The 461,373-nt window shown below is 62.1% G+C and carries 399 protein-coding genes, 1 tRNA gene and 16 pseudogenes (2 of these 416 cut by a window edge); 239 read left to right on the top strand and 177 right to left on the bottom strand.

Annotated features, from left to right (window positions below):
• From V1280_RS16685 to V1280_RS16660, 6 genes are all read left to right on the top strand, one after another.
• Window positions 1-148, top strand: the 3' end of a protein-coding gene (locus tag V1280_RS16685; RefSeq protein WP_334526000.1) for a basic amino acid/polyamine antiporter. It extends 1,286 nt beyond the left edge of the window; the window shows 148 of its 1,434 coding nt (coding positions 1,287-1,434); its start codon lies off the left edge, out of view; it ends in the stop codon at window positions 146-148.
• A gap of 23 nt (window positions 149-171) precedes the next feature.
• A complete protein-coding gene (gene arcA / locus V1280_RS16680; RefSeq protein ID WP_334525997.1) occupies window positions 172-1,419 on the top strand; it encodes an arginine deiminase in 1,248 nt (415 codons plus the stop codon).
• Between the two features lie 520 nt (window positions 1,420-1,939).
• Window positions 1,940-3,154 carry a sensor histidine kinase gene (locus V1280_RS16675; protein WP_334525995.1) on the top strand — a complete coding sequence of 405 codons (1,215 nt, stop codon included), beginning with the start codon at window positions 1,940-1,942 and terminating at the stop codon, window positions 3,152-3,154.
• Window positions 3,155-3,272: 118 nt separating this feature from the next.
• Window positions 3,273-3,902, top strand: coding sequence for a response regulator transcription factor (locus V1280_RS16670; protein WP_334525993.1), 630 nt, complete (start codon window positions 3,273-3,275; stop codon window positions 3,900-3,902).
• A gap of 156 nt (window positions 3,903-4,058) precedes the next feature.
• On the top strand, window positions 4,059-4,694 hold the full coding sequence (locus V1280_RS16665) for a response regulator transcription factor (protein WP_334525990.1): 636 nt from the start codon (window positions 4,059-4,061) through the stop codon (window positions 4,692-4,694).
• Window positions 4,695-5,060: 366 nt separating this feature from the next.
• Window positions 5,061-5,147, top strand: a tRNA-Lys gene (locus V1280_RS16660).
• Between the two features lie 458 nt (window positions 5,148-5,605).
• Here V1280_RS16660 and V1280_RS16655 read toward each other — a convergent pair.
• Window positions 5,606-6,484: a GNAT family N-acetyltransferase gene (locus tag V1280_RS16655; protein WP_334538328.1), complete on the bottom strand. Its 879-nt coding sequence runs from the start codon at window positions 6,482-6,484 to the stop codon at window positions 5,606-5,608.
• A 257-nt stretch (window positions 6,485-6,741) separates the two neighbouring features.
• Here V1280_RS16655 and V1280_RS16650 point away from each other — a divergent pair, with 257 nt between their 5' ends.
• The 3 genes from V1280_RS16650 (at window position 6,742) to V1280_RS16640 (ending at window position 9,692) form a co-directional block, all read left to right on the top strand.
• The gene (locus tag V1280_RS16650; protein WP_334525987.1) at window positions 6,742-7,662 is read left to right on the top strand and encodes a 2-hydroxyacid dehydrogenase; all 921 of its coding nucleotides are present in this window, start codon (window positions 6,742-6,744) and stop codon (window positions 7,660-7,662) included.
• 8 nt (window positions 7,663-7,670) lie between these two features.
• Window positions 7,671-8,027: a cupin domain-containing protein gene (locus V1280_RS16645; RefSeq protein ID WP_334525985.1), complete on the top strand. Its 357-nt coding sequence runs from the start codon at window positions 7,671-7,673 to the stop codon at window positions 8,025-8,027.
• Between the two features lie 207 nt (window positions 8,028-8,234).
• Entirely contained in the window at window positions 8,235-9,692 is a 1,458-nt protein-coding gene (locus V1280_RS16640; RefSeq protein ID WP_334525982.1) for an NAD-dependent succinate-semialdehyde dehydrogenase, read from the top strand.
• A gap of 86 nt (window positions 9,693-9,778) precedes the next feature.
• Here V1280_RS16640 and V1280_RS16635 read toward each other — a convergent pair whose 3' ends face one another.
• Complete coding sequence (locus V1280_RS16635; protein ID WP_334525979.1) at window positions 9,779-10,468, bottom strand: haloacid dehalogenase type II; 690 nt, start codon at window positions 10,466-10,468, stop codon at window positions 9,779-9,781.
• A 343-nt stretch (window positions 10,469-10,811) separates the two neighbouring features.
• Here V1280_RS16635 and V1280_RS16630 point away from each other — a divergent pair, with 343 nt between their 5' ends.
• Window positions 10,812-12,188 carry an aspartate aminotransferase family protein gene (locus V1280_RS16630; RefSeq protein ID WP_334525976.1) on the top strand — a complete coding sequence of 459 codons (1,377 nt, stop codon included), beginning with the start codon at window positions 10,812-10,814 and terminating at the stop codon, window positions 12,186-12,188.
• 13 nt (window positions 12,189-12,201) lie between these two features.
• Here V1280_RS16630 and V1280_RS16625 read toward each other — a convergent pair whose 3' ends face one another.
• Window positions 12,202-12,678: an Lrp/AsnC family transcriptional regulator gene (locus tag V1280_RS16625; protein ID WP_334525973.1), complete on the bottom strand. Its 477-nt coding sequence runs from the start codon at window positions 12,676-12,678 to the stop codon at window positions 12,202-12,204.
• Between the two features lie 114 nt (window positions 12,679-12,792).
• Window positions 12,793-14,118, bottom strand: coding sequence for an NAD(P)/FAD-dependent oxidoreductase (locus V1280_RS16620; protein WP_334525969.1), 1,326 nt, complete (start codon window positions 14,116-14,118; stop codon window positions 12,793-12,795).
• A gap of 675 nt (window positions 14,119-14,793) precedes the next feature.
• On the opposite strand from V1280_RS16620, the gene V1280_RS16615 reads away from it, so the two are divergent.
• From V1280_RS16615 to V1280_RS16560, 12 genes and pseudogenes are all read left to right on the top strand, one after another.
• Window positions 14,794-16,482, top strand: coding sequence for an ABC transporter ATP-binding protein (locus V1280_RS16615; protein WP_334525967.1), 1,689 nt, complete (start codon window positions 14,794-14,796; stop codon window positions 16,480-16,482).
• Window positions 16,483-16,491: 9 nt separating this feature from the next.
• Window positions 16,492-18,156: a peptide ABC transporter substrate-binding protein gene (locus tag V1280_RS16610; RefSeq protein WP_334525965.1), complete on the top strand. Its 1,665-nt coding sequence runs from the start codon at window positions 16,492-16,494 to the stop codon at window positions 18,154-18,156.
• Between the two features lie 65 nt (window positions 18,157-18,221).
• Window positions 18,222-19,172, top strand: a complete 951-nt coding sequence (locus V1280_RS16605; protein ID WP_334525963.1) for an ABC transporter permease — start codon at window positions 18,222-18,224, stop codon at window positions 19,170-19,172.
• A gap of 38 nt (window positions 19,173-19,210) precedes the next feature.
• Window positions 19,211-20,089, top strand: coding sequence for an ABC transporter permease (locus V1280_RS16600; protein WP_334525960.1), 879 nt, complete (start codon window positions 19,211-19,213; stop codon window positions 20,087-20,089).
• A 54-nt stretch (window positions 20,090-20,143) separates the two neighbouring features.
• Window positions 20,144-21,454, top strand: coding sequence for an NAD(P)/FAD-dependent oxidoreductase (locus V1280_RS16595; RefSeq protein WP_334525957.1), 1,311 nt, complete (start codon window positions 20,144-20,146; stop codon window positions 21,452-21,454).
• Window positions 21,455-21,745: 291 nt separating this feature from the next.
• Window positions 21,746-22,513 carry a GNAT family N-acetyltransferase gene (locus tag V1280_RS16590; RefSeq protein ID WP_334538327.1) on the top strand — a complete coding sequence of 256 codons (768 nt, stop codon included), beginning with the start codon at window positions 21,746-21,748 and terminating at the stop codon, window positions 22,511-22,513.
• 11 nt (window positions 22,514-22,524) lie between these two features.
• The gene (locus tag V1280_RS16585) at window positions 22,525-23,706 is read left to right on the top strand and encodes an alanine racemase (RefSeq protein ID WP_334525954.1); all 1,182 of its coding nucleotides are present in this window, start codon (window positions 22,525-22,527) and stop codon (window positions 23,704-23,706) included.
• Window positions 23,707-23,791: 85 nt separating this feature from the next.
• On the top strand, window positions 23,792-25,255 hold the full coding sequence (locus tag V1280_RS16580; RefSeq protein ID WP_334525951.1) for an aldehyde dehydrogenase family protein: 1,464 nt from the start codon (window positions 23,792-23,794) through the stop codon (window positions 25,253-25,255).
• Between the two features lie 22 nt (window positions 25,256-25,277).
• Complete coding sequence (locus tag V1280_RS16575) at window positions 25,278-26,447, top strand: phosphotransferase enzyme family protein (protein WP_334525948.1); 1,170 nt, start codon at window positions 25,278-25,280, stop codon at window positions 26,445-26,447.
• 78 nt (window positions 26,448-26,525) lie between these two features.
• The gene (locus tag V1280_RS16570) at window positions 26,526-27,854 is read left to right on the top strand and encodes an aspartate aminotransferase family protein (RefSeq protein ID WP_334525945.1); all 1,329 of its coding nucleotides are present in this window, start codon (window positions 26,526-26,528) and stop codon (window positions 27,852-27,854) included.
• A 242-nt stretch (window positions 27,855-28,096) separates the two neighbouring features.
• Entirely contained in the window at window positions 28,097-29,419 is a 1,323-nt protein-coding gene (locus V1280_RS16565; protein ID WP_334525942.1) for an NAD(P)/FAD-dependent oxidoreductase, read from the top strand.
• A gap of 33 nt (window positions 29,420-29,452) precedes the next feature.
• Window positions 29,453-29,596 (top strand): annotated as a pseudogene (locus V1280_RS16560) (alanine dehydrogenase); the annotation flags it as partial.
• Between the two features lie 165 nt (window positions 29,597-29,761).
• On the opposite strand, the gene V1280_RS16555 reads toward V1280_RS16560, so the two are convergent.
• Both V1280_RS16555 and V1280_RS16550 read right to left on the bottom strand, forming a co-directional pair.
• Window positions 29,762-31,201 (bottom strand): FAD-binding oxidoreductase, encoded by a 1,440-nt coding sequence (locus V1280_RS16555; protein WP_334525939.1) that lies wholly within the window; start codon window positions 31,199-31,201, stop codon window positions 29,762-29,764.
• Window positions 31,202-31,443: 242 nt separating this feature from the next.
• Complete coding sequence (locus V1280_RS16550) at window positions 31,444-32,397, bottom strand: LysR family transcriptional regulator (protein ID WP_334525937.1); 954 nt, start codon at window positions 32,395-32,397, stop codon at window positions 31,444-31,446.
• Between the two features lie 102 nt (window positions 32,398-32,499).
• Between V1280_RS16550 and V1280_RS16545 the strand changes: the two genes are divergently transcribed.
• From V1280_RS16545 to V1280_RS16490, 12 genes are read left to right on the top strand one after another with little or no spacing between them, the layout of a single operon-like run.
• Window positions 32,500-33,444 carry a ketopantoate reductase family protein gene (locus V1280_RS16545; RefSeq protein ID WP_334525935.1) on the top strand — a complete coding sequence of 315 codons (945 nt, stop codon included), beginning with the start codon at window positions 32,500-32,502 and terminating at the stop codon, window positions 33,442-33,444.
• 4 nt (window positions 33,445-33,448) lie between these two features.
• Complete coding sequence (locus V1280_RS16540) at window positions 33,449-33,835, top strand: VOC family protein (RefSeq protein ID WP_334525932.1); 387 nt, start codon at window positions 33,449-33,451, stop codon at window positions 33,833-33,835.
• A gap of 12 nt (window positions 33,836-33,847) precedes the next feature.
• Window positions 33,848-34,318 (top strand): MaoC family dehydratase, encoded by a 471-nt coding sequence (locus V1280_RS16535; RefSeq protein ID WP_334525929.1) that lies wholly within the window; start codon window positions 33,848-33,850, stop codon window positions 34,316-34,318.
• Window positions 34,315-35,541: a CaiB/BaiF CoA transferase family protein gene (locus V1280_RS16530; RefSeq protein ID WP_334525926.1), complete on the top strand. Its 1,227-nt coding sequence runs from the start codon at window positions 34,315-34,317 to the stop codon at window positions 35,539-35,541. Before V1280_RS16535 ends, V1280_RS16530 begins: the two co-directional genes overlap by 4 nt.
• 3 nt (window positions 35,542-35,544) lie before the next feature.
• Entirely contained in the window at window positions 35,545-36,372 is an 828-nt protein-coding gene (aroE, locus tag V1280_RS16525; protein ID WP_334525923.1) for a shikimate dehydrogenase, read from the top strand.
• Between the two features lie 15 nt (window positions 36,373-36,387).
• On the top strand, window positions 36,388-37,242 hold the full coding sequence (locus tag V1280_RS16520; RefSeq protein WP_334525920.1) for a shikimate dehydrogenase: 855 nt from the start codon (window positions 36,388-36,390) through the stop codon (window positions 37,240-37,242).
• A gap of 51 nt (window positions 37,243-37,293) precedes the next feature.
• On the top strand, window positions 37,294-37,962 hold the full coding sequence (locus tag V1280_RS16515) for an amino acid ABC transporter permease (protein WP_334525917.1): 669 nt from the start codon (window positions 37,294-37,296) through the stop codon (window positions 37,960-37,962).
• Between the two features lie 9 nt (window positions 37,963-37,971).
• Window positions 37,972-38,628: an amino acid ABC transporter permease gene (locus V1280_RS16510; protein ID WP_334525914.1), complete on the top strand. Its 657-nt coding sequence runs from the start codon at window positions 37,972-37,974 to the stop codon at window positions 38,626-38,628.
• A 51-nt stretch (window positions 38,629-38,679) separates the two neighbouring features.
• Window positions 38,680-39,507, top strand: coding sequence for a transporter substrate-binding domain-containing protein (locus V1280_RS16505; protein WP_334525911.1), 828 nt, complete (start codon window positions 38,680-38,682; stop codon window positions 39,505-39,507).
• Between the two features lie 60 nt (window positions 39,508-39,567).
• Window positions 39,568-40,314 carry an amino acid ABC transporter ATP-binding protein gene (locus V1280_RS16500; RefSeq protein ID WP_334525908.1) on the top strand — a complete coding sequence of 249 codons (747 nt, stop codon included), beginning with the start codon at window positions 39,568-39,570 and terminating at the stop codon, window positions 40,312-40,314.
• A gap of 11 nt (window positions 40,315-40,325) precedes the next feature.
• The gene (gene aroQ / locus V1280_RS16495; protein ID WP_334525906.1) at window positions 40,326-40,775 is read left to right on the top strand and encodes a type II 3-dehydroquinate dehydratase; all 450 of its coding nucleotides are present in this window, start codon (window positions 40,326-40,328) and stop codon (window positions 40,773-40,775) included.
• Window positions 40,776-40,781: 6 nt separating this feature from the next.
• Window positions 40,782-41,021 carry a Gfo/Idh/MocA family oxidoreductase gene (locus V1280_RS16490; RefSeq protein ID WP_334525903.1) on the top strand — a complete coding sequence of 80 codons (240 nt, stop codon included), beginning with the start codon at window positions 40,782-40,784 and terminating at the stop codon, window positions 41,019-41,021.
• Between the two features lie 702 nt (window positions 41,022-41,723).
• Here the strand turns inward: V1280_RS16490 and V1280_RS16485 are convergent.
• On the bottom strand, window positions 41,724-42,134 hold the full coding sequence (locus V1280_RS16485) for a hypothetical protein (RefSeq protein ID WP_334525900.1): 411 nt from the start codon (window positions 42,132-42,134) through the stop codon (window positions 41,724-41,726).
• 179 nt (window positions 42,135-42,313) lie between these two features.
• Here V1280_RS16485 and V1280_RS16480 point away from each other — a divergent pair, with 179 nt between their 5' ends.
• A complete protein-coding gene (locus tag V1280_RS16480) occupies window positions 42,314-42,835 on the top strand; it encodes a site-2 protease family protein (RefSeq protein ID WP_334525897.1) in 522 nt (173 codons plus the stop codon).
• A gap of 424 nt (window positions 42,836-43,259) precedes the next feature.
• Here V1280_RS16480 and V1280_RS16475 read toward each other — a convergent pair whose 3' ends face one another.
• From V1280_RS16475 to V1280_RS16460, 4 genes are read right to left on the bottom strand one after another with little or no spacing between them, the layout of a single operon-like run.
• Entirely contained in the window at window positions 43,260-43,592 is a 333-nt protein-coding gene (locus V1280_RS16475; RefSeq protein ID WP_334525894.1) for a hypothetical protein, read from the bottom strand.
• Window positions 43,593-43,623: 31 nt separating this feature from the next.
• Window positions 43,624-44,853 carry a metal-dependent hydrolase family protein gene (locus V1280_RS16470; protein ID WP_334525891.1) on the bottom strand — a complete coding sequence of 410 codons (1,230 nt, stop codon included), beginning with the start codon at window positions 44,851-44,853 and terminating at the stop codon, window positions 43,624-43,626.
• 13 nt (window positions 44,854-44,866) lie between these two features.
• On the bottom strand, window positions 44,867-45,358 hold the full coding sequence (locus V1280_RS16465; RefSeq protein WP_334525888.1) for a hypothetical protein: 492 nt from the start codon (window positions 45,356-45,358) through the stop codon (window positions 44,867-44,869).
• A complete protein-coding gene (locus V1280_RS16460; protein WP_334525885.1) occupies window positions 45,355-46,755 on the bottom strand; it encodes an MFS transporter in 1,401 nt (466 codons plus the stop codon). Before V1280_RS16460 ends, V1280_RS16465 begins: the two co-directional genes overlap by 4 nt.
• A 187-nt stretch (window positions 46,756-46,942) precedes the next feature.
• Here V1280_RS16460 and V1280_RS16455 point away from each other — a divergent pair, with 187 nt between their 5' ends.
• A complete protein-coding gene (locus V1280_RS16455; RefSeq protein WP_334525882.1) occupies window positions 46,943-47,854 on the top strand; it encodes a MurR/RpiR family transcriptional regulator in 912 nt (303 codons plus the stop codon).
• Here the strand turns inward: V1280_RS16455 and V1280_RS16450 are convergent.
• Genes V1280_RS16450 through V1280_RS16440 form a run of 3 tightly spaced genes read right to left on the bottom strand, consistent with a single transcriptional unit; the run spans window position 47,851 to window position 51,163 of the window.
• Complete coding sequence (locus V1280_RS16450; protein ID WP_334525879.1) at window positions 47,851-48,867, bottom strand: Ldh family oxidoreductase; 1,017 nt, start codon at window positions 48,865-48,867, stop codon at window positions 47,851-47,853. The genes V1280_RS16455 and V1280_RS16450 overlap by 4 nt on opposite strands.
• 28 nt (window positions 48,868-48,895) lie before the next feature.
• Complete coding sequence (locus tag V1280_RS16445; RefSeq protein ID WP_334525876.1) at window positions 48,896-49,897, bottom strand: 4-hydroxyproline epimerase; 1,002 nt, start codon at window positions 49,895-49,897, stop codon at window positions 48,896-48,898.
• A 15-nt stretch (window positions 49,898-49,912) separates the two neighbouring features.
• Entirely contained in the window at window positions 49,913-51,163 is a 1,251-nt protein-coding gene (locus tag V1280_RS16440; protein ID WP_334525873.1) for an NAD(P)/FAD-dependent oxidoreductase, read from the bottom strand.
• A gap of 219 nt (window positions 51,164-51,382) precedes the next feature.
• Here V1280_RS16440 and V1280_RS16435 point away from each other — a divergent pair, with 219 nt between their 5' ends.
• The 4 genes from V1280_RS16435 to V1280_RS16420 are packed head-to-tail and all read left to right on the top strand — an operon-like array spanning window position 51,383 to window position 54,320.
• On the top strand, window positions 51,383-52,216 hold the full coding sequence (locus V1280_RS16435) for an ABC transporter substrate-binding protein (RefSeq protein ID WP_334525871.1): 834 nt from the start codon (window positions 51,383-51,385) through the stop codon (window positions 52,214-52,216).
• A gap of 58 nt (window positions 52,217-52,274) precedes the next feature.
• Window positions 52,275-52,937, top strand: a complete 663-nt coding sequence (locus tag V1280_RS16430) for an amino acid ABC transporter permease (protein WP_334525868.1) — start codon at window positions 52,275-52,277, stop codon at window positions 52,935-52,937.
• A 5-nt stretch (window positions 52,938-52,942) separates the two neighbouring features.
• Window positions 52,943-53,602, top strand: a complete 660-nt coding sequence (locus V1280_RS16425; RefSeq protein ID WP_334525864.1) for an amino acid ABC transporter permease — start codon at window positions 52,943-52,945, stop codon at window positions 53,600-53,602.
• The gene (locus tag V1280_RS16420) at window positions 53,595-54,320 is read left to right on the top strand and encodes an amino acid ABC transporter ATP-binding protein (RefSeq protein ID WP_334525861.1); all 726 of its coding nucleotides are present in this window, start codon (window positions 53,595-53,597) and stop codon (window positions 54,318-54,320) included. Before V1280_RS16425 ends, V1280_RS16420 begins: the two co-directional genes overlap by 8 nt.
• A gap of 79 nt (window positions 54,321-54,399) precedes the next feature.
• Here V1280_RS16420 and V1280_RS16415 read toward each other — a convergent pair whose 3' ends face one another.
• Entirely contained in the window at window positions 54,400-55,110 is a 711-nt protein-coding gene (locus V1280_RS16415) for a GntR family transcriptional regulator (protein WP_334525857.1), read from the bottom strand.
• 134 nt (window positions 55,111-55,244) lie between these two features.
• On the opposite strand from V1280_RS16415, the gene V1280_RS16410 reads away from it, so the two are divergent.
• The 7 genes and pseudogenes from V1280_RS16410 (at window position 55,245) to V1280_RS16380 (ending at window position 64,486) form a co-directional block, all read left to right on the top strand.
• Complete coding sequence (locus tag V1280_RS16410) at window positions 55,245-56,156, top strand: dihydrodipicolinate synthase family protein (protein WP_334525855.1); 912 nt, start codon at window positions 55,245-55,247, stop codon at window positions 56,154-56,156.
• A gap of 220 nt (window positions 56,157-56,376) precedes the next feature.
• A pseudogene (locus V1280_RS16405) lies at window positions 56,377-57,852 on the top strand (aldehyde dehydrogenase (NADP(+))); the annotation flags it as partial.
• Between the two features lie 627 nt (window positions 57,853-58,479).
• Window positions 58,480-58,944 (top strand): annotated as a pseudogene (locus V1280_RS16400) ((2Fe-2S)-binding protein).
• Window positions 58,945-59,405: 461 nt separating this feature from the next.
• Window positions 59,406-61,148 carry a CocE/NonD family hydrolase gene (locus V1280_RS16395; RefSeq protein ID WP_334525853.1) on the top strand — a complete coding sequence of 581 codons (1,743 nt, stop codon included), beginning with the start codon at window positions 59,406-59,408 and terminating at the stop codon, window positions 61,146-61,148.
• Window positions 61,149-61,176: 28 nt separating this feature from the next.
• Window positions 61,177-61,965, top strand: coding sequence for an enoyl-CoA hydratase/isomerase family protein (locus V1280_RS16390; RefSeq protein ID WP_334525851.1), 789 nt, complete (start codon window positions 61,177-61,179; stop codon window positions 61,963-61,965).
• 54 nt (window positions 61,966-62,019) lie between these two features.
• Window positions 62,020-63,696 carry an AMP-binding protein gene (locus tag V1280_RS16385; RefSeq protein ID WP_334525849.1) on the top strand — a complete coding sequence of 559 codons (1,677 nt, stop codon included), beginning with the start codon at window positions 62,020-62,022 and terminating at the stop codon, window positions 63,694-63,696.
• A 97-nt stretch (window positions 63,697-63,793) separates the two neighbouring features.
• Entirely contained in the window at window positions 63,794-64,486 is a 693-nt protein-coding gene (locus V1280_RS16380; protein WP_334525847.1) for a TetR/AcrR family transcriptional regulator, read from the top strand.
• Between the two features lie 1,240 nt (window positions 64,487-65,726).
• Here V1280_RS16380 and V1280_RS16375 read toward each other — a convergent pair.
• Entirely contained in the window at window positions 65,727-66,209 is a 483-nt protein-coding gene (locus tag V1280_RS16375) for a winged helix-turn-helix transcriptional regulator (RefSeq protein WP_334538324.1), read from the bottom strand.
• 206 nt (window positions 66,210-66,415) lie between these two features.
• Between V1280_RS16375 and V1280_RS16370 the strand changes: the two genes are divergently transcribed.
• The 11 genes from V1280_RS16370 (at window position 66,416) to V1280_RS16320 (ending at window position 78,177) form a co-directional block, all read left to right on the top strand.
• Window positions 66,416-67,054, top strand: a complete 639-nt coding sequence (locus V1280_RS16370) for a 2-hydroxychromene-2-carboxylate isomerase (RefSeq protein WP_334525845.1) — start codon at window positions 66,416-66,418, stop codon at window positions 67,052-67,054.
• Between the two features lie 61 nt (window positions 67,055-67,115).
• Entirely contained in the window at window positions 67,116-68,663 is a 1,548-nt protein-coding gene (locus V1280_RS16365) for a class I adenylate-forming enzyme family protein (protein WP_334525843.1), read from the top strand.
• A 45-nt stretch (window positions 68,664-68,708) separates the two neighbouring features.
• The gene (locus V1280_RS16360) at window positions 68,709-69,446 is read left to right on the top strand and encodes an SDR family oxidoreductase (protein ID WP_334525841.1); all 738 of its coding nucleotides are present in this window, start codon (window positions 68,709-68,711) and stop codon (window positions 69,444-69,446) included.
• Between the two features lie 12 nt (window positions 69,447-69,458).
• Entirely contained in the window at window positions 69,459-70,640 is a 1,182-nt protein-coding gene (locus tag V1280_RS16355) for an acyl-CoA dehydrogenase family protein (protein ID WP_334525839.1), read from the top strand.
• A gap of 20 nt (window positions 70,641-70,660) precedes the next feature.
• Window positions 70,661-71,791: an acyl-CoA dehydrogenase family protein gene (locus V1280_RS16350; protein WP_334525836.1), complete on the top strand. Its 1,131-nt coding sequence runs from the start codon at window positions 70,661-70,663 to the stop codon at window positions 71,789-71,791.
• A 17-nt stretch (window positions 71,792-71,808) separates the two neighbouring features.
• Window positions 71,809-72,999: an acetyl-CoA C-acyltransferase gene (locus tag V1280_RS16345; RefSeq protein ID WP_334525833.1), complete on the top strand. Its 1,191-nt coding sequence runs from the start codon at window positions 71,809-71,811 to the stop codon at window positions 72,997-72,999.
• Window positions 73,000-73,021: 22 nt separating this feature from the next.
• Window positions 73,022-74,032, top strand: coding sequence for an NAD(P)H-dependent flavin oxidoreductase (locus tag V1280_RS16340; RefSeq protein WP_334525830.1), 1,011 nt, complete (start codon window positions 73,022-73,024; stop codon window positions 74,030-74,032).
• 102 nt (window positions 74,033-74,134) lie between these two features.
• Window positions 74,135-75,295 (top strand): iron-containing alcohol dehydrogenase, encoded by a 1,161-nt coding sequence (locus V1280_RS16335; RefSeq protein ID WP_334525827.1) that lies wholly within the window; start codon window positions 74,135-74,137, stop codon window positions 75,293-75,295.
• 71 nt (window positions 75,296-75,366) lie between these two features.
• On the top strand, window positions 75,367-76,566 hold the full coding sequence (locus V1280_RS16330; protein WP_334525824.1) for an ABC transporter substrate-binding protein: 1,200 nt from the start codon (window positions 75,367-75,369) through the stop codon (window positions 76,564-76,566).
• The gene (locus V1280_RS16325) at window positions 76,538-77,443 is read left to right on the top strand and encodes a glutathione binding-like protein (protein WP_334525821.1); all 906 of its coding nucleotides are present in this window, start codon (window positions 76,538-76,540) and stop codon (window positions 77,441-77,443) included. The genes V1280_RS16330 and V1280_RS16325 overlap by 29 nt, the downstream gene beginning before the upstream one ends.
• 32 nt (window positions 77,444-77,475) lie before the next feature.
• A complete protein-coding gene (locus V1280_RS16320) occupies window positions 77,476-78,177 on the top strand; it encodes an SDR family NAD(P)-dependent oxidoreductase (RefSeq protein ID WP_334525818.1) in 702 nt (233 codons plus the stop codon).
• Window positions 78,178-78,448: 271 nt separating this feature from the next.
• Here the strand turns inward: V1280_RS16320 and V1280_RS16315 are convergent, their stop codons facing one another.
• Complete coding sequence (locus tag V1280_RS16315) at window positions 78,449-79,102, bottom strand: TetR/AcrR family transcriptional regulator C-terminal domain-containing protein (RefSeq protein WP_334525815.1); 654 nt, start codon at window positions 79,100-79,102, stop codon at window positions 78,449-78,451.
• Window positions 79,103-79,165: 63 nt separating this feature from the next.
• Between V1280_RS16315 and V1280_RS16310 the strand changes: the two genes are divergently transcribed.
• The 4 genes from V1280_RS16310 to V1280_RS16295 all read left to right on the top strand — a co-directional run bounded on the left by V1280_RS16310 (window position 79,166) and on the right by V1280_RS16295 (window position 82,828).
• The gene (locus V1280_RS16310; RefSeq protein WP_334525812.1) at window positions 79,166-80,647 is read left to right on the top strand and encodes an FAD-dependent oxidoreductase; all 1,482 of its coding nucleotides are present in this window, start codon (window positions 79,166-79,168) and stop codon (window positions 80,645-80,647) included.
• A 144-nt stretch (window positions 80,648-80,791) separates the two neighbouring features.
• Window positions 80,792-81,616, top strand: a complete 825-nt coding sequence (locus V1280_RS16305; RefSeq protein WP_334525809.1) for an alpha/beta fold hydrolase — start codon at window positions 80,792-80,794, stop codon at window positions 81,614-81,616.
• Window positions 81,617-81,650: 34 nt separating this feature from the next.
• Window positions 81,651-81,989, top strand: a complete 339-nt coding sequence (locus V1280_RS16300; RefSeq protein WP_334525806.1) for a hypothetical protein — start codon at window positions 81,651-81,653, stop codon at window positions 81,987-81,989.
• Window positions 81,990-82,582: 593 nt separating this feature from the next.
• Window positions 82,583-82,828 (top strand): hypothetical protein, encoded by a 246-nt coding sequence (locus V1280_RS16295; RefSeq protein ID WP_442895132.1) that lies wholly within the window; start codon window positions 82,583-82,585, stop codon window positions 82,826-82,828.
• 302 nt (window positions 82,829-83,130) lie between these two features.
• Here V1280_RS16295 and V1280_RS16290 read toward each other — a convergent pair whose 3' ends face one another.
• Both V1280_RS16290 and V1280_RS16285 read right to left on the bottom strand, forming a co-directional pair.
• Window positions 83,131-83,412, bottom strand: a complete 282-nt coding sequence (locus V1280_RS16290; protein ID WP_334525804.1) for a hypothetical protein — start codon at window positions 83,410-83,412, stop codon at window positions 83,131-83,133.
• Between the two features lie 667 nt (window positions 83,413-84,079).
• On the bottom strand, window positions 84,080-84,253 hold the full coding sequence (locus tag V1280_RS16285; RefSeq protein WP_334525802.1) for a hypothetical protein: 174 nt from the start codon (window positions 84,251-84,253) through the stop codon (window positions 84,080-84,082).
• Between the two features lie 308 nt (window positions 84,254-84,561).
• On the opposite strand from V1280_RS16285, the gene V1280_RS16280 reads away from it, so the two are divergent.
• On the top strand, window positions 84,562-84,789 hold the full coding sequence (locus V1280_RS16280) for a hypothetical protein (RefSeq protein ID WP_334525799.1): 228 nt from the start codon (window positions 84,562-84,564) through the stop codon (window positions 84,787-84,789).
• 186 nt (window positions 84,790-84,975) lie between these two features.
• Here the strand turns inward: V1280_RS16280 and V1280_RS16275 are convergent, their stop codons facing one another.
• The 3 genes and pseudogenes from V1280_RS16275 to V1280_RS16265 form a co-directional block, all read right to left on the bottom strand.
• On the bottom strand, window positions 84,976-85,356 hold the full coding sequence (locus tag V1280_RS16275; RefSeq protein WP_334525796.1) for a hypothetical protein: 381 nt from the start codon (window positions 85,354-85,356) through the stop codon (window positions 84,976-84,978).
• Between the two features lie 231 nt (window positions 85,357-85,587).
• A pseudogene (locus tag V1280_RS16270) lies at window positions 85,588-85,882 on the bottom strand (hypothetical protein); the annotation flags it as partial.
• Between the two features lie 126 nt (window positions 85,883-86,008).
• The gene (locus tag V1280_RS16265; RefSeq protein WP_334525794.1) at window positions 86,009-86,236 is read right to left on the bottom strand and encodes a hypothetical protein; all 228 of its coding nucleotides are present in this window, start codon (window positions 86,234-86,236) and stop codon (window positions 86,009-86,011) included.
• Between the two features lie 601 nt (window positions 86,237-86,837).
• On the opposite strand from V1280_RS16265, the pseudogene V1280_RS16260 reads away from it, so the two are divergent.
• Window positions 86,838-87,115 (top strand): annotated as a pseudogene (locus V1280_RS16260) (IS5/IS1182 family transposase); the annotation flags it as partial.
• Window positions 87,116-87,163: 48 nt separating this feature from the next.
• Here the strand turns inward: V1280_RS16260 and V1280_RS16255 are convergent.
• Window positions 87,164-88,189 carry a hypothetical protein gene (locus V1280_RS16255; protein WP_334525791.1) on the bottom strand — a complete coding sequence of 342 codons (1,026 nt, stop codon included), beginning with the start codon at window positions 88,187-88,189 and terminating at the stop codon, window positions 87,164-87,166.
• A 609-nt stretch (window positions 88,190-88,798) separates the two neighbouring features.
• On the opposite strand from V1280_RS16255, the gene V1280_RS16250 reads away from it, so the two are divergent.
• Window positions 88,799-89,299: a hypothetical protein gene (locus V1280_RS16250; RefSeq protein WP_334525788.1), complete on the top strand. Its 501-nt coding sequence runs from the start codon at window positions 88,799-88,801 to the stop codon at window positions 89,297-89,299.
• A gap of 37 nt (window positions 89,300-89,336) precedes the next feature.
• Here the strand turns inward: V1280_RS16250 and V1280_RS16245 are convergent, their stop codons facing one another.
• Window positions 89,337-90,365, bottom strand: coding sequence for a hypothetical protein (locus V1280_RS16245; RefSeq protein WP_334525785.1), 1,029 nt, complete (start codon window positions 90,363-90,365; stop codon window positions 89,337-89,339).
• Between the two features lie 573 nt (window positions 90,366-90,938).
• Window positions 90,939-92,723, bottom strand: a complete 1,785-nt coding sequence (locus V1280_RS16240) for an SUMF1/EgtB/PvdO family nonheme iron enzyme (RefSeq protein WP_334525782.1) — start codon at window positions 92,721-92,723, stop codon at window positions 90,939-90,941.
• 256 nt (window positions 92,724-92,979) lie between these two features.
• Between V1280_RS16240 and V1280_RS16235 the strand changes: the two genes are divergently transcribed.
• The 3 genes from V1280_RS16235 (at window position 92,980) to V1280_RS16225 (ending at window position 96,699) form a co-directional block, all read left to right on the top strand.
• Complete coding sequence (locus tag V1280_RS16235; RefSeq protein WP_334525779.1) at window positions 92,980-94,425, top strand: caspase family protein; 1,446 nt, start codon at window positions 92,980-92,982, stop codon at window positions 94,423-94,425.
• Between the two features lie 26 nt (window positions 94,426-94,451).
• A complete protein-coding gene (locus V1280_RS16230) occupies window positions 94,452-95,678 on the top strand; it encodes an OmpA family protein (protein ID WP_334525776.1) in 1,227 nt (408 codons plus the stop codon).
• Between the two features lie 121 nt (window positions 95,679-95,799).
• A complete protein-coding gene (locus tag V1280_RS16225) occupies window positions 95,800-96,699 on the top strand; it encodes a DUF4399 domain-containing protein (protein WP_334525773.1) in 900 nt (299 codons plus the stop codon).
• A 78-nt stretch (window positions 96,700-96,777) separates the two neighbouring features.
• Here the strand turns inward: V1280_RS16225 and V1280_RS16220 are convergent, their stop codons facing one another.
• From V1280_RS16220 to V1280_RS16180, 9 genes are all read right to left on the bottom strand, one after another.
• The gene (locus V1280_RS16220; RefSeq protein ID WP_334525770.1) at window positions 96,778-98,364 is read right to left on the bottom strand and encodes a class I SAM-dependent methyltransferase; all 1,587 of its coding nucleotides are present in this window, start codon (window positions 98,362-98,364) and stop codon (window positions 96,778-96,780) included.
• 5 nt (window positions 98,365-98,369) lie between these two features.
• Window positions 98,370-101,009: a type VI secretion system ATPase TssH gene (tssH, locus tag V1280_RS16215; protein WP_334525767.1), complete on the bottom strand. Its 2,640-nt coding sequence runs from the start codon at window positions 101,007-101,009 to the stop codon at window positions 98,370-98,372.
• A 98-nt stretch (window positions 101,010-101,107) separates the two neighbouring features.
• Window positions 101,108-102,172, bottom strand: a complete 1,065-nt coding sequence (gene tssG / locus V1280_RS16210) for a type VI secretion system baseplate subunit TssG (RefSeq protein WP_334525764.1) — start codon at window positions 102,170-102,172, stop codon at window positions 101,108-101,110.
• The gene (gene tssF, locus V1280_RS16205) at window positions 102,136-104,103 is read right to left on the bottom strand and encodes a type VI secretion system baseplate subunit TssF (RefSeq protein ID WP_334525761.1); all 1,968 of its coding nucleotides are present in this window, start codon (window positions 104,101-104,103) and stop codon (window positions 102,136-102,138) included. Before tssF ends, tssG begins: the two co-directional genes overlap by 37 nt.
• 1 nt (window position 104,104) lies before the next feature.
• Complete coding sequence (gene tssE / locus V1280_RS16200; RefSeq protein WP_334525758.1) at window positions 104,105-104,653, bottom strand: type VI secretion system baseplate subunit TssE; 549 nt, start codon at window positions 104,651-104,653, stop codon at window positions 104,105-104,107.
• 181 nt (window positions 104,654-104,834) lie between these two features.
• The gene (locus V1280_RS16195) at window positions 104,835-105,320 is read right to left on the bottom strand and encodes an Hcp family type VI secretion system effector (RefSeq protein WP_334525755.1); all 486 of its coding nucleotides are present in this window, start codon (window positions 105,318-105,320) and stop codon (window positions 104,835-104,837) included.
• 49 nt (window positions 105,321-105,369) lie between these two features.
• Window positions 105,370-106,872: a type VI secretion system contractile sheath large subunit gene (gene tssC / locus V1280_RS16190; RefSeq protein WP_187437324.1), complete on the bottom strand. Its 1,503-nt coding sequence runs from the start codon at window positions 106,870-106,872 to the stop codon at window positions 105,370-105,372.
• A gap of 24 nt (window positions 106,873-106,896) precedes the next feature.
• Complete coding sequence (tssB, locus tag V1280_RS16185; protein ID WP_334525749.1) at window positions 106,897-107,424, bottom strand: type VI secretion system contractile sheath small subunit; 528 nt, start codon at window positions 107,422-107,424, stop codon at window positions 106,897-106,899.
• Between the two features lie 124 nt (window positions 107,425-107,548).
• Window positions 107,549-108,865, bottom strand: a complete 1,317-nt coding sequence (locus V1280_RS16180; protein ID WP_334525746.1) for a type VI secretion system protein TssA — start codon at window positions 108,863-108,865, stop codon at window positions 107,549-107,551.
• 334 nt (window positions 108,866-109,199) lie between these two features.
• Between V1280_RS16180 and V1280_RS16175 the strand changes: the two genes are divergently transcribed.
• Genes V1280_RS16175 through V1280_RS16135 form a run of 9 tightly spaced genes read left to right on the top strand, consistent with a single transcriptional unit; the run spans window position 109,200 to window position 122,792 of the window.
• Window positions 109,200-111,068: a type VI secretion system Vgr family protein gene (locus V1280_RS16175; protein WP_334538321.1), complete on the top strand. Its 1,869-nt coding sequence runs from the start codon at window positions 109,200-109,202 to the stop codon at window positions 111,066-111,068.
• 5 nt (window positions 111,069-111,073) lie between these two features.
• On the top strand, window positions 111,074-111,637 hold the full coding sequence (locus V1280_RS16170) for a DUF6931 family protein (protein WP_334525744.1): 564 nt from the start codon (window positions 111,074-111,076) through the stop codon (window positions 111,635-111,637).
• A 12-nt stretch (window positions 111,638-111,649) separates the two neighbouring features.
• Complete coding sequence (tagH, locus tag V1280_RS16165) at window positions 111,650-113,017, top strand: type VI secretion system-associated FHA domain protein TagH (RefSeq protein WP_334525742.1); 1,368 nt, start codon at window positions 111,650-111,652, stop codon at window positions 113,015-113,017.
• A 47-nt stretch (window positions 113,018-113,064) separates the two neighbouring features.
• Window positions 113,065-114,402, top strand: coding sequence for a type VI secretion system baseplate subunit TssK (tssK, locus tag V1280_RS16160; RefSeq protein ID WP_334525739.1), 1,338 nt, complete (start codon window positions 113,065-113,067; stop codon window positions 114,400-114,402).
• Window positions 114,399-115,922, top strand: coding sequence for a type VI secretion system protein TssL, long form (gene tssL, locus V1280_RS16155; protein WP_334525736.1), 1,524 nt, complete (start codon window positions 114,399-114,401; stop codon window positions 115,920-115,922). Before tssK ends, tssL begins: the two co-directional genes overlap by 4 nt.
• A gap of 41 nt (window positions 115,923-115,963) precedes the next feature.
• Complete coding sequence (gene tssM / locus V1280_RS16150; protein WP_334525733.1) at window positions 115,964-119,509, top strand: type VI secretion system membrane subunit TssM; 3,546 nt, start codon at window positions 115,964-115,966, stop codon at window positions 119,507-119,509.
• The gene (tagF, locus tag V1280_RS16145; RefSeq protein ID WP_334525731.1) at window positions 119,506-120,207 is read left to right on the top strand and encodes a type VI secretion system-associated protein TagF; all 702 of its coding nucleotides are present in this window, start codon (window positions 119,506-119,508) and stop codon (window positions 120,205-120,207) included. Before tssM ends, tagF begins: the two co-directional genes overlap by 4 nt.
• A gap of 6 nt (window positions 120,208-120,213) precedes the next feature.
• Complete coding sequence (locus V1280_RS16140; protein WP_334525728.1) at window positions 120,214-120,990, top strand: PP2C family protein-serine/threonine phosphatase; 777 nt, start codon at window positions 120,214-120,216, stop codon at window positions 120,988-120,990.
• Window positions 120,987-122,792: a serine/threonine-protein kinase gene (locus V1280_RS16135; protein WP_334525725.1), complete on the top strand. Its 1,806-nt coding sequence runs from the start codon at window positions 120,987-120,989 to the stop codon at window positions 122,790-122,792. Before V1280_RS16140 ends, V1280_RS16135 begins: the two co-directional genes overlap by 4 nt.
• 110 nt (window positions 122,793-122,902) lie before the next feature.
• Here V1280_RS16135 and V1280_RS16130 read toward each other — a convergent pair whose 3' ends face one another.
• Together V1280_RS16130 and V1280_RS16125 are read right to left on the bottom strand one after the other, a co-directional pair.
• The gene (locus V1280_RS16130) at window positions 122,903-123,931 is read right to left on the bottom strand and encodes a DUF4424 domain-containing protein (protein ID WP_246208125.1); all 1,029 of its coding nucleotides are present in this window, start codon (window positions 123,929-123,931) and stop codon (window positions 122,903-122,905) included.
• A 51-nt stretch (window positions 123,932-123,982) separates the two neighbouring features.
• Complete coding sequence (locus V1280_RS16125) at window positions 123,983-124,264, bottom strand: hypothetical protein (RefSeq protein ID WP_148776558.1); 282 nt, start codon at window positions 124,262-124,264, stop codon at window positions 123,983-123,985.
• A gap of 158 nt (window positions 124,265-124,422) precedes the next feature.
• On the opposite strand from V1280_RS16125, the gene V1280_RS16120 reads away from it, so the two are divergent.
• The 3 genes from V1280_RS16120 (at window position 124,423) to V1280_RS16110 (ending at window position 128,807) form a co-directional block, all read left to right on the top strand.
• Window positions 124,423-126,189 carry a hypothetical protein gene (locus V1280_RS16120; protein WP_334525722.1) on the top strand — a complete coding sequence of 589 codons (1,767 nt, stop codon included), beginning with the start codon at window positions 124,423-124,425 and terminating at the stop codon, window positions 126,187-126,189.
• A gap of 115 nt (window positions 126,190-126,304) precedes the next feature.
• Complete coding sequence (locus V1280_RS16115; RefSeq protein WP_442895233.1) at window positions 126,305-128,128, top strand: caspase family protein; 1,824 nt, start codon at window positions 126,305-126,307, stop codon at window positions 128,126-128,128.
• 19 nt (window positions 128,129-128,147) lie between these two features.
• Window positions 128,148-128,807: a DUF4384 domain-containing protein gene (locus V1280_RS16110; protein ID WP_148776555.1), complete on the top strand. Its 660-nt coding sequence runs from the start codon at window positions 128,148-128,150 to the stop codon at window positions 128,805-128,807.
• Between the two features lie 19 nt (window positions 128,808-128,826).
• Here V1280_RS16110 and V1280_RS16105 read toward each other — a convergent pair whose 3' ends face one another.
• The 4 genes from V1280_RS16105 to V1280_RS16090 all read right to left on the bottom strand — a co-directional run bounded on the left by V1280_RS16105 (window position 128,827) and on the right by V1280_RS16090 (window position 134,063).
• Window positions 128,827-130,005, bottom strand: coding sequence for a hypothetical protein (locus tag V1280_RS16105; protein WP_334525714.1), 1,179 nt, complete (start codon window positions 130,003-130,005; stop codon window positions 128,827-128,829).
• Window positions 130,006-130,097: 92 nt separating this feature from the next.
• The gene (locus V1280_RS16100) at window positions 130,098-131,126 is read right to left on the bottom strand and encodes a hypothetical protein (protein WP_148776553.1); all 1,029 of its coding nucleotides are present in this window, start codon (window positions 131,124-131,126) and stop codon (window positions 130,098-130,100) included.
• Between the two features lie 38 nt (window positions 131,127-131,164).
• The gene (locus tag V1280_RS16095) at window positions 131,165-133,048 is read right to left on the bottom strand and encodes a caspase family protein (protein WP_334525707.1); all 1,884 of its coding nucleotides are present in this window, start codon (window positions 133,046-133,048) and stop codon (window positions 131,165-131,167) included.
• A gap of 352 nt (window positions 133,049-133,400) precedes the next feature.
• A complete protein-coding gene (locus V1280_RS16090) occupies window positions 133,401-134,063 on the bottom strand; it encodes a methyltransferase family protein (protein ID WP_334525704.1) in 663 nt (220 codons plus the stop codon).
• 292 nt (window positions 134,064-134,355) lie between these two features.
• On the opposite strand from V1280_RS16090, the gene V1280_RS16085 reads away from it, so the two are divergent.
• Together V1280_RS16085 and V1280_RS16080 are read left to right on the top strand one after the other, a co-directional pair.
• Entirely contained in the window at window positions 134,356-136,152 is a 1,797-nt protein-coding gene (locus V1280_RS16085; protein ID WP_334525701.1) for a caspase family protein, read from the top strand.
• Window positions 136,153-136,170: 18 nt separating this feature from the next.
• A complete protein-coding gene (locus tag V1280_RS16080; protein ID WP_334525698.1) occupies window positions 136,171-136,731 on the top strand; it encodes a hypothetical protein in 561 nt (186 codons plus the stop codon).
• 523 nt (window positions 136,732-137,254) lie between these two features.
• Here V1280_RS16080 and V1280_RS16075 read toward each other — a convergent pair.
• From V1280_RS16075 to V1280_RS16065, 3 genes and pseudogenes are all read right to left on the bottom strand, one after another.
• The gene (locus tag V1280_RS16075; RefSeq protein WP_283812865.1) at window positions 137,255-137,389 is read right to left on the bottom strand and encodes a hypothetical protein; all 135 of its coding nucleotides are present in this window, start codon (window positions 137,387-137,389) and stop codon (window positions 137,255-137,257) included.
• 395 nt (window positions 137,390-137,784) lie between these two features.
• Window positions 137,785-138,066 (bottom strand): annotated as a pseudogene (locus tag V1280_RS16070) (YciE/YciF ferroxidase family protein); the annotation flags it as partial.
• Window positions 138,067-138,425: 359 nt separating this feature from the next.
• A complete protein-coding gene (locus tag V1280_RS16065; protein ID WP_334525693.1) occupies window positions 138,426-138,851 on the bottom strand; it encodes a hypothetical protein in 426 nt (141 codons plus the stop codon).
• Window positions 138,852-139,192: 341 nt separating this feature from the next.
• Between V1280_RS16065 and V1280_RS16060 the strand changes: the two genes are divergently transcribed.
• Window positions 139,193-139,612 carry a CopG family transcriptional regulator gene (locus V1280_RS16060; RefSeq protein ID WP_334538320.1) on the top strand — a complete coding sequence of 140 codons (420 nt, stop codon included), beginning with the start codon at window positions 139,193-139,195 and terminating at the stop codon, window positions 139,610-139,612.
• A gap of 5 nt (window positions 139,613-139,617) precedes the next feature.
• On the top strand, window positions 139,618-140,793 hold the full coding sequence (locus tag V1280_RS16055; protein WP_148770546.1) for an extracellular catalytic domain type 1 short-chain-length polyhydroxyalkanoate depolymerase: 1,176 nt from the start codon (window positions 139,618-139,620) through the stop codon (window positions 140,791-140,793).
• A 43-nt stretch (window positions 140,794-140,836) separates the two neighbouring features.
• Here V1280_RS16055 and V1280_RS16050 read toward each other — a convergent pair.
• Window positions 140,837-140,980 (bottom strand): annotated as a pseudogene (locus tag V1280_RS16050) (SOS response-associated peptidase); the annotation flags it as partial.
• A gap of 957 nt (window positions 140,981-141,937) precedes the next feature.
• Between V1280_RS16050 and V1280_RS16045 the strand changes: the two are divergent.
• Complete coding sequence (locus V1280_RS16045; RefSeq protein WP_148770548.1) at window positions 141,938-142,279, top strand: hypothetical protein; 342 nt, start codon at window positions 141,938-141,940, stop codon at window positions 142,277-142,279.
• A 739-nt stretch (window positions 142,280-143,018) separates the two neighbouring features.
• On the opposite strand, the gene V1280_RS16040 is transcribed toward V1280_RS16045, so the two are convergent.
• From V1280_RS16040 to V1280_RS16030, 3 genes are all read right to left on the bottom strand, one after another.
• Complete coding sequence (locus V1280_RS16040; RefSeq protein ID WP_148770549.1) at window positions 143,019-144,398, bottom strand: OmpA family protein; 1,380 nt, start codon at window positions 144,396-144,398, stop codon at window positions 143,019-143,021.
• 841 nt (window positions 144,399-145,239) lie between these two features.
• Window positions 145,240-145,599: a RidA family protein gene (locus V1280_RS16035; protein WP_334525685.1), complete on the bottom strand. Its 360-nt coding sequence runs from the start codon at window positions 145,597-145,599 to the stop codon at window positions 145,240-145,242.
• Between the two features lie 129 nt (window positions 145,600-145,728).
• Window positions 145,729-146,487 (bottom strand): SDR family NAD(P)-dependent oxidoreductase, encoded by a 759-nt coding sequence (locus tag V1280_RS16030; protein ID WP_334525682.1) that lies wholly within the window; start codon window positions 146,485-146,487, stop codon window positions 145,729-145,731.
• Between the two features lie 164 nt (window positions 146,488-146,651).
• On the opposite strand from V1280_RS16030, the gene V1280_RS16025 reads away from it, so the two are divergent.
• The 6 genes from V1280_RS16025 to V1280_RS16000 are packed head-to-tail and all read left to right on the top strand — an operon-like array spanning window position 146,652 to window position 152,523.
• Window positions 146,652-147,917 carry an extracellular solute-binding protein gene (locus V1280_RS16025; RefSeq protein WP_334525679.1) on the top strand — a complete coding sequence of 422 codons (1,266 nt, stop codon included), beginning with the start codon at window positions 146,652-146,654 and terminating at the stop codon, window positions 147,915-147,917.
• Between the two features lie 2 nt (window positions 147,918-147,919).
• Complete coding sequence (locus V1280_RS16020) at window positions 147,920-148,861, top strand: carbohydrate ABC transporter permease (protein WP_334525676.1); 942 nt, start codon at window positions 147,920-147,922, stop codon at window positions 148,859-148,861.
• The gene (locus tag V1280_RS16015) at window positions 148,854-149,702 is read left to right on the top strand and encodes a carbohydrate ABC transporter permease (RefSeq protein ID WP_334525673.1); all 849 of its coding nucleotides are present in this window, start codon (window positions 148,854-148,856) and stop codon (window positions 149,700-149,702) included. Before V1280_RS16020 ends, V1280_RS16015 begins: the two co-directional genes overlap by 8 nt.
• A 22-nt stretch (window positions 149,703-149,724) precedes the next feature.
• Window positions 149,725-150,822 carry a Gfo/Idh/MocA family protein gene (locus tag V1280_RS16010; RefSeq protein ID WP_334525670.1) on the top strand — a complete coding sequence of 366 codons (1,098 nt, stop codon included), beginning with the start codon at window positions 149,725-149,727 and terminating at the stop codon, window positions 150,820-150,822.
• A 10-nt stretch (window positions 150,823-150,832) separates the two neighbouring features.
• Window positions 150,833-151,477 carry a ThuA domain-containing protein gene (locus V1280_RS16005; protein WP_334525667.1) on the top strand — a complete coding sequence of 215 codons (645 nt, stop codon included), beginning with the start codon at window positions 150,833-150,835 and terminating at the stop codon, window positions 151,475-151,477.
• On the top strand, window positions 151,474-152,523 hold the full coding sequence (locus V1280_RS16000; protein WP_334525664.1) for a LacI family DNA-binding transcriptional regulator: 1,050 nt from the start codon (window positions 151,474-151,476) through the stop codon (window positions 152,521-152,523). The genes V1280_RS16005 and V1280_RS16000 overlap by 4 nt, the downstream gene beginning before the upstream one ends.
• A 16-nt stretch (window positions 152,524-152,539) precedes the next feature.
• On the opposite strand, the gene V1280_RS15995 is transcribed toward V1280_RS16000, so the two are convergent.
• From V1280_RS15995 to V1280_RS15980, 4 genes are read right to left on the bottom strand one after another with little or no spacing between them, the layout of a single operon-like run.
• Window positions 152,540-153,529 (bottom strand): Gfo/Idh/MocA family protein, encoded by a 990-nt coding sequence (locus tag V1280_RS15995; RefSeq protein WP_334525661.1) that lies wholly within the window; start codon window positions 153,527-153,529, stop codon window positions 152,540-152,542.
• Window positions 153,530-153,539: 10 nt separating this feature from the next.
• Complete coding sequence (locus V1280_RS15990) at window positions 153,540-154,589, bottom strand: Gfo/Idh/MocA family protein (RefSeq protein WP_334525658.1); 1,050 nt, start codon at window positions 154,587-154,589, stop codon at window positions 153,540-153,542.
• A 9-nt stretch (window positions 154,590-154,598) separates the two neighbouring features.
• Window positions 154,599-155,747, bottom strand: coding sequence for an N-acetylglucosamine-6-phosphate deacetylase (locus V1280_RS15985; RefSeq protein WP_334525655.1), 1,149 nt, complete (start codon window positions 155,745-155,747; stop codon window positions 154,599-154,601).
• Window positions 155,744-156,469, bottom strand: a complete 726-nt coding sequence (locus V1280_RS15980; RefSeq protein WP_334538319.1) for a glucosamine-6-phosphate deaminase — start codon at window positions 156,467-156,469, stop codon at window positions 155,744-155,746. The genes V1280_RS15985 and V1280_RS15980 overlap by 4 nt, the downstream gene beginning before the upstream one ends.
• A 203-nt stretch (window positions 156,470-156,672) precedes the next feature.
• Here V1280_RS15980 and V1280_RS15975 point away from each other — a divergent pair, with 203 nt between their 5' ends.
• From V1280_RS15975 to bamA, 6 genes are all read left to right on the top strand, one after another.
• The gene (locus V1280_RS15975; RefSeq protein ID WP_334525652.1) at window positions 156,673-157,707 is read left to right on the top strand and encodes a LacI family DNA-binding transcriptional regulator; all 1,035 of its coding nucleotides are present in this window, start codon (window positions 156,673-156,675) and stop codon (window positions 157,705-157,707) included.
• A 105-nt stretch (window positions 157,708-157,812) separates the two neighbouring features.
• Window positions 157,813-159,144 carry an extracellular solute-binding protein gene (locus V1280_RS15970; RefSeq protein ID WP_334525649.1) on the top strand — a complete coding sequence of 444 codons (1,332 nt, stop codon included), beginning with the start codon at window positions 157,813-157,815 and terminating at the stop codon, window positions 159,142-159,144.
• Between the two features lie 66 nt (window positions 159,145-159,210).
• Window positions 159,211-160,098 (top strand): carbohydrate ABC transporter permease, encoded by an 888-nt coding sequence (locus V1280_RS15965; RefSeq protein WP_334525646.1) that lies wholly within the window; start codon window positions 159,211-159,213, stop codon window positions 160,096-160,098.
• Window positions 160,095-160,952 (top strand): carbohydrate ABC transporter permease, encoded by an 858-nt coding sequence (locus V1280_RS15960; protein WP_334525643.1) that lies wholly within the window; start codon window positions 160,095-160,097, stop codon window positions 160,950-160,952. The genes V1280_RS15965 and V1280_RS15960 overlap by 4 nt, the downstream gene beginning before the upstream one ends.
• A 40-nt stretch (window positions 160,953-160,992) precedes the next feature.
• Window positions 160,993-162,561 (top strand): GMC family oxidoreductase, encoded by a 1,569-nt coding sequence (locus V1280_RS15955; protein WP_334525640.1) that lies wholly within the window; start codon window positions 160,993-160,995, stop codon window positions 162,559-162,561.
• A 227-nt stretch (window positions 162,562-162,788) separates the two neighbouring features.
• Window positions 162,789-165,317 carry an outer membrane protein assembly factor BamA gene (bamA, locus tag V1280_RS15950; protein WP_334525637.1) on the top strand — a complete coding sequence of 843 codons (2,529 nt, stop codon included), beginning with the start codon at window positions 162,789-162,791 and terminating at the stop codon, window positions 165,315-165,317.
• Here bamA and V1280_RS15945 read toward each other — a convergent pair.
• From V1280_RS15945 to V1280_RS15920, 6 genes are all read right to left on the bottom strand, one after another.
• Window positions 165,314-166,546 carry a Zn-dependent hydrolase gene (locus V1280_RS15945; protein WP_334525634.1) on the bottom strand — a complete coding sequence of 411 codons (1,233 nt, stop codon included), beginning with the start codon at window positions 166,544-166,546 and terminating at the stop codon, window positions 165,314-165,316. The two genes, bamA and V1280_RS15945, sit on opposite strands and share 4 nt — an antisense overlap.
• A complete protein-coding gene (locus V1280_RS15940) occupies window positions 166,539-167,324 on the bottom strand; it encodes an ABC transporter ATP-binding protein (protein ID WP_334525631.1) in 786 nt (261 codons plus the stop codon). Before V1280_RS15940 ends, V1280_RS15945 begins: the two co-directional genes overlap by 8 nt.
• A complete protein-coding gene (locus V1280_RS15935) occupies window positions 167,321-168,094 on the bottom strand; it encodes an ABC transporter permease (protein WP_334538318.1) in 774 nt (257 codons plus the stop codon). Before V1280_RS15935 ends, V1280_RS15940 begins: the two co-directional genes overlap by 4 nt.
• A gap of 70 nt (window positions 168,095-168,164) precedes the next feature.
• Window positions 168,165-169,109, bottom strand: coding sequence for an ABC transporter substrate-binding protein (locus V1280_RS15930; RefSeq protein ID WP_334525629.1), 945 nt, complete (start codon window positions 169,107-169,109; stop codon window positions 168,165-168,167).
• A gap of 107 nt (window positions 169,110-169,216) precedes the next feature.
• Window positions 169,217-169,945 (bottom strand): histidine utilization repressor, encoded by a 729-nt coding sequence (gene hutC / locus V1280_RS15925; protein ID WP_334525627.1) that lies wholly within the window; start codon window positions 169,943-169,945, stop codon window positions 169,217-169,219.
• Complete coding sequence (locus V1280_RS15920) at window positions 169,942-171,300, bottom strand: formimidoylglutamate deiminase (protein WP_334525624.1); 1,359 nt, start codon at window positions 171,298-171,300, stop codon at window positions 169,942-169,944. The genes hutC and V1280_RS15920 overlap by 4 nt, the downstream gene beginning before the upstream one ends.
• Window positions 171,301-171,385: 85 nt before the next feature.
• On the opposite strand from V1280_RS15920, the gene hutI reads away from it, so the two are divergent.
• Genes hutI through hutU form a run of 3 tightly spaced genes read left to right on the top strand, consistent with a single transcriptional unit; the run spans window position 171,386 to window position 175,852 of the window.
• Window positions 171,386-172,600 (top strand): imidazolonepropionase, encoded by a 1,215-nt coding sequence (gene hutI / locus V1280_RS15915; RefSeq protein WP_334525621.1) that lies wholly within the window; start codon window positions 171,386-171,388, stop codon window positions 172,598-172,600.
• On the top strand, window positions 172,597-174,156 hold the full coding sequence (hutH, locus tag V1280_RS15910; protein WP_334525618.1) for a histidine ammonia-lyase: 1,560 nt from the start codon (window positions 172,597-172,599) through the stop codon (window positions 174,154-174,156). The genes hutI and hutH overlap by 4 nt, the downstream gene beginning before the upstream one ends.
• Before the next feature lie 25 nt (window positions 174,157-174,181).
• Complete coding sequence (gene hutU / locus V1280_RS15905; protein ID WP_334525615.1) at window positions 174,182-175,852, top strand: urocanate hydratase; 1,671 nt, start codon at window positions 174,182-174,184, stop codon at window positions 175,850-175,852.
• A gap of 18 nt (window positions 175,853-175,870) precedes the next feature.
• Here the strand turns inward: hutU and V1280_RS15900 are convergent, their stop codons facing one another.
• From V1280_RS15900 to V1280_RS15890, 3 genes are all read right to left on the bottom strand, one after another.
• Window positions 175,871-177,880 carry a putative bifunctional diguanylate cyclase/phosphodiesterase gene (locus tag V1280_RS15900; RefSeq protein ID WP_334525612.1) on the bottom strand — a complete coding sequence of 670 codons (2,010 nt, stop codon included), beginning with the start codon at window positions 177,878-177,880 and terminating at the stop codon, window positions 175,871-175,873.
• Between the two features lie 308 nt (window positions 177,881-178,188).
• Window positions 178,189-179,079 carry a BJP family subclass B3 metallo-beta-lactamase gene (gene blaBJP / locus V1280_RS15895; protein WP_334525609.1) on the bottom strand — a complete coding sequence of 297 codons (891 nt, stop codon included), beginning with the start codon at window positions 179,077-179,079 and terminating at the stop codon, window positions 178,189-178,191.
• A 70-nt stretch (window positions 179,080-179,149) separates the two neighbouring features.
• Window positions 179,150-179,296 carry a hypothetical protein gene (locus tag V1280_RS15890; protein WP_334525606.1) on the bottom strand — a complete coding sequence of 49 codons (147 nt, stop codon included), beginning with the start codon at window positions 179,294-179,296 and terminating at the stop codon, window positions 179,150-179,152.
• A 49-nt stretch (window positions 179,297-179,345) separates the two neighbouring features.
• Between V1280_RS15890 and V1280_RS15885 the strand changes: the two genes are divergently transcribed.
• A complete protein-coding gene (locus tag V1280_RS15885) occupies window positions 179,346-180,662 on the top strand; it encodes an alpha/beta hydrolase (RefSeq protein WP_334525603.1) in 1,317 nt (438 codons plus the stop codon).
• Window positions 180,663-180,676: 14 nt separating this feature from the next.
• Here the strand turns inward: V1280_RS15885 and V1280_RS15880 are convergent, their stop codons facing one another.
• From V1280_RS15880 to V1280_RS15870, 3 genes are all read right to left on the bottom strand, one after another.
• Window positions 180,677-180,871: a TonB-dependent receptor plug domain-containing protein gene (locus tag V1280_RS15880; RefSeq protein WP_334525600.1), complete on the bottom strand. Its 195-nt coding sequence runs from the start codon at window positions 180,869-180,871 to the stop codon at window positions 180,677-180,679.
• Window positions 180,872-181,024: 153 nt separating this feature from the next.
• On the bottom strand, window positions 181,025-182,110 hold the full coding sequence (locus V1280_RS15875) for a hypothetical protein (RefSeq protein ID WP_334525598.1): 1,086 nt from the start codon (window positions 182,108-182,110) through the stop codon (window positions 181,025-181,027).
• Between the two features lie 144 nt (window positions 182,111-182,254).
• On the bottom strand, window positions 182,255-182,527 hold the full coding sequence (locus V1280_RS15870; RefSeq protein WP_334525596.1) for a hypothetical protein: 273 nt from the start codon (window positions 182,525-182,527) through the stop codon (window positions 182,255-182,257).
• A gap of 727 nt (window positions 182,528-183,254) precedes the next feature.
• Between V1280_RS15870 and V1280_RS15865 the strand changes: the two genes are divergently transcribed.
• The 4 genes from V1280_RS15865 (at window position 183,255) to V1280_RS15850 (ending at window position 187,568) form a co-directional block, all read left to right on the top strand.
• The gene (locus V1280_RS15865) at window positions 183,255-184,205 is read left to right on the top strand and encodes a 3-hydroxybutyryl-CoA dehydrogenase (RefSeq protein WP_334525594.1); all 951 of its coding nucleotides are present in this window, start codon (window positions 183,255-183,257) and stop codon (window positions 184,203-184,205) included.
• A gap of 138 nt (window positions 184,206-184,343) precedes the next feature.
• Window positions 184,344-184,808, top strand: a complete 465-nt coding sequence (locus tag V1280_RS15860; RefSeq protein ID WP_334525592.1) for a group III truncated hemoglobin — start codon at window positions 184,344-184,346, stop codon at window positions 184,806-184,808.
• Window positions 184,809-185,073: 265 nt separating this feature from the next.
• Entirely contained in the window at window positions 185,074-185,727 is a 654-nt protein-coding gene (locus V1280_RS15855) for a Rieske 2Fe-2S domain-containing protein (protein WP_334525589.1), read from the top strand.
• Between the two features lie 113 nt (window positions 185,728-185,840).
• Window positions 185,841-187,568: a methanol/ethanol family PQQ-dependent dehydrogenase gene (locus V1280_RS15850; RefSeq protein ID WP_334525586.1), complete on the top strand. Its 1,728-nt coding sequence runs from the start codon at window positions 185,841-185,843 to the stop codon at window positions 187,566-187,568.
• Between the two features lie 93 nt (window positions 187,569-187,661).
• On the opposite strand, the gene V1280_RS15845 is transcribed toward V1280_RS15850, so the two are convergent.
• The 7 genes from V1280_RS15845 to xoxF5 form a co-directional block, all read right to left on the bottom strand.
• Window positions 187,662-187,946 carry a hypothetical protein gene (locus V1280_RS15845; RefSeq protein WP_334525583.1) on the bottom strand — a complete coding sequence of 95 codons (285 nt, stop codon included), beginning with the start codon at window positions 187,944-187,946 and terminating at the stop codon, window positions 187,662-187,664.
• 52 nt (window positions 187,947-187,998) lie between these two features.
• A complete protein-coding gene (locus V1280_RS15840; RefSeq protein ID WP_334525581.1) occupies window positions 187,999-190,311 on the bottom strand; it encodes a xanthine dehydrogenase family protein molybdopterin-binding subunit in 2,313 nt (770 codons plus the stop codon).
• Between the two features lies 1 nt (window position 190,312).
• Window positions 190,313-190,765, bottom strand: coding sequence for a (2Fe-2S)-binding protein (locus V1280_RS15835; protein ID WP_148771118.1), 453 nt, complete (start codon window positions 190,763-190,765; stop codon window positions 190,313-190,315).
• A 618-nt stretch (window positions 190,766-191,383) separates the two neighbouring features.
• Window positions 191,384-191,944, bottom strand: a complete 561-nt coding sequence (gene gfa, locus V1280_RS15830) for an S-(hydroxymethyl)glutathione synthase (RefSeq protein WP_148771117.1) — start codon at window positions 191,942-191,944, stop codon at window positions 191,384-191,386.
• Window positions 191,945-191,977: 33 nt separating this feature from the next.
• On the bottom strand, window positions 191,978-193,087 hold the full coding sequence (locus tag V1280_RS15825) for an S-(hydroxymethyl)glutathione dehydrogenase/class III alcohol dehydrogenase (RefSeq protein ID WP_334525572.1): 1,110 nt from the start codon (window positions 193,085-193,087) through the stop codon (window positions 191,978-191,980).
• Between the two features lie 60 nt (window positions 193,088-193,147).
• Complete coding sequence (locus tag V1280_RS15820) at window positions 193,148-193,636, bottom strand: c-type cytochrome, methanol metabolism-related (protein ID WP_334538317.1); 489 nt, start codon at window positions 193,634-193,636, stop codon at window positions 193,148-193,150.
• Between the two features lie 111 nt (window positions 193,637-193,747).
• Entirely contained in the window at window positions 193,748-195,553 is a 1,806-nt protein-coding gene (xoxF5, locus tag V1280_RS15815) for a lanthanide-dependent methanol dehydrogenase XoxF5 (RefSeq protein ID WP_334525570.1), read from the bottom strand.
• Between the two features lie 513 nt (window positions 195,554-196,066).
• On the opposite strand from xoxF5, the gene V1280_RS15810 reads away from it, so the two are divergent.
• Window positions 196,067-197,035 (top strand): helix-turn-helix domain-containing protein, encoded by a 969-nt coding sequence (locus V1280_RS15810; protein ID WP_334525568.1) that lies wholly within the window; start codon window positions 196,067-196,069, stop codon window positions 197,033-197,035.
• Between the two features lie 54 nt (window positions 197,036-197,089).
• Here V1280_RS15810 and V1280_RS15805 read toward each other — a convergent pair whose 3' ends face one another.
• The 5 genes from V1280_RS15805 to V1280_RS15785 form a co-directional block, all read right to left on the bottom strand.
• Window positions 197,090-197,515, bottom strand: a complete 426-nt coding sequence (locus tag V1280_RS15805; RefSeq protein ID WP_334525566.1) for a hypothetical protein — start codon at window positions 197,513-197,515, stop codon at window positions 197,090-197,092.
• Between the two features lie 85 nt (window positions 197,516-197,600).
• Window positions 197,601-198,641: an FUSC family protein gene (locus V1280_RS15800; RefSeq protein WP_334525563.1), complete on the bottom strand. Its 1,041-nt coding sequence runs from the start codon at window positions 198,639-198,641 to the stop codon at window positions 197,601-197,603.
• Between the two features lie 246 nt (window positions 198,642-198,887).
• Entirely contained in the window at window positions 198,888-199,814 is a 927-nt protein-coding gene (locus V1280_RS15795) for a substrate-binding periplasmic protein (protein ID WP_334525560.1), read from the bottom strand.
• Window positions 199,811-200,164 (bottom strand): c-type cytochrome, encoded by a 354-nt coding sequence (locus V1280_RS15790; protein ID WP_148771110.1) that lies wholly within the window; start codon window positions 200,162-200,164, stop codon window positions 199,811-199,813. Before V1280_RS15790 ends, V1280_RS15795 begins: the two co-directional genes overlap by 4 nt.
• Before the next feature lie 12 nt (window positions 200,165-200,176).
• Window positions 200,177-201,841, bottom strand: coding sequence for a methanol/ethanol family PQQ-dependent dehydrogenase (locus V1280_RS15785; protein WP_334525556.1), 1,665 nt, complete (start codon window positions 201,839-201,841; stop codon window positions 200,177-200,179).
• A 333-nt stretch (window positions 201,842-202,174) separates the two neighbouring features.
• On the opposite strand from V1280_RS15785, the gene V1280_RS15780 reads away from it, so the two are divergent.
• From V1280_RS15780 to V1280_RS15765, 4 genes are all read left to right on the top strand, one after another.
• Entirely contained in the window at window positions 202,175-202,567 is a 393-nt protein-coding gene (locus tag V1280_RS15780; RefSeq protein WP_334525554.1) for a calcium-binding protein, read from the top strand.
• A 170-nt stretch (window positions 202,568-202,737) separates the two neighbouring features.
• Window positions 202,738-202,818, top strand: a complete 81-nt coding sequence (gene pqqA / locus V1280_RS15775; protein WP_012029362.1) for a pyrroloquinoline quinone precursor peptide PqqA — start codon at window positions 202,738-202,740, stop codon at window positions 202,816-202,818.
• Between the two features lie 25 nt (window positions 202,819-202,843).
• Complete coding sequence (locus V1280_RS15770) at window positions 202,844-203,749, top strand: hypothetical protein (RefSeq protein ID WP_334525552.1); 906 nt, start codon at window positions 202,844-202,846, stop codon at window positions 203,747-203,749.
• 100 nt (window positions 203,750-203,849) lie between these two features.
• Entirely contained in the window at window positions 203,850-204,059 is a 210-nt protein-coding gene (locus tag V1280_RS15765) for a hypothetical protein (RefSeq protein ID WP_334525550.1), read from the top strand.
• Window positions 204,060-204,069: 10 nt separating this feature from the next.
• On the opposite strand, the gene V1280_RS15760 is transcribed toward V1280_RS15765, so the two are convergent.
• The 4 genes from V1280_RS15760 to V1280_RS15745 are packed head-to-tail and all read right to left on the bottom strand — an operon-like array spanning window position 204,070 to window position 206,895.
• Window positions 204,070-204,423, bottom strand: a complete 354-nt coding sequence (locus tag V1280_RS15760) for a hypothetical protein (RefSeq protein ID WP_334525549.1) — start codon at window positions 204,421-204,423, stop codon at window positions 204,070-204,072.
• Between the two features lie 58 nt (window positions 204,424-204,481).
• Complete coding sequence (locus V1280_RS15755) at window positions 204,482-205,192, bottom strand: ABC transporter ATP-binding protein (protein WP_334525546.1); 711 nt, start codon at window positions 205,190-205,192, stop codon at window positions 204,482-204,484.
• A complete protein-coding gene (locus tag V1280_RS15750; protein WP_334525543.1) occupies window positions 205,182-205,919 on the bottom strand; it encodes an ABC transporter permease in 738 nt (245 codons plus the stop codon). The genes V1280_RS15755 and V1280_RS15750 overlap by 11 nt, the downstream gene beginning before the upstream one ends.
• 1 nt (window position 205,920) lies before the next feature.
• Window positions 205,921-206,895: an ABC transporter substrate-binding protein gene (locus V1280_RS15745; protein ID WP_334538316.1), complete on the bottom strand. Its 975-nt coding sequence runs from the start codon at window positions 206,893-206,895 to the stop codon at window positions 205,921-205,923.
• A gap of 87 nt (window positions 206,896-206,982) precedes the next feature.
• Between V1280_RS15745 and V1280_RS15740 the strand changes: the two genes are divergently transcribed.
• Window positions 206,983-207,342 carry a hypothetical protein gene (locus V1280_RS15740; RefSeq protein ID WP_334525540.1) on the top strand — a complete coding sequence of 120 codons (360 nt, stop codon included), beginning with the start codon at window positions 206,983-206,985 and terminating at the stop codon, window positions 207,340-207,342.
• A 183-nt stretch (window positions 207,343-207,525) separates the two neighbouring features.
• On the opposite strand, the gene V1280_RS15735 is transcribed toward V1280_RS15740, so the two are convergent.
• Both V1280_RS15735 and V1280_RS15730 read right to left on the bottom strand, forming a co-directional pair.
• A complete protein-coding gene (locus V1280_RS15735; protein WP_334525537.1) occupies window positions 207,526-208,344 on the bottom strand; it encodes a quinoprotein dehydrogenase-associated SoxYZ-like carrier in 819 nt (272 codons plus the stop codon).
• Between the two features lie 53 nt (window positions 208,345-208,397).
• Window positions 208,398-209,324 (bottom strand): quinoprotein relay system zinc metallohydrolase 2, encoded by a 927-nt coding sequence (locus V1280_RS15730; protein ID WP_334525535.1) that lies wholly within the window; start codon window positions 209,322-209,324, stop codon window positions 208,398-208,400.
• 171 nt (window positions 209,325-209,495) lie between these two features.
• Here V1280_RS15730 and V1280_RS15725 point away from each other — a divergent pair, with 171 nt between their 5' ends.
• Both V1280_RS15725 and V1280_RS15720 read left to right on the top strand, forming a co-directional pair.
• On the top strand, window positions 209,496-210,329 hold the full coding sequence (locus tag V1280_RS15725) for a substrate-binding domain-containing protein (RefSeq protein WP_334538315.1): 834 nt from the start codon (window positions 209,496-209,498) through the stop codon (window positions 210,327-210,329).
• Entirely contained in the window at window positions 210,326-210,883 is a 558-nt protein-coding gene (locus tag V1280_RS15720) for a PQQ-dependent catabolism-associated CXXCW motif protein (protein WP_334525532.1), read from the top strand. The genes V1280_RS15725 and V1280_RS15720 overlap by 4 nt, the downstream gene beginning before the upstream one ends.
• Window positions 210,884-210,998: 115 nt before the next feature.
• Here the strand turns inward: V1280_RS15720 and V1280_RS15715 are convergent, their stop codons facing one another.
• The 6 genes from V1280_RS15715 to V1280_RS15690 form a co-directional block, all read right to left on the bottom strand.
• The gene (locus tag V1280_RS15715) at window positions 210,999-211,298 is read right to left on the bottom strand and encodes a copper-binding protein (RefSeq protein ID WP_334525529.1); all 300 of its coding nucleotides are present in this window, start codon (window positions 211,296-211,298) and stop codon (window positions 210,999-211,001) included.
• Between the two features lie 151 nt (window positions 211,299-211,449).
• Window positions 211,450-212,043 carry a hypothetical protein gene (locus V1280_RS15710; protein WP_334525526.1) on the bottom strand — a complete coding sequence of 198 codons (594 nt, stop codon included), beginning with the start codon at window positions 212,041-212,043 and terminating at the stop codon, window positions 211,450-211,452.
• 29 nt (window positions 212,044-212,072) lie between these two features.
• Complete coding sequence (locus V1280_RS15705) at window positions 212,073-212,921, bottom strand: ABC transporter permease (protein WP_334525523.1); 849 nt, start codon at window positions 212,919-212,921, stop codon at window positions 212,073-212,075.
• Complete coding sequence (locus tag V1280_RS15700) at window positions 212,918-213,724, bottom strand: ABC transporter ATP-binding protein (protein WP_334525521.1); 807 nt, start codon at window positions 213,722-213,724, stop codon at window positions 212,918-212,920. Before V1280_RS15700 ends, V1280_RS15705 begins: the two co-directional genes overlap by 4 nt.
• Window positions 213,721-214,689 (bottom strand): YVTN family beta-propeller repeat protein, encoded by a 969-nt coding sequence (locus tag V1280_RS15695; protein WP_334525518.1) that lies wholly within the window; start codon window positions 214,687-214,689, stop codon window positions 213,721-213,723. Before V1280_RS15695 ends, V1280_RS15700 begins: the two co-directional genes overlap by 4 nt.
• A 193-nt stretch (window positions 214,690-214,882) precedes the next feature.
• Entirely contained in the window at window positions 214,883-216,064 is a 1,182-nt protein-coding gene (locus V1280_RS15690; protein ID WP_334525515.1) for an ABC transporter substrate-binding protein, read from the bottom strand.
• A gap of 127 nt (window positions 216,065-216,191) precedes the next feature.
• Here V1280_RS15690 and V1280_RS15685 point away from each other — a divergent pair, with 127 nt between their 5' ends.
• Window positions 216,192-216,695: a DUF3280 domain-containing protein gene (locus tag V1280_RS15685; RefSeq protein ID WP_334525512.1), complete on the top strand. Its 504-nt coding sequence runs from the start codon at window positions 216,192-216,194 to the stop codon at window positions 216,693-216,695.
• A gap of 9 nt (window positions 216,696-216,704) precedes the next feature.
• Here V1280_RS15685 and fghA read toward each other — a convergent pair whose 3' ends face one another.
• Window positions 216,705-217,550 carry an S-formylglutathione hydrolase gene (gene fghA / locus V1280_RS15680; protein WP_334525508.1) on the bottom strand — a complete coding sequence of 282 codons (846 nt, stop codon included), beginning with the start codon at window positions 217,548-217,550 and terminating at the stop codon, window positions 216,705-216,707.
• A gap of 71 nt (window positions 217,551-217,621) precedes the next feature.
• A complete protein-coding gene (locus V1280_RS15675) occupies window positions 217,622-218,242 on the bottom strand; it encodes a response regulator (RefSeq protein WP_027534106.1) in 621 nt (206 codons plus the stop codon).
• Between the two features lie 208 nt (window positions 218,243-218,450).
• Here V1280_RS15675 and V1280_RS15670 point away from each other — a divergent pair, with 208 nt between their 5' ends.
• The 3 genes from V1280_RS15670 (at window position 218,451) to V1280_RS15660 (ending at window position 223,011) form a co-directional block, all read left to right on the top strand.
• Window positions 218,451-219,809 (top strand): histidine kinase, encoded by a 1,359-nt coding sequence (locus V1280_RS15670; protein ID WP_334525503.1) that lies wholly within the window; start codon window positions 218,451-218,453, stop codon window positions 219,807-219,809.
• A gap of 180 nt (window positions 219,810-219,989) precedes the next feature.
• Window positions 219,990-222,449 carry a TonB-dependent receptor gene (locus V1280_RS15665; protein ID WP_442895131.1) on the top strand — a complete coding sequence of 820 codons (2,460 nt, stop codon included), beginning with the start codon at window positions 219,990-219,992 and terminating at the stop codon, window positions 222,447-222,449.
• Window positions 222,450-222,591: 142 nt separating this feature from the next.
• Window positions 222,592-223,011, top strand: coding sequence for a hypothetical protein (locus V1280_RS15660; RefSeq protein WP_334525497.1), 420 nt, complete (start codon window positions 222,592-222,594; stop codon window positions 223,009-223,011).
• 186 nt (window positions 223,012-223,197) lie between these two features.
• On the opposite strand, the gene V1280_RS15655 is transcribed toward V1280_RS15660, so the two are convergent.
• The 4 genes from V1280_RS15655 to V1280_RS15640 form a co-directional block, all read right to left on the bottom strand.
• Window positions 223,198-224,973 (bottom strand): S8 family serine peptidase, encoded by a 1,776-nt coding sequence (locus V1280_RS15655; protein ID WP_334525495.1) that lies wholly within the window; start codon window positions 224,971-224,973, stop codon window positions 223,198-223,200.
• Between the two features lie 19 nt (window positions 224,974-224,992).
• Window positions 224,993-225,445, bottom strand: a complete 453-nt coding sequence (locus V1280_RS15650; protein ID WP_334525493.1) for a hypothetical protein — start codon at window positions 225,443-225,445, stop codon at window positions 224,993-224,995.
• A 78-nt stretch (window positions 225,446-225,523) separates the two neighbouring features.
• A complete protein-coding gene (locus V1280_RS15645) occupies window positions 225,524-226,288 on the bottom strand; it encodes a hypothetical protein (protein ID WP_334525490.1) in 765 nt (254 codons plus the stop codon).
• Between the two features lie 650 nt (window positions 226,289-226,938).
• Complete coding sequence (locus V1280_RS15640) at window positions 226,939-227,706, bottom strand: M48 family metalloprotease (RefSeq protein ID WP_334525487.1); 768 nt, start codon at window positions 227,704-227,706, stop codon at window positions 226,939-226,941.
• Window positions 227,707-228,326: 620 nt separating this feature from the next.
• Here V1280_RS15640 and V1280_RS15635 point away from each other — a divergent pair.
• Together V1280_RS15635 and V1280_RS15630 are read left to right on the top strand one after the other, a co-directional pair.
• Window positions 228,327-229,790 (top strand): GH1 family beta-glucosidase, encoded by a 1,464-nt coding sequence (locus V1280_RS15635; protein WP_334525484.1) that lies wholly within the window; start codon window positions 228,327-228,329, stop codon window positions 229,788-229,790.
• Window positions 229,791-230,553: 763 nt separating this feature from the next.
• On the top strand, window positions 230,554-231,657 hold the full coding sequence (locus tag V1280_RS15630) for an ISAs1 family transposase (protein WP_334525483.1): 1,104 nt from the start codon (window positions 230,554-230,556) through the stop codon (window positions 231,655-231,657).
• Between the two features lie 70 nt (window positions 231,658-231,727).
• On the opposite strand, the gene V1280_RS15625 is transcribed toward V1280_RS15630, so the two are convergent.
• Both V1280_RS15625 and V1280_RS15620 read right to left on the bottom strand, forming a co-directional pair.
• Window positions 231,728-233,905: an alkaline phosphatase family protein gene (locus V1280_RS15625; RefSeq protein WP_334525481.1), complete on the bottom strand. Its 2,178-nt coding sequence runs from the start codon at window positions 233,903-233,905 to the stop codon at window positions 231,728-231,730.
• Entirely contained in the window at window positions 233,902-235,710 is a 1,809-nt protein-coding gene (locus V1280_RS15620) for a multicopper oxidase family protein (RefSeq protein WP_334525480.1), read from the bottom strand. Before V1280_RS15620 ends, V1280_RS15625 begins: the two co-directional genes overlap by 4 nt.
• A 517-nt stretch (window positions 235,711-236,227) precedes the next feature.
• Here V1280_RS15620 and V1280_RS15615 point away from each other — a divergent pair.
• The 3 genes from V1280_RS15615 (at window position 236,228) to V1280_RS15605 (ending at window position 238,901) form a co-directional block, all read left to right on the top strand.
• Window positions 236,228-236,869, top strand: a complete 642-nt coding sequence (locus tag V1280_RS15615) for a hypothetical protein (protein WP_334525477.1) — start codon at window positions 236,228-236,230, stop codon at window positions 236,867-236,869.
• A gap of 215 nt (window positions 236,870-237,084) precedes the next feature.
• Window positions 237,085-238,317, top strand: coding sequence for an acetyl-CoA C-acetyltransferase (locus tag V1280_RS15610; protein WP_334525474.1), 1,233 nt, complete (start codon window positions 237,085-237,087; stop codon window positions 238,315-238,317).
• Between the two features lie 281 nt (window positions 238,318-238,598).
• Window positions 238,599-238,901 carry an HU family DNA-binding protein gene (locus V1280_RS15605; RefSeq protein ID WP_148771079.1) on the top strand — a complete coding sequence of 101 codons (303 nt, stop codon included), beginning with the start codon at window positions 238,599-238,601 and terminating at the stop codon, window positions 238,899-238,901.
• A 71-nt stretch (window positions 238,902-238,972) separates the two neighbouring features.
• On the opposite strand, the gene V1280_RS15600 is transcribed toward V1280_RS15605, so the two are convergent.
• From V1280_RS15600 to V1280_RS15585, 4 genes are all read right to left on the bottom strand, one after another.
• On the bottom strand, window positions 238,973-239,128 hold the full coding sequence (locus tag V1280_RS15600) for a hypothetical protein (RefSeq protein ID WP_334525470.1): 156 nt from the start codon (window positions 239,126-239,128) through the stop codon (window positions 238,973-238,975).
• 5 nt (window positions 239,129-239,133) lie between these two features.
• On the bottom strand, window positions 239,134-241,527 hold the full coding sequence (gene lon, locus V1280_RS15595; protein WP_334525468.1) for an endopeptidase La: 2,394 nt from the start codon (window positions 241,525-241,527) through the stop codon (window positions 239,134-239,136).
• An 8-nt stretch (window positions 241,528-241,535) separates the two neighbouring features.
• Complete coding sequence (locus V1280_RS15590) at window positions 241,536-241,919, bottom strand: Hsp20/alpha crystallin family protein (RefSeq protein ID WP_334525466.1); 384 nt, start codon at window positions 241,917-241,919, stop codon at window positions 241,536-241,538.
• Window positions 241,920-242,105: 186 nt separating this feature from the next.
• Window positions 242,106-242,675, bottom strand: coding sequence for a YciE/YciF ferroxidase family protein (locus tag V1280_RS15585; RefSeq protein ID WP_334525463.1), 570 nt, complete (start codon window positions 242,673-242,675; stop codon window positions 242,106-242,108).
• Between the two features lie 144 nt (window positions 242,676-242,819).
• Here V1280_RS15585 and V1280_RS15580 point away from each other — a divergent pair, with 144 nt between their 5' ends.
• From V1280_RS15580 to V1280_RS15560, 5 genes are all read left to right on the top strand, one after another.
• A complete protein-coding gene (locus V1280_RS15580; protein WP_334525460.1) occupies window positions 242,820-243,446 on the top strand; it encodes a MarC family protein in 627 nt (208 codons plus the stop codon).
• Window positions 243,447-243,627: 181 nt separating this feature from the next.
• Entirely contained in the window at window positions 243,628-244,281 is a 654-nt protein-coding gene (locus V1280_RS15575) for a class II aldolase/adducin family protein (protein ID WP_334525457.1), read from the top strand.
• Window positions 244,282-244,293: 12 nt separating this feature from the next.
• Window positions 244,294-246,081, top strand: a complete 1,788-nt coding sequence (locus V1280_RS15570; RefSeq protein WP_334525454.1) for a chloride channel protein — start codon at window positions 244,294-244,296, stop codon at window positions 246,079-246,081.
• Between the two features lie 124 nt (window positions 246,082-246,205).
• On the top strand, window positions 246,206-247,525 hold the full coding sequence (locus V1280_RS15565) for an alpha/beta hydrolase (RefSeq protein WP_334525451.1): 1,320 nt from the start codon (window positions 246,206-246,208) through the stop codon (window positions 247,523-247,525).
• A 113-nt stretch (window positions 247,526-247,638) separates the two neighbouring features.
• Complete coding sequence (locus V1280_RS15560; RefSeq protein WP_334525448.1) at window positions 247,639-248,028, top strand: hypothetical protein; 390 nt, start codon at window positions 247,639-247,641, stop codon at window positions 248,026-248,028.
• Between the two features lie 771 nt (window positions 248,029-248,799).
• Here the strand turns inward: V1280_RS15560 and V1280_RS15555 are convergent.
• Window positions 248,800-249,018 carry a hypothetical protein gene (locus V1280_RS15555; protein WP_334525445.1) on the bottom strand — a complete coding sequence of 73 codons (219 nt, stop codon included), beginning with the start codon at window positions 249,016-249,018 and terminating at the stop codon, window positions 248,800-248,802.
• A 244-nt stretch (window positions 249,019-249,262) separates the two neighbouring features.
• Between V1280_RS15555 and V1280_RS15550 the strand changes: the two genes are divergently transcribed.
• From V1280_RS15550 to uraD, 4 genes are all read left to right on the top strand, one after another.
• Window positions 249,263-249,547, top strand: coding sequence for a hypothetical protein (locus V1280_RS15550; protein WP_334538314.1), 285 nt, complete (start codon window positions 249,263-249,265; stop codon window positions 249,545-249,547).
• Between the two features lie 101 nt (window positions 249,548-249,648).
• Entirely contained in the window at window positions 249,649-250,062 is a 414-nt protein-coding gene (locus tag V1280_RS15545) for a DUF3830 family protein (RefSeq protein WP_027531871.1), read from the top strand.
• On the top strand, window positions 250,063-250,992 hold the full coding sequence (puuE, locus tag V1280_RS15540) for an allantoinase PuuE (RefSeq protein ID WP_334525440.1): 930 nt from the start codon (window positions 250,063-250,065) through the stop codon (window positions 250,990-250,992).
• Window positions 250,993-250,999: 7 nt separating this feature from the next.
• The gene (gene uraD, locus V1280_RS15535) at window positions 251,000-251,887 is read left to right on the top strand and encodes a 2-oxo-4-hydroxy-4-carboxy-5-ureidoimidazoline decarboxylase (RefSeq protein WP_334525436.1); all 888 of its coding nucleotides are present in this window, start codon (window positions 251,000-251,002) and stop codon (window positions 251,885-251,887) included.
• Here uraD and V1280_RS15530 read toward each other — a convergent pair.
• On the bottom strand, window positions 251,884-254,610 hold the full coding sequence (locus V1280_RS15530) for a molybdopterin-dependent oxidoreductase (RefSeq protein WP_334525434.1): 2,727 nt from the start codon (window positions 254,608-254,610) through the stop codon (window positions 251,884-251,886). The two genes, uraD and V1280_RS15530, sit on opposite strands and share 4 nt — an antisense overlap.
• Complete coding sequence (locus V1280_RS15525; RefSeq protein ID WP_334525431.1) at window positions 254,607-255,434, bottom strand: FAD binding domain-containing protein; 828 nt, start codon at window positions 255,432-255,434, stop codon at window positions 254,607-254,609. Before V1280_RS15525 ends, V1280_RS15530 begins: the two co-directional genes overlap by 4 nt.
• 152 nt (window positions 255,435-255,586) lie before the next feature.
• Between V1280_RS15525 and V1280_RS15520 the strand changes: the two genes are divergently transcribed.
• Window positions 255,587-256,936 carry an 8-oxoguanine deaminase gene (locus V1280_RS15520; RefSeq protein ID WP_334525428.1) on the top strand — a complete coding sequence of 450 codons (1,350 nt, stop codon included), beginning with the start codon at window positions 255,587-255,589 and terminating at the stop codon, window positions 256,934-256,936.
• 100 nt (window positions 256,937-257,036) lie between these two features.
• Here V1280_RS15520 and V1280_RS15515 read toward each other — a convergent pair whose 3' ends face one another.
• The 4 genes from V1280_RS15515 to V1280_RS15500 all read right to left on the bottom strand — a co-directional run bounded on the left by V1280_RS15515 (window position 257,037) and on the right by V1280_RS15500 (window position 261,742).
• Window positions 257,037-258,113, bottom strand: a complete 1,077-nt coding sequence (locus V1280_RS15515; protein ID WP_334525425.1) for a BMP family ABC transporter substrate-binding protein — start codon at window positions 258,111-258,113, stop codon at window positions 257,037-257,039.
• Between the two features lie 78 nt (window positions 258,114-258,191).
• Window positions 258,192-259,109, bottom strand: coding sequence for an ABC transporter permease (locus tag V1280_RS15510; protein ID WP_334525422.1), 918 nt, complete (start codon window positions 259,107-259,109; stop codon window positions 258,192-258,194).
• Complete coding sequence (locus tag V1280_RS15505; RefSeq protein ID WP_334525419.1) at window positions 259,096-260,187, bottom strand: ABC transporter permease; 1,092 nt, start codon at window positions 260,185-260,187, stop codon at window positions 259,096-259,098. Before V1280_RS15505 ends, V1280_RS15510 begins: the two co-directional genes overlap by 14 nt.
• A complete protein-coding gene (locus V1280_RS15500; RefSeq protein WP_334525416.1) occupies window positions 260,171-261,742 on the bottom strand; it encodes an ABC transporter ATP-binding protein in 1,572 nt (523 codons plus the stop codon). The genes V1280_RS15505 and V1280_RS15500 overlap by 17 nt, the downstream gene beginning before the upstream one ends.
• Before the next feature lie 572 nt (window positions 261,743-262,314).
• On the opposite strand from V1280_RS15500, the gene V1280_RS15495 reads away from it, so the two are divergent.
• On the top strand, window positions 262,315-263,445 hold the full coding sequence (locus V1280_RS15495) for a hypothetical protein (protein WP_334525413.1): 1,131 nt from the start codon (window positions 262,315-262,317) through the stop codon (window positions 263,443-263,445).
• Between the two features lie 198 nt (window positions 263,446-263,643).
• Here V1280_RS15495 and V1280_RS15490 read toward each other — a convergent pair whose 3' ends face one another.
• The 6 genes from V1280_RS15490 to V1280_RS15465 are packed head-to-tail and all read right to left on the bottom strand — an operon-like array spanning window position 263,644 to window position 269,508.
• On the bottom strand, window positions 263,644-264,123 hold the full coding sequence (locus tag V1280_RS15490; RefSeq protein ID WP_334525410.1) for a nucleoside deaminase: 480 nt from the start codon (window positions 264,121-264,123) through the stop codon (window positions 263,644-263,646).
• Window positions 264,124-264,136: 13 nt separating this feature from the next.
• Window positions 264,137-265,669: an ABC transporter ATP-binding protein gene (locus V1280_RS15485; protein WP_334525407.1), complete on the bottom strand. Its 1,533-nt coding sequence runs from the start codon at window positions 265,667-265,669 to the stop codon at window positions 264,137-264,139.
• A complete protein-coding gene (biuH, locus tag V1280_RS15480; protein WP_334525404.1) occupies window positions 265,666-266,349 on the bottom strand; it encodes a biuret amidohydrolase in 684 nt (227 codons plus the stop codon). The genes V1280_RS15485 and biuH overlap by 4 nt, the downstream gene beginning before the upstream one ends.
• An 11-nt stretch (window positions 266,350-266,360) precedes the next feature.
• Entirely contained in the window at window positions 266,361-267,287 is a 927-nt protein-coding gene (locus V1280_RS15475) for an ABC transporter permease (protein ID WP_188096507.1), read from the bottom strand.
• Window positions 267,287-268,399: an ABC transporter permease gene (locus tag V1280_RS15470; RefSeq protein ID WP_334525393.1), complete on the bottom strand. Its 1,113-nt coding sequence runs from the start codon at window positions 268,397-268,399 to the stop codon at window positions 267,287-267,289. The genes V1280_RS15475 and V1280_RS15470 overlap by 1 nt, the downstream gene beginning before the upstream one ends.
• Window positions 268,396-269,508, bottom strand: a complete 1,113-nt coding sequence (locus V1280_RS15465) for a BMP family ABC transporter substrate-binding protein (RefSeq protein WP_334525390.1) — start codon at window positions 269,506-269,508, stop codon at window positions 268,396-268,398. Before V1280_RS15465 ends, V1280_RS15470 begins: the two co-directional genes overlap by 4 nt.
• Before the next feature lie 418 nt (window positions 269,509-269,926).
• Between V1280_RS15465 and V1280_RS15460 the strand changes: the two genes are divergently transcribed.
• The 5 genes from V1280_RS15460 to V1280_RS15440 all read left to right on the top strand — a co-directional run bounded on the left by V1280_RS15460 (window position 269,927) and on the right by V1280_RS15440 (window position 277,038).
• Window positions 269,927-271,186: an allantoate amidohydrolase gene (locus tag V1280_RS15460; RefSeq protein ID WP_334538313.1), complete on the top strand. Its 1,260-nt coding sequence runs from the start codon at window positions 269,927-269,929 to the stop codon at window positions 271,184-271,186.
• A 93-nt stretch (window positions 271,187-271,279) separates the two neighbouring features.
• Window positions 271,280-272,653 (top strand): hypothetical protein, encoded by a 1,374-nt coding sequence (locus V1280_RS15455; RefSeq protein WP_334525387.1) that lies wholly within the window; start codon window positions 271,280-271,282, stop codon window positions 272,651-272,653.
• 233 nt (window positions 272,654-272,886) lie between these two features.
• Window positions 272,887-274,959: an alkaline phosphatase family protein gene (locus V1280_RS15450; RefSeq protein ID WP_334525384.1), complete on the top strand. Its 2,073-nt coding sequence runs from the start codon at window positions 272,887-272,889 to the stop codon at window positions 274,957-274,959.
• Between the two features lie 328 nt (window positions 274,960-275,287).
• The gene (locus V1280_RS15445; protein WP_334525381.1) at window positions 275,288-276,610 is read left to right on the top strand and encodes a tetratricopeptide repeat-containing sulfotransferase family protein; all 1,323 of its coding nucleotides are present in this window, start codon (window positions 275,288-275,290) and stop codon (window positions 276,608-276,610) included.
• Window positions 276,607-277,038, top strand: a complete 432-nt coding sequence (locus V1280_RS15440) for a hypothetical protein (protein ID WP_334525378.1) — start codon at window positions 276,607-276,609, stop codon at window positions 277,036-277,038. The genes V1280_RS15445 and V1280_RS15440 overlap by 4 nt, the downstream gene beginning before the upstream one ends.
• A gap of 18 nt (window positions 277,039-277,056) precedes the next feature.
• Here the strand turns inward: V1280_RS15440 and V1280_RS15435 are convergent, their stop codons facing one another.
• Window positions 277,057-278,376 (bottom strand): dicarboxylate/amino acid:cation symporter, encoded by a 1,320-nt coding sequence (locus tag V1280_RS15435; protein WP_334525374.1) that lies wholly within the window; start codon window positions 278,374-278,376, stop codon window positions 277,057-277,059.
• Between the two features lie 153 nt (window positions 278,377-278,529).
• On the bottom strand, window positions 278,530-279,543 hold the full coding sequence (locus V1280_RS15430) for a formamidase (protein ID WP_334525371.1): 1,014 nt from the start codon (window positions 279,541-279,543) through the stop codon (window positions 278,530-278,532).
• A gap of 233 nt (window positions 279,544-279,776) precedes the next feature.
• On the opposite strand from V1280_RS15430, the gene V1280_RS15425 reads away from it, so the two are divergent.
• Genes V1280_RS15425 through V1280_RS15415 form a run of 3 tightly spaced genes read left to right on the top strand, consistent with a single transcriptional unit; the run spans window position 279,777 to window position 283,723 of the window.
• Complete coding sequence (locus tag V1280_RS15425) at window positions 279,777-280,445, top strand: TetR/AcrR family transcriptional regulator (RefSeq protein WP_334525367.1); 669 nt, start codon at window positions 279,777-279,779, stop codon at window positions 280,443-280,445.
• An 8-nt stretch (window positions 280,446-280,453) separates the two neighbouring features.
• The gene (locus V1280_RS15420) at window positions 280,454-282,319 is read left to right on the top strand and encodes an adenine deaminase (RefSeq protein WP_334525364.1); all 1,866 of its coding nucleotides are present in this window, start codon (window positions 280,454-280,456) and stop codon (window positions 282,317-282,319) included.
• Window positions 282,320-282,331: 12 nt separating this feature from the next.
• The gene (locus V1280_RS15415) at window positions 282,332-283,723 is read left to right on the top strand and encodes an NCS2 family permease (protein ID WP_334525361.1); all 1,392 of its coding nucleotides are present in this window, start codon (window positions 282,332-282,334) and stop codon (window positions 283,721-283,723) included.
• 8 nt (window positions 283,724-283,731) lie between these two features.
• On the opposite strand, the gene V1280_RS15410 is transcribed toward V1280_RS15415, so the two are convergent.
• A complete protein-coding gene (locus tag V1280_RS15410; RefSeq protein WP_334525358.1) occupies window positions 283,732-283,953 on the bottom strand; it encodes a hypothetical protein in 222 nt (73 codons plus the stop codon).
• Window positions 283,954-284,305: 352 nt separating this feature from the next.
• Here V1280_RS15410 and V1280_RS15405 point away from each other — a divergent pair, with 352 nt between their 5' ends.
• Window positions 284,306-284,488 carry a hypothetical protein gene (locus V1280_RS15405; RefSeq protein WP_334525356.1) on the top strand — a complete coding sequence of 61 codons (183 nt, stop codon included), beginning with the start codon at window positions 284,306-284,308 and terminating at the stop codon, window positions 284,486-284,488.
• Window positions 284,489-284,509: 21 nt separating this feature from the next.
• Here the strand turns inward: V1280_RS15405 and V1280_RS15400 are convergent, their stop codons facing one another.
• The 3 genes from V1280_RS15400 to V1280_RS15390 form a co-directional block, all read right to left on the bottom strand.
• Complete coding sequence (locus tag V1280_RS15400; RefSeq protein ID WP_334525353.1) at window positions 284,510-285,889, bottom strand: vWA domain-containing protein; 1,380 nt, start codon at window positions 285,887-285,889, stop codon at window positions 284,510-284,512.
• A 6-nt stretch (window positions 285,890-285,895) separates the two neighbouring features.
• Window positions 285,896-286,843: an AAA family ATPase gene (locus V1280_RS15395; protein WP_334525350.1), complete on the bottom strand. Its 948-nt coding sequence runs from the start codon at window positions 286,841-286,843 to the stop codon at window positions 285,896-285,898.
• Window positions 286,844-286,990: 147 nt separating this feature from the next.
• Window positions 286,991-287,191, bottom strand: coding sequence for a hypothetical protein (locus V1280_RS15390; protein ID WP_334525347.1), 201 nt, complete (start codon window positions 287,189-287,191; stop codon window positions 286,991-286,993).
• A gap of 226 nt (window positions 287,192-287,417) precedes the next feature.
• Here V1280_RS15390 and V1280_RS15385 point away from each other — a divergent pair, with 226 nt between their 5' ends.
• Window positions 287,418-288,392 (top strand): quinone oxidoreductase family protein, encoded by a 975-nt coding sequence (locus V1280_RS15385; RefSeq protein WP_334525344.1) that lies wholly within the window; start codon window positions 287,418-287,420, stop codon window positions 288,390-288,392.
• Window positions 288,393-288,431: 39 nt separating this feature from the next.
• Here the strand turns inward: V1280_RS15385 and V1280_RS15380 are convergent, their stop codons facing one another.
• Window positions 288,432-288,707 (bottom strand): hypothetical protein, encoded by a 276-nt coding sequence (locus V1280_RS15380; RefSeq protein ID WP_334525341.1) that lies wholly within the window; start codon window positions 288,705-288,707, stop codon window positions 288,432-288,434.
• Between the two features lie 100 nt (window positions 288,708-288,807).
• On the bottom strand, window positions 288,808-289,416 hold the full coding sequence (locus V1280_RS15375) for a S24 family peptidase (RefSeq protein ID WP_148776743.1): 609 nt from the start codon (window positions 289,414-289,416) through the stop codon (window positions 288,808-288,810).
• A 162-nt stretch (window positions 289,417-289,578) separates the two neighbouring features.
• Between V1280_RS15375 and V1280_RS15370 the strand changes: the two genes are divergently transcribed.
• The gene (locus tag V1280_RS15370; protein ID WP_334525335.1) at window positions 289,579-290,112 is read left to right on the top strand and encodes a GcrA family cell cycle regulator; all 534 of its coding nucleotides are present in this window, start codon (window positions 289,579-289,581) and stop codon (window positions 290,110-290,112) included.
• A 38-nt stretch (window positions 290,113-290,150) separates the two neighbouring features.
• Window positions 290,151-290,714, top strand: coding sequence for a hypothetical protein (locus V1280_RS15365; RefSeq protein WP_334525332.1), 564 nt, complete (start codon window positions 290,151-290,153; stop codon window positions 290,712-290,714).
• A gap of 46 nt (window positions 290,715-290,760) precedes the next feature.
• Here V1280_RS15365 and V1280_RS15360 read toward each other — a convergent pair whose 3' ends face one another.
• Window positions 290,761-291,117, bottom strand: coding sequence for a hypothetical protein (locus tag V1280_RS15360; protein WP_334525329.1), 357 nt, complete (start codon window positions 291,115-291,117; stop codon window positions 290,761-290,763).
• A gap of 695 nt (window positions 291,118-291,812) precedes the next feature.
• Here V1280_RS15360 and V1280_RS15355 point away from each other — a divergent pair.
• Both V1280_RS15355 and V1280_RS15350 read left to right on the top strand, forming a co-directional pair.
• Entirely contained in the window at window positions 291,813-291,998 is a 186-nt protein-coding gene (locus V1280_RS15355) for a hypothetical protein (RefSeq protein ID WP_027531907.1), read from the top strand.
• Window positions 291,999-292,144: 146 nt separating this feature from the next.
• Window positions 292,145-292,486, top strand: coding sequence for a phasin (locus V1280_RS15350; protein ID WP_057749686.1), 342 nt, complete (start codon window positions 292,145-292,147; stop codon window positions 292,484-292,486).
• 225 nt (window positions 292,487-292,711) lie between these two features.
• Here V1280_RS15350 and V1280_RS15345 read toward each other — a convergent pair.
• Together V1280_RS15345 and V1280_RS15340 are read right to left on the bottom strand one after the other, a co-directional pair.
• Window positions 292,712-293,543, bottom strand: a pseudogene (locus V1280_RS15345) (alpha/beta fold hydrolase).
• A 147-nt stretch (window positions 293,544-293,690) separates the two neighbouring features.
• Complete coding sequence (locus V1280_RS15340) at window positions 293,691-295,487, bottom strand: ShlB/FhaC/HecB family hemolysin secretion/activation protein (protein ID WP_334525317.1); 1,797 nt, start codon at window positions 295,485-295,487, stop codon at window positions 293,691-293,693.
• A gap of 131 nt (window positions 295,488-295,618) precedes the next feature.
• Here V1280_RS15340 and V1280_RS15335 point away from each other — a divergent pair, with 131 nt between their 5' ends.
• Together V1280_RS15335 and V1280_RS15330 are read left to right on the top strand one after the other, a co-directional pair.
• Complete coding sequence (locus V1280_RS15335; RefSeq protein WP_334525315.1) at window positions 295,619-296,866, top strand: FecR family protein; 1,248 nt, start codon at window positions 295,619-295,621, stop codon at window positions 296,864-296,866.
• A 55-nt stretch (window positions 296,867-296,921) separates the two neighbouring features.
• Window positions 296,922-299,666 carry an EAL domain-containing protein gene (locus V1280_RS15330; RefSeq protein ID WP_334525313.1) on the top strand — a complete coding sequence of 915 codons (2,745 nt, stop codon included), beginning with the start codon at window positions 296,922-296,924 and terminating at the stop codon, window positions 299,664-299,666.
• A 14-nt stretch (window positions 299,667-299,680) separates the two neighbouring features.
• On the opposite strand, the gene V1280_RS15325 is transcribed toward V1280_RS15330, so the two are convergent.
• The gene (locus V1280_RS15325) at window positions 299,681-299,941 is read right to left on the bottom strand and encodes a hypothetical protein (protein WP_334525309.1); all 261 of its coding nucleotides are present in this window, start codon (window positions 299,939-299,941) and stop codon (window positions 299,681-299,683) included.
• Between the two features lie 245 nt (window positions 299,942-300,186).
• Between V1280_RS15325 and rocF the strand changes: the two genes are divergently transcribed.
• The 4 genes from rocF to V1280_RS15305 all read left to right on the top strand — a co-directional run bounded on the left by rocF (window position 300,187) and on the right by V1280_RS15305 (window position 303,521).
• Window positions 300,187-301,164 (top strand): arginase, encoded by a 978-nt coding sequence (gene rocF, locus V1280_RS15320; RefSeq protein ID WP_334525306.1) that lies wholly within the window; start codon window positions 300,187-300,189, stop codon window positions 301,162-301,164.
• A gap of 160 nt (window positions 301,165-301,324) precedes the next feature.
• Window positions 301,325-302,596, top strand: a complete 1,272-nt coding sequence (gene soxC, locus V1280_RS15315; RefSeq protein WP_334525303.1) for a sulfite dehydrogenase — start codon at window positions 301,325-301,327, stop codon at window positions 302,594-302,596.
• Entirely contained in the window at window positions 302,583-303,122 is a 540-nt protein-coding gene (locus V1280_RS15310) for a c-type cytochrome (protein ID WP_334525299.1), read from the top strand. Before soxC ends, V1280_RS15310 begins: the two co-directional genes overlap by 14 nt.
• 102 nt (window positions 303,123-303,224) lie before the next feature.
• Window positions 303,225-303,521 (top strand): hypothetical protein, encoded by a 297-nt coding sequence (locus tag V1280_RS15305; protein ID WP_187437347.1) that lies wholly within the window; start codon window positions 303,225-303,227, stop codon window positions 303,519-303,521.
• A gap of 2 nt (window positions 303,522-303,523) precedes the next feature.
• Here V1280_RS15305 and V1280_RS15300 read toward each other — a convergent pair whose 3' ends face one another.
• Entirely contained in the window at window positions 303,524-304,738 is a 1,215-nt protein-coding gene (locus V1280_RS15300; RefSeq protein WP_334525296.1) for a mandelate racemase/muconate lactonizing enzyme family protein, read from the bottom strand.
• Between the two features lie 494 nt (window positions 304,739-305,232).
• Window positions 305,233-306,480 (bottom strand): NRAMP family divalent metal transporter, encoded by a 1,248-nt coding sequence (locus tag V1280_RS15295; RefSeq protein WP_334525293.1) that lies wholly within the window; start codon window positions 306,478-306,480, stop codon window positions 305,233-305,235.
• Between the two features lie 325 nt (window positions 306,481-306,805).
• Between V1280_RS15295 and V1280_RS15290 the strand changes: the two genes are divergently transcribed.
• Both V1280_RS15290 and V1280_RS15285 read left to right on the top strand, forming a co-directional pair.
• Window positions 306,806-307,504: a phytanoyl-CoA dioxygenase family protein gene (locus tag V1280_RS15290; RefSeq protein ID WP_334525290.1), complete on the top strand. Its 699-nt coding sequence runs from the start codon at window positions 306,806-306,808 to the stop codon at window positions 307,502-307,504.
• Window positions 307,505-307,628: 124 nt separating this feature from the next.
• Window positions 307,629-307,802 carry a DUF3606 domain-containing protein gene (locus V1280_RS15285; protein ID WP_334525287.1) on the top strand — a complete coding sequence of 58 codons (174 nt, stop codon included), beginning with the start codon at window positions 307,629-307,631 and terminating at the stop codon, window positions 307,800-307,802.
• Between the two features lie 75 nt (window positions 307,803-307,877).
• Here V1280_RS15285 and V1280_RS15280 read toward each other — a convergent pair whose 3' ends face one another.
• Window positions 307,878-308,063, bottom strand: coding sequence for a hypothetical protein (locus tag V1280_RS15280; protein WP_334525284.1), 186 nt, complete (start codon window positions 308,061-308,063; stop codon window positions 307,878-307,880).
• A 257-nt stretch (window positions 308,064-308,320) separates the two neighbouring features.
• Here V1280_RS15280 and V1280_RS15275 point away from each other — a divergent pair, with 257 nt between their 5' ends.
• On the top strand, window positions 308,321-308,581 hold the full coding sequence (locus V1280_RS15275) for a hypothetical protein (RefSeq protein WP_334525281.1): 261 nt from the start codon (window positions 308,321-308,323) through the stop codon (window positions 308,579-308,581).
• A gap of 32 nt (window positions 308,582-308,613) precedes the next feature.
• Here V1280_RS15275 and V1280_RS15270 read toward each other — a convergent pair whose 3' ends face one another.
• Window positions 308,614-308,808, bottom strand: coding sequence for a hypothetical protein (locus V1280_RS15270; RefSeq protein ID WP_334525278.1), 195 nt, complete (start codon window positions 308,806-308,808; stop codon window positions 308,614-308,616).
• Window positions 308,809-309,197: 389 nt separating this feature from the next.
• On the opposite strand from V1280_RS15270, the gene V1280_RS15265 reads away from it, so the two are divergent.
• The 3 genes from V1280_RS15265 to V1280_RS15255 all read left to right on the top strand — a co-directional run bounded on the left by V1280_RS15265 (window position 309,198) and on the right by V1280_RS15255 (window position 310,414).
• Window positions 309,198-309,446, top strand: a complete 249-nt coding sequence (locus V1280_RS15265; RefSeq protein WP_334525275.1) for a hypothetical protein — start codon at window positions 309,198-309,200, stop codon at window positions 309,444-309,446.
• Between the two features lie 104 nt (window positions 309,447-309,550).
• Window positions 309,551-309,799 (top strand): hypothetical protein, encoded by a 249-nt coding sequence (locus tag V1280_RS15260; RefSeq protein ID WP_148776722.1) that lies wholly within the window; start codon window positions 309,551-309,553, stop codon window positions 309,797-309,799.
• Between the two features lie 402 nt (window positions 309,800-310,201).
• Window positions 310,202-310,414 carry a VOC family protein gene (locus V1280_RS15255; protein ID WP_334525268.1) on the top strand — a complete coding sequence of 71 codons (213 nt, stop codon included), beginning with the start codon at window positions 310,202-310,204 and terminating at the stop codon, window positions 310,412-310,414.
• Window positions 310,415-310,743: 329 nt separating this feature from the next.
• Here the strand turns inward: V1280_RS15255 and V1280_RS15250 are convergent, their stop codons facing one another.
• Window positions 310,744-310,998, bottom strand: a complete 255-nt coding sequence (locus tag V1280_RS15250) for a DUF3551 domain-containing protein (protein WP_334525265.1) — start codon at window positions 310,996-310,998, stop codon at window positions 310,744-310,746.
• Window positions 310,999-311,197: 199 nt separating this feature from the next.
• On the opposite strand from V1280_RS15250, the gene V1280_RS15245 reads away from it, so the two are divergent.
• The 5 genes and pseudogenes from V1280_RS15245 to V1280_RS15225 all read left to right on the top strand — a co-directional run bounded on the left by V1280_RS15245 (window position 311,198) and on the right by V1280_RS15225 (window position 315,135).
• The gene (locus V1280_RS15245; RefSeq protein WP_334525263.1) at window positions 311,198-311,389 is read left to right on the top strand and encodes a hypothetical protein; all 192 of its coding nucleotides are present in this window, start codon (window positions 311,198-311,200) and stop codon (window positions 311,387-311,389) included.
• Between the two features lie 195 nt (window positions 311,390-311,584).
• Window positions 311,585-311,764: pseudogene (locus tag V1280_RS15240) on the top strand (GNAT family N-acetyltransferase); the annotation flags it as partial.
• A 235-nt stretch (window positions 311,765-311,999) separates the two neighbouring features.
• Window positions 312,000-313,268: a CaiB/BaiF CoA transferase family protein gene (locus tag V1280_RS15235; protein ID WP_334525261.1), complete on the top strand. Its 1,269-nt coding sequence runs from the start codon at window positions 312,000-312,002 to the stop codon at window positions 313,266-313,268.
• Between the two features lie 64 nt (window positions 313,269-313,332).
• Window positions 313,333-314,562 carry an acyl-CoA dehydrogenase family protein gene (locus V1280_RS15230; protein ID WP_334525258.1) on the top strand — a complete coding sequence of 410 codons (1,230 nt, stop codon included), beginning with the start codon at window positions 313,333-313,335 and terminating at the stop codon, window positions 314,560-314,562.
• Between the two features lie 9 nt (window positions 314,563-314,571).
• On the top strand, window positions 314,572-315,135 hold the full coding sequence (locus tag V1280_RS15225; protein ID WP_334525254.1) for a flavin reductase family protein: 564 nt from the start codon (window positions 314,572-314,574) through the stop codon (window positions 315,133-315,135).
• 24 nt (window positions 315,136-315,159) lie between these two features.
• On the opposite strand, the gene V1280_RS15220 is transcribed toward V1280_RS15225, so the two are convergent.
• On the bottom strand, window positions 315,160-316,068 hold the full coding sequence (locus V1280_RS15220) for an NAD(P)-dependent oxidoreductase (protein WP_334525251.1): 909 nt from the start codon (window positions 316,066-316,068) through the stop codon (window positions 315,160-315,162).
• A 176-nt stretch (window positions 316,069-316,244) separates the two neighbouring features.
• On the opposite strand from V1280_RS15220, the gene V1280_RS15215 reads away from it, so the two are divergent.
• From V1280_RS15215 to V1280_RS15190, 6 genes are all read left to right on the top strand, one after another.
• Window positions 316,245-317,228, top strand: a complete 984-nt coding sequence (locus V1280_RS15215) for an ABC transporter substrate-binding protein (RefSeq protein WP_334525248.1) — start codon at window positions 316,245-316,247, stop codon at window positions 317,226-317,228.
• Window positions 317,229-317,306: 78 nt separating this feature from the next.
• The gene (gene ilvD / locus V1280_RS15210) at window positions 317,307-319,001 is read left to right on the top strand and encodes a dihydroxy-acid dehydratase (protein ID WP_334525246.1); all 1,695 of its coding nucleotides are present in this window, start codon (window positions 317,307-317,309) and stop codon (window positions 318,999-319,001) included.
• A 125-nt stretch (window positions 319,002-319,126) separates the two neighbouring features.
• Window positions 319,127-319,972 (top strand): ABC transporter ATP-binding protein, encoded by an 846-nt coding sequence (locus tag V1280_RS15205; protein ID WP_334525243.1) that lies wholly within the window; start codon window positions 319,127-319,129, stop codon window positions 319,970-319,972.
• Window positions 319,969-320,754, top strand: a complete 786-nt coding sequence (locus tag V1280_RS15200; protein WP_334525240.1) for an ABC transporter permease — start codon at window positions 319,969-319,971, stop codon at window positions 320,752-320,754. The genes V1280_RS15205 and V1280_RS15200 overlap by 4 nt, the downstream gene beginning before the upstream one ends.
• Window positions 320,754-321,518, top strand: a complete 765-nt coding sequence (locus V1280_RS15195; RefSeq protein WP_334525237.1) for an ABC transporter permease — start codon at window positions 320,754-320,756, stop codon at window positions 321,516-321,518. The genes V1280_RS15200 and V1280_RS15195 overlap by 1 nt, the downstream gene beginning before the upstream one ends.
• Window positions 321,519-321,555: 37 nt before the next feature.
• Window positions 321,556-322,602, top strand: a complete 1,047-nt coding sequence (locus tag V1280_RS15190) for a peptidase M29 (protein ID WP_334525234.1) — start codon at window positions 321,556-321,558, stop codon at window positions 322,600-322,602.
• Here V1280_RS15190 and V1280_RS15185 read toward each other — a convergent pair.
• Genes V1280_RS15185 through V1280_RS15165 form a run of 5 tightly spaced genes read right to left on the bottom strand, consistent with a single transcriptional unit; the run spans window position 322,599 to window position 328,324 of the window.
• Entirely contained in the window at window positions 322,599-323,591 is a 993-nt protein-coding gene (locus V1280_RS15185) for a 3-hydroxybutyryl-CoA dehydrogenase (RefSeq protein ID WP_334525231.1), read from the bottom strand. The genes V1280_RS15190 and V1280_RS15185 overlap by 4 nt on opposite strands.
• Before the next feature lie 3 nt (window positions 323,592-323,594).
• Window positions 323,595-324,683, bottom strand: a complete 1,089-nt coding sequence (locus V1280_RS15180; RefSeq protein WP_334525228.1) for an NAD/NADP-dependent octopine/nopaline dehydrogenase family protein — start codon at window positions 324,681-324,683, stop codon at window positions 323,595-323,597.
• Window positions 324,680-326,206, bottom strand: coding sequence for a class I adenylate-forming enzyme family protein (locus tag V1280_RS15175; protein WP_334525225.1), 1,527 nt, complete (start codon window positions 326,204-326,206; stop codon window positions 324,680-324,682). Before V1280_RS15175 ends, V1280_RS15180 begins: the two co-directional genes overlap by 4 nt.
• 2 nt (window positions 326,207-326,208) lie before the next feature.
• Window positions 326,209-327,498: an acyl-CoA dehydrogenase family protein gene (locus tag V1280_RS15170; RefSeq protein WP_334525224.1), complete on the bottom strand. Its 1,290-nt coding sequence runs from the start codon at window positions 327,496-327,498 to the stop codon at window positions 326,209-326,211.
• A 7-nt stretch (window positions 327,499-327,505) separates the two neighbouring features.
• Complete coding sequence (locus V1280_RS15165; protein ID WP_442895130.1) at window positions 327,506-328,324, bottom strand: alpha/beta fold hydrolase; 819 nt, start codon at window positions 328,322-328,324, stop codon at window positions 327,506-327,508.
• A gap of 197 nt (window positions 328,325-328,521) precedes the next feature.
• On the opposite strand from V1280_RS15165, the gene V1280_RS15160 reads away from it, so the two are divergent.
• The 4 genes from V1280_RS15160 to V1280_RS15145 all read left to right on the top strand — a co-directional run bounded on the left by V1280_RS15160 (window position 328,522) and on the right by V1280_RS15145 (window position 333,899).
• Window positions 328,522-329,283, top strand: coding sequence for an SDR family NAD(P)-dependent oxidoreductase (locus tag V1280_RS15160; protein ID WP_334525219.1), 762 nt, complete (start codon window positions 328,522-328,524; stop codon window positions 329,281-329,283).
• 26 nt (window positions 329,284-329,309) lie between these two features.
• A complete protein-coding gene (locus V1280_RS15155) occupies window positions 329,310-330,146 on the top strand; it encodes an enoyl-CoA hydratase family protein (RefSeq protein WP_334525217.1) in 837 nt (278 codons plus the stop codon).
• A 97-nt stretch (window positions 330,147-330,243) separates the two neighbouring features.
• Window positions 330,244-332,595 carry a bifunctional salicylyl-CoA 5-hydroxylase/oxidoreductase gene (locus tag V1280_RS15150; RefSeq protein ID WP_334525214.1) on the top strand — a complete coding sequence of 784 codons (2,352 nt, stop codon included), beginning with the start codon at window positions 330,244-330,246 and terminating at the stop codon, window positions 332,593-332,595.
• Window positions 332,596-332,648: 53 nt separating this feature from the next.
• Window positions 332,649-333,899, top strand: a complete 1,251-nt coding sequence (locus V1280_RS15145; protein ID WP_334525212.1) for a flavin-dependent oxidoreductase — start codon at window positions 332,649-332,651, stop codon at window positions 333,897-333,899.
• Window positions 333,900-333,908: 9 nt separating this feature from the next.
• On the opposite strand, the gene V1280_RS15140 is transcribed toward V1280_RS15145, so the two are convergent.
• Both V1280_RS15140 and V1280_RS15135 read right to left on the bottom strand, forming a co-directional pair.
• Window positions 333,909-334,367 carry a cupin domain-containing protein gene (locus V1280_RS15140; protein WP_148752669.1) on the bottom strand — a complete coding sequence of 153 codons (459 nt, stop codon included), beginning with the start codon at window positions 334,365-334,367 and terminating at the stop codon, window positions 333,909-333,911.
• 30 nt (window positions 334,368-334,397) lie between these two features.
• Entirely contained in the window at window positions 334,398-335,573 is a 1,176-nt protein-coding gene (locus V1280_RS15135) for an ABC transporter substrate-binding protein (RefSeq protein ID WP_334525205.1), read from the bottom strand.
• 251 nt (window positions 335,574-335,824) lie between these two features.
• On the opposite strand from V1280_RS15135, the gene V1280_RS15130 reads away from it, so the two are divergent.
• The 3 genes from V1280_RS15130 (at window position 335,825) to V1280_RS15120 (ending at window position 338,661) form a co-directional block, all read left to right on the top strand.
• Window positions 335,825-336,343 (top strand): MarR family winged helix-turn-helix transcriptional regulator, encoded by a 519-nt coding sequence (locus V1280_RS15130; protein WP_334525202.1) that lies wholly within the window; start codon window positions 335,825-335,827, stop codon window positions 336,341-336,343.
• 146 nt (window positions 336,344-336,489) lie between these two features.
• Window positions 336,490-338,181: a benzoate-CoA ligase family protein gene (locus V1280_RS15125; protein WP_334525198.1), complete on the top strand. Its 1,692-nt coding sequence runs from the start codon at window positions 336,490-336,492 to the stop codon at window positions 338,179-338,181.
• A gap of 21 nt (window positions 338,182-338,202) precedes the next feature.
• Window positions 338,203-338,661 carry a RidA family protein gene (locus V1280_RS15120; RefSeq protein ID WP_334525196.1) on the top strand — a complete coding sequence of 153 codons (459 nt, stop codon included), beginning with the start codon at window positions 338,203-338,205 and terminating at the stop codon, window positions 338,659-338,661.
• 96 nt (window positions 338,662-338,757) lie between these two features.
• On the opposite strand, the gene V1280_RS15115 is transcribed toward V1280_RS15120, so the two are convergent.
• Together V1280_RS15115 and V1280_RS15110 are read right to left on the bottom strand one after the other, a co-directional pair.
• Window positions 338,758-339,732, bottom strand: a complete 975-nt coding sequence (locus V1280_RS15115; protein WP_334525193.1) for a CHAD domain-containing protein — start codon at window positions 339,730-339,732, stop codon at window positions 338,758-338,760.
• A 25-nt stretch (window positions 339,733-339,757) separates the two neighbouring features.
• Window positions 339,758-341,281, bottom strand: coding sequence for a bifunctional aminoglycoside phosphotransferase/ATP-binding protein (locus V1280_RS15110; protein ID WP_334525190.1), 1,524 nt, complete (start codon window positions 341,279-341,281; stop codon window positions 339,758-339,760).
• A 193-nt stretch (window positions 341,282-341,474) separates the two neighbouring features.
• Here V1280_RS15110 and V1280_RS15105 point away from each other — a divergent pair, with 193 nt between their 5' ends.
• The 5 genes from V1280_RS15105 to V1280_RS15085 all read left to right on the top strand — a co-directional run bounded on the left by V1280_RS15105 (window position 341,475) and on the right by V1280_RS15085 (window position 352,502).
• Window positions 341,475-342,314 carry a universal stress protein gene (locus V1280_RS15105; RefSeq protein WP_334525187.1) on the top strand — a complete coding sequence of 280 codons (840 nt, stop codon included), beginning with the start codon at window positions 341,475-341,477 and terminating at the stop codon, window positions 342,312-342,314.
• Window positions 342,315-343,670: 1,356 nt separating this feature from the next.
• On the top strand, window positions 343,671-347,543 hold the full coding sequence (locus tag V1280_RS15100) for an Ig-like domain-containing protein (protein WP_334525184.1): 3,873 nt from the start codon (window positions 343,671-343,673) through the stop codon (window positions 347,541-347,543).
• A gap of 984 nt (window positions 347,544-348,527) precedes the next feature.
• Window positions 348,528-351,218, top strand: coding sequence for a bifunctional acetate--CoA ligase family protein/GNAT family N-acetyltransferase (locus V1280_RS15095; RefSeq protein WP_334525181.1), 2,691 nt, complete (start codon window positions 348,528-348,530; stop codon window positions 351,216-351,218).
• Between the two features lie 174 nt (window positions 351,219-351,392).
• A complete protein-coding gene (locus tag V1280_RS15090) occupies window positions 351,393-351,527 on the top strand; it encodes a hypothetical protein (RefSeq protein WP_334525178.1) in 135 nt (44 codons plus the stop codon).
• 246 nt (window positions 351,528-351,773) lie between these two features.
• Window positions 351,774-352,502 (top strand): Crp/Fnr family transcriptional regulator, encoded by a 729-nt coding sequence (locus tag V1280_RS15085; protein ID WP_334525175.1) that lies wholly within the window; start codon window positions 351,774-351,776, stop codon window positions 352,500-352,502.
• Window positions 352,503-352,512: 10 nt separating this feature from the next.
• On the opposite strand, the pseudogene V1280_RS15080 reads toward V1280_RS15085, so the two are convergent.
• A pseudogene (locus V1280_RS15080) lies at window positions 352,513-352,839 on the bottom strand (cyclase family protein); the annotation flags it as partial.
• A 538-nt stretch (window positions 352,840-353,377) separates the two neighbouring features.
• Between V1280_RS15080 and V1280_RS15075 the strand changes: the two are divergent.
• From V1280_RS15075 to V1280_RS15060, 4 genes are all read left to right on the top strand, one after another.
• Entirely contained in the window at window positions 353,378-354,349 is a 972-nt protein-coding gene (locus V1280_RS15075; protein ID WP_334525173.1) for a TRAP transporter substrate-binding protein, read from the top strand.
• A gap of 64 nt (window positions 354,350-354,413) precedes the next feature.
• Window positions 354,414-354,962, top strand: a complete 549-nt coding sequence (locus tag V1280_RS15070; RefSeq protein ID WP_334525170.1) for a TRAP transporter small permease — start codon at window positions 354,414-354,416, stop codon at window positions 354,960-354,962.
• Entirely contained in the window at window positions 354,953-356,245 is a 1,293-nt protein-coding gene (locus V1280_RS15065) for a TRAP transporter large permease (protein ID WP_334525167.1), read from the top strand. Before V1280_RS15070 ends, V1280_RS15065 begins: the two co-directional genes overlap by 10 nt.
• A gap of 73 nt (window positions 356,246-356,318) precedes the next feature.
• Entirely contained in the window at window positions 356,319-357,125 is an 807-nt protein-coding gene (locus tag V1280_RS15060; RefSeq protein WP_334525164.1) for an SDR family NAD(P)-dependent oxidoreductase, read from the top strand.
• Window positions 357,126-357,134: 9 nt separating this feature from the next.
• Here the strand turns inward: V1280_RS15060 and V1280_RS15055 are convergent, their stop codons facing one another.
• Genes V1280_RS15055 through V1280_RS15040 form a run of 4 tightly spaced genes read right to left on the bottom strand, consistent with a single transcriptional unit; the run spans window position 357,135 to window position 361,396 of the window.
• A complete protein-coding gene (locus V1280_RS15055; RefSeq protein WP_334525161.1) occupies window positions 357,135-357,833 on the bottom strand; it encodes a molybdate ABC transporter substrate-binding protein in 699 nt (232 codons plus the stop codon).
• The gene (locus tag V1280_RS15050; protein WP_334525158.1) at window positions 357,830-359,959 is read right to left on the bottom strand and encodes a xanthine dehydrogenase family protein molybdopterin-binding subunit; all 2,130 of its coding nucleotides are present in this window, start codon (window positions 359,957-359,959) and stop codon (window positions 357,830-357,832) included. Before V1280_RS15050 ends, V1280_RS15055 begins: the two co-directional genes overlap by 4 nt.
• The gene (locus V1280_RS15045; RefSeq protein WP_334525156.1) at window positions 359,956-360,426 is read right to left on the bottom strand and encodes a (2Fe-2S)-binding protein; all 471 of its coding nucleotides are present in this window, start codon (window positions 360,424-360,426) and stop codon (window positions 359,956-359,958) included. The genes V1280_RS15050 and V1280_RS15045 overlap by 4 nt, the downstream gene beginning before the upstream one ends.
• A 13-nt stretch (window positions 360,427-360,439) precedes the next feature.
• A complete protein-coding gene (locus V1280_RS15040) occupies window positions 360,440-361,396 on the bottom strand; it encodes a tripartite tricarboxylate transporter substrate binding protein (RefSeq protein ID WP_334538311.1) in 957 nt (318 codons plus the stop codon).
• A gap of 252 nt (window positions 361,397-361,648) precedes the next feature.
• Here V1280_RS15040 and V1280_RS15035 point away from each other — a divergent pair, with 252 nt between their 5' ends.
• The gene (locus V1280_RS15035) at window positions 361,649-363,739 is read left to right on the top strand and encodes a molybdopterin oxidoreductase family protein (protein ID WP_334525153.1); all 2,091 of its coding nucleotides are present in this window, start codon (window positions 361,649-361,651) and stop codon (window positions 363,737-363,739) included.
• 132 nt (window positions 363,740-363,871) lie between these two features.
• Complete coding sequence (locus tag V1280_RS15030) at window positions 363,872-364,654, top strand: enoyl-CoA hydratase/isomerase family protein (protein ID WP_334525150.1); 783 nt, start codon at window positions 363,872-363,874, stop codon at window positions 364,652-364,654.
• 20 nt (window positions 364,655-364,674) lie between these two features.
• On the opposite strand, the gene V1280_RS15025 is transcribed toward V1280_RS15030, so the two are convergent.
• The gene (locus V1280_RS15025) at window positions 364,675-365,736 is read right to left on the bottom strand and encodes a hypothetical protein (protein WP_334525147.1); all 1,062 of its coding nucleotides are present in this window, start codon (window positions 365,734-365,736) and stop codon (window positions 364,675-364,677) included.
• A gap of 1,434 nt (window positions 365,737-367,170) precedes the next feature.
• On the opposite strand from V1280_RS15025, the gene V1280_RS15020 reads away from it, so the two are divergent.
• From V1280_RS15020 to V1280_RS15010, 3 genes and pseudogenes are all read left to right on the top strand, one after another.
• Window positions 367,171-367,404: a hypothetical protein gene (locus tag V1280_RS15020; RefSeq protein ID WP_334525145.1), complete on the top strand. Its 234-nt coding sequence runs from the start codon at window positions 367,171-367,173 to the stop codon at window positions 367,402-367,404.
• A 420-nt stretch (window positions 367,405-367,824) separates the two neighbouring features.
• Window positions 367,825-368,262, top strand: a pseudogene (locus V1280_RS15015) (TrbI/VirB10 family protein); the annotation flags it as partial.
• 3 nt (window positions 368,263-368,265) lie between these two features.
• Complete coding sequence (locus tag V1280_RS15010; RefSeq protein WP_334525143.1) at window positions 368,266-368,505, top strand: DUF2274 domain-containing protein; 240 nt, start codon at window positions 368,266-368,268, stop codon at window positions 368,503-368,505.
• Here V1280_RS15010 and V1280_RS15005 read toward each other — a convergent pair.
• Window positions 368,478-369,422, bottom strand: a complete 945-nt coding sequence (locus V1280_RS15005) for a LysR family transcriptional regulator (protein ID WP_334525140.1) — start codon at window positions 369,420-369,422, stop codon at window positions 368,478-368,480. The two genes, V1280_RS15010 and V1280_RS15005, sit on opposite strands and share 28 nt — an antisense overlap.
• A 168-nt stretch (window positions 369,423-369,590) precedes the next feature.
• On the opposite strand from V1280_RS15005, the gene V1280_RS15000 reads away from it, so the two are divergent.
• Complete coding sequence (locus V1280_RS15000; RefSeq protein WP_334525138.1) at window positions 369,591-370,019, top strand: hypothetical protein; 429 nt, start codon at window positions 369,591-369,593, stop codon at window positions 370,017-370,019.
• Between the two features lie 575 nt (window positions 370,020-370,594).
• On the opposite strand, the gene V1280_RS14995 is transcribed toward V1280_RS15000, so the two are convergent.
• A complete protein-coding gene (locus V1280_RS14995; protein ID WP_334525135.1) occupies window positions 370,595-372,751 on the bottom strand; it encodes an exonuclease domain-containing protein in 2,157 nt (718 codons plus the stop codon).
• 542 nt (window positions 372,752-373,293) lie between these two features.
• Entirely contained in the window at window positions 373,294-373,482 is a 189-nt protein-coding gene (locus V1280_RS14990) for a hypothetical protein (protein WP_334525132.1), read from the bottom strand.
• 409 nt (window positions 373,483-373,891) lie between these two features.
• Between V1280_RS14990 and V1280_RS14985 the strand changes: the two are divergent.
• A pseudogene (locus V1280_RS14985) lies at window positions 373,892-374,394 on the top strand (methyltransferase family protein).
• 350 nt (window positions 374,395-374,744) lie between these two features.
• On the opposite strand, the gene V1280_RS14980 reads toward V1280_RS14985, so the two are convergent.
• Together V1280_RS14980 and V1280_RS14975 are read right to left on the bottom strand one after the other, a co-directional pair.
• Window positions 374,745-375,308 (bottom strand): GNAT family N-acetyltransferase, encoded by a 564-nt coding sequence (locus V1280_RS14980; RefSeq protein WP_334525129.1) that lies wholly within the window; start codon window positions 375,306-375,308, stop codon window positions 374,745-374,747.
• Window positions 375,309-376,185: 877 nt separating this feature from the next.
• A complete protein-coding gene (locus V1280_RS14975) occupies window positions 376,186-376,473 on the bottom strand; it encodes a hypothetical protein (protein WP_334525126.1) in 288 nt (95 codons plus the stop codon).
• A 343-nt stretch (window positions 376,474-376,816) separates the two neighbouring features.
• Between V1280_RS14975 and V1280_RS14970 the strand changes: the two genes are divergently transcribed.
• The 3 genes and pseudogenes from V1280_RS14970 to V1280_RS14960 form a co-directional block, all read left to right on the top strand.
• Window positions 376,817-377,038, top strand: coding sequence for a hypothetical protein (locus V1280_RS14970; RefSeq protein ID WP_334525123.1), 222 nt, complete (start codon window positions 376,817-376,819; stop codon window positions 377,036-377,038).
• 6 nt (window positions 377,039-377,044) lie between these two features.
• Window positions 377,045-377,287, top strand: coding sequence for a PilZ domain-containing protein (locus V1280_RS14965; RefSeq protein ID WP_334525120.1), 243 nt, complete (start codon window positions 377,045-377,047; stop codon window positions 377,285-377,287).
• A 606-nt stretch (window positions 377,288-377,893) separates the two neighbouring features.
• Window positions 377,894-378,895, top strand: a pseudogene (locus tag V1280_RS14960) (CHAT domain-containing protein); the annotation flags it as partial.
• 449 nt (window positions 378,896-379,344) lie between these two features.
• On the opposite strand, the gene V1280_RS14955 reads toward V1280_RS14960, so the two are convergent.
• On the bottom strand, window positions 379,345-379,563 hold the full coding sequence (locus V1280_RS14955; RefSeq protein ID WP_334525117.1) for a hypothetical protein: 219 nt from the start codon (window positions 379,561-379,563) through the stop codon (window positions 379,345-379,347).
• 157 nt (window positions 379,564-379,720) lie between these two features.
• On the opposite strand from V1280_RS14955, the gene V1280_RS14950 reads away from it, so the two are divergent.
• The 3 genes from V1280_RS14950 to V1280_RS14940 all read left to right on the top strand — a co-directional run bounded on the left by V1280_RS14950 (window position 379,721) and on the right by V1280_RS14940 (window position 381,253).
• Complete coding sequence (locus V1280_RS14950; RefSeq protein WP_334525114.1) at window positions 379,721-380,173, top strand: hypothetical protein; 453 nt, start codon at window positions 379,721-379,723, stop codon at window positions 380,171-380,173.
• A 277-nt stretch (window positions 380,174-380,450) separates the two neighbouring features.
• Window positions 380,451-380,732 carry a hypothetical protein gene (locus V1280_RS14945; protein WP_334525110.1) on the top strand — a complete coding sequence of 94 codons (282 nt, stop codon included), beginning with the start codon at window positions 380,451-380,453 and terminating at the stop codon, window positions 380,730-380,732.
• A gap of 146 nt (window positions 380,733-380,878) precedes the next feature.
• A complete protein-coding gene (locus V1280_RS14940) occupies window positions 380,879-381,253 on the top strand; it encodes a hypothetical protein (RefSeq protein WP_334538644.1) in 375 nt (124 codons plus the stop codon).
• A 34-nt stretch (window positions 381,254-381,287) separates the two neighbouring features.
• Here the strand turns inward: V1280_RS14940 and V1280_RS14935 are convergent.
• Window positions 381,288-381,695, bottom strand: a pseudogene (locus V1280_RS14935) (hypothetical protein); the annotation flags it as partial.
• A 536-nt stretch (window positions 381,696-382,231) separates the two neighbouring features.
• On the bottom strand, window positions 382,232-382,555 hold the full coding sequence (locus tag V1280_RS14930) for a hypothetical protein (protein ID WP_334525107.1): 324 nt from the start codon (window positions 382,553-382,555) through the stop codon (window positions 382,232-382,234).
• 85 nt (window positions 382,556-382,640) lie between these two features.
• Here V1280_RS14930 and rfbD point away from each other — a divergent pair, with 85 nt between their 5' ends.
• Entirely contained in the window at window positions 382,641-383,294 is a 654-nt protein-coding gene (rfbD, locus tag V1280_RS14925; protein ID WP_334538309.1) for a dTDP-4-dehydrorhamnose reductase, read from the top strand.
• Window positions 383,295-383,366: 72 nt separating this feature from the next.
• The gene (locus tag V1280_RS14920; RefSeq protein WP_234681973.1) at window positions 383,367-383,789 is read left to right on the top strand and encodes a hypothetical protein; all 423 of its coding nucleotides are present in this window, start codon (window positions 383,367-383,369) and stop codon (window positions 383,787-383,789) included.
• Between the two features lie 112 nt (window positions 383,790-383,901).
• Here V1280_RS14920 and V1280_RS14915 read toward each other — a convergent pair whose 3' ends face one another.
• From V1280_RS14915 to V1280_RS14905, 3 genes are all read right to left on the bottom strand, one after another.
• The gene (locus V1280_RS14915; RefSeq protein ID WP_334525098.1) at window positions 383,902-384,330 is read right to left on the bottom strand and encodes a GlcG/HbpS family heme-binding protein; all 429 of its coding nucleotides are present in this window, start codon (window positions 384,328-384,330) and stop codon (window positions 383,902-383,904) included.
• Complete coding sequence (locus V1280_RS14910; protein WP_334525095.1) at window positions 384,323-387,298, bottom strand: FAD-binding and (Fe-S)-binding domain-containing protein; 2,976 nt, start codon at window positions 387,296-387,298, stop codon at window positions 384,323-384,325. The genes V1280_RS14915 and V1280_RS14910 overlap by 8 nt, the downstream gene beginning before the upstream one ends.
• 106 nt (window positions 387,299-387,404) lie before the next feature.
• Window positions 387,405-388,154, bottom strand: a complete 750-nt coding sequence (locus V1280_RS14905) for a GntR family transcriptional regulator (protein WP_334525093.1) — start codon at window positions 388,152-388,154, stop codon at window positions 387,405-387,407.
• 132 nt (window positions 388,155-388,286) lie between these two features.
• On the opposite strand from V1280_RS14905, the gene V1280_RS14900 reads away from it, so the two are divergent.
• The 10 genes from V1280_RS14900 to V1280_RS14855 all read left to right on the top strand — a co-directional run bounded on the left by V1280_RS14900 (window position 388,287) and on the right by V1280_RS14855 (window position 403,160).
• Window positions 388,287-389,489: a pyridoxal-phosphate-dependent aminotransferase family protein gene (locus V1280_RS14900; protein ID WP_334525090.1), complete on the top strand. Its 1,203-nt coding sequence runs from the start codon at window positions 388,287-388,289 to the stop codon at window positions 389,487-389,489.
• A 54-nt stretch (window positions 389,490-389,543) separates the two neighbouring features.
• Complete coding sequence (locus V1280_RS14895) at window positions 389,544-390,827, top strand: MFS transporter (RefSeq protein ID WP_334525088.1); 1,284 nt, start codon at window positions 389,544-389,546, stop codon at window positions 390,825-390,827.
• A gap of 116 nt (window positions 390,828-390,943) precedes the next feature.
• Window positions 390,944-392,143 carry a pyridoxal-phosphate-dependent aminotransferase family protein gene (locus tag V1280_RS14890; RefSeq protein ID WP_334525086.1) on the top strand — a complete coding sequence of 400 codons (1,200 nt, stop codon included), beginning with the start codon at window positions 390,944-390,946 and terminating at the stop codon, window positions 392,141-392,143.
• Between the two features lie 24 nt (window positions 392,144-392,167).
• Window positions 392,168-392,965: an enoyl-CoA hydratase/isomerase family protein gene (locus V1280_RS14885; protein WP_334525083.1), complete on the top strand. Its 798-nt coding sequence runs from the start codon at window positions 392,168-392,170 to the stop codon at window positions 392,963-392,965.
• Between the two features lie 528 nt (window positions 392,966-393,493).
• Entirely contained in the window at window positions 393,494-397,417 is a 3,924-nt protein-coding gene (locus V1280_RS14880; RefSeq protein ID WP_334525080.1) for a beta strand repeat-containing protein, read from the top strand.
• Between the two features lie 241 nt (window positions 397,418-397,658).
• Window positions 397,659-398,633, top strand: a complete 975-nt coding sequence (locus tag V1280_RS14875; protein WP_334525078.1) for a Bug family tripartite tricarboxylate transporter substrate binding protein — start codon at window positions 397,659-397,661, stop codon at window positions 398,631-398,633.
• Between the two features lie 136 nt (window positions 398,634-398,769).
• The gene (locus tag V1280_RS14870) at window positions 398,770-399,312 is read left to right on the top strand and encodes a tripartite tricarboxylate transporter TctB family protein (protein ID WP_334525076.1); all 543 of its coding nucleotides are present in this window, start codon (window positions 398,770-398,772) and stop codon (window positions 399,310-399,312) included.
• An 11-nt stretch (window positions 399,313-399,323) separates the two neighbouring features.
• Window positions 399,324-400,835, top strand: a complete 1,512-nt coding sequence (locus V1280_RS14865) for a tripartite tricarboxylate transporter permease (protein WP_334525074.1) — start codon at window positions 399,324-399,326, stop codon at window positions 400,833-400,835.
• A gap of 88 nt (window positions 400,836-400,923) precedes the next feature.
• Entirely contained in the window at window positions 400,924-402,276 is a 1,353-nt protein-coding gene (locus tag V1280_RS14860; RefSeq protein WP_334525071.1) for an FAD/NAD(P)-binding protein, read from the top strand.
• An 83-nt stretch (window positions 402,277-402,359) separates the two neighbouring features.
• Entirely contained in the window at window positions 402,360-403,160 is an 801-nt protein-coding gene (locus V1280_RS14855; protein WP_334525068.1) for a YdcF family protein, read from the top strand.
• Between the two features lie 26 nt (window positions 403,161-403,186).
• Here V1280_RS14855 and cysN read toward each other — a convergent pair whose 3' ends face one another.
• From cysN to V1280_RS14835, 4 genes and pseudogenes are all read right to left on the bottom strand, one after another.
• On the bottom strand, window positions 403,187-405,058 hold the full coding sequence (gene cysN / locus V1280_RS14850; protein WP_334525066.1) for a sulfate adenylyltransferase subunit CysN: 1,872 nt from the start codon (window positions 405,056-405,058) through the stop codon (window positions 403,187-403,189).
• A pseudogene (cysD, locus tag V1280_RS14845) lies at window positions 405,058-405,958 on the bottom strand (sulfate adenylyltransferase subunit CysD). The gene cysN and the pseudogene cysD overlap by 1 nt, the downstream one beginning before the upstream one ends.
• On the bottom strand, window positions 405,924-406,790 hold the full coding sequence (gene cysQ, locus V1280_RS14840; protein WP_334525063.1) for a 3'(2'),5'-bisphosphate nucleotidase CysQ: 867 nt from the start codon (window positions 406,788-406,790) through the stop codon (window positions 405,924-405,926). The pseudogene cysD and the gene cysQ overlap by 35 nt, the downstream one beginning before the upstream one ends.
• Window positions 406,791-407,258: 468 nt before the next feature.
• Complete coding sequence (locus V1280_RS14835) at window positions 407,259-408,452, bottom strand: CaiB/BaiF CoA transferase family protein (RefSeq protein ID WP_334525060.1); 1,194 nt, start codon at window positions 408,450-408,452, stop codon at window positions 407,259-407,261.
• 315 nt (window positions 408,453-408,767) lie between these two features.
• Between V1280_RS14835 and V1280_RS14830 the strand changes: the two genes are divergently transcribed.
• The 3 genes from V1280_RS14830 to V1280_RS14820 all read left to right on the top strand — a co-directional run bounded on the left by V1280_RS14830 (window position 408,768) and on the right by V1280_RS14820 (window position 412,893).
• Window positions 408,768-411,161 carry an NF038122 family metalloprotease gene (locus V1280_RS14830; protein WP_334525057.1) on the top strand — a complete coding sequence of 798 codons (2,394 nt, stop codon included), beginning with the start codon at window positions 408,768-408,770 and terminating at the stop codon, window positions 411,159-411,161.
• Between the two features lie 137 nt (window positions 411,162-411,298).
• Window positions 411,299-411,967, top strand: coding sequence for an acetyltransferase (locus V1280_RS14825; RefSeq protein ID WP_334525054.1), 669 nt, complete (start codon window positions 411,299-411,301; stop codon window positions 411,965-411,967).
• Window positions 411,968-412,134: 167 nt separating this feature from the next.
• Window positions 412,135-412,893: a hypothetical protein gene (locus V1280_RS14820; protein WP_334525051.1), complete on the top strand. Its 759-nt coding sequence runs from the start codon at window positions 412,135-412,137 to the stop codon at window positions 412,891-412,893.
• A gap of 66 nt (window positions 412,894-412,959) precedes the next feature.
• On the opposite strand, the gene V1280_RS14815 is transcribed toward V1280_RS14820, so the two are convergent.
• The 4 genes from V1280_RS14815 to V1280_RS14800 form a co-directional block, all read right to left on the bottom strand.
• On the bottom strand, window positions 412,960-413,739 hold the full coding sequence (locus V1280_RS14815) for a class I SAM-dependent methyltransferase (RefSeq protein ID WP_334525048.1): 780 nt from the start codon (window positions 413,737-413,739) through the stop codon (window positions 412,960-412,962).
• Between the two features lie 87 nt (window positions 413,740-413,826).
• On the bottom strand, window positions 413,827-414,756 hold the full coding sequence (locus V1280_RS14810) for a phytanoyl-CoA dioxygenase family protein (RefSeq protein ID WP_334525045.1): 930 nt from the start codon (window positions 414,754-414,756) through the stop codon (window positions 413,827-413,829).
• A 59-nt stretch (window positions 414,757-414,815) separates the two neighbouring features.
• Window positions 414,816-415,460, bottom strand: coding sequence for a class I SAM-dependent methyltransferase (locus V1280_RS14805; RefSeq protein ID WP_334525041.1), 645 nt, complete (start codon window positions 415,458-415,460; stop codon window positions 414,816-414,818).
• Window positions 415,457-416,419: a glycosyltransferase family 2 protein gene (locus tag V1280_RS14800; protein ID WP_334525038.1), complete on the bottom strand. Its 963-nt coding sequence runs from the start codon at window positions 416,417-416,419 to the stop codon at window positions 415,457-415,459. The genes V1280_RS14805 and V1280_RS14800 overlap by 4 nt, the downstream gene beginning before the upstream one ends.
• Window positions 416,420-416,910: 491 nt before the next feature.
• Between V1280_RS14800 and V1280_RS14795 the strand changes: the two genes are divergently transcribed.
• On the top strand, window positions 416,911-417,819 hold the full coding sequence (locus tag V1280_RS14795) for a right-handed parallel beta-helix repeat-containing protein (RefSeq protein ID WP_334525035.1): 909 nt from the start codon (window positions 416,911-416,913) through the stop codon (window positions 417,817-417,819).
• Between the two features lie 109 nt (window positions 417,820-417,928).
• Here the strand turns inward: V1280_RS14795 and V1280_RS14790 are convergent, their stop codons facing one another.
• The gene (locus tag V1280_RS14790) at window positions 417,929-418,645 is read right to left on the bottom strand and encodes a WbqC family protein (RefSeq protein ID WP_334525032.1); all 717 of its coding nucleotides are present in this window, start codon (window positions 418,643-418,645) and stop codon (window positions 417,929-417,931) included.
• A 238-nt stretch (window positions 418,646-418,883) separates the two neighbouring features.
• Between V1280_RS14790 and V1280_RS14785 the strand changes: the two genes are divergently transcribed.
• From V1280_RS14785 to V1280_RS14775, 3 genes are all read left to right on the top strand, one after another.
• Window positions 418,884-419,756 carry an acyltransferase family protein gene (locus tag V1280_RS14785; RefSeq protein ID WP_334538307.1) on the top strand — a complete coding sequence of 291 codons (873 nt, stop codon included), beginning with the start codon at window positions 418,884-418,886 and terminating at the stop codon, window positions 419,754-419,756.
• Entirely contained in the window at window positions 419,753-420,697 is a 945-nt protein-coding gene (locus V1280_RS14780; RefSeq protein WP_334525030.1) for an SGNH hydrolase domain-containing protein, read from the top strand. Before V1280_RS14785 ends, V1280_RS14780 begins: the two co-directional genes overlap by 4 nt.
• Before the next feature lie 172 nt (window positions 420,698-420,869).
• Complete coding sequence (locus tag V1280_RS14775) at window positions 420,870-421,337, top strand: tetratricopeptide repeat protein (protein ID WP_334525028.1); 468 nt, start codon at window positions 420,870-420,872, stop codon at window positions 421,335-421,337.
• Window positions 421,338-421,471: 134 nt separating this feature from the next.
• Here V1280_RS14775 and V1280_RS14770 read toward each other — a convergent pair whose 3' ends face one another.
• Both V1280_RS14770 and gspD read right to left on the bottom strand, forming a co-directional pair.
• A complete protein-coding gene (locus tag V1280_RS14770; RefSeq protein WP_334525025.1) occupies window positions 421,472-422,068 on the bottom strand; it encodes an A24 family peptidase in 597 nt (198 codons plus the stop codon).
• Window positions 422,069-422,072: 4 nt separating this feature from the next.
• Window positions 422,073-424,451: a type II secretion system secretin GspD gene (gspD, locus tag V1280_RS14765; protein ID WP_334525022.1), complete on the bottom strand. Its 2,379-nt coding sequence runs from the start codon at window positions 424,449-424,451 to the stop codon at window positions 422,073-422,075.
• Window positions 424,452-424,589: 138 nt separating this feature from the next.
• On the opposite strand from gspD, the gene V1280_RS14760 reads away from it, so the two are divergent.
• From V1280_RS14760 to gspM, 9 genes are all read left to right on the top strand, one after another.
• On the top strand, window positions 424,590-426,275 hold the full coding sequence (locus tag V1280_RS14760) for a GspE/PulE family protein (protein WP_442895129.1): 1,686 nt from the start codon (window positions 424,590-424,592) through the stop codon (window positions 426,273-426,275).
• Between the two features lie 216 nt (window positions 426,276-426,491).
• A complete protein-coding gene (locus tag V1280_RS14755) occupies window positions 426,492-427,703 on the top strand; it encodes a type II secretion system F family protein (protein ID WP_334525016.1) in 1,212 nt (403 codons plus the stop codon).
• 25 nt (window positions 427,704-427,728) lie between these two features.
• Window positions 427,729-428,184 (top strand): type II secretion system major pseudopilin GspG, encoded by a 456-nt coding sequence (gene gspG, locus V1280_RS14750; protein ID WP_148775326.1) that lies wholly within the window; start codon window positions 427,729-427,731, stop codon window positions 428,182-428,184.
• The gene (locus V1280_RS14745) at window positions 428,147-428,662 is read left to right on the top strand and encodes a prepilin-type N-terminal cleavage/methylation domain-containing protein (protein ID WP_148775325.1); all 516 of its coding nucleotides are present in this window, start codon (window positions 428,147-428,149) and stop codon (window positions 428,660-428,662) included. The genes gspG and V1280_RS14745 overlap by 38 nt, the downstream gene beginning before the upstream one ends.
• Window positions 428,640-429,038, top strand: coding sequence for a type IV pilus modification PilV family protein (locus V1280_RS14740; RefSeq protein WP_148775324.1), 399 nt, complete (start codon window positions 428,640-428,642; stop codon window positions 429,036-429,038). The genes V1280_RS14745 and V1280_RS14740 overlap by 23 nt, the downstream gene beginning before the upstream one ends.
• Before the next feature lie 32 nt (window positions 429,039-429,070).
• The gene (locus V1280_RS14735) at window positions 429,071-429,775 is read left to right on the top strand and encodes a hypothetical protein (RefSeq protein ID WP_334525006.1); all 705 of its coding nucleotides are present in this window, start codon (window positions 429,071-429,073) and stop codon (window positions 429,773-429,775) included.
• Complete coding sequence (locus tag V1280_RS14730) at window positions 429,772-430,731, top strand: general secretion pathway protein GspK (RefSeq protein WP_334525004.1); 960 nt, start codon at window positions 429,772-429,774, stop codon at window positions 430,729-430,731. The genes V1280_RS14735 and V1280_RS14730 overlap by 4 nt, the downstream gene beginning before the upstream one ends.
• Before the next feature lies 1 nt (window position 430,732).
• Window positions 430,733-431,770: a PilN domain-containing protein gene (locus V1280_RS14725; RefSeq protein WP_334525002.1), complete on the top strand. Its 1,038-nt coding sequence runs from the start codon at window positions 430,733-430,735 to the stop codon at window positions 431,768-431,770.
• Window positions 431,767-432,360, top strand: coding sequence for a type II secretion system protein GspM (gspM, locus tag V1280_RS14720; protein WP_334524994.1), 594 nt, complete (start codon window positions 431,767-431,769; stop codon window positions 432,358-432,360). Before V1280_RS14725 ends, gspM begins: the two co-directional genes overlap by 4 nt.
• Before the next feature lie 10 nt (window positions 432,361-432,370).
• Here the strand turns inward: gspM and V1280_RS14715 are convergent, their stop codons facing one another.
• A complete protein-coding gene (locus tag V1280_RS14715) occupies window positions 432,371-435,994 on the bottom strand; it encodes an autotransporter domain-containing protein (protein WP_334524991.1) in 3,624 nt (1,207 codons plus the stop codon).
• Window positions 435,995-436,306: 312 nt separating this feature from the next.
• Between V1280_RS14715 and V1280_RS14710 the strand changes: the two genes are divergently transcribed.
• Together V1280_RS14710 and V1280_RS14705 are read left to right on the top strand one after the other, a co-directional pair.
• Window positions 436,307-437,008 carry a hypothetical protein gene (locus tag V1280_RS14710; RefSeq protein ID WP_334524989.1) on the top strand — a complete coding sequence of 234 codons (702 nt, stop codon included), beginning with the start codon at window positions 436,307-436,309 and terminating at the stop codon, window positions 437,006-437,008.
• 20 nt (window positions 437,009-437,028) lie between these two features.
• Entirely contained in the window at window positions 437,029-438,609 is a 1,581-nt protein-coding gene (locus tag V1280_RS14705) for a hypothetical protein (protein ID WP_334524987.1), read from the top strand.
• A gap of 9 nt (window positions 438,610-438,618) precedes the next feature.
• On the opposite strand, the gene V1280_RS14700 is transcribed toward V1280_RS14705, so the two are convergent.
• The 7 genes from V1280_RS14700 to V1280_RS14670 form a co-directional block, all read right to left on the bottom strand.
• Window positions 438,619-439,827 (bottom strand): glycosyltransferase, encoded by a 1,209-nt coding sequence (locus V1280_RS14700; protein ID WP_334524984.1) that lies wholly within the window; start codon window positions 439,825-439,827, stop codon window positions 438,619-438,621.
• A complete protein-coding gene (locus V1280_RS14695; protein WP_334524982.1) occupies window positions 439,824-440,591 on the bottom strand; it encodes a class I SAM-dependent DNA methyltransferase in 768 nt (255 codons plus the stop codon). Before V1280_RS14695 ends, V1280_RS14700 begins: the two co-directional genes overlap by 4 nt.
• Window positions 440,588-441,721 carry a DegT/DnrJ/EryC1/StrS family aminotransferase gene (locus tag V1280_RS14690; protein WP_334524979.1) on the bottom strand — a complete coding sequence of 378 codons (1,134 nt, stop codon included), beginning with the start codon at window positions 441,719-441,721 and terminating at the stop codon, window positions 440,588-440,590. The genes V1280_RS14695 and V1280_RS14690 overlap by 4 nt, the downstream gene beginning before the upstream one ends.
• Window positions 441,718-442,164, bottom strand: coding sequence for a hypothetical protein (locus V1280_RS14685; protein WP_334524976.1), 447 nt, complete (start codon window positions 442,162-442,164; stop codon window positions 441,718-441,720). The genes V1280_RS14690 and V1280_RS14685 overlap by 4 nt, the downstream gene beginning before the upstream one ends.
• A 100-nt stretch (window positions 442,165-442,264) precedes the next feature.
• Window positions 442,265-443,449: a CgeB family protein gene (locus tag V1280_RS14680; protein ID WP_334524973.1), complete on the bottom strand. Its 1,185-nt coding sequence runs from the start codon at window positions 443,447-443,449 to the stop codon at window positions 442,265-442,267.
• 152 nt (window positions 443,450-443,601) lie between these two features.
• Window positions 443,602-443,838 carry a glycosyltransferase gene (locus V1280_RS14675; protein ID WP_334524970.1) on the bottom strand — a complete coding sequence of 79 codons (237 nt, stop codon included), beginning with the start codon at window positions 443,836-443,838 and terminating at the stop codon, window positions 443,602-443,604.
• A gap of 257 nt (window positions 443,839-444,095) precedes the next feature.
• Complete coding sequence (locus V1280_RS14670; protein WP_334524967.1) at window positions 444,096-445,481, bottom strand: hypothetical protein; 1,386 nt, start codon at window positions 445,479-445,481, stop codon at window positions 444,096-444,098.
• A gap of 166 nt (window positions 445,482-445,647) precedes the next feature.
• Between V1280_RS14670 and V1280_RS14665 the strand changes: the two genes are divergently transcribed.
• Window positions 445,648-446,637 carry a glycosyltransferase family 2 protein gene (locus V1280_RS14665; RefSeq protein ID WP_334524964.1) on the top strand — a complete coding sequence of 330 codons (990 nt, stop codon included), beginning with the start codon at window positions 445,648-445,650 and terminating at the stop codon, window positions 446,635-446,637.
• Here V1280_RS14665 and V1280_RS14660 read toward each other — a convergent pair.
• Both V1280_RS14660 and V1280_RS14655 read right to left on the bottom strand, forming a co-directional pair.
• Window positions 446,607-447,659, bottom strand: coding sequence for a hypothetical protein (locus V1280_RS14660; RefSeq protein WP_334524961.1), 1,053 nt, complete (start codon window positions 447,657-447,659; stop codon window positions 446,607-446,609). The two genes, V1280_RS14665 and V1280_RS14660, sit on opposite strands and share 31 nt — an antisense overlap.
• A 240-nt stretch (window positions 447,660-447,899) precedes the next feature.
• Window positions 447,900-448,142, bottom strand: a complete 243-nt coding sequence (locus V1280_RS14655) for a hypothetical protein (protein WP_334538642.1) — start codon at window positions 448,140-448,142, stop codon at window positions 447,900-447,902.
• On the opposite strand from V1280_RS14655, the pseudogene rfbC (V1280_RS14650) reads away from it, so the two are divergent.
• The 9 genes and pseudogenes from rfbC (V1280_RS14650) to V1280_RS14610 all read left to right on the top strand — a co-directional run.
• Window positions 448,032-448,558 (top strand): annotated as a pseudogene (gene rfbC / locus V1280_RS14650) (dTDP-4-dehydrorhamnose 3,5-epimerase). The gene V1280_RS14655 and the pseudogene rfbC (V1280_RS14650) sit on opposite strands and share 111 nt — an antisense overlap.
• Before the next feature lie 565 nt (window positions 448,559-449,123).
• The gene (locus V1280_RS14645) at window positions 449,124-449,942 is read left to right on the top strand and encodes an ABC transporter permease (protein WP_334538305.1); all 819 of its coding nucleotides are present in this window, start codon (window positions 449,124-449,126) and stop codon (window positions 449,940-449,942) included.
• A complete protein-coding gene (locus V1280_RS14640) occupies window positions 449,932-451,281 on the top strand; it encodes an ABC transporter ATP-binding protein (protein WP_334524958.1) in 1,350 nt (449 codons plus the stop codon). The genes V1280_RS14645 and V1280_RS14640 overlap by 11 nt, the downstream gene beginning before the upstream one ends.
• On the top strand, window positions 451,274-456,874 hold the full coding sequence (locus V1280_RS14635) for a rhamnosyltransferase WsaF family glycosyltransferase (RefSeq protein WP_334524955.1): 5,601 nt from the start codon (window positions 451,274-451,276) through the stop codon (window positions 456,872-456,874). The genes V1280_RS14640 and V1280_RS14635 overlap by 8 nt, the downstream gene beginning before the upstream one ends.
• Window positions 456,875-457,073: 199 nt before the next feature.
• Entirely contained in the window at window positions 457,074-457,841 is a 768-nt protein-coding gene (gene rfbF / locus V1280_RS14630; protein ID WP_334524953.1) for a glucose-1-phosphate cytidylyltransferase, read from the top strand.
• 1 nt (window position 457,842) lies between these two features.
• Window positions 457,843-458,925: a CDP-glucose 4,6-dehydratase gene (gene rfbG, locus V1280_RS14625; protein WP_334524951.1), complete on the top strand. Its 1,083-nt coding sequence runs from the start codon at window positions 457,843-457,845 to the stop codon at window positions 458,923-458,925.
• Entirely contained in the window at window positions 458,922-459,473 is a 552-nt protein-coding gene (gene rfbC, locus V1280_RS14620) for a dTDP-4-dehydrorhamnose 3,5-epimerase (protein ID WP_334524948.1), read from the top strand. The genes rfbG and rfbC (V1280_RS14620) overlap by 4 nt, the downstream gene beginning before the upstream one ends.
• Window positions 459,470-460,696 (top strand): class I SAM-dependent methyltransferase, encoded by a 1,227-nt coding sequence (locus V1280_RS14615; protein ID WP_334524945.1) that lies wholly within the window; start codon window positions 459,470-459,472, stop codon window positions 460,694-460,696. The genes rfbC (V1280_RS14620) and V1280_RS14615 overlap by 4 nt, the downstream gene beginning before the upstream one ends.
• A protein-coding gene (locus V1280_RS14610) for an NAD-dependent epimerase/dehydratase family protein (protein ID WP_334524942.1) crosses the window boundary here: on the top strand, window positions 460,693-461,373 show its 5' portion. The gene runs 180 nt beyond the window's last position; the window shows 681 of its 861 coding nt (coding positions 1-681); the start codon lies at window positions 460,693-460,695; its stop codon lies off the right edge, out of view. Before V1280_RS14615 ends, V1280_RS14610 begins: the two co-directional genes overlap by 4 nt.

Below are 461,373 nucleotides of genomic sequence, written 5' to 3'. Positions count from 1 at the left end.
CGCCCCCGGCACGATCCTGTACTACATCACGCGGAAAGAGCAGGGCAAACAGCTCTTCACGCCGGCCGAATGGGTCTTGTTCGCGGTAGCGGTGATCGGATGTGTCGTCGGTATCCATGGCCTCGCTACCGGCTATATCAGCATCTAGCCCAAGTACTAAAGGAGCCATCAATGGCGAATTCCTCAGCCTTCGGCGTTCATTCGGAGGTCGGTCAGCTCCGGAAGGTGATGGTGTGCTCGCCAGGTCGGGCGCATCAGCGGCTCACGCCGTCGAACTGCGATCAGTTGCTGTTCGATGATGTTCTCTGGGTGGAGAACGCCAAGCGTGACCATTTCGACTTCGTCACCAAGATGCGCGACCGGGGCGTCGACGTGGTGGAAATGCACAATCTTCTGGCCGAAACGGTGGCGGTACCGGAGGGTAAAAAGTGGATACTCGACAATCAGGTCGTGCCCAATCAGGTCGGCCTCGGCTTCATCGACGAACTGAGGAGCTACCTTTCCGGCCTGGACAATCGCACGCTTGCTGAAACCTTGATCGGCGGCCTGTCGACCCACGACTTTCCTGAGGAGCATGGCGGCCAGGCGATCAAGATAGTCAAGGAGGCGGCGGGCGCCACCGAGTACCTGCTGCCGCCGCTGCCGAACACGTTGTACACGCGCGACACCACCTGCTGGATCTATGAGGGCGTGACGCTCAACTCGCTTTATTGGCCGGCCAGGCACGAGGAGACGATCCTTACGACCGCCATCTACAAGTTCCATCCTGATTTCGCCGGCAAGATCAATGTCTGGTGGGGCGACCCCACACATGACCATGGGCTGGCCACGCTGGAGGGTGGCGACGTGATGCCGATCGGCAAGGGCGTCGTGCTGATCGGGATGAGCGAACGCACATCCCGTCAGGCGATCAGTCAACTCGCGGCGACGCTGTTTGCGAAGAAGGCGGCGGAACGCGTCATCGTGGCGGCGATGCCCAAGATACGCGCCGCCATGCATCTCGACACTGTGTTCACCTTCGCCGATCGCGACTGCGTGCTGACCGCGCCCGACTTCATCAATCAGACACGTACCTACTCCTATCGCCCGAGCAATGCGCCGAGCGGCGTCGAATTGCACGCGGAAGAGAAACCGTTCGTCGGCGTCGTCGAGGAGGCGCTGGGTCTCAAGCAACTTCGCGTGGTCGAGGCCGGCGGAAGCGACTATCAGCGTGAGCGAACACAGTGGGATAGTGGCGCCAACCTCGTTTGCGCGTCACCAGGCGTCGTGTACGCCTACGATCGCAACACCTATACCAATACGCTGCTGCGCAAGGCAGGCATTGAGGTGATCACCATCGTTGGCGCCGAGCTCGGCCGAGGTCGCGGCGGCGGTCATTGCATGACCTGCCCGATAATCCGGGACGCCGTGGACTACTAAGGAGCAGATAGCGGACGGTTCTGGCTGGCGAGACCCATAAGGCAGCTCTCATGGCTCGGGCGCCGTTATCGCCGGCCGTCGGAACTCGTCGCATGCAAGCGGGTGTTGAGCCAGGCATCCTTCTCCGTCGCGAACGCCTTGTACCGCGCGCGAGCGTCGCTCGACAGGATTTGACGTTGTGAGGATGCGCGGCCTCAGCATATGTCCCCCTTTCCCCGAGGCTTGGCGTGACGTCGGTCGGACCCGGTAAACCGTGGTCACAACCGACGAGTCTGGCCAGTGCTTACCGAAAGTTTTAATCATTATTGTTGGGCTTGAGCGCCGATTGTCGCGATGAACTGGCACAAACTGCACAGTAATATGCGGAAATTCATGTCAGACATGCGCGGTTTTAGACGAGATGGAATGTAGCTCACTGGTTGTAGTGAAAACGCGGGTGTATACTCTGCGTCATTCCCCTAGGGGTTTGCCTGCGGTTCCGTCGTCATTGCCGAGATCGCAGCGCGGGTAGCTCTCGAAATTGGCCGTTGAAGTCGATTTCAGGAACAGCCTGGAAAGTTGGGTGCGTACCGTGAAGCCTCACAGTCTTCTTGCCAGCGCGGCGACGCGACCCAGCTTCACGGAGCAGCTAAGTGTCTCGGACGCGATCGGCGATGGGCTGGACGGGACTGACCACGAAGACCTTCTTTTTGCGGTGCGCCCGTTGCGTGGCGGCTTCGCATATGAGGGGGTCAATCACGCCTTCGAGGCAGTCCTGGGAATGTCATCGCGCGAAGTGTCGGGGCTGGACATCTTCGATTGTATGGGAAGCGAAGATTCCGAGTCAGTCTGTGAAGCCCTCGATGCCTGCCTTGCAGACGCTACTGAGGTGAGAATTCAACACAGCCTGACACTCGGTGGTTTCCGGCGGGACGTCGAGACCATCGTTATTCCGATCTTTGATCCAATGGATGCTGACATCGTCCGATTAATCGGTCGTCACCGCATTCTCCTAAAGGAGTATCCCGGGGACAGAGCCGACGAGACCGCCGACCTTCGCAGAAGTGTCAGCTTGGCTTCCATTCAGGAAGATATCCAGCGACGGATTGCGTCCGAGCTCCATGATTCGACCTGCCAGCATCTGATTGCCGCGAGTCTTGGCGTGATGCGTATCCGCACCTGCCTTGGCTCGGCCGATGGGCTCGATCGCCTTTGCGACGATGTCGATGCATCGATTGACCAGGCCCTGAGGGAGATCCGCTCTCTCACCTATTTGCTACATCCACAGAACCTGATGGCGCAGGGACTGAAGGCGACGATCGAGTGCTATGCCCATGGCTTTGCCGCACGTACGTCGTTGCACGTCGGCATTGATATCGACGCCTCTGTCGATCAGCTCTCTTACGAGAACCAGCGTTCGTTGTTACGCGTCGTCCAGGAAGGGCTCACGAACATATTCCGCCACGCGAAGGCGACAGAGGTCAAAATTGTTGTCGACGCGACTAGCGGGCAGTTGCGGTTGACGATCAGCGACAATGGGCGTGGCTTTCCAGTCAGTCGCGCGACGGACGGAAACAGCGCGATGTCGATGGGGGTCGGTATTCCGGCCATGAGGGCGAGACTTAAGCAGCTTGGCGGCACCCTTGAGATCCGGTCCGATCCGGAAATGCTGCACTCTGGCACAACGTTGTGCGCGGTGTTCCCGCATCGTGTTGAAGCGAAGCGACGCAAGCGGCGATCGCCGCTGCAATCATGAGTGCCGGCGCGGGCACTCGGTAAAAATTAACACGGGTCTCCGGCTGCAAGCGGATTCCGCCGCCGGCCTCCGGCACTCGAAAGCTGAAGCACGGAGTTGATGATCGGGAGGTCCTGCTATGAAGCGAATCCTTATCGCCGACGATCACGAAGCTGTCCGTTCGGGCCTCCGTGCGGTGCTCACGCAACGTGTTGACTGGGAGGTCGTCGCGGAAGCGAGCGACGGCAGCAAGGCAGTCGCCGCGGCGATCGAGAGCCAGCCGCATGTCGCGATCGTCGATTTCTCCATGCCGCGCATGACGGGGGTGGAGGTCGCCCGGCGGATCAAGGAGTACCCGCTCTTGACCGAGGTTCTGATCTTTACCGTTCACAACTCTAGTTTGCTGGCCCAGCAGGCCTATCAGGCCGGCGCCCGGGCATTCCTGGCGAAGTCTGACGCAAACAAGCTGCTGCTGGCGGCTGTCGATTCGCTGCTGGTTCACAGGCCATTCTGCGTCAAGAACGCGTCGAATGAGTTCGATCGCGGACCAGCTGGCGCCGCGAGCGCCCACCAAGGACTTACGCCGCGTGAGCGGCTTGTCGTCAAATTGGTCGCGGAGGGCTATAGCAACAAGGGCATTAGTGCTATCCTGAACCTGAGCGTGAAGACGACGGAGGCTCACCGTGCGGCGGCAATGCGAAAGCTCGACGTGAACTCGACCGCCAGTCTGGTCCGATACGCAGTTCGAGCAAAACTGGTTGATGCGTAATCCAGAGTGCGAACGTCGGTACATTCACCGCGGAACATCAGGGTTTTGTATAATAACTCTCTTGAGGATGGCTGGTAGGATCGGCCCCCACTTGGCTACCGGCCATCTCCGTTGATTGGCCGGCGAATTCTGGGCCGACATTCGGGAAACGACGCCGTGAAACGCATCGTGATTGCCGATGATCATGAGGTTGTACGTTCTGGGCTTCGCGCGATCGTCGACACGCGCTCCGATTGGATCGTCAGTGGAGAGGCAACCAACGGTGAGCAGGCTGTGGCTTTGGCGTTGGAAACGCGTCCAGACATCATAATCGTTGACTACTCGATGCCGCTCATGAACGGAATCGAAGTTAGTCGTCGCCTCAGGTTGATGCATCTGCGTACTGAAGTGCTAATCCTCACGATGCACGAAAGTGAGGAACTCCTGACGGAGGCCATCCTGGCGGGCGTCCGCGGCTTCCTCTTCAAGTCGGATGCCAGGAAACATTTGATTTCGGCGATCGAGGCCTTGCTCGACGGTAGGCCTTACTTCACAAGTGTACTGCTTGAGAAGCTGTTGCATGACTATCAAATCAATAAGCAGAACAAGTCGGACGTGCTGCTCACCTCACGCGAACAGAGCGTTGTTCAGCTCATCGCGGAGGGACATACAAACAGAACGATCAGCGGCATCTTGAAGCTGAGCGTAAAAACTGTTGAGACCCATCGTGCCGCAGCCATGCGCAAGCTTGGGATGTCATCGACCGCGGAGCTTGTTCGCTATGCCATTCGCAAGAAATTGGTCGCGCCCTGAGTTGGCAGATGGTCCGCGCATGAGGCAGCATAGAGCCGTTGAGTTTTGGCACCTCGAAAGGTCCGCTGAGGGTCCATGCGCGGACCTGCCGATCCATCAGAAAATCTAAAGGACGGAGAGCCCGAACGGTTTTGGGCGTCATGGCCTGGCAGCTTGCGGCCCGTCAAGGACGGATCCATTGACGGGGATCCGCTGTAGCTTGCCCGACCGCTATCTTCGTCGGTTTGCTGCGCTATCCGCGAGTTGTTCTGCGCCACCCACGCCTGCGTAAAAGGGCGCGTGGCCGCTGTTCGGGCGGTCGCCAACAGGGCGAGCGACGAAACATCAAGCTTGTGCGACGAATGCCCATTTCAGCCGGACAAACCCGGTGCTGCGACTGGTAAGTCATTGATTGTGCTTAATGCGTGGCTGACTCTTAATCAGCGGGTCCCAGGTTCGAGCCCTGGTGCGCCCACCAAAGGAAAGTCTTTGGTTCCCAATAGCTTCGCCAGATGTCTATTGAGGAATAACGAGTTTCGTGCGACTTTTTTGTAATCGGACGTCGCACGGCTGGATTACCGCGTGACCTTCCTTTGTTTCTGCACTTCTCCTTGCTTATGTATCTTCGCGCCATTCGATACAGAGCGCGGATCCGATGGTACAGGGCAATTACTTGCTGGTCGTAGAATAGGATATTGCGGCGAGCAAAGCGGACATTCTGTTCTGCCTGTTGCCGCAGGGTGCTGGGAGTTACAGAACCAGACCCAGATCGTTTGGGTCGGGGGCCGAGTCGATCCGCTGCTACCAATCCTGCGATTTTGCAAGCTAAACTACGATTTTTCTCGATCCTGCACTCTCGCGGATAGCGCTCCCGGAAGCCTCGAGGATAGCGCCCGTCAGGCGCCTATCTAAATCAAGGTACGTGCACCGCTTCAGCTCAAGGCGTGACCGGCCAATCCGTAGACCCACGGCTCGTTTTCCTTCCGATGCAGGAATTGCCGTCCCTTGGACATAGTCGTGACTGTATCGTTCATCCCGAAGCGGCTCTGTTGAAGAAAGTCCGCAAAGAGACCCGTCTGCTCCCGTGTATCCACGCGGACGAACTGCCCGGCGAGATCCTTGAGATGCACGGCCGTGAGATGGATCGCCTCACAATCATTGCTGGCGACGATCGGGCCGATCACATGACCGCGCCCGAATTCGCGCTTCATGGAGTAACCGACGGTCTCTCCGCCGCGGCGCAAGGCGCAGATTGATGCGCCTTCAGAAAGCAATGCAAGCAGCCTCCGACGGTTGGTTCCGAACGCTCGTTCATCGAGTGCTGCGATCTCTTCGATGTTCTCGGTGGACAGGGAGCTCAATTCGCCGTCGAGGGCCGGCACCCGTGGGGGTGGTGATATGACCTCTCCTTGCCACAGATACACTGTGGCTTCCTTCGTGAAGCCCAGGGAGAGATAAAGATGATAGGCGGCATCGGTCGAGTTGAGGCTCAAATTCCTATCGCCACACCGCTCGAACACCTGCTCCATGAGCCAGCGGCCAGTACCTTGAGCCTGGGTTCGAGGCGACGTGATCACCAAGCCGATCGTCGCGAAGTCGTGGCCATGCGGGAACCACATCGCGCTGCCGAAGACGCGTCCTATGCCATCGACGGCGACGATACCGTGGCCGGCGCGGCGTAGGAAATCCCAATCCTTGGGTCGATGCGGCCAGCCAACCCCGGTCGAGAGCGCATGAAGCAGCTTCACATCAACTTCGTTGATGTCCCTCGCGGCCAGTTCAAAGGACTTGACGCGTACCGTTCGTCCCATTTCAACCTGCCCGTTCTTTCGCGATGCTGGTCTGGCACATCGCACTCTTTGTCGTCCCGCCACAATAAAGCAGCGGTCGTATTTCACCGCAGTATCGCATGGAAGCCCAGCAGGTTTCCCCTGTTTCCGCCGCTTTTTCCAAATCTTCGGCCCGTATTGCAACGCAATTCGGCAGGGAAAGCTTCGGCTTGCAGCTACCCTCTCGATGTTCAATCGCCCTCCCGGCGTCGTGCCGAGCGAGGCAGAGGCGTGCATCGATGGCATTTCTTTTCAATTCTGATGCGGCCAGGGGGGAAGTCTTCCGGGAAGCGTTTGCGTGCGAGCTCCCTGACCTGGAATTTTACCATTGCGGCGAATCGATCGACCCGGGAAAGGTGCGCTTCCTGCTGACTTGGAATGTGCCCAACGATCTCGCGCGTTTTTATAATCTGGAAGTGCTCTTTTCCATCGGTGCGGGGGTTGATCAGTTCAAGCCGGAGGCCATACCCGACCACGTGAAGATCGTGCGCATGGTCGAGGATGGTATCGTGCGCATGATGCAGGAATACGTCGTTCTCGGGGTAATGGCGCTGCATCGTGAGATGCTGGCCTATCGGGAGCAGCAGAGAAGGGGTCTTTGGCAGGCCCTGGCAACGTCCCAGGCAACCGACCGGCGTGTGGGCTTCCTGGGCCTAGGGATGCTGGCACAGGCTGCGATCGACCGCTTGAAGCCGTTTCGATTTCCTCTTGCCGCGTGGAGCCGCAGCAAGAGGGTGGTCGAGGGTGTCACCTGCTTCCATGGCGCGGATCAGCTTGGCAATTTCCTGCAAGGAACGGATATCCTCGTCTGTCTTCTTCCCCTGACGGAGCAAACGAGCGGTATCCTGAACGCAAAGCTCTTCTCGCTTTTGCCGGCGGGAGCGAGGCTGCTGCATGTCGGCCGCGGCCCGCAGCTTGACCAGGGCGCACTCGTCGCGGCGCTCGACAGTGGTCACCTGGCAGCCGCCATGCTTGACGTCACCGATCCCGAACCACTGCCGGAGAGCCATCCACTCTGGTCGCATCCGAAGGTGATCATCACGCCGCATATCGCGTCCGTGACTCAACCGCATACGTCAGCACGATCCGTCATAGAGAACATCCGGCGGCACCGCGCTGGACAAAACCCAATCGGCCTTGTCGATCGAACACTCGGCTAAAAAGCGCCATGTCCCTTCTGGTCACCATCGACATCAATCCGGACTTCGCACCGAAGAATGCCTTGCCTGCTCCGGAACGGCTCATTTCTGGCAATCCATCGTTCAAGACCTGGGCACAGGATGCCTCGAAAGGAGAGAAGGTGCTGACCGGTGTCTGGGAAGCAACGCCGGGCGAGACCCATTCCATCAAGGGCACCACCTTCGAGTTCTGCCACATTCTCTCGGGCCTCGTCGAAATCGAGGAAAAGGGTGGTGAGACCAGAAGGTACCGCGCCGGCGACAGCTTTGTGATGAAGCCCGGCTTTGTTGGGATCTGGCGCACGGTCGAGACAGTGCGAAAGATCTACGTCTGCCATTATGACTGAGACGATGCTGAGGGCAGCACTAGAACGGCCCTCAGAATATTCGACCTTCGAGGCCGCGTCTGACCAGATTCAACACGGCCAGACACTTCATTATCAATGAAAAATGCGGCGTGCGGTCCTGTACTGCTCGCATGAGACGGCTTCGTCTCGCCACTCGCAAATCAGGCGGTGATGGCGGGGTCGGACCCGAGGCAAGGAACAAGCCCCATGATTGCATTGAAGGACAAGGATCTGTTTCGCCAGCAAGCGCTGATCGGCGGCAACTGGCGGGATGCGAGCACGAAAGCCAGCGTTGATGTCATTGATCCTGCCAGCCAGAAAGTGCTTGGCACCATCCCCGATATGGGCCGAGACGAGACCAGGGCAGCAATCGACGCAGCGGCGGCTGCGTTCAAGCATTGGAAGACAAAGGCTCATGCAGAGCGTACTGCGCTGCTGGAGCGCTGGTATGAGCTCATGCGGCATCATGAGCAGGATTTGGCGCTTCTGCTGACGCTGGAACAGGGCAAGCCGCTTGCTGAAGCGCTCGGAGAGATCCGTTACGGGGCATCCTTCGTCAAATGGTTTGCGGAAGAAGCCCGCCGCATCAACGGATCGACAATCCCCGCGCCGGCCGTCGATCGCCGCATTCTGGTTCTGAAAGAGCCGGTCGGCGTCTGCGGGATCATCACACCCTGGAATTTCCCAAATGCGATGATCACGCGGAAGGTGGCACCTGCACTTGCTGCGGGCTGCACTGTCGTTATCAAGCCCTCCGAATTCACGCCTTTTTCGGCTCTCGCCATCGCTGTTCTGGCTGAGAGGGCCGGAATTCCGGCGGGCGTGATCAACATCGTGACGGGCATGCCGGCGGAGATCGGCCAGGAGCTGATGGCCAACGAAACCGTCCGCAAGATCTCGTTCACCGGATCGACGCGCGTCGGCGCTTTGCTGATGAAAGGCGCCGCCGACAACATCAAGAGGCTCAGCCTCGAGCTCGGCGGCAATGCGCCGTTCATCGTCTTTGACGATGCCGATCTCGACCGGGCCGTTGACGGCGCGATTGCGTCGAAATTCCGCAATGGCGGACAGACCTGTGTCTGCTGCAATCGCATTCTCGTGCAATCAGGCATCTATGATGCCTTTGCACAGAAGCTCGCCAGCCAGGTCGCGAAAATGAAGGTCGGCGCCGGCACGGACGAGGGGGTCGCAATCGGGCCTATGATCAATGGCGCAGCGATCGAGAAGATCAAACGGCATGTGGTGGATGCCCTGGATAAGGGCGCAAAGATCATCTCGCAAAGTGAAACAGTGCCGGAAGGTCGGCAATATGCCCGGCCTCTCGTGCTCGGTGGTGCAACAACTGAGATGCTGTTGGCCTCAGAAGAGACCTTCGGGCCGGTCGCACCGCTTTTCCGGTTCGAGACCGAGGACGAGGCGATCGCGATCGCAAACGGTACGCCATTCGGTCTTGCGGCCTATTTCTACACTGAAAGTCTGAAGCGTTCCTGGCGGGTTGCCGAAGCGCTGGAATTCGGCATTGTCGGCCTGAACACAGGCTTGATTTCGACTGAGGTTGCGCCGTTCGGTGGCGTCAAGCAGTCGGGCCTCGGACGCGAGGGATCTCAGCTCGGGATAAAAGAATATCTCGAGACCAAGGCGCTCCATGTCGGCGGACTGGACTGAGCGGCTCCTTGATCAGTTGTGGAAAAAGAAAAGGGGGCGGTCGAACCGCCCCCTTTTCCTTGCGAGAGAAACGGAAAAGCATACGCTCAAGCGCTTTTGCGCAGGGGCTCCAGGCCGACCGCCGCAGCAAGCCCGTCGATACCAGTGACTTCGGTGTATTCATAGAAGGGATTGGCGGGCTCGTGGCCGCGGTTCACCCAGACCTTGCTTTTGATGCCGAGATCGTACGCGGTCATCAGATCGTAGCGGAAGGAAGAGGAAACGTGGGTAATGTCTTCCGGCCCGCAGCCGAGCTTGTCCAACATATATTCGAAGCCCTTCATGTGCGGCTTGTAGGCGCCGGTCTCCTCCGCCGTGATGACCATGTGGAAGGGAGCGCCGAGCCTTTCGACGTTCGACATGATGAGATTCTTCATCGAATTCGACAGGATGACCAGCGGAATCTCCCTGGCAACTTTTGCCAGGCCCGCCGGGACGTCGGCATGCGGACCCCATGTGTGGATCTCTTGATTGATGTGCTGAGCATGCTCCGGCTGAAATACGATGCCGTTGCGCTTGCACGCGCGTTCCAGCGCATTGTGCACGACCTCGAAGTACGGCTTCCAGGCGCCGAGGACCTCGTCCAGGCGGTAGGCTGAAAAATCCTTGATTAGCTTTGCCATGGCGGTCGAGGTGAGCTCGGAGCCATAGACTCTTCTTGCCGCGCCGGCCATGTCGAAATTGGTCAGCGTGCCGTAACAGTCGAAGGTGATGTATTTCGGTCTAAACGTTGCCATGGCTCGATCCTTTTCGGTCCTCGCGCACCGCGTTTCGGTACGGCAGGGATCATAGCGGGCAGACGACCGGATAAAGCACCGCTGTCGCGGTGACCGGGAGCAGATTCTGTCGTATCGGATCGGAGCCATGGCAGAGAGTTGTGCGAAAAGGCGCCTCCAGGTTGAGCGCCAATGCCGTGCACAGTCCGATCCGGCATAAGATGCGGCGCCGATCGTCAATCAAAGTCAAAACGCCCTTCGTCGCCGTCCTGCCTGGGAGCAACTGCTGCCGTGGTCATCTTACGTTACGCCTGAAGACATCGGGGTGGCCCGCACAAGCATTGCGGTTGAACTGGAGGACGATATGTTGAGCAACTCGCTGGTTGAACTCGACCGCGCGCATCTGATTCACCCGGTCGCATCCTATCGCAGCCATGAGGCGACGGGCGTCCGCGTGCTGAAGTCAGCGAAGGGCGCGACGCTGACCGATGTTTCGGGACGGCAATTGCTCGACGGCTTCGCCGGCCTGTGGTGTGTCAATGCGGGCTACGGACAGGACAGTATCGTTGAAGCGGCGACGAGGCAGCTCCGCGAACTGCCTTATGTGACGGGTTATTTCGGGTTGGGCTCCGACCCAGCCATCCGATTGGCCGCAAGGCTGGCTGAATTGGCGCCTGGTGATCTGAACCATGTCTACTTCACCTTGGGTGGCTCCGATGCCGTCGACAGCACGATCCGCTTCATTCGGTACTACTATCACGCCAAGGGGACGCCGCAGAAGGACCAGTTCATTTCCGTCGAGTATGGCTACCATGGATCGTCAACAGCGGGCTCCGGCTTGACCGCGCTACCGGCTTTTCATGCGGGCTTCGGAGTGCCGTACAATTGGCAGCACAAGATTCCATCGCATTATGCCTATCGCAATCCGGTCGGCTCCCATCCCCAGGCTATCATTGCTGCCTCGGTCGCAGCGCTGCAGGCCAAGATCGCCGAACTGGGCGCCGATCGCGTTGCCGCCTTCTATGTCGAGCCGATACAAGGCTCGGGAGGCGTCCTCGTTCCGCCGCCGTCCTGGCTGAAGGCTATGCACGCTGTTTGTAAGGAGCACGACATTCTGTTCGTTGCCGACGAGGTCATCACCGGCTTTGGCCGTGTTGGTCCATTCTTCGCCTGTGAAGGGGACGACGTCGTGCCGGATCTCATGACCACGGCAAAGGGACTGACCTCGGGATATGTGCCGATGGGGGCCGTTCTAATGTCGGACCGCGTCTACGACACCATTGCCGATGGTGCCGGCAAGGCGGCCGTGGGGCACGGTTACACCTATTCCGCCCATCCCGTCAGCGCAGCCGTCGGGCTCGCGTGCCTTGACCTTTACGAAAACGGTTTGCTCGAAAATGGCCGAAAGGCCGCGCATCGCCTGATGCAGGGACTTCGCGCGCTGGCGGATCATCCGCTTGTCGGCGATATCAGAGGTCGCGGTATGCTGGCCGCAATCGAGCTTGTCACCGACAAGGAACGCAAGACGCCCCTGCCGGCGGAAGCCGACGCGGCGCGCCGTATTTTCGACCGCGCATGGGACAACGGCCTCGTCATCCGCGCCTTTGCACAAGGCGTGCTGGGCTATGCGCCGCCGCTCTGTTGCACGGATGCGGACATCGACGGCATCATCGAGCGGACCAGGACGACGCTCGACCAGACGCTCGAAGACAAGGACGTCCGCGCGGCCATGAAAGGTTGATCGCTGCGCCTGCTCAGCTATTGAAGATGCTTTCGAGCGGCAAATGGGACTTCACGATTGGCGATTTCAGCACGACGAAACTGAAATATTTGTCGATGCCGATATCCATCTCGACTAGGCGTTCCATGACTGCCTGGTATTCACTGATCCCTGCCGTGATGAACTTGACGAGATAGTCGTACCCGCCCGAAACGAGATGGCACTCGACGACGGAATCGATCTTTTCGATCGTCGCGAGAAAGCGAGCGAAATCGATCTGCCGATGATTCTTCAGGGTGATTTCGGCGAAGACGGTCAGGGTTTGCCCGAGCTTGGCAACGTCGATCTGGGCGGAATAGCCGGTGATGAAGCCCTCCGTCTGGAGCCTCTTGACTCGCATCAGGCACGGGCTCGGGGAAAGGTTTATCAGCTCTGCGAGCTCGACGTTGGAAATCCGCCCGTTCTTCTGTAGTTCGCATAAAATCCTGATGTCGATCTTATCAAGCTTCATAGCAATGCCATGAGATGTGGCCGATAACTGCGTCGAGGCTTTGAGGCTTCAGCGTCATATGCATTGTCATAGCATCAACCAGCATCTTTTCCCACCGGGGGCGGAAACTGCATTCTAGAACTCGCTCACCTTGCCCCAGGCGCTCATTTTCAGCCGCTCCGGCCTATAGGGGCGCGGGTCGACGATTGGCGCACTGCCCGCAATGATGTCTGCGATCATATGCCCCGCGCCCGGGCCGATTCCGAAGCCGTGGCCGCTGAACCCCGCCGCCAGGATGAAACCTGGAATCGACTCAACTTCACCGATTGCGGGGATGCCGTCTGGCGTGCTGTCGATGTAGCCGGCCCAGACATTTGAGATTGCGACGTGCCCAAGTTCCGGCAGGAGCTTGCAGGCTCGTCGATGCGTCGCCCGAATCTGCTTCATGTCGGGGCGAGGATCGAGCGTCCGGTTCAGCTCCATCGGGGTCACCTCATCCAGACTCCATTTAGCCAGGGATTCATGGCCCTGCCGCAGCCCCTCGAAAGCCCCAGGGCTAAGACTTCGCCACCGGCGGGCGAACATGGGCAGGAATTCGCGGCCGAACCTGAATTGCTGCGGCGTGGGGTCAACTCGCGCGCGCCCGCTGATAGCGAGCGTGTATCCGCCATTACCACGTCGGGTGAGCGAGACGAGCCCAGTGTAAAGGGCATCAGGCAGGCCGGCGGCGCCAGGAGCCAAAGCGAGAATGGACTGGCGTACGGACGCCTGCGGGAAGCGAATTCCCAGCTGGTTGCAGAACGACGATGCCCACGCACCTCCTGCCATAACCACTGTCTTGGTCCGGATCGTGCCGGCTTCGGTCACCACTCTGCTGACGCGGCCGCCACTGAGCTCCAAGCCGCGCGCCGCGCATTGCTGATGCACCGTGCCGCCCGCCGCCATGATCGCACGCGCGGCGATGGGCACCGCCTTTGAGGTATCTGCCGTCCCGTCGGTTGGAGAGAAGACACCGCCTTTCCATTTGCGGCCTGTCGCCTTGCCTCGCTCGCTCGCTTCTTCCGCACTCAACATGTGCGTCGTAACGCCGACGGTCCTGGCGAAGTCTCGCCACTTTGCCCAGCTCGCCAGCTCATTTTCGTCGTTCGACAGATACAAGAGGCCGCAGCGGCGGAAGCCCGTATCTTCACCAGTCTCTTGGGCAACTTTCTCCCAGAGATCGAGGCTCTTGGTTGCGATTGGCAACTCGCGAGCATCGCGGTTCTGTTGGCGGCACCATCCCCAGTTGCGGCTGGACTGTTCGGCGGCGACACGGCCCTTTTCCAGCAAGGCGACCTTAAGGCCGCGACGGGCGAGATAATAGCTCGTGAACACGCCAACCACTCCGCCGCCGATGACGACGACGTCGGCCTCCCGAGGCAGTGTCGGACTGGTATCGATATGCATGAGCGGCGCGCTCATTGGGCGGGTCTCTCCGGTGAGGGCTGTATCGTATCCGAGGAGGTACGGCAGACACGCCGCGGACTTTCAGGGTCCGGCGGAATATCCTGCGGTTTGCTGCTTTTGGCACAAGCAATTATTGCGGGATACTTCGCTTGCACGGCAAATCGTAGGTGAGGAAATCGACGGACAGTCCGGCCCTTCGTCGTCAGCAGGTATGCCCCCAACCCGGTGCCCGCGTCGGCAGCCCTGGCGGCGCAGACCGAAATGCCAAATCGAGCTTCGTTTTTAGAACTTCATGCTGCCTATCCGTCGCGTTTCGGCGACTCCGGGATGATTGAAGCAGTCAGAGTTGTGAATACCGGATCAATGTCGATCAACGGGCAGAAATGCAAAAGGTGACGCGCGATGGGCCTTGTCAGGGAGGAGACCTTTGCCGAAGCGATCGAGCTGGGCGTCAATGGCAGCCTCTCGGACCTCGATTCATTGTTCGAGCGGTCCACTCGACCGATCGCCCGCGCTCAGCGACGCCTTTGCCTATAGAGCCTCCTCTGAATCATGTCGTATTCACCGCGCGGAGAATGGCAGAATGAGCGACGAGTTGTTGACCTGTCCGAGCGTAGCGGCGGTAAAAGAGGCCGAAGAGCCGATCCGCAACGGGATCATGGGACGCGCTTGAAAGGGGAGAATGTTCAGATGACCTCTGCCCCGCAACCTTTAGCCTCAGAAGATGTGGCACTCGCGGTCCGTGACCTGACCGTGAGCTTGCCGGCGGGCATGGAGCGCGCGAACGCGGTCGAGAACGTCTCCTTTGAACTGAAGCGCGGTCAGATCCTCTGCATCATAGGAGAATCCGGTTCTGGCAAGTCTGTCACGGCCAATGCGATCATGGGGCTCTTGCCCAAGTCGATCCGCGTGTCCTCGGGAGCAATCCGTCTCGAAGGGATGGATTTGGTAGGACTCTCGTCGGACAAACTGCGCGACCTTCGTGGCCGTGTCGTCTCGATGATCTTCCAAGACCCGCTCTCCGCACTTAATCCGTTGATGACAGTGGGCGTGCAAATCGAGGAGGTGATGGCGGCGCACGGCGTGGGAACGCCGAAATCCCGTCGTAGCCGCGCCATGGAATTGCTGACCGAGGTGGGCCTGCCGGATCCGCCGCTCATGTATCATCAGTATCCGTTCCGGCTCTCGGGCGGGCAGCGACAGCGGGTGATGATCGCCATGGCTCTGGCTCTCGAGCCTGCGATCCTGATCGCGGACGAGCCGACCACCGCCCTCGACGTGACGACCCAGGCACAGATTCTGCAACTGATCCGCGACATTCAACGCCGCAAGGGAATGAGCGTGATGTTCATTACCCATGACTTCGGAGTTGTGGCGGAGATTGCCGATTCCGTCGTGGTGATGGAGAAGGGTCATTGCGTGGAGCAGGGGAACGCCGAGCAGGTGTTGAGGTCCCCGAGCCATCTCTACACGCGCCGCCTGATCGCGGCGGTGCCGCATCTGACGGGCAAGGACCGGGTCTCGGCGGAAGCTGCGGCCACGTCCTCCATTCTGAAGGTCGAATGTCTGGTCAAGACCTACCGCAGCGGCAGTGCGCTGTTCGGTAGGCAGCGGATTGTATCCGCGGTCAATGGCGTGTCGTTCGACCTTTCGCCGGGACGCACGCTGGGCGTGGTTGGAGAAAGCGGTTCAGGCAAATCATCCCTCGGGCGATTGTTGATCAAGCTCCTCGACAGCGACAGCGGCTCTATCCTGTTCGAGGGGCGCGATATTGCCCGGCTTTCCGACGCCGAGTTTCGGCCGCTTCGGCCAAAGATCCAGATGATTTTCCAGGATCCATTTGCCTCGCTCAATCCCCGATCAACGGTCGGGCAAATACTGACGGTTGGTCCGATCGCGCATGGAGTGCCTCGCAAGGAGGCATGTGAGCAGGCACGAGAGCTCCTGGCCCATGTCGGCCTGGACGCGGGAACGTTCGATCGTTATCCCCACGAGTTCTCGGGTGGCCAGCGCCAACGCATCGGAATCGCTCGGGCGCTGATGTTCAAGCCGAAGCTTCTGATCGCTGACGAGGCCGTTTCCGCACTCGACGTGTCGATCCAGGCGCAGATCTTGAAGCTGCTGGACCAGATTCAGCGGGAGACCGAGGTGTCGATGATCTTCATCACGCACGATCTGCGCGTGGCCAGCCAGATCTGTGACGAAATCGCAGTCATGCATCGAGGGGAGGTCGTCGAGCACGGACCCCCATCGCAGATCTTTCTGAATCCGAAATCCGCCTATACGCGAGAACTGGTCGCTGCCATCCCCGGCGAGCAGCAGAGCAGCACCCCCGCCGTTGGAATCCAATCGACATTGGCCGGACATAGCCACAAATGAGGAGGGGTCATGACTGAAGCAAAGACTGCATCGATCTATTCGCGGCGTAGCGCACTCCAGTTGATGATCGCCGGGGCGGCCGGCCTCGCTGGATCAAATCTGTTGGGCAAACCTGTCCTCGCGCGCACCTCTCCGGCGAAACCAACCGGCCGCGTCATCGTTGGGCTTGGACAAGAGCCGACGGTCTTCAATCCGCTGATGGTACATATTGAAGTCGATGACGGGGTGCATTTCTCAGTTTTCGACGCGCTGTTCCGCATCGATCCTCAAGGCGTCATTCAGCCCAATCTGGCGGTCGAAGTGCCGGACCAGAAGAACGGCGGCATTTCGGAAGACGGCCTCAAATGGCGAATTCGCTTGCGTGACGATGCCCGTTGGCATGACGGCAAGCCATTCACGGCCGAGGACGTGAAGTTCACTCTCGAACTGATCATGAACCCCAACTTCCGCAGTTGGCGCACCGCCGGCCATGCTCTCGTGCGCGACATTACGGTGATCTCGCCGACGGAGATCTCGTGGCGAATGGAAGAGGCCTTTGCGCCGTATTTGTCCTTCCTGACCGAAACCTTCATCGTCCCCAAGCACATCCTCGAGAAAGAGGCCAATCCGAACAACGCCGCCTTCAATCAGGCGCCGGTCGGCACCGGTCCGTTTAAGTGGAGCCAGCGGGTCGCCGGCGATCATCTCGAACTCGTGGCAAACACCGACTATTTCGGTGAAGGCCCTCACATCGAGAAGCTGGTCTTCAAGTACATTCCCGATCTCACCGTCCTCTACACACAGTTCAAGAGCGGCGACATAGATCTCGTCGGCCAGCCCTACATCACGCCTGACCACTATGGGGAAGCCAAGACGCTGCCGAATCGCGTGGTGACGCTCGTTCCAAGGACCGCATTCGAGTCCTTCTACCTGAACCTCGAGCGACCGCAATTCAAGGAGCTTGCGGTTCGGGAGGCGCTCTATGCGGCGATCGACAAGGAGGCGATCATCCAGGGCCTCTACTACGGGGTGCCAACCCCGACGGAGACTTTCATGCCGCGGCAGTCCTTCTTCTTCAACGCCAATCTGCCCCTGCACCAATTTGACGTGAATCGCGCGGGCAAGATTCTCGATCAGGCCGGCTGGGCAAGGGGCGGGGACGGCATTCGTGCCAAGAACGGCGTAAGCCTGTCCTTTACCAATTCGACCACGTCGGGCGATCCCCTTCGTGAACAGGTGCAGCAGTTCCTGCAGCAGACCTTTGCGCAGCTCGGCGTCGAAATGAAGATATCGAACCTGCCTGCCGCCGTGATGTGGGGCGAGTTCTGGATGCAATCGCAGTTCGATTCCGTGATCGTCGGCAGTTCGTATCTGATTGGCGCTGACCCGGATGTTACCAATCGCTTGCACTCGCGTTCGATCGGAGCGAAGGGCGGGCGCGGCTCGAACAATGCGCAGTATTCAAATCCAGAGGTCGATGCCTTACTCGACAAAGGGGCTCGCACCTTCGATCCGGAAGCTCGGCGCGCAATCTATCAGCGGGTACAGGAGCTTGTCCGTCGCGACCTGCCCTTCCTGCCGCTCTACCAGAACAGTGCGGTCGAAGGTCTCAAGAAAGGCATCAACGGATTCGTGCCGAACGGCAATACCCGCACGGAATCGTGGAACGCGCTGGCCTGGTATTGGGCGAGCTGATGTCCTGCGGTCCGGGCCGGTACGGACCAAAGCGAACGGCATTGTCACGCTAATGGAGGACTCGAATGTCCGCCTTCCTGCTCAACCGTCTCTCGCAGAGCGTCGTGCTGCTGATGATCGTCTCGATCATCGGCTTCATGGTTCTCAACCTCATGCCGGGTGGTCCCCTCGCGCAATTCGGGCTCGATCCCGGCATGTCCCAGCAGGACGTGCAGCGACTGACAGCGCAGCTGGGGCTGGACCGGCCGCTGTGGATTCAATATCTCGACTGGGCCTGGCGGCTGGTGCGGGGCGACTGGGGGCACTCTTTCCGTGACGGCTCTTCGGTGCTGGCGGTGATTGGCCGACATCTCCTGGCGACGCTGCTGTTGATGGGCACGTCCACCGCCTTGGCAATCGCGGTCGGCACCTGGATCGGAATCCGCGGTGCCACCCATCGTTATTCCCTGTTTGACTACTGTGCGACGATCTGTGCCATGGTCGCATTGTCGGTCCCGACGTTCTGGTTCGGCCTCATCGGCATCTACATCTTCACGCTGAAGCTCGGCTGGGTGCCTGCAGGCAACATGTACACGATCGGCGACGAGTCGGTGCTGGACTATCTGCATCACCTGATCTTGCCGAGCTTGGTGCTGTCGCTGGTTCATGTCGCGATCTGGAGCCGCTACATGCGTACGGCGACGCTCGATGCGCTGAGCCAGGATTTCGTCAAGACGGCGCGAGCCAAGGGCGTGAGCGAGCGCCGCATCCTGCTGAAGCATGTCGTCGGCAATGCGCTGTTGCCGATGATCACGCTGGCGGGAATGCAGCTCCCCAGCATTCTGACCGGCGCATTGGTCACCGAGACCGTGTTCACGTGGCCGGGAATGGGCCGGCTGTTTCTCGACAGCCTTGGGTACAGCGACTATCCGGTGGTGATGGGGCTTTTGATCTTCTCGGCCATTCTGGTCGTGTTGGGCAACCTGATCGCAGACATCGTCATCGCAACCGTCGATCCGCGCATTCGCCTGGGCTGAGGCCAGGCGTTCTCGTCTGTCAAAAGGAGGCAACAGATATGACCGCCATTGTAGCAGACGCAGCTCCGACCCGCTGGTGGCACAGCCGTGCGGTATATCGCTTCATGCGGCATCATCTGGCGCTGATCGGGATCGCGATGATCACCCTGCTCGTGCTGGCGTGCGCCATTGGGCCCTATGCCCTGCCCTACGACTCGCTCCACATCGATCTGCGTGCCCGCTTTGCTCCGCCGCTCACCGGTCACCATTACTTCGGCACGGATCCGTTGGGGCGTGATCTAGCTGTGCGGCTGTTGATGGCCGGGCGGGTTTCGCTGCTGGTGGGATTCTCGGCGATGTTATTGTCAACGCTCATCGGAACGCTCGTCGGCGTGACGGCCGGCTATCGCGGCGGCTGGGTCGGGGCAGCGCTGATGCGCATGGTGGACGGTTTCCTCTCTTATCCCTCGATCTTTCTCGTGCTGGCGCTGGCCGCAACGCTGCGGCCGAGCCCGGTGATGATTACCGTGATCATTGCCGTCACGAGCTGGATGGAGACTGCGCGCATCGTCGAGGCCGAGGTCCGTTCGCTGCGCGAGCGCGAATTTGTCCAGGCTGCGCGCATGGTGGGGTTGAGCCGCCGTCACATCATGTTCCGCGAGGTCCTGCCCAATGCGATGGGCCCGATCATCGTCGCCGCAAGCCTGGCGGTCGCCCGCGCGATTCTTCTTGAAGCCTATATCAGCTTCCTCGGCTACGGCATCCAGCCGCCGCTGCCCAGTTGGGGCAATATGCTCAATGGCGCCCAGCAATATCTGGCGAGCGCTCCGTGGCTCGCCATCATTCCCGGTGCCGCGATCACGATTGCAGTGACGAGCTTCAACTTCATCGGCGATGGCTTGCGGGATGCCCTCGACGTTCGAAACGACAATTTTTGATCCATGTGAGCCAAGCCGCGGCCGAACATAGAAGTCATAAGAGAAGCACACGCTATGCACGCGCCCATAATTGCCGAGAAGGCGACGCCCTATTGGTGGGAAGCTGCCCCGCTGAGACCGCTCTCTCAGCAGCCATTGCCGAAAAAGATTGACGTAGTGATCGTGGGCGCGGGCTATGCCGGACTTTCAGCCGGTCTGGTATTGGCGCGCGAGGGACGCTCAGTTGCAGCGTTCGATGCAATGCAACCTGGAGAAGGGGCTTCCACGCGTAATGGTGGGATCACCAGCGGAAGCATTCGTCCGGATTACGCGACACTCACGCGGTGGTTTGGTGAAGGGAAGGCGCTGGCGATAGAAGCAGAAGGCAAGGCCGCACGCGAGTTCCTGTACGAGTTCATCAAGACGGAAGGGATCGCGTGCGACTTCCAGCCGGTGGGACAGTTCAAAGGCGCCTTCGGATATGAACAATACGAGGCCATGGCGCGTACCGCGGAGAGGCTCGCGACGAGGCTGGGAATCGAGGCGTACGCGGTTCCTTATGCCGAGCAGCGCAAATATATCGGCACCGACGTCTATCGCGGCGGCACGGTTCGAATGGACATCGGCGGACTTCATCCGGCGAAATTCCACGCCGAACTGCTGCGCGTCGCGCTCGCTTCTGGCGTGACAGTCCACGCGCGGACGCCGGTCGTCTCAATAGAACGAGATGGCGCCGGATTCCACGTCGTCACCGCGGCCGGCCCGGTGAAGGCACGTCAGGTGCTGGTGTGCACCAATGGCTACACGGATAGCGCCGTCCCTTTTCTGCGTCGCAGGTTGGTTCCGGTGCGCAGCCGAATCATTGCGACCGAGGAGCTAGCGCCCGAGGTTATGACGCGACTGATGCCGAAACGGATGATGATTACCGAGAATCGAGAGGTCGGCTTCTATTACCGTCCGTCGCCCGATGGCAAACGCGTTCTGCTCGGTGGACGTGATAGCTCCCGCGTCGGCGATCCCGTCGCTCCGAAGCTGCTTCTGCGCGGCGGCCTGGTGAAGCTGTTCCCTGAGCTGGAGTCCGTTCGCCTGTCACACAGCTGGTTCGGCAATGTGGCAATGAACCGCGACATGGTTCCCCGCATCTTCCAGACGAACGGCATCGTCTATGCGACCGGCTTCTGCGGTTCGGGCGTCGTCTGGGCGCCATGGATCGGCATGCATGCGGCCCACAAGCTCATGGGACACGACGAGCAGGCGCGTACGGCCTTTGACTTCCGGCCGCCGGCCTTCATCCCGTTCTATCGCGGCAATCCCTGGTTCATGCCTGCCTTCATCCAAACCTATCGCATGCGTGATCGGATCGCGCGGTGGCGTGCCAGCCGCTGATGGCATATTGGCCGCGATGCTGCATCTTCTACGAAATACTATGCCGAACTTTGCGCCAGGTTGGTTGCGTAATGCTGTCGAGCTCAAGATACGCTGCAGACGATCAGAGGATCAACAAATAGCCCTCGTCACCGTCGGCCACTGGCGATTAGTCGGGCAACTCCGAGCAAGAGACATCGACGCATCATGACAAGCGCAGCGTACGAGGCCGGAGATCGTGCCGGAGAGAACGTGGTCCTGGTTCCCTTCGCCAAAGCGCATCTGGAAGGTGCCCTAAAGCTCTCGCAAGAGATGTCCTGGCCCTATCGGCTCGAGGATTGGGATGTCGCGCTGCAGTTGGGCCATGGCTTTGTTTTGCAGCGCGCGGGGGCGGTGATCGGTACCGCGGCGTGGTGGCCATATGGGGAGACCCATGCTTCCGCCGGAATGATCATCGTCGCGAAGGATGCTCAGGGCCGCGGCTATGGGGCTCGGCTCATGGATGCCTTGCTGACATCCGCTCGCGCACGGAGCATTGCGCTGAATTCGACGGCCGAAGGCATCATGCTTTACCAGCGCCGCGGCTTCGTCCCCATCGGGATCATCCACCAGCATCACGGAATTCTCGACGAGCGCTATGAGCCGCCGCGGTCGGGCCTCGTCAGGTCAATGGCTGCATCGGATTTCGGGGCGATCACGCGCCTCGATCGCGAGGCTACAGGCTTGGAGAGGCGACGGATGCTCGACAAGCTCCTCCAGAGCGGTGATGGCTATGTCCTGGAGCGTGACGGCATGGCACGTGGCTACGCCATCTCCCGGCTTTTCGGCCGCGGGCATGTCATTGGGCCTGTCATTGCCGAAACTCCAGCCGATGCACGCGCACTGATCGAGGCCGCGCTCGCAGATCTCGGACGTCGTTTCGTTCGGATCGACACCTCTGCCACATCGCAGCTTGGGGAGTGGCTCGAAAGCATCGGCCTGCAGCGGGTCAGTGATGCAACCACCATGATCCTGGGAGTGCAATCGCCAGCAGCCGGACCGGCGCGCACCTTCGCGGTCGCCAATCAATCGTTCGGCTAGGAGAGATCGAAATGCCACAGCCGGAGACGCGCGCAGCGGACATCCAGAACAGCGAGGCCGCGACAGTCGGCGCGCTGGCGACCCCAGCCCTCTTGCTCGACCAGGACCGGCTCGATCGCAATTTCGCCCGTCTGTCCTCGCGCATGGCCGCGCAAGGCGTCGTGCTGCGTCCCCATATGAAGACCGCCAAATCCATTGATATCGCCCGACGCGCTCATCCTTCGGGGGCGGGACCAATCACTGTCTCCACTTTGGCGGAGGCGGAGTACTTCGCGCAGCATGGCTTCCGGGACATCACCTATGCCGTGGGACTTGCGCCTCACACCGCCGCGAGGGCGATGCACTTGCGGAAAGCAGGCATCGATATCAAGGTGCTGCTGGATTCGTCTGAGCAGGCCGCCATGCTTGGCGCGGCCGGTCGTGCCGCTGGTGTGATACCGTCCGCCTTCATCGAGATCGACTGCGACGGTCATCGTGGCGGGCTGACCGGGACCGGTCCCAAGCTCCTGGTCGTCGCGACAGCCCTGGCCGAGGCCAGCGTCAAGCTTGCCGGCGTTCTCACCCATGCCGGCGAATCCTACAGCCTCAGCATGCCGGCGGCCCTTGTCGCAGCTGCGGAGAACGAACGCACCTTGGCCGTCGCCGCCGCAACGACCTTGCGCGCGGCCGGCCATGAATGTCCTGTCGTCAGCGTCGGCTCGACGCCGACCGCCCATTTTGCCGAAGACCTGACCGGCGTCACGGAAATGCGCGCAGGCGTCTACATGTTCTTCGATCTGGTCATGCACGGCGTCGGCGTCTGCACGACCGATGACATCGCCATCTCGGTGCTCGCCACCGTGATCGGCACGAAAGCCGAGAGGGGCTGGATTTTGGTCGATGCGGGGTGGATGGCCCTGTCGCGCGACCGCGGCACCGCGGCGCAGCGGGTCGACCAGGGATATGGTCTGGTCTGCGACGTGGCCGGCAAAATCTATCCCGACCTGATCGTTTCGCAAGCAAGCCAGGAGCACGGGATCCTCACCATCAGGCCCGGGTCGGCGCATTCTTTGCCCCATCTTCCGATCGGCGCGAAGGTCAGGATTCTCCCCAATCACGCCTGTGCGACGGCGTCGCAACACGAGTTGTACAACGTCGTCTCCGCCGGCAGCGACGCGGTTCACGCCCGATGGCCCCGGATGCGCGGCTGGTAGGGCTGGCCGGCCATTCCCGGCCACCTCGGCTGCCCTGGTTCCTGCCGCTGATCGGCGCCTATTACTGGATCAAGGATCGCTTCCAATGACCTCGGCCCTTCGACACCTGACGGAAGCCGGCTTCCTCGGAAAATTCTACATCGACGGAGAATGGCGGAAGCCGATCGGATCAATCACGGCAGCAGCAACTGTCGTGAATCCGGCGACGGAGCAGCCGATCGCTGACGTCGCGCTCGGCGATGACGATGACGTGGACTGCGCCATCGCCGCCGCCAGACGAGCCTTCGCCGGTTGGTCCCTGACACCGCCTGCTGAGAGAGCGGCGCTGCTCGACCGGATTCATGGTTTGCTCCTCCAGCGGCTGGAGCTGTTCGCGCAGGCGCTTACGTGCGAGATGGGAGCTGCGATAACCTACGCGCGCCGCGCTCAGGTGCCGTTGGCCGCCGAACATATCCGTGTCGCCCGCGATAATCTCGCGACCTATCCGTTCATCACCCCGCGCGGCGCCACCGCGATCATGCGCGAAGCGATCGGTGTCTGCGGTCTCATCACGCCCTGGAATTGGCCTCTCTACCAGATCACCGCCAAGGTCGGTCCGGCGCTCGCCGCCGGTTGCACGGTGGTGTTGAAGCCGAGCGAATTGTCGCCATTGAGCGCCTTGCTGTTCGCCGAGGTGATGGACAATGCCGATTGTCCGCCCGGCGTCTTCAACCTCGTCAATGGAACGGGTCCGATTGTGGGCGCCGCTCTGGCGTCGCATCCACAGGTTGACATGATTTCGATCACCGGTTCGACGCGGGCCGGCGTTCTCGTTGCGCAAGCGGCGGCGCCCACCGTCAAGCGCGTTGCCCAGGAGCTCGGCGGCAAGTCGCCGAATATCATCCTGCCGGACGCCGATCTCAGCCGTGCTGTTCCGCTCGGCGTCGGCGCCGCCTTCCGTAATCTCGGCCAATCCTGCAGCGCGCCGACGCGGATGCTCGTGCACCGTCCGCAGACGGAAGAAGTCGAGAGCCTGGCAGCTGCGGCCGCTTCGGAACTGGTGGTCGGCGATCCCCTTGCGGAAAACACGACTCACGGTCCGATTGCGAACCGGCCACAGTTCGAGCGTGTGCAGACCATGATCGGTGTCGGCCTGGAGGAAGGCGCCAAGCTCGTCATCGGCGGGCGAGGTCGGCCGGACCACCTGCGGATCGGCCTCTATGCGCGCCCGACGATCTTCTCGAACGTCCATCGCGACATGAGGATCGCACGGGAGGAGATCTTCGGCCCGGTGCTGTCGATCATTCCCTACGACACCGTGGACGAGGCGATCACGATCGCCAACGACACCGTCTACGGTCTCGGCGCTCATGTGCAAGGCACTGATATGGAGACGGTGCGCGCAGTCGCCCGTCAGATCCAGTCTGGTCAAGTGCATCTCAATTATCCTGACTGGGACCCCAACGCACCTTTCGGCGGCTACAAGCGTTCCGGCAACGGCCGGGAATATGGCATCGAGGGCATGGAGGAGTATCTCGAGACCAAAGCAGTTCTCGGATTTTATCGATGAACGCTGCCGCTCGGTGCTCAGCATGAAGAACACGATCTTTAGCAGGCCGGGACTTCTCTCATTGGATGCTCATGGTGATCTGGTGCCCGATGGTGAACCTGGTCCGCACATTGGACCGGTGGTTGCGAGAGCAGGCCAACTTTCTTGCGCGTCAGCGGCAACCGAAACCTATTTTCGTGCGGCCGCCGCGGTCCTGGCCATGCGGTCCGACTCCTCCGGACCGGACATGTCGGCGGCACTGCTGAAGCGTCACTACGGAGTGACCGGATCAATCGCGACGTTGTCGTCCGAGGTCGAGCGCACTGTTGAAGTCGACCTCCCGGATGGCCGCCGGTGCATCCTGAAGACGTCGACCAGACCGGAGGCGGCTGACAGCTTTCGTTTCCAGACCTCGGCCATGGCAGGCTTGGAGGGGGCTGCGGGCGTCGTTGCGCCCGCAGTGCTGCGCACGAGCAGCGGCGCATTGATGTTTGAGGAAGAGCGAATATGCGGATACCTGCAGACCCGGATCGAGGGCATTCCGCTGCACCAGGTGGTGCCCACTCCCGACCTGCTTTTTCGGGCTGGCTGTGCCCTCGCTCGGCTTGATTTAGCGCTTGCGCAAGTCAAGGTGCTTGCAGCCGATCGGCCCGTTCTTTGGCATGTCGGGTGCTGGTCGCGGTTGATGGAACTGGAGCCGTACCTACCGAGCGGGAGCGTTGCCGATAGGGTTCGCGCCGCTATGGCGGATTATCTGGAGTTTGTTGAACCACAAATCCCGAACGTCGTCTGGCAGGTCACTCATAACGATCCCAGTCCGTTCAACATGATTGTGACTGGCCAGAGATTGGGCTTCATCGATTTCGGTGATGGCTGCTGGAGCCCCAGGATCCAGGAGCTGGCGATAGCAGCAAGCCACCTCGTATCAGATTCGGCTCTTCCTCTGGGTGGTGCTGAACATCTCATTGCCGGCTATGCCTCTGTCATTGCGCTTTCAAGGTTGGAAACAAGACTCCTCGTCGGACTGATGCGGGCGCGACAAAGCGCATTGATCCTGGTCAATTACTGGCGCGCCCACCTTTTCCCGGCCGACGCCCAGTACATCAAAAAGAACGTCGCGCGTGCCGAGCACGGCCTTTCTATCCTGGCGCCTCTTGATGTCGCACTGGGCGAGGCGGCAGTCTTGTCGGCAGTATCGTCGTCCTTGCCGTGATGGCGCTTAGGTTCGCTCGAGCGACAGGGTCGTAAAATGCGAAGTGGCCACGGTACTCTTTCAAATAGGCAGCAGCACATGTCCACAGATCTCATGCCCAATCGTTACCGACCTGGCGAATCAAACCTTCCCAGGCGAGAATCGGAGCTCATTGCTCGTCGTGACAAAGTTCTAGGCTCTTCTTATCGGCTCCAGTACCGCAGGCCCATGCACTTCGTTCGCGGCGAAGGTATGTGGCTGTACGATCCGGACGGGCGGCCCTATCTCGACTTCTACAATAACGTGCCGTGTCTCGGCCATTGCCACCCGGAAGTAAACGACGCAATGGCGGAGCAGGCGGGCCGAATAAGCGCCAACACGCGCTATCTCGAGCCAAAGCTTGTTGACTATGCCGAGCGGCTCGTCGGTACTTTCCCAAACGAGCTCGACCGCGTGGTGTTTACTTGCACGGGGAGTGAATCCAACGATCTGGCCCTGCGTATAGCAAAGTGCGCAAGCGGCAACGAAGGCGTGATCGTATCCAGCTATGCGTATCACGGAACGAGTGCAGCGACAGCCGCGGTTTCCCCAAATCTGGGTGACGCAGTCAAGCTCAGCCCGTTCGTGCGCATGGTATCCCTGCCCGGGCCGGCGTGCGTTCCGGCGGCCCAGGCTGCGGACTTTTTCGAGACACAGATTCGTTCAGCCATGATGGATCTGAACCGTCGTGGCATGGGGGTTGCGGCCCTGCTCATCGACAGTATTTTTTCCAGCGACGGCGTATGGGTAGATCCTCCTGGCTTCATCGCGAACGGAGCTGCGAAGGTGCAGCAGGCAGGTGGTCTCGTCATTGCCGACGAAGTTCAACCGGGCTTCGGACGAACTGGCGGTCATATGTGGGGCTTCGAGCGCCACGGGATCGTTCCGGATCTTGTTACCCTGGGCAAGCCGATGGGCAACGGATTTCCGATTGGCGCTGTCGTTGGTCGCAGAGCATGGATGGACCAATTTGGTGCCACCTCTCGCTACTCGAACACATTCGCTGGAAACACAGTCGGAATAGCAACAGCGGACGCCGTGTTAACGATCCTGCAGCGCGACCAAATCCCGCAAAAAGTGCTTGCGATGAGCCAGCGCCTCCGCGCCGGACTGGAGAAGCTCGCAAAGCAACGTTATGAGGTCCGCGCCATCCGAAACGCCGGTCTTTTCTTTGGCGTCGACATAGGATCTGAGGGAACTCCGGCCCCAGGCCGTCGTGCGATGGCTTTGGACCTGGTCAACACAATGCGGGATGACGGCGTGCTTATCAGCACGACCGGGGCCAATGAAGATACGCTTAAAGTGCGCCCTCCGCTCGTTTGCGAAGCCGAGCATGTTGACCTCTTCCTAGCAACCATGGAGCGCGCGCTCATCAACGTGGCGGGCTAGATCGCAGGCCTCATCGGGGCAGCACCCGTTCCGGGTGCGTGTCGCGGCAGGGCTATCAAACCCTGATGTCACGAACCGGGACCAGGTCGGGCTTGAGCAGCATCGTTCAATCAAGCGGCCAAAAACCCGAGCATCTTTCGAAGTCCTAGATGATTTCAGCACATTCTATCGAGCGTCCGATGCGATGAAGGGTTGATCGGAACTTTGCTTCCGGATTCTTGGCAGCCGAGGTTCGTTGGAACATGTCGCCCCGCGTCGAGCGCATTCACAGCGATGAGCGTCTCCCAGCCGAGGCCGACGTCGTCATCGTCGGCGGCGGCATCCTCGGCTCTACGGCCGCCTATTACCTGGCGAAGCGCGGCCTCTCTGTGGCGCTCCTCGAGAAGGGCCACGTCGGCTGTGAACAATCGAGCCGAAACTGGGGTTGGTGCCGCCAGCAGAACCGCGACCGGCGCGAACTGCCGCTCTCGGTGCTCTCCATGCGGCTGTGGGACGAGCTCACGCGCGACATCAATCGGGACCTCGGATTTCGACGCTGCGGTCTCGTCTATGCGACCCACGACGAAGCTGTGCTCGCCGGCTGGGAAAGGTGGCGCGAGGTCGCCAGGGAGTACGACGTCGACACCCGCGTGCTGAGCCGGGCGGAGGTGGCCGAGCGCGTCCCGGAAGCGCGCGACAAATGGGTTGGCGGGACCTATTCGGAGCGGGACGGCAAGGCCGAACCTGCGCTCGCTGCGCCGGCTATCGCCGAGGGGGCTAGAGTGCTGGGCGCCACGATCCACCAGGAATGCGCCGCGCGGGCGCTCGACTTGGCCAATGGCAGGATTGCGGGCGTGCACACGGAGAAGGGCTATATCAGAACCAGCGCGGTGCTGTGCGCCGCCGGTGCCTGGTCCTCGCGCTTCCTTCGGCCGCTCGGGATCAGTTTCCCCCAGGCGAGCATCCGTCAGACCGCGCTGCGTTCCACCCCGACAATCAACATAGGCGAGGCGGTCTCCACACCCTACTGCACGATCACGCGCCGACTGGACGGCAGCTATACGCTTGCGATCAGCGGCAAGGCGAACCTCGAAATCACGCCCCAGGCTATCCGGTATAGCCGGGAATTCATGCCGCAGTTCTTGCGTCGCCTGAAAAACGTCAGGCTCGGCGTCGGCCAATCGTTCGTTTCGGGGCCGGATTCAATGTCGGCGCTGCTGACCAACGACGATCGGATCTTCGAGCAGAATCGCGTGCTGGATCCTCCGCCCTTGAAATGGCTGGTGAGCCAAGTGGTGGAGAGTGTCCGGAAAACCTTCCCCCAACTTGGCGAAATAGAGATCGATAGCGCCTGGGGCGGCTTCGTCGATTGCACGCCGGACGCAGTGCCTGTGGTGTCGCAGGTGGACGGGGTGGAAGGCCTGGTGCTCGCGGCGGGCTGCTCGGGTCACGGCTTCGGTTTGGGCCCGGGGCTCGGCTATCTGGCCGCGGAGCTTGTCGTCAACGACACGCCTTGTGTCGATCCCACACCGTTCCGGCTGTCGCGTCTGGTCGATGGCTCCAAGCTGGACATCGCCGCCATCTGAAGATCGAGCCGGAAGTCAGGCCTGACGGGCACCCTGGCGAGCAAAGGATTCGGAGCTGTGCTCGAAGATCGCCATCTGCGTGCGGGACCTAATGTCCATCGCGGACGGCTAACTTCAAGGTCCGTCGCCGAGAGTCTCGGCCTGCCATTCTCACCAATCGAACAGGTCGCGGCCTGATCGCGATTTAGCCGTCCCTGAGGGGCGTTTCCTCTGCAACTTCAGCCACTCCTTCGGAGTGGCTCTTTCTTTATGGACAAGACGATTTGGCTGATCGAGGTGCCTCAGCCGAAGACCCACGGTTTGGGCCTGGACGAAAGCATCGCCAGCTCGCCGACCGATGGTTCAACAGGCAGACTTCTCTCCCAATGGGCGAACGATCGCGCCGGCGTTCATGATGTCCGCCGGATCAAAGGCGGTCTTGATCCGGCGCATCGCCGCGATGCGTCCGAGATCGCCGTACCGCTCCAAAAGGTGCTTCTTGAATCGACCGACGCCGTGCTCCGCGCTGAACGTGCCGCCGAGCGCCGCGGCCGTGTCGTAGAGTTGCAGCGACAGGCTGCCTTCGACCCGCTTGGTGAACTCCAACCGATCGACGCCGGCAGGAACGAGCACGTTGTAGTGCAGATTGCCGTCGCCGACATGGCCGTAGACGGACAGCTCAAGCTCGGCGTCATACGATCGCACCTGTGAGCCGGCCAGGTCCAGGAAGCGCTGAATGGAGGAAAGCGGTACCGAGATGTCGTGCTTGACCGATCCGTTTCGGCGCTTCTCGCCGTCGGGGATGGTCTCGCGGAGTCGCCACATCGCGGCCCGCTGCGATCCGCTCTGCGCTAGGAACGCGTCCTCGACCCATCCGGCCTCGATCACCTCGGCCAGAACGGCTTCCATCAGTTCGTCGAGATTGAGATGGCGTGAGGAAGAGGCGAACTCGACGAGGACGGCGCCTTCCGGGCCTGCTCGAAGGGAGGGCGGGTCGGTCATTGCATCGATCGCGAGCGCGATCGATCGGACGGTCATGAATTCGAATGCGGTCAGCAGGTCCGCGGATTCACGACGGATCAGGGCGAGAAGCTCGGCGAGCGGCGCGCCCGTCGCGAGCTTGAGCCAGGCAGTCGCGCGGTGGGTCGGCAACGGCGCCAGACGCAGCACTGCGCCCGTGACGATGCCGAGAGTTCCCTCGCTTCCGACGAAGCACTGTTTGACGTCGTAGCCGGTATTGTTCTTCCGCAGCTTGCGCATGTCCGAGACTACCGTGCCGTCCGACAGCACCGCCTCGATTCCGAGCAGCAGATCGCGCGTCATCCCGTACCTGACGACCGACAGCCCGCCGGCGTTGGTGCCGATGTTGCCGCCGATCCGGCAACTGCCTTCCGCGCCGAGGCTGAGCGGCAACAGTAGTCCGGCAGCCGCTGCGGCGTCCTGTACGTTCTTCAGGATGACGCCGGCGTCGACAGAGATGCTCATGGAGAGGGGATCGATTTCGCGGATCTTGTCCATCCGCTCGAGGCTGACGATGATCTGACGACCTGAGGCGTCCGGCGTCGCGCCGCCGCAGTAGCTGGTGTTGCCGCCCTGCGGAACGATGCCGATGCCGTGGTGCCCCGCGAGCCGCACGATGTCGGCGACCTGCTTCGTCGTCGTCGGCTTCAGCACGGCAAATGTCGACCCCGTGAAGAGCTGGCGTTGGTCCGTTGTGTAGGCCGCGATCTGCCCCGGCTCGTCAACGACGCCCCGATCGTCCAGAAGGTCGCGAAAGGCTCGAACCTGTATTGAGTGGGACATGCTTCAGCTCCGATTGGCATCGGATCATCTTTGCGCGTTTGTACGGCATTGCTTGCCGTTCGAGGGCGATTGAGAAGGAAGCAATGCTGAAATGCTGCGATTGTCGGCAGTTTGCGTCGATCCGGCTCGTATTGAACGCCTTCATCACGCGCCTCCTCGGGCTTCAGAGGGAGCCAGTCGGCGACTTACCAGACAGCCGATCGCATCAAGTTTCGAAATGGTGTGCCGCGATCGGCCTTCGTTTATTTTGGCCGACCGGAACGATGTAGGCCCCGCACGTCCCGCTGTTGAAAAAGTTCACAGCATAGGTCACGCAGCCATTGGCTTGCCGGATCGTGATGGAAGCGGGCATGCCAATATTGCTTCACGGTAAAGCCGGCGATCGCGAGCGGACAGTCGAGCACGCGCAGTCCGTAATAGTGAGCCAACGTTTCGCCGATGTGCCTTGGAAGCGTGGCGATCAGGTCAGTCGTCCCGACGATTGCGGGTAAGCCCAAAAAGCCTGGCAGCTCAAGAGCAACGTCAAGCACCATTCGCTGCTCCCGTAGCGCGTCCGCGAGCAACTGGTGTCCAGTGCCGGAGCGAATGAGGACGTGCGCCTCACGCCTGAAATCCTTGGTGGTGATGCGATCGCGGATTCGGGCGTGTTTTGCGTTCGCCAGGCAGACCCAATCCTGCGGAAAGAGTGCCTGTTGGAAGTGTCCAGCGTCGAGATCGGAGATATAGCCGAGCGCCAGATCGGCCTCGCCGGACTGCAGCATTCGTGGGGTATCGCCGCCGATCTGCGCCGCCTCGATGCGGATGCCCGGCGCAAGGCGGCGAACGTGGGCGAGGATGGCGGGAAGGAGCGTGATGTGGCTCGCATCCGTCATGCTGATGACGAAGCGGCGCTTTGCAGTCGCCGGATCAAAGTCAGGGCGAAGCTCCGCTAGACGACGCAGCATCTCCAACGCTTGTCTGGCTGTGCCGATGAGAGCCTCGGCGCGCGGAGTCGGCAGCATTCCCCCAGCCGACCGGATGAAGAGCGGATCGTCCAATTCCTTTCGCAGGCGCGCCAGCCAGATCGAAATGGTCGGCTGGCTTTGACCGAGCTTCTCGGCTGCCTTGGTGACGCTGCCCGTGGAGAACAATGCGTCGAACAACCTAAGCAGGCGCGGGTCCAACAGGTTCGTCTCGGAGGGGTCCCCGCGCTTCATTGCGATCCACAATAATGGTTATAAGGTTCATAGCATATCCAAATACCGGGCAGCCTGCTAGCACGCTTCCAACGCCAAAATCGGCGAGGGAGAAGCGTTCGGATGAGGATCTGCTTTATCGGAGCGGGAGCCTTGGGCTCGACCATCGGCGGCACGCTGGCGCGCGGTGGTGCCGAGGTCTGGTTGATCGATCCGTTTCAGGCTCATGTCGACGCGATCAATGCGGGCGGCCTACGGATGCTCGAAGGTGACGCCGAGACCGTTGTGAAGGTCTCCGCCTGCACCTCCGCGACGGAGGTCGGCATCGTGGCGGATCTCGTCATCGTCCTCGTCAAGTCCTACCACACGCGGGATGCGATCCGAGCGGCTGCTCCGATTATCGGCCCGCAGACGGTTGTGATGTCGCTTCAAAACGGGCTTGGTCATGAGGACATCCTCTCGGAGGAAGTTGGTCGTGACCGGGTGATGGCAGGCAAGACCTACGTTGGCGGTGTGCTGCTCGGCCCCGGTCACGTTCGCTCCGGGGTCATCGGCAAGGAAACCATCATCGGCGAACTTGATGGACGCTTGACGGAACGCGCGCGGCGAATTTCCGAGACGTTCAATCGCGCCGGCATTCTCACGCTGCTCAGCGACAACATCCTGGGCACGATGTGGGACAAGTTGTTCATCAATGTCGCCGGCGGGGGAATCACCGCCGTGACCGGGCTGACCTATGGCGGCCTCTATTCACTGCCGATCCTGGAAGATTGCGCGCTGGCCGCAATCTCGGAGAGCATCGCGGTCGCGCAGGCGGCTGGCGTGAAGATCTCGATCGCCGACCCGCGCCGGGCCTGGACGATGGCGTCTGCCGGACTGCCGCCCGAGTTCAAGACGTCGATGTTGCAGAGCTTGCAGTCCGGCAATCTGACCGAGGTCGATTACATTCACGGCTCCGTCGTGCGTTGGGGCGCCAAGCTCAACGTGCCGACGCCCGTCAACTCGACCCTCGTCGCATTGGTCAAAGGGCTCGAATATGCCCGCAACGACTATCCAGGAAAGGCCTGAGACGATGTCGTTGTCTCGCGCTTATGTCGAACACGTCGCGATCCGTGTGCCGGATGTTGATCGTCACGTCGACTTCTTTCATGACGTGCTTGGTCTTGCCATTCGCGACGAACAACCCGCCGATGGCGCGCGCCCGCGTCAGGTGTGGGTGCTCGGAAGCGTGCAACTCATCGAAGATCCCAATTTCGTCGGTCCGGAAGGGCGTCTCGCCCATCTCGGCATCATGGTCGACGATTATGAAGGCGTGCTCGCCCGTGCCGCCGCCTGGGGCGCCAAGGCATTGCCCGCCGGAGCGAACTGGCTCGAGCTGCCGGGCGGCCTGAACATCGAGATCTTGCAAGCCAGTGCGGGTGCCGTGGAAGCGGCGCTGGCGATCAATCCACGGGCCTAAGGAACACGCGACATGACCGATGAGCGCTACTGGGACGATGCCAAGGTCGGTGATGAATGCATCACGCCGTCGGTGACCGTCACCGAAGCGATGGTGAATGCCTATGCCGAACTGACGGGTGATTTCACGCCTGTTCATGTCGACGAGGAATACGCCAAAACGACACCATTCGGCACGCGCGTCGCGCACGGGCTATTTGGTCTGTCGCTGGCCGATGGTTTGAAGACCCGTGCCGACTACCGCTTCCTTCCGGGAATGTCGCTGGGCTGGACATGGGATTTCAAGCTGCCGATCAAGCTCGGCGACACCGTGCATGTGAGGTTCCGCGTTGGTTCGATGCGCGCCACGAAGCGGGAAGGGTGGGGCATCGTGGTGCTGCCATCGGAGCTGATCAATCAGCGCGGCGAAGTGGTGCAGCTCGGTGAGCATCGGCTGATGATTCCGATGCGCCCGAAGACAAGCGTCGCGGGAGAGCAAGTATGACCGCACAAGATCTGCCGCTGAGAGGCATTCGCGTCATCGACTACAGCCATTTTTTGGCGGGCCCGTTCATGGGCCGCTGCCTCGCCGCGATGGGCGCGGACGTCATCAAGGTGGAGCGTCCGAGGGTTGGCGATGCGGGCCGTGCCCACGGCTATTTCAAGGACGGACAATCCGGCTACTTCCTTCAGCAGAACATGGGAAAGCAGGGCCTGTGCATCGATCTGCGCGACAGGCGTGGCCTCGACATGATGATGAAGTTGGTCGAGACGGCCGATGTCTTCATCGAGAACTATCGTCCCGGCGCACTCGAACGCCTCGGGCTCGGTTACAAGACGCTCTCGGCGCGCAATCCCAGGCTGATCTACTGCTCGGTCTCCGCCTATGGGCACACCGGCCCCTATGCCGACCGACCGGGCTTCGGCCTGATCGCAGAGGCGATGTCGGGCGCGCTGGCGCAGCTGGGCTCTCCGGGCGAAGCGCCGCCGCTGCTGCGGATGCCATTGGCCGACATGTACACCGGCATTCACGGTGTAGCCGCCATCAATGCGGCGCTGGTCGGCCGCGCGTCGTCCGGCCGCGGCCAGCATATCGATCTGGCGTTGTACGATTGCATGGTCTCGATGCACGACTATGCGGTTCAGCGTTACTTCCTCTCCGGCGGCACCGACCTGCCGAAGCAGACCGGCAGCGGACAGCCGGACTCGACCGTCTACGGCGTCTTTCCGGCCAGAGACGGCAATCTCGTCATCGCCGCGCAAGTCGACGATGCGTGGCGGCGTTTGGCCACGCTGATCGGGGGGAACGCGTTGGCATCCGACGAACGCTTCTCCACGCCCGCCGCGCGCAACGCCCATTATGCCGAAGCCATGGAGATCGTGCGCAGCTGGACGCTGTCGCAGCCGTCGCGGGATGCCTGCCTCGCCGCACTCGATGAGGCCGGCGTGCCGTCCGCTCCCGTGCAGACCATCGAAGAGGTTGTGAAGGATCCGCAGATTCACGCGCGTGGCATGCTGGTCGAGCAGGAGCATCCGGTGCTCGGCAAGGTAACGCTGCCGAATCTGCCCTTCCGCTTCTCCGACTGCGACACCACGGTACGCACTCCGGCTCCACTGCTCGGCCAGGACAATCGCCGCATTGCACAGTCGCTGGGACTGTCAGCCGAACTCGTCGAGGCGATGGTACGGGACGGCGTCCTCTACAACGAAGTCGCAGTGCAGGAGTGAGCGATGAGCGACCGTTATGCGGTGATTGGCAATCCAATCGGCTTCAGCAAATCACCTCTCATCCACGGCACTTTCGCCAGAATGACGGGACAGGACCTGGTCTATGAGGCGATCGAGGCGCCACTCAATGGCTTCAACGAACGGGTTGATCAATTCCGGACAGAGGGCGCCAAGGGGCTGAACATCACCGCCCCGTTCAAGCTCGATGCCTTCGCCTATGCAAACGAGCTTTCAGAGAGTGCCAGACGAGCAGGCGCCGCAAACTGCCTGAAGTTCGAGGGCGACCGGATCAGCGCCGAGAATTTCGACGGGATTGGCCTCGTGCGTGACATTACCGCCAATCTCGGCGTCAAGATGGCCGGCCGGCGCGTCCTGATGCTCGGCGCTGGAGGAGCCGCGCGTGGCGCGCTGCTGCCGTTCCTGCGAGAGGAGCCGTCCGAGCTGGTTCTAGTCAACCGAACGCTATCGAAAGCGGTCGCGCTGGCCGAAGAGTTTGCCGGTTGTGGTCCCCTGATCGTCAGCGGTTATGCCGAGCTGGCCGATCTAACCGAGGGCTACGACGTCGTGGTCAATGCGACGTCGGCCAGCCTGCGCGGTGAAATGCCGCCGCTTCCAGGCAATGTCTTCCGCGGTGCGGAGCTGGCCTACGAACTCGCCTACGGCAAAGGGCTGACTCCCTTTCTGCGAGCGGCTCGTGCCGAAGGCGTAGCCAAGTTGGCCGACGGCGTCGGCATGCTGGTCGAGCAGGCGGCCGAAGCCTTTGCCTGGTGGCGCGGCGTTCGACCGGGCACGGCTCGGGTCATCGCCGAGCTGACCGTCCCCCTGAGCTGACGGGCGATGCCGAACATGCATCCGAAGCCCAGCTTTCTCGTCGGCCTGATCGGCAGCGGCATCGCTGCGTCCCGCACCCCGCCCATGCACGAAGCGGCCGCTGACGCTGCTGGCATCCGCTATCTCTACAAGAAGATCGATCTGACCGAGTTAAAACTTGGTGCCGAAGCGCTGCCGGAATTGCTGACGGCCGCAAAGCGGATGGGCTTTGATGGGTTGAACGTGACCCATCCCTGCAAGCAGGCGATCCTTCCGTTGTTGGACGAGCTTTCGCCCGACGCGGAGGCGCTCGGTGCCGTGAACACCGTAATCATCAGGAGCGGTCGAATGACCGGCCACAACACCGACTGGTTCGGCTTCGCCGAGAATTTTCGGCGCAACATGCAGGACGCGTCGCTCGGTCGCGTCATCCAGTTCGGCGCGGGCGGCGCAGGCGCGGCGGTCGCCTTCGCCCTCATGAGACTGGGCGTGCAGGAACTGACCATCATCGACGTCGACCTGGCCAAGGCGCAGAGCTTGGTGGATAGCCTGTCGCCTCGGTTCGCAGAACGGCGCTTGAGAGCCGGCCAGGATGTCGTGGCGGCCGTCGCCGCCGCCGACGGCATCGTCAACGCGACGCCGATCGGCATGGACAAATATCCGGGCACGCCGCTGCCGGCGGCCTTGCTGCGGCCCGATCTGTGGGTCGCCGAGATCGTCTACTTCCCGTTGGAGACTGCGCTGCTGCGCGCGGCGCGTGCCCTCGGCTGCCGCACGGTCGATGGCGGTGGCATGGCGATCTTCCAGGGCACCGAAGCATTTCGCCTGTTCACGGGTATTTCGCCTGATCCCGACGTCTTCTTCGCCACTTTTGCATCCCTGGGAGGGTGACACCCGGCCGATGGGCGAGCGGCACGCACAACGCTCGAGAGGAAACGCAAGATGGGCTACACGCTCGATTTCTCGGTGGTTTGGCATGCGATGCCCGCGCTGCTGTGGGGCTGCGTGGGCACGTTGGGCCTGGCGCTTGCCGGCATGACGCTCGCGATGCTGATCGGCGTCGCCGGCGTCGCGGCTCGCGATTCGAATGCGGCCTGGTTGCGGGCCATCGTGATCGGCTTCGTCGAGATCGTGCGCAATACACCTTTCCTGGTTCAGATCTTTTTTCTGTTCTTCGCCCTGCCGCTCATCGGATTGAAGCTCAATCCGACAGCCACCGCCATTATCGCACTCGGTGTCAATGGCGGCGCCTACGCTATCGAGATCATCCGCGGCGGCGTGCAGTCGGTTCACAAAGGGCAGGTGGAAGCCGGCTACGCGCTTGGACTGCACAAAGGGCAGGTATTCCGTTTCATCGTGCTCAAGCCCGCGCTTCGTGCGATCTACCCCTCGCTCACAGGGCAGTTCATCATGCTGACGCTGACATCGTCGATCTGCTCGGCGGTGTCCGCTTACGAACTGACATCGGTTGCGCAACGCATCGAAAGCGACACATTCCGCAGCTTCGAGGTCTATTTCTCCGTCACCTTCCTCTATCTCGCGATCTCCTGGCTGCTGATGCTGGGCTTTGCGGTCATCTCTCACCGTTTCTTCTCTTATCCGACACGCTGAGGAGAGATCATGACACCGCATTTTGGCCTTCCGGAGTTCGGCTTCCTGCTACGTGGTCTGCAATGGACCGTGCTGCTTACGCTGGTCGCATTCGTAGGCGGCTGCACGGCGGGGCTCGCTATCGCATTGCTGCGCACCTGTGGTCACAAGGGCGTGGAATGGATCACCCGCATCTACATCGGGATATTCCAGGGCACTCCGCTGCTGCTGCAGCTTTTCGTCGTGTATTACGGACTGGCGCTAACCGGGCTGAAGCTCGATGCCTTCGTCGCGGTAGCGATTGGTTTCACCGTGAACGCCTCCGCCTTCCTTGGCGAGATCTGGCGCGGCGCGATACAGGCCGTGCCGCGAGGCCAGACTGAGGCCGCGATGGCGCTTGGACTGCACTATTCGTCCCGCATGCGCGATATCGTGCTGCCACAGGCGATCCGCATTTCGCTGCCGGCGACAATCGGCTATCTCGTGCAGCTCATCAAGGGCACGTCGCTCGCCGCCATCGTCGGCTTCATCGAGCTCGCCCGTGCCGGTCAAATCGTATCGAACCAGACCTTCCAGCCCCTGCTTGTCTTCGGCGTGGTCGGCGCGATGTATTTCATCCTCTGCTGGCCACTGTCGTGGTGGGGCAGCCGGATGGAGGCCAGGCTCGCCCTCGCCAACCAAAGGTAGGAACGGCGCACCTGCCCAATTACAAACAGCCATCACCAGGAGGAGATACTCATGTTGTTTTCACCCAATCGTCGCCAACTCGGGGTCGCGCTATTGGCATTGGCAGCTATCGCCATCGCAGGCGAATCGCAGGCGGGCACTCTGGAAGACGTGAAGAAGAAGGGGGTCGTCGTCATAGGAATTCAGGGCGACAATCCTCCTTGGGGTTATGTCGATAGCTCGGGAAAGCAGGATGGCATCGATGCCGACATGGGGCGCGCATTCGCTGAATATCTCGGCGTGAAGGCCGAGTTCGTCCCGCTGGCGGTGGCCAATCGTATTCCGGCGCTGACCACGGGCCGCGTCGACATTCTGTTCGCAACCATGGCCATGCTGCCCGAGCGCGCGAAGGCGGTGCAGTATTCCAAGCCGTATGTCGCCAACGAGATCACGCTTGTCGCGGCCCAGGCGACGCCGATCAATAGCAATGCCGACATGGGCAAGTACGTCATTGGCGTTCCGAGGTCCTCCACGCAGGACACCCAGGTCACCAATAGCGCTCCAGCAGGCACCGAAATCCGCAGGTTTGATGATGATGCGGCCACGATCCAGGCACTGCTCTCAGGCCAAGTGCAGGCCGTCGGCGCAAACAGCTTCTATCCTCAGCGTCTGAACGCTGCAAAGCCAGAACTTGGGTTCGAGCCCAAGCTTCACTTCACCGCTCTGCACAACGGGGCCTGCACGCGCCTGGGAGAGAAGGAGTGGAACGAGACGGCCAACAAGTTCATCGACCAGATCAAGTCTAACGGCAAGTTGGCCGCCTTCTACGCCAAATGGATGAAGGCCCCCGTGCCGATCTTCCCGGACTCGGTCCCCGGCGTTCCCTTCACAGTTCAGTAGCCACTGCGGGCGGCCGGCGCACGATCCGCGCTGGCCGCCGTCCGATAGCGGAGTGAATCCATGCAGGACCTGATCCTGATCGAAATGAAAGCCGTGCAGAAGTGGTACGGCGGGTACCAAGCTCTCCGCAACGTCGATCTCGCCGTGCGCAAGAGCGAGAAGATCGTGCTCTGCGGTCCGTCCGGTTCGGGCAAGTCGACGCTGATCCGTTGTATCAACCGCCTCGAGGCGATCCAGCAGGGCAGCATCGTTGTGAACGGTCATAGGCTGGACGGCAGCATAAAGGCCATCGATGTCGTACGTCAGGACGTCGGCATGGTCTTTCAGAGCTTCAATCTTTTTCCGCATATGACGGTGTTGCAGAACTGCATGCTCGCCCCCATTCGCGCGCGCCGCATCAGCAAGGCCGAGGCGGAGGCGACTGCGCGAAAATATCTCGAACGGGTCCGCATCGGTGATCAGGCCGACAAATATCCCGCCCAACTCTCGGGCGGTCAGCAGCAGCGTGTCGCAATCGCGCGTGCGCTCTGCATGCAGCCCAAGGTGATGCTGTTTGACGAACCGACCTCGGCTCTCGACCCTGAGATGGTCAAGGAGGTGCTCGATACGATGATAGGCCTCGCCAACGACGGCATGACCATGATCTGCGTCACCCACGAGATGGGCTTTGCCCGCCAGGTTGCCGATCGCGTCATCTTCATGGCTGAAGGACAGATCATCGAAGAAGGCGCGCCCGACGCTTTCTTCCGCAATCCACAGCAGGCCCGCACCAGGCAGTTCCTGGGCGAGATCCTCGCCCATCACTGAACGGAGTTTTCATGAGTCGTCTTGTCTACGTCCTGAACGGGCCAAATCTCAATCTGCTTGGCAAGCGCCAGCCCCACATCTATGGCAACGAGACGCTTGCGGATGTCGAGCGGGATTGTCGGGCACTGGCCAAGGAGCTCGGCCTGGACATTCGCTTCCATCAATCGAACGGAGAATACGAGCTGATCGACTGGATCCACGAGGCGCGCGAAACGGCGTCTGGTATCGTGATGAATCCCGCGGCTTTCACCCACACGTCGGTCGCCATCCTGGATGCTCTGAACACGTTCGAGGGGACAGTGATCGAGGTGCACATTTCCAACGTGCACAAGCGCGAGGAATTCCGCCACCACTCGTTCGTGTCCAAACGGGCTGACGGTGTCATCGCAGGCTTCGGCACGCAGGGTTATCTGCTCGGCTTGCGTCGTGTGGCCAAGCTGCTTGACGAGAAGAAGGGGTAGCGTCGGATGAGTGCACCCGTCCGCCTGTCGGTGATGGGAGCGGGTCTCATCGGCAAGCGACACATCGAGCACATTCTCGCCCGGCCGGAGGCGGTACTGTCGTCGATCATCGATCCGACGCCGGCGGCCCGAGAGTTGGCGGTGTCGCTGAACGTGGACTGGTTTCCGTCCTTTCAGGATATGCTCTGCGAAAATCGGCCGGAGGGGGTCGATAGTCCATCAATCACAATGACGCCAATAGAATGAGAAAGTCCTGAAGAAGTGGCTCGCTTTTTAAGACCAAAGCCGATCGGGATGTATCGCTATGGCTCCGATGGCTCGATACGACGGTTTTGCTCGACGCGGTGATCCGCGAGAAGACGACCGCGACCTGGACCCAGCTCCGTCCCGACAGAGGCAGATGGCGTCCTGATCCGGGCCAGTCCTTCGCCTTCGACAAATCCCGCTTGGGAACACCTGCATGTGGGTCGATCCAAACATGCCGACGGAGGGCGCCCTGATTACTGAAGCGCTCGATGACGCGTTGAAGGACGCGCAAATCGAGTCTTTTCATGAATGGACCTACTCCGAAGAGATCTGAATGCGCCTTCATCGGTCGATCGAGCTCTCCTACTGCTTCGATGCGCGACCGTGTCACGATCTAATGGGCCGGTGAGAAGTCCCGTGGGATACGCAGAAGCCGAGGCCGATTGGTTTCGAAATCCCTAAGCAAGGTATCCCATGGAAGAGAGCGTGTATCACGCATACTGAATTGCTGGTTGGGCGGATACTGATCTATTTTTGATCGGCGCGTCGGCTTGGCAAAATGACGTCGCTTTCGATCGTTTCGTTTTGGGATGGCTGAATGGGCGCGTTGATCAAGTTTCCAATATCGCGTCGGTCCGGTCGATCGGACAACCGAAACGATCAACTCAGAAGTACGTGCCCGGCTCACCTGGGTCAAACCATTCACGGTCTGGAGCGTATCTTGGATCGATTGGATGTATCGCTGGCAGAGCTTCCGGATAACTGTAGCAGGCGCCAATTGTTGCACCAGATCAACTGCATTAGAGACAAGTTGCCGCTTGCAAAGAATCTCTTGTCGCGGCTTTGATTAGAGTAATGCGCCTTGGCGAGTCGCCAGCCACTGCTTCGCCCGTCGGTATGACGCCGTGTTGACAACCTGCAGCCGGTCACCCGTCCAGAAATTTGCGAGGAGGCCCAGGAAATCTGGGCGAAGGCTGCACTGGCAGCACGGCAATCACCATCGCCTCGTTGTGACGGCTTTTCCTTGAGACGAGCCAGTTCGGGGGAGGAGGCAGAGACCCGCTCGGTGAGTTCCTCGTCTCCGATCTTGAAGACAACCTGATAGGCAACCATCGATTTTCACTGATCTCTCGTCGAGCGCGTTGTTCACGGTGCAGTATCGATGCTCGTCGGGCAACGGAGTTGCCGTAGAACATCCCTGCGCGCGTGTGTCACCTTGATGGTGCGGGACATCGCAAGCCCCGCATAGCGGGGCGCGGTTTGACTGGACGCGTGGTGCGCTCGCGTGGAACATGAATCCAGTGAAGCGCATCAGGATCGGCGTCGGTCCCACCGTCTGCGTATTGTCCGATCAAAGCGGCACGCACTGCAGTGTGGGGCTGTTTCCGATAGCGGCTTACCTGGAGTTGCGAGGTGATGAGGACGGCGTCTTGTCTTCGGCCAAACCAGGTGCTCTGGCGGTCGTGCACGCCGCGGGGCCTGCAGCAAATCTGGCTTTCTCGCTGGCGATTTGCGGACTTTCGTTGGCGTTGGTCGGCGAGGGCGGATTGGTGCCGTCCCTCGATTTTCACCTTCCCGCGCTGGCCGCATCCTTCGTCAGCGCGCTGTCGATCGCGATTGGTCTCTACAACCTCGTTCCCATTCCACCGTTGGATGGAGGTCATCTGCTCCTCGCGACACTGCGCGCGGTGGGAGGAATCAGGAGCCTCCCGAACAACGAGTCATGGATCATCCGACTGGGCTTGGTGGTGAATATCGCTGCCAGCGTGCTGTTCCTGTCTCTCGTTGCCGTGGATCTGCTGTCACGGGGTTGAGCGGAGGACGGCGACGAAAGAGCCGTTCGCCGGGCAAATGACCCGGCGTGTACCGCGAGCGATTTCGCCGTGTCACGCTGACGCCTTTGGGTGTGCCACACAACGCAACCGGCCCTTAATTCAAAGTGTCTATCTCTGTTCCATCCGGCCATCATGCGTTGCGCAACTGCGCCGGAGGAAAACGCCGGTGATTCGCAAGGTGGATTCCCGACATCAATAGTGTCCCGTCAAGAGACCGTTGCGGATGCTGTCATCGCGCACGAGGGATACACCAAATTTTGGAGAACGTCGTGGCCTGGCTCGATAAGCAGCAGAGTGAGGGGGGAGCCGGGGTCGCAAGGACGGCCCCGGCGCCATCAAATTCCGGCCGCGCACCTGACGGCGCACGGCCGGTTCGGTCGAAGCAAAGTGGCGATCACCCGCGCTAGCTCCTCTTCAAATGTGGGCCATGATCCAATCGATCCGCGCCGTTTGCCGCATCGGGAGGATGTCTCGCGCCTTCTTTTTGCAGGGACAAAGCGATCAGATTCGGGGCTTTGATCGTGTCCGGAGCCACGTCGCGGCAGCGCAATCGGGCGATTAATTCTGGTCGGCGCCATCGTTTGCTGATGCGAAATTGCCGGCGGGTTGCTTGGTTTGTCCAGTGCATCGTCCTTGCGTTTGATGCGCAGACGTCGGCATTTCTCTGATAGATCGGCCGCGTTCCGATGCTGGGCTGGGCGTTAGCGGCCATGGTCATCGCCGTCAGTTCGGTCATGGGCTCGCGTATGATGCAAACAAGCCTGGATCTAGAATCCACGTTCGATCACAACACCGCCGTTTTGAACAACCATCCTTATGTTGTGTAGGGGAGCAGCGAGGAGGTCGATGTTGCGCAAAGGGTTTCCTCGGACGACAAGAAGGTCTGCGGTTGCTCCCTCGCGGATAACACCGAGCCTTTCTCCAGCACCGATCAACGCGGCAGCTGTCGTTGTCGCACTGGCAAGCACCTCAGTTGATGACAGAACCTCTGACCGGTATCTAAACTCCTCGTTTTGGTATTCGTGCGTCTCGCCGAGCAGATCCGTGCCATAGGCCATCTTGACGCCTGCATTGCGCAAGATCTCGATGCTCTTGAAGCCCGCAGACCGGACCATGTCGAGCTTGGGTCTGTTTTCCTTCGGTAAGCCTATCTTCTCTCCCTCGCGGGCCTGAGCCTCGAAAATGGTCAACGTCGGGACCGCAACTGCACCTGCAGCGGCGGCAAGCGCGGCCGTTTCATCATCGATGAGGTTGCAATGTTCCAGAGAACGGACGCCACACTCGACGGCTCTCTTAATTCCCGCTGCAGTATACAGGTGAGCTGACACGTAGGTGTGCGCATCACGGGCCTCGCTAACAGCGGCTCGCAGCTCATCCTCGGAATAGCCGAACCAATCGATCGGGTCGGTCGGACTTCCGACGCCGCCGTTGGCCATCACCTTTATGAAGCGCGCGCCTTGTCGGAGCTCTTCTCTACAGGCGTGACGTACTTCCTCTGGACCGTCTGCGATGCGGCCGAGCGATCCAAACCGATGATCGTTGCGATGCGGTTCGCGCACATCGTATTTTTGTCGGAAGTCGGTGTGTCCACCCGTCTTGGACAATGCCTTGCCGCAGACGATGAGCTTCGGGCCGGCAATTAGGCCTTGCACTTGCGCATCTGCGAGTGCGACAGGGGCGCCGCCAACATCGCGTACGGTAGTAAAACCTCTCTCCAGCATGCCGCGCATGATCGGCACAGAGCGAAGCACGGCAAGAGGATCTGGCAGAGCCGCGTTTTGGGCTAGGTTCATCATGCTTGCTACGACGTGAACATGGCAATCGATCAGCCCAGGCATCAGGCTCTTGCCTTTCAAGTCGAAAACCCGGCAATTTTCGGGAACGCGGCCGGAGAATGCAGTATCTCTGATCTGACCATTCTCAACGTAGACGGCACCATCCCGCGCACCGAACTCGGTCGCGTCTACGACAAGTGCATTCTTGAACAAGATCGGCATCGGGTTTCTCAGATCAAAGGAAGACTTGTGTCAGGCATTGGCCGTAAAGGCTGGCCAATGGGCACATGTCTTCCGTGTAGTGATTTTCAATGTCCAAGATGTTTATCGAGCCGATAACCTGTCCTCGCGATAGAATCGGCGTGTTGAGCACACTTTCGCAACCAAGGTTGAATAGCGCCTCATGTTCGGCGAATACGCTCTTGAGATCGGAGCGGTTTCGGCCGACGTAGTGGAGACCTTCGACCAGAACGCGTTGAGTCCAGTTGCCTGCCTCAATCGGCTTGGTGCCCCCGACAGGGTTGATCTTGGTATTGCTCGAGTAGAGCCGGCGCATGAGGCTGGCATCGCGGTCGACCTTCAGGAGCGTGAAGAGCTTGTATCCGAACTCTCGCTGAAAAGCCGCTTCCCCCAGCGTCATCATAGCGCTGGGGTCGGTCGCACGCGTAACGGCCGCATTGAATGCTGCCAAGCGATGGAATTGCGTTTCCGTCAGACCCTGGGTCACGCGCGGGACTCCTCGACACCCTTGACAGGGAGAAGGGCAGCCTGAAATTCTGTGCTCTCGATTTCTTCGAGCGAACGCCCTTTTGTCGGAATTCCAAGTGTGATGACAGAGAGTGCGCCTGCGAGCAGGACGGCCGTAGTCATCCCAAACACACCCGCAAAGCCGGCGATTGGATAGATGTAGCCCACAAGAATCGGGGAACTGATTGCGCCAATGCGGCCGATTGCCGATGCAGTCCCAACTCCTGTTGCCCGGACACGAGTTGGGAAAACTTCCGGCGTGTAGGCATACTCACCTGCATTGACGCCGTTGATAAAGAACGACAGCAGGATGCTCATAGCTAACACCTGCTGATCGGTCTGGACTGTGGCCAAGGCAAGAGCCGAAAGTGCCGCGCCAGCCATGTAAGACACGATGGTGTACTGACGGCCGATCCGCTCACAGGCCCATGCTGCGGAAAAATATCCCGGGATTTGAGCGAGATAGATCAGGATTGAGAAGGAGAAGCTCTTGGTAATCGTCATGCCGCGTTCGACCAGCAGACCGGGAATCCAGGTAAAAAACAGATAGGAACAGAAGGTCACAGAGAGCCAAAGCAGCCAGGTCATGATCGTGATGCGCCGCAGCTTTGGCGACCACAAAACCTTGAAAGTCTCGCCGAGGCTCGCTGCAGGAGTTGTAACGATCGCCCCGGATGCAGGAACCGGCGGAAGTTTGATGCCACGTTGCTCGAAATCCGTTTCGATGCCCGCAACGATAGCTTCGGCTTCTGCGTGCCTGCCGCGGCTTTCCAACCAGCGTGGTGACTCGTGGACCGACCGGCGCCACCAAAGAACGAGAACGACAGGGAGAGCAGTTGCCACGATTGCGTACCGCCAACCGTTGTCACCGAGCGGGACGATGAAATATCCGATGAGAGCAGCCGTTACGAACCCAAAAGAGAAGAATCCTGCGAGCGATGCCGTAAAGCTACCTCGCCTGTTGGCGCTTACGAATTCCGATAAGAATGGGGCGATGATGGCGGCCTCCGCGCCCATCCCAATTCCTCCAATCACCCTAAGTGCGAAGAAGTGGTGCCAGTTGTTGACGAACGCGCTTACGAAAGCGGAGACACAGAACAGCACGAGCGCCCACATCATGATGTTGCGGCGTCCAAAGCGGTCACCGAGTGCGCCGGCGGTCAGCGCGCCGACGAGGAAACCGAAAAAAGTGCTGCTTGCGAGGACACCGGTCTCGACGCTGGTTAGACCCCAGAGCGGTCGCAACACCGGCAAGAGGAATGCAATGATGGCGGCGTCGACCGCCTCGAACATGTATCCTAATCCTCCCATCAGGAGGAGCTTGTAGTGAAAACGACCGAAAGGCAGCCGCTCAAGGCGTTGAGCAATCTGAGACATACATCACACTCCCCTTGGGCGCTACGCCGGCGACAATCGATTGGATCCAATTCTGCTCAGAGTTTTGGCCCCTCGACCTGCCGCTTCGTCGATTCTGCAAAGTTCTTTGCAAGAAAGGGGGCGCCGGTATTTATTTTCGGCTGGGGTAGTATGCCATCTGCAAGAATAATTGCAATATGACTCACGGATGACAAAAGATACAAAAATCGTTGCAAGACCGGAGCTGCATGGGCGGCCGGTTGAGGATTGGCTTCGCGCGCTCGCTGCCAACAAGGTTCCGTCGAAAGCCGTTCATCACGTTTTGGACGCAGTCATTACCAATCCAGAGCTTGCATCCTATGCCTCCACCTCTGAGATGGCGGGGGCTTCGGGCGTCAATGTCGCCACCGTTACGCGAAGTGCTCAATCTTTCGGATTCTCGGGCTGGCCGGAATGGCGTCAGGAGATCCGCGCTCGTTATCTCGGCCTATTGAGCGCACCCGAGCTTGCGGTTGTTCACGATGCTTCATCAACACAGGCGCCCTTTGACGCGACGATCGGAAAGCATATTGAGCACCTGACTGCAATGAAGCGGGCGATCGATCGATCGATCATCTTGGATTTTGCAAAAGTCATCTCTTCAGCGAAGCGGCGCCTTATTGTTGCGTCGGGAAGCTTTGCCGCAGTCGGAAGAACGTTAGCTCACCATGCAGGAGTGGCTGGCTATCGATGCGAGGTTTTGGACGATACAGTCGTCCTGACCAACGCACTCGCTGACCTAACAGACAGAGATGTCCTCATTCCGATAACGTTTTGGCGATTGTACAACTCATCCATCGCTGCTGCACGCGAAGCAAAGCGTCGAGGTGCGCCGGTTTATCTGATCTCGGACCAATTGGTATCGCCGATCGCTGAATTCGCGGACCGGATCTTGGTGGTCCCATCTGAAGGTGCCTCGTTCTTTCCTTCGATCGTTCCCAGCCTATCGATCGTCGAGAGTGTGTGCGCTCAACTTGTGAAGCTGGACGCAGAGAGAAGCGCGAAAGCAATCGCTGCTGCAGAGAAGCAGTGGCAGGAGTTTGATCTCCTGCACTTCAATTCCCCGAAGTTTCAACCCTAGAGCAAGGCAACGAGATCTTGGTGGAGCGAGCGCGGGATTAACACGCCGTCAGTAATGCTTCGCTCCCGGTTTTCGTATCGTCGTTGTGAGGACAGGCGCGCTCCCTGTGTCGTGATAGCCTCGAACAGAGACTCCGCTCTGCGAATATGGTGGTTGGTCGAAACGCCTAGGAATCCGACTGGATCGATGGCGACGATCAGCTCCCCTCCGAGCGGAGACGACTTCCGCCCCGCGTCGGCCGCCAACGATTCCGCGCTCGTCATGTCGCCGATCAGCGGCCCTGCCAGCAACTCAACCATGACAGCCAGTGCGGAGCCTTTGTGTCCGCCGAAGGCGAGCATGGCGCCGGCCAGCGCGTCACCGGCGTTCGTTGTCGGGCGTCCATGGGTGTCGAGGCCCCAGCCGATCGGAATGGGTTTCCCGGCACGATGGTGCAGTTCGATCTCACCACGCGCGACCGCGCTCGTAGCGAAATCGAAAACGAAAGGCGGACCGTCTGGACGGGGCCAGGCGAAGGCAATTGGATTGGTTCCAAAGACGGGCTTCGTGCCCCCGGCTGGCGCGACCCATGCGTGGCTTGGCGTGCAGGCGAGGGCGACGAGACCTAGATCTGCCAGGCGCTCGACTTCCGGCCACAGCGCTGCGAAATGAACACAGTTATTGATCGCCAGCGCGGCGATACCTGTTTGCTTTGCATTCTCGACGAGCGTGGGAAGCCCCATTTCGAAGGCAAGCTGGGCGTATCCGCCCTTAGCGTCGACCCGTGTCATCGACCGCGCGGTGTTCGAGACCTCCGGAACGGCTTCCCGGATCACATTCCCGCTGGCGAGCGTCCGCGCGCAGACGATCAGACGGTACACTCCGTGTGAGGTGCAGCCGTCGCGTTCGCTCGCCACGATCGTCTCGGCGACGGCAGCTACATGGTCGGACGCGAGGCCGTAATGCGACAGGATGCGCCTGGCAAGGTCGCGAACCTCGTCAAGCGACATGCGAATGGCGTCGGTTTGGCTCATGGTGCTTTCGATCAACTGAAGATGCTGTTCAGGCCAACTGGAAGCCATGCGCGAGCGGGTCACGATCGTCTACGTAGATTGTATTGTGGCCAATCACGCGGGCCCAACCTGCAACGCTTGGCAGGATTGCCGGCTTTGTGCCGACTGTGGTCTCGCCTTCGACGCGACAGTTGAACATGGTGCCGATGATACTTTCATGGACAAAACGGTCACCAACGGCCAATCGCCGACGCGCCACGAGTTGGGCCATGCGAGCCGATGAGCCCGTTCCACATGGCGATCTGTCAATAGCGTTGTCTCCGTAGAAGACGGCGTTGCGCGCGTCTGCTTTTGGCGATTTTGGCTTGTCGCACCACATGACGTGGCTGACGCTGCGGATGCGCTCGTCCTCCGGGTGTACGGGCGCCAGAGCACGCTCCGCGGCGGCGCGCACCAACGGACTCAAGCGCTTGATTTCGTCAGCCGACATTCCATCAAGGCCCGACCAGTTGGCTTGAGGTTCAATGATCACGTAGAAGTTTCCGCCGTAGGATAGGTCAACGACTATTGAACCCAGGCCGGGTACGTTCAGGGTGACGTCTTGTGCGTGAAGGTAACTGGGCACATTGAAGAGCCTGACCTCCTCGACGTACTGTCCGTTCTTGAGGTATTCGATCGCCACGCGGCCGGCTGGCGCTTCGATCGCCAGGCGTCCTTCTTCCTTCGGAACGACGAGGCCTTCTTCGATCGCTGCGGTTATCGTTCCGATCGTGCCATGGCCACACATCGGCAGACAGCCGCTGACTTCGATGAAGAGCACGCCAATGTCGCAATCATCGCGAGACGAGGGATACAGGATCGTTCCGGACATGACATCGTGTCCGCGCGGTTCAAACATGAGCGCGCGCCGGATCCAATCATAGTCCCTGACAAAGATCTGACGCTTCTCGGCCATCGAAACCGCGGGCAGGAGCGGACCGCCGCCCGCGACGACACGAACCGGGTTTCCGCAGGCGTGAGCGTCGATGCAGAAGAACGTATGGCGCGTCATGGCGTAACTCTTGGCTCAGTTGAAGCGAGATATGGAATAAGCAGAGAGATCGATCGAATCAGGGCGCCCTTTGATCAAATCTGCGACGATTCGACCCGTTGTGGCGGCTTGAGTTAGGCCGAGGTGCCCGTGGCCAAACGCATAGATCACGTTTGGACAATGCGGAGCTCGGCCGATCACCGGCAGGCTGTCCGGGGTCGCTGGTCGATGGCCCGCCCAGGCGGTCCCACCGCGCGGGTTGAGCTTGGGAAAGTAGCGCGAGGCCAATGAAACCAAAGCTTCGGCACGCTTGTAATTCGCGGCTGCATCGAGGCCACCGAACTCGGCCGCACCTCCGATGCGCAAGCCGATGCTGAGAGGCGTTGCAACGAACTTGCGCTCGGCGAAGATGATCTCACGGGAGATCTCTACGCCTGGCTCGGGCAAGGTCGTATTATAACCTCTCTCACTCTCGAGGAGCACACGGTCGCCAAGCGTCTGGGCGAGGATGCCCGACCAGGCACCAGCGGCGACCACGACAAAGTCGCCCGAGAATTCTCTTCCTTCTCCGCAGCGCACCGCCACTCTTTGTGAATCCTGGGCGACAAGGCTTCGGACCTCGCCCGTTAGGATCTGAACCCCTCTTTCGCGCATCAGCCACGAGCGCAACCCGTCAACGAGTGCCTTCGGGTCGTTGACATGCGACCATTGCGGCGTGAGGGTCGCGTTGGTTATGACCGGGCTGAGCGCTGGCTCGAGTTCGCGTGCTTCATCCCCCGATAGTGCTCGTACCTCTATGCCGTGACGGCGTTTGAAGCTCCACTCCTCGGCGTCGTTCCTGAAAGCCTTCTCGCTCTCGTAAACGGTGAGTGCGCCGCGGCGCTGTAGTTCTCCAGAAAGCCCGCACGCGTCCAGCATCGGTTCGAGATCATCGTAGACTCGGCTGTTCAAGGCTGAGAGCGCCGCCCCAATGCGCTCAACTTCTTCCCGGCGACCGGCGCGCGAAAAGGCCCAAAGCCAAGGTAGAAGTTTGAGAACGTGCACAGGGCGGACGGCTAGGGGGCCGAGCGGATCGAGCAGCCATCCTGGAATCTTGAGGGCGAGGCCGGGCACCGAAGCGGGGACGACCTCTGTCACTGCAATCCCGGCGGCATTTCCAAACGATGCCTTATCCCCGAGAGGGTCGCGATCCACCACGGTAACAGCCAGACCTTCGGCGGCGAGATGAAACGCCGTGGATAGCCCGACGATTCCGGCTCCGATCACGATTGCAGATTGCGCTGACACGGCCTCTCCTAATCCAATATTGTAGATTGGATCCATATAGGACGTCAAGATTATTCAAAGGCCGAGAATCTCTTAGCTTCAGGGGGGCAAAATGCCCCAAAGCTCCACGCCGGTCGTTCCTTGCTGCTTTCCACCTACTTGACAATTGTAGATTGGATCCATATCGTCATTATTGCCGGATTTGCCAATAGTTGTCTGCTTTTTCAGAGGGAGAGCCTGATGTCGCGTCAGAATTGGGGTCGAGGTGCGCTGGTATCTTTAATGCTCGCGGCATTTGCGGGTGGCTCCGCCGCCCATGCGCAGTCCGCGCTGGACAAGATCGTTCAATCGAAGACGCTGCGATGCGGGGTGCAACTCGATTATCCGCCCGCGGGCTTCCGCAACCAAAAGAATGAGCCTGACGGCTATGACGTCGCTTACTGCAAGGACATGGCCAAGGCCCTTGGCGCAACCGCGCAGATTATCGAGACGCCTTCCTCGGAGCGTATTCCTGCTCTGGTCTCGAACCGAATCGACGTCTTGATTGCATCTGCGTCGATCACCACCCAACGAGCGCTGACTGTGGCTTTTTCTCAACCTTATGTCAGCTACACGAATGTGGTCCTGACCCGCAACGACGCTGGTGTCGAAAAATTCGACGATATGAAGGGGCGGGCGATCGGCGGAGTAACGGGCACGACGACAGAACAGGAGCTCAAGTCTCTCTACAGTGCCTGGAAAGACGCGAAGGGCTCGTACACCGGTTACGGCTCCGAAGCGGAAAGCTATCTCGCGCTAACGCAGGGGAAGATCGACGGGATTATTCTTGGCAACGCTTCGGCGGGTGCTCTCGTCCGGAGCGGCCAGTTTCCCACCTTGGTGATCAAGGGCGAAGCGCCGACGCCGGCAGATCTTTGCGGCATCGCTGTCCGAAAAGACGACCGGGACCTTTTGAGCTGGGTGCGGGTGTTCGTCTGGTCACAGGTAAGGACGGGGCGCTACAAAGAACTCTATTTCCAATACTTTGGTGGCAGCGAATCTCCGTCGCTGAGCGTGCCGGGCGTGGACTTCTGATCGTAGTGGGGTGGATCGCTTCTCGAGCGCCACCTCATAGGTTTTTGGAGTCGGCGCGATGTTCAATTACACATTCTACTGGTCGATCGTCTGGGAGAAGTTTCCTGAGTTGCTTCAGGGAGCGCGGATCACGCTTGAGGTCACCATTCTTTCGATGATCTTCGGTACTGCGCTCGCTTTGCCGCTTTCGCTCTGGCGGCGTGCAAAGGAGGGCGTCGGGCACGCCTTTGCGACTGGCTGGGTCGAGCTGGCGCGAAACACGCCGGCGCTATTCCAAGTGTACATGGTCTATTTCGGCCTTGGATCTCTACACATACATCTGCCGAGCTATTTTGCGATGGTGGCGGCACTGACGTTCAACAACGCCGGTTATCTGGCAGAAACGTTTCGAGGTGGCTTGAATTCGGTGCCGCCACAGCAACTGTCGGCCGCGCGCTCCTTAGGTATGAGTGCATTTGCGGCATACGCGTATGTCGTCTTCCCTCAAGTCTTTCAAGTCGTTTTCTTTCCATACGTGAATCAACTGAACTGGGCGCTGTTGAACAGTTCGCTTGGAATGATCATCGGTCTACGCGAACTGACTGGAGCAACGCAGGCGGCGCAGTCGGAGTCATTCCGAACATTCGAATTCTTCATCGTCGCGGCCTGTATCTACTATGTCATGGCCAAAGCGATTGAAACGCTCGCCCAATTGGCGTCGTGGCGTCTGTTTGGGAGGTGAACGCGATGCAATTCCAGCTGCCGTATTCAGGACTCCAATGGTCGGATCTACCGTATGTCCTCTTGGGCGTCTGGAATACCCTCATCCTCACACTTGCCGCCGCTACGTTCGGTACCTTGATTGGCGTCGTGATCGGCTGGCTGAGGCAAGACGTGCCGGTCGCGCGGATTGTTCTTGCACCCTACGTTGACGTAACCCGCAGCGTTCCGTTAATAATCCAGTTCATTCTAGTCAACAGTTCCTTCGCGCTGGCTGGCATTCCGCTGGAGCCACTGTGGGTTGGGGTCATTGTCCTCAGTCTCTACATGGGTGTCCTGACCTCCGAACTGGTCAGAGCCGGGCTTGGCGCTGTGCGGTTTCAGTTGAAGTGGGCGAGTAGATCGCTCGGCATGAGCTATTGGCAGGAGCTTCGCTATGTCTCCGCTCCACTCGCTCTTCGAACTTTCTTCCCTGGTTGGATTGGGACTGTCATAGCGCTGACGAAGGATACGGCTCTGGTCAGTGTCGTCGGGTACGTCGAGCTTCTGCGCGCATCGCAAGTCTTGATCAATCGTACGAACGAAGCACTTCTCGTGCTCGCCGGTACCGGGCTGTTCTACTTCGCCATTTGCTACCCTATCTCACTTTACAGCCGCAGGCTCGAAAGGACCTTCCAGCATGATTGAGATTGAGAATGTTCGTAAATCGTTCGGTACGCTGGAGGTGCTCAAGGGTATCAATCTGTCGATCGAAAAAGGCGAAGTGCTGTGTCTCATCGGCGGCAGCGGGTCTGGAAAGTCGACGCTGCTGCAGTGTATCAACGGTCTTCAATCGATCCAGGGTGGTAACATCATCGTCGACGGAACCAACGTGCACGCCCGAGATACAAATCTGAACACCCTCAGGCAGAAGCTTGGGATTGTTTTCCAACAGTACAATGCTTTTCCTCATCTCACGGCTCTTGAGAACGTCGCGTTGGCGCCGCGCGTCGTCAAGAAGCAGTCACGCCGCGATGCGCGCGATTTGGCTCGCGAGCATCTGGACTATGTCGGGCTGGGCAGCAAAGCGGATATGAAACCGTCCGGGCTTTCGGGCGGGCAGCAACAACGGTTGGCCATTGCGCGAGCCTTGGCGATGAAGCCTGCTTACATGCTGTTCGACGAGGTAACATCGGCGCTGGATCCAGAACTCGTGGGCGAAGTCCTGGATACTCTACGCAAGCTCAAAGAGAGCGGGATGACCATGATCGTCGTCACCCACGACGTGGCCTTTGCTCGTGAATCCGGTGACCGCGTCGCGTTCTTCGACCAGGGGGTGATTTGCGAGTTAGGACCTGCGCGCCAGGTGATCAATGATCCGAAGGAAGAGCGGACCCGCCAGTTCCTGCAGCGCGTGCTACATTAAACCAAAGCCGATGGACTAAGATGCGCCCCGACGTGGGCTGGTCGCGTGAAGCAACCAGGCGTGGTGCCGAACGCCTTATTCAGGCTGATATCGAAGACGGCAACTTAGCGGCATCCAAGATATGTTTTCGGAGGTAGTCGACGGCGGTCGGATTTCGTTCTGTGCACAGGCTCAGAAGGTCGCGGTGCTCTCGTTCGGCTGCGGCGATCGCGCCGGTCATCACGAGTTGAACCCGAATGAAACGCTCTACTTGAATATTGATCCCTTCGAGAACTGACAGCGTCTCTGGCCTGTTCGCGGGCAAATACAGGCTCCTATGAAACTGCCAGTTCAACTTACCCCATTCGGCCGTGTCCCGGCGATGATATGCGCCCTCGAGCTGGTTGAGGAAATCCTGAGCCGCGGCAGCATCTGAAGGACCGAAGTGCGGTAGTGCGCGTGCAAGAATGTCGCATTCGAGCAGAGCACGCAGATCGAAGAGCTCGCTGACTTTTTCCTTCTTCATGGAGGTCACGATCGCGCCCTTGTGGGTCTTAAGCGCGACTAAGCCCTGCCCCTCCAGTTGCCGAAGCGCTTCGCGCACGGGCATGCGGCTCACTTCGTATTCCTCCGCAATGGCCTCTTGAACGATCGGGTCGCCGTCCTTGAACTCGCCGTTGAGAATTCTCTCGCGCAGCTCAACGGCGATCGCATCGGGCAAACTCTGTCGAGCGATAGGATTCACCGATCGCGCTTCGCGGGTAGTCACTTTCATTACCTTCCGTTCTGAGCCCTCGCTGGCTGAATCCATAAAACAGGATCCATGGCCGCTTTCGGAATCACTGCCTCGAAACCTTAGCCTACCTCGTCGTTGGAAGGAAGTAGACATGTAATATAAACTACTGTAGATTGGATCCAGTCTACTTGTTACAGGAGATGGATCTCATGACGAAGAAATGGACCGGCGTTTTTCCGGCGGTCACCACCAAAATGACCCAAGATGGCAACGTGGATCTAACGGCTACTCAGTCGAGCATCGACAGACTGATCAAGGCTGGGGTTTCAGGCGTGATCGTTCTGCCAATGCTTGGCGAAAATGCATCGCTCACGCTCGCCGAACGTGAGTCCGTCATCCACGCGGCCTCCGAAGTGACGAAAGGCAAAGTGCCACTGCTGTCTGGTCTGGCTGAAACGAATCTGAGCGCCGCCAAGGCCAATGCAAAGTTGTATGAGACGGTCGGCGCGCAGGGGCTGATGGTCTTCCCAAGCCTCGGCTACAAAACGGACGATCGCGAGACGGCGGAGTGGTACAAGGGCATCGCCAGCGCCTCGTCGTTGCCCATCATGATCTACAACAACCCGATCACCTACGGGGTTGATGTAACGCCGGCCGTATTGAAACAGCTCGTCGATACGCCTGAGATCGTATGCGTGAAGGAAGAGACCGGCGACATCCGTCGCGTCACTGATACGTACATCGAACTCGGCGATCGATTCAGCGTTTTCTGCGGCGTCGATGATCTCATTGTCGAAAGTTCTTCGCTTGGCGTAACGGGCTGGGTATCCGGCATGACGAACGTCTGGCCGGCCGAATGTGTCGAGATCTTTAACCTGTGCGCTCAGGAGAAATTCGCAGAAGCGCGGAAGCTCTACCACATTCTGACGCCGTCCTTCCATCTCGATACTCACGTGAAGCTGGTCCAGTACATCAAGCTCGCCGAGAACCTTGTCTACGGCGCTCCCGAATGGACGCGCGCCCCTCGGATGCCGCTTGTTGGCCCCGAACGTGAACACGTTGTGACCACCGTGAATGCAGCGATCACTGCTCTGGATCGCCGCGACCGGAAGGCCGCTTGATCCTTTTAGCGTCTGATTATTCTCAGGCTCCGGCAGCAATTTGTCGGGGCCTGCGTGCGATCGGTGAGTTGGTAGATTTGGGAGAGGCAAGCTGGCGCAGCGGCCGCCGCCTCAATCAAACAATCCTCCCGGAACTGATCGAGTCAGTCGTCCAGCTCGTTGATGTCAGCGACTGTGGACGGGCCCTCCGCAGACATTTTGTACTGGAGCGTTTGTTTACATTATGATCTCTGGAAATCTCTTGATCGGCGGCAGCGTAAGGCGCGGCATTAACGGAGCGTTCTTTGGTTTGGACGCAGCTACCGGCGAGCCGCTGGAGGGATCGTTTGGCGGCGCGACGATTGCGGACCTGGAAGACGCCGCGGCTCTGGCTTGGCAGGCTTTCGGAATCTATCGGCAAACCTCGCTTCACTTGAGAAGCCGCTTTCTTTCGAAAATGGCAGACGAGATCGCGGAGCTCGGCGAAGACTTGATCTCGCGTTGCATGGCGGAAACCGCGCTGCCCCGGGCGAGAGTCGAAAGTGAAAGGGCACGAACGGTTGGCCAACTCCGGCTCTTTGCGGCGGTCGTTCGTGACGGGTCATTTCTAGAGGCGCGTATCGATCCGGGCCTGCCTGACCGCAAACCGTCGCCGCGGCCGGACTTAAGGCTCATGAAGGCGCCACTCGGACCCGTAGCGGTCTTTGGAGCATCCAATTTCCCGCTCGCATTTTCAGTGGCGGGAGGTGATACGTCATCGGCCCTGGCGGCCGGCTGCCCCGTGATCGTCAAAGCACATTCGGCTCATCCCGGCACCTCTGAACTGGTTGGCCTGGCGGTGCAGCGCGCGGTCCGAGCCTGCGATCTTCCTGAAGGCGTCTTTTCCCTCATATACGATAGCGGCAACGACATCAGTCAGGCGCTCGTCGCCCATTCCAAAATTCGTGCCGTCGGTTTTACCGGATCGCGTAGCGGCGGGACGACTTTCATGAAGATCGCAGCCGCTCGCAATCAGCCCATTCCGGTTTATGCCGAGATGAGTTCGATCAATCCCGTGATCCTTTTCCCCGTAGCCTTGGCCCGACGAGGGGCCGCAATCGGGCGCGCCTTCGCAAGTTCGCTCACTCTTGGGGCCGGCCAATTCTGCACGGGTCCGGGACTGATCTTGGCCGAACAAGGCAACGGACTTGAAGAGTTTATCCGCGGCGCTACAGACGCATTGTCCGGCATGCCTGCTGCGACGATGCTCACCGATAGAATCCGCAAGAGCTACGGCTGGGCTGTCGAGCGGCGCACTGCTCGCCTTGATGTCGAACTGCTCGCACAAGGATTGCCTGCATCAGGACGGGCGGCTCAGTCGGTCGTGTTTTCCACTGACGCGAAAACGTTCTTGGCAAGCGTCGATCTACAGGACGAAATATTTGGAGCGGCATCGCTCGTCGTTCGCTGTACCGATCAAGGCGAGCTTGCAAAGGTCGTTCATAGCCTTGAGGGGCAATTGACGATCGCGATTCATATCGATCCCGAGGACCACGATTCTGCACGTAAGATGCTCCCGGCGCTTGAAGGGCTGGCAGGCCGAATACTCGTGAACGGGTTCGGCACCGGGGTCGAGGTTGCTCACGCCATGGTCCACGGGGGACCTTATCCCGCCACGTCGGACGGACGCTCTACCTCTGTTGGTTCACTCGCGATCGAGCGCTTCCTTCGATCGATCTGATACCAAGACACCCCGGACGATCTGCTGCCTCAAGTGTTGAGGGATCAGAATCCTGAATCCATCCGTCGAATGGAAAGCGGCATATTTGTTTGAGATCAGATTGAATCCCATCGTTTAACTTAGGAGAGGCATCATGTCTTGGTCAGCGCGTGGCGCGCTCGCTGCGGTTATACTGCCTGCTCCATCAGCGGCGTTCGCCTCGAACAAGCGACGCGCGCGATCTTACCTTTCATCGGCGTCCTATTGTTTGACCTGGCGCTGGTCTCGATCTTTCCCGAGATCGCGCTCATGCTCCCGAACCGGATGCACTAAAGGGCACAATCGGCTTCGTCGCCAAATTCACACGACAATTATGTGCCGTGCTTCGCCCGACTCGCCTCAGATGGGCGTCGTTTCGACAAGCTGAGGATTCAGCTTGTCGAAATGTCTCATTCAGCATTCCGTGACCGCCGCAGACCACCTGATTCGGTCAAACGTCTAGATCGGTCTGAGCGTAGTTAAGGAAATATGCAGTGAAGACCGTCGCCCCCAAGATATGCAAACGCGTTGGCCAGTTGCTCATCGCTCCAGCCGGACGCTCCAGTAAATCCTGCGTCCGGCCCGGCGCAGGTCGGCAGGTAGAAGATGTCATACCGAATTACCGTCAACGACGAGCCCCATGCGGTGACCACCGCTCCAGAGACTCCGCTGTTGTACGTGTTGCGAAACGATCTCGGGCTAAATGGTCCCAAGTTCGGTTGTGGCTTGGGGCAATGTGGTGCCTGAGCCGCTATGGTCGGCGGAAAGCTCGTAAGGACCTGCTCGATTGCCCTACAGGATGTCGGAGACGACCACGTCGTCACGCTCGAGGGCTTGGGAACAGTTCAAAAGCCGCACCCTTTACAGAAGGCGTTCATCGAGGAGCAAGCCGCTCAGTGCGGTTACTGTTCAAACGGCATGATCAAGGCGGCAAAAGCCCTGCTGGATCGAAATCCAAATCCGAGTGACGGCGAAATCAAGGATGCCCTCGCGGACCAGCTTTGCCGCTGCGGCACCCACAACCGGATCGTGCGCGCTGTTCGCCGTGCTGCAGCGGACTCGGCGCGATGAGCAGCGCGAGGTTATCTCGCAGGTATTTTGGCAGTCGCGTGGTGTCGTGCTCTCGACCTCTGTGCTGCCATCCCCGCCGTTATTCGGGCAGGCGCCCGCCGTCGATCATCTTGATGGACCGGAACGAACCGTCCTTGGGCGCCGGTGAAGGTTCTCTTCCTCCGACGTCAGCGGCATTGGCCAATGCTTTCGCCCGTGCAACTGGACGCCGCATACGCGAGCAGCCCATGACGCCCGAACGCGTGAAGGCCTCGCTCGCCTGATCGGCGGAGCGACTATCGAAAGCCAATTCCATTTCACATGCTGGCCAGCGCATCGTCAGGAGCGGCTCGAAAATTATACTTTACATACGTAAAGTATTGTGAGATAACCCGACCAGTCGAGGTGATCGGCTGAATTGCCTCACGCTCGACCACTGCTGAACATCGACGGCCAACGCCACAAAAACGGGGAGTGAAGCGATGATCGAGGAGCGTGACATCATTGTTGCCATGCGCGACGGCGTGCGGCTCGCCGTTGACGTCTATCGTCCCGACACGCCGGGCCGGTACCCGGTGCTGTACGCGTCCGCGTTGCACAACAAGGACATCCAGGGCCCGGACATCGCGGATATCCTGCCGCCGCAGCCGGCTCATGCGCCGCTCTGGTTCGGTCCGATCGAGGCGGGCGATACGCGTCGCTTCATCGCTAATGGCTATGTTCATGTGATCGCGCAGCCGAGAGGCTCGGCAAAATCGGAAGGGCACTACGGCCACGAGAACACGGACCATTACGACCTGATCGAATGGATCACGCAGCAGCCCTGGTCAAACGGCAAGGTCGGAATGGTCGGCATCTCCGGTTATGCCGGCGAGCAATGGCGCGCGGCCGCGCAGGGGCATCCGGCGCTGAAGGCCATCTTTCCCTATGATGCGTGCAGCGCCTATGGCGGCATGTTCGGATTCCGCGATTTCAATCCCGGCGGGGTCCTGCACAGCTTTCCGTATTTGCTCGACGTCTTCAGCACGGTCCACGAATCGCGTGACCGCCCCGCGGAACTTCCCGCCGCCGAAGAGCAGCTCTGGCGCCGGGCCATGCAGAACCCGGACTACAAGCAGTACATCAACCTCTACAACATCCTCACGCAGAAGGGGCAGCGCACGTTCATCATGTACCTCATGATGACGCAACCCTGGGAGATGGACGGAACGGTCGAGCGCTCGGAAGAGCTGTTCAGGAAAATCAAGATACCGTTCTACACGGGCTCGGGCGCCTATGCCTACACGTACAAGCTCCATTGGCTGGGCGCGCAGCACTATTTCCAGAACGTCGACGCGCCAAAGAGACTGCTCTTCACCGGCCCGGCCCATCTCGAGCGGCCATTCCATCAATATCACGACGAAATCATCCGCTGGTACGACCATTGGCTGAAGGGCGAGGACACCGGCATCATGAACGAGCCGCCGGTGCGCTATTGGCTCATGGGCGCCAACGAGTGGCGAACCGGAACGGATTGGCCGCTGCCGGAGACCCAATGGACGAAGTACCATCTGTCCCACTGGGAGACCTTGTCGACAGAGCCGCCGCGACCTGCCTCGCAACTCGGCGCTGCGGCGCGCGAGCCCGACGTCTTCACGCAGATGCCGGTGACGCGGACGACGAATGTCGAACGTCTGCGCTACATGACGGATCCCTTGCCGCACGACGTCACCGTCGCAGGCCCGATCACGCTGACGCTGTATGCGTCGATCGACCAGGACGACACCAACTGGATCGTCGTGCTCAAGGACGTGGGCCCGGACGTCTCGGTTCGAACCGCGCGCGAGGGCGAACGCGATGTTCCTTCATTGCCCGAGCGCGAGCTCACGCGAGGTTGGCTGAAGGCGTCCTACCGGGCGCTCGACGAGAAGCGTTCGAAGCCCTGGGAGCCGTTCCACATGCTCACGCGGGATGCGATCAAGCCCGTGACGCCGGGAGAGGTCGTCGAGTACCAGATCCAGATCCTCGCGACCGCAAACCAGTTCAAGGCAGGTCACCGCATCTGCCTCGACATCACTTCCATGGACGTCCCGACCGGCACGGGAGCCATGACCAACGTCGAATACATTCCGTACCACGTTTGCAGCAGCAAGACCGTCACCCACAGAATTTATCGGGATGCGGAGCGGCCGTCACACCTGCTGCTGCCGATCGTTCCTGAGCCCGCCGGCGGGCGTTTGGCCTGATGTCCGGCACATGAAAGGAATCTCGACCATGAAGACGATCCGATTTGAACGAGATGGCGCCGTCGGAAACATTGTTCTGGCCAATCCGCCTTTCAATCGACTCGATCTGCGTTTCGCGGAAAACCTGCGAGCAGCAGTGCGTGAGGCTAGCCAAAGCGACATTCGCGTGCTCGTTGTCCGTTCGGAGGGGCCGCACTTCAGCTTCGGCGGCGAGGTGCGCGAATGGCCGGGGAAGGACATCAACTGGTTCAGAACGTTCGTCGCGGACGTGAACGTCGCTTATCGGGCGATCGAAATGTTGAAAGTTCCGACCGTCGCCGTGGTGCAGGGAATCGCGTTCGGCGGTGGCTTCGAGCTTGCCCTGGCGTGCGATTTTATCGTTGTGGCCGACAACGCGGTCCTGCGGTGCGTGGAGGTGACGACGGCGATGCTGCCGATCGCAGGCGCGCTGCAGCGGATTGCCGAACGCGCCGGCCGCGCGCGCGCATCGCGTTTTGCGATGCTCGGCGAGCCGATATCGGGGCGTGATGCCGGAACGCTCGGAATCGCCACCCACGTGGTACCTGAAAGCGAACTTTCAGCTACCGCGGCTGACCTGACGCGACAGCTCGCGACCGGGCCGACCCGATCCTACGCCGCGACACGTACACTGCTCAAGGCGTGGTCGAGTGGAGGAGTGGCGGCAGCCGACCTCGTGATGCTCGACGTGGCCATGGAGCTCTATGACGGTGTGGATGCGCAACGCGGATTTGCCAACACGGCGGAAGCGTTTGACAAGGACATCGAGCCGCCCACACTGGTGTTCGAGGGGAAGTGAGCAGGCCCGCACGCAGAGCATACAGGCCGAACATTCGAGGCAGAGGAGGTCGTCGTGCAGCACGAAAGTTATGTGCATGGCAACAGCGGCGCGCCGTTGATCGGGACGACGATCGGCGCGCTTCTGGACGAGGTGGCCGCGATCGACGGATCCAGGGAGGCGCTGGTTGTGGCGCACCAGAAAATCCGATGGACCTATTCGGAGCTCAAGGCGCGCTCCGACGCGCTCGCAGCCGGGCTCCTGACTCTTGGCCTGGAGCCGGGAGACCGGGTCGGCATCTGGTCCCCGAACTGCGCCGAGTGGACCGTCGCGCAGTTCGCGACGGCGAAAGCCGGCCTGATCCTGGTCAACGTCAATCCCGCCTATCGCCTGAGCGAGCTGGAACACGCCCTGGGTGTCGTTGGGTGTCGTGCACTGATCACCGCCGCCCGTTTCAAGACGAGCGACTATATCGCAATGATCGGCGAGCTGGTCCCGGAATTGAAGAACGGAAACGGTGAGCTGAAGAGTGCGCGGCTGCCGGAGCTGCGTCACGTCATTTCGATTTCGGGCCAGCACGATGGCTGCCTCGCATTTGACTGGATCCTGGAGAGAGGCAAGCTGGTCGGCAACAGGCGGCTGGATTCGGTGTCGGCGACGGTGCAGATGGACGATGCCGTCAATATCCAGTTCACGAGCGGCACCACGGGCTTGCCGAAAGGCGCGACGCTTTCGCATCACAATCTCATCAACAATGCCTTCTTCGTGGGAGAGACGACCGGGATCGAGCCTGGTTCTCGCGTGTGCATCCCGGTGCCGCTGTATCACTGTTTCGGCATGGTGATGGGCAATCTCGGCTGCGTGACCCATGCAGCAACAATGGTCTATCCATCCGAGTCTTTCGATCCGCTGCGGACACTGGAGACCGTCGAGGCGGAACGCTGCGACGTGCTCTACGGGGTCCCCACGATGTTCATCGCGCAGCTCAATCACCCCGAATTCTCTCGTTTCGACTTGAGCTCCCTTCGTCGTGGCATCATGGCGGGAGCGCCGTGCCCGATCGAGGTCATGAAGGAAGTGGCTTCGGCGATGCATATGAGCGAAATAACCATCGCTTACGGTATGACCGAAACCAGTCCCGTCAGCTTCCAGAGCAGCCGGGAGGATCCGCTCGAACTGCGCGTCTCCACGGTCGGCAGGATACAGCCGCACCTTGAAGTCAAAATTGTCGATCGAAGCGGCCAGCTCGTTCCGCGCGGCGAGGCGGGGGAGCTCTGCACGAGAGGCTACTCGGTCATGCTCGGCTACTGGAACGATGAGGCGAGGACGAAGGATGCCATCGACCCGGCCGGCTGGATGCATACGGGCGACCTGGCGACGATCGACAACGATGGATATTGCCGCATCGTCGGACGGATCAAGGACATGGTCATTCGCGGCGGCGAGAACATCTATCCGCGTGAAGTCGAGGAATATCTGTATCAGCATCCGGATATCCAGGACGTCCAGGTATTCGGCGTTCCCGATACGAAATACGGTGAAGAGCTCTGTGCGTGGATCATTGCAAAGGCCGGTGCCACCACCGATGAGGAGGGGGTCCGCAAGTTTTGTCAGGACCGTATCTCGCACTACAAGATCCCCCGCTACATCCGGTTCGTCGAGAGCTTCCCGTCCACGGTGACCGGCAAGGTCCAGAAGTTTGCGATGCGCGAGGCGATGATCGAGGAGTTCGCACGCCCAACCAAAAGCTGACAGGGAATCTGCTGAGAGGCAGGCTCAGTTGAGTTGACAAGAGCCGATCAATGCGCTGCGTGACGTTCGGTTAGGAATCATGTTAATCGAAGGCCAAATGGCGAAGAAAGCTGTCCGGCGAGCGCGCCCGCGCAAAAGGGCCGAACAACAGCGCGCGATCGAGACGCGAGCCTCGATCCTGGATGCTGCCATTACTGAATTCGCTGAGCGCGGGTTTGAAGGGGCGAGCATTCGTGCGATTGCAGACCGCCTCGGTCTGCAGCATCCGCTCATCACATACCACTATCGCAACAAGGATATCCTCTGGCGGGCCGCGGCCGAGCATGCGTTCGCGCAAATCAGGGCAGGGTGGGATAGTTCGATCCCGGAAAATTCCGGTCTGCCGCCGCTTGCCCGACTGCGGGAGGAATACGCCACGCTGTTTCGCTACACCGTCGCATTTCCCGAGTTTCATCGGTTCATGCGTCAGGAATCGCTTTCGAACAATCCGCGACTGAAGTGGGTTGCGGAAACGGTGCTGACGCCCCTTCTGGGACGGTTGATTCCGCAGATCGTCGCAGCGCAGAAACAGGGGCTGCTTCCCGCGGTCGATCCCATTCTTTTTCATTATATGATGGTCGGCCTCACCGCCACGCTTTCAGGGTTCGGGCCGGAAATGCAGGTTACGAGCGGACTGTCCGCCAAGGACACGAAGGTCGCGGAAGCGTATTGGGGCCTGGTGGACGAAATGATCTTTGAAGCACAAACGCGCGGGAAATCCGTTCGGGGTGGGGAAGCGGGGAACCGCTGAATACGGGCAGGGTCAATTCCGCAGTTGTGCCGCTAGTGCACGACCGGGCCGTCGAAGTGATTCCTCTATACCCGATGATATCCCGTGCGAGTACCGAAGACGGTAATAGACGGAAGCATCAGTTCGCGGCCGATATGTGTGGATTGCGGGGGGGAGGAGCGGCGCACGATACGCCCCAAGCGGGCAGCGGATCGGGTGCAAACGCCAAGTGGCTATCCCCATTCTGACCAGGAGAAATTCCGTAACGATCTCAATGGGCCAAACATGCTGGAAGTGTCAGAACGGCCCTTGGAAACACTGCAAGATTTCTCGACTTCCAAGCTGAATGCACTCCGGCTGCTATTTCAAACGGTTACCACCAGCGAGTGTCGGTATCGGTGGGTTGCGAGTCCCCGGTTTAAACCTACCGTGCGACTAGCTTCTGAGTTTAGGCGGACGATCGGAGGAAATATCGCAGATTTGCGTCGTGTGGGGAAAGGCGGTAGCGGTCTCCTGACTCGAACCCCCGACGATTCACGATCCGCCTTTCCGCTCTCGTCAATCGAGACCGGTCATTCCGACAAGGAGAAAAACCTGTTGCGCTTTCAATGTAGGTTTGGCGGTTCGGCTGTCGGAATAGGCATTGATTTTCCTGGCAGATCATTCGCCACTTAATCAGCGGGTCCCAGGTTCGAGCCCTGGTGCGCCCACCATATAAATCAAGATCTTAGCGAGAGAAACCGTTTGAGAGGGCCGAACGAAAGCGGCTTTTCAAACGGTCTTTTCCGGCCGGACAACCCTAAATCGCTCGCGATAACTTGAAGTCTGCACGAGACCGGGCGGTCCGTTTCGATCGGATCGGTAGCGGAGGCGGCTACACTCATTTCGCCCGGAATCCGGCGACGAGTTCTCCTGGGTCGCCGGGCTGACCTACAACTTCAAGAACCGCGACACGCCGAAACGGGGCGGACTTTCATGTCGGTTGGGGTGCGTCGCATTTCTTCGACAACAAGCTCCAACTCGGGGCTCGACGTACGCCGCATACCGCGATGGCGCGACCAACAGCGTTAACTTCTCGGTCTCGCACCGGATGAGCGTGGCCAAGCGCGCTTCATGCACCGCGCAGCCTCCATCGCGATTGACGTGGCGCGCGGCCCAATAGCCGATGCAAGGAGTAGATAGGGTCGACATTCGCCGACTGTGCGTGCTCTCAGCCGATCACCCTTGGCTACCCCACATCAGCGATGAATGACAATTGCGATTATCGAACGCTTCCGCCAGCACGCGAGGGCTTCCGCGCGCCGGGGCCCGGATGAACATGGACTGCCTTTGCCGTCAGCGGTTCACCGCATTCGGAACAGACCATGACGGGGTCAAACATCTTGTGGCAGTTCTTGTGTTCGTGCAGGAGCGGTCGTCCGCGCGAGTCGATCATGTGGACGTTGCCCCAGTGCACGATCGACATGATGATCGGATAGAGGTCGAGACCCTTCTGCGTCAGGATATATTCGTAGCGCTTAGGGGCATCCTGATAGGGAATTTTGCGAAGCACCCCGAAGCGGACGAGTTTCTTCAGCCGGTCGGCTAGCAGGTGCCGGGTCAAGCCGAGCGACGACTGAAATTCGTCGAATCTGCGGATCCGAAGAAAACATTCGCGCAGGATGAGCAGGCTCCAGCGGTCACCGATCACCGCCACCGTGCGGGCCAGCGAGCACGGCTCCTCCTCAAGAGCATCCCATTTCATCAACGTCTCCAGTCGATCTGCAGCATCTAAGAAGATAAATTCTAAATCAGAACTAACTACATTTCAATAGGATGCCTCATTCTAAGCCGAAACGGCAGCATTGAATGATGATTATCATATTGACAGTTCTAAAATAGAACTTTAAGACTCGCGCCACGATCAATCAGGTGGCGAACGATTGCCGCCATCGAAGGGAAGGGCGTTCCATGGCAGCTCCGCTCAAGGTCGAGTTTCACTTCGATTTCGGCAGTCCCAACGCCTACCTCGCCGAGCTTGCGCTGCCCGCCATTGAGCAGCGAACTGGGGTCAAGTTCGACTACCTGCCGGTGCTGCTCGGCGGCGTCTACAAGGCGACCGGCAACATGTCGCCCGCGGAGTCGCTACGCGGCATCAAGAATAAGCCGGAATACAATGCGCTCGAGACCGAGCGTTTCCTGCGCCGTCACGGCATCACGAAGTTCAGGATGAACCAGTTCTTCCCGGTCAACACGCTTGCGCTGATGCGCGGTGTTGTTGCGGCGAAGTTCGAGGGAGTGTTCGAGCCTTACTTCCGCGCTGCGTATCACCACATGTGGGTCGAGCCAAAGAAGATGGACGATCCGCAGGTCTTCCGCGAAGCGTTCCTGTCATCCGGGTTGGACATCGACCGCATCACCGCCCGCGCCCAGCAGGACGACGTCAAGAAGAAGCTGATCGAGAATACAAGCGCTGCCGTGGCGCGCGGTACGTTCGGCTCTCCGACGTTCTTCGTCGGCAGCCAGCTTTACTTCGGCAAGGACAGTCTGCGCGATGTCGAGGACGAAATCCTCGCGCAATCGACCGCGCAGCAGCGCAAGAGCGCCTGACCGCGCGGGACGCATCCAGAACGAGCCGAGCCCGCAAAGGGCCTTTCAACGGGAGGTGTCATTGTCGAACTGGCAGCAGGCTGCGGCCGAAATAACGAACGCATTGCCGCATCGCATCCATGAGGTAGTGGACCACTATGTTGACGCCACACCTGACCGAACGGCTCTGATCGAAGACAATGCCACTCTGACCTATCGCGAACTCGACCGGGCGGTTGGTGCCACAGCGGACGCGCTCCGCGCGCTCGGTATCCGCGCTGGCGATCGCATGATGATCGTCAGTGAGAACTCGATCGCGCTCGCCTGCCTCCTGTTCGCTGCAAGCCGCCTCGATGCCTGGGCGATCGTCGCCAATCCTCGGCTGTCGCCGCGTGAACTGGATCAGATCAGGGATCACAGCGGCGCCCGGCGCATGTTATTCACGGCCAAGGTTTCCGAAGAGGCGGTCGCGCACGCGATGCGTTACGACGCTCGGGTGCAGGACGTCGGGCCGCTCCGCGACATCGGCGTTTCTGCCCTAAACCAGGAGGCGCAGGCCGAGCCGGTCGAGGCCGACGGCGCGCGGCAAGTGGCGGTCCTCATCTACACGTCCGGTACGACCGGAACGCCGAAGGGCGTCATGCTCACGCATCGGAACCTGCTGTTCTCGGCAAGGACCACAGCGAACTTGCGCAGCATGACGGCAGACGACGTGCAGTATTGCGTGCTCCCGATCTCGCACATTGTTGGCATATCGCTGTTGACGATGACGCTGATGGTTGGGGGCGTGACCCGGCTGGTCACGAAATACAATCCCGCTGCACTGGCCAAGGCGCTGGCCGAGGAAGGCATCACGCTTCTGAACGGCGTGCCCGCCACCTACCAGCGGCTGCTGGAATACAAGCAGATGGCGGGGTTGCAGAGGCTGGAGCGCGGTGCGCTGCGTCTGATGAGCGTCGCTGGTGCACCGCTCGATCTCGAGCTCAAGGCGAGGGTCGAGAAGGAGCTTGGTCTACCGCTCGGCAACGCCTTTGGCATCACCGAATGCTCGCCCGGCATTTCCGGTGTGCGGCCCGAGGCGCCGCGTAGCGACAATTCGGTTGGCGTCCTCGTGCCGGGTATCGAAGCCAGGATCGTGGCGCGGGACGGCGCTATCGTGACGAACGGCGAGATCGGCGAGCTGCATGTCCGCGGACCGAACGTGATGCGCGGCTACTACCGCGCGCCCGACCTCACGGCGAAAGCGATCGACCCGGACGGGTGGTTCAACACGGGCGACCTCGCGCGCTTCGAGGGCGATGCGATGTTCATCGTTGGCCGCACCAAGGAGATGATCATCCGTTCTGGCTTCAACGTCTATCCGGCCGAGATCGAGGCGGTGCTCAGCACCCATCCCGACGTGGTGCAATGCGCCGTGGTCGGGCGGCCGGTCGTGGGCAACGAAGAGATCGTGGCCTTCGTCCAGCTTCTCAAAGGCTCGTCGGCCACCGCGCAGGACGTGATGGCGCATGTTGCGCCGGAGCTCACTTCCTACAAGCGGCCGTCAGAGATCATCCTCATGGACGCGCTGCCGGCCACTTCGACTGGCAAGCTCCTGAAGCACAAGCTGGCGGAATCGCTGCGCAACTGAAGCGGGCGAGATCGCCTCAATAACTCACACGGCTGGAGAAGTCCCTTGCAGAAGAGAAACAGGACGGTTGCGGTGATCGGCGCCGGCGACTTCATCGGCGGCGAGATTGCCAAGAAGTTCGCCTCGGAAGGCTTCACGGTCTTCGCTGGTCGGCGCAACGGCGACAAGCTGGCGCCCCTGGTTGCGGACATCGAGGCCGCCGGCGGCGAGATCCACGCCCGCTCGCTCGATGCGCGCAGGGAGGAGGAGATCATCTCCTTCCTCAATGACGCCGACAAGCACGCGCCGCTCGAGGTCTGCATCTTTAACATCGGCGCCAATGTCAACTTCCCGATCCTCGAGACCACCGAGCGGGTGTTTCGCAAGGTCTGGGAAATGGCCTGTTATTCCGGCTTCCTTGCGGGGCGCGAGGCAGCGCGGTTGATGCTGCCGCGCGGAGGCGGCAACATCTTCTTCACCGGCGCGACTGCGTCCTTGCGCGGCGGTTCCGGCTATGCCGCCTTCGCCAGCGCCAAGTTCGGCCTGCGGGCCGTCGCGCAGGCGATGGCGCGCGAACTCGGACCGAAGAACATCCATGTAGCGCACCTGATCATCGACTCCGGCGTCGATACCGAATGGGTGCGGCAGCGCCGGCTCGAAGCGCTCGGCCCCGATGCGCTCGACAATCCGGACCTGTTGATGCCGCCCGCGTCGGTGGCCGCGTCCTATTGGCAGCTCTACCAGCAGCCCAAGAGCGCCTGGACGTTCGAGCTCGAGATCCGTCCCTTCGGCGAGAAGTGGTAAGGAGCGCAGCCCATGGAGCTCGCGCTATCCCCTGAAGACGCGGCGTTTCGCGGCGAAGTCCGCGCCTTCATCAAGGACAATTATCCGGCCGAGATGCGCGTTCCCAATCCGGAGACCGACCTCTCCAAGGAGCAGATGCTGCTGTGGCATCGCATCCTGCACAAGAAGGGCTGGATCGCGCCGCTCTGGCCCAAGGAATATGGCGGGCCCGGTTGGTCGATCACCCGCCGTTTCCTGTTCGAGCAGGAGACCAGCCGTGCCGGCACGCTGCCGCCTCTGGCGTTCAGCGTCACCATGGTCGGCCCGGTGATCTACACCTTCGGCAATGAGGGGCAGAAAAAGAAGTTCCTGCCGCGCATCTTGTCGGGCGAGGACTGGTGGTGCCAGGGCTATTCCGAGCCGGGCTCGGGCTCGGATCTCGCCACCGTCCGCACCAAGGCGGTGCGCGACGGCGACCACTACATCGTGAACGGCCACAAGACCTGGACCACGCTGGCCCAGCATGCGGACTGGATCTTCTGCCTGGTTCGCACAGATCCGACGGCCAAGCCCCAGTCAGGTATCTCGTTCATTTTGATCGACATGAAGTCGCCCGGCGTCACGGTGCGGCCGATTATCACTATCGACGACTCCCATGAGGTCAATGACGTCTTTCTGGAAAACGTCCGCGTTCCCATCGAGAACCTGATCGGCGAGGAGAACAAGGGCTGGACTTACGCCAAATTCCTGCTCGGCAATGAGCGCACCAGCATGGCCGGGATCGGTCGTTCGACGCGCTATGTCGAACGATTGAAGCGGATCGTGAAGGCCGAGATCCCGGAAGATGATCCGGCGCATCTCGAATACATCAGGGATATCGCCCGCATCGAGCTCGATGTACTGGCGCTGGAAGCGACCGAGCTTCGCGTCGTGGCGCAGATGGCGCGCGGCATCGATCCGGGGCCGGCCGCCTCGCTGTTCAAGATCCGCGGCACCGAGATCTTCCAGAACATCACCGAGCTGACCCATCGCGCGATAGGCACCTTTGGACTCGCGATCCGCGAGCATCCGGTCAGCGCCAACCATTTCATGCCGGGACCGGACTACGGCCACACGGCGTCCGAGAAATATCTCAATTCGCGCAAGCTCTCGATCTACGGCGGATCGAATGAGATCCAGCGCAACATCATCGCCAAAGCAGTGCTCGGTCTCTAGCGACGCCACGAGAGGATCGGATGGATATCCAGTTCACGGAAGAGCAGGAATTGTTGCGATCCAGCGTCCAGCGGCTGCTGCGCGATCAGTATGGCTTCGACGCGCGCCGCAAGGTCGTTGTGAGTGAGGACGGCTTCAGCCGCAAGCACTGGGCGGAATTCGCCGAGCTCGGGCTGCTCACGGCGCCATTCTCGGAGGCGGTCGGCGGGCTCGGCGGCGGGCCGCTGTCGACCATGATCATCATGCAGGAGTTCGGCCGGCATCTTGTGGTCGAGCCGTTCCTCGAGACGGTCGTGGTGGCCGGCGGCCTGATCGAGCAGGCGGGGTCGGACGCGCAGAAGCAGTCCTTCATCGCCGATATCATGGCGGGAACAAAGCTCTGGACGCTGGCCTGGACCGAGAAGGGCTCGCGCTTCGATCTCGCGACCGTCACCACCACGGCGCGCCGGGACGGTGACGACTACGTCCTCACCGGCGAGAAGGCGGCGGTGATGGCTGCGCCCTGGGCGGATCATCTGATCGTCTCCGCCCGAACCTCTGGCCATCGTCACGACCGCGGCGGCGTCAGTCTGTTCGTGGTCGATCGCCGCGCCGCCAATCTCGATCTCCAGAGTTTCAGGACCATCGACGGCCGCAGGGCGGCGGAGATCAGTCTGCGCGGCGTGCGTGGGGAGCTATTGGGTAAGGAAGGCGAGGGCGTTACAGCGCTTGAAGCATGCCGCGACCGGGCGATCGGTGCGCTCTGTGCCGAAGCGGTCGGTGCGATCGGCGAATTGAACGCGGCGACGCTGGATTATTCCAAGACACGAAAGCAGTTCGGCGTCACGATCGGCAGCTTCCAGGTGCTGCAGCACCGGATGGTGGACATGTTCATCGCACATCAGGAGGCGCTATCCCTGATGCAGCATCTCAGCCTGAGTCTCAATAATGGCGAGGCCGGCATCTCCCGGCTGGCGTCCGGTGCAAAATCCAAGATCGGCTATTCAGCCAAGTTTGTGGCGGACCAAGCCGTGCAGCTCCATGGCGGCATGGGCATGACCGACGAGCTCAATGTCGGCCACTATTTCAAGCGAATCTCTTCCATCAACATCCAGTTCGGCGATCCCGCCTACCACGTGCTGCGCTATGCGCAGCTTGACGCGGTCGCCTGAGACAGAGAGGCAAGCATATGTCATCACCCGAAGCAGTCATCGTCTCCACCGCGCGCACCGGCGTTGGCAAGGCCTACCGGGGCGCGCTCAACAACACGGACGGTCCAACGCTCGCCGGCCATGTCATGGCCGAGGCGGTGAAGCGCGCCGGCATCGCGCCCGGTGAGGTCGAAGATGTGGTCATGGGCTGCGCGATGCAGCAGGGCACCATGGTGATGAACGTTGCGCGCAAGGGCGCGATCCGCGCCGGGCTTCCGGTGACCGTTGCCGGCACGACGATCGACCGCCAATGTGCCTCCGGTCTGCAGGCGATCGCGGTGGCCGCGCGCTCGGTGATGCTCGACGGCGTCGAGATCGCGATCGGCGGCGGCATCGAGTCGATCAGCCTGGTGCAGAACGATCACATGAACAGGTTCCACGCCGTCGATGAGGAATTGATGGCGATGAAGCCGGAGATGTACATGTCGATGCTGGAGACCGCCGAGGTCGTCGCTGAGCGCTACAAGATCGGTCGCGACAAGCAGGACGAATACAGCCTCGAGTGTCAACGCCGCGTCGGCGCCGCGCTGCAGGGCGGCCGCTTCAGCGACGAGATCGTGCCGATCACGACGAAGATGGCGGTGGTCGACAAGGACACCAAGGAGGCCAGCTATCAGCAGGTGACGCTGGCCAGGGACGAGGGGCCGCGGCCGGATACCACGGCGGAAGGCCTCGCCAAGATCAAGCCGGTATTCGAAGGCAAGACCATCAGCGCCGGCAATGCCAGCCAGCTCTCGGATGGCGCCTCGGCCTGCGTGGTCATGAGCGACAGGATCGCCGCGCAAAAGGGACTCAAGCCGCTCGGCATCTTCCGCGGCTTCGTCGCCGCCGGGGTCGAGCCCGACGAGATGGGTGTCGGCCCGGTCGCTGCGATCCCGCGGCTCCTCAAGCGCCACAATCTGAAGATCGACGACATCGATCTCTGGGAGCTCAACGAGGCGTACGCTGTCCAGGTGATCTATTGCCGCGACAAGCTCGGCATCGATCCCGACAAGCTGAACGTCAACGGCGGCTCGATCGCGATCGGCCATCCCTATGGCATGACCGGGTCGCGGCTGACGGGCCACCTCCTGATCGAGGGTCGGCGGCGCAAGGCGAAGTACGGCGTCGTGACCATGTGCATCGGCGGCGGCATGGGCGCGGCCGGTCTGTTCGAAATCATCCACTGATCGGGAAAAGCGGGAGATCATCGTGAAGACAGCGATCACTGAACTGTTCGGCATCCAGCACCCGATCATCCAGGGCGGCATGCATTATGTCGGCTTTGCCGAGATGGCGGCCGCGGTGTCCAACGCCGGAGGCCTCGGCATCATCACCGGCCTGACGCAGCGGACGCCTGAGCTATTGGCAAAGGAAATCGCGCGCTGCCGCGACATGACCGACGAGCCGATCGGCGTGAACCTGACGTTCCTGCCGAGCTTTACGGCGCCGCCCTATCCGGAATACATCGCGGCGATCAGGGAAGGTGGCGTGAAGGCCGTGGAGACCGCCGGCCGCAGCCCCGAGCAGTACATGCCGGCGCTGAAGGCCGCCGGCATCAAGGTGATCCACAAATGCACCTCGGTGCGGCATTCGCTAAAGGCCGAGAAGATCGGCTGCGATGCCGTGAGCGTGGACGGCTTCGAGTGCGGCGGCCATCCCGGCGAGGACGACATTCCGAACATGATCCTGCTGCCGCGCGCGGCCGACGAGCTCAAGATTCCGTTCGTGGCCTCCGGCGGCATGGCCGATGCGCGCAGCCTGGTCGCGGCGCTGTCGATGGGCGCTGCCGGCATGAACATGGGTACGCGCTTCATCGCCACCAAGGAGGCGCCGGTCCATCCCAATGTGAAGCAGGCGCTGCTTGACGCCACCGAGCTCGATACGCGCCTCGTGATGCGCTCACTGCGCAACACCGAGCGGGTGCTGAAGAACAAGGGCGTCGACGAACTGCTCGAGATCGAGCGCGAGAAGGGCGCCACGCTGAAGATCGACGACATCCACGAGCAGGTCGCGGGCGTCTATCCGAAGGTGATGATCGACGGCGAGATGGATGCCGGAGCCTGGAGCTGCGGCATGGTGGTCGGCTTGATCAACGACATTCCGACGGTGAAGGAGCTAATCGACCGCATCATGGCAGAGGCCGAGGCGATCATCCGCCAGCGGCTGACTGGATTCCTTGACGGGACGATCGAGCCTGCACGGACCCGCGCGGTCGCCTGACGAGGCGCGACATACGAGCACGTCAAGACCGGGATAGCTGACGGCGTCACGAGGCTGATACCGCAGCACCCGGAGAAAAAAAGAGCGCCAGGGAGGAAGAGCATGCCAGTCGCCGGTAGCCATCAATACCCCACCATGGAATCCGTGATTTACGGCAAGCCGGCGGCGGAGGCGCTGCGGGAGGAGGCCGAACGGCTGGGCGCCAAGCGCGTCTATTTGATCGCCAGCCGCACGCTCAACACCATCACCGACGAGATCGAGAAGATCCGGGCGGCGCTCGGTGCGCGCCATGCCGCGACCTTCGATGGCGTGCCGCAGCACACCACCCGGGACGTGGTGACGCAGATTGCGCGACAGGCCAAGGATGCTCAAGCCGATCTGGTCGTCGCGATCGGCGGCGGTTCGGTGGTCGACGCGGCCAAGATCGTGCTGATGTGCATGGAGCACGAGATCTTCGAACCGATGGGGCTGGACGGATTCGAGACCACGCCGGACCGCCGCTTCGGGGCATTTCGCGCGCCGAAGGTGCGGATGATCGCGATCCCCAGTACGCTCTCGGGCGGTGAGTACAATTCCGGCGCGCTCGTCACCGATACCAGCCGCAAGCTGAAGCAGATCTTCAATCATCCGAAGATGATGCCGCGCAGCATCATCCTCGACCCCGCGATCACGAAATACACGCCCGAGAAGCTCTGGCTGGGGTCTGGCACGCGGGCGATGGATCACGGCATCGAGGCGATCTGCTCAAGCCGTCCTAATGTGCTCGTCGATGTCGTGTGCCAGCAGGGGCTGCGTTATCTGCACGATGGGCTCCTGCGCACCAAGGACAACCCAAACGACGAAGCGGCACGGCTGAGCTGCCAGTTGGGGTCCTGGATGTCAGCCTTCGGGTTGCAGGCGCGGGTGCCGATGGGCGCGAGCCATGCCATCGGCCATGTTCTTGGCGGGACCTGTGACGTGCCGCATTATTTCTGCACGGCCGTGATGATGCCGAGCGTGCTGCGATATAATCTACCGGCCACGCAGATCGCTCAAGAAGCGGTCGCGACCGCACTCGGTGCGCCGGGGCGCGATGCCGGCGAGACTTTTGCAGCTTTCATCGCGGAGCTCGGCCTGCCGCGGCGGCTTGCCGACGTCGGCGTGGCCGAGGACCGTTTTGAGCTGATCGGCAAGAACGCAATGCTGTCGATCTTCACGCGGGCGAACCCCCAGCCGATCCGTGAGCCCGGCGACATCGTCAAGATACTTAAGCTGGCCGCCTGAAGCGGCCACTCAATCTCCGTCGCGCCTGCTGCATGAAGGGCGCGCGCAAAACAACAATGGAGGAACGCGCGATGTCCTGGGGCACACGACTGGCCTGCGCACTCGTGATTGCGATGTCCACACCTTGCTGGGCGGGTGACGCACCGGGTGTCACGCCGACGAAGATCAAGATCGGTGGTATTTTCCCGCTGAGCGGACCAGCTTCTTCGATCGGCCAGGTCGGGCAGGGCGTGCAGGCCTATGTGCAATCGATCAACGATCGCGGCGGCATCCACGGGCGCAAGATCGACTATGTCATGATGGACGATGCGTACAGTCCGCCCAAGGCGTTCGAGCATGTGCGAAAGCTGGTGGAGAGCGACGAGGTCGCCTTTATGTTCAGCCAGCTTGGCACAGCGGGTAACTCCGCCGTGGCAAAATATCTTGCCGCAAAACGTGTGCCGACGATCGCGATCGTCACGGGAGCGAGCAAGTTCACCAGCGTCAAGGACTATCCGCTGACGACCACCGGCCTCGTCAGCTATGACACCGAAGGCAAGATCTACGCAAAATATCTGATGCGTGCGCTGCCCGCGGCAAAATACGCAATCCTCTACCAGAATGATGATCTCGGCCGCGACTACGTCAGCGCTTTCAAGGCGGTCCTGGGCGCCAATTTCGACAAGCGCGTGGTTATCGCCAGTTACGAGGTGACGGAACCGACCGTGGACTCGCAAGTGGTCTCGCTGAAGAGCTCGGGCGCGCAAGCGCTGTTTGTCGCGGGCACGCCGAAGTTTGCAGCGCAGGCGATCCGTCGCGCAGCGGAGACTGGATGGAAGGCGACGATCCTGATCAACTTCCCTTCGTCCTCGGTGGCTGGCACACTGAGACCGGCGGGCCTGGAAAACTCCATCGGTGTCATCGTCGGGACCCCGAACAAGGATCCGAATGACCAGAAATGGACCGACGACGAGGCGATCAAAGGTTATCGAGCCTTCTTCGATCGGTACCTGGCCGGCTCCGATATCACCAACACCAGCTATCTGACGGGGTACCAGCAGGGCTTGGTGCTGGAGCAGATCCTCAAGCAATGCGGCGACGATCTTTCGCGCGACAACGTCATCAAGCAGGCGAAATCGCTGAAGGACATTGCGCTGCCGACCGCGCTGCCCGGCATCCGGATCAACACCAGCGAAAGCAACAACATGATATGGACGCAGTTGCAGCTCCAACGATGGACCGGCACACGCTGGGAGCAGTTCGGTGAAATTCTCGACGCGAGCTCGGAGTAGGGCATCCGGCTCTGGTGGTCGCGGGCCCCGTCGTCCTGTGGGTACAAAGAGTCGCCGGGAGCAAACCATGATGGCTGAATTGCGCATATTCTCGTACCTGCCCAATCCGCGCGTCTGGAAGGCGACCATTGCCGCCCGGTTCTGCGGCGTCGAAGTCGAGGTCAGGGGTGCGTCAGGCAAGGAGTTGCGGGACTGGCTGTGGGATTATGACGCGCGTCCCCTCACGCAGGGCGAACGGGAATCCCTTTCGTCCTTTGCACGAACCGGGCGGGTCGGGTTGACCGGCGCGCAACTCTTCAAGACTGACGCTTTTCTGGAAACACAGCCGTTCGGCAACGTGCCCGCCGCGTTCGGGCCTGACGGAAGCACCGGAATATTCGAGTCGAACAGCATCATGCGGGCGGTCGCGCGGCTGGGCGAGGCGAGGTTTCCGCTTTACGGGCGTGACGCCTATGAAGCATCCAGGATTGACAGCTTTCTGGATGTCAGCCTGGTCTTCGCCAGGGATTCACAAATCTATCTCCTTGCACTGTCGGATTGCACGGTTGATGCGGCCGTTCACGCGCGTGCCCAAGCGGCATTCGCGATCTATGCCTCGGGGCTCGAACAGGCGCTGTCGCCAAGGCGCGATACGCTGGTGGGAGACGGCATCACGCTAGCCGACATCTGCTTTGCAGCCGAGCTTGCGCTATTCATGAACGAGCACGTGCGGGTCGAGCAGTTGAGCGCGCGCGGGTTGGACAGGATCTTGCACGCTGGAGTTCGGGACGAGTACCCGCGCGTGTTCGCCCACCTTGATCGGCTGGTCGACCACACGAATTTCAGGCCGGACCTCAAACCGTACGTTGAAAAGTTGCTTTCAAAAGCGGCCGACTGAGGCTGCCAGCTCGAGCGAGGAGGATTGATCGCATGACCGCACCTGTCTGCCTTATTTCCGGCGTCGGACCCGGCACGGGGTCGGCACTCGCCAGGAGATTTACTGAGGGCGGCTATCGCGTCGCCCTGCTCGCCAGGAGCGAGGCGCGTCTAGCCGCACTCGAGAAGGAACTGCCGGGCGCGAAGGCATATCGCTGCGATGTGTCGGATCCCGCGCAGATCGAAGCGGTGGCGTCCACCGTGGAGCGCGAGTTCGGCCATCCCGGCGTCGTCGTCCACAACGCCGTCGGCGGGGCGTTCGGCACCTTCCGCGAGATCGATCCGCAAATTCTTAACCGCAACTTCCAGGTCAACGCAATGGGGTTGTTGTACCTCGCGAGGCGGTTTGCTGCGGCGATGATCGACTCCGGCAAGGGCGCGATCATTGCCACGGGCAATACCTCGGCATTGCGGGGCAAGCCAGGTTTTGCCGGTTTCGCGCCGACCAAGGCGGCACAGCGGATTCTCGCCGAGTCGATCGCGCGCGATCTGGGTCCAAAAGGCGTACACGTCGCCTACGTCGTCGTCGACGCTGTGATCGACCTGGAGTGGACGAGGAAGCGCTGGCCAGACCGGCCGGACGACTTCTTCATCAAGCCCGCGGCGATCGCCGACGAGATCTGGCATGTCGCACACCAGCATCGCAGCGCGTGGTCGTTCAATGTCGAACTGCGGCCTTTTGGCGAGAGCTGGTAGCCGGCAAAGACAACGTCGAACAACACCCCTGGCCATAATAGCCAGCATCGAGTGTTGGGCGCTTCTGTAGAGACTCGCCGAATGAATGATTATGGAATGGCCACTTGTCGCGGCGCAAAGCAGCCATCCGTAGGATGGGCGCTGTCGCCAGGCTGCAGCGCAAACCCAATCGTGATAGCCGCACGGGTGCATTGTCGTCATTCAGTGCAAGAAGGCACCCGGTTAAAATACGGGGTGCACAGCTATGGCCAGTCGATCCGCGAGAATGGAATTACGATCGGGTATCGATCCGGGCCTTTAGCCCGCTGATAAGCAGATCGAGTCCTGCTTCGAAGCGATCGTCAAGATCGTCGTCGAACATACGGTGCAAAGCCGTGTGGATGCTTGGGTACTTCATTGCCGCAAGGTTCGCGAATTCCGCTTGTCGGTTCGCGAGATCGAGCGGGCCGCCTGTTCGCGGATCCAGTCCTTGTTCCTCCATCGTGAAACCCAGCACGTAATAGACGAGACTGAAGGCTGCGTCGGACGAAAGCTTTGGCGAAGCGCCAGCTTCCTGCATTAGAGCCATCATGGCTTCGACGACTCGAAGTACGTTGTCGGTAGGAACATACGTACCGGCGAAGACACGAGCACCGTCCCGGTGAGCGAGAAAAGCCCTCCGGATGGCGCGGAAAACAGCCTTCAGCCGCACATCCCAGATCTGGCCTTTGCGATTCCGCGGCAGCGACACGGCGCCAAAAATGGCATCCGCCATGCCGTCCAGCAATGCCTGCTTGTTGGGAAAATGCCAATACAGCGAAGGCGCCTGAATCTTCAAGGCGGTGGCGAGCCGCCGCATCGTGAGGCCCTCCAGCCCAACCTCATCAAGCAAGGTCAGCGCAGCCCGTACGATCACCTCTTGTTGAATGCCCACACCGGCTGCCAACGCTTGATCTCCCTAACATCGTTAGATCATATCTTACATCGTAAGATACGTGGTGAGATGATCATGAGCAATGAATTTGACGTCGTCGTCATTGGCGGCGGACCGGTGGGACTGTGGCTCGCCTGTGAACTGGCGCTGGCAAAAGTGAAAGTCCTCGTGCTGGAACGGCGCACCGAACGCGTCACCCAATCCCGCGCATTGACGATCCACGGTCGAACCCTGGAGGTGTTCGCCCTGCGTGGGATCGCGGAGCGCTTCCTCTCACAAGGTCGGCCGAACCCCGGGTTTTTCTTCGGAGGGCTGGATACGCTGCTTGACTTCTCGACATCGGAATCGCGCTTTCCTTTCACGCTGTTCCTGCCACAGGCGACGACCGAAAGGCTCATCGAGGAGCGTGCACTGGAGCTGGGCGTGGACATCAGGCGTGGCCACCTTGTGGAAGCGGTTGAGCAGAATGCCGACAGCGTCATCATACGGGGTCGGAACGGCGAGGTGCCGGTCGGCTTTGCCGCTCGCTACGCCGCTGGGGCGGATGGCGCTCGCAGTATCGTAAGGCAAGCCTTAGCCATCGATTTTGTCGGTCATCCGGCACGTCATACAATGACATTGGCAGACGTTGCGCTCGACGCACCACCAGAGAAACCGGTCCTCACTCTGGTCAACGAGGCTGGTGGTATGGTTCTCGCCCCACGTGGCGATGGTGTTCATCACAGAATTGGCGTCATCGATGCATCGTCACCCTATTTAGCACCCTCTGAGCCGGTATCGCTCGCCGAGGTCGCGGCTTGCGCGGCCCGCATTTTCGGCAGGGATCTCCGTCCGCGCGATCCTGTTTGGATATCGCGCTTCACAGATGAATCGCGCCTCGCTGAGCGCTATCGGAAAGGGCGGATTTTCCTGGCTGGCGATGCCGCTCACATTAATCCGCCGATGGGCGGTCAGGGCATGAACGTCGGCATCCAGGACGCCATGAATCTGGGCTGGAAACTGGCGAGTGTCATACGCGGTACCGCGTCTGACGAGATGCTCGATAGCTATCAGTCAGAACGGAGGCCGATCGGCGAAGCGCTCCAGGATGACACGCTTGCGCAATTCGCGCTGTTCTCCGCATTTGATCCTCCGGCCTTGGCTTTGCGGCGCATGCTCAGCGGCTTTCTTCGCGTGCCGGAGGTCAACCGCCAGCTCGCGGACCAGCTCTCCGGCTTTGGTGTTGCCTATCCAGAACCGCTGTTTCAGGCGGAGCGCAATTGGGAGCATCGGAAAGGTGTAAGTGGGCATCGTCTTTCCGACGGGGATCTTGTGTTGAGGGACGGCTCGCGCACGACCCTCTACTCCTATCTCCAAGAAGGCCGCTGGGTCCTGTTGCAAGTCGCTGAGGAGGGCAACGCAACGCCCGTCAGGGACGCAATCAACATCGTCAGCCTGGCACCCGGCGCCAACGACGGTCTGCTCGGAAAATTCGCTTCAATGCTTGTCCGTCCGGACGGCTACGTCGCGCACGTGCGCTCAATAGACGACGCAGGCAGCATCGAGTTCGCCGCCTGATTGCCCGCGCGGGCAGGTGTTCAGGACGACAACGGTCACACCTCTGCCCGAGTCGCCTCACGACGCTTTGACTTGCCATTAAGCACGTCATGTAACACCTCAATGAGATGACGGTCGTCATTTACAAACGGAAAGGGTAAATTTGTGTCAGCAACAGGCGTCGTAAATGTCGACGATGCGCGCGTCGCATATCGATTGCACGGGCGTGGTCCTGCCGTTGTGCTCGTAAACGGCACCGGGGGCGGAGACGGGCATTGGGGCGATCTCATCGAACGGCTGGCCCGAAGCCGCACAGTGGTGACGCTGGACTATTCCGGTGCGGGTGAGACCACTGACAATGGCGCCCCGCTCGACTTGCCGACGCTGGCCCGGCAGGTGGCCGCGGTATCCGAGGCGGTCGCCGCACCGCACGTCGACCTCGTGGGCCATTCGCTCGGCGCCGCCATAGCAACCGTTCTAGCAGCAGAGCGACCTGAACTGGTCCGCACGCTCACCTTGGTAGCCGGTTTTTTGACCGCCGCCGAGCCACGTCTGAAGCTGACCTTCGAGCTGTGGCGCCGTCTTATCGCCGTGGATCGTGAGGGTTTCATCCAGATCCTCGCGCTGACAACCTTATCGGACAAGTTCTTCGCCAGTCCGCTTGCGGCACATCTCGACGCGCTGGCCCAGGGCATTCTTACAGGCACGAACTGGGAGGGTTTGGCGAGGCAGGTAGAGCTTGATCTGCGCGTCGACATCCACGCAGAAGCCAGCCGGGTCCGGTGCCCGACGCTCGTTGTCGGATGCGCCCACGATCAGATCGTCACCCGCGCTCGCGATCTCTGTGACCGGATTCCAGATGCGACGTTCAGCGAGATCGACGCCGGACATCAGGCCTATTTCGAGGCCTCCGAGGAGTTTGCCGCCAAGTTCCTGACCTTCGCGGACGGACTGTACTCGCCAAGGCGTCTTTCGTCCTCGGTTTCCTGATCAGTAACGAGTTCGACAGGTCAGTGAGGAGACCATGAACGACGAAAAGATTCCGCCTAACGCGCGCGACTGCGATGACCAGCAGAAACGATGCGAAGCTATGGCGATCATAGAAGCAGAAAACTCGCTTCAGACAATTTTGAAAGACCTCCGCCGTCAAGAAAAGCACAGCGTGGTATTCAATCAGTATCACCGCCAATTTCTCAATTTCCTGCGCGATGCCGATTGGATTGCCTGCATGAAGCTGCCCGACACTCCCAGAACAACGCTTACCCTTCTGCGAAATGGATGGATCGAGCGACGCGCAACGAAAGATGGCATCGAATACCGCATAACTGAAGCTGGCCTGACCGAATTGAGCCGGCCACGATAACCGCCAGGCCGCGGATTGGGGAACGACGGACGTGTCGACCGCCATGCAACTGATCGTCGCTGGCTACGTGAGGGTGCGAGATCGGCGCGCCCTCGCTGATCTACTTGCGCATCGACGCAAGGTGCTGGGCGAACTACATTCTGTCTCCGGCATCAACCCAGCGAACGCTGTTCAGGCCATCCAAGACGAGGTAGCGATCATCGAAGCCGGTCTTGAGGAACTAAAGCCGGTTCGCTGCCTGAGAACGAGTGGAGCTAGCGATGCGCGTCAACAAGATCAACTGGGACAAAATCGGCCGGGCAACCGAGCCGGGTCGATATCAGTGCTTTTTCGGATATCTCAACGTCACTTCAGAGTTTAGACACGCTACCCCGACGCGACGTTCACCTTGATCGCGCGGCCGACGACTGAGCAATCGGTGGGGGAAGATTACCGCCTGGGCGCGTTCGACATCGGCGATCGTCAACAGTAGGCCCGCTCGGCGACGCGGCCTAAGGACTGAAGCATTGCAGCCCCCATAGGAACTTTGCCACGCAGGTTCGGTTGGTTAGGGTGTGTCGTTCGGCGGCCCTTTGCCAACTCAGGAGATGAAGGTGGCAAAAGCTTTAATTTCAAAGGCGGACCTCGAACGCATTGCGCTTCAGGACATTCGTAGTTTCCCCGGCTCCGAACATGTCGTCTCAGTAGAAGTCGAATACGAGGCCCATCAACCACAGGGCATCAACTGGCAATTGTGTGTCATAGCGAACGACGGAGGCGATCTCGACCGCATTCAATATGCCGCCAAGGTCACAAGCGATCGGTTGAAGCGCCGATACGATCTTCGGCTGGCCTTCTAGGCAGCACGATCAGCCGTGGCGTCCAGTTAGAACTCGGATTGCGAAAGAAGCGCCCCCGCAACAGTTGCGATGATTGAAGTCAATGGCGCGCTAATGCCGGAGGTCCCTCGGCGCACCTTCCACTTCTTCGATGATCCCCTCGACGTCGGGCAGGTCGGCCCGATCGGCCATATTGCACTTGCAAGGCATGCCGGCGCCGCGCTGGCATGCTCCGCGCGACAGCAGCCCTTGTTCCAGATTTAACTTTCCGCGGCGACATCAAGCTTAATCCGCGTCTTCGGTTGCACCTGGGCTGCAGGGCGTTAGCCTCTCTTGCACCGGACATTGCCCCGTTCGGGTTCACCATGGCGCAGCCGTCGCGCCAAGATATTCGGCGCGGCGGCTTCGTTTCCTTTATCCGACACAATCTTCATTTGGCGAATATGCCCGACGATGACCGGCTCGACCTCGTTGAGATGCGACGACAGATCACGAACTTGCGCTCGCAACATTCTGACAACCTTCTCGTCACATCGCGATTGAACCGCTTCCTCGTGAAGATTGCTTTTCTTTCGGAGCCAAAAGATGCGGCGCACGCTCGGCATCTTCAGTCCGAATTCGCTCGTACGCTGCGACTTGTTGAGGAAATGGTCTCAAGGAACCGGTCCACGAAGCGGACCGGCGTCGTTAAGCGACCCAAGTAATACAAACGCAAGAAGGTCCTTGCACCCGCCGGCGCGGTGCCGCTGCTGGATGCAGTCGCGAGGTCGTCCTCGTTTCGCGTATCGACGCCTTCGCGGCGAGGGGGGCGCCGTCCCCCTTGGTCGGCGACCCCCGCCATGTGATGCTGCTAACGTCCCGAGGCAAAGTGTCTATTGAATGGACGGGTGTTGAGCGGCGACGCGTCACACGCAAGGCGGTCGACCAGACAGCTATGCTATCGCTCTCAGGCGGTGCGACGGTCACGCCCTGCGCAATGCAAAACCTCTCGGTTCTCGGCGCCGGCATCCTGCTGATGGTTTGCTGATCATGGGCCATGGCCGGCGGCAGATCCTGTGGTTTGGGGTGACCGCGCACCCGACGGCCGAATGGATCGCCAATCAGCTCACGGAAGTCTGCGGCTGGGAGCAAATCCCTCGTTACTTAATCAGGGACCGCGATCAAGCCTATGGCGCGATCTTTGTCCGCCGGGTTCGGTCGATCGGCATTCGAGACCGCCCGACGTCTTTCTGCTCACCATGACAAAGCGCCTACGCAGAACGGTTGATCGGTTCAATCCGGAGGGAATGCATTGATCATGTCGTAGTCTTCGGCGAACGCCATCTGCGCCACGTTCTGCTGTCGTACCAGGCACAGGGCAGAAACCGACCACCGGTTGACCACCGAACCCCCGTGAACAAACAGCGACAGAGGTAGCCAATCCCACGCAGAGTTCGTTGTTTTCATTGATTTTTTCACTTGCTTACTTACGTTCGCAGGTGAGCAAAAGCGCCGGCTCGCGGTTTACAACTCATCCGTAAGCCATTGATCTATGTTGCCCTGTTTGGGCCGTCTTTTACATCTAAGTGCCTGCGATTATTTATGAAGCATCAGACTCTTACTCAGCGGGTCCCAGGTTCGAGCCCTGGTGCGCCCACCATATAAATCAAGATCTTAGCGAGAGAAACCGTTTGAGACCGACGGACTAAAACGGTTTTTCAAACGGTGTTTTTGACGGCCGGGTGGCGAGTCCTCTCTCGGCATTGTGATGTGCCATGCTCGTCACGGCGGAGGCCAAAGGCGTCTCGAAGGCCGCCCGACAGAACCGCTTCCTCACTGTTGTATCTGGGTCAGAGCCGCCCGACATGGCCGGCTTCTTCCCACTTCTGTTCAATGTCATCGGCGACGCATCTGGGCAGCTGCGCACGTCGAGGTTTTGCTGCGGGACCGACGCGCAATCCTCGCGGCCGAGCATTTTCGCCCAGGCGATCAGAGTGCCGTAGGCGGCTCGGTCTGGTAGCAGGCTTTCATTTGACAGCTGCCGCACAAAAATTGCGGAGAGACTTTATTAGAGACGAGCTTGGTGCGCGTGATTGCATGATGTAACCAAGCGCACGACCGCGAACAGGCGGTCGAAAGTCCTCGCCGACGATAAGCGGGATGCAGGATCGTTTAAGTCATAGTATCGGTCAGTCATCCCCTGTGCTGGAGCTGGAGATTATCCTAGCACGCCATCGCTCTTCAAAAGTGTCAGAGCCATCTTTGAGTGCCAACGCTCGTGCATCTAAGGGATTGCCGGGCTTGCTAGCTATGACAATGCCTGTGGCTTCTCCGCGAGAACCGAGTTCGGGCGCCCGCTCTGTAGGCCATTCCAGCAATGCTTTCGACAGCATGGGCTTGCCGGCGTACCAGCATTTTCGTCCGTTGATGAGACGATAGGACCACCATTGCTTCTGATTTGGCGGCATTGCGGCGCTGCATTGTTGCTTAGCATGCACGCTAGTCATTTCGAGCGATGAGAGCGCAGCAATGCAAACGGTTAAAGCAAACGATTGAAGCGGTTTGCTCATGGCTCAATTGCCCTGTCGCTGCAATCGACTCACAGCAACGATCAACGCAGGCCTTTCGAGAACTTCCACCAACTTTTCAAGGATACGCGCACTATCCGTGGGACACGGCTGAAGGTATTCTTCCAATATGAGTTGCGCGTCGCTAATCGCTTCCAAGGCTAATTGCTGATCAGTCATCACTGCTTACTCATCAATTAGTGGCGCTGGAAGTCAGCGAAGGGAGAAATCAAGTCAGCTTTGAGGAATATCCCCGCTCTTCTTTTCACTTTTTATTTCAAATCCCCCACCGTGGGTCGCGGTATCGTCTCGGTCAATGTGCGTAAATAGTCCCGCGAAGGCGGGTCGCGAGCGAAGCGGTGACGGCGACCAAGTAGGCCACTGCTCGCTCTTCCCTCTCCACCCGCCATCGCGAAGGGCATCATCCGGCAATGGCGGCTGCAATGCCTTCGCCTCGTTCCACGGCGCGCGAATACACGTCCCGCTCTTCGTCGGTCGTCAGGAGCACTGGCATTGCCTTGGGATGGACTAGATTCGGCGCCGGTCGTCAGTAGCTACGCTTCGTGTTTGCGCAGTGGTTTGACCAGGAGCCGTCTCGCTGCGAATAGTAAAGCCGCTGCGGTCTCAACCCGGCGGTTTCTACGTTTCTGAGCGATCAGACTTTGGCGACGGCTGTTACGGCCTCGATCATTCGCTCCTTGGTAACCCGCAAGCTACGGACGTAATAGCCTTGTCTCTGGACGGCCGACCTGATCTCGGCGCTGACTTTGAAAACTCTTTTTCTGCTCTTGCGCCACTTATTCCGAGAGCCGAGCACGGGTATCGCAGAGCCTTTGCTTAGGACGAGCAAATCGCGCTTATCATTGTGATAGACATCAAACATCTTTCACCCACTGATCATGCTGAAGTAAACAATGAAATATTGTTCGGTCTCACCGAGCAGCTTAATCTCTCGGATGTCTACGCGGGCTGTAAATGTGCAACGCTCGCCACTTTCTGCTTCGAACATCAACCCCGCCGGCCGCGTGGCAAGGAAGCCGAGTGACCCGGATGCGCCGATCACACCGCCTATGACGGGATCGCCTCGGAAGCGCAACGCGATGGACGCAACTGACCGCGACGCACTTAAGCGCGCCGTCGAGATCGCGCGGCATTGCCAGAGCGATGCGCTCGACCTGATGCCGTGGCAGAGTGCGCCGATGTGATTTGCCAATCACCTCGGCACCGTGCTGCGCGAGCCGTTCGGCGATCCCTCCGGCCGTCGCGAAGCCGGCAAATGAAACTTTTGAGCGCGAAATGCACCAAAGCTTGCTACTCTCCAACGTAACCCGCTGAAATCACAGCAAATGAGAGCGCCCTCCGGACGCGCCATAAACCCAAGCGGCGATACGTCGTCGCAATAAGCTTCAGACTGGGTAAGTCTCCAGCTCCGGGAGTTCTTTGCTACCACAACGCTTGAGACGCACCCCGCTGATGTGTCTGAGGTGACGGACAGCGGCTCAGATCGGGCACAACTTGCCAACATGGCCAGGCAGGCGAAGGCTGTTCTGAAGACCGAGACGCTCGAGGCCCTTGTCGATCGTGGCTACTTCAGCAGCCCGGAGATCCTCGCCTGCCACGAGGTCGGCATCACGGCAACTCTGCCCAAGCCGATGACTTCGGGCGCCAAGTAGACGGACGCTTCGGTAAGCAGGACTTTGTCTATTTGCCGGAGGAAGACGCCTATCGTTGTCCGGCAGGAGAGCGATTGCCGTATCGCTATAAATTCTCTGCGCCAACGGAGAGGCTTTGGCGCGTCTCGTCCGAGCCTTTAAAGCGGTCCAATCCACTGGGAAGCATTCGAGACGTACATAGTTCCGTACGTCCGGAAAGCAGACAATTCAAGTCCCACACCTAAAAGCGGCAAGTCAAGCACAATGACGCCCGAGCCCTTGGCTGCCTCGAGTCCTCCGTACAGCGTGTGGAGTGCATTTCTTACGTTCTGAAGTAAGCCAATAGCCGTAAAGGTGTTTCGCGCATTTAGCGCGGGCGCCACGTATTTACCGTTTTTGAAGCCATCGATGAAGTACTTGCTGTTATGGATCGATTGTAGCGCTGATTTCGATATTAGCTTTTCGGTAAGTGCGACATTGACGCCCCAGTCCCTTACGGATCTACGATGCAACTCTTCTGGAACACTGAAGCCAAAGCCGATAACAGCAACGACCCCTCCGCTGCCTCCAAGGCCCACTCCCAAGCGCCTGCTAATGATCTCGAGATCGAAGGTCTCCAAATCTCCTAAGTTCACGACGTACGCGGTAGTGCTCTCGACGCCGCCGAATATCAACTGTCCGCCAGACTTGACGCCGAAGCCCAGCCAACGCTTGAAGAATTTGCGTTCCTCCGGATCTGATTGAGGTCTCGATTCAGGCGGCGGTGGTGGCGGCGGCGGCGGCGGTGGTGGCTCCGGTTTATTCCAAACTGAGATGATGACACCGCGCCAGCTTTCGTTTTCCACCCCATCCATTTCACCTGCATACATGGCCGCGCGCTCCCCTTTCGCCACCTCAAGCGCAATTTTGAAGTCGTTGCTCACTTGCTTGCGAAGCAAATCAATTACGGCCTGCAGCCTATTTTGCGACAATTGCATGTTGAAACTGTCGCTGCCGGTACGACTCGCAAGTCCTATAATTGTAAGGCTTCCTCCGGCCTTCAATTTCGGAGCGACGACACTATTCAGCCAGTTGGAATGTTCCGACTTTATGGCGAACTTGCCGACTTCAAAGTTGAATAACTTCGCCGCAATCGTATCTGGTCCCCGCGACCCGTACTCCTGGATTTTCCCGGGTGATACCATGTTGATTATCTCCCAACGGAGAGGCCGATGCGGAAGGGGTAAAACTCAGATCGAAAGATCCTGTCGATGGGTCGCTCTGAAAGTTATGTCGGTTCATCCTCGCCCTCAGATTTTCCGTCAGCTACTTGAAGGTGCGATCGATGCCGTCGAAGTTGGTGAAAGCGAAGCCATAAGACATTCCGTGGTTTTCAGCGAATGAGCGTAGGCGGCGTTGATTTTATCGCATGTCGCGGCGAAGCCATTCGATATTGCCTATATCGCGCAAGGAACCCTGCCGAATAAACCGCAGCATGTCGCTTCTGACCCATCGGAGAAGTGGGGCGCTTCTCCACTAGCTCCCCTCACCGAGGTATGGCGGCCCCGATTTGCTCACTAAGCTTTTCGCATTTTGGCCGGCGCATCGCCACGGAATGACTTTTGCCCGCACCTCGCCTTTGAACTTCCCCGACCGCTCACGTCACTACTAGTCATAGCCGTGGTGGGAGCCGACGCTCCGTCCAGTCCTCGGCGGGGCAGGCCACACCAGCGACGGGAGAAATTGCCAAGGGACGCGCGCCGCAGCCACTGCCGCAATACACGCCGCCGGGCCCGGTGGAGCAGATGCCGAATATGGCGGCGCCGCAACTGCAGTGCTCGTCGCTTGCCAAGGTTTACAGCGCCGCCGTCTTTTCCTACCTGGCCAATGAAGTCGCGACGTCCCGCACCGAGGTCGGCCATCTCGGTGTGGACGTCAGTCTGGTTCCGCCGGCCGGCATCTGCCAATATCTCATCATCTGGGATTTCGGCGTCGACTGGCGGCATCTTAAGAACATCGCCAAGCGAGATCCGCTGTTGGCAGCGCAGCTCATCCGATTCGAGACCGACAAGTCGTTGCAGTTCCAGATCGTCGGATACAGCGACAGCACCGGCGGCGAACGGAACAACATCTTCCTGCGCACGGGCCGGGCCAAGAACGTCTTTCACCTATTCGGCCCAAGCGCCCGCTCGCGCGTCTTCGCCGTCAAGCCCGCTTCACACTACGAGTATCTGCAGGACAACACGACCGCGATGAACAGGGCCGCCAATCGAGCCGTTGTCGTCGAAATCTTCGCCGGCGGCGGGACGATCTAGCCATCTTCCACTATGCGAACGGAGGGGCGGGTGGCTCCTAGTTGGGGAAGTCGCGGAACTCCTTGACGAGATTGAACGGAATTTTCCACCCGGCGCCTCCCCCGCGCATCAGCATCTTGATGTCTTCTGTCCTGTTTTCTTTTCCGGTTTTCGGATCGGTCTCCAGCGTGTGGCCTTGGCTGTCCCAAGGTTTGCTCGCGCTCTTCGAGTAGTAGCCGAGGAAATGCCCAGCTTCGTGGGCAGACGTGTTAGGTCCGCGTGACGAACTGATGAAGGCAAGGTCCAGCGATCGAGCAAACGAGCCGTTGGCAGGGCCGCCGTTGGACCAAACCTTGTCGACGCAGAACATGGTTAGATGAGCGCCCTGGACTTTGTGTTTGACGAAGAAGCCCTTCAGCTTTTCGACGTCGATCACATCGGGAAAGATCGCGAGGCTCGCATCCTTCATGCCAGTCGCATTGGCGAGCTCCTGTTTGACGGCAGCCTGCGAGTCGTCGATGACCAGCCAGTCGCTTGGCACCCGCTCAAAGCGGATGTTGGCCTGCGGCCTCCATATGTTGTTCATCGTCAGCAATTCATCTTGCTCGTTGAAGGGCTTCTTGGCGTGAAACGCCGAAGCGCCGCCACTCCCCGGAACCATGACGTTGCGGAACGCCACCTTGATCGTGATTTCTGGCAGCACGACGACATGGAGCTTGGCTTCGATCTTCCGGCCGGCCGACCGGGCCACCACCTCGAGGCCGGGAAAGCCAATCGGCTTAATCCGGCCATTGATTTCGAAAAACCGTGCATCGCCATTGAAGGTGGCGGGAAGCGACGCCGCCCTGAGCTGCGGATCGATATCGGGTTCGGAGAAGGTGTCTCTGGCTTGCATTACGCGTCTAAGGGTATCGGCGCCATCGATCTCCTTTATCCCAAGGGCATGGGCGTTAGGGTCGACTTTGAGCTTTCTTCCGGGATCGATCAGCGCCACGATGTTGGAGCCGCCGAACGGCACCACCATGCCTGGCGGGCTGCGGCGCTCATCGATGCCGGAGCGGCGGAAAACCTCTTGAAAAGCGGCCATGTCTGGTTCTCCTGTCCTAGTTCGGTCCGTCAACGCGAAATTCGCGTATGGTGTCGGGTCCCGTCTGGGTCGTCAGGCCCGACAGGACGATCGGCAAGAGGAATTCCGCCTTGCGAGGTCCCCGCCGGTAACGTTGAGTCCATAGCACCTAGATCGCGCTTCACGCCTTTCAGCATGCTACGAATCTCATTCGTATCGACTGTATTGGCCCAGATCCGAAGCTTGTCTGCCTATGCAGTACAGGTCGCATATGTAGCTGGCGGCCCGTTCAGCAAAATGTCTTGGACTGCTTCGCGCCGAACAGGTCGTGCGTCCTGTTGATGCTCACCGTTCCCAAACACTCGAGGCCGCCGAAAAATCCCGCGGAGCGGTGATCTGGCGGTGGAGGTGGTTCCGCCTCGTCAGCCTCGCGCCTCGGCGTGGATTGGTCGCGTCCGAACTGGGACGGGTTCAAATGCCGGAATGTTCAACGAAGTTGCCGGCGGTCCAGCTCAATTCTGGTCAGAGTCACACGTTAACGGTGCCTGGGCTGAAGCGGTTTGAACCTGCCGACCGGAAAATCCGATCACCGTCCTAGTCGCCGTCCTTCTCGCGAACGACTCGAAATCCATTCGCCTGATAGCGAACATTGAAATCGTATCTAAAGCGTGCTGCTGAGCGCAGATATTTTGGGTCATTGTTAAACGAGCCGCCCCGAAGCACCCGCTCGGGACAACCCGGTTTAACCGAAGCCGATCCATCAGTGGGCGCCCCTCGATAACCCTCAGTCCAGCAATCCTCGACCCACTCTGCGGCATTACCGGCCATGTCATAAAGACCGAACGCGTTTGGCTTGAATGACCCGACCTGAATGGTGACTTTGTGCGGTTCGCTGGTGCAGCCTGCACAATTTGCTCGGTCCTTATCCACCGAACGGCCCCAAGAGTAGGTTGAGCTGGTGGCGCCTCGGGCGGCGTACTCCCATTCACTTTCCGTTGGCAGTCGGTAGGTCTTCCCGGTTTTTTGCGACAGCCATGCTGCATAGAGTTTTGCATCGTTCCAATCGACATCGGTGACGGGACGGCGGCCGCGTCCAGCTCCAGCGTCGTCCGGCCGATAGGTGCAGCCCCTGTCCATGACACAGGCGTCCCACTCATCGTATGTGACTTCGTACTTTCCGATGTAGAACGGCTTGCGGATCGACACCTGATGCACAGGGCCCTCAAAAGGGAAGACCTCAGTCGAACCCATGTTGAAATTGCCTGAAGGTATCAGCACCACTTCCGGGCATTGTGAACAGTCACGAATTGTAGACGTCGGCGGCGAAACCGGCGGCGCGGGCGTGTTGGTCACAGTCGGTGTTTGCGGCTTTGCCGGGCTGGCCAGTGCGCCCAGGCGTTGCAGGCCTGACCGCGCCTCGGAGGAATATGGACCGTTCGGATAGGCATCGAGATAGGCCTGAAAATCGGCCGCGTTGTTGCTGCTCTTGATCGTATCCCAGAAACCTTGTTCCATCGTATCCGGCGGGCTGCCTAATCTCGAGACCGCGCGCGACGCCATGTCTGTTGGTTCGTTGTGGCCTGTAACGACAAAATCAGCGGTATCGAGCGACGCTTCCCAGGGGAGTTGTTTGTTGCGGCTTTCCCTCGCGACCGCAGCCCGGGTTTGGCCAAATGCTTCCTTGAAGGTTCGACCAGGGGGCTTGGCTGCCTTCACGAACTCGTCAGCAAACAGGCTGAGCGTTCCCTTTTGATCCTCCACGACCTGCCCGGGGAGTGCGGGGTAAGCTTGAGTGATGCCCTGGATGGGACTGACGTTGGCGAGCCCAATTGCCTTGACCGATGTCTTTTGCTGCCACGGATTTCTCCTCGCCGCATCAAGGATGACGGCTGAACCTCTGGGCCGGGCAACGATCAGCGGATCGAGAATGAGATCTCCATCCACCGCGTTGGAGTGGATGTCGAGATCCGATGCAATAGTACCATCGATCGGGATGAGGAAATTGCGGCCTTCATACTGGATGGCATGACCGGCGAAGTAGACGACGGCGGTCGCACCGCGTTCCAACTTTTGGCTGAATTGTTGGATTGCCGCATCCATATCGGCATGTCGCGCATCCTGCGCATAAACCACGTCAAAACCGCCAGCCCTCAAAAGCTCAGCGATCCCTTTCGCATCTGCAACCGCCGTACGGACAGGCGACTGCTGATAAGATCCATTTCCGATAACGAGAGCAACCCTCTTGCCGGCCTGCGCAGCACTCGTATTCTGGCCCCGTGCGGCCGAGAGAAAAAAGAGTTGTGGGATGAACGCGCCAGCCACAAAGGCGCACAAAGCAACGAGCACCTTTAAAGTGCGGCCCATGCCTGACAGTTTCATACCTTCATCAGCCCTAGACCTGGATCAACGCAAATGCCCCAGACTTGGATCAGCGCAAAACTCCGGTTCATATGCACCGGCTCCTTCACCGGCGCGGTCTGCTCAGGCTGAAGCAAACGAACGGGCGCAGTGTGCAAATATGCTCGCGAGGCTAACACGCTGGCTGAGTGGAAACAAGAAGTTGCGAGATTCGGCAATTGCTCCTAGTGTCAAATCACCGGTGCCGCTCGTCAAGCCATTTGGCGGAACTCCGTCCGTGAAATTCGTTTGCACACTTTGCCTGATTGCTAGTTCCATCTGCCTGTCTCTGCTTCTTTCGTCAGAGGCTCGCGCTGACGGGCGTGTCGCGCTAGTCATAGGCAATGCGGCATATGCCAATGCCACGTTGCTTCGCAACAGCCGCAATGATGCCGACGACATCTCCGATCAATTGCGTCGCCTTGGGTTCGAGGTCATCGACGGCCGCGATCTCGATGGCCGTGGCATGCGCGCGGCATTGGCGCGCTTTGCGCAGAAACTGCGGGGTACTGATGCTGCGTTGTTCTATTATTCGGGCCATGGGCTTCAGATTGAAGGTCAGAACTACCTTGTCCCCGTCGATGCCCAAGTCGATCCCGATTCAATCGTGACATTCGACCTGGTAAAGCTTGAAGACGTTATCGAAGCGCTCGGATATACCTCGGGAACGCGACTTATGGTTCTGGATGCCTGCCGGACCAATCCGTTTGCGAAGGCTATAGCCCAACGCAGCGGCAATCGCGGCGGGGAAATCACCCGAGGGCTTGCCCGGATCGACCGAACCCAGGGCATGCTGATCGCCTATGCGACCCAGGCCAACGCGGTGGCGGCTGATGGCACCGGCCGCAACAGTCCGTTTACAAACGCTCTGGTTCGCGAGATGCAGGAACCAGGAATCGAAGTCGGCGCGCTATTCCGGCATGTCGCCGTCAGTGTCAACCGTGAGACGCGCGGACAACAAACGCCAGAGCTCTCGGTCTCCCTGCTGGGGGATTTCTATTTGAATCCCCAGGAGAGCGATCTGGACGCATGGAAGAAGATGGGACCGCTGTCTTCCGCGAGCGTTGCGACGTTGAAGGCATTTATCGCGAAGTTTCCGTCGAGCAGCCTTGTCGACGCGGCCCGCGCCCGGATCGACACCGTTGAGAATGCCAACGAGCGCGACCGACTGGTCAACGAATACAACGAGAAGGAGCGACAGCTTCGGGGTGACCTGGAACAGGCCGAAGCCGGCTTCCGAAAAGCCAGCGAGGAATTGGCGCAATTGCGTAAGCGCGACGAGGTCAGGCGGGCCGACGAGGAAAAGCGATTGAATTCGAGCGCTCCCGTGCAACCGTCCAGGCCTTCGCCTCCCGAACCTGGCGCCGCGGAGAAAGCTCGGCGCGATCAGCTCGCGAATGAAGTGGCGGCACTCGAAGCAAACAAGGCCAGATTGGCCGAGCAACGCGCCACTCTAGAGCGTGCGATGCAGGAGAAACTGTCGAAGGCGCAATCCGATCGCGAGCGCGCCGAGCAACGCCTTGCGATCGAGACTGCCCGGCTGCCACCGGTTGCAGGTGACACGCGGGCAGCCCCTGCACCGACTCGGCAGAAATCGACGTTCAGTTGCCAGGAGATTAATGCACGTGCGCAACTGGGTGACATATCGGAATCTGATCGCATTGCCCTTCGGCAATGTCGTTAGTTCATTTGAATCAAGGTTGAGCAGACATGATTGATCGCGGTCCAATCGTCACCTGCTTCGCGATCGGCTTCCTGATGACGTCCATCCAGGCGTGCTATGCGCAGGCGACGCCGCCGGCGCCTTCGCCGCCACAAGCTTCTTCGGCTCCGCCGCCACCGCCCACGCCGATCCCTTTCGACGACGCTCTGTTGCGGGCCGCCAACGATCTCTTTTCCAAGGCCACGGTGCCCGCGGGGGCGGACAAGGCCGAACTCGTCATCGATCCGTTGATTGACGCTGCGACCGGCGCGCAATCAGCTGCAACCCGCCTGATGCAGGAGCGCATCAAGGACCTCGTAGCCAAGTCATATCCCCGCTTCGCTGTGTTGCCATTTTCCAGCGAGGCCCTGAGCCGCGCTCCTGTTGTCCTGATCGGGACCTTTACAGCAATAAACAATGCCGGCGCGCCTGACGGTGTTCGAGACGCCTATAGGATATGTCTTGCATTGGCAGACCTTCGCAGCAAGAGCATCGTATCGAAGGGCGTTGCGAGGGCAAAACCCGATGGCGTTAAAGCCGACCCCACGCCGGCATTCGCCGACGCTCCGATCTGGAGCAATGATCCGGCGATTGCCGTCTACATCAAGACCTGCCAGGGGACGAAGCAGGGCGACCCGATCGATCCCCTATATGTCGAGAGGATCGCCACGTCGGCATTTGTGAGCGACGCAATCCTCGAATACGACGACAAACGCTATCGAGAGGCTCTGGCGTTCTACCGGACGGCCCGGCAAATGTCGGGCGGCGACCAGCTTCGTGTTCATTCCGGTATTTATCTTTCCAGCTGGAAGCTCAATCGCCGGACCGATGCCACCGAGGCATTTGGCAGTCTCGTCAAGTATGGCCTGGTGGCCAATAAACTGTCCGTACGGCTTCTGTTCAAGCCGGGCACGACGCAGTTCCTCGATGACCAGAATATCACCGGTCCATATCCGATGTGGCTAAGTCAGATCGCGACGCAGGCGATGCAGAGCGATTCCTGCATCGATGTCGTTGGGCACACATCAAACACCGGACCGGCGCAAGTCAATGAACGCCTGTCGGTGCTGAGGGCGCAGTTCATCAAGGATCTTCTGCAGAGTGCTTCTCCCAGCATGGCTGACCGGCTGAAGGCCGTCGGCGTCGGATCTCGAGAATCGATCGTCGGGACGGGCCGCGATGATGCGAGCGATGCGATCGACCGCCGTGTCGATTTCAACGTACACCGGTGTTGAATGCGCATTGAAGTCTCCGACGCTGCCGCGCACTCTCTGCTTTTGTCTTGTTCCGCCACGTTGGTTTTCCTTCAATCCAGGGCGCACGGTGCTCTAAATTATCGGCCTTAGGGGGTCTCTCATGGTATCGAAAGCCTTGGTCGCAATGACGACGTCCCTCCTGATTGTAGCGGGAGCGTTCGGCTCAGCGCATGCACAGCCAAAGCCCGCCGGCGGTCCTACAACGTCGCCTCCTGGTGCTGCGGTCTATTTCGTGGACATCAAGGACGGGCAGACCGTCCCGACGAAATTTACCGTTCATTTTGGTTTGAAGGGAATGGGCGTAGCGCCGGCCGGATCCGACAAGGAAAACTCCGGTCACCATCATCTTTTAATCGATACCGAGCTGCCGCCGGTGGACAGTCCCATTCCGAGCGACTTCAATCATCTGCATTTCGGTGCAGGTCAGACCGAAGCCGAAGTTACGCTCACGCCTGGAGACCACACGCTACAGCTGCTGTTGGGCGACAGGAACCATGTGCCGACGTCGCCGCCGCTGTTCTCTGATCGTATCCATGTTCATGTCGTCGATCAGGCTGCAGTCCCGTCGGCCCAAGCCACGTCGCATTCGGGACGTCACCCGTCGCCCCCGGGAGCGAAGGTCTATTTTGTCTATCCGGTGGACGGGGCGTACGTCACGCCAACGCCTGTTGTCCGTTTCGGGCTAGTCGGCATGGGCGTCGCTCCCGCCGGCTTCGAAAAAGCGAATACGGGGCACCACCATTTGCTGATCGATACCGGCCTGCCGCCATTTGATCAGCCGATCCCGAATGATTTCAACCATCTCCATTTTGGAGCCGGTCAAACCGAAGCCAAAATCAGTCTGCCGCTGGGGCGTCACACGCTGCAGCTGATCCTGGCCGACGAAAATCACATACCACACGATCCCCCGGTCTTTTCGCAGCCCATCAACGTTGTGGTGACCGCTAACGGTCGCAAGCCGCCGACGCGGAAACGTCACCGAACGTCGCACTATCATTAGACACGAGACGGATGCACGCGAGTGCGCGCAGCCCACGGCAGTGGTCTCGCGCCTCGCTTCGAGTTGGGATCGATCGCGTCAAGCGACCAACAGGCCCAGCTTGCCGACCATTGCAAGCGAGCGTTCAACGCTCTCTCGGGTTGAAAGCAACAGCGGCTCTGCCGGCTTTCCGTCCTTGTCCTTTTGTTCGATCCGGATGGTCGGGCCGAATGCTTCGGTCATGTCGGCCGTGATCTGGTCGATCGTGCGAAGGCCGTCGAGCAATTGCAGGAAATGCCGGGTCCGGTCGTCCTCCAACTGCACTGTTTGGTGGAGCAGGTTGGTGACGTGCGGACTTGTCTGCGACTGCTTGCGAGCCAGCAAGCTCGCTTGCGGGCGGTCGGTAATTTCCTTCAGCAGGAAGGGCGGCGATACCAGGAAGGAGACCTCGCCGCTGCAGGCCAGGATGTACATCGCATCCGTCAGGACCCGTTCATCATCGTCGGAGTGACGGCCATCCAGCAGCGCGCGCGCACCGTGCAGCAACTCGCCGAATGACAAGGCGCGCGGCCAGGCCCGGCCGAGGCACAGATGCGCCGCCTTCAGGAGCGGATTGGTCACCGTAATCCTGCTGCCGTCCTGGATCTCGAATTCCATTGCAGAATCGTCTGTCACACAGGCTTCGGGATCGACGGGGCTGGTCGTGCTCAAGAGGTGATATCGCCTGACGAAATCTGTGTCGATCTGCCGGTCGAGGGAAACATTGTCGTGGCAAAACAAGGTGCGCCGGAAGCCGTTGCCGTCGATGAAGTCCTGATACTGGTCGCGCGCCATGAACTCGCTTTCCGGGAAGCGCTGCAGCGTGGCACGGACCTCCTCGGAATAGCCGGCGAGATAGCGGCGCGAAAAATCGGAATCGCCGAGATACCGCAGGCCATGGCGAGCGGCGTCCTCTGCGACTTCGTGCAACAGGAAGGCGGTCGCGCCATCGTCGAGATCGTCGTGAAACAACAATTCGTCGGGAGACTTGAGAACGCGGTTGTACTGATCCCGCATGATCGCGCCGTGAACCGTGTTGGCCTTCGAGCCTTCGCTGAGGAACTTCAGGATCGCGCGAGCCTGTCCGACCTTCTCCTTCATGGCGGTGAGGCGGCGGGTGTGATACCGCATCATGTCGCGGGCCATGTCGCGGAGGTGCGAGAACGGATGCGCATTGTAACTGACATAGCAGATTCCGCGCGGCGCCAGGTTCTGCTTGAAGATCGTCATCATCTTCTCACGCACGTGCGGTGGTACCCATGAGTACACGCCGTGCGCGATGATGTAATCGAACTGTCCGAAGCTTGGATCGACATTCATGATGTCGCAATGGAGGAGCTTGATGTTGCTCAGGCCCAGTGTCGCGATATTTTTCTGGCCGCGCTCGATCGTCACGCCGCTCAGGTCGACGCCGACGAACTCGCTGTCCGGATATTGAAAGGCCATGGGCAAAAGATTGCCGCCGACGCCGCAGCCGAGTTCCAGTACTCGGCAGCGCTCGACCGGAGCAGGTTGCATGCCGTAGACGGTGGCGATCGTTGCGAGATGGTTGGGGTGGGTGAGCCCGTAGACGTGGCCGGGGTAGTAGACCTCGTCGTACCGTGTGGGGCCGGTCGTTGAAGGGCGATGCTCAGTGTGAACATTCATCGTGCTCAGTTCCACGAATATGCGAACTTGTCGTTCGCGATTGAGACGCGTGTCTGCTTGATCTCTTCCTTGGCAAGCGATTTTCTGAGGAACTCGCGCGACAGCTCCGGCAGCAATGTATTGGTGATGATGTTGTCGATCATGCGCCCGCCGGAATCCGGATCGTTGCAGCTTGACACGATGTGCTCCACGACCGCGTCGTCGTAGCTGAAGGCCGTGTTGTGATTATCGCGTAGCCGACGGCCGATGCGGTCGAGCTGCAGCCGGACGATGCCGCCGAGCATCTCGTCCGAGAGCGGGAAGTAGGGGATTGAGACGATACGCCCGAGCAATGCAGCCGGAAATACTTTCAGCAATTCCGGCCTGAGCATCTTCGCGAGCTCTTCCGGTTCGTTGCGATACTTTGGGTCGCGGGACAGCCCCATGATCAGATCGGTACCGACATTGGTCGTCAGAATGATCAAGGTGTTCTTGAAGTCGATCCGTCGTCCGTTGCCGTCCTCCATGACTCCCTTGTCGAACACCTGGAAGAAGATCTCATGGACGTCGGGATGGGCCTTCTCCACCTCGTCGAGCAGGATGACGCTGTATGGCTTGCGCCGGACCGCCTCGGTGAGGCGGCCGCCTTCTCCATAGCCGACGTAACCGGGAGGTGCTCCCTTCAGGGTCGAGACGGTGTGCGCCTCCTGGAACTCCGACATGTTGATCGTGATCATGTTCTGCTCGCCGCCGTAGAGCGTCTCGGCAAGCGCCAACGCGGTCTCGGTCTTTCCGACGCCGGATGGTCCGGCCAGCATGAAAACGCCGATCGGCTTCGACGGGTTGTCCAGCTTGGCACGGCTGGTCTCGATACGTTTGGCGATCATCGTCAGCCCGTGGGACTGGCCGACGACGCGGCGGTTGAGGATCTCCGGCAGCTTCAGCACGGTTTCGATCTCGTCCCGCATCATCCGGCCAACCGGGATGCCGGTCCAGTCGGACACGACGGACGCTACCGACTGCTGGTCCACATGGGCATAGACCATCCGTTTTTCCGGATTGATCCCCTCCAGCGTCTCGAACTTGCCGCGCAGCTCCGCTCGTTTTGCGTCTGGATCTTGATCTTCCTTGGGCTTGGACAGGATGTCACGAATGCTGCGGATGTCCTTGACGAGCTCCTGCTCCTTGGCCCAGTCGGCCTCAAGCGCGGTTAGCTTTTCTTTCAATGCGGCGATATCGCTGTCGATCGCGGCGACGCGCTCGCCGTCCTCGATGCCCAGATCGCGGTCGCTGACCAGCGCGGATTTCTCAGCTTCGCGAGCCGTGATCGCGACACGCGTGTCCTCGATCAGGGCCGGCGTTGCGCTCTGGCTGATCGCCACGCGGGCCGAAGCGGTATCGAGCAGGCTGACGGCCTTGTCCGGCAGCTGTCGGGAGGGAATGTAGCGGTGCGAGAGGTTGACGGCTGCAATGATTGCGGCATCGGAAATGCGAACGCCGTGGTGCTTTTCCATTGGGCCAAGAAGGCCACGCAGCATCACGCAACAGGTCTCGACATCCGGTTCGTCGATCTGGATCGGCTGGAAGCGTCGCGTGAGCGCCGGATCCTTCTCGATGTACTGGCGATACTCCGCCCAGGTGGTAGCGGCGATGGTGCGCAGCGTGCCACGGGCGAGTGGGGGTTTTAGGAGGTTGGCCGCATCGCCGGTGCCGGCTGCGCCGCCGGCGCCAATCAAGGTATGGGCTTCGTCGATGAACAGGATGATCGGGGTGGGTGAGCTCTGCACCTCGTCGATCACCGAGCGCAGGCGCTGTTCGAACTCGCCCTTCATCGAGGCGCCGGCCTGCATCAGGCCGATGTCGAGGGCACAGAGCCGGACATTGCGCAGCGGCGGTGGCACGTCGCCGGCGGCGATGCGTTGCGCGAATCCTTCGACCACGGCCGTCTTGCCGACGCCGGCTTCGCCGGTGAGAATCGGATTGTTTTGCCGCCGTCGCATCAGAACGTCAATCAACTGGCGGATCTCTTCGTCCCGACCCAGGATCGGGTCCATCTCGCCCGATTTGGCCTTGGCTGTGAGATCCTGCGAGAACCGGTCGAGCGGTGTCGTGCCTTTCGGACTCGCCTGATCCGCGCCGTCCGTGCCAGCGCCCACAAGACCCGAGCCGTCCATGGGCCGCATGGTCTCCTCGTCGGAGCCGGCCCAGATGGCGCGACGCTCGGCTGCCAGTGCTTCGACGTTGACCTTGGCGAATTCCTGGGAGAGGTTGTTCAGCGCGCGACGGATGTCGTTCGACTTCAGCCCAGCCACCAGCAGGTGGCCGGTGCGGATCTGGGTTTCGCCGAAAAAGAGCGTGGCGTAGTGCCAGCCGCGATCGAGGAGATCGATGACCGGATTGGCCACACCCGGCATGTCTGTTTCGTTCTTGCGAAAGCCGTTGATGGCGCCGGCAAGTTCCGACAGCAACCGCCCCCGGTCGAGCCTGTAATGGTCCACCGAGAGGCTGAGGTCTGTGCGGTCCTGCTGCAGGATATGAAACAGCCAGTGCGCAAGCTCGACGTTGCGGTTCCCGGCGCTCTTGGCATGGCGAAGAGCCTGTATGAAGGCGTCGTAGCCGGCGCGGTTCAGTTTGCCCGTTACGGCTTCAATACTGATGTCGGTCACGGCGGCCCCTCCTGCTCAATTGCTCCGCCGATGTTTGACACCTAACGGAAATTGGCGCGAATCCCATGACATTGGGACGATCCGCGCGGTCGATAGGTTCAAATCGCCGAGGCATCGGCTGCGGCGTTCCGGCGGGCTCGCAGGCGCTCCCCGAGCTGAAAGCGGGCATCGCGGCGATATTCTTCAGTGGAGGTCCAGTTCGGGGAGACCCAGGTGGTCCATCCAAGCCGTCCGCTCTGCCCTAGTCTGACGGGGACGACCTCTCCTGCTGGAATCGCGAGCTCGACCTCCCACTCCAGTTCGTCGCCGATGTAGAAGAAAACGGCGTCCGCCAGCGGCTCCGACAAGTTGCGCGCTTCGGTCGGCAGGAACTGCTCGTACTGGACAAAATTCTTGACGAAGACCCGAACCCTGATCTTGTCCTCGACGCTGAACACGCGTGAACCGAGAAGCGCGTCGCGACCGAGGCTTGCATGCGCCTCGCCGAGCCGGCTGCAGTGACTTGGGTCGAACGCAAGCCAGGTGCCGACGAATTCGTCGATCTCGACCTTGACGTCGAACAGTCCCTGCAAGAACCGCGTCAGCCGTGACGCACACTTCGCCCTGGGGGCGATCAGTCCGGCGAAGCTGAGCTTCGCCATGTCGGGTACGGTGTCCCGATTGGTGAAAGCGTTGGAGCCGAGGCCGGCAAAGGAGCCGACATAGGCGATAAAGCGATCCTCCGGGGGGCGGTCGTGCTGCGCGATCGGCCGGGCGTCGGCCCAGGCACGAAAGAAGAGCTGAAGAAACCGCCCGTTGAGCAGGTCAAGAAAGCGCGGGAAGGCGTCGTCCCGCATCAGCCACCAGCTCAGACTCTCATCGGTCGTGGCAAGTGGCAACGCACCCTGCGGACCCAGGAGGCCGAGAAACTTGACGAGTATCCTGAGCCGGCCATTCTGGTCGTCGACCGCGGCAAGATTGGAGGCGGGGAACTCGAGGTAAGGCACTTGGCCGAGATCGACGTACTCCTCGCGGCGGGCGGCGCTGTCACCGATCCGAGGTCGATCCGGATTGGCTCGCTCGAGCTGACGCAGGGTATTGAAGAAATCGAACCGCCAGGGTTCGGCCTTCATCTGGTCGATCAGCGTCACAGCGGTCTCCGCGTGCCCATGCGCGGTGGCCACCGCATGATCTCGCCACGCTCCGGCGTCGAGACGACCGTCTGGGTGAAGGTGTTGAAGCCTGAATAGTCGGCGAAGAAGCGCTCCAGCACAGCTCCGAGCAGGAACACGCCGCTCCCCTCGAACGCCTTCTCGTCAAGCGTGATAGTGATCTCCAGGCCGCGCGCGGCACCGCTGCCGGTGCGCTCCCGCACCCGTCGCACGACGGGCCGGCTTTCGATGCTGCGCACGCCCCGGATCTTGCGTTCGGTGGCGTCGTCGTACTGGTCGGCAAACAGGGACAGCATCTCGCGCAGCGCTCCGGCGTTCTTGCCGCCATTGCGCTCGACGAGGCCGAGATAGTTCAGGCTCAGCATGTTGATCAGCCGCCAACTGACGATCCCGCTGTTGGCGATTTCGCTGCGACTGCGCAACTGGGCGACCACCGGCTCGCGCGGCCGGGTTGGACCAGCAACGCACACCAGGTCGAGGGACGTATCGTCCAGCAGACGGAAGTCGGCGCCGCTCGCGCCGACCGGCAGGTGCTCAGTGAGGTGCCGATTGGAACACAGCGCCCGGACGCTGAGCTCGGCGGCAGAGTCCTGCCCGTTCAATTCGCCGGGCTCGAGCAGCGACAGGAACATGTCCGTCCCGGTGTAATCGGAAGATGAGCCGTACGTCTTCTCTTCCACCGTGCGGCGCCGGGGTAGGCGGCGGACGGTGAAGTAAAGCCCCTGGACCGATCCGCTGGTCTGGTCGACGGCTGCCGAATACAGCGGGCGCACCAGCCGCTTGTCCTTCTCCGCCGGGAAATGCGCGTAGACTTCGAGGACCTGGTGCGGCTCGTATTCGAGATAGCGACTACGATCCGGCACCACGTGATATTCGTGGGTATTCGACTTGACGGGGATTCGATCACTCGTCTTCTCGAACAGGTTGATCGCCGGCGCGGTGTAGAGCCTGAAGGTGTCGGGACGCACCGCGGCGGCGAGCCGCGAATTGTGTTCATCGAAGGCGAATACGATATCGATCGACTTGCTGCGCAGCCGCGGCATCACGCTGCGGAGTCCGGTCAGGTGGATGCCAAGGAACTTGCGCGGAAACATGAAATATTCCCGGAGCAGTTCCGAGCCGCGAAAGACGCGGTTGTCGTTCGGAAACAGCGACTCGGTTTCGTCGAAACCGATCTGCTGCACGCAGTCGTGTGGTGCGCGCGTCACCACCGGATCGCCGAAATCGTCGAGATGTCGGAAGTAGACGCCCTTGCAATTCGATATCAGTTGCTCGTAGAGCGCGATGCCGTCTGATTCCGCACCGACGAGGTAGATCGGGAGCTCGCCTACGCGGCAGCCCGCAAACCACGTTTCCGGCTTGGTCCGAGCCTCTGCATCCGGCAGTTCCTCGTCAAGCCGGGCCGCGGTACGGTGGGTCAACGATAGCCTGAGTCCGGCGATGACGTCGCCGCCGACCGGAATTCCGAGTGCCTGCAGCGCGCCCGCGGTCGAGAAGTATTCGGCGCCGGTGACGTCGAACGGCCAGAGCGTGATATCGCGGCAAAGTCGAAATCGGCAGGCGAGGCTTCGCTCTCTTTCGCGGTAGGTGGCGTCGAAGTAGGCGCCGCGCGCGAGCTTTTTGCCGTCGCGCAGCGCCGGGTCGGCATAGGGCGGTCGTGCTGCGACCAGCATGGCCGACGGGGTAGGGGCAAGATAGTTCGGAACCAGCTGTTCGAGCAGATTTGAGGTAAATTCCGGAAATTCGTGCTTGAGCTTCAACTGCACACGGGCGGCGAGAAACGCGGCGCCTTCCAGTAGCCCGGTGATCATCGGATCCGAGCGGTCCCTGATCAGGCCGCCGAGGCGTTCCGCGATGCCGGGATACTCCTCGGCGAAATCTCCAGCCTGCTCGTACAGCAGGGACAATTCGCGATTGTAGAAGTCCAGGAATTCGCGATTCATGCTAAAGTCGGTTGATCTGGATATCGCCGCTGTCGAGCTCGACGTCGGCGACGAATTCCACGGGAACGTTGAGCGGTTCGGCTTTCAGATCGGCGTGAACGATGAAGCGCAGCTTGAGCTGCTCGGGTCCGATCGAGCCTTCGCGGCGGACGCGGATTGTCTTACGATCGAGCCTTGGTTCATAGGTGAGCAGTGTGGCGCGCAGCGCGTCACTGAGCTCGTCGTCCGTGACTTCGTCGATCGAACGGTTCGCGATGTCGGGAAGGCCATAGTTCAGAATCGACGTTCGTACGCAATCCCGGCCGCTCATGTCCAGCGTCGATTCGAGAGCGATCGTATTGAGAAGCGTTTCAAGGTCATGGGAGACCTCGCGCCGGAGCAATGCCTCCGAGATCGGATGGCGTCCCGTGCTGCGCCGGCCTGCGATAATCCGTTCACCGGACTGATCGCGCAGATCGAGCTTCTTGCGCGCATCACGCGCTTCGTGCGCCGCGCGAAAGGCGAGCATCAGCGGCGGAGAGAGCCGATCCTTTTTTGGCGTAAACGTCATTCCGGTCCCCATGTCGGTCGGCGCGTATGCCGCTTCGAAGGGCGGCAATTGGCGTCCGACTTGACTTATCGTGGCCAGGCATCCGGCCCTAACCCGGGCCATTCGAAGATGTAATCCGGGATCGCGCCGCATGGCGCCGGTGTCCGCTATCGGCAACCGGCGCCAGGCGAGGGGCCGAAGATCAAGCCCATTCCTTGTTGGCAGGAACGTCCCAGCCGAAGGTCGGCGAGGCGCCGGCGGCACCCTTGTCCGTCTGGCTCTTGTAGGTCATCTTGACCTTGGCGAAGTTCAGACTCACGTTTTCGGTGAGGCGGTCTTCGCCGTGCGATCCGCCGGTCGACACGCTGGAGACCAGAACGTGCTTCATCTCGATCTTGAGATACTCCAGCGGGTTCTCGCCGGCCTTGCGGACAGTGAGGATCGCCGAATCGATGTGCTTTCCGTTCGCGCAGACCTTGAACAAATCCGGGGTGGCCTTGTCCACGAAGTGCGTGAAGTGGAGATCCTGGACGCTGACCTTGCCGGCGCCGCCTCCGGATCCGCTGTGGAATGTGCCGGTCTGGCTTTCGCCGAACGACCAGCTCAACACATCAATCTCGTCCTTGTGCTTGTCGTCCAGCGACTCGCCCTTGATGGGATCGAGTTTCAAGAAAATATCGACAGCCATAGCTTAGTCCTCTCAAAAATCTGCAATTGACAGTTGCGACGACGTGACGTCAGGAGCTCGGGCCCGGCAGGCGCGAGACGAGACTGAGGCCGACGTCCATCGCTTCAAGTTGGAAGTGTGGACGGAGAAAGAAGCGTGCGTTGTAGTATCCCGGGTTCTCCTCGTTTGCTATGACCTCGACCTTCGCTGCGGCCAGCGGCTTGCGTGCCTTCTGAGCTTCTGACGACAGGGCTGGGTTGGCATCAACGTACTCGTTGATCCAGGTTTGCAGCCAGACCGTCAGCTCATCCTTCTCCTTCATGGATCCGATCTTGTCGCGAACCATGCACTTCAGATAGTGCGCAAAGCGGGACACCGCGAACATGTAGGGCAGACGTGACGACAGGTTGTCAGACGCGGTTGCATCCACGCCTTTCTCGCCGAAATACTTCTTCGGCTTGTAGAGCGACTGCGCACCGATGAAAGCCGCCTTGTCGGTGTTCTTGCGATGGATCAGCGGGATCAGGCCCGCCTTGGCGAGTTCGTGTTCGCGACGATCGCTGATCGCGATCTCGGTCGGGCATTTCAGGTCCACGCCGCCGTCGTCGGTCGGGAACGTGTGCGTCGGCAGGTTGATGACCTCGCCGCCGGACTGAACACCGCGGATGCGGGTGCACCAGCCGAACTCCTTGAAAGCGCGGTTGATGTTGACGGCCATCGCGTAGGAGGCGTTGATCCAACCGTACTTGTCGCCGGTATGCCCGTCGGTTTCTTCCTCGAAGGCGAATTCTTCCACCGGCTCCGACTTGGCGCCGTAGGGGAGGCGACCCAGTACTCGCGGCATGCAAAGGCCGACATAGCGGGAGTCGTCCTGGTCGCGGAGGCCTTTCCAGGCCGCGTATTCCGGCGTGTCGAACACCTTGCCGATGTCGCGGGGATTGGACAGCTCGGTCCATGAATCCATGCCCATCAACGTGGGCTCGGCTCCGGCGAAGAAGGGGGCGTGCGCGGCGCCGGCGACTTTGCTGAGATCACGCATCAACTGCACGTCGGTCGGCAGATGGCTGAAATAGTAGTCGCCGATCAGGCAGCCGAACGGCTCGCCGCCTAACTGGCCGAATTCGTACTCGTAGACCTGCTTGAACAGCGGGCTCTGGTCCCAGCGGGCGTCCGGATAGAGCCGCAGGTTGCGATAGAGCTCGGTCTTGGAGACATTCATCACGCGAATCTTGAGACTGGCGTCCGTCTCCGAATTGAAGACGAGGTAATGCAGGCCGCGCCAGGCGCTTTCGATCGCCTGGAACTCGGGCGCATGAAGGATCTCGTTCATCTGCGCGGTGAGCTTCTGGTCGATCCGCGCGATCATCTCCTCAATGGTGTCGAGGACATCCGACTTGATGACGCTCGTGTCCTTCAACGCCTCCTGAACGAGCGTGGATACCGCATTCTCGACTTCGGTCGCCGCGCGTTCGGTGCGGGGCTTAAAGCTCTGCTTGAGCAGGTTCGCAAACTCGTCGGCCTCGACGGTTCCGACTTGAGTGACGGTCGCCTTTTGACCAGCTTCTTTTGCCATGGTCCCCAGTCCTTCTCTTTAGTTCTATTTCTCGGCGTCGGGTTCGGTCGGCTGGCTCGCTGCGCGTTCTTTCAGCGCGGCCATCAGCTGCGGATCGCTAAGGAGCTTCTTCAGCTGATCCTCTGCAGCCACCTTGCCGTCCATGTAGCGGAGCAGGTTGGCGAGCTGTTCGCGGGCCTCCAGCAGCTTGGCCGTGGCCGGAACCTGCCGGGCGACCGCCACAGGTGAGAAGTCGGCCATCTTGTTGAAGCGCAGGCTGACGGAAATCTTCTCGTCGGCCGCTTCGCTCAGGCGGTTGGCCACGCGGGTCGTCACCCCGGGCTGGATCGCCGCCATGCGGTTGTCGAAATTGTCCATATCGAACTCAAGGAACTTGCGCTCCTCGACCTTGCCTTTCTCGACGCCGGCGTTGTTGCCGGAAAGGTCGGAGAGGACGCCCATCACGAACGGCAACTCGATCAGCCGCTCGGCGTCGTAGGGATCTTCGTAGGTGATGTGAACGCGCGGTGCGCGGTTACGACGGATGAATTTTTGACCGCTGTCCGTAGCCATGGTTCCCCTCTCTGCGAGATCATTCAGAAGCAGGCTTGCCGCGACGCAGGTTACAAGAGCAGCTCAACTTGCGGTCGGCAGAAACTCCGTATGTCCTGTTAGTGGCGTCGAGCGAAAAGTGGGTTCAATACGATTTGTCGATTGTCTTGAGCGCGCCTTCGGGCAGGACGTCATTCAAAAGGCTGAGAAAGTCTCGCTGTGCCAGATCGCGCGCGCGGTCGACCAAAAACGGAATAGGGCTGGACGGTTCTGCGGTCCGGAAAAATGCGGCCACTTTGGCCAGCAGGCCCAAGGCCTGTGCTCTATTTTCTACAGAAAAAACAGTATCTTGAACTTCGCTCTCGATCCCGGACGAGGGTGAGGTGGCGAGCTCCGCCATCCGTTCGATGGGCAGGTCGAAGAACTTGTCTCGCCCGATATTAATCGCGGCGCTCTCAACGTGGGCGGGCACCAGCATTCGCATCACTTCGATGAAAGATTTACCGACCATCTCCTGCGCCTGACGCACCAGCAACAGGGCGGGATTGGATGGTTCCATTCGGGCGAAATAGTCCGCGGCGGCGGCAAGCGCCGCAGTGGCCTGGCCCGACGACGTCAGCGCACCGGTCGCCTCAAGGGGAGTTTGCGGGTCAGATAGTTCAGCGTCGTCTGACGGCGCAGCCACAACAGCGGTCGGGTCACGCTCCGCGACGAGACCCGCAAGCCAGGCGGCCATGCCATTAACGACGCCGGAGACCCGGTCGAGGCTGATGGGTTGCCCCGAGTTCAACTTTTCGTGCCAGATCGTCTTGATGCCTGCAATTTCGGCCGCGACTGCCGAACAACGTGCGCTTGCCGCCCTCAGAGTGTCGAGATCTGTGTCGTCAATGATGCGCTCGATGATTGCAAGATCGGGACTGTCAGCGTCGGCGTCACCGGCGGGAATTTCTCCCTTGGCAACCTGATAGGCACGGTAGTTGAGGGGGCCTTGTCTGCGATTTTCGATCAGCGGAAGGAATTGGAGGGGATTGATCACAGTCGGAAACACGTCGATCGCTTCGATCGTGACAGCGCGAAGAGCGTAGTCGCCGTCTTCGGCCCTCGGATGTACAGCTTCCCACTGCTCCCTCAGCAACGTGGTCGTCGCCTTCAGGCAATTGAGAAAGCCGTCAAGGTCCCGGTTGAGGATGGAGAACTTGGCCAGCAGCATGTTCAAACGCAGATCTCGGGTGCGCGCCAGAAGAGGTCGCGCGGCGGCAAACTGGCCGGCGATGTCGATGGCCTTCGGATCGAAACGCCCGCGCTCTCCATTGGCGTTGACGACCTCGAAATACGACATCGGCAGCAGCGATTCCGCACCTGCGAAGAAGTTGAGGTACTGAACGTCCCCACTCGCGTCGAGATCCGGTCCGCAGGGATCGTCCGCGGCTACCGGCTGGGTCAAGGAGGCGACGTCGAGCATGATCGTCCATCCACTGGGCCCCCGCCGACCCCCGTGACGTTCAAGGGAGAGCGGAGAGGGGACTATAATCCGATTGTCTTATGGGTCAGATGCTTGGCGGTCCCGGTTCATTCCCGGTGATCATGACAGTTTCGCGTGAACCAGCAAGCTCTTGGAGGCGACTACTTGAAGGCCGGGGTGCTTCTTTGGACGGCTACTGTGGCGTGTCAGGAGGCCAACCCCGGGCGGACTTACCGGCCTGCCAGCTGCGGCCAGGATGTCTGTGGTTCTTGCATGACGCCTGATCTGCTCTTCGGAGCGGATCATGCGGCCGACGAGGGAGTTTAACGCCCACATGGGCCAGCTTACCCAAGATACCCGCCTCTGCGAGCTCAAGACGCCACTCGGCAAGGACGTTCTGGTTTTCGTCGGATACGAGGCTTCGGAAGGTCTCAGCGAGCTCTTTGAGTACCGTATCGAATGTCTCAGTGAGGACGCCGATCTCGACTTCGACCGCGCAATCGGTCAGCAGTGCACGCTGAAGATAAAGCTTCATGAGAACGAGCGCGAGTTCAGCGGCATTCTCACCGAAGCGCAATGGCTTGGGGTGAAGAACGACTATTTCAGCTACAGAATCGTGCTTCGGCCCTGGTTATGGCTGCTGTCGCGAACCACCGATTGCCGGATATTCCAGGACAAGAAGGCGCCCGACATCATCAAGGAGGTCTTCAACGATCGCGGCTTCACCGACTACGAGTCGAAGCTGACCGAGGAAGGTTCCTGTCCGAAGCTCGAATATTGCGTTCAGTACCGCGAGACCGATCTGAATTTCGTTTGCCGACTGATGGAACAGCACGGCATCTACTATTTCTTCAAGCACGAGGGCGGCAAGCACACGCTGGTATTGGCGGACTCAAAATCGTCGCATAGTCCGATCAACGGACTCGCCACGATCCCCTACATCCCGCTGACGGGCGCCGACCGGCGAAGCGAGCAGCACATCTACGAATGGGTCTCGGAGCGCCGGTTTCGGACCGGCAAGGTCGAGCTCAACGACTACAACTACCAGAAGCCCAATGCGCAGATGATCAGCGACGCCAAGGGCAACGAGAATTACACCCGCTCGGAGATGGAATATTACGACTATCCGGGCAAGTTCAAGGAAAAATCCGACGGCGAGCGCTACGCGAAGGTCCAGCTCCAGTCCGAGCAAGCCATGGACCGGCGGCGCCGCGGCAACGGTGATGCAGTCAGCCTGTTCCCCGGCGGACTGACCAAGCTCGAGAAGCATCACAAGGACTCGCAGAACGTCGAATATCTGGTGGTACGGGCCACCCATTCGTTCTCGATCGAATCGTACCGCACAGGTGGTCCCAGCGACGCCGGTCAGCACGTTTATTTCGGCAGCTACGAATTCCTGCCAAGCGACCGCCCGTTCCGGGCGCCGATGCTGACGCCGAAGCCAAGGATCAACGGCGTCCAGACCGCCAAGGTAGTGACCAAGGAGGACAATTCGAGCGAGGAGATCGACGTCGAAAACCTCGGCGAAATCTATGTCCGGTTCTTCTGGGACCGTAAGAAGAAGCGGTCATGCCGGTTGCGCGTCGCCCAGGTCTGGTCCGGCAAGAAATGGGGCGGTCAGATCATTCCACGCGTCGGGCAGGAAGTGGTCGTCGAATTTCTGGAAGGGGATCCCGACCGGCCCCTGATCGTCGGCACCGTCTATAACGATGAGTACAAGCTGCCCTACGACCTGCCGTCCAAGAAGACGATCGCGGGATTGAAATCGGATTCCACCAAGGGAGGCGGCGGCTACAACGAGTGGAACTTCGAGGACAAGAAGGGCTCCGAGAAGATCACGGTGCATGCCGAGAAGGACCATGACGTGACGGTCCGCGACACCGAGACGCGGACCATCGGCGAAGCCGCGATGGGCGGCGACACCCGCAAAACCACCCTCGTCAACGGCAACGACAAGCTCGATATCGAGTTGGGCGGTCAGCATATCACCATGACGATGGATCAGTCCGTCACCGCAGGCCTCACCATCACGCTCATGGCCAACGTCAACATCACGCTGCAGGTAGGCCCCAGCCAGATCATCCTGACGCCTGCGGGCATCGTCATCAACGCGCCGACCATCGCCATGACGGCGCAGGGCGCCATGGCGCTAGCAGCCGGGGGACCGCTGGGTGCCCACGGCCTGCCAACCCTTGTCGGCTGAGTGCTATGAGCCAGGTTCGGTTCGGTACCGTGCAGGATCTCTTCCAGGCCTATCCAATGGCGCGCCACGACGTCGGCAGGGCCGAGGCCGACAAGCCTTCACTCGACTTCCTCCAGGACGCCACCGATGCGCGCAATTGGCACGGGGCCGTCTCCTTCTGCGCTTATCTGCTGCCCCGGCGCGTCGCCGTTGCCTGGGGATGCCGCTCGTTACGACGGATGTTCGACCATTTCGATGCCAACGACGGCAGGTCGCTGAACTACGTGGAAACCTGGGTCAGGCAACCCGACGAGCAGTCCCGGAACAAGGCACTGGCCGTCGGCAACGCCAACGATCCCGACCAGCCGGCGACATGGCTGGCGCTGGCGGCCGGATGGTCTGGCGGAAGCGTGGTCCCGGCGGAATTTGCGCCGGTCGAAGCCAAGCCCGATCAAGCTGCGCGCGCGGTGCGCGCGGCCCTGCTGATCGCCCTTTGCCGGCTCCCCCGCGAGTCTCGGGACCGGATAATGACGGCATGCCTGGAGGATGGTATTCAGTTGGCACGCGGCGAACCGCGCTCTCCGCGCTAACGAGACGAAGAGATGGTGCTTCGCTTCAATATCGAGAACGAACCGAACCTTCCGGACGGTGGCCCTGTGTCATTTACGGTCACCGGCAGGCGCTCGGTCGATATTGGCCGTGACCGTCACCTCGATTGGACGTTGCCGGATCCGGCGCGGATGATCTCCGGAAAGCATTGCGAGGTGCATTTTCGCGAGGGCGGCTATTGGCTGCATGACGTCTCGACCAACGGCACTTTTCTCAATGGCGCCGACCAGCGAATTCGGGGACCGCACCGGCTGCGTGACGGCGACCGGCTCACCATTGGCCACTATATCATCGGGGTTTCACTGGAGGATGAGGCTGGCGGGCATCCGCCGGACCGCGAGGCACAGCAGCACGCTCCTCTCGCACAGCAACATGCCGACTATCAGGAATTGTGGGCGGCCGATCGCGACGTACCGCCGCCCATCGATCCGCAGCAATTGAAGAAACCGCGCGAGGCGGCGCGACCCGTCAATCCGGAGTTTCTGGATTGGGCGGCGAACGTCCCGTCGCCGGGTGTGGATCCCTTTCGACGTCTACCGCCGACGTCCCCGTACCAGCCTTCCGCGCAGGACGACATGAGCTGGGCCGACGGCCCGGTCGCGGCACCGAAAGACCCCATCGAACCGCCGCCCGCGATGCCGACCCCGCGCCGGCCCTCGGTGTGGGCCGATGCTGAAGCGGCGCCCGTCCAACCGCCGCCACCGCCATATGCCGAGCCGCCGCGCCCGGCGCAGGTGATGGACGAAGCGCCGGCGCCCGCCATGCCGGCCGGCGGCGCCGACTTCGCACGGCTCGTGGCACGCGCCGCCGGATTGCCCGACAATTTCTTTGCCAACAAGGCCGATGCCGAACTCGCCGAACAGCTTGGTAGCATCTTGCGCATGACCGTGGACAATCTGATGGCGCTGCTGCAGGCGAGAACTCAGGCCAAGCAGCTGACGCGTAGCACCAGCCAAACCACCGTTCAGGCGATTGAGAACAACCCGCTGAAATTCTCGCCGACCTCGGAAGATGCAATGCGGATTCTGTTCGGGCCGAAGACGCGGAGCTATCTCGACGCGCAACGCGCCTTTGCGCAGGGTTTCAGCGACCTCAAATCACATCAGTTGAAGACGTACATGGCGATGCAGCACGCCGTTCACGAGCTCATCGCCGGCATCGATCCGACCCTCATTGCGCGCGAGCTCGAGCTTCAGCGCGGCGCCAAATCCTGGCTCGGCTCGAACAAGAGCAAATTGTGGGATGAGTTCATGACGCGCTGGAAGGCGCATCTCGGCCGCGACAACAGCGCGCCGATCGATACCTTTATGCTGTATTTCTCCGACTATTACGACCGCTCCGACAAGAGCGGTGCAAAGTGAACTAGCGGCGGCCGTCCGGTCGCCGACATTGCTAAGTGGATGTAGGAATGTCTTGGTACAGCAAGGTTTTCTGGTCGGAAGGTCTGTTTCTGCGGCCGCACCATTTGCAGCAGAATGATCGCTATGTCGAGCACTTGCTGGAAAAGCGCGTTCGCTACACGACGCCTTATCCTTGGGGATTTGCCCAGATCGAGATCGACACGGACCTCACTGAACAGAGCAAATTCGCGGTGCGCAACGCCTCCGGCGTCATGCCGGATGGCACGCCATTCGACATCCCAGCGGACAGCCCGATCCCGGACGCGATCGAGGTGCCGGATTCTGCTGCCGGCCAGATCGTCTGGCTGATGATGCCCATCGCCGCACCGAACACCCGCGAAGTGGACGAGGATCGGACCGACAGCGCCAGCCGTTATGTACGCACTTCGGAGACTTTCATCGACTCGACCTCCACGCTGCGCATCGAGGAAGAGATCGACATCGCTTATCCGCGGTTGTCGTTCGAATTGCGCAAGACCAGCAAGCCAGGATACATGGGCCTCGGCATCGCGCGCATTCTGGAGGTGCGCGACAAGAACGTCCTGTTCGACGACAAGTTCGTGCCGCCGATGCTGGTCTGCGCCGCACATCCGATCATCGACGGCTGGCTCAATCGCATCATCGGCTGGGTCGAGACCAAGCTCGATGAGCTCGCACGCTACGCGGTCGATCCATCGTCCGGTGGCGGGTTGCAGAGCGTGGACTATCTGGTGCTGCAGGTCCTCAACCGCACCATTCCCGTGCTGACCCATTTCCAGCGCTCCGGAAGCGTCCATCCTGAGCGGCTGTACGAGGAGTTGCTGAGGTTCGCCGGTGAGCTTGCGACGTTTGCCACGTCGGAACGCCGTGCACGCAACTATCGGGCGTACGATCATGATGACCTCGAAAACATCTTCACCCCTCTGGTAAGCGACATCCAGGACTTCCTGAGCGCGCGGCTCGGCCGGCGGGCGATCCGCCTCGAGATCATCGAGCGTGCACAGAATGCATTCGTGTCGCCGATCCGCGATCGGGCGCTATTCCGGAATGCGACCTTGGTGCTCGAAGTTGCAGCACGGCGACCGCTCGTGGAAATCCAGAACGATTTCCCGCATTTGTTCAAGGTCGGCCCGAACACCAAGATGAACGAGATTGTGCACGCCAACCTGCCAGGGTTGACGTTGGTGCACTTGCCGACCCCGCCACCGCACATCAGGGCCATCACCGATCACGTCTATTTCTATCTCGATCGCAAGTCGCCGCTGTGGCCCGAGTTCAGCACGGCGGCATCGATCGGGATGCACTTCTCCGGCGACTGGCCGGAGCTTGAGCTGTACCTTTGGGCGATCCTGGAAGACAGGCCATGAGTGACAGGGACAAGCCGGTCAATCCTTTCGGTCGGGGCGAGCGGACGATCATCCGTCCCAATCCCGGCGGGAAGTTGCCACCGGCTCCTGCCGCCCAGCCGCCGGCGGGCGAGGGGCCTGTAGCACGCCCTGCCTATTCGCCGTCGCCTGTGCCGTCTCCCGGCGCGCCCGCGCCGTCGTCATCGTTTTCCCCGGTTCCGCAGGGCCCGAGCTACGCCGCCGCACCAACCAGCCATCCGTCGGAGGAATGGATTTCGAGCCCGGCGCAGTCCTCCGCGCAGCAAGCGATACTGCCGCCCGGACCGCCTTTACGCGTCGACGATCTAGTCGCGCCGAACGCCAATCCAGTGATGCGCGCCGCAGGGCCCTTGCTGCAACTGCTCGGCCGCTTGCGGGTGGCGCTCATGCGCGCATCATTCGCAAGTCTCATGGAACAGGTGGCCGATGCCATAAAATTCTTCGAGAAGGACATCCGTTCGGCGGGCATCTCCGAGCACCAGGCCAATACGGCGAAATATATCCTGTGCGCCACCGCCGACGATATCGTGCAGCATATCCCGACCGAGGAGCGCCACGTCTGGACGCAATACTCGATGTTGAGCCGGTTCTTCGGCGAGCGGGTGGGCGGTGTCCGCTTCTTCGAGATCCTCGACCATTTGAAGGTTGATCCGCTGGTCAATTATCCGGTGCTCGAATTGCAGCATGCCTGCCTCGCGCTCGGCTTCCAGGGCATTCACCGCACATCGACGGGTGGGCTTGCCAACCTCCAGGTGATTCAGCGCAACCTGTATGAAACGCTGCGCCGGGTCCGTCCCAAGACGATGAGCGATCTGTCCCCGAACTGGCGGGGGCAGGCGCTGGCGGCTCGACGGCAGCGCCTCCGTGTTCCGGTTTGGCTGGTAGCGGCCGTGGTTGCCGCGCTGCTGACGGGCTCTTATTTCGTCTTGCGCACACTGCTGGCCGGCCGGTCAGAGAATGCCGCCGAGGTGGCGCTGGCCCTGCATCCCACCGATCCGATCGAGCTCAAACGCAAGGTGATCGCGCCGCCACCACCGCCTCCGCCACCACAGCCGGACCGCATCACCCAGTTGCAGCGCATCCGCAACGCGCTCGCCAAGGAGAATACCGCCTGCGCCATGACCGCGGACCAGACCGCGAGCTTCATCGTGATCAGGGTCTGTGACCTCGCACTGTTCTCGTCGGGCCAGGCCACCATCCTCGACGGCTTCAAGCCGATTGCGGTTCGGGTCGCTGCAACCCTCGACAAGGAGCCGGGACGAATCCGGGTTGTCGGCCATACCGACAGTTCGCCGATCCGCACCGTGCGCTTCCCGTCGAACTTCGAATTGTCGGTCGAGCGCGCCAAGGCGGTCGCCGCGGCGCTGAAACCCGGCCTGACCGACGGTTCGCGTGTCGACGTCGAGGGCAAGGGCGCAGACGCACCGATCGCTCCCAATACGACACCTGAAGGACGCGCCAAGAACCGGCGTGTCGAAATCTTTATTGAACGCAGCGAATAGCTGCCACCACAGCCCACGCTGTTTGCGACAGGTACCGGTCAATGCTCGCCAAGGACATTATCCGCATCATTCTTTACGGAGTTGGGCTCAGCTCGCTCGGCTGCGTGATCTATTTCGCCGGTCCCTTCATCGCATTTGGCGACTGGCACCCGCTCGAGAACCACATTATCCGCCAGATCGCAATTCTGCTGCTCACCACGGCGGCGGCTGGCATCGGTGGCTTCAGCTACTTCAAGCGACGCAAAAACGCCGAGAAGATCGCTGACGGGATCAGCGCGTCCGATCAGCCTGTCAGCGACGAACCCGTGCTCAAAGAGCGCATGAAGGATGCGCTCGCGACGTTGAAGACCGCAAGCGGAAACAAGTCGGGCTACCTCTACGATCTGCCCTGGTACGTCATCATCGGGCCCCCCGGCGCTGGCAAGACCACAGCGCTGGTGAATTCCGGGCTCAAATTTCCGCTCGCGCGCGGGGCAACGCCGGCGGCGATCGCGGGAGTCGGCGGTACCCGCTACTGCGATTGGTGGTTTACCGAAGAGGCCGTGCTGATCGACACCGCCGGTCGCTACACGACCCAGGACTCCAACAGCAAGGCTGACAAGGAAAGCTGGCTGGCTTTTCTCGACATCCTGAAAAAGAGCAGGTCGCGCCAGCCGATCAACGGCGTTCTCGTCGCCATCAGTGTCGAGGATGTGCTGACGCTGCCGAAGCAGGAACTCGCGCTTCACGCCGACGCCGTCAGGATGCGCCTCCTCGAATTGCATCAGAGGCTCAAGGTCAGCTTCCCGGTCTATGCCCTCTTTACCAAGACCGATCTGGTTGCCGGCTTCACCGAATATTTCGCCTATCTCGGCGAGGCCGGTCGCCGTCAGGTCTGGGGCGCCACGTTCCAGACCGCCGACAAGACGCAGAATCTGGTGGGGCAGATTCCGGTCGAGTTTGACCGTCTGCTGGAGCGCCTGAGCGAGGAGACGCTCGATCGTCTGCAGGACGAACCGACGCCGCAACACCGCGTCCAATTGTTTGGCTTCCCCGCGCAGATGGCGCGCCTCAAGCCCCAGATCCACGACTTCCTCAACCAGATATTCGAGCCGACGCGCTATCACGTCAATGCGAACCTGCGCGGGTTCTACTTCACCTCGGGTACCCAGCAGGGAACGCCGATCGACCAGTTGATCGGGTCGCTTGCGCGCACGTTCGGTGCCGAGGAGGTCGGTTCCGGATCCTATTCAGGAACGGGCAAGAGCTACTTCCTTGCCGATCTCATTTCCAAAGTCATCATCGGTGAGGCTGACTGGGTCTCGACTGATCGTGCTGCGGTCCGCCGCGCGCTGATCATCAAGACCGCGGCGCTGTCCTTGATCGGCCTTGTCTCGATCGGGCTAATCGCGGCGTGGCTGACGAGCTACAAGCGCAATTCCGACCTGATCGAGCAGAGCCTGCAGGCGGACAACGAATATGCAGCCGCCGGGGCGCCGCTCATCAAGCAGACGCTGATCGATGACCACGATCTCGACAAAGTGTTGCCGCTGCTCTATCGGCTGCGCAACGCGCCCGCAGGCTACGGATTGCGCAACGAGGCGGTGCCCCTGTCGGCCCGCTACGGCCTCAGCCAGCGTGAACGCCTGCTGTCGCCCTCCAAGGCCGCCTATCACGCCGCGCTCGAACGCATGTTCCGGCCGCGCCTGCTGTATCGCCTGGAGGAGCAGCTCAATGCGCGCATCAACGAGCCCGCGTTCGTTTACGAGGCGCTCAAGGTCTACCTGATGCTCGGCGGCCTGCAGTCGCCGGACCGCGAGCTGATCCGCTCCTGGATGCAGCGCGACTGGCAGGACAACCTCTATCCCGGCGCAACCAACGCGGAGGGACGGCGCCTGCTCGATGAGAATCTCACCGCGATGTTCGACCTCGAGACGGAGCAGCCGCCGCTTGTCCAGCTTGACGGCCGGCTGATCAAGCAGGCGCAGAACTCGCTCGCGCGCCTCAGCGTGTCGCAGCGCGCCTACGAGTTCCTGAAATCCGAGGCGCGGTCATCAACCGCAGGCGACTGGATCGCCGCCCGGCGCGGTGGTCCCGATATGGCCATCGTGTTCGAAACCACGACGGGGCAGCCTCTGGACGCTGTGCGGGTGCCCCAGTTCTTTACGTATAACGGCTTCCAGCAAAACTTCGTCGCGAAACTGCCGGGATTGTCGGAGCGCATGAAGAAGGAGCGTTGGGTGCTGGGCGATGCCGGCCAGCAATCGGCCATCGACCAACAGTACGACAACCTCGCCGGCGACCTCTTGAACATTTATTCCAACGAATTTGTCACGACTTGGCGAACCGCATTGGGCAGCTTGCGTCTGAAGAAACTGCTCGCCGACAAGCCGAAATACGAGGTGCTGAGGGCTCTTTCCGCGCCAACCTCACCGATGCGGCAAATCCTGGAATCGGTGCGCGACGAGACGGTGCTGACCAAGGAGCGGCCGAAGCAGGCGAACGCAGCGGCGCCCGCTGCGGCCACGCCGGCACCGGCTCTTTTCACCAACGCCCAGGATGGACCGCCCGGGGCGACGATCGAAGCACAGTTCAAGCCCTATCATGCGGTGCTGGAAGGCGACAGCACGCACCGGCCGATCGACTCGACCATCGCCAACCTGAACGATATCGCGCAGAACCTGACGCTGATGATCGAGAATCCACAATTGACCGCGCAGGCGACCGCTTCGCTTCAGACCCAGGTCGCTGCCCTGCGCAATAATGCCTCCCGCATGCCGCCGCCGTTCTCCGACATGCTGCGCGCGGCGGCTGCGGAGTTTGAAGGCAACATCGCGGCCTCGACGGCCGGACAGATTCTGCAGACGTTGCGCGATCAGGTCACGCCGGTCTGCCAGCAGACGGTGACCAATCGCTACCCGTTCGTCCGCGGTAGCAATCAGGAAGTTCCGCTCGCCGACTTTGCCAAGGTGTTCAGTCCCAACGGCGTCATGGACAAGTTTTTCACCCAGTACCTCGCGCCTTACGCCGACACCTCGAAATCGGACTGGGCCTGGCGAAAGGAAAGTCCCGTCGGACGATCGTTCTCCCCCGACACGCTGAAGCAGTTCCAGAATGCGGCCTATATCCGTGATGCTTTCTTCCAGACCGGCGGCAGCGTGCCGGCAGTATCGTTCGCGATCCGGCCGCCGGGCGCATCCGGACCCGGCGTGACGGTGAAGACGGAGATCGGCGGTACTACAATCGTGAGTCCGACCACGCCGGGCGCGCCGACCGCGTCGTCGATGTTCGGCGGCGCGCAACCTCCACCGCCGCCACCGCAATCGCAAAGCAACCCACCGACCACCGTGCTCTGGCCGGGGCCATCGCCGCGGACCGCGATTTCGGTGAGCAACGATACCGGAGCGCCATCCATTCTCGAGCGCATCGGCCCCTGGTCGTTGTTCCGGATGCTGGAGGCGGGCTCTTTGGCTGTGAAGGCGGAAAGCGCCAGTGCGACTTTCATCGTTGCCGGGCGGGAGCTCAACTATCAGATTTCGACCGGATCGTTGCGCAATCCCCTGAACCTGTCCGTGCTCCGCGAGTTTCGTTGCCCGATCGGAATATGACCATGCGTTGCGGGCTATTCGGCAAGATCGGCGCCAAACGCGATTTCATCGCGATAGCAACGCCGCGCAGCTTCCTGGAAGCCTGGGAGCCGTGGGTGCAGGCCGGGTTGTCTGCAAGTCGCCATCAGCTTGGCTCGGGCTGGCAGCAGGCCTTCCTCACTGCGCCGGTGTGGCGCTTCTGGCTCGGCGCTGCGATCTGCGGCACCACGGTGACAGGGGCGATCATGCCTTCGCTCGATGGGGTGGGACGATACTATCCGTTGACGCTGCATGCGGTGAGCGACGAGATCGCCTTGTTGCCGCCGCCGGGCATCGACCCGCAGGATGAATGGTTCGCCAAGGCGGAGGCCTTTCTGCTCTCGACCCTGGATCGCGCCGCAACGTTCGAGCAGATCTCGGATTCGCTGGATCGTCTTGCGCTGCCGCGACTACAGCTATCGCCCTCCAATGGATCGGACGTGACCGCATTGGGCGCAACGGGGGTGGGAGCGCTTTCAGACGTCGGCGCGTTCGCCCAGTCGTTCACCGCGCTTGCTGCTGCAAATCCGCAGATCCATGCCGCTGCCAGTTTCTGGTGGACCGCCGGTGGAGAAGGCTTTCCGTCAATGGCGCTGGCTTGTCGCGGATTGCCGGATCCGTTTCACTATTCCGCACTGCTGACCGGCGATCTCGGCCGTACAGCATCCGGGACCGGGTGACACGCGATGGTGCAAGTCGCATCCTTGTTCGATGTTGGCAGCGTCACCCATGCTGGACGGGTGCGGACGCGCAACGAAGATTCCTGCCTGGTCCGGACCGATGTCGGCATGTGGGCGGTCGCAGACGGCATGGGGGGCCACGAGGCCGGCGATCTCGCGAGCCGCATCGTGGTGCAGTCGCTTGATGCAATAGGCATGACGGATTCCGCCGCAGACTTTCTGGCGGAGTGCGAGGAGCGGCTGTTCCGCGCGAACCAGCAGATACTGACGCTCAGCCGGGAACGGCAGGGCGCAACCGTCGGCACCACGGCGGCGGTTCTGCTCGTGCGCGACGGCTATTATGCCTGTATATGGGCAGGCGACAGCAGGGTGTACCTGATCAACCGCGGCGGCATCAACCAGGTGTCTCATGATCACAGCGAGCTGGAGGAACTGATTGCCGGCGGTGCGGTGTCGCGCGAGGACGTCAAGGACTGGCCGAGCAATGCGATCACCCGGGCCGTCGGCGTCGCCGACGATCCGGAGTTCGAGGTCGTGACAGGTCCGGCCGAGCCGGAAGATGTCTTTGTGATCTGCAGCGACGGCCTGACCAGGCATGTGCAGGACGACGAGATCCTGCAGTATGCAGCCACGCAGCGCGCGCAGGCGGCTTGCGATGATATGCTTGCTTTGGCTCTGGACCGAGGAGGGCTCGACAACGTGACGATCGTAGTGGTGCGGCTGCTGACGCCGCGCTCCTCGGAGCCAACGAGAACGCCGCTGGATCGGGAGCCGCAAGCATGAACTCCAACGATCCGTTCCGGTCGAACTACCGCAGTGTGCCACCCGGCACCCGGCTCAACGGTATCTACGAGATCGAAGCGGTGATCGGCGCAGGCGGGATGGGCGAGGTCTACAAGTGCCGTGAGATCCAGACCGGATCGCCGGTTGCGGTGAAGATGCTGTTGCCCGACATGGTCGAAAACGAGGCGGCGCTTGCGCTTTTCCGGCGCGAGGCGGCGGCACTCCACAATCTTCCGCACGATGCGATCGTTCGCTATTTCCTGTTCACGGTAGAGCCTGTCCTGCAGCGGCCATATCTCGCGATGGAGTTCGTGAACGGCCGCTCGCTGTCGAACATGCTGGACGAAGGCCCGTTGACCTTCGAGGCGCTCGTGAAGCTGATGCAGCGCGTCGCGTCCGGGCTGGATGCCGCCCACGAGCATGGCATCATCCATCGCGACGTCTCTCCGGACAACATTATCGTCCCGCTCGATGATGTGAGGCGCGCCAAGATCATCGATTTCGGTATCGCGCGATCGACCCAGATGGGTGACAAGACCATCATCGGCTCCGGCTTTGCCGGCAAGGACAATTACGCATCGCCGGAACAGGTCGGGCTGTACGGCAACGAGGTTACCGCCAAATCCGACGTCTACAGCTTTGGCCTCGTGCTGTTTCATGCGCTGACCGGACAGAAGCTCGACATGGGCGGGAGCCAGTTTCAGCTGGTTGAAAAGCGCCGGCGCGTACCCGATCTCGGTGCGGTAGACATGCGCATCAGGCCTTTGCTGGAGCGGATGCTGCAGCCCGATCCGGCGTTGCGTCCAACCATGGCGGAAGTCGCCAGCTGGACACCGACCGGTTTGGCTCGCACATCCACCGCGCCGTTGTCGGGCTTCGATCCGTTGGCGCGGCCCGAAAGTGCCGCGCAGGTGCGACAGGACAGGGCGCCGTCGAGCGCTCCAAGGCGGCGCGTCCCCTGGCTCGGTATGAGCGTGGCAGTGGTGCTGCTTGTGCTCGGCGGGAGCGGATATGCCTTATTCCAGCTGGTCCGGTCGGCGCCCGGCGTGCCGACTTTGCCGCCGCCGCCGAAGCTGTCGGGAACGATGTCGCCGACGAAGACTGAACCTCCGCCAAAGCCCGAACGTCAGGAGCCGGCGAAGCTGTCGCCACCGCCGACGGGGACACCCACTCAGCCCGGCGATGGGCCGGCTCGAGCCGACCGCATCCGCAAATACGTGGCCCAGTATTCCGGCGGCGACTGCTTCTTCATCTTGCCGGTTGCGGTTAGTCAAACCGCCGCGGTGATCGAAGGCTTCGGTGCTTCGACGGCTCCGTTTGATACGTTCGACAAAGCGTTCAGGCGGGAGCAGGGATTTGAGGCGTCGGTTGGTGTCAGGCAGGTGACCGAGGCGCAGTGCCCTGCCGTCAAGTTCCTCAGCCAGCTCGGGAGCGATCAGACGCGGGTGCCGCGCATCACCCTGTCGGCGACGGAGCTAAAGGGAGGCGAAACCCTCAATGGCACCATCGAGAACTTCGCGAACCGCGTAGTGGAGCTGCTCATGGTTTCGGACCGCGGCGAGGTGCAGAGCTTGTCCTATCTTTTGAAGCCGGGGATCGACTCGCTTTCGTTCACACTCCCGACACCGCGCGCGAACGGTCCGCAACTGCTTTTGGCTGTGGCCACGCCGCAAGTTCTTGACTCGTTGCGCCAGCCGCGACCGACAGCCGCTGATGCATTCTTCCTGCAGGCGTTGAGCGATTCCCAGCGGAACCATGTTGCGATCACCGCGGCGGCACGCTACGTGTTGCTCACGAACTGATCAGCGCGCTCAGAGCATGATCCGGGAAAGTTTGAAGCAGTTTTCCGCTGGGATCATGCTCAATCAATGAGCTAAAGCGCGATGGCAGTTCATCCCAATCTCATCGCGGTTTAGAATTGTCCGACCATCAGGATCTTCAGGTCGGTATCCGGTTTGAAGTCGCTTGCTGTATATTCAGGTGTGCGCCCCGCAGGCGATGCCTTGAGCCGACCCTGACAGAAGCTGACCAGGCGGTCGCTGCCGCCAGCGTCGATGGTCAGCTTGAACGATCGGATCGGACCTGCCCAATTCGCGCCGGTCTTGAGCACGTATGATATGCGCCGCTCCTGCAGCTTCGCGCTATTGGCCTGGCCGTCGCCTGCGCGCTTATCAAGCTCGGCGAGGAATGCATCCGTGACGCAATATTCCTTCCGATAACGCGCGACCTCCAGACCAAGCGCGCTGCTGCGGCGCAGGCTCGCGCGCAGGATAGTGTCTGCGCTAGAGCCGACGCTCGGCCGGTACTGATGTTCAACGACGACGGTGCGCGCGGGCGGGAACACTTGCTGACGAACGGCGGAGGTCCTGGTGACCCAGCCGGGCGCATATTGCTGCCGACCGTTGTCGCTCATGCCGGCAGGCATCAAGAGCCCGTCGTCCACCAGCCGCGTCCGGGTTGTTGCGGGCAGGTCGGCCACCCGGATCTCCCGGCTGCCGATGGGCAGCAGCGGCAGCTTGAACTGGCGGAGTTGAGCGCTGACATCCTTGTCGCCAATCATGGCGCGCTGATCGATAGTCAGTGGCGCCGGGCTGCCGTCGACCTTGGTCTCAAAGTCGACGAAGTTCACCGGGTCGTTCGACGGCAGGGCAATATTGTCGGCTTCCGAGAGGTCGATGTCAGGCAGCGGAAAGGCCACAGTCAGCGTAACCGGCTTGTTGGTGATGTTGGCGAACTGATAGCGAACGCTGACCTTGTCGAGCGCGATACGCAGATCCTCGCTCTCCATAGCCACATCGTTGGTGTGAACGAACTGCAGTCCGCCAATCGACAATTCGGCAGCCGAGTCGTTGGCCTGCGCCGGCCAGGTGGTTGCAACCATGAACGCGGCCATCAGGGCCCGTACCCGGAACGAAGGCCGGGGCGGCGGTTCATTCACCATGCTAGTCTCCATATGGCGTGGCAACATGTGCCGGTTCCGCTCGGCAATGGATCAGTCGAGGGCCCGGTAAAGCTCGCCCCATTCGGACTTCCAGACGCCGTCCGGATCCCACACCACGATCGCGAGCTTTACATCATTGGCGAGCCGGATCGCGCCGCGAAAGGCATCCTGGGCCGGCAACGCGGCACTGACCTGGTCGTTTGACAGTCGCCCGCCGCTCGCAGCGGCCGGCATCACGACCGATCCAGTGGCGCCGTCATTGTCGCGTTTCAGGACTAACGTGATGGCGTCGGGCTGGACTTCGTTGACCTGTTCAAATCTATTCCTTGTCATGAATTTGCACCGCAAGCTGAAGAATTCGGACTATCACCGTCCAGTGATAGAATTGAACGGGATCGAGATTGCTCACCACTAATTGACGCGCCGCATTAACGGCATCTCGGATTAGTCGGTCCGGCGCGACGATCGGTTCGGGGTACACTGAGGCGAATATGTTTCGTCGATTTTGCTGGACTTGGGTCTTGATCGCAGGTGCCGGCATTTTCGCTACCGCGGCGCACGCCGAGGATACTGTCGTGCGCAGCTTCGCCGGCGGTTCGGCACCCTCGATGGTAGGCATCGTTCCCGCCAGCGAGGACGTGGAACTGGGGGGCCCCCAAGCGCTCAGCGCCGACGGGCAGGGCAACCTGTTCGTGCTCGACCAGATCAACGGCCGCATTCTCCAGTTCGATCCCAAACAACCGAACTCCGCCCCGGACGTCCTGAAGATGCCGAAGGATGTCCAGCCGACCGACCTCGTCGTTCACAACGACGACATCATGGTTTGGGACGGCGGCGTGCGCACGTTGAAGGCAGCGGCGGGGCAGTCCACGCGTGGGCTCGGCGACCAGATCCAGCTCGAGGAAGTCTCAAGCCGCGGCGTGGACGATCAGGTCGCCGTCTCCGCCTTCGCCCAGATGGGGTCGCAGCCGCCAGGCAGCGCAACCGACCTACTCGACCAGAACACGCGCGCGGCGGTCATCAGGAAGGGGCGGCAGCCCGATCGGCAATACATCGCGTCCCGCAGCAAGGGCTCGGTGATCGCCGACGTCATCCCGGACAAGGGCAATTCCAGCGTACGGATCGAGATCCAGACCATGGTCACCAACGAGACCATTGGCGCGCTCGGTCTGCGCGTGCGCGACCAGCTCGGCACGGTCGAATTTCTCGAGATTGACAACAGCGACCGCTTCTATGTGCTGGCCGAGGACATCCCGCCGTCGGGGAAGAACGCCTCGACCTTCGTCGCACGCTATGCCGCAAACGGTCGTATCGAGGGAATCTACGAACTGCCACTCGAGAACACCCCGCTGACCAGGCGGTTCGTCACCGTCTCGGGTGATGGCGATGTCTATTTCCTGCGAACCAAGCCGGACGGTGTCGAAGTGGTTGGCGTTGGCTTCAAACCGCTGGGCAACGTGTTGGTCATCGACGTGCGGCCGTCGCGGACCTCAGCGAAGCCGGCCCCGGGCCCCGACGGCCGACCCGACAGCGACGTCAAGTTCAGCGCGACTGCCGCGGTCCGGCCCTCCAATCGTCAGCAGGCGATCGAGACCGCGTTCGCATTCGAAGGCGTGCAGTGGAAGCTGACGCAGGCGAACTATGGCAACGATCCGGATAGCCAGTGCAGCGGCTTCAACCGCATTCGTCGGCCGTGGTACCTAGAGGGCAAGGTGAACCAGGAGGTGCGCGGCGTACCCTATTGCTGGGGCTGCCACGGTTCGCTCGCAAATTTCCGGCAGCGGATCGAGAGCGGGACGCTGGCCGGCAACGTCTGCACCCGCAACGCGCCGCGGCCAGACGTGGCGGGCGTCGACTGTTCGGCGTTCGTCAGCGCCGCGTGGGGACTCTCGGTCCACTACACGACTGCCGCCATCCCGGCGATCGCGGCCCCCGTGTCGAATCCCTGGGACCTCAAGCCCGGCGATGCGCTCAACAAGCCGGGCTCCCATGTGATGTTATTCCTGCGGTTTACGCCCGATCGCAAGGCGGAGGTGATGGAATCCTCGACCGGTGGATGCAATGGACGCGTCTGCCGCAACGTCTATCCGTTGGCGGGCCTGCTAGCACGTGGCTACAATCCGGTCCGGTTCCGTGCCTTCGCGGATGACCAGGCGACAGTTTCGGCGGATGCCTATCAAGAGGACGATGCGCCGACGGGGCGCAAATCGACGGCTGCCAAAGCTGCGACCAACAAGCCAGCGACCAGGAAGCGCTGAACCCCCGGTGTCCTCGGCGCTACAGATGATTATGAACTACTGCCGGCTGGCGTTTCGAACACCCGGACGGCGGACCACCGCCTCGATCCGACAATCTGGTTCCGGGGCGGCCTGCATGACGTCGAGGTGGATCAGGATGCGAAGCTCCAGAGGATTTGAACACAGGTTCGGCCGCTTGTGCGCGGCCATCGCGCTCGCCGCGATGATCGGCCTGCCGCTGCAGCATGCTCGGGCGGCGGAAGCGCTTTCCATAAGCAATCCGGATGGCGGGGCCGTGCGTGCGCTCGTGATCGGCATTGATGATTATCAACATGTCCGCAAGCTGAAGGGGGCGGTCGCCGACGCCGCCGATATCGTGTCCAGTCTGAAGACGATGGGGGTTGGCGACGTCGTCGAGCTGACCAATGCCCAAGCGGACAGGGCGAGCGTGCTGCGAGAAATCAGCGCGATGGTGGAGCGGACAAGGAACAACGATCTCGTCTTTCTGTCGATCGCTGGTCACGGCACGCAGGAGCCGGAGCGCATCAAGGGCTCGGAGCCGGACGGCATGGAAAACGTGTTCCTGCTGCCAGGCTTCGAAACCACGCCGACTGGATCGGTCGAACGTGTTCTGGGGAGCGAGTTCAACCACTTCATCCGGCAGTTCGAACTGCGCGGTGCGAAGGTGATTTTCGTCGCGGACACCTGCCACGGCGGCGGAATGGTGCGCGATATCGATCCGCGGGCTGAGGAGATGAGTTTTCGCCAGGTGCCGCGCTACACGCTGCTGGTCGATGAATTGAAGCCGGTGTCGGACAGCAACGATCCGAAGTCCGAGCTCGATCTCGATCACACCGCGTTCCTGGCCGCCGTTGATCGCAACACCAAGGCCCCGGAAGTGCGAATCCCCGGGGTCGATGGCCTGCGCGGGGCTCTCAGCTACGCGGTGGCGCGGGCTGTAGAGGGCAGCGCGGACATCAATCATGATGGCAAGGTGACACTCAAGGAGCTCTTCGCCAACGTCCGCCAGGTGGTCTATCAGCTTTCAGACCAGCGCCAGAACATTGTGACGATATCGTCGCCTGCGCAGACGCCGGAGACGGACGTCGCCTTCGAACTGACGCGCGGTGTGGTGCTCATTCAGGGGCCGGCCGCGAGAACCGCCACTGCTCAGGCTACGGTTGCCGCTGATGGGAAGGCGCCCTCCGCACCGGTTGCCACGACCAAGACTCCGACGGTACCAACCCTTGTCGCCGCGCCCAATGCAGCTCCCAGCAATCCAGTTCCGACCGACACCGCGCTCGCCGGCACCGCACCGGCGCCCCCCCGTCTTTCAACGCCAATCCGCTTGGCGGCGCTCGACGGCAAGATGAACTATTTTTCGAGCGTGAGCACGAAGGATGTCACCGTACAGGCGGTTCAGCCGACGGATAATCCCGACTTGATCTGGGACCCCGTGTCTCATGACGTAATCGCCTGGGGCGATGTGGTCGCTTACGGGATGGAGGTGGCCAATTTGCCGACGGTCGTGGATCGCACCGCGGCCATCCGCGAGCTCAAGCGAATGGCAACTCGTTCACCCCAGACGATGCGTATTTGGCCGGACGATCGACAGCAGCGCGCCGGCCAGACCATCGAAGTTGAACTGTCCGACGTCGCGGCGAGGGCGCTGTTGCTGTTCAATGTGTCAGGCGATGGAACCATCCAGATGTTGTATCCCGTGGGTACGGATGCGCCGTTGGCCAAATCGCCGAGCTTGCGGCTACCGCTCAGGGTGGGCGAGCCTTTTGGCGCCGAGCAGATTGTCGCGGTGACCTCGCAGCAGCGCATGTCCGACCTTGAGACCGTCCTGATCCAGCTCAATCGGCGTCGTGCGTCGGGGCAACTGATCAAGAGTCTCGAGCGTTACCTGCCGGCGGACGCGCGGATCGCCTCGATCGGCTTCTTCAGTGCTCCCTGACGGTTTGACCGGGGGAGCCATGTCGCCATCGGAGCCGATCCGCCGCGAGCGAATATACCTTGCGTTGCTGCTCCTGCTGACGGGCGGACCCGCGCACTCAGCGCCGTTGCCCCCGGAATCCTCGCATGCAAGCCCAGCGATCGCTTCATCGCTTTGGCGCATCCAGGTCACGCGCGGACAGACCAGTGCGGTGCAGAGCAATTCCGCGAACGTGTCCCTCGAGATCCTGCCGGGTCCGACGGTCGAGGTCGGCGGCAAGGTATCGTTCGGCGTAACTTCCAGGAAAAAGGGCTATCTCATTCTGGTTGATGTGGATGCGGAAGGACGGATGTCCCAGATCTTTCCGACTCCCGAGTTGGTGGAGCAGTCGGACGAACGCGACATCAATCTTGTCAAGCCCGGCGTCCAGTTCGTTGTGCCGACGCCAGCAGCGCGGCAACGTGGCTTCGAGTATGTCGTCGCACCGCCGACCGGCTCGGCTATCATGGTTGCGATCCTCAGTGAGCGGCGTGTGCAATTGCTCGATTTGCCGGATCTCCCGCGCAAGCTGCAGAGCCAGGCCGACGCGTTGAGCTACCTGGCGGCCTGGACCAGCGAGTTGCGTGTGCCGGACAGCGCCAACGGAAGACTGGTGTCGAACAATTGGTCGCTGGACGTCAAATCCTATTCCATCAAGTAAGCCGGGGCCGTCGACTGGCTCAGAACTTGAAACCGAGCGTGAGCGTGCCGGATGTTTCCATCTTGCCGTCAACCGAGCAGCTGCCGTTGAGCGCGATGCTGACACGCCCGAACTTCGCGACGTCGACGCTCACTCCGACGCGAGAGAAATCGGTTGGCGAACTCGGGATCATGAAATTCACGTTGTCGAGCGCCCAGAAGGGCAGCTTGCCCTGCAAGTCGGTTTTCCAGAGCAGTTCGACAAAAATATGCCGCAGCGCGTCCGGGTCGACGATGATGGTACCTTTGCTGTCCCTGACCACAAAGCCCATCTCGTCGATGTGAAAGTTGCAGATCCGCTTCGAGACGGCACAGTGCACCGAGGTGAGATCGGGCAGGTTCTTTGAATCGCCGAACCGAGCCGAAGCCTTGGGATCCATCGCCGGCCCGGTTCGCGGGTCGGTCGTCGCAACCGGTCTTTCTTCCGGAAATGTCTGCCAGATTTGCCGAAAGCCGATGCCCTCGGTTGCCAGGAACGAGGCATTGCCGAAGAAATGACCGCGGCCGGATCGTTCTCCACGGAAAAAAACACTGTTGCCGGCGGGATATTTCAGATTCGTCAGCACATCGAGAAGCCGGTTGTGATCCTTGGCGACGAAATTGATGCCGTCGAGCACGAGCCGTCCTGCCTCCAGGTGCGAACCGATGTGCTCGTCGAGATCGACACCGAGACCCTCCACCCGTCGGTAGATCTTCCTGAACACCTCGGTGTCTCTCGCGGTAACGACCCGGGCCCGTCGCAGCGCGTCGAGACGCCGCTCATCGTCTTTCTCCAGAATGTAGATCCGGCACAGCCCGGGCCGGTCGATCGCAATGTCGAGATGCACGTGCGGAGCTTTGCCGGTCTGCGTGAAGCCGACGCTCTTGACCCCTGCCTTCAGCCACGGGTCATAACTCGGCATGTCGATCTGGTCAGAGCCCAGCCGCGGCGCCTTGCCGGCGGCGTCGAGCAATTGCCGCCAGTTGTCGCACATGAAGTCGAAGCCAAGCGGATTCCAGTACGGCACAAGGTCGTGGATTTTGTAGAAGCCGTAGAGCTGAATGCCGGCTTCGTGCAGCTTCAGCGCGACCTTGTTCATGTCCGCTCGCATCGCGGCGCGGTCCTGGCCCGTGTTGCCGGCCTTTGGTGCGGTGTTCGGGTCGAAGGGGCTGCCCGTCATCTGCGAAGGTCTCCTCGCGTCACCACGGCGGAAGCTAGCAGGTGGCCGGTTGGCCGGCTAGTCCGTGATCGGCCGCAGCCGTTCCCGCAAATCTACAGCTTGTTCAGCCGGCCGTAGAAACCGCCCCGGGCGATCATGTAATGAATGTCTTTCGGAAAAGGAAAAGCGTCGCGAACGTTTGAGATCGCCTTTTTGAGGAATTCACCGTGATGCGAGGCGGGCTTGTGGCCCAGGGGAGCTTGGTCGGCGACCTGCGGAATCATGAAGCGGTCCACGTAAGCTGGATCCAGATCATTGACCCTGACCATCTGCCCGAAGGCTGGAAATGCGTCATAGTGACCCACGCTCACATTGAGGTTCTTGAGGGCAGGGCGCGATGACAGAGCACGATCTCCATCGAGCGTTGCCAGTCCGCGTCCGATCAAATCCAGCTTCACCGATTGCGAAAGCGTCGACGGACCGTAGACGATTTCGAGTGCGCAGGTGCTCTGACCAGACAACCATTGGTACCAGAACGTCGCGTCATCGGGCTGTGCCATCGCGCCATAGAGGCAGTCAAATCCCCAGCAGGCCGACAGGTTCGGCTGATATTTTCCGAGGCTTCCGACCAGATTGCGCATGCCGTTCCCCCCGCCAGAATGGCAGGCGATGATGAGCTTGCCGATCTGGAGCTGGGGTACGGTCTCCGAGCCAGGCTTGGTCCCAAAGCCGGAACCGGTTCCGAGAGCAGGAGCCAGCCACCTGGCAAGAGCCCCGAGTATTTCGTCGAGGTAGCGTTCGCCCCATTTGGCAGAGGCCAGATCCTTGACGCTGTAGTTGCCGGCAAAGCTTTCGCCGACGGCATATTCGTAGCCCAGGAATGGCGCGATAAGCACAACGTCCCTGCCGGAATCCCGGACCTGTTCGCGCAAGCGCGCGGGATCATTGCGGAACAGGTATTCATGATCCCTGACGTAGAATCCATGCAGCCAGAGCACGACATCGAACTTGGTGGCGGTCGTGAGGTGCTTCGGCGGGAGATAGACCGCCGTCGGCCTCATGCCGGGCGCCTGCCGTTTGGTGAAGAGGGTCACACCTGGAAAGGTGCCGATATCCTTCTGCTCCAGTTCGCACGTTGTCACTCGGATCGCTCCGCTTCGGGCACGTCTTCTGCGGCGCGCTAGTTGCAGACCTCGACATTTCCAGCATTGCCGTCGGCGCCGCCGTTGCCGCCACGAGATTCGATGTGACAGCCACGGTTGACCTGACGGCACAGAAGCCGGTCGCAATAGATCTGGCCACTGCTTCCCTTGGCTGTCGCCTGCCGCCGTGGCACGGGAGCCTCCGCAGCCGGAGCGAGCTTTTCGCGGGCCGGCCGATCCGCGCGGGTTGGGCGCTCGTCCGTGCTGCGGCTTGCAACGGGTTTCTTGCCGCGCCGTTTCTCGCATTCATTGTCGTCGTTGAGGAACGAACCTTCGGCGCAAGTAATCTTGCTGCACTGGTCGCCGTCGGCTCGGTAGCCGTGGTCGCAGATCATCGGGCAGATCCGCGACGGCCGGAGCTTGATTGCGTCAAGCGCATCGAGACTAGCAAGCTTGGTGTCGAATTTGGTCCCCGCCTGGCGGTTGAAGAGCGCCAGCGAGCGCTGCGAAGCCGCATTCCATTCGCCATCGACGGCACCCGTGAAGCATCCGACGCGGCTCAACTCGCTCTGTACCGACCTGGCAAGATCGGCTTGAGGGATATCGGCCCTGGCGGGATCGACTTGGTGCGGCCCGTCGTTCAGGGCGGCGATTTTTGCGTTCGTGTCGTTCTGGACGGACTCAGCCGCCGGAGGCGAACCAGCTGCGAGAGAATTCTCGGTCGCGGACCTCGGGGTGAGTGCAGCGATGATCGATGCCTCGGAGGCGGCCCGCTTCCGCTCGGCATCAGTTGCTTGCTGCTGCGCCACCTGCTTTGTCGTTTCGGCGGCAATGCGGGCGTTCTCCGCGGCCTTCAGGTCTGCGGCCGCCTTTTCCTGGTCGGTGCGCTGGGCGCCTTCGGAAGCCAACCGAACGCGCTGCTGTTCGGCCTGCCGCGCCTTCTCAGTTGCGGCAATCCGTGCGTCCTCCGCCTCGATCTGGTTGAGCTGAAGCTTTGCCAGACTAGCGTAATACCCGTCGGGATGCTGGCTCAGGAATACGCCCAGGGCGGCCTTGTTGTTGAGTTGCAACGCCAGTTCGTAGTCACGGCGGACCTCGGACTGGGGATTTGCCGCCGCAGGCGTCGGTTCCTCTGCCTTGGCACTAGGCACGAGAGCAACGTCCTCGCCGCCCAACGAGCCGTAGACGTAGGGCTCCTGCCGGTTTCCTGTGGCTTGCAGGACATCGTCGCGGACAAAGCCGAATACCCTGCGCAGGTCGAGGCCCGGCTTTGCGATGTACTTGACCAGAGCCGCCGCGTACGGGCTGTTCTTGCTGTTGCCGTCGAGCGCCGTCAACCCGGCCTTTGCGGCGAAGGCGATCAGCGTATTGGATACGGTGGGCTCGACCCTAGCGAGCCCGCGACTGATCGATCGTGAGGCAACCGTTCGCTTCATGGTATCGGCAAAAGGATTGTTGCGGCACGCATCGACGATCACGACCCGTAGCTGTCTCGCAGGCTCGATCGCCAGCAGCACACGGTCGAGCGAGAACGCCTCGTCGTAAATGTCCGTATCGCGTTCGAGCCTTGCATCGGTCGGGATCAGATAGTTTGCGCCATCGATCTCGATCCCGTGGCCTGCGTAGTAGACGAGAGCAATGTCGGCATCGCGTACTTGATCAGCGAAATCCCTCAAGGCTCGCTTCATGTCTGTCGCGGAGAGATTGAGCCTCGAGTCGACCACGTCAAATCCTGCCGCTTTCAACGTCGCTGCGATGGCGGCGGCGTCGTTGGCCGGGTTGGGAAGCAGGGGTGCGTTTTGATAGGTGGAATTGCCGATCACCAAAGCCACGCGCTTCGTCGCGGAAGCCGGCTCAGCAGTCAGGACCAGCAAGGCGCCGAGGACAAGGGCGAATAATTTGATTTGCGTATAAAGGCTCATGGCGCAACGTCCAGCATCAGCCGAGAGGGGAGCGTCAACGAAGATGGCCGCGCAGAATGCTTAGAAATGAGCTCTCGGCGGCCGATTGTCTCCGTCCAGGAGCAGTCTCGAGCACGATCCATTCCTAATGTTGTCGCGTATTTCAGTGAATGCGTTCAAAGGCCTGAGACGATTGTCGGGCCGGGCACGTTGGGCATGGTTGGAGCCTAGAAGGGCGTGTTTGTAATGTAACATACTGATATTTATTGATTTTTTGATCGTCTTCGATGGCTTCGTTGAAGCGCAGGAGGGCTAGGCTTGGCTGGGATCGAAGTTCCACTGGCAGCACATCAAGCGGAAGTGAAATCCGGTGTTAGACCTGCGGATCGATAGCTTTGGTCGAAAGCTCTTCGCTGGCTTGATTGGCCGATCGCCGAGGTCGTGCAGGGATCAGAAAAGGAGTTACGGCGGCGTAGGCGGCATATTCCGGAAATGCCTGCCTCAAGATCCGCTCTTCGTTGATCATCCGTCGGTATTGGCTCGTCACGACCATGATGGCGACGAGCACGGCAAGCGGTGAAAGGACCTGGAGTGTCATGCCGACCAGAGCAACCCCCTCGCAAAGATAGAGCGGATGCCGCACAATTCCATAAGGCCCTTCCGTCACCAGGCGCCTGGCCTCTGCCAAGATGCTGAACGATTTACCCAGCCAGCGGAGCACCACGATACTGAGCGAGATACCCACCAGGATCAACGTGGTGGAAACGGCCGACCAGATCGGTCCCAACTCAGCCTTCGGAAGAAACGCGAGCGCGATGCTCAAGAATGTGCCCAGCAAGGCTGAGACCCGCGTCTCAATGCCCTGCGACTTCATGATCGGGACCAGCCGGGTCACGGTTGCCAGTGCGACGAGGCCGAGGAACAGGACGTTGGCAATTCTGGCGGCGACCGTCAGCAGGTCGTGGATATTGTCGGGCGGAAGCAGGCGAGGGACGCTGGCGGCGCCCACGAGCGCGGATCCGCCATAGACGATCACGACGGCTGCTTTGGCGCTCCAGTCCGACCAGGGATTGACGCTGCGCCCGGCGGTCCGTTTCCTGGCTATCCCAGCCTGGTCGAGTTTCGCGTCAATCACAGGAGTGATCCCGCTCGTTCGAAATCTGCATCACTAAACGGCAGGCTTGCCGGGACGTCAATCGACCGGGCAGCCAGCGCAGTCCTGCCGCCCCTTGTGGGTTCCACTTGCTGACCGAGAGGCGGTTTTGAACCGCTTCGGTTGTGGCGACACAAATGATAGAAGAAGACCCATTAAAAACAGTTGTACTGCGATGCATTTGCACGGATCTGTGACATTGCGCCGAATCCTGTTTTTTCTCGCTGTGCTGCTCGTCAGTCAGCCGGCCTGGGCGGCGAACCGTGTTGCGCTCATTATCGGTAACTCCGCCTACAAAAACGCCGCACCGCTTGCCAATCCTGCCAATGACGCTGCGATCGTCGAGGAGACGCTGAAAAAAGCGGGCTTCGACGTCGTGCAGATCCGCACGGATCTCCAGGCGACCGAAATGCGGCGGGCCCTGCGCGATTTTGCCGACGTCGCGCGCGACTCGGATGTTGCCCTTGTCTACTACGCCGGTCACGGCATTGAACTCGAGGGTACGAACTACCTGATCCCGACGGATGCGACGCTCGAGCGCGATACGGATGTGTACGACGAAGCCTTTTCGCTCGAGCGGGTGCTGCTGGCAATCGAGCCTGCACGGCAGCTGCGGCTCGTGATCCTCGACGCTTGCCGCAACAATCCTTTCGCCGACAAGATGAAGCGGACGGTCGGCTCGCGGGCTGTGAGCCGGGGCCTGGCCAGAATCGAGCCGCCGACATCGAATACACTCGTTGCCTTCGCCGCCAAGGCGGGTTCGACGGCGTCGGACGGCGGCAGCAAGAACAGTCCCTATGCCTCCGCGCTGGTGAAATATATCGGCAGTCCGGGCATGGATCTGCGCAGGGTCTTCGGTTTCGTCCGCGACGACGTGATGAAAGCCACCGGCAACAAGCAGGAGCCGTATGTGTACGGTACGCTTGGCGGTGACGATGTGCCGCTCGTACCAGGACCGGCCAAGGAAGCGGTCGCCGCAGCGCCTCAACCGGCCCCGCCGCCGCTGCCCGCAACGTCAGTGCTCTCGGCACGTGCCGAAATTCGGCACGACTATGAACTTGCACTACAGATCGGCAATAAGGATGCGTTGAACTACTTCCTCGCCCAGTATCCGGACGGCTATTACGCAAATCTGGCCAAGCTGCAGCTCGCCAAGATCGATGCGGAAGACAAGCGCGTCGCCGCTGCCGAAAAGGCGCGCCAGGCCGAGCAGGAACAGGCGCGGCTTGTTAGTCAGGGTGCCCAACAGACACAACTGGCCAAAGCGGCCTCTGACCTGAAGGCGGCGCGGGACGCCCGTATCGAGGCGGAGAAGGCCAAAGAGACCGCTCAACAATTGGCAGCGCAAGCCGAGCAGCGGCGTCAGGCTGCTGAAATTGCCGTCGCCGCGAGAATTGGTGCGCCGGCTGCGTCCGACTCGTCGCAAGAGGCCAAGCCGAATCCGGATGCAAAAGTGGCCGCGCTGCCGGCTCCACAGCCGTCCGCGCCGACACCGCCGCCCACTCCACCGTCGAAGGCCGAGCTTGCAAAATCGGTGCAGGCCGAGTTGCGCCGGGTTGGCTGCTTCAGCGGACCGGCCGATGGCGACTGGGATCCCGCCTCACGGCGTTCGCTTGAATTGTTCAACAAGAACGCCGGCACCACGCTCGACGCCAAGGCCGCCAGCACTGAGGCGCTCGACGCAATCAAGCTTAAATCGGCGCGGGTTTGCCCGTTGGTTTGCGGATCCGGCCAGAAGCGCGACGGAGACCAATGCGTCAGGATCACCTGCGCTGCGGGTTACTTCCTGAACAACGACGATGAGTGCGAGAAGCAGAAGGCCCGTCAGGCGCCATCCGCAAGGGTCGAGCGCAGGAGCAGAGAACGTGAAGAGGCTCCGGCAAGGCCCTCGCGGCCTCCGAAGGCGGAGGCCAACTCGGGTGGTAGCGGCGGAGGTGGCGGCCCCGGCTTTATGCCGTTCTTCCTGCCCTGAAATATTTGGCAGCCTCGCATGTCCGTTCCGCTGAGACTTTATATCACGCCGTTCGCCGATAGAGGCGTTCTCGAGCCTGCGCAATGGGATTGCGACACGGCCAAGAAGGCGCTTGATGTCGTCAATACGATCTGGTCGAAGGCCAAGATCGCATTTGTGATCAGTGATTGCGTGATGGAAAGGCCGCTCGACATGGCAAAGAGCCGGCGCAGCAGTGACGAGGTCCTGCTGGGTGTTCTGGCGTCCCGGCATGACCCCGACAATGCGGTCCACATCTACCTCGTCAATTCTATTCCAAATCTGAACGCCGGCGGGGGCTCGTTTCCGAACGGCATTCCCGAGCCGACGAGCTTCGTCCAGTGGTATGGCAATGACCACGCCAGTGGACGCGCCTGGGCACACGAGATTGGGCATCTGATGGAGCTCGATCATGTCGAGATCGACTATTCCAACGAGAAGCAGGCGGCGCAGCGCGTCAAGAACCTCATGGTGCCTGGATTGAGTGCGGGCAGCGATTTGACCAGCCAGCAGATCGGCACGGCCAAGGGGTCAAAGCTGGTCAAGAGATTTGGCGGTTAAGCCGCGTCCGAAGCTCCACGATGCAATTGATCCTCGCAGCGTCGTGGCTGTCTAAATCGGATAAGCGGGCAGCCGCATTCGACGGGAAACGGGCTGGGGGCAATCGCGCTTTTAGGGAGGCATGTACTGACTGATGTGGCCATGCGACGAATCCCCATTTTCAGCCGGTTAAGCGCAGTCGTGGGACCGGCAAGTCATTGATTTTAATCGATCCGCGGCTGACTCTCAATCAGCGGCTTTGTCGGACCATCTCTGACCGATGAGTAGGCGACGATTACATTCACCATCATCATCGTCCGATGGCGACATAAAAATTAGCAAAGTCAGTTTTGGTTTCAAGTGGGGGTGAAGATTTTTTAGAAGGCCAAGTCCGACCGCTCCGTTGGGCTTCAGCCTAATTGCGGTGTCTCGGCATCAAGCGTTCGCCGGAGGCACGCGGTCGATCGATGATGCCAGGGCAGCCTCGATGAATCCGGGGAGGGGTGCCTTGACGCCGATGACATTACGCCTTGATCGCTTGCCGCTAGAGCAAGCGCAGGCTGTACTTCAGCAAACCCCGCGCGGCGTAGCGGTCGACGAGCTCCTGCAAATGCGAGGGGACATCGGTGAGTTGCAGATTGCAGCGGTGCTGGATCTCGCTGGCGATATGCGCAGACATTTACGGCCAATGCTCTGCGGTGTTGGAAGCGATGACCCGGATCGGACGGCGATACTCTCCAGCCCTTCAGGTCCTGGATGACCGTCTCAAGGTCCGCAATCTCCATGTCGGCTTCGCGCCAAGCGCGTCCAGCACCCCCAAATCATCTGTCACCAGGTAGAGCAGGCGGCTCAATGGCAGTCGACAAGCCGACCGGTGACAATGCTCGCAAGGGTGTGGTGAAGAAGCGCTCTCAATCTAAAACGACGATCGGCGGGCCATCGGGCTGGACAAAGCGCGACAGAGAAAAACCCCGGCCGGGGGCGCGGGGTTCTTCAAAGCCAACATCACCGGGGGAAGCGATGTCGGCACCACTGATGGCACTAATCTTTCAGGCGCTCGAGTGTTCCCGGAAATTATGCCGCGGTCGAAGCCTTTTTGTTAACGCCCTTGCGCAGCGCAATCGTGTTTAGCTTGGTGTTTGCCGCCTTCTCCTCGCTCAGATTCGTCGTGAGAAAGCGCACTATATCCTCGTGACCAAGCTCTTCGGCCCAGGCGATCAATGTGCCGTAGCGACACATCTCATAATGCTCGACTGCTTGGGAATTCGCCACGATGGCGGCATCGAGCACAGCCTTATCTTCAATTTCACCGGCCGTTTCGTTCGCCTCTTTGATGATACCGTCAATCGCCGGAGCGGCGCTCCGGCATGGCGCGGTGGAAACAGCTTACGCTTCACTCTCTGGACAAAGGTCACCGCTCGTCACGGGCACGCGGACGGCGCGGAGCGCGGCACCCAACAGTTCAGATTTGCGCGCGTCTAGGTCGCGATATTGTGGACGTGGCGTGACGGTTAGGCCCAGAATGGAAATGTCGATATTCCGAATTTGACTTGCTCCGTCGGGCAAAACAGTGGTTCATAAGGTGCTGGCTCTAACCGTGTTGAGAGGAACCAGCACATGGCGGATGAAGCCCAAGCGTCTTCCGAGCTGTCCAAAATTGCGAAGCTCAATGGGGAGTTCCGGAGAAATTATGGGACGCTGCTTGGCGCGTTCCTCTACCTGCGTTCGATTAGTGCCGCGCGTGGCCGCTCTTGGTTCTGGGCGGGCTTACTTTCGGTCGCTTGCTCAACCGCGCTGGCATGGGTTGGGAAGCACGGCTTGTCCTGGTTAGTCTCCGGGTGAATCGCACGAACGAGAGCATCAGCCGTTTTGAAGCAAGTGATTGCACGGCGCTCGCGCGCTGCCTCCGAGAACCGAATGGTTCGCTTTACCTTGCCATCGGTCGGCAACAACACGTAGTCCAGCACGGCCTTATTGCTGGCCGTCTTTCCTTCGTCATCAGCATTGAGATCACTCCCGCCAGGACGAATCCTTCCGTCCACCTGTTCGTTCCGAGCGGTTAGCACGGGGCAAGGATTCGCGATCGGCATGGCGAAGAGATTGTCCACCTGTTCCAACCGCCCGTGCACAAGCACCTGCAAATCAGCTCTTCATCGGCGGTTAGCCTCGTCAAGCCAATGTTCTTTGCGGATTCGGAGTATCGGGAAAGCACTTCCGAGAGGCTGCTACGGCAGACCCCGTTGAAAGGTATCAAGCGGAAGGAGGTTTGTCGGCCTCCCATGCCGAAACCAGGGCAACCCGCCAAGGCCGGACGCATTTACCCTCCTTTCTGCTCGACCGTCTCGATCGTCGTCGAGAAGGTCTTCGCCGAAGCGGACAAGACGGGCACTTTCTCCAAGAGTTCCATCACGCGCCCCTCTTGCAAAGGGCGAGATGCCATCCATATACCATCCAATTAGATGGTGAAGGGATGGCGAGAAGAATGCCCTCGAATGTTCAAGAGCTGAGGCCGAAGCCTCCGGAAACTGAAAAAATCACTATCAATCTCGGCTTCGTCGACTTGGGCCATGTCGATCTGATGGTGAAGGACGGGTTCTATTCGAACCGCACGGATTTCATCCGGACGGCGATCCGTAATCAGCTCGAGCGTCACGCCGACGTCGTCAAGCAATCTACCGCCCGTAAAAGCCTGGATCTCGGTCTCCGGAATTACACGCGCGCGGATCTCGAGGCGGCGCGGCAAGCCGGCGAGATGCTGCACATCAATGTGCTTGGCCTTTGCAGCATCGCGCCGGATGTCACGGCCGATCTCGCCCGCGCGACCATCGGCTCGGTTTCCGTACTCGGAGCCCTCCATGCAACCCCCGCGGTCAAGGCCGCTCTCGCCGACAGAACAAGGTGAACACGGTGTTGAATCAGGACACGCTGCGCGAAGCAACGCGCTTGACCCGAGCGGGGCAACTGGTCGAAGCCACGGCGCTTCTGCAGCGCATGTTCAAAGGCGAGTATGCGCCCTCTGCTGCATCGCACGTCCCGCAGCTCATCGATCTTCCGGGCGGCGTTCCGCCCAACATCGACCTCAAATCTAACCGCGTCGGCAGGGCAGATCTCAAAGCTCCGGGTACCACTGCACGTCAGCACCGGCTGCTGTTCGATCGTGCCAAGGATGGCACCTGGCTGGGCCTGCGGGGCGTCAAGCACGGGCCTGCTTCGATCGCCGACATCGTGCCGGAAGGAACGAAGTTCATCGACGGCACCTACATCAATGAGGCCGGAAGCCGGACCTACAAGCTGTTCATCCCGAGCGGCTACCAACGAGGTCAGTCGCACCCGCTGGTCGTCATGCTGCATGGCTGCACGCAGTCGCCGGACGATTTTGCGGCCGGCACCAGAATGAACTTCATCGCGGAAGAACAGAACTGCCTGGTGGTCTATCCGGCACAGCCCGGCGGCGCTAATCCGTCAAAGTGCTGGAACTGGTTTCGCGCAGCCGACCAGCGTCGCGACGAAGGCGAGCCCTCGCTGATCGCGGGCATCACTCGCCAAGTCATGTGTGACTACTCGATCGATCCAAGGCGCGTCTTCGTCGCCGGCCTCTCTGCCGGGGGCGCGGCTGCAGCAATCATGGGAGCCACCTATAGCGATCTATACGCTGCGGTCGGGATCCATTCCGGGCTTCCTTACGGAGCCGCCACCGATATGCCCTCGGCGTTCACCGCCATGCGGCAAGGAGGCAAAGGCGCTTGTCCTGCGGCGACCGGTCCGATGATGCCGACCATCGTTTTTCACGGCGATCGCGACACCACCGTGCATCCCGACAATGCCGCCCAGGTCGTCGAACAGGCGATCGGAGCGACCAAGACGCAGAAGAAAGTGCATCGCGGGCAAATTCCGGGAGGGCATGGATATACCCGAACGACCCACGTCGACGGCCAGCGCGAGATTCTGGAGCACTGGAACATCCACGGCGCCAGCCATGCATGGTCTGGAGGGAGCCCCGCCGGATCCTATACGGACGGAGACGGGCCGGATGCCACGAAGGAAATGCTGCGATTCTTTCTGGAGCATCCGCACGCGGGATGAATCCCGAAGCGAGGCCGGAAGATCCCCTCGCGAGATAGCCTCGTCAGATCGTAGACCCGGGAGCGTCTTCCTTCACTCCACGGGCGACGATTCGGAGCGCGCCGTCGGGCAGAGGCCGCTGCAGTATGAGGGCTTCGTCTGACGGTGCGGTCATCCAGGTCTCGACCTCCTCGGGCGTCGTCAAGATCTTGTGCGAGGCCAGGAACGAATACCGGAGGCGGCGAAAAGCCGATGATCGGCTGATTGGGATCGAAATTGGAGAAAGCCTGCGTCGGAGAGGCATTCGAAGAAATCAGATTCAGCTCGTGCTGCACATTGCCGAGGCCGAGATCGGGCCAGGAAAATTGCAAATCGGAAAATGAAAAATCCAGATCGGAAAACGGGAAGCGCGCCGAACCTTTGTAAGGAGTCCTGATAGGAAATTGTACGGAGCGGAGTCAGATCTTAAACTGATAAGGTTTCGAGCAAAAGCTTATCAGTCGGGGTCCGGGTAGCTCGCGACTGGGTCATTTCTCAAACTCAGAAATCGCTGTGCGGCACGCTCTCGTCGTCATGCCGCGCAGTTGCACCATCAGTTATCGGCGGTGGCCCAGCCCTATCCCAACGTGCAACGCTTTCTGGCGAAGGGCCCCAACCGAGCGCCTCGTAAGCTTTGCTATTTTGACTACTGGCGTTCTTGCCTTTGAATGAGCCTTCAGCTCTTTAAGATCGGCTTTCGTCCATTCGCGGCGCTTACCCGTCCGTTTGGCCACCTTAGCTTTCTTCAAGTTAGTTGCTCCTATTGATGATGAGGGTCGGTTGCTATCACGGAAGATCGGGCCGCGTGCTGTCGCGGGACACGCCGCTTGTTTTCACATACGGAAGCGCGGCCCTTTCGAACAAGACATCTATCCACTCCTCCTTACCGTTGGCCGCAAGATCCTGTGAAGGCACCACTTCTTGAGGGATCAATGCAACGGCGCGAAAATAGCTACGGTCGTTAGCTACGAAGCTGGAGCTCTGACGTTTTGCGATTACGAACTTTTGGGCCTGACTTCCAATAACTCCGATTATCGAAAGTCAGTCCAGCGGGCAGCTTTTCCACCCAGCGGCCGACTCTCACGGCACGGGCGCCAAATCCCGTGCGGCGACGTATCGGAGCGGCTTGCCCTCGCTGGCAATCAGCGACCAGCTGTTCTTGCTCTCAAGCACCGTGACGCCGGTCCTGGCCGACAAGCGTGGGATCAGCATGAGCAACGTGATCGAGCTGGTGCCCGACCGCTCCGAGGTCAACATCGACGAGCGTCACGCGCAGACCTTCCGAGATCTGGAAACCAACCTTCGGGATTGCGTGAGGAGGACCGGCATAGCCGCCGAGTTGATGTTGAACGCGAGCATCGAAAACGACCATTTACGGTTCGCCGTGTTTCATTCGGCCGAGATGCTGGTAGCGCTAGAAAAGGAGTACGACGCGCGCGGGAATAGCGAGCTGCGGGGCCCGGCATGAAGCGCCGGCGCAGACAGCACCGGAAGCGAGACCGCCAGCGGCTGATGACGCACCGCCGGCGGCTGAGGCGGTGACAGCAAAAGGCCCGCCGGTCACTTGGCGGGCCTAGCACTCCCAGCGCTCTGATCCGCAATTGGACCGGCAGCCGGGAGCTTTGGGGGCTGGAAGAGCGAGCCGTGCCATGCTGGCTATTTGGCCACAATACGTAGGAAAACGGATTCCGGTAGTTATACCGACTCCATTTTCGGAAAGGGGTGTTCTACTGTGAGAACACCGGCGAGATTTAAGTACTCATCAATTTTCAGTTGTCCGGGATGGCCGCAGTGGGGGCTGGAACCACCCTGCGGCCTTTCCCTTCAGGAACAAACTTCTGCGAGCGTCGACGCTTTTCGTCTGACAACATTTTTGCGCAGCGGTCTGGATCCCGAATTCATTTTTGGAGCGGCGATGTCTCATCTCGTGGCATGCGTATTTTGTGCCCCCGTTGCGACTGCGATGATCTGGGCAGGAATTGTCCTCTACCTGAACATGGTTCTTCCCGAGGAACAGGACTAAGTCGCGAGGCGCGTAATGGGCAAGATCGGATTTGCTATCATCCTTGCTGCCGTTGCGGCTGACCTGCTCCCCTGAAATGCCCCCGGTTTTGAGTTAGGGTTCTGTTCTCCACCGAGGAGAGGGAGGGACTCCTCTCCACGATTTCGAACTCCGATCTACGATTAACAGTCCGCGCATCAGCGCGTCAGCTGTTCACGATGTGAAGCTCGACCCGCCGGTTCTTGGCTCGGCCCGGCTCATCCGTGTTCGGCGAAAGGGGCTGGGTCTTGCCGAAACCCTGCGTCCGGATCTTGGCGCGCTCGAGATATTTGCGCGTGACGAACCAATCGGCGGCCGCCTTGGCGCGCGCTTCCGACAGGCGCTGGTTGTAGTCTGCCGAGCCTGTCGCGTCGGTGTGCCCGTTGATGAGGACATATCTCAAGCGCGGGCCGATTCTCGCCTTGATGTCCGCTGCGGCCTTCTCCAGCGCCGCGTTGGCCTCCGGCTTGATGTTCGATTTGTCGGTATCGAACAAGACGTCGCCGCTGATCCTGATCAGCGAGTCATCATTGGCGGTGACTCGCACGGGGCCGGGATCCGACGTGATGATGTCCAAGCCGTTATCGATCCAGCGGCCGGGCCCTGGATCTGTCATGACCACCCGCCACTTGGCCTTTTCTGTGATCGGCTCGGGCTTGTCGAGCAGCTTGTCCAGCAGCGTGTACAGGGCCCACAGCCAGGGCCTCGCGTTCTCGCTCGAGAATGCCTGGCCGGCGCCCATGATGTTGCCCGCGAGTGCCGCGTTCGTTGAGCCATAGCAGACCAGCGCGTTCGTGCCGCCCGCGAGCGGGCTTCCCGCGGGCAGATAGCGGTCGACATTTGCCGTGTTGAGATTCGCCGCGAGCTGGCAGATCGGCGCCTTCGTCAGCACACCGATGTGGTCGAGCCCGATGGCATGGCCGATCTCGTGAGCAATCACGGGGTGGCTTGCCGGCATGCCGGGGGCGTGGCCGAGAGGGAACGCCCATGGGGTCGCGTCGAACGAGTCGTAAAGAAACGCGTGGGAGCGAAATACCCCGGGATCGGGCACCCTGCCGGTTGCGGTGATAAAGGCGGCGTTGAGGTTGGTGACCTCGATGGTCCTGTGGGCACCGCTTGCGGGCGAGAAGTCGACCTCTAGTGCACACAGCAGGTTCGGCCGAAAGATCTTGTTCGGAAACTTGTTGAAGAACGGATCCTTTTGGTAGACCTCGTCGAGCCCCGAAAAGGCGGGCGGCGGAACGAGCCAGAACCTGTTATTCCATAGGTTGGCCTGCGCCGACGCGCTGTTGACGAACGCAGACCACTGGGCGTCGGTCCACGGCGTCGTGAGGAACGGCTTGTTGTCGGCGTCCAGCCGGACCGGCAGAAATCCCCTCGCCTGTTTGAGGCTGATCTTGAGCTTGATCGTGAGCTTGACGTGTTTGAAGCCGCCAGTCGGCTGGTAGAGGAAGGTGTCGAACGCGGCCGGAACGCTGCCGCCGGTCCTGGAATTTGAGCTGAATGCCGCGCCGACGAGCGGGACAGGTTTGTAGGACGGTGCCATGGGCTCCTCCAACAGAGGTTTCGACCGCAGGATGCGCCTCTTGGTCGCGGCGAAGCGCGGCGGCGTTCAATGGACCCGGCGCGGATCTGCAGGCTTCGCGGCTGCGGTCGCGATGCGATTCGGCGCTCCGGCGAATGCGCAATCCGCGGCCGAACGACAAAAGTCGAAAACAACCCCATGCACAGTAGACGGCGGCTGCGGGTGCGAGGTGCGCTGCAGCCGGAGAACTATCTGAAGCGACGGGTGAAATTTCGAGAGCGGGTTACGCTGGGTGGGGGTGGCTCAGACTCGACACCGGAGCGCGTTGCGCGGCGACACCGCCGCCCGGTTCCGGTCACACTTTCGGAGGTCGGCAGAGATAGGTGGTCACCGCAGCGTCGGATAACCGCCGAATCGTGCCGGAGGCTGACCACCGATTGACCACCGAAACGCCGTGAACAGACGGCGATAAAGGTGGTCAATCATGAACGAACTTGATTGTTTTTGCTGGATTTTTCGATTGCTACTTACGTTCGGGACGCAGGGGCCGCGGGTCGGCATCGCCCGACGCATCGGCAGCGAGTGCAATCTTCGCTTCATTTAGAAATCGTCTCGTAAGTTATTGATATTGCTTCTAAGGATTCTCGCATTTTTAGAAACTAACCTATTGATTTCTTTGTAAATCAGAGAGGTCTCTTAATCAGCGGGTCCCAGGTTCGAGCCCTGGTGCGCCCACCATTTATCCCAGACGCTTGGACGGGTTGCGCGGCAGGCCTGACTGCGGCGCTGGCAGCAACACTATCTGACAGAGTAGTCCGACCAGCGGCGCGCTGTTCGTTCGCCTCGGATCAGATACGTGCCTTCAGCTCGAAGCTCGACGAGCCGCAATTGCAGTCATCTCGAGCCTGACGCCGGGGCCGAGGTCGGCGACTCCGATGACCGCGCGCGCCGGTAGAGAAGCCTCCGTGAAGCATGTTTTCCAGGCCGTATTGAATGCGGCTTTCTCGCTGAGCTTCGTAACGAAGATTGTCACCTGGAGGACATGCGACCGGTCGGATCCGAGGGTTTCCAGCAAGCGCGACAGCTGGCCAAGTACATCATTTGCCTGGCCGGCCATGTCGAGGCTTGTGTCCTCGGGGACAATTCCGCCGATGTAGAGCACGCCGTTATGCTCGACAACTTCGTGGAGCAATCCCTCATACGGTAGGACGCGCTTGATCATGGTGGCCACCTCTAACGTTGCCGGGACGGCGAAAGTTGTACGGCGTATTGTCGTCCTTCCGACAAGTCAACACGCCTCATCATCAACGCGTTCCGGCCAGGGGCCGGTGCGCCCGCCATCCCTGGAGCGTCACACCCAGCCACCATCGATGATGTAGTGCTGAGCGGTGCAGGCGGAGGCCTCGTCGGAGGCGAGGAAGACGGTGAATTTCGCGACCTCGTCCGGCACCAGCCTGCGCTTCAGGCACTGTCGCTGCTGCAATTCGACCTCGCCCGCCGGCGTCATCCATTTCTCGAGCTGGCGCTCGGTCATGATCCAGCCCGGCGCGATCGCGTTCACGCGGATATTGTAGGGGCCGTAGTCGCGCGCCAGCGAGCGCGTCAGGCCGATCACGCCCGATTTGCTCGCGGTGTAGGCGGCCATGCCGCCTTGTCCGGCGATCCACGACACCGAGCCGAAATTGATGATGGCCCCGGCATTCGCGGCCTTCATGTCCGGCAGCACGGCTTGCGACGCAAAAAACTGGTGTTTCAGATTCACCGCGATGCGGTCGTCCCAATATTCCGGCGTCATCTCCTCGGTCTTGTGCCGTTCGTCATGCGCGGCGTTGTTGATCAGGATGTTGATCCCGCCGTGCGCCTTGCGGGCCTGCTCCACGCCGGCGCGCAACGCGGGGATGTCGGTCAGGTCGACGTGCTGGAAATGCGCAGCCAGTCCCCGATCGGTTAGCTCGCGCGCCAGTTGTTGGCCCTCGTCGACCTTGATGTCGAAGAACACCACCTTCGATTTCTGTTCCGCGAAGCGCCGCACGATCGCAGCACCAATTCCCGCCGCACCGCCGGTGACGAGCACGACCTTGCCGGCGAGGTCGGAATAGATGGCAGCCATGGGCACCTCCCAGTTTGTTGTGGGCGGCGCGATAGGCGGCCCCGACTCTTTTGCAGACCTTAAACCTTCCGCTATGAGGTCCATAGGTCAGAATTTTAGTTGCGTACCTCAAAAACTGAAGGCAGGATTGCAGTCAAAGAATAAGACTCGATCGGGAGGATGTGATGAGGCTGCTCGCCAAGCTGAGACTCGCTGCTGCTGCATGCTTGCTTTGGGCAAATTCCGCGTCGGCCGACACGATCGTCAAATGGCTGCATATCGAGGTCAATCCGGCCCAGGTGAAGATCTGGGAGGAGGTTGCGCGTGCCTATGAGGCGTCGCATCCGGGTGTAAAGGTCGAGATGCAGTTCCTTGAGAACGAGGCCTACAAGGCCAAGCTGCCGACCATCCTGCAATCCAAGGACCGGCCGCACATCATCTATAGCTGGGCCGGCGGGGTGCTAAAGGCGCAGATCGACGCGGGCGTGCTGGAAGACATAACCGATTCTGTGAGAAGCGGGGGCTACGGCGACACGATCGCGCCGGCGGCGCTCGCCGCCTTCACCCAGAACGGCCGCGTCTTTGGACTTCCGATCGCGCTGTCGCAGGTCGGCTTCCTCTACAACAAGGATTTGATGGCCAAGGGTAATGTCGATGCAAGTAAGATCAAGACATGGGACGATCTGCTCGGCGCGGTGAAAACGCTGAAGGCCGCGGGTGTTACGCCGATTGTGGTTGGCGGTGCCGACAAATGGCCGCTGCATTTCTACTGGACGCATCTCGCAGTGCGCGTCGGCGGCAAGCCGGCCTTCGATGCAGCGCTGAAGGGTGAAAACGGCGGCTTCGCCGGTGAAACTTTTCAGAAATCCGGCGAGTTGTTCAAACAGCTCGTTGATCTGCAGCCGTTCCAGAACGGCTTCCTCGGCTTCAAGAACCCGCAGGCCGTCGGCTATTTCGGTGACGGCAAGGCCGCGATGATCCTAGCCATCTCGTCCTTCTATCACACCCAGCGCGCGCTCGCCGCCGACAAGGTCGGTCTCGGCGACGACAAGCTCGGCTGGTTCGATTTTCCGGTCGTACCTGGCGGCAAGGGTGAGCCGTCAGACACGCTCGGCGGCATCACCGGCTGGCTGATCACCAAGGGAGCGCCCAAGGAAGCCACCGACTTCCTCAAGTTCTTTATCTCCAAGGACGTGCAGGCGCGGCTCGCCGCCGGCAACTTCATCGTTCCCGTCGTCAAGGGCGGCGAGGCCGGCCTCAACAGCGCCTTCATGAAGCAGATCGCGGCCAATCTGGCGAAGTCCAACTATCATCAGAACTTCTACGACCAGAGCCTCGGCCCCTCGGTCGGTCGCGTCGTCAACGACGTCACCGCGGAGATCGCCGGCGGCAGCATGAGCCCGCAGGACGCAGCCAAAGCGATCCAGGCGGCGTTCAAGCAGGGCAACTGACGGTGGCACGGCGGATCGCGATCGCGTCGCCGATGGGCGTTGCCGGCGAGACGGTGCCGCAGGCCGCGGTTCGCGGCCCGAGCTGGGACGGCCGCTTCACCGTCCTGATCCTGTTTCTGCCGCCGGCGTTGCTGCTGTTCACACTGTTCGTGGTGCTGCCGATCGGCGAGGCGGCCTGGTACTCGGGCTTCAACTGGAACGGTTTTGGCAGGCCGACCAACTGGATCGGCTTCGATAATTACCGCTTCGTGCTGGAGACCCGCGCCTTCTGGCTCGCGCTGCGCAACAACGGGCTGATCATTGCGGTTTCGCTCGCGGTCCAGCTGCCGCTCGCGCTCACGCTCGCCTTGATGCTCGCCGAGCGCTTTCGTGGCGCCGTGGCGCTGCGCATGCTGTTCTTCATGCCCTATATCCTGGCCGAGATCGCGACCGGGTTGATCTTCTCTTTCGTCTATGACGGCGATTACGGTCTGGTCGCCTCGATCTGGCGTACCTTCGGCGCGGAGGCGCCGCATCTGCTGGCGTCGACCGACACGGCGATGCTGGCGGTGCTGATCGTGATCGTCTGGAAGTATTTTGGCTTCCACATGATGCTGTTCATCGCAGCACTCCAGAGCCTCGACAAGAGCCTGATCGAGGCGGCGCGGATCGACGGCGCAACGCGCTCGCAGGCTTTGCGCCATGTGGTTATCCCCTTGCTCTATCCGACGATCCGGCTCTCCGTGTTCTTCGCAATCGTCGGCTCGCTGCAGCTGTTCGATCTCGTCATGCCGTTGACGCGCGGGGGGCCAGCGGATTCCTCCAACACGATGGTGAGCTTCCTCTACAACAACGGCATCTCGCGCATGCGGGTCGGCTATGGCAGCGCCATCGGCGTCATCCTGTTCGTGATCTGCGTGACTTTCGCCTTCACCTACAAGCGATGGTTCATGCGCGATGAGTAGTGCCGAGACCACCCGCGCACCGCTCGATCCCGCCGTGCTGTTCAAGACGGCGTTCCTCGCCGTTGTTGCCATCTTCGTGCTGGTGCCGCTGCTTGCGACCTTGCTCGGCGGCTTCAAATCGCTCGGCGATTTGCGCGTGAATCCGTTCGGCTGGCCCACGCACTGGGAATGGCAGAATTACGCCGACATCCTGTTCTCCGCGCGTTACTGGCAGCTCCTGCGCAACTCGCTGATCATCTCGACGCTGACGGTGATATTGACCCTGATCACAGCCTCGATGGCGGCGTTCACCTTTGCCCATATCAGGTTCTATGGCTCGTCGATGCTGTTGAGCTATCTGACGCTCGGCCTGCTGTTTCCGGCGGCGACCGCCGTGCTGCCGTTGTTCATCAAGGTGCGCGATCTCGGACTGCTCGATACTTATTTCGGCGTCGCACTGCCGCAAGTCGCCTTCAGCCTCGCCATGAGCGTGCTGCTGCTGCGGCGCTTCTTCAAAGACATCCCCCATGAATTGCTCGAAGCGGCCCTGGTCGATGGCTGCAGCTACATCAAGTTCTTCCGCTACGTGACGCTGCCGTTGTCGCGGCCGATCCTGGCGACCGTCGGCACCATCACCTTCGTCAACAGCTGGAACGCCTATCTTCTGCCGCTGGTGATGCTCAACACCGATGCGCTCTATCCCTGGCCGCTCGGCATCATGATTTACCAGGGCGAGTATTCGTCCGAATGGCACCTGATCCTGGCCTTCATCACGCTCACCATCCTGCCGACGATCATTCTGTTCCTGCTGGCACAGAAGCACATCGTCGCCGGCCTCACCGCAGGCGCGGTCAAGGGATGAACGGTACCTCACGGAGATCATAATGAGAAAAGTCGGCGTCGGAATCATCGGCTGCGGTGTCATCAGCACCGCTTACCTCAAGGCAGCGCAGCGCTTCCCGGTCATGGAGGTGAGGGCATTGGCCGACATGCGCAGCGATATCGCGGAGCGGCAGGGCGCCGCCTTCGGGCTCCCGGCAATGCGGGTCGACCAGTTGCTCAAACGCGACGACGTTGAAATCGTCATCAATCTCACCGTGCCGCTCGCCCACACTGACGTCAGCCTCGCGGTGCTGAACGCCGGCAAGCACGTTCACTCCGAAAAGCCGCTCGGCATCAACGTCGCGGAGGCCCGCAAGGTGATGGATCTCGCCGCGCAGAAGAATTTGCGCGTCGGCTGCGCGCCCGACACCTTCCTCGGCGGCGGGCACCAGACCGCGCGGAAGCTGATTGACGACGGCGCGATCGGCACGCCGGTGGCGGGCAGCGCCTTCTTCGGCTGCCCCGGCCACGAGCGCTGGCATCCGGCGCCGGGATTCTATTACCTACGCGGCGGCGGGCCGATGCTCGACATGGGCCCGTACTACATCACCGATCTCGTCCAACTGCTCGGCCCGGTGGCGAGCGTGATGGGCTCGACCGCGCGCCCTAAATCCGAGCGCCTGGTCACCAGCCAGCCGATGAACGGCGCCTTGATCCCGGTCGAGGTTTCGACCCATGTCGCGGGTACGCTCGAATTCGAGAGCGGCGCGGTCGTCTCGATCGCGATGAGCTTCGATGTGCCGAAGCACCGGCACGCGCCGATCGAGATTTATGGCGACAAGGGCAGCATGCTGGTGCCGGATCCGAACCGCTTCGGCGGCGAGGTGCAGGTCGCGAAGACCGGCGGCGAATGGGAGACGGTGCCGTTGACGCACGGTCATGTCGAAGGAGAATTCCGTTCCATCGGTGTCGCCGACATGGCCTCCGCCATCCTGAACAACCGGCCGCACCGTGCCAGCGGCGCGCTCGCCTTCCATGTGCTGGAGGTGATGGAGGCGTTCCAGACCTCCGCCGACGAGGGGCGGCGCGTCAAGATCGAGAACCGCGTCGAGCGGCCGGCGATGCTGCCGGCCGGACGTGAAACCGGACAGATCGACTGAGGGAATGACCATGCGCAAGGCATTGATTGTATGGGGCGGCTGGCCGGGACACGATCCCGATCTCTGTGCCTCGATGATCCGCGGCTGGCTGAAGGCGGAAGGCTTTGAGGTCCGGATCGAAACGACGACAGAGGCATTCGGCGATCCGGCGATCCATGATCTCTCCTTGATCATTCCGATCTACACCATGTCGAAGATCGAGAAAGCGGACGCGCTCAACCTCTGCGCGGCGGTGCGTGGCGGCGTCGGGCTTGCCGGACATCATGGCGGCATGTGCGATGCGTTCCGCGATTCCGTCGACTACCACTTCCTGTGCGGCGGGCAATGGGTCGCGCATCCCGGTAACATCATCGACTACACGGTCGACTTGACGAAGCCGGATGATCCCATCATGAAGGGCCTGAAGAGTTTCGAGCATCGTTCCGAGCAGTATTACATGCATGTCGACCCCGCCATCGAGGTGTTGGCGACGACGACCTTTACCGGCGAGCACGCATCCTGGATCGACGGCGTGGTGATGCCGGTGGTCTGGAAGAAGCGATACGGCGCGGGCAGGGTGTTCTATTCCTCGCTCGGCCACCGCGCCTACGAACTCGACGTCCCGGAGATCCGAACGTTGATGACTCGCGGCATGCTGTGGGCGGCGCGTGAATGACAGCTGGCGCGACGCAGCCGGCGCTACGCGCCACGCTGGAGGACGTCGCGCGTGCGGCGGGCGTTTCGCTCGCCACTGTCGATCGTGTCGTCAACCGGCGCGAGGGCGTGCGCGCCAAGACCGTCGCGCGTGTCGAGGCCGCCGTCGCCAAGCTCGGCTACCGCGCTGACGTGGCGGCCGCACGGCTCGCACGCGGGCAGAGTTTTCGCTTCGCCTTTGTGCTGCCGTCCGGCAGCAACAGCTTCATGACCAACCTGACCGAACAGGTCCAGCGCACCGCGGACTGGCTCGCCGGCCAGCGCGGCTTCATCGATATCCTCCATGTCGACGTGTTCGATCCGGATGTGCTGGCCGGGGCGCTGGAAAACCTGTCGCCGGCCTATCAGGGCGTCGCCGTCATCGCGCTCGACCATCCCAGGGTGCGCGCCGCGATCGACGAGCTCACCGCGCGCGGGGTCGTCGTGGTGACCCTTGTGTCCGATGCGCCGAGCTCGCGCCGCCTGCATTACGTCGGTATCGACAACCCGGCTGCGGGGCGGACCGCATCGACGCTGATGGGACGTTTTCTGGCCGGGCGCGAGGGGACGGTTGCCGTGATCGCTGGATCGTTGTCGTTGCGCGATCACACCGAGCGGCAGTTCGGCTTCCACCAGATCCTGTCCAGCGAGTATCCGAACCTGCGCGCGCTACCGGTTATCGAGGGGCGGGACGACAGCGCGCGCACACGGGAGCTCACCGCGGCGTTGCTCGCACGCCATGCCGATCTCCGCGGCATCTATTGCTGCGGCGCCGGAAACCGTGGCATCGCCGATGCGCTCGAGGCCTCCGGTCGCGCGCGCGAGGTGGTCTGGATCACCCATGAGCTCACTCAATACACGCGGCGTTTCCTGGTCCGCGGCACGCTCGATGCCATCATCAACCAGGATCCCGGCCACGAGGCCCGGTCTGCGGCGCGCGTCCTGCTCGCACATTGTTCCGGCGAGCCGATCAGCCCCGATCAGGAGCGCATCCGCATCGACATTTTTCTGCGGGACAATCTGCCGTAAGTTCGAGCATCGCCTCTCAACCCCACCGTATCGGTTTGCCGCCTTGCTTCGCACTTTCCTGGGCGAGGATCGCGATGCGCGTGGCGCGCAGGGCGTCCTTCGCCGGAATTTGCAGGGCTTGTTCGCGCGCGAGATGATCGAAGACGAAGCCGGCAGGCGAGCCGCCCGGCGGGAGGTCGACCTCACGTCTCGCTCGTGTTGCGGTTTCAACGAGCAGCCGGTTCTCGGCGAAGAGAACGTCCGCACGCCCGCGTGTCCCTGAAATCCGCATCGCATAGTCGCCATGGCGGGGAGAGGCTTCCGGCTGAATCCAGTCCACTTCGATTGAGAATTGCGGGCCGTTGTCGCAGGCGAGGATGGCGCGTCCGAGAGCAGGAAAGCTCGTCGTGCCGGCAGCCGGGGTGGGCGAGATCCAGCCGCTGATCGTGCCGCTGGTGTGTCCCGTCAGCCAAAGTGCCAGATCGATGTCGTGGACCGTCAGGTCGGCGAGAATGCCGCCATAGGTCGAGGGCTCGAACATCCATGCCGGACGACGGCTTGGCACGAGCTTGTGCGGCCCGGTCGAGCTGATCGATACGATGTCTCCCAACTCGCCGCTTTCGAGAACCGAGCGGAGCGCGAGCGTGACCGGATAAAAGCGCTTCTCGAGCAGAAGCGTCAGCAGGTTGCGTCCGGCAAGGGCGTCCTCGATCAAGGCGAGCTGCGGAAGCGTCACCGCCATCGGCTTGTCGATGATCGCAAAAATATTCCGGCGCAACAGTTCGATCACGATCGGAGCCCGGAGACCGAACTCGGTGAAAATAGCCACAGCCTCGACCTTGTGCACGTTCAAAAGCGCGATCGGGTCAGCATAGCCGGGAGCCTGCGTGCGTCTTTCGAGCTCGGCGAGGCGCGCGGCGTCGTGATCGGCGACCGCCGCGATCCTGACGTCGGTTCGAGCCGCGATCTCCGAGAGCACATATTCGACATGCGGATGAGCCGCACCAATGATGGCAATGTCGAGCATGGAAGGAGCATTACCTGGCATCGAGGGCCATCTCCGGCGAGACGTCGTCGGGGGTGACGGCGCGGCCTTCCGCGGCCGAGCGATAGATTGCGGTGACGACGCGCGTAGCCTCGAACCCGTCCCTGAACGGAGTGGATGGTGCCCGTCGCTCCCGGATCGCCTGGACGAAGTCGCGCCATTGCGCGATATGCCCCTCGATGCCGATCGCCTTGGGGTCGTTGGCGGCGCTTCCTGGTCCCGTCGCGCTCGCCGGCTGTGGAACACCGGGAAAATCCCAACGAACGATGCTGTCGTGTGCAAGCTCGCAACTGCCGCGATCGGTGAACAGGCGCAGCATGGCCGGCCGTCCCGGAGGCAGTGCCGTGCTCGTCACGATCACGCCCAAGGTGCCGGATGTGAAGGACAGCAGGGCCGTCGTCGTGTCCTCGATCGCGTGCGCGTGTCCGAGCGTGGCCGTCTGGCCTTGAACACTCGCCACCGGTCCGAACAGCCAAAGCATCAGATCCAGATTGTGGACGCCCTGGTTGAAGAGCGAGCCGCCGCCGTGATCGGCTTCGGCGCGCCATGGCTTCTCCGCATAGTAGGCGTCGGAGCGATACCAATGGATCGCCGCCTCGATCAGGCGCGGTTGTCCGAGGTGGCCCGCGTCGAGCAGCGTCTTGATCGTCTGGTGTTGCGGTTCGAGCCGGCGCTGCGAGACCACACCGCATGTCAGCTGCGAGTTCTCGGCCGCATGGACCAGCGACGCGGCCTCGGCTGGATCGACGCAGAGCGGCTTCTCGACAAGCACGTGTCGTCCGGACCTGATGGCGGCAAGTGCTGCGTCATGATGAGCGCCGCTCGGGGTGCAGATAACGACGGCGTCGATGTCCGCACCGGCCAGCATGGCGTCGGTGGTCGCAAATGTCGGAACGGGTTCGCCATCGATACACGCGGCAATCTGTTCAGGCGTGCCGCCGGCGACAGCGGCCAAAACGGTCGCGTCGAGCGCCCGGATCGCTCGCGCGTGCGTTTCACCGATCGCCCCTGGACCGACCAACCCGATGCGAAGTTGGCTCATCTCAATTCCTCAATGCTTGGCTGGAAACGGCTGACCGGCGACATAGACGGTCTCGGGAATGATGGATCCATCATCGCCGAGACGAAATCGAAGCAGATCCGCTGGCGCGCCGACTGTCAGAGCTGGCAGCTGGAATGGCGTGCGGGGATTGATCGTTGCCAGCCTGAGTGCTTCGGCCAGCGTCAGGCCGGCCATGCGTCTGGCCGTCGCAATCCCGAACGCAAGGCTCGCCGCTGCGCCCGCCAGAAACGGCGTGCCGACGACTTCCAGCCGACCATTCGCTTTCAGTTCGACGCGTCCGCCCACTGGCATGTCGTAGATCGCCGGCGAACAACCCGCGAGCGCGACGGCATCTGAAACCAGCATGGATCGTTCGAGGCCCTTTGCGCGTAGCATGGCCTTGAAGGTCTCGGGCGGAAGGTGATGGCCATCGGCAATAAAGCTCGCCCAGAGCCTGTCCTCCGCCAACTGCGTCCAGATCGGGTTGGGATGCCGCGGCAGCTGGGCCGCGATGCCGTTGCCGAGGTGTGTTGACAACATGGCGCCAGCCTCAATCGCGGCGGAGATCTGATCTGTCGTGGCGTTGGTATGGCCGAGCGCAACATGAACGCCGCGCGCGCGAAGTCCTCGTACATAGTCGGCCGTCTCCTGCCAGTGCGGTGACAGGGTCACGAGGCCGACGAGGTTTCCGCAGGCGGCTTGCCAGGCGTCGAATTCATCGAGATCTGGCGGCCTCACATGCTCGGCCGGGTGCGCGCCGCGGGGACCGTCCTCCGGTGCGATATGGGGCCCTTCAACGTGGACGAAGGGAATTGCGTGCTTGACCAGCGGATCGCTGTCGCGCGCCTGGGCGATCGCCTCCAACGCGTCGATGAGCGCGGCGCGTGATGCCGTGATCAGCGTCGGAGCAAAACGCGAAACGCCGCTGCCATGGACGGCGAGGGCGAGATCGCGAACCGTCTGTGGATCGGTGCCGCCATTGAGGTCATGGCCACCAAAACCGTTCAATTGCAGATCGAACAGTCCGAGCGATAGCCAATGCCCGTCATCGGCACCGCCTGGGGCGATGGCCGAGATACGGCCATCAGAAATGGTGATCGTGTGAGGCTGTCCGGTCTCGGGATCGCGTCCCGAGACATGTGTCGCCCCGTCGCTCATGCGCGTGCCGGCGTTTGCAGCGAAAGCCGGGCTGGTGCGGAATCACGGTCGAGATACAGCGTGCATCGCGGATGCGTACGCAATGCGCTCGCAGGACAGGCCGCGCCAATCGGGCCGTACAGGGATTGCTCGACGGCGGCGCGCTTGGCCGCGCCGGGCACCACGCAAAATAGCTGATGAGCGTCCAGCAATCGGGAGATCGTCAGGGTGATAGCGTGCGTCGGCACGTCGCCCAGAGCCGCAAAGCACTTGTCGTCGACCTGCTGCTGACGGCAGATCGCGTCGAGCTCGACGATCTTGACCTGCTCCGTGTCGTGCAAATTTGCGACGGGCGGATCGTTGAACGCCAGATGCCCGTTGACGCCGATGCCGAGGCACACGATGTCGATCGGGGCCTCGGCCAGAAGACCGGCGTAGCGCGCCGTTTCGCGGTCCGGATCTGATTCCTGTCCGATCAAATGGACGGCGCCCAGGGGGACACGTGAGAAGAAATGGCGGGTCAGCCATACTCCAAAGCGCTCGGGCGCGTGCGCCGGAAGCCCGAGATATTCGTCCATGTGGAAAGCGATCACGCGTCGCCAATCGATATCGCGCTCGCTCGCCAGCGCGTCCAGCATCTCTGCCTGGCTCGGCGCGGCGGCGAACACCATTCTCACACGATCTTGGTGCGCAAGGCGATCGCGCAGCGCGGCAGCGATGTCAGACGCCGCAGCCCGGCCCATCGCATCCCGCGTCTCTGATATCGCGATCCCTGATGTTGCGATTTCTGGAGCGACCGAAGCCATCATGCTCATCCGTGGTTCTTGTCGGGGCCTGTCACTCCGCGCGATCAAGGATGTAATGCAATCGGTTGCATGTCAAGCTTGCGCCCCGCCGACGATCAAGGCATGTGTAGTGCGGAGATCCAGCACAGGAGGCGCCCCCGGTGAAACGCGATTCCGACGACAGGGAGCGGCGCTCAGAGCTCGCGCCGACCATAAGTCAGGTCGCAAAGATCTCCGGCGTCTCGCGCGCGACCGTATCGCGCGCCTTCACGCGACCTGAAATGCTGAGTGAGGAGACGGTCCGGCGCGTCAAGGCGGTCGCCGACAAGTTGGGTTATGTGCCCAACCAGGTCGCGCGCGCGCTTTCGACCGGACGGCACGGCAATGTCGCGCTCATCGTCTCCGACGTTGCGAACCCGTTCTTTCCGCCTCTGATCAGAGCCGCACAGCTTCACGCCGACAGGGCGGGACTATGCGTCTTTCTGGGCAATTCGGACGAGGATCCCGCCCGTGAGGAGTTGCTGCTCGGCCGCTTTATCGGCCAGGTGGAGGGGCTCGTGCTCGCCTCCTCTCGCCTGGACGAAGCGCATATCCGGATCTATGCGGCGCGTCGGCCGCTGGTGCTGATCAATCGCGACATCGAGGGAATTACGCGGGTCCTGATCGACACGGCGCCGGGCGTTGCAGCGGCGATCGCACATCTTGCCGAGCTCGGGCATCGGCACATCGCCTATGTCAGCGGCCCCACGACGTCATGGTCCAACCAGCAGCGGCGCAACGCCGTCCGGAAGGAGGCGGCGAAACGCGAGCTCAAGGTGATCGCCATTCCGGCGCGCCCGCCATCTTACGACACCGGGCGATTGGCCGCCGCCCCGATCGTCGCCAGCGGGGTGACCGCGGCCATCGCGTTCGACGACCTTGTAGCCCAAGGCCTGCTCGCGGGGCTTGCTGCCCTCGACGTTGATGTGCCCAGATCGTTCAGCGTGGTCGGCTGCGATGATGTCCTTGGCGAAACTACTTATCCGCAACTCACGACAGTGTCGGCGCGTTGCGCCGATGCGGGCGATGTCGCGGTTGGGCTCCTGCTCAGCCAGTTGAACGGTGGCGCGTCGGGCGAGATCCGCCACAAGCTGAACTCACATCTCGTCGTTCGAGCGAGCACCGGTCCGGCACCTGCGAAACGAAAAAGCCGCTGACGATTTGGTCAACAGCCTCGGAAAGCGGCAATGGATCGCAATTGACACGCAACCGGTTGCATGACAGCCTTTAGTCGGGATTTATGTAGTTCTGGGAGCGGGGACATGGCCTTCATCGCGACATCGGTCGGCACGTTCGGATATCCAAACTCTCCCGAGAAGAAGCGTCGTTCATGGCTGTCGGCCGCTCGATGGCTGGCGATGGCTGTCGCAATGCCAATGCTGGCGTCGCCGGCGTCGGCGGAGAAGCTGACCATCTGGAGCGGCTGGCCTGACCTCGCCCCATTCTACAAGCGCGTCGGAGACCAGCTGAAGGCGAAGTATCCCGATCTCGACATCAGCGTCGAGGCAATCGCCTTGCGTGAGCATGAGAAGCGGCTGGCACTGTCGCTTCCATCCGGCGCGGCCGGAGACGTCATTGAGATGGAGGTCGAGGCTGCCCGATATCTGGAGGCGGGCCTGATTCCGGAGCCGCCGGCCACGATCGTGGATTTCGTCAAAGCCAATTACGACATGACGCGGGTGAAGACCGCCACGTATGACGGCAAGATCTACGGCGTGCCGTTATTCCAGGGGCAGGGCGCGCTGTTCTACAACACCGAGATGTTCGCCAAGGCCGGCCTTAATTCGCCTCCCAAGACGATGGCGGACTACACGGCCTATGCGCAGAAGCTCGTGCAACGTGACGCATCCGGCGTGCCGACGGTCAGCGGCTGGAGTTTGCGCCTCAGCGGCGGTGGCTCCGGTATCGCGGAGAAGTACTGGACGATTCTCTATAATTTTGGTGGGACCTTGCTGGAGGAGAAGGGCGGGAAGTGGCGCGCGGCCTATGCGAACGAAGCCGGCCGAAACGCACTCAAGCTGTACCTCGATAACGTCGTGACCTATCGGACGGTGTTGCCGGAGATGAAGGCAGACGCTGAAGCCTTCGAACTCGGACAGACCGCGATGTTCATCCGGGAGTCCTGGGTGATCGGCGACGTCGTCAAGAAGGCGCCCACCCTCAAATACGCGACGGCGCCGTTGCCGAAGGGAACGTTGATGGTCCCGGTGGACCTCTACGTTCCCAACAAGGGGCCGAAGAGCCAGATCGCCTGGGACTTCGTTCAGAAGGCGAACGAGCCGGAGAATTTGCTGTGGCTGCTCGAGAACACGGCGTGGGTGCCCAATCGCAAGGGCCTCGACTACTCTGCCGTCCTCGGCAAGATCCCCCAGCTCGGCGCGTTTGTTAACACCCCCGCCGACCACGTCTTCTTCACCGTTCCGGCGATCAGTCCGGCCAGCGAAATCCTCACCCGGCTCGCGGCCCGGCTTGAGAAGGCATTCACCGACAAATCGTTGGCCGGAAACGATGCCGCCATCGACGCTTTTCTGAAATCTGCGGCTGAGGAGAGCGACAAGATCCTTGCCCGGGAAGATCTGCTGGCCAAACCGTAAGCTCGCCCCCAATGGTCGCGACCACACAATTGCAGCGCTAGCCGGCGGCGGCCTCCGGGAGACTCCATGCATTCCAAGCCGAAATGGCTGTTTCCGGTTCTTGCGCTGGTTCCGGTTCTCGGCCTCTATGCTTGCCTGCGCGTATACCCAATCGCCGAGACACTGCGTCTCAGCCTGTTCAAGTGGAACATCATCTCACGGCGCAAGCCATTCATCGGACTCGATAACTTTGTCGAGCTGATGACTGATCCGCTGTTTCTCGAAGCGATTTTCAACACCACAGTTGTCGCCTTCGGCGTCCTGCTGATCACGATTCCCGTCGGGCTCGCGCTCGCCGCGCTGATCAACAGCCGGCAGGGGCTGCGACGCAGCGGCTTCTACGAAACCTCGATTTTCCTGCCGCACGTCGTCTCGCTGGTGCCGGCGGCGATGGCCTGGAAGTGGATTTTCGATGCACGGCTCGGGCCACTCAATGCCCTCATTGGATGGTTCGGAATCCCGGCCCAGGCCTGGTTGTTCGACCCTACCTTATCGTTGGTGTGTCTGATCGTGCTGTGCTCCTGGCAGTCGATCGGCTACGCCGTCCTGATTTTTCTAGTCGGATTGAAGAACGTTCCGGAGGCGCTGTACGAGGCGGCGCGCCTCGACGGTGCATCCTCGTTCCAGGCCTTCCGCTACGTTGCAATCCCTCTGTTGAAGCCGGTGATGCTGTATGTCTCGGTGATCACGCTGATCTCGTCGTACAACATCTATGCGCAGGCCTTCGTCCTGGCCTCGGACGTCCAGGGTGCGCCGGGACATCTCGTTCGCGTCCTCGTCCTCGACATGCTCGAAAACAGCTTTCGAAATTATCGAGTCGGCTATGCCGCTGCCGAAGCCGTGGTCCTTCTCGTGATCGTGCTCGTCCTGACGGGCGCGCAGTTCAGACTGTTTCGGGATCGGAGCCGCGCGTGAGCGATCCAGACCATCCCTCCAGCGATGTTGATCGGAACACGCCTGCTGGTCTCGCGATCGACGTCGTTCTTTTCGCTATCGGCCTGATGATGCTGCTGCCGCTCGTCTTCCTGATCAGCAACGCATTCAAGACGCCGCCGGAATTGCTGGCGTGGCCGCCCACCATCATTCCGGACCGTCCGACGCTGGAGAACATCCTCGGCGTGCTGCACGAAACGCCGCTGCTTCATTGGATCGGCAATACCCTGATCTTTGCAGTGCTTTCGACGGCCAGCATCGTCACCACCTCCGCCATCGCCGGCTACGTGCTCGGCAAGTTCGATCTGCCCTGGTTTCCCGCCGTGTTCGGCATCATCATCGCGACATCGGTCGTTCCCTTTGAAGTGTACATGATCCCGCTCTATCTGAATGTTCAGGCTGCGGGGATGTTGAACACTCTTCCGGGGCTTCTGGTCGGTTATCTCGTGATGAGCTTCGGCATCTTCCTGGTGCGGCAATATGTGACGACGTCGATCCCCGACGAGCTGCTGGAGGCCGCGCGGGTGGATGGGGCAGGCGAGGGCTGGATCTTTCTGCGGATCGTGCTGCCGCTGATGCGGGGGCCGCTGGGGGCGCTGGCTGTGCTGGCGTTCTTTCAGGCCTGGACCGCGTTCGCATGGCCGCTGGTCGTGACGACCAACAAGGATACGTATACGCTCGAAGTCGGGCTGGCGCTGTTTCAGACCGGCTTCACCGTGGATATCGGTCATCTCAGCGCGGCCGCAGCGCTTGCCCTCGTCCCCAGCGCGCTATTCTTCTCGCTGATGCGCCGGAATTTCGTGCGTGGCGTGGCTGGAACCGGTCTGAAGGAATGATCGCCACGTCCCGTTGGGCCGTCGCAGGAGCGCACAGCACGTGATTGAACAGGAATACGATACGATCATCATTGGTGGAGGTTCCGCGGGAGCGACGCTGGCCGCGCGCCTCAGCGAAGATCCATCGCATCGTGTGCTGCTGCTCGAGGCGGGGCAGGATCTCCGCACCGCGACCACGCCGGAGCACATTCGTATCCCCAATCCGATGCGCGCCATCGGTGACGACGACTTCCGCTGGCCAAAGCTGTTGGCGCGACGCACCGAGCGGCAGCAGCCGCTGCTGCTGTGGCGTGGCCGCGCCATGGGCGGCAGCTCGACCATCAATGGCCAGATCGCGATCCGCGCCGTTCCCAACGATATCGACCGCTGGGCGGCCGCGGGCTGCACGGGCTGGTCATGGGACGAGCTTCTGCCCTATTTCTGCAAACTCGAGACGGACAAGAATTTCCCCGACGCGCCCTATCACGGCGATCGAGGTCCAATCCCGGTGTATCGCGCTCCGATCCCGGATTGGGGCAACGTCGACCGCGCGCTGCGCGCGTCGGCCCTCGGCCTCGGCTATGGCTGGTGTGAGGATCACAACGCGCCAACAGGCACCGGCGTCTCGCCCTACGCCATCAATAGCGAGGGCGGCTTACGGATCTCCACCAATGACGGCTATCTGGAGCCAGCGCGCGATCGCGCCAATCTCGATATCGTCGGCCACGCCCTGGTCGACACCATCACCTTCGAAGGCAATCGGCTGCACGCCAACGGCGTCCATGTTCGCGTGAACGGCCGATCCTACGCACCCCGCGCGACGCGCGACGTTATCCTCTGCGCCGGCGCCATCCATTCGCCGGCCATTCTGCAGCGCTCCGGCATTGGGCCCGTCGCCCTGTTGGAGAGGCTCGGCATCCCCATCCGCGCGAACTTGCCGGTGGGCGAGAATTTGCTGGACCATCCGATCGTCAACGCACTGCTGCATTTGCGCGAAGGCAGCCAGGTCAGCACGCTTATGCACCGGCACACCAATTGTTGCCTGCGCTACTCTTCGGGCCTCGCAGACGCAGGCGACAACGACATGATCATGATCGCCGGCAATCTTGCTCGCTCGTCGCAATCGATGGTGGAAGTCACGCTGGGACGCATTGCTGTCTCCGTCTATCAGGCTTTCAGCCAGGGGCACGTCCGCATCGTGACGACCGACCCCGAGGTCGATCCGGCCATCGAGGAGCGCATGCTCTCCGACTCTCGCGATCTCTTGCGCATGCGCGACGGCGTCCGCCGCCTGCGTGATATCTGTCTGCAGCCTGCGGTGACCGATATCGCCGACCGCGTCGACTATGGCGCCAGCGGACGCTCCATGGACGAGCCGTTCAGTGATGCGGAGTTGGATGATTGGCTGTTCGCCGAGTGCAGCGACGCGCAGCACGCCAGCGGCACCTGCAGAATGGGCGCGCCGGACGATGCGCGTTCGGCCGTCGATCACGAATGCCGGGTGATGGGATGCACGGGATTGCGCGTGATCGATGCCTCGGTCATGCCGGAAGTGCCGCGCGCCAACACTCATTTGACCACGGTCGCCATCGCTGAGCGCATGGCCGATCGGTTGAAGGGCGCAACATAAGGCGTGACGGGCGTGAGACATGGTGCCGAACTCGCCCCAGCCGCCCGTAAACAAGCCTTGTTTTGCCCGATGTTGCTGGCTCTTTGCGCAAACGCCGCGCGTACGGCGCTATGTGCGTCGGCGGCTCAATCAAACTCAATCCGCGGAAACAGTACAGCAATCTGAAAGCCACACCGTGGCCACAGCTTTCCCGTTTCAGAGCAAGTCAGCTGCTCTTGAGGTGTGGAATGTCGTTTTTGCGGGCCTGGCTTGTCGCGGCGGTCGTGGGTGGCGTGTCGATTGCAACCTCACTTCCGCTGGTGCTGTTGCCGCAGCCGGCCGCGGCAGCGGCAGCGGCGGCGCAAGCCGCGGATACGATCGTGGTCGAAGGCAATCGCCGCGTCGAGGCCGAGACGGTTCGCTCCTACTTCAAGGCCGGCCCCAACGGGCAGTTCGACCAAGTGGCTCTCGACGACGGCCTCAAGGCATTGATCGAGACCGGCTTGTTTCAGGATGTGAAGGTCAACCGGGCCGGCGGCCATGTCGTGGTGTCGGTGGTGGAAAACGCCGTGATCGGCCGCGTTGCCTTCGAGGGCAACAAGAAGATCAAGGACGAGCAGCTCACCGCCGAGGTCCAGTCCAAGCCGCGTGGGACCTTCTCGCGCGCGATGGTGCAATCCGACACGCTGCGCATCGCAGAGATCTATCGTCGCTCGGGCCGCTACGACGTCCGCGTCACGCCTGAAATCATCGAGCAGCCGAACAACCGCGTCGATCTCGTCTTCACGGTCGAGGAGGGCGTCAAGACCGGCGTCAAGTCGGTCGAGTTCATCGGCAACAGCGCGTTCTCGGCCTACCGCCTCAGGGACGTCATCAAGACGCACGAGTCGAATCTGCTCAGCTTCCTCAGCAGCGGCGACATCTATGATCCGGACCGGGTCGAGGCCGACCGCGACCTGATCCGCCGCTTCTATCTCAAGAACGGCTTTGCGGATGCGCAGGTTGTGGCGGCGCTGACCGAATATGATCCGGACAAGAAGGGCTTCCTCGTCAGCTTCAAGATCGAGGAGGGCCAGCAATATCGTGTCGGCGCGGTCGACTTCCGCTCCAGCATCGCCAATTTCGACGCGAGCTCGCTGCGCGGCTTTTCGCGCGTCAATGTCGGCTCGCTCTACAATGTCGAATCGGTCGAGAAGTCGACCGAGGAGATGCAGATCGAGGCCTCGCGCCGCGGCTATGCGTTCGCTGTTGTGCGGCCGAGCGGCGACCGCAATTTCGAATCACACACCGTCTCGGTCGTGTTCAACATCGACGAAGGGCCGCGCACCTATATCGAGCGCATCAATCTGCGAGGCAATACCCGCACGCGCGACTACGTGATCCGGCGCGAATTCGACATCTCCGAGGGCGACGCCTACAACCGCGCCCTGGTCGACCGCGCCGAGCGCCGGTTGAAGAACCTCGACTATTTCAAGAGCGTCAAGATCACCACGGAGCCCGGCTCCTCCAGCGATCGTGTGATCCTGATCGTTGACATGGAAGAGAAGTCGACCGGCGATTTCTCGGTCTCTGGCGGCTACTCCACGACCGACGGCGCGCTCGCCGAGGTCTCGGTGTCCGAGCGCAATCTGTTCGGCAAGGGCCTCTATGCCAAGGCTTCGGTGACTTACGGCCAGTACGCCCGCGGCGTGTCGCTGTCCTTTGTCGAGCCCTATTTGCTCGACTACCGGATCGCACTCGGACTTGACACCTATTGGCGCGAGAGTTTGTCGAACAGCTATACCAGCTACTCGGTGACGACGCTCGGCTTCTCGCCGCGACTGGGCTTTGCGCTGCGCGAGGACCTGTCGCTCCAGCTCCGCTACTCGCTCTATCAGCAGACTATCACGCTCCCCAGCGCCTATAACAATTGTAACAACAACGCAGCCAATACATCGCTGGCCTTCAACCCGACGCCGGCCTACATCCAGAGCGTGCTGGGCGGAGTGGATCCCACCAACTCGACCAGTTCAGGTTACTACGGCTACGGCTGCTACGCTGACGGCGAATCGAGCCTGCCGATCCGCAAGGAATTGGCGAACGGCCCGACCTTGACGTCGGCCGTGGGTTACACGCTGACCTACAACACGCTCGACAACACCAAGAACCCGAACGACGGCCTGCTCATCGACTTCAAGCAGGATTTTGCCGGGGTGGGCGGCGATGTCACTTATCTGAAGACCGCGCTGGACACCAAATACTACACGCCGCTGGTGTCAGAGATTATCAGTGTGATCCATCTCCAGGGCGGTGTTCTCAACAAGATCGGCAACAACGATCTGCGCATGCTGGATCACTTCCAGATGGGCCCGAACCTCGTGCGCGGCTTCGCGTCCAACGGTATCGGTCCGCGTGACATCACCTATGCAAGCTTCGGCGCCACCGGCGATGCGCTCGGCGGTACGAAATACTGGGGCGCGTCCACGGAATTGCAGATGCCGTTCTGGTTCCTGCCCAAGGAAGTCGGCCTGAAGGGCGCGGTCTACGCCGATGCCGGCTCGCTCTGGGGTTATCAGGGGCCCACCTCATGGGCGGCGACGGGCGAGGTCAATACCAAGGCCTGCCCGACCTGCGGACTGCAATATGACGACAGCAGCGTGGTGCGCTCGTCAGTCGGTGTCGGCCTAATCTGGGCCTCGCCGTTCGGACCACTGCGCTTCGACTACGCCGTGCCGCTCACGAAGGGCAAATACGACATCGTCCAGCAGTTCAGGTTCGGGGGCGGTACGTCATTCTAAACTGCGAGAATCCGCCGGCAGGCGTCGACGAAAACCTGCGCGCCGGTGACGATGTCGGCATCGGCAGTGTTCTCGGTCCAGTGATGGCTGATACCGCCGATCGAGGGCACGAACAGCATGGCTGCCGGCATGATGGTCGCGAGCATCTGTGCGTCGTGGCCGGCGCCGCTCGGCATGCGCAGCGATCGTCCGCCGGCCAGTGCCTTGCTCGCGGTCTCGATCGCATCCTGGAAGCGTGTATCCATCATCGCGGGCGCGCCCACGCGGATCCGCTCCACGGTCACGGTACAGGGGCCCTTGGCATTGGCCTCGTCAGCCATCGTTCGCAGCACCTCCTCCAGCCGCGCGATCACGGCCGGGTTGTCGTCGCGGATCTGGAACAGCATCTCCGCGCCGCCCGGAATGATGCTCGGCGCGCCCGGATCGAGCGTGATGCGGCCGGTGGTCCAGACCGTGCGCGGTCCGCATGCAGCCGGGAAACGCTGGTCGACCGCCACGCAGAATTTGGCCAGCGCGAGGCCGGCATCCTTGCGCACGGCCATGCGCGTGGTACCGGCATGATTCTGCTCGCCAGTGAAGGTGATGCGGTATTGCCAGATGCCGACGATGGAGGTCACGACGCCGATTGCGAGCTTGCCACTCTCGAGCGTGTCGCCCTGCTCGATATGCGCTTCGAGATAGCCGACGTGCCGTCCCAGCTCGGCGGCGAAACGCGGCCGTCCAGCGAGCCCCATATCAGTCAGCGCGTCGCGCATGGTGCGTCCATCAGTGCGGTCGCGTGCGGCGTCGATGTCGGCCTCGGTGACCTGTCCGATATAGGAGCTCGAGCCGAGGAAGCTGCCGAAATGACCTTCCTCATCACACCACGCCGCGACTTCCACCGCGCCTTTCATGGATGGATCTGTGTTGAGCACGCGGGCGGCCTCGAGCGCATAGACGACGCCGAGCGGGCCATCGAGCCAGCCAGCGTAGTTTTGGCTCTCCAGGTGCGATCCGGCGAGCAATTTCGGTCCGGGCTTCGCACTGGTGCCGAGGACATTGCCGATGCCGTCGATCGCGCCCGCAAGGCCGGCCTCGGGCAACTTCCGCACCAGCCAGTCCAGCGATTGCCTGTGCGGCTCGGAGAAGGTCGGCTTGTGCACGCCGGTCTTGTAGGCGCCCAGCGCACGCAGCGCGTTGAGGTCGGCAAGAACGCGCTCGCCGTTGGCGTGGGACTGAGTATCAGGCATGTTCGGCAACCTTCAGGGCCTCGGTGCGGATCTCCTCGACCAACCGTTCCTTCAGCTGGACGAATTCGGGCGTGGTCTTGATCTTGTAGGAGCGCGGATGCGGCAGGTCCACATTGATCTCGGCCTTGATGCGGCCGGGACGGGCGCTCATGACGATGACGCGGCTGCCGAGGAAGATCGCCTCCTCGATGTCATGGGTCACGAACAGAACGGTCTTCTGATCGCGCTCCCAGATGCCCAGCAGCATTTCCTGCATCAAGGCGCGGGTCTGGTTGTCCAGCGCGCCGAAGGGCTCGTCGAGCAGCAGGATCTTTGGATCATTGGCGAGCGCGCGTGCAATCGCGGTGCGCTGCTGCATGCCGCCGGAGAGCTGCTTCGGCCAATGGTTCTCGAAGCCGGACAGGCCGACCTGGCGGATGAAGGCATCCGCAACCTTGTTGCGCTCGCCCTCCGGCACGCCGCGCTCGCGCAGGCCGAAGGCGATGTTCTCGCGCACGGTAAGCCAGGGAAACAGCGTGTAGGACTGGAACACCATGCCGCGATCCGCGCCGGGGCCGGTGACCTCGCGGCCATCGAGCGTGACGCGTCCGCTGGTCGGACGGTCGAGGCCTGCAACGATGCGAAGCAGCGTGGACTTGCCGCAGCCGGAGGGCCCAAGGATCGTGACGAAGTCGTTGTTGCCGATGACGAGATCGGTGGGCTCCAGCGCTCTTGTGGGCGCGTTGCCGTGGCGCGCCGGGAAGGTTCGCGAGACCTGTTCGATCCTCAGCGTGGTCATGCGAGCCTCCACGGAAACAGCCAGGCGTTGAACGCCTTGAACATGAAGTCCGAGAGGAGGCCGATCAGCCCGATGACGATGATGCCGAAGATGATCTGACCGGTATTGAGCAGCGCCTGGCTGTCGGTGATCATGTGGCCGATGCCGGAAGACGAGCCGATCAGCTCGGCGACGATGACGTAGGTCCAGGCCCAGCCTAGCACGAGCCGCAGGATTTCCGCGATTTCGGGTGCGGAGGATGGCAGCAGCACGCGGCGGATGATGCCGCGGTCGCTGGCGCCGAGCGTATAGGCGGCTTCCACCAGATCGCGCCGCGTCGCGCCGACGGTGACTGCGATCATCAGGATGATTTGGAACACCGAGCCGATAAAGATGACCAGCAGCTTCTGCAGCTCGCCGATGCCAGCCCACAGGATCAGGAGTGGAATGAAAGCCGAGGCAGGCAGATAGCGCGCAAAGGAGACGAACGGTTCGAGGAAGGCCTCGACCGGCTTGTAGGCGCCCATCAGCACGCCGAGCGGCACCGCGATAATCGCGGCCAGCGCAAAGCCGCCGACAACGCGCCAAATCGTCATGCCGATGTCGAACAGGAAGCCCTGCTTGGCCAGGAGGTCATAACCTTCCTGCACCATGGTCAGCGGGTTGGCGAGGAAGGTCTTTGACACATGGCCGCCGAAGGTCGCCCACGACCAGAGGGCGACGAATAGCACGAAGAACGCGAGGCCATAGGCCACGCGCTGCTTCGATGTCACGGAATCCAGGGGACGCATCAAGAGTCTATCCGAATGGTCGATCTTCTGCTGGTCCCACCGCGCGGCGGGACCAGCAGCTTATCCAGGCTTACTTGATGAAGCTCGCGTCGAAGAGGTCTTCGACTTTCGGCGCCGCCTTGATGATGCCGATTTCGAGCAGGAGGTCGGCCGCATCCTTGTTGAACGCGAGGAAGTCGCCCGCGAAGAATTTCTGGTTCGCGGCCTTGTCCTGCCAGCGCAGATATTTTGCCGAGTTGCCGAACGCCTCGCCGGTCTGCTTCACGTCGGCGCCCATGATCTCATAGGCCTTGGTCTGGTCCTTGGCGATCATGTCGAGCGACTCGAAATAGCTGTCGGCCAGCGCCTGCGCCGCCTTCGGATTCTCGCCGAGGAATTTTGGCGTGCAGCCGAACGTGTCCATCACGATCGGATAGTCCAGCGTGGTGGCGATGATCTTGCCCTTGTCGGGTGCGGCGCGCACAGTCGACAGATACGGCTCGTAGGTCATCGCGGCATCGTTCTGGCCGGAGACGAAGGCCTGCGCGGCGGCGGCCGGCTCGAGGTTCACGACGGTGACGTCCTTCACCGTGAGGCCGTTCTTCTTCAGCATCCAGGCCAGCGCGAAATAGGGTGAGGTGCCCGGCGCGGAAGCTGCAACCGTCTTGCCCTTCAGCTCCTTGATCGATGTGACGTCGTTGCGCACGGCCATGCCGTCGGCGCCGAAGCTCTTGTCGAGCTGGAAGATCTGCTTGGTCGCGACGCCGTTGGCGTTCCAGGAGATCCAGGTCTCGACCGTGGTCGCGGCGCACTGCACGTCGCCGGAGGCGATGGCGAGGTGGCGGTCCTTTTGCGGGATCTTCTTGATGGTGACGTCGAGGCCGTTCTTCTTGAAGATGCCGGCTTCCTTTGCCAGCGTCAGCGGTGCGAAGCCGGTCCATCCGGAGATGCCGACGCCGACCTTGACGTCGTCGGCGAGCACGGGAGTGGCGGCTGCGAGAGCAATGATTGTCGCAAAAACTGTCGAACTACGCATGATTGTCGTCCTCTTGCCGATCGATGGTTTGACGTCCTGTTGATCTCTGTCGGTCTGTGGGGGACCGTTGCCCGAAGCGTTGCACGATTTGTGCCGACATCGCTCTCTCAGCCTCCCTTGAATCGCGCGACAAGGCGGTGAGAGTCACCGGGATAGAGCAGGCGCACCGCGGTGATCGTGCGCGCGCTGCGCCAGGTATAGCGGTCGATCACGAGGCATGGCGCGCCGACGGCGATGTCGAGCGCTTCCGCCGTGCGATCATCCGCGATAATGGCGCTGATCGTATGCTCGGCCTCTGTCCATGGGACATGATGAAGCAGCCACGAGCCCGGCGGCTCGCGCGAAAAATCCGCGGTCGCGGCGTCAGGCACGGATGACAGATCGATCAGCCGGTCCTCGACGGCGAACGGCACGTTATCGGCGCTGTGACGGCAAGAAATCGCAACCACCTTGCCGGCCTTCTTGACGCCAAGCCGCTCGCGGTCGGCGGCAGTCGCCGCGCGCAGCTTGTGGCCGATCAACTCGTAGCCGTAAGTGCGGCCAAGGGCGGTGATCTCGGCGCGCATGTCGGCGATCTTGAGCACGGCCGACTGATGCTGTGGCCGGCGGACGAACGAGCCGGCGCGGCGCCGGCGCTCGATCAGGTCGGCCTGCGCGAGCTCCGACAACGCCTTGTTCACCGTCATGCGCGAGCAACCGTAGCGCGCGACCAGCTCGTGCTCGAATGGAATGCGATGGCCTGGCGGCCATTCGCCGGTCAGGATGCGCTTTTCGATGTCAGCGCGGATGCGCTTGTAGAGCGTCGGCTTGTCGGTGGCGTCGGTGGCAAGGCTCATGCAACGAGCCTCCGCACCGCCGCGTTGAAGCGCTCGCGCGCGGCCTTGCGCAGTTTGTGTCGGCCGTTCTCGACGACCTTGTTTCCGCCGGACCAGACGCAGTCGATCGCACCACTGCCTGCCGCAAAGATCCAGCCGTCGATCACGGCATCCCGCGCGCGTCCCGCCAGCGACGGATGCGCAGCGTCGAGCGTGACGATGTCGGCACGCGCGCCCCGCGCGAGGCCCGCGATCGGCTGCGCTAGCGCCCGGGCTCCGCCCGCAAGGGCATCGTCGAACAGCGTGCGCCCCGTTGAACGGCCGGCACCGGCTGAGAGCACGTTGCGGGCGCGGTGCTTGAGCCGTTGGCCGTATTCAAGCTGACGCAGCTCGTCGGCGACGCCGACCAGCACGTTAGAATCGGTGCCGACACCGAACAGCCCGCCAGCGTCGAGAAATTCTCGCCCCGGAAAGATGCCGTCGCCAAGGCTCGCTTCCGTGATGGGGCAGAGACCCGCCACCGCGCCGGTCTTCGCGAATGCGCTGACTTCGTCATCGGTCATGTGGGTCGCGTGAATGAGGCACCAGCGTTGATCGACCGGTGCGTGCTCCAACAACCATTGCACCGGGCGTCGTCCCGACCAGGCCAGGCAATCCTCGACTTCCTTCACCTGCTCGGCGGCATGAATATGCATGGGCCCGCCTTCGGCGAGCGGAATGATCGCCGTGAGCTCGTCCGGTGCCACCGCACGCAGGCTGTGCGGCGCGATGCCGATATTGGCGCCAGGCAAGTTTGCGATGGCCTTGCGCGAGGCCGCCATCAGCTTGGCGAACTGATCGACAGAGCAGATGAAGCGGCGTTGGCCGTCATGTGGCGCGGCGCCGCCGAAGGAACCGTGCGCATAAAAACTCGGCAGCAGCGTCAGGCCGATGCTTGAGGCTCCAGCAGCCTGCGCAATGCGCGCGGCCATCTCGGCGACGTCTGCATAGTGCGAGCCGTCGCGATCATGATGCAGATAATGGAACTCGCCGACGCGGGTAAAACCCTGCTCCAGCATCTCGACGTAAAGCAGCGTCGCGACGGCGGCGACATCGTCCGGCGTCATCGCCAGCGCGAAGCGGTACATCGTTTCGCGCCAGGTCCAGAACGTATCGGTCGAGTCACCGCGCAGTTCGGCAAGCCCCGCCATGCCACGCTGGAAGGCGTGGCTGTGCAGGCTCGCCAATCCCGGAAGTGCGATGGCGTGGCGTTCGTCGCCGGCGGCAGGCTGAACGCCCGGCGTCACCTCCGCGATCGCGCCGGCGATGATGACCACCTGCACGTCATTGGCCCAGCCCGAGGGCAGGAGCGCGGAGGCGAAATGCAGTCGGGACATGATGACACGCCGGCTGGACAGAACCGCCTTACGATTATATGTCTAGACATATAAGTCAAGCATCCCACGACCAAGGGACATCCGTATGGCAGAGCGCTTCGACCGGATCTGGCATAACGCCCGGCTCGCCACGATGCGGGCCGACCGTCCCGATCTCGGCGAGATCGAGCATGGCGTGATCGCTACGCACCGCGGCCACATCGTCTATGCGGGCGCGGCGGGTGACTTTCCGGTCGATGCGGACGCTATCAAGCGGATCGATTGCGAAGGACGCTGGATCACGCCCGGCCTCGTCGATTGCCACACCCATCTCGTCTATGGTGGCGACCGCGCGCACGAATTCGAGCTACGCCTGAAAGGCGCGACCTACGAAGAAATCGCGCGCGCCGGCGGCGGTATCGTCTCGACGGTGGCCGCGACGCGCAAGGCGAGCGAAGCCAAACTCGTCGCGAGCGCGCTGCCGCGACTGGACGCACTGATCAGCGAGGGTGCGACGACTATCGAGATCAAGTCCGGCTATGGCCTCGATGCAGAGACCGAGATGCGGCAGCTCGCCGCCGCCCGCAGCCTGGGCCGTCAGCGGCCGGTTGCGATCCGGACCTCCTTTCTCGGCGCGCACGCAGTGCCGCCCGAGGCCGAGGGCGACAAGGACCGCTACATCGATCGTGTCTGCATGGAGATGCTGCCCGCGGTGGCAAAGGCGGGCCTCGCCGATGCCGTTGATGCCTTCATGGAAGGCATCGCGTTCTCGGCGGAGCAGACGGCGCGGGTGTTCGAGGCGGCAAGGGGGCTTGGGCTGCGGGTCAAGCTTCATGCCGACCAATTGTCCAATCTTGGCGGCGCTGCGCTTGCAGCAAAGTTCTCCGCGCTTTCCGCCGATCATTTGGAGCATACCGACGAAGCCGGTGCTGCGGCGATGGCGAAGGCCGGAACGGCAGCCGTGCTGCTGCCCGGCGCCTACTACTTTATCCGCGAGACGCAGAAGCCGCCGGTCGAGGGCTTTCGCAGGCACGGCGTCCCTATGGCGCTCGCGACGGACTGCAATCCGGGCAGCTCGCCGCTGACCTCGCTGCTGCTCGCGATGAACATGGGCGCGACGCTGTTCCGGATGAATGTCGCCGAATGCCTGGCCGGCATCACCCGCGAAGGCGCGCGTGCGCTCGGCGTGCTCGATGAAACCGGTACGCTGGAAGCCGGCAAGTGGTGCGATCTCGCGATCTGGGACATCGAGCGGCCCGCTGAACTGGTCTACCGCATCGGCTTCAATCCGCTGCATCGCCGTGTGTGGAGGGGCCAGTGACCGAGCCGGGCGCAGCGATCGTCGTCAAGCCGGGAACGGTCAGCCTCGACGATCTCGCGCGCGTGCTGGCGGGCGCGCCTGTCGTGCTCGATCCGTCGTTCTGGCCGCGCGTTGCTGCGGCGGCGCAGATCGTCGCAAAGGCCGCCCAAGCTGCGGCGCCTGTCTATGGTATCAATACCGGCTTCGGAAAGCTGGCATCAAAGCGCATTCCGCCGGACCAAACTGCGCTGCTGCAGCGCAATCTTATCGTCTCGCATTGCTGTGGGGTCGGTCCTGCGACTCCCGAGCCGATCGTGCGGCTGATGATGGCGCTGAAAATCGTCTCACTCGGGCGCGGAGCCTCGGGCGTGCGCGGCGCGGTGATCGAGCAATTGCAGACCATGCTGGCGCGGCGCGTTTATCCGCTGGTGCCGCAGCAAGGTTCGGTCGGCGCCTCCGGCGATCTGGCGCCGCTTGCGCACATGACGGCGGTGATGATCGGCGAGGGGGAAGCGATCGTCGACGGCAAGACGGTGTCGGGCCACGAGGCACTCGCTGCTGCCGGCCTTATGCCGTTGACGCTCGGTCCCAAGGAGGGTCTTGCGCTGATCAACGGTACGCAGTTCTCGACCGCTTACGCCATCTCCGGCGTGCTGCGTGCATTTCGTCTCGCTCGCGCCGCGCTCGTCACCGGTGCGCTGTCGGTGGATGCAGCCATGGCATCGACCGCGCCGTTCCGTCCCGAGATCCAGGCGCTGCGCGGTCATCCCGGCCAGATCGCCGCAGCCGCGACGCTGACCGCGCTGCTCGACGGCAGCGACATCCGCCTGTCGCATCTCGAGGGCGACGAGCGCGTGCAGGATCCTTATTGCCTGCGCTGCCAGCCGCAGGTCGCGGGCGCCGCGCTCGATTTGATCACGCAGGCCGCGCGCACGCTGATTACCGAGGCCAATGCTGTCACCGACAATCCGCTGGTGCTGGTCGACACCGGAGAGATCGTCTCCGGCGGCAATTTCCATGCCGAGCCGGTCGCCTTTGCCGCCGATACGATCGCGCTGGCGCTGTCGGAAATCGGCGCGATCAGCGAACGACGCATCGCGACGCTGGTCGATCCCGCGCTCAATTTCGGTCTGCCGCCGTTCCTGACGCCCGATCCCGGCATCAATTCCGGCTTCATGATCGCCGAGGTGACGGCGGCTGCGCTCTACGCCGAGAACAAGCAGCGCGCGGCGGCCTGCTCGATCGACTCGACGCCGACCAGCGCCAACCAGGAAGACCACGTCTCGATGGCCGCGCATGCCGCGCGGCGTCTTTCCGACATGGCCGACAATCTCGCCGCCATCCTCGGCATCGAGCTTCTGGTCGCAGCCCAAGGCATCACGCTGCGCGCACCGCATGCGACCAGCGCGCCGCTCGTCGCCGTCATCGCGGCGCTGCGTGAGCAGGTAGCCGCGCTCGGTGCCGACCGTTACATGGCCGGCGATCTCGCCAAGGCTGCGGCGCTCATCGAAGACGATGCGCTGCCGGCCGTTGCGCTCGCCGCACTTCCAACCGATCCGTTCCCAAGACTTGATTGAACAAGACTCGCCTGAAGAGGTCCGCATGAACCGCCGACTGGACAATGACCGCACCATCCGCGCCCCCCGCGGCAGCGACATCAGCGCCAAGAGCTGGCTGACGGAAGCACCGCTCCGCATGCTCATGAACAATCTCGATCCTGATGTCGCGGAGCGCCCGAGCGAGCTCGTCGTCTATGGCGGCATCGGCCGTGCCGCGCGCGACTGGGAGAGCTTTGACCGGATCACCAACGCCCTGCGCAAGCTCGAGAACGACCAGACGCTGCTGGTTCAGTCCGGCAAGCCGGTCGGTGTGTTCCGCACACATGCCGATGCCCCGCGCGTGCTGATCGCGAACTCCAACATCGTGCCGCACTGGGCGACGCTCGATCATTTCAACGAACTCGATCGCCTGGGCCTGATGATGTATGGCCAGATGACCGCTGGCTCCTGGATCTATATCGGCAGCCAGGGCATCGTGCAGGGCACCTATGAGACCTTCGTCGAGGTCGGCCGTCGCCATTATGGCGGCAGCCTTGCCGGCAAATGGATTCTCACCGCCGGCCTCGGCGGCATGGGCGGCGCGCAACCACTGGCGGCGACCATGGCCGGCGCCTCGATGCTCGCGGTCGAATGCCAGCCGAGCCGCATCGAGATGCGATTGCGTACCGGCTATCTCGATCGTCAGGCCGCAACGCTCGACGAAGCGCTGGCGATCATGGCGGAGGCCGCGAAGACGAAGAAGGCGGTCTCGGTCGGCCTGCTCGGCAATGCCGCGGAGATCTTTCCCGAGCTGGTGCGCCGCGGCGTCAAGCCGGACATCGTTACCGACCAGACCAGCGCGCATGACCCGATCAACGGCTATCTGCCGAAGGGCTGGACGCTCGCTGATTGGGAAACCAGGCGGGCCTCCGATCCGAAGGCCGTCGAGCGCGCCTCGAAGACATCGATGGTCGAGCACGTCCAGGCCATGCTGGATTTCCACGCGCAGGGCATCCCGACGCTCGACTATGGCAACAATATCCGCCAGATGGCGCAGGACATGGGCCTGAAGAACGCCTTCGATTTCCCGGGCTTCGTTCCCGCCTATATCCGTCCGCTGTTCTGTCGCGGCGTCGGGCCGTTCCGATGGGCCGCGCTCTCAGGCGATCCCGAGGACATCTTCAAGACCGACGCCAAGGTCAAGGAGCTGATGCCTGACGACAAGCATCTGCACAATTGGCTCGACATGGCCAGGGAGCGCATCAAGTTCCAGGGCCTGCCCGCGCGGATATGCTGGGTGGGCCTTGGCGATCGCGATCGCCTCGGCCTTGCCTTCAACGAGATGGTGGCGCGCGGCGAGTTGAAGGCGCCGATCGTGATCGGCCGCGATCATCTCGACAGCGGTTCGGTGGCGAGCCCTAACCGCGAGACCGAGGCGATGAAGGACGGATCAGACGCGGTGTCCGACTGGCCCTTGCTCAACGCGTTGCTCAATTGCGCCAGCGGCGCGACCTGGGTCTCGCTGCATCACGGCGGCGGTGTCGGCATCGGCTATTCCCAGCACGCCGGCATGGTGATCGTCGCCGACGGCACGCCGGAGGCCGCAAAACGCATCGAGCGCGTGCTCTGGAACGATCCGGCCTCGGGCGTCATGCGCCATGCGGATGCGGGCTACGAGACCGCAATCGACTGCGCCCGCGACAAGGGGCTCGATCTCCCGAGCCTCGCGAAGTAGTCGGGCGCCAATTCGCCCTCAGGCGACAACCTTGCTGGCTGCGCCGTGGTCCAGGCGCGCGCGCTCCTTTGCGAGATAGTCCTCGATTGCAGCGCCCGGCATGGGCTTTGCGAAATAATAGCCCTGGATGAAGTCGCATCCCAAGCGGCGCAGGGTGTCGAGCTGGGCGCGCGTCTCGACGCCCTCGACCACGCAGGCGATCTCCATATCGTCGCACAGACCCGTCAGCGACTTGATGATCTTGTGACTCACCGGGTTTTCGTTGACGTCGGCGACGAAGCTGCGGTCGATCTTGAGCTTGTCCAGCGGCAGGCGGTGCACATGGCTCAGCGAGGAATAGCCGGTGCCGAAATCGTCCAGCGAAATGCCGCAGCCCATGGCTTTCAAGGTGGCGATCGACTGTTGCGCGCGCGCGAAATCGAAGGTGACGGCCGTCTCGGTGATCTCGAAATCGATCCGGTGCGGCGGCAGGCCGCTCTTCTCGATGATGGAGACCAGCGGCAGGATGCCCTCGGCCGCGCAGACGTCGTGGGCGGAGAGATTGAACGACAGGCGGATATGGCCGGGCCAGCTCTTTGCGGTCGCGAGCGCGCGCGTCAGCAGCACTTGCGTCAGCGGCCGGATCAGGCCGATGCGCTCGGCCGCCGGGATGAAGTCGGCGGGAGAGACCCAGCCGAGGCGAGGGCTGCGCCAGCGCGCCAGGGTCTCGAAGCCCGCGGTGTGCTCGCTCATGGCATCGACGATCGGCTGGAACGCCAGCTCCATCTCGGCGCCGAAATCGGAGGTCCGCAACAGATTCTCGATCACGCCGCGGCTGCGGATCTCCGCCTCGAGCTCGCTCGAGAAGATCACGGTGCGGCCGCGCTGGTGGCGCTTGGCGTGGTAGAGCGAATAGTCGGCGCATTCGTACAGCGCTTCCGACGTCGTCGCGGAGTCCGGATAAAGCGCGAAGCCGATCGAACAGGATAGCCCAGTGTGGGCGGTGTCGAGCTGGTAGGGCAGCTTGACCTGCTCGCCGATGCGTTCGCCGAGCCGCACCAGATCGGCGTCCTCGGGGTCGCCGCACACGACGAGGCCGAATTCGTCGCCGCCGAGGCGCGCGAATTCCACCCGTTGCGGGCCAAAGCCTTCGCAGACTTCGCGGATGCGGCGGCCGGCCTCGATCAGGACGCGGTCGCCGACCGAGTGGCCGTAATTGTCGTTGATCGGCTTGAAGCCGTCGAGGTCGATGATGCCGACCGCGACGCGAACGTGTCTGCGCTCGGCATCGGCGAAGGCGCTCGCCAGCTCGGCGAAGAAGCGGCGGCGGTTCGGCAGCTCGGTGAGCGAATCGAGATTGGCGAGGCGGAAATTCTCGTCCGATAGCGCCTGCGTCGCCGCCTGCTGCATCAGCAGCGATTTGCGGCTGGCGACGAGATCGGCGAAGTCGCGATAGTAGATGAACAGCACCGTCACCATGGCGCCGGAGACCAGCAGATTGTTGACCGCGATCGCCTTCAGCGTCGGCTCGCCGGTGGCCCAGAAGAACAGCACATAGGGGACGTCGACGACCAGCGTCACGATCAGCGCCGCCGAACGCAGATGCATCAGCGAGAAGATGCAGCCGATCACGGTCACGGCCATGTAGAACGCGACTTGGCTCTTGGCGAAGGGATCACCGTAAGGATAGAGCGCGAACGACCAGATGGCGAAGCCGGCGCCGATCGGCAGCGTCATCCAGTTGGTGGCGCGCAGATTGCGCAGGATATCGGCGTCGCTGCGGACGAGGTGACGCTGACGCAACCACCACAGGGTTCGCAAGCCCGCGAGCCCGGTCAGCACGGCGGGCACGATCATCGTCAGCCAGTCCGGCGCGACGTTGACGTAGGTATACGCGACCGCGATCGTGTTGCTGATCAGGATGAAATACAGCAGCGGGATCTGCTTGGAGAAGGCGTCGAATTGCGCGCGCGTCAGATCCGGATCGGTCGGCACGCGGAACAGCCGCATCGCGGCGGCGAGGTGAGCTTTCAAATCGACGGCAGGCATTGCAACACGCGCCCCAAATCCCTTCAAAAACGGGGGCGATCTTGCACGGCGGGGGTAAAGAGCGCGTTAGACGAGTTCGACGAGGATGCGCTAGCGCTGGTTGCACGCTACCGCAGGATTTTGCGCCCGCGTGCATGGTGAGGCGCTGTTAAGGATGTGCGGTGGAAGCAGGCGCTGTCTCGCGCGGCCGATCGTCCGAAATGATCGCGGCTACGGTCTGCTAACCATAGGCGTCCTCGGCCGCGTAGTGCCGCCGATTGTCACGGCGGCGGTCGCTGACGACCGCCGCGCAGAAGTGACGACGGCCTTCATTTTGCAGGTTGAAGCGCGGCCGTCTGCTTGGCGAGCGCCTTGTCGAAATCCTCCGACAGGCCTGTGGCGTAGGTCGCAAGCTCGCCCGGCTTGACGAATGGATTCGGCGTGGCGTTCTTGATCTGCTGCGCCCGCTTGTCCTGCATGCCATAGACCTCGGGGTGGGGCCCGAGTAGCACGTCGACCTTCATCGCCTTGGCCTTGCCGAAGGTCGCGCGGTAGTCGTCGACGATGCCGGGATAGGTCGGCTGTCCCACCAGCCGGTTCAGTGCCACGGTGCCGCTGCAGAAGAACAGCACCTCGCGGTTCTGGCCGCCGTCCTTCACCGTCATCTCCCAGCTGGTGCAGCCCGGCGAGTGGCCCGGCGTCTCATGCGCCGTCAGCGTGGTGTCACCGAGCGTGACCTTGTCGCCTTCCTTCACCGTGCGATCGACCTTCGCTGGAGGAAAGCCGAGGTCCGTGTTCTTCTCGTCGCCCGGATAATAGCCGCCTTCGAGCAGCGCCTTGTCACGTTCGCCGGCGACGAGCTGTGCGCCGGTATCCTTCTTGATCTCGGCGAAACCGCCGGTGTGGTCGAGATGGGCGTGGGTGTTGAGGATGATCTTGATGTCGGCCTCCTTGAGGCCGAGCTTGGCGATGTTGTCCTTGATCATGCCGGTCGACTGCGGCATCGCGGTGTCCATCAGGATCAGGCCCTGGGACGTCTTGATGACGTAGACGGCGATGCCGTCGGTGCCGACATAATAGATGTTGTCGATGAGCTGGAACGGCTCGAACGGCGCGGTCCACTTCACCATGACCGCCGCCAGGAAGTCCCTGATGGTCTGGGCCTGCGCGACAGGTGCGAAAAGCGCCAGCGTACATAGCGCGGCCGCAAGCTTTCTCATGGATTGATCCTCCCAATTTGTTGTTGTCGTTGCGACCGCAGGTGAGACCTGCTGGTCGACCAGCCGTACGCTAGATGTTGCGCGATGCGGCAGCAACGGTTTCACGTTCGAAGAATTCCGCGTCATGCGCGGAATAACGGTCGCTGTCCGGTTTGAGCATGGCGGCGATTGCTGCACTGCGCGCACCGCGTTTGACCGCGTGCGAGCCGGTCGCCATACTTTGCGCCAAGACGAGCCAGCTAGAGCCGTCAACATCGGGAGCTGAAATGACCCATTCATTGTCCGTCCTTGGGGGGACGCTGATTTCCGTCGTCTCCTTCGCTTCGATTGCCCTGGCACAGCCGGCCTGCGTCACCCAGAACATGGCCGTGCCGCCGGGCGCCAACACCACCGACAAGGCAGCGCCGTTCTTCATCGACACCGCCGGTCTCGATTTCAAGACCACGCCGCCGACGCGCGATCCCTCCAATCCCAACTATCCGCGCGCGACCGAGCTGCCCGACGGCACCTTGCCGCCGCCGGGTGCCGAAGGCAATTTCATCATCGGCCCCACCCACAATCCGGCGCCCGAGACCATTGCAAAGGAAGGCGTTCCGCGCGGTACGACGAAATCCTTCACGCTGACGTCGAAGGACAGCACGATCTACAATCCTGGCCTGATCCGCGACGACGTCGCCGGCTGCACCAATTCCTCGATCATGACGACCGTGACCGCGCCGGACGACAAGTCGAACATGATCGTCACCACCAGCCATCCCGGTATCTGGTCGCGCACGATCGACGTCTATGTGCCGGCGCAATACGTACCCGGTACCGAGGCGCCCTTCATCGTGATCGGCGATGGCGGCTCCGCTGCCTACAAGGATCTCCCGACCACGCTCGACAATCTGATCGCGCAGCGCCGCGTGCCGCCAATGATCGCGATCCAGATCGGCAATGGCGGGCAGGATGCGCAGGGCAGCCAGCGCGGCCGTGAATACGACGCGGTGTCGGGTATCTACGCGCAGTTCGTCGAGCGCGAGGTGCTGCCGCTCGTCGAGCAGAACACCGGCGTCAAGCTCACCAGGAACCCTGAGGGACGTGCGACCATGGGGCTGAGCTCGAGCGGCGTCGCAGCTTTCACCATGGCCTGGTTCTATCCCGATTTCTATCACCGCGTGCTGGCGTTCTCGCCGACCATGGTGAACCAGCAATGGCCGCATGATCCGTCACTGCGTGGCGGCGCCTGGGAATATCACAGCGCATGGACGGGACCGGCGACGCCCAATCTCATCTCCAAGGCTGGCGTGCTGACGCCGGCCGAGCCGCCAGGTGTGCCGCTGATCCTGAGTGCACCGACCAAGCCGATCCGTTTCTGGTTCTTCGGCGGCGACCAGGATCTGTTCTATCCCAATCCGACCATTCCCGACGGCATGCACGACTGGACCTTGTCCAACGCGCTGACGGCCAAGGTGCTGGCGGAGAAGGGTTACCACTACCAGTTCCTGTTCGTGCGCAACGCCAAGCACGTCGATCGTCCGACGATCGCACAAACGCTGCCGTCGGCGCTGGAGTGGGTCTGGAAGGGCTATCCGATCCCTTGAGCGCGAGGCGGAGCCTAGCGCCCGATCGTCACCCCGGCGGTCGAGCGCATGACGTCGCGCAGGCTCGTCGCATTCATGTCGTCGAGCATCTGCCGCGTCAGCACGGTGGTCTGGCCGGGCGTGTCGAGGATGGCCTCGCCGCGTGAGGAGGACAGCCGGTTGGCCTTGTAAGGGGCAACCGGATCGGTGGCGGGCGGCGCCGCATGCACGTGGCGCGGGCCGTTTTCCGGACGTGGCGAGAGCGCCTTGCGAAACGCCGAGGGCAGCGATCACGATCAGGCTCTGCAATTTTGTGGACATGCGATCTCCCATATCCAGGGCTTCAGCCTAGCATATGGGCGCCTCATCGCAGAGGAAAAGGATCAGGCGAGGGCGGCCTGGCGTTCCCGCATCGGCTCGCGGGTGCTGCGGTCGGCGCCGCGCGGCTCGGCGAGCCGGGTGAAGCCGCGCTGGCCCGCATGCACGGGTGCCTCGACGATCACGCCTTCGCAGACGATCTGGCCGCCGAGCATCTTGAATTCGAGCTTGTCGTAGCGCGGCATCGTCTCGCCGGGCTCGGGCGGCAGCAGTCCGATGCGCCCCTGGATGTTCAGTGTTGCTTCGCCTGTGCCGTGAAGCCGCGGATTCCACATCCTGATTCCGGTCTCGGCCCAGCGTTGCCGGATCAGCGCGGCGCGATCGGCGGGCTCCACGATCTTTGCACGAGCCTTCGGCGCGCTGGGGTTCTTAGGAGCGGGCGACACGGGCGCCGGCTCGATGTCAGTGGCGGCAGCCGGTGCGTGGGCGGTCGTCTCGTCGGCGACAATGGCCGCGACGGGTGGAAGATCGTTGGCGACGACCGGCTCGATCTCCGTGGCGACGCTGGGAGCGGGCTCGCTATCGATTCTGGCCGTGGCGACGACAGGCGCGGGGACTTCAGCGTCGACCACGATGACGGGCGTCTCATCGATGACAACCGGTTCGAGCTCCACGGAAGCGACGGATGCAGGTTCGTCTTCAGTGATGAGCTCGGAGGGCTCGACCGAAACGGTCTCTGTCTCGACTGGCGCGATGAAGACCAATTCCTCGATGACCGGCTCGACATCCGTCAGGAGTTCCGCAGGCGGATCGCTGTTGATGAGTTCTGGCGCGTCGACCGTCTCGCTCGCAACATCAACCGAAGAGGCCGAAAATTCTTCCTCGATGACAGGCTCGACTTCTGCCGGCGTCTCCACTGATGAATCGTCGCTGACACTGATATCAGCCGGTGTTGCTGACAGGCCTTCAGCGACAACAGGTTCGGCGGCGCTATCGAGAGCCGGAATAGCTTCTGCGATGACGGCAGGCTCTTCATCCGCAGCAATCGGCGCCACGTCGAGACCGCCGCCGTGCGGCAGAGGCCGAAGCCGGTTGAACGCCCATTCCACCGCAGGAATGCGGCTCAGCAACGATATCAGTCTCGAAAGCACTGGGAGTTGTCCAAGAGGTACTCGGGCCGTAAGGGCAATCGCTGATTCGCCAGCAATGTGAAAAACTGCCCCGGCCGTCACACCCCTGTCAATCTGGGCGGGACCAATTGCAGAACATCTGCACAGCCCCACGCGCCACAGCGTTCATTCGAAATGCATCGACGCGAGCGGATCTTCGTCGCGATCGGGCTGGCGCGTTGGCACATGCGGGATGGCCGCGTGCTCGGTCTTGCGGATGTGCGGACGCGCGAGGGCATGCTTGTGGACCAGCGCTATGGTGAGCGCTTCGCATTCCGTGGGTTCACCGCCCCACGCGCAGTCGATGCCCGACGACTGTCCGGGCCAGGCCTGCGCCGGGCCGGCGATCGTAAGCGACAAAATGATCCGCAGGGCGGCGGCGATGCTTGTCTTTGTCATGGGACGCTCCAAACCGTTCTATCGAATAGATCAGGCGAAGCGGTCGATATTCCGCGCCCCCACATGATTGCGCGGCAACTCACGCGGGGTTCAACGGTCGTGAGGTACGCGTGAGGCGTGTGGCAAACGACTGTCTTGGGAACCTGCATGCGACAAAGCACCGCCGCGGCGTTCCGAGCCGTCGCGCTTAGGATACGCGGGCAGCAAGGCGAAATGTTCGCATGTCCGATCCTCCGGAAGACAGGATCGTTCCGATCCGCTCGTTGCAAGGCGCAAGGCTTGACGAGCGCTTTGACGCAACGCTTGGCAAGAGCAGTGGATGAAAGAGCCGGATCTGCAGAGCAACCGCAAGGTCATGCGGTACTGCCCCGGCCGCTAGGGATGATGCCTGTCTGGTCGGACAAAGCACCCTGCCGCCCGAGGTCGTCCTGGATGTCGAGACCAGCGTCCGAAATTATTCTCCTTTACCGAAATTCGGAATTGGCGTATGTTTCGCCGCATCTCACCCGGCACGAGTGATGGATTGCGAGGCGTCCGGTACGTGGGTGAGTTGCGGTGGACGCGGGCGCCAGCCGGCGCCGGGCCTTCCCTGCGCCCTCCGCATTCCCCGGGGGCGAAACGAGCAGCAAATCTCGGGCCAAACCGGCCGCGAGACCGCGAAATCATGCCCTTTGCGAGCGGAAAGGCGACTTTATTCTCGCCACGGATGCTTTAAGGAAGAGCCTGGATGCGGCGCAGCACTCGGGCAGCCGCGGGTCGAAATTCGGGTCAATTCGGGCACGTCGCCGCAGAGGCCGGGCTCGCTCAACGAGAAGGACGTCAGGTCATGATCAATACCGTTGGCATCATCGGAGCAGGGACCATGGGCAACGGCATCGCCCAGATCTGCGCGGCGGCCGGGCTTTCGGTCGTGATGGTCGACATCTCCGATGCGGCGGTGAACCGCGGCATTTCGACCGTCGGCGGCAGCCTCGAGCGCCTGGTCAAGAAGGAGAAGATGTCGGCGGCCGATCGCGAGGCGACGCTCAAGCGCATCACCGGCACGACTGATCGCGCCAAGCTTACCGATTGCGATCTCGTCATCGAGGCCGCGACCGAGAATGAAGAACTCAAGGTCAAGATTCTGAAAGACCTCTGCGCCACGCTGTCGCCGCGCACGCTGCTCGCGACCAACACCTCCTCGATCTCGATCACCAAGCTTGCGGCCGCGACCGATCGTCCCGATCGCTTCATCGGCATGCATTTCTTCAACCCGGTTCCGGTGATGGCGCTGCTGGAGCTGATCCGCGGCTTGCAGACCTCGGACGACACCCACGCCAAGGCGCTCGATTTTGCCCAGCGTGTCGGCAAGGTGGCGATCACGGCCAAGAACAGCCCAGGCTTCGCCGTCAACCGCATCCTGTGCCCGATGATCAACGAGGCGGTCTTCGCGCTTCAGGAAGGCATCGCGACCGCCGAGGAAATCGATGCCGGCATGAAGCTCGGCTGCAACCATCCGATCGGGCCGCTGGCGCTGGCGGACCTCGTCGGTCTCGACACCATGCTGTCGGTGATGGAGGTCTTCTATAAGGGCTTCAACGACCCCAAATACCGTCCGGCGTCCTTGCTCAAGGAAATGGTCGATGCCGGCCATCTCGGCCGCAAGACCGGGCAGGGCTTTTATACCTACGGCGCCTGATCTCCTGGCGCAGGCGGCGGGCGTTTCTACGCCCGTCGTCGTCCCGCAATTTGCGCTGTGTCAAAGACGACGCGCGCAATGGACCCGACAATGTCGAACGGGCGGCTGGCGGGAACAACGAAACGGAAAACGAAGGACATGTCGGATCGACTGAAGGCCGAGCGGGAAGCTGCGGCCGAACGGCGGAACCTGCTGATCCAGGATGCGATCGAGCGCACAGGGATCACCGAGGAGATGATCGAGGAACTTGTCACCCGTTTCTACGGACGCGTCCGCGAGGATGCGCTGCTCGGGCCGGTGTTTGCGATCGTGCAGAATTGGGACGATCACCTTGCCAAGCTCAAAGGCTTCTGGTCGTCGGTGGTGCTGATGAGCGGGCGTTACCATGGCTCGCCGATGCGGGCGCATATGCCGCTCAGCCTGGTCGGCGATCATTTCGACCGCTGGCTTGATCTGTTCGAACAGACCGCGCGCGAAGTCTGCCCGCCGCCGGCAGCCGCACTCTTCATCGACAAGGCGCGTCGCATCGCCGATAGTTTTGAGATGGCGTCGGCCACCATTGCCGGCCGCATCGCGTCGCCGCGTCACGTGTTCAGATCCTGACGACGGCGAAGGCTGCCTGCAAAACGTGCAGTTGAATCGGTTCGAGGTTGCGTCGCGTTGTTTACAGCGCGTTGCACCAATTCCAACATCATCGGTCTGATCTGCAAAATCATCATGCCGATCGCGCGGCATGACGTTGAAATGGCAAAAACGCATTTGAATGCGTGCAATCGCGTTCAATCAAAGCGAGTAAAGACATAATGATGCACTGCGGCGCCAATTCTTCGCCTTCATTTCGGCAGAGTTCCAGCGCCTGCTACTGTGCATGTCACGCGCATCATTCAGTGTCGCTTCATCATCCTCCGACAGCACTGCGGAACCCGTAGCCGATGTGAGCGCGGAGCAAACGCGGCGAACGCTGCTGCTCGGTGCGCTCGCCACCACGGCCTGTCTTGGCTGTTCCGCGCCGGCGCGCGCGGGAGAGGATCCGCCCGGCTCCGACGAGCGTCCGCAGAAGGGCGATTTGCTCGTGTTCTCCGAAGGCGACAGCGAAGGAAAGCTCATCAAAGCGGCTGATCTGACGGCCGGCGGGCCGCCGATACATGCCTGGCCGCAGGACCCCAAGACATCGGTGGTGCGCAGCGCATCGCGGCTCAACGAGATCCTGATTATCAAGCTCGACCCCGCCGAGCTCGACGAGCAAACGCGCGCGCGTGCCATCGACGGCATCATCGCCTATTCGGCGATCTGTTCCCATGCAGGCTGTCCCGTCACCGCCTGGGTCAAGAGCGATGTCGGCGACAGGGAGGTGTTCAAGTGCATGTGCCACAACTCCGAATACGATCCCCGCGCGGGCGCCCAGGTCGTGTTCGGACCGGCGCCGCGGCGGCTCGCCGCGTTGCCGCTGGCGCTCGCTGACGGCTCGCTCAGCGTCGCGGGCGGCTTCATCGGAAAGGTAGGTGGCGTGCAGCAGGGATAACGGTGCGGGGTGTGCCCGCGTCACGAGAGGCCGCATCCGCCGAGGGGCGGACGTCGGGACGAACGACAAGAATTCAAAACAAGAATTCAAACGGATGAAAAAGGGGAACGTCCATGACCAGGAAGCAAATGCTGCTGTCCGGCTTCGTCGCCTTCACGTGCCTTGTCTCGACCGCCGCAATCGCCGGCCCGATCGAGAGCTACGCGCCAGTCACCCAGCAGCGTCTCGAGAATCCGGAACCCGGCAACTGGATGCTCTATCGCCGCACCTATGACGGGCAAGGCTACAGCCCGCTCGACCAGATCAACACCTCCAACGTCAAGGATCTTACGCCGGTCTGGACGTTCGCCACCGGCGTGGTCGAAGGCCATGAGGCGCCGCCGATCGTCAACAATGGCGTGATGTTCGTGGCAACGCCGATGGGGCAGGTGATCGCGCTGAACGCTAAGACCGGCGATGAATACTGGCGCTACAAGCGGCAGCTCCCCGACGATCTGTTCCAGCTGCATCCAACCAGCCGCGGCGTCGGCCTGTGGGAAGACAAGCTCTATCTCGCCACCACCGACGACCACGTCGTCGCGCTCGATGCCAAGACCGGCAAGGTGGTGTGGGACACCAAGGTGCAGGATTACAAGAAGGGTCAGTACATGACCCTGATGCCGCTGATCGTCGACGGCAAGGTCATCGTCGGCGGCTCCGGCGGCGAGCTCGGCGTACGCGGTTACGTCGTTGCCTACGATGCTAAGGACGGCAAGGAACTCTGGCGAACCTTCACCATTCCCGGCGAAGGCGAGCCCGGTCACGACACCTGGCAGGGCGACGACTGGAAGACCGGCGGCGGCTCGGCCTGGATGACCGGCAACTACGACAAGGACACCAAGACGATCTATTGGGGTGTCGGCAATGCCGCGCCGTGGCCCGGCGAAACGCATCCCGGCGACAATCTCTACACCTCGTCGGTGCTTGCGCTCGATCCCAGCAACGGCAAGATCAAGACCTATCACCAGTACCATCAGAACGATTCCTGGGATTGGGACGAGGTCGACGCGCCGATGCTGGTGGATCTACAACGCGATGGCCGCAGCATCAAGAGCCTGATCCATCCCGGCCGCGATGCGATCTTCTGGGTGCTCGAGCGCACCCCGACCAAGATCAACTACGTCGCCGGCTGGCCGTTCGTCGCCACCGACGTCTGGAAGGGCATCGACGCCGAGAGCGGGCGGCCGATCGTCGATCCCGATCACAAGCCGGTCATCGGCAAGCGCGTCGAGTTCTGTCCCTCGCTGTGGGGCGGCAAGGACTGGCCGTCGGCGGCCTATAGCCAGAAGACCGGTCTCGTCTACGTTCCCGCCAACGAGAATTTCTGCGGCGGCTTCACCGGCGAGAAGGTCGCGTTGAAGCCTGGCGAGCTCTGGCTCGGCACCAAGCCGGAGGACATCGGCCTGACAGCGAAGCCCGGCGCCGATCATTTCGGCGAGCTCCAGGCCTGGGATCCCGCCACGGGCAAGAAGGTGTGGCAGCACAACTTCCCGAAGTCGCAGCTATTCGGCTCGGTGACGGCGACCGCAGGCGATCTCATCTTTGCCGGCGGCACCAACGACCGCAACTTCCGCGCCTTCAACGCCAAGAGCGGAGAAGTGTTGTGGGAGCAGAAGACCAACTCCGGCATCATGGGTATGCCGGTGTCCTATGAGATCGACGGCACGCAATATGTCGCAATCCAGTCGGGCTGGGGCGTGGACGCGCAGCGCATTCAGGACGCGCTCGCGACCAACAACATCGGCATCGAGGCCAACGTGCCGCAAGGTGGCGTGATCTGGGTGTTCGCGCTGAAGAAATAAGCTCCGCAGGCGGATCGAAGACGGCGGAGCAGCAGGGGGGTGGCGAGTGCGGCGGACGACAACGTCCGCCGCATATTGCGTGCGCGAAGGCCGCTACTTCCCTTGCCTATCCACCTTGTCCTTTTCCTTCTGGTTCATCTCCCGAACCTTGGGATCGTTGCTGCTCTGCCCAGTGGTCTGGGTGGTCGAGGCGGGCGGGGCGCCGGCGTTGGGAAGCGAATTCTGCTCCGGCGCGGTGGGGCGCGTCGCCGTGGTTGGCGGCGCGGCGGTGCTCTGGGCGAACGCGGCTATATCAGTCAAAAGAAAGGCGGCTATATCAGTCAAAAGAAAGGCGCCCGACAGCAGCGAGACTGCGAGCGCCCTTGGAATGTTGGTCATCGATCTGCTCCTGTCAGATCGAAGAAAACGGCGCGAGCCGTCGAGTGTTCCGTCAAGCCTCCAATTGCTTTCCGATCGGAAGCGCGCGGATGCGCTTGCCGGTCGCCGCGAAGATCGCGTTCATCAGCGCAGGTGCGAACGGCGGCACGCCGGGCTCGCCGACGCCGCTGGGCGGCGTATCTGCTCCGGGCGGGACGATGTAGACATTGGTCACCAGCGGGGCCTCGTCCATCCTGATGACCTGGAAGTCGTCAAAATTCTTCTGCTCCACCTTGCCGTCCTTGAAGGTGACCGCGCCATATTTGGCGAGGCTCAGGCCCATGATTGCCGCGCCCTCGATCTGTGAGGCGATGCGCTCAGGGTTGACATAGGTGCCGCAGTCGATCGCGGTGTCGACCCGTGGCACCGTCAGCTTGCCCTTGTCGTCGACGGCCACCTCGACGATGGTCGCGATGTAGCTGACGAAGCTGCGGTGCACGGCGATGCCGAGGCCGTGGCCCTTCGGAACCTGACGGCCCCATTCGCCCTTCTCGGCGACCAACTCGACCACCTTGCGCAGACGCGCGGTGTCGATTGGGTAGCTGTCATACGGCTCGCCGTAGTTCCAGAGGTCCTTCACGGCGGGCTTGACGATCCGGGGCGTGCCGATCAACGCGAGCAGCGTCTCCTTCTGGTCGCGGCCGGTTGCGTTCGCGATCTCGCCGACCATCGACTGCACCGCGAAGGCACGCGGGATGTTCGAGACCGAGCGGAACCAGCCGATGCGGGTGAATGCGGCTGCCTCCGGGTTCTCGCAGGAGATGTTGGCGATCTCGAACGGCATGTCGACGAGGCCCATGCCAAGCTCGAACGCCGCCGCGTGATTGGCCCCGGCAGCGAAGGTCGAGGCGATGGTCGGTGCCACGCTGCGGTGGCGCCACGCGATCACCTTGCCGTCCTTGTCCAGACCCGCCTCGATCCGCTCCGCCGAGACGGTGTGCAGGAAGTCGTGATGGAGATCGTCCTCACGCGTCCACTGCACCTTGACGGGCGTGCCGAGCTCCTTAGACAGCAGCGCGGCCTCGAGCGCGAAATCGCATTTCGACTTACGGCCGAAACCGCCGCCGAGCAGCGTGACATTGACGGTGACATTGCCCTCGGGAATGCCGAGCGTCTTGGCGACATCCTCGCGCGTGCCGCCCGGGCTCTGCACCGGCGCCCAGATCTCCGCCTTGTCGCCCTTGACGTCGGCGACCGCGACCGGCGGCTCCATGCTGACATGGGCGAGGTGAGGCAGGTAATATTCGCCGATCACGACCTTGTCGGCCGCCTTCAGCGCGGCGTCCGCGTCGCCCTCCTGGCGCACGACGAGGCCCGGCTTGCGCGAGGCCTCCTCGAGCTCCTTGCGATAGGCGACCGAGTCGTATTTGCCGTTGGCGCCGTCGTCCCAGACGAGCTTCAGCGCATCGCGGCCCTTGATCGCAGCGCCGGTGTTGCGGGCGATCACCGCGACGCCGCCGAGCGGCTGGAACTTCGAGGGCCACGGCCAGCCGCGGACCTGCATCACCTTCTCGACGCCGGAGATTTTCATCGCCTCGGCCGGGTCGAACGAGACGAGCTTGCCGCCGGTGACCGGCGGCCGCGCGATCACAGCATACTTCATGCCGGGCAGACGCACGTCGGCGCCGTAACCCGCCTTGCCGGTGGTGATGTCGTGGAGATCGACGATGCTGACCTGGCCCTTGCCGAGATAGCGGAAGTCCTTCGGGTCTTTCAGCTTGAGGCCTTCGATGCTTGGCACCGATTCCTTGGCGGCGTCGGCTGCGAGCTCGCCGAAGCCGAGCTTGCGGCCGCTGGCGCCGTGGACGACCTCGTGATTGACCGCCTTGACCTCGGTCGCCGGCACGTTCCAGCGCTTTGCCGCGGCCTGCTCCAGCATGGTGCGGGCGGAGGCGCCGATCTGGCGCATCGGAATCAGATAATGCCGCGTGCTGCGCGAGCCGTCAGTGTCCTGGTTGCCGAACTTGACCTCGTCACCATGGGCCTGTTGCACCTTGACCTTGGACCAGTCGGCCTCCATCTCCTCGGCCACGATCAGCGGCAGGCTGGTGCGCACGCCGGTGCCCATCTCGGCGCGGTGGGCGAGGATGGTGACGGTGCCGTCAGGCGCGACCGCGACGAACACGCGCGGATCGACCACGACGCCATGCGGCATCTTGCCGGCGCCGGTCTCATAGGCAAAGGCCTGGCGCGACATCACGGGTGCGGCGAGCACGAAGCCGCCGGTGACGCCGAGCCCCTTCAGGATACTGCGGCGCGAGATCTTCTCGACCTTCAGATTCTTTTCGAAGCCACGAAGCTTCCGCGGATTGTCGATGAAATTCATGTCACACTCCCGTCGATGCGAGGTGGACGGCGTTCTCGATGCGCTGGTAGCAGCCGCAGCGGCAGATGTTGCCGGCCATCGCCTCGCGGATCTGGTCATGCGACGGCTTGGGGTTGTCCATCAACAGGGCCGCGGCCTGCATGATCTGGCCGGCCTGGCAGAAGCCGCATTGGGGAACATTGACCTGGCGCCAGGCCTTCTGGACGGGATGATCGCCATCGGGATGCAGCCCCTCGATCGTGGTGACTTCACGCCCCGCGACGTCGTTGATCGAGGTAATGCAGGAGCGGACCGCTTCCTTGTCGACGATGACGGTGCAGGCGCCGCACAGGGCCTGGCCACAACCGAACTTGGTGCCGGTCAACCCGGCTTCGTCGCGCAGGAACCAGAGTAGCGGGAGATCCGGGTCGCCGTCCCAGCTCTGTTCCTGGCCGTTGATCTTGATTTTGATCATGATCGTCCCTCGCTCTTCATAAGCTCGATGATTTCAGGATTTGCCGAAGTCGATCGGCGAAATGGTCCGTACGTCGTGCCGCCGCATCTCCGCCTGTTCTCCTCCGCGGGCAAATCCCGGCAGGAAGCTGGAGTGCGAATCGTCATGTGCGGATGTGCTCGATACCTCCCGTTTTGTTCTTAATTGATTGAATGTCGCGCGGCATCATCACGGCGAAATCGTAGCAGAGATCGCGTCGGGCCGGCGTTCACAGCCAAGTGTTCTTGACGAGCGTTCTCGACGGGAAAAGATTGCAACGAAGGTTGTCAAAAGCAGGGCGCGGCAACATTTCGCGCGTTGCACAATCACAGAATCTGAGGCGCGTTGAAAAAAGCTTCGTCCGCCAGAGGGACTGCGCGGACGAAGCAGTATTCCTCAGTCGAGGGAGGGAGAATCGCAAGGCGCGCTGACTTCAAGCAGGAAGAGGGCGGCACTGCGCAGTCATTCAGAGACCTGGACTGAGGGAGCGGAACGCGCTCGCAAAGTGCACCGGCGGCAAACTCGCCGCAAATCATTCGAGAGTTGTCCGTCCCCTCTCTGGTGAACAGCGAGGGGACGGACAAACTTCTGGCGGCCTTGTCAGGCGGCTTTGGCCTTCGCCACGTGGGTGGCGATTGCATCCATCAGCGCCGGCGACAGGCAGTCATAGGGCTCGAGCCCGATTTCCTTCAGCCGCGACCGGATACCGGCCATCTGCTCCGGCTTGACGCCGGATTCGATGACCGAGGAGACGAAGGCGGCGAATTGCGGCGCCTGCGAGCCCTGCTCCTGGAACAGCTCGGGATGGATGAAGTCGAGACCGTAGAACGGATGGTTCTTGTTCTCGATGCGGCCATACATATGCGTGCCGCAGGCCTTGCAGGCGTGACGCTGGATCACTGCCGAGGCGTCGACGATCTGGAGCTTGTCGCCGTTCTCGAGCACGGTGAGATTCTGGCGCGGCACCACCGCGACCACGGAGAAGTTCGCGCCTTCCGGCTTCCAGCACTTGGTGCAGCCGCAGGCGTGGTTGTGCGCCACGTCGCCCTTGATGCCGACCTTGACCTGATGGTCCTTGCATTTGCAGGCGAGCGTGCCGCCGGCAAAGTGGCCGGTGCCTTGTTTGAGACCGTTGTCGATCGAGGGATGAAGTGCAGTCATGGGTCGATCCTCCTTGGGTGTGACGCTTGCGAGCTAGAACACGACGACTGAACGAATCGATTTACCCTCGTGCATCAGGTCGAAGCCCCTGTTGATGTCTTCGAGCTTGAGCGTGTGGGTGATCATCGGGTCGATCTGGATCTTTCCGTTCATGTACCAGTCGACGATCTTCGGCACGTCGGTGCGACCGCGGGCGCCGCCGAAGGCGGTGCCGCGCCAGTTGCGGCCGGTGACGAGCTGGAACGGACGGGTTGCGATCTCCTTGCCGGCTTCGGCGACGCCGATGATGATCGAGGTGCCCCAGCCGCGATGGCAGGCTTCCAGCGCCTGGCGCATCACCGTGGTGTTGCCGGTGCAGTCGAAGGTGTAGTCGGCACCGCCGTCGGTCAGGGTCACCAGATGCGGGACGATGTCGCCGGTGATCTTCTTCGGGTTGACAAAGTCGGTCATGCCGAACCGGCGGCCCCATTCCTCCTTGGAGTCGTTGACGTCGACGCCGATGATCTTGTCGGCGCCGGCCATCCTGGCGCCCTGGATCACGTTCAATCCGATGCCGCCGAGGCCGAACACGACGACGTTGGAACCCGGCTCGACCTTCGCGGTGTTGACGACGGCGCCGACGCCAGTGGTGACGCCGCAGCCGATATAGCAGCTCTTGTCGAAGGGGGCGTCCTCGCGGATCTTCGCCACCGCGATCTCGGGCAGTACCGTGAAGTTGGAGAAGGTCGAGCAGCCCATATAGTGATAGATCGGCTTGCCCTTGTAGGAGAAGCGGCTGGTGCCGTCAGGCATCACGCCCTTGCCCTGCGTCGCGCGGATCGCGGTGCAGAGATTGGTCTTCTGACTCAGACAGCTTTTGCACTGACGGCATTCCGGCGTGTAGAGCGGAATGACGTGATCGCCCGGCTTCACCGAGGTCACGCCCGCGCCGATCTCGCGGATGATGCCGGCGCCCTCATGGCCGAGGATCGACGGGAAGATTCCTTCGCTGTCGAAACCGTCGAGCGTGTAGGCGTCGGTATGGCAGATGCCCGTTGCCTTGATCTCGACCAGGACTTCGCCGGCCTTCGGCCCTTCCAGATCGACTTCGACGATCTCGAGCGGCTTTTTGGCTTCAAAAGCGACGGCAGCACGTGTCTTCATCGGTAACTCCTCAATTCTCGCAGGGCGCCAAGACTTAAGTCTCAGCCGGGCCCCAAACGTTCACTTCTTGCCCATGCACGAGTCTTCATTCTTGGTATAGGCGTCGTTCTTGTCCTCATGTTTGCCGGGACGGGCGCGGCCCCAAGCCTCGTCGGAGCGGGCGCGCAGATAGACGTAGAGATCGTCCATGTAGCAGGCGACGTTCGGGTTATCTCCGAAGGCCGGCATCACGTTCTCTGCGGCGGTGGAGATGTTCTTGCGGCCCGAGGCGACGACGCCGAGAAAATCGGCATAGCTCATCGTCTTGAGCGAATCCTTCAGTGCGGGCGCATAGGTCGATCCCATGCCGTCCGGGCCATGACACACATGGCAGTCCGAGTGATAGCGGCGGTATCCGGAATAGGTGTACCAGTCGACGGAGTCACCGTTGATCTTGTAGGTCGGGTTACCTTCCTTATCGAGCCATTCGCCAGTTTCGTTCTGCTTGACGGCGGTCGGATCGCCCGAGCCGTCCGCGATAGCAATTCCTCCGGACGCAACGAAGATTATCGCAGCAATGACAGAGCAGATTTTACGCAAGAGGTGTTCCTCGAAGGCATCAGGTGGAGACGAGCCGGCGCGTGGAGTTGATCCACGCGCCGGAGCGATACGAAGCTGACGCTAGTTCGCGGGCAGCGAGAACACGGTCAGCGTGCCGCCGAGTGCCGTGTAGTTGCTGAGCGCGGCGTAGCCACCGACTGCGCCGAGACCTGCGGTCGGATCGGTCAGGCCAGCTGCCAGACCGATGCCGGCCCAGCCGCCCACGCCCGAGAGCACGGCGACATACTGCTTGCCGCTGTTCTCATAGGTGGTGACGTTGCCGATGATGCCGGAGGGAGTCTTGAACTTGTAGAGCTCCTTGCCGGTCTTGGCGTCGACTGCCTTCAGATAGCCTTCGAGCGTGCCGTAGAACACCACGCCGCCGGCGGTTGCGAGCGCACCCGACCAGACCGAGAACTGCTCCTTGTTCGACCAGACGATCTTGCCGGTCTTGCCGTCCCAGGCGATGAAGTTACCCATGTTGGTATCGCCCTGCGGCGGATACATCGAGAGCGTTGCGCCCACATAGGGCTGGCCCGCGGTGTAGCTCACCTTGAACGGCTCGTAGTCCATGCAGACGTGGTTGGTCGGAACATAGAACAGCTGCGTGTCCGGCGAGTAGGCCGCCGGCTGCTCGTCCTTGGTGCCGAGCGCGGCCGGGCAGATGCCCTTCACGTTGTGATCCTCGCCGGCCTTGTCGGTCGAAGCTGTGTCGAGCACCTTCGGACGGCCATAGGTGGCGGAGTTCTTGTCCATGTCGACGCCGGAGGTCCAGTTCACCTTCGGATCGTACTTTTCGGCGACCAGAAGCTCGCCAGTGGCGCGATCGAGCGTATAGCCGAGGCCGTTACGATCGAAATGCGTCAGCAGCTTGCGCGGCTGGCCGTTGATCTGCTGGTCCGAGAGGATCATCTCGTTGACGCCGTCATAGTCCCATTCGTCATGGGGCGTCATCTGGTAGACCCACTTGGCCGCGCCGGTGTCCGGGTTGCGTGCCCAGATCGTCATCGACCATTTGTTGTCGCCGGGACGCTGCTTCGGATTCCAGGTCGAGGGGTTGCCCGATCCGTAATAGACGAGGTTCAGCTCGGGATCGTAGGAGATCCAGCCCCATGTCGCGCCGCCGCCGATCTTCCACTGATCGCCTTGCCAGGTCTTGAGGCTTGAATCCTTGCCGACCGGCTTGCCGAGTGCGGTGGTCTTGTCGTCGACCAGGATCTGGTCATCCGGGCCTTCCGAATAGCCGCGCCAGGCGACCTTGCCGGTCTTGATGTCGTACGCAGTCATGTGGGCCTGAACGCCGAACTCGCCGCCAGAGATGCCGACCAGCACTTTGTCCTTGACGACCATCGGCGCCGAGGTGCCGGTCTCGCCCTTGCTCGGATCGCCGTTCTTGGCGGTCCATGCAACCTGACCGGACTTGGCGTCGAGCGCGACCAGGGTCGTGTCGGCCTGATGCAGGAATATCTTGCCGTCGCCGTATGACAGGCCACGGTTAACCGTATCGCAGCACATCACCGGGATGACGTTCGGATCCTGCTTTGGCTCGTACTTCCAGACGATCTTGTTCTCGTTGGAAAGGTCAATGGCGTAGACCTTGTTCGGGAACGGCGTGTGGACGTACATCATGTTGCCGATCACCAGCGGGCCGCCTTCATGGCCGCGCAGCACGCCGGTCGAGAAGGTCCAGGCGACCTGGAGCTTGCCGACATTTTGTGCGTTGATCTGGTTGAGCTTGGAGTAGCGGGTATTGGCATAGTCGCCTGTCGGCATCACCCAGTCTTTCGGGTTCTGCGACATCTTGTTCAGCTCGTCATTGGCAGAGGCGCCGCCGACGGCGAGAGCCGCCGCGGAGCCAAGAAAGGTCGCCAGTAGCACCTTGCGCATAGTCATTCCTCCGTTGGTCGCGTTTTATTGTTTCCGAAGCATTGCTTAATCACCGGGCTTTTCGTCCGGCGTCTGCTCGTGCAGGGCGGTCACGTTGGGGACCAGAAACGATGCTGTGCTGTGTCCTCCTCAGGATGAGAGCTACAGGTCCGCGTGCAGGAGCGGCCGGTTTTTTTTGTTCCTGTCGTAATTCCTAACGACTTCGCTATCGGGAAACTTGCCCAAGAGAGAAGCCGCTTTGCTCGACAGCGCACGGATACGAAGTTTTTGATTTTGCAGTAGCGAATTCAGCGGCTTCCGCTCACCGTGGTGCAACGCTCGTCGAACAGGTTCCCCTTGACGGCGGTGCAACTAAGGCGGAGGATTAACTTTCAAGGGTGGCAATGGAGCGATGGCGCTCGTTCCAAAAGACCGCCCAAATTCGAGGTAAACGTCACGCAATCACGGCTGAGGGCTCCGGAAGCGCTGGTCGCGATTCGCATCGAATCCCGGAACACGCCAGTGGCTGGATTAATGTCCGACACAATTCACACGCTCTCGACGACGGGACTGACGCCGAAGCGGCAGATCCAGAGCTGGATCGACGGGCTGACGAGTCTGTGCGGACACTTTGATGTCGATCCGCTGGAAGCATCCTCGCTCGAAGGGCGCATCGACTACACCTCCGTCTCGCGCCTGAAGCTCTGCCAGATCGAGGTGAGCCAGCATCGCATCGCGCACACGCTGGCGCGCGCCAAGGCCAACGAACACCCGTACATCAAGATTCACTTCCAGACATATGGCGTGTCCTATTTCGAGCAGGAAGGCCGCCACATCGAGCTGAACCCTGGCGACATCATCGCCTATGACGTCTCATGCCCGCATCTGATCGTCAGTCCCGCCTTCACGCGCCATGACGTGGTGATCGTGCCGAAGGCGCTGCTGCGCGATCGCGGCTTCCCGTCGCAGCGTATGCCGGCCTGCAAACTGTCGGCGAAGACGGGGACGGGACGGATCGCCCATGATTTCGTCCATGCCACGTTCGACGAGGCGGCGAAGCTGTCGGCCAACAGCGCGGTCGGTGTCGCCGATTCGCTGATCGACCTGTTGCTGCTGCCGCTGCGCGAAGCCGACTCGATGTTCGATCGGGTCGGGCCCGAGGCGATGTATGTGCGTGCCCAGTTTTTCATCCGCGAGCACCTGCGCGATCCCGATCTGTGCATCGACCAGATCTCCGCCGAGCTCGGCTGCTCCAAGCGCTATCTGCACATGCTGTTCTCGGAGCGCGGCACCACGGTGAGCGATTACATCTGGCAGGCACGCCTCCAGAACTGCCGCCAGGAGCTCGAGGCTCACGGCGGCAAGACCATCACCGACGTCGCGTTCTCGTGGGGCTTCTCCAGCTCATCGCATTTCAGCCGCGTGTTCCGGAAATATTTCGGCGTGGTGCCGTCCTCGATCCACAAGGGGCAGCAGGGCGCTGTCGCCGTGGACGAGAACTAGGCGCGCCTCACGCAGCGGCCCGTCCTGGAGCCGCTTGCCGGACGCGCGATCCTCTCAGGTCGTTGTCGCAACGTAGGGAATGCTGGCCACGAGAGCGGCGACCAGCACCGCGTTGCACAGCATTGCCTTCCAATGCAAACGACGCAACTGGCGTACCGCGTTCGCATCGCCCGCATCTCTGGCGCTGAGCTGATCATCCATCTGTCGCATGAACCACGGGCGGCCCCAGATCGCGAGGACCGCAATCAGGCCGATGCCGGCCGCGAACAGCGGTCGTCCGGCGAAGATGAAAGCCGCCGTCCCGATGATGCCTGCGACGCTCACCATCCTGAACTGGATGTTGAACATCCCGCGCAAGAGCTGCGCGACGGGCGGGATGTCGAGCTTCACCAGCAGGAAAGCGGGCGACGCCAGCAGGAAATAGCCCATCGGAAAAAGCAGGATGACCAGGGCGGCCACGGCGACGGCATCGGGTCTCATGCGAACGGCCTTTCTCGTTCAGGGGGTAAGGCAAGGGGCTTCCGACGATTGCGCATGATCATAACCGGACAGGGCGCCTGCGACACTAGGCTTTGGTCGGATGCGAAGGGGGCGAACCACCTTTCCGCATCACGCGCTGCCAGACGATGTCGGTCAGGGCCACCGCGATGAGGCCGAACGCGCCACCGATGATCACATTGGCGACGCGCTCCTCCGCAATGCCGCTGGCGCCGCCGGCCAAGGATGCAGCGAGCGCGATGAAGAAGCAGCGCAGGCCGAAGCCGACGATATAGCGGGAGAACGAGATCAGCGTGAGCGTGGCCGCGAGAACCGCAAGTGCATAGCCGATGCGGTTCTGCGGCAGCGCGAGGCCAGCGAGGAAGCCCATGGGCACACCGACGAAGGCGCCGATGGCACGTTGCTTCAGCTTGTCGGTGGAGGCGGAGAGATCTCCGACCACGACGCTTGCGGCCGACCACATCACCCATTGCCCCTGCGCAAGATCCAGAATTTCGACCAGGGCCGCTGCGACAAAGACGGCGATGGCGGTTGCCGCCGCAGGCAGTAGCCATTCGGCCGCAGGCGGTCCGAACGAGGTCGCGATATTGTCTCGCCGCCGCTGATCGTAGATCTGGATGCCGCAGACCAGCGCCAGCGCAACCGGTGAGGAGACAATGATGATGCCGGCATGACGCAGCGCTTCTGACGCGTTCACCCCCTCACGCACCTCGCAGGCAAGATAGACGGCCGGAATGAACACCCAATTGCCGAGCGTCCGGAAGTGCTCGCCATAGCGCGTTGCCGCCACCGCAAGGAAGCCGGCAAGCGCCGTCAGCACAACGAACAGCGGTTTGATCGGAGCGGCGAGGAAGAGAGCCGCAAACGCCACGAGGATCGCGAGGTAGTGCCACGCGATCACTTTGGGCGGAAGGTGCAGCCGCAGTGCCGGTATGAGCAGCGACACCGCGATCAGTCCCAAATTCAACAGCGCCGTCTCGCGCGAGATGAAATAGGCAGCAACGAACGGGCCGACGACGATCAGCGCGCGCAGCAGCTCGCCGCTCTTGATTTCGCGGGCAAGGACATCGCGCAGGCCGGTGGAGGGCGGGATGGTGGAGGATTTCACGGGGCACCGTCGTCAAATGAGACGTATACATAGCACAGGAGCAGCCTCCTGACTTCGGTGTGCGAGCCGACAGTCTTGCCACACTCTCGCTGTCATCGCCCGGCTTGACCGGGCGATCCAGTACGCCGAGACAGCAGAGATTGAATCGAGAAGCCGCGGCGTACTGGATGCCCGCCCCAGTGCGCAATTGCGCACAAGGCGGGGCATGACAGCGGAGAGCGGCGCGGCATGGCGGTCGCGACGACCTCACCTCTGAATGATCTTCGTCCAGACGTCCCCGAGGATCGCAGGCTCGCGCGGCGGCAGATAGGTCAGGCCGGCTTGCTTGCCGAATTCGGCGATCTTGCCCTCGGCCGCAAGATCCGTCAGCGCCTTGTTGACGGCCTCGATCAGCGCAGGATCGCTGCCAAGTCCGACATAGCCGCGATTGGCCCCGATCGGATAATAATAGTCGGAGGCTGATATCGCCGTATCGGGATGCGCGGCGCGGTGGGCGTCGTAGCGCGCGAGATCGATCAGGGTCGCATCATATTCGCCGCGATCGAGCGCGCCCAGCAGGTCGTCGCGTGCGGGCACGAGATGGGTGATGTTGTCGATCAGTCGCCCCTTGTCGAAGGTCATCAGGATGGCGTCGCCGAGCGATCCGCTTTCGATCGCAAGACGAAGACCGGCGAGGTCGCCGATGTCCGCAATCTTGCGGTCGCGTGCCTTCGGCCCGAGCACCACCGTCATCGGCGAATAGACGTAAGGCCGGCTCGGCGCGAGTACGCCGAGCGCAACGCGGCGGCGTCGGTCGTCGCGCGTGGCGCCCGCGAAATCCGGCAAGCGCGCCGTCTTCAGGCCGGGCTTGACGAGGGAATCCGTCGTCAGCGCGTAGCCGCCGACCAGCGAGCAGCGGCCGTCGGACAGCAGCGCATTGGCCTCGAGCTGCGGGCTCGAATCCTCATCCAGCTTGCTCTCGAACCACTGGATCCTGAGCGGGCGTCCCATCCGGTCCGCGATCGCCTGCGCCAGCAGCACGTCGAAGCCCGAGTCCGGCTTGCCGCGGTGATGCGCCGAGAGTGGCGGCCGGTCCTCGTCCAGACAGATGCTCAGCGGATCTGCCGCCCATGCCGCCGTTGCCGAAGCCGCGAGCATCGCGGCGAGACCGAGTACTGCCAGCCGGCCCCTCATGGCTTCCTCCGGCTCGAGATGAAGGCCCAGAGATTTCCGATCTCGTCGTCGTTCAAGATGTCGCCCCAGGGCGGCATCTTGTTGTTCTTGCCGTTCTTCACGGTGGTGACGAAGCGCGTCCTGTCGTCGGGAAAGGCGCGCAGGTCCGGCGTGATGGTGCCGGAATTCATCATGTTGGGGCCGTGGCAGTGCGAGCATTTTTCGGCATAGGTCGACTTGCCGTGGTCGATCTGCGCCTGCAGCGGATTGCCGTTCGAATCATCCGCGGCGCGAACGGTCGCCGCAAGCGCGACCGTCAGCACCGCGACGGTGGCGAGGATCGCCACCGTCTTCTGAGCAATGTCTCTCAACGTGTCTGGCCGTTACTGCTTCACCGCAAAGACCCACAGCGAGCCGCCGGGCGGCACCTTGGCCAGCCGCTCGTCGCCGGAGAACAGCGAGTAGACGCCGCCATAGCCGCTGGTGACGGCGATGTATTGCACGCCGTCCTGTTGCCAGGTCACCGGCTGTCCCTCGATGCCGGAGCCGGTCTGGAACTGCCAGAGCTTCTTGCCGGTGTCGGCGTCGAAGGCCTCGAACTCGCCGGTCAGCGCGCCCGTGAACACGACGCCGCCCGCGGTCGACAGCACGCCGGAGAACCGCGGGATGTCGCTTGCCGCCTCCCACTTCGCCTTGCCGGTCATCGGATCGATCGCCTTCAGATGGCCGCGCGCGCCGTCACCCCATTCCCAGGGATCGGTGAGGTCCATGCCGAGATACCATTCACCCTGCTTGAAGGTGGCCGGTTCCGACTTGTACCTGCCGCCGAAGGCGAGCGTGTTGGCGTAGGCGAGGCCGGTCTGCGGGTTGAACGACATCGGCTCCCAGTTCTTGCCGCCGAGGACTGACGGATAGATGACGACCTTCTTGCCCTCGCGCGCATCCTTGACGACGTCGGTCTCGATCGGGCGGCCGGTCTTCATGTCGATGCCGGTTGCCCAATTCACCTTCACGTAAGGATTGGCCGCGAGCACCTTTCCGTTGGTGCGGTCGAGCACGTAGAAGAAGCCGTTGCGGTTGGCATCCATCAGCACCTTGGTCGGCTTGCCCTCGACGTTCATGTCGGCGAGGACCATCTCGGCCACCGAGTCATAGTCGAACGGATTGTTCGGCGAGAACTGGTAGTGCCACTTGATCTTGCCGGTCTTGGGATCCATCGCCAGCACGGAGCAGGTGTAGAGATTATCGCCGGGGCGCACGGCCGCGTTGAACGGGCCGGGATTGCCGATGCCCCAATAGACCGTGTTCAGCTCGGGATCATAGGAGCCCGTGATCCAGGTCGAACCGCCGCCGAGCTTCCAGGTGTCGCCCTTCCAGGTATCGCCGCCGGGCTCGTCCGGCGAGGGGACCGAATGGGTGCGCCAGAGATGCTTGCCCGTTGCCGGATCCCAGCCGTCGATGAAGCCGCGGGTGCCGAACTCGGCGCCGGAGATGCCGGTGATGACGACGCCGTCGGCGACCAATGGCGCCACCGTCATCGAATAGCCTTCCTTGATGTCGGCCGCCTTCTGCCGCCACAGCTCCTTGCCGTCCTTGGCGTCGATCGCGATCACGTTGGCGTCGAGCGTGGTGCGGAACAGCTTTCCTTCGTAGAGCGCGCCGCCGCGATTGATGATGCCGCAGCAGACGATGCGCGGCGTCTCGGCGGGATATTCGATCTTGGATTTCCAGATCTGCTTGCCGGTCTTGGCATCGACCGCCATGGTCGCGTTGTGGGAGGTCACGTAGATCACGCCCTGGTACACCAGCGGCTGCGATTCCTCGCTGCGATCGTCGTTGAAGGAATAATTCCAGACCGGGACGAGGTTCTTGACGCTGTCCTTGTTGATCTGGTTCAGCGTCGAGAAGCGCTGGAGATTGTAGCCCATCCCGTAGTTCAGAACGTTCGACGTATCGGTTGCGCCCTTGACCAGTTGATCGGTCGTCTGTGCGCTCGCAACCGAGCATGCGGATATGACGAGGCTCGCGGCCATCGCAAAGCGTTTCATCCGTTCCTCCCAATATGCGCGCCTTTTGACGCTGCGATTGCAACACTCCGCCCGAAAGCAAAACCCGTCAATACGAAAGTCGAAAGCGCGCTGCCGATAGTTTGGACGCCAGATGCCAGGCTTGATGCGGTAATCTCCGAAGAATTTTGCTCGTCTTGCGCGAATGCGCTGCACCAATTTCCACGGCGCGAAGATTGGCGCAGCGCGAAAATCTTGGCGCGAACGGGTTCGACGCGGCCGAAGCATTGCAATTCGGCTTGAACCGGGGCGGGCTTGCGGACTTATGTTGTCGCGATCCCCCGCGAATCGGGGTTCATGGTCAGGGAGGACAAAATGATATCGCGTCGCTCAGTTGCGCTTGCGCTCACGTTTGCCGTGCTCTCCGGTCCGGCCTGGTCGGCATCCGCCAGCGCCGTCAAGATGTTCGACACCGACAATGACGGTACGCTCGATCTCGCCGAGGTGAAGAAGGCGGCAGCCGCGCTGTTCGCGAAGCTCGATCCCGACCATGATGGCACGCTCGACGCGCGTGAATTGCGCGGACGGTTAACGGCGAAAGAACTCGCCGCCGCCGACCCCGATCACGACGGGACGCTGACACTCGACGAATATCTTGCCGTGGTGGAGCAGCGCTTCAACGCGGCGAATCCCGACAAGGATGGAACGCTGGATGCGAAGGAGCTGAATTCGCGCGCGGGTCGCGCATTGCTGCGACTGTTGCGTTGAGAACAGCCGCGCTTGACTGGGAGCGAAGGCGGTTTGCCCGAGAGTGAACTGCATGCGTGTGACGCGACAGTTCGCTGTGTTCGCGGTCCGATTCCAGGCTTGCGCAGTTGCTGAGGCAGCCCTAGGTTTTGCCCGGCGCGATGTCGCGCTCAATACTTGGGGAGACCCGAATGGCCTGGAAAGCTCCGAAGATCGTGGAAGTGCCGGTCGGCATGGAAATCAACATGTACGCCTGCGCTGCGCGCAAGTAGGACTGAACGACCTGCCGCGGCTTCGATGGCGGATGCCGTCGAAGCCGTGGTAGTGTTCGTGATGCGCATTGGAGCCCACACAATCTGGACGGCGGTCGCGTGCACGCTCACGCTCGAGCCAATGTGCGCCAGGGCCGAAGAGGGCTTCGACACCGAACACATCTTCGGCTTCATGATCGGCAGCGATGTCGGCAATGTCGGCGAGCGCGAATTTCAGACCCAGACGACGGGACGCTTCGGCAAGAGCGGCGGCACCTATCGCGCCCTCGGCCAGGAGGTCGAGATCGAAGTCGTGCCGCTGCCGAATTTTCGCATCGAGGTCGGCGCCACCGCCACGCTGCACGACATCACCGGCGTCCCTGATATCGACGACCGCCGCCAGTTCAACTTCCAGGGCCTCTCGCTCGACCTGCGTTATCGCCTGCTCGACCGCGAGCGCGCCCCGTTCGGGATGACGATCGCCGCCGAGACCCATGGCGATCGCATCGACGAGGTCAGCGGCGCCAAGGGGCGGATGTACGGCACTGATTTCACCCTCGCCTTCGATCGCGAGCTGATCCCGAATTTTGCGATCGGCGCGCTCAATCTGATCTACCAGCCGGAATGGACACGCTTCGAGGTGAGCGGGCTGTCCGAGAAGAGCTCGACCATCGGCGCCGCTTTCGCCGGCATGGTGCGCGTCAGCCCAAACGTGCTGCTCGGCGGCGAGATGCGCTACTTCCGCCAGTATGAAGGCATCGGCCTCGGCGCGTTCTCAGGGCAAGCCCTGTTCGTCGGACCAACCGCCTACTTCCAGCTCTCCGAGCAATCGCGGCTCACCTTGAGTTGGAGCATGCAGGCCTGGGGCCGTCCGGCCGGAACGGGCGCCAATCTCGACCTCGTCAATTTCGAGCGGCACCAGGCGCGGCTGGTGTTCGGGATTAACTTCTAGCGGAGCGGGTTCCAGCGCATCCCTCCCGCCGGATTGAAACTTCCGGCTCCTCGGGACGTATCCATTTGTGCTAGACTTAATTCCGCGCGAGGATCCCGGCATGAATCCGATCGACCTGGTGGTGACTGTGTGTGCCGTGCTCTCGCCTGCGACCTGCGAGGAGCAGCATATTGTGTTCAACTACGCGGGGTCCCCGACGCAATGTGCGATGGCCGCGCCGCCCTATATCGCGCAATGGGTCGGTGATCACCCGAAGTGGCAGGCCGTGCGCTGGCGCTGCGAGTATCCGCACCCGGACGACAAGGCGTGAGGCGGCCGCGTTACTTCGTACACTCCTTCAGATCCTTGTCGGCGATCGAGAACACCGCGTCGGCCTTGATCTCGATGTCGCGGACGACGCATTGCCGTGAGTTGGGATAGCTGACCTTGGCGTCGTAGCGGCCGGGCTCGACGCCGGTGATGCGCAGCCGCTCGTCGTGGTCGACCTCCTTGTCCTTGTCGTTCAGGCACTGGTTCGGGCCCCAGTCGGTCTTGCCGCTGGGCGCGAGCTGGAAGCCGGAGATCGTCTCGCTGGTCAAATTCCAGAGCCGGATGCCTTTGCCCTTGGTCTGCGCGAGCGCCGCGCCCGGCAACGCAACCAACACGATGCCGATCGCAATCAGCTGACGGCGCATGGTGACCTCCCAAGAAACTTCCCAAGCAATCTGGTTTGATACAGTTGACCACGAGTTCTCATTTCGATTCAAGCGCCAGTGCTGCGAGCTCCGCCCTGATCCTGGCAAGCTCGGCCTCACTGCGCTCGGCGCGCGGAATCGAGATCGGCACCTCCCGCACGATGCGCGCCGGGCGCGGCGACAGGAAGAACAGGCGGTCGCCGAGACGGATGGCGTCGTCGAGGCTGTGGGTAACCAGCAGCGTCATCACCGAGTGGTTCGCGACGAGCATCGCGATCTCGTCGCGCAGGCGGCCGGCGAGCGCATCGTCGAGCGAGGCGAGGGGTTCGTCGAGCACCAGCAGGTCGGGCTCGACCGCAAAGGCGCGAGCGAGCGCGACGCGGCGGGCGAGGCCCAGCGACAGTTCGCCGGGGAAGTGGCTGCGATGCGCCTCCAACTCCAGGATTTTGAACAGCTCCGACAGCTTGGCGTCGGTCACGTCGGGCGCCGCCAACCGCACGTTCTGCTCGACCGAGCGCCACGGCAACAGCCGCGGCTCCTGGAACACCATGCCGATCCGCGCCTCCGGCGCGCGCGTGATATGGCCCTCGAAGTCGCGGTCGAGCCCGAGGATGATGCGCAGCATCGTGCTCTTGCCGCAGCCGGACGGACCGATCAGCACGCCGACCTCTCCGCCTCCGAGCGAGAACTTGATCGGCGCCAGAACGTCCTGCGTCCCGCCCGCCGCGTTCTTGAACGTCTTGCCTGTGATCTCGACCTCAAGCCGCACGGGGCCGCCACCGCGTTGCGCGGGCCTCGAACGGCTGCACCAGCGCCGTCTCGATCACGAGCACGACCGCGGCGAATGTCAGGGAGTAGGCCAGCAGGCGCGGCGTGTCGAACAGCTGGAAGGCAACGCCGATCTCGAAGCCGACGCCGTTCGGCCGCCCCAGCAGCTCGGCGACCAGCACGATCTTCCACACCAGCGATAGGCCGGAGCGGGAGGAGGCCGCGATATAGGGCGCGAGCTGCGGCAGCACGACATGGCGGAAGGCGCGCCAACGCGGCATCGCGAACACGGTCGCCATCTCGTCAAGCGAACGGTCGAGCGCGCGGGTGCCCTCGCGCAAGGTGACGACCGCCGTCGGCAGCTTGTTGATGGCAATCGCTGCGATCGCCGCGGCCTCGGTGAGCCCGGCCCAGATATAGGCCAGCACGATCACCACCAACGCCGGCAGGTTCAGCAGCAAAATGAGCCAGGGATCGCCAAGCCGGTCGGCGAGCTTGACCCGGCCCATCCAATAACCGATCGCGCTGCCGAGCGACATCGCCAGCACGAAGGACAGCGCGACGCGCGCCAACGTCGCACCGAGATGCAGGAACAGCGCGCCACTTGACGCTTCCGCGATAATGACATTGAGCACGGCGGGCGGGGAGGGCAGTTTTGCGCCGCCGACGAACAGCGCGGCTGTCCACCAGATCGCAAGGAGCAGGGCGATCGACAGAAGGCGCAGCACCTCAATCTCCAGGGACTGCGTGATAGAACGTGCCGGGATCGAGCTCGGCCGCCGGTCCGACCAGGTCGCGGCCGCCGATCTCGGCCAGCACGCGATAGAGCACGCGCGCATCCGCTTCCTCATCGTTGATGTTCCGGCGTGGAATGCCGTCACGATAACGCTCGCGGTAGGTCTTGAGCATCGTGAGATCGGTCGCACCGGTGAGCGGGGCGATCCTGTCCCAGGCCGCATCCGAGGTAATCAGCAGCTGCTTGGCCTTGCGGGTCATGGCGATGAAGCGTGCCACGGCATCGCGATGGCTCGCGGCCCAGCTCTCGTCGAAGACATAGCCGACGGCGGAGACCGCGCCCTTGGCGCCGAGTTTCGGCAAAATCTCCTCGATGCCGGCCAGGCGCCGAAAACCCTTGGCCTCGAGCTGGGCGCAGAAATTCCAGAAATTCAGGCTCGCATCCATCTCGCCGTCGAGCGTCTTGGCGGCGATCAGAGGCGGCGCGCCATAGGCGATCGTCGCATCCGATTTGAGGTCGATGCCGTCCTGCTTCATGCGCGCCTGCAGCAGCAGCCAGCTCTTGTCGATGGGGCCGCCGCCGACGCCGAGCTTGCGGCCCCTCAGATCGGCGAGCGTCTTGATCGGCGATGCCGCGGGCACCATCACCGCGCCGAGCGCGCTGGAATAGGGATAGAAGGTGAGCTTGGCGCCGAGCGCGCGCTCGCGCGACACCCACAGCCAGTCCGACAACATGATGTCGGCATTGCCGGCGCGCAGCGCAATCTTGCCGGCTTCAGGGCTCGCAAGCTCGGTGACCTCCAGCGACAGGTCGGCCTCCTTGTCGAGCCCGGCCTCGCGGATCGTCGCCAGTTCCCAGGAGAATGTTCCGGTCTTCTGCACCGCCAGGCGAATGGTATCCGCAGCATGGGCCGGCGTACCCAGCGTCAGCACCATCGCGAGCGCCAATGTTCGTCCCAAAACTCTCATCACCTTGTGAGCCATTTTCTCGAAGCGAGTGCTTTTCAGGACAATAGGCATAGCATAGCTTCCATCGCAACCAGCGGGAGGACGCTCATGAGTTTTGCGGGACAGGTACGACCGATTGTCGCCGCTGTGGTCGTGCTCGCGGCGACGGCTTACGCGGCGCAGGCCGAGGAGGCCAATGATTATCCGACGTCGGCGCGCGCGGAATATGTCTATGGCTGCATGAAGGCCAATGGCGAGACGCGGCAGGCAATCGAGCAATGCTCCTGCTCGATCGACGTGGTCGCCTCGATTGTCAGCTACGAGCGCTATGTCACCGCGGAGACCGCGCTCAGCATGTCCCAGGTCCAAGGCAATCTCGGCACCCAGTTCCGGACATCAGAGCAGGCGAATTCGGCTGTGAACGATTTGCGGCGGGCACAGGCCGAGGCTGAGGTGAGGTGTTTCTAGCGATTGCCGCGCAAGCGGTGCCTTCTTCCTTCTCCCCTTGCGGGAGAAGGTGGCGCGTAGCGCCGGATGAGGGGTTCTATCCGCGAATTCCAACGAGAGCCGTGTGAGCGGAGACATACCCCTCACCCCGATCGCAAGAGCGATCCACCCTCTCCCGAAAGGGGAGAGGGGAAGCAGCTTGCCTTAAGTCCCCGGCTTCTCCACGTCCCACTCGTTCCGGAACACGTGGCCATCCGTGTCCTTGGCCTCCGCGCGGAATCGCTTTGCGCCGTTGGAGACATAGGTGAAGCGCAGGTTGGGATCTTCCGAGATCGAAATGCCGCCTTCCATCGACAGCACGGGGCTGTCGTCCTGCGTCAGCTTCAGCTGGTTGACGAAGAAGGCGGGAATATAGAGCTGCGTGACCTGATCCATCTGCAGGCCGGAATTGTTGGGATGGCCGATCATGATCTGGGCCTCGCGGATGCGGCTCGCCGGCGCCTCCTCGCGCGCGAACTGCCGATAGCGCATCTGGCCGAGGCGGTTCTGGGCCTCTTCCGCGTTCTTCCCCGCCGGGGCCGAGCAGCCGCCTGACGCTTTCACATAGGTCTTGGAGACGTAAAGCTGGCCGTCGCTGAGCTCCGCCACCGCATGAACGTCGGTGTAATTGTTGACGCGCACGCGCGTGGAGATCTCGGTGATATTGGCATCCGCACCGAGCTCGAATTTCGCCGCCATCGGCGCCGGGTTGCGGTCGATCACCAGCGTGATTGAGCGGATGCGGCGGCTATCTGCCGGCGACAGCTTGCTGCGCAGGGTCACCGGCACGATCGCCGCGTCCTCCGCGCGATAGGGCATCTCGATGGCGATGACGTCGTTGCCATCGTTCATCGGACGGTTGCTGAAGATATCCTGCACCAGGCCCGGCCAAGGATCGTAGGAGGCCTCCTCAGCGCTCGCAGGCCACGCAAGCGCGATGCCGAGTGCGGCCATCAGGAGCAGGCGGCGTGTGCATCCCGTCATGGTCAAGGTCCTGCGCGGACGAAGCATTGTTCAGACGTAAGGTAGCGCGTCCGCTACTCCCATTCAATTTCCGAAAATGCTGCGGTTGCGTTGCGGGCGTTGTAGTCGTCGAACAGTTCCCAATGCGGCCGCTCGGTGGCGGCTGCCTTCTCCGCCGCGGTCCGGATCGGCTCGCCCTTCTTGTTCGAGGCACGGACGTCCGACAGCAGCGTCGAGAGGTAACGCCGTTCATCGGCGAGCGCGGCAGGCCAGTCGCTCACAGGGCCGTGACCGGGAACGACGCGGACCGCCGGAACTGTCTCCAGCTCCTTCAGCAAAGCAAGCCAGCCGCGAATGCTGCCATCCACCACCGGAATGTGGCGGAGAAAGACCAGATCGCCTGCGAACAGCGTCCTGGTCGTCTCGTCGAACACCGTCAGGTCATTGTCGCTGTGCGCTGCAGGCCATGCCCGCAAGGTCAGCCGGCGCGATCCGAGATCGAGCGTCATGGTGTCCTTAACCAGCACAGTGGGCGGCACGATCTTCACCGGATCAATCAGTTCGCCGCCCATGATGCGCCGGAAATTATCGAGATAATACGGCCCGCGTGTCGCCAGCGCCTGCGGCAGCTTGCCGTGGCCGACGAAGCTGGTTCCCTCGGCAACAAAAGCCGCATTGCCGAAGACATGGTCGGGATGACCATGGGTGTTGATGACGTAACGGATCGGCTTCTTGGTACGGGCCCGCACCGTGGCCAACAGCGCTTCGCCTTCACGCAGGCTGCCGCCGGTATCGATTACGGCCACCGCATCCTCGCCGACAATGAAGCCGACATTGGCAATGTCGCCTTCATTCTCGCGGGTCATCAGGGCGATGGTCCCGGAGTGCACGAAGATTCCCGGTGCGACTTCGCTCACAGGCAATTCGGCCGCCCCGGCGCGTGCTAGCGTTGCGAGCCCCAGCAGGGACAGGGCTGCGATCTTTGACGTGAGATGCGACACTTTTCCGCCTCAGTTCAGGACTTGCCGCATTGCACTGCAGCACAACAAGCCAACGCAAAGTTTGGCAAAACAGGGTGCGTCCTGCGTTGCATGGATAGCATTCGAATGAAATGAGGAGGAAGCGGGATGGAGGCCGGACGACATCGTCGCTGGTTGTTTTCACTGTGTGTGATGGTGGCGTCTTGTGCGATCGGCGACGTCGCTCGAGCGCAGACGACCGATGGTGGTGACCTTTCGTTCGAGCTGGTCGACCCCAAGGTGCTGCGCGTCTGCGCCGACCCGCGCAATCTGCCGTTCTCCAACGAGAAGGGCGAGGGGATCGAGAACAAGCTCGCCGAGCTGTTCGCGGACAAGCTGCAGAAGAAGCTCGACTACGTCTTCTTCCCGCAGGCCACGGGCTTCGTGCGCATGACGCTGGGCGCGCATCGCTGCGACGTCATCATGGGCTTCCCGCAAGGTGACGACCTCGTGCAAGGCACCAATCCGTATTATCGCACGTCCTACGCGCTGGTTGCGAAAGCGGGCAGCGGGCTGGAGGACGTCGACACGCTCGAAGACCCGAAGTTGAAAGGCAAGCATGTCGGCATCGTCGCCGGCACGCCACCGGCGACCAACATGGCTATTGCAGGTCTGATGGGCGATGCAAAACCCTATCCGTTGATGATCGACACGCGCTACGACAATTCGGCGCAGGCCATGATCGACGACCTCGCTGCCGGCAAGATCGACGCCGGCGTGCTGTGGGGACCGATGGCGGGATACTACGCCAAGAAGGCCGGCTCGCTGCACGTGACGCCGCTGGTGAAGGAAACCACCGGCCCAAAACTGGTCTATCGCATCGGCATGGGCGTGCGCGCCGCCGACCAGAATTGGAAGCGGCAGCTCAACAAGCTGATTCAGGAGAACCAGGGCGAGATCAACAAGATCCTGCTCGACTTCGGTGTGCCGCTGCTGGATGAAAACGATCGGCCGCTCGGTGCGGAGACGGCCAAGAAGGCGCCATGAAGCGACATCTTGCCGCCGCGCTCGTCGCCGCCATGCTGGCGGTGCCGGCTTTGGCGCAGCAGCAGGAGCCGTTCGAGCCCGAGGGCTATCGCACCGACAATTACCGCGCGCCGGTGCCGGCGATGCTGGAAGGCGCGCGCGTGCTGACGACGGCGGAGACCGAGGCGATCTGGCGCGCGAAGAGCGGTTCTTTCATCGACGTGCTGCCGCGCGCCCCGAAGCCGAAGAACCTTCCCGCAGGCACGGTATGGCGAGATGCGCCCCGGAAAAACATTCCCGGCAGTATTTGGCTGCCGGACACCGGCTATGGCGTGTTGCCATCGGCGACGGACAATTATCTTCACCGCGGTCTCATGCAAGCCTCGCACGGCGACAAGGCCGCGCTGCTGGTGATCTATTGCCTCGCCGATTGCTGGATGTCCTGGAACGCCGCCAAGCGCGCGCTCGCCTACGGCTATTCCAACGTCGCCTGGTATCCCGAGGGCACCGACGGCTGGGAGCGCGCGAAGCTGCCAACGGAGGAGGCACAGCCGGAGCCGCGGCCTGAGCAGTGAGCGAGCCGCAACTCTCTCCCCGTCATTGCGAGCGCAGCGAAGCAATCCAGAATCTCTCCGCGGAGGGACTCTGGATTGCTTCGTCGCAAGTGCTCCTCGCAATGACGATGTCGCCCTACTGCTTCTGCAGCTTCGTCAGCGTGCCCGCGCCATCCGCGTCGGTCGCGGAATACGTCACCCGATCGCCGGCATGGACGGCATCCAGCATCGCGGCGTCCTTGGCCTTGTACTGTTGCAGCGCGCCAGCGCCGCCGGCACTGCCGCCGACCGTGCCCTTCTGCGTCTGCTGGATCGAGATCGTGCTGTTGAGCCGATTGATGCTGGTGACCATTCCGGTCATGTCGTCGGCAAAGGCGGGGGATGCGAGCATGGTGATGGCTGCAGCACCTGCGAGGATGAATTTTGCTGTTCCCATCGGGGCCTCCCGGCATTTGGAGATTCACAGGACAAGCCATCTTAGATCGATTTGGTTCCGGCAGATAGCGCGGCAAAACATGAATGATCGCGTTGATATCGCGGGAACTTTTATGAAAGCTGTCAGCAGGACTGACGCTATAAGACTGACGCTATTCCATTTCCTGCTGGATGACGCGGCCGAGCGCGAACAGGCGCTGGTCGATCGTGGTCGGAACCTCGCAGACGAATCGCACCACCTTGCGGCGGTCCTCGAAAATGCGGGTCTCCCAGATCAGCTGGTTGCTCATCGCGTCGACCTTGGTGTCGTCGCGCGGCGTGGCGTCCTGCAGCGCCTGGAGCTGGATGGTCTCCTCGCGGATCTTGTCGGCGGCCTCGCGCTGCTTGCGGCTGACGCGTTCGAGCCCACCCATGACCTGGGAGCGCTGGGCATTCAGCGTGTCGAACAGGCCGGCGAACAGCAGTTTTGCGTTGGCGGTCTTGTCGGCCGCGGCGCCGCTCAAAAATTCCTTCACCGACTGCTCGGCCTCGTCCAGCGACGTCTTGCGCGCCGCCAGCTTCGAGACCAGCGCGCTGACCTTGCTGTCGTCCTTCCACTTGCTCCCGGCGTCGTCGAGCGCAGGACCGGCCCAGACCGCGGCGAGCGAGATCTCCGGAACCTTGGCCTGCGAACAGGGCCAGTCGGGATAGCGCGGATCGGCTGCGCGTGCGGCGGCGGTCGAGACCGCGAACGCAAGGGCTGCCATGGCAAGTGTCCGAGCAAGTGTCCGAACCATCATCCTTCGCCTCCCGCAGACCCGCGCCGTGCCAGCCCGCGCGAGGGATCATAGGCATAGATCGCGGCGATCATGAAGACGATTGTGCACGCTCCGACCACGGCCAGCGAGATCCAGTTGATCTGTCCATAGAGCGCAAAACGTATCAGCTCGACCGCATGGGTGAACGGATTGGCCTGGCAGACATAATAGAGATAGGGGCTGCCCTCCTGCACCCGCCACAGCGGGTAGAGCGCGGAGGAGGCAAAGAACATCGGGAAGATCACGAAGTTCATGACGCCGGCAAAGTTCTCGAGCTGCTTGATGCCGGACGAGATCAGCATGCCGAGCGAGCCCAGCATCAGCCCCGACAGGATCAGCGCCGGCAGCACGGTGAGATAGCCGATCGGCGGAGGGGTGATGTCCCAGAACCAGGCGATGATCAGGAAGGCATAGACCTGGAGCAGCGACACCGCGGTGCCCGCGAGCAGCTTGCAGAACAGCAGGAAGCCGCGCGGCAGCGGGCTCACCAGCAGCGTGCGCATATTGCCCATCTCGCGGTCATAGACCATCGAGAGCGAGGATTGCATGCCGTTGAAAAGCTGGATCATCGCCATCAGCCCCGGCGCGATGAAGACCTCGTAAAGGATATAGGTCTCGTAAGGCGGGATGATGGAGATGCCGAGCACCTGACGGAAGCCGGCGGCAAAGATGAACAGCCACACCAAGGGCCGCACCAGCGCCGAGACGAAACGCTCGCGCTGATGCAGGAAGCGCAGCCCCTCGCGCCAGACAATGCCGGTGAGGCAGGTCAGGTACTCCGTGGCCGAGAAGCCGCGCGGTACTTCGCGCGTGGTGATGCTGCTCATGCGCCGCCTCCCGGCATCACTTGCGCGCCGGTCAGGCGCATGAAGGCGGTGTTGACGTCCTGCGCCCCGGCTTCGGTGATGACGCGGTCCATCGGGCCCTGCGCCAGCACCTTGCCCTGGTGCAGCACCACGAGGTCGTCACTGGGCATGATCTCGTCGAACAGATGCGTGGCCCAGAGCACGCCGATGCCTTGCTCGGTCACGAGCTGACGAACATGGCTGATGATGTCGGCCCGCGCCTTGACGTCGAGCCCGACGGTTGGCTCGTCCAGCAGCAACAGCCGTGGCCGGTGCAAGAGCGCACGGGCGATCTCCAGCCGCCGCATCTGGCCACCGGAGAGGTCGCGTACCTTGCTAGCGGCGCGGTCGGAGAGGCCGATGCGCGCGAGCAGTTCGGCGCTGCGCGCGGCCGCCTCGCGACGGCTGATGCCGTGGAGGGCGGCGTGATAGAGCAGGTTCTGCGTCAGCGACAGATCGAGATCGAGCGTGCGCGGCTGGAACACGACACCGAGCAGCCGTAGCGCCTCGCCGGGCGTGCGGCTGATGTCATGGCCGAAAATGCCGACGCGGCCGGTCTGAATGCCGAACAGCCGCGTGATCAGCGAGAACAGTGTGCTCTTGCCCGCGCCGTTGAGGCCGAGCAGGGCGGTGAAGCTCGCAGGTCTCACGTTGAAGGAAACGTCGATCAGCGCGCGGCGCGGACCGTAGGAATGGCTGACGCCGTCGATCGACAGCGCCGGCACCGCGGCCGGATCGGGCCGTGGCGTCTCGCGTGGTTCGGCGATGGGAGCAGGGCTGGTCATGGCGCGATCGTGATGCCCCAGGGCAGCTCGCCCACCTGAATGGTCTTGATCACTTTTTGCGCGGCGACGTCGATGACGGAGACATCGTTCGACACGCCATTGGTGGTGAGCAGGTATTTTTCGTCCGGCGTGAATGCCAAGTGCCAGACGCGCTGGCCGACCAGCAGATATTTCGTCACCTTGCGCGTGGCGACATCGACCACGGCGACGCGGTTGGCGGGACCGAGCGCGACGAAGGCGGTCTTGTCGTCCTTGGTCATGCCGATGCCGACCGGCTGGATTGCCTCCTTCCTCAAGCCCGGAATCTCGAAATTGACCGTACCGATCACCTCGTGCTTCTGCGGATCGACGATCGACACGGTGCCGCCGATCTCGGAGGACACCCACAGTTCGGAGGCGTCGTGCTTGAATTCGGCAAAGCGCGGCCGCGCGTCGACCAGCACGTTGGCGACGATCTGGCGCGACGATGTGTCGATGAAATGCGCCATGTTGGTCGTCTCGGACGTGTTGATCAGGATCTTCCCGTCCGGGCTGATGGTCATGCCCTCGGGCTCGACACCGACCTGGATGTCGCCGAGGCGTGCGCGCTTCTCCAGATCGATCACGGTGACCGTGTTGTCGTTCTCGTTGGCGACATAGAGTGTCTTGCCCGCGGCATCCTGGGTGAATAATTCCGGGTCAGGCCCGGAGGGCAGGGTGTCGACAACGGCTTGCGTCTTGGCATCGATCACCTGGATGGTGTCGTCGTCGCCGACCGCGACCATCACGAATTTGCCATCGCGGGTGAACTCGATGCCGCGCGGGCGCTGGCCGACCTTGATGGTCTTGGTCACGGTCCAGCTGTCGGTGTCGATCACCGACACCGTGTTGCTCTTTTCGTTCGAGACATAGGCGATGAAGGCATGCGCGGGCGCCGCGACCAGCACCAATCCGGACAGCAATCCCACGCGCCACATGCGCAACATTCCACTGCGTGTTGGTTGTACCTCCCCCGCTTGCGGGGGAGGTCGCATCGCATCGCAAGATGCGATGCGGGTGGCGGCTCTTTCCTCTTGGGGGTTCTCGCGAGTCGAGACACCCTCACCCCGACCCTCTCCCGCAAGCGGGAGAGGGGGCGCAGCGTCGTTGCGGCGGCAGCTCGAACTCATCTCACAATGCTCATTTCAGCTTGCATTTGCTCTCCGGACGATCGTAGCCGAGCGTATCGAGCTCGGAGACCTGGTGCAGAAACCCTTCCTGCGGCGACACCGACACCACCATGCGGCCGTCGACCAGCAGGATCGGTTGGCGGAGCTGGAGATTCCAGTCGCGCAGCGTCAGCTTGGTGCCCTTGAAGGCGGCGACGGAGAAATCCGGTCCCTTGATGAAATCGGTGACCTTCTTGATGTCGCCGGAATTGGTGCGCGAGGTGGCCTCGCCAATCATGCGCACGGCTGTCCAGGCCTGCATGTCGAGCGCGGTCATGCGCCGCGAATTCAACTTCATGAAGCGGTTCTGCATCTGCGTCGCGCCCCATTGGTCCTGCGCGGCGTCCCAGCTGCGCGGCACCAGGCCGGCCGAGCCCGCGACGGGGCGGGGATCCCAGGTGCGGTAGGGCAGATAGGCTGCGAACACCTCGCTCTCGTCGGCAGCGACCAGCACGTCGTAGGCGGGCGCGGCTTGCGTGAACACCGGCATCTGCCGCTGGATCAGCGTCACGCCCGAGTCCGTGCGGCGCGCGCCGCCGGTGTCTTCGAAGGTGCGCTCCTGCACGATCTTGGCGCCGAACCGCGTCGCGGCGCGCCGGAGCGCATCGGCGTAGAGCTTGTCCTCGTCATGCGAGCCGACCACCAGCAGCCAGCGCGGCCATCGCTTCCACACCAGGTACTGGCCGAGCGCATCGGCCAGCATCGATCGCGTCGGTGCGGCATGGATCACATTGGCGCGGCAATCGGCCTCGCGCAGCCGCTCGTCGATGGCCCCGGCGTTGAACAGCAGCGTGCCGCGGTCGCGTAAGGCATCGGCGACCTTCAACAGCGCATCGGCCGGCAGGTCGGTGATGATAAAGCCATTGTGCTCGGCAAGCGCGGTCGCGGCCTGGACCACGTCCTCGGCCTCCTTGATGCGGCGCTCTTCCAGCACAAAACGCTGGTTGAGGAATTTTCCGGTGGTGTTGTTGTCCTCGATCGCGAGCTTCGCGCCGGCGACGCCGTCATTGTCCGCGGGCTGCTCGACCAGCGAGAGCGTCGATCTGGTGCCGGCGATGCCGAGATAGCCGACGCCGATCGTGACCGGGTCGGCCGCGAGCGCTTGCATCGCTGCCAGACACAGGCCGATCGGGCCGAGCAACCATCGGATCATGCTTCCTCCTGACGTTCTCCCCGGCTTGACCATCGGTGAAGAATTGTCTCTCTTGAAGCATGACCGATTTGGCCGGGCTTGCAACCCCGCATTTGGTCCTCACGCAGGCACGCCGGGAATCACGATCATGCGAGCGCTGATATGTTTCGCGGCTTTGCTGCTGATGGGTTCGCAGGCAGCTGCCGATCCGCCAAAGCTCGCCGTGTTCGATTTCGAGTTGATCGACACCAGCCTGCCGGGCGAGTTCTACGGCTCGAAGCCTGAGGAAGCGCGGCTTGCGCATATCAGCGACCAGCTGCGCAAGGAGCTGGCTGAGTCAGGCCGGTTCCAGCTGCTCGATATCGCGCCGGTCAGGGATGCCGCCCGTCACGCCAATCTGCAGGCCTGCGGCGGCTGCGACCTCAAGCTTGCCGGAGAGCTCGGCGCGGACCTCGAGATCACCGGCATGGTGCAGAAGGTCTCGAACCTGATCATCAATCTGAATATCTATCTGCGCGACGTGAAGACCGGCACCATGATCGCGGCGGCAAGCGCCGACATGCGCGGCAACACCGACGAATCCTGGTCGCGCACGATGAGCTATCTGATCCGCAACCGCCTGCTCGCGCCGAATTACGGCAAGCCGGAGTAGAGGGCGTTCTCACCCCCTCAGCCGCTCCGCGTGCCAGTGCAGATGATCGCTCATGAACGTCGAGATGAAATAATAGCTGTGGTCGTAGCCTGGCTGACGTCGAAGCGTCAGCGGGATGTTGGCCTTGTTGCAGGCCGCCTGCAGCAGCTCCGGCTTGAGCTGCTCTTCGAGGAAATTGTCGGCCTCGCCGACGTCGACCAGGAAGCCTGAATATTTCGCGCCGTCCTCGATCAGCGCCACCGTGTCATGGCTGCGCCAGGCATCCTTGTTTGGCCCGAGATAGCCGGTCAGCGCCTTGATGCCCCATGGCACCTGCGACGGCGCCACGATCGGCGCAAAGGCGCTGGCGGTGCGATAGCGGTGCGGGTTGCGCAGCGCCACGGTCAGCGCGCCGTGGCCGCCCATGGAATGGCCCATCACCGATTGCCGCTTGGCATCGACGGGAAAATGTCCCGCCACGAGCTTCGGCAGCTCGTCGGTGACGTAACTCCACATGCGATAATTGCGCGCGAACGGCGCTTCCGTCGCGTCGACATAGAAGCCGGCGCCCAGGCCGAAATCATAGGCATTGTTGGCATCGCCCGGCACGTCGGGCCCGCGCGGTGAGGTGTCGGGGGCAACGAAGATCAGGCCGAGTTCGGCGCAGGCTTTGCGGAATTCGCCCTTCTCGGTGACGTTGGCATGGGTGCAGGTGAGGCCGGAGAGATACCAGACCACGGGCAGCTTGGCGCCGTCGGCATGCGGAGGAACATAGACCGAGAACACCATGTCGGTTCCGGTCGCCTGGCTCGCATGGCGATAGACGCCCTGCACGCCGCCATAGGACGTATTGGTCGAGACAGTCTGGATCGTCATGCCGTTGTGCTCCGTGGCATCTCACCACATCGAGAATGCAATGCTTGTGTGACCGAATTAGTGGCGCGCTTTTAGGCCACGCCGCTGTCGATCGCCAGCCGCACCAGCTCGACCGAGGTCTTCACCCCGAGCTTCTGGCGCATGATCGAGGAGGTGTTGGCGACGGTCTTGTAGGAGGATTGCACCAGCCAGGCGATCTCGGACAGGCTTTTTCCGGCGCTGAGCAGCCGCAAGATCTCCATCTCGCGCGCATTCAGCTTCGACAGCGGGCTTTGCGCCAGTGTCGGCCCTGCGAAGGCGATGCTGCGCGCGATCGCGCTCGGCAGATAGGTGCCGCCGCCGCCGACGGTGCGGATCGCCTCGACGAGATCATCGGGATCGCCGGTCTTGGAAACGTAGCCCTTGGCGCCGCATTCGATCGCGCGCGCGGCAAAGGCCGGGTCGTCGTTCATGCTGAACATGATGATCCGGGCATCAGCCGCACGCTCGAGGATGCGGCGCGCGAGCTCGAAGCCGGAGACGGTCGGCAGGTTGATGTCGATCACGCAGAGGTCGGGGCGCTCGACGATGAAGACGCATTCGCCGTCTTCGGCGTCGGCGGCCTCCAGAATCTCGATCTCGCCTTCGTCGGCCAGCACGGCGCGGCAGCCGGAGGCGACGATGGGATGATCGTCGACGATCAGAATGCGCATAGGCGTTCCCCGTGACAGCGCGCTCCCGTGACAGAACTTGTCTGTTTTGCGCCGCATGATGCCGAACGAGGGGAGACGCGCGCGTCTCATGTCGGGTCATGCAACCCGGCCGGGATTGCTGTACGCTTCCGATTAGATATCGGGCGCTTCGTCTCTGTCAACGCTATCGGACAGCCGCGAGCGATCCTTCGTGGGGCAGGCGAGAGCAATGTGGCAAAATCTATCCTTGCGCGGGCGCATCAACCTCCTGCTGGCGCTGCTGCTTGCGCTCGGGCTCGCCGTCAACATTGCCCGCCAGGTCGCGGAGGCCGGTCCCCGCGTGCAGGCCGAGGACCAGAGCGTGATCCGGCTGGCGCGCGAATTCATCGAGATGATCGTTGCCGATCTCAACGAGGCGCCGGATCCCGATGCCAGGCTGAACCAGATCGCGCGTGACCTCAATCGGCTCCGCCATGTCAGCATTGCGCTTCGGGACGCCGGCGGGAACCCGCTGACGCCGCCTCGCACTGAGGCCGATGACGACACGTCTGGGCCGCCGGCCTGGTTCGTCAGCCTGGTTCATCCCGAGCAGACCGCCGTCAGCGTGCCGGTCTCGGTCCATGGCATGCCCGGCTCGCTGGTGATCACCTCGCATCCCAATGACGAGATCGCCGAGATCTGGGACGCCATCGTGACGCAGCTCGAGGTCGGTTCAGTCATCGCGCTGGTGCTGTTCCTGGTGATGATGAATGTCGTCGGCCGGGCGCTCGCGCCGCTCCAGTCATTGACGCAGACGATGGGCGAGCTCGAGGGCGGCCGTTACGACGCGCGTGCGGTGCCCGGCGGCGCGCCCGAGCTCGCTGCGATCTGCACCAAGCTCAATCATCTCGCGGCGACGCTTGGCGAGGCGGTCGAGGACAAGCGGCGGCTTGCCGAGCGCGCGGTGTCGCTCCAGGACGTCGAGCGCAAGGAGATCGCGCGCGAGCTGCATGACGAATTCGGGCCGTATCTGTTCTCGCTGCGCGCGCATGCGAGCGCTCTCGCAAAGCTCGCCGACGGACGCGAGCCGAGCGCAGATGCCGTGCGAAAACACGGCGGCGCGCTTCTTGAACAGATCAACGCACTGCAGCAGTTCACCCGTCGCGTGCTGGAGCGCTTGAGGCCCGTTGGCCTTGCCGAACTCGGCCTCGGCAAGGCGCTGGAATCGCTGTCGCGGCTGTGGCGGGAATCGCATCCCGAGGTGACGATCGAGACCACGATCTCGCCGGCGCTGGGCGTTACGGGCGAGACTGCCGACCTGACGATCTATCGCGTCGTGCAGGAGGCGCTCACCAACGCGTTCCGCCACGCCGGCGCGACCGCGATCAATGTGGTGATCGAGCCGGCAGAGCAGCCCGGCCGTGACGGCCGCGGTTGCGCGCGGGTGCGGGTCAGCGACAACGGCCACGGCATGGAGCCGGGCCAAAAACTCGGCTTCGGCCTCGTCGGCATGCGCGAGCGCATTCTGGCGCTGGGCGGCACGCTCAATGTGGCGTCAGGCGAGGGCGGTGTCACCGTGGAGGCGCTGGTTCCAACCGTGGCGGCCTGATTGCACCCGGTTAAATCGAGGAAAATTCACGATCGGGAAAAATTCCCGATTTCGTCGGGAAAACGGGTGCGAAGAGTGCCCGACCTTTTGTGGCTGGTCCAAGAGCCGCCGCCGAATACACTCGTCACGACCAAACGGCGAAAACCAAAACAGCCGAAGGTTGCGGGTGGGACAATGGGAATGCGCAAGCCGGGACACACGCGAATTCTGCTGATGGCCTCGGTCTCGACCGGGTTGCTGTCCGGGCTCTGTTTCGGGACCGACGCCCGCGCTGCGCAGGACGAGGAGACCAACGTCCAGAATTTACCCGCAGTCGAGGTGGTGGCACCGCAGCCAACTGCACGGCGTGCACCGTCGCGGCCGGTCGCACGGACTGCTGCGAGTGTCGGCAAGCCCACGGCCCCCCGGATCTACGTCTACCCGACCTCGCCCGGTGCCTCCGGCAGCATTGATGTCGACAAGATCCCGGCGAGCGTCAACGCGGTCGATCCGTCCCAGATCAAGCGCACCGGCTCGCTGAACATCGGCGATGCGCTTCAGCAATATGTCCCGGGCGTCAATCTCAGCGAAGTCACCGGCAATCCGTTCCAGCCCAACATCGAGTTTCGCGGCTATGTCGCCTCGCCGCTGGCCGGGACGCCGCAGGGCCTTGCCGTCTACCAGAACGGCGTGCGCATCAACGAGGCGTTCTCCGACACAGTGAACTGGGACGCGATCCCGACCGCGGCGATCCGCTCGGCCACGATCGTCACCAACAATCCCGCCTTCGGTCTCAACGCGCTCGGCGGCGCCGTCAATCTGCTGATGAAGGACGGCTTCACCTATCAGGGCGCCGAGATCGACGTCATGGGTGGCTCGTTTGGCCGCATCCAGGGCTCGGCGCAGTGGGGCAAGAAGATCGACAACAACTGGGCGGTCTATGGCGCGCTGGAAGGCGCGCATGACAGCGGCTTTCGCAATTTCTCCGCGTCGGAGATTCGCCGCTTCTACGGCGACGTCGGCTACCGCTTCGAGGGCAACGAATTCCACGTCAACATGGGCGTCGCCGACAATCATCTCGCCGGCCCCAGCACCGTGCCGATCGAATTGCTCCAAAATTACTGGGGCGCGACCTACACCACGCCGCAGACCAGCACCAACAAGGTCGGCTACGTCAATCTGACCGGCAAGGTCGAGGCGACGCCGACCTGGACGTTCGAAGGCACCGCGCATGTGCGCGGCTTCAACCAGAAGACCCAGGACGGCAACCCGACCAATGCCCAGCCCTGCGCCGATCCGACAACACTGTGCTTCGGTGACGACTCCACGCCGGCCTTCGGCCTCAACGGCGTCCAGCTCGCCAATCCGTTCGCGGCGGGTGCGGTGCTCGGCGAGATCGATCGCACCACGACGCGTTCGACCTCGTTCGGCATCTCCGGCCAGGCGACCAACAGCGACAGGCTGTTCGGGCACGAGAACCGTCTCGTGTTCGGCGCCAGTTACGATGCCAGCGTGACGCATTTCGACGCGAGCTCCGAACTCGGGACGGTGGGCGAGAACTACGTCGTCACGGGCAGCGGCATCTTTCTGGGACAGTCGGGCAATCCGACCTCGATCGGCCCGGTGTCGCTGCGCACCGTCAACCAGTATCAGGGCCTCTACGCGCTCGACACGTTCAACGTGACGGACGCGTTCGCGATCACCGGCGGCGGCCGCTTCAACGCCGCCCGCGTCACGCTGGAGGACCAGCTTGGCACCGCGCTGAACGGCGACCACACCTACAACCGTTTCAATCCCGTGATCGGCGGCACCTACAAGATCACGCCGGAGCTGACCGCCTATGCCGGCTATTCGGAAGCCAACCGCGTACCGACGCCGCTCGAGCTCGGCTGCGCCGATCCCAACAATCCCTGCCTGATCGCGGCGTTTCTCGTCTCCGATCCCGATCTGAAGCAGGTGGTGTCCAAGACCGTGGAAGCCGGCTTCCGCGGCACCAGGGAATTGGCCATCGGCTCGCTCGGCTGGAAGATCGGCGGTTTTCGCGCGACCAATTACGATGACATCCTGGCGCTGCCGATCGCGGGCCTGCAGGGCTTCGGCTTCTTCCAGAACGTCGGCTCGACGCGCCGGCAGGGCCTGGAAGCCGAGATCAGCCTCAAGTCCAACGAGGTCCAGTTCCACGCGAGCTATGCCTTCGTCGACGCCCGTTTCCTCGATGCACTCGACGTCGCCTCCAACAGCCCGACGGCCGTCGCCAATGGCGGCATCATCTCGATCGTGCCGGGCAACCAGATCCCGGCCATTCCGCGCCATCGCATCAAGGCCGGCATCGAATATGCCGTCACCGATGCCTGGAAAGTCGGCGGCGATGCGCTCTGGGTCTCGAGCCAGTATTATGTCGGTGACGGAGCCAATCTGGAGACCAAGCTGCCGGGCTATGCCGTGTTCAACCTGCACACGTCCTACCAGGTCACCAAGAACCTCCAGATCTATGGCAAGGTCGACAACGTCTTCGACAATCGCTACGCGACCTACGGCACGTTCTTCGACACCACCGCGCTGCCGAACTTCGCCAATGGCGGCAACAATTTCAACGACCCTCGCTCGCTGAGCCCGGCAAGACCGCGTGCGTTTTACGCAGGCGCGCGGGTGACGTTCTGACGCGGGCTGGAGGAGCGGAGGCCCGCCCAAATTCTGTGCCTCGTTCGTTGGAGCCCGGAATGACACGGGCCGCGCGATTAACCGTTCCTTAGCGCTAACCGTGCGGATGATCAGCGCGGAAAGATCAAGGGAGACTGCTCCCATGCTGAAGGACGGGACCTACGCGGCGTGGTACAAGACGCCGCTCGACCAGGGCACCGGCATCGTCCATGTCGCAGACGGCCAGATCTGGGGCCGCGACAGCCTCATGACGTATCACGGTTCGTGCAAGGTCGATGGCGATCGCTTCACCGCGACCGTGTCGACGAAGCGTCATACCGAAGGACGTGTCACCGTCTTCGGCGTCTACGATGAACTGACGCTGGACATCGAGGGCACGTGCCCCGACAAAATCGCGACCTACACGGCGACGGCCGGGCAGGCACGGGGAATAGTCCTCCAGGGGACGCTCATTCTGACGGAACAGCCGGGGGCGGCACCTGAACCAACCGGGCAGGTAACTGGGCAAGTCCCGGCGTTCGATCCCGGCAAGCTTCCAAAGCTGCCGAAACGCCCGCGCTGATAGTATCGCGGCCCGCCGCATCGCCTGCATCGACATGTCGCGCCCCGGCGGCCGCGCAATTCTGCATCCTCAAGCCTCCATCAGGGAGCTCTGCTGAAAGGCCTACCGCTTCTCGGTTGCCTGGCCGCGGGCCCTTATGCAGGCTTGCGCGCGACGTTCTAGGACTGCGGGGTCCCGATCATCCCCCTAAGGTCCTTCCGCTAGACCCGCGAGCGCCATCGCTGCTCTGAGTTCATGCACCGTCGCTGTTTCCGCGCCGGTAGCCTGGAACGCCAGAGGGGCCGGATTCAGCGGAAGCCGCGTCACGTTGGCCGGGCCGCGCGGCGGCTCGAATATCATCGCCTGGCTTGCACTGAATGGAATCCGATCGAGCTGCCGAATGGCGCTGCGCATCTCGCGCAATCCCGCATTCAGAGGCATGGCAAGGGGCCGCTGATCGGACCAGACGCCGAGCGCGCGGGCTGCATCCGGCAACCCGGCTCCGGTCTGCCATGGATGGCCGATGGGCTGGGCCGTATCCTTCAGAATCTGGAACAGCCGTTCGACCCGGAGGGCATCCTTTGCGATGAAGCTGCCCTTGAAGTCGGCGTGGTCGGCGAGGATCAAGGCTGCAAGTGCGGCAACGTGAGCCGCTGCGATCGAGGTGCCGTCGCAGACGGCGTAGCCGTCCGGTGACTGGCAGGTAATGACCGCAACACCGGGCGCGCACAGGTCGAGTTCGGACCCGCGGCCGGAAAACGGCGGTACAAACAACCCGCCCGCCGCGGCGCTGGCGGTTGCGGCCTGCGCCGCCTGCGGACTGTCCTCCGGGAAGCTTCCCATCCGTCCGACTGCACCGACTGCCATGACATGCGGGGAGCAGGCCGGAAACAGTACGCCCTCTCCGGAGTTGCCGACAGCGGCAATGATGCTGACGCCTTGCTGCTTGGCCATGGCGATGTGCTGCTCAACCAGCACGGAGCCGCGCGCGCAACCGACTCCGACGCACGCCACGTCGATGCCGTTTTGCAGGCAATCATCGAGCGCCGCGATCAGGTCGCTGCAACGGGCATCTATTGGAAGCTTGCAAACATGCAGCTCGCTGTCCGGGGCGTAGCCGCGGATGCCGTGATCTGCCTGCGCAGCCGCATTGATGATGCCTGCGCAAGGCGTGCCGTGGCCAGTGACGTCCTTTGACCATGAGCGATCCTCGCCACTTCGGGCATCGATACCGTGCTCGATGCCAGCCAATTGCTTGTGGCTGGTCGCCACGCCGCTGTCGATGAGCGCGATCTTGATGTCAGCTCCACGGCAGTGGTCGGGAATCTGATCGAAGCGCATCGTCTCGCCGCCCCAATCCAGCCGGCCAGGTAGCGGCAACGGTTTCAGGGTGAAGGTGTTCACCGCATCGGCCTCGATATTGGGCCGCTGTTGCCACAAGCCCCAATGGCCGGAGCGTGCGCTGACGAAAATGGCGGCGATTGTTTCCGGCATTTCGTCCCGCAGCGTCAGATCGATGTTGCCATCACGGTCCGTCCGTCCCTGAACTGACGCCTGCTCGCCGACGAGCTGGACGATTGCTTGTTCCACAGGCGCACCTGCTTCGCTGAGAACCCGGATCGTCACCTTCAAGTCCGGCCCGAGTGCGGTCATCGTCGTGGCCGCCGGGATGAAAGAGGAGGCCGGGCGGGCAAAGGATGCAGCTCGCAAATGGCTGTCCGGCTCGATGATCAAGCTGCCGGCCGTGGAGCGGCGCAACGCGGCGGCGGCTTCGTCAGGCATGCGCACGATTGCGATTGGCGGGCCACTGACGCCGCGCTGGTCATGGGTCCACAGGATGTTGCCGAACTGGTTGAGTTGTTCGGCCAGCGTTTGAGCGCTGACGCCAGGGCCCGCCGGCGCGATCATGTATTGAGTGCTGCGCACTGGTTTATGTCGATTGTCGCTCGAGGTCGGTCGCGCATCATCTGGACCGTTTGCCATGGCGTCGCCTCCTTTGATTTCAGTGGATAGAAGATTGCGTGCGATCGATCGAAGCCAGCAGCGGAAGGCGGGGATCGGCTGCGCGGGCGGCTTCGATCGCGCGATAGGCGAAATAGATCAGGTTGAAGGCCTGCGCAAAATCCCGCTCGGTAAACTTGTTGGCTGCCTGGGTGACGATCGAGACGCAGTTTTCGAGGCCCGCATGCTGTGCGGCGTTGGCCTCGAGATAGGCAGAGAGCGAGCGCAGCGATTCTGCGATCATGTCTCCGATCATGTTTTCGGCCGCCTGATGTTCGAGCACCGGGTTCGGCATCGCGAAGTTGCCGGGCGCGGTTCGGAACGGCTGCTCGAACGTTTGCGACTGCAGGCGCAAGAGCAGCGGCATCAAATTGCCAAGCAGGCCCACGAGCTGCTGAATGTCTGGGGAGTGGCGTTGTGTCGCGGATGCGGCGGAGGGATTTGAATCCGACATGAGCGTTCTCCTTCGGAGGAAGCATGCGCAACGGCAGGCGCGACCGCCGCTTTTGGCGGCGGTCGCGCCTTACCGCGGTCAGATCATCCGCTGCTGGCCGTAGGCCTGAAGGTTGCCGATGACCTGGGGTATGATGCCGATCAGCTGGCGGGTGATGTCGGCGACGTCTTGCTGCGTCAGTTGTCGTTGCTGGCCCAAGCCCGTCTGACCGCCGAATGCCGCCTGGAACTGCGGCGCGCCGAACTGCGGACCCCACATCTGCCCAGGCTGAGTCTGCGCGGGACCGAATTGACCGAGGCCTCCGAACTGACCCTGACCGATACCGCCGTGCATGGCCGAATGCTGCATTTGGGGCTGGCTCTGCAGCATTCCCACGATCTGTGGCACGATGGGCAGGATCTGCCGCACGACCTCGCTCACGTCTTGCGGACTTAGCTGCCGCGGCGCCTGGCCGTAAGCCGCATAGCCCATTCCTGCGAACGGAGTCTGAGCTTGCGCAAGAATTTGAGGCAGCGCCGGTACCAATTGCCGCACGACCTCATTCACGTCCTGTGGCGAAAGCTGGCGCTGTTGTCCGCCCCAAGTCTGCTGAGCCGGCTGCTGACCCCAGCCCGTTTGCCCGCCCCAGCCGGGGCCATATCCAGACGCGCCAAAGGTCGGCTGACCGCCGAACTGCCCGTATTGCTGTCCATAGGCAGCCTGGCCCAATCCAAGACCGCCACCTCCATACTGTTGGCCGCCTTGCGAACCGAATGCTCCCGATCCCCATTGTTGTTGCGGACCGAACTGGCCGAATGGCGAACCATGCGCGAGGTTCTGTTGCAGGGTGTCATAGTACGTCATCGCTTGGCCTCCTTGCGATGGTTGGTGCCCTCAGCCCAAAATCCTGACAAGAATCCTGCAAAGGTCGGTCGCATGTGCGACCCCTTCGCTGGCAATAGCGATTGGTCACGCCGGTGCGACGGCGTTGTTGGAGCTTCAAGTTCAAATGCTTGGCACGGAAGTCTCGGCCGCAAGCAATGTCGCCCCGCCTGGGAGGCGCGAGTTGCGTCCCCTCAAGGTGACAAGCCGACGGTGAGATGCTTTAGAGCGGCTAATGATGGCCGCCGAGAGATGTGGGAGCGGATTTTCCTCGCTGGCACGATGGCCAGCCATTTACCGTTTATGTCCTACGTCCGCTCAAACGCTTGGCAATTGCGTTGGTTTCTCCCCAGTTCTGCAATGAGCAGAGACGCGGAAAACGTACTCACGTCGAAATAGTTTCGCGAAAGCGCGGCGATATTTTGGCGGCGATCAAACTCCGCAAAAATTTCAAGCGCACGGATTTTCGTCAGCACTCTTTGCCTGGTCAGCGAGCCTTCCGATGTGCATCCGTGTCAACTTCAGCGAATGCTAGAGCATGATCCGGAAAAGTGAGAAGCGGTTTTCCGAAAAGATCATGCTCAAACAATACTCTAAAGCGCGATGACGATTCATCCCGATCTCATCGCGCTTTAGTAGGCGAGGTTGAGCAATGCGCCGACGCGCTCGGAGGTGGCGGGATGACTGCGAAGCAAGCGCACCGGATCATGCACGAATGCGGACGTGCGGCTTGGTGCAGAGCCGGTGTGATGGCGCTCCAGCTTGTCGAGTGCGGCGATGAGCGCTCGCGAGTCGCCGGTCAGTTCGAGCGCCGTTGCATCTGCATCCAGTTCGCGAACGCGCGACAGAGCAAGTCCGAGGAGCTGGCCGAGCGCTGGTGCTGCGCTCAGCAGCATCGCCAATGGCCGGCTTGATGTCATGCCGCCGTGATGATGGCTGGATCGCAGCAGCGCGAGACCAGCGAGCGAGGTCCAATCGATCGCGTGTCGCAACGCTGTCGCCCAGCCCATCGTCCAGGCGTCGTTGTTGCGGATATGAGCGACTTCATGGGCCAATATCCCGGCAATCTCGTCACGCGCCAGGCCGCGTAGCAGGCCTTCGGTCAACACGATGGCGCTGCGTTCCGGTCCGCCGAGCGCATAGGCATTCATCTCGCGCGGTGCCGGCAGACAATAGAGATCCGGCAATCGCACCAGGCCGGCCCGGCTGCAAACTTTTGTCAGAATGGCGAACAGGTCCGGCACCTCGGCAGGGGACAGCAGGCGGGCGCCGAACCAGCGATACACGCTCTCGCGCGAGATGACCGTCTCGTCGGGACGGGGCGTGCTTCCCGACAGCGCCCGTTGCATGCCCTCGGCTCCGCCGGCGATCCAGCCGCAGACGGCGAGCAGCAATGTCATGGCAAGGATCGCCAGTTGAGATGATTGATGGTTCGCAGCCTGATGGGCGTGCCGTCGATGCCGCAACGGCGACGAGTCTCTCGAGCTCAGCTCGATACGGCATTGCAGGAAGAGGCCTGCCTCTCCCGACGGCCAGTGGATCTCCACGGTGACGGTAGGGCCGCGCCGCAAAACGCGCAGCATCTCTCGCGGCGCATGTCGCACCAGAGCGAACGAAAGGCCTGGCGTGAGGCCGGCAACGACATCTTGGCCGTGCCGATCACCACGCAACGCCATCGGGCTTACGCCAGCGTGAATCACCCTTGTCCCTCGTGCGCGTTCAATGCGAAAAGCTACGGATCTCCCGGTGTCTTGTCATGCGAGTTTCATGCCTTGGACACAGAAAAGTCCCGATATCCACACTGAGGGGAGTTCGATCCACTTCGGCGCAAGCGCATGGATCAGACCTTAGGAACCGGGCTCTGTTCAAGCTAAACCATGGTTTGGTCAGATAATCAGTTAGCAGCGCTCCCGTCGGAGATGGCAGTGTTGCAATCAAGACAACGTGGGAACCTGGCTTCTCAAATCGGCCGAGACTCGCCATTGTGCGGCCCGCAACAAATGTAGCCGGAGCAGTACCAATGTCGGATAAGTTCTCGCGTCGCCAGTTCGCGAAGATCGCGGGGCTTTCCGCAGCAGCGATAACAACTCCACCGGCGGCGGCTGAGGCCAAACCGGCTCTGGCTACGCGCGATGCGCGCGGCTTCCCGCCGGGATTCCTCTGGGGCACCGCCACCTCGTCCTATCAGGTCGAAGGGGCCGTCAACGAGGACGGACGAGGGCCCTCGATCTGGGACAGTTTTACCCGCATCCCCGGCAAGATCGAGGACGGCACCACCGGCGACCGCGCCAACGAGCATTATCACCGCTACAAGGACGATATCGCGCTCATCAGGGAGCTCGGCTGCAAGGCATATCGCTTCTCGGTGGCCTGGCCGCGGGTGTTCCCGGACGGAGACGGCAAGCCGAACCCGAAAGGGCTCGATTTCTACAATCGCCTGATCGATGAGCTCCTGAAGAACGGCATCGAGCCGTGGCTGACGCTCTATCACTGGGACCTGCCGCAATCGCTGCAGGACCGTTTTGGCGGCTGGCGCTCGACCGAGACCTGCAAGATCTTTGGCGACTATGCGGCCTATGTCGCCGAGCACCTGACCGATCGCGTCAGGAACGTCTTCACGCTGAACGAGAGCGGGCGCTTCGTCTATTTCGGCTATGGCACCGGCATCGATGCGCCCGGCCTCACGCTGCCGCAAGCCGAAATCAACCAGATCAGGCACAACAGCGCGCTCGCGCATGGCCTCGCAGTGCAGGCGGTGCGCGCCCATGGCCGCCGCGGCACGCGCGTCGGGCCGGCCGAGAACATCGATGCTTGTAGTCCCGCGATCGATACGCCCGAAAACATCCGCGCCGCCGAGATCGCGTTGCGCGAGATGAATGCCGGCTATCTCAACGTCATCATGACGGGTCGCTACACCGACGCGTTCCTGCAATACGCCGGGGCCGACGCGCCGAAATACACCGATGCCGAGCTGAAGATCATCTCTTCGCCGGTCGACTTCCTCGGCCTCAACATCTACGCGCCGCAGCACTACATCGTCGCCTCCGACCAGGGCGCGGGCTTCATGCCGCTGCCGGTCCCGAAAGACTTCCCGCACATGAATTCGAACTGGCTGCGCATCGGCCCCGAGACGATCTACTGGGTGCCGAAGCTGGCTGCAAATATCTGGAAGACGGATGCGATCTATATCAGCGAGAACGGCACATCCGGCGACGACCAGGTGATGCAGGACGGCAAGATCTACGACACCGACCGCATCATGTATCTGCGCAACTATCTCGCCCAGCTCCAGCGCGCCACCATCGAGGGCGTGCCGGTGCGCGGCTATTTCCTCTGGAGCCTGATGGACAACTTTGAATGGGTGTTCGGGCTCAACAAGCGCTTCGGGCTCTATCACGTCAATTTCGACACCCAGGTGCGTACGGCAAAGCTGAGCGCAAGCTTTTACCGCAACGTGATCGCAAACAACGCGGCGGGGGCGTGATCTTCTCCGTGAAGGTTCGATATTGCCTTCTGGAACCACAACCGCTCCTGCTCCAATGGGACAGAGCATGGTGCTGGGACAATCCGGTTCAGGTGCTGAATGAGTCTTCGAACGCGAGCCCTGCTATTCGCAACCGCCATGTTCCTGGCGGCTGTTGGATTTATGTTCGCGGTCCGCATTGGCGCCCAGTCATTCATATTCAATCGTGTTTGGCGGTCTCGCTTTCGTTCTTCTTATTCCGGGAGGTTTGTGGGTGAGAAGCATCTTTGGATGTCCTGTGTGCGGAACATCCATCTTTGAAAGAGAAGGTTTGTTGACAGTATTCTGGCCTGCACGGACGTGTGCAAAATGTCGTGCCGATTTGAAGAATCGTTAGCTGGTGGCTCGGAATTGCGGTGCATGAAACTAAGCGACCGAAAATTTCCCCGGCCTTGTTGCCGTCAATCGGTTCGTTGATCCCCAAAAAACAACGGCCGCCCGTGAAGGGCGGCCGCCTTCATTCGATATCCGGCTTGACTAAGCGGAATGGGCTTAGGTTGAATCAGGCGGCCGCGGGCTCGGTGCACCTCTCCCGCTTGCGGGAGAGGTCGGCGCAACGCGCCGGGTGAGGGCTCTTTCCTCTTGGGGGTTCTCGATTGCGGAGATACCCTCTCCCCAACCCTCCCCCGCAAGCCAGGGGAATCGCATGTGAATTTGCGCGTGGTGTTGCGCGGGCCGACAATATGGATTCTGAAGAGGGCTCCCGATTCGCAGAGGAGCCCCTATGCGCAAGATCCGCAATATCTTCAGTACGTTGCCCGATCCGCGTGCACCGAACGCGCTGCACGATTTGCTGGACATCATCATCATCGCGCTGGCCACGATCCTGTGTGGGGGACAGAGCGCGACGGACATGGAGGTGTTTGCATCGTCGAAGGGAAAGCTGTTGCGGCAATTCCTTCGGCTGGAGCACGGAGTTCCCAGTCACGACACGTTCAGCCGCGTGCTCAACGCGCTCGACCCGGCGGCTTTCGAGCAAGCCTTCCGATGCTTTATGGCAGCCTTCGCCGAGGCCAACGGGATCAAACTTACCGGTGTTGTGGCCGTCGATGGCAAGGCGGTGCGAGGAGCCTACGAGCGGGGCCGCAGCGCTACGCCGCTGCACATGGTCAATGTCTTCGCCACCGAGGCGCGGATGGCGCTTGCTTCGTGCAAGGCACCGGGTCGCAACGAGGCCCAAGGGGCGCTGGACGTGCTGCAAATGCTCTCGCTCGAAGGCTGCATCGTCACGGCCGACGCCCTGCATTGCAATCGCCCCTTCGCCAACAAGGTGCTCGCACGCGGCGCCAACTACGTGCTGGCTCTCAAGGAGAATCAAAGCAAATTGTTTGCGGACGTCGAACGCTGCTTCACCCGCTCGGGCAAGCGCAACGTGGCGCAGAGTCTCGAGCCGAGCACCCACGATCGATCCGAATCCAGACGCGCCACCATCATGCGCAACAGCAGCCTGGGGGTGGCAAACCGCTTTCCCGGAATGGCCGCCATCGCTCGCGTTACCTCGCGCCGACGGCTGCATGGCAAACCAGCCGGAAAACCGGCCGTGCGATATTACGTGTTGTCCAAGTATATGCCTGCAAGACGATTCTTGCAGGTCGTCCGCAGCCATTGGAGCATCGAGAACCAGTTGCACTGGGTCCTGGACGTCGTCTTTGGCGAGGATGCCTGCCGAACCCGAAAAGACAACGGTCCCGAGAACTTTGCGACCTTGCGGCGGAACGCGGTCAACCTCATTCGCGCTCACCCCGCCCGCATCTCCATGCGCCAAAAGGTCAAGCGCGCTGGCTGGGACGATGCCTTCCTTCTCGAACTCATCAGCCACATGCGATAGCCCTGCCCCGCAAGCGGGGGAGGGAGCGCACCTCGGTCGTTGCAACGATCGAGCCTGATCTCATCCCGATCTAATGTCCCGGGAAGCCGGGGAAACCCGGGAATCCCGGCTCTCCGTGCTCCGCGAACTCGAAGAAGTCGAAGAGATCGCTGATCGCCGGGCTGTTCAGGGGAACATAGGGATTGCGGAACTCGGCGACCGGGTTCGGGAAGTTGTCGCGACTGCGATGCGTGATGGTCGGCAGCTGCCAGTTGCGCTCGATGAATTTGATGATCGAGACGTGATCGGCGTAGTCGTGCGAGATATGGCCCGGTTTCACCAACGGCGAAACCACGATCAGCGGGATGCGGGTGCCGTCGCCGAAGAAGTCGAGCGGCTGCACGTAGCCCGAGTCGTAGTAGCCGCCGCCTTCGTCGAAGGTGATGAAGATGGCGGTGTCCCGCGCGTAGGGCGAAGCCTGGACCTGATCGACGATCTTCTTGGTGAAGCCTTCGAACAGATCGAGCTTGGAGGACGCCGGGTGGCCGTCGACGAAGCCGCTCGGCTTCACGATCGAGACTGCAGGCAGGGTGCGAGCGGAAATATCTGCGTACAGTTTCGTCGAGTCGTGCAGATGCTCGGCAACCTGGTCCGGATGCGACATGATGGACGTGTCGTACTGGAACGGATTGCAGATGTTGCAGTATTCATCCGCGGTCGGGCCCGCCGCGCCCCAATTGAGCTGGTATGGATCGTCGACGTAGTTGTCCCACTGGTCGCCGTAGTACTTCCACGAAATATTCTTGTCGTTGAGGAGGTCGCCAATGCTGCGGGTCGACGACGGCGGGATGGTGAAGGGCGTATTGGACGGATTGTGGTCGATGTAGGCGTTCTTGCCGTTGCCGAACCAGCCCGGATTATAGTTGTTCAGCAGGTAGTAGTGGCCGGGCTCGCAGTGGGGATCAATCGGGCGAGGCAGTGACTGCAGATAGTCCCGGATTGGCTTGACGCCCGGCTGGTTGGGATCGGAGCAGTCGCTATACGATCCGCCGCCGGAGGCGGGCGCGACAGAGAACGGGGGCGGAAAGCCGGAGTTGAAGCTGTTGCCGTACCCATCCTCGGTGTACCAGTTGTTGGTGTCGGACGCCGGATTGGGGTTTTCGATCATATGGACGATACCGGCATCGGGGGTGCCGCCGAAGACCTGCACCCCGTTCGGCGGCGCCGCCGGCTTGCCGTCGGAGTCGCTGAACCAGAGCGCGTCGGCATGGCCGAACATGATGTGGTTGGCGCCGGTGCCGCCGTTGACGGATTGGTGGAAGTTGTCGCTCATAGCGTACTTGTCCGCCAGGCTCGTGAAATAGGGCGCGTCACCCTTTTGTACGTTGTAGAAGCCGAGCGCGGTCGAACCTTCTCCCGTGGTCACTGCGCCTGGCGCATACTGGGTGCTGAAGGTCTCGGGCTGCGCAGCGCCGTTGGCTCCGGCACCGACGGTCACTTCGACCCAGGCGAACAGATTGCCGGTGCAGCCCGAGGGATTGTCCCGGTTGGCGGCGCCCTTGGCGCAATTCAATTGCTGCCACATCTGGTAGAAGCGATGCACCGGGCTCGCTGCGTAGCTCTCATAGAGGAACGTGTTGCCGTTGGTCAGCTGAAACGGGCCGGCCGGCAGGCTGTTGACGGAGGTGATGCGCTGGTCCGGCGTCTTCGAGGTCTGGCCGGTGCCACCGGTCAACAGTGAAGAATAATAGCTCGGGTCCAAGCCGGTTTCCGATTGCTGCGCAAGCGTCAGGCTCGCCTGGCACTGCGAGATCGGCGTGCTGCCGCACTTGTTGGGGATGTAGGAGACCTTGGGCCCGCCGACCAGCGGGGCCGGCAGCTGGTCGTTGGGGAAAGTCTGCTTTGGCGGGCTCAGCAGAAACGCGTCCTTTGAACCGATGTCCTTTGCGGCCAGCTGATGCGCCTGTTCGAAGTTGGGGCCTGGAACCGCATTCTTGTTGGCGTCGAGCTTGATGATGCCACGGGAGAGCAAATTGTCGACGCTGTGACGACGCTCCTTCGGCACGTAAGTCGCGAACACATGGTCGAAGCTGCGGTTCTCGCCGATGATGACGATGACGTGCTTGATCGGCGACCGCGTGTATTGATCGGCGGGGGTCGGCACGCCGCCGGCAAGCACCGGGCTCATGCAGAATTGCCCCATCGCCAGTGCACTCAGCCCGACGCGGCAACCATTCAGCAAACGTGACTTACGCCTGTTTCGGCTCATTCTGCTCTCCTTTGGTAAGGTTGTTGATCTGACGACTGGGTGGAAACGGCGGTGCCGGCTGGGTCGACGCGGATTCGTCCCATCATGCCGTTGTCCTCATGCTCGAGGAGGTGGCAGTGGTAGACGAAGGTGCCGACGATGTTCGGGTCGCGAAAATCCATGCGCAGCCGCACGCTCGGATATTGCAGCATGCGGCCGTTGTAATAGGGGACGTTGACGGTATCGCGCACGAACGGCTCGTCGACCTGCATGCCCGACCATTCGCGCAGCTCGAAGTGAAGCTGGTGGGTGTGGAAGTCGTGCAATTCCGTCGAGCGGTTCTCGATGATCCAGTCCTCGACGTCGCCTTGCTTGACGACGATGTCCGCAATGTCGGCACCCGCATCGAACGGTTTTGGCTTTTCGCCATCCACGGTGATGTAGAACGTCACAGGGCTGTTGGGATCGTCCGGATTGGTCGGTTGCTCGGAGAAGTACAGTTTCCTGACGCGCGCCGGCGCGACGTCTCCGATCCAGGGTCGAACGGCTGATGGCAGCGGCTGCGGATTTGCCGGCAGCCTCGATTGCGGTTCGGGCGCATCGGCCGCGGCCGTGATCGACAGGAGCGCGCGGTTGGGATCGTTTTCGCCGGCCGGCCCGGTATCGACCGTTCGCGTCACCAACAGTGCCGGTACGCTGGGCGGCGGACCTTCGACGATGAATTCGACGCGGGAGCCGGGCGGCACGCCGATGCGATTGACCCACTCGACCGCAGGCGCAGGGCTGCCGTTGAAATGGACCGGCACGCCGTCGATGGCGACGATGCCGAGCGGTTGCGGCGCGCGCCGGAACACGACGGCGAGATTCAGATAGGTGATCGCCGAGGCGTTGAGAACGCGCCACAGCTGTCGCTCGCCCGGCTTCATCTTCAACGATGCCGGCGGATAATCGGGATAAGGCACCGGCACGAAGTTGACGGACAGGTCTTTCGCCGGCCTGCCGAAGCCGGTGCCGTTGTTGGTGGTGTCACCGTCACTGTCGAGCTGATTTTTCGGGACGATCGGCTCGGATTTTGCGGGCGGTGCATCGGGGTTCAAAAGGTCGAGGTCGCGGATCACCAGGACCCGCTCGGGGAGGTCAGCCAATTCCGGCGCAGCCCGCTCGACGCCCTCGATGATCAGCGCGCCCGACGCCCCGCCGAGCACCTGCGCCTTGCTGTAGCCGTGAATATGCGGGTGATACCAATAGACTCCGGGGGGCTCGTCGGCGGGAATGCGCAACCGGTATTCGAAGGGCGGATCGTCCGGCTGGATCGAGGTCTTCAGCACATCGTCCTGATGGCATACCGGCGGCGCCGTCAGCCCGTGAAAGTGCAGATTGGCCGATGTCGCGCGCATGGCGTCGCTGCCGCACGGATCTGAGATCCTCTTCGACACACACAACGGCGCGGGGAACGGCAGCGCTTGTGGCTGATCCGCAGCCGGGCGTGCCGGCGCAAGCTCGGTCAGATCATTCTTGAAGCGCACGATCAGCAGATCGCCCGGCTTCACTCGCAAAGTCGGTGACATCTCCCCATCGGGCGTCAGGTAGCAGTAACGAGTCGAGCCGTCCGGCTGTTTGCTGTTGTGAATGGCCAGATCGACCTGCAGGACCCCGTCGTGGCTGCGAAGGTCCTGCGGTTCCTGTATCGCGCTTCCGGACGTCGGCCGCTGACAGGCTTCGCGCTGCGGTTGTGAGGGCTGAGTAAATCCGCTGGTTCCGAGCAAGGCCACGAAGCTGATCGCTCCGAGCGTCAACATCGCGAACCAGGCCACGACAGCGAACACGCCAAGCGGCCATCGTCGCGTCGATCGATTGCGGCTGATCCGACCAAGCCAACCACATGAGCGCGCTTCGGAATCAACCATAGACAGGTCCGGATCCCGCTTCGCTGAGGGATGACAAGTAAATGACGGTCGCTGCGTCGTATCGACGCGGTAGTTGTGTATCACCCGCTCTCTGACAGGTTGTTTACACGACGATGACACGCACGCTCGGAGTCGATGGAACTCTGACAGGCGACGATCAGTGGTTTGCTGGCGACGAGAAATCGCAAGCAGCGTCCGACGGCGTCGTATGACAACGACGCTTGCTTGCGGTGTCGACTTGGTCGATCTGCTTGATCAGGTTCTGGTCGCATGCAATAACGCCGGCCCGCGATCAATCACCGAATGGCGTTGGGCCGGCTCATCATCGGCTGGAAGCTGATGACGCTCTGGCTTGGGTCACTGTCGTGAGAATTTTGCGAATGGTTCCGGCTCGGTGATATCGGCACGGGCACGCTGGATGACGGGGCGGACAACGATGCCGAAGCTGACATGGATTCTGTTTCTGGTGTCCGCGCTCTGCGTTCTCGGCTCGAATGCGGCTCTGGCTGCTGACAATTTCGATGATGAAGCGGCGCGTGGCGCCGGTGCTTTAGCGATGCCATCGCTCGAGGTTTCCACTACGGCTTCCGTGCGTGTGCCGAGTGCGCCTGCCGAGCAGCCAAGCGGGCCCGCGCGAAGGGGCAATCCGCTATGGGAGATCCCGTTTGAGATCCTCAGCGGTACGCGCGAGCGTCCGGTGTTTTCGTCCTCGCGACGGCCGCCGCCAGTTGCGGTGACTGAGGTCGCGATCGCGAAGCCACCGCCGCCGAAGCCGGCGCAGGAGGAGCGTCCTCCGCAACTTTCGCTGGTCGGCACCGTCAGCGGCGACGGCCGACGCTTCGGCATTTTCGTCGACCAGACCTCCAAGGCTGCGCTGCGTTTGAGAATAGGCGAAGAATATCAGGGCTGGAGATTGCGCGCGGTGCAGGGCCGCGAGGCGACGTTCGCGCGCGACCAGCAGACCATCGTCCTGAATTTTCCGGCGCCCGGCACGGTTGCGCCGGTGGCGCTACGCGTCGAAGTCGCGGCTGTGGCGTCGCCGACCGACGAACCCAGGCCGCCGCATGTCCATCGTTAGCCGATCATAGATTGTTGCTCCTGTTTTGCCCGACGTGTCAATTGCTCTACGAATGGGCGAGGCAGCACCCGGCACCACAATCCCTACTTTGCATGGGGTTGTTTTCGCGTTTTTTGCGGAGAGGGCGGGAAGCGGGCGTGCGGCACGCCGATTGACTCCGTTGTCCCTGTGATTCAAAACCGTCCTCAACAGTCAAGAACAAGAGGACAACGCCCATGACCGACGCGCTGATCATCGATGCCTGCCGCACCCCGCGGGGCGTCGGCAAGGCCGGCAAGGGAGCTCTCTCCGGCATTCATCCGCAGCAGCTTGGCGCCACCGTGCTGAGCGCGCTGGCGAACCGCACCGGCATCAACACGGCCGATGTCGACGACATCGTCTGGGGCTGCAGCGCGCAGGTCGCGACGCAGGGCGGCGATCTCGGACGGATGTCGGCGCTCGATGCCGGCTATGACGTGCGCGCCAGCGCGGTGACGCTCGATCGCTTCTGTGGCTCCGGCATCACCAGCGTCAACATGGCGGCATCCTCGATCATGGCGGGCGCGGAAGATCTCGTCATCGCCGGCGGATGCGAGATGATGTCGATGGAGGGACGTCGCGGCGGCGGTCCGATGATGATGGACAGCGGCAATCTTCGCCTGCGCGCGCTGCACCCGCAGTCGCACCAAGGCGTCTGCGCCGATGCGATCGCGACGCTGGAAGGCATTACGCGGCAGGACGTCGACGCGCTCGGCCTCGAGAGCCAGAAACGTGCAGCGCAGGCGATGGCCGGCGGCCACTTCAAGAAGAGCCTCGTGCCCGTTCACCGCGAGGACGGCAGCCTCGCACTCGACCATGAAGAATATCCGCGGCCGCAGACCACGATGGAAGGGCTCGGCAGCCTGAAGCCTGCGTTTCCCGCGATTGCCGATTATGCGCTGGACGACAAGGGCACGACCTATCGCGGCCTGATCCTGCAAAAATATCCCGATCTCAACATCGACTTCATGCACCACGCCGGCAACTCGTCCGGCGTCGTCGATGGCGCGGCTGCGATCCTGCTGGCGTCACCGTCCTACGCCAAGGCGCATGGTCTCAAGCCGCGCGCCCGCGTGGTGGCGATGGCGAACATGGGGGACTCGCCGACCCTGATGCTGAATGCACCGGTGCCGGCGACGCGCAAGGTGCTGGCGAAGGCCGGGCTCACCATCGACGACATCGACCTGTTCGAGATCAATGAGGCCTTTGCGGTCGTCGCGGAAAAATATATCCGCGATCTCAAGCTCGACCGCGCCAAGGTCAACGTCAATGGCGGCTCGATTGCGCTCGGCCATCCCATCGGCGCGACCGGCTCGATCCTGATCGGCACCGTGCTCGACGAGCTCGAACGGCGCGACCTCAAGCGTGGTCTCGTCACCATGTGCGCGGCTGGCGGCATGGCTCCGGCGGTCATCATCGAGCGCGTCTAGCCTTATTTTTCAGGGTGAATCGCGCTCCTGCTCCGGCAAAGAAGCCGCTCGTCGCTTGTCGAAAGCATCGAATCAGCTTTAGCAAGGGTGCTTGCGGGCCTTTGAAACAAGGCAAAAACCGCTGCTGGAGGTGCCTTCCGCTCAGGAAGCCGCTAAAATGCAGGGTTTTTTGCCTCAGGGGGCCAAAAAAGCCCGTAAAACCGCGACAAAACTGTGCAGAAGGCTATAGGCCTTCGCCGGTTGGTCTAATATGCAACCGGCAACGAATCAGAGGAGACACGATGCCGACCCAACTTTCCAAATCGCAGCTGATCGAAAAGATCGCGACCGCCACCGAGCTTTCCAAGCGCGACGTCAAGAGCGTCATGGAGACGCTCACGGACGTCGGCCACAAGGAGCTCAAGAAGAACGGCCTGTTCCTGGTGCCGGGCTTCGCCAAGTTCGTGGTCATCAAGAAGCCCGCGACCAAGGCGCGCAAGGGCACCAACCCGTTCACGGGTGAAGAGATGATGTTCAAGGCCAAGCCGGCCCGGAAGATCGTCCGCGCCCGCCCGGTCAAGGCCGCCAAGGACGCCGTGGCCTGATAACGCAAAGGCCCCCTCGATAAGAGGGGGCCTTTGGTATCGAGTGACCGCAGGGGCCGATACGGAGGGGTTCAGCCCTTGCGGCGCTTGACCCGGACCGGGATCGGCTGAAGCCGCGGCTCGGGTCCTGCGAGCGCATCGCGCACCCGGTCGATGGCTCGATCGAGCAGCTGGCGCAGTTTCTTCGTCTTCCGCGATCGCTTCGCTTCTTCCAGCAGTTTCTTCATTGCATTTACTCCGCCGCTTCGACCTTGGCGTCGACGTTGGCCTGGGCCGGCTCGAGCGCTGCGGCGATGGCCTCGTCGACGCGCTCCAGCCAGATGAATTCGAGCTTGTCCCGCGCGCTCTTCGGGATGTCGTCGTAGTCCCGCTTGTTGCGCGCCGGCAGCATCACCCGCTTCAGTCCGGCGGCGGCCGCAGCCACCACCTTCTCCTTGATGCCGCCGACCGGCAGCACCAGCCCGCGCAGCGAGATCTCGCCGGTCATCGCCGTGTCGCTCCGCACCGTGCGATTGGTGAGTAGCGACGTCAGCGCCGTGAACATCGCCACACCCGCGCTCGGTCCGTCCTTCGGGGTTGCGCCCGCCGGCACGTGAACGTGGATGTCGCTCTTCTCGAACGCTTGCGGATCGATGCCGAGCTGCGTGGCTTTGCTCTTCACCAGCGTCATCGCCGCCTGCACGCTCTCGCGCATGACGTCGCCGAGCTGGCCGGTCAGGATCATGCCGCCGCGGCCGGGCACGCGCGAGGCCTCGATGAACAGGATGTCGCCGCCGACCGGCGTCCAGGCAAGGCCGGTGGCCACGCCGGGAATGCTGGTGCGCTGCGCAATCTCGCCTTCGAAGCGCGGCTGGCCCAGCACGGAGCCGATGTCGTTCGGCGTCACCACGACCTTCGCAGCCGTACCTTCGGCGACCTGCACCGCGGCATGGCGGAACAGCTTGCCGATCTCGCGCTCGAGGTTACGCACGCCGGCCTCGCGGGTGTAACCCTTGACGACCAGCTTCAGCGCCTCCGGCTCGATCTCGACCTGCTCGGCGGTCAAGCCGTTGGCCTCAAGCTGCCGCCGCACCAGATACCGCTTTGCGATCTCCAGCTTCTCCTCCTCGGTGTAGCCGGCAAGGCTGATCAGCTCCATGCGGTCCAGCAGCGGACCCGGAATCTGGTCGAGCATGTTGGCGGTCGCGATGAACACCACGCGCGACAGGTCGAACGGCACGGCGAGGTAGTTGTCCCGGAACGTCCCGTTCTGCTCGGGGTCGAGCACTTCCAGCATGGCGGCGGAGGGGTCGCCCTGCACGCCGCGGCCCATCTTGTCGATCTCGTCCAGCATCATGACGCAGTTGCGTGCGCCCGCCTTCTTGATGCCCTGGATGATGTTGCCGGGCAGCGCGCCGATATAGGTGCGCCGGTGACCGCGGATCTCGGCCTCGTCATGCACGCCACCCAGGCTGACGCGCACGAAGGGGCGATCCATCGCACGTGCGATGGACTGGCCGAGTGAAGTCTTGCCGACGCCGGGCGGACCGACGAAGCACAGGATGGGCGCCTTGCCTTGCGGCGCCAGCTTGCGCACCGCCAGATATTCGATGATCCGGCTCTTGATCTTTTCCAGGCCGAAATGATCGGCATCCAGGATGCGCCGCGCTTCCTTGATGTCGATCGGCTTCTCCGTGGGCAGCGCCCACGGCAACTCGATCAGCCAGTCCAGATAAGTGCGAACCATGCCGGACTCACCGGCAGCTTCCGGCATGCGCTCGTAGCGCCGCAGCTCCTTCTTGGCGTGCGCATCCGCCTCCGGCGGCATGTTGGCCTTGGCGATGGCAGCCGTCAGCTCGGCGACCTCTGCAGCCTTGCCGTCGCCCTCGCCCAGTTGCCGCTGAATGGTCGCCATCTGCTCGCGCAGGATCGCCTCGCGTTGCCGCTCGTCGAAGCTGGCGCGAGTCTTCTGGCCGATTTCATTGCTGATGCGCAGCACCTCCAGCCGTTCGGCCAGGTGCTTCGACACCTTCTCGACGCGCAGAGCGAGGTCGATGGTCTCCAGCACTTCCTGTTTGTCCTGCGGCCTGATGTCCATGAACGAGGTCGCCAGATCCGCCAGCGCGCCAGGCGCGGTGGTGCTCTGGAACATCGCGACCAGCTCGGGCGGCGCCTGCGGCAGCAGCTCGATCGCCTCGATGGCCTGGCGCTGCAGGTTCAGCGCCCGCGCCTCGATCTCGGGCGAGGACGTGGTCGGCTCGGGGATCTGCTGGATGCGCGCAGCCGGAAACGGCGTCCCCGGCAGGAAGTCGAGGATGCGCGCGCGCTGCACGCCCTGGCAGACGATGTGATGCGTGCCGTCGGGCGCGGTGATGTAGCGCACGATGTTGGCGATGGTCGCGACGCGATAGAGATCGTCCGGACCGGGCTCATCGGTCTCGGGGCTGCGCTGCAGCACGATGCCGATCGGCCGCTGCTCGCGCAGCGCCTGCTGCGCGGCGGCGACGGACTTCGGCCGCGCGATCGCTATCGGCGCGATGGCGCCGGGGAACAGCACCATATCGCGCACGGGGATGATGATCAGCGCGTCTTCGGGGATCTTCACGTCAGAATTGGTCTGTGCGGGATTCATCTGTTCGGTGGCCATGATCGACCTCAGGATTTGGCGAGGCGCAGAGCGACGCAGCCGTCCATCACGAAGCGGCTGATGGCGTAGCGGCCAAGGGGCAATGCAATGCGGCGCTCAAAACGCCCCTGCGGCAGCTCGAGCCGGTGGATGCGGGCGTTGCGAAGCTCCGGCGGCAGTGTGCGCTGGCCGGAGATGATCAGCACGCCGTCCTGGATCACCGTCTCGACATTGTCCGGATTGACCCCGGGAAGCGCGACCAGGATCAGGAGCTCATGCTCGGTTTCGAGCACGTCGATCGGCGGCTCCCAGCAGGCTTCCTGGCGGCCGAACTGCTGGCGCAGCCGTTCGCCGCGGGTCACCTGGTCCAGGGCTTCGGAGAGCATCCAGTCGAAGGGATTTTTGGGTTGCATGGCAAAACTCGGGGAAGGCGCTGCGGTTGGAAAGCGAGGATATGGTGATGGTTCCCGCAAATTCCAGCATCGCGCGCTTGGAGCATGCCTGGCCCTCGAAGGAGAGGAGGCCCTTGCGCCCAGACGCATCGACGCCGCGAAGATGTTCCGCGGCGTCGAAGGCATTAGTGGGGCGCGGTCCGCAGATCAGGCGGCGGCGCGGTATTCTTCTTCCGCTTCGAGGTTGATGACGGAGGTGGCCAGCTCGGATAGCGCGTGGTCGGTCGCCTCCTCCTCGTCCAGCGTCGCCTGAAGCAGCCTCGCCGCGTCTGGCATGCCAAGCTCTTCGGCCCAGGTTCGCAGCGTGCCGTAGCGGGAGATCTCGTAATGCTCGACGGCTTGTGCGGCTGCGAGCAGGCCGGCGTCGAGGGCAGGGGCGTTCTTGAAATCCTTCATGATCTCGGCGCCCTCGTCGGTGATGCCGTTGATCGCCTCGCACGGCTTGCCGCGCGCCGGCTTGCCCAGCATCCTGAAGATCTGCTCGAGCCGTTTGACCTGGCCCTGCGTCTCGCGCAGATGCTTGTTGAAGGCGGCGGCAAGGTCCTTCGAATGCGCGGCCTTGGCCATCTTCGGCAACGTCTTGATGATCTTGTTCTCGGCGTAATAGATGTCCTTCAGCGTCTCCAGGAACAGGTCGCTGAGCATCTTAGGTGCCTGACGCGGGCGGCGCGCCGCGGTGCTTTTCTTGTTCGCACGTTTCTTCGCTTGTTTAGCCATAAATCCTCCTCTTGAGGGGCACGGGAAGGCAATCCCGTCCTCAATCCTCTCGCGACCAAGACGCGGCGAGGGCAAATGTTCCTCGCGAGGGCCGTGTCGAGCCGTTATGGATGGCGGCAGCACCTCGCGTGAGACACCCCTCGCATGCTCGACTTTGCCCTGTCCGCCTTCGTGACGCTGCTGCTGGTGGTCGATCCCGTCGGCCTTGCGCCGGCGTTTCTGGCCGCGACCGGGGGCATGCCCGACAAGATCAAGCGGACGGTCGCGCTGCGCGCCCCTTTCATCGCGGCCTCGATCCTGGTGGTGATCGCGCTGGCCGGAAACTGGCTGCTGCGCCAGCTCGGGATCGGCATCCCTGCGTTCCAGATCGCCGGCGGACTGCTGCTGTTCGGCGTCTCGTATCAGATGATCTTCGGCGACCGGCCGCATCGCGAGGCGCGGGAGGCCGACAAGGCGACCGCAGAGCATGCCTCCGATGTCGCCGTGTTTCCGCTCGCGATCCCCATGATGGCCGGCCCCGGGGCGATTGCGACCACGCTGCTGCTGACAGGCAATGCCGGCTATGGGGCGAGGCTCGCGATCATCATCGCGGTCGTCCTCGCCGTCTGCCTGCTCTGCATGCTCTGTTTCGTCTCGGCGAGCCTGATCGCGCGGACGCTGGGGCGGACCGGAAATGCCGTGCTGTCCCGCGTCCTCGGCATGCTGCTCGCGGCCTATTCGGTGCAGTTCGTGATCAACGGGATTGCGGCCGTCCGGGCCAGCCTGTCTTAGGTTTTCTTGGGGCTGCGGTAATCTGTTAATATGTTGATTTTACAATATAATTCTTGATGTGGCAGGCCCGCCGGCGCGACGGCGCCTGAACAGGTCCGCTTTCGCTTGCACTGCCATATTGCTTTGACGTACTTCGGGTCTAACAGACGCCCATCGCCAAGAAGGTCGAGATGAAATCGGGATGTCGATGACAGCGGACGAGCTCGACAAGAGACAGGCCATCATCGACGCCTGCCGCCGCATGAACGCGCTCGGCATCAACCAGGGCACCTCCGGCAATATCAGCCTGCGAGATGGGAACGGGCTCCTGATCACGCCCACCAGCGTGCCTTATGACGCCATGACGCCGGACCAGATCGTCTTCATGGCGATGGACGGCTCGCATGCCCCCGAGCAGAGGCCATCCAGCGAGTGGCGCTTCCACCTGGACATCCTGAAGGCGCGCGCCGACGTCAACGCTGTCGTGCACGCTCATCCGACCTATTGCACCATCCTGGCGATCATGGGCCTGGATATCCCGCCCGTGCACTACATGATTGCGGCCGCCGGCGGCGACAACATCCGCTGCGCGCCCTATGCCACTTTCGGCACGGCGGAGCTGTCCGAGCATGCGGTGAGCGCGCTGGTCGGCCGGCTCGCCTGCCTGCTCGACCATCACGGCATGATCGCGGTCGGCAAGACGCTCGACAAGGCGATGTGGCTCGCCGTCGAGGTCGAGACGCTGGCGCGGCAATATCACGGCTGTCTCCAGATCGGCAAACCGCCGCTGCTGTCGAGCGCCGAAATCGAACGGGTCCGCCATCGCATGGCCGGCTACGGCATGTCGGAAGGGTAGGACGGGCAGACGGTGTTCGCGCGGATCAGATATTTCGTCGACGGCAAGGGGACGAACCGCACCATGGTCCGGCTGCGCGCACTCCTGCGCAGCAATGAGTTCTACCTGATCCCGTTGTCGCTTGTGATCGGCACGCTGGCCGGCGCGATCGTGACGCTGATGGCCGAGATCGCGCAGATCGCCCATGTCGTGATCTACGGCATTCCGATCGACGTGCGCCTCTCCGCCAACACCTACATCAATCCCTGGGCGGCGCTGATTGCGCCGGCGCTTGGCGGCCTGGTGCTCGGCATCATGGAGTGGTGGCGGCGACGGTGGAAGATCTCCAGCGCGGTCGACCCGATCGAGGCCAATGCGCTGCGCGGCGGCAATCTGTCGATGCGCGACAGCGTGGTGGTGTCGAGCCAGACGCTGATCTCGAACGGCTGCGGTGCCTCCGTCGGCCTCGAGGCCGGCTACACCCAAATCGGCTCGGGCATCGCCTCGCTGTTCGGCAAATTCTTCAATCTCCGGCGTAACGACCTCCGCTTGATCGTCGGCTGCGGCGCGGCGGCGGCGATCGCGGCGGCCTTCGGCGCGCCGATCACCGGCGCGTTCTACGCCTGCGAGCTGATCGTCGGCGTCTATTCGGTCGGCAGCGCCGCGCCGATCCTGGCGGCCTCGCTAGCCGGCGCACTGACCGCGCAATGGCTCGGCGGCGCGCCGTACTCGATCGAAATCCCGAAAGTCAGCGCCGTCGGCGTCGAGCAATATCTGGCGCTGATCGGGCTCGCGCTCGTCACCAGCGGCGTCGGCATTGCGGTGATGCGCTCGTCATCGATGTTCGAGCGGCTGTTCAAATGGCTGCCGGTCTGGCTGCGCCCGGTGATCGGCGGTCTGATCGTCGGCGGCTTCGCGATCGTGACGCCGCAGGTGCTCGCTGCCGGCCACGGCGCCATGGTGCTCGACCTCTTTCACGACATGACTATCGGCCTGATCGCGATCATCATCGCGCTGAAGGTGACGGCCTGCCTGATCTCGCTCGCGTCCGGCTTCCGCGGCGGACTTTTTTTCGCCTCGCTGTTCGTCGGCAGCCTGATCGGGAAGTTCTTCTCGGCGGTGCTGCTGTTGATCAGCCCGAACTTCGTGATCGATCCGCTGGTGGCGATGCTGACCGGCATGGCGACGCTCGGCGTCGCCATCGTCGGCGGTCCGCTGACCATGTCGTTCCTCGTGCTCGAGATGACGCGGAATGTCGACGTCACCGCCGTGGTGCTGGCCGGCTGCATCGTCACCTCGATCTGCGTCCGCTTCATGTTCGGCCACTCCTTCTCGACCTGGCGCCTGCATCTGCGCGGCGAGACCATTCGCAGCGCCAACGACGTCGGCTGGCTGCGCAACCTCACCGTCGAGCGCCTGATGCGCTCCGACGTCGGCAAAGTGCCGTCGACCACCACCATCGCCGCCACCAGGGCGGAATTCGCGCTGGGCTCGCGGCCAGGAATCGTCATCGTCAACAATGCTGACGAATATGTCGGCCTCGTCTTGCTGCCCGACCTTTTCTCCAGCGACCTCGACACCATCGCCGACGAGATCCAGATCATCGAGCTCGCGCGCCTGACCGAGATCGTGCTGATCCCGGAAATGAACGTGAAGAGCGCGATGGCGGTGTTCGACGAGGCCGAGGCCGAAATGCTGGCGGTGGTCGACTCCACCGACAGCCGCAAGGTCGTCGGCTTCCTGACCGAGACCTTCACTCGCCGCCGCTATGTCGAGGAAATCGACAAGGCCACGCGCGGCGTGCTGGGTGCGCTGTCATAAAGAACGCGCCCCGGGCAAGTTGACGCTGGCACGCCCAGCGGACTTGCCAGATCGTTCACAACCTCTAGGCTAAGGTGGGCGGCAGGGCTGGTGCCTGGCCGCATTCAGCGACGAGGGACGTGCGATGTCGGACACGCTTCGCCTGTTGCTTGCCTTGCTCGAACTCGGGCCCCGGTTGAAGGATCTGCTGGGCGACAAATGGCCCCCTTACGGCGAGGAACTGCAGGAGCTCGCCGGGCGCGCCGGCGATGGCGAAGATCCGGACAAGCTTCGCCAGTCGCTCGACCTGCTGGTCGTACGCCTGCTGGCGGAGCCGCCGGCCATGGAACTGGTCGAGCGCTTGATGGCAGACATGGCCGCGCCCGTTGCTGCCAGGGAGACCGTGACCCGCCGCGGCCGGGTTTCGCCGCCCGTCGTCCCGGACACAGTCCGGCCCACCACGGATGAGACGACCGGCGTTGTCACGATCCCCGTCTTCTACGGCACCGACCGCGCCCGGGGTGACGACACGCCGGCGCACTATTTTGGCGGGGCGCGCGGGACGCTGTCCTTCGGCGTCGCAGAGGTCAGCGTGCCCACGCGCGGCCGCGACCTCGGCGAGCTGACCAGCCCGAGCTGGTGGCGTCTCGAATTCTCGGCCAATCCCGAGAAGCACGTGATCCTCAAAACTGTCGCGGCTCTTGCGCGGGACGCCTTCGTCACGAGCCTGAAGGACTCGCTCGCCGCTGCGGGCGAGCATGATGTCCTGATCTTCGTGCACGGCTACAACGTGACGTTCGAGGATGCGGCGCGGCGCGCCGGGCAGCTTGCAGTGGATTTGAAATTCGCAGGCCGAACGCTGCTGTATAGCTGGGCGTCGGCGGCGGACACCAAGAAGTACACCGTGGACGAGAGCACGATCGACTGGTCGCGCGATCATTTCGAGGCGTTCCTCCAACTCGCGCTCAGCGAGGTCGGGGCCGGCAAGGTTCACATCATCGCCCACAGCATGGGCAACCGCGCGGTGATCAACACGCTCGAACGCGTCACGTCCTGGCAACTGCCGGCCGGCGCTGCAAAGCTCGGTCAGATCATCTTTGCCGCGCCCGACATCGACCGCGACCGCTTCGTCCAGCTCGCCGCGAAGTTCAAAGGTTGCGCCGCGCGCGTCACGCTCTATGCCTCGTCCCGCGACGTCGCGTTGCTGGCCTCGAAATTCGTGCACGGCTATCCCCGGGCGGGCGAGGCCGGAGATGCCCTGACGGTCGTCGACGGCATCGATACGATCGATGCGTCGCTGGTCGACACCAGCCTGGTCGGCCTGCACCATTCCTATTTCGGCGAGAAGCGCTCGATCCTGAACGACATGTTCAATTTGATCGCGCAGCAGCTCGCCCCCGACCAGCGCTTCGACCTCCAGGCCGCAGGTGATGCACTCCGGAAGTACTGGAGCTATCGGGCCTAGAGGAAACAATCGTTCGAAGCGTGGCAGATTGCCGCGATCGCGAAACCATTTCAGTGCTTTGCGCGTTATGTGTTGTTTCCATATCTCTCTTGGCGAGAGCGGAGGACGTTCGGATGAGTGGCAGGTCCGTGAATTCGAGAATTGGCCGCAGCGCGACGCTGGCTGCGTTCACCAGTTTGGCCCTGGTCGCGGCGTCTGCATCGCCGTCGGCCGCCGCGTCCCCGACACCGGCCAAGGCAGCGCCCGCGACGGCTCCGGTGGCAGGGCAAGGCTCATCCAATGCGACCGATTTCAGCTCCGCGCGGCGTCGTCACTATTACCGTCGTGGACCGAACGCTGCTGGCCTTGCCTTCATGGGTGTCGCGGCCGGTCTGATCGGAGGCGCGATCGCCGAGAGCCGGCGTCAGGAGTATTACGATAACTACTACTATGGCGGCGGCCCGCGCTATTATGGTCCCGGCTACGGCTATTATGGCGGTCCGCGCTACTACGATCCGTACTGACGGTTGCCGACTGGCAAAACACCTGCATGGGCTGTCAATCCCTTTGTGCAAAAATATTCCACTTTACCGAAATTCGGAAATGGCGTATGTGTCACTCATCCCGGCTCATCCTTGAGGGGCGATCTCGTGTCGTCTTGTTCGCGAGCCGGGGATGCGGTGGACGCGGCAGCGTCGGGCGCGAGAGGTGCGGGCAGGGCGGGTAGTCCCTGTGAGCCCGAAACCGCGTGCCGACGAGCGGCGCTGTCAGGTTCGTCTCGTCTGCATTCTCTGGGCAATGTCGACAATGCCTGGAGATAATGCAGCGAACCAGCGAGCCGTGCGTACGGCAAAACCGTGTGGTCCTGGCCGTCGTCGCTACGGTCAAGCTTTCGCGGAGGTGTGGAGCGCCCAACCGGGTCAACCACATCGTCAATTCGCGGAAGGGAGGGAGGCCAGAAGGAATTCGGCTCCCGGGAGAGCACGGCATAAGCCGTCAACCCACTGCGCAGGGAAGGCCGAGTGATTGGCACCACCTGTATGCTGCTGTGCGGTCTTTTTGCGCTACACATTTCGCGCAGCGGACCGTGGGTGCGAGGTCAGCACCCGGCCTTCCCTGCGCCCTCTCGGACAAGAGGGTGGAGAGACGAAGCAAAGCTCGGGCGATACAAGCCGCGAGAGCGCGCAGGCGCGTCTGCGAATCGAAATGTGATCTGGAAGAGCGAAGCTGCCGTCCCATACTCCGCCATTGCGGCGATGACGATGTTGAAGCAGTCGCGCCCTATGCCTCCAGCATCAACGTCCGGCCGGCGCCGACATTGCGCCGTTCGCGTAACGCGACCAGTCGGGTGCGGTCGGCTGCGATGGCCACATGGCCGCGTTGGAGTCGCGCACCGATTGGGCGATGGGGGCTGGCGGCGCCTTGCGCACGTGATGACGGTTGTTCGCTGCTGCGGTCTGGATCGTGATGGCGGAGATCAGCGTGGCGCCGAGAATGGCAATAGTCTTCTTCATTGGTGTTTCTCCCATGACGACGTCCCGGTTGTCAGAAGTATCATCGTCGTCACCTCCGACATGGCGATGCGGCCTGCCCAATATCAGCAGCGCCGGCTTCACGATCGGTTGCGCCACTTTCACGATGGGGCGAGCAAATTTTTTGGTCCCGGCTAAATATTCGGCAATCGCCCGCCAGGCCCGATGGACTTGACCGGCGCAATCCGGTTGAATGGGGCCAATGAAGGTTTCGGGCGCGACAACGATGTCGAAATATCTGCTGGTCCTGCTGTTGATCGCCTCGCCGGCTGTGGCGCAGGTGAAACCTGCTCCCAAAACCTCGGCGGCGCATCCCGACCCCTGCGCGCCGATCGGGCGCACCGCGGACGGCAAGCTGGTCTACTCCATGAAATGCGAGAACCTGCCGGCGCCTCCGCCGCCCCCGCCGCAGGCGGAACTGAAGGAGGCATCGCCGCCGGCTGCCGCTGCCGAGCCCGAGCCCGAGGTGCGGCGGAGCGGCCTGTTCGGCTGGTCTTACGACCGCAGGTGAGGGGCTCGGCGCCACTTGCGCGAAGCTCGCTGGAATGCTCTTTGCTTGCAAGTTCCCCGTGGGGCCACCTGATCCCTTGGCCCCCGATCCAGAGAGATGAGATGAGCAAACTCGTTATCCGCGCCGGCGATTTCACCTTCGATGCCCGCTTCGAGGAGCAGGCGGCGCCCAAGACGGTCGCGGCGTTCCGCAAGGCGTTGCCGTTCGAGAGCCACATCATCCATGTGCGCTGGAGCGGCGAAGGCGTCTGGATGCCGCTCGGCGATCTCGACTTCGGCGTCGGCTATGAGAACCACACCAGCTATCCCGCGCCCGGCCAGATCATCCTCTATCCCGGTGGCATCAGCGAGACCGAGATCCTGATGGCCTATGGCGGCGTGCATTTCGCCAGCAAGATGGGCCAGCTCGCCGGCAATCACTTCATTACGGTGACCTCGGGCCTGGAGAATCTCGCGACGCTGGGCAAGAGCGTGCTGTGGAAGGGCGCTCTGCCGATCCGCTTCGAGGAAGTCTGAGTGACTGACGCCCGCTATCCGCGCGATCTCCGCGGCTACGGCCGCAATCCGCCGCATCCAGAGTGGCCCGGCAATGCGCGGGTCGCGGTGCAGTTCGTCGTCAATTTCGAGGAGGGCGGCGAGAACAACGTTTTGCACGGTGACCGCGCCTCGGAAGCGTTCCTGTCCGACGTGCTGGGCGCGCAGCCCTGGCCGGGCCAGCGTCACGCCAACATCGAATCCATGTTCGAATATGGCTCGCGCGCCGGCTTCTGGCGGCTGTGGCGGATGTTCAACGAGCGGAAGTGGCCGACCACCGTGTTCGGTGTCGCCACCGCGCTGAAGCGCAATCCGGAAATCGTCGCTGCGATGAAGGAGGCCGGCTGGGACATCGCGAGCCACAGCCTGAAATGGATCGAGCACAAGGACATGACGGAGGCGCAGGAGCGCGCCGAGATTGCCGAGGCGATCCGCGTCCATACCGAGGCGACCGGTTCGCGGCCGCTCGGCTGGTACACCGGGCGTTCCTCGATCAACACCAACCGTCTGCTGATGGAGGAGGGCGGCTTCCTCTATCTCTGCGATTCCTATGCCGACGATCTGCCTTATTGGGTCAAGGGCGGCAACGGCAAGCAGCTCATCATTCCCTATACGCTCGATGCCAACGACATGCGGTTCATCAATCCGCAAGGGTTTGCCGAGGGCGAGCAGTTCTACACCTATCTGAAAGATGCGTTCGATGTGCTCTATGCCGAGGGCGAGATCGCGCCGAAGATGATGTCGGTGGGGCTGCACTGCCGTCTCGCCGGCCGTCCGGGCCGCGCCGCGGGCCTGATCCGCTTTCTCGATTACATCGGCAAGCACGAGCGCGTCTGGGTGCCGACGCGGTTGCAGATCGCGCAGCATTGGCACGACAAGCAGGCGCATCTCGATGCCTTCGAGATCGGGTGAGAGAACGATGTTGCAGATCTCGCTCGCCGACCTGAACGCTGCAAGCAAGGCCGACTTCGTCGCCGTGCTCGCCAATGTCGTCGAATATTCGCCCTGGATCGCCGAGCAGCTTGCGACGCAGCGGCCGTTTGCCGGCATCAACCAGCTGCATGCCGCACTGATGGCGGCGATACAGGCTGCCGAACCCGATGTGCAGCTAACGCTGATCCGGGCGCATCCCGATCTCGCCAACAAGACCCAGCGCGCGGCGGGGCTGACGGCGGAATCGACCGACGAGCAGAACAGCGCCGCCCTCGACCGGCTGTCGGACGCTGAATATTCGGCGTTCGAGCGCGCCAACATCGCCTATCGCGAAAAGTTCGGCATCCCCTACATCGTCTGCGTGCGTCGTCATACCAAGGATTCCGTGCTGCGCGATTTCGAAACGCGCCTGCGCAACATTGCCAAGACCGAGACCCGTCGCGCGATCGAGGAGATCGGCCGCATCTCGGCGCTGCGGCTCGATCAGCTCGTCAGCGCCGACGACAAGCTGAAGGTGCACGGCCGGCTCTCGACCCATGTGCTGGACAATCACGCCGGCAAGCCCGCGCCCGGCATTCCAGTCGAGCTTGTCGAGCTCGCTGCGCTCGGCGAGAGCCGCGTCATCGCGCGCACCGTTACCAATGCGGATGGTCGTACCGACCAGCCGCTGATCGGCGGCCGCCCGCTGCCGATCGGCCGCTACGAGCTTCGCTTCAGCGTCGCCAAATACTACGCGGAGCGCAACGTGCCGCTGTCAGATCCGCCGTTCCTCGACGAGATCCCGCTGCGCTTCGCGATCAGCGAACCGGAGAGCCACTACCACGTGCCGCTGCTGGTGACGCCCTGGAGCTATTCGACGTATCGCGGCAGTTAATCGCCGAACTTGTCGAGTAGCGCCGGAAACAGCCGGTCCGGCTTGAAAGGCGGTGCGGTGAAGCGGATGCCGGTGGCATCGGCAATCGCGTTGCCGAGCGCGGCGGCGACCGGGTTGTACGGGCTCTCGCTCATCGATTTTGCCCCTAATGGTCCGATCGTGTCGGACGTCTCGGCGAACAACACCTCCGTGCGCGGCACGTCCGCGAAGGACGGCAGATGGTAATCGCGGAATTTGGGATTGGTCACGCGGCCATTCGCATCGATCACCATCTCCTCGTAGAGCGCCGCGCCAAGTGCCTGCGCGACGCCGCCTTCGACCTGGCCGCGGCACTGCATGGGATTGGCGACGACGCCCGCATCCGCGGCCTGCACGCTTTTGAGAATCCTGATCTCGCCGGTTCCCTTGTTCACGGCGATGCGAAAGCCCTGCACGTTGAAGCCGACGGACCTCGGCGTTCCCTCGGAATTGCCGTGCGCCACGAGCGGACGGCCCGACTCGCGCGCGAGCTTCGATAGCTCAGTAAAGGACATTCGCCGCACGCCGCTGAGGACGAACTCGCCCTCGAGTGTGCAAGTCGCGACATCGCAAAGCCACGCGTTGGCGGCGGCGGCCTTCAATTCGGTCGCAAGCTGCATGGCGGCTGCCTGCGTCGCCTTGCCGGCAACGAACGTGCCTGTGCTGCCATAGGCGCCAGTGTCGTGGCCGCCATGGGCGGTGTCGGACTGGCGCAGGCGGATCCTGTCGACGGTGGTCGCGAGCACCGTCGCGGCGATCTGCCGGTGCACAGTGCTGGTGCCGTTGCCGAACTCGGCGGTGCCGACGGTGAGATCAAAGCCGCCATCGTCGTTGAGCGCAATCATGGCGTCCGCAATGTGGCCGGCGGGCGGCACGGTGTCGATCATGGTCAGCGCGATGCCATCGCCGGTCAGCCATTCCGGCGAAAGTTCTGGCTGCGGCTGATCGACCTGCATCGCGCGTTCGACGAGGTCGATGCACTGGTCGAGTCCGTAGGAGCCGTAGAGCACGTCGTGATATTCGGACTCGGGCGGCGACAGCATGGGATCGCCGAGTCTGACGATATTGCGTCGGCGCATGTCGTAAGGGCTGATGCCGAGCTGCCTGGCGAGCTCGTCGATGGCAGCCTCCACCGCGATCAATGTCTGCGGCAAGCCATAACCACGAAACGCGCCGGCCGGCACGGTGTTGGTGTAGACGACGAAGCCGTCGACCCGCTTGTTCGGGCAGTTGTAGACGGCGATGGACTCCGACACTGCGTGGAACATCACGGAGCCGCCGTGATTGCCGTAAGCACCCGTATTGGAGAGCACGTCGAGTTGCAGCGCGGTGAGCCTGCCGTCGGCATCGGCGCCGGCCTTGATGTGGACCCGCATGGGGTGCCGCGTTGACGTCGCGATGAACTGTTCTTCGCGGGTGAGTTCGAGCTTGACGGGGCGACCCGTCTTCAGCGCGGCGAGTGCCAGAATGTCCTCGACGAACATCTCCTGCTTGCCGCCAAAGCCGCCGCCGACCCGCTCGCAGAACACGCGGACCTTGTCCATGGGTAGCTGGAAAATGTCGGAGAGCGCGCGACGGGTCAGGAAAGGCACCTGCGTCGAGGTGCGGACATTGAGCACGCCTGCCTCATCGAGCCAGGCGAGGCCGCCATGGGTCTCCAGTGCGGCATGCTGCACGCGATGACTGTGGAAGGTGGCCTCAAATGTGACCGCGGATGTGGCAAGGGCGGAGGCGACGTCGCCGAACTCCCCATGCGTCTCCGCGACGAGATTGCGCCGCGCGTCGGCAACGCGGTTTGCGGTGGTGCGATCGGGATGCACTAGCGGCGCGCCCGGCGCCATCGCCTGCTCGGGATCGATCAGCGCGGGCAAGATCTCATAGTCGACCTTCAGCCGGCGACAGGCCTCCTCGGCCGCGCCTTCACTCTCCGCGACCACCGCCGCTACCTTCTGGCCAATGAAGCGCACGACATCGTCGAGGATGCGGGTGTCCTCGGGGTCCATCCAGTCCTTCTCGTGCTGAGCCGTCGAGAACAACACCGAGGGCGCATCCTCATGCGTCAGGATTGCATGCACGCCCGGGATGGCCATTGCTGCCGATCTGTCGATCGCGACGATTCGTGCGTGCGCATGCGGCGAGCGCAGCAGCTTGATGTGCAGCAGATTGTCGATTTCGGTGTCGAACGTGTAGCGCGCCGTGCCGCGAACGACGTCCGGGCCCGCGGGCGCCGGCAGGCTGCGGCCGAATGCGCCACCCGCCTCGACGCGATCCTCGACATTGGTCTTGCCGTGGATCGCATCCTCGATCGAACGATAGCCGGTGCAGCGGCAGATGTTGCCCTTCAGCGCGGCGTCGAGGTCGGTCCGCTGCGCCTGGTTCAGCGAGGCGCAGGTCAAAATCATCCCCGCGGTGCAGAAACCGCACTGGAATCCCTGCGCGTCGAGGAAGGCCTGCTGCATCGGGTGTGCGCCATGTTCGCCGCCGAGACCTTCGATCGTGGTGATGGCGCGCCCCTCCGCGCGAAACGCGGGGATCAGGCAGCTATGCACAGGCTCGCCGTCGAGCAGCACGGTGCAGGCGCCGCAGTCGCCGGCGTCGCAGCCCTTCTTCACCCCGAAATGGCCGAGCTCCCGCAAAAACGTGCGCAGGCACTGGCCGGCGCGTGGCGTTTGCGGAAAGTTCGCGCCATTGACCTCGAAGCTCATGGCGGCGTTGCACCCAGGAGCTCGGCGCGGATCTCCTCGGCGAGCCGCAGCGTCATGTGCTTGCGCCAGAGCGCCTTGCCATGAATGTCGGTGTGATAGAGATCGTCGGTGATCTCCTCGGAGATCGCCGTGCGAAGCGTGCTCGCATCCGGCGGCTTTGGAAACGAGAATTGGATCGGGCGCACAGTCGATGCGGTCACGGTCAGCTTCAGCGCACCGGCGCTATCGAGGCTTCCGATCAGGAGGGCTGCGGAGCGGCCGACCGGGGCGAGCGAGATCTGGCGAAACGCGGAGCGGCGCTTCAGTGCGGCCAGTGGAATGTCGATCTGCCGCAGCAGGTCGCCCGGCGACAGGCGATTGCGCTGGTTGCCCGTGACGAACTCGGCGACGGGAATCCTCTGCTCGCCACCGCCGGCCTTCCAGATCGTACAGACGCCGTCGAGCGCGGCGGTAAGCGAGATCATCGGTCCTGCAGGCAGCGACATGCAGAGATTGCCGCCCACCGTCGCCGTCTTCCAGATCTTGAAGGAGGCGAGAAAGGCGCGGCAGCATTGGTTGATCAGCGGTGCTGCGAGCCAGTCGGTGGGGCAGGTGAGCGCATCGAGTTGCGAGATCGTGCAGGTGGCAGCGATGCTAAGGTGGCTCTCGGTGATCGCCAGCGCCGGCCATTTCAGATCGGTGAGATCGACAAGTCGCGTGAGGTGGACTTGCGGCTCCGAGAACAGCCACGTGCCGCCCGCGAGCCAAGCATCACCTGGCGTCCAAGCGGGCAATTGCGCGCGTGTTTGCGGATGACTGACGACTGTGATGGTATTCAAGTCCATGGCTGCGACAACGCCTGTGCCGGCTGAATTAGCCTAAGGGAAAGTCTTGCAAGACCAGCGCCAAGTGGCAACAACAAGTCGCAGCAATAACGTCTTCGGGATGGCCTCTGCCTTGCAGGCCATTCGTTAACGAAGGCGGGGAGAAACAGGACATGAGCGACGCAAAGCCGATCTGGATCAGGGATCCCCTGGCCATCCTCGCCGACGGCGCCGGGCGCGGCATCGTCGTCAAGGATGGTCGTATCATTGAACTCGTGCCGGCCGGCGGAACACCGGCGACCGCAGACGTTACGGTGTTCGATGCGAGCGAGCATGTCGTGCTGCCGGGCCTCATCAACACCCATCATCATTTTTATCAGACGTTGACGCGGGCGCTTCCCGCGGCGATGGACCGCGAGCTGTTTCCCTGGCTGCAGGCGCTCTATCCGGTTTGGGCGAAACTGACGCCAGAGCGGCTCGAGCTCGGCGTCACCGTTGCGATGTCCGAACTGCTGCTCTCGGGCTGCACCACCACGACCGATCATCACTATGTATTTCCGGCGGGACTCGAAGAGTCCGTCGATATCGAGGTCGAAGTCGCAAGGCGCCTCGGCGTACGCGTGCTGCTGACGCGCGGCTCGATGAATCTGTCGCAGCGCGACGGCGGCCTGCCGCCGGATAGCGTCGTGCAGGACGAGGACACCATCCTCGCCGACAGCGTGCGCGTCGTGGCAAAACATCACCAGCGCGGTGCGGATGCGATGGTGCAGATTGCGCTCGCGCCGTGCTCGCCGTTCTCGGTGACGACCTCGCTGATGCGTGCCACTGCCGATCTCGCCGACAAGCTCGACGTGCGCCTGCACACCCATCTCGCCGAGACCGAGGATGAGAATAAGTTCTGCCAGCAGATGTATGGCTGCCGCCCGCTCGATTATCTCGAGCAATGCGGCTGGCTCAATTCGCGGACCTGGCTCGCCCACGGCATCTTCTTCAATGCCGAGGAGATGAAGCGCCTCGGCAAGGCAAAGACCACCATCAGTCACTGCGCCTGCAGCAACCAGATCCTGGCGTCCGGCTGCTGCCCGGTGTGCGAGATGGAAGAGGCCGGTGTCGGCATCGGGCTCGGCGTGGACGGCTCGGCCTCCAACGATGGATCGAACCTGATGCAGGAGGTGCGTGCCGCCTTCCTGCTGCAGCGGGCGCGCTACGGCGTGACCAAGGTCAGCCACAAGGATGCGCTGCGCTGGGCTACCAAGGGCTCGGCGGCGTGTGTCGGTCGGCCGGAACTCGGCGAGATCGCGGTCGGCAAGGCCGCCGACCTCGCGCTGTTCAGGCTGGATGAGCTGCGCTTCTCCGGCCATGGCGATCCCCTGGCCGCGCTGGTGCTGTGCGGAGCGCATCGGGCCGATCGGGTGATGGTGGCGGGGAATTGGGCCGTGGTCGACGGCGCGATCCCGGGACTGGACGTCCCGGACCTCATCCGCCGGCATAGTTCCGCGGCGCGGGCGATGCGCGCAGGGTAAAATAGAAGGAGGGGGCGACCACAAGTGCCGGGTGCTTCTGGCCACCCCCTCCGAACCTCCTCCGGGAGGAGCAGGTAATCTAGTCAATGCAAGAAGCGTGCTACTTGCCCGGCAGCTTGTCGTCGATGCCCTTGACGTAGAAATTCATGCCGAGGATCTGGCCGTCGGCGAGATTGGCGCCGCCCTTGCACTCGATCTCTTTGTCGTCCTGCCCAATCACCGGGCATTTGAACGGGTGCAGCTTGCCCGCGGTGATCGCGGCTTGCGCATCCTCGGCGATTTTCTTCACGTCGTCAGGCATGTTGGTATACGGCGCCATCGCGAACATATGGCTGTCGAGACCGCCCCAGCTGTCCTCGGACTTCCAGGTGCCGTCGAGCTCGGACTTGACACGGGCGATGTAGTAGGGCCCCCAGGTGTCCAGGATGGAGGTGAGCTGGGTCTTCGGCCCGAACTTGATCATCTCGGAGTCCTGGCCGAAGGCGAGCTTGCCGCGTTCGCTGGCGATCTGCATCGCCGCCGGCGAGTCCGTGTGCTGCATGATGACGTCGGCGCCCTGGTCGACCAGCGCCTTGGCGGCATCGGCTTCCTTGCCCGGGTCGAACCAGGTGTTGGCCCAGATGATCTTGACCTTGATGTTCGGATTGATGGTCTGTGCCGCGAGAATCGTTGCGTTGATGCCGGAGACGACCTCGGGAATCGGGAACGAACCGATATAGCCGAGTACGCCGGACTTCGACATCTTGGCCGCGATCAGGCCCTGGATGTAGCGGCCCTCATACCACTTGGCCGAGTAGGTCGACATGTTCTTGTCGCGCTTGTAGCCCGAGCAGTGCTCGAAATGCACGTTCGGGTATTTCTTGGCGACCTTCAGTGTCGGATCCATGTAGCCGAACGAGGTCGTGAAGATCAGCTTATTGCCCGCGCGGACGAGCTGCTCGATGGCGCGCTCGGCGTCGGGACCTTCGGGAACGTTCTCGAGAAAAGTCGTCTCGATCTTGTCGCCGAGCTCCTTCACCAGAGCCTGGCGCGCCAGATCGTGCTGGTAGGTCCACCCCAAGTCTCCGATCGGACCCAGATAAATGAAACCGACTTTCAGCTTGTCGGCGGCGGAGGCAGCACTGACGCTCCCGGCAAGCAGAAGGCCGGCAGCCAGCGCAAGAAGTGATTTCCTCATCATCAATCTCCAAACAGTCGGGGAAAGCTACGATCCGCAACGTGCGCGCCCCATCGCGCATGCCGCGGAGATGAAAATTCAGCGGTCAGGCACGAACACGGTGCCGAGCGCGGCCGGTGCGGTCGAGCCGCCGGTGCGCGCGCGGGAGAGCAGGACCAGAACGATGACGGTCGCGAGATAAGGCAACGCCGACATGAACTGCGAGGGAATGCCGACGCCCCAGCCTTGCGCGTGCAGTTGCAGGATCGTCACCGCGCCGAACAGGTAAGCGCCGATGACGAGCCGTCCCGGCCGCCAGGACGCGAACACGACCAGCGCCAGCGCGATCCAGCCGCGGCCCGCGGTCATGCCGGGAATGAAGAACGGCGTGTAGGCGAGCGGCAGATAAGCGCCGGCAAGACCTGCGCAAGCGCCCCCGAACATCACAGCGAGGGTGCGAATGCGCAGCACGGGATAGCCGAGCGCATGCGCGGAAACGTGGTTGTCGCCGCAGGCGCGCAGGATCAGTCCCGCACGCGTGCGATACAGGAACCACCAGACGCCGATGATCAGCGCCAGCGAGAAATAGATGAAGGCGTCCTCGCCGAACAGCACACGGCCGATCAGCGGGATGTCGGTGAGGCCGGGAATGTAGAGATGTGTCGCCGGCGTAATGCGCTCGCCGACGAAGCCGGCACCGATGAGGCCGGAGAGCCCGATGCCCAGGATGGTCAGCGCGAGACCGGTCGCGACCTGATTGACGGCGAGTCCGAGCGCCATCAGCGCGAAGATCAACGACATCAGGGTGCCCGCGATGATGCCGAACAGCGCGCCAATGAAGATCGAGCCGGTCAGCCAGGCGCCGCCAAAGCCGCAGGCTGCACCGACGATCATCATGCCCTCGACGCCGAGGTTGAGCACGCCGGAGCGCTCAGTCACCAACTCGCCGGCCGCCGCGATCAGCAGTGGCGTCGAAGCGGCGAGCACCGCCAGGATGATGGCTTCAACCAGCTCCACGGGCCACCTGACGGTTCGGGAAGACCAGCTTGAAGCGGTAGAGAATGAGGGAATCGCAGGCGAGCACGTAGAATAGCAGGATGCCCTGGAAGACCTTGGTGACGTCCAACGGGATCTTCATTGCGATCTGCGCCTGCTCGCCGCCGATAAAGGTCAGTGCGAGAAAAAGGCCTGCAATTAATATTCCAATCGGGTTCAACCGGCCGAGGAAGGCGACGATGATCGCGGTAAAACCGTAGCCTGGCGAGATGCCGGGCTGGAGGTGGCCGACGGGGCCAGCAACCTCGATGATGCCGGCAAGGCCGGCCAACGCGCCGGACACCGCGAAAGTCAAAATGGTCAGTTGGTTGGCGTTGAAGCCACCGAACCGTGCCGCGCGCGGCGCGGCACCGACCACGCGGATCTCGAAACCCTTGATGGTTCGCCCGAGCAGGATCACCGCCGCCGCAACGACGAGCAGCGCGATGATCGAGCCGAGATGCAGCCGGCCGCCTTCGATCAGTAGCGGCACTGTGGCCACCGGATCGAACTCGGCCGTGGTCGGGAAGTTGAATCCGTTCGGGTCGCGCCAGGGCCCGCGCACGAGGTAATCGAGGAAGAGGTCGGCGACATAGACCAGCATCAGGCTGGTCAGGATTTCACTGGCGCCGAACTTCACCTTGCAGATCGCCGGGATCAGCGCATAGAGCGCGCCCGCGGCTGCGGCCAGCACGAGCATTGCCGGCAGCACCCAGGCGCCGGCGTCGGCGCCTTGCGTCTTCACCGCGATCCAGCTTCCGGCGACGGCGCCGATCAGGAATTGTCCTTCGGCGCCGATGTTCCAGGCGTTGGCCAGATAGCAGAGCGACAGCCCGATCGCGATCATCACCAGCGGTGTTGCCTTCACCGCGATTTCCTGGAGCGAATAGCCGTCAGTCAGGGGCGCGATGAAATAGGCTTGCAGGGCAAGAATTGGATTCTTGCCGAGGATCGCGAACAGGATGGTCATGGTCACGATCGTCAAGCCGATTGCGATCAGCGGCGAGACCAGCGCGATCGTGTTGGAGCGCTCGGCGCGCTTCTCAAGCACCAACTGCATGCGCGGCCTCCTTCGGCTCCAGGCTGCTGCCGCCCATCAACAGGCCGAGCTTTTCGCGTGTGGCGTCGCGTGTGGCGAGCGGCACCGACAGGCGGCCGTGGAACATCACGGCGATGCGGTCGGCGATTTCGGCGAGCTCGTCGAGATCCTGGCTGGTCACCAGCACCGCGGCGCCTGCGGTGGCGAGATCAAGCAACGCCTGGCGGATGACGGCGGCAGCACCCGCGTCGACGCCCCAGGTCGGCTGGCTCACCACCAGCACCGCCGGGTTGCGCAGGATCTCGCGGCCGACGATGAATTTTTGCAGGTTGCCGCCGGAGAGGGATGCTGCCTCCGGATCGCGCTTGGCCTTGCGCACGTCGAAGGTTTCGGTCGCCTTGTCCACGGTCTTCAGCGTGGCGGCGGTGTCGATGAAGCCGTGATTGACCATGCCGCTGGCGGCGTGTCCGGTGAGCAGCGCATTCTCCGACAGCTTCATGCGTGGTGCGGTGCCGTGGCCGAGCCGCTCTTCGGGCACGAAGGCGGCGCCGAGCTTGCGCCGCTTGGTGATCGAGAGGTGGCCGGCGGCGATGCCTTCGATCACCACCGTGCCGGGATCCTTCGACATTCGCTCGCCGGACAGTGCTGCGAACAACTCGTCCTGGCCGTTGCCGGCCACGCCGGCAATGCCGAGGATCTCGCCGCCTTTCAGCTCGAAGGAAATGTGCTCGAGCCGCACACCATGCGCCTCGTCGGGCGCGAGCGAGAGATCGTTGACGACCAGCCGCGGTATCGTGGTCTGCCGGCCTGCGGCCGCCTTCACTTCCTTGATCTCGCCGCCGACCATCATACGTGCGAGCGAGGCGGCGGTTTCGAGCCGGGGATTGCAGGTCTGGATCTTCTTGCCGCCGCGCAGGATCGTGGCGGTGTCACAGAGCCGCTTCACCTCTTCGAGCTTGTGGCTGATGTAGAGGATGGCGCGACCTTCGGCCTTTAGCCGCTCCAGCACGATGAAGAGCTGGTCGGCCTCCTGCGGCGTCAGCACCGCGGTCGGCTCGTCCAGGATCAGGAATTTCGGGTCTTGCATCAGCGCGCGGACGATCTCGATGCGCTGGCGTTCGCCGACGGACAACTGCCAGACCTCGCGCTTGGGATCGAGCGGCAGGCCATAGGTCTTCGACACCTGCTCCAGCCGCGCCGACATGTCTTTGAAGGATTCCTTGCCGTCCAGGCCGAGCGCGACGTTCTCGGCGACGGTGAGATTGTCGAACAGCGAGAAGTGCTGGAACACCATGCCGATGCCGCGGCTGCGCGCTTCCGACGGGCCGGACAGCACGATTCGATCGCCCTGCCAGCGGATCTCGCCGGCAGAGGGCTGGATCAGCCCATAGATCGCCTTCACCAGTGTCGACTTGCCCGCGCCGTTCTCGCCGAGCAGCGCGTGGATTTCTTTCGGCCAGATGTCGATGTCGATGGAATCGTTGGCGAGGAAATCCCCATAGCGTTTGGTGAGCCCCACCGTTTGAAGCAACGGGGACTCGCCGGAATGCAGGCCGTTAGGCGTCGGATCTAACATTCGCTGGTACGCTTGCATGGGATGAAGTGCCTCAATAGTGGGCTAGTTTGAACCGCCGCGTAAGGTGTGAAAATGCGTCATCCCTTGCTCAACGCTTCGGCAGGAGGCCGGTCGCGCGAGTCGCGGCCGTTTCCGGACGCAAGGCATCCCCAATGGCCCCTTGCACGGCTCTAGCGGTCGCGCGTTGCACGAGACGGCTGTTGCAAATTTGTGACGGTTCAAGCCAAATCGGAACTCGCTATGCAGGCCTGACGTGAAGTTGAGCAAAGTCGCGCCATCGCTCGTATGCAATTCGCCGCGACCACGATGGCCGCCTTCGACGGTCGCGCTTGGGTTGTCCCGTCGACGCAAAAGCCAAACAGAATCAAGCGGGAATGTTCGGCAAGGCGTTGTCGATGGCCGCTGATGGTGCGGCACCAAAGCCCTCAAAATTCCGCAGCGAAACGCGGAGCGCTGCCGAAACAAGCGGCATGCCTTGAAAAAAGTTGAGGCTTCTCACCTCGGGACTTCGGCGCAAGTGTCGCACTCAAGGGACGTTCATTTTTACGTGTCCAAGCTTGGGGGTATTCAGGATGTCGTTTCGTTTCAGGGCAATTGCAGCCGCGGCGCTGTCACTTGCTACGCTTGCCACCAGTGGTCTGGCGCAGGCTGCGGATCTGCCGGTCAAGGCCGCCAAGAAGGCACCTGACCTTCCGTTCTTCCTGGTGATCGACGACCGCGTGTCGTTCTCCTACATCTTCACGGCGGCCCAGCCTGGAGCGTGGTCGCTCAAGCCGGACGGCACGGTGAACGCCAAGACTGCAAAGCAGGTCTACTCGTTCACCCACTTCGATGCGTGGGCCTACGGTACAAACTTCTTCACTATTTCGCTGTTCAAATCCGACCAGAACGATCCCGCTGGACCGTGTACTTCAACGGGAGTGATCCAAGACCCCTTGAATGGCTTTGCTACGGTATCGGCAAAGTGTGCGGGCGCGAGCGAAATCTATGGACTGTTCCGGTCGACCCTTGGCTGGAATCAGCTCTTTGACACCAAGGCCTTTAGTGTGGGCCCGCTGCACAACATCTCTTTCGAAGCGGGTATGGATGCCAATACCGAGAACCGATATTTCGGTGCGGCTAAGCGCGATGTGGTCGCCGGTTTGGAATTTGCCTTCGACCTGCCCTACAAGGGATATTTCAACGTCTCGCCGCTGGTCTACTGGGAGTTCTACAACCACAATTCCTTCAGCCAGTGCGGCGCCGGATGGGATCCGAACAATCCAGGCGTGACCTGTCTCGCGAACGGAAACACGAGCTACAAGCCGACGTGGGCAATCGAAACCAACTACTACATGGACTTGGGCTTCCTGCCAGAGAACATGCAATATTTCTCGATCAGCGGTCGCATGGCATGGTATGGCCGCAAGGGGACGGACACCGAGGGATTGCCGTACAATCCGGCTAACAACGTTTACAACACCAAGGTGGAATTCAACTCCGAGCCGATCCGTTTGACCATGGATGCTTCCAAGGCGATCTGGGGTCCGAAGTATTCTCACTTCGTCGACGTGTGGGTGGCTTACCGTTACTGGCAGAACAAGTTCGGTCTCGATCACAACGCCCCGTCGATCGCGTGTTCCGCCACTGTAGGCGGTGTGACCCGGCCGAGCGGAGCCTGCACGGAGTCCTCGCTTTACTCTGGCATCACCGTGAAGTTCTGATCGACTGAGGTCTCCAAGCTACAACGATGGCGCCGCGCATGTCCCGCGCGGCGCCATCGGCGTTTGTGAATCGGAAGCGTAGGTGCCGTAGGGTGGGCAAAGCGGAGCGTGCCCACCATTCCATCGTGCACGACACCGGCAATGGTGGGCACGGCGCCGACGCGCCTTTGCCCACCGATTCCGAGTTTGTGGCGGCGCCTACTTCGTCCACACGCCGTCGTGCAGCGCTGCGGCTTCATCTTCGAGCAATGGCCCCACCACCTCCGTCGGCCGCTGGCCGCTTGCAAACACCTCGCGGCAGGGCAGGTCGAGCGTCGGGTTCTCCGGATGGTTGCCTGTGATGCCGCGCAGGCGGTGCTCGCTGAGGCCGTAGACCACGCGGCCAATGCCGGTCCAGTAGATCGCACCGGCGCACATCGCGCAGGGTTCGGCGGAGGAATAGAGCGTCGCGGTCGCCAGCACCTCGCGGCTGAGCGTGCGGCATGCTTCCGTGGCGGCGAGGCGCTCGGCATGCGCGGTGCCGTCGTGATCCGGCATGTAGCCGTTCTCGGTCTCGATCAGCACGCGGCCGTCGGCATCGACGACGATGCAGCCGAAGGGATGGTTGCCATGGGTAAGCGAACGGCGCGCGACCGCGAAAGACAGGCGCAAAAAGTACTCGTCGCGCTCGCCTTCCATCGCGCCTCCGCGGTCAGTGTCCCGCCATGTGCCGGCCCACCTCGGTGAGATCGGCTTCGCTAGTCCGTGCTTCATACACGAATTCGCCGTGGAACATCACCACCAGCCGATCGGAAAGTTCGAGCAATTCGTCGAGATCCTCGCTGACCAGCAAGACGGCCGCGCCGCGGTTGCGCGCGGCCATGATCTCGGCGTGGATCTGGGCTACCGCGGCGAAATCGAGACCGAAGCAGGGGTTGGCCGCGATCAGCACCTCGACCTCGCTGCCGAGTTCGCGGGCGAGCACGGCGCGTTGGACGTTACCGCCCGAGAGCGCCGAGATCGGCGTATCCGGCGTGCGCGTCTTGATTTTGTACTGCCCGATCTTCTTCTTTGCGTCGTCGCGGAAGGCGCCTCGGTTGAGCCACCAGCCGCCGCTGGCGAAGGGGGCGCGGTCGAACTCGCGGAAGGCGATGTTGTCGGCAACGCTCATGCCGCCGACGCAGGCGTTCTTCAGCGGCTCCTCGGGCAGGAGCGACATCTTGTGGCGCCGCATCTCTTCGCGGCTGGCGTGATAGGGATCGCCTGCGACGCGGATTTCGCCATCCTCCGCTTCGCGCTGGCCGGCCAGGACTTCGACCAGCTGGCGCTGGCCGTTGCCGGAGACGCCTGCGATGCCGACGATCTCGCCGGCACGCACGGTGAGGGAGACGTCATGCACGGCGATGGCGCCGGCATCGTCGAGCGCACGGACCTTTGCCAGCTCCAACCGCGCCTGTCCGGCCTCGCCGGTGCGCGGCGGCTGCACGGTCAACTCCTCGGCGCCGATCATGGTGCGTGCCATCGCGTCCGGCGTCAGCTCGGCGACCTTGCCGGCACCGGCGAGCTTGCCGCGGCGCAGGATCGTCACCTCGTCGGCGAAGGCCATGACCTCGCGGAACTTGTGTGTGATCATCAGGATGGTCAGCTCGCCCTTGACGACCATGTCGCGGAGCATGCCGAGCACCTCGTCGGCTTCGGCCGGCGTCAGCACCGAGGTCGGCTCATCCAGGATCAGGAAGCGGCGCTTCAGATAGAGCTGCTTCAGGATCTCGCATTTCTGCCGCTCGCCGGCCGAGATGTCGGAGACTTTTGCGGAGAGCGGCACCTTGAAGGGCATCCGCGCCAGGAAGGTCTCTAGCTCCTTCATCTCCCTCGGCCAGTTCACCACGGCCGGCACGTCATCGCGTGCCAGCACGAGGTTTTCGGCAACCGTCATGGCCGGCACCAGCGTAAAATGCTGGTAGACCATGCCGAGGCCGAGCGCATGCGCGTCCTTCGGATTGGCGATCGCCTGCTCGCGGCCGCCGACGAGGATGTCGCCTTCGGTCGCGTGGTAGTAGCCCATGATGCATTTGACGAGGGTCGATTTGCCGGCGCCGTTCTCGCCGAGCAACGCATGGAACGAGCCGGGCCGCACCTTGAGCTCGACATTGTCGAGCGCCAGGAAATCGCCGAAGCGCATGGTCATGGCGATGGCATCGACGCCGAAGGCGCCCGACGGCGCAGGCGGTTCGCCGATGATCACGAAATCGCTCCGATGAAGGCATCCGACGTCGAGACGGCGCCGAACACGCCACCCTGCATCTTGATCATCTTCAGCGCATGGTCGTGGTTGCTCTTGTCGGTCGCGCCACAGCAATCGTGCAGCAGCACGCATTCGAAGCCGCGGTCGTTGGCCTCGCGCATGGTGGTATGGACGCAAACGTCGGTGGTGATGCCCGTGAGAACGATGTTCTCGATGCCGCGCACGCGCAGGATCAATTCGAGATCGGTAGCGCAGAACGAGCCCTTGCCGGGCTTGTCGATGATAGGCTCGCCCGGCAGAGGGCTAAGCTCCTCGATGATGTCCCAGCCGGGCTCGCCGCGCACCAGGATGCGACCGCACGGGCCGGGATCGCCGATGCCGGCGCCGATCTGGCGCGAGCGCCAGCGCTTGTTGGCCGGAAGATCGGAAAGATCGGGGCGGTGGCCTTCGCGGGTATGGATGATGTGAAAGCCTTGGCTCCGCATGGCGGCGAGCAGTCTCTTGATCGGCTCGATCGGCGCCCGTGTCAGCGACAGATCATAGCCCATCTTGTCGACATAGCCGCCGATGCCACAGAAATCGGTCTGCATGTCGATGATGATGAGCGCGGTATTTTGAGGACGGAGATCGCCATTGTAGGGCCAGGCGTAGGGCTCGGATTTGATAGTGCGCTCGGACATGATTTCGCTCTCTAACGGGTGATCGACAATTCGGCCGGGGCTCCGGTCAGCGTGCGTTTCGGCGAGCAGGTGATGATCATGATCGCCAGCGTCAGGATGTAGGGCGCGGCGTTGAAGAGGTGATAGCCGGAGGTGACGCCGACCGATTGCAGTGCCGGTCCGAGCGCTGCGGCGCCGCCGAAGGCGAGCGAGGCCCACAGGCAGAGCAGAGGATCCCAGCGCGCAAAGATCACGAGCGCCACCGCCGTGATGCCTTGGCCGGAGGAGAGGCCCTCGTTCCAACTGCCGGGATAGAAGAGCGACAGGAACGAGCCACCGATGCCGGCAAGGAAGCCGCCAACCATGGTCGCACGCAGGCGGATCAGAAGCACGGAGTGGCCCATCGCGCGCGCAGCGTCTGAGCTCTCGCCGGCGGTGCGGATGAGCAAGCCCCAGCGCGTGGTGCGGAAGGCCCAATAGAGGATTGGCGCAAGCGCGACGCCGATCAGGAAGAGGACGTTGACGCGCAGCGCCGCGCGGAGCTGCGGGATATCGCTCCACCAGCCGAAATCGATCGCGGGCAGGCGCGGCGCAGTCGGTTCGATCAGTGGCTTGCCGAGATAGAAGGCGAGGCCGGTGCCGAACAGCATCAGGGCGATGCCGACGGCGACGTCGTTGACGCGCGGCAGCGAGCAGATACCGGCATGCAGCGCGCCGAGAAGCGCGCCGGTGATGCCTGCGGCGAGCACGCCTAACCACGGCGATCCCGTGAGATAGGAGATGCCATAGGCGCTCATCGCGCCCATCACCAGCGTGCCTTCGAGGCCGAGATTGATGCGGCCCGACCGCTCGGTGATGCATTCGCCCAGGCTCACGAACAGGAAGGGCGTGGAGACGCGAATGGCGCCGCCGAGCACGGCGAGCGGGACAGTCCAGAGTCCGATCGATCCGTCTGCCATCAGGACTTGCCTTTCAGGAAGCCGATGCGGCCGTAGAGCGCATCGCTGGCGAGCACGAAGACGAAGATGATGCCCTGCAGCACCAGCACTGATGCGTCAGGCAGGCCGAGGCGGCGTTGCAGCAGGCCGCCGCTGGCGCTGATGCCGCCGAGCAGGATCGCGACAGGAATGATCGCAAGCGGATTTTGCCGCGCCAGGAAGGCGACCAGAATGCCGGTGAAGCCATAGCCGGCAGCGAGATTGGCGTTGGTGCGGCCTTGCACGGCAGCAACCTCGACCATGCCGGCAAGACCCGCGGCGCCGCCGGCGAGGAAGCAGATCGTCAGGATGAGCTTGCTGACACCGAGGCCAACGATCTTGGCGGCGCGAATGTTGCCGCCGGCAACCCGCGCGGCGAAGCCGAACACGGTGTGATAGATCAGGATGTAGGCGGCGATCGCGGCGATCAGGCCGAAGACGAGGCCCCAATGCACGTCGGTGCCGGGAATGGAGCCGATCATGTTGGCGGCGCCGATCTCGCGGGTCGAAGGCTTGTTGAGGCTCGCGGGGTCCCGCATCATGCCTTCGACGAGGTGATTGAGGATTGCGAGCGCGATGTAGACGAGCAGCAGGCTCGATATCGTCTCGTTGACGCCGCGATACTGCCGCAATGCGCCTGCCAGCATGATCCACAAGCCGCCGCCGATGACGCCGGCGACGACCATGGCGATCTGTACGACGAGCGGCGGCATGCCCTGAAGCAACAGTGCGGCGCTCGTCGCCGACAGCGCGCCGATCAGCAATGCGCCTTCGCCGCCGATGATGACCATGCCGAGTTGCGCCGGCAGTGCCGTACAGAGCGCGGTGAGGATGAGGGGTGCGGCACGCGTCAGCGTATTCTGCCAGGAGAACCAGGTGCCGAAGGCGCCGTAGTACATGTAGAAATAGAGGTCGAGCGGGTTCTTGCCGAACAGCATGACGAAGATGCCGAACACCACGAGCGCGCCGGCGAGCGCCGCGCCCGGGATCAGGACGTATTCGATCGTGCCGCCGTGGCGTTGGAGAAAGCCGGGGTCGGCGGCCGGGGCAACCGCCCCGACCACCTCGGCAGAATCCGCTGCTTCCGATGTCACGAAGTCGCTCCGATCACGCCCTCCACGAGATAGTCCATCTTCTCGAGTTCGGGATCCTTCTGGCCGCGGTCAGTGCCGGCCGCGATGACAGTCTTGCCCTTGTTGTCGACCAGGCCGCCCTTGAAGATGGCAAATCCGTCCGAGGACAGGAATTTGGCCTTGGCCTCGTCTGCCGCCTTGCGCGCTTCGGCCGAGACGGATTCGCCATAGGCCGAGACCTTGACGATCTCTTCCTTCAGGCCGCCGCGGTAGAAATTCGGGATGCCTTCGCCGGCGGCGATCATGTTGACGAACTTCGGATAGAGCGCTTCCCAGTTCCACTCGGCGCCGGTGAGGTACGCCTTGGGCGCCAGTGCGGACTGGTTGGTGTGATAACCGCAGACGAAGGCCCCGCGCCGCGCGGCGTTCTCGACCATGGTCTTGGGGCCATCGACGTGACAGGTGAGCACGTCCACGCCCTGGTCGATCAGGCTGTTGGTGGCTTCTGCCTCCTTGACCGGCATCGACCAGTCACCGGTGAAGATTACTTGCGTGGTGGCCTTCGGATTGACGGACTTGGCGCCCAGTGCAAAGGCGTTGATGTTGCGCAGCACCTGAGGGATCGGCTTGGCTGCGACGAAGCCGAGCTTGCCGCTCTTCGACGTCAGGCCGGCGACGATGCCCGAGATGTACTGCGCTTCGTCGATATAGCCGAAATAGCTGCCGGCGTTCTTCGGATCCTTGTCGCTCCAGAGGCCGCCGCAGTGCTCGAAGCGCAGCTTCGGGTACTTGGTGGCCATCTTGATCATGTGCGGATTGTAGTAACCGAACGAGGTCGGGAAGAGCAGCGTGGCACCGTCGAGATTGATCATGGACTCGATCGTCTTCTCGACCGCGTCGGTCTCCGGCACCTTCTCTTCCTCGACGACCTTCAGTCCGGGAATCTTCTTCAGCGCCGCCGCGCCCTGCGCGTGTGCCTGGTTGTAGCCGTAGTCATCGCGCGAGCCGACATAGATGAAGCCGATGGTCGTGTCGGCCGCGAAGGCCGGGCGGGCGCCGGCCGCCGCGCCGAGGGTGAGGGCGGCACCGCCCTGCAACAAATGACGTCGTGAAATCCTGCCAAAATCCATTGCTTGCTCCCCTTGGCGGCTGGACCGCCCTAATCTCTCGCGGCTGCGCCGGTCTGGCGGAGCCGGGATAGGATGTCGCAAGCTTCGTGCCAGAGGCTGTCGAACGGGCATTTCGTAATAAACTGTTGAAAAATATAAAGTATATCCACCGTTGGAATCTTGATTAGGAAATCGGCAGATTAAATTGTGAGCAGTATTGTCAGATTGTATGCAAGGTAGTTAAGCAGTCTTAACCCGCTTTCACGTGTGCATGATGGGACTGCGGTGGTCGGCCGACCACCCGCATTCATGCTAACCACGCGCTGAGTTGAAGCGGCGCCGGCCGCCTGAATTCGCTGGCACCGAAGCTGGCACCGAACTTGTATCGATTGGGATTGCGACCGCCCGCGCGGTCTCCGTGATGGAAAGCTTGACCGAGATGGTTGCCGTGACTGCCGCTCAACATGCATCGCTCGGCGAGGAGATCGTGCGTCGGATTAACGAGCTCGCGGCGATCTCGGAAGCGGACGGCAAGCTCACCCGTATCTATCTCACCAAGGAACTGCGCACCGCCTCGGACCTCATCCTGGGCTGGATGCGCGAGGCCGGCATGAGCGCGCATCTCGATGCGATCGGCAATGTCTGCGGCCGCTATGAAGGCGACCGGCCGGGGGCCCCCTGCCTGATGCTCGGCTCGCATTACGACACGGTGCGTGACGCCGGCAAATGGGATGGGCCGCTCGGTGTGATCACGGCGATCGCCTGCATCGCCGAGCTCAACCGCCGCGGCAAGCGCCTGCCGTTTGCGATCGAGGTGGTCGGCTTTGCCGACGAGGAGGGCGTGCGCTTCGCCTCGACCCTGCTTGGCAGCCGCGCCCTCGCCGGCACTTTCGACGAGAGCGTCCTGAACACACGCGACCGCGATGGCGTGTCGATGCGTGACGCGCTCGTCAAGTTTGGCCTCGACCCCGATCATATCGGCGCGGCCGCGCGCGCCCGGCGCGAGCTGCTGGCCTATCTTGAATTGCACATCGAGCAGGGACCGGTGCTGGAAGCGCAGGGTCTTCCCGTCGGCGTCGTCACCGCGATTGCGGGCGCGACGCGGCTGGCGGCGCGGCTCACCGGCATGGCTGGTCACGCCGGCACCGTGCCGATGGCGCTGCGCCGTGACGCGCTCAGTGGTGCTGCCGAATGCATTGGCGCGATCGAGCAGTTTTGCCGGACCGACGAGGGCGGCCTGGTTGGCACCGTCGGCTATATCCAGGCGAGGCCCGGCGCGACCAATGTCATTCCGGGCGAAGTATCCTTCACCATCGACATGCGCGCGCCGACCGATATGCATCGCAAGCGCGCGGTCGCCGACGTCGTCAGGCAGATCGAGGCGATCGCAAAGCGCCGGCAACTGGCGCTTCAGCTCGACGTCACCCATGAGAACCGCACCGCACCTTGCGCGCCCTGGCTGAAGGACCAGATCGCGCACGCAATCGCCGCGGAAGGCTTTTCCGTCTTCGAGCTGCCGAGCGGAGCGGGGCACGACGGCATGGCGATGATCGATATCGCTGATGTCGGCATGATTTTCGTCCGTTGCCGCGGCGGCATCAGCCATCATCCGGACGAGCATGTCGAGCTGGCGGACGCCGATGCCGGCGCGCGGGTGCTGCTGCGGGTCATCGAGAATTTCAGGCCGCGGGAGGGCTAAGCCCCGCAAGTCACCGGGTAGAGATACGAATCAGGCAGGGCTAAAATAGCGACGGCCCGGCACCGGGATCACCAGACATCAGCCGACACACAGATGAACAGCGACATTTCCTTTCCATCCCATCGAGAGAACCGGTTTTACCAGGGCAGGGCCGCGACCTTTGTCGCGAATGCGCTTCAGGCGGTCAATTTTCTCGGTGACCGTTTCCTGAGACAGTCGCATCATTCCTTGTCGGCTATCGAGGACCTTTACCGCCACTCGATGGACAGCGCCTTTTCGGTGACAGAGGCGTTCCTCGTCACGGGCGCACCGCACGCCTCCGCCTATTACCCGCGCGACTTCGCCTGGTTCTATCCCGACGTTCTCGACCCCGAGACCATCATGGATGCGCAGGACGCGGTGCGGCGGGCGCGCCTGCTCGAAAAGAGCGTGCGCCTGTTGCTGGAAGCGGTTCGCGCCGACGTGATTACGACGACCATCGTTCCCGCGGGACGCGGCCGGTATCTCGGCGTGAACTATTTCTCGCGTCCTTCGGATACGCTGCTCGGCATTCTCGCCGGCCTCCAGCAGATGCTCTCCGCCGAGGAGCGGGCGTCGTCCTATCTGGCGATGTCGCAATGCGCGCATGCCGGTCGTCTGTTGCTGGCCGAATATGGCGGCGATCTGAAGCGCGCGATCCTGAAGCTCGCAAGCGAGCTCGAGCCGTTCGAGGCTGACGGCGCCAGATATTTGCTGTGCGATGCCAGTGGGCCCCGCTCTGCGGCAACGGACACCCGCGCCGAGCGCCGGCGTTTTGTCACCAATGCCTGCGTCTACACGACCTTCGTGTGGGGCGTGCAGCTCGGTGTGGTCGACGAAAACGAGCTGAAGCGGCGGCTCGGGCGCGGCCTCGGGCAGTACAAGCAGGACCTGCTTCGTCTGTTCGGCAAGGACGGCTATATCAGGCATTCGCTGGATGGACCGGCCGGCACGTCGGCGTCCCTGGTCGCGCTGGATTTCGTCAGCGTGCATCGCGGCTTCTGGGACATGAGCGATGCGAGCGAGCGCGCCTTGTTTGCGGCCACGACGGATTTGGTTATCGCCGAGCCGCGCTTCCGCATCCCCAGCACATTCCACTTCCTGGTGTCCGCTGATAATCCGCGGAACAAGATGATCCACAAGATCGCGGCTCCGGCCTATCAGGGACGTTCCTCCTGGCCGACGTTCAACGTCGAATTTGCCGATCGCATGCTGGACTTTGACGAGTCCTCGGGGAGCAACACCTATCGCGCCTGCGCGCAAGGGATATTGAAAGACATCCGCACCGCGACCGAGGTCCACGGCGGTTATCAGGAACTGATCTCGGAGCAGGGGTTGAAGTATCGCACCTGGGCCTATAAAGGCGCGGTGGCGCACTCTTGGTTCCCGCGCTTCCTCTCCGTCTGGAGCAGGGCATACGGAACGCCCTTGCTCCACTGGAACGACTGAGCGGCGATCTTCCCGCGGCCGGCCGCGTTGGAACGTCAAGGGCCAAATCCGCAGTAAGTCATTGACGGCAATCCAGAAGCGCCTGTTGGTTGCGACAATAGGTCTCTGCTCGTTGTCATAATCTCGTAACCGAAGTGACATGGCCGAGCAGCACGTCTGACAAGCGCGCCTCTTAACCTGACACGCGTTGAAACGATTTCTCTGCATTCAGGAAACGAACGAGGGGTGTGCAAATGCTTTCGAAAACGACACGACGTCTGCGTGACCGTACCGTGGTGACAGCCGCGATTCTGTCACTGATGGGACATGACGTTTATGCGATGGACAATATACTCGGCGGTAGCAACAAGAACGGCGAGCGCACCGAGAGCCCGATCAAACATGTGATCGTCATTCTCGGCGAAAACCGCACCTTCGACCACGTCTTCGCGACCTATGAGCCGCGTCATCCGGGCGAACGCGTCGACAATCTGCTCTCCAAGGGCATCATCACCAGGGATGGTCAGCCCGGTCCGAATTACGCCAGAGCCGCGCAGTCCTCCACTGTCGTCAACAACACTTACTCGATCAATCCAAGCCCGAAGACGCCTTATAATCAAACGACCAACAAGGTGCAGACGCCTGGCACCTCCTATGCGCCGCAAACCTGCTACACCTCCGTCGATCAGGCTGCGCTCAATGGTCCGGGATGTCTCGCCACGCTGCAACTCGCGCAGCAAGGGGATTACGGTCTGAGCCAGCAGGACCTGCCGCTGCTGACGACCGGTGCGACCGGCCTGCCGGGCAATTCGCCCGACACGCGCATCCTGGACTCCGATAATCTGCCGAACGGTCCCTATCCGCTCGTGACCCTGGCGCAGGGCGGCGAAACTCCGTCGAGCCTCTACAAGACCTATGGCGGCAGCCCGGTGCACCGCTTCTACCAGATGTGGCAGGAGCTCGACTGCGACGTCGCAAAGGCGACGCATCACAATCCAAGCGGCTGCCAGGCCGATCTCTTCACTTTTGTGGAACAGAGTGTCTCGTCGGGCAGCAATGGCAATCCGACCCCGCACGCGCTGAAGGAAGGTGCCATCGCGCTCGGCTTCTATAACGTCGCCAAGGGCGACGCGCCCTATCTGGCCGAGCTTGCGCGCAAGTACACGCTCAACGACAACTTCCACCAGAGCGTGATGGGCGGCACTTTCGCCAATCACATGATGATCGGCTACGCCGACGCGCTCTATTACGCCGACGACAAGGGCGATCCTGCCAAGCCCGACCACGTTCTCGTACCCGGTTCCAATCCGCCGCAATACGTCAACGAGGTCGAGAACCCGAACCCGGCGCCGGGTACCAACAACTGGTATCTCAACGACGGCTATGGCGGCGGCAGCTATTCGAACTGCTCAGATCCCAGCCAGCCGGGCGTGGGTCCGGTCGTGACCTATCTCAGCGCGATCCATGTGTCGCCGCGCTGTGCGCCGAACGCCTATTATCTGCTGAACAACTACGTTCCGGCCTTTATCGGCAGCGGTGCCACCGATCCGATCAACAATGGCCCGTTCACTCTGCCGCCGGTCATCAAGCAGCGGCATATCGGCGATGCGCTGACCCAGGCCGATGTCTCCTGGGCCTATTTCGGCGAGCGTTGGAATGACTTCAAGACGGCCCCCGGAGAAGGCACTAACTTCGGCGCGCTGGACCCGGTCGCCTATCTCTATTGCAACATCTGCAACCCCTTCCTGTTCTCCGCATCGGTCATGACCCATGCGGCGCAGCGCGATGCGCACATGAAGGACACGCTCGATCTCTATGACGCCATCGCCAATGGCAAGCTCCCTGCCGTGTCGTTCGTCAAGCCGAGCACCTTCAATGACGGTCATCCGTCCTCGTCCCGTGTCGATCTCTTCGAGGCCTTCACCAAGAAGATCGTCGATCAGGTGAAGTCCAACAAGGAGCTGTGGAAGTCGACCGCGATCGTCGTCACCATGGACGAGGGCGGCGGTTACTACGACTCCGGCTATATCCAGCCGGTCGACTTCTTCGGCGACGGCACGCGCATCCCGCTTCTCGTCGTCTCGAAATACTCGCGCGGCGGCCACATCTCGCATGAATATGGTGACCACGTCTCGATCACCAAGTTCATCGAACGTAACTGGCACCTCAAGCCGCTCGGACCCAAGACGCGTGACGCCTTGCCGAATCCGATTGCGTCGGACGACAATCCCTACGTTCCCGTCAACCGGCCCGCGATCGGCGATCTCTTCGGCAACTTCAACTTCGCCGATCGTCACGACGACGACAACGACAACGACCAGGATTGATCGGGGCCGATAGCCTTCATCAGCATGACCCGGCGGCTGTCCAGCCGCCGGGTCAATCTCGTCTGAATCGCATGGAGCCACACGCGTGGAAGCCACAGGACAGCATGCCGCCAGCGCCGCTTCGATCGAGGCGGCGCGCCGTGCCTTTGCAAACGGCGATCTGAGCTCCACCGAGACGATCTGCGCAAAGGTGGTCGCAGGCAATTCGTCGGATTGGCGCGCCTGGGCACTGCTGACCGAGACCGCGCTGATGCGTGATCGTCTCGATGCGGCAGCGGTCAGCGCGGAACGCGCCGTCGCTCTCGCGCCGACTAACCCGATTGCGCTGGTGTTGCGCGCGAAATGCCTGTTCGTGAAAGGGGAGGCGCGTCAGGCCAGTGCAGCGACGGAAGTCGCGGCCGGGCATGTCGGCGAGGAGCCGGACGCGCTTGACGCAGTTGGTGCTATGTTTGGCCTGCTCGGGCTGCAACAGCGGGCGAGGGAGCTTTTCCGCCGCGCTGTCGCCCTGAAGCCCGGCGTTCCGCAGTATCTGTTCAATCTGGCCGCCGCCGAGCGGATGATCGGCGCACTCGGCGACGCCGAAGCGCATTGCGATGCGGCGATTGCGTGCGACCGCCGCTACGGATTGGCCCACTATCTGCGTTCGGACCTGCGAATCCAGAGCAGCGACCGCAACCATGTCGACGAGATGGAGGCCGTGATTGCCGAAAGACGTTTGTCGGCGCCGAGCGAAATCATGTTGCGCTTTGCGCTTGGCAAGGAGTGCGAGGATCTAGAGCGTTGGGACCGTGCTTTCGCCCACGTCGAGGCCGGCTGCAACCTCCAGCGCCGGTCGCTGCCGCGCGACCCCGCCGCCGAGATTGGCGAGGTCGATGCGATTATCCAGACACACACGCGAAGATGGATCGAATCCGCGCCGCTTGGATACGTCGATGTCGCGCCGGTCTTCGTCACCGGCTTGCCACGCACCGGCACCACGCTGGTGGAGCGGATTATCGCGAGCCACTCCGCGATGCATTCCGTAGGCGAGACCAGCGCGTTCGCTGCCGAGATGCGCCGCACCATGGCGGAACGTCCGGGGAGTCGTGACCTCGAGGGTATTGGCAGGCGCTACCTGGATCAGGCTACCGCGCTTCGCGTGCCGGACAATGTCCGTTTTGTCGACAAGACGCTCGAAAACCACCTCTATTGCGGCCTCATTCACGCGGCGCTGCCGTCCGCGAGGATCATTCTCGTGCAGCGCCATCCGATCGATTCGTGCTGGGCGATCTACAAGGCGCACTTCCGCGGCAAGTTCTCGTTCTCATATCACCAGACCGAGCTCGCGGACTATTATCTGGCGTACCGTCGCCTGTCGCGACACTGGCGCGCAGTGCTACCTCCAGACGTGCTCATGGAAGTCAATTACGAGGACGTCGTTCGGGATCAAGCTGCGGCGAGCCGGGATATCATCCGGTTTCTCGGGCTTCCCTGGGAAGATGGGGTGATGCGCTTTCACGAAAGCCCGGCGCCATCGGCAACCGCCAGCGCCGTTCAGGTGCGCCGTCCGATCTACGCATCCTCGATCGGGAAATGGCGTCACCATGCCGAGCGGTTAGGGCCACTCCGCGAACGCTTGGCGCGGGAGATACCGGAGGCGGAACTCGCATGATGATGCGTCGGCCGTTCCTGCTCTTCTTGATCGCGTCTGCCATCGTTCTGCCCTTCGGTCGAACTGCATCGGCCGAGGTGAAGGTCGCAGGCAAGCCGGAGGCGGTTCATGTCGAGGTTCACGAGGCCTCCCTCCATGACGTGTTGGCCGCGTTGCAAGAACGGTTCAATCTGCGCTATCGCACGATCGATGCGCTGGAGACCCATATGACGGGTGTCTTCGACGGACCATTGCGTCGGGTGGTGGCGCGGCTCCTCAGCGGCCATGACTATGCGATCCAGGTCAACGCTGACGGCGTTGACGTCCTGGTGCTAGCGCCGCAGGGCCCAAGCGTCGCCGTCGTCGCTACGGTGACGCCGGCAAGTGCTGCCAGGCCGCCGCTCACGGCGGCCGAGCGTAGGCACTACGAAAGCGGGCACCTGCGCTAGCGACGGGACGCGCACGCCTCAGCCCTCGGTCACGTCCACCAGCTCGCCTCCCGCGAGGACCTTGGCTGCCTTGGCGCGGTCGAGGTCGCCTTCCCAGGCGGCCACGACGACTGTCGCCACGCAGTTGCCGATGAGGTTGCCGACTGCGCGAGCCATGCCGATGAACCAGTCGACCGACAACACCAGCACGAGGCCGATCGCCGGAATGCTCGGCACCGCGTTCAGCGTCGCGGCGAGGATCACGATTGCCGAGCCCGGTACGCCGTGCGCGCCCTTTGACGTGATCAGGGAGACACCCAGCACCAGCAGAAGATCGCCGAACGACAGCGGCGTGTTGGTGGCCTGCGCGATGAAGACGACGGCAAGCGTCAGATAGATCGAGAAGGCATCGAGGTTGAAGGAATAGCCGGTCGGGATGACCAGTCCGACCACGGAATCCTTCACACCCATTCGCTCCAGCTTCTTCATGATCTGCGGCAGCACCGCATCGGACGAGGCGGTCGCGAGCACGATGGTCAACTCTTCGCGCAGGTAAGAGAGGAACTTGAGGATGTTGATTCCGGCGAGCGCCATCACGCTGCCGAGCACGCCGAGGACGAAGATGCCGACCGAGACGTAGAACAGCATGACCAGCGAAACGAGCTGCTTCAGCGAGCCGACGCCGTATTTGCCGACGGTGTAGGCGACCGCGCCGAGCACGCCAAGCGGGGCGACGCGAACAATAAGTCCCATGACGCGGAACAGCACGGTGGAGGCCGCGTCGATGATCGAGGTGACGAGCTTGCCCTTCTCGCCGCCGACCAGTGCGAGGCCGACGCCGAACAGGACCGCGAAGAACAGCACCTGGAGCACGTCGTTGCGCGACAATGCGTCGAACGAGGTGCTGGGAATCACGTTAAGCAGGAAAGCGCCGACGCCCGCGCCTTGCAGCTTGTGGGCGTTGTCGGCGTAGGTGTTGAGTGCCTTGGCATCGAGCGTCGAGGGATCGATGTTCATGCCATGGCCGGGGCCGAAGATGTAGGCGAGGATGAGCCCGACCACGAGCGCCACGGTCGTCATCACCTCGAAATAGAGCAGCGCCTTGACGCCGACCCGGCCGACCTTCTTGAGGTCGCCGGCGCCGGCAATGCCGTGCACGACGACGCAGAACACGATCGGCGCCACGATCATCGAGATCAGCTTCAGGAAGGCGTCGCTGAGGATCTTGAGGCTGATGGCGAAGTCCGGGGCGACTACGCCGAGGACGATGCCCAGGATCAGCGCCGCCAGGACCTGGACGAACAGCGAGGCGTAAAGCGGTTTGGGCTCTGCGGCCGGGGCCGCGGCAATGGTCGACATGATAAATCCCCCGATTCTGACGACGTTTGGTCCCAAGAACAAGAAAGAGCAACTAACGTGCCAGATTGTCGCGGATTATCCAGGAAACGTCTGGTTTTCCGGCCTGGTATCCCCGATACGGCGGCGATTGCTGCGCCGTGGGGTCTGAGGCTTTCACTCCGCCGCCTTCGCGGTCTTGCCGAACATGCGGCTCGGCGCCGGGAAACCGCAGGAGGTGCCGTCGGTGATTTTGACCTGGTCTTCCCATGGCAGCCGGTAGGTGCCCGCAACCATGTCCTGCATGAAGGTGTAGGGGCAGTCCATCGCACCGCCCTTCACCGCGACATAGCCGCGGTGCCAGAGCTGGTAGATGTTGTTCTCGACGCCCCAGTTGATGCGGGCCTCGCGCACCAGGTCGGGCCGCACCTCGGCGGTGATGATCTCGTCGGTGCGGCCGGTAGTGCCGTGCGCCAGCACGGTGCCGTCGAAATTGACGATCATGCCTTCGCCCATGGAATCGAACGAGCCGTCCGAGCCGCACATGCAGACATTGGCCGTGACCATCAGGTTCTGGAACGAATTGGCCTGGTTGGTGAAGCGCCAGGAATCGCGGATCGGCGCGGTGTAGCCGGCAGTGCGGATCATCATCTCCGCGCCCTTGTAGGCGCATTCCCGCGCCATCTCCGGGAACATGCCGTCATGGCAGATGATCAGCGCGATCTTGGCGCCGTTCGGGCCCTCGATCACGGGAATGCCGATATCGCCAGGCTCCCACGGCTCGACCGGAATCCAGGGATGAAGCTTGCGGTAATAGAGCTTGATCTCGCCGTGGTCGTCGATGATCAGGCCGGAATTGTAGGGGTTACCATGCGGGTTGAACTCCATGATGGAGAAGCAGCCCCAGATACTGTTGTCGATGCAGGCCTTCTTGAATGCCGCGACCTCGGGCCCGTCGAGCCGGCACATGATCTCGGGATTGGTGTCCATCGAGAGGCCGTGCAGCGAGTATTCGGGGAACACCACCAGATCCATGGTGGAGAGATTGCGGCGCGCCTTGCCGACCATCCAGGCGATACGCTCGGTCTGCCTGGCGAGATCGGCCTTGGTCACGACGGTCGGCAATTGTAATTGAACCAGTCCGATAACTACGCCCTCAGGCGATTTGTTCAGCCCGCCAAGCCCGTTCATGATCAGCTCCCTCCGTCGGCTCCCTTGCCGTCCGCGCGACGCCGTTGCGCGCAGTTCTCGGCAGAGCAAATCCGATTTTGGCGGCGCACAAAAGTCCATTTTTCAGGCGGCAGGCAATAGTCGCGCTCGCATGGGCCGCTGGCCCCTAGATCATGCCGACGCCCATTGTTGCGGCGCGGCCTGCCTCAACTCTCGGCTTGACCCTCCAGTTTGTCTGATGTCAGACTTATGACATGAGTACAGCAAAGCGACATATCGCCAACCTTCGCGACGAATATGCCGAGATGACGCGGCAGCGCATCGTTACGGCTTTTGTCGAGACGCTGGAGGACGAGGCGGCCGACGACATTTCCATGGCCGCGGTCGCCAAGCGCGCAAAGGTAGCCGAGCGAACCATCTATCGGCACTTCAAGACCCGCGCTGAGCTGTTTGCGGCGGCCGGCGAGTGGATCGAGGACAACGTCTTCAGCTACATTCCCTTCACTTCGCCCGACGAACTGCCGGATATTTTCCGCAAGCTGTGCAAGCGGTTCGACCGTCATCCGCATCTGGCGCGTGCCATTGCGATGACGCGGGCGGGCCGCCGGGTGCGCGCCGGCTTCCGGCGCCACCTGATCGACCAGCATCGCAACGCGATGGCGCCGTTAGCGCGGCATCTCTCCGCGAAGGAGGTCCGCCAGGCCGAGGCGCTTGCGTCCTATCTCAACAACGTGCTGGCCTGGAACGCGATGCGCGAGGACTTCGGCATGTCCAGTGCCGAGATCGCCGACACGGTCGAGTGGGCGCTCACGACCCTTTTGAATGATGTCCGTCAGCGCGATGCCGCTGCGGCGCGCAACGGCAAGGCCGGCAAATCGCCGCGCAAGCGAACCACGGCGCGCGAAAGCAACGGCGTAGAGTGAGGCAGGCCATGAATGCGATCCCCGACGACCTTCTGATCAACGCGCCCGACGAAGTCCGCACCCGCCAGGACCTGGTGCTGACGGCGCTCGGCCGGCGTCCGGCCGATCGCTCCCTGCGGGTCGGCAGGTTGCTCGACGTGCACAGTCGCACCTGGAGCGAGGATCAGGAAATCGTCTTCAAGGGACGGCGCATCGCCTGGGTCGGGCCGGCCGGTAGCTATCCCGGCGAGGTCCGCGAGCGGGTGCACCGGCCGGATCTTGCGGCCGTCCCCGGCTTCGGCGAGGTGCACAAGCACATCGAAAGCTCGCATCTGACGCCGGAGTGGGAGGCGGCGCTGGTGCTGCCACATGGCAATACCTGGACCTGCGAGGCGAGCCACGAGTTCTCCAACGTCAACGGAGCCCGCAATCTCGAGTTCTGGTTCGAGGCGCGCCGCCGCGGCTCGCCGCTCAAGATATTTCCGCAGCCGGGATCGGCGGTGCCGCCGACGGCCTACGAATGGGGTGGCGGCTGGTATGGCCACGACGAGCAGGCGGGTTTCATGGCCGAGAGCCTGATGGTCACCGGGCTCGACGAGGTCATGGATTGGCCGGCGGTGTGGAATCCCGACAATCCCTCCTACAAGCGGCTCTGGGGCATGATCGAGGCGACGTTCGCAGCGCGCGGTGTCGTTGAAGGCCATGCCTCCGGCCTGCGGGATCTGCCCTCCATCAACGCCTTTGCCGCGGCGGGGCTCGCCTCCGACCACGAAGTGCAGACGCCGGAGGAGACTTGGGACAAGCTCACCCGCGGCCTGTTCGTCGAGCTGCGCGTCTACGCGATGGATGAGATCGTGAAATGGCTGCTCGCGAAGGGTCTGCAGGACTGGTCGCAGATCGCGTTCACGACGGATGACCGCAGTGCCAGCCACACGCTCGAGCTCGGTGCCAGTGATCACAATGCGCGGGTCGCGATCGAGGCCGGTCTTGCGCCTGAAATCGCAATCCAGTGTCTCACCATCAACCCGGCGCGGCATATGCGCATCACGCCGTTCGTGGGGAGTCTCGCTCCAGGGCGTTTCGGCGATGTCGTGCTGCTCTCGGACGTCACCAAGCTCACGATCGCCGAAGTGTGGGCCGATGGCGCGCAGGTCTCCGAGGGCAAGCGCTATCTTGGTCAGGTGCCTGAAATCCAGTGGCCGGATTGGGCAACGAAGACGGTCAACATCAAGCGCTCGATCAAGCCTGAAGATTTCGAACTGCCGGCCGAGCCCGGCCGTACCACGATGAAGGCGGCGGTGATCCGTCCCTTCCATTGGCATCCCGAATTCTACACCCTCGAGCTGCCGGTGCGTGACGGTGCCGTGCAGCGCGACGAGAGCGAGGCCATCACCAAATTCGCCATCGTCGATCGCTTCTCCGGCGATGGGCGCGTCGCAAAGATGTTCTGGCGCGGCTGTGGTCCACGCACGCCGGAGACGGCTGTTGCCTGCTCGGTGGCGCACGACAAGCACAACATCTGGGTGGTCGGCTCGTCCGACGCGGCGATGGCAAAGGCGGTCAACGCGCTGATCGAGCTTCAGGGCGGCTGGGCGCTGGTGCGCGAGGGCGAGCTCGTCGCCACCGTGCGTTTCGAGGTCGGCGGGCTGATGAGCTGTCGTTCGGCGCAAGCGCTCGATGCCGAGATGCAGGCGCTCTATGCGGAAGGTCGCAAGGTCGACTGGATGTACGAGCCGACGTTCCGGCCGCGCTGGTATCCGGGATTCCCGGAGAGGCTCATGTTTGCGACGCTGACCTGTGCGCCCTGGAGCTGGGTGCTGGTGGCGCCGTGCGAGCAGGCGCCGCTCGGCTTCATTAATGTGCAGACCGGCGAAGCGCACCCGGTGGTCTGGTAGGGGAGAACTGGGATGAACGAGATGACGAAGCCGCAAGCCGCGCCCGCCGAGCCAACAACACCCACAGCCTCGGGGCTGCTTGATCGTACCTTTGGCCTCACCGAGCGGGGCACGAGCGTCGGCCGCGAAGTGATGGCCGGTGCGACGACATTCGCGGCGATGGCCTATATCATCGCCGTCAATCCTGCGATCATGTCCAACGCCGGGATGGACCGTGCCGATCTCGTCAGCGCCACGGCGCTCGCCGCGATCGTCGGCTCGGTGATGATGGGGCTGTGGGCCAATCTGCCGCTTGCGGTGGCGCCCGCGATGGGCTCGAACGTGATCTTCACCTATGTCATCGTCAAGCAGATGGGGATGCCCTGGCAGGGCGCACTCGCCATGGTCGCCTTCACTGGCGTGCTGTTCCTGATCCTCAGCCTGTCGAAGCTGCGCGAGAAAGTCGCGAAGGACGTGCCGGAAGCGCTGAAGATCGGCATCCAGGCGGCGGTCGGTACCCTCATCGTCTTCATTGCATTACGGGGCGCCGGATTCGTGGTCCAGAATCCGTCAACCTATATCGCCATGGGCTCCTTGCGCAGCCCGCCGGTGCTGCTGACGCTGTTCGGTCTCCTGCTCACACCGGTGCTGGTGGTGCGCCGGGTGCCGGCGGCGCTGATCCTGTCGATCGCGGCGCTCACGCTGATCGGCTTCTTCGTTCCAGGCGCAAACGGCAAGATGGTGACGTCAGTACCGTCAGCCATCATGGCGTGGCCGCGCTGGCCGACAAGCACCTTCATGGCGCTCGACATCGGCTATCTCTTCAGCCATTTCGTCGTCGCGCTGCCGCTGCTGTTCTATTTCCTGTGCGCCGAATTCTTCTCGACGCTGGGCACGCTGATCGGCGTGACGGGGGCCGCCAATTTGCGCAAGCCAGACGGCTCGATCCCGAATGCCACTGCCGCATTTGCGACCGATGCGACGGCTTCCATCGTCGGGCCGCTGCTCGGGACCTCCGTCGTCACGGCCTATATCGAGTCCATCACCGGCGTGCAGGCCGGCGGTCGCACCGGCCTGACCTCGTTGACCGTCGCGGGTCTCTTCTTCCTTGCGCTGTTCTTCTGGCCGGTCTTCGTCATCATCCCGCCGCAGGCGACCGCGCCCGCACTGGTGCTCGTCGGCGTGCTCATGATGCAAGGACTTGCCCGCATCGACATGACCGATCTCGCCAACGCGGTTCCGATCGTGCTGACGCTGCTGGTCACTGTACTGACCAACAACCTCATCAACGGAATGGCGCTGGGGACGCTGAGCTACATCGCTCTCGAAGTGGCGGTCGGCCGGCGGTCGCAGATTCCGGCAATGGTGTGGGGACTTGGGGTCGTGTTCGTCGCTTACGCGATCGTGACCGCACAGATCTTTTGATGCGCACGTTAAGCTGCGAGGTCCAGCAATCGGCACGATCCGCGCACCAGTACCTTGCGTCCCATGGGAGTCATTGCGGGCACGCCATTGTCAACGACAACGAGACCAAGCTTGACGAGGCTGTCGACGAGATAGGCCTTCGCGAGGCGATTGTTCGCTACGGGGTTACGAAGTGTGCGCAGGGCTGCCCATTGATCCGGCGAAAGATCGAGTTCGAAATCGTCGTTCATGTTGCCTCAAGCGATAGTCACGTTCGCGCGCCCCTGTTAGCGGCGCGGCATGAACACCGTGCGACGACAATGAGTCGGGAATTCGGTGAGCTGTTTAGAACTTCTCTTCACGAATTGCCGCAGTCTGTTGCGCCACAATAGTTAAGATTGCTTCGATGCAAATATCGTCCCGAGCGCTGATCACTAATTGATGATCTTCACTTGATGTTGCGCTGCGACGGCCCCAGTGCATGGGAAGCGTTGCTGTCTCATTCTGCGTCGCGATATGCACAGAAACCGTGAGACGCCGGGTTCGCGATTCTGCTAGGCTGATTCGCGGGGAATCGCTTCACACGACAAGGAGTGTGAGTGCATGAACAGGCTGGTGGAAATTCGCAGTCAGGAATCCCTATGCCGTGAGCGTGCCGCGCTCGATTTTGAGCGTCGGGTTTTCTGGCTTACGCAAGCCCAGGAATGGGAACAGCGCGCGCTCGACGAAATTGCCTATCACTTTCGCGAGTGCAATGTCGCTCACATGGAGCTTGCGCGAAGCTGATGCCCGCCGTGAGCTGAGGACTTACTGGTAAGTCGCAACGATATCGGAGACCGCGCGCTCGAGCTGCTGCGCGGTGGCGCATTGTCGCACGACGCTGCAAAAGGTCGCATAGCGGGGCATCTCGGAATCGCCAAAGCCCCAGGCGAGCCGTCCTTCGGGGTTGAGCCAGACCAGTCGCTTCGAGCGCTCGGAGATTCGCCGCAGAATGTCTGCGCGCGGGTCGAGATTGTTGCTGCGGGCATCGCCGAGCACGATCACCGTGGTCTGCGGCGTCAGCGTGCTCATGAAGTCGTGCTCGAAATCGACCAAAGAGGAACCGTAGTCCGACGAGCCGAAGCCGACCTTGGACATGATCTCGGCCATCGCCTCTTCGGGCGACTTCTTCTCCAGGATCTCGCTGACCTCGATCAGATGCGACGAGAACGCGAAGGAGTGGACGTCGTCCACAACCTCATGCAGGGAGTGGATCAGGAGCAGGAAGAAGTCTGAGACCTGTGCCACCGAGCCCGAGACGTCGCAGATCGCCACGATCTTTGGCCGGTCGCGGTGCTTGCGTTTCCACGCGGTGAGGAAAGGTATGCCGCCCCAGGCAGCGTTGCGGCGGAGTGTGCGGCGGACATCGAGGTGACCGCGGCGCTGGCGCTTGCGCGGCTTCGAATAGCGCTCGCGCAGGCGGCGCGCGATCTGGCGGATGAGAGCGCGCATCTCCGCGACCTGGCGCCGCTCGATGCGGGCCAGTGGCGCATTGCGCAGGATTTCGTTGCGGAGGTTTTCGGCTTCTTCACGGGCATAGAGCGCAAGCCCTTGGGAGACGGTGTCGCGGACTGCTTCGCGCAAGGCGTCTAGCGCGCCGCGGAGACGCTCAGCCAGCGACGGATTGGTCGTGGCGAGTTCGTCGAGATCGTCGCGGAGGCGCTGAAGGCCCATGGTGTCGAGGATGCGGCTGGAGAAGATGCCGCGCTGGGTGGAGTAGCGGATGTCCGAGAGCGAGGCTGCACCGGATGCGGTAGCGATGGCGGCCTGGATCGCGTTGCGATCCTGCGACATCAGCATTTGTGCAAGTGGGCCCAATCCTTCGGGAGGTTGTCGTTCGCCCGCTTCGCTGGCCAGGCTTGAGGAGGGCGATTGATCCGCGTCCTGCGAGGCGCCGTCATCGTTGTCGGCCGCAGGCTGGTCGTCGCGGGGCTCGGGCTGGCTGAAGAACAGATCAAAGCAGTCGCCGAGCGCGAGCTTCTCGTCCTGCGACTTGGCGAGCGTCAGAAGCAGCGCGTCGCGCAGAATGGCACGGTCGGTGAGACCGATCTGCGCGACGGCGCGCATCGCATCGATACTTTCGGCGGGCGAGACATGGACGCCGGCCCCGCGCGCCGCCCGAAAGAAACGATGAAAGTTCTCGCGCATCGGGCGTCAACCGAAGACGTTGGATCGTGATGCCTTGGCAATGAAAGTCGTGATCTGGGGGTGAGCCGCCTCGATATCGGCCTCGTATTTCAGGAGCACGTTGAGAGTGTCCTTGACGATCTCGGTGTCGAGCTCGGTGGCCTGCAGCAGCACCAGCACGCGCGCCCAGTCAATGGTCTCGCTGACCGAGGGCAGCTTCTTCAAGTCGAGCGAGCGGATCTCGTGGATGAAGCCGACCATCTGCCGGCGCAGCGTCTGCGAGATGTTCGGCACGCGGCTCTCGACGATGCGCTCTTCCAGCCGCTGCTCGGGGAAGCCGATGTGCAGATGCAGGCAGCGCCGCTTCAAGGCGTCGCCGAGGTCACGCTCGTTATTGGAGGTGAGGATCACGGTCGGCGGCGTGATCGCCGAGACCGTGCCGAGCTCGGGGATCGTGACCTGGAAGTCCGAGAGGATTTCCAGCAGCAGCGATTCGAATTCGGCATCCGACTTGTCGATCTCGTCGATCAGGAGCACGCAGCCGCCCGGCTGCTCCAGCGCCTGGAGAAGGGGACGCGGCTCGACGAATTCCTTGGAGAAGAACACGTCGCCGAAATCATGAAGCTGTTCGAGCGCGGCGTGCAGCGTCTGCGCGCCGCCAAGGACTTCGCCGAGCTTGTCCTTGAGGATCTGGGTGTAGAGCAGCTGCTTGGCGTATTTCCACTCATAGAGCGCCTTGGCCTCGTCGAGACCTTCATAGCACTGCAGGCGGATCATCTTCATGCCGCGCCACGCGGCAATCGCCTTGGCAAGCTCGGTCTTGCCGACGCCCGCAGGGCCCTCGACCAGGATCGGCTTCTCGATCTGTTGCGACAAATAGACTGCGGTCGCGATCTGCCGGCTCGCGATATAGCCCTGCGCGGCGAGGCCGCTCTCCACTGCCTCGATCGAGGTCGAGGCCTTCTGTTCAGCCACGAAAGGGCGCTCCCAAAGGTCTTGCTTGAGGCTTGTTCTGCCTGCGTTCCCGGCAAAGAACAAGCCTCGTTTGGGACGGGCCTGATCCGCGCTGACGGCCGCTTTTTCCGTTCAGCGCAAAAACTTAAGAGGCGATCGATGGTGCTGTTAGTGCCGCAGCAGCTCGGGCTTGCGGATGGTCTGCCTGACCTCGGCGCCGCAATCGGCGCATTCGTAGACGAAGTCGATCTTGGCAAGGCTCCAGTGCGGCTCGACCTCGCGCACATACATCGGCAGGAACCCCATGCATGTCGGGCAAATCACAGGCGCGATTTCGACATCCTGATGATGCTGTACATAAGCTGGCATCTCGGCTCTCCTTCGCAGGCGACCACCAAACCCCGCGCAAAGGCTACTGCCGGTTGCGTCGATGCCGTCATCAACTCTTTCGAACAGAGACGGAACGGCGAGGGTTTGTCGTTCGCTGTGACATTCTTGTTACGTCTCTGTACTGTAACGGGCGGACCAAATGCCTATTTCACAGGCCGATCCGCATTCCACGGACCTTCACTGCAACGATAAGGGAGCAACGCCCATGACGCATGCCATTCGCTTTCACAAGACCGGCGGTCCGGAAGTCCTGGTCTGGGAGGAGGTCAACGTCGGCAAGCCCGGGCAGGGCGAGGCGCGCATTCGCCATACCGCTGTCGGTCTCAACTTCGTCGACATCTACAACCGCTCGGGTGTCTATCCCGCGCCATTGCCGAGCGGGCTCGGCAGCGAGGCCGCGGGCGTTGTTGAGGAGGTCGGGCCGGGCGTTACCGATCTGAAGCCGGGCGATCGCGTGGCTTATGGTGCATCACCGCTCGGTGCCTATTCCGAGGCGCGGCTGATCCCCGCCGACCGGCTGTTGAAGCTGCCTGACGGCGTCGACGACAAGACCGCGGCTGCAATGATGCTGAAGGGGCTGACCACGCAGTACCTGATCCGGCAGACCTATCGCGTGAAGGCTGGCGACACCATTCTGCTGCATGCGGCGGCCGGTGGCGTCGGCCTGATCCTGAGCCAGTGGGCAAAACATCTCGGCGCGACCGTGATCGGCACGGTCAGCAGCGACGAGAAGGCAAAACTCGCCAAGGCGCATGGCTGTGACCACGTCGTCATCTACACGCGCGAGGATTTCGTGAAGCGCGTCGACGAGATCACCGGCGGCAAGAAGGTGCCGGTGGTCTATGATTCCGTCGGCAAGGACACGTTCCTGAAGTCGCTGGACTGCCTCGCGCCGCTCGGCGTCGCAGCGCTGTTCGGTGCGTCCTCCGGCGCGGTCGAGCCGCTCAATCTCGGCCTGCTCGCCCAGAAGGGCTCGCTCTACGTCACCCGGCCGACGCTGTCCACCTACGCCGCCAAGCGCGAGAGCCTGGTCGCGATGGCGAACGAGCTGTTCGACGTCGTCAAGTCCGGTGCGGTCAAGATCGAAGTGCAGCAGACCTATGCGCTGAAGGACGCTGCCAAGGCGCATGCCGACCTCGCCGCGCGCAAGACCACAGGATCGACCGTTCTGACGGTGTGATCTGCAACTCGACCGTGGCGCAGGCGGCTTAGGCCTGCGTCACACCTTCTCGTGCTTGCGCAGGTCGCGGGCGTGATCGTGGCGGATCGCCTGGAGGTCGACATCTTCAGGCGGGATCTGGGGAAGGGCGGCCTCGGCCAGGATGGCCTCAGTCACGTCCTCGACCGAATTCTCTGCGATTTCGTGGATGAACGAGATGTTCTGGTATTCGCCGGAGGTGACGCGGGAAATGACCTCGCGCCTTGTGATCTCGGGGTCAACGATCGCCTCGCGACCGCGCCGCCCGTAGTCGATCATCACGACGAAATACTGCACGAAACGATCCTGCCGCGCACCCAGGGCCGGGTGTGCGGCAGAGTATTTCCGAAAAACGGAATTAAGTCAAGGTCGATTTCTAAAAATCGGAAATCGCGGCCTACCGGCCCTTCTTGCGGGGGCGGGCCGACTTGGCGCGCAGCCGCTCCAGCTGGCCCTTGGGCATGGAGAGGCAGATCTCTCCGACCCAGTCGAGCTTGACGCCGACGATCGGCTTGGCGTTGAAGCTGTTGAGATTGACGACGGAGGGGGATTTGCCCCGCTCGATGGTTTTCAAATAGCGCTCGCCGGTCTTGAGCCGGACCACGGCCTCTTCGCCGTAGAAGCTCGACAGCGGATGGCGCTGGTCCTTGTAGACCACGATCACGTCGCCGCTTTCGTATTTGGGCAGCATCGAATCGCCCAGGATCTCAAAGGCGACGGTCTCTTCCATGATCGGGAAGGGCAGCGCGATGTCGCCGAGCCCCTCTGGAGGGACCTGCTCGAAATCCGGCTCGATCACGGCGCCGGCGCCGACCCGGCCCATGATCGGCGCGAGGTTCAGCTCGAGATATTGCATGATCGGAATAATTTCGGAGGCCTTCACAAGGCGTTCGCCGCCGAGGATTTCCGACACCGCGCCCGGGCGCACGCCCATCGCCGCGGCCAGCCCGCCCTTGCTCTTGCCCGTCTTCTCCAGGCCCCGTTCGATCATCGCAGCGTCCAACATGGTGATTCCCTCGATTGCCCATGGCTCTGCCTCTTGTAATCCGAAATTCGGAATTGATGCAATTATGAATATCAGAATTATTGCTTGACTTCGTATTCGGAATAACGGAATGTGTGTTCCGCCTCCGGATCGTGCGATCGGGGCGCATCACAGGACAGCAGCATGGAACCGGGCCATTGGTCGTCGGAGCATTCCGACGCGCTTCGCGACTATTTTTTCAAGGGACTGTCATATGCGGAGATCGGAAGGGAGATTAACGCAAGGTTTGGAACGGCTTACACGCGCAATGCGGTGGTCGGTCGCGCCAAGCGGCTCGGACTCGCCGCGCCCGAACGGATGACGAGTCCATCGATCGTGCCGTCCTTGCCGGGCGATCCCGGTCCGCTCTCGCCGCCGCGTGTTGCAATACCCGGCCTGAACCTGCCGCCGCCATCGGCATTAAGGCCGGCCAATCCGGTCAAATTGCGCTGCATCGGTGTCCGGCCGCGACTGATCACGCTGCGCGAGCTCGAGCACGGCGATTGCCGCTATCCCTATGGCGGTGACAGGGAGGGGGAGGAGATCAGCTTCTGCGGTCACCCGCGTCAGCCCGGCTCGAGCTATTGCGCGCCGCATGCGCATCTGACCCGCGGTCCCGCAGCAGTGTCCGGCCGTATCGCCGGTGCCGTCATGCTGAGGCTGGTCTCTGTCGCCTGACCAGCGCCTTCTCAATTCAGTTTGCAAGGAGTTTCCGAGTGGCACGTGCCAGACGCAACATGTCCTACAAATTGACCGGGCTTCACGACCGCCGATCGCGCGACCTGCCGTTGAATGCAGAATTGGCGGAGGTTGAGGTCGACAATCCCCTGGCGCTCGATCTGGACGAGAAGATCGTGGCGATGCGGTCGATCCGCAACGATCCGCTCGGCCGGCTGCACGCGCACCACCAGATCGACGAGGCGCAATATCGGGGGGGCCGCGCCTACCAGAGCGACTGGGAGCGAGCGGAGCGGGGCCCTCAGGCCATGGATCCGACCCGCGAATATGTCGACGGCGCGCGCTCCCGCGAGCCGGTCACCGAGAGCCAGCGTCAGGCCGTATTACGGCTGAACCGGGTCGAGCGCGAGCTCGGCACCGACGGCGCCGCGCTGGTGCATGACGTGCTGGTGCTTGGTTTGACGATGGACCAGATCGGGCAACGACGTGCCGTCCGCACCCAGCGATGGAATGACTATTTTGCGCGCCGTTTTCGCGAATGCCTCGACCGGCTGGCGCTGGTCTACGGCTTTGCCACCGATGCGCCGGCGCGGCGCCGCTGAATGTGGCTGCCGGCGGCTTCCGCCGCCGGCATTCTCCCGTCGCTCCTCACGGATGCGGTATGATCTGGTAGGGCGTGGTGTAGGGCTCGACGCGGAGCGAGGCGTTGGCCAGCAGCCCGATCTTGGCAGTCGGCGCCTGCTGCATCTCACCGTTCTGTCCGCGATGCACGTTGTACTGCCAGACGGTGAGGTCGCCCTTCTGCGCCAGTGCGTGCGCGACCGCGCTCGCGTCATTGCCGCCGAGCGCCTGAAGCTCCTCGGGCGATAGCCCGACGACGATCTCGTCCTTGATGGTGACGACCTTGAAAAGGTTCATCTTGGTCTCCTGCGCCCATGCGCCCTGTGCCGAGAGTGTAAGAAGCGCAACCGCGGCGCCCTTGATGAGATCGCAGCGAGAAAGCATGCCGCCGTCCTTTGGTGCTGACGCGCGCCCGAATCAAAACAGTCCGTCAGCCATGGCGCCCGTGATCTGCGTGGCCGTTTCGCAACCGCTTGGTCGTACGATGTTGAACAACGGTTCACGGAGCGCGGAATATCGGGAGCGATGAACCCCTGACGTGGGGCGGCGAGCCCAATCCGGAGATCAAGGGGGACTCGTCGGATGGGGCCCGTATCGGGACGCTGGAGATCGACGTTCATTTTTCGTGGGCGATGCAACCGCCGAAATCGGGCTCAACGATTACGTGTATACGCTGAAGAGGCGTTAGTTCGCGGCTGCTAATCTCCGTTCACACGGGAAACAAGGTGAAACGGAGGTCTAATTGACTGCAATCGGGGCCCTGTGGTGACTGGTTGCTGCTTCTTGACGCAGGTGGGTGACGGCAGCGCATATTCCTGATATCCGGAATTGCCGTGGCACGATGCCGACGAAGCATCGCTGGTCTTACGGTTTGGCTTGCTCGAGGGGTTGTTCCTTGCCATAATTGCAACTTCTCGGGTCGGGCCGAGGCTCTCCAGATTTGGAGCTCGGCATGCCAACCTGCTGAGGTGCCCCGACCTAGAGTTTGTCGTCGCCATGGCGTTCGGTGACGGCGTGCGGTTCTCGACCCGGCTCCCGACGCCCAACATCGAGGGGCCGAGTCCTGTGATAGGTGCGAGATGAAGAACCTCAATTTCGCGGCTGAACTGCATCTTAAGCTCGGCGCACCCGCGAACGGGACCGTCGAAAGTCTCCGCCTGCTGCGCGCCTTTCTCAAGCTCGCTCCCCGGCAGCGCTTTGAGGTCATCAAGCTCGTCGAAGACCTCGTCACTGACGAGACCATCCCCGAACACCCGCTGTCTTGAGCCCGGCCACGGGCCGACATTACGCTTTGTCCACCTTTCAGACCGGAAAGCGGACCGCCAGGTGGCGTCCGTTGCCGGCGCTTGGCCGCTGGAAGGCAATGCGACAAATGTGGTAATGAGTTGGAAAAAGAGGGAGGAGTGCGACCATGATCGAACCGAAGCTCGAAGTTCCGGCCGAACTGCGCGACCTGGCTGAGAAAACCATCGACCAGGCTGAGAAGGCATTCGGCATGTTTTTTGATGCCGCCACCAAGTCGATGTCGTCGGTCCCGGGGGCTGGCGCGGACGTGTCCAAGCAGGCGCTCGCCTTCACCGAGCAGAACATGAAGGCGGCGTTCGAACACGCACGCAAGCTGGTTCACGCCACCGACCTTCAGGAAGCGATGCGAATCCAGTCCGAGTTCCTGCGCAGCCAGTTCACCAATGCCGGCGATCATATGCGACAGATGACCGGCAACTTCATGCAGCCGGGCAAGGGTAAATCCTGACAAGGGAACGTTCTGATTTCCCGCGCCACGGCCGTGTGCTTACAAATTGATCTTGCGTAGTGACGCGCCGCGCATTTCAATTCCGGTGCAGGTCCATGATGGGCCACCGGATGATCCTCATTCGCCGTCCGTCATCCTTTCTGCTGATCCCTGTCGGTTCACCCGGCAGGGATTTGCATTTTGAAGACGCGTTTGCGCTTGACGCCAAGAGCTGCGTCGATCTGCTTAGTAGTCGCCGGGATTCATGATCATCGGGGAGGTCGTATCGGCCGGCGCGAGCGCGCTGCTGGCGCTGTCGCGCAGGAAGCGGTCAAGTGTCGCCTGGATCTTCTCCTTGACCGAGTCGGGCCCGCGATCGCTCATCTCGGTATGCTGCGCACCGGTCGGGATGATGTCGATGCCGCGCGCCTTCGCCTCTTCGGGCGTCGGCAGCACGCCGGGGTCGGTTTGGAAATGCGGATCCTTGGAGCGGAACGACAGGATCTTCATGCGGTCGTTGAGCACGAAGGGCACCCGGAGATTGTCGAGTGTGATCACCTTCGACACGAGCTCGGGATGCTGCTGGGCGACATACATCGAGACGTCGCCGCCATTGGAATGACCGACCAGCGTGATGTGGTCGTAGTCGGCGTTCTCCTGCCGCCCCTTCAACGTGTTCAGCACGTAGAGGATGTTGGCTTCGCAACGCATATAGACCTCGCGGCGGCCGACATATTTCTGGCCGACATGGGTCATCAGGGGCGGATCGCTCGGCAGATCCTGCTGAATGCTGGCGACGAGATAGCCGCGCGCCGCAAGCACGTTGGCGAGGAAGGAATACTCGATGGCCTTGACCGTGTTGCCGTTGCTGATGATGGCGACCGGAAGCTTTCCAGAGGCCGAGATTGGCCTTGGTCTCGTAGTCGCGCCGCACCGCAATCTCGACCGAGATCGGCCGCTGTCGCGCGGCGTCGAACAAGGACAGCATCTCGTGACGGATCGCGAACCTGCTGACGACGACATACTGGCCCGCCGCGAGGACGCAGAGAAAAGCCAGGATTGCAAACACCCTCTTCATGGTTCCGTCTCAATCACTTTTGACTGAACGTGGCTATTGAAAACTCACGGATCGAGAGATCGTGAGTACGTTACGGGATTAAATTTAGGCAAGTCTGTGAGAAGGGTCCCAAAAAGGGCCCCCAAAAGCCCATCGAGCCGGGCGAGGCTAGAGGCAGGTCGCCTTGCCGCGTTGCGGGCAGAGCCGGAAGGCGCTTGAAAGTGTGAACAGGAAGCGCGGGCTGCGGCGCTCATTGTCCGGCGCCCGGTAGCTCAAGGGCACGGCCACGCCGAAATCCGCCTGAATATCCTCCGGCAGGAAGAACCGCACGCCGACACCGGCGGACGTCAGCGCCAGACCGTCGCTTAGCCGGTAGCCGTCGTTCCAGACTGCGCCGGCGTCGCCGAAAGCGTAGAGCTGGTAGCCGCTCCAGTAGCGGAAGTTGAGCTTCTGGTCGAAGCGAACTTCGAGCGAGCCGGCGAGACCGTTGTCGCCGCTGATCTCGGCCGCACCATAACCGCGGCCGAAGGCTGCGCCGCCGAGATAGAACTGCTGCGAGGTGAACAGCGGCCGCGACGCGGTCTGGCTCGCCGCGGAGAGCTTCAGCGACCAGGCGTCATTGACCGTCTGGTAGCGCGTGAACCAGAGGTTCAGCACGGAGAAGTTCGAGGACGCGCCATCGCGCGACAACAGATCGTCGTCGAAATGCGAGGCGCCGAAGACGTCGAGGCCCTGGCGGAAGGTCATCGTCGCGTAGTTGGTGCCGCCGAAGCGATCCTGGAGGCGGTAGTCGGCGGTGAGGCTCGCGGTCCTGATGTGGTCGTTGTACCAGGGGCCGTAGAGATCGTGCTCCGATACGTTGCTGAAAGTCCCGGCCATGGTGAGCGTCAGTCCGGACGATTGCGACATGAAGGGCACGGTGCTTGCCCGCACCTCAAAAGCCTCCGTTGTGGTGATGTCGCTGTCGAGGCGCCGCGCATCGCCCGGCCGGACTGCGCTGTAGAGGACGGAGGCGCCGAGGCGTACGCCGTCGACGCCGACCGGTGCGTCATAGGACAGCCGCGCGAAGCCGAGCTCGCGCGGGTCGTTGGCGACGGTCGACAGGTTGACGGCGAGCGTGTCGCCGGGCGTGAGGTACGAGTTGAACGCGCCCGTCGCGTAGGTCTGCCATGGCCCGACCGATGACGAGCCGAGATTGTCCAGGCCGAACGACGTGAAGACATGCCAGGTCTTCAGATAGACGGTGAGGCGGAAGCGACCGGTTGCACCGCCGATCTCCTCCAGCGCGGTATCGGTGATCCGAACGCCCGGCCTTCCGTTGATGAGGAAGAGCTGGCGTTCGAGCGTTGCCAGCCGCGACGGCTGCTCGGCCAGGACCGGCCCGAGCATCGGCCTCACACCGAACTGCTCGGCGCCGTCACCCTTCAGGTCGGCCTGCGCGATGGCGCCTTCGATCACCTGGATCCGGACGCGGCCATCGGCGATGTCCTGCGGTGGCACGATCGCCCGGCTCAGATGGAAACCGTCGGCACGGTAGAGATCACTGATTGCGCCGGCGATCGCAGCGAGGTCGGCTTGCGAGACCTTCTTGCCGAGATAGGGCTGATACAGGGTGGCGATGCGATCGTGAGGGATGACGTGGGCGCCGCTGACTTTGATGCCGCGCAGCACGAACTGTGGTCTGGTATCCCCGTCGGTATTGGGCTGGCCGACCGAGGGCAGCTTCACCGGAGGTCGGCTCAGAGATTCCTGCTCGGTTTGGTTTTCAAAGTACTTCTCCGGCTGGCGCGGATCGAACCCCGGCTGGTTCGCCTGCTGCGCGAACGCCGGCGGAGTTCCCGCAAACGTTGGTCCTAGTAGCACCAATGTGGCAGCAAAATACCGTCCAACCGCACCAGGCGCGGACCGTTCTCCGTAGTTTGACGGAGAGGTCTCCGTGCGCCGGTAAGGATTCAGTAGCCACATGATTTTTCATAGTTTTTTATGGTCAACGATTGGTTAATGCGGCCGACCGACTCCCCGATTCCCGCTAAGCCAATCTTGAGTGATCTCGGATACGCATCAGGGCTCGCAGTAATGCAGGCTGAGGGGTCATCATGCTCGTCCGAATTGGAATGCAGCGCGCCTTGATGGCAGCGCTGATCCTGGGAACGGCGTCCGGTGTATCCGCAGCAGATGACGTCGTCTGGTCGGTCAGCAAGTCGTCGGGCGAGGTCTGGCTCGCGACGAACGGCACCCAGCACGTGTCGTTGAACCAGCAGGAGACTCTGAAGCCGGGCGATACCATCCGTACCGGGCGCAACGGGCGCGTGCTGCTTGTTCGCGGCGAGGAAACGATTTTGATCTCGCCCAACTCGGTGGTCGGTGTGCCGGCCGAGAAGAAGGAGGGACTTTCGACCACTATCATCCAGCAGGCCGGTTCGATCCTGCTCGAGGTCGAGAAGCGCAACGTCAAGCATTTCGAGGTCGAGACGCCGTATCTCGCCGCCGTGGTCAAGGGCACGCATTTCAGCGTCACCGTGGGCGCGGGCAGCACCAAGGTCGGCGTGCTCCGCGGCCAGGTTGAAGTCTCCGATTTCAAGACCGGCCAGATCGCGCAAGTCATGCCGGGGCAAGTGGCTACCGCCTTCGAGCACGGCAAGCCCGGTCTCAGCCTGAGCGGTGCCGGTACGCTCAATCCGATCGAGCAAGGCCAGCCGCGCGCTTCGACGATCGAGCGCGTTCCTGTGCCGAAGTCGGGCCTGTCGATGCCGCGCAATGCGGCGAACGGCCATGCGATCCATGCGCTTGGTGCGATCGACAAGGGCACCAGGACGGCCGGCGCGCCGGCGCAATCGCGCCAGGCAGGCGAGACTCACGCGCCAAGATCTGGCGTGGTGCGCATCTCGAGCTCGCTCGGCGAGGTCAAGCTGAACTTCCATAAGGTCACGAACGGTCTCGCCCACGGTGCAGTCGCGCCGGGGCGGGTGCGTAATGCGAATGCCAGCACCGACACGGTGTGGAGCGATAGCAAGTCGAGCACGACGACCACTGCGAGCAACAGCTCGACAGTCACGGCGGTCACCGTGAGCAGCAGTGGATCAGCGGCCAGTGCCTCATCGACGTCATCAAGTACAACAACCGCTGTTGCGACTAGCGCTGCTGGGGCGACCAGCGATAATTCCGGCGGGAATAGCGGCAACAAGAATGGCAAGAGCGACCCCGGCAAGCAGAGCAACGGGGACGGCAACAACGGGAACGGCAACAGCAGCACCACCGGTAACGGTAAAGGTAACAACGGTAACGGCAACGGAAATGGCGGCGGTAACGGCAGCAACGGCAATGGTAATGGCCACAGACACTAAGGCGATTTCCTAGGCGGCGAGGGGGCGCCCGCAGAAGCGAGCGCGGGAGAATCAGGTGAAACGTTATCGGCCACATATCCTTGTCGTGATCGCGCTGGCAGTCGTGCTGTCCACGGGATGGCACGGCTCGCTTCGCAACGCGCTCACCGACCTGCGCTTCGCCTGGGAGTCGCGGGCTGCCAGCGGTAACGTGGTCGTGGTCGCTATCGACGCGCCCTCGATCGACCAGATCGGAGTGTGGCCCTGGCCGCGCCGGTTGCATGCGGAGCTGCTGCACAGGCTTGAGGTTGCAGGTGCGCAGGAGGTGGCCTTCGACGTCGATTTCAGCACGCCATCCGATCCGGCCTCCGACGAAGCCTTCCTCACCGCGCTTCGCGAAGTCGGCGGCTCGACGATCCTGCCGTCCTTCAAGCAGCCGACACCAAATGGTGGTGCGGCTCATATCAATCGCCCCCTGAAGCCGTTCAGCAACCAGTCGTGGCCGGCCGTGGTCAATGTCGCGGTCGAATCCGACGGGCTCGTTCGCCGCTATCCGGTCGCCGAGAAGCTCGGCGATGCGCAGATGCCGTCGATGGCCGTCGTGCTGGCCGGGCAGGACGCCAATCGGCGGCCGCCCTTCCTGATCGACTTCAGTATTCGTGCGACGTCTATCCCGAGTGTTTCCTATGTCGATGTGCTGCGGGGCGACGCCGCGACCCTCGACAGGCTGAGGGACAAGAAGGTCATCGTCGGTGCCACGGCACTCGAACTGGGCGACCGATTCAGTGTTCCAAATGGCCGGATCGTCGCGGGCCCCGTCCTCCAGGCGTTGGCGACAGAATCGGTCCTTCAGAACCGCATGCTGCGCTGGACGTCCAATGTCGGCATGATTGCTGGCCTCGGCGTGATCTGCCTGCTGATGATGTATTCATGGCGCCGTGTCGCACCGGGTGTCCGCGTCGCGATCCTGGTCGCAGCCGGAGCCGGTATCGAGCTGACCGCTGTCCTCGTACAGGCAGGGTGGCCGCTCGTCATCGACACGTCGCTGTTTCACATTGCGATCGTTGCCTATCTGACGGCGATCGCGCTGGATGAGATCGATTTCCGCAGTCTGCTGGGGCGCATCGCCGAAAGTCGCTTTCACCGCATCGCGATGTCGCTCGGCGATGGTCTGGTCTGCACCGACGAGGATCACCGGATCACGGTCTGGAATCCCGGTGCGAGCGCGATCTTTGGCTACATGCCGACCGAGATGATCGGTCGCCCGTTCGAAACGCTTTGCGCGACACCGACAGAAGGGGGCACGAAAACCTTCGCCATGCGCGACGCTGCGCGCCAGGCGCTGTTGGTCCCCGGTGGGGCCGTGGTCGTCGAGTTCGAGGGCCGGCGCAAGAATGGCGAAACCTTCCCGGTCGAGGCGAGTTTTTCGGGCTGGCAGGGGACGGAGGGCTTCCAGTACGGCGCGATCCTCCGCGACATCTCCGTGCGCAAGCGCGAGGCCGAACGCGTCAGATATCTCGCCGAGTATGATGCGCTGACTGGTCTTGCCAACCGCAATACGCTCCATGCGAAGCTTGCCGGCCTGCTCACCGTGGCGCAGCGGCGGTCCTCCGAGGTCGCACTGCTCGTGCTGGGGCTCGACGGCTTTCAGCAGATCAACGACATGCTTGGACACTCGATCGGCGATCTCGTGCTGCGGGCGGTCGCTGAACGCCTGCGGACCGAGGTCGATGGCAAGGCGGTGGTCGCCCGGCTCAGCGGCGACGAGTTTGCGATTGTGCTGGATTGCGCGGACAGCGACGAGCCGATTGCCGCGTTCGCCGAGCGGATTGCGCGCGCATTCGAGGCGCCGCTTGTGACGGGCGCGCGCCAGCACCGCGTCAGGATCAGCATCGGCGTCGCCGTCTATCCGGAAGGTGGACAGAGCGCGGATGATCTCCTGAGCAACGGCCATCTGGCGCTGAGCCGCGCCAAGGCGACCCGGCGTGGCAGCCATGTGATCTTCGAGAGCGCGATCAGGCAGGAGCTGGAGAACCGGCTGACCCTGGAGAGTGAACTGGCGCTTGCCGCCGACCGCGGCGAGTTCGAGCTGTTCTACCAACCCCAGGTTCGCCTGATCGACGGCGGCCTGATTGGTGCCGAAGCGCTGATCCGCTGGCGGCACCCGGTGCGCGGTTATGTCTCGCCCGGAGAGTTCATGCCGGTAGTCAACACTTCTGCGCTGTCCGAGCGGATCGCGAACTGGGTGATGGACACCGCCGGCCGGCAGGCGCGTGCGTGGGAGCTGTCGGGCAACGCTGTCCGCGTCGCAATCAACCTCTCGCCGTCCCAGCTCGACTCCGGCGATCTCGCGCATTCGGTTGCAGAGCTGCTGAGAGCGACGGGACTTACCCCCTCGTTGCTCGAGATCGAAGTCACCGAGGACATCCTGCTACACGACGAGGGCCGGGTGCTCGACATATTCAAGCGGATACAGCAGCTCGGCGTCCGCATCCTGTTCGACGATTTCGGCACGGGCTATGCGAGCCTGAGCTACTTGAAGAAGTTTCCGCTCGACGGGCTCAAGATCGACCGCTCGTTCGTGCTCGATCTGCTCGCGGATTCCGACGATGCGGCGATCGTCGGCTCGACCATCGGCCTCAGCAAGCAACTCGGTCTTACGGTCGTTGCCGAAGGTATCGAGAATCGCGCTACGGCGGATTTCCTGGTCAGCATGGGCTGCGAGGAAGGGCAAGGCTACTTCTTCGGCCGTCCGATGCCCGCCGACGCGTTCGAGAAGCAATTTTTGGTGGCCGAGCTGGAAACTGTCAGCGCTGCCTAAGCGCTCATTTGGTTCTAGCGCCGGCGCGCAACCGCCACGCCAAACAGGAAGGCGACGAACAGGCTGGCCAAGGGCGCTTCACGCGTGATCGCGGCAACTGTCGAGAGCGGTTTACCCGGTTTTCGGGCTTCGTCGATGACAGAGGTCAGCCGATCGACGCCAGCGCGCAGACCGCCGACGACTTCGCCGAATGTCTGGGAGACGTCGGTCGCGGCGTCGATGGCGCGCTCGGCCATGCCGGGCTGCGGGGTGGACTGCGGAATTTCCGTGCTCAAGTTCGTGAACTCCGCTCAGGGGAGGTGAATGAGGCCGGCACCTTTGGCTATCCGCGCGAGCGCTAGTGTTGAACAGCGGGTCCGGAGACCTTTGGCTATCCGCGACGGGCGCCGTGTTGAAACGGCGGGTGCCGGCCTTGGATAAGCAATTCGGCGTTCTGGAATTTGTTCCGACCATCCCCGTGAAACGACGGGTGCGAATCTCTGTTAGGCTGGCACAGCCTTGCTGATCTCAGGAGATTGCCGTGACCGACCGAACCATTGCGGATCGAGCCCGGCGCATCGCGTTGCTGGGCGCGCCGATCGATATGGGCGCTTCACAGCGCGGCACCTTGATGGGCCCCGCGGCGCTGCGGACCGCCGGCCTTGCAACGCTGCTTGAAAGCCTGGATTTCGAAGTCGTCGACTACGGCGATCTCTCCGTGGCCGAGGTCAGCGACCTCGCCGACAGGCCGCCCGAGAAGGCCAATCATTACCGCGAAATCCAGCGCTGGACGCGCATGCTCAGTCGTCGCGGCTATGAGATCGCGCAAACCGGTGCCTTGCCGATTTTCCTCGGGGGCGATCACACACTGTCGATGGGTTCGGTCACTGCGATGGCGCGACATTGGCAGGAGCGTGGACGCGAGCTATTCGTGCTCTGGCTCGACGCCCATGCCGACTACAATACACCGGAGACGACGATCACAGCCAATATGCATGGCATGTCGGCGGCGTTCCTGTGCGGCGAGGCCGGTCTCGATGGCCTCCTGGGCGATGATCCGCGCGCCTCGATTGATCCGGACAGGCTTGACCTGTTCGGGGCGCGTTCAATCGACAAGCTCGAAAAAGAGCTGATGCGCGCACGCCGGATCAGGGTTGTCGACATGCGTCAGATCGACGAGTTTGGCGTCGCGGTGCTGATCCGGCGCGTCATCGAACGTGTCAAGGCGAGCAACGGCGTGCTGCATGTCAGCTTCGATGTCGATTTTCTCGACCCTAGCGTCGCGCCGGGCGTCGGTACCACGGTGCCGGGAGGGGCGACCTATCGCGAGGCGCATCTGATCATGGAGTTGCTGCACGATTCCGGCGTGGTGGGATCGGTCGACATTGTCGAGCTGAATCCGTTCCTGGACGAGCGCGGCCGCACGGCACGCACCGCGGTCGAACTAATCGGCAGCCTGTTCGGCCAACAGATCGCAGATCGGCCGACACCCAGCAATGCAATCGCGCCGGGTGAGTGACACGCGAGCTGTTTGTGCATCGCAAAGGATGGAACTGCTGCGGCTGCCGCCGGATTTAGGTCAGTCCTGATCGAAATCGCCTGCTTTTGAAATGCACGCGAATTGCAAATGTGCTTCGCGGAAGGTTTTATGCAGGCCGAGCTTCATCCGAGGGTCCGCTATGAGCAGCATGATCGATACAAGCGACAAATCCGCAACGACAACACGTCGCGGCTTCCTGAAAGGGAGCGGCGCCGTGGCAGGCGGCTTTGTCCTGGGAGCCGGTGCATCAGCCGCCGCGGACACCGAAAACCTTCCGCCTAACGTCCCCGATTGGATGAAGGCGCCGGGCGATCCGATGGGAAGCCAGCCTTACGGAGCGCCGTCGCCGTTCGAGAAGGGCGTCGTCAAGAACATCTCGAAGAACCTCAAACAGTACATCTCCGCGTCCGGCCGGACGCCATTGCAGGAGCTCGACGGCATCATCACGCCGAACGGCCTGTTCTACGAGCGTCATCACGGCGGTGTTCCCACCATCGACCCGGCACAGCACCGGTTGATGCTGCACGGCCTCGTCGAGCGTCCCCTCATCTTCACTGTAGATGATCTACGGCGCTTCCCGTCGGAGTCGCGCATCCACTTTCTCGAATGCTCCGGCAATCCCGGTTACACCAAGCCCTATGGCAAGACTGCGTCAGACCTCGTCGGCCTGCTGAGCTGCGCCGAATGGACCGGCGTCAGCCTGAAGCTGGTACTTCAGGAGGCTGGGCTGAAGCCGGAAGCCAAATGGATCATCGCTGAAGGCGCCGACGCGGCCGCGTTGACACGCAGCATCCCCATCGAGAAATGCCTCGAGGATGCCATGCTCGTCTATAGCCAGAACGGCGAGCGGCTTCGCCCGCAGCAGGGCTATCCGTTGCGACTGCTCCTGCCGGGGTTCGAAGGCAATATGAATGTGAAGTGGCTGCGGCGCCTGCATGTGACGGCAGAGCCCGCTTATTCGCGCGAGGAGACGTCAAAGTACACCGACCTCCTGCCCGACGGCACCGCACGCGAATTTTCCTTCTACATGGAAGCGAAGTCGATCATCACGCGTCCATCGGGCACCCAGCGTCTCAGCGCACCCGGCTTCCACGAAATCACCGGCATCGCCTGGAGTGGACATGGCAAGATCAAGCGGGTCGAGGTGTCCGTCGATGATGGTAAGAGCTGGCAGTATGCGCAATTGCAGGAGCCGGTGCTGACCCGTGCCCTCACGCGCTTCCGCCTGCCCTGGCAGTGGGACGGCAAGCCCGCCGTGATCCAGAGCCGCGCAATCGACGAAACAGGCTACGTGCAGCCGACGCTCGCCGAGCTGCTCGCGGTACGCGGCGAGAATTATTTCTACCATAACAATGCGATCTGGCCCTGGCGCATCGCGGCCGACGGGGAGGTGACCAATGCGCTGGCGTGAAATCTGCGGCGTCGCCTTCGCAATCTTGCTCTGCGCTTCAGCGAGCACCGCGCGGGCACAAAGTCCTTATGGCATCGGGCGGCCGGCGACGGCGGCCGAGATCGCGGGCTGGAATATCGATGTCGGGCGCGATGGCAGCAATCTGCCGAAGGGAAGCGGTTCGGTCAGTCACGGACGCGAGGTTTTCGCTCAGCAATGTGCGTCATGTCACGGCGACAACGGCGAGGGCGGATTAGGTGATCGTCTCGTCGGTGGGCTTGGCACGATCGGGACCACCAAGCCGATCCGCACCGTTGGAAGCTTCTGGCCTTATGCTCCAACATTGTTCGACTATATCCGTCGCGCCATGCCGCAGAACGCGCCTCAGTCGCTGAGCGATGAAGATGTCTATGCGGTGTCCGCTTATGTCTTGAGTCTGAATGGGCTGGTGGGAGCGGATGCGACGCTCGATGCCAAATCGCTCGCGGCGGTCAAAATGCCGAACCGCGACAAGTTCGTCGGTGACGCGCGCCCCGACGTAAAGTGAACGAAGCGACATGGTCGAGTTCCGGGCATTGGCTCGGAACTTGCTTAAGTCTGGCGCGGAACTCGTGGGCCGCATTTGAATTAACCTGCGAGAGGAAAAATGATGGGTCTTTCGATGACAACTGACCGCTTCGCAAACTCCATGTCCTCCGCGCTTCGCCATCCCGGCGTGATCGCTCTGATCGTGGCCGGCGTGACCATTGCTGCGATGTTGATCGTTGATCACGGCCCATGGAATCGTGCCAAGACCCAGCCAGCTCATGTCGCGATGTACGCAACCACGGGCGAAGCCGCCAACGCAGCGGGCGCCAAGGTGCTTCCCACCGAACCAAGGTCGGCAGTTGAGCCGGAGCGGCCGGGGCCCAAGACGTCCCCGACCGTCAATCCCGTGACGCCGTAATTTCAGCCCTTGCGGCCGTAGTTGAGGAGACCGCCGGTCGTCTTCGGTGGATGCGCGCGAAGGGCCTCCTCGTTTGGCTCAGTGCCCCAGCCGGGGCGATCCGGAATGACGAGATGGCCGTTCTGGATCTCCGGCTCATGCGTGAACAGCTCGCGGTCCCACGCCAGACGGTCGATGTCGATCTCCATGATGCGCAGGTTCGGCACCGCGGCACAAAAATGCGCGTTCATCATCGAGCAGAGATGGCCGTAGAAATTATGTGGCGCGACGTTGACCTCAAAGGCTTCCGCGGCCGAGGCGATTTTCATCGATTGCCACACGCCGTTCCAGGGTGTGTCGATGATCGCCACGTCCATTGCCTGCTCGTGGAAATAGGGCAGGAATTCGCGCAGGCCCAATAGCGTCTCGCAGGACGAGATCGGATGCGGACTGTGCCTGCGGATATAGCCGAGGGCTTGCGGGTTGAAGCTGTCGATCTCGATCCAGAACATGTCGAGGTCGGCGATCGTGCGCAGGATCTTCAAATAGCCTTCAGTCTTGGCGTTGAAATTGCAGTCGAGCAGGATGTCGACGTCGGGACCCGCACCGTCGCGGATCGCTTCCAGATGCATGCGCAGGTCGCGCAGGGTCTTGCGGTCGACATTGATCTCGGGCGCAAAGGGCGAGCCGAAGCCGGGCCGCCAGCCGGTCGGTTTGCCGTCGTCATAGGAGAAGATGTTGGTCTTGAGCGCGGTGAACTTCTTCTCGCGCACTTCGCGCCCCATCGCCTTGACGCCGTCGAGGTTTTCGATCGGCGGCTTGTACCAGGACGGATGATTGATCCGCCAGGTCGCGCAATGCGACCAGTAGACCCGGACACGGTCGCGGATCTTGCCGCCGAGGAGTTCGTAGCAGGGGACGCCCAGGCATTTCGCCTTGGCATCGAGCAGCGCATTCTCGATCGCGCCGAGCGCTTGCGCCACCACGCCGCCGGCGGCGGGGCGTGTGGCAGCGAACAGTTCGGTGTGGATGCGCTCATGCTGAAAGACGTTCTGGCCGATGACGCGGGCGGACAGGCGTTGGATCGCCGCGCCCACGCCGGGCGAGCCAAAGCCCTCATCGAATTCGCTCCAGCCGACGATACCGTCTTCCGTCGTCACCTTGACGAAGTGGTAGTTTCTCCAGCCGGCGTCGCAGGCGAGGATTTCGAGACTTGTTGCTTTTGATGATCTTGTCATGTCGCTCCCTGTCGCCCGGCCGGGCGTTGTTGGTTTTGCGGTCCGGTCGCAAGCTCGGGCCCAGCCACAATTGTTAGGCTAACGACCGACGGTCGTGAAGCCTGCAAGCGTTTGGCCGAGCGTCGATTTTCGGCCGTGCAGCGAAAAACCCGTAGAATCGGGGGAGCATTATGTTTCTTGGGATCGTCCCGAAATTGCGCCAAGCCCAGACTCTTTTGGCCACAATCGGAACCGATCAAGGAGGCATGCAGTTTTTGGCCATGATTTCGGTTCTGGCGCTCCTCACGATCAGCGGAGCGGCCGTTTCCGATCGGTTTCTGACAGCCGATCAGCACGTCGCGCAAGGGGTGGAGTAGCGCGTACGCGCGAGGGCGCTTTGTCTTTGGGGAGACAACAATGCTTTCGATCGACCAGTTCTTGCGGTTCATCAGCGTGCCGGCCGTGCTCGCGGCCTTCGTCATCGCGTCGCAGATTTCGGCAGCGCTGTCGCCGCTCTAACCCATCGCGGACGAGCCGAGCAGAGCGAGGACGGCAAGTGCCATCAGCGCGGTGCCGAGCCAGCCCAGCGTGACGAGCCACGACCGGGCCTTGAAGCGCCCCATGATGGCTCCGTTCGAGACGATCAACATCATCATTGCCATGATCGGGACGGCGACGATGCCGTTGAGCACGGCGCTCCACACCAGCATGTGGATCGCGCTGATGCCGGTGAAGCCGAGGCCGAAGCCGATCACGGTCGCGGCGGCGATAATGGTGTAGAAGCCGACCGCCTTCTCCGGCTTTGCCTCCAGCGTGGCACGCCAGCCGAAAATTTCCGCAACGCCATAAGCCGCCGAGCCCGCCAGCACCGGGATCGCCAACAGGCCCGTCCCGATGATGCCGAGCGCGAACAGCGCGAAGGTGAAGTCGCCGGCGAGCGGCCGCAGCGCCTCGGCCGCCTCCGTCGCCGAACTGATGTTGGTGACGCCGTTGGCGTTCAGCACCGAGGCCGTGGTCAGGATGATGAAGAAGGCGATGCCGTTCGACAGCAGCATGCCAAGCGTCGTGTCGACCTTGATGCGCGAGAGCTCGGGGTCACCGCGGTGGGGCTCATCGCGCAGCGGCTTGTCGCGCTTGCCCTGGTTCATCTCCTCGACCTCTTGCGAGGCCTGCCAGAAGAAGAGATAGGGGCTGATGGTGGTGCCGAGGACTGCGACCACCATCATGAGATAATCGGCGTTGACGGTCGCCTTCGGCCATACCGTGGCGAGCAGCGCCGTGCTCCACGGGATCGTCACGGTGAAGGCCGTCGCGACATAGGCGAACAACGTCAGCGTCAGGAATTTCAGCACCGGCGAGTAGCGGCGATAGGGCACGAACACCTGGAGCAGGGTCGATCCCGCCGCGAAGATCAGCGCGTGCTCGTGATTGAGCCCGCCGATGACCAGCGAGAGCGCCTCCGCCATCGCCGCGATGTCGGCGGCGATGTTGAAGGTGTTGGCGGCGACGAGCAGCGCCACCAGCCCCATCACGATCCAGCGCGGCGCGAGCTCCATCACGTTGGCAGCGAGCCCCTTGCCGGTGACCCGGCCGATCTGCGCGCTGACGAGCTGGATCGCGATCATGAACGGTGTAGTGAGAAAGACCGTCCAGAGCAGCCCGTAGCCGAATTGGGCGCCGGCCTGGGAATAGGTGGCGATGCCGGACGGATCGTCGTCGGCCGCGCCGGTGATCAGGCCGGGACCGAGCCGCTGCAGCAGCATCGGAGCGGACTTCCTCGGCTCGTCGGCGCGGTCGTGCTTGCTGGGGCGATGGTGCGATCGGTTGGACAGGGTTTTCTTTCCGGAAATTGCGAAGTCAAAGCCTAAGCGCGATCATAGCCGCAAAGTTCCTCGGCCGGCCAGCAGGCGCGATGCGCGGAGTTGTAGCGTGGTACCATCGCAAACATGCGCCGCGTCCAGCGCCGTCATAGGCCCGCAGGCTTTTCGTTCACCGCGGTCTAGCTTCGCTTCAAGACAAGGCCGTGACCCCGCTTGCGGTGGCGCGCGACGCCCTTGCGGAAAGCACGCTGGGATTGTAGGGAGCGTCATGAGCCATTGCCTGACGCCGACCAGGGTCGCCCCGCTTGCAGCGGATCAAGCCGCGATGCTGATGCGCGACGGCTATCTGCTGCTCCGCGGCGCCGTGCTCGAAGACCGGCGCGGTGCATTGCGGGCCGCCTTCGATGCGGGGGTGGGGACCGGCGATCAATGCGCGGTGCCCCGCGGCAACGGCTGGCGCCATGCGCTGGTCGATCTGGATCCGACGGTGCAGCGGACCTGCCGTCTGCCGCCGCTGCTGGCGGCGGCGGCCGGGATGCTGGCAGGCCCGTTCTTTCTCGCCCAGGTCGAGGGGCGCGAGCCGCTCAGGGACGGCGGCTATCAGCCCCTGCACCGCGATGGCGTGGGCACCAACGCCGTCGCCGCCCTGGTCTTCCTCGACGCTTACGGACCGGACAACGGCGCCACGCGCGTCGTGCCGCGCCATCTCGACCAGGGCCTTGTCGATCAAGGCCTTGTCGGTCAAGCCGAGCCGGACGAAGCCTCGTCACTGATCCTTGCGGGTGAGGCGGGAGACATCCTGGTGTTCGACGCCGACCTGCCGCACGGCGCGACGCGCAACCGCTCCGGCGCGCGGCGGCGTTCATTGCTGCTGAGCTTCATGCCGGAGCGTATGCGCGCGGCCCAGGAATCCTGCCGCGCGCTGCGCAACGTGCGCATGGACACGTCCGAGGTGTTTGTCCCTTAAGGCAATCCGATGTTACCGGCCGTCATCGAAGCAGCCTCGACGTCCTGCCGCATGGAGTCTTCCGGGATTTAGGAACGGCTGCCGATGGACGACGTTTCCTGTTTCAGCAAACAAGGAATGGCCAATGGACAACCTGACCAAGCGCGAGCAGCCCGACCGCAGCAAGATCAACATGCACGAGGCTTACGAGGTCAAATACTGGTCCCACGCGCTCGGCGTCTCCAAGGAGAAGCTGCAACAGGCGGTCGACAAGGTCGGCAATTCGGCCGCCGCGGTCCGCAAGGAGCTGGCGACGTAGCCGGCCCGCAGGCCGTTGGTCCGGCGGCACCTGCGATCCTCGAGCCCGGCCTCCCAGGGACGCCGGGCTTTCGTGCTACTTGATGCTGACGAACATGCCCCAGGCGGCGGCGAGCGCAGCACCGGTGAAGACGACCACTGGATTGTCGCAGAAGGTGCTGCCATAGCTGCACACGTTCGAGCCGAACTGGCCGAGCTCGTGATGGCTCGCGGAATAGAACAGTCCTGACAGTCCCAGCAATGCGGCGGCGACGTAATACATCGCACATCTCTCCTCGGAACGCGTATGTGCCAGCATAACGCAGAGAGATTTCATTCCGCCGAATTCGCTGTGTTGCATTCGATTAAAGTTTGACCCGTTGGGTAAACCCTGGGCCCGATCGCGGCCGCGATTGAACCTGCATCCTCACCGAGAACACTAAGGCAGGCAGAGCTATTGCCGGAGCTGCCGGGCCCTTGCCGAGGGATCGGTAATACGGCCCGGTCATCGGCAGCCCGGTCCGACGAACGGATGTTTGCATGAACCCAGCGCTCGATCTCCTCTATCGCCTGGTTGCGATCGGGATCAGCATCTATTGCGCCCGCAAGGCCTGGTATGGCTATGTCGAGCGAAAGATCCTGTTCGTCAGTGATGACTGGCTGGACTGGTCGCGCTGGTCGCGGCAGGAATTTGACCGCGACACCATGCCGAGCCGCTACTGGATGCAGATGGTCGGCACGGCCTTCGGCGCGCTGCTGTGCCTCGTCGGTGCGATCATCGGGTGGCAGCCGAACGTCTGAGCGTCCGCATGGCCTGGGGCCAGCCAGCCTGTTCACGTCCACACGATCGGCGAGAATTTCAGTCCCCGGCTGACGATCTCGTCGTTGAGGCGTTCGGCGCGGTCCATTGCCGCCTGGCCGATGAGACGGTATCTGTTACCGAGTGCCTTGTCGGCATCGACCTGATGCCGAATGGCGTCGTAGAGACGCAGCACGCTTTGATCGGTGAGGTGTTCGAAATCGTCCATCGGGGACAACGCGGGGGCGACCGCATTGTTCGTTCGGACCGCCCGCGAGAATCTCGTCGACCGATCGCCTATCGGTCATGTCCTTCGCCGCCGATTCACAATTGTTGGTTTTGAAACGTCGACATGGCCAGCGGCCGCGTCCGGGGCGTTCCGGCCGACACTCCGTCGGGCATGCTCGGCCCCACGAAACAGGTTTGAAACAGTCCTGAAACCAGATCGTCCTGAACGCCTTCGCCTTTGGGCCCGACCAACGGAGCGAAAAGGAGATCACCATGATCCAGGTCGGTTCGAAGGAAGAAGTCGCGTTGCTGCTGGCGCTGTTCGGCACCCATACCCAGCCCGTCAGGAAGCCCAAGCAAAAGCCGCAGCAAAACTGAGATCGCGAACCCATGCCGGGTTTGGCCGATTGCCTGAGCTTTCTGCGTTTGCTGATTGCGCGAGGAGACTCGAAAGGCATCCCGCTGGCGATGAGCGCCATCGACGATTATGTCGCGATGGCGCCGGTCAGCGCGCGCAGCCGTGGCCTGCGCGTGCTCCAGCAGGATGCGCTCGAGCTGCATGTGACGTCAGTCGGCGTGCAGCGCTCGTTCGCCGAGACGGTAGATGCCTACATCGAGCGGAAGCTGGCGGAGGAGTGAGGCGCTCTTGCTCCGGTTCCCCCAAAGGAGCTGGCATCGCTCTTGCTGCATGACGTCGTAATCCCGGCCCGGCCCTTCGGTCCGTTTCAGATTGAGGCGATCACATGCAGACAACGTCCCGTTTCGAAGCGAACGCACTCCACGCTCTCATCTCCGACCTGCGCTGGCGGATCCAGATGCTCGACAGCGACATTGCCGAAGAGGAGCGCAATGCTGGCAATGCCGACCCCGGCAGCCCCACCTATTCGATGCTCGCCCTGGCCCTGCGGTCGCGCAGGGACAATCTGCGGGCCTCGATCGCCATGCTGCAGGGACGCGAAGAGCGCGCGGCGGAGCTGTCGCACGCTGCGTGAGCGACTGATCCGTCCTTCAAACGGAGCGAACCCGACCGGAGATCGCCGCGTTGGCGCGATCGATCGCGGCGAGACTAACGCGCCGGCGGGCGCACGGTCTCGGCGGCTCCATTTGGAACTTTCGGCTTCGAAGCTGAATTGATCAGATGGCCGGTCGTTCCGCCGATTGGCCGGCCTGGAATGGCGGCTCCGGCGCCCGAGCCCCCCGTCCGCGCCGGGGCCGTTCTCTCGCGTTGACACGTCGGGCAAAACACCGGCACGATGGCATCATCGCAAAGAGTTCGGCCCGCGCGGAGCAATCCGTCGCGGGCTTTTTTGCGCGGACAGTCGTGAAACGAGAGGTCTTTTGCCGGTTGTTTTGCCGGTTCCATTCGGAGTGCACGCACGAGCCCTTCTGGAGCCTTGATCGCGATCCTGCCGTGTAACGACCTTGATGCGTCGGAGCGGTTCTACAATCGGCTGGGCTTTGCGCGCCCGGACAGTGAAAGGCCTGCTCCGGGAGAGCCCGACACCCATCGCATGCTGTCGAGCGCGAAGGGCGGATATCTCCATCTGACCGACGCGGTCGAGGGATGGCTGACGCCGGGCGGCGCGCGAATTTCAGCAATCACCTGAAGACAAGCCGTGGGGGATGTACGAATTCGCGCTCTCCGATCCGGATGAGACGCTGGTCCGTGTCGGTTGGCCAACCCCTCTTCGCGCCCGCGCGCGGACAGACGCGAAGCGCTAATCGTCCCGCGAGGGATCGCCGGGCTTCGTCGGCATGTCGATTGTGCCGCCGTCGCCTTGCGGCTTCGTTCGTTTGACACGTCGGGCAAAACACTGGCACAATGGCATCATCGGAAAATCTGGTTCAGCCCGCGCAGAGAAATTCGCCGCGGGCTTTTGCATGAGCAGCCGAAGCGTTCACCGCAGCACCGCAGCAACTGCCGCCGCAACCGCCTTTATCGGGGACGCGGACTGCGGTCTGGATAAGACGGCTGTTGCGCGTAAGGATTCAGCATGCACATGGCGGGAAGGCCCGCAGCGGACGCGCGACATTCGTCCCACGAACGATAATCGCACGAAATATAGCTGCTGCCGCCCCACTCCCACTTCTGCATGCACACCGGAGCATTGCCGGCGAACCGTTGCGCCGCGGCCGGAGCGGCCGCAGACATTGTGATCCCGACCAGGAGGAGAATGGGAAGCGCGCGCATGATGATACTCCGAGGATTTGCGGATTCGTTTCAATATAGGCTTTGAGACGTCGGGCAAAACACCTGCAGAATCACATCATCGGCAAGTCTGGTTCAGCCCGCGCGGAGCATCCGCCGCGGGCTTTTTGATTCCGCGGTCCAGCCAGGCGTCCGGAGGAACGAGTCGACGGCCCGGCTCTTGTACAGTCGGGAGGATTATATGCTGACAGACGCCCAGATCGCCGTGCTCTGCGACATCGGCCAGTCCATCGCTTTCAGCGATGACAAGCGGGAGGAGCTGTTCCGGCTCATCGCGGATGGCTACGTGCAGAAGGATGGCGATACCTTCGAGCTCACCTCCAAGGGAGAAGCGGCCGTGGTGGATCGCGGAGCTGGATTGAACGAGGCGTGATGTCGAGCGCGTCGCGGGCAATCGCAATAAAGTTTGTCACGTCGGGCAACACTAGCGGAATGGCATCATCTAGGTGGGCTTAATTAGCCCGCGATGGGTCCTTGCCGCGGTTTTTTTGTTCGAAGAAGTATCCCTGCTTAACGGCGCAGCTAAACGAATATTGCAAGCGAGAAATGGCTCGGGTTCGCCCCGCTCAGGTTGATGCGGGCCGTCGAAGCGCGCGGGCGGCGCATCGGATGGGACAATATCGTTTCGGATACAACGGACAATCGTTTGTCCGCGAATAATTTCATCCAGACGGGCTATCGGCTCTATGAACCAAAGATGCCCTGGGCCTGGTCGCATACACTCTATTGGCGAAGGTCGCTTCGCTGAGTGGAGCTTCCCGTGATGCGGAAGTTGCTCTTCGCAACGTCAAATGGCCCGCGTTGATGCAGGTGCGGCCTTGTTCACCCGGAATGCGTGGGGACCCGGCAGCTCGACCGCTGCCGGGTCCTTTTTGCGTATTGAAGCGTTGCTGCTGAGGCACTTGCGAAGTCGGCCCCGCCGGGCTTTAAGTTCGCTTGCAGGAAATTCGGCGAGCACAAGCCGATGTAAGGGAGCCCCTGGGATGTCCACCAAGCCTCAGTTGCCGGAACGCCCGTCGCGAGCGGCGGGAGGACCAACCGCACTTGATGGTCTTCTGGTCGTCGATTTCACGCGCGTGGTCGCGGGCCCTGCCTGCACGCAGACGCTCGCTGATTTCGGCGCGCGCGTCATCAAGATCGAGAACCCCGATGGTGGCGACGATACGCGCGCTTATGAGCATGCCGACATCGGCGGGGAAAGCGCGGCCTATCTCAGCCTGAACCGCAACAAGAGCGGCATTGCCCTCGACCTCGCGGTGCCGGAAGCGCGCGAGATCGCACTGGATCTGATCCGCAAGGCGGACGTCGTCGTCGAGAATTTTTCCAGCGGGGTCATGAAGAAGTTCGGCCTCGATTACGAGGCTGTTGCACCGCTCAACCCTCGGCTCGTCTATTGTTCGATCTCCGCTTACGGGCGCACCGGACCGTTCGCCTCGCGTCCCGGCTTCGATCCCATCACGCAAGCCGAGAGCGGCTTCATGTCGCTCAACGGGTTTGCCGATGGCCCGGCGGTTCGGACTGGCCCGCCGATTGTCGACATGGCGACGGGGATGTCGGCCTGCAATGCCATCCTGCTGGCGCTGTTGGCGCGGGATCGGCTCGGCCGCGGACAGCATGTTGAGGTCGCGCTGTTCGACGTCGCCATGGGAATGACCGGTTTCTATGGCATGGCCTATCTGATCAACGGCGAGAACCCCGGACGGTTCGGAAACTCGCCGAGTGGGTCTCCCACCGTCGGCGTCTACGAGGCATCCGATGGTCCGCTCTACATGGCTTGCCCCAATGATCGGTTGTATCGGCGACTGGTGGTCGAGGTGCTGAATCGTCCCGATCTCATCAATCAGCCGCAGTTTGCTACGCGAAAGGCACGGTCCGAGAACAAGGAGCTACTGCGCGCAGCTATCGCAGAGGTGTTCGCGAGCGACACGCTCGAGAGCTGGATGGCAAAGATGAAGCTAGCCAATATCCCGGTCGGCTATCTCCGGACCATCGAGGAGGGCTTCAATGCGCCAGAGGCGCGCGAGCGCGCGCGCTTAAGCCGGATCCCGCATTGCACAGCAGAGTGGGTGCCTAATATCGAGCCGCCGATCAATATGAGCCTGACAGCGGCGATAGATCCCGTAGCGGCGCCGCTGCTGGGCCAGCATACCGAGGGCGTCATGCGCGAGACGCTCGGTTACGACGCGGGCCGGATTGCGGCATTGGCCGAAAAAGGGGCATTCGGGTTGCGCAAGGCCACGACGTCGGACTGACCGTTGCGCCAGCTTGATTTGGCAGGGTTCCCGCCGCATAAATACATAAGAGCGAGGGACACGAATGGCGCCTGGTCAAGAGCCGAGTGTGGGTCAGTCGGTAGCGACAGACTCCGGCGAACGAGCCTATGCGACGATGATTGCCAAGACCCGGTCGCTCGTGCCGCAATTGCGGGAACGCGCGGCACGCACCGAGGAGCTGCGGCATCTGCCACCGGAAACCGAGCAGGACCTGCACGATGCCGGCCTGTTCCGGATGCTTCAGCCGAAGCGCATCGGCGGCGCCGAGCTCGACTATGTCGCTCTGATTGATTGCGCCGAGCTGCTCGGTCGCGCTGACGCGTCGGTAGCCTGGAATCTGGCCAATCTGGCGAGCCACCATTGGATGCTCGGTATGTTCGAGCAGCGCGCGCAGGATCTGGTCTGGGGCGGCGACCCGGACGTGCTGATCGCATCATCGTTCATCTTCCCCGCCGGCCGTGCCAGCAAGGTCGAGGGCGGATACCGGCTGCACGGAAGCTGGCCGTTCTCGTCGGGTGTCGGCTCCTGCGCGTGGAATATGCTCGCGAGCGTCGTTTCGTCCGATGACGAGGCCGACGGCATCGAATACCGCATCTTCCTGTTGCCGAAAGCCGACTACAGGATTCTCGACACCTGGAACGTCACCGGACTGCGCGGCACCGGGTCGTCGGATGTCGAAGTCAAGGACGCCTTTGTGCCCCAGCATATGACGGTCGCCGTGGGCGATCTCGCGGGAGGCGTAGCGCCCGGAAGGAACGTGAACGCCAACCCGCTGTACGCGCTGCCGGTGTTTTCGCTGTTCCCTTATGTTCTCTCCGGCGTTGCGCTCGGGAATGCGCAGGCCTGCCTGGACGACTACACGGAGGTCGCGCGTCACCGCATCTCGACGTACAACCGTGCCAAGCTGAGCGACTTCCAAAGCACGCAAATCAAGATCGCGGAGGCTTCCGCCAAGATCGATGCTGCGCGCCTCATCATGCGCTCGGCCTGCGTCGAGGCGATGGAGCATGCGCGAAGCAAGCACACGCCTGACATGGCGATCAAGACCAGGTATCGGCGCGACGGGGCGTTCTCGGTCAATCTGTGCACCGATGCCGTCTCGATGCTGTTCGCGGCGAGCGGCGCGCGCGGCCTGTTCACGACGGGAGTGTTGCAGCGGCAGTTCCGCGATGCGCACGCCATCAATTCGCACCTCGCATTCAATTTCGATACGGCCGGAACCAATTATGGACGCGTGGCGCTCGGTCTGCCGTCCGAGAATCTCACCTTGTGAGGCCGGCGGATGAATGATTTGCCAAAGCAGCCGGCCACGCCTGATCCAGCCAACGAACTCGCGAGCGACAGCTCTCAGATTGATCCGCGTGATTTTCGCAACGCGCTCGGCACTTTCGGAACAGGCGTAACGATCATCACAGCCATGGCCTCTGATGGAAAGCCGTATGGCATCACCTGCAACTCGTTTGCGTCGGTCTCCTTGAATCCTCCCCTGGTCCTCTGGAGCCTCGGGGTCTATTCATCGAGTCTGACCGTGTTTCAGAACGCCAGCCATTTTACCGTCCACGTGCTGGGCACCTCGCAGCAGGCGCTCGCAAACAAATTCGCAAAATCGTCCGAGGACAAGTTCGCCGACGTGGACTGGACGCCGGGCCTGGGCAACGCGCCGGTGCTTGCCGAGAGCGTGTCCAATTTTCAGTGCCGGTCCGTCAATCGCTATTATGGCGGCGATCACGTCATCTTTCTCGGCGCGGTCGAGGCCTATGCCTATAACGTAAAAGAGCCGCTGCTGTTTGCGCGGGGGACGTATGGCCGGTTTCTGTCTGACGACGAGCGCAAGAAGTCGCCGTAGGGCGATCCAGGGACGCTCGTCGGTTCAACGGTCTGTGGCCGAGAGCTTGTAGATTTCCAGCGCGTCCGCGTCTGCGCCGCGCGCAGCCTTGGCCAGCCTGAAGATCTGTCCCGCGAGCGTTGCCATGGGCACCGGTGTTGACGTTGCCTGGGCGACATCCGCAACCGTGTCCAGATCCTTCAGCATCGTCGCGATGTGGCCCAGCGGCGGCGAATGAATGCCCTGGACCATGCGCGGCACGAAGAGCTGAAGCGGAATCGAATCCGCAAAGCCGCCGGCGAGCGCCTCGGGCAGCCGGCTCGCATCAATTCCGGCATTCGAGGCTAGGCGCGTTGCTTCCGCGAGCACGGCCATTGCACATCCGACGATCACCTGGTTGCAGAGTTTTGTGGTCTGGCCCGCGCCGGTGGGACCCATGTGGGTGAATCTGCGCGCCATGGCCAGCACATAGGGCCGGGCCCGCTCGATGTCGGAGGCCTCTCCGCCGGCCATGATGGCAAGCGTGCCTTCTTCGGCGCCCTTGGTGCCGCCGGACACCGGTGCATCGATCCAGCTTGCGCCGTTTGCCGCTTTCAATCGCGCTGCAAGCTTGCGCGCGGCGTCTGGGTGGATGGATGAAAAATCGACCACGAGCTTGCCTGCGCCGGGAGCGGCCGCAAGGCCTTCTGGCCCGAAGATCACCTCTTCGACGGCAGCTGCATCCGTCAAGCACATGAAGACGATGTCGCAGTTCGCCAACAGGTCGCGAGGCGTGCTTGCGCGCCTGCCGCCGGCCTCGACGAGCGGAGCGACCTTGCCTTCCGAACGGTTCCAGACACTGACGTGATAGCCGGCGTTGAGCAGGCGTCGGGTCATTGGCGTCCCCATCAGTCCAAGGCCGAGATAGCCGAGCCTCTCGACGCCCTGCGGGTTTGCATTGCTCGCATCAGCCATAGGTTGCCTCCTTCTGTCGCGGCGCAACGCCGCGCGACCGCTGCGCACCATACATAACGCATCCCACAGCGAAACCAGACCGGCTTGCATGGCTTGCTTGATTGTTTGAACCATGAAACATTTGGACCGGTCGGGTTGGGTGGCGTCGGTCGGCGCGGAGCAACGGAGTGGGCACGATGCGGGCAGTTTCGACGTGGATGCTGGCAATAGGAGCCGTGGCGGCCATGATCGCGGGCGCGAGCCCGTCATGGGCGCAGCAGACGATCCGCGTGGGCTGGACCATCCCGGCCGAGGAATCCAAATACTGGATGATGCGCAGGCCGGCCGAATTTCCCGATATCGGCAAGACCTATAACATCGAGTGGACCCAGTTTCAGGGCACTGCGCCGATGACGCAGGCCCTGGCGGCGGGCGCACTGGATTGCGCGACGCAGGCGCCGCTCTCACTTGCCAACGGCGTGGTCGGCGGCAATCTCAAGGCCTACATCGTGGCGCAGCACGTCTTCGAGAAGGCCGGTGGCTTCTCGGTCTACTGGGCGGTCATGGATGACTCGCCGATCAAGACAATTGCTGATCTCAAGGGCAAGACCGTCGGCATTTCCGTGATCGGCGGCGGCACGCAGGGCCCGTTCAACCTGCTGCTGAAGCAGAACGGCGTCGATCCGGCAAAGGACATCAAGCTGGTCGAAGTCGGCTTTGCCGTCTCCGAGGATGCGCTGCGTCAGGGCCGGGTCGATGCGGTCAACATGAACCAGCCATTTGCTGCGCGAGCTGAGGCCAAGGGCGGCACAAGAAAGCTGTTCTCGCTATCGCAGGCTATGCCGAACATCGTGCACATCCTGGAAGCCTGTCGTGCCGATTTCGTCGACAAAAACCCGGAATTGGTCAAGGCCTATGTCCGTGACATCACGTCGGGCATGAAAAAGGCACTCGCGAACCGCGAAGAGACGTTGAAGGTGGTCAATGAAGTCTTGAAAGCACCCATCCCGGTGCTCGAGACCTATCTGCTCAAGGACAATGATTTCGGTCGCGATCCCGGTGCGGCGCCGAATTTCCCGGCGATCCAGAAGATGCTCGACATCTATGCGGAAACGGGAATGCTGCCGAAACTGGATGTTGCGCAGTTCAAGCACCCGATGATCGTCGCGCCGCTGCAATAGGCGATCGGGCTGTTCTCTGGACCAATGAGGTCGCAATGTCCCGCCGCGTGCGGGACATTGCATGAAGATGATGCAGGCATGAAGAAGTTGCGATCACGGATAACGACCGACGGCCTCGACCGGGCTCCGCACCGTGCCTTCATGCGCGCCATGGGGCTGGACGACGCGGCCATTGCCAATCCGATGGTCGGCATCGTCAGCATGAAGGGCGAGCAGACGCCCTGCAACATGACACACGATTTCCAGGTGGCTGCAGCCAAGACCGGGGTCGAGGAGGCCGGCGGCACGCCGCGTGAATTCTCGACCGTCTCGGTGTCTGACGGCATCAGCATGAATCACGAGGGGATGAAGTTCTCTCTGTTCTCGCGTGAGCTGATCGCCGACTCCATCGAGGCTGTGGTCCACGGCCTCGCCTATGACGCGCTGATCGGATATGGCGGATGCGATAAGACGCTCCCGGGCGTGATGATGGGCATGGTTCGTTGCAACGTGCCCTCCATCTTCATCTATGGCGGCAGCTCGCTGCCGGGCCGCGTTGATGGACGCACGCTGACCGTCCTCGACTCCTACGAGGCCGTCGGCAGCTTCATGATCGGAGAGATCGACGCTGCGGCGCTTGAGCGGATCGAGCGCGCGTGCCTGCCGACCATTGGCGCCTGCGCCGGTCAGTTCACCGCGAACACCATGGGAATGGTGTCGGAGGCGATGGGCCTGACCATCCCCAATGTGTCGATGGTGCCCGGTGTCTATGCCGAGCGCGCGCAGATTTCCCGCCGCGCCGGGCGGCTGATCATGGAGATGCTCGAACGCGGCGGGCCGCTGCCGCGTGACACCGTGACGCGAAAATCTCTGGAAAATGGCGCCGCGATCGTTGCCGCAACAGGCGGATCGACTAATGCCGCGCTGCATCTGCCGGCGATCGCGAACGAAGCCGGCATTGCGTTCACGATCGATGACGTCGGCGAGGTCTTTGCCAGAACGCCGCTGATCGGAAACCTGCGCCCCGGGGGCAAGTACACGGCGAAGGACGTCTACGACATCGGCGGCGCGGCCGTTGTGATCCGCGAACTGATCCAGAGCGGGCATATCGATGGCAGTTGCCTCACCATCACCGGCCGTACGCTCGCGGAAGAGTATGGTGCGGCCAACGCGCCCGATGGCGAGGTGGTTTATGCGGCCCGCGCGCCGATCATGCCTGACGGCGGTGTGGCGGTGCTGAAGGGCAATCTTTGTCCCGATGGCGCCGTCATCAAAGTCGCGGGCTTGAAGAGCCAGTCCTTCGAGGGCGTGGCGCGCGTCTTCGAGGATGAAGAGGCTTGCGTCGCAGCCGTTCGTGACCGCAGCTACAAGGCTGGCGAGGTTTTGGTGATCCGCAATGAAGGGCCGGTGGGCGGTCCCGGCATGCGCGAGATGCTCGGCGTCACCGCGCTGATCTACGGCCAGGGCATGGGCGAGAAGGTGGCCCTGATCACGGATGGGCGATTCTCCGGCGCCACGCGCGGCATGTGTATCGGCTATGTATCTCCGGAGGCATTCGTCGGCGGTCCGCTGGCGCTTGTCCGCGATGGCGACAAGATCCGGATTGATGCCGCTGGCCGCCGCATGGACTTGCTGGTCGACGAGCAGGAACTTGCTGCACGCCGACGCGATTGGAAGCAACGCCCGCCGCGTCATCGCGCCGGTGCGCTGGCAAAATATGCGCGCCTGGTCGGCCAGGCACCAGGTGGAGCTGTCACGCATGAGGGACCGGCGGAGTGGCCGTGGTTCGACTAAGAAGTCGCGCGCGTGAGAAATGGCGACCTGTCTGGCAAGTTTCTTGCTAAGCTCGTGCCGCTGATGGAGGACATTCAGCAGGATCGGTTGCGTGACGTTCGCGCCTGAGTGAAGCGAGAGACGGGATGAAGGTAGTGCCTTCGAGATCGAGCGAATGGGTGAGACCGGTGACGCCGAAAAAGCCGGCTTCTGCGATCATCGAGATCGACGGCGTCTCGCAGGTCTTCCAGACCTCGGCGCGCAAAGATCATTTGGCGCTGTCGGACATCTCCTTGACGATCGAGGAAGGGGCGTTCGTCTCCATCCTCGGGCCGTCCGGCTGCGGCAAGTCCACGCTGCTTTACATTGTCGGTGGCTTCGTTAGTCCGACCAGCGGCGCGGCCAAGATGAAGGGACAGGCGATCACGGGGCCGGGGCCGGATCGCGGGCCGGTATTCCAGGAGTTCGCGCTGTTTCCGTGGAAGACCGTGCTGGGCAATGTGATGTATGGCCCGCGCCAGCAGGACGTGCGAGCCGCAGAGGCAGAAGCACAGAGCCGCGCTCTGATCGAGATGGTCGGGCTCAAGGGCTACGAAAACTTCTATCCGAAGGAGCTGTCGGGTGGCATGAAGCAGCGCGTCGCGCTGGCCCGGACGCTGGCCTACCATCCAGAAGTCCTGTTGATGGACGAGCCGTTCGGTGCGCTCGATGCTCATACTCGGACACGTCTCCAGAACGATCTCCTGAATATCTGGGAGCGTGACCGCAAGACGGTGCTGTTCGTCACCCACTCGGTCGACGAAGCCGTCTTCCTCTCGGACAAGGTCGTGATGATGTCAAAGTCTCCCGGGCGTATCCGGGAGGTCATCGATATCGATCTGCCGCGGCCGCGGCGCCGCAACGAGCTATTGCTCGATCCGCGCTACCAGAAATACGTCGTCGACATCGAGCGTATGTTTGACGAGGTCGACGAGACGGGATCAGTGTCATGATCTCGCCGTCGGCCTTGGCCAGACGTGCTGCCCCTATGTTCGCTTGCATCGGGTTGCTTGCCATATGGCAGGTCGCGTCGCTTGCGCTGAAGAACGACAGCTTTCCCACGGCTACCGAAGCGATCCGCGCGATCCCGGATATCCTCGGTGACAAGGAATCTCTGATCAATATCCTGGCCTCGCTTCGCCGCATGGCGATCGGGTTCGGCATAGCGGTGCTGGTTTCGATTCCGCTGGGCCTGTTGATGGGCCGTAGCCGGGCCGTCGCCGCCTTCTTCAATCCGCTGCTGATGGTGATCTATCCGGTGCCGAAGGCGGCGCTGATGCCGATCATCATGCTGTGGCTCGGCGTTGGTGACATCACCAAGACGCTGGTGATCTTCCTCGGCGTCAGTTTGCCGGTGATCTATCACAGTTTCGAAGGTGCCAAGGCCGTCGAGGAGAAGATGCTGTGGTCAGGCGCGGCGATGGGGCTTACGCCCTTGCAGCGCCTGGTCCGGATCGTGTTGCCGGCCGCGCTCCCGGAGATCCTGACCGGGTGCCGCACCGGCCTGGTGCTGGCGCTGATCACGATGATCACCAGCGAGATGATCGCGCGCCAATCGGGAGCAGGGAACATCCTGTTCAACGCGCTCGATATGGGTCAATACGACACGGTCTACGCGATGATCATCATCGTCGGCGCGATGGGCATCTGCCTCGATGCGGTCTTCGAGCGCGTCCGCGCAAGACTGGTGCGTTGGTCCGAGCCTCAGTTCGACATGCCGTTGAGCTTCTCCTGATGTCACGTGCTCTCTCAGCAAACGTCATCTTGGGGCTCGCGCCTATCGTGCTGGTGATCGCGCTGTGGCAAGGCCTGGTGTCATTCGGATTCGCGCCTGCGGTTTTGCTGCCGCCGCCTGGCGTCGTCTTCAGCCGGCTGCTCCAGCAGCTCGTGACATGGACGTTTCAGCAGGAAATCGCGGCGACTCTGATCCGGTTGTTTGCCGGCTTTGCGATTGCGGTCGTCTTCGGCGTGAGCATTGGCATCGCGGCGGCTGCCAGTCCGGCGATCAATGCCATAGTTCGGCCGATCGTACGGGTGCTGGCGCCGTTGCCGAAGGTCGCGCTCTATCCGGCGCTGTTGCTGTTGCTCGGCTTCGGCCACGGATCGAAGATCACGCTGGTAGCGGCGGACGCGCTCTTTCCCATTCTGCTGTCCACCTACTACGGGGCTTCTACCGTCGAGCAGAAGTTGATCTGGTCGGCGATGGCGGCGGGAACGCCGCGCTACGAAATCCTGTTCAAGGTCGTTTTGCCGGCGGCGATGCCGTCGATCCTGACGGGGTGCCGGATTGGCCTTGTCATTTCGTGCGTCGTGGTGTTTCTGGCCGAGATGATCACGTCGACGGACGGATTGGGGCACGTGCTTGTAACCGCGGCCCGGACCTTTCAGGCCGTCGACATGTTCGTGCCACTGATCACGATTTCGCTGCTGGGGTTGATCCTGAACGGCCTGTTGGGCGCCGTGCGATCGTATCTCTTGCGGGGCTTCCCCGAAGCGTGAGCTGACGAACAAGAAACCAGAAGACCCGGGAGTAACCATGCTGGCTGATCGCATCGAGGCAAAATGGATCGACGCGTTTTGCGAGATATTTGAGCGTTGCGCCGTCAAGGCCGGCGATACCGCGGCGATCCTCTCGGAGACGCAGTCGCGCGCGTTGAATGTGCATCTGGCAGAGCTTGCACTGTTGCGCATGGGGGCGAAGCCTTTTCATGTCGTCATGCCGACGCCGCGCAATCGGAGTATCGTTCCGGTCCGCTCAACCGGCGCCAGCGAAGCAATCCAAAAGCTTGGGCCGGTCATCACTGCGCTTCAGCAAGCTGGCTTCGTGGTGGATTGCACCATCGAAGGTCTGATGCATGCGATCGAGACGCCTGAGATATTGAAGGCCGGCGCGCGCATTCTGGTGATCTCCAACGAGCATCCCGAGGCGCTGGAGCGGATGGTGCCGGATCCGGCCCTGGAGAAGCGCGTTCGCGCGGCGGCAAAGATGCTGCGCGGGACCAAGCGGATGCGGGTCACCTCGAAGGCCGGCACGTCACTTGATGTCGACATGGTCGGTGCGTCCACGGTCGGCGTGTGGGGCTGGACCGACAAGCCCGGCACGCTGGCGCATTGGCCGGGCGGCATCGTTGTCAGCTTTCCCAAGAGCGGGACGATCAATGGCACGCTGGTCATGGCCCCGGGCGACATCAATCTCACCTTCAAACGCTATTTGACGTCGCCGGTGAAGATGACGTTGAAGGACGACTATGTCGTCGATCTGGAGGGCGAGGGTACGGACGCAGCCATGATGCGTGCCTATCTCGCCGCATGGGGGGATCGGGAGGCTTATGCCGTGTCGCATGTCGGTTTCGGTATGAACCCGGCTGCGCGCTACGAGGCACTGTCAATGTATGACCAGCGGGACACCAACGGCACGGAGATCCGCGCCGTCTCCGGCAATTTTCTGTTCTCGACCGGTGCCAATGAATTCGCCGGCCGCTATACGGCCGGCCATTTCGATCTGCCGATGATGGGAACGACCATCGAGCTCGATGGCGTCGCGGTGGTGCGGGAAGGCGTGCTTCAGGACGTTTTCGGCTAGCTGCGGTCGAGCACCGGCGGGCGAGCGAGGTCGAAGTGCCGGAGCAGGTCGACCATGGCCTGGAGGCGCTTTGCGCGATAGGCGTCAACGTCCATGCCCGAATAGTCGAGAAAGCCTGCGCCCGTGCGGAGTCCGATCCGCCCTTCATGCATGTTGCGTGAGATAACGTCCGGCGCTCGATAGCGGTCGCTGCCGAGCGCACCTTCGAGATAGCGGCTGGCGTAATACAGAATATCGCCACCGCCCCAGTCGATGAACTCGAGCAACCCGAGCACGGCATAGCGGAAGCCGAAGCCGTAACGGATCGCCTTGTCTATCTCCTCCGCGCTGGCGACACCTTCCTCGACCATGCGCGCGGCTTCGTTCATCGCCAGCGCCTGGATGCGCGGGACGATGAAGCCGGGCGTCGCCGCGCAGACGACGGGCACCTTGCCGATGCCTTCGAGCAGCCTCTTGACCTCGTCGATGATGGCAGGATCGGTGGCTTTGCCGGGCGAAACCTCAACCAGCGGGATCAGATAGGCCGGGTTGAGCCAGTGCACGTTGAGGAAGCGGCGGGGATTCACGATCGCGCCCGAGAGATCATCGACGAGGATGGTCGACGTGGTCGATGCAATGATCGTGTCGGGGCCGACCTGTTTTGAAGCCGCCCCCAGCACCTCGCGCTTGAGCTCGACGACCTCAGGAACGCCCTCGAACACCATTCCGGCTTCGGACAACGTGGCGCCGCTTTGGCTGGCCGGCACCACCGAAACCCGCGCGATCAGCGGATCAACGTCGGTTTCGGTCAGCAGCCCCAGCTTCGACAGGCTGGCAAAAGTCTTCGCGACCTCGCCAAGCGCGTCCGCCTCCAGCCCGGCGAAATCCTCCGCTGAACGTGCCTTGATGTCGATCATCGTCACCGTGTGCCCCGCATAGGCGAACGCGACGGCGATACCGCGGCCCATGCGACCGGCCCCGAGACAGGCAATGTTGACGCGGCTGCTCATCGGTCAGAATCCCTCACGAAGCAGTGTCTGCAATTCGGTCTTGTGAAGCTTGCCAAGCCCCAGCGTCTCCAACGTCCGGCCGCCTTGCGCAAAATCCTCGCCGCAGATCGCGCCACCGATGGCCAGGAAGGCCTTGGCGAGCGGCGTGGCGACGCCCGCGAGCCCCGCGACAGACACCAGCAGCGACAACCCAAACCGCAAATCCTCGCGCATGTAGCGATGCTCGGTCAGCACGATCCGCTCGCGCCAGTCGCCGGAATCGGTCAGGCGATCGTGCGAGCCGCGGCCATACATCCAGATATCACCTTCCTTTGCGTAGTGATGGACGAGCGGAAAATGCGGTGCGCCATATCCCAGCGCCTCGCGCACGGCGATCCGCTCGGCGTCGAGTGCGTCAGTCACTCGCCGGATCGCAGCTTGCGTTCCCTCCTTGTGGATGTCCCACCGCTCGAAATGCTCGATCGGGCCTGCGTTCATCACGATGAGCGGCGGATGGATGATGCAGCCCGCGTTCATCAGCGCGCCGGATAGCGCGTCACCGCACGGCTCGATCACATCAGGGAAGGCGCGTCCAATCACTTCAAGCGCATGTGACGCCCGGTCGAGCGGGAACACGCCGACCGGCAGCCGCTTGGCGCGGATGGTGATTGCGACCTCGAATGGCCCATGCTTGCGGGTGAGCCATGGCAGCGTGCCAGTTTCAGCGAAGCTCGCCTGGGCGCGATTGCCGATGTCTCGGGCAGCCTGGGCGAAGATCATCGAGCCTAATGTCGCTGGCGGCAGAAACACGACCTGGCCATCCCGTAGATGCGGGGCGAGGAGCCGGGCGATATCCTGCTGCGCGAAGGCGGGGGCAGGGCACAGGATCAGCTCGGCATCGCTGACGGCTTCGGCGATGTCGGTGGTCACCATCGCCAGTTTCACATCGTGCTGGCCATTGTGGTCCTTCACGAGGATGCGGGAGCCAGCGGCACGATGCGCTTCGACCTGCTCTGTATCTCGGCGCCACAATCGGACTTCATGCCCCGATAGCGCAAAATCGCCTGCGGCCGCGAAAGAGCCGTTTCCCCCACCCAGAACCGCAATCTTCAAGATGCTTCTCCTTGCGCGCGCGACTGCGCATCAAACTGCTTCAGCAGGAAATGCTGGACCTTGCCCAGCGCCGTGCGCGGCATGTCGGCGACGAAGACAATGTCGCGTGGAACCTTGTAGCGGGCGAGCTGCGCCTGAACGTGCGCTCTCAGCTCGTCTGCTTCGAGCCGGCAGCCGGATCGCGGGATGACGTAAGCGATGGGCACCTCGTCCCAGCGCGGGTCTGGCCGGCCGATCACGGCGCATTCGCTGACGTCAGGATGTTCGAGCAGCACCCTTTCGACCTCGGCCGGATAGATATTCTCGCCGCCGGAAATGATCATGTTCTTCTTGCGGTCGCGGACCCAGAAGTAGCCGTCCGGGTCGCGCAGGCCAATATCGCCGGTGCGATACCAGCCGTCGTGGAGCGCATCGCGTGTGGCGTCCGCATTGCCCCAATATTCGAAGAAGACGTTGGGTCCGCGGACCGCGATCTCGCCCGGCGCGCCCGCCGGCACCTCGTTGCCGGTCTGATCGATCACCTTCGCCTCGCAGCACAGGCCGGCAAGCCCGGTCGATCCTGCGCGCGACAGGTCGCCGCCGAGACGGGTGTAGATGGCGATGGGGCAGGTTTCCGTCGAACCGTAGACTTGCAGCACCGGCACGCCGCGCGCGACAAAGCGATCGATCAGGTGCGGCGGCACGATGGTCGAGCCGGTAGCGACGGCTTTCAGAGATGAGAGATCGGTCGCGGCCCAGGCGGGGTGCTCGCTGACGGCCTGGATGATTGCCGGCACCATCACCGTCAGGGTCGGCCGGTCCCGTTCGATGGCCGCAAGCGCCGCATCCGGGGTGAAGCGAGCGTGGATTGAAACGGTCGCGCCAAGCTGGAGCGCCGCGGTCGTCTGGATGTTGAGCCCGCCGACGTGGAAGAACGGCAACACAGTCAGCACATGATCGTCGGACGTCATGTTGTGCATGTGCTGGCTCATGACGCCATTCCAGAACAGCGCCTCTTGGCGTAGCACAGCCCCCTTCGGCCGCCCGGTCGTTCCCGACGTGTAGACGATGAGTAGCGGGCAGGAGAGCTCGATGTGCGGATTGCGTCCGCTGCTTCCCTTATGCGCCAATAGGCTCTCGAAGGTCGAGCCGCGCGCCGGAGCAAAATCGAGGCCCACGACCGCGGTCCCCGGCGCGAGTTCGGGAAGGACTCCCTCAAATGCCTGTTCGAGCACCAGCACTTTAGCGCCGGCATCGGTGAGGATGAAGAGCTGCTCGGCGACAGCCAGCCGCCAGTTCAGCGGCACCAGCATCGCGCCGAGCCGCGCGCATGCATAGAGCAGGACCAGATAGTCCGGTCGATTCAGGCTCAGGATTGCGACGCGATCGCCCCGGCCGACACCGAATTCCTGCTTCAAAGCTGTTGCGGTTCGTTCGATGCGATCGGCGAACGCTGCGTAGCTCAGCCGCTCGCCCTCGAAGGCGATGGCCGTCTTGTCTGGCGAAAACGCCGCGTTGCGATCGATCAGACTGCAGAGATCCACCGTCAGTCGTCCGTTTCGCCGGCCTCGTACAGCGCCTCGCGACCAATCCGGTCGAGGCAGAGCTCGGCCGTCCAGGGCAGCATGAGTGAGCCGCAGCGGCTGTCGCGATAGATGCGTTCCAGCGGCAGCGAGCGGAGCATCGCCTGTCCCCCGCAGGTGCGGATCGCAAGCGCGGCGAGCTCATTGGCGCCTTCCATCACCGAATATTGCGCGGCATAGGCGCGCAGCACCTGCTCCTTGCTCGGATTTGCGCGCGCCTCCGTGACCGCCTGGAACCAGATCGCCTTGATCTGCTCCAGCTTGATTTGCATCTGCGCGACCGCGATCTGCTTGGTCGGGTACATCCGGCGCTTGACCGGCGGCATGCCCGGCACCTCGCCACGCAGGTAACGTACCGTGAAATCGTAAGAGGCCTGCGCGAGGCCCATATAGGTTGGCGACAGCGTCAGGAACATGTGCGGCCAGCGCATCGCCGCCTGAAAGTAGACGCCGCGCGGCATCAGCGCAGAATCTTCCGGAACGAAGACGTCCTTGAACAGCAGCGTTCGCGAGACTGTGCCGCGCATACCGAGCGGATCCCAGTCGCCGACGACGGAAACGCCTTGCGACTTCGCAGGAATCGCGAGGTAAAGCGTATTGCGGCGTGAGGCCTTCGCGCCTTCCTCGATCTCGGTGCAGAGCACGCCGTAATAATCGGCGTGGCCGGAGAGCGATGCAAAGATCTTCTTGCCGTTGACGATCCAGCCGCCTTCGACGGGCTTTGCTTCCGTGCCGAAGGCAACGCCGCCTGCGGCTGCCGCACCACCTTCGGAGAAGGGTTGCGAATAGATCGCACCGTCCTCGACGATGCGCTTGTAGTGGACGGCCCGCCGCTTCTCGTGTTCCGCGCGGGTCTCCGCATCCATGTCGAGATCATCAGCCAATGGGCCCGACCACAGCGTCGAACAGACGTGCATGTTCCAGGTCAGTGCGGTCGCGCCGCAATAGCGGCCGATCTCCGCCGCGGCCAGGGCGTAGGTCTGGTAGTTCGCTCCCAGCCCGCCGTGCTTCTTCGGTACGGCGATGCCGAGCAAGCCGACGCGGTGCAGGTCGCGATAATTCTCGGTCGGGAAGACCGCCTCGCGATCGTAGGCGGCGGCACGGCCTGCGAACACGCTTTGGCCGATCTCGCGCGCCCGCGCGATGATCCCGGCCTGTTGGTCGCTCAAGCGGAACGCCACAGGATCGAAGATCGGCGCGTCCAGCGCGACCTTGTCGCTCGCACCAATGGTCTTGCTGACTTGCACGGTCATGGCGCAGTCACTCGCGTCTTGCAGCAACGGAATCGACGAAGCTGCCGAGAGCCTTGTCGAAGGCATCTGGCCGCTCAAGGTTGGCGAGATGGCCAACTCCGGGGAGTTCGACATATTCGGCCGCGGGAATGTAGGTTGCGGTTTTCGCCATCATTGGCGCAGGCGCGTTGTTGTCTTTGGAACCAGACAGCAGCAGCGTCGGCACAGAAATGTCCTTGAGCGTGCTGCGTTGGTCAAATCCGATCAGCGCCAGCATCATGGCGCGATAGCTTGCTTCGGGCACACTTCCCATGCACTCGCGCGCGAGCTCCATTCCCTTGGGATCAGGATCGTCACCGACGAGCTCCTTCACCAGGGAAGGTGCCAGCGACTTCATGGTCTCGCCGCGATCGAGCGGATCCAGGCGCGCCGCGATGAACGATTTCTGCCAGTCGCCGTCGGCCTTGCCGAAGGCCGGGCTGGTCTGCGCGAGGACGACCGAGCGCGCAAGTTTCGGCGCTTGCACCAGCCATTTCTGCACGATCATGCCGCCGATCGAATGGCCGACCAGAATGGGGCTTGTCGCCCCGATCTGCACGATGAATTGCTGGAGTGCATCGGCCAGGGCAGCGATGCTGACGCTGACGAGTGGCGCCGAGCCGCCATAGCCCGGCATGTCCCAGGCGATTGCGCGGAAACGATTACCGAATGTGGCGAGCTGCTGCCGCCAGGCCCGCGCTGCGCCGCCAATGCCATGCAGGAAAATCAGGGGTATCGCACCCGGATCGCCCGCGGCTTCATAGGCGAAGCGCCCGTCCCTTGTTATCATTGGCGCAGGCTGCGACACGCGACATCCTTTTGCTTGGCCCGACGATGCTAACAGGCCTGTGGGGGATGGGAAGAGATAATTTTATACTTAAAGCAATTTTCGGGCCGCTCCCGCGCGCGCGGGCTTTTGCGGCGCCGATCCGCGCTTTCGTTGCAAAAGTTTGAAGGTTAAAATATATCGGAGGAACGATCAGCAGATTTTGAGGGAGCCCGCGCATGTCCGCATTGCCGCATTCGCCGCACGCGCTGGTGACCGGTGGCGGTCGCGGCATCGGCCGCGCAATCGCAGCGTCCCTTGTCGGCGCTGGTGCCACCGTGACGGTGCTCGGTCGGAACGCGGCTACTCTCGAAGAAGCGATCAACGCGGGCGCCGCGCATTTTGCAGCCATCGCCGACGTCTCGGACGAAACCGCGCTGAAGGCAGCGATCACTGAGGCGCATGCGCGACAGCCGATCGATATCCTGATCGCAAACGCCGGCAGCGCCGAGTCCGCGCCATTCGCGAAATCGGACAGCGCCCTTTTTGCGCGGATGATCGATGTCAATTTCATGGGCGTCGTCTATGCCGTCCGCGCAGTGTTGCCGGGGATGAAGGATCGCCCCTATGGCCGTGTTATCGCGATTGCATCGACGGCCGGGCTCAGGGGTTATGCTTATGTGAGCGCGTATGCGGCGGCGAAGCACGCTGTGATCGGTCTCGTGCGTTCGCTTGCGCTGGAAATGGCCGGCAGCAACGTAACCGTGAATGCGGTCTGCCCGGGCTTTACCGACACCGATCTCGTTGCCGGCAGCATCGACAACATCATGAAGAAGACCGGGCGAACCCGTGAGCAGGCGATCGCCGAGCTCGCAAAGCACAATCCGCAGGGGCGCCTGATCACGCCGCAGGAAGTGGCGAATGCCGTGCTTTGGTTGTGCAGCGAGAACGCCAGTGCGATCACGGGACAGGCGATTGCTGTCGCCGGTGGCGAGATCTAACCGTGCGGAACAAGGAAGGAAATCTCATGAGCAGACCAGCCAATCCCGTCACCGTGCCGCTCGCGGACTATTCGCCGCAACACTTCCTGCTGGCCGTGGTCGACGGCTTTGCGACCGTGACGCTCAATCGTCCTGAGCGGAAGAACCCGCTGACGTTCGAGAGCTACCGCGAGTTGACGGATTTCTTCCGTGCCTGCGCGTTCGACGACGCGGTCAAGTCCATCGTCGTCACCGGCGCCGGCGGCAATTTTTCGTCTGGTGGCGACGTGTTCGAGATCATCGGCCCGCTCGTGAAAATGGACACCAAGGGGCTGACGGCGTTCACGCGAATGACCGGTGACCTCGTCAAGGCGATGCGGGCCTGCCCGCAGCCGATCGTGGCCGCGGTCGAGGGCATCTGCGCCGGTGCCGGCGCGATCATCGCCATGGCATCCGACATGCGGCTCGCCGCGAGCGGAACCAAGGTGGCGTTCCTGTTCAACAAGGTGGGTCTTGGCGGCTGTGACATGGGCGCCTGCGCGATCCTGCCGCGGATCATCGGTCAGTCCCGCGCCTCCGAGCTTCTCTACACCGGCCGGTTCATGACCGCGGAGGAGGGCGAGCGCTGGGGGTTCTTCAGTCGCATCGTCACGCCGGAGCAGGTGCTGCCCCAGGCGCAGTTGCTGGCCAAGCAGGTCGCGGAAGGGCCGACCTTCGGCAACACCATGACCAAGCGTATGCTGGCCATGGAATGGGCGATGTCGGTTGAGGAAGCGATCGAAGCGGAGGCCGTTGCCCAGGCCCTGTGCATGACGACGGCTGATTTCGAGCGCGCCTTCGAGGCTTTTGCCAACAAGGTCAAGCCGGTCTTCAGGGGCGACTGAGTGGCCTTTTTCTGCGGAAGGCCTGGAACGGGGACTTGCCAGAAATTATTTTAGGCTTAAAATAGTTTTCATGGCCGGGTGAATTGGCGAGGCTCCCATGAAAGTCGCGATCATCGGTGGCGGACCTGCGGGTCTATACGCTGCAATCCTACTCAAGAAGCAGCGCCCAAGCGCCGATGTCACCGTCTATGAGCGCAACCGCGCCGACGACACGTTCGGCTTCGGCGTGGTGTTCTCGGACGCCACGCTCGACAATTTTGAAAAGCACGATCTTCCGAGCTACCGCCGCATCACCCAGGAGTTCGCCTATTGGGACGATATCGCCGTGCATTTTCGCGGCACGGTGCATCGGGTCGGAGGTAACGGCTTTTGCGGCTGCTCTCGGCAAAAACTGTTGCTGATCCTGCAGGAGCGAGCGCGTGAGCTCGGTGTCAACCTCCTTTTCGAAGTGGATGTTGACGACGAGTCGCGCTTTGCCGATGCCGATCTCGTCTTGCTGGCCGACGGCGTCAATAGCCGTTTCCGGGAGAAGCATGTCGATCACTTCGAGCCGGAAGTCGACCTCCGCACCAACAAGTTTGCCTGGATGGGCTCGACCAGGCCGCTCGATGCCTTCACCTTCATCTTCCAGGAGACGGAGTGGGGACCTTTCATCGCCCACGCCTACCAATATGAAGCCGGTCACTCGACCTGGATTTTCGAGACCGACCCGGAGACGTTCGAGCGGGCAGGGCTGACTGGGCTGAACGAGAGCCAATCTGCCGCGCGGATGGCCGAGATCTTTGGCTGGTTCCTCGATGGGCACAAGCTGCTCACCAACCGCTCGATGTGGCGCAATTTCCCGATGATCCGCAGCAAGCGCTGGGTCAAGGACAACATGGTTCTGCTCGGTGACGCCAAGGCAAGCGCGCACTTCTCGATCGGTTCCGGCACCAAGCTCGCGATGGAAGATGCGATCGCGCTGGCCGAAGCGATGGCGAAGGCGCCCAGCATCAAGGCGGCGCTCGATGTTTACGAGCACGGCCGCCGCGAAGAGGTCGAGAAGACCCAGCACGCGGCCGACGTTTCGCTGGTCTGGTTCGAGCATGTCGACCGCTTCTGGGATTTCGATCCCGTGCAGTTCGCCTTTGGCGTGATGACGCGCTCGAAGGCGATCACCTATGACAATCTGAAGCTCCGCGCGCCCGATTTCGTCGCCGAGGTCGAGACGTCATTTGCCAGGCAAGTACGCAGCAGCGGCTTCGACGTCAGCACCGACAAGCCGATGGTGCCGCTGTTCCAGCCATTCCGCTTGCGCGAGATGGATATCACCAACCGCGCCGTGGTGTCGCCGATGTGCATGTATTCGGCGAAGGAGGGCGTTCCCGGCGATTTCCACCTCGTACACTACGGCTCGCGTGCGATCGGCGGCGCCGGCCTGATCTTCACCGAGATGACCTGCGTCAGCCGCGATGCCCGGATCACGCCCGGCTGCGCCGGATTGTGGAACGACGAGCAGGAGACGGCCTGGCGGCGCATCGTTGATTTCGTCCATGGCAACTCGGCTGCGAAATTCTGCCTGCAGCTCGGGCACGCCGGCCGCAAAGGTGCGACCAAGTTGATGTGGGACGGAATCGACCGCCCGCTGGACGAAGGCGGCTGGGACGTCGTCTCGGCGTCGCCGTTGCCGTACTTTCCCGACAGCCAGGTGCCGCGCGAGCTTGACCGCGCCGGCATGAACGCGGTGAGGGATTCTTTTGTTGCCGCAGCTGAGCGTGGCGAGCGCTGTGGCTTCGATATGCTCGAGCTGCACTGCGCCCACGGCTATCTGCTCGCGAGCTTCATTTCACCACTGACGAACACCCGTACGGACGAGTATGGCGGCTCGCTCGAAAACCGGCTGCGCTTTCCGCTCGAGATATTTGAGGCGCTGCGGGCGGTGTGGCCGAAGCACAAGCCGATGTCGGTGCGTATTTCTGCGACTGACTGGGCGGATGGCGGCATCACCGGCGATGATGCAGTGGCGATCGCGCGGGCCTTCGCCGAGGCCGGTGTCGATCTGGTCGACGTCTCGACCGGCCAGACCGTGCGCGATGCACAGCCGATCTATGGTCGCATGTTCCAGACGCCATTCTCCGACCAGGTTCGCAACGAGGCGCGCGTGGCAACCATGTGCGTCGGCAACATCACGACCGCGGACCAGGCCAACACCATTTTGGCGGCCGGCCGGGCAGACCTCGTCGCGCTCGGGCGACCGCATCTGGTCGACCCCTTCTTCACCATGAAGGCGGCGGCCTGGTACGGCGCAAACGACGCGTTCTGTCCGCCACAATATCTGCCCGGGAAAGACCAGATTTTCCGCAACAGCGCGCGCGATCGGCAGGATCTCGAGGAGCTGAGAATTAAGGCTAAGCCCAAGACCCGGGCTGAGCTCAAGGCGGAGGCGACAAAGCCGCTTGCGGCGGAGTGACCGCCCGTGCGACGTTAACCCCGTTGCCTGTGTATTGAGTGGAGTTAAGGGCGATGAAGGCGATTATCGTCGGCGGCGGTATCGGTGGTCTTACCACGGCTTTGATGCTGCGGGCCCGCGGCATCGGCTGCGAGATTTTCGAGCAGTCCGATACGATCCGCGAGCTCGGCGTCGGTATCAACACGTTGCCGCACGCCATGCGTGAGCTTGCCAGTCTTGGCCTGTTGCAAAAGCTCGACGACGTCGCGATCCGCACCGACCAGCTCTACTACCTCAACCGCCATGGCCAGGAGGTCTGGCGCGAAGCCCGCGGCGTCGACGCCGGGCATGACGTGCCGCAATTCTCGATCCATCGCGGCCGCCTTCAGGGTGTCATCCACCGCGCCGTCGAGGAACGGCTCGGAGCGGATGCAATCCACACCGGTTGCCGGCTTGGCGCCTTCACGCAGGACGAGAGTGGCGTCACGGCCTATTTCTTCGATCGTGCTGGCTCGCATATTCACACCGCGCGCGGCGATATCCTGATCGGTGCCGACGGTATCCGTTCGCGCGTGCGCGACACGCTGTTTCCGAACGAAGGGCCGCCGTGCTGGAACGGCCTGATGCTGTGGCGCGGCGCGCGCGACTGGCCGATGTTTCTCACCGGCAAATCGATGATCGTCGCCGGTGGTCTCAACGCCAAGGTCGTGATCTATCCGATCGCGGAGGGATCGAGCCCGGCGAGCCGTCTGACCAATTGGGCGGTGCTGGTGAAGGTGGGCGAGGGCAATGCGCCGCCGCCGCGGAAGGAAGACTGGTCGCGGCCGGGCCGGCGTGAGGAGCTCATGCCGCACGTCGCGCGCTTCTCGGTGCCCTATATCGACGTGAAGAGCCTGATTTCGGCGACGCCCGAGTTCTATGAATATCCGACCTGCGACCGCGATCCCTTGCCCTATTGGTCGTCCGGACGCGTCACCCTGCTCGGTGATGCCGCGCATCCGATGTATCCGGTCGGCTCGAACGGCGCTTCGCAGGCGATCCTCGACGCGCGCTGTCTCGCCGACGCACTTGTGCGCGCCGAGCATCCGCGTCAGGCCTTGATGGAATATGAGAAGAAGCGCCTGCCGATGACGGCGGACATCGTCCGCTCTAACCGCCGCGGCGGCCCCGAGGGCGTCATCGACGCCGTCGAGCAGCTTGCGCCCGACGGCTTTGACAATGTCGACAACGTGCTGAGCTATTCCCAGCGCGAGGCGATCGTGCGCGGCTATGCCACCAAGGCAGGCTTCGCCGCAGTGCCAGGACTTGCGGCGGTGCGCGCCTAGACCGCGCGGCTAGCCGGCGCCGGGAGGTGGCGGAAGGAAGTGGATGTTGAACTCGGCGGCCATCGCCACCACGTCCTCCGGCTTCTGTTCCTTCATGTTGTGAAGGCCCCAGAACAGGTCGAACAGCTTTTTGGTCGGCGAGACCCAGAACAGCACTTTTGCGGTCTGGTCCGATTTGTTGAAGATGCCGTGCGGCACGCCCATGCCGAGCCGGATCAGATCGCCCGGCGTTGCCTGCGCCTCCGAGTTGCCGAGCATGAAGTCGAGCTTGCCCTCCAGCATGTAGAGATATTCGTCCTGGTCGGGATGAATGTGCGGCGGTACGAACGTGCCCGGCGGCAGCGTGGCGTGCCAGGAGAAGCTGTTCTCGGTGTTGCTCTTCGGCACATAGGTCTGGCCGAGGATGTTCCAGGAGATGCCCTGGATCCCCTCATTGGCCCGCGTGATGCCCGTGATTTCGCTCTTCATTGCAGTCCTCCCTTGACGCGACGCGCGGCCTTAGTTCGCCGCCTTGCAGTCCTTGGCATAGCGATCGCCGTAATTCTCGAAAACCTTCTGGACGATCTCGGTCTGGAATTTGCCGTCCGGACGCTTGGCGACCTTGGTCAGGTAAAAATCCTGGATCGGATAGCCATTGGTGTTGAACTTGAATGACCCCCGCAGCGACGTGAAGTCCGCCTTCTTCAGGGCTGCCGCAACGGCGTCCTTGTTGGAGAGGTCGCCCTTCACGCCCTTGACCGCGCTGTCGATCAGCATCGCAGCGTCATAGGCCTGGAAGGCGTAGGTGCCGGGCACGCCGTTGTAGGCGGCCTCATAGGCGGCGACGAACTTCTTGTTCTGGGGATTGTCGAGATTGGGCGCCCAGTTCGCGCCGCCAAACATGCCGACGGCCGCGTCCTGCTGTGCCGGCAGGGTCGATTCATCCACCGTGAAGGCTGAGAGCACCGGAATGCTGTCGGTGAGACCGGCCTGCTTGTATTGCTTGACGAGGTTGACGCCGAGGCCGCCCGGCATGAACGTGAAGAGAGCATCGGGCTTCTGCGACGAAATCTTGGAAAGCTCCGGCTGGAAGTCCAGCGTGTTGAGCGGCATGTAGGACTCTTCGACGATCTCGCCCTTGTAGTCGAGCTTGAAGCCGGCGACCGAGTCCTTGCCGGCCTGATAGTTCGGCACCATCAGATACATCCGCTTGTAGCCGCGATCCTGCGCCACTTTGCCGAGGATCTCGTGAACCTGGTCGTTCTGATACGACGTCACATAGAAGAACGGGTTGCAGTCCTTGCCGGCAAAAGTCGACGGGCCGGCATTGGGGCTGATCAGGAACACCTTGGATTCCGTGACCGGCCGGTGGATCGCCTGGAGGATGTTGGAGAAGATCGGTCCGACCACGAAGTCGACCTTGTCGCGTTCGAGCAGGCCCTTGACCTTGGTCACGGCCACATCAGGCTTCAACTCGTCGTCGACCGCGACGACCTCGACGTCGCGGCCACCCATCTTGCCGCCGAGATCCTTCACCGCGAGCGCAAAGCCGTCGCGAACCTGCTGGCCGAGCGCGGCGCCGGGGCCCGACAGCGTCACGATCACACCCAGCTTGATCTTCTCCTGTGCGAGGGCAGGGCTCATTGCGGTGCCGAGCAGCAAGGCGGCCGCAGCCAAAGTCGTTTGCGTCTTCATGATCTGTCCCCCATCACCATCGGGCTTGTGTCGCAAGCCGCGTACCTTAATCCAAGCTTATGCCGATGATGGCCGCCGCGGCAAGTTAGCTCAAGGCGCCACCATCGTGCGGGCAGCGGAGCATGCAAGCGGCGCGCCAGTTACTTGAAGCCTAAAGAAACTGACGTGCGGTCGATTGTTGCAGCTTTGGGCTTGCGGCGGGCGTCGATTTATTTGAAGCTCAAAACGTTGGGGAATCCGTGCCGGCGCCAATGCCGACCGTGAGTGACTGCATCGAGATGCTCGATTCCGAGACCAAGGCCGTCGAAACGCCGGAGGACCATGCCGAAGAGCTTCGGCTGTGGTTGCGGCTGCTCACCTGCACGACCCTGATCGAGGGAGAAGTCCGCGGCCGGCTGCGGCAGCGTTTCGACGTCACGCTGCCCCGTTTCGATCTGATGGCGCAGCTCGACAAGGCGCCCGACGGCATGACGCTGTCGGACGTCTCCAAGCGCATGATGGTGTCCAACGGCAACGTCACCGGCCTCGTCGAGCGCCTGGTGGAATCCGGCCATCTCGACCGCCGGACCTCGGAGACCGACCGCCGCGTCCAGGTGATCCGGCTCACAAAGCTTGGCCGCGCCGAGTTTCGCAGGATGGCTTCGGAACACGAGACCTGGATCGCCGATCTCTTTGGCGATTTGACGCCGAAGGACGTGCGCGAGCTGATGCGGTTGCTGGCGAAGACCAAGGCGTCGGCGCAGAAATCGGCCGCGCGTCGCCGGCCCTGAGCGCGGGCAGACGAGCCCTTCATCCCCTTTGCCGCGCGAAAATGCATGGGATGCCCAAAATCCGCTATTGCGCCAAATTGTTTTAAGCCTAAAATGTTTCCCGAGTTAGTGCTGCCGGGTGCTTTCCATGCGCAAAGGAGCGTGCGATGGCCAACGCCGCCAAGGTTCAAGTCTCGGGCTCGCATGACGCAAACGCTGCGACCGCCCATGTCGACACGTTTGCGCGGCAGCATCTGCCATCGCCAGAGCTGTGGCCGGAGTTCATCTTCACGCGGCCAGAGCTGCGCTATCCGCCACGTTTGAACTGCGTCAGCTATTTCCTCGACCGCTGGGTCGAGCAGGGACACGGTGATGCGCCTTGCGTCATCAGCCTCGCCGTCAGCTACACCTATCGCGAGCTGCAGGCACTCGTGAACCGGATCGCCAATGTGCTGGTCGGCAAGCTCGGTCTTGTGACCGGCGGGCGCGTGATGTTGCGCTCCGCCAACAGCCCGATGATGGTTGCGACTTATCTCGCGGTGATCAAAGCCGGCGGCATCTGCGTGGCGACGATGCCCTTGCTGCGCGCCAAGGAGCTCTCCTATCCGATCCAGAAGGCGGAGATCACGCTCGCGCTCTGCGACGGAAAACTCTCCGACGAGATGGAGAAGGCGAAGCTGGCCGCGCCTGGTCTCAAGCATGTGGTCTATTGGGGCAACGGTGCTCCCGACTCGCTCGAGGCGCTGATCGCTGATGCGAGCGCGGAATTCGCCGCGGTCGACACCGCCTCTGACGATATCTGCCTGATCGCCTTCACGTCGGGCACGACCGGCGATCCCAAGGGCACCATGCATTTCCACCGGGACATGCTGGCGGTGTGTGACGGCTACGCGCGCAACATCCTGCGGGCCGAGCAGAAAGACCGTTTCGTCGGCTCCGCGCCACTCGCCTTTACCTTCGGGTTCGGGGGCGTGCTGTTCCCGATGCACATCGGCGCTTCCTTCGTCGTGCTGGAGAAGACGACGCCCGATGATATCCTCTCAGCGATCGAGCAGTACAAGACCACAGTCTGCTTTACGGCGCCGACCGCGTATCGCGCCATGATCGGCAAGCTTCCGGGCCGTGACATCTCCTCGCTACGAAAGTGTGTGTCCGCGGGCGAGACGTTGCCCAAGCCGACATTCGACGCCTGGCTGAAGGCCACTGGCATCAAGCTGATGGACGGGATTGGCTCGACTGAGCTGCTGCACATCTTCATCAGCGCGACCGAGGACGAAATTCGTCCCGGTGCGACCGGCAGACCCGTGCCTGGCTATGAGGCGAAGATCGTCGACGATGACGGCAATGATCTGCCGCCGGGCACGATGGGGAAGCTCGCGGTGCGCGGGCCGACCGGCTGCCGTTATCTCGCCGACGAGCGGCAGCGGAAATACGTCCAGAATGGCTGGAACATCACCGGCGACACCTATCTGATGGATAGCGACGGCTACTTCTGGTACCAGTCGCGCTCCGATGACATGATCGTGTCATCCGGATACAATATCGCGGGCACGGATGTCGAAGTCGCGCTGCTGACGCATCCCTCCGTCGCTGAGTGTGGCGTCGTCGGTGCGCCGGACGAGGCGCGCGGGATGATTGTGAAGGCCTATGTCATTGCCGCCCCCGGCGTGACGCCGGATGCAAAGCTCGCAGCCGAGTTGCAGGAGCATGTCAAACGCGAGATCGCGCCGTACAAATATCCGCGCGCGATCGAGTTCGTGACCCAACTGCCGAAGACCGAGACCGGCAAATTGAAACGTTTCGCCTTGCGGCAATTGGCGCAGGCGGCGGCGACGTCTTCCGGCGTCGCGGCAGTGTGAGATGAGGATCAAGAATTGTCCGTGACGACGCCGAAAGGCCCACAGCTCGCGGTGCTGCCAGGTGCAGCCGAGGATGACACCAGCCCTATGGCACAGGTGCTGCAACCGTCCGGCTGGCCGGTGCCGAAGGGCTATGCCAACGGCATGGCGGCCGAAGGACGCTTCGTGGTGACCGGCGGCGTGATCGGCTGGGATGCCGAGGAGCGTCTCGCGGACGGCTTTGTCGCGCAGGTCCGCCAGACCCTGAGCAACATCGCCGAAATCCTTGCCGCCGCCGGTGCGCGGCCCGAGCATCTCGTTCGCCTGACCTGGTACGTCGTCGACATGGACGAGTATCTCGCGAACCTGAAGGAGCTCGGCAAGATCTATCGCACGATCTTCGGCGCGCACTATCCCGCGATGGCGCTGGTCCAGGTCGTGCGCCTCGTCGAGAAAGCGGCGCGCGTCGAGATCGAAGCCACCGCCGTCATTCCTCGCTGAACTACGCTCAGCTCGTCGTTTCAGCTCGCCTCGGCGAGAGCATCGTCCTGCAGCAGAGGCCCGCCTTGACTCAGGTCAAGCAGCGCTGCCGTAGAGCTAATCCTCCGGCTCCGAATCCGGCGTCAGGTCGGAGGAGCGGAAGGGCTTGGCCTTGTCCAGCTTGCGATAGGCCGTCGAAGCCGTCCGCAACAGCTTCTTTTCCCGCTTGCGGTCGAGAAAGCGAATGCCGGCTTCGGGAACGGCCTCGTTCAACGACGCGGCCAGCGTTTGACCGCGCGCATCATCGTTCAATTGTCCAAGGGATTTTTGCGCCCTGCGCAACTGCTTGAGAATCGATTTTTGTTTCGTCAGCGATTTCTCGCCGAACAGATCTTCCAGCGACTCGATCGAATAAGTCAGTCGCTTGTTGAGGATCCGCAGCTTGTGCCGTTTCTCGACGTCGAGCTTGCGCAGCTTCTTGGCCTTCCTGAGCAGCGCCTTTTCCCATCCGGCCAGTTGCGTCGTGGCGTGGTCGGCGAGCGGGCAGCGGCGCAGCCTGATGGCCTCCTTGCTGCGCCTGGTCGACCAGGGTCCGCTCTCGATCCAGCTCGAGGTCTGCTCGACCAGGCGGCGATATCGCGCCGATTGCAGCGCGCGGGCCAGCAGGCGATGGCTTTCGGCCCGCTTCTCGTCCCAGTGCTGGAGTTCGGCGATCACCGCGAGCTCGTCGCCGGCTTCGGCCACGACGCGTTCGATGGCGACGTCGAGGTCCCGCACCATGCCGAGCTGGCTGTTCAGCCATTTCAACTCGGCCCAGACTTTGGGGCGTAGCGCGTCGTCGACCATGGGCGAAAAGAAGCGAATCGCGGTCCGCAGATGGGTCAGCGCGATTCGGATCTGATGCAGCGCCTCCGGATCGCCACGACAGGTCCCGTCATGCTGGGCGAGGACGGCGGCGAGGTGACGGCGGGCGATGATCCGAAAGGCGGTGTCGCAGGCCATGCCGGGGCTGAGGCGCCCTGGCAGCGCATTACGGCTCGCCGCCGGCCTGGCGCGGGCGGTCGCCGTCGAACTCGTGGTGGGTCGCGCCATCCTAGCCCGCGCCAATCAGATTGCCTTACCTGCCCTCAGCGATCGCGTCCTGGCAGCTCTGGAGCGTCTGCGCTGGTGTCCCGGATGCATCGATGGTCGTCCAACCGATATGGCCGATATTATAGTGCTCTTGCAACGCGGCAACCTCTTGCGTCGCGTCGGATGCGTCACTGCTGCGACCACCGATTCTAGCCTGCCGGGTCACCAGATCCGCGACCAGGAAGAGGCCGGTGAGAGCCACGTTACATTCCCGAGCCAGCGTGACGATGGCGTCCCGCTCGAAATCGCGGGCGAACACGCCGTCGACGATCGCCGAATGACCTTGGGCCAGCACGTGCCGGGCGCGCTCGGCCAACGTCGCGTAGACCCGCTCTGCGAGCTCAGGCGTGTATGCGGATGGTGGCAGGCGCTCCGTGTCGGCGACACCGAACATCTGCTTGCGAATGACGTCGCTGCGCAGCACGACGGCGCCCGGCTGCGGCGCGACGGTCGGCGCGAGTGTGCGCGCCAGAACCGTCTTCCCGGTGCCGGACAGTCCACCCACCGCGATGAGGCGGGGAGCGGGAGGCTGGATCAGCGCCCGGGCAAGGTCGAAATAGCGGTGCGCCTCGTCGAGAATGCCGGCATCGTCGGAATGCGGAGGCTTCGGCCGCGCCAGCGCCACCTGGGCGCGGATCGCGGCGCGAATCGACATGAACAGCGGCAGCGCGCTGAGCGCGTCGAGGTTTTCTAGGGGCGTTGTGGCAAGGTACCGGTTCAGGACGGTGTTGGCTGCCAGCGGCTGATCGTGGCGCAGCAAATCCATCAGGGTGAATGCGAGGTCGTAAAGCGCGTCGACGGTCGCCATCTGCGCGTCGAACTCGATGGCGTCGAACAGCACGGGCTGCTGCCCGATCAGCACGATATTCGCAAGATGCAGGTCGCCGTGGCAACGGCGGACGAAACCGCGGCGGCCGCGTTCTTCAAGCAAGGGACGGGCGTGCAGGAATGCCGCGTGCGAGGCCTGTGCAAGCTGCTCGATCTCCGCGGCCGGGACATGATTGCCGAGCCGCAGACCATTGCTGTTGCCGTCGATCAGGGCGGGGATGGAGGACATCCAGGCGCTGCCGTCGGCGGGCGTCGCCGCCGCGTGCGAAGCCGCGATCGCGTCGGCAATACCCGACGCAAAGTCCGCATCGAACTGTCCGGCCTTCGCCAGATGATCCAGCGTCCGGCTCTCGTCGAAACGCGACATCTCGACGGCATATTCGATCGGCCGGCCGCGGCCGTCGACCTTCACCGATCCGTCCGGCTCTTCTGTAATGGTCACGACGCGATGATAGATCTGTGGCGCATGCGGCCGGTTGATCCTGACCTCCTCCTCACAGGCCATCTTTCGTTTCTCGAGTGTCGAATAATCGAGAAAGGGATACTTGACCGCCCGCTTGATCTTCAGCGCGCGCGTCTCCTCGAGGAAGACCGAAGCCGCGTGCGTGTCGATCCGCTTTACGCCGGCATGCGCGGTCAGTGCCGCGCAGATCCGCTCCTGGGTCGCAGAATTGTCTGTCATCTGCCGGCGTATTGTTGATGAGGGGCCAAGCGGTTCGGCCGCAAATCCAGGGTAACCCTTAAGTCGAGACCGCGACCAGTCCTTGACTTCCGTCAAGGCCTGTCGTCGGTTGGCGATGCGGAGTTTTCCCGGCTTGAGGGGGATCAAGCGCCCGGACCAAAGGCGGCCTATTCTGGCCGGCAAGGAGAATCCGATGCCCGTCAAGGACGTGTTTCTGCCGCTCATCGGCGAGCCGCATGCCCCCACGCTGGCCGCGATCGAGAAGTGCGTAGCCGTTGCCGCCGGCCTCGGTGCCAGGGTGACCGGGCTCGCGCTCGAGGATGACGCTTTCGTCCGGCCGAAAGTGGTATTTCCTGATGATCCGGCGTCGGCCGAACTCAGCGCTGTGCGCGAGGTCGGTGACATGCAGCAGCTCCTGGACGTATTCACCAATGCGGCCTCCCGTATTGGCGTTCGCGCGCAGGGCCGATCGGGCAGGGTGCCGGCGGATCGGATCGCATCGACGCTGGCCGAGCATGCGCGCTTCAGCGATCTCACCCTGGTCCCCGTGAAGCCGCACGACAGTCGCGCGGAGAATATCGTTGAGACCTTCCTGTTCGAATCCGGCCGCCCGCTGCTGCTCTGTCCGGAGCAGCATGTGGAGCTGCTACGGCCGGAAATCGAGAACGTCATGATCGCCTGGGCGCCCTCGGCCCGCGCGGCACGTGCGATCGGCGACGCGCTGCCGATCCTTCAGGCCGCCAACGCGGTGCGCGTGGTGACCGCCACGGACGACAAGACTGACGAGGTCATGCAGTCCGGAACGAACCTCGTCGGTCATCTGAGGGAACACGGGGTCTACGCATCCTTCGAGACCGTGAAGGGAAGCGGCAGCTCGATCGGCAAGGTGCTGGGGAGCTGGGCGCAGTCGCACGCCATCGACGCCATCGTCATGGGCGCCTACCACCATTCGCGCTTGAACGAGATCGTCTGGGGCGGCGTGACCAAGACCGTCATCGGCCAGCCACCGTGCTGGGTGATGATGTCGCACTAGCGTCCTGAACCGGAAGTTCGCAACATCGCGTCGTGTTCTGCTGGGGCATTGTATCGGCAGAAGCGCTCGATGGAAGCAAGAATGTCATCAGCAGACTTAGCCCATGGGAACGGTTTGGGATCGGCGTTGTGTCGGTCGATGAACGATGTGATGTCAACCCTGAGGGCAGCGACGCTGCGATAGACGCCGCGCCTGATCTTCTAATCGGTAAGGAGCGCGAAGAAGTGCTCGACTTGGTTGAGCCGGCGATCTTTGAAAGAGTAGCAGGCTCACCTAGTTCTAGGCGCTGTCGCGGACTTTCGAGACCATGCCCTCAAGCCCGATCTTGCAGGCGAACTTTCGCTGAACTGCAGCCCAGTGCCCGAAAATGATGTTCTTCAATTTCCCCCTGCGCTGAATCAGCGGTATGCGCCGCAAGTCTGTTATTGAGCTACGGTCCAAGCCACGGCCTGCAACAAGGGGCGGCGCTGGTCACATCGAAACTCTCCAAAGCGCGTCCCAAGTGATTATCTCCGGGACCAGGGTCGCAGCCGGTCGTCCGTTGCGGTGAGGTAGTCGGCATACGCCGCTGGGATGAGATGTTTTTGCGACGAGTGAGGGCGCCGGATATTGTAGTCGGCGACAGATTGCGACGGTGGTCTGCTGGTATTCTCTCTCAGCATCCTTCTGGAACGCTTGATCGAGTGGACGTCAACGTTTGGCGCCTACGCCGCCCTTTCCTCGGGCACTCCGCGTTCGATTGCGCGCAGGATCATGACAGGATCATGAAATGCTCCAGCACGATGGCGAGCCAAATCGTTTTCTCGCTGCAGCTACAAGCTTCGTCGTTGGTTGCGAGCAGACCTTTGGTGGGCACTGATGACCGAAAGGGTTATTGAGTTCTCAGCACACCGCGTCTCATGTGATTGATTGAGGTACCTCCTCAGAGCCATTGGCTCGACAGGTGAACTCAGCGAGTATCGAGACGAAATCGCAGTTCGTCGCGTCTCGGATCAGCGAGTCGGGGCTTTCTGTCATCAGTCATTTTGATGAGGCCGAGCGGACCGTGGCAGCGGCGCGCCCAAATCTCTATTGCCAGGCTCCGGAGGGGGGGCATGCGGACGCCAAGTACCTCGCGTTCCGAGATTGCAGCAGTGGTCGTCCTGGAACCTGCTCTCTCGACCAACGGGCACCGCGATCTCGGACGCTTGGCCTGTCCTGGATCTGTCCCCCGGTCGCAACGATCCCTTCCATGATCTCCATTCAACAATTATCGCCCGTCCGCCTTCTGGGGGCGCCGCAGAGACGAACGCGAAGAGCCGCGCACCTTGATGAAAAAGGTTGCGCGCATCGAACCGCAAAGGAGGACTGACGATCATGACCACGACTCCGAGCCACATTGTCGTCCTTTCCCTGGAAAACGAGAACTACTCCGACATCATAGGTAATCCCCAGGCGCCTTACCTGAACTCGCTGGTCGCTCAGGGGATGCTGCTCACCAACGACTACGGTGTGACCCATCCGAGTCAGCCCAATTACATTGCCCTGTTTTCCGGCTCGACGCAGGGAGTCACCAGCAACGGCGCCGTTACCCAGCTTCCGGCCAGCGTACCGACGCTGGCGAGCACGCTTGCCGCCCATGGTTACACCTTCGGCGGTTACGCCGAAACCACGGCGGTCCCCGAACGCCAACCTTGGATCCACTTCGCCAATTCGGCCAATGACGGTCACGATTTCAGCACGTTTCCTCAGACCGCAGCCGGCTTTGCCAACCTTCCGACCGTCTCCTTTGTTTCGCCCAACGACGCCCACAACATGACGCCGACGAGCGACAATGGCGGCGGGATTCCGGCGGGTGATGCCTGGATCCAGGCCAATCTCTCTGCCTACGCCGCCTGGGCGCAGGCCAACAATTCGCTGCTGATCGTCACCTTCGACGAAAACAACACCAATCCAGCAGTGACCTACCCCAATCACGTTGCGGCGATCGTCGTCGGCGGAGGAGTCCCGGCCGGGGTCGTCAACGACTCGCCGGCTGATCCCTATTCCTTGCTCGCCACGATCGAAAGCCTTTACGGCGCTGCGCCGATCGGCGCCAGCGCCGGCGTGCCGGCGCTCAACTTCTATTCGGCGACGCCACCGACGTCGTCCACCTCCGTCGACCATTCATTTTCCGGATTGTCCGATCCGACCAACACTCCGCCGCAAAATGCGTTGGCGGTCGGGCCGAATTACATTTTCACCGCGGAGACCACGCACTACGAGATAACCGACCTCAGCGGCCATCCAATCGTATCCAACGGATCATTGCACAGCTTGTTCTTGCCGCTTGGCGCCACGCTCGACAACAATCTTCTCGACGCGCGCGCCACCTATGACAGTTCGACCGGCCACTACGTGGTCATCGCGGATAATTTTCAACCGGGAACCGGGAACTTCGCCACCAATATCGATATCGCCGTGTCGATAGATAGCAATCCGAACGACGGCTGGTATTTGGCTTCGATCGATACGTCCAACGGCGCCACGACCCAATCGGACATGCCCTATCTGTCGGTCAGCAACGGCAAGATCTACATCTCCGCGCCCGAATTTATCGACGCGGGAGGCGGCTACAACAACGGCGAATTCGTCGTCAACGAAAGCAGCGTCATAGCCGCCGCAAACGCCGCGATCACGCCTGACGCCAGCACCAGCGTGTCAGGGACCGGCGGCATCATGCGCAATATCGCCGGCGACAACGGGGTGACCTATTATTTGAGCGCCTATTCGACCGCGAGGCAAACCGCGCTCACATATCAAACCTACGATCCGACGCATGGCTTCAGCGCGACCCAAACGCTCTACCTCGGTGACGCCGATGTGGGCGGAAGCAGCAACACCGCCGCGCAGTTGGGCACGACCAAGACGCTCGGCCTTGGCGACGGGCGCATCCAAGGCCTTGCCTACACTTCCTCGGGAGGACACAACTACGTCTATGGCGTGAGCGAAGCCATGCCGATTGCGGGGGGGCTCGCGCAAATCGAGTGGTTCAAGCTCGATGTCACCGATCCCACGAATCCGCAATATGTCATCGGGAACGTCATTTCCGGCGCCTCCATCGGCACGGGTGTGGCCGTGTTCACCCCTTCGATTGCGGTCGACCAGAACGGCGACGTGCTCATCAATTTTTCGGCCTCCGGGCCGAACATGTACCCTTCCGACTATTATACGGTGCTCGGCGCCGGCGCTTCCGACTTCACCGCGCCGACGCTTTACCAGGCGAGCACCACGTTTTTCGATTCAGGCGCTCTGAACGACCAGCGCTGGGGCACCTATTCGACCGCTATCGCCGATCCGAACAACCCGGGCGGGTTCTGGATATCGAATGAATATATCGCCAACGGATGGTGGCAAACGGCAGTAGCTCAGGTCAGCGTCCATCCGGATACGACGCCGCCGGTCGCGCCGACCGGCCTGGCCCTCGACGCGACGACGGACAGCGGTACGATCGGCGATCGCATCACCAACTTTACGCACGTCAAGATCGACGGCACGGCCGAGTCCGGCAGCACGGTGACACTGTATGACAGCAACGGCACCACAGTGCTTGGCACGGGCACTGCGGACCTGACGACTGGTGCGTTCAGTATCACGACATCGGCGCTGGCTGATGGGACGCACAATATCACCGCGAAAGCGACCGATGCGTGGGGGAATACGAGCACTGCGTCCGCCGTCCTTGCCGTGACGGAGGACAGCACGGCACCGGTCGCGCCGACCGGCCTGTCCCTCGACGCGACGACGGACAGCGGTACGATCGGCGATCGCATCACCAACGTCGCGCACGCCAAGATCGACGGCACGGCCGAGCACGGCAGCACGGTGACACTGTATGACACCAACGGCACCACAGTGCTCGGCACGGGCATTGCGGACCCGACGACTGGCGCGTTCAGTATCACGACATCGGCGCTGGCTCAGGGGACGCACAATATCACCGCGAAAGCGACCGATACGGCGGGGAATACCGGCGCGGCATCTGCCGTCCTTGTCGTGACGGAGGACACCACGGCGCCGGTCCCGCCGACCGGCCTGTCCCTCGACGCGACGACGGACAGCGGCATCAAAGGCGACCACATCACCAGCTTCACCCAGGTGTTGATCGACGGAACGGCTGAGGCTGGTAGCACGGTGACGCTTTACGACACGAACGGCACGACGGTGCTCGGCACAGGCACTGCGAACCTGACGACTGGCGTGTTCAGCATTGCGACATCGACGTTGGCGGAGGGAACCCATAGCATCATTGCAAAAGCAACTGACGGCGCGGGGAATACCAGCAACGCGTCGAACGCACTTGCAGTGACCGCTCTCCATGTGACTGCCAATTTCGATTTCAGCGGCGATGGCCATAGCGATATTCTCTGGCGCAACGACAATGGCGCTGTGTCGATATGGAACAATGGCGACATCAACCAGGCTCATATCATTGCCCAAGCGGGCGTCGTGCCCGATAGCTGGCATTTCGCCGAGACCGGCGATTTCGACGGCAATGGCCGGAGCGACGTTCTCTGGCGCAACGACAACGGTGCAGTGTCGATCTGGGATAACGGCGACATCAGTAAGGCCCATATCGTGGCCGCGGCGGGCGTCGTCCCCAATAGCTGGCATATCGCCGGCACGGGCGACTTTGACGGCAATGGCCAGAGCGACATCCTCTGGCGCAACGACAATGGCGCAGTGTCGATCTGGGATAACGGCGACATCAGTAAGGCCCATATCGTGGCCGCGGCGGGCGTCGTCGCCAATAGCTGGCATTTCGCCGGCACCGGCGACTTTGACGGCAATGGCCAGAGCGACATCCTCTGGCGCAACGACAATGGCGCAGTGTCGATCTGGGATAACGGCGACATCAGTAAGGCCCATATCGTGGCCGCGGCGGGCGTCGTCGCCAATAGCTGGCATATCGCCGGCACCGGCGACTTTGACGGCAATGGCCAGAGCGACATCCTCTGGCGCAATGATAATGGCGCAGTGTCGATCTGGGATAACGGCGACATCAGCAAGGCCCACATCGTGGCCGCGGGGGGCGTCGTCCCCAATAGCTGGCATATCGCCGGCACAGGCGACTTCGACGGCAATGGCCACAGCGACATCCTCTGGCGCAACGACAATGGGGCGGTGTCGATCTGGGATAATGGGCAGATTGGCGCGGCGCATCAAATCGCCAATGCGAACTTGATCCCTAACGATTGGCACATTGCGTAAGCAAAGCTTGGTACGCGCACTGCGGACCTGACGACTGATGCGTTCAGTATTACGACGTCGGCGCAAGCCGAGGGGACGCACAATGTTGCCGCCACGGCAAGACCGACCTGCTGTTGCTCAACCCAACCACAAATGGCGTGGCGGTTTGGGAGATGAACGGCACACAGGTCGAGGCCAAAGCTCAAATCGGAGCGATCAATGCAGCAGCTGATTGGCATCTCGTGAGCTAGGGTGTGAGCTGGCATGCCGTCCAGTCAGCTTCTGCTCGCCGCCAGTTGCCTGCTTTCTCGTCAGCGCTCGAATTCGCAGGACAATGGCAGCAATCGTTTGTGGAACGGGCGGGTGGACGGGCTACGTGACGAGCCGCGCTCCGGAGCGCAGCGCACGATTGACGATGCTCGCATCGAAGCCGTGATCGCGAGGACAGTGGAGGGTTGCCCCGAGAACGCCCCCGTTGGAGTTCCCGCGACATGGCGAAGGCCAGCGGCCAGTCACTGTCGACGCTGCAGCGCATCTGGCGGGCCTTCGGACTCCAGCCGCATCGGATGGAGATGTTTCAAGCTTTCCACCAACCTAAGTTTCGTGGCCAAAGTGTGCGACGTCGTGGGCCTACTCTTGCCGCCTGAGCACGCTATTGCTCTGCGTGTGGACGAGAAGTCTCCAAGTCCAGGGCGCTGGACCGCAGCTATGCTGCCGATGCGTCTTGGCCGGCCGGCACGAAGAAGCCATCACTACGCGAGGGACGGCAGCACAAGACATCACGTCGTTTGTCGGCTTGACACCATGCCGATCCCAACCAATCCGAAGAACCAGGTCCTCCGATGACATCCTTGCTTCCATCCAGCGCTTCTGCCGGTACAATGCCCAGCAGCAGAATGCGACGCGATGGTGCAACTTCCGGTTCAGGACGCTAGGTGCGCTCGCTCCGTATCCGGGCCAGCATCGCAACTGTCGGATCCGTCGCCCGAACGGACGAATGTAGTCATGTCGACCTACCGCCTGAAAAACGTGCTGTCGCCCCGATCCGTCGCGCTGGTCGGCGCAAGCTCCCGCCCGGTCTCCGTTGGACGCGCGGTGCTGGAGAACACTCGCAAAGCGGGATTCAAGGGGCTGTTCGGTCTGGTGAACCCACGCCATGCCGAGATCGGTGGCGTTGCCGCGGTGAGCCGCCTGGAGCAGTTGCCATTCGTGCCCGAGCTCGTCGTCATCACCGCGCCGGCGCGAGAGGTCCCTGAGATCATCGAGCAGGCTGGCCGTCGCGGCTCGGCCGGCGCCCTGATCATCTCGGCGGGACTCGGTCACGGACCGGGATCGCTCCAGGAAGCCGCCACCGCTGCCGCCCGCAAATACGGCATGCGGCTGATCGGCCCCAACTGTCTCGGCATCATGATGCCCGGCGCAAGCCTCAACGCGAGTTTTGCCGCACACATGCCGGGGACGGGACACCTCGCGCTGATCTCGCAGTCGGGCGCGATCGCGGCCGGCATGGTGGATTGGGCCGCGCAGCGTGGCGTCGGCTTCTCGGGCATCGTCACGATCGGCGATCAGATCGACGTCGACATCGCGGACCTGCTCGACCATTTCGCGATGGACCACAAAACCCGCGCGATCCTGCTCTACATCGAGGCCATCAAGGACGCGCGGAAGTTCATGTCGGCGGCGCGCGCCGCGGCGCGCGTGAAACCCGTCGTCGTGGTGAAGTCCGGCCGCATGGCGCAGGGCGCGAAGGCGGCGGCCACACATACGGGCGCGCTCGCAGGCGCCGACGCCGTCTATGATGCGGCCTTCCGCCGCGCCGGCGTTCTCCGGGTGTCCGATCTGCGTGAGCTGTTCGATTGTGCCGAGACGCTCGGCCGGATCGGATCGCCGGCAGGCAAGCGCCTCGCCATCCTGACCAATGGTGGCGGCATCGGTGTGCTGGCGGTCGATCGGCTGGCGGACCTCGGCGGAATTCCCGCGCCCATGACCCCCGATATGCGCGAGAAGCTCGATGCGGTGCTGCCGCCGACCTGGTCCCGCGCCAATCCCGTCGATATCGTCGGCGACGCCGATGCGTTGCGCTATGCCGCGGCGCTGGCGGTGTTGCTCGACGATCCCGGCAATGACGCGGTTCTCGTGCTCAATGTGCAGACCGCGATCGCCTCGGCCGCCGAGATCGCAGCGACCGTGACTGAGCTCGTCGTCAAGTATCGCGAGAAGCACCGCAGTTGGGCCAAGCCCGTGCTTGCGGCCTGGGTGGGGGCCGACCAGCAGATCATCGCGACGTTGTCCGGCGCGGGCATTCCGAACTATCCGACCGAAGACGATGCGGTGCGTGGCTTCATGCATCTGGTCCGGCATCGCGAGGTGGTCGATGAGCTGAGCCAGGTTCCGCCGGCGATGCCGGACAGCTTCGTGCCGGATGTTGCGGCTGCGAAACAGATCGTCTCGACGGCCATCGCTGACGGGCGCAAATGGCTCGAGCCCGTCGAGATCAAGCATCTGCTGGGGTGCTATGACATCGGAATGGTGCCGACCTATGCGGCCGCAGATGTCGAGCAGGCCGTCGCCTATGCGGATGAGATATTCGCGCAAGGCGCGACCGTTGTGCTCAAGATCATGTCGCGCGACATCGTGCACAAGTCCGACGTCGGCGGTGTCGTACTCAATTTGACCTCGCCGGTCGCGGTGCGCGCGGCTGCTGTCGACATTCTCGCCCGGGCAAGGAAGCTGCGGCCTGAAGCCCGCATTGATGGCGTCATCGTCCAGGCGATGGTCGTCAAGGCGAAGGCGCGCGAGCTGATCCTGGGCCTCGCTGACGATCCCACCTTCGGCATGGTTGTCGTGTTTGGCCGTGGCGGGACGGCGGTCGAGATCATCAATGACAAGGCCCTGGCGCTGCCGCCGCTCGATTTGCAGCTCGCCCGCGACCTGATCGAGCGCACCCGTGTGTCGCGATTGTTCCCCGCCTATCGGGACGTGCCGGCTGTCAAGCAGGACGCCGTCGCCATGGTGCTGGTCAAGCTGGCGCAGATGGCTGCTGACATCCCCGAAATCCGCGAGCTCGATATCAATCCGCTGCTTGCGGATGAAACCGGCGTGACCGCCGTCGATGCCCGCGTCGCGGTGGCTCTGCCGCAGCGGAAATTTGCGGGCTCCGGTCCGGCCAATTTGGCGGTTCGCGCCTATCCCCCGCAATGGGAACGCCGGCTCGCGCTCAAGGACGGTTGGCATATCTTCGTGCGGCCGTTGCGCCCGGAGGACGAGCCCACCATCCATGAGTTCCTGCGCCACGTGACGCCTCACGACCTTCGTCTGCGCTTCTTCGCGCCGATGAAGGAGTTTACCCACGAATTCATCGCGCGTCTGACCCAGCTCGATTACGCGCGCGCCATGGCGTTCATTGCGTTCGATGAGAAGGACGAGATGGTCGGCGTGGTGCGGCTTCACTCGGACTCGATTTACGAGAGCGGCGAATACGCGATCCTGCTGCGATCCGACCTCAAGGGCAGGGGGCTCGGCTGGACCCTGATGCAGCTGATCATCGACTACGCGAGGTCCGAAGGGCTCAAAACCATCTCGGGCGACGTGCTCAAGGAGAACGTCGTGATGCTGGAGATGTGCCGGCAGCTTGGCTTCGAGATCAAGCCGGACCCGACCGAGCCTGATATCTGCGACGTGCGGCTGAAGCTCTGAGGCACGCCGGCTACGAGCGCGGTTCGGACGAGTGTCTGCCGCCAACAGAATAGGGCGGCGCACTGGCTGCGGCCTGAGTCCCGGCCCAGCCCGACGCCCGCCCATTCTTGATTCCGATCAATGACGCCCGCCGCGCGTCGCGAATAATGGCCGGAATAAGGTGGAGACGGTACAATGCCGATTGACGCGTCGCTGGTCGTCATCGCCGTCGTGGCGATCTTTGTCACATTCGCAGCCGCGCTGGCTTGGGCAGATCGACAGACCGGTGCAGGCCGGCTCGATTCGGACACGCAGCGCCGAAGTTCCTGAGATTACTGTCGCATTTTGTCGCGACAGCCGGGAGTGATTGGTTGGCGGCCCCAACTGTGGCTTGCTCTCTCTGCAACTCTGCATGGCTTGGAACGCATCGACGCACCCTCCGGGTGCGATTTCGCGGCGCGACCTCCGCATCTTAACGGCATTTGCTTCAAATTGTGTCCGTGCTTTCCGGTTGAAAAGCCTGCTAACGTTGACTACGCAGGAACTGCAGTGCCTCGCAGTCTTAGGAGTCCCGGCGTGCCTCAGGACAAGACCGGCGACCCCCGGCAGCCGTCGGGTAACAAACTGTCGGTTCTGCGCAAGCATCCGATCTTCGCAGATCTGGATCCGGACGCGCTCGATCAGCTCTGCCGCTATGCCAAGCACACCACGGTCAAGCGTGGCGCGACGATCGCGGCCAAGGGCGACCCAGGCAACAATCTGTTCGCGGTGATCTCCGGAACAGTGAAGATTTCCTCTTCATCGCCAGACGGCCGGAATGCCATTCTCAATCTGATCGGTCCCGGGGAAATCTTCGGTGAGATCGCCGTGCTTGATGGTGCGCCGCGGTCGGCGGATGCGACCGCCAACACCAATTGCGAGCTCTACATCATCGACCGCCGCGACTTCCTTCCGTTCGTGAAGAGTCAGCCGGCGCTGGCGATGAAATTCATCGAGCTGCTCTGCGCGCGACTGCGCTGGACCAGCCAGCAGGTCGAGCAGGTGATCTTGCAGAATCTCCCGGGCCGATTGGCGAGCGCGCTGCTGGGCCTCACCGAGGAGCGCAAGTTCGACTCCGGCAGCGGCACGCTTGCGATCACCCAGCAAGAGATCAGCGAGATGGTGGGGATGACGCGCGAGAGTATCAACAAGCAATTGCGCGCCTGGGCCGGACGGAGCTGGGTGCGCCTCGAGCACGGCGCCATCGTCGTACTCGACACCGATGCGCTGCGCGAGCTCGCCGAAAGCGGCCTCGACGGCGAGTGATCGTGTTTGCCTAACCGTCGATGATGGCGACTGCGCGGGTCCAGCCCGCCGACGCGCGCTCGATCTTCACCGGGAAGCATGAGACCGTGAATCCGATCGATGGCAATTACTCGAGATTGTGCAGCTTCTCGAGATGGCAATAGCCGATGTGCCGCCCTGCCTTGTGGCCTTCCCAGATCAGGCTCGCGTCCTTGGTCTCCGCATACTTCCTGGCGGTGAAGACGAAGGGTGCATCCCAGCTCCAGCCATCGGTGCCGGTCAGCCGCCCGCCGCGCTCGAGCAGGTACATGGTGGCGTCATAGCCCGTGCCGCAGCCGGAGTTGACGTGATCCACCTGGGCGTGGCCATAATTCTGAAAAACGGAAATTTCTGCCGATCGTTCCCGGGGGCGCCACATGGTTGATCAATGCAACTCCAGCATCGATCAATGCCGCATTTGGCTTGGACTCAGAATGCCGCCCGCCCTAGGGACGACGCTGGCGATATCGCGCCGATGCGGCGCGTTCGTACAGGATGAGCCGATCGTCTCGCCCGAACCTCAAGCCGCAATCAATAGCGGTCGAGCACGAAACCAGGGGAACGTCTATGGATACGATGAGCATCGCACCCGCGCATCCGGCATTGGCCGGTGACGCGGCCCGATCGCCGGGGCGCCGCCGCTTGCCGCACAGGTCCCCTGCAGAAGCGGGCGCGATGAGCGTCGCACTGTCCCGGGCGGACATTACCAACCGGCCAAATCCCCTCGACTCCGCCACGCAATGCTACGAAGGTGGTGCAGTTGCAGTGCTTGACTTCACACCTGAAGTGGAGCGACCCAAGGCGGCCCGCAGCTCGTGCCCAACGACGACATAATCACACTCAGGAGGAAACCCCAGATGAAGACGTTAATCGGTATCATCGCAGCCGCTGCATTGGCGGTGTCGGCGCCGCTCGCAACCGCACGCGATTTCCGTTCTGCCGACATCCATCCCGCCGACTATCCGACCGTCGAGGCGGTCAAGTTCATGGGCAAGCAGCTCGCGACGGCGAGCGGCGGCAAGCTCGGCGTCAAGGTGTTTCCGAATGGCGCCCTGGGCTCCGAGAAGGACACCATCGAGCAGCTCAAGATCGGCGCGCTCGACATGATGCGGATCAACGCATCGCCGTTGAACAACTTCGTGCCCGAGACCATCGCGCTGTGTCTGCCCTTCGTCTTCCGGGACACCCAGCACATGCGCAACGTGCTCGACGGCCCGATCGGCGATGAGATCCTGGCGGCCATGGAGCCTGCGGGCCTGGTCGGTCTGGCCTATTACGACAGCGGCGCCCGGTCCATCTATACCGTCAAGGCACCGATCAAGTCGCTTGCGGACCTCAAGGGCCTGAAGATCCGCGTCCAGCAGTCCGACCTGTGGGTCGGCATGATCGAGAGCCTCGGAGCCAATCCGACGCCGATGCCGTATGGCGAGGTCTACACCGCCCTCAAGACCGGCCTGGTGGACGCCGCCGAGAACAACTGGCCTTCCTACGAATCCTCGCGCCACTTCGAGGCCGCCAAGTTCTACAACGTCACCGAGCACTCGCTGGCGCCGGAAGTCCTCGTGATGTCCAAGAAGGTCTGGGACACGCTCAGCAAGGAGGATCAGGCGATGGTCCGCAAGGCGGCCAAGGAATCAGTGCCCGTCATGCGCAAGCTCTGGGACGAGCGTGAGCTGGCTTCGCGCAAGACCGTCGAGGCAGCCGGCGTTCAGGTCATCACGATCGCGAACAAGCAGGAATTCGTCGACGCGATGAAGCCGGTCTACGCCAAGTTCGCCGGCGACGACAAGCTGCAGAGCCTCGTCAAGCGAATCCAGGCCACGAAGTAGCACCATAGCGCATCCGGTCCGGTGCCGCCGCGAGGCGGCACCGGGCCCTTGCAAGGAGACGATGATGACAGACCCTCACGTCGCAAGCCACGAGCAGGAGGTAGAAGGGCGACCGTCTACCGGCTTGCTGTCGCGGATCAATGCCGTCGTTGCTCGGCTCGGCATGTATCTGTCCGTGACCGGCCTGCTCGTCATCGTCACGATCGTGTTCTACCAGGTGTTCGGACGTTACGTGCTCAATTCCAGTCCGACCTGGACCGAGAACCTCGCATTGGTGCTGATCCTCTACGTCACGCTGATCGGCGCCGCCGTCGGCGTGCGCGATGCCGGACATATCGGCATGGACAGTTTGCTGGTGATGCTTCCCGATCATATACGCGAGAAGGTCGAGCTCGTGATCCACGTCCTGGTGGCGATCTTCGGCGTTGCGATGGTCTATAACGGCTGGATCCTCGGCGCGTCGGTCGGGACCGTGAAGATCCCCAATCTCGGCCTGCCCGAGGTCGTCCGTTACGTGCCGCTGATCGCCTCCGGCGTTCTGATCGTCTCCTTCTCAATCGAGCACATCATTGCTCTCCTGCGTGGCGAAGAGGTCGTCCCCTCATGGAACTGATTATTCTCGGCGCCACCTTCTTCGGCTTTCTGGTTCTCGGCGTTCCGGTCGCCTTCGCGATCGGGCTGTCGGCGATTTGCACCATCCTTTACGAAGGCCTGCCGGTCGCCGTCATCTTCCAGCAGATGATGTCGGGGATGAACATCTTCTCCTTCCTGGCCATTCCGTTCTTCGTCTTCAGCGGTGAGCTGATGCTGCATGGCGGCGTTGCCGACAAGATCGTGCAGCTTGCCAAGAATCTCGTGGGACACATCCGCGGCGGTCTCGGCATGTCGAACGTGGTCGCCTGCACGCTGTTCGGCGGCGTCTCCGGCTCGCCGGTGGCCGACGTGTCGGCGATGGGCGCGGTGATGATCCCGATGATGAAAAAGGAAGGGTTCGACACCGACTACGCCGTCAACGTCACGACCCACGCCTCGCTGGTCGGAGCGCTAATGCCGACCAGCCACAACATGATCATCTATGCGCTCGCCGCGGGCGGCAAGGTCTCCATCGGCGCACTGATCGCCGCCGGCCTGCTGCCGGCGATGGTGCTGATGGTGTGCATGCTGGTCGCCGCCTACGCCGTCGCGGTGAAGCGCGGCTATCCGGCCGGCAAGTTCCCGGGCTGGGCCGAGGTGTTCCGCTCGTTCGCAGCCGCGCTGCCGGGCCTGCTGATCGTCGGCATCATCCTGGCCGGCATCCTGTCCGGCGTCTTCACGGCCACTGAATCCGCGGCCGTGGCGGTCACCTACACGATCCTGCTGACATTCTTCATCTACCGCACCATGACCCTGCCGAACTTCCTGCGCGCCGCAGCGAAGGCGGTGAAGACGACGGGCGTGGTGCTGCTGCTGATCGGCGTCTCCACCATGTTCCAGTATCTGATGGGGCTCTATGAGGTGGCCGACTTCGCCGGCGACCTGATGAGCAAGGTCTCCTCGCAACCCTGGATGATCTTCCTGCTCATCAACGTCATCTTGTTCTTGCTCGGCACGTTCATGGACATGGCGGCGACCATCCTGATCTGCACGCCGATCTTCCTGCCGATCGCGATGAAGGCGGGAATGGATCCGGTGCAGTTCGGCATGCTGATGCTGATCAACTGCGCCCTCGGGCTGAACACTCCGCCGGTCGGCACGACGCAGTTCGTCGGCTGCGCCATCGGCGGCATCTCGGTCGGCGCGGTGATGCGCACCATCATGCCGTTCTACGCCGCCCTGATCGCGGCGCTGATGTTCGTGACCTACGTTCCGGCCTTCTCGCTGTGGCTGCCCCGTCTGCTGATGGGATACAAGGGATAGCTGTCGCGCGTTCGCCGGCATTGGCCGGCGAACTGCGCTTGCGATAGTTCACAGCAACAGGGAGAAGCTGTCCGTGACTGATTATCGCAAGCTCTTCGATCTCACCGGCAAGACTGCCGTGGTGCTCGGCGCTGCATCGGGCATCGGCAAAGCGTCGGCCGAGGCGTTGGCGGGGCTTGGCGCCCGCGTCGTCTGCGCCGATCGCGCGCTTGACGCGGCAGAGGCGACGGCTGCGGGAATCCGCGACAAGGGTGGTTGGGCCGAAGCGGCCGCGTGCGACGCCGCGAGCACTGCCGACGTCAACGCGCTCGCCAAAACCGTGATGCAGACATTTTCGCGGCTCGACATCGCCGTGACGACGCCCGGGCTGAATATCCGCAAGACCATCCTCGACTACACCGAGGAGGATCTCGACCGCGTCCTCAACCTCAACGTCAAGGGCACGGTCTGGTTCTTCCAGGCTTTCGGCCGCATCATGGTCGAGCAAAAGGGCGGCAGCATCATCGCCTGCTCCTCGGTGCGCGCGGTCACGATCGAGCCGGGGCTCGGAATCTACGGCTCGACCAAGGCGGCGATCGGCTTGCTGGTGAAGGGCTTTGCCTCCGAGGTCGGCCATGCCGGGGTGCGCGTCAATGCGATCGCGCCGAGCATCGTGGAGACCGCGCTGACCAGCGCGTTCAAGCAGCGGCCCGACATCTACAATCTCTATGCCGGCCACACCGTGTTCAACCGCTGGAGCAGCGCTGACGAGGTCGCGACGGCCGTCGCCTACCTCGCCTCGGATGCCGCTAGCTATGTCAGCGGCAGCACGCTGTTCGTCGATGGCGGTTGGACCGGGGTCGACGGTCCGCCGACCGGTCTCACCCAGCTGCACACATAAGGTTCGCATCTAGGCGGCAAAGCCCACGCGCTGGCGCAGCTCCCTGTGATCTGCGCCAGTCAGCAGTGCAATCAGTGCGGACGCTTCGTTCGGATGCGCCGCCTGCGTGGTCACGCCGGCCGTGTACATCGTCACCAGCTCGCATCCCGGCGGCAGCGAACCCGATAGCGCGATGCCGTCGGTCGCGATGATCTCGGTCGCCTGCGTGCATCCGATCGGCCGCGCCGCGGCGGACATCGCCAGCTCGTGCATCGCCGTTGCGCCGTTCGGAAAGATCTTCAGGCGCGACGTGACCTCATAGGCGATGCCAAGCTGATCCAGCACTTTTGCGACGTGCTGGCCAGCGGTCGAGGCCTTGGTGTCGGGAACGTAGATCGCGCCTGCAGATTGCAGGATCTCGCGGAGATCGGCTTCCGTTTTCACGGACACCCTGGGATCGCGGCTGCGGACCGCCAGCGCGGTCTCGACCCGGCCGACATCGGCGATCGAGGAGGGGACGACAAGCTTCTCCGCGGCAAGCTTTGCAAGGAGGACCTGCGTCAGGATGACGAGATCGGCCGGCTTGCTCGCGCGCAGCTTGTCCGCCATAACGCCGACCGCGCCGAATTCGCCGCCGATGCCGAAGCCGGTCTTCGCCTTGAAGGCCTCGCCGAGGCCGCGCACCAGGCCTTGCGCCGCGCCGCCGCTCAAAATGTTCACTGTGGTCACGATGCAAGCTCCATGGCTGCGATGATTTTGTCGCGTGTGATCGGCAGGTCGCGCACACGCACGCCGAGGCAATCGAAAACCGCATTGGCGATGGCCGCCGTCGCCGGTCCGTGCGCGGCTTCGCCGGCGCCGACGGGATCGATCTCCAGTCGCTGGATGATCTCGACATCCACCGCCGGCGCCTCGCTGAAGGTCAGGATCGGATAGTCCGTCCACGAGGTCGATGTGATGCGCGTCCGATCGAAGCGGACGCGCTCCTTCAACACCCAGCTCGTCGCCTGGATCGCGCCGCCCTCGATCTGGTTGATGACGCCGTCCGGATTGATGGCCTCGCCGACATCGACCGCAAGCGTGAGCCGCCTCACGCGGACCTCGTCGGTGCCTTCGATCTCGGCAATAGCGGCGCAATAGGCGCCGGTGTTCTTGTAGCGGGCAAAGCCTATGCCATAACCGATGCCGGATCGTCTCTCGGGCTTCCACCCCGCGCGTCGCGCTACCGCGCGGATGACCTCGCGTGCCCGTTCGTCGCGTAGGTGCCGCAGGCGAAACGCGATCGGGTCTTCGCCGCGCAGGGCGGCGATTTCGTCGAGCAGAGATTCGATTGCGAAGACGTTACCCTGCGCGCCGAGGGTCCGCAGTGCCGAGGTGCGCACCGGCATGGTCAGCAGGCGATGGCTCGTGATCGTCCAAGCCGGGAAATCGTAGAGCGGGACAGAGTTGCGGTCGCCACCGCCGCCATTGGCGGCAGGGGGATTGGTCGAGATAATGCGCGGATAGGGATTTGCGATCTCGCTCGCCGCGAGCAGAGCGGGCTGCGCCGCACGCCCGGGCCGCGCCGCGTGGCCGTTGCTCCAGATCGCATGGCGCCAGCCGACGATCTCGTTTTCAGTGTCGAGATCGGCCTCGATCTCGATGGCCATGGCGGCGCCGAACGGTGCGTGGGACATCTCGTCGTGGCGCGACCATTGCACCCGCACCGGGCGGCCTCCGGCAGCTTTCGCCAGCAGCACGGCATCGAGCGCGACATCGTCAGCCGCATTGTGCCCGTAGCAGCCGGCGCCCTCCATATGCTCGACGACGATGTTTTCGACCGGCAGCTTGAGCACGATCGCGAGATCGGCGCGCAGCAGATAGACGCCCTGGCTATGCGTCCAGACATGGACCCGGTCGCCATCCCATCGCGCCATCGCGCAGGACGGCGCGATCGAGGCATGTGCGATGTAGGGCCGGGTGTATTGCCGGCGAAGCGTGCGTGTAGTCCTTGTCGTCGCCGCTACCTTGGTGTCGATGACGGTGGTCTCGACCGGCTGGCTTCTCAGGAAGCCGGCGAGATCGTTTTCATCCGGCAGCGCCTCGCCGGCCGACCATGTTGCGCCCTTACGCAACGCTTTCAGCGCGGCTTCCGCCGCGGCCTCGCTGTCGGCGACGGCGCCCGCAAAGCCATCGTCGCGGACGATCGCGATAAGCCCGGAAACGGCGCGCGCGGCTCCTTCGTCGAGCGCGATCAGCCTTGCGCCCGAGATGTCCGGCCGCAGCACGCGTCCGTGCATCAATCCCGGCAGCGCCTGATCATGGATAAAGCGGGGCCGTGCGAACACCTTGTCGGGAATATCCACGCGCTGCACCGAATGCCCGGCGATGCTGCGTGTGGCTGAGGACTTCGCCACAATGCCCGCAATGGCATCGTGATCGAGCGAGACGTCGCCAGCCAGCTCCCAATAGCTGGTCCTGACATTGCCGGGCCCGGAGATCGTGCCGTCCTCGACACCGAGCAGCGACGCATCGACGCCAAGACGTTCCGATGCAGCCGCGAGGAAACGCTGGCGTACTTCGGCACAGGCGTGGCGCAGTGCGCGGCCGGACTGCTGGATCGACAGGCTGCCGGACGTGACACCCTCATTCGGGCTCGCAGCCGTCGAGGCGCGGATCATCTCGATGCGGCCGATCTCGACGTCGAGCTCGTCCGCCGCGATCTGCGCCAGCGCCGTGACGATACCCTGGCCGATTTCGACCTTGCCGGGCGAGATCGCAACGCGGCCTTCGCCGGTGAACTTCACCCAGGACGACAGTCTTGGATTGGCTGCGAGGCTGACCGGAAGTTTCGGGGCAGGGGACAGCGCACTCATGACGTCGCCATCTCCGATGCCGCCCGCAGTACGGCGCGGACCATCCGGCTGTGCGATCCACAGCGGCACAGATTGCGATCGAGCGCCGCTCTGACCTCGGCCTCCGACGGCGATGGATTGCGCTTCAGCAGCGCCGCCGCACTGATCAGGATTCCCGAGACGCAATAGCCGCATTGCATCGCCTGTTCGGAGATGAAGGCGCGTTGCAGCGGATGCGGTTGCTCGGCCGTGCCGAGACCCTCCAGCGTGACGATTTGCTTGTTCGCCACCGACCACATCGGCATGTCGCAAGACGCCATCGCGCGGTCGCCAACCATCACGTAACAGGCGCCGCATTCACCGGCCCCGCAGCCGAAATGGGGACTGGAGGTGCCGAGTCGGCCACGCAGCACGTCGAGCAGCGCTTGATCGGGATCGGCATCCACCGTCACCGTCACGCCGTTGAGCTGGAACTGAATGGTGGGCATGACGGCTAAGGCCTCAGGATTTGTCGAACTTCTTGACGACATCGGCCCATTTCGCGATGTCGCCCCTCAGGAACTTGTCGAATTCTTCCGGCGTCATCGACATGGGCACGGCACCCTGCTCGGTCCAGAGTTTGACGATGTCCGGCCGCCTCACCATCGCGTTCACGGCGGCATTCAGTTTGTCGATCACGGGCTTTGGCGTGCCCACTGGGGCCATCAGGCCGAGCCAGATCGTCGCCTCGTAGCCGGGAACGCCTGCCTCGCCGGCAGTCGGCACATTGGCCAGCACCGCGGAACGCTGCTGACCGGTGGTCGCGAGTGCGCGGACCTGGTTCTCTCCGATGTTCGGCGCCATCGCGGGCACCGCGTCGATCATCATCTGAACGTGGCCACCGATCACGCCGCTGCGCGCTTCGCCGCTGTTGCGATAGGGCACATGGACGATTTCGATGCCGACCATCGCTTTGAACAGCTCGCCAGCCATGTGGTAGGGCGTGCCCTGGCCGGAAGAGGCGTAGTTGAGCTTGCCCGGCTGCGCCTTGGCGAGCGCGATGAACTCCTGCAGCGTCTTCGCGGGAACTTGCGGGTTCACCACGATGACGAGATCGGAATAGTTCACCGGCGCGATCGGCGCGAGGTCGCGCATCAAATCGTATTTGCGCTGCTCCGGCGTCAGCAGCGATTCATTCGCGGTTTGGGTGTTGGACATCATCAGCAAGGTATAGCCGTCGGCCGGCGACTTTGCCGCCTCGACCGTGCCGATGACACCGCCCGCGCCGGTGCGGTTCTCGACCACGAAGGGCTGACCAAAGCGCTCCTGGAGCGCGTTGCCGATCAGCCGGGCCGCGACGTCGGCCGGCCCGCCAGCGCCGAAGGGCACGACGATGCGGACCGCGTGCGCGGGATAGCCTTGCGCCAGGGACGGAGTTGCGGAGAGTGCGGTGAGCAGGCCGGCGGCCAGCGCCAGCATCAATTGTCGGGCCGTCACGCCCACCTCCCTCAACTCGTTTTTGTTGGCTGGGACTGTAGCGGCAGCGGGTGCGGACTGTCGACGCCTCACAAAGTCGATCTCGGCCGGAATATCGGGCCGTTTTCGGTGTGGCGGCGGGGCATTTCGCGGTCGCGGCAGGAACACGCCAGGCGCATGGTTTGAGCATTTTGCATGGGCACTGCCGGATAAATGCCCTCGGCTGCCCGGTAGTTTGGTGTTACCAAATTGGTCATGAACCAGCACGCCAAGATCGAGATCCGGCACTCCACCTGTCCGCACGATTGCCCGTCGGCCTGTGCGCTCGATGTCGAGGTGGTCGAGGGTCGCAGCATCGGCCGCGTCCGCGGTTCGAAAAAGCAGACCTATACGGCTGGTGTGGTCTGCGCCAAGGTCGCTCGCTACGCCGAGCGCATCCACCATCCGGAGCGGCTGACGTTTCCGATGCGCCGGATCGGACCGAAAGGCTCCGGCCAGTTTGCGCGGATCACCTGGGACGAGGCGCTGGACGAGATCGCCGATCGCTTCAATCAGGCCGAGCGCGAGTTCGGCGCGGAATCGATCTGGCCATATTACTACGCCGGCACGATGGGGCTGGTGATGCGCGACGGCCTCAACCGCCTCACGCATGTGAAAAAATATTCGCGGTTCTACCAGACCATTTGCGCCAATGTCGGGCGCATCGGCTTTGCGATCGGGACCGGCAAGATCGCGGGCGCCGATCCGCGCGAGATGGCGCTCTCCGACCTCGTCGTGATCTGGGGCACCAACCCCGTCAACACGCAGGTCAACGTGATGACGCACGCTGCGCGTGCGCGGAAGGAGCGCGGCGCCAAAATCGCGGCGGTCGACATCTACGACAACGAGACGATGAAGCAGGCTGACATCAAGATCCTGCTGCGGCCCGGCACCGACGGCGCCTTCGCCTGTGGCGTGATGCATGTTCTCTTCCGCGACGGCTATGCCGACCGCGCCTATATGGACAAATACACTGATTGCCCCGCCGAGCTCGAGGCGCATCTAAAGACACGCACCCCGGAATGGGCGTCTGTGATTTGCGGCGTGCCGGTGGCGGAGATCGAGGCCTTCGCCAAAGCTGTCGGCGAGACCAAGCGGACGTTCTTCCGGCTCGGCTACGGTTTTACGCGTTCGCGCAACGGCGCGACGCAGATGCATGCGGCGAACTGTATTCCCGCGGTGACCGGCGCCTGGCAATACGAGGGCGGCGGTGCCTTCTTCAACAATTACGCGCTATGGCACTTCAACGAAGCCGTCATCGAAGGTCACGATGCACTCGACAAGTCGATCCGCGCGCTCGACCAGTCGCAGATCGGCCGCATCCTCACCGGCGATACCGAGGCCCTGCTGGGCAAGGGCCCGGTCAAGGCAATGCTGATTCAGAACACCAACCCGATGACCGTCGCTCCGGAGCAGGCGCTGGTGCGGCAAGGCTTTGCGCGCGAGGATCTGTTCGTCGCGGTGCACGAGCAGTTCATGACCGAGACGGCGCAGATGGCCGACATCGTGCTGCCGGCGACCATGTTCATGGAGCATGACGATCTCTATTACGGCGGTGGCCACCAGCACATCTCGGTGGGGCCGAAGCTGATCGATCCGCCCGGTGAATGTCGCTCCAACCATCAGGTGTTGCAGGCGCTGGCGCCGCGGCTTGGCGCGAAGCATCGGGGTTTCGAGATGACGCCGCGCGAATTGATCGACGCGACGCTGAAGCTCAGCGATCACGGCGACATCGCCGGCCTCGAGGCCGACCTCTGGCGCGATTTGCAGCCGGACTTCCGCACTTCTCATTATCTCGATGGCTTCGCTCATCCCGACAAGAAATTCCACTTCAAGGCCGATTGGGCGCATCCGCCGTTCGGCCAGATGATGGGTGATTTCGACAAGATGCCGTCGCTGCCGGACCATTGGGCCGTGATCGAGCACACCGATCAGGCCCATCCGTTCCGGCTCGCGACCAGCCCCTCGCGCAGCTTCCTCAACACCACCTTCAACGAGACTCCGTCCTCGCAGGCGCGCGAGGGCAAGGCGAGCGTGATGATCCATCCGCTGGACGCAGCTGCACTCGACATCGCCGACGGCGACGCCGTGACGCTCGGCAACACCCGCGGCGAGACCACGCTGATTGCCGCACTGTTTGAAGGTGTACGGCGCGGCGTGCTGATTGCGGAGTCCGTGCATCCGAACAAGAATCATATTGGCGGCCGCGGCATCAACATGCTGACGGGAGCCGAAGCGGTCGCCCCGATCGGCGGCGCTGCGTTCCACGACAACAAGGTCTGGATCAGGAAAGCGGCCGCGGCCTGAGCCGCGCTCGCGGTTCGATCGCGCGCAAATTTGTGTCGAGGCGCTAAAGCGGCGCCTCCCGACAGATTGCCCTTGCACGCCGCGCCCGAGCTGCCGCAAATGGCTGCAAACCGGGAGCAAGGATAAAGCGTCATGACCGACACCACAGGCGTCATCACCGAGAAGCGCGGGCAGGCGTTCTGGATCACCATCAACCGGCCGGAGAAGCGCAACGCGCTGAACGGCGACGTGATCGCCGGCATCACACACGGCTATCGCGACGCGCATGACGACAAGGACGTCCGCGTCATCGTGCTGACCGGCGCGGGCGACAAGGCATTTTGTGCTGGCGCGGACTTGCAGAATTCCGGTGCGGCTTTTGCGATGGATCATTCCAGGCCGAACGTCGATTATGCCGATCTGTTGCGCCTGTCGCAGAACGCGACCAAGCCGGCGATCGCGCGTGTCGGCGGCGTCTGCATGGCCGGCGGCATGGGGCTTCTTTGCATGACCGACATGGCGGTTGCGGCGGATCACGTCATCTTCGGCCTGCCGGAGGTGAAGGTCGGCGTGTTTCCGATGCAGGTGCTGAGCCTGTTGCAGGAGATCGCACCGCGACGCCTGATAAACGAATGGGCGCTCACCGGCGAGCCGTTCGACGCGAAGACGGCGAAGGATGCGGGCCTGCTCAACTACGTCGTGCCCACGGCCGAGCTCGACGCCAAGGTCGAATGGCTGATCGGCCGCATCGTCGACAAATCTCCGACCGCGATCCGTCGCGGCAAGTATGCGATGCGTGCCATCGCCTCGATGTCGTTCGACGAAAGCATCGCCTACACCGAAAGCCAGATCGCATTGCTCGCCATGACCGAGGACGCCAAGGAGGGGCTGAAGGCGTTCGCCGAGAAGCGCAAGCCCTTATGGTCCGGAAAATAGGTGTTGCTCAGCCCATATGCTCATTCGGAGCGTAAACTGCGGACTATTCGGGCAAGTCTTATCCGTTCTTCACGACGCTTTTGTGAGGCTCTGATGAGTTGCTTCTGCGTGCGCTTTGCATAGGCAGGTAGCTGCTGAGCCGATCTGTGACGGCTAGCTGCGCGCAACTCGGCATCCGTTAGATCACTGTCAGCCGCTTCGGTGAAGCCGCCGTGACGGAAAGAAGTAAAAGATAGTTCCGCGCGAAGACCCGCAGCGACTACGATGGTTTTTACCACGCTACGCAGATAGCGCAGATCCCCACGTGCAGTAATCCATGGAAGTGGCGTTGCCGACCTACGATGCGGATGGTCGCGTCGGAATGCGAGGCCCGAGGAAACCGCCCTCTTGATAGCATCCAGCTCGTCCATCAGTTCAGGAAAGATAGCTTCGCCGCCTTCATCGAACAGGGGCCACCAGGCCTCCTCCCCATTCTTTAGATGCACGATCCTGACGCTGTTTGGCCGCTCACTCGGTCGATAGTGCGAGATATCAAAAGCTCCGAACACGTGCTCCTCGCGCTGCAACCATTCCCAGGTTAACAATGCGGCAGTTCCGATGGAGTCATATCCTAGCCTCGTGGCAGTTGCCCTAAATGCAATGAGTTCGTCCCAGGTTGCTGTAGGCGTGTGCCGCGCGGCCTGACCTGGAGCACGCGTCTTTAGGCCCATTCGTGCAAATGGATTATTAGCTGGTACGATCTTCTCTTGAGCGCGCTGGCCGACGTACCATGCGCGCCTGCTGGAGATCATAGCGACATTTGCGAAACGTCGTCGCTCTCGCACGACAACATCTCCCCTTTCATTGACTTCTTCAATGACTAAGAGTTTTGCATAAACCGCATCGACGAAACCTTTCGTGAAGGACGATAGCTGCTGAGCCCCTGCACGGCTCCCATCCTTCAACTTATAATTCGCGAACAGCGTAAGACCTTGTGTATATTGTCGCCGCGTCTTTCGATCGAGTTCCTTCCATTTTGAATGAGCTTGGAAGATGCTGACGAGCCAATCGAAAGTGCCAAGCGCAGGCGAGCGCGGCACCATCTCGCTTAGCCCTCGTGAGCACCAATTGTCGAACGCGGGCAAAAGGATTCTCTCGGCTCTGTCGATCGCCTTAGTATAGTCTTGCCCCAATGGTTCAGCCGCCACATCGCAGCCCTGTTGGCGAGCCCAGGTAGGAGGTTCAAAGAAGTATGCCAAGCGACCGTCAGCTAACGGGCTTGCTCGGCAATAACGTGGAAGCGCCAAGGGAGGGAGGGACGATCTCATACGAGACATAGGAGGTCTTCCGATGGATTGCGAGCCGGTTTCGTCGGCATTGCAAAATGGTCGATAATAGCTTTCGACCAAACTGGCTGCCGCAGGCGTCCAGCGCCGCGATAGCTGATTGGGGGCGGTGCCTCTCCGCGTCGCACGGCGCGCGCGAATTCAGTTGTGTTGGGAAAGTCCAAATAGGCAGCTGCCATATCCGCCCGCATCATTGCTGGCCAGCAGCCATCGGGCGGATAGCGCGCTGGCACTGCTGCCCGCGCAATCGGTCTATGGGATCCTACCATAAGTTATTATTAGCGATGCGGGCTGCATTGCTCAAAAGTCGTCGCGGAATTGGATAGCTGGCGTTCACGGCCGCCTTCTCACTGATAACCTTCATACCTTCTAGGGCCGAAACCTATCCGGTTCGAGGAGGCCTGCCTGTCATGGTCACAATCGGCTAGAATGTCGTGGAAAAGGGCCGGCTAGCGGCGAACTAGTCATGGACAGGGCTCGAACCTGGGACCCGCTGATTAAGAGTCAGCTGCTTCTGACGGATTGTCAGCGCTCAATCCGACAAACCTGTTGCTCAACTTGCATTGAAGGCCGCAGCGATCTTCTCTTTATCGGAATGATAGGCATCGCATGTACGCCAGGGGTAGATGGATTCCTTGTGGTGCCTCGGCCGGATCCTTCGACGTTTGCGAGGGTGCGATCGGGGTATCATCGGTGCCGTTGAGACGCGCTTTTGATCTGCGTTGCGCGTGCGGCATTTGCCGCAACGGGCTCTCGTGAACCGAGCCGCGCTGCGTCTCGGCCGACGGCTTCGATCCCTTGCGCACCAAATTGTGTCTCTCGCCGGAGGCACTCGGTCCCGGGTTCCGTCGCGTTTCGCGCCGGCGCTATGCTAACCCTCCTGCGGGTGCCTTGTTAACCGGTCTCGAGACTGCAGTCGGTCCCGCGTCCCGCCCAAGGGCGGCGCTATGCTGACGCTCCTGCGGCTGCCTCTTTTAGCCCCGCCGTCGCGCGCCTTCGCTTGCTCGGCCTTCATAGTGGCTGCGTTGCAGCTAGTGGTGTGCGCACAACGCTTTCCTAGCTTGCCATCAAAACCCGAACAGATCTGCCGCGTAGCCGTCGCGGGGCGACAGAGCGAGAGGAGCGAGCTGTTTCTCGCTGTCGAATTGGAAGCTGCGAGAAAACTCGTGGCGCCCGTCGCGGACAGACGTGATGTCCAGATATATCCGCTTGGGCGTGCCGGCGAGCCTCTGTGAGGAAATCACCGACAAGATCATCGCCGGAGTGGAGGCCAGCCGTGTGCCATGTGAGGTGCTGTGCGCGGACAATCGGGCGATTGTCCTCGCGGTAAACCAAGCCGGCAAAGCGGCGGATTACACGGTCGGCTTTCTGCCAAGTCTCGCTGCCGACATAGCAGGTGAGAGTGCGCAGTGCGAGGCGGCTTGAAGTATCTCTTCGCTGCTTGGAGGAAGAGTGAGAGGGGTGGGCGGATGTCCGCGACGGGTTGGAAGCCGAGAGAGAGGCTCTCGGCCACCCGGCGTGGAGAATCGAAATGAAGGAAGCTGTCCGAGAGATCACTTTGTCCCCATCCGGCGACCTTGCGTTCAATAAGGTGGCGCTGGAGCGCTGCGCGGTTGAGCAAATCGGCCAGCGGGAGGTCGCGCGATGACACGCGACGCTTCCGAGCTGGCGCACCGCCTCGCGCGCGAGGCCGAGGCGGTGTGCCGCCACTATCTGTCGAACGGTCGGCGCCAAGGCCGCTATTGGTTGGTTGGCAATGCCAGCAATACACCGGGACGTTCGATGTTCGTCCGATTGAAGGACACGCCCAGGGGGCCGGCCGGGAAATGGACTGACGCTGCAACGGCTCAAGGAGCACGGCTGGTCGGCATCTATGACAGCCAAGTAGCCTTCGGTCAGTCCCGCGTCCTGCTGGCCTGGACGCGGCTGATCATGCCGAATGGACGTTCTATCGTGCTCGAGCGGCAGCCTGGTGCTGATACCGCCGGGTATGCGGGCCTTGAAGACCAGGTCGACAATCACTGGGGTGAGCTATTCAGGGCCGCTGCGCTCTCGACGCTCTTGTCTGTCGGGACGGAACTGAGTGCCGGCTCGGACACCAATAGCAACAACAGCGCCGTTATCCAGGCATTGCGGCACGGTGCCGCAGAGTCGCTGAACCAAACTGGTCAGCAGGTGGTTCGGCGCAGTTTAAGTATTCAGCCAACGCTGACGGTACGACCCGGCTTCCCAGTTCGTGTCATCGTCAATCGCGACCTGGTGTTCGAACCCTACCGAGAATAGAACATGACAAAGCTCAAAATCGGAACGCTCCCTGATGAAAAACCGGTCAAACTGAGCTTGGAATTGCCCGCTTCGGTGCACCGTGATCTCATCGCTTACGCCCAAGCCTTGGCGCGCGAGACTGGCCAAGCAATCGATCCATCCAAGCTGATCGCGCCAATGTTGGGACGGTTTATGGCGACAGATCGTGGATTTGCACGACTGAAACGAGAAGCTCACCCGCCGCCCTCAGGAGACGGATAGTAATCTGCCACCAATTTCAGAAAGCATCTCAGCGCGGGATTTTTGTTTCCGGGACGCCAGTGAACCTGGAAGCACACCTGTATCTGACCCCGATCATCACGCAATTGTCGCCAAATCAGGCCATCCCCAATAGATCCCGTCTCAGATACAAGGACAAAGCTGACCCCAAGCCCCGCACTTGCAAGGCTCTGGATCACTTGTCGGCTCACGTTTTGTCGCCGAACCTTCTGCTCGATCCCGTGCGCCACAAGGTACGGCTCGATGATCTTGGCCAAGCCGCATGCTTGTTCGTTCGTTCCGAGCAAGATGGTTTGGTCAAGGAGATCTGTCCAGTAGATCGCCTCGCGACTGGCCAGAGGATTGTCTGCTGACAACAGAACGAAAATTCCTTCATGCCATAGTGCACGAGATCCTGGATCGATCGACCGAGGCCTTTCTGGAACGATAATAACATCTGCTAGCCCGTTGCGTAGAATGCCATGCAAATCTGTTGGTGACCGCTCAATCGCGGTCACCTCAATACATTGTCGTCCAAGATCAGCTAAGATCGCACGCAGATTTCCTGTTGAACCCGATGCACACAGCCCGACGGAGAGTTGACCGGAGCAAGTACCCGCGCCACAACCTGCCGATTGGATGAGTGCGTCAATCTGCTCAAGGATCGCCGTAGCGCGGCTTAGAAAGCTGGAGCCTGCACGGGTAGGGCGTATGCCTGCAGTCGATCGCTCGAACAACGTCGTCCCAATTAGTTGCTCTAACTGGGCTACCGATCGGCTCAATGCCGAATGTCGAATCCGGAGTAGATCAGCCGCGCGCCGGAAGCTACCGCAGCTACATGCGAGCGTTGCAAAACGAAGATGCTTCAGCTCGATTCTTGCTGGACGCCGGTCAGAGCTGCCGGATGGTTGTACGTCCACTTTGATACCCCTGATATAGCCGAACCCAGTGGGGTAAGGTATTTTACCTCAGGCATGCGTGCACCTGTACGATTCCACAGGGCCAGATCTGGTGAGAATGCGCGAAACCAGCAGGATGCTGCTATACTTTTGAGGGTGCACTACCTCGCACGGTGAGGAGCTCGTCACATGACCTTTTCTACAGTCTCCAAAGTGGAGCCGTTTGGTGAACCTTCGGTCCAGGGCTGCCCAGACCGTTTGAACGATACGTTCAGGTTTGGATACCGTATTCCAGACACGAATACGGTCCTGGCATCTGTCGAAGTTCCCTTGTCTGTCGTTCAGCAGTCGATCCCGCAAGAGCTGTCAGTCCGGCTGAGCCAAAATGGCGGGGTGATCGCAAGTCTGAATCTCGAGGGGACAGCTGGATGCAAGGGCATCATGGAGGTTTCGTTGGTTCAGCTTGTCGAAGAGCTTATCGAGCCCCATCATCTATCCATGGAAGAAGTCACACCGTCAGATTTAGAAGTGCTATTGCTAAAGTTGGAAAGTTCAGCTCGGCTCGTCAGGGCTGCGATGTCAACCTTGAAGTCGAGCACGGAGTTGCCATTTGGGTAGGCCGCCCAACCAGGGATCGTCGCCGGACGCGGACCTGGAACTGGACGGACCACTTTGCCTTACTGGCATCATGTGCAAGATCTTTCATCTCTTTACCCCAGGGGCCGATCGCTCTGCGCTCTACTTCTGCTACTGCACGGTACCGGCGACACCGAACTTGACCTATTGCCTTTGGCCCGAGATCTCTCTTCCGAGACGTCGACCCTTAGTGTCCGAGGAAACCGTTGAAATCGAAGGCGGCTTCGCATTTTTCCATCGCCATCCTCAGGATCAGGTGCGCGCTGTCTGGGTTGCATGCGCTACAATTATTGGACTGATCCTTTTACGCTATTGTAGCGTGCGGCCTGCAACGCAACGCCGCTCATTGCTGAGCCGCCAACCGCGATTGGCTTGCCGGGAAGGTCCGGGTTGTCTCGGTGGTCGACCGACGCGTTACTGACGCCAATACGGATGATTTCGCGTGGTAGCCTCGGCGACGATTTGATTCTGAGCCGTGCTTTCATTGGGCGAGCCATAGGATGCAGCGTCACAAGTCTGCAAGTCAAAGCCTTGGGGAAGGTCAGGGGCCATCAGGGCTAAGCCGCTTGTGCGCTCTGAGCGAATTCCTCGTGTCTCTTCCGGTTGATCAGGTTCAGCAGGTGAACGGAGGCGCGCGCATCGCACAGGGCCCGATGATGATTATCCAGCTCGATTCCGTAGATCTCGCAGAGTTTGCCGAGCCCGTAGGATTTATGTCCCGGATAGCGCCGGCGCATTCCCGCGCAAGTGCAGAGCTTGGGAAACCGGAAGCGGCGCTCCACCCGTTCGTACTCATACACGATGAACCCATAGTCGAAGTTGACGTTGTGAGCGACGAAGATGCCGTCACCCATGAACTCCATGAAGCTCTCCGCGACCTCCGCGAAAACGGGTGCGTTCCGCACCATCTCGTTGGTGATACCGGTCAATTGAACGATTTTGGCCGGGATCGGACGCTGCGGATTGAGCAAGGTGTGCCATTCGTCGACGACCTCGTGATTGCGAACCTTCACGGCGCCGATTTCCGTGATGCGGTCGCCGTTCGACCAGGCGCCGGTGGTCTCGATGTCGACCACAACGTAGTCCTGTTCGGGGTCGAAGCGATAGTCGACCCGGCCGATTTCTGCGACGATGCCCGCGGCGCCGAGCTGGCGCAGGCGGGTCAGCTGATTGCGCCGGATGACATCGCCCTCTGCCTTGATCTCCATGAACGAAGCTTTGCCGTCGCGTACCACCATCAGGTCGGGGAAGCCATCCTTCATGTCGCGGAAGTCGTCGCACATCGAGCGGACGATACGGGCGACGCCGGCCGGATCGGTGCCTTCGAGCAGCGCGCGCAGCGCTTCGACCTGCACATGATCCCAGGCAAAGATCCCGTTGGGCCGCCCCCATCTTGCGGCGATGGTCCGCAGGATGATCGCCAATCCGTTGCCGGATTCAATGCCCTCCAGTTTCGCATCGATCGATGAGGCGAACAGCCTGCTGAAGCTGCGGTCCTTCAGGCAATGCGGCACCCAGTCGAAGCCGCTGGCCAGTTGGGTGGTCTCGAATAGCTCGTCCCAGAACAGAAGTCCGAACAGGCTGTGCCACAGTACGTTTTCGGCGTAGAACACACGGGCGCCCTCGCGCCGCAGGACGCCGGCCAAGCCTGCTTCGGGATTGCCACGATGCGTGTCGTCGACCGTAATGGCCCGGCCTGATCGAAGGAGTTCGGTGTAGAGCCCCGTGCGCCGTCCCCCGAACTTGCGAGCATAGAAGTCTGTGGCAAACAGGTGCTCGCCGTCGCTCGCGGGATCATCAATCATACGCTGCAGCAGTTCCTCGGCTTCGACGCGTTCGCCCTCGTTGTAGAGCAGGCGCGCCAGGCGTTCGTTGCAGTCGGAGGAAGAGCCTGCACGATAGAGCTGACAGGCGAGGGCGCTCTCGTCACTCTTCTCGAAATACAGGCCCGCCTGATGTGCCGCACGGCTGCGAAGATCAGCGGCGTAGTCCGTCCCGCAAGCGGGCCCTCCAAGGACGTCAATGGCAGCTTGGCGATAGACAGCTTCAGATTTGACATCGAGACGATCAAGGACCTGACAGTAGTAGAAAGACGCCACTGCCTCGTCGCCGTCAGTGAAACGTGCGTTGAAAGACGTTTCCTGGTTGGTGCGGAGAATGCCGAGATCGCGCAGCGCGAAGTTCTTGAGGTCGACCTCGGTCTTGCCGAAATAAAGGTAGAGCAGGAACTCGATGGGGCGTGTTCCGTCGAGCGCGATGAATTTGTGCCCGCCGCAGTGCTGCGCAGCGACGGAAAACGGAACTTGCTCGAGAAAGTAGTCGACGAATTTCAGCTTCGACCATGATTTGCGGACGTCTCCGCGTCCGGCCGCTTGCGCTCCGGTCATCAGGACATCCCTGGGAAGGCAGGCGACGAACGCCGGGTAGTCGGATTCCCTGAGGGCGCGAGCGTGGCCGGCCGCCGTCAATTCGGCGACCGCAACTTTGACGTCCTTGATCTCCGGATAGCTGAACAGCGATCGGTTGAAGATCGCGCCACGCCTGTTCACCATTCGGATCAGCAGGCAGCGTGCGTCCCGCGAAAGGCCGCCGAAGCGCGCGATGAAAGCGCGGTGTTCGTCGCCGAGGATCGAACTGTAGGTCTTTTGTACGAACTCTAGCATCTCGACGAAGTGGTCGAGATAATAGTACGCGGGCAGCATAGGCAGCTTCATCCGCGGTCGCTCCGCCGGATGTACCGATGTCTCCGCAGGCTTTCCCGAGTTCCGTGAAGTCTGGGCACGATTGTAGGTCCCGAAGCCGCTGACGTCGCGGTTTTAGCAGGTCGATTCATGTTCCAGTTTTGTTCTCGTGGCCGCTTTTTGTCAAGAGAGCGGGCGAGCTGCGGCGTGTGCGCCCTGGGGCTCTGCCCGTGATGACGGAAAATCGGGGCAAATGGTGAGCCGCCGTGCATCTCGGCGCTGCGGCGGTGGTGCGGTCTCGGCCGTCTCGTCTTTGGCGGGAGAGCCTTCGCTTGATGGCAAAAGTCCAGCATGGATCGCCCATTCCATCGAGCCTGTTGATGTCGCGAACTCTTTCTCCTCGTCGATTGACCAGAATTGAAGGCGAGGGGTAGACGGGTAACCGTAGTAACCGCCTGCGTATCCGCTGTCGGAGTCTCTTGGTGGTTCGACGAAACCAAGCTTTGCTGATCTGGCCGAAAGATCGAGAACTCTGGGCTGGTGAGAGCATCGATTTGCTGAATGCGTCGTCGGATTCACGCCGAGATATTCTCCGCAGGGTTCTTTCCATCCATCGCGGGTTGGTCGAGATGCGCAAGCACGGCAGAGAGCTTTGATCGCTTAAGAAGTTGCTCATGGACTGCATCGACAAACTCAAGGCGTCGCTTCTCTAGTGTATTGAAGGCTTCCAGTCGTTTGCGCTGAGCACCTGATTGAGAATCCATCTATTGATGTCGCCCTCGTCGGGGATCGCGAACTTCTTCCCGCCGTTTGCATCAGGCTGCAGGCGTCCAATGTGAGCGGTGTCGCAATTATGCGGATCACCGACCTAATGGACCTGGAGGCCGCCTTGGTTGGCGGCCTTTTTCATATCAGCCAAGCGTCCAATGTCGCATGTGACACGAACCGGACCAACTCGGCCGACGTGATGATGTCCGTTGTTGGGGAGTAGACCGGAAGTCGCGTTTCTCGACCGGGAGGACCGATTCTGACCCATACCGGAACTCAGCCTGTAGATCAGAGGCGAGGTGAAGAGAACTCGACGGCCGGGACAACTGATTGTGGAGCTGCGTTCAATGCTCGTAGCAGAAAGTGACTTGCGAGGCTATTCTTGTCGGGTCGTGGGAGCACGCAATGTCGAAAGCAATTGCCGTCTTGGGCTCCGCTCTGTTCTTCGTCATTGCGCCGTTGGTGCTGGCAGGCCTCGTCCCCTGGTGGGTCACGCAGTGGGAATTTCGGCCAGCTTTGTTCGGCGTCGATCTAACCCGCATCCTCGGCGGTATATTGATCCTCGTCGGAGTGCCCGGACTCGTGGATTCATTTTCCCGTTTTGCGCTGGAGGGACTGGGGACGCCCGCCCCGATCGCGCCGACACAAAAGCTCGTAGTGACTGGCCTTTATCGCTACGTGCGAAATCCGATCTACATCGCGGTCGTCGCAGTCATTTTTGGTCAGGCCCTTTTGTTTGGTGACTGGCGTCTCCTCTGGTACGGCGCGCTACTCTGGCTTTTTTTTATGTCTTTGTGGTGATGTACGAAGAACCGACGCTCAAGCAAACATTCGGCACGGAGTACGAGAGCTTTCGGACTAATGTGCCGCGCTGGATTCCAAGGTTGACGCCATGGCGAGCCGCATAAAGGAATCGCTGCAAGCGGCTCGATGCCGGCTGCAACAATCAGTGCGAGACGTCGAAGCGTAACAAGCGCGCCTAGCGGCCTCGCCCCGGAGGGTCCACTACCCTAGCCGCCAAGGTCGAAATAACGCATGGGCCGGGCAACTGCTCCGCACGCCGTGTCTTTCCGATCCCGGAGGAAGACCGGCCGTCTGCGCCTGCGCATTATGAGGACCGAATCTGGCCCATCGCGTCAGTTAGCGCTTTGCTGCGACATGTCCGGTGCCGAGAGTGGACCGGAAGACCGAACTCGGGTACGCACGGACGCGATTGACCCGGAACGGACGTCAGCACGTCGAATTGCGACCGACCAATTCAATTCGGTGGGTCACCGGCGATCCGCCCAAACATTCGGAAATCATGATACGCACCTTTGAACCAAGCCTTCTGTCGAAGGGTGCCCTCGTATCGAAATCCGGATTTTTCCAGGACCCGGTCTGACGCTGAGTTTCCGGGAAGCGTCCAAGCCTCAATGCGGTTAAGTCCAAAAGTCTCGTGACCGCATGCCACCGTGACGGAGACCGCCTCGGACATCAGGCCCTTTCCCCAAAATTCCGGGTTTAGCTCGTACCCGATCTCGCCAGAACTCCATTTTCTCTCAAAGCTATTGAAGCGGATCGCGCCAATGAGGGATTTTGACTTTCGGTCTTCGATGATCCACGCGCAGCCCTTGCCGGAGGCGTAAAGCTTAACCATCCACCTTGCATACCGTTCGCTTTGAACTTTGCTGGGTTTATCGGGCCAATTTGAATGACGGGTTACTTCCGGAATCGACAGGAGTGCTCCGAAGGCGGTGGCGTCTCTAGGCGTCATGGCGCGCAGCACCAAGCGCTTTGTGGACAGCGAGGGGAAATTCCTTCCTTTGGTTATCAGCATCATGCGCTCACTTCTGGCGGCCAACATTTCGATACCAGCTTAGGGCATGTTCTTGGGTTTGTTTAGCGGAAGGGGCGGCCTGCCCACCGTCAATGTGAAGCGAACAGCCCACAACGGACCTCGACAGATCGAACGCGCAGGTCAGGCCCGGAAGTGGCCCATCAGCGAAGTAGCGGCAAGCTTCGTTAAGGTCCGCTCAGTGGGGCACTGCGGACGCGATTTGCTCTGGTTGAGTTCTTCGCATTCTGACCCTTAGCGGAAGTGCAAGTCGGCGCCGCTGACATCGGCTTTCGAGGGTGGAGCGGGCATGGTCAACACGCCGGTCAGGTTGCCTAATGACCCAAGGCGGATAATCCATTGGAACGACATGGCTCTTGGCTATTGACGAATGAACACCTTGGCATATGGCCGACGTGGCGCAATGTAGAAACGAGCCTCGCACTCGCTGCAGGTCAGATGCTCGGCGATATCGACGCGGAGTGCGGATCGCAATTTATTTGCGCCGCAGTCCGGACACTCATGGTTGTTTAGCACGTCAAGAATATCGGTCTCGCTCATCATGCTCACGCTTGGGCGACGACAGGTGCAATTAGGCACCAAAGGAGTGTCTAATCTGCTTGGCCATCATGATGACCGCATCGGAATATTGGCCACTGGATGTGTATTGATCGCACATTGATAAAAATATTAGCGCTAGAACGGCAATCATGAACCCCTTGAGCATAACGGCCTCGCGCATGAAGAGACTGCCAAGCGAGCAGGTCTTGATCAATCGAACTTCGATATTGGCGTCGCCGCCGCGACGATTTGCAATGGTCACAGGTTGGCAATGAGCCGTAACTAATTCCTTAAAGCGCGAAAAGGGGCAATGCCGGCGACGTTAAAGTGGCAACTGCCCCTGATCTTCTGACCAATCGATGATCTCGAAGAACATCCCTCGCCCGAGCATTTCGGTTTCAAGATTGGCGGCATGCTCCTTCCAGTCACGCGTTTCCCGCACTTGAAAGCAGGGCTTGTCTCCGACGGTCCTTGCAGCGTCGTCGGAAGCGAGAGCCCCCCGAACACTCTCGTACATCATGGTGAGACTGTCGTTCGTGAAAGCTCGATAGTCCATGTTCACCGCAACAAAAAAGGCCGTCGCCGGGTTGAGATCAGCGACGGCTCCCAATGTGTGAGTTTCTGGATGATCTATCCACGCTAGTCAGCGTTGATGATCGGGGTGGATGGGTTAACAATCCATTACCGTCCAGGAAGTTTTCGCGGCTCACTCGGCCCTCTCCCTTGGCAGCAGTATCCGGGCGTAGCTTTCGAGGTGCCGGGCTGGCCAATATTTCGTTGATTTCATTGACCCGGCGTTTGATCAGGCAGGGCCGCGGCGGTGAAAGCCGCTGCGGCTTATTGCGTTCACCGCCTTGGTCCCCGCGCGCGCCGTTACCGGTTGTCCTTGAAGAATACTTAATCTCTATCCGTGATTATGTGGGAATTCATTTTTCGCTTTCCTATGATTTTCCATGCATCTCGTCGCCACGCGAAAGTATGCATTTATCGCAACTCAAACGCTTGCTGAATGTCAGGCGCGCGATAGCCTTTTTAGGTTCGCCGAGAATAAGTTCCTGCTGCATATGACTTCTGACGAAGACCTCGAAGATGAGCGGCTGGTTTGGCTCGATACTAGAGCCGCTCTGCTCTGGATCAATCAAACGACCGACGAGTATGGAATAAATTGGGAGTGATCACCAGTGGTCGAAACCCGGATTGCGCCTCGCTATCGCGTTTCAAAGCCGGCGCAGATTGAATATGGAGGCGACAAAACCTCCTGCATTATTCGTGATCTCTCTATTACGGGCGCCGCTCTGCAGCTTTCCGATCTGAGCGCGACCATTCCTGCCGCGTTTACGTTGATCATACCTGAAGACAAACTAAAAATATCATGCCGCGTGGTCTGGCGAAGAGCGTACAAGATTGGCGTAACTTTCAATTAGCGGCATCAAGAGACCTTTCAGTCGGCGTCACTGTCACCACGTACTTGCGTCAGCGGTTGACAATCCAGCTCGGCAACAACGCGACCGTGACCGGCACGATGAAGGCCACGGCTTGCCATGGCGGCATCGTTAACATCACTGCTGATCGTGCGGCGGCTCTCCGTCCCTGGCGAGCAATCTGCTCGATTGAGTTTTCAAAGCTCGCAGATAGGCAGCCTGCGAGAGCCCCCGCGACCGACGACGAGTTCCGCTTTTGGGCCCGTGGCTGACCCTCAGCCCTAAGCGCGGCGATCTCCACTTCCGAGAGATGACCCGACCAAAGGCGTGCTGGCTGCCGAGGACCCACAGCGGACTAATACGCAGGCCCCGTCAAGAAACACGCGGGTAGTACGTGTACCTTCCATTTTGGTGCCACAACAGCCGATCAACCGCTCCATCCTTGCCATGAAGAAACATTCCCTGGGCATCAACAAAGCGCATGAAAAACCGGTCCTCGCTCTCGGCAAATAGTTCGAATTCGGGCTGTCCCGTTCCACGCACGAATAGCCGTCCACCTGTCATTCGGCCTGCAAATTTGACCCCTCAAATTTGCAAGCCGATTGACATTGGAAGTCTGCAAAGAACCTGATCGTGGTGACTAACGCTTGGCCTGTTACCGTTATCGTTGTTGCCGACGGAACCCGCGCGGATCGATTCCGATATCGGAAGGTCCCCTGGCTCGCGCGCAGTCATTCGGTGACGGTGGTTCCGTCGCTCTCCGCGCTGCTTACGTTACGGAAAGTGCCAGTCGCGGCCGCCTCCCGCCAGCAGTTGATCGGTTTTGGCGATCCGCTGTTCAGCAAGGAACAGGCCGTTGAAGCGGCTAAGGAGGATGCGCAAATCAAGGTGGCGGACGCATCCAACGTCACCCGCGGTGCGCCCCTGAAACGGCGCAACGGGCCAAAGATCGACGGCATCGATTAACTTCAGCTGTCGCAATTGCCGCGGCTTCCGGATACCGCGGACGAGCTTAAGGCGATCGCGCTGACGCTGCAGGCCGATCCGGCCAAAGTGCTCAATCTCCGCAAGGATGCCAACGAGAAGAACGTCAAGTCCACCGATCTGTCCAAGTTCAAGATCATCGCCTTTGCGACCCATGGGCTGGTGCCCGGCGAACTTGATGGCCTCTCACAACCGGCCCTGGCCCTGACGGCTCCCGCTGTAGCCGACAGCGACGGCGACGGCCTTTTGACTATGGAAGAGATTCTTGCATTGAAGCTCGATGCCGACTGGGTCGTTCTGTCGGCATGCAACACTGGCGCCGGAGTTGCCGCTGGCGCGGAGGCCGCTTCTGGTCTGGGCCGCGCTTTCTTCTACGCCGGCACCCGAGCCCTGCTCATCACTAACTGGTCTGTGCATTCGCAATCGGCGAAGGAGCTAATCACCGATCTATTCAGGCGTCAGGCCGTAGATCCCAAGCTGACACGCGCCGAGGCGCTCCAACAGGCTATGATGGCCTTGGCGGATGGGCCCGGCTACGTTGGCGGCGATGGAAGGACGGAATTTGCCTATGCTCATCCTTTGTTCTGGGCACCGTATTCCATTATTGGAGATGGCGGAGCACGATAGGGACATCCCGCCGACGGGTTGACCCGTAAATTCTTAGGCCGGCTCCGGCGGCCTATCGTCTGCATGCACAAGACCGCGTATGTCCCCACGGCGCCGTCCCAGGGTTTTGGACTAGCCGGATTAAGAAGCTGTGTGCAACATAGACCGGCTCCGGCCCACGCGCTGGCTAGGTGCGGACCCCATGGGCGGGGGCCTACTTGCCGCGGCAGTGGGATGATCGTCACTACCTGACGTGCATTTTCTCGACGATCGCGTAAAGCAGCATAAAAATCAGCAAGAAAACGAAGAACCAGACAGCGGTCCGATCTTTTTGCGCGAATTCGCGGTTCGGACTGTTGTGGGTCGCATGAGGTATTACGATCGGTGGCCAAGCGGGCCGCCCACGTCTGGCGAAACGACTTAGCAGTCGCCGAACCGTCGTTTCCGGAGGAGACTGGTCCAAGTCCATCTCATTGAGCCAGCATCAGCGGAAACTTGCGCACGAGCTCAATGTCGACATAGCCGGCGCTATTAATCCATTCGAGCGGACAGAAGGCGACGGACGCTGTATCAATTTCGAGGCCGTCACGCCTAATCGCGTCGCGCGTGCCCATTCGGCCAGCCCATTCCCTCTCGCCATTTTTGGGATCGGGACGCATAGCGTCAAACACAGCTGTGTCGTTTGTCACAGCAATCTCTCCATGGTGCTGAAATCAATCGTAGGCAATGGCACGATCCCGCGAAACGATCCGTGCAAGCGGGATCATTGCTGCGGCTGCTCACGGGTGGAAGAATAGACTCGGGAAATTTCCCATGCGGTGAGCGCGCGCGAGCGGGTTCGGACCGTTGATTGCCGCTTGCCACTCCGACGCGTCGTTCTTTCTTCGGGAGCGCGGCGATCTACTCGCCGGCGTCCAGCAGCGTCAATCGCGCGTGTCGGTACCCCATGATTGCAAGCCGGTGGTTGCCACCCTCAAAGTCGGGCCGAACCTCCGCGATTACCACAGCCCTGGCACACAACTGCGGCTCGAGATCCGAAAGCCTCACATCGTCGGGCCAGTGGTCAGCGTCGAGAGCAACGTGGTGACCGCAATGGCAATAGACGAGCACGCCGCGCACACCCATCTGCCGCATTTCGCCGAACGTGATCTTGAGCGGCCGGCCGGCGGCGTGCGTAGTTGTGTGGCGTCGGACGGGGTGAGGCCTGCCGCCATCGAAACCCGGCGCGGGCGAGAGTCAAATCGTCAATCGGTAGCGTCTCGCAACGCGCGCGAGCTACTGGGCGTCGTGGGTGTGTGAAACCGACTGAAGCCGAAGCGCAACCGAAGCGGCTGATGATGCACCGCCAGCGGCTGAGGCGGTAGACCACGCAAAAGGCCGCAGTAGGGTTCCACTGCGGCCCACGCTTGAGGTCAAAACGAACCGGATGAAAACAATCTAAGTGAATATACAGCCAGCCGCGGCGAAGTAATCCTATCGGGGAATCGCTGGATTTCAACAAACGTGCGAGTGTAGGGCGGGCTATGCATCTCGGCCTGTGTGGCCGAATCCTCAACGACAAAAAGAGGAGATTGCAATGAAGCTTATTCTTTCAATCTGCATGATCCTTCCGGCCAGCGCTTTCGCCAACGATTGCCCAGGATTTTTGCACTACGTGAAGGCCAACTCGCAGCTACGACAGTTCAATGATAGCCAGATTCAATGCTTTAAGACCAGCCATGCAAAGCAGCACGCTCCCACGTTCACTTTTTCATCCGGCGACGTGACCGTTGCTTGTACAAGGACGGGATCGTATCCCTACCGACAAATATCCTGCAACGATGGCGGCCATATCTTCGGAAAAGCACTCAAGAACTAAGAGCACTCCTGCACTGGCCGCATGCAGAGGAGACGAAGCGCGGCTCGATATCTGACAGCCACATATCCCCCACGCTGCGGACCGCCACCAAGGTCGTGCTGCAGTCCCCACTGCCACTGGTGATGCTGTGGGGACCGAACGGCATCATGATCTACAACGATGCATATTCGGAATTCGCCGGTCAGAGGCATCCGAAGCTCCTGGGCTCCAAGGTCCTGGAGGGCTGGGCGGAGGTGGCGGACTTTAATGCGAAGGTGCTTGAAGTCGGGCTCGTCGGCGGCACACTATCGTTCAAGGATCAAGAATTGACGCTGTACCGAAACAACGTCGCCGAACAGGTCTGGATGGACCTCAACTACGGGCCAGTTCTCGGAGAAGACAACAAATCTGAAGGTGTGATGTCGATGGGAGGACTACTCGCTACTCTTGCTCAGCGAAGGGTGCCGCCGCAGTGCTCACGAAGAGACCTTGGCGATTTGGGCGCCAGCTCGACCACCGTTGCGTTAGGGTTGCCCAGCTGAGCAATTTTTGTCGGTAGTGATGAGATCGTCACTCGCAATTCCTCCCGAGAGAGTTCATGTAAATCGTCCCACGGCGGAACGTTTAGCGACAGTGATAGACAGTGATAACAGATCACCCGCGCCGCCCATGTCGAACGTGTATTTGGCGAGACGTCCGATATCGCGCTCAACGGTCATGAGATCATCTGCGCTATAGCTCGCGGCCCCGAGCATTGTCAGCGCGGTCGCCCATCCAGATCTGATACACGAAGACATGCGCTTGTTCAGGCACGTAACGCGACTTGCCCGACAGCATCAGAAAAACGCACATGGATTCGCAGTAGGCCTCCGGTGGCACGTGGGCGCTCGCCACGTGCGCTGGCGGTAAGCACGCTCACCCCGACAGTCGTGAACATTTCCGGAAGCGTCGTCCGAGCGCGATCGGGTCGTTGACCGAGCTGCCGCCGCGCGCACGCCAGCGCCGCGCATGTCGCCGAAGGTAATCTTCTGGGGCCGCATCCCGCCTCGAAATGCAGCGTCCCCCGTATGAACCCGGGTGCGGAGCATGCAAGTCGGCTACCAACGTCTTATTAAGCCTTCCCGGCCAGTACAGTGACCTTCCGATGCGGACTGGCGGCATATCAGTGGGCAGCAAGGCCAGACCTGGCGCGGTGTTCGCAAAAATCCGAGGATTATGAGGACTGCTCGGAAGAGTGCCGCTCCCTTCAAGAGGGCGGATACAAAGCGGCGAGGCGGTCCAGCGGCATCCTGCGCTCGGCTGCGTTCAGTAGGCGCTTGCTGATAAGGTGGCTGAGTTGCCAATCCGGGCGGTCAAATTGATCCCCTGCCCAAATTTGTGGGCAGACGTTGCCTGATCGGTCTAGTACCCAAACAAAGTAATAGTCGTCTTCCATGGACCTGCATTTTCGATACGCTGGGCGCGCTCCGTCTCCTTCAGGGAAAAGACAAAGCATCAGCCCGGATGGTGGGTTTTCGGATCTAGGAATTGACCACGGCGAGAACGCCATCGACGAATGCTTGGCATTCCTCGTGGGTTTTGAAAGTCCCTTTGTATTTGCCAAACAAGAAGACGGTTCGTCCGTAGTTCTTCCCAAAAAAATACTGGCCAATATGCCTGCCAGCTGCATCTTTGAGTTCTATGCTGTCGATGCTCTGGACGAATTTGAGGTCCTTTCGAGGAAGTTTGATCTGCACAATATGCTCCGCGGAAGTCAGGCCGGCATCCAAACTATACACAGGCTCTAGGCGTGCCAAGGTCCATCGGGTGATCCGCTGACAACGAAACGGCGCCGCGCGTGCCAAGACCGGCGCCGCCGGCCAGACAGTCCACGTCTAGGCGCTCGCAGGCCTTTACCGCAGCGCCGATAAGGCACATTTCTTTTCGTATCTGGTCATCGCCCAATGGGCGGCGCCCCGTGGCGTGCCGCTGGTGCATTTTTCGACGGACTATGTCTTCGACGGCTCCGGCGAACGTCCCTGGCGCGAGGACAGCACGCCGGCGCCGCTCTCGGTGTACGGCCAGAGCAAGCTTGCTGGCGACCAGGCCATTGCCGAGGCGGGTGCCTTGCATGTGATCGCGCGCACGTCCTGGGTCTACGCTGCAACCGGTGCGAATTTCCTCAAGACAATCGTGCGCCTCGCCGGAGAGCGCGAGCAGTTGCGGATCGTCGCCGACCAGATCGGTGCGCCGACGACAGCCAATGCGATTTCGCAAGCGGTGGTTGCGATGCTGCCACGGAGTGACGACGACCTTCGCAAGACGTTCGAGCAGCGAAGCGGAATCGTCAATCTGGTCTGTGCCGGCGAGACCAGCTGGCACGGCTTTGCGACTGCGATCGTTGCCGGGTTGCAGTCGAGGGGTGCGAAATTTGCCGTGAAGGAAATCGTTCAGATCCGATCGGACGAATTTCCGGTCAAGGCGAAGCGGCCCTCCAACTCTCGCCTTGATCTCACGCGGCTGCGCGAGCGGTTCGGCATCACGCCGCCGAGCTGGCAGCAGGCGCTCGATCGCGAGCTGGATGCCCTCAAGGCGACGATCTGAACGCCGGTTCAAGGGTCGCATCTGAGCACAACGTTCCGCGGCCTTTAAACTCTCGAACCGGAAAGTGCACGCATGTTTCAGCTCTTCTTACGGGCCCGCACACACAATTTCCTGAAAGACCGCTTCGGCGGAGAGCAGACGTTCCGTGCCCGCTCGCCCGAGCGCGACGCCGACACCGATCGTACGCGCATCGAAGCCATCATGGTCGCGATCGAGGACGCGCTGCATGCGGCGGAGCGTGAGCAATCGGGTCTGAACCGCCGGGTGGAAGACGTGCTGGCGCGCGCGGCTGTGACCATCGGCAACGGCAATGACGAATATCTCGAGCGCGAAGCGCTGGACAATCACCATCAGGATCTGTTCGACAAGGAAATCCTGAACGGCCAGCGCAGGTTGAAGGAGCTCAGCGCGTCGATCGCCCATTTCAAATTCCTGAAGGCCGCGATGCTCAGCCGGTTCCCGGAATACCGACCGCCGGCAAGCCAGACCAATTGACGCCTCGGACCGCGTGGCGCGCGCTTTGGAGGGGACCTCAGACGGCTGACACAAGCCAACGGCATCGCGCCGCTGGGCTCACCCAGCTCGGGGGCGGCATCAGTGACGAGTACTATCCAGCGTTGGCTTTCAGCCCCGCCGCCTGGATGCCCGCCACCGCGCAGGCCTCATCATTGTCAGACGCGTCGCCGGAGATGCCGACGGCGCCCAGCAAGGTCTTGCCGTCCATGATCAGCACGCCGCCGGGGACCGGCACCAGCGCGCCTTTTGCAATCGTGTTCACGGCGTCGATGAAATAGGGCTGCTCCTGCGCCCGCTGAAATAGCGCGCGCGAGCCCAGGCCCATGGCGAGCGCGCCATAGGCTTTGCCGTGGGCGATCTCGGCGCGCATCAGGCTGGTGCCGTCCTGCGCGGCTGCGATCTTGAGTACGCCGCGGGCGTCGAGGACGGTGACGACGAGCGGCTTGAGCTTCAGCTCATCCGCCTTCGCGAATGCGGCGTCGAGGATTTTCCGGGCGGTGTCGAGCGTGAGGTCAGCCATGGCTGGGTTCCTTTACAGCGGTTGAAGTGGAATTGATCTTGGCGCGGTCGAGGCTCATCGCCAGCACGCGGGCGACGTGAAGGGCCTCGCGTTGCGCGCCGTCGTGGATCTGGTGGCGGCAGGAGGTGCCGTCGGCGACGACTAATGTCGCCTGATCAACCTTCCGCACCGCGGGCAGCAGTGACAGCTCGGCCATTTCGATCGAGGCATCGTAGGTGTCGGCACCGTAGCCGAAAGCGCCGGCCATGCCGCAGCAGCTGGACTCGATGGTCTTGACCTCAAGGCCGGGGACGAGGCGCAGCACCTGCTCGACCGGTTTGAAGGCGCCGAAGGATTTTTGGTGGCAATGGCCGTGGACGACGGCTTTGTCGGCGACGGTGCCGAGCGGCAATTGCAGCCGGCCGGCCTCGGCCTCGCGCACGAGAAACTCCTCGAAGGTCAGGGCATGGGCGCCGACGGCCCTGGCGTCGTTGTCCTTGCGCAGCGAGGCAAGCTCGTCGCGCAGCGTCAGCAGGCAGCTCGGTTCGAGGCCGACAATCGGGACGCCGCGCGCGGCAAAGGGCGCGAAGGCGGCGACGAGACGGTCAAGCTCGGATTTGGCTTCATCGACAAGGCCGGTCGACAGGAAGGTCCGGCCGCAACACAGCGGGCGGTCGCCGCTGGCAGGCTTCGGCATATGCACGCGATAGCCGCCGGCCGCGAGCACGCGCAACGCGGCCTCGAGATTCTCGCGCTCGTAGATGCGATTAAAGGTGTCGGCAAAGAGAACGAGCTCGCGGCCGGTCGCCGGCCCGACCGTTTCGGCCGGTGGCACGAAGACATCGCTGCGGAAGGCGGGTAGCGCCCGGCGCGCGCTGATGCCCGCAAAACGCTCGAACAGCTTTCGCAGCAGGGGGCTGTGGTTGCGCCAATTCACCAGCGGCGCGAAGCGCGATGCGAGGCCCGCGTAGCGCGGGAGGTAGCCGACCAGGCGATCGCGCAGCGTCAGGCCGTGGGAGGACGCGCGCGCGGCCAGCACCTCGATCTTCATCTTGGCCATGTCGACGCCGGTCGGGCATTCATGGCGGCAGGCCTTGCAGGAGACGCAAAGTTTCAGCGTCTCCATCATCTCGTCGGAGGACAGCGCATCGGGGCCGAGCTGGCCGGAGATCGCGAGCCGCAGCGTATTGGCGCGACCTCGCGTGACGTCCTTCTCGTTGCGCGTGGCGCGATAGGACGGGCACATCACGCCGCCCTCGAGCTTGCGGCAGGCGCCGTTGTTGTTGCACATCTCGATCGCGCCCTGAAAACCGCCGCCGGCGCCGGGATAGGCCGACCAGTCGAGCTCCGTCTTGAGGTCGGCGACGCGATAGTCGGGCTTGAAGCGGAACAGCGAGCGGTCGTCCATCCTGGGCGCGTCGACGATCTTGCCGGGATTGAGCACGCCGTCGGGATCGAAGCGCTGTTTCACCTCTTTGAAGTCGGCGACGAGACGCTCGCCGAACATGGTCTCGTGGAATTCGGAGCGCACCAGGCCGTCGCCGTGCTCGCCGGAATGCGAGCCCTTGTACTCGCGCACGAGCGCGAAGGCTTCCTCGGCGATGGCGCGCATCGCCTTGACGTCCTTCTCCAGCTTCAAATTCAGCACGGGGCGCACATGCAGGCAGCCTTCGGAGGCGTGCGCGTACATCGTGCCGCTGGTGCCGTGTTTAGAAAATACCTCGTTCAGACGCTGGGTGTAGTCGGCGAGATGCGGCAGCGGTACGGCGCAGTCCTCGACGAAGGAGACGGGCTTGCCTTCCTGCTTCATGGACATCATGACGTTGAGACCGGCGGCGCGGAAATCGGCAATGCCGCTTTGGAGCGCGGGCTCGGTGATCTCGACCACGCCGCCCCATTTGCGCGTGTCGTTATTCCAGCCGAAGCCGAGATCGCCCATCAACTCGCCGAGCTGCTTGAGGCGCAACAGATTGTCGGCCTGGTCCTCCTCGGCGAACTCGACCATCAGCACGGCATCCGGATCGCCCTTGATCGCGGCATTGATGATCGGCTTGAACATCGCGATGTCGCGGCCGAGCGCGAGCATGGTGCGATCGACCAGCTCGACCGCGATCGGCTTCAGCTTGACCAGATGCTGGGCCGCATCCATCGCCTCGTAAAATCTGCCGAAATGGCAAACGCCGAGCGCCTTGTTGCGGATCACGGGCCACAGCTTCAGCTCGACCTTGGTGGTGAAGGCCAGTGTGCCTTCCGAGCCGACGAGGAGATGCGCCATGTTATTGCGCGCATTGCGCGGCGTCAGCGCATCGAGATTGTAGCCACCGACGCGGCGCTGCACCTTGGGAAAGCGCGCTGCGATCTCGTCGGCCTCGCGGGAGCCGAGATCGAGCATGTCGCGGAACAGCGCGCGCATGTTGTCGCCGGCGTCGAGGTCGGAGAGATCGCGCGACACCTCACCGAAGCGGCTCAGCGTTCCGTCGGCGAGGGAAGCCTCCAGCGACAGCGTGTTGTCGCGCATGGTGCCGTAGCGAAGCGAGCGGCCGCCGCAGGAATTGTTGCCGGCCATGCCGCCGATGGTGGCGCGCGACGCCGTGGAGACGTCGACCGGAAACCACAGGCCATGCTTTTTGAGCTGGCGGTTGAGGTCGTCGAGCACGATGCCGGGCTCGACCACGCAGGTCCGTCCTTCGACGTCCAGCGACAGGATACGGTTGAGGTGCTTCGAGAGATCGACGACGAGGCCGTCATTGACGGTCTGGCCGCATTGCGAGGTGCCGCCGCCGCGCGGGGTGACCTTCACGCCTTCGTCGCGGGCGATCGCCAGGGCCCGCAGCGCCTCGTCCATGGTCTTGGGGACCACGACGCCCGACGGTACGATCTGGTAGAACGAGGCGTCGGTGGCGTAGCGGCCGCGGCTGAAGCCGTCGAACAGGACGTCGCCAGTCATGTCCGCGCGCAGGCGTCGTTCGAGCGAGGAGGCGTTTGTCATCCCTGGTCCCGGAGTGATCCAACGCGGCTGTTGGCCGTGCTGAGTATTCATTCTTGTTTTCTGACCGATTATATTATGAATTCAAAATGAGCAAGCCGGCCGCCTGTTAGGGCGCTGCCGGCGCGTCGTCTTCGGGCTCAGCCAGGTGCTCGATCGCAGCGGTCCGCTTGTTGCGCAGGTGCTGGAACAGGGTGTCGCTGAGCTCGCTCGCGGCGCGGCGGCGCAGCGCGTCGAGGATCGCCTCGTGCTCGCGCATCGCCTCCGCCCAGCGCTGCCGCTTGCGGGCGAAATTGGCGGAGTAGCGGACGCGGCGAATCCGTCCGGCGAAGTTGGCGTAGGCCGTCTTCAGCGTCTCGTTGCGCGCGGCCGCGACGATGCTCTCGTGGATGCGCTGGTTGGTCTGGAAATAGCCGTGCATGTCGCGATGCAAATAGTGGCCGTACATCTCGTAATGCAGCTGTTCGATCGCGGTGATTTCCTCATCCGTAATGGCCTCGCAGGCAAGGCGCCCGGCGAGACTCTCAAGTCCGGCCATGACGTCGAACAGCTCTTCGAGGTCGCGCTGGCTGAGCTGGCGAATGCGGGCGCCGCGGTTGGGAAGCAGCTCGATCAGGCCCTCGGCCGCGAGCACCTTTAATGCCTCACGCAGCGGTGTCCGGGAGATGCCGAGCATCGCGCAGAGCTGGCGCTCGGGAACGCGGGCGCCATCGGGAATGTTGCCTTCCACGACGTAGTCGCGCAGCCGCAGCAGGATCTCGCCATGGAGCGAGGCCTCTTGGCGGTTTTCCTGGCGGTCGCCGCCATTCGTGGCGGGCGGGGCGATCGGAACTCCGGTGTCGGGAATCGTGGATTTCATTTGCAGCACAGTAGTTTGCTCGATTAACCGCGTCGACGTCCACAATCGAATACCAAATTTCGATTGAAATGACAAAAAATGAATGCAAAATAGTGGCCGAGCCAGCCAGAATCCGCCGCCAGGGAGGTTTTCATGCATCAGGGGCGCCATTTCCTTCAGATTCCGGGCCCGAGCCCGGTCCCCGAGCGCGTGTTGCGCGCCATGGACATGCCGGTGATTGACCACCGCAGCGCGGAGTTCGGACAGCTTGGCCGCATCGTGCTGGAAGGCAGCCAAAAGATTTTCCAGACCAAAGGCCCCGTCATCATCTTCCCCTCGTCAGGGACGGGCGCCTGGGAGGCCGCGATCGTCAACACGCTGTCGCCGGGCGACAAGGTGCTGATGGTCGAGACCGGCCATTTCGCCACGCTGTGGCGGCAGATGGCGGGGCGCTTCGGTATCGAGGTCGATTTCGTGCCCGGCGACTGGCGTCGCGGCGCCGATCCCGCATTGATCGAAGCGCGGCTCACCGAGGACAAGGCCCGCGCGATCAAGGCCGTCATGGTCGTGCACAACGAGACCTCGACCGGCGCGACCAGCCGCATCGCCGAGATCCGCGCCGCAATCGACCGCGCCTCGCATCCGGCGCTGTTGATGGTCGACACCATCTCCTCGCTCGGCTCGGTCGACTACCGCCATGACGAGTGGAAGGTCGATGTCAGCGTCAGCTGCTCGCAAAAGGGATTCATGCTGCCGCCCGGTCTCGGCTTCAACGCGATCTCGGAGAAGGCGCGCGCAGCTGCGAAGACCAACAAGATGCCGCGCTCCTATTTCGACTGGGAGGAGATGCTCAAGCCGAACGCCAACGGCTTCTTCCCCTACACGCCGGCGACCAATTTGCTCTACGGCCTGCGCGAGGCGATCGCGATGCTGCTCGAAGAGGGGCTCGACAACGTGTTCGCGCGGCATCAGCGGCTCGCCGCCGCGACGCGCGCCGCCGTCAATCATTGGGGGCTCGAAGTGCTCTGCCAGGAGCCGTCGGAATTCTCGCCGGTGCTGACCGCAGTGCTGATGCCGCCGGGCCATGACGCCGACCAGTTCCGCAAGATCGTGCTCGAGAATTACAACATGTCGCTCGGCTCGGGCCTCTCCAAGGTCGCCGGAAAGGTCTTCCGCATCGGCCATCTCGGTGAATGCAATGCGCTGACGCTGCTCGGCGCGCTCACTGGCGTGGAGATGGGCCTGTCGGTCGCCGGTGTGCCGCACCGCTCCGGCGGCGTCGACGTCGCGATGAAGCTGCTGGAGCAGCGCCCGCAGGGCAATGCATCGCCGCATCTGAAAGTGGTCGGCACCTAGAATTGCGCAGGGACACGCAAGGCCAATCATAAAGAGCGATCAGGAGGGGTGGAGATGGGAATTCGGTTCAAGGCGACGCATGTCGTGCTGGCGATGCTCTGCGCGATGTATTTCATCACCTATGTCGACCGGGTGAACATCGGCACCGCGGCGAGCGAGATCCAGAAGGAGCTCGCTCTCTCGAACACCCAGCTCGGCCTCGTCTTCTCCGCCTTCGCCTATCCCTATCTGCTGTTCCAGGTGATCGGCGGCTGGGTCGGTGATCGCTTCGGGCCGCGCAAGACGCTGTTCTGGTGCGGCATGATCTGGGCGGCCGCCACCATCTCGACCGGTTTCGTCAACGGTCTTGGCGCACTGTTCGTCGCGCGCTTCGCGCTCGGCTTCGGCGAGGGTGCGACGTTCCCGACCGCGACGCGCGCGATGCAATACTGGACGCCGGCCAACCGCCGCGGTTTTGCGCAAGGCCTGACCCATTCCTTTGCCCGGCTCGGCAATGCGGTGACGCCGCCCGTGGTGGCGCTTTTGATCCTCTGGCTGACCTGGCGCGGCGCCTTCGTCGTGCTCGGCTTTGTCAGCCTGATCTGGGGCGTGATCTGGGTCTGGTACTTCCGCAACGAGCCGAAGGAACACGCCTCCATCACGGAAGCCGAGCTCGCTGCATTGCCGCCGCGCCCGACCGGCGAGCGGCCGCGCGTGCCCTGGGGACCGCTGTTGGGGCGGATGTGGCCGGTGACGCTGACCTATTTCTGCTACGGCTGGTGCCTGTGGCTCTATCTCAACTGGCTGCCGCTGTTCTTCAAGAACAACTACAATCTCGACATCAAGAACTCGGCGCTGTTCGCCTCCGGCGTCTTCTTCGCCGGCGTGATCGGCGACAGCGTCGGCGGCGTGATCTCGGACAAGATCCTCGACCGCACCGGCAATGTCCGCCTGGCGCGGCTCAGCGTCACCGTTGCGGGATTTGCGGGGGCGCTGCTCTCGCTGTTCCCGATCCTGTTCGTCCACGACATCACGATCGTGGCGCTGTGCCTGTCGGCCGGCTTCTTCTGTGCCGAACTGGTGATCGGCCCGATGTGGTCGATTCCGATGGACATTGCGCCGAAATATTCGGGGACCGCGTCGGGACTCATGAACACCGGCTCGGCCTTTGCCGCCATCGTCTCTCCGCTGGTCGCGGGCTTCGTGATCGATGCGACCGGAAACTGGTACCTGCCGTTCCTGATGTCGATGGGGCTGCTGCTGCTCGGCGGCGTCTCGGCCTTCCTGATGCACCCGGAACGCCCGTTTACGGAGGCCGAGGGACGCCTGCCGTCCGGCAAGGTGGTGGCCGCGGAGTAGGGGCGGCGGAGGGGGCCCCGGTTCTGCATGGGAGCAGCCCTTTGGAGAGGGGACAAGTCGGTCAAATGGTGCTATTCGGCGGCCATCAAAACAAGGCTAGACCGGGAAGGACGCCTATGACCGTGCATACTGGAAGGCATTTTCTCCAGATTCCAGGACCGACCAATGTGCCCGACCGCGTGCTGCGGGCGATGGACATGCCGACGCTGGACCATCGCGGTCCGGAGTTCGCCGAGCTCGGTTTCGCGGTCCTGGCCTCGATGCAGCGGGTGTTCCGCACCAAGCAGCCCGTGATCATCTTTCCCTCGTCCGGCACCGGCGCCTGGGAAGCGGCGATGGTCAACGTGTTCGCCCCCGGCGACAAGGTCTTGATGTGCGAGACCGGCCAGTTCGCCGTGCTGTGGCGCGGCATCGCCGAAAAATTCAAGATCGACGTCGACTTCATCCCGAGCGACTGGCGCCACGGCGCCGACCTCGCCGAGATCGAGAAGCGCCTCAGCGCCGACAAGCAGCTCACGATCAAGGCGGTCTGTGTCGTCCACAACGAGACCTCGACCGGCTGCGTGACGCCGCCGCTCGAGGTGCGCAAGCTGCTCGATCGCGTCAAGCATCCGGCGCTGCTGATGGTCGACACCATCTCCGGCCTCGGCTCGATGGAATACGAGCACGACGCCTGGGGCATCGACGTCTCGGTCGCCGGCTCCCAGAAGGGCCTGATGCTACCGCCGGGTCTCAGCTTCAACGCCGTCTCGGAGAAGGCGCTCGCAGTGGCGAAGGCCAACCCCGGCATGCGCTCCTATTGGGACTGGCAGGAAGTGATCAGCTTCAACAAGCTCGGCACCTTCCCCTATACGCCCGCGACCAATCTGCTCTACGGCCTGCGCGAAGCGGTCAAGATGCTGGAGGAGGAGGGGCTGGAGAACGTCTGGACCCGCCACAAGCGCCACAGCGCAGCGACGCGCGCGGCGGCCAAGGTCTGGGGCCTGGAGACGCAGTGCGTCGATCCCGCCGCGCATTCGCCGGCGCTGACTGGCGTGCGCGTGCCTGACGGCCACGACGCCGACGCCTTCCGCAAGGTGGTGCTGGAGAACTTCGACATGTCGCTCGGCACCGGCCTGAACAAGGTCAAGGGCAAGGTGTTCCGCATCGGCCATATCGGCCATTTCAACGATCTGATGCTGATGGGCACGCTCGCCGGCGTCGAGATGGGCCTGGATCTTGCAAAGATTCCGCACCGGAGCGGCGGCGTGTTGGCGGCCATGGACGTCCTGAAGGGGCGCGATGTGGTGCCGATGGCCAAAGCTCAGGTGGCTTGAACTCATCTGGAAAGTGAGCGCGCGATGAACGCACCGACGACGACCAACGAAGACCTGCTCTACTCCGTCACGGACGGCATCGCGCGGATCACCTTCAACCGCCCGCAGGCGCGCAACGCCATGACCTTCGCCATGTATGACCGCATGGCGGAGATATGCCTGGAGATCAATGCCGACCGTTCGATCAAGGCGCTGATCCTGACCGGCGCCGGCGACAAGGCGTTCGCCTCCGGCACCGACATCTCGCAATTCCGCGCGTTCAAGACTGCGCAGGATGCGCTCGACTACGAGGCGCGGATCGATCGCGTGCTCGGCACGCTCGAGCAGTGCCGCGTGCCGGTGATTGCGGCCATCGCGGGCGCCTGCACTGGTGGCGGCGCCGGCATCGCCGCCTGCTGCGATCTGCGCATCGGCACCGAGACGACGCGCATGGGATTTCCGATCGCACGCACGCTCGGCAACTGCCTGTCGATGTCGAACATCAGCCGGATCGTCTCGCTGGTGGGACCTGCGCGCACCAAGGACATGATCTTCAGGGCGCGCCTGGTCGAGGCGCAGGAAGCGCTGTCGCTCGGCCTGCTCACCGAAATCGTGCCTGATGTCGAGACACTGCAGCGCCGCGCCGAGGAGACTGCAAAGCTCGTCGCGAGCCATGCGCCGCTGACGCTCGAAACGACCAAGGAAGCGGTGCGCCGCATCCGCCCCACGCTGTCGCGCGAACAGGGCGAGGACCTGATCCTCAAGGCCTATATGAGCGAGGATTTTCGCGAGGGCATGGACGCCTTCCTGAACAAGCGCACGCCGAACTGGAAGGGCAAGTAGCGCAGATCTAGGCTTTTCGCGCCGCTGAAACGCGGCGTGAACGCCGAAGCGATTGCTATCGCGCTTCGTCAGCCACTCCGCGTAATTCCAATTGTCACAAATCTTTCAGGCAGTTCAGTCGCGCGGAACCGCGATTGCGCGCCTGCATGAACGCGCGTTTACGTTGACGGCGCCACGAGCTCAGGCGTAAGATCGCGGAGGTTGCATTCCACCGGGTGATTTTCAAGTCCAGCCCGATTGAGCGACGTAAATTGCGTGATGTGTTCCGGCCGACCTTACCGCAACCGGAAGTCATTGAACTGAAGTTGACTGAAGACCTAGCGACTACGTTCGACGATGCGAGCCGCGCCAGAATTTAATTGCTGCTGACCATCCCCGACGCCAGGCACGGCCCGCGCGACCAAGCCACGACATTTAGACTCTGAAGTCAGGACTGTTGGATCTCGTCCGATATCTCGGTCCGATTAGTCGCGTCGCCGCGTCTCATGCGGCGGCGCCCTCATGGCAAACGCAGGCAGGGATTTTTCCATGACCAATCATACGCCGGTATTTACGTCCTCATCCGCGACGGGCAGCTTCACTGAATTCGCCAACACCACCGATTCCACGACACTGCACACGTTGTCCGGGACGATGTCGTTCACCGACAGCGACCACAGCGACACCCATACGACGACGGCGACATTGCACTCCGCCGTGCTCTCCAGCGGAACGATCATTCCGGCATCCTCGCTTGCGCATTTCCAGACCGCGATGCAGTCGCAAATCGTCAGCGACCACAACGGCTCCGGCCAGCTCAAATGGAATTTCAGCGACGCTGACGACGATTTCGATTTCCTCGCCAAGAACCAGACGCTGGTCCTGACTTACGACATCAAAGTCTCCGACAATCACGGCGGCACCGCGATCCAGACCGTCAAGGTTACGATCACCGGCAGCGACGACAAGCCGGTGATCAACATGACGACGACCGCGACCGTCACCGAGCAGGCCAACCAGACCCTGTCGCTGTCGCCCGACACCGTGCATGTCGCACTCAACTTCACCGATGACGATCTCACCAACACCGGCCACACCGCGACCGTGATCGGCGTGTCGACCTCCGGCGCCACCGCGGGCTTGTTGCCGGGCCCGTTCGGCGACGCCGAGCTGATGGCGTTCTACCATGTCGACAACGTCATCAAGAATTCCGGCTCTAGCGCCGGCACCATCAACACCACCTTCTCGGCGCCCGATCTCGCCTTCGACTATCTTGCGGCCGGCCAGCATCTCGACATCACCTACACGGTGCAGCTCGACGATGATGCCGGCGGAATCTCGACGCAGACGGTCATGGTCACCGTGGTCGGCACCAACGACAGGCCGGCGTTCCTGTCGTGCCCGGAGTCGGCCGCCCTCGTCGAGGATCATAATGTCGATCCGACCGGCAATCTGACCGCGCATGACAGCCTGCTCTTCACCGACATCGATCTCGCCGACGCGCATACTGTCTCGACGACGGTGACGGCGGCCCGTTCGGGCGGCGGCGCGATCCCGCTGACCAATGCGCAATTGCTGGCCGCGTTCGGTACCTCGCTCCACGATTCGACCGGGCATGTGATCGGCGATATCGACTGGAATTTCACGTTTCCCAATTCCGAGGCCAACTTCCTTGGCAGTGGCGAGACACTCAAGCTCGTCTATCACGTCACGGTCGACGACGGTCACGGCGGCACCGCCACGCAGGACGTCGCCATCACTATCCTCGGCGTCAATCATCCCGTCGTCATCACCAGCGCTCCGGAATCCTCCACCGTGGCCGAGCAGGACGCCACCACGGGTTCGTCGGTCCCCGACACGACGCCGACCACGCCGGCGGGCACGCTTGCGTTCACCGACCAGGATACCAATGACACGCACACCGTGACGGTGACGCTCGACTCGAGCTCCGGGCCGACGCCGCCGGCGGCGACGCAGGCCGATCTCGCCACAGCGGTGACAACGGTGCTGCACGATTCCACCGGCACCGGTACCGGCAGCATCGATTGGAATTTCGCGCTTGCCGACAAGGACCTCGACTATCTCGCCGCCAATGAGACGCTGACGGTGAATTACGACGTGAAGATCGCCGACGGCTCGACCAGCTCGACGCAGACTGTGTCAGTCGTCATTACCGGGGGCAATGACGCGCCGGTCATCACCAGTGGACCGCAATCTGCTTCGTTGTCCGAGCTACCGGGAGTCACAAATTCGAGTGCGATCGACACCACGAGCCCGGTGCCGACGGGAACGTTGAGCTTCAACGACGTCGATCTGTCGGACACCCATTCCATCAGCGTCGCGCTGGATTCGGCGGTGTGGTCGGCCAATCCCAGCTCGGTGCCGGCAGACACTTTCGCCGACCTCCAGACAGCGCTCGCGACTGCGCTGCACGATTCCACCGGCACGGGCATCGGCAGTATCGATTGGACTTTCGCCATTCCCGACGCAGACCTCGACTTCCTCAGTGTCGGGGAGACCCTTACGGTCCAGTACGACGTGACGGTCGCGGATGCGACCATCAGTTCAACCCAGATTGTGACCGTGACTATCAACGGCGCATCCGATCCGCTGGTCCCGACGCCGGTCACGGTCGCGGCGGCCGACACGACCGGCACCGATGCTGGCAGTCCGATTGTGAGCGGCTCCATCTCGGACGTCGGTCACCCCGTGGATCTCTCGACGCCGAGGACGATCACGGCAGTGAACGGAAGCACAGGAGACGTCGGCATGCCGGTCGCAGGCATCTATGGCTTCCTGGTTCTCAACGCTGACCGCTCCTTTAGCTACATCGCCAATGCAGCCGTCGATGCGCTCCATTCCGGCGACAATGTCAGCGATCAATTCAGCTACACCGTCGATGACGGGCAGGGCCATCAGGCCACCACGACGCTGACGATCAACATCACAGGCGTCGATGACAATCCCCTCATCACCGCGGCCAATGCCAGCGGATCGGTGACCGAGGACGCCGGTCCTGCTTCCATCATCAACGGTGATTTCGAGACCGGCGATCTCACCGGATGGACCGCCAGCGGCTCGCACATCCATGTCGTGAACTACGAGTTCGGCGGCAGCTTCGGACACTTCTCGGCACAGCTTGCCCCAACCAGCAGCGCGGAGACACTCTCTCAGGCGATCGCGACCACGCCCGGGCAGCACTACTTCGTCAGCTTCGACATCATCGGCGATCCCGAAGGGCTTGACACGCCGCTCACGGTGACGTGGGACGACGCCGTCATGCCGCTGCTTTCGGTCAGCAACATCGCGCCGGGCGTCCATCATTATGCGTTCGAGGTCACGGGTGACCCGACATTGTCGACCTCGACGTTACAATTCACCTATGCCGACGATGGCGACGGAATGATCCTGGATTCCGTCAATGTCAGCCCTGCGACGGGGCCGGCAACCGAATCCACCGCAGGCTCGATCTCCTTCTCCGATGCCGAGATCGGCGACAGCCACACCGCGAGTTTTGCGCCCGCGGGCGGCGGTTATCTCGGCACGTTCGCGCTCGATCCGCTCAGCGAGTCCGGAGGAACGGGCTCGGTCGGCTGGCACTTCACAGTGAACAATGCCGACATCCAGTTCCTGGCGCAGGGGCAGACCCTGGCTCAGGACTATTTCGTCACGGTCGATGATGGCCATGGCGGCACCGTCATGCAGGACGTCACCGTCACCCTCGACGGCACCAACGACGCGCCGACCGCGGTCGGCGAGACCGTGGTCACGGATGTCGGCGCCGGCGGCTCGGTTACGATCGCCGGTTGGGCGCTGGCGTTGAACGACACCGACCCGGATACGACGGACCATCTCGGGCTCGGTCCGATTACGGCGAGCTCGGGCGGTAGTGCCAGCGAGGCCTTCGGCAATGCGTCCTTTACGGACGACGCGACGCTCGGCGGTTCGTTCAGCTACGGGGCGACCGACGGGATGACGACATCGGCCAACATCGCAACCGCGACCATCGTCAATAACGCGACGTCTGCAACCACGCTGACCGCGGGAAGTGGCGACAGCATCCTGATCGCCACTCAGGGCAGCGAGCAGCTCGTCGGCGGTGCGGGTAATGATGTCCTCATCGGCACCTCCAGCGGCAACATCATGACCGGGGGCGGCGGCAACGACACCTTCGCCTTCCTCCAACCGCCGACCGCGCCGGGGCAGATCACCGACTTCAACACCACGACCGAACACGATCGAATTGCGATCTCGGCGAGCGGCTTCGGCGGCGGCCTGACGGCAGGCATGGACGTGACGTCGACATTCGAAAGCTCGGCCGACAATAATTTCTCCGGCTTCGCCGAATTCCATTTCGATACGGCCAATCAGACGCTCTATTTCAGCGCGGACGGGACTCAGGCCTCGGCCCATGGGATCGTGGCGGTCCAGGCCACGGCGGTGATCAACCCGCACGACATCCTGGTCGTGTAGCGGTCGCCAGCCCGGCTTCCCGCGAATTGCGCGCGCGGGCTCCGCAAGGGGCCCGCGCTTTTTTGCCGGGCCGCAGCGCTTGCAATCAATCTCATTCCAAAGTCATAAGCGGTGCGACGCCGGGCGGCTTGAACTGGCCAGCGTTCGCCCGCACAATGCAGGTCATCTCTGGCTTTCACGAATTGCCAATCCGAACAAGAACATAGACAGGAATCTGGGGAAGACGCGCGTGGGACATGGAATGAAGGCCGCAATGATCCTGACGGCTGCGCTTTGGGTCGCACCGGCGGCCGGCGGCTGGGAACCGACCAAGCCGGTCGAGATCGTGGTGGCGGCGGGGGCGGGAGGCGCCTCCGACCAGATGGCGCGGATGATGCAGGCCGCGATCCAGAAAAACAATCTGATGAAGCAGCCGATGGTGGTCTCGCTCAAGGGCGCCGCGTCGGGTGCGGAAGCGCTGATGTACATGAAGTCCAGCGAGGGTGATCCGAACAAGGTGCTGATCGCCTATTCGCTGATCTACATGCTGCCGCTGTCGGCCAAGATCCCGTTCAACTGGCGCGAGCTGACCCCGGTCTCGGTGATCGCGCTCGACCAGTTCGTGCTGTGGGACAACAGTGCCGGCCCCAAGACGGTGAAGGAGTTCGTCGACGCAGCGAAGGCCGCGAGCGCCCCGTTCAAGATGGGCGGCACCGGCTCCAAGCGCGAGGACCACGTGCTGACCGTCTTCCTCGAGCAGAAGACCGGCGCGAAATTCTCATATCTGCCCTACAAGTCCGGCGGCGAGGCCGCGACCCAGCTCGTCGGCAACCACACCCAATCCAACGTCAACAACCCAAGCGAAAATCTCGAAGTCTGGCGCGCCGGCCAGGTGCGTCCGCTCTGCGTGTTCGACAAGGAGCGCATCGCCTACACCAGCAAGGTGACCGACACGCAGTCCTGGGCCGACATTCCGACCTGCAAGGAGGAGGGCGTCGACGTCCAGTATCTGATGCTGCGCGCGATGTTCCTGCCCGGGAAGGTCACACCGGAGCAGCAGGCGTTCTATGTCGAGCTGTTCCACAAGGTGACGCAGACCACTGAGTATAAGGACTACATGGAAAAGCAGGCATTGAAGCCGATCTTCCTCACCGGCAAGGACATGGTGCAATTCCTCGAGGAAGACGATGCCACCAACAAGTCCCTGATGACGGAAGCCGGATTCCTCGCGAAGTGATGACGCCTCCGACGTCATGCCCCGCGAAGGCGGGGCATCCAGTAGGCCGCAGCTTATCCGTATTCCTCGCCCGTCTCTGGAATACTGGATCATCCGCCTTCGCGGATGATGACAGCGCAAGTTGACCTGACAGCTCATGTCCCAAACCGATCTTGAAATCGTCGTCGACGATCCGACCGCGCCTGAGGAACACTCTCCCTCCGTCACCAGCTCAGGCACGGTCGAAATCATCGTCTGCCTGCTGCTGCTCGCGCTGGCCGCGATCCTCGGCTACGATAATTGGCGCACCGGGGCATCCTGGGATTCGACCGGGCCCGAGCCCGGCTATTTCCCGTTCTATCTCTCCATCATCCTCGGCGGTAGCAGCGTCTACGGCTTGATCGCCGCGCTCATTGCGCGTCGCGCGGCTGCCGAGACTTTCGTCACGCGCGTGCAGGCGCGCCGGGTGATGGCGGTGTTCGTGCCGACGCTGCTGTTCTGCCTGGTGACGCAGTTGCTTGGCCTCTATGTCGCGAGCTTCCTGCTGATCGCGGGCTTCATGCGGGCGGTCGGCAAGATCGCGCTGTGGAAGTCGCTGCTCACCGCCTTCCTGTTCACGGCGATCATGTTCGTCACCTTCGACATCGCCTTCGACGTCATCATGCCGAAGGGGCCGCTCGAAGCGGCCTTCGGCTACTAGGCGGACCCGCGATGGAAGCTTTCGGTCTCCTGCTTCACGGCTTCGCCGTCCTGCTGACGTGGAAGACGCTCGTGCTGATGATGGTCGGGCTCGTGCTCGGCATCTTCGTCGGCGTGCTGCCGGGTCTCGGCGGCCCCAACGGCGTCGCGATCCTTTTGCCGCTGACCTTCACGATGGATCCGACCTCGGCGATCGTGATGCTGTCCTGCATTTACTGGGGCGCGTTGTTCGGCGGCGCGATCACCTCGATCCTATTCAACATCCCCGGTGAAGCCTGGTCGGTCGCGACCACCTTTGACGGCTATCCGATGGCGCAGCAGGGCAGAGCGGCCGAGGCGCTGACAGCGGCGTTCACGTCGTCCTTCATCGGTTCGCTGGTCGCTGTGCTGCTCATCACCTTCCTCGCGCCGATGATCTCGTCGTTTGCGCTGAAGTTCGGCCCGCCGGAATTCTTCGCGGTCTATCTGCTGACCTTCTGCTCCTTCGTCGGCCTCGGCCGCGAGGCCAAGTACAAGACGGTCATCTCGATGTCGCTCGGGCTTCTGCTCGCCGGCGTCGGCATGGACACGGTGTCGGGCCAGCTGCGCATGACCTTCGGCTCGTCCGAGCTTCTGCGCGGCATCAACTTCCTCGTTGCCGTCATCGGCCTGTTCGGCATCAGCGAGATCCTGCTGACGATAGAGGAGCGGCTGGCGCTACGCGGCCACGCCGCGAGCATCTCGCTGCGCGTCGTGCTGAGCGTGTGGAAGGACCTGCCGAAATACTGGGTGACGCTGCTGCGCTCCTCCTTCATCGGCTGCTGGCTCGGCATCACCCCGGGCGGCGCGATCGCGGCGTCCTTCATGGGCTACAATCTCGCCAAGCGCTTCGCCAAGGATCCGGAGAACTTTGGCAAGGGCCGCATCGAGGGCGTATTCGCGCCGGAGACCGCCGCGCACGCCTCCGGCACCGCGGCATTGCTGCCGATGCTGGCGCTGGGCATTCCCGGCTCCGGCACCGCGGCGATCCTGCTCGGCGGCTTGATGGTGTGGGGGCTCAATCCGGGACCGCTGCTGTTCGTCGAGCACAAGGATTTCGTCTGGGGCCTGATCGCCTCGATGTATCTCGGCAATGTCGTCGGACTCGTGCTGGTGCTGACGACGGTGCCGATCTTCGCTTCGATCCTGCGCGTGCCGTTCGCGGCGGTCGCGCCGATGATCGTGGTGTGCTGCGCGATCGGCGCCTATGCGATCCAGAATGCGATGTTCGACATCTGGCTGATGCTCGGCTTCGGCGTCGTCGGTTACGTCTTCAAGAAGATCGGCATTCCGCTGGCGCCGTTCACGCTGGCACTCGTGCTTGGCAACCGCGCCGAGGACGCCTTCCGCCTGTCGATGATCGGCTCAGGCGGGGACCTCAAAGTATTCTGGTCGAACGGTCTGGTCGGCTCGATCACGACGCTCGCGATCGTGCTGCTGTTTTGGCCAGTGATCGACGGGCTGCTTGCCCGTGTCGGATGGACGCAGCGGACCAGGGCGAGATAGGACGATCGCATCTCGCATGTCGTGCCGAGTTGCGGTCGGTTGCAAAACATCCCATGGTATGTAACGAGGCGCGTAAAGCGCGCCACCGATGGTTTGCAAGTTCATGTCTCAGTCCGCTATTCGACACGCAATCGTCATAGGCGGCGGGGCAAGCGGTGTCCTCCTCGCGCATCAACTTCTGCATCATCCGGCTTCGAATTTCCGGGTCACGCTGATCGAAACGCGCTCTGAGATCGGGCGAGGGCTGGCCTATCACACCGGGAATCCCGACCACCTGCTCAATGTTCGGGCAGCCAATATGAGTGCGTTGCCGGATCAGCCGGACCATTTCTGGCGATGGGCTTCGTCGCAAGACATCGCAATTTGTCCCGATCCCTACTGCTTCGTTCCCAGGCGGGTCTATGGAACCTACATCGCAAGCCTGATCGAGCCGATCATCGCGAGCAATTCGCACAGATTGACGATCGTGCAGGAGACCTGTGTCGAGGTTCGGGAAGGGGCCGCGAGCGTGGAGGTGACCCTGGCCGGTGGCCATCGTCTGACCGGCGATATCGCAGTCCTTGCGACCGGGCACGATACGGGGGAGCCAAAGCCAGGCGCTTACGCCAATCCCTGGGCGCCGCCCGTCGGAATGGACAGGGATAGCGCGGTTCTCATTCTCGGAACCGGATTGACGATGGTCGACTACGTGTTGTCGCTGCTGCGGGATGGACATCGGGGGGCGATCGTTGCGATGTCGCGACGCGGCCTGCTGGCGACGGCCCATCGACGTGTCGAGCCGATGCGTATCGAAGAGTCGGATGTTCCCTTCGGGCAAGGGAGCGGGGAGCTGTTCCTATGGTTCCGGCGCAGGGTCGATGCGCATATGGCCCAAGGGGGCGACTGGCGCAGTGTCGTCGACGCCATTCGTCCCTACACCCAGCGCATCTGGCGCGAGCTCTCGGTGCCGTCGCGGCGACGCTTTCTCGAACATGCGCGCGCGTGGTGGGACGTTCATCGCCATCGCATGGCCCCCGAGGTGGAGACCCTGATCGCAAGCGCCCTTGCCGAGCAGAAACTGAAGATCATGGCGGCCAAGGTGGTCGCCCTGGCGGCAAACGAAGACGGGGTATCGGTTCGATATCGCCCCCGGGGCGAGCGCGAGATCCGCGCAATGCAGGTGGGCGCCGTCGTGGACTGCACGGGCGTGGTGAAGGATCCACGCGCGACCGCGAATCCCGTGGTGCGCAACCTGTTGCAGGAAGGTCGGGCGCGTATCGATCCATTGGGCATCGGGATCGACGTCAGCACGGATTGCGCGATCATCGACGGGAACGGATCTCCCTCGCATCGGCTTTTCGCCGTTGGGCCTCTGACGCGTGCAGCCTTCTGGGAAATCATCGCGATTCCCGACATTCGCAATCAATGCGCCGAACTGGCTGCGCGACTGGCCCGCGCCTGAACCTCGCCTGGTTGCCTGGGGCGAAGCCTGCTTCCTCCGTCAATCGATGATATGACGACCATCTTTGTGGCCGGAGGGAAACCGTGTTCTTCGTTCTATCCAAGACGCTCGGCATCATGGCGTTGCCGCTGAATTTCCTGATCTGCCTCGGCGTACTCGGCTCACTCCTGCTCATGACCCGATTCGTCAGGCTCGGTCGCGCGTTGCTGGTCCTGTCTGCATTGATGCTCGCGATATGCGGGTTCGCGCCGGTCGGAAACCTGCTGCTTTATCCGCTCGAGTCCCGCTTCCCGGCGTGGAGCCCGTCCCAAGGCGCGCCGGATGGCATCATCGTTCTCGGTGCGTCGATCGACCTCGACATGTCCGCGGCTCATGGTACGCCGGTCGTGAGTACCTCGGCCGACCGGATCCTCATGGCCGCAGCACTGGCTCGGAAATATCCCAAAGCGCGCGTGGTCTATACAGGTGGCAGCCCCAATCTGATCTCCGACGATGCGAAGGAAGCCGACTTCGCGGCGGGCATATTCGAAAGCCTGGGAATCGACAGGAGCCGGTTGATCCTGGAACGCCGGTCCCGCAACACCTACGAGAACGCATTGTTCACAAAGGCCATGGTCGATCCGAAACCCGGCGAGCGCTGGCTGCTCGTGACCTCGGCCTATCATATGCCAAGATCGATCGGTCTGTTTCGGAAAGTGGGATTTGTCGTCGAGCCCTGTCCGGTCGATTGGCGTGTCGGCACCGGACAGGACGTCTTCTCGTTCACGGACGTCGCCGAGGACGGCCTATCGCGGACCAATGTCGCGGTACGCGAGTGGCTCGGCTTGATGACCTATCGGGCCGTCGGCCGCATTGACGAATTGCTTCCGGGGCCACGGGGCTGAGACCTCAGCCAAGGCGGCTCGGCACTTCAAAGGCGCCGGAGGAGTTCGACGACCTGATCGGCGAGTTCGTCCGGGCGGTGACCGACCGTTTCCAGCAGGATTTCCGGGCGCTCGGGCGCCTCATAGGGCGCGTCGATGCCGGTGAAGTTCTTGATCTTGCCTTCTTTCGCCTTGGAATAGAGCCCCTTCGGGTCGCGCCGCATGCACTCTTCGATGGGCGTGTTGACGAACACCTCGATGAAATCTCCCTCGGCCACGAGGCCGCGGACCATGTCGCGCTCGGCCTTGTAGGGGGAAATGAACGAGCAGATCACGACCAGGCCGCTGTCGACCATGAGCCTGGCGACCTCGCCGACGCGCCTTATATTCTCGACCCGATCGGCTTCCGTGAAGCCGAGGTCCCTGTTGAGCCCGTGGCGGAGATTGTCGCCGTCGAGCAGCATGGTGTGATTGCCGAGCGCGAACAGCTTCTGATCGAGAATGTTGGCGATCGTCGATTTGCCCGCACCAGACAGGCCCGTGAACCAGATGATCCGCGGCTTCTGGTTCTTGAGTGAGGCGCGTTCGGCCTTGCCGATCGAGAGCGGCTGCCAGGCGATGTTGCTGGCGCGCCGCAACGGAAATGCGATCATGCCGGCGCCCACGGTCCGGTTGGTGTAGCGGTCGATGACGATGAAGGCGCCGGTCCGGCGGTTGGCCTCATAGGGATCGAAGGCGACCGGCAGCGCCGTGGCGAAATTGCAGAACGCGATCTCGTTCAGGCCGAGCGTCGTCGCGGCAAGGTGCTCGCGGGTGTTGACGTCGATGCGGTACTTGATCGCGGTGACGCTCGCCGCCGTGATCGTCTGGGTGCCGATCCTGACGACATAGTTGCGCGCGGGTACGAGCGGGTCCTGATCCATCCAGATCAGATGGGCGGCGAACTGGTCGGCAACCTCGGGCCGTTCGGTCGGTTTCGCCAGGATGTCGCCGCGGACGATGTCGATCTCGTCCTGGAGCGTGATCGTCACGGCATCGCCGGCCTCGGCCTTCGATAACTCGCCGTCGTAGGTCACGATCTCCTTGACACGGCTCGCATGGCCGGATGCCGACACCACGATCTCGTCGCCGGGCGAGATGCTGCCTGATGCCACCGTCCCGGTGAAGCCGCGGAAATCGAGATTGGGGCGGTTGACCCACTGCACGGGAAAGCGGAACGGCAGTCCGGTCGTCTCACTCGCGACGTCGATGCCTTCGAGATAATCGAGCAGGCAGGGGCCGTGATACCAGTCGGTATTGCCCGAGCGCTCGATGATGTTGTCGCCGTAGCGCGCCGACATCGGAATCGGAACGATCGAGGAGAAGCCAAGACCGGTGGCAAAGGCGACGTAGTCGCCGACGATGCGATCGAACACGTCCTTCTTGTAGTCGACCAGATCGATCTTGTTGACGGCAACGACGACGTGCTTGATGCCGAGCAGCGAGCAGATGAAGGAATGACGCCTGGTCTGCACCAGGACACCCTTGCGGGCGTCGATCAGGATGATGGCAAGCTGCGCGGTCGAAGCACCGGTCGCCATGTTGCGCGTATACTGCTCGTGACCCGGCGTGTCCGCGACCATGAAGGAGCGCCGCGGGGTCGTGAAGAATCGGTAGGCGACATCGATGGTGATGCCCTGTTGCCGCTCGGCCTCGAGGCCGTCGACCAGGAGCGCAAAATCGATGTCGTCGCCGGTGGTGCCGTGCTTGGCGCTGTCGCGCGCCAGCGCGGCGAGTTGATCCTCGAAGATCAGCTTGCTGTCGTGCAGCAGCCGCCCGATCAGGGTCGACTTGCCGTCGTCGACCGAGCCGCAGGTGATGAAACGCAGCTGGTCTTTGGTCCCGGTCGAATGCGGCTCCTTGAGAACGGAGGTGTCCATCAGAAATAGCCCTCGCGCTTCTTCTTTTCCATCGAGGCGGCCTCATCGGAATCGATCAGGCGTCCCTGCCGTTCCGAGACTGTTGCCGTCTGCATCTCCGCGACGATGTCCTTGATCGTGGTCGCGGTGGAATCGATTGCGCCGCTGAGGGGATAGCACCCCAATGTACGGAAGCGGATCATCCGCATTTCAGCCGTCTCGTTCGGCTCCAGCGGGAGGCGGTCGTCATCCACCATGATGAGCGTGCCGCCGCGCCGCACGACCGGGCGCATCTTGGCGAAATAGAGCGGCACGACCGGGATGTTCTCGTGCATGATGTATTCCCAGATGTCGAGCTCGGTCCAGTTCGACATCGCGAACACGCGCATCGTCTCGCCTTGCCGGATGCGGGTATTGAAGAGATTCCACAGCTCCGGTCGCTGGTTGCGCGGATCCCAGACATGGCCCGCGGAGCGGAACGAGAAGATGCGCTCCTTGGCCCGGCTCTTCTCCTCGTCGCGCCTTGCGCCGCCGAACGCCGCATCGAACTGATAGAGATCCAGCGCCTGCTTCAGGGCGTCGGTCTTCATCACCTTGGGTATGTAAAGAGGAGCCGGAAGCGATCGGGCTGATGCCGCGTTCGACGCCGTCCATGTTCACATGGACGATCAGATCGGCACCGATGCGCTTGGCCGTCTCGTCGCGAAATGTAATCATCTCCCGGAACTTCCACGTGGTGTCGACATGGAGCAGCGGGAAGGGGAGCCTGGCGGGATGAAACGCCTTCATCGCCACATGGAGCATCACGCCCGAATCCTTGCCGATCGAATAGAGCATGACCGGCTTTTTGAACTCGGCGACCACATCGCGCATGATCTCGATCGATTCAGCCTCGAGGCGGCGGAGATGTCGGGGTAGCATATTTTGTCTTTTGATCCAGTTGCGCTATTCGCCGACGCTTCCGCCCCAATGCAACGAAGTGACCGTTGCGATAGGCCGGCTTGCCGTAGCGAACGTCCTCTCCGTCCAGGCCGACAACACGTCCGCCGGCCGCCAGGAGCACCGCGTGCCCTGCGGCCGTATCCCACTCCATGGTCGGAGCCAGACGTGGATAGACGTCCGCCGCTCCTTCTGCAACCGCGCAGAATTTGAGCGACGATCCGGACGGCTTCAGCTCCCGGATCCGGCGCCGGCTGATCCATGCCTGAGTGGCATCATCGAGGTGCGACCGGCTTGTGACGGCCCGCAAGCCTTCGGGCGAGGGGACCTGCACCTCAATCGTCTGCATGTCGCTGAACGAGGGACCACACGAGCCGGGTTCGACATGCAGCTTGTAGGCGTTCGATCCGCCGAGATAGAGCTGGGACAGGGCCGGCGCATAGACCGCGCCCGCGACCGGTGAGCCGTCTTCGATCAGGGCGATATTGACCGTGAATTCGGCGGCTCCCCGGATGTATTCCTTGGTGCCGTCGAGGGGGTCGACGAGGATGAATCGCGGATGCCGTGTCGTCACGGTGCCATCGCAGGTTTCCTCCGTAATGACGGGCAGGTCCGCAAGATTGCGCGCGAGGCACGACCGAATGACCTCGTCGGCCCTTAGATCGGCGGCCGTGACCGGCGAGCCATCGTTCTTGTATTGCGGATCGCTCGCCGTCGCGCGGACCCTCATGATGGTTTCGCCGGCACGAACGGCGATCAGGCCAAACAGGCGCGCAATGCGGTCCGTCTCGCCCAGCACTCCCTTGCCGCTCATCGGAGCGGTTCGCCGGCGCGTTGCTCTGGCATGCTTATGCTCCATTGAAGCTCACACCTTTGCCCTTCACTGTGCGAGCAATGATCGCCGTCGGTCTTCCCGTCTCGTACGGCAATTAACTCAAGGCACGCTAGATCGCCTCCAAAGCGTTCGCGTCGATTTCCATCGCGTGCTAGCCGAACGCCCGCCACTTTTCCGCAAATTGTTCGAGGGTCAGCACTTCCGGCACGCGAAATTTGCTGACATGCCGGTCCCGGGCGACGGTCTTGTACCTCTCGACAAAGAACATTTCGTAGTATTCGGCAGGATCGCAGTCGATCGAAGACTCCGGGTAGCGATACTTGAACGATTACAGCGCCGAAAGAAAATCGAGGCTACGTGAGCTGCCGATTTGCGATTTATTCCGAACTATCGTCCCCTCGTTTCGGCAACGGGCCCATGAGCCAAATGATGTGCCGGACGCTCTCCTCACACGACTTTGGCTCGCCTTAGCTCCACGATTTCGTCGTTCGTAAAACCGAACTCGGTGAGAACCTCGTCAGTCTGCTCGCCGAATTCCGGCGGCCGCGCCACCATCTTGCTGGGCGTACGCGACAGCGTGACGGGCTGGCCGACCAGGCGGATATGGCGATCTTCTTCGTTCGGCACGTCCTGGGCGATACCGAGATGTCTGACCTGGGCGTCCTCGAACATCTGGTCGATGGCGTAGATCGGCCCGCAGGGCACGCCGGCCTCGTTGAATTCGCGGACCCAGGTCTCGGTCGACTTCGTCACTGTGCGCTTCTCGATCTCGGCATTGAGCGCATCGCGGTTCTTGGAACGGGCAGGGGCGGTCGCATAATCGGGATGGCTGTAGAGCTCGGGCGCGCCGATGGCCTGCGCGCAGCGCTCCCAGATCCGCCCGCCCGTCGTGGCGATGTTGATGTAGCCGTCCGAGGTCTTGAATACGCCGGTCGGGATGCTGGTCGGATGGTTGTTGCCGGCCTGCTTGGCGACCTCCTTCTCCATCAGCCAGCGCGCGGCCTGGAAGTCGAGCATGAAGATCTGGGCCTGGAGCAGCGAGGTCTGGACCCACTGGCCCTTGCCCGAAACCTCGCGCTCGAGCAACGCGGTGAGGATGCCCATGGCGCAGAACAGGCCGGCGGTGAGGTCGGCAACGGGAATGCCGACCCGCATCGGGCCTTCGCCCGGCGCACCGGTGATCGACATCAGTCCGCCCATGCCCTGTGCGATCTGATCGAAGCCCGGCCGCTTGTGATAGGGGCCGTCCTGGCCGAAGCCGGAGATGCTGCCGTAGACGATGCGCGGGTTGATCTCGCGCAGGCTCTCATAGTCGATGCCGAGCTTCTTCTTCACGTCGGGCCGGAAATTCTCGACCACGACGTCGGCCTTGGCCGCAAGGCGCCTGAAGACCGCGAGGCCCCTGGGGTCCTTCAAATTGAGCGTCATGGCCCGCTTGTTGCGGTGCAGGTTCTGGAAGTCCGAGCCCTGCCGGGGGCCGCCGGGCTGTTCGCCACCGGAATCCTCCAAAAGCGCGTCGATCTTGATGACCGTGGCGCCCCAGTCGGCGAGCTGCCGCACGCAGGTGGGGCCCGACCGGACCCGCGTCAGATCGAGCACGATGAAGCGCGAAAGGGCTTCCGAGGCATGCGGAAAGGGCATTTTTGGGAAAACTCCGGACAGCTCTGGGCAGGAGGTCTTCTAATCGGGCAAACCTAGCAGAAATTCAATGGCATGCGGTGTCACCGCCGCAGTTGGGCTGCAATGCGGAGATAATGTATTGTGACGCGCCGTCTGATCTTTGGCGTGTGTTGTGGTTGTCGGTCGGTCAATGCGAAACGACAAATTAACACTTGACCGGCAAATCTGGCCGGTCTCGCGCGGGTGAGGTCTTGGCCGCGTCGAAATGGGCTGATCGCTCGGCCCGGATCGGATCGCGGAGAGAAGCGGATCTCTTTCGGGATCAAGGACTAAGCGATGGCTGACGCCGAATCCGACGACCTGATTTATACCGTTGTCGGTAACGAGATTCAGGGGAGCTACACGCCGGCGGGCTCGGGCGCCACGATCAGCAACGCCTCCACCGCAGGTGCGGTGATCTCGGCCACCTCGGCTGGGATCCGGATCAATCTGATCCTCGACGCAGCAGCGCAGGCCGCACCGGCGAGCTTCAAGAACGGCTTGCAACAGGCCGCCGCGATCCTGGCTGCCAGCATCACCGACCAGATCACCGTCAACATCAACATCGACTACAGCGGCATGGGCGGCGGTGCGGCGGCCGGTCCCGACCACGGCTATCTCGAAAATTATTCGTCGGTTCGATCGGCGCTGGTCAACAACGCAAGCGTCGGCGACACCACCTTCAACAGCCTGCCCAACGCCAGTTCCATCCAGGGCCAATCGCAGGTTGCGGTGTGGAACGCGCAACTGAAGCTGTGGGGCGTGCTGGGCGCCAACGACACCACCACCGACGACGCCAGTGCCTACTTCTCCACGGACATCAACCCTAACCTTCTGGTCGGCGTTGCCCTTCACGAGTTGACGCACGCCTGGGGACGCGTGCCCTACGGGCCGCCCTATGGTTCGCAACCCGATATTTTCGACCTGTTCCGCTTTACGAGTCCCGGTACGCGGCTCATCAGCGGCACATCGACGGCGCCTGCGGCCTATTTCTCGCTGGACGGCGGCAACACGAAGCTCGCCGACTACGGATTGAATTCCGATCCCAGCGACTTCCTCAACAGCGGCGTGCAGGGGCCGAACGATCCATTCAACGAATATTACTCCAGCACCACCATCCAGGGGCTGACGGCCCTCGACCTGAAGCAGCTCGATGCGCTTGGATTTCACCTTGCCGTCAACAATCCGACGATCATCGAATCGTCCGGGTCGACGAGCCTTGTGCAAATCGGGAGCAGCTACTTTCTCGACCCGACGGCCGGTGGAACCGGACCCGAACTGAAATATCAGGGCGCGGCGGTCACGGTCGGCGAGTTCGGCGCCTATACGCCAATCGGCGTGGAGGCGATCTCGACCGGCTACGAGGTGGCCTGGAAGATGGCTGGCGCCGACCTGTATTCGGTGTGGAGCACCGATAGCAGCGGCAATTATACCGGAAATCTGTATACGCCTGGTTCCGGGTCCAGTGCAGCGCTCGAAGCGCTGGAGCCGAGCTTTCGTCAGGACCTGAACGGTGACGGCGTGATCGGCGTGCCCACACTTGTCAGCACTGTGACTGAAGCGCTCGGATCGACCAGCCTGGTGCAAGTCGGTCAGAATTTTTATCTCGACGACATCAGCACCAACACCGGCCCGACGTTGAAATATGGCGGAGTGGCCGTGGTCGCCGGTCAGTTCGGCGGTTACACGCCGATCGGTGCCGAGCACACTTCGACCGGCTACGAGGTGGCCTGGAAGATCGCGGGCGCCGATACGTATTCGGTGTGGAGCACCGATAGCAACGGCAACTACACCGGAAACTACTATCAGCCCGGTACCGGTTCCAGCGCAGCGCTGGAAGCGCTGGAGCCCAGCTTCCATCAGGACCTGAACGGTGATGGCGTGATCGGCGTGCCGGTGCCTGCCGGCACCGTGATTGAGGCACTGGGATCGACGAGCCTGGTGCAGGCCGGTCAGAATTTCTATCTGAAAGACATCAGCGCTGGTACAGGCCCAACGTTGAAATATGGCGGGGTGGCTGTGGTCGCCGGCCAGTTCGGCGGTTACACGCCCATCGGTGCCGAGCAAACCTCGACCGGCTACGAGGTGGCTTGGAAAGTCGCGGGCGTCGATACATATTCGGTGTGGAGCACCGACAGCAACGGCAACTACACCGGAAACTCCTATCAGCCTGGTCCCGGATCCAGCGCAGCGCTCGAAACACTGGAGACAAGCTTCCATCAGGACTTGAATGGTGATGGTGTGATCGGCGTGGCGACTATTGTCGGCACTGTGATCGAAGCGCTGGGGTCGACGAGCCTCGTGCAGGTTGGTCAGAATTTCTATCTGAAAGACATCAGCACGGGTACCGGCCCAACGTTGAAATATGGCGGGGCGGCCGTGGCCGCTGGTCAGTTTGGCGGTTACACGCCGCTCGGCGTCGAGCAGACCTCAACCGGTTACGAGGTGGCGTGGAAGATGGCTGGCGCCGATCTGTATTCGGTGTGGAGCACCGATAGCAGCGGCAATTATACCGGAAATCTGTACATGCCTGGTTCCGGGTCCAGTGCAGCGTTCGAAGCGCTCGAGGCAAGCTTCCATCAGGACCTGAACGGTGACACCGTGATCGGCGCCCATGCAAATATCCCCGATCCGCATGCTGCCGCCGTTTCCGGTCCCGTCCTGCTCGCAAGCCATTGGCACATTGTCTAGATCTGACGGGACCACCGATCGGCGCGGCCGATAGGGCCGATCTTGTTCGCAGGCCCCTGGGCGGACGACCATCATGGGGTCGTCTTTTGTTGCGATCGGCCTGTAAACGGATATAACGGTCCCGTGGGGGTATTCCATTGCAGAAGCAGCAAATCGTCATTTTTGGTACAGGCGAAATTGCGGAACTGGCAGATTTCTATTTTTCACATGATTCACGCTACGAAGTAGCGGGCTTTACCGTCGATGCTGCGTTCCAGAAGCAGTCGGAATTTCGCGGCCGGCCGGTCGTGGCGTTCGAAGACGTAGCTACAAAATTTGCGCCCGAAAGCCACGATATTTTCGTCGCTGTCAGCTACGCGAAGATCAATGCGGTTCGGGCCGAAAAGGTCGCAGCCGCCCGCGCCAAAGGTTACCGACTTGCGACTTATCTGAGCAGTCGCGCCACGGTGTTTCCCGGGTTCGAGGCAAAGGAGAATTGCTTCATTCTGGAAGACAATACGATCCAGCCATTTGCGAAGGTCGGCGCCAACGTGACGCTCTGGAGCGGCAACCATATCGGCCATCACTCGACCATCGAGGACGACGTCTTTCTGGCGTCGCATGTCGTGGTGTCCGGCGGCGTGCGGATCGGGCAGGGGAGTTTCGTCGGCGTCAACGTCACGATCCGCGATCACGTCACGATCGGCAAGAAGTGCGTGCTTGGCGCCGGGGCCTTGGTGTTGGAAGATCAGCCGGACTTTTCAGTCGTGGCGCCGCGCGGAACCGAGCGCTCGGCGGTACCGAGCACACGCCTTAGAAATTTGTGAGATCAGGAATGGCCTGGCGGCGTCTCGGCCAAATCTTCGCTCCCGACGGCAAATCGCCCTGGGCGCATAGCCATGCCGCGCTTCCGGCGCCTGTCCACCTCGCGGGCGATATCTTTCGCTTCTTCTACAGCTCGCGCGATACGGATAGACGTTCGCATGTCGGATGGGTGGACGTCGAAGTCTCTGAACGACCGCGCGTCGACGCTGCTGCGCATGCAGCTGTGATGGCGCCGGGTGAGGACGGCGCCTTCGACGACAGCGGTGTCGGGGTCGGTTGCGTCGTCAAAACAGCAGACGGTTTTTCACTGTATTACATGGGCTGGAATCTCGGCATTCGTTCGCCGTGGCGGAATGCAATCGGGTTGGCGCAATCGCCGACGCTGTCGAGGGCGTTCGAACGTTTTTCGCCGGGGCCGATCCTCGATCGTTCGCCTGAGGACCCCTACACCCTTTCTTATCCAAGCGTATTCCGGCTGGGACCCGGCGACTGGTGGATGTGGTACGGCTCTAACCTTGCTCCCGCCGTCGGCAATGCAGACATGCAGCATGCCATTAAGGTCGCACGTTCCAGCGATGGCGTCCGCTGGACACGTGATGGCACACTTGCCGTCGGTTTTGCGACGGCCGCCGAATACGCGCTTGCACGTCCCAGCGTTGTGCAGATCGGCGAAAAGCTGTTGATGTGTTTCGCCTGCCGTGGCGAGCGCTACAGTATCGGTGCGGCATCGAGCAATGACGGCTTGAATTGGACGCGGCTTGACGAAACGATGGGACTGAGCCCGTCAAGCAGCGGATGGGATAGCGAGATGACCTGCTATCCAGCACTGTTCTGGCATCGGGAACGGCTTTGGCTCGCTTATAACGGCAACGGCTATGGCGCGACCGGTTTCGGCCTGGCGGTCTGGGACGGCGAACTTCCACTCTAGGGCGTGCTTCAACCAGGTGGAGGCATGCTTGCCGGGAAGTCGGCTTCGCCCTTTCGAGTTATCCCTCTAATCGGGTACCCGGCCCATTCCCATCATGACGACGCCGAGGCCGGTTCGGTAAAACAGTCGCTGGATCAGGAAGAGCGGGTACAGCGTCGCCCGGTTCAGAATGATCCGTACCCAGGAAGGAAACACCGTCTTCCAGGGTATTTCGCGGATGCCACTCGTCTCGGTCTGCTCTCTCTGGCTCTCGTTTTTTTTCGCGGCCGCGCCGCTGCGGATGATCATCCACAGACTGACCTTGAACAGCATGTTGATGGTGGGAACGCCAACCGACCATACCGAGGTCTGGTCTAGATTGGCCTTGCGCAAAACCGCGTCCAGATCGTCGCGGTCATAACGGCGGAAATGGCCGACGGTCTCGTCTTCCAGCGACCAGTGGTCGCGACGTCCGGGAACCCCGAGGATGATGTTGCCGCCCGGTTTCACAAACTTCGCAATCTTCTGCAGGAACGCTACATCGTCCTCGATGTGCTCCATGACCATGTAGCTGATGGCAAGGTCGACCTTGACGAAATCGTCGGGCAGGTCGTGCAGGTCGCCAAGTTTCAGCCGGTATTTGCCCTGCTGGATGTAGGGATCGAGCAGCGTCGCGGCGACTTCCAGCGCGCGCTCGGAAAAATCGATTCCGACGCCGGTGAGGCCTTCATCGCATAACAGCTTGGAGAGATCGCCGCCACCGCAGCCGACATCGAGAAAGGTCGTCCCGCCGCGTTCCCTGAACGCGTCGCGAAGCGCCTCCTGAGTGCAGAAGCTGCCGGGCGGGTTGATCCGTACGAATTTCATTTTGGCTAAGTTCCTGGGGGCCGGTCCCGCTCAGCATGTTCTGCTGCTTGCATGTTGCGACCAAAATGGTTCTGTCCGGCGTACCCGCTATGACTTCTTGTTACGCGACGCCAGATATCCGGTAACTGAGTCGGGCGTACGGACCTCATATCCCAGCAACTTGCGGAGCTGAGCGTCGGTCGTGAATCTCTCGCCGAGTGCGGCGGGCAAATCGATTTGTTGGCGCAGCAGCGGGATCGTATAGACGTGATTGACGGCGCGTCGCGGCCGATCGGTCGTGTTGACGCTGCCGGTGTGAAACATCATGCAATCAAGAATGATGAAGGAGCCGGCCGGCGCCACCACGGTGACCGCTTCGTTCGCCAGGAAACGGTCTGACGGAAATGCCTCAAGCCGGTGCGAAGCGGGCAACACCTGGGTTGCGCCGTTCTCGATCGTGAAGGCATCCAGGCAAAATAGCGCGTTGATCGCAAGCGGGCGGGACGAGACAAAGTGCTGATACGGCAAGTCGCGATGCCACGCGCCTTGATTGTATCGTTCGGCGTGCGGCGGATTGATCACGCCGTTCTGCTGATTGAGGATACTGTAGCCAGTAATCAGCCGATTGCAGATCTCGAGTATGATCTTGTTGGTGGCGAGTTCGAGAAATAGCGGCTCATACGCCATCGGCAATCTGACGGTGTTATGCTCGTCGAGCGCCTTCAGGGCCTCGATGCCGCCGTGTTCGGCGTAGTGACGCTGCCGCGCACGTTCGAATGCATCCGATAAGCTGCCAAGCCAGCCCGAATCGTAGCCGCCATCGATCACGGCGTAGCCGAGCTGCCGGATCGATTCGCAGGCATATGCGATGTCTGTCTCCGAGGCGGTTTGCTCGATAACGCCGTACCGTCTGGAATTGGCCGGTTGCATGTGACCTCGTGCTGTTTCTATATTCATCTTCAGCACCTCGGAGCGGAATAAGCTGTTCTGGGCAGTTATTGCCTCGCAAAGCAGCCTTTCCGGAGCAAATTCGAGCATCCACCGGCCGATTGATATCAATTGACCGGCGTTCTGCAACCCCTAAGTCGGCAGGTCAATCAGCCCCGGTCGGGGTACCGAACGAGAAGGGTGAACTCGTAAAGCTCGTAATCCTGCAACAGGGCGACCGAGCGGCCATACTTCGCGAGGCAATGGCCGAGCATGGCAACCGGGTCGGCGTAATAAAGGTTCGGTCGCCGCTTCTCGGGGTCGCTTGACAGGCTCAGAACGTTGAATGCAAACCCGCGGCGGCCGGCGCGCGCGAGAATATCGAGCGTTCCGTTGACATAATCGATCCAGGACTCCGTGGGAACGTCGCCCTTGACGTTGAAAATCCCGCTTGCGATCGCAAAGTCGGCGGATTCTTCCGGTTCGCTGCCGATCCGCCACTGACGATCCTCGCCCTCACCATATAATTGCCGTGCCTTCTCGATCATGCTTGCGGCAATGTCATAACCGGTGAAGCGGCCCCGAAACCCTTCGGAGCGGAGAAAGCGCAGGAAATCTCCGAACCCGCAGCCAAGATCGATAACGCTGGCGTCTGAACTACCCTCGAGCAGACGAAGAAATTGCCTGTGGCGCCGGTCGTGTGAAGCATTCCCGTTCCAGTCCACGCCTTGCGAAGTAGTTCCGTGCAGCTCAAGCTTCGAGGCGTAATACGACGCAACCTGGGGTAGGATCAAAGCATCAACCCGGTCCTTCATCGCTTAATGTCCTTGTCTTTCAACACTGGGGCTGTCGCGCTTTCCGCGCGATAGATCCGGCGTATGATCGTGTACGGCCTGCGCTTTGTCTCGGCCAGGATATTGGCGATGTAGATTCCAAAGATGCCGAGAACGAGGATGATGAGTCCGCCGAGAAACCAGATCGAGACGATCTCCGACGTAAACCCGTCGACGCCCACCCCCCGTGTAAAATACCGGCCCAGAAAATAGATGATGACCGCAATTGACAGACCGAATATCGAAAGGCCGACGTAGAAGATTAGATACAGCAACTTGCTCGACGTTGTCGTGATGTCGCGTATCGCCATCTCGACCCGGCGCCGGAAAGTATAGCTGGTGGGCGACAGCGAGAGTTTTTTTAACGGAAGTGATTGCTGGCGAAAGCCCGTCACCTCCCAGAGATGGGATATCGAAAACTCACGATCGCGATGCCGGACGAGGGCCTTGACGTAATCTCGTGTCATCAGGCGGGCGGTGAAGACGTTACGCGGAACCGGATGGTCGCTCAGGAGGTCAAGCAGACTGAAGAACATTGCGCCAGGCAACCTGGCGAAAAAGTTGCCGCGTCGCGTCATCTGGATTCCATAGACGACGTCACAGTCGCCTTGCGCGAAGCGTTGATGCAAAGCCGCGAGATCTTCCGGCTGCTCCTCAAGATCGCTGTCGATGAGAAAGACCATGTCGCCGGAGGCGTGGGCGAGACCCGTCATCATCGCCTTGTGATGTCCGAAATTGCGGGACAGATCGACAATGACGACGCGCGGGTCGCTGCGCTGAAGTTCAAGCGCGAGCTCGAGGCTGTTGTCTGGTGAGCCATCGTTGACGATGATCAGTTCGATATCGTCGGTGATGGCTTCCGCGGCCTTCATTGCGCGGTTGTAGAACTCCTCGATGCTGGCGGCGGATCGATAGAGAGTGGTCACGATGGAGAGTTTCACCCAAATGTCTCCGTGACGATATAAGAGATAATTATCATCAGCATCTTATGTGAGTTTCCACGGGAGGCCTGGGCGCGCCGGAAGTTAATAGGGCAATTTGCCTGAAGCCGCAAACGCCGAGCGCATCTCCTCAAATCGGTCATCCGTGGCGTGAGGAGAAAAAGTTCAATCAATCCAGCCGGCCAAATAAGAGTCTTTGACGTTGAACCTCAGGTGTGGCTGACGGCGACTTACCACTGGGGCGAGTTGTGTCTGCCCTCAGCACGCAATTTCCAGGGGAGTTTGCCGCAATAGTATTGCTAAGTGTAGTTCAGAATTGCAGTTTTAAGCCTGCCACTCAGAAGCCCACCGTCTAAAGGCCTGCCGTCTTGGGGAATAGGGGTATCCCTGCGGATGTCAGCCCACCCAAATACCCCGTTTCATTCGTCGAACCAACCTAAGCAGTTGTGCAGCCGGCCGGGCGAAACCCGGCTCATTTGAGGAGGACGATAATGCGTCGTATAGCTTTACTCGCGGTTCTTTTGGGATTATTCGCGTCGGCCCCGGCACATGCCCAGGCCTCCCGCACTTGGGTATCGGGTGTGGGTGACGACGCAAATCCCTGTAGTCGCACTGCGCCATGCAAGACCTTCGCCGGCGCGATTTCCAAAACAGCAGCCTTCGGTGAGATCAACTGTCTGGATCCGGGCGGCTTCGGCGCCGTGACGATCACCAAGTCGATGACCCTGAACTGCAGTGCCACGCTCGGATCAGTGCTGGTCGCAGGCACGAATGGTATCGTCATCAGTGCGGCGGCGACCGACAAAGTCATCCTCCGCAACATCCAGATTCAAGGCCTTGCGGGTACCGCTGCCCCTGGTCTCAACGGCGTCCGTATCCTCACCGCGGCGTCGGTTTCGATCGAGAACTGCGTGATCACGCAATTCTCGCAAGCCGGCATCAGCGATGCCCGGACTGCGGGCAATACTCTGCTTTTCGTTCGCAACACGATCATCAGTTACAATACTGGAAACGCCATCAGTCTGACTGCTACCGCCGCCAACAAGGCAATTATTGAAGACTCAAGTCTGATCAACAGCGTCGGTAGCGGCATCGGCGTCGGCAATCTCAATAACGCTTTTGTCACGCGGACCGTGATTGCTGGCAACGCAGCCAGCGGGATCGTGAACGACGGTGGCTCGGCAATCAATGTGGATAGCAGCTCGATCACCGGCAACGGTACCGGCATCACGGCGAACGGAATCATCCGGCTGTCGAATTCCGACGTGACGCTCAACGCCACAGGGTTCGCTGGCTCAGCGACAGTTTCCTATGGAAACAATCGTTTGGCCGGAAATACGACTTTCGGGGTCGCGGTGACGCCAGCCGGTGGAGCTTCGTCCAACCTCGGCGAGCAGTAACAATTTGCTCAACATCTGGCCGTCGCGTCGCCAGACAGTGGATGAAGAGCCCCGGACAGCGATGTCCGAGGCTCTTCTTCTGGCCGCGGGACGGTCAGCGGTGGCGCGGTCAGGATGAAGCTGGCTGGCGATCGACCTGGCCGGTGCGGCTCATATAGCGCAGCGCGTCTGCCCCGGTATTGAACAGTAGGTCTAGTATGGTCACGGCGTGTTCGAAGCCGCCGTGGAGTTGCGGATATTCCGGATAGCCCTCATAGCTCATCCATTCTGGAGTGACGCCGGCGGTTGTGAACATCGACTCGTCGAAATAGCCACGCGCCGACGGCCCGCTAAGGTAGCAGTCCGCGCCGGCCGCGCGGGCGATCTCCAGTAGCCGCTCTGTCTTGGTGCCCTGCGCCGGATAGGCGGTATCTCGGGTAATGCGCGTCTTGAGCCCGAGCAGCCCGACGATGCCGTGGAGAAAGATCGCATTGACATCGGTCAACAGACGTTCCTTGCCGGCGCGTTCATACCAGCCCTTCACCGTTGGCGCTAACTGCTCGAAGCACGCGGCTCGTTTGTACGCCAGCTCAAGTGTGCGCCAGTGTTTCTCTGCCCAAGGCTGCTCGATCTGGACCTCATCGATAGGTTGTTCAAACCGGCCCTTGGCGAGCACCGGAATGGTCAGCCATTGCAGGCCGTTGGCAGTCTTGATCTTGTTGCGGTTGTGCCAGTGACGTTTGGCATATTGCACGCGGTCGAAGACTACATACTCGTCGCATCGCCCGATCAGGTCAAAAAAACCCTTCCAGGGAATGTAGCAGGACTGAATGATGCAGATGCGCAAGTGATGACCTGAGGAGTGTATGGTTGACAGACTTGGTAACACAAATGGTAAGTTGGCATTCAATAATCGTCAGGACTTCCCATGCGATTACCACATCGGGCTGCTTGTCGCCGTTCCTGCCTCTGCTGTCCATAGTCCGTCAGGATCGTGGGCGCCGGCATGCCCGGGGTCCAGCGCGTGATGGGCCGCTTCTGACTGATTCCGCCCCTGCAAGATGACCGAGAAGTAGCGAGCTGATATCGACGGCCTTCGGGCGGTCGCAGTGATTTTGGTCGTCATCTACCACGCGTTCCCGCGCGCCATGAGTGGAGCATTCATCGGCGTCGACGTGTTCTTCGTGATCAGTGGGTACCTGATCACGGGTATCGTTCTCTCCGGCATTAATTCATCCAGCTTCAGCATCAGGGAATTCTATGCGCGGCGCGCGAGGAGAATTCTTCCTGCCCTTGCGACTGTGCTTCTTGCCGCGCTGGCGATCGGATGGGTGGCAATGCTGCCGTTGCCGTTTCACAATCTCGGTCTCCACGCTATTGCCGGCGCGCTGTTCTTTCCCAACCTGTTGCTTTTGAACGAGGTCGGATATTTCGACGCGGCGGCAGAGACCAAGCCGTTGCTGCACCTTTGGTCGCTCGGCGTCGAAGAGCAATTCTATCTGCTCTGGCCGCTGCTGCTGCTGGGTCTGAAGAAGATACCGAAATGGTCGACGGTCGGGCTAATATTCGTGGCGATCGTGTCGTTCCTCTATTGCTGTTATGCGACGCGATACCACCCGGCCACGGCGTTCTATTCTCCGATATCACGGCAGTGGGAACTTGCGATTGGCGGATTCTTTCCTGCGACGAAGCGGTCCGACTTCATGTCGCTTGCGGGGATCGTGCTGATCGTCGCAGGCGGGCTTTTTCTCAAGAGGTCGAACGTTTTCCCGGGTCCCGCGGCCCTGATTCCGGTAACGGGCACGGCACTCGTTATCATCTTCGGCTCGCGTATCCTACGGCAGAAGTGGATCGTATCGATCGGCCTGATCAGTTACCCCTTGTATCTGTGGCACTGGCCGCTGCTGACGTTCGCGGCGTTGGCCGGCTTTGTGTCGGTCCGGCGAAGCTCGCCGTGATATTGTCAAGCCTGGTTCTGGCGGCGCTGACGACCGCGTTCATCGAGCGCCCGATCAGGTTTGGCTGGCTGCGTCCATCGAGCGTTGCCGTTTCGCTTTCGTTGATGGCCTCGGTGCTCGTCCTGTCGACGGCGGTCTGGGGCGATGATGGTGTTTTCTCGCGATTCCCCGAGCAGATCCGTCCGGTTTTAGCGGTCATGCAATACAATCCGGCGTTAGGTGGCCGGGTTCTCAAATGCTGGCTGGAAGCGACGACGAGTGTCGAAAGCTATCGTCCCGAATGCAGCGCGGGTTCCACCCTGATTTGGGGGGACTCTCACGCGGGGCGCCTTTATGCGGGGCTGGCGGCGCTAAAGCAAAGCACCAGCGAGATAGCGCAGTTTACGCGAGACAGTTGCCCGCCCTCGGCGCTCAAAGAAGGAGAGGCTTGCTCCGCCAGCAATCGCGCGATTCTTGCGAAGATATCTGAACTGAAGCCAAGGAGGGTCATTCTTTTCGCGGTCTGGACCAGCTGCCCGGAATACAAGGGGCTCAACTCGGAAAACGCGATGAGCAGTAGTCTGGCCGAGATGCTTCGCCAGCTAAAGACCGAAGTCGATGAGGTGATCCTGGTTGGTGCGCCGCCGCTCTGGACACCTGATCTGCCAACGCAGGTTTACGATTTCTGGCGATCAAACGGGCAGCTTCCCGATCGCTTGCCGCCTCGCACCGAAAACTATCAGCCCATCAATATGGGGCTGGCGCGCATTGCGGCCGAGACAGGCGTTCGGTTCGTTTCGCCTTTTGCTGTGCAACGAGGCGGGCTGCCTGACGCACACGACGTCGTCGAGAGCGGAATTGCTGACTTGGGACTATGGTCATCTCACAATCGAAGGTGCGGAATTTATCGTCAGATTGTTGCGGATCGAGTAGGGGGTTGCGCGTCAGCGGGATCGTTATAGGCCGGTTGGTATGGATTTCACCGGCCCACACGTTTAAGATTTCGCCGAGGTTGAGAGACCAATGCGAGCGGCGATGAAACGAGTCTTTGAAGACTGTCGGGCTGGAAGCTTGGCGCAGCGGTCAGGGCGCGGCTTGGTGTCGAGTCGGGCTGCGATCAAAAACGGCTTGGCTGTGGCGCTATTTCTACTCTGCGCCGTCGCTCCCGCCCACGCCCAATCCCTTGGTCAGGGCGTCGCCGCCTTCAAGCGGCAGGACTATGTGAGGGCGTCCCTCGTCTTCATTCCGCTCGCCGAGCGCGGCAACGTGGCGGCGCAGTCCTATCTCGGCTTCCTGTTCGAGACCGGCCGCGGCGTGCCGCAGAACTACACGGAAGCTGCGATGTGGTACCGGCGGGCGGCGGAGCAGGGCGACAGCCGCGCGCAATATTCGCTGGGGCTGCTCTACGACCGCGGCCAGGGCGTGCCGCAGGACATCGTCGAAGCCTCCAAATGGCTGAACTTGTCGACCGCCGCGTCGCCGCCGCGGGTGCGGGAGTCCCGGGCCCGGATCCGCGACGCCGTCACCACCAAGATGACGCGCGGGGAGATCGCCCAGGCCCGCCTGCGGGCGCTGGAATGGGCGCCGAGCCGCGAGCACTGACGCCGGGCGCCCGGGGGTTCCACGACCCCTCGACAAAAAAGTCGAAAACAACCCCATGCAAAGTAGACGACGGCTACCGGCGGGATGCCTCGCGCCTGCGCCGCGATGAGGTTTCACCCCGGGCGCGTCGGGCCTTAGCCGGCCCAGCCGCCGAGCCAGTTCAGATACCAGGTCTCGCCCAGCCAGCCGATCCAGATGGACGGCGCCAGGAACAGCCCGAACGGCAGGAAGGCGGTCCCGCGCAGCGGCTTCCTTTGCAATGCAGCATTGGCGACATAGGCGCCGATCGCGAGCAGCGCCGCGAGCTCGATCACCACGGCCACCGTCGTAAGATCGAGCCAGGCCCCGCTGACGGCGGCGAGCTTGACGTCGCCGAGCCCGAGCCCGTCGCGGCCGCGCCAGTACCGGTAGGCCAGCATCAGCAGCAGCAGCGGAAGCGCCACGGCGACGGCGCGCGCGATCGGCCAGAGCAGCGCCTCGGCACCGAAATCGGGCACGAAGGCGGCGGCGCGGAGCAGGGCGAGCGCGAAGGCGGCCCCCGTCAGCTCGTTCGGGATCAGGTAATGGCGGGCATCGTTCGCGGCGATGGCGAGCATGAGAGCGGCCAGGAACGCACCATAGAGGCCTTCCGCGGCGGGTGCCGTGACGAGGCTTGCGAACATTGCGACGAGCAGCGCGAGGCTGAGGACGAGCGGGGCGCGGATCCCGTCATGCGCATCTTCCCCGGTCACACCGTCAGCGCGCGGCCCTGGGCGGGCTGACGGTGACCACGGGATTGCTGGTCCCGACCAGGCGGCCGTTCATCTTGCTGCGCATCTCCTCGGCGATGACATGCGCGTCGACGCCGTCCTTGATGACGGTCGGACGGATGAACAGGATCAGCTCGGTGCGGGCGCGTGCCGTGGTTTGATGTCCGAAGGCGTCGCCCACGCCCGGAATGGAATCCAGGATCGGCAGGCCCTGGCGCTGCTTGTTTTCGGTCTCGCTGATCAGGCCGGCGAGCAGCACGGTCTGTCCGCTCGTCACCGCGATCGAGCTTTTGACCCGGCGCTGCGAGATCGTCGGCGTCAGCGAGTTGGCGCTGCCGGCGGCCACGCTCGAGATCTCCTGCTCGATGTCAAGCACGACATTGCCGTTGGCATTGGCGCGCGGCAGCACGCGCAGGATGATGCCGGTGTTCTTGTAGTCGATGGTGTTGACCACGGTGTTGTTGGCGGTCAGCACCGTCGCGGTGCCGGTGGAGAACGGCACCTGATCGCCGACCTGCAGCGTTGCGGCCTGGTTGTCCAGCACCACCAGCGACGGGTTCGACAACACCTTGACGTCGGTGACACCGTGCAGCGCGTCGAGAATGACGCGCGGTGAGTTCTCCGAGCCGATCAGGAAGTTGAAACCCGGCAAGACACGTCCGAGCAACGCGCCGGAGGCGGCGTTGACGGCGTTGGACGCCGCTTCGACCGCACCGCTGCCAACAGTCGCGGCATTGCTGACGCCCGAGATGGTGTTGGAGATCGAACCCTTCTGGCTCGCCAGGAAGAACTGCACGCCATAGTTCAGCTGGTCGTTCAGCGTCACCTCGGCGATCGTCGCCTCGATCGCGATCTGGCGCTGCGGCCGGTCGATCTGGCGGATGGTCTGCTCGACGATGCGCTGCGCGTCCTGGTTGGCATAGACGAGAACGGCATTGTTGGTGACGTCGGCGGTGATCCGCACGTTCTGCAGGATGCCGTTGACGCCGGACTTCGAGCCATTGCCGTTGGGACCGCCGAAGCTGTTGTTGTCCTGCGCCGGCGTCGCGGATGCTGCCGGAGCGGGGCGGGTGCCGAGCGCTGAGCCTGCCGGTCCGGTCACCGGCGTCGCGGCGCCTGAAGCGGCGGTCGGCAGCGCGCTCAGTGAGGCGACAGGATTGGTTGAGGTCGACGTCGAAATCCCCGCACCGGGGGCGACCTGGCTCGACGCGCTGTCGAGCGTCGAGCTGCTCGCCGAGCTCTGGCTGAACAGCATCTCGTTGAGCATCGACACGACCAGCTTGGAATTGCCGTAACGCAACGGATAGGATTTCAGGTTCACGCCATCGGTATCGGAACGGTCGAGCCGCGCAATCCAGGTCTGCGCGCGCTTCAGATATTCCGGCTTCTGGCTCACCACGAGGATCGAGTTGAGCCGCGCGATCGGCTGGAGCTTGATGACGTTCTGCCCCATGCCGCCTTCGCCGGAATCCATGATCTTCTCGATCTCGGCGATGACAGGCTCGGGCGAGGAATTGCGCACCGGGAAGATGCCGACCGATTGTCCACGCATCCAGTCGGCGTCGAATGACAGAATTGTGTCAACCGCGGTCGCACGGTCCGTTCCGCTGCCGCTGACGATCAGGGTGTTGCGGGAACTGTCGGGGCGCATGGTCGAGGCCTTCACGCCGAAAGCATCGAGCAGCTTGAAGATGTTTTGCGCCGACGTGTAGCGTAACGGCACAACAGTGATGCCCTGGCCGGCTTCGGTGCTCGCCGAGCGGTCGATGCCGCCGGGGCCGGCTTCCGGTGCCGGCAGCAGGCGATAGCCGGTGCGGTCGCGCACCAGCGCCACGCCGGACATGCGCAGCGCATTCTCCAGCACGTAAATCGCGTCCGCCTTCGGAACCGGACGCACCGAGGCGAGTGTGACAGTTCCTTGTACGCGCGGATCGATCGTGTAGCCGACATTGAGCACGTCGCCGAGGATCACCTTGGCCACGGTCGCGACCGGCGCATTCTCGAAATTGAGGTCATACCCGCTGCCGCCGCCATCGTCGCGCTCGGCCAGCGCGCCGCCTTGCGGTGCACCATCGCTCAGATAGATCGCGGGTTTCGACGATCTCGGCTGGCCAACGCCGGTTGCCCCCGCATCCGCAGATTGCCGGGGCTGGAGATCGAGGCCGCGGATCTTGTCGACAATGTCCTGGGCGCGCGGGTCCTTCGGGTCCGCTTCGACCGACTGATCGGCTGTGACGATGCAGGCAGTGAGCAGGAAGGCGGACGACAACAGGACGAGCGTTCCAGTCAACGCTGAGCGCAGGCGCAAAAGCGGCTGGACCACTTCAAACAAGATACGCCTACCAACGCTACGAGAAAAAAGCATCCGATCCCCCTTGGCTCGGACGCGCAATAATTTGCCGCACGATTATGTTTTTGCTAAGAAATAAGTCAAGGGCAAAGGACCTTCCGTGCTCCATCGAAGCTGTTGTATTCAAGTAACAAGGTCAACGCCGTGAATGCGATGCGCGACCGTTCCGCCGATAGCTTCAGGCAGCATCTCCTGGAAAAATATTCACTGCCGCCGCGAGCGCATGTCCGTGTCGAACGGTCAGCCAATCCAGCGCTGACGCGTCCCCTGCGCGAATTTTGGGAGGCGACCGATCTGTCGGCGGCGGAATTCGCCGACGAGCTGTCCGATTATTTTGCTCTGCCGCGGATGAGTCTTCCGCAACTGCTCACGACCACGCCCCGCCTCGAGGGTTTTTCGCGGCGATTTTTACGAGAATCCACCATCTTTCCCTTTGGCGCGCCCGATGGGGGATTTCGCCTGGCTGTTGCCGATCCCTCCGACACGGCGGCCATTCGTGCCGCCGAAATCGTGTTCGGAACGCCGGTCGATGTCGTCGTAGCGTCATATGAGGACATTACGACGGTCTTGGATCAGCGAACCGATGCCGACGATGCGAATGCAGACCAAAGCACCGGCCGCGCGGGGCAGTCCGACGACGACATCGAGAGCCTGCGCGATCTCGCCAGCGGTGCGCCCGTGGTGCGCGCGCTCAACGATCTGTTGGAGCGCGCGGTCGATCTGCGTGCCAGCGACATCCATGTCGAGCCGTTCCGCGCTGGTCTCGTAGTGCGCATGCGCGTCGACGGCTTGCTGCGCCCGCTACCGTCGCCGCACGGCATCCCGCCGCAGGCGCTGATCTCGCGCGTCAAGATTCTCGCCAGCCTCAATATCGCTGAAAGGCGCTTGCCACAGGACGGCGCGGCGCGTGTCCGCGTCGGACGCAGCGAGCTCGACGTTCGTGTCGCCACTATGCCAACGCAGCATGGCGAGAGCGCAGTGATCCGCCTGTTGCCGCGAGACCGCGGCCTGCTGGAGATGAGCAAGCTCGGGCTCGGCGCGCGCGACGAGAACGTGATGACGCGGCTGCTCGCGATGCCGCACGGCATGATCGTGGTCACGGGTCCGACCGGCAGCGGCAAGACCACGACGCTTGCCACCATGCTGTCGATCCTCAACGAGCCGACGCGCAAGATCCTCACCATCGAGGATCCCGTCGAGTACGAGATCCCCGGCATCAACCAGTCCCAGGTCAAGCCGTCGATCGGCCTGACCTTCGCGTCCGCCATGCGCTCTTTCGTGCGCCAGGACCCCGACGTGATCATGGTCGGCGAGGTCCGCGACGCCGAGACCGCGCATATCGCGATCCATGCCGCGCTCACCGGCCATCTCGTGCTGACGACGCTGCACACCGAGACCGCGGCTGCCGCCGTGCCGCGCCTGATCGATCTCGGCATCGAGGGTTTCCTGCTCAAATCGACGCTGCGCGCGGTGGTGGCGCAGCGGCTGGTCCGCATGTTGTGCGACCGTTGCAAGGTACCGCACGCGCTGACCGAGGCCGATCTGGCCAAGGATCCTCGGTTTGCCGTGATCGGCTTCAAGTGCGGCGAGGTCGTGCACGAGGCCGGCGGCTGCGAACGCTGCGGCGGCACCGGCTATCGCGGCCGCAACGGCGTGTTCGAGATCCTCGAAATGTCCGACGAGGTCCGCACGCTGATCGGGCCGCAGACCGACTCCCACTCCATCGACGCCGCCGCGATGCGGGGCGGCATGACGACGATGCTCGAGGATGCGGTCGCAAAATGCCGTTCCGGGCTGACGACGGTGCCCGAGGTCTTCCGCGTCACGACGGTGCGGTAAAACATGATGAGATTTGGTTCAAACGCTGCAACGAGGGAGGTGCGCTCCCTCCCCCGCTTGCGGGGGAGGGTTGGGGAGAGGGTATCTCTGCAATCGAGAACCCCCAAGAGGAGAGAACCCCCACCCGCGCCTGCGGCGCGACCTCTCCCGCAAGCGGGAGAGGTGCACCGACCCCGCGGTCAATCGATTCAACTCAAGCTCATGCTGCGCTAACCCATGCCGAATTATCGCTATCGCGCGCTCAATGCCAACGGCGAACTGATCTCCGGGGCTATCGCCGCGCCGGCGCCGGGCGACGTGGCGCAGCGGATCGAGCGGCTCGGCCTGGTGCTGGTCGACAACGTCGCGCCGGAGGAGGGCGGCGCGGCGCGTGGCGCGCTCAGCCTCTTCAACAGGCCGACGGCCGAGGACGTCACCATCTTCACCCGCGACCTCGCGTTGCTGCTGCGCGCCGGCGCCCGCATCAATGACGGGTTGGAGCTGCTCGCCGCCGATCCGGATTTCGGACGGCTGAGGTCCGTCGTCGCCGACATCCGCGCGCGCGTCGTCTCCGGCGAGAGCTTTGGCGAGGCGCTGGCGCGGCATGAGGGGTTGTTTCCGCCGATGTACATCGCGCTGGTGCGGGTCGGCGAGGCATCGGGATCGCTGGACCAGGTGCTAGAGGTGCTGGCCGGCGAACGCGCGCGCGGCGAGGCACTGAAGCGACGCCTGACCGATGCGATCCGCTATCCCATTTTCGTGCTCGGCGCGGCCGGATGCGTGCTGCTGTTCTTCCTGACATTCGTGCTGCCGCAATTTGCCAGCGTCTTGCAGGATTTCGGTGCCAAGGTCGATCCGATCGTCGGCGTATTCCTGAACATCTCCACGTTCCTGCGCGGCAATTCAGAGGCAGTGCTGGCCGGGCTTACCGCCACGATCGCCGCTGCGTGGTTGCTGTTGCGTCAGGAGCGCGTCCGCAGCGCAATGACCAACGCGATCACGCGGTTGCCGGCGATCCGCAACGTGATGCGCGCATATCGCACGGCGCTGTTCTGCCGCAATCTCGGCCTGCTGCTCGGCAGCGGCGTCAACCTCACCACAACGTTGCGCATCCTCGTCGACATGATGGCGACAACCGGATCGTCGACGGTCTGGAGCGATGCTGCCGACCGTGTCCGCCATGGCTCAAAGCTCTCCGATGCGCTCGCCGAGACCGAGGCGTTGCCGCCCATGGCGGTGCGCATGTTGAGATTGGGCGACGAGACCGGGCAACTGCCGATGCTGTCCGGCCGGGTCGCCGAATTCTACGAGGCCAAGCTGCAACGCACGCTCGACCGTGCAGTCGGCATTGCCGGGCCTGCGGCAATCATCGCGATCTCGCTCGTTGTCGGCGGCCTGATCACATCGGTGATGACGGCGCTGATGTCGGTGAGCCAGATTGTCGGTTAGGCGGATGTAATGGGAGGGGCATGAAGTGACCAGATATCCATCGTCAAGGCGACGCCAGCGGCGCGTCCCCCGCGGAGAGGCCGGCTTCACCCTGGTCGAAATGCTCGTCGTCATCACCATCATCGGCATGATCATGGCGCTGGTCGGGCCGCGGGTGTTGAACTATCTCAGCGAGTCCAAGGCCAAGGCGGCGAAAATCCAGATCGAGAGTTTCTCCAGCGCGCTTGATCTCTATTATCTCGATCTCGGCCGCTATCCGACGTCGAATGAAGGTCTCACCGGGTTGACGCGCAGCAACAATCAGGCCGGTTGGAACGGACCTTACTTGCGCGGTGGTGTGGTGCCGAACGATCCCTGGGGCCACGTCTATGTCTATCGTTCACCGGGCGCGAGCGCTCCCTACGAGATCATCTCGCTCGGATCAGACGGTCAGGAAGGCGGCAGTGGAACGGCAGCCGATATTGTCAGCGGCGCGCGCTGAGCTGGTTCGTGACGTGCGGACGCAAGCCTTCGATGCGCGAGGCTTCGCGCTGATCGAGATCCTGTGCGTGCTTGCAATCATCGGCCTGCTCGCGGCGATCATTCTGCCGGCAATTCCGCACTCGACGACGCGGGCAAAGCTCGAGAGCTACGCGGTCGAGACCGCGGCGCTGCTGAAGTCCGATCGCAACAGCGCGCTGCGCCGCCAGGTCAGGGTCGCAACCCAGGTCGACGCGGAGGCGCGCGCGATCCGCTCGGGCGTCACCGGACAGACCATCCGCCTGCCGCGCGACGTGGTCATGCAGGCGACGCTGGCCGCGCGCTGCGCTGATCGCGCCACGGGGCGGTCGATCGATTTCTTTCCGTCGGGCATGTCGTGCGGCGGGACGATCGCGCTGGCGCGGCCCGGAATGGGTTACGAGGTGCGCGTCAACTGGCTGACCGGAGGCGTCGAGATTGTCCCGCAGAAGCTGCTCTGACGGCGCCGCCGGCTTCACGCTGATCGAGGCACTGGTCGCGCTTGCGATCATCGCCATCGTGCTCGGAACCATCGGCTCGGTCATCGCCGTTACGACCAAGGGCACGCGCTCGATCGACCAGCGCCTGGCGCTGGCCGGCACGGCCGAGACGTTGCTTGCGGATTTGCCGGCGCGCGGACTGCTGAAACCCGGCCGGCAGAGCGGGCAGCTCGCCGGCAGCCGCTGGCGCGTCGATATTGCGCCGATGAATGTTGCCGGCGGCGATCCTGCTACCGATCGCTTCGTGCCACTGGCGGTCAATTTGCGCCTCCAGCGCGCCGACGGCAGCGCGATCCAGGTCACGACGGTGAAGCTGGTGCCGAGGTCGACGCAATGATCCGCGCCAAGAGATGGGTCAAGGAACGCGTCATGAAGCGCCTGCACCACGGGCTCGCTTCCGAGGCGGGCTTCACCCTGCTCGAAGTGCTGCTGGCGACGCTGCTGATGACCGTGATCCTGGCCGCGCTCGCGACTGTGACGGCACAGTGGCTGCCGAACTGGAATCGCGGCATTGCGCGGGTGCAGCGCGCGGAGCGCCTCGCCACAGGGCTCGATCGCATTGTTGCCGATCTCTCCGTCGCCGAGCAGATGACCGTGAACGGCGACGCCAAGGTGCCTCTGTTCGACGGCGCCGAATTGTCGGTGACTTTCCTGCGCACCGCGCTCGGCCCGAGCGCGCGTCCGGGCCTCGAATTCATCCGCTTCATCGAGAAGGCCGACGCGCAGGGGCTGGCGCTGGTGCGCGAGCGTGCGCCGTTCCAGCCGATGCCGACCGACGGGCAGATCCGTTTCGTCGACCAGGTGGTGCTGATCCGCGCGCCGTTCCGCATCAGCTTCGCCTATGCCGGGTCTGACAGGCAGTGGCAGCCGACCTGGCATGGTCAGTCGCAATTGCCCGAGCGCATCCGCATCACGGTGCGCGACGGCGCCACCGGCCAGGTGCTGGCGGTTTCAGCCGCGGCGTTGCCGCATATCAATGCGCCGGCCGAATGCGCACGGGCCAAGAATCCGACGACCTGCGTGGCGGGCACAAAGCCGCAACAGGCGGAGAAGAAAGAGGAGCAGCAGCTGTGAGCACAGCGGCGCAAGATCGGGAAACACTTGGCCGAAAAACACTTGGCCAGAAAACGCTTGGCCAAAAAACATTTGGCGACGACCGCGGCTTCATCGTCATCGTGGTGCTCTGGATGCTGGCTGCGCTTGCCACGCTCGCGCTGATCTATCTGACCTATGTGACCAACACCGCGGTGACGGTCGCCGTCAACGCCGACCGCTTGCAGGCCGATGCATTGATGAACGCGGGGCTCGAGCTCGCGGCCTATCGGCTGACCGCGCAAAGCGAGGCGACGCGCCCGACCAGTGGCACCTTCAATGCCCGGGTCGGCGCGGGAAGAGTGGCCGTGACGTTCCGCTCGGAGGCCGCGCGCATTGATCTCAACATGGCGCCGAAAGCCGTCCTCGCCGGCCTGATGATAGGGCTCGGCGTCTCCGCGTCGGATGCGCCTGACTACGCCGACCGGATCCTGGCGTGGCGGTCGTCGGCAGAGACAGGCCAGGACAATCCGGAGGATTCCTACTACCGCACGCTCGGCGCGCCCTATCTGCCGCGCCACGCGCCGTTTCCGCACAGCGACGAGCTGTGGCTGGTGCGCGGCATCCCGCCGGCGGTGATCGAGCGCGTGCTGCCCTTCGTCACCGTGTTCAGCAACATGCGCACCGTGAACGTGCTGGATGCCGCGCCGCAGGTGGTCGCGGCGCTGCCGAATATGACGCCGGAGACCCTGCAACGCCTGCTGCGCGACCGTGCCGATCCCAGCGTGGACCCGCGGTCCCTGGTCGGGCTCGCCGGCAGCGCTAGCGCGACGATCGACGGCTCGAAGGCCTACCGCGTGACGGTCGCCGCCGAGGCGCCGTCGCATCGGCAGAGCTCGGCCGAGGTCGTCATCCTGCTTCTCGAAAGCGGCGATGAGCCCTATCGTGTATTGTCGTGGCACAACGCCTTCGACGGCTCTGCCGGAAAGCCTCTGTGAGATGAGTTCGCTCAATTCCCTTCGCGCGATCTTCGATGTATGGACCGGCACGGTGGCCGGTGCTGCGGTGGCCGGACTGGAGCGAATGGTCTCGCCGCGCCTGGTACGGCTGGTCGAAGGCGAGACCGGCGCGTTCGCGCTGGAGGCTGCGAAGCCGGAGAACGCGCCGAAGGAGATCGCGTTCGACGACGGCAGGTTCACCGGCGCCAATCTCGCACCCATCGTCCGCGGCTGCCGCGTCGAGATCGTGCTGCGGCCGGCGCGCTTCCTGTTCCGTCCGCTGGAGCTGCCGGCGCGTGCGGCCGATTTCCTCGACGGCATCGTGCGGGCGCAGATCGATCGGTTGACGCCGTGGAGCGCGGGCGATGCCGTGTTCGGTTGCAGTGCGCCGGTGGCGCAGGGCAGCGAGGGCATCACCACGATGATCGCGGCCGCACCGCGCCGGCTGGCGATGGGTTATGTCGAGGCAGTGTCCGGATTTCATCCGTCCGCGATCGCGGTTCTGACCGAGCCGGCCGAGGGCGGCCGCATCAAGGTGTTCGAGCAGAAGTCGCGCGGCGCGATCGACCCGGTGCGGTTGAGCCGGATGCTGCAGGCGGTGCTGGCCATCGCCGCGATCGCCGCCGTTCTCGGTTCGATCGGCGCGGGCTATCTGGCCGACAGTTTGAGCGCGCAGGAGAGCGAGCTCGAGCAGCAGATCACCCAGCGCCGCGCCGCGATCCGCGGCATTGACGGCGGGGAGCGCTCGCCGCTGGCGCTGCTGGAGCGGCGCAAATACGACACGCCGGCGAGCGTGATCGTGCTGGAATCGCTGAGCCGTCTTCTGCCCGACCACACCTATGTCACCGAGATGCATCTGGCCGGCAACAAGGTCCAGATCGCCGGCATCACCCGCGATGCGCCCTCGCTGATCCCGCTGATCGAGCAGTCCCAGCATTTCACCCGCGCGACCTTCTACGCCCCGACCACGCGCAGCTCCACCGATCCCGGCGAGCGCTTCCACATCGAGGCGCAGATCGAACCGAGGAATGCGCCATGAGCAAGATCATGAGCAGCGGCGGGATGGCAAGCGGAAACGCGGTTGCGCGGTGGCTGAGCGGCTCGCCGCTGATCGCGGTCACGCTCTACCTCGCGGTGACGGCCGGGCTGTTGCTGATGGCGGGCCTGTCGATCGCCGACGTCATCGCCCACCGCCAGGCCCTGGCGCAGACCTCCGACCTGCTCGATCAACTGCGCGGCCGCAAGGGCGCCGCCAAGAATGCCGCGGCGATCTCGGCCGAACATCCGGGCACGCCGTTCCTGGAGGGCCCGACCGTGACGGTCGCAGGCGCCAATTTGCTGCAGCGGGTTGCGGCCGCGGTCGGCAATGTCGGCGGCTCGGTGCAGTCCTCGCAAGTCGACGTCTCGGGCGCGCAAGTGAAGGACGGCTTTGTCGGCCTCGTCGTCAGCTGTGAGCTGGAGCAGCCCGCGCTTCAGAAGGTGCTCTACGATCTGGAGGCCGGCATGCCGTTCCTGTTCGTCGACCAGCTCGACGTACAGGTGCCGCAGGCCACCGCGATGAACGAGGCCAGCACCGGCCGCGTCAGGGTGATCTTGGGTGTTTCCGGTCAGTGGCAGGCGGGGAAGTAGGGCGGCCTGCTCACCAGCTGTATTTGAACACGCCCTTGCCGGAATAGCTGTTGACGTTGCCGGAAAACTCGCCGTCGAAGGTGCCGGCGAGGGAGAAGCCGTTCAGCCATTTCATCTCGGCGCTGGCGCTGACAAGCGCGGAATCGGCGTCGGCCCTGGCGCCGTTTACGGCGAAGCTCGCGCCCGGCAGGGTCTGGAACAGCGCGGTGACGGCGCGGCTCGGATTGTAGTCATGCGCCCAGGCGGCGCGGCCGCGCAGGGTCAGCACGCCGTTCTGCATCGCGTAGGATTTGTCGGTGCGCAGGCCGAGCTCGGAGCGGGTGTCGGTCAGCGACTGCGCTGCATAGTTCAGCGCGAACAGGCCGCCGCCATTGAGGCTGACTTCGGAATAGTTCGGCAGGTTGAAATTCGTCACCTGCGCGGCCGCATAGGGCGTGATGCCGATCAGCGGCGTCGTGAAGCGATAGCCGCCCTCGAAGCGGGCCGAGAAGGTGTCGGCCTTGAACCGGCCCTGGAGCTGGTCAGTGCCGGCCAGCGCCACGGTGCGGTTGGTGGTGGCGTCGTGCCAGCCATAGGCCAGCGCGGCGGCGATATAGGCCGGGCCGAAATTGTGCCGGCCGTAGACGCCGACCTGGAACAGGTCGGCGGAGCCCGCGCCCATGGCGTTGGCAAGCGAGTAGTTCAGCCCGCCGCCGCCGAGCGAGAAGCCGACGAGCGTATCCAGCGAAATCCTGTAGTCGGCGCCGGCCGCACCACCCCAGACCCGCGCGGTGAGGTCTTGCGAGCCGACCGCGGCATTGCCGCCGACCTGCGCCGAACCGCCATAACCGGCCGCCCAGACGCTCCAGCGATTGATCGGCTGCGACGACAGCAGCGGCGCCTTGGTCGCCATCGCGTAGGCCTCGCGCTCGCGCGGCGTGGCGGGGCGCATCGGCGCGGTATAGGCGGACGCGTCGTCGCTCTCGGCGAATTGCGCGACGCTGCCGGCCTTCGTGAAGCCGCTCGAGCGTCCGACGACGGTCGGATCGAGCATCAGGTTGAGGAACTGGCCGTCGGCGTTGATCGCGGACTGGATGATGCCGGTGCCGAGCTCGCCCGAGGCGGTGGTCAGCCCCGCAGGCGTCAGCGCGGCGAAGGCGGCGGGAATGCTGCCGGTCGAGTTGAAGAAATTGGTCAGCGTATTGGCGACGTTCTGCTGGTTGACGGTAAGGCCGCCGCCGCTCGGCGTGAAGTTGACGCCGATATTGAGGAACACATTGTTGTTGTCGTAGCTCAGCGTCGCGTTGAGCGACGGCATGTTGGAGACAACGGCCGAATTGAAGGCCGTGCCGCCGAGGCCGCTGGCTGCCGTCAGGATCGTGTACTGCTTCTTGACGGCGCCGGAGCCGAAGATCGCGCTCACCGTCGCGCCGCCGAGCGTGGCTGCGCCCGTGACGTTGGCGAGGCTGGACGTGGCGGAGGAGAGCTGCACCATATAGGTCGAGGCCGCGGTGAAGCTCAGCGATCCGTTGATCGTCAGCGTCCCGGTCGGGCTCGCCGCGCTGCCCGGCGCAAGCGTGCCGCCGTTGACCGCGACACTACCGACGCTGCCGGTGCCCGCAAGCGTGCCGCCTGCATTGACGGTGGACGCGCTCACGATCGAGCCGTCCACCTCCAGCTTGCCGCCGTTGACAGTGGTCGCGCCGGTATAGGTGTTGGTGCCGGACAGCGTCTCCGTGCCGCCGGCCATGGTGAGGCCGCCGCCGGCGCCGCCATCGTCGATGACACCGGCGAAGGTGCCGTTGCCGTTGGTGATGGTCAGCGTGTTGGCGCCGAGATTGACGTTACCCGAACCCGACAGCGACTTGATCGAGGTGCCGGCGCTCATGGCCGAGATGTCGAAGATGCCGTTGGCGATGACGTTGGTCGAAGTCGCGATGCTGCCATCGCTGCCGCCAAAATTGATGAGGTCGAGCTCGCCGCCGCTCGCGATGGTCGTGGTGCCGGTATAGGTGTTGGTGCCGAACAGCTGCTGCGTGGCGCCGTTGGCGATCACGACGTTGCCGCCTGTGCCGCCCGCGATGCCGCCATCCTGAACGACGCCGCCGAAGAAGCTGCCACTGGTGATCGTCAGTGTCTTGGATCCGAGTGCGACGATGCCGTCAGCGGTGAACGAGACCAGAGCGTTCACAGAGGCGCCGGAGGTTGTTTGCGAGATGTCGAACGTACCGCCCGCGCCGGGCGTGAACGTGACACTCGCCGAGTTCGCGATCGATCCGCTGCCCTTCAGCGCCAACGTCGCGCCCGCATCGATCTGGGTCGTATTGGAGTAGGTGTTCACACCGGAGAGGGTCTGCGTTCCGCCGCCGACCTCAAATCCACCAGTGCCCTGGATCACACCGGCGAACTCGGTCGAGCCGTTGGTGATGAACAGCCCCTTGCTGCCCATGTTGACGACACCGCTCGAGCTGCCGGCGAGCGTCGTGATCGCGGCGGCTGACGGGGTAATCGCCGAGATGTCGAACGTCCCGTTCACCGTGACAGAGCTCGAGCTGGAAATGTCGCCGAATCCCGACAGCGCCAGGGTGCCGGCCGAGATCGTCGTCGCCCCCGTATAGCTGTTGCCGCCTGTCAGCGTCAGCGTGCCTGTACCGACCTTGGTCAGTCCGCCGTCGGTGCCGGAGATCATGCCGTCGACCTGGGTCGAGGTGTTGAGGCTGCCGGTGGTGAGCGTGTTGGCGCCGAGCACGTAATTGCCCGCGCCTTCGATCGACCCGGACGTCATCCCGCCGCTGGTCAGGCCGGAGATATCGACGGTGCCGCCGGCATTGGTGATGAAGCGGGCGTTGCCACCGGTCGCATTGTCCACGAAATTCGTGGTTGCGGCGTTGTTGGTGGTGATCGTGGCATTGCCGGCGGTGGCGGAGCCATCGAAGGTCACCGTGCCGTCGTTGGTGATGGTCGCGCCGGCGGCGGTGGTGTTGCTGTGGAAGTTCAGCGTCGCTCCCGCGGTATTGCCGATCGTCGCGGTGCCGGCCGAGGCATTGGTGAAGAAATCGATCTGGCCGTTGAGGTTGTTGGTGATGTTGGCGCTGCCGGCCGAGCTGGAATCCTCGAACGTGACAAAGCTGTTGTTGATGAGGCTTACCGTGCCGGCCGTGCTGTTCTGGATGAAGTTGACGGTGCCGCCGGAATCGTTGGTGATGGTCACGGCCCCGGTGCCGCCGCTCGCGGTGCTGCTGTTCTGAAACACCAGATTGTTGCCGGAGGTGACCTCGAACGTCTGCGTGTTGCCCGAATTGTTGATGATGCCCGCCGCGTTGATGATGAACGGGTTGAACAGCGTGAACGAGTATGCCGGCGCGATGCTTGTGAACTGCAGCGTGCCGATCGTGACGATGCCGTTGAAGTTGTTGATCGTGGTGGTAGCGGTGTTGGCGAACGTCGCGGTCCCGTCCGGCACGCTCGGATTGGACGACCAGTTGGCGGCATCCGTCCAGTCGTTGCTGAAGGTGCCGGTCCAGTTGGCGTCCACGGCGGCGTGCGCGGCGACGACGCCAAGCGCCGTTGTCGCGAGCAAGGTCGCCAGCGAGTGACGGACGACAGAGCGCAGCCGGCCAGCCATCCTTCCACGCGACATTGCCGGTCCAGCCATTGGGTCTTCTCAAATCGACAAAGAAAATCAGCAACTTATGCGTGTGGTGAAGCCGCTTGCCGATGCCATAATCCATAGCGTCGCGGCGTCCTGCAATGAATGGAAGTTCATTTGCGTTGAGTTCCATGCCGTTTCGTTTGCAATTTCGAGGATCGTGGCCGTTGGGCAACATTTTCATGCGCTGCAACAACGCTGAAAGCCCAGTTTCTCCAATCCGGTAGAACAAGTCGGACGCGGGTTGATCGTGAGGCCTATCAGAACTAGTTTGCTGCCTCTGGCTTGCCGCGCGCTGGCCGATCGCAGGGGAGTTCGATGTCCGGGTGGCTGAGATCGGTCGGATTGACTGTATTTTGCGCGGTCCTCGGCATCACCGAAAGCGTAGCGGCGACCTCGTCGCGCATGGACATCCTGTCTGACGATGCCGCCAGCGGTCCTGCCGAGAGCGTCGATGTCGGTGCGGTCAGACCGATTGCCCGACCCGCGCCGGCAACGAGCAAGCCTGCGCCTCGCGGTAATCCGCTCTGGTCGGTGCCGCTGTCGGCGCTGACCGGGACCCAGGAGCGCCCGATTTTCTCGGCGACGCGGCGGCCGCCGCCGCGCGCGGTTGCAGCTGCTCCGGCCGAAGAGGCCCGAACGCCGCTGCCGCCGAAGCCGGTCGACGCGCCGCCACCGCTGATGCTGGTCGGGGCCGTGGTGGGCGAGGGTGACGCGATCGCGATCCTCGTCAACCGCACTGACCAGAAGATCATTCGGCTGCGGCAGGGCGAATCGCTGGACGGCTGGTCGCTGGCCTCGGTCCAGCCGCGCGAGGTGACGCTCAAGCAGGGCGATCGCAGCGAGGTGCTGGCGCTCCAGCGGCCAGAAGCCGCGTCCGCTCCTGCAAGCGCGCCCGGGATGGCAGCCGCTTCCGCGGATGGCAGCGGCCAGCTGACGATGCCGACCGCGGGCGGCCCGTCGTTCGCGCCCTTCGTGCCGCAGTCCACGCCCAAGAACGGCCAGCCGGACGGGCTCTGAGCTGCCGGGAAGGATGCGGTTTGACCGACACGCAGACTGACGCGCCCGGCAAGGCCGAGGGTGCGGGCGGACCCGGCGGTGCCGGGCGGGCCCGCCGGCTCGTTCGCGGCTGGTCGGCGAATCTGGTCCAGATGGTGTTGGGCCTGACCCAGCAGTTGCTGCTGATCCCCGCATTCCTGCACGTCTGGAGCGGCGATGTGCTGGCGGCGTGGCTTGCGATCTATGCCGCCGGAAGCCTCATCATCGTGGCGGATGCCGGATTGCAGTTTCGCGCCATCAATCGGTTTCTCGCCTTCAAGTCCTGCGCCGATTGCGACGGGCGTACGGCGAGCGTCTATCACGGGATGCTGCGGATCTATTTTGCCATCGTCGTCGGGCTCGGCGTCCTGCTCTGCGTGGCCGAGTATCTCGCGCCGCCGTCGGCCGTGCTCGGTTTTCACGCGATGCCGACATTGGACGCGGCGATGCTGGTGATGACGCTGGGAACGCTCCTGAGCTTGCCGGCCAACCTCTGCTCCGGCCTCTATCGCGTCCGCGGCCTTTATGGCCGGGCCGTGTGGCTGCAAAACGCCGCACTGCTGCTTGGCCAGATCGCGCAGCTGGTCGCGCTCGCCATGTTCGGAAGCCTGCTTGCGGTGGCGATCGCCTTCGTGTCGGCACAGCTCCTTTTCACGATCTTCATCGTCGGCTTCGACGCGCCGCGCCGTTTTCCGTTCCTGCGCCGTGCCGCAAGGTCGCCGTTCATCTCGCCATCCTGGCGCTGGAGCATCGGCCAGTTCGGCCGCGCGCTGCCCTTCGCGATCGCCAACATCACCGAGCTTGCGCTCGTCAACGTTCCGGTCCTGCTGGTCTCCGCGCTCGTCACCGATCGCGTCGCGGTGGTGCAATGGGGGCTGACGCGCGTGATCGCGAGCCTGGTGCGTGGGCTATGTCTCCAGACCGCCCTGCCGCTCGGTGCCGAGCTCGGGCACGATTACGCAATCGGTGACAAAGAGCGGCTCCGCCGTCTTTACGCTCATGGATCGGTGTTCGTCACCGGGCTTGCGTGCCTGACCGTCGCGGGCTTTCTGCCGTTCTGGCCCGATTTCTTCGCACTGTGGACCCATGGCAGCATCCCCTATGACGGGCTGCTTGCGGTGACGCTGCTGCTCGGCTCGGCCGCGGGCGCGCCCTCGCTGATGGCGCTGGTCTTTGCCAATCATAGCGATCGCGGCGTGCTGCTGATCCGGACCAAGGGGCTGCAGTTCGTCGTATTCCTGCTGCTGGCCTTCGTCCTGATACCGAGGCTCGGACCGCTCGGCGCAGCGCTTGCGGTGGTCGCGAGCGACGTTCTCGTTCAGTTCGGGCTGCTCACGCTGGTGATCATATGGCAGACCCTGCGCCACCCGCTCAGGCACGTGGCGTTCCTGATGCTCACGGCCGCGGGGATCGTGGCACCCGGCTGGCTGATCGGGCTCGCAATCACAGCACTCCTGCCGGGGAGCGGGCTCGTGCATTTCGTCCTGGAGTGCGTGATCTGGATGGTGGTGGTCGGCGGGCTTGCAAGCCCGCTATTGAATACCGCGCTGCGCGAGCGGCTGCGGGCGCTGGTGCCGGCGTAGCCGATGATCTCAGCGTGCGGTCAGCGCCAGCCGGTGCTTCAGCCGTTCCAGATGGCGGGCGAATTCCCGGTGGCCGGCCTTGGTCTCCTCGGCAAACTGCGCGAGCCGAAGATGTCCGGCCGCACTCAGGCGCGCGCGCGTGCCCTCGGCGCGGAGACTGACGATGGCGTCTGCGAGTGAGCGCGGGTCGTCATAGTCGAACAGGATCGCAGCGTCGCCGGCCTGCGCCTTGAAGGCTTCCGGATAGATCACAGGTGTGCCGACCGCCCAGGCCTCGAGCGGCGGCAGATTGGTCGGGCCGAAATAGGTCGGCATCACCAGCGCCGATGCGCCGCGGTAGAGCGCGCCGAGTTCGGCGGATTCGACGAAGCCGATGATGGAGATCTGGTCGGACAATCCGTAGGTGCCGATCGAAAGGTCGATCTTGTCGCGACCGCTGCGGTTGGAGCCGCACAGCACCAGTCGCTCGGTGATGCCGCGTTCGCGCAACAAAGCGAGCGCGGCAAGCAGCGTGACGTGGTTCTTGTGGGGCCAGAACTGCGCCGGATAGAACAGATAGCCCGGCTCGAGCCGGTATTTCGCCAGCACGGCAGCATCGGCGGCGGCATCGGGCGCGGACTTGCTGACATAGGTCGATGGCGAGAACGGGATGCAGATCGCGCGCTCCCGTTCCATGGCATAGCGGCGGCAGAGATCATCGATCAGCTCGGACGCATTGACGATCACCGCGACCGCCTTGGTGCTGGCCAAGCGAAACAGGATCTCGCGGCGCTCGAATTCGCCGAAGGTGCGCACTTCCGGAAACTCCGGCGCGTCGCGATGGCAGCCGTCGAAGATCGTGATGATGAACGGCAGTTCGTGGAGCAGCAGGTGCCGCTTCGAGGTCGAGGTGAAATGCACGACGTCGATCCCGTCGCGGATCAAGGCGCGCTCGAACGGCGATTTGAGCTCCAGCGCGATCTGGACGAGATCGAACGGGCCGCAATATTTGAGAAACAGGAAGAGATAGTCGGACACGCCGAATTTGCGCAAGCGCCCCTCGACACCGAACTCCTTCAGGATCTCGATCGTCTTCGGATAGGGCGAGTACACCACGATTTCGTTGCCGGACTGTGCCGCCCAGTCGCGCAGCCAGAGCAGATCGTTGAGCGGTTGCTGAAAGCCGCCGCCGACGTCGAGGGCCTGCTCCAGCATCACGGCAAAGCGCAGCGGTCTCACGGCTTGCCGGCCCTTCTAGCGACGGCGTAGGCGGCCCAGATCTTCGAGTGCGGGGCGCCCTGCGTCAGCCATGCGGCGTGGTCGGCCGGCTCAAAGCCGCTCGCCGCGAGCGCCGCGTCGATCTCGAACGGAAACCAGTAGCGCATGTGGTGCGCTTCATCGACGCGACGGATCGTGGCGCGATCGGTGTCCTCGCAGAACAGCGTGTAGTTCACCGTGACGGTCGCCGCCTGTTCGTCGTGATCGGATTGCGCAATCCGGGTCAGGCGCAGCGGCTTCTGCTCGATCACCTTGACGCGCGTCTCGACACCTTGCGCCAGCACGGCGCCGCCATACCAATAGTCGAAGAAGAAGATACCGCCCGGCTTCAGCGCGGCATGCGCCGTGCGAAACATCGCCGCCAGTGCTTCGCGGCTGGTCTGATAGCTGGCCACATGGAACAGTGACACCACCACATCGTAGTCGCGTTCCGGGCCGGTCTCGCAGGCGTTGCCCTGCCGGAACGGAATCGAGAGCCCGGCTTGCGCGGCGCGCGCCTTTGCGCTCGCGATCATCTCATGGCTGAGGTCGATGCCGGCGACAATCCAGCCCTGGCGCGCAAACGCCAGCGCGTGCAGTCCGGTGCCGCAGCCGAGATCGAGCAGCTTTCCGGAGGAAACGCCGTGGTCGCGCAAGCGTGCTTCGACGAACGATGTCTCGGCCGCGTAATCCTTGTCCTGATAAAGCAGGTCATACCAGGGCGCGTAGTCGGCGAACACCGTCACGCCAGAATCTCCCTGAGCGCCTGCGCGGAGCGTGCGATCTCGTCTTCGGTCAAGGCAAGTCCGCTCGGCAGGTAAAGACCGCGACGGGCGATGTATTCCGCGTTGGGATGGGATTCATCGCGCATCAGGCCCATCCGGCGCAGCACCGGCTGCTCGTGCATGCACCAGAAGAACGGCCGCGTGCCGATGCCCTTTTCGCCGAGACGGCGCATCGCTTCCTTGGCATCGAACGGCACGCTGTCGTCCAGCACGACGCCGTAGACCCAGTAGATATTGTCGGCATAGTTGGTGCGGGCGACCGGGCGACGAATGCGGTCGACACCGGCGAGATGCTCGTCATAGAGCCGGCCGATCCGGCGCTTGAGCTCGACCGTGCGCGGCAGGCGCTCGACCTGGGCGACGCCGAGCGCGGCCTGGAGGTTGGTCATCCGCGCGTTCCAGCCGAACTCCTCGTGGACGAATCGCTGCTGCGGCTGGAAGCAGAGATTGCGATAGCCTTGCAGCCGGTCGGCGAGTGCGTCGTCGTCGGTGAGGATCATGCCGCCTTCGCCGGTGGTGACATGCTTGTTGGGATAGAAGCTGAAGGTCGAGACGTCACCGAAGCTGCCGCAGGGCGCGCCACGATAGGTCTGACCGTGCATCTCGGCGGCGTCCTCGATCACCTTCAGATCATGCTTGCGCGCAAGCGCCATGATCGGTTCGAGATCGACCGGCAGGCCGTAGATGTGCACCAGCATGATCGCGCGCGTGCGCGGCGTGATCGCGGCCTCCACGCCCTCGACCGTCATGTTCCAAGTCGCGGCATCGCAGTCGACCCCGACGGGGACCAGGCCGGCGCGCACGATCGCTGAGGCGCAGCTGATGATCGTGAAGGTCGGGATGATGACCTCGGAGCCTTCCTCGAGGCCGAGCGCATGGACGGCGATGTCGAGCGCGACCGAGCCGTTGGTCACCGCGATGCCGTAGCGCCGTCCGGCGGCTTCCGCCATCGCCTGCTCGAAGCGCTTGATGAACGGTCCTTCCGACGAGATCCAGCCGGTGCGGATGCATTCTGCGAGATAGTCGGCCTCGTTGCCGTCGAGCAGCGGCGTGTTGACGGGAATGAACGGCGCGGTCACCGGCGTCGTCACAGATTTGGACCCTTGATCCGAATTTCCGACGGGGCGACTTCGGCAAACCTTGTCTTGTCGTTCTCGCCGGAATAGGGGCCCTGCTTGATCTCGAACATCTCGACCGGCTCGAGCACGTGGAAGCCGTGGGCGCCGCTGCACAGCAGGATGATGTCGCCGGCGCCGAGCACGCGGCTCTCGAGGTATTCTTCCGCGACCGTGTAGAAATCGACCTGGAGCTTGCCCTTCTGAATCAGGAGCACTTCCTGGGTATAGTGCACCTCTCGCGTCACCTTGTTGTGGCGATGCGGCTCGATGCTCTTGCCCTCCGGATGGCTCATATAGGCGAGCTGCTGGGACAGTTCAGGCGACGAAAAGAAGTGGATACCCGGCTCGCGGAACGAGGCGCGCACGATGATCGCATAGAGCTGGTCGCCGAATCGAACATGTTCGACGTGTTCCATCTGAGCCTCGACAAAAAACGCTGTAATTGTAGTAACATAGCGTCACGCAGGAACACTTTGGCCATTTTGGCCGGGACCGTCAAGGGCGCGTCGGCGGCCCCTATTTGTGGCCGGCGAGCTGCAAGATCGTGCTCACGCGTTGGCGGAACGTATGGGTCGAAAGCGTGCGTGCCTGTCCGGCTGCGGCGATCGCCATGCGCGCAGGCTCATCGTTGAGATAGCGATCGATCAGCGCGATGCAGTCGTCGGCCGAACGCCAGACAGCGACCTCGCGGCCGGGCTCGAACAGCGTGTGAAGATTGTCCTTGAAGTCCGTGAGCAGGAAGGCGCCGATACCGGTTGCTTCGAACAGGCGCGCATTGCCGGCTTCGGGTCCGGCCATGTCGATATGCGAGTTGAGCGTCACGCGCGAGGCTCGCAGCGCCTGATACATGTCCACGCCCCACACCTCGCCCTGGTAGCAGCGATGAAGCGGTGACGAGGCGGGCAGCGTATGCAGTCCGCTGCCGAACAGTTTGAGATCGTAGCGCTGCGCGACAGCTTCCAGCTGCGCCACGCGCTGCTGGTGATCGGCCGATACGGCGCCCACGAACGAGACGTCGATGCTGCGCGCTGGTGCAGGCGGAAGAACGTCGAGGATCGCAGGCTCGAATCCGAGATGGATGACCTCCGAGCGGGCGCCCTGTTGGCGAAAGAAATCCACCACCGCGGCGATTTGCGAGATCAGCAGATCGTAAGCCGACCAGTCTTCACCGCGCGAGGGCACGATCCCGACCTGGCCGACCATGGTGGGGCGGCAGATCTGCTTGATCCGGCGCACCAGGCGCGTGTCGACATGGAACAGATCCTGGTTGAGGATCAGGTCCGGCTTGAAGTCCTCGATCTGCGCCAGCAGGATCTGTTCGGACTGCGCGTCGAGGCGCGGGCTCAGACCGATCTTGCGGGCGAGCGGCCTCAGCACCGGCTTGAACGGTGCTACGGCGCGCTGCAGCCAACCGGGAATGGCGTCGCGCGCGGAAGGCGCATTGGGTGGCGGCGGGGCTGCGACGGCGAGGCTATGTTCACGCGCCCAGGCCGCGCGCATCCATGGGTTGTTGACATGGATGTCGGCGGCGACGTGTCCGAGGCCTGCAAAATTGCGCGAGTAGAAATCGGCAACGCCGAACAGGCTGGCGTTCCGCGCCGCCATCTGCGAGGCATATGACGCATTTTCCAAGTCCGGCTCGCGCCGATAAAGCCAGGACATGAAACGCGGATAGTCCGCGTTCAAGACGAGGACGCGCATCGCTCAGGGCTTTCCTTCGAAGTTCCTCCGTCGTGCACATAGCAGAGCAGTGAGCGCACGGAAAACGAAAACTGCAACTGATCTGCTGGCCCAACCCGATTGCATTGGTCTCATGCCGGAGGCAGCTAACCGCTCCTGAGGGCGATTTAGCGTTACTCTGCATTCGGGGTTAGCTCAAAACTTCCGTCGGCGCTTTCGTAGGCTTTCAGCATGGCTTGGGCGATTAGTTTGGGGTCGTGCCATCGCTCTACGAAGCGACGCGATGCAAGACCGCAGTGGGACCATTCAGATCGTCGATCAAGAATTGCAGCCATGTCCTCAACAAGATTTTCCGGATTGAGTTGGTTGAGGGGTAAATCACGTCTCATTGCTTCCGGCACAAACTTCATGTCGCTATCTCTTACATAGCAAACGACTGGTTTGCCCATTGGCATCACTTCAACCGCAAATCCTCCGTACCATCCGGCTAGCACCTGGTCGATCGCCGGATCCGCAGACTCGCGCAAGCGAGGTGGGGCACAAGATGGTGTCCAACGAAGCAACAAGGCCATCCGTCACCCAATACACGGGGTTCATCACTCATCTGACGAGACTCAAACACGCCGCCGCAATGGCCGGCCGCAAGGCTTATGACAAATCCCGATCGCTAACCAACGAGAGCAGTTTCGCGTGGTTGAAGTTCGAAAATTGTGCGTGGGGTAAGGTACCACAATAAAAACAGGAACCCGAGGCCATGCGTGAGTAATGTGGTCGCAAGCGGGACATTGAGAAGAATCTGAGGGATGATTGCCCCGGATAACAGGATGAAATTTGGCGGCAGGTCGGCAGACAAACGATTGCCGAGGGCTATGACCAGCCCGCATATGAAGACGGCAAACGGTGCGTACAACATACCAACGGACGCAATACCTTCCGTTGCGAATGGCGATGCGTTAAAATAACCGAGCTTGTAAGCGTCTTGCATTACTATGGATAGCTGATCTTGATAGGGACAACCCATCACTCGCTTCAACGGCGACATTTGGCAAAAATATGTGAGGTCATGCGTGGCGAAAAAATCATGGTAGACGTCCATCGCGACCGATGGGATTGCTATCATCCGAAAATTCACGAGGGAAAAATACGACGCGACATGTTGCCCGAACAGGCTGATCAATAGGATTCCTGTTAAAAGGGGAACAAGCAGTGACAGGATAACCGCTGCTCTCGCTTTGACCCATTTCAAGAGTATCAGCAGCGCGACAATCCAGCAGGGAGCAAAGAGCGCGAGCTTGCTGTAGGTAATTGGATAAAAGAAGACCAGGAGAACGATGATTGCAGCCGAACGCCAATAGGCCCTGCGCGCAACGAAGCCTGCGAAGGCAAACGGCAACAACGTGCTGGACGTTATACCGACTAGATATCGCAATAACGCCGGAGATTCCATTTTACTACGATATTCATAGATGTGCTCGATGCCAACAAATTGAAAGCTATAGGTGGAGCTTATTGCAACCGTCACAACGCCCAATAAAAAAAACGATGCCAGCAGCCGATCAAATGCCCTCTCCGACAACGCATAAGTCTGCCGGATCGGTGAAACGACAAACAAGGCGGGCAAAAGAAATGCGGCGGCTGACGCAACGGCAGACAACTGCGCCAGCGGGTGGTTATAGTTCAAGTCAGAAAAGCACGCGATCCAGAGATAACCGAGAACCATCGTGTAGAAATAAAATCCGATAAAGTAACCGATGCTGAATCTGGCGAAAGCAAACAGGGGCGCAAAAAGGGTAAAAACCGCGACAACGAGAATGGCGACGTATAGTCGTGACGGGTCATATCTGATATGAAACACGGTTGGGTCTAAGAGGTGGGGGATGCGATCGTTCGCGAGATAGACCAGCGAGACGCAGCAAAGTACGATGTGAAGGCCGATGAGAATCCCAAGCCAAAAACGTTCTTGAGTGCGCCGATCCTTATCGGCTATATGCCGTTGTTCGTTAGTCGGCTGGGAACTCATACTAGTGAGATAGCTCAACCGAAAAAGGCGCACGTCCTACTCCGCTATACGTCTGTCAGTGCGAGGGGCCCGCGTCGGTTATCTTTGGGTTTCCAGGATCAGCTACTTTCAAGCGGGATCTTGTATTGTCGGAACAAGGCCCTGTCGAGCCACAATATGACGATGACGCGCAAAAGGATTATGAGCGGGGCCGTCCGGGATGCCGCTCGTCCTCACAACCTTAAAAATAGATCAGGGCGATATCCAAGGCTTTTCAATCGTGTCCGTTGCGCAACCTAAAATTGTCATCCTGCTCGCGAGCAGAAATGGTGCTGAGTATTTGCAGCAGCAACTGGATTCCTTTCGCGCCCAAAGCTATTCCAACTGGGAATTGCAGGTCTCTGACGACGGCTCAACGGACAGCACGATTGATGTTCTCAAGGCCTTTGCTGAAAGCATCCCTCAACCTGTTACAATCCGACAAGGGCCGAGGCAGGGCTTTTGGCAGAATTTCATGTCGCTGGTTCGAAACGGTGAGATCGTTGGCGATCTGTTTGCCTATAGTGATCAGGATGACATTTGGTTTTCGGATAAGCTTGCGAGGGCCGTGGCCTGGTTCGAAACGCGCGATCTTGGTCAGCCCGCCTTATATTTCACTAGGACCGAACTGATCGAGGCCGACGGTACTTCAAGAGGATATTCACCACTCTTCTCCCGGTTGCCAGGGTTCCAGAATGCACTGGTACAGAATATCGGCGGCGGCAACACGATGGTTTTCAATGCGGCCGCACGGCATTCGCTTCGCGCCACACCGGTTGATGCATCGATTGTGGCTCATGATTGGTGGACCTACCAGGTCACCACCGGTGCGGGCGGTGTCGCGCATTATGATCCGCGACCGAGCCTGCAGTATCGTCAGCATGGAGAGAATCTGATCGGTGCCAATGTCGGCTTACGCGCACGTCTGATCCGGCTACATGCTTTTGCTGGTGGTCGTGTTGTAATGTGGAACGAGATCAATTTGAAATTGCTGGACCGTATGCGATCTATGCTAACCCGTGAAAGTATCGCCACGCTGGACTTTTACACCAGCGCGCGGCGGGCGGTGTGGCCGCGGCGGCTCTGGTTGGTGTGGCGATCGCGCGTGTATCGTCAGCGTAGAGTTGAGACCCTCGGCCTCTATCTTGGTGCATTGTTCGGCAAGTTGTGATCTGAAAGCGAAGCCGAATGGTCTTCGCCCCAAGTAATCGAGGCAAATGCATTGCGTTCCTGTTTGGTCATCCTATCGAACGCGCGTGTCTGATTGTCATGAATGAGCAGGTTGGCCTGATCCTCAAGGCGGAATGTACGGCTCCGCGGCCAGTCGCCGACATCGTAGCCCTTTCCGTCGCGCCCGACGACGATGGCTTGCTTCCCTTTGCGTAGCATCTGGCGCGTAAGGCTATCCGGCCCGAATTCGTAGAGATAGGCCTCCGTTCTGGTTAATACAGCTGATGCTCCCGAATTCAAAAATATGTGTCGATCGATTATGAAAGCATTGGTGCGCAGATGCGCGTTGGGAAAATCTGGCATTGCTTGGAAGTAACTGTATGTTCCTTCGGCCTTCGTCTCCCGTACCCAAAAGGCTTCAAACTCGGCTTCCGAGTTGCTGACGCTTTTGGATTTCTCAGCAGACGTAAGAAGTCTCGCGATCAACTTGTTCACCAAATATCTAGAAAATTTCTTAGGAAGTATCCTGCGCACGAACTGGAAGGCTCCCCGAAGTCGAGTTGGCGACGGAAAAAATCTTGGCTGTGCAAGGAACAGTCGCTTCTTCAAGCGGCGCATGCTTGCGCGAGGGCTTTCGTAAGAGCCAGTAGCACCCGCGATCCCCACTCCAGGTCTGTCAAAAACAGCTCGTAGTTTAGCGAGCCAGTCGTCGGATGCGATCTCGGAGAACGTATTGAGACATACGATGAGCCTGTGCGGTAGAAGCGCGGCAGCCGCGGCATATGAGGTTATGTCGACTCCGTCGTCCGGCAAAGAGATGGCCGCGGGGAGGTAGCGCGCAAGGAAGAGATCGATCTTTTCGTCAGGATTGCCTTTGCGAAGCAAAATGAAATCGTGTGGTGCGCCCGCTTGGTGCCGTTCATACGATTTGATAAAAGTCTGAATCGGCTTCGTACCCTCGGCATATCGTGCGAGATAAATAACCGCTAGATCGGAGGTGCCGGGCGTTGATTGGTCGGTCATTTGAATCGTGCAGTCGGGCCCGTGTGTTCTGTCCGGAATAGGCGTCCAACACCTTGTCGATCCTACTCCATCGAGCTGCCCGGTGCTGCGGAACCCGGCAAAATGCCGCACGAACCACACTACGCCCGTCACACCGCGAGCATAGTGGGGATCGGCACGTCCAAGTAATCTTTGTATCCGGCCATTTAACCACGGTTGTGAAGCCTAGCAACACCTTATCTGACCTGTGAAGTCAATAGGTTACCGGTCAGATGTCGACCCAATTCGCGGTCTCACCCGGTTGTGCAAGTTCATCAAATCGGGCAGTTGGGGCAATTGACGAAGGAAAGATAGCGTATGCAGATTGAACCCCTGAATTTGCCCGGCGTCCTGTTGATTGCGGCCAAGAAGCCGGATGATTCTTGCGGTTTTTTCTCTGAGATATTTCGTGCCGATCTGTTTATCGCCGCGGGCGGCAACGCTGTCTTTGTGCAGGACAATCATGTGCGCTCGACGCAAAGGGGGGGCGTGCGCGGACTGCATTTCCAGACCCGCCCCGTGCCCAGCGCAAGCTGGTCTGATGCACGATTGGCGCCATCCTTGACGTGGCCGTCGATATCCGCGCCCGGTCGCCCACCTTCGGAAGGCGCGTTGCCGTCGAGCTTTCCGCCGAGAACTGGCAGCAACTGTGGATTCCGCCCGGTTTCGCGCATGGTTATGCAACCTTGCAAGGCGATTGCGAGGTCATTTACTAGGTGACGGACTATTATGCGCCTGATTGCGACCGCGGCATCGCATGGGCCGATCCGGCGCTCGGTATCGATTGGCGCCTCGCATCGTCGGAAGCGGTTCTCTCAAACAAGGATCGCATGCAGCCGAGGTTGGCGGACATGCCATCAGCGTTCACGTTCGTAACGTAAAGGGGGGATGCGGGTCATTGTCACCGGAGGGGCGGGCTTTATCGGTTCGGCGGTGTGCCGTCACGGCCGGAACCGGATTGGGAGGGTGGAAGGGCATATGGAGCATGTTTGACCGCAAGCCGCTACTCGGAAACCTTGTATGTTGGTTTGACGTTCCACGCGTTTATCCGCGGTCGGACGATTAGCCCTGATCGTGGACGTATTTGGGACAGAATTGCCCTGCGTCAGAGCGGGATTAGATTGTGCTGCACTGCACCGGTTGGTAAATAGGCCAGCGAGGGCGGGGGTGTATGGGCAGCGGCGCTAGAGCAGCTTTTCGCCCATGTTTGAGCCGTTTCCAAAGTTTCAGTGAGAAGCAGATGTGCGTTCCCGAGAATGTTTACCGTTACGGTGCACGGCCTGACCCGTCCGGGTTTTCAGAGCAATGCGTAACAGCGTCTGCGTCCGTGCGTGGCATCATTGGGTGTGTTCTTGATGTTGCGGTGAGGCGGATCATCCACTGCCAGGTGTCGTTCAGCGACGAATCGCCGGTTGTGCGATTTGCAGCTGCAGGGGTTTTTGCTTGATGCAGTTTTTTTCGATTTCTCCGTTGAAAATGCTGATAAGTCTTTGGCGCAATCGCAGTTTGATGCGAGCTTTGGTCCACCGGGAAGTGGTTGGGCGCTATCGCGGGTCCGTGATGGGGCTGTTTTGGTCGTTTTTCAATCCTGTTTTGATGCTGCTGATTTATACCTTCGTCTTCAGTGTTGTTTTTAAGATGCGCTGGAATGTCGGCAGTGATTCAAAGTCCGAATTTGCGATGGTGTTGTTTCCCGGCCTCATCGTGTTCTCGCTGTTTTCAGAATGCCTCAATCGCGCGCCGAGCCTTATTCTGACCAATGTCAACTACGTCAAGAAGGTGGTTTTCCCGCTCGAAATACTCCCTTGCGTGGCCCTAGGGTCTGTGGCTTTTCACGGAGCCGTCAGTTTGTTCGTGTGGTTCGTCGCTTATCTGTTTTTGTTCGGCGTGCCGCACCTCACCGTCGTACTGATACCCTTGGCGTTGCTTCCGTTGCTGCTTTTCACCTTGGGGGTAAGCTGGTTTCTGGCCTCGCTCGGCGTCTATCTGCGCGACGTCTCGCAATTCATGGGCATGATCACCACGGTCTTGATGTTCCTGTCGCCGATCTTCTATCCCGTGGATAAATTTCCAGAAAAATATCGGAGCCTGCTTTACCTCAATCCGATCACGCCCGCGATCGAGCAGGCCAGGGATGTCTTGTTCTGGGGGAAGGTGCCGGATCTTTGGTTTCTTCTGATCTATCTTTTGTTGGGCGCGATCGTCGCTTGGTGCGGCTTCGCATGGTTCCAGAAGACACGCCGGGGGTTCGCCGATGTCCTCTAAGGAAACTGCGATCAAGGTTGAGAATCTCAGCAAGTGTTATCAGATCTACAACAAGCCGCACGACCGTCTGAAACAGTCATTCTTTCCGCGGCTGCGTGCGCTGATCGGCAAGGCGCCGCGGCAGTATTTCCGGGAGTTCTGGGCGCTGAAGGACGTTTCGTTCGAAATCAAACGGGGCCAGACCGTCGGCATCATCGGCCGCAACGGCAGCGGCAAATCCACACTGCTGCAAATGATTTGCGGAACCTTGAATCCGTCTGGCGGCAAGATCGAAATTAACGGCCGCGTCGCGGCTCTGCTGGAACTTGGGGCAGGTTTCAATCCCGATTTCACTGGTCGCGAAAATGTCTATATGGCCGCCACGCTGTACGGGCTGACGCAGGATCAAATCGGTGCGCGTTTTGACCGCATCGCTACATTCGCGGATATTGGTGATTTCATCGAGCAGCCGGTTAAGACCTATTCGAGCGGCATGTATGTGCGGCTGGCGTTCGCAGTGATCGCACATGTCGATGCGGATATTCTTGTGGTCGATGAAGCCCTGGCGGTCGGGGACGCCGTATTCACCCAGAAGTGCATGCGATACATTCGCGAGTTTCAAAAAAAAGGCACCCTGCTTTTTGTCAGCCACGACACCGGCGCAGTACAGAATCTCTGCGAGTCCGCGATCTGGCTCGGACATGGCCAAATTCGGTTGACGGGAACGTCCAGGGAGGTTTCGGAAACCTATCTGCAATTTACACTGCAGGAAGTCTATGGCGAAGAGGCCAAGCTGATTTCGGTGGTGTCGGCCGCGTCCGAGACGTTACCGGTCGATCCTGGCGGCTTGCCGGCTGTAGATTATGGCGGGCTTGCCAGCGTGCGCGACAATACGGCTGTCGCGACCGGCTGGAAAACGGGCGTCGCCGAGATCGAAGGCGTTTCACTAACGAAATTGTCGGCTGGTCCCGAAGGAATTTATGAGGGCGGCGAGCAAGTCCGAATGACGATCCGCGCCAAGGCGACCGCAGCGCTCGGAAAGCCGATACTCGGATTCTTGGTCCGCGATCGGTTGGGGCAGGATCTGTTCGGCGAGAATACGCTGCCTTTTACCGACCGGATGCCGACCGCTATCGGGTGTGGCGCGGCGTTCGAGGGCGTGTTTGAATTTCGTCTACCGATGCTTCCGAACGGGCAATACGTTGTCATGGCGTCCGTCGCGGACGGCGATCGCTACGAAAACATCCAACACCACTGGATGCACGACGCGCTGATCATCAATGTGGCCTCGAGCAAAATTCGATACGGGCTCGTCGGCATTCCGTTCGAACGAGTAGAGTTGCAGGTTACCAATGATTAGACGGACCCTTCACGACCTCTACGCCAACCACTCCGGAAATGTGTCAGACAAGTGGTCGCTTTATCTGGACGAATACGATCGCCTGTTTGCATCGATGTGGGATCGCCCGGTGCGGCTGCTCGAGATCGGCGTCCAGAATGGGGGCTCGCTCGATGTCTGGTCGAAATTCTTTCCGAACGCAGAGGCGATCGTCGGCTGCGACATCAACGCCGATTGCGCGCGCCTGACATATGACGATCCACGTATCAGCGTGATCGTCGGCGATGCGAATGCGTCCGAAACGCAGCGCCGGATCCTGCAGCGGTCCGGGCACTTCGATATCATCATCGATGATGGATCACATCTCTCCTGCGATATCGTCAAATCTTTCGCACTTTACTTTCCTATCCTTGCCGAAGGCGGTTTGTTCATCGCCGAGGATCTTCATTGCAGCTATTGGAATAAATTCGAAGGCGGATTGTACTATCCCTATTCCTCCATGACCTTTTTCAAGCGCCTTGCCGACGTCATCAACCATGAACATTGGGGAATACCCAAGGCGCGCGGGGAAGTATTGCGCGGCATCTTCGACAAATACGACTGCGGGCTCGCCGAGGACACATTGGCGCTCATCCATTCCATCGAATTTATCAATTCAATGTGCGTTGTGCGGAAAGCGCCCACCGCCAGCAACGGTCTGGGTCACCGCATTATTTCCGGATCCAGGGAGCTCGTGCTCCCGGCCAACGAGGAATGGAGCGGCAGGCCCTACGAACTGGATCCGATCTTCAACCAATCCAACAACAGTTGGAGCAACCGGCCAGCAGCTCCCGACGAGATGCTTCCTGAAGCGGAGCGTGCGCTGGCCGAAACGACACAGCTGCTCTCCAAGCTGCAACAGCAAAACGCCGTGCTGACGCAGCAGCTCGATGACATCCACCGTTCGAAGAGTTGGCGAATCGCCTCCGCGCTGCGACTGACGGCCGGGCGTATGAAAACGACAGTGAACGTGGCCAGGCGTTTTGTTCCGATGCGCTCGGCTGCCGGGCAGTCAATGCTCCGTTCGATCACGGGCTTCGATTCCAGCAGTACAAGAATTTCTGCCAATCTTCGCAAATTGTTGTTGCGTCGTGGTCTTGTATTTTATCGTCAACACATGAGGCACACTCAATTGGGCCGAACCATCGGCCAAAAGATTCGTGATCGCGGGCTGATATCGACTTTCGACTTGCACTCCAGCGCACTTGCTGATGGCACTTTGGAGATTGCGGCTCATCAATCTTTCGACGCCTCAGATGTCGAGGTCGATTCCCGGGTGCCCGGTTTCCATCTCAGCCCTCCGCTCAATTTCGAAGTCGCCGACGAGTTGGCTTTGCATCCGTGCGTAAACGTGTTGCTGCCAAGCCTCCGGCTGAAGAGTATGTCGGGCGGACCCAATACAGCCCTGCTACTCGCGTCGATGCTTGCCGAGCGCGGCGAGCGCGTCCGTCTAATCGCTTGCGATGCGTCGTTGGATGGCGAGGACGCGGCGTTGTTTCCCTTTATGGAAACGCTTTTGAACCGACCGGTCGCGCGCGACCGCATTGAAATTGTCGATGGCTTCGACCGGACAAAACCGATCTCGATCGGCACCCACGACGTGTTTCTCGCCACCGCATGGTGGACGGCGCAAATGGCGAAATACGCTATCGCTAAGACCGCGTGCAAAGTCTTCATCTACTTGATTCAAGATTTCGAACCGATCTTGCACGAGGGGTCGACTTTTCAGGCGCGGGCGCTTGAAACCTATGGTCTGGCGCATATTCCGGTCATCAATACCGAGCTGCTGCTCGATCATCTGGTGCGGGAAAGAGCCGGCCGATTTTCGGATCCCGCATTCGTCGCCGATGCTATGTGGTTCAATCCTGCGCTGGATCGGACGCATTACTTTCCCAGCGAACCCCAGCCTGGCAAGAAGGTCCTGCTGTTTTACGCGCGCCCCAGTGTTGCCCGTCGCAATCTGTTCGAAATCGGTGTCGTCGCACTGCGCAGAGCAGTGGCGTCCGGTGCGATCGACAAGGACAATTGGGAAGTCTGGGCGATGGGTGAAAAGCTGCCGCCGATCGCGCTCGGCGAAGGCGTCATGCTGAACCCGCTGCCATGGATGAGCTTCGATGACTATGCGAAGCGTGTCCGCACGGCCGATCTTCTGCTATCGTTGATGCTGTCGCCACATCCGAGCTATCCACCATTGGAGATGGCTGCCTCGGGCAAACTGGTGATCACCAATAGCTTCTCGGTCAAGACTGCAGAGCGGATGAGGGCGTTTTCGCCCAACATCATTGTCGCGGAGCCAAATGCCGAGAGTGTGGCTCAAGCGCTTGAAAATGCCGCGGGGCGCATCAATTGCGGCTTGCGAAGTCACGATCCGGCGGGTGCGATCGGACTGCCGACGGATTGGGACGAGAGCCTCTACGGAATCGTGTCGAAACTGATCCCGCGGCTGAAGACATTGCGCGAACCTCCAGGGGAGCAGGCGCGGCAACGAGCGCTGGGCCTGCCGTCTGTTCCAAGGAGCGACTACGAGGCGTATCGTAAGGCGAGACTCGCGGCTCGTCGCAGCGACGGCACGTACGCGCAGGAACCTGGTTTGCTGTGCTTTGTAACCTCAGCTTACAATACGCCCCCTCAGTTTCTTGAGGAGCTCGGCAACAGCGTATTCTTTCAGGATGGAGGGATGCATTTCAAATGGTTCATCCTCGACAACGGGTCCACTGAACCGGGCACCCGCCGCGCTCTGGAAAAGCTTGCCCTGAATCCCGACGTCCGGCTTGAACGCGTCGAAAGCAATTTGGGCATCATCGGTGGAATGAGGTTTTGTCTCGAGCACGCGACTGGCCGATATATTTTGCCGCTAGACTCCGACGATCTGATCGAGCCGGATTGCGTTCATGTCCTGACACGTTTCATTCAGGACAACGACTATCCGGCGCTGTTGTTTACGGACGAAGACAAGCTGGACGCCGGTCGCTTCAATACGCCATATTTCAAGCCGGACTGGGATCCGGTGCTGTTCCTGCACTCATGTTACATCGCTCACCTTTGCGCGATCGACCGCGAGCTTGCGCTGGAGCTTGGGTCGTATAGCGACAAGTCCTCCGAGGGCTGTCACGACTGGGACAGCTTCATCCGCTTCATGCTCGCAGGCAAGAAGCCGTTTCATGTTCCGGAAGTGCTCTATAGCTGGCGGGTTCATGCAGCGTCAACGTCAGGAAATATAGAGTCGAAATCCTATATCACGGAGTCGCACCGACAGACCTTGCAGCGGTTTCTTGACAGATCCGGCGTCCGCGACATTGAACTCGCGAACAGTCCGCTATTTCGATACAATGTGGACTGGTGGTTTCGGCGGATGCAGTCCAACCCGCGGTCGATTCAGAGCATTGTGATCGCCAGAGGAAGCAAACATTCTCCGGAAGCCACAGCTGCGAGCAATTCGTCCGCCAGCGCGCCGACGTTGCTTGCCGGTGCGCCGCAACGCGTTGTGCTCATCGGCGGCAATTCCGGTGAACTGGCAAATTGTGTTGAAAACGTCGATAGCGATCTCATCCACCTGTGTTGGAAGGATGTTGCTCCGCTCGACGACGGCTGGGAATGGGACTGCATGGCTCTGCTGGAGCTGTTTCAGGACGCGGTGATGGTCGGTGGGACGCTGCACGACGGCACCAGGATCGTCGATGGGCCGCGTGTGTTCGGTTTCGGCGAGGGTTGCGATTGTCCGGATCAAGGCCGCGAACTGGGTGATCCAGGCTACGGCGCGCGGATGTGGAAGCCGCATTCTGCGTCGGCCGTGTCGACAGCGCATTGCGTGATCAAGACGTCGTTCTTGAAGGAATGTCTCGGCGAATTGCGACGAGAAGGAATCGCGGTTGAAATGCTGGGGCCGTGGCTGGGCGCGTTGGCGGCGGAGGCGGGCAAGCGGGTCGTTTACTCGCCTTTCATGCGCGCACGGGTGCCGGCTTCCGCCGATATGGTGAGTCCGAAGGAGTTGACCGCGCGTTGGCTGTCGCGTTTCTGGTCGCTCATTCCGGGCCAAACCACTTATTCACCAAGGCTGGGTTTGCAACGCGAGCAGGCGTACAAGGAGGTTGATCCGGACGCTAACCGCCAGCATCTGGCCCGACTGCAGTCTGGAGTGCTGACTTACTCCGCGTGGCTCGATATGCACCTCGCCAATCGGCAATCGAGCTATCCGCTTCCTGCGAGCGTCGCGTCGATCTCGCTCATCACGACAGTTTACGAAGGCTCCAAGATCGAATTGCTCGATGCGCTGGCCGCGTCGATCGTCGGACAGACGCTCAAGCCTGCCCAATGGATTATCGTGGCGCACGGGCCGATCGCCGCGGCGTCATTGGAGCATATCCTGCGCGAAGGCGCCGATCATTGGGCCGCAACCGTCATTGTGGAGCAGAACCCGCTGGGGATCATGGGTGCCATGCGTCGTGGGCTGGAGCAAGCCCAAGGCGATTACATCGTCTCCGTGGATGCGGACGATCTCCTGACCTTGGATGCCATTCACATCCTGACGAGTTCGATCGCGCGATTGAACTCGCCGGATCTGATTTTCTCCGACGAAGATGCGCTGGTTGAAGGCAAGCCGGTGTCGCCCTATCTCCGTGCGGCGTTCGATCCTGTGCTCAATCTGGACAGTTCGTATATCTGGCACTTGTGTGCGATCAACCGACAACGGGCACTCTCACTCGACGTCTACACCGATCCAGACGCTACATGGTGTCATGACTGGGACAGTGTGATGCGGGTTGCCAATGCCGGCGGGAGAATTGAGCACGTTCCGGAAGTACTCTATCATTGGCGCCAGCATGCAGCTTCCACCACCCATAAGCCGGAAGGAGATGGGCGTTCGCTTGAGTCGGTGAAGCACGTGCTCGAACGTCAGATCGCTCGTTTGCCTGCGCCTGAGCGATTCTGCGTTGCGGATTGGCCAGAACATCGCGGCGCGCGTGAGCTGTATATTGCGCGAAAGGCCGCAAAGTTGCCGCAGCTGATCTGGACCGGCGATATTGCAGGCGCCGGGGATGTCGATCCGGAGGCAATTCTGGTGTTCGCCGCGAGCGGTGTGGTGATTCCGTCTCAGCAAGCCGTTGCCGAGGCCGCCCGCTTGTTTGAGTTGCATCCGGCCATCGGCGCGATCGGAGGCGTCGTGATCGGCCATGACGACTTCGTGGTGGACGGCTGCTGCATGATCAATCGCACTGGCGCGCTGGAATCGCCCTGGCTCGGCCGCAAGGAGACGTGGCCTGGTCCCTACGCGCTTGCATCGAAGCCGCAGACGGTGGCGACAACGGGCAATTCTCTGGCCTTCTTCAGGGTCGCGGCCCTGAAACAGGCCGGCGTTTGGCCGCCGGAGGCCAGTGAGCAGTCGCTTTGTTCCCCCCGTGATATCTGCATTCAGCTCGCCAAGGCCGGGTGGATGACCGCATTCTCACCTCTTGTGCGCGCGCGCGGTGGCATTGCAGCTCGTCGCGACGCAATCGGCGGTCGGAAGTGGCCCCACGCTCCACGGGAAAGGCAAGCCCTCGTCCGATATGGTACCGAGCTCGGATACCGCGGATAGCAGGGTGACCTCAGCGGCACCGGCGCGGGCTCGGTAAGCCGGATATTCTTGATATCCGCCGGGCGTGTTAGTATGGGTTATCGGGCAATTTCCCGATAAAAGCGGGCATCTGCGGTCCATCCGCCCGGATGTTCCCATGGGAAGCGCCGACGACAGTCGCGGTTGCGCAGTGCTGTTCGAAGATCGAATGAGAGATAAAATGAAAGCGATCATTCTCGCCGGTGGTTTGGGCACCCGCATCAGCGAAGAGTCCCATCTGAAGCCGAAACCGATGATCGAGATCGGCGGCAAGCCAATTCTTTGGCACATCATGAAGATGTATTCGCACTACGGAATCGACGATTTCGTGATCTGCCTTGGCTACAAGGGTTATGTCATCAAGGAATACTTCTCGAATTATTTTCTGCATACATCCGACGTCACCTTTAGCATGCGCGAAAACAGCATGGAGATTCATCAAAAATTCGCGGAGCCCTGGCGCGTAACGCTGGTCGACACCGGTGAATTGACCATGACCGGTGGGCGTCTGAAGCGTGTCGCGCGCTATATTGGCGACGGGACGTTTTGTTTCACATACGGCGATGGTGTCGCCGACATCGATATCTCGGCTCTCGTCGCCAATCATCGCCAATCTGGACGGCTCGCGACCGTAACGGCGATCCAGCCTCCGGGCCGCTACGGCGCGCTGCATATCGAGAACGATGCCGTCGAACATTTCCAGGAGAAGCCGGCGGGCGACGGCGCCTGGATAAATGGCGGGTTTTTCGTGCTGGAGCCGGGTGTGCTGTCCTATCTCGGCGGTGATGACACGGTGTGGGAGCAGCAGCCTCTGCAGCGCCTGGCCGCCGAGGACCAGTTGTCGGCCTATCGCCATGGCGGCTTTTGGCAGGCGATGGACACGCTTCGGGATAAGAATCATCTTGAGGAATTGTGGTCGTCCGGGAAAGCCCCCTGGAAGAGCTGGTGATATGTTCGGCGATATTTATAGGGGCCGCCGTGTATTGGTGACCGGGCATACCGGCTTCAAGGGGAGCTGGCTCACGCTTTGGCTTAAGCTGCTCGGCGCGCGGGTGACAGGAATTGCACTTCCGCCGGAGACCGATCCGAATCATTTCGGACTGCTCAATCTCGATATCGAGTCGCACTTCATCGACATTCGCAATGAAGGACCGCTTCGCGACCAGATCCGGAAGGCCGAGCCAGATGTCGTGTTTCATATGGCTGCCCAACCGCTCGTGCGGCGATCCTACCGCAGTCCGCTAGAGACGTGGGCCACCAACGTCATGGGAACAGCGAATGTTCTTGATGCTTGCCGCGAGGCTCGGCATCTTGCCGCGATTCTCGTGGTGACCACCGACAAGTGTTACGAAAACAACGAATGGGTCTGGGGCTATCGCGAGACCGACCGTCTGGGTGGCCACGATCCTTATAGTGCGTCCAAGGCAGGCAGCGAGCTTGTTGCGGCCAGCTATCGGAGTTCGTTTTTCAGCGGGCCCGACGCGCCGTTGCTGGCCACCGCACGCGCCGGCAACGTCATCGGCGGTGGCGATTGGTCCGAGGACCGACTGATTCCCGATCTCGTCCGTTCGATCAAGCAAGGTAAGCCGGTGGAAATCAGGTCCCCGAAGGCGACGCGGCCCTGGCAGCATGTGCTTGAATGCCTCTCAGGTTACCTCACCCTTGGACAAAAATTGCTGGAGCGTGACGGGGCCTTTGCCGAGGCCTGGAATTTCGGGCCCGATCGCGAGGGCAACCGTCAGGTTCAGCAGGTCCTCGATACCATCAAGCAGCGATGGCGAGCCGCGCAATGGCACAACACCGAGCAGGTGCAGGCGCATGAAGCCCATTTGCTCCAGGTGGATAGCGACAAGGCGCGTCAGCGCTTGCAATGGCGCCCGGTATGGACCTTTGAGGAGGGCGTCGCAGCCACCGCCGAATGGTATCAAGCTTGGTTGGAACGCAGCGAGATCATCAGCGCCGCTCAGCTCGAGCGTTACATCGAGCGCGCCGGCGCCCGGGAGCTGGCGTGGGCCGAGGGTTTGATTTCATGAAGCTCGTCGAAACCAGCATCGCGGGCGTCTGGATCGCGGAAAGCGTTGCCCGTCAGGACCCGCGTGGGGCATTCTCCCGGCTGTTCTGTGCCTTGGAGGAACTGGCAGTTGTCGGATCAAGATCGATCGTCCAGATCAATCAGTCGATCACCCGGCGTGTGGGCGCCATCAGGGGTCTGCACTACCAATTGGCCCCGCATGCCGAAATGAAGATCATCCGCTGTCTCAAGGGACGCGTGCTCGACGTGGCGGTAGACTTACGCAAGGGATCGCAGACATTTCTAAAATGGACGTCGGCTGAACTTTCGCCGGACAATCACCGCGCTCTGATCATCCCCGAAGGATGCGCCCATGGCTTCCAGGTGTTGGAACCGGATGCCGAACTACTTTATTTGCACACTGCGTTCTATATGCCCGAAGCAGAAGGAGCCGTCCGCTTCGACGACCCAATGATTGGCGTGGATTGGCCACTGGAGCTGACCGATTTGTCCGAGAGGGACCTCAATCATCCGCTTCTTGCTAAAGATTTCAAAGGGATCGTCATATGAAATGCCGCCATTGTCACAACGAGCTTGAACACGTCTTTCTTGACCTCGGTCACGCGCCGCCATCGAACGCCTATCTCTCAGCGAGCCAGCTGCGCGCCCCCGAGACAACGTTTCCGCTGAGACTCTATGTTTGCGATACTTGCTGGCTGGTTCAGACCGAAGACTATGCGGCGGCCGACGAATTGTTTTCGCGCGACTATGCCTATTTCTCTTCGACGTCGCGTAGCTGGCTACAGCATGCGGCGACCTACGTGGAGAAAATCACTGATACCCTGAAATTGAACAGGGACAGCTTTGTGATCGAGGTCGCCTCCAATGACGGCTATCTGCTGAAGAATTTCGTCGCCGCGGACATCCCCTGTCTTGGCGTCGAGCCGACCAACAGCACGGCCGATGCCGCCGAAAAAATCGGTGTGCCGGTGTTGCGCAAGTTTTTCGGCGTTGAAACTGCGACCGGTCTGGCAGAGGCTGGCAAGCGCGCCGACCTAATCTGCGGCAACAACGTTTATGCCCACGTTCCGGACATCAACGACTTCACGGATGGCCTTCGCATCGCCCTGAAGGAGGGCGGGACGATCAACCTTGAATTCCCACATCTGATGAACTTGATCCAGCTCAATCAGTTCGACACCGTTTACCACGAGCATTTTTCCTATCTCTCGCTGACCACCGTCGTTCGCATTTTCGCCGGGGCGGGACTGCGCATCTTCGATCTCGAGGAACTGCCGACCCATGGCGGTAGCCTCCGGATCTACGGATCCCACAAGAATGATCCGCGGCAGACGCAACCGACGGTGACGGATATGCTTGAAAAAGAGAGCGCCTATGGCTTGCGGGATCTCCCGGTTTACCAGGGCTTCCAGCGCAAGGCGGACAAGGTCAAAAACGATTTCCTCGAATTCCTACTCGCGCAAAAGCGCGCCGGCAAATCGGTGGCGGCGTATGGCGCCGCGGCCAAGGGAAACACGCTGATGAACTACGCCGGCATCAAGCATGACCTGATCGATTTCGTCTGCGATGCCGCGCCGTCGAAGCAAAACAAGTTCATGCCGGGCAACCACATGCCGGTCCTTCATCCGGACGAGATCGCCAAGCGCAAGCCGGACTGGGTCGTGATCCTACCGTGGAATATCGCCGCCGAGGTGCTGCAGCAGCAGGCGCAGGTCAAATCATGGGGCGGTCAGTTCGTGATCGCGGTCCCCGAGATCAAAGTGCTCGCATGAAGATCTGGGTGACAGGCGCCACCGGCTTTGTCGGACGGCATGTCGTCCACGAACTCCTGCAGCGCGGGCACAGCGTCACCGCCATTGCCCGCGATGCCGCACGCGCGCAGGCCATGCCGTGGGCGCGACAGGCCACATTCATCGTCTGCGATCTGATCACCGACCACGCAAAGCTCCTGAGCGAACACGCATTGCCCGATGCTCTCGTACATCTGGCATGGCCAGGTCTGCCGAACTACCGTAACTTCTTTCATGTCGGCACCAATCTGCGCAGCGATCTGAAATTTCTTCCGGCGGCCGTTGCCGCGGGCATTCCGCAGATCATGGTCGCCGGCACCTGCCTCGAATACGGCATGCAGAACGGACCGCTCGCAGAAGACTTCGCGACTGTACCTCACACGCCCTACGGCTTCGCCAAGGACACGCTGCGCAAGAGCCTGCAGATGCTGCAGCAGGAACATCCTTTCACGCTGCAATGGATGCGGCTTTTTTATATGTTCGGCGAAGGCCAAAATCCGAACAGCCTGCTCGCGCATCTCGACCGCGCCATCGATCAGGGCGATGCTGTTTTCAATATGTCTATGGGCGACCAATTACGCGACTATCTGCCAATAGAGGAAGTCGCCGTGAACTTCGTGTTGGCCCTGCAGCATCCTGCGATCTGCAACGGCATCATC

The organism is Bradyrhizobium sp. AZCC 2230 (assembly GCF_036924495.1).
GTDB classification, from domain to species: domain Bacteria; phylum Pseudomonadota; class Alphaproteobacteria; order Rhizobiales; family Xanthobacteraceae; genus Bradyrhizobium; species Bradyrhizobium rifense.
Note: the sequence above shows the minus strand (reverse complement) of the source record. Positions and strands in the feature narration are given on the sequence as shown.

What these genes read in the sequence shown, in the direction of transcription:
- V1280_RS14910 (WP_334525095.1), bottom strand. Translation starts at nt 387,298, where the DNA reads ATGACAAACGCCTCCTCGCTCGAACGACGCCTGCGCGCGGACATGACT.
- V1280_RS15415 (WP_334525361.1), top strand. Translation starts at nt 282,332, where the DNA reads ATGAACGAGATGACGAAGCCGCAAGCCGCGCCCGCCGAGCCAACAACA.
- V1280_RS16005 (WP_334525667.1), top strand. Translation starts at nt 150,833, where the DNA reads ATGCGCAAGGCATTGATTGTATGGGGCGGCTGGCCGGGACACGATCCC.
- V1280_RS16280 (WP_334525799.1), top strand. Translation starts at nt 84,562, where the DNA reads ATGCTCGTCACGGCGGAGGCCAAAGGCGTCTCGAAGGCCGCCCGACAG.
- tssB (WP_334525749.1), bottom strand. Translation starts at nt 107,424, where the DNA reads ATGGCTACGGACAGCGGTCAAAAATTCATCCGTCGTAACCGCGCACCG.
- V1280_RS16220 (WP_334525770.1), bottom strand. Translation starts at nt 98,364, where the DNA reads ATGAATGTTCACACTGAGCATCGCCCTTCAACGACCGGCCCCACACGG.
- V1280_RS16580 (WP_334525951.1), top strand. Translation starts at nt 23,792, where the DNA reads ATGACCTCGGCCCTTCGACACCTGACGGAAGCCGGCTTCCTCGGAAAA.
- V1280_RS16575 (WP_334525948.1), top strand. Translation starts at nt 25,278, where the DNA reads ATGAAGAACACGATCTTTAGCAGGCCGGGACTTCTCTCATTGGATGCT.
- V1280_RS15025 (WP_334525147.1), bottom strand. Translation starts at nt 365,736, where the DNA reads ATGGTGCCGCGCTCGCCTGCGCTTGGCACTTTCGATTGGCTCGTCAGC.
- V1280_RS16265 (WP_334525794.1), bottom strand. Translation starts at nt 86,236, where the DNA reads ATGTTTGATGTCTATCACAATGATAAGCGCGATTTGCTCGTCCTAAGC.
- V1280_RS15155 (WP_334525217.1), top strand. Translation starts at nt 329,310, where the DNA reads ATGAGCAGACCAGCCAATCCCGTCACCGTGCCGCTCGCGGACTATTCG.
- V1280_RS16330 (WP_334525824.1), top strand. Translation starts at nt 75,367, where the DNA reads ATGTCCTGGGGCACACGACTGGCCTGCGCACTCGTGATTGCGATGTCC.
- V1280_RS15805 (WP_334525566.1), bottom strand. Translation starts at nt 197,515, where the DNA reads ATGAGACCCGATGCCGTCGCCGTGGCCGCCCTGGTCATCCTGCTTTTT.
- V1280_RS15310 (WP_334525299.1), top strand. Translation starts at nt 302,583, where the DNA reads ATGCGCTGGCGTGAAATCTGCGGCGTCGCCTTCGCAATCTTGCTCTGC.
- V1280_RS15760 (WP_334525549.1), bottom strand. Translation starts at nt 204,423, where the DNA reads ATGCGCCGTCAGCTGATTGCGATCGGCATCGTGTTGGTTGCGTTGCCG.
- V1280_RS16500 (WP_334525908.1), top strand. Translation starts at nt 39,568, where the DNA reads ATGCAGGACCTGATCCTGATCGAAATGAAAGCCGTGCAGAAGTGGTAC.
- V1280_RS15920 (WP_334525624.1), bottom strand. Translation starts at nt 171,300, where the DNA reads ATGTCCCGACTGCATTTCGCCTCCGCGCTCCTGCCCTCGGGCTGGGCC.
- V1280_RS16460 (WP_334525885.1), bottom strand. Translation starts at nt 46,755, where the DNA reads ATGTCTCAGATTGCTCAACGCCTTGAGCGGCTGCCTTTCGGTCGTTTT.
- rfbC (WP_334524948.1), top strand. Translation starts at nt 458,922, where the DNA reads ATGAAGCTCGTCGAAACCAGCATCGCGGGCGTCTGGATCGCGGAAAGC.
- V1280_RS15220 (WP_334525251.1), bottom strand. Translation starts at nt 316,068, where the DNA reads ATGGCTGATGCGAGCAATGCAAACCCGCAGGGCGTCGAGAGGCTCGGC.
- V1280_RS16335 (WP_334525827.1), top strand. Translation starts at nt 74,135, where the DNA reads ATGCCAGTCGCCGGTAGCCATCAATACCCCACCATGGAATCCGTGATT.
- V1280_RS16095 (WP_334525707.1), bottom strand. Translation starts at nt 133,048, where the DNA reads ATGAGCCTTTATACGCAAATCAAATTATTCGCCCTTGTCCTCGGCGCC.
- V1280_RS14680 (WP_334524973.1), bottom strand. Translation starts at nt 443,449, where the DNA reads ATGCGCGTCCTCGTCTTGAACGCGGACTATCCGCGTTTCATGTCCTGG.
- V1280_RS15860 (WP_334525592.1), top strand. Translation starts at nt 184,344, where the DNA reads ATGTCGGATCGACTGAAGGCCGAGCGGGAAGCTGCGGCCGAACGGCGG.
- V1280_RS14660 (WP_334524961.1), bottom strand. Translation starts at nt 447,659, where the DNA reads ATGACCGACCAATCAACGCCCGGCACCTCCGATCTAGCGGTTATTTAT.
- V1280_RS16085 (WP_334525701.1), top strand. Translation starts at nt 134,356, where the DNA reads ATGCATTTGCACGGATCTGTGACATTGCGCCGAATCCTGTTTTTTCTC.
- V1280_RS15150 (WP_334525214.1), top strand. Translation starts at nt 330,244, where the DNA reads ATGAAAGTCGCGATCATCGGTGGCGGACCTGCGGGTCTATACGCTGCA.
- V1280_RS14710 (WP_334524989.1), top strand. Translation starts at nt 436,307, where the DNA reads ATGTCCGGGTGGCTGAGATCGGTCGGATTGACTGTATTTTGCGCGGTC.
- V1280_RS15245 (WP_334525263.1), top strand. Translation starts at nt 311,198, where the DNA reads ATGCTGACAGACGCCCAGATCGCCGTGCTCTGCGACATCGGCCAGTCC.
- V1280_RS16350 (WP_334525836.1), top strand. Translation starts at nt 70,661, where the DNA reads ATGGATATCCAGTTCACGGAAGAGCAGGAATTGTTGCGATCCAGCGTC.
- V1280_RS16550 (WP_334525937.1), bottom strand. Translation starts at nt 32,397, where the DNA reads ATGAAGCGCGGGGACCCCTCCGAGACGAACCTGTTGGACCCGCGCCTG.
- cysQ (WP_334525063.1), bottom strand. Translation starts at nt 406,790, where the DNA reads ATGAGCGGCAAGGGAGTGCTGGGCGAGACGGACCGCATTGCGCGCCTG.
- V1280_RS16285 (WP_334525802.1), bottom strand. Translation starts at nt 84,253, where the DNA reads ATGAAAACAACGAACTCTGCGTGGGATTGGCTACCTCTGTCGCTGTTT.
- V1280_RS15575 (WP_334525457.1), top strand. Translation starts at nt 243,628, where the DNA reads ATGTCGATGACAGCGGACGAGCTCGACAAGAGACAGGCCATCATCGAC.
- V1280_RS16490 (WP_334525903.1), top strand. Translation starts at nt 40,782, where the DNA reads ATGAGTGCACCCGTCCGCCTGTCGGTGATGGGAGCGGGTCTCATCGGC.
- V1280_RS16195 (WP_334525755.1), bottom strand. Translation starts at nt 105,320, where the DNA reads ATGGCTGTCGATATTTTCTTGAAACTCGATCCCATCAAGGGCGAGTCG.
- gspM (WP_334524994.1), top strand. Translation starts at nt 431,767, where the DNA reads ATGAGCAAGATCATGAGCAGCGGCGGGATGGCAAGCGGAAACGCGGTT.
- rfbG (WP_334524951.1), top strand. Translation starts at nt 457,843, where the DNA reads ATGTTCGGCGATATTTATAGGGGCCGCCGTGTATTGGTGACCGGGCAT.
- uraD (WP_334525436.1), top strand. Translation starts at nt 251,000, where the DNA reads ATGTTGCAGATCTCGCTCGCCGACCTGAACGCTGCAAGCAAGGCCGAC.
- V1280_RS15635 (WP_334525484.1), top strand. Translation starts at nt 228,327, where the DNA reads ATGTCGGATAAGTTCTCGCGTCGCCAGTTCGCGAAGATCGCGGGGCTT.
- V1280_RS15400 (WP_334525353.1), bottom strand. Translation starts at nt 285,889, where the DNA reads ATGCGCGAGAACTTTCATCGTTTCTTTCGGGCGGCGCGCGGGGCCGGC.
- V1280_RS15390 (WP_334525347.1), bottom strand. Translation starts at nt 287,191, where the DNA reads ATGCCAGCTTATGTACAGCATCATCAGGATGTCGAAATCGCGCCTGTG.
- V1280_RS15825 (WP_334525572.1), bottom strand. Translation starts at nt 193,087, where the DNA reads ATGAAGACACGTGCTGCCGTCGCTTTTGAAGCCAAAAAGCCGCTCGAG.
- V1280_RS15650 (WP_334525493.1), bottom strand. Translation starts at nt 225,445, where the DNA reads ATGTCGGATTCAAATCCCTCCGCCGCATCCGCGACACAACGCCACTCC.
- V1280_RS16595 (WP_334525957.1), top strand. Translation starts at nt 20,144, where the DNA reads ATGCACGCGCCCATAATTGCCGAGAAGGCGACGCCCTATTGGTGGGAA.
- V1280_RS16255 (WP_334525791.1), bottom strand. Translation starts at nt 88,189, where the DNA reads ATGGTATCACCCGGGAAAATCCAGGAGTACGGGTCGCGGGGACCAGAT.
- V1280_RS15410 (WP_334525358.1), bottom strand. Translation starts at nt 283,953, where the DNA reads ATGAACGACGATTTCGAACTCGATCTTTCGCCGGATCAATGGGCAGCC.
- V1280_RS15270 (WP_334525278.1), bottom strand. Translation starts at nt 308,808, where the DNA reads ATGGACGATTTCGAACACCTCACCGATCAAAGCGTGCTGCGTCTCTAC.
- hutU (WP_334525615.1), top strand. Translation starts at nt 174,182, where the DNA reads ATGAACCGCCGACTGGACAATGACCGCACCATCCGCGCCCCCCGCGGC.
- V1280_RS15700 (WP_334525521.1), bottom strand. Translation starts at nt 213,724, where the DNA reads ATGACCAGCCCTGCTCCCATCGCCGAACCACGCGAGACGCCACGGCCC.
- V1280_RS16245 (WP_334525785.1), bottom strand. Translation starts at nt 90,365, where the DNA reads ATGGCCGCTTTTCAAGAGGTTTTCCGCCGCTCCGGCATCGATGAGCGC.
- V1280_RS15705 (WP_334525523.1), bottom strand. Translation starts at nt 212,921, where the DNA reads ATGAGCAGCATCACCACGCGCGAAGTACCGCGCGGCTTCTCGGCCACG.
- V1280_RS15610 (WP_334525474.1), top strand. Translation starts at nt 237,085, where the DNA reads ATGACCGACGCGCTGATCATCGATGCCTGCCGCACCCCGCGGGGCGTC.
- V1280_RS16170 (WP_334525744.1), top strand. Translation starts at nt 111,074, where the DNA reads ATGAGCCAGGTTCGGTTCGGTACCGTGCAGGATCTCTTCCAGGCCTAT.
- V1280_RS16060 (WP_334538320.1), top strand. Translation starts at nt 139,193, where the DNA reads ATGCCCTCGAATGTTCAAGAGCTGAGGCCGAAGCCTCCGGAAACTGAA.
- V1280_RS16110 (WP_148776555.1), top strand. Translation starts at nt 128,148, where the DNA reads ATGTCGCCATCGGAGCCGATCCGCCGCGAGCGAATATACCTTGCGTTG.
- V1280_RS16120 (WP_334525722.1), top strand. Translation starts at nt 124,423, where the DNA reads ATGTTTCGTCGATTTTGCTGGACTTGGGTCTTGATCGCAGGTGCCGGC.
- V1280_RS14880 (WP_334525080.1), top strand. Translation starts at nt 393,494, where the DNA reads ATGACCAATCATACGCCGGTATTTACGTCCTCATCCGCGACGGGCAGC.
- V1280_RS15530 (WP_334525434.1), bottom strand. Translation starts at nt 254,610, where the DNA reads ATGAGCTTCGAGGTCAATGGCGCGAACTTTCCGCAAACGCCACGCGCC.
- V1280_RS15455 (WP_334525387.1), top strand. Translation starts at nt 271,280, where the DNA reads ATGAACAGCGACATTTCCTTTCCATCCCATCGAGAGAACCGGTTTTAC.
- V1280_RS15990 (WP_334525658.1), bottom strand. Translation starts at nt 154,589, where the DNA reads ATGAGCCAACTTCGCATCGGGTTGGTCGGTCCAGGGGCGATCGGTGAA.
- V1280_RS14715 (WP_334524991.1), bottom strand. Translation starts at nt 435,994, where the DNA reads ATGGCTGGACCGGCAATGTCGCGTGGAAGGATGGCTGGCCGGCTGCGC.
- V1280_RS15385 (WP_334525344.1), top strand. Translation starts at nt 287,418, where the DNA reads ATGACGCATGCCATTCGCTTTCACAAGACCGGCGGTCCGGAAGTCCTG.
- V1280_RS16355 (WP_334525839.1), top strand. Translation starts at nt 69,459, where the DNA reads ATGGAGCTCGCGCTATCCCCTGAAGACGCGGCGTTTCGCGGCGAAGTC.
- V1280_RS15115 (WP_334525193.1), bottom strand. Translation starts at nt 339,732, where the DNA reads ATGGCGCGACCCACCACGAGTTCGACGGCGACCGCCCGCGCCAGGCCG.
- V1280_RS15935 (WP_334538318.1), bottom strand. Translation starts at nt 168,094, where the DNA reads ATGCGTCCCCTGGATTCCGTGACATCGAAGCAGCGCGTGGCCTATGGC.
- V1280_RS14795 (WP_334525035.1), top strand. Translation starts at nt 416,911, where the DNA reads ATGCGTCGTATAGCTTTACTCGCGGTTCTTTTGGGATTATTCGCGTCG.
- V1280_RS15865 (WP_334525594.1), top strand. Translation starts at nt 183,255, where the DNA reads ATGCGGCGCAGCACTCGGGCAGCCGCGGGTCGAAATTCGGGTCAATTC.
- V1280_RS16230 (WP_334525776.1), top strand. Translation starts at nt 94,452, where the DNA reads ATGATTGATCGCGGTCCAATCGTCACCTGCTTCGCGATCGGCTTCCTG.
- V1280_RS16115 (WP_442895233.1), top strand. Translation starts at nt 126,305, where the DNA reads ATGACGTCGAGGTGGATCAGGATGCGAAGCTCCAGAGGATTTGAACAC.
- V1280_RS16420 (WP_334525861.1), top strand. Translation starts at nt 53,595, where the DNA reads ATGATTGAGATTGAGAATGTTCGTAAATCGTTCGGTACGCTGGAGGTG.
- V1280_RS15065 (WP_334525167.1), top strand. Translation starts at nt 354,953, where the DNA reads ATGGAACTGATTATTCTCGGCGCCACCTTCTTCGGCTTTCTGGTTCTC.
- biuH (WP_334525404.1), bottom strand. Translation starts at nt 266,349, where the DNA reads ATGTCCGAGCGCACTATCAAATCCGAGCCCTACGCCTGGCCCTACAAT.
- V1280_RS15780 (WP_334525554.1), top strand. Translation starts at nt 202,175, where the DNA reads ATGATATCGCGTCGCTCAGTTGCGCTTGCGCTCACGTTTGCCGTGCTC.
- V1280_RS16520 (WP_334525920.1), top strand. Translation starts at nt 36,388, where the DNA reads ATGCATCCGAAGCCCAGCTTTCTCGTCGGCCTGATCGGCAGCGGCATC.
- V1280_RS16000 (WP_334525664.1), top strand. Translation starts at nt 151,474, where the DNA reads ATGACAGCTGGCGCGACGCAGCCGGCGCTACGCGCCACGCTGGAGGAC.
- xoxF5 (WP_334525570.1), bottom strand. Translation starts at nt 195,553, where the DNA reads ATGCGCAAGGTGCTACTGGCGACCTTTCTTGGCTCCGCGGCGGCTCTC.
- V1280_RS14980 (WP_334525129.1), bottom strand. Translation starts at nt 375,308, where the DNA reads ATGATGCTGATAACCAAAGGAAGGAATTTCCCCTCGCTGTCCACAAAG.
- V1280_RS16590 (WP_334538327.1), top strand. Translation starts at nt 21,746, where the DNA reads ATGTCCTGGCCCTATCGGCTCGAGGATTGGGATGTCGCGCTGCAGTTG.
- V1280_RS16670 (WP_334525993.1), top strand. Translation starts at nt 3,273, where the DNA reads ATGAAGCGAATCCTTATCGCCGACGATCACGAAGCTGTCCGTTCGGGC.
- V1280_RS15520 (WP_334525428.1), top strand. Translation starts at nt 255,587, where the DNA reads ATGAGCGACGCAAAGCCGATCTGGATCAGGGATCCCCTGGCCATCCTC.
- gspD (WP_334525022.1), bottom strand. Translation starts at nt 424,451, where the DNA reads ATGCTTTTTTCTCGTAGCGTTGGTAGGCGTATCTTGTTTGAAGTGGTC.
- V1280_RS15810 (WP_334525568.1), top strand. Translation starts at nt 196,067, where the DNA reads ATGTCCGACACAATTCACACGCTCTCGACGACGGGACTGACGCCGAAG.
- V1280_RS16425 (WP_334525864.1), top strand. Translation starts at nt 52,943, where the DNA reads ATGCAATTCCAGCTGCCGTATTCAGGACTCCAATGGTCGGATCTACCG.
- hutI (WP_334525621.1), top strand. Translation starts at nt 171,386, where the DNA reads ATGGCAGAGCGCTTCGACCGGATCTGGCATAACGCCCGGCTCGCCACG.
- V1280_RS15465 (WP_334525390.1), bottom strand. Translation starts at nt 269,508, where the DNA reads ATGGATTTTGGCAGGATTTCACGACGTCATTTGTTGCAGGGCGGTGCC.
- V1280_RS15360 (WP_334525329.1), bottom strand. Translation starts at nt 291,117, where the DNA reads ATGCTTTCTCGCTGCGATCTCATCAAGGGCGCCGCGGTTGCGCTTCTT.
- V1280_RS15335 (WP_334525315.1), top strand. Translation starts at nt 295,619, where the DNA reads ATGCTCGTCCGAATTGGAATGCAGCGCGCCTTGATGGCAGCGCTGATC.
- V1280_RS15725 (WP_334538315.1), top strand. Translation starts at nt 209,496, where the DNA reads ATGGTGGCGTCTTGTGCGATCGGCGACGTCGCTCGAGCGCAGACGACC.
- V1280_RS15205 (WP_334525243.1), top strand. Translation starts at nt 319,127, where the DNA reads ATGAAGGTAGTGCCTTCGAGATCGAGCGAATGGGTGAGACCGGTGACG.
- V1280_RS15940 (WP_334525631.1), bottom strand. Translation starts at nt 167,324, where the DNA reads ATGACCACGCTGAGGATCGAACAGGTCTCGCGAACCTTCCCGGCGCGC.
- V1280_RS16415 (WP_334525857.1), bottom strand. Translation starts at nt 55,110, where the DNA reads ATGGATTCAGCCAGCGAGGGCTCAGAACGGAAGGTAATGAAAGTGACT.
- V1280_RS16645 (WP_334525985.1), top strand. Translation starts at nt 7,671, where the DNA reads ATGTCCCTTCTGGTCACCATCGACATCAATCCGGACTTCGCACCGAAG.
- gfa (WP_148771117.1), bottom strand. Translation starts at nt 191,944, where the DNA reads ATGACTGCACTTCATCCCTCGATCGACAACGGTCTCAAACAAGGCACC.
- V1280_RS16620 (WP_334525969.1), bottom strand. Translation starts at nt 14,118, where the DNA reads ATGAGCGCGCCGCTCATGCATATCGATACCAGTCCGACACTGCCTCGG.
- V1280_RS15435 (WP_334525374.1), bottom strand. Translation starts at nt 278,376, where the DNA reads ATGTCGACCATTGCCGCGGCCCCGGCCGCAGAGCCCAAACCGCTTTAC.
- V1280_RS15305 (WP_187437347.1), top strand. Translation starts at nt 303,225, where the DNA reads ATGGGTCTTTCGATGACAACTGACCGCTTCGCAAACTCCATGTCCTCC.
- V1280_RS16035 (WP_334525685.1), bottom strand. Translation starts at nt 145,599, where the DNA reads ATGATCAAGCGCGTCCTACCGTATGAGGGATTGCTCCACGAAGTTGTC.
- V1280_RS15525 (WP_334525431.1), bottom strand. Translation starts at nt 255,434, where the DNA reads ATGGACTTGAATACCATCACAGTCGTCAGTCATCCGCAAACACGCGCG.
- V1280_RS15490 (WP_334525410.1), bottom strand. Translation starts at nt 264,123, where the DNA reads ATGGAAGGCGAGCGCGACGAGTACTTTTTGCGCCTGTCTTTCGCGGTC.
- arcA (WP_334525997.1), top strand. Translation starts at nt 172, where the DNA reads ATGGCGAATTCCTCAGCCTTCGGCGTTCATTCGGAGGTCGGTCAGCTC.
- V1280_RS16570 (WP_334525945.1), top strand. Translation starts at nt 26,526, where the DNA reads ATGTCCACAGATCTCATGCCCAATCGTTACCGACCTGGCGAATCAAAC.
- V1280_RS16540 (WP_334525932.1), top strand. Translation starts at nt 33,449, where the DNA reads ATGTCGTTGTCTCGCGCTTATGTCGAACACGTCGCGATCCGTGTGCCG.
- V1280_RS15945 (WP_334525634.1), bottom strand. Translation starts at nt 166,546, where the DNA reads ATGCCTGATACTCAGTCCCACGCCAACGGCGAGCGCGTTCTTGCCGAC.
- V1280_RS15850 (WP_334525586.1), top strand. Translation starts at nt 185,841, where the DNA reads ATGACCAGGAAGCAAATGCTGCTGTCCGGCTTCGTCGCCTTCACGTGC.
- V1280_RS16450 (WP_334525879.1), bottom strand. Translation starts at nt 48,867, where the DNA reads ATGAGCCAAACCGACGCCATTCGCATGTCGCTTGACGAGGTTCGCGAC.
- V1280_RS15280 (WP_334525284.1), bottom strand. Translation starts at nt 308,063, where the DNA reads ATGTATTACGTCGCCGCCGCATTGCTGGGACTGTCAGGACTGTTCTAT.
- V1280_RS14875 (WP_334525078.1), top strand. Translation starts at nt 397,659, where the DNA reads ATGAAGGCCGCAATGATCCTGACGGCTGCGCTTTGGGTCGCACCGGCG.
- V1280_RS15105 (WP_334525187.1), top strand. Translation starts at nt 341,475, where the DNA reads ATGCCCGTCAAGGACGTGTTTCTGCCGCTCATCGGCGAGCCGCATGCC.
- V1280_RS16140 (WP_334525728.1), top strand. Translation starts at nt 120,214, where the DNA reads ATGGTGCAAGTCGCATCCTTGTTCGATGTTGGCAGCGTCACCCATGCT.
- V1280_RS14835 (WP_334525060.1), bottom strand. Translation starts at nt 408,452, where the DNA reads ATGCCCTTTCCGCATGCCTCGGAAGCCCTTTCGCGCTTCATCGTGCTC.
- V1280_RS15285 (WP_334525287.1), top strand. Translation starts at nt 307,629, where the DNA reads ATGGACAACCTGACCAAGCGCGAGCAGCCCGACCGCAGCAAGATCAAC.
- V1280_RS16040 (WP_148770549.1), bottom strand. Translation starts at nt 144,398, where the DNA reads ATGGCACCGTCCTACAAACCTGTCCCGCTCGTCGGCGCGGCATTCAGC.
- V1280_RS15215 (WP_334525248.1), top strand. Translation starts at nt 316,245, where the DNA reads ATGCGGGCAGTTTCGACGTGGATGCTGGCAATAGGAGCCGTGGCGGCC.
- V1280_RS15580 (WP_334525460.1), top strand. Translation starts at nt 242,820, where the DNA reads ATGCTCGACTTTGCCCTGTCCGCCTTCGTGACGCTGCTGCTGGTGGTC.
- V1280_RS15675 (WP_027534106.1), bottom strand. Translation starts at nt 218,242, where the DNA reads ATGCGCATTCTGATCGTCGACGATCATCCCATCGTCGCCTCCGGCTGC.
- V1280_RS15090 (WP_334525178.1), top strand. Translation starts at nt 351,393, where the DNA reads ATGCCGATTGACGCGTCGCTGGTCGTCATCGCCGTCGTGGCGATCTTT.
- V1280_RS15110 (WP_334525190.1), bottom strand. Translation starts at nt 341,281, where the DNA reads ATGACAGACAATTCTGCGACCCAGGAGCGGATCTGCGCGGCACTGACC.
- V1280_RS14920 (WP_234681973.1), top strand. Translation starts at nt 383,367, where the DNA reads ATGTTTCAGCTCTTCTTACGGGCCCGCACACACAATTTCCTGAAAGAC.
- V1280_RS15300 (WP_334525296.1), bottom strand. Translation starts at nt 304,738, where the DNA reads ATGACAAGATCATCAAAAGCAACAAGTCTCGAAATCCTCGCCTGCGAC.
- V1280_RS15375 (WP_148776743.1), bottom strand. Translation starts at nt 289,416, where the DNA reads ATGTTGGACGCTGCGATGATCGAACGGGGCCTGGAGAAGACGGGCAAG.
- V1280_RS16105 (WP_334525714.1), bottom strand. Translation starts at nt 130,005, where the DNA reads ATGACGGGCAGCCCCTTCGACCCGAACACCGCACCAAAGGCCGGCAAC.
- V1280_RS14865 (WP_334525074.1), top strand. Translation starts at nt 399,324, where the DNA reads ATGGAAGCTTTCGGTCTCCTGCTTCACGGCTTCGCCGTCCTGCTGACG.
- V1280_RS14735 (WP_334525006.1), top strand. Translation starts at nt 429,071, where the DNA reads ATGAAGCGCCTGCACCACGGGCTCGCTTCCGAGGCGGGCTTCACCCTG.
- V1280_RS14755 (WP_334525016.1), top strand. Translation starts at nt 426,492, where the DNA reads ATGCCGAATTATCGCTATCGCGCGCTCAATGCCAACGGCGAACTGATC.
- V1280_RS15425 (WP_334525367.1), top strand. Translation starts at nt 279,777, where the DNA reads ATGAGTACAGCAAAGCGACATATCGCCAACCTTCGCGACGAATATGCC.
- V1280_RS15985 (WP_334525655.1), bottom strand. Translation starts at nt 155,747, where the DNA reads ATGAGCGACGGGGCGACACATGTCTCGGGACGCGATCCCGAGACCGGA.
- V1280_RS14940 (WP_334538644.1), top strand. Translation starts at nt 380,879, where the DNA reads ATGATCTACAACGATGCATATTCGGAATTCGCCGGTCAGAGGCATCCG.
- V1280_RS15625 (WP_334525481.1), bottom strand. Translation starts at nt 233,905, where the DNA reads ATGAGCCGAAACAGGCGTAAGTCACGTTTGCTGAATGGTTGCCGCGTC.
- V1280_RS15030 (WP_334525150.1), top strand. Translation starts at nt 363,872, where the DNA reads ATGACCGACACCACAGGCGTCATCACCGAGAAGCGCGGGCAGGCGTTC.
- V1280_RS15615 (WP_334525477.1), top strand. Translation starts at nt 236,228, where the DNA reads ATGCCGAAGCTGACATGGATTCTGTTTCTGGTGTCCGCGCTCTGCGTT.
- tssE (WP_334525758.1), bottom strand. Translation starts at nt 104,653, where the DNA reads ATGACGTTTACGCCAAAAAAGGATCGGCTCTCTCCGCCGCTGATGCTC.
- V1280_RS15225 (WP_334525254.1), top strand. Translation starts at nt 314,572, where the DNA reads ATGAATGATTTGCCAAAGCAGCCGGCCACGCCTGATCCAGCCAACGAA.
- V1280_RS16075 (WP_283812865.1), bottom strand. Translation starts at nt 137,389, where the DNA reads ATGTCTGCGCATATCGCCAGCGAGATCCAGCACCGCTGCAATCTGCAA.
- V1280_RS16545 (WP_334525935.1), top strand. Translation starts at nt 32,500, where the DNA reads ATGAGGATCTGCTTTATCGGAGCGGGAGCCTTGGGCTCGACCATCGGC.
- V1280_RS15740 (WP_334525540.1), top strand. Translation starts at nt 206,983, where the DNA reads ATGAGTTTTGCGGGACAGGTACGACCGATTGTCGCCGCTGTGGTCGTG.
- V1280_RS15050 (WP_334525158.1), bottom strand. Translation starts at nt 359,959, where the DNA reads ATGAGTGCGCTGTCCCCTGCCCCGAAACTTCCGGTCAGCCTCGCAGCC.
- V1280_RS15095 (WP_334525181.1), top strand. Translation starts at nt 348,528, where the DNA reads ATGTCGACCTACCGCCTGAAAAACGTGCTGTCGCCCCGATCCGTCGCG.
- V1280_RS15440 (WP_334525378.1), top strand. Translation starts at nt 276,607, where the DNA reads ATGATGATGCGTCGGCCGTTCCTGCTCTTCTTGATCGCGTCTGCCATC.
- V1280_RS16275 (WP_334525796.1), bottom strand. Translation starts at nt 85,356, where the DNA reads ATGAGCAAACCGCTTCAATCGTTTGCTTTAACCGTTTGCATTGCTGCG.
- V1280_RS16505 (WP_334525911.1), top strand. Translation starts at nt 38,680, where the DNA reads ATGTTGTTTTCACCCAATCGTCGCCAACTCGGGGTCGCGCTATTGGCA.
- V1280_RS15870 (WP_334525596.1), bottom strand. Translation starts at nt 182,527, where the DNA reads ATGACAAAGACAAGCATCGCCGCCGCCCTGCGGATCATTTTGTCGCTT.
- V1280_RS15890 (WP_334525606.1), bottom strand. Translation starts at nt 179,296, where the DNA reads ATGGCGACCGGCTCGCACGCGGTCAAACGCGGTGCGCGCAGTGCAGCA.
- V1280_RS15295 (WP_334525293.1), bottom strand. Translation starts at nt 306,480, where the DNA reads ATGCTGCTGCAGCGGCTCGGTCCCGGCCTGATCACCGGCGCGGCCGAC.
- V1280_RS16435 (WP_334525871.1), top strand. Translation starts at nt 51,383, where the DNA reads ATGTCGCGTCAGAATTGGGGTCGAGGTGCGCTGGTATCTTTAATGCTC.
- V1280_RS16380 (WP_334525847.1), top strand. Translation starts at nt 63,794, where the DNA reads ATGGCGAAGAAAGCTGTCCGGCGAGCGCGCCCGCGCAAAAGGGCCGAA.
- V1280_RS15590 (WP_334525466.1), bottom strand. Translation starts at nt 241,919, where the DNA reads ATGCAACCCAAAAATCCCTTCGACTGGATGCTCTCCGAAGCCCTGGAC.
- V1280_RS15995 (WP_334525661.1), bottom strand. Translation starts at nt 153,529, where the DNA reads ATGCTCGACATTGCCATCATTGGTGCGGCTCATCCGCATGTCGAATAT.
- V1280_RS16180 (WP_334525746.1), bottom strand. Translation starts at nt 108,865, where the DNA reads ATGCTCGACGTCGCCTCCTTGACCCAGCCGGTAGCCGCGGACGATCCC.
- V1280_RS15640 (WP_334525487.1), bottom strand. Translation starts at nt 227,706, where the DNA reads ATGACATTGCTGCTCGCCGTCTGCGGCTGGATCGCCGGCGGAGCCGAG.
- V1280_RS15695 (WP_334525518.1), bottom strand. Translation starts at nt 214,689, where the DNA reads ATGTTGCGCATGTGGCGCGTGGGATTGCTGTCCGGATTGGTGCTGGTC.
- V1280_RS15565 (WP_334525451.1), top strand. Translation starts at nt 246,206, where the DNA reads ATGTCGGACACGCTTCGCCTGTTGCTTGCCTTGCTCGAACTCGGGCCC.
- V1280_RS14915 (WP_334525098.1), bottom strand. Translation starts at nt 384,330, where the DNA reads ATGGCTGACCTCACGCTCGACACCGCCCGGAAAATCCTCGACGCCGCA.
- V1280_RS15045 (WP_334525156.1), bottom strand. Translation starts at nt 360,426, where the DNA reads ATGCCCACCATTCAGTTCCAGCTCAACGGCGTGACGGTGACGGTGGAT.
- V1280_RS16475 (WP_334525894.1), bottom strand. Translation starts at nt 43,592, where the DNA reads ATGACCGAACTGACGGCGATGACCATGGCCGCTAACGCCCAGCCCAGC.
- V1280_RS15275 (WP_334525281.1), top strand. Translation starts at nt 308,321, where the DNA reads ATGAACCCAGCGCTCGATCTCCTCTATCGCCTGGTTGCGATCGGGATC.
- V1280_RS15250 (WP_334525265.1), bottom strand. Translation starts at nt 310,998, where the DNA reads ATGCGCGCGCTTCCCATTCTCCTCCTGGTCGGGATCACAATGTCTGCG.
- V1280_RS15605 (WP_148771079.1), top strand. Translation starts at nt 238,599, where the DNA reads ATGCCGACCCAACTTTCCAAATCGCAGCTGATCGAAAAGATCGCGACC.
- V1280_RS16470 (WP_334525891.1), bottom strand. Translation starts at nt 44,853, where the DNA reads ATGCCGATCTTGTTCAAGAATGCACTTGTCGTAGACGCGACCGAGTTC.
- V1280_RS16030 (WP_334525682.1), bottom strand. Translation starts at nt 146,487, where the DNA reads ATGGCTGCCATCTATTCCGACCTCGCCGGCAAGGTCGTGCTCGTCACC.
- V1280_RS14760 (WP_442895129.1), top strand. Translation starts at nt 424,590, where the DNA reads ATGCGCGACCGTTCCGCCGATAGCTTCAGGCAGCATCTCCTGGAAAAA.
- V1280_RS16535 (WP_334525929.1), top strand. Translation starts at nt 33,848, where the DNA reads ATGACCGATGAGCGCTACTGGGACGATGCCAAGGTCGGTGATGAATGC.
- V1280_RS15170 (WP_334525224.1), bottom strand. Translation starts at nt 327,498, where the DNA reads ATGACCGTGCAAGTCAGCAAGACCATTGGTGCGAGCGACAAGGTCGCG.
- V1280_RS14885 (WP_334525083.1), top strand. Translation starts at nt 392,168, where the DNA reads ATGAACGCACCGACGACGACCAACGAAGACCTGCTCTACTCCGTCACG.
- V1280_RS16605 (WP_334525963.1), top strand. Translation starts at nt 18,222, where the DNA reads ATGTCCGCCTTCCTGCTCAACCGTCTCTCGCAGAGCGTCGTGCTGCTG.
- V1280_RS16485 (WP_334525900.1), bottom strand. Translation starts at nt 42,134, where the DNA reads ATGGTTGCCTATCAGGTTGTCTTCAAGATCGGAGACGAGGAACTCACC.
- V1280_RS15190 (WP_334525234.1), top strand. Translation starts at nt 321,556, where the DNA reads ATGCTGGCTGATCGCATCGAGGCAAAATGGATCGACGCGTTTTGCGAG.
- fghA (WP_334525508.1), bottom strand. Translation starts at nt 217,550, where the DNA reads ATGACGATCCAGACTGTCTCGACCAATACGTCCTATGGCGGCGTGCAG.
- V1280_RS14870 (WP_334525076.1), top strand. Translation starts at nt 398,770, where the DNA reads ATGTCCCAAACCGATCTTGAAATCGTCGTCGACGATCCGACCGCGCCT.
- V1280_RS15235 (WP_334525261.1), top strand. Translation starts at nt 312,000, where the DNA reads ATGTCCACCAAGCCTCAGTTGCCGGAACGCCCGTCGCGAGCGGCGGGA.
- V1280_RS14615 (WP_334524945.1), top strand. Translation starts at nt 459,470, where the DNA reads ATGAAATGCCGCCATTGTCACAACGAGCTTGAACACGTCTTTCTTGAC.
- V1280_RS14645 (WP_334538305.1), top strand. Translation starts at nt 449,124, where the DNA reads ATGCAGTTTTTTTCGATTTCTCCGTTGAAAATGCTGATAAGTCTTTGG.
- V1280_RS15430 (WP_334525371.1), bottom strand. Translation starts at nt 279,543, where the DNA reads ATGAACGGGCTTGGCGGGCTGAACAAATCGCCTGAGGGCGTAGTTATC.
- V1280_RS15130 (WP_334525202.1), top strand. Translation starts at nt 335,825, where the DNA reads ATGCCGACCGTGAGTGACTGCATCGAGATGCTCGATTCCGAGACCAAG.
- V1280_RS16615 (WP_334525967.1), top strand. Translation starts at nt 14,794, where the DNA reads ATGACCTCTGCCCCGCAACCTTTAGCCTCAGAAGATGTGGCACTCGCG.
- tssK (WP_334525739.1), top strand. Translation starts at nt 113,065, where the DNA reads ATGTCTTGGTACAGCAAGGTTTTCTGGTCGGAAGGTCTGTTTCTGCGG.
- V1280_RS15795 (WP_334525560.1), bottom strand. Translation starts at nt 199,814, where the DNA reads ATGAGGGGCCGGCTGGCAGTACTCGGTCTCGCCGCGATGCTCGCGGCT.
- V1280_RS15645 (WP_334525490.1), bottom strand. Translation starts at nt 226,288, where the DNA reads ATGACGTACTATGACACCCTGCAACAGAACCTCGCGCATGGTTCGCCA.
- V1280_RS16455 (WP_334525882.1), top strand. Translation starts at nt 46,943, where the DNA reads ATGACAAAAGATACAAAAATCGTTGCAAGACCGGAGCTGCATGGGCGG.
- V1280_RS15340 (WP_334525317.1), bottom strand. Translation starts at nt 295,487, where the DNA reads ATGTGGCTACTGAATCCTTACCGGCGCACGGAGACCTCTCCGTCAAAC.
- V1280_RS15545 (WP_027531871.1), top strand. Translation starts at nt 249,649, where the DNA reads ATGAGCAAACTCGTTATCCGCGCCGGCGATTTCACCTTCGATGCCCGC.
- V1280_RS15505 (WP_334525419.1), bottom strand. Translation starts at nt 260,187, where the DNA reads ATGCAGTTGGTGCTTGAGAAGCGCGCCGAGCGCTCCAACACGATCGCG.
- V1280_RS15405 (WP_334525356.1), top strand. Translation starts at nt 284,306, where the DNA reads ATGAACAGGCTGGTGGAAATTCGCAGTCAGGAATCCCTATGCCGTGAG.
- V1280_RS16510 (WP_334525914.1), top strand. Translation starts at nt 37,972, where the DNA reads ATGACACCGCATTTTGGCCTTCCGGAGTTCGGCTTCCTGCTACGTGGT.
- V1280_RS16625 (WP_334525973.1), bottom strand. Translation starts at nt 12,678, where the DNA reads ATGAAGCTTGATAAGATCGACATCAGGATTTTATGCGAACTACAGAAG.
- V1280_RS15855 (WP_334525589.1), top strand. Translation starts at nt 185,074, where the DNA reads ATGTCACGCGCATCATTCAGTGTCGCTTCATCATCCTCCGACAGCACT.
- V1280_RS14655 (WP_334538642.1), bottom strand. Translation starts at nt 448,142, where the DNA reads ATGATTGTCCTGCACAAAGACAGCGTTGCCGCCCGCGGCGATAAACAG.
- V1280_RS16600 (WP_334525960.1), top strand. Translation starts at nt 19,211, where the DNA reads ATGACCGCCATTGTAGCAGACGCAGCTCCGACCCGCTGGTGGCACAGC.
- V1280_RS15500 (WP_334525416.1), bottom strand. Translation starts at nt 261,742, where the DNA reads ATGTTAGATCCGACGCCTAACGGCCTGCATTCCGGCGAGTCCCCGTTG.
- V1280_RS16655 (WP_334538328.1), bottom strand. Translation starts at nt 6,484, where the DNA reads ATGGGACGAACGGTACGCGTCAAGTCCTTTGAACTGGCCGCGAGGGAC.
- V1280_RS16225 (WP_334525773.1), top strand. Translation starts at nt 95,800, where the DNA reads ATGGTATCGAAAGCCTTGGTCGCAATGACGACGTCCCTCCTGATTGTA.
- V1280_RS15765 (WP_334525550.1), top strand. Translation starts at nt 203,850, where the DNA reads ATGAATCCGATCGACCTGGTGGTGACTGTGTGTGCCGTGCTCTCGCCT.
- V1280_RS15265 (WP_334525275.1), top strand. Translation starts at nt 309,198, where the DNA reads ATGCCGGGTTTGGCCGATTGCCTGAGCTTTCTGCGTTTGCTGATTGCG.
- V1280_RS16630 (WP_334525976.1), top strand. Translation starts at nt 10,812, where the DNA reads ATGTTGAGCAACTCGCTGGTTGAACTCGACCGCGCGCATCTGATTCAC.
- V1280_RS16175 (WP_334538321.1), top strand. Translation starts at nt 109,200, where the DNA reads ATGGGCCAGCTTACCCAAGATACCCGCCTCTGCGAGCTCAAGACGCCA.
- V1280_RS15135 (WP_334525205.1), bottom strand. Translation starts at nt 335,573, where the DNA reads ATGAAGACGCAAACGACTTTGGCTGCGGCCGCCTTGCTGCTCGGCACC.
- V1280_RS16640 (WP_334525982.1), top strand. Translation starts at nt 8,235, where the DNA reads ATGATTGCATTGAAGGACAAGGATCTGTTTCGCCAGCAAGCGCTGATC.
- V1280_RS15980 (WP_334538319.1), bottom strand. Translation starts at nt 156,469, where the DNA reads ATGGGCCGGGCTGCGGCGTCTGACATCGCTGCCGCGCTGCGCGATCGC.
- V1280_RS15715 (WP_334525529.1), bottom strand. Translation starts at nt 211,298, where the DNA reads ATGGGAACAGCAAAATTCATCCTCGCAGGTGCTGCAGCCATCACCATG.
- V1280_RS16585 (WP_334525954.1), top strand. Translation starts at nt 22,525, where the DNA reads ATGCCACAGCCGGAGACGCGCGCAGCGGACATCCAGAACAGCGAGGCC.
- V1280_RS15965 (WP_334525646.1), top strand. Translation starts at nt 159,211, where the DNA reads ATGCATTCCAAGCCGAAATGGCTGTTTCCGGTTCTTGCGCTGGTTCCG.
- V1280_RS15290 (WP_334525290.1), top strand. Translation starts at nt 306,806, where the DNA reads ATGAGCCATTGCCTGACGCCGACCAGGGTCGCCCCGCTTGCAGCGGAT.
- V1280_RS15195 (WP_334525237.1), top strand. Translation starts at nt 320,754, where the DNA reads ATGTCACGTGCTCTCTCAGCAAACGTCATCTTGGGGCTCGCGCCTATC.
- V1280_RS16530 (WP_334525926.1), top strand. Translation starts at nt 34,315, where the DNA reads ATGACCGCACAAGATCTGCCGCTGAGAGGCATTCGCGTCATCGACTAC.
- aroE (WP_334525923.1), top strand. Translation starts at nt 35,545, where the DNA reads ATGAGCGACCGTTATGCGGTGATTGGCAATCCAATCGGCTTCAGCAAA.
- V1280_RS14890 (WP_334525086.1), top strand. Translation starts at nt 390,944, where the DNA reads ATGACCGTGCATACTGGAAGGCATTTTCTCCAGATTCCAGGACCGACC.
- tagF (WP_334525731.1), top strand. Translation starts at nt 119,506, where the DNA reads ATGACCATGCGTTGCGGGCTATTCGGCAAGATCGGCGCCAAACGCGAT.
- V1280_RS16015 (WP_334525673.1), top strand. Translation starts at nt 148,854, where the DNA reads ATGAGTAGTGCCGAGACCACCCGCGCACCGCTCGATCCCGCCGTGCTG.
- V1280_RS14895 (WP_334525088.1), top strand. Translation starts at nt 389,544, where the DNA reads ATGGGAATTCGGTTCAAGGCGACGCATGTCGTGCTGGCGATGCTCTGC.
- V1280_RS14995 (WP_334525135.1), bottom strand. Translation starts at nt 372,751, where the DNA reads ATGAAGCTGCCTATGCTGCCCGCGTACTATTATCTCGACCACTTCGTC.
- V1280_RS15070 (WP_334525170.1), top strand. Translation starts at nt 354,414, where the DNA reads ATGACAGACCCTCACGTCGCAAGCCACGAGCAGGAGGTAGAAGGGCGA.
- V1280_RS15000 (WP_334525138.1), top strand. Translation starts at nt 369,591, where the DNA reads ATGACCTTTTCTACAGTCTCCAAAGTGGAGCCGTTTGGTGAACCTTCG.
- soxC (WP_334525303.1), top strand. Translation starts at nt 301,325, where the DNA reads ATGAGCAGCATGATCGATACAAGCGACAAATCCGCAACGACAACACGT.
- V1280_RS14685 (WP_334524976.1), bottom strand. Translation starts at nt 442,164, where the DNA reads ATGGAACACGTCGAACATGTTCGATTCGGCGACCAGCTCTATGCGATC.
- tssL (WP_334525736.1), top strand. Translation starts at nt 114,399, where the DNA reads ATGAGTGACAGGGACAAGCCGGTCAATCCTTTCGGTCGGGGCGAGCGG.
- V1280_RS16515 (WP_334525917.1), top strand. Translation starts at nt 37,294, where the DNA reads ATGGGCTACACGCTCGATTTCTCGGTGGTTTGGCATGCGATGCCCGCG.
- V1280_RS15720 (WP_334525532.1), top strand. Translation starts at nt 210,326, where the DNA reads ATGAAGCGACATCTTGCCGCCGCGCTCGTCGCCGCCATGCTGGCGGTG.
- V1280_RS14900 (WP_334525090.1), top strand. Translation starts at nt 388,287, where the DNA reads ATGCATCAGGGGCGCCATTTCCTTCAGATTCCGGGCCCGAGCCCGGTC.
- V1280_RS16430 (WP_334525868.1), top strand. Translation starts at nt 52,275, where the DNA reads ATGTTCAATTACACATTCTACTGGTCGATCGTCTGGGAGAAGTTTCCT.
- V1280_RS16130 (WP_246208125.1), bottom strand. Translation starts at nt 123,931, where the DNA reads ATGGTGAATGAACCGCCGCCCCGGCCTTCGTTCCGGGTACGGGCCCTG.
- V1280_RS15710 (WP_334525526.1), bottom strand. Translation starts at nt 212,043, where the DNA reads ATGGCAGCCCTTGCGTTCGCGGTCTCGACCGCCGCCGCACGCGCAGCC.
- V1280_RS15100 (WP_334525184.1), top strand. Translation starts at nt 343,671, where the DNA reads ATGACCACGACTCCGAGCCACATTGTCGTCCTTTCCCTGGAAAACGAG.
- V1280_RS16395 (WP_334525853.1), top strand. Translation starts at nt 59,406, where the DNA reads ATGATCGAGGAGCGTGACATCATTGTTGCCATGCGCGACGGCGTGCGG.
- V1280_RS14860 (WP_334525071.1), top strand. Translation starts at nt 400,924, where the DNA reads ATGGTTTGCAAGTTCATGTCTCAGTCCGCTATTCGACACGCAATCGTC.
- V1280_RS15515 (WP_334525425.1), bottom strand. Translation starts at nt 258,113, where the DNA reads ATGAGGAAATCACTTCTTGCGCTGGCTGCCGGCCTTCTGCTTGCCGGG.
- V1280_RS15665 (WP_442895131.1), top strand. Translation starts at nt 219,990, where the DNA reads ATGCGCAAGCCGGGACACACGCGAATTCTGCTGATGGCCTCGGTCTCG.
- V1280_RS14905 (WP_334525093.1), bottom strand. Translation starts at nt 388,154, where the DNA reads ATGAAATCCACGATTCCCGACACCGGAGTTCCGATCGCCCCGCCCGCC.
- V1280_RS15420 (WP_334525364.1), top strand. Translation starts at nt 280,454, where the DNA reads ATGAATGCGATCCCCGACGACCTTCTGATCAACGCGCCCGACGAAGTC.
- V1280_RS14805 (WP_334525041.1), bottom strand. Translation starts at nt 415,460, where the DNA reads ATGAAGGACCGGGTTGATGCTTTGATCCTACCCCAGGTTGCGTCGTAT.
- V1280_RS15145 (WP_334525212.1), top strand. Translation starts at nt 332,649, where the DNA reads ATGAAGGCGATTATCGTCGGCGGCGGTATCGGTGGTCTTACCACGGCT.
- V1280_RS16310 (WP_334525812.1), top strand. Translation starts at nt 79,166, where the DNA reads ATGAGCAATGAATTTGACGTCGTCGTCATTGGCGGCGGACCGGTGGGA.
- V1280_RS15840 (WP_334525581.1), bottom strand. Translation starts at nt 190,311, where the DNA reads ATGAATTTCATCGACAATCCGCGGAAGCTTCGTGGCTTCGAAAAGAAT.
- V1280_RS16135 (WP_334525725.1), top strand. Translation starts at nt 120,987, where the DNA reads ATGAACTCCAACGATCCGTTCCGGTCGAACTACCGCAGTGTGCCACCC.
- V1280_RS14725 (WP_334525002.1), top strand. Translation starts at nt 430,733, where the DNA reads ATGAGTTCGCTCAATTCCCTTCGCGCGATCTTCGATGTATGGACCGGC.
- V1280_RS16555 (WP_334525939.1), bottom strand. Translation starts at nt 31,201, where the DNA reads ATGTCCCACTCAATACAGGTTCGAGCCTTTCGCGACCTTCTGGACGAT.
- V1280_RS15350 (WP_057749686.1), top strand. Translation starts at nt 292,145, where the DNA reads ATGATCGAACCGAAGCTCGAAGTTCCGGCCGAACTGCGCGACCTGGCT.
- V1280_RS15970 (WP_334525649.1), top strand. Translation starts at nt 157,813, where the DNA reads ATGGCCTTCATCGCGACATCGGTCGGCACGTTCGGATATCCAAACTCT.
- pqqA (WP_012029362.1), top strand. Translation starts at nt 202,738, where the DNA reads ATGGCCTGGAAAGCTCCGAAGATCGTGGAAGTGCCGGTCGGCATGGAA.
- V1280_RS15745 (WP_334538316.1), bottom strand. Translation starts at nt 206,895, where the DNA reads ATGAGAGTTTTGGGACGAACATTGGCGCTCGCGATGGTGCTGACGCTG.
- V1280_RS16320 (WP_334525818.1), top strand. Translation starts at nt 77,476, where the DNA reads ATGACCGCACCTGTCTGCCTTATTTCCGGCGTCGGACCCGGCACGGGG.
- V1280_RS15125 (WP_334525198.1), top strand. Translation starts at nt 336,490, where the DNA reads ATGGCCAACGCCGCCAAGGTTCAAGTCTCGGGCTCGCATGACGCAAAC.
- V1280_RS16480 (WP_334525897.1), top strand. Translation starts at nt 42,314, where the DNA reads ATGAATCCAGTGAAGCGCATCAGGATCGGCGTCGGTCCCACCGTCTGC.
- V1280_RS15885 (WP_334525603.1), top strand. Translation starts at nt 179,346, where the DNA reads ATGACCCATTCATTGTCCGTCCTTGGGGGGACGCTGATTTCCGTCGTC.
- V1280_RS16025 (WP_334525679.1), top strand. Translation starts at nt 146,652, where the DNA reads ATGAGGCTGCTCGCCAAGCTGAGACTCGCTGCTGCTGCATGCTTGCTT.
- V1280_RS15555 (WP_334525445.1), bottom strand. Translation starts at nt 249,018, where the DNA reads ATGAAGAAGACTATTGCCATTCTCGGCGCCACGCTGATCTCCGCCATC.
- V1280_RS15035 (WP_334525153.1), top strand. Translation starts at nt 361,649, where the DNA reads ATGAACCAGCACGCCAAGATCGAGATCCGGCACTCCACCTGTCCGCAC.
- V1280_RS15450 (WP_334525384.1), top strand. Translation starts at nt 272,887, where the DNA reads ATGCTTTCGAAAACGACACGACGTCTGCGTGACCGTACCGTGGTGACA.
- ilvD (WP_334525246.1), top strand. Translation starts at nt 317,307, where the DNA reads ATGAAGAAGTTGCGATCACGGATAACGACCGACGGCCTCGACCGGGCT.
- V1280_RS15690 (WP_334525515.1), bottom strand. Translation starts at nt 216,064, where the DNA reads ATGATCCGATGGTTGCTCGGCCCGATCGGCCTGTGTCTGGCAGCGATG.
- tssF (WP_334525761.1), bottom strand. Translation starts at nt 104,103, where the DNA reads ATGAATCGCGAATTCCTGGACTTCTACAATCGCGAATTGTCCCTGCTG.
- V1280_RS16345 (WP_334525833.1), top strand. Translation starts at nt 71,809, where the DNA reads ATGTCATCACCCGAAGCAGTCATCGTCTCCACCGCGCGCACCGGCGTT.
- V1280_RS15040 (WP_334538311.1), bottom strand. Translation starts at nt 361,396, where the DNA reads ATGCTGGCGCTGGCCGCCGGCCTGCTCACCGCACTCTCCGCAACTCCG.
- V1280_RS15495 (WP_334525413.1), top strand. Translation starts at nt 262,315, where the DNA reads ATGTCGTTTCGTTTCAGGGCAATTGCAGCCGCGGCGCTGTCACTTGCT.
- V1280_RS15200 (WP_334525240.1), top strand. Translation starts at nt 319,969, where the DNA reads ATGATCTCGCCGTCGGCCTTGGCCAGACGTGCTGCCCCTATGTTCGCT.
- aroQ (WP_334525906.1), top strand. Translation starts at nt 40,326, where the DNA reads ATGAGTCGTCTTGTCTACGTCCTGAACGGGCCAAATCTCAATCTGCTT.
- V1280_RS15670 (WP_334525503.1), top strand. Translation starts at nt 218,451, where the DNA reads ATGTGGCAAAATCTATCCTTGCGCGGGCGCATCAACCTCCTGCTGGCG.
- V1280_RS15355 (WP_027531907.1), top strand. Translation starts at nt 291,813, where the DNA reads ATGAAGAACCTCAATTTCGCGGCTGAACTGCATCTTAAGCTCGGCGCA.
- V1280_RS15735 (WP_334525537.1), bottom strand. Translation starts at nt 208,344, where the DNA reads ATGACGGGATGCACACGCCGCCTGCTCCTGATGGCCGCACTCGGCATC.
- rfbF (WP_334524953.1), top strand. Translation starts at nt 457,074, where the DNA reads ATGAAAGCGATCATTCTCGCCGGTGGTTTGGGCACCCGCATCAGCGAA.
- V1280_RS15550 (WP_334538314.1), top strand. Translation starts at nt 249,263, where the DNA reads ATGTCGAAATATCTGCTGGTCCTGCTGTTGATCGCCTCGCCGGCTGTG.
- tssC (WP_187437324.1), bottom strand. Translation starts at nt 106,872, where the DNA reads ATGGCAAAAGAAGCTGGTCAAAAGGCGACCGTCACTCAAGTCGGAACC.
- V1280_RS16390 (WP_334525851.1), top strand. Translation starts at nt 61,177, where the DNA reads ATGAAGACGATCCGATTTGAACGAGATGGCGCCGTCGGAAACATTGTT.
- V1280_RS14640 (WP_334524958.1), top strand. Translation starts at nt 449,932, where the DNA reads ATGTCCTCTAAGGAAACTGCGATCAAGGTTGAGAATCTCAGCAAGTGT.
- V1280_RS16010 (WP_334525670.1), top strand. Translation starts at nt 149,725, where the DNA reads ATGAGAAAAGTCGGCGTCGGAATCATCGGCTGCGGTGTCATCAGCACC.
- V1280_RS15140 (WP_148752669.1), bottom strand. Translation starts at nt 334,367, where the DNA reads ATGAAGAGCGAAATCACGGGCATCACGCGGGCCAATGAGGGGATCCAG.
- V1280_RS14945 (WP_334525110.1), top strand. Translation starts at nt 380,451, where the DNA reads ATGAAGCTTATTCTTTCAATCTGCATGATCCTTCCGGCCAGCGCTTTC.
- V1280_RS15660 (WP_334525497.1), top strand. Translation starts at nt 222,592, where the DNA reads ATGCTGAAGGACGGGACCTACGCGGCGTGGTACAAGACGCCGCTCGAC.
- V1280_RS16445 (WP_334525876.1), bottom strand. Translation starts at nt 49,897, where the DNA reads ATGACGCGCCATACGTTCTTCTGCATCGACGCTCACGCCTGCGGAAAC.
- V1280_RS15160 (WP_334525219.1), top strand. Translation starts at nt 328,522, where the DNA reads ATGTCCGCATTGCCGCATTCGCCGCACGCGCTGGTGACCGGTGGCGGT.
- V1280_RS15185 (WP_334525231.1), bottom strand. Translation starts at nt 323,591, where the DNA reads ATGAGCAGCCGCGTCAACATTGCCTGTCTCGGGGCCGGTCGCATGGGC.
- lon (WP_334525468.1), bottom strand. Translation starts at nt 241,527, where the DNA reads ATGGCCACCGAACAGATGAATCCCGCACAGACCAATTCTGACGTGAAG.
- V1280_RS16610 (WP_334525965.1), top strand. Translation starts at nt 16,492, where the DNA reads ATGACTGAAGCAAAGACTGCATCGATCTATTCGCGGCGTAGCGCACTC.
- V1280_RS14675 (WP_334524970.1), bottom strand. Translation starts at nt 443,838, where the DNA reads ATGAAGTTTGTGCCGGAAGCAATGAGACGTGATTTACCCCTCAACCAA.
- cysN (WP_334525066.1), bottom strand. Translation starts at nt 405,058, where the DNA reads ATGGACACCTCCGTTCTCAAGGAGCCGCATTCGACCGGGACCAAAGAC.
- V1280_RS15835 (WP_148771118.1), bottom strand. Translation starts at nt 190,765, where the DNA reads ATGATCAAAATCAAGATCAACGGCCAGGAACAGAGCTGGGACGGCGAC.
- V1280_RS15370 (WP_334525335.1), top strand. Translation starts at nt 289,579, where the DNA reads ATGGAACCGGGCCATTGGTCGTCGGAGCATTCCGACGCGCTTCGCGAC.
- V1280_RS14830 (WP_334525057.1), top strand. Translation starts at nt 408,768, where the DNA reads ATGGCTGACGCCGAATCCGACGACCTGATTTATACCGTTGTCGGTAAC.
- V1280_RS16240 (WP_334525782.1), bottom strand. Translation starts at nt 92,723, where the DNA reads ATGAAACTGTCAGGCATGGGCCGCACTTTAAAGGTGCTCGTTGCTTTG.
- V1280_RS14665 (WP_334524964.1), top strand. Translation starts at nt 445,648, where the DNA reads ATGCCGCTCGTCCTCACAACCTTAAAAATAGATCAGGGCGATATCCAA.
- V1280_RS16370 (WP_334525845.1), top strand. Translation starts at nt 66,416, where the DNA reads ATGGCAGCTCCGCTCAAGGTCGAGTTTCACTTCGATTTCGGCAGTCCC.
- V1280_RS15600 (WP_334525470.1), bottom strand. Translation starts at nt 239,128, where the DNA reads ATGAAGAAACTGCTGGAAGAAGCGAAGCGATCGCGGAAGACGAAGAAA.
- V1280_RS16635 (WP_334525979.1), bottom strand. Translation starts at nt 10,468, where the DNA reads ATGGCAACGTTTAGACCGAAATACATCACCTTCGACTGTTACGGCACG.
- V1280_RS16080 (WP_334525698.1), top strand. Translation starts at nt 136,171, where the DNA reads ATGTCCGTTCCGCTGAGACTTTATATCACGCCGTTCGCCGATAGAGGC.
- V1280_RS15010 (WP_334525143.1), top strand. Translation starts at nt 368,266, where the DNA reads ATGACAAAGCTCAAAATCGGAACGCTCCCTGATGAAAAACCGGTCAAA.
- V1280_RS15655 (WP_334525495.1), bottom strand. Translation starts at nt 224,973, where the DNA reads ATGGCAAACGGTCCAGATGATGCGCGACCGACCTCGAGCGACAATCGA.
- V1280_RS15930 (WP_334525629.1), bottom strand. Translation starts at nt 169,109, where the DNA reads ATGCGTAGTTCGACAGTTTTTGCGACAATCATTGCTCTCGCAGCCGCC.
- bamA (WP_334525637.1), top strand. Translation starts at nt 162,789, where the DNA reads ATGTCGTTTTTGCGGGCCTGGCTTGTCGCGGCGGTCGTGGGTGGCGTG.
- V1280_RS16250 (WP_334525788.1), top strand. Translation starts at nt 88,799, where the DNA reads ATGGCGGCGCCGCAACTGCAGTGCTCGTCGCTTGCCAAGGTTTACAGC.
- V1280_RS16565 (WP_334525942.1), top strand. Translation starts at nt 28,097, where the DNA reads ATGTCGCCCCGCGTCGAGCGCATTCACAGCGATGAGCGTCTCCCAGCC.
- V1280_RS15785 (WP_334525556.1), bottom strand. Translation starts at nt 201,841, where the DNA reads ATGAAACGCTTTGCGATGGCCGCGAGCCTCGTCATATCCGCATGCTCG.
- V1280_RS15075 (WP_334525173.1), top strand. Translation starts at nt 353,378, where the DNA reads ATGAAGACGTTAATCGGTATCATCGCAGCCGCTGCATTGGCGGTGTCG.
- hutC (WP_334525627.1), bottom strand. Translation starts at nt 169,945, where the DNA reads ATGAGCCTTGCCACCGACGCCACCGACAAGCCGACGCTCTACAAGCGC.
- V1280_RS15260 (WP_148776722.1), top strand. Translation starts at nt 309,551, where the DNA reads ATGCAGACAACGTCCCGTTTCGAAGCGAACGCACTCCACGCTCTCATC.
- V1280_RS14810 (WP_334525045.1), bottom strand. Translation starts at nt 414,756, where the DNA reads ATGCTCGAATTTGCTCCGGAAAGGCTGCTTTGCGAGGCAATAACTGCC.
- V1280_RS15585 (WP_334525463.1), bottom strand. Translation starts at nt 242,675, where the DNA reads ATGGCTAAACAAGCGAAGAAACGTGCGAACAAGAAAAGCACCGCGGCG.
- V1280_RS15685 (WP_334525512.1), top strand. Translation starts at nt 216,192, where the DNA reads ATGCGAGCGCTGATATGTTTCGCGGCTTTGCTGCTGATGGGTTCGCAG.
- tagH (WP_334525742.1), top strand. Translation starts at nt 111,650, where the DNA reads ATGGTGCTTCGCTTCAATATCGAGAACGAACCGAACCTTCCGGACGGT.
- V1280_RS16410 (WP_334525855.1), top strand. Translation starts at nt 55,245, where the DNA reads ATGACGAAGAAATGGACCGGCGTTTTTCCGGCGGTCACCACCAAAATG.
- V1280_RS14990 (WP_334525132.1), bottom strand. Translation starts at nt 373,482, where the DNA reads ATGGATTCTCAATCAGGTGCTCAGCGCAAACGACTGGAAGCCTTCAAT.
- V1280_RS15630 (WP_334525483.1), top strand. Translation starts at nt 230,554, where the DNA reads ATGCGCAAGATCCGCAATATCTTCAGTACGTTGCCCGATCCGCGTGCA.
- V1280_RS15460 (WP_334538313.1), top strand. Translation starts at nt 269,927, where the DNA reads ATGGTTGCCGTGACTGCCGCTCAACATGCATCGCTCGGCGAGGAGATC.
- V1280_RS15020 (WP_334525145.1), top strand. Translation starts at nt 367,171, where the DNA reads ATGTCCAGATATATCCGCTTGGGCGTGCCGGCGAGCCTCTGTGAGGAA.
- V1280_RS15560 (WP_334525448.1), top strand. Translation starts at nt 247,639, where the DNA reads ATGAGTGGCAGGTCCGTGAATTCGAGAATTGGCCGCAGCGCGACGCTG.
- V1280_RS16300 (WP_334525806.1), top strand. Translation starts at nt 81,651, where the DNA reads ATGAACGACGAAAAGATTCCGCCTAACGCGCGCGACTGCGATGACCAG.
- V1280_RS14970 (WP_334525123.1), top strand. Translation starts at nt 376,817, where the DNA reads ATGCATCTCGTCGCCACGCGAAAGTATGCATTTATCGCAACTCAAACG.
- V1280_RS14815 (WP_334525048.1), bottom strand. Translation starts at nt 413,739, where the DNA reads ATGAAATTCGTACGGATCAACCCGCCCGGCAGCTTCTGCACTCAGGAG.
- V1280_RS15770 (WP_334525552.1), top strand. Translation starts at nt 202,844, where the DNA reads ATGGCGGATGCCGTCGAAGCCGTGGTAGTGTTCGTGATGCGCATTGGA.
- V1280_RS16125 (WP_148776558.1), bottom strand. Translation starts at nt 124,264, where the DNA reads ATGACAAGGAATAGATTTGAACAGGTCAACGAAGTCCAGCCCGACGCC.
- V1280_RS14635 (WP_334524955.1), top strand. Translation starts at nt 451,274, where the DNA reads ATGATTAGACGGACCCTTCACGACCTCTACGCCAACCACTCCGGAAAT.
- V1280_RS15230 (WP_334525258.1), top strand. Translation starts at nt 313,333, where the DNA reads ATGGCGCCTGGTCAAGAGCCGAGTGTGGGTCAGTCGGTAGCGACAGAC.
- V1280_RS15475 (WP_188096507.1), bottom strand. Translation starts at nt 267,287, where the DNA reads ATGGCAGACGGATCGATCGGACTCTGGACTGTCCCGCTCGCCGTGCTC.
- V1280_RS16290 (WP_334525804.1), bottom strand. Translation starts at nt 83,412, where the DNA reads ATGCCGAGCGTGCGCCGCATCTTTTGGCTCCGAAAGAAAAGCAATCTT.
- V1280_RS16375 (WP_334538324.1), bottom strand. Translation starts at nt 66,209, where the DNA reads ATGAAATGGGATGCTCTTGAGGAGGAGCCGTGCTCGCTGGCCCGCACG.
- blaBJP (WP_334525609.1), bottom strand. Translation starts at nt 179,079, where the DNA reads ATGAGAAAGCTTGCGGCCGCGCTATGTACGCTGGCGCTTTTCGCACCT.
- V1280_RS15845 (WP_334525583.1), bottom strand. Translation starts at nt 187,946, where the DNA reads ATGACCAACATTCCAAGGGCGCTCGCAGTCTCGCTGCTGTCGGGCGCC.
- V1280_RS15900 (WP_334525612.1), bottom strand. Translation starts at nt 177,880, where the DNA reads ATGCCTGCCGTCGATTTGAAAGCTCACCTCGCCGCCGCGATGCGGCTG.
- tssM (WP_334525733.1), top strand. Translation starts at nt 115,964, where the DNA reads ATGCTCGCCAAGGACATTATCCGCATCATTCTTTACGGAGTTGGGCTC.
- V1280_RS16650 (WP_334525987.1), top strand. Translation starts at nt 6,742, where the DNA reads ATGGCATTTCTTTTCAATTCTGATGCGGCCAGGGGGGAAGTCTTCCGG.